At 63.1% G+C, this 461,373-nt stretch carries 387 protein-coding genes, 3 tRNA genes and 3 pseudogenes (2 of these 393 cut by a window edge); 230 read left to right on the top strand and 163 right to left on the bottom strand.

Annotated features, from left to right (window positions below):
• On the top strand, positions 1–12 hold the final stretch of the coding sequence (locus J2X56_RS14355) for a methyl-accepting chemotaxis protein (RefSeq protein ID WP_310160650.1). It extends 1,749 nt beyond the left edge of the window; 12 of the gene's 1,761 nt are visible here — the last part of the coding sequence; its start codon lies off the left edge, out of view; its stop codon occupies positions 10–12.
• Positions 13–370: 358 nt separating this feature from the next.
• Entirely contained in the window at positions 371–2,125 is a 1,755-nt protein-coding gene (locus J2X56_RS14350; RefSeq protein WP_310160649.1) for a methyl-accepting chemotaxis protein, read from the top strand.
• 164 nt (positions 2,126–2,289) lie between these two features.
• On the opposite strand, the gene sixA is transcribed toward J2X56_RS14350, so the two are convergent.
• The gene (gene sixA / locus J2X56_RS14345) at positions 2,290–2,769 is read right to left on the bottom strand and encodes a phosphohistidine phosphatase SixA (RefSeq protein ID WP_039788936.1); all 480 of its coding nucleotides are present in this window, start codon (positions 2,767–2,769) and stop codon (positions 2,290–2,292) included.
• Positions 2,770–2,810: 41 nt separating this feature from the next.
• Positions 2,811–4,931: a polyphosphate kinase 1 gene (ppk1, locus tag J2X56_RS14340; RefSeq protein WP_286867458.1), complete on the bottom strand. Its 2,121-nt coding sequence runs from the start codon at positions 4,929–4,931 to the stop codon at positions 2,811–2,813.
• Between the two features lie 417 nt (positions 4,932–5,348).
• Here ppk1 and pstS point away from each other — a divergent pair, with 417 nt between their 5' ends.
• The 8 genes from pstS to J2X56_RS14300 all read left to right on the top strand — a co-directional run bounded on the left by pstS (position 5,349) and on the right by J2X56_RS14300 (position 14,473).
• A complete protein-coding gene (pstS, locus tag J2X56_RS14335; RefSeq protein ID WP_134134616.1) occupies positions 5,349–6,398 on the top strand; it encodes a phosphate ABC transporter substrate-binding protein PstS in 1,050 nt (349 codons plus the stop codon).
• 171 nt (positions 6,399–6,569) lie between these two features.
• Positions 6,570–7,580, top strand: coding sequence for a phosphate ABC transporter permease subunit PstC (gene pstC / locus J2X56_RS14330; protein ID WP_121037939.1), 1,011 nt, complete (start codon positions 6,570–6,572; stop codon positions 7,578–7,580).
• Positions 7,580–8,476 (top strand): phosphate ABC transporter permease PstA, encoded by an 897-nt coding sequence (gene pstA, locus J2X56_RS14325; protein ID WP_039788929.1) that lies wholly within the window; start codon positions 7,580–7,582, stop codon positions 8,474–8,476. The genes pstC and pstA overlap by 1 nt, the downstream gene beginning before the upstream one ends.
• Positions 8,477–8,511: 35 nt before the next feature.
• Positions 8,512–9,312 carry a phosphate ABC transporter ATP-binding protein PstB gene (gene pstB / locus J2X56_RS14320; RefSeq protein ID WP_310160648.1) on the top strand — a complete coding sequence of 267 codons (801 nt, stop codon included), beginning with the start codon at positions 8,512–8,514 and terminating at the stop codon, positions 9,310–9,312.
• Between the two features lie 179 nt (positions 9,313–9,491).
• Positions 9,492–10,199, top strand: a complete 708-nt coding sequence (phoU, locus tag J2X56_RS14315) for a phosphate signaling complex protein PhoU (RefSeq protein ID WP_121037942.1) — start codon at positions 9,492–9,494, stop codon at positions 10,197–10,199.
• A 93-nt stretch (positions 10,200–10,292) separates the two neighbouring features.
• The gene (locus tag J2X56_RS14310) at positions 10,293–10,970 is read left to right on the top strand and encodes a response regulator (RefSeq protein WP_034332673.1); all 678 of its coding nucleotides are present in this window, start codon (positions 10,293–10,295) and stop codon (positions 10,968–10,970) included.
• A 121-nt stretch (positions 10,971–11,091) separates the two neighbouring features.
• Positions 11,092–12,402 (top strand): phosphate regulon sensor histidine kinase PhoR, encoded by a 1,311-nt coding sequence (phoR, locus tag J2X56_RS14305; RefSeq protein WP_121037945.1) that lies wholly within the window; start codon positions 11,092–11,094, stop codon positions 12,400–12,402.
• 430 nt (positions 12,403–12,832) lie between these two features.
• Positions 12,833–14,473: a methyl-accepting chemotaxis protein gene (locus tag J2X56_RS14300; protein WP_209568697.1), complete on the top strand. Its 1,641-nt coding sequence runs from the start codon at positions 12,833–12,835 to the stop codon at positions 14,471–14,473.
• A gap of 163 nt (positions 14,474–14,636) precedes the next feature.
• On the opposite strand, the gene J2X56_RS14295 is transcribed toward J2X56_RS14300, so the two are convergent.
• From J2X56_RS14295 to J2X56_RS14280, 4 genes are all read right to left on the bottom strand, one after another.
• Positions 14,637–15,389 (bottom strand): SDR family NAD(P)-dependent oxidoreductase, encoded by a 753-nt coding sequence (locus J2X56_RS14295; RefSeq protein ID WP_209568695.1) that lies wholly within the window; start codon positions 15,387–15,389, stop codon positions 14,637–14,639.
• A 146-nt stretch (positions 15,390–15,535) separates the two neighbouring features.
• Positions 15,536–16,381 (bottom strand): ureidoglycolate lyase, encoded by an 846-nt coding sequence (locus tag J2X56_RS14290; protein ID WP_039788920.1) that lies wholly within the window; start codon positions 16,379–16,381, stop codon positions 15,536–15,538.
• A gap of 229 nt (positions 16,382–16,610) precedes the next feature.
• The gene (locus tag J2X56_RS14285) at positions 16,611–17,093 is read right to left on the bottom strand and encodes an Lrp/AsnC family transcriptional regulator (RefSeq protein WP_134134619.1); all 483 of its coding nucleotides are present in this window, start codon (positions 17,091–17,093) and stop codon (positions 16,611–16,613) included.
• Positions 17,094–17,120: 27 nt separating this feature from the next.
• Positions 17,121–17,447 (bottom strand): hypothetical protein, encoded by a 327-nt coding sequence (locus J2X56_RS14280; RefSeq protein ID WP_209568691.1) that lies wholly within the window; start codon positions 17,445–17,447, stop codon positions 17,121–17,123.
• A 37-nt stretch (positions 17,448–17,484) separates the two neighbouring features.
• On the opposite strand from J2X56_RS14280, the gene J2X56_RS14275 reads away from it, so the two are divergent.
• From J2X56_RS14275 to J2X56_RS14250, 6 genes are all read left to right on the top strand, one after another.
• Positions 17,485–18,090 (top strand): cupin domain-containing protein, encoded by a 606-nt coding sequence (locus J2X56_RS14275; RefSeq protein ID WP_310160647.1) that lies wholly within the window; start codon positions 17,485–17,487, stop codon positions 18,088–18,090.
• 938 nt (positions 18,091–19,028) lie between these two features.
• Positions 19,029–19,838, top strand: coding sequence for an ABC transporter substrate-binding protein (locus tag J2X56_RS14270; RefSeq protein WP_084320241.1), 810 nt, complete (start codon positions 19,029–19,031; stop codon positions 19,836–19,838).
• 81 nt (positions 19,839–19,919) lie between these two features.
• Positions 19,920–20,576 (top strand): amino acid ABC transporter permease, encoded by a 657-nt coding sequence (locus J2X56_RS14265; RefSeq protein ID WP_039788912.1) that lies wholly within the window; start codon positions 19,920–19,922, stop codon positions 20,574–20,576.
• A gap of 7 nt (positions 20,577–20,583) precedes the next feature.
• A complete protein-coding gene (locus J2X56_RS14260; RefSeq protein WP_039788908.1) occupies positions 20,584–21,372 on the top strand; it encodes an amino acid ABC transporter ATP-binding protein in 789 nt (262 codons plus the stop codon).
• Positions 21,373–21,555: 183 nt separating this feature from the next.
• Entirely contained in the window at positions 21,556–22,884 is a 1,329-nt protein-coding gene (locus tag J2X56_RS14255) for an FAD-binding oxidoreductase (protein ID WP_310160646.1), read from the top strand.
• 135 nt (positions 22,885–23,019) lie between these two features.
• Entirely contained in the window at positions 23,020–24,813 is a 1,794-nt protein-coding gene (locus J2X56_RS14250) for a methyl-accepting chemotaxis protein (protein WP_134134628.1), read from the top strand.
• Positions 24,814–24,943: 130 nt separating this feature from the next.
• Here the strand turns inward: J2X56_RS14250 and J2X56_RS14245 are convergent, their stop codons facing one another.
• Positions 24,944–25,855, bottom strand: a complete 912-nt coding sequence (locus tag J2X56_RS14245; protein ID WP_134134630.1) for a LysR family transcriptional regulator — start codon at positions 25,853–25,855, stop codon at positions 24,944–24,946.
• A 105-nt stretch (positions 25,856–25,960) separates the two neighbouring features.
• Here J2X56_RS14245 and thrC point away from each other — a divergent pair, with 105 nt between their 5' ends.
• A complete protein-coding gene (gene thrC, locus J2X56_RS14240; protein ID WP_310160645.1) occupies positions 25,961–27,382 on the top strand; it encodes a threonine synthase in 1,422 nt (473 codons plus the stop codon).
• A gap of 64 nt (positions 27,383–27,446) precedes the next feature.
• On the opposite strand, the gene ltaE is transcribed toward thrC, so the two are convergent.
• Positions 27,447–28,511, bottom strand: a complete 1,065-nt coding sequence (gene ltaE, locus J2X56_RS14235; RefSeq protein WP_134134632.1) for a low-specificity L-threonine aldolase — start codon at positions 28,509–28,511, stop codon at positions 27,447–27,449.
• A gap of 102 nt (positions 28,512–28,613) precedes the next feature.
• Here ltaE and J2X56_RS14230 point away from each other — a divergent pair, with 102 nt between their 5' ends.
• Entirely contained in the window at positions 28,614–29,507 is an 894-nt protein-coding gene (locus J2X56_RS14230; protein ID WP_134134633.1) for a LysR family transcriptional regulator, read from the top strand.
• Positions 29,508–29,710: 203 nt separating this feature from the next.
• Here the strand turns inward: J2X56_RS14230 and J2X56_RS14225 are convergent, their stop codons facing one another.
• Together J2X56_RS14225 and J2X56_RS14220 are read right to left on the bottom strand one after the other, a co-directional pair.
• On the bottom strand, positions 29,711–30,616 hold the full coding sequence (locus tag J2X56_RS14225) for an SDR family oxidoreductase (RefSeq protein ID WP_134134634.1): 906 nt from the start codon (positions 30,614–30,616) through the stop codon (positions 29,711–29,713).
• Positions 30,617–30,914: 298 nt separating this feature from the next.
• Positions 30,915–31,856 (bottom strand): aromatic alcohol reductase, encoded by a 942-nt coding sequence (locus J2X56_RS14220; protein WP_134134636.1) that lies wholly within the window; start codon positions 31,854–31,856, stop codon positions 30,915–30,917.
• A gap of 78 nt (positions 31,857–31,934) precedes the next feature.
• Here J2X56_RS14220 and J2X56_RS14215 point away from each other — a divergent pair, with 78 nt between their 5' ends.
• The 5 genes from J2X56_RS14215 to J2X56_RS14195 all read left to right on the top strand — a co-directional run bounded on the left by J2X56_RS14215 (position 31,935) and on the right by J2X56_RS14195 (position 36,771).
• Positions 31,935–32,378, top strand: coding sequence for a helix-turn-helix domain-containing protein (locus tag J2X56_RS14215; RefSeq protein WP_166675532.1), 444 nt, complete (start codon positions 31,935–31,937; stop codon positions 32,376–32,378).
• 172 nt (positions 32,379–32,550) lie between these two features.
• Complete coding sequence (locus J2X56_RS14210) at positions 32,551–33,405, top strand: helix-turn-helix transcriptional regulator (protein WP_310160644.1); 855 nt, start codon at positions 32,551–32,553, stop codon at positions 33,403–33,405.
• Between the two features lie 366 nt (positions 33,406–33,771).
• Complete coding sequence (locus tag J2X56_RS14205) at positions 33,772–35,850, top strand: TonB-dependent siderophore receptor (protein ID WP_227022580.1); 2,079 nt, start codon at positions 33,772–33,774, stop codon at positions 35,848–35,850.
• A 71-nt stretch (positions 35,851–35,921) separates the two neighbouring features.
• Positions 35,922–36,377, top strand: a complete 456-nt coding sequence (locus J2X56_RS14200) for a hypothetical protein (protein ID WP_209568677.1) — start codon at positions 35,922–35,924, stop codon at positions 36,375–36,377.
• Positions 36,364–36,771, top strand: a complete 408-nt coding sequence (locus tag J2X56_RS14195; protein ID WP_121037966.1) for a hypothetical protein — start codon at positions 36,364–36,366, stop codon at positions 36,769–36,771. The genes J2X56_RS14200 and J2X56_RS14195 overlap by 14 nt, the downstream gene beginning before the upstream one ends.
• Positions 36,772–36,798: 27 nt before the next feature.
• On the opposite strand, the gene J2X56_RS14190 is transcribed toward J2X56_RS14195, so the two are convergent.
• Positions 36,799–37,248, bottom strand: coding sequence for a thioesterase family protein (locus J2X56_RS14190; RefSeq protein ID WP_199724998.1), 450 nt, complete (start codon positions 37,246–37,248; stop codon positions 36,799–36,801).
• A gap of 179 nt (positions 37,249–37,427) precedes the next feature.
• Here J2X56_RS14190 and J2X56_RS14185 point away from each other — a divergent pair, with 179 nt between their 5' ends.
• Together J2X56_RS14185 and J2X56_RS14180 are read left to right on the top strand one after the other, a co-directional pair.
• A complete protein-coding gene (locus J2X56_RS14185) occupies positions 37,428–38,504 on the top strand; it encodes an alpha/beta fold hydrolase (RefSeq protein ID WP_121037972.1) in 1,077 nt (358 codons plus the stop codon).
• Between the two features lie 62 nt (positions 38,505–38,566).
• Positions 38,567–38,989, top strand: coding sequence for an EamA family transporter (locus tag J2X56_RS14180; RefSeq protein ID WP_034332684.1), 423 nt, complete (start codon positions 38,567–38,569; stop codon positions 38,987–38,989).
• Between the two features lie 29 nt (positions 38,990–39,018).
• On the opposite strand, the gene J2X56_RS14175 is transcribed toward J2X56_RS14180, so the two are convergent.
• Complete coding sequence (locus J2X56_RS14175) at positions 39,019–40,536, bottom strand: lyase family protein (RefSeq protein WP_121037975.1); 1,518 nt, start codon at positions 40,534–40,536, stop codon at positions 39,019–39,021.
• Between the two features lie 184 nt (positions 40,537–40,720).
• Here J2X56_RS14175 and J2X56_RS14170 point away from each other — a divergent pair, with 184 nt between their 5' ends.
• The 14 genes from J2X56_RS14170 (at position 40,721) to J2X56_RS14105 (ending at position 65,512) form a co-directional block, all read left to right on the top strand.
• Positions 40,721–42,373 carry a VRR-NUC domain-containing protein gene (locus J2X56_RS14170; RefSeq protein ID WP_121037978.1) on the top strand — a complete coding sequence of 551 codons (1,653 nt, stop codon included), beginning with the start codon at positions 40,721–40,723 and terminating at the stop codon, positions 42,371–42,373.
• On the top strand, positions 42,370–44,676 hold the full coding sequence (locus J2X56_RS14165; RefSeq protein WP_121037981.1) for an ATP-dependent DNA helicase: 2,307 nt from the start codon (positions 42,370–42,372) through the stop codon (positions 44,674–44,676). Before J2X56_RS14170 ends, J2X56_RS14165 begins: the two co-directional genes overlap by 4 nt.
• A gap of 577 nt (positions 44,677–45,253) precedes the next feature.
• Positions 45,254–46,552: a cellulose biosynthesis protein BcsQ gene (bcsQ, locus tag J2X56_RS14160; protein ID WP_121037984.1), complete on the top strand. Its 1,299-nt coding sequence runs from the start codon at positions 45,254–45,256 to the stop codon at positions 46,550–46,552.
• Positions 46,549–48,897, top strand: a complete 2,349-nt coding sequence (gene bcsA / locus J2X56_RS14155; protein ID WP_121037987.1) for a UDP-forming cellulose synthase catalytic subunit — start codon at positions 46,549–46,551, stop codon at positions 48,895–48,897. Before bcsQ ends, bcsA begins: the two co-directional genes overlap by 4 nt.
• A gap of 29 nt (positions 48,898–48,926) precedes the next feature.
• Positions 48,927–51,203, top strand: coding sequence for a cellulose biosynthesis cyclic di-GMP-binding regulatory protein BcsB (gene bcsB, locus J2X56_RS14150; RefSeq protein WP_310160668.1), 2,277 nt, complete (start codon positions 48,927–48,929; stop codon positions 51,201–51,203).
• Positions 51,196–52,413 (top strand): cellulose synthase complex periplasmic endoglucanase BcsZ, encoded by a 1,218-nt coding sequence (gene bcsZ / locus J2X56_RS14145; protein WP_134134648.1) that lies wholly within the window; start codon positions 51,196–51,198, stop codon positions 52,411–52,413. Before bcsB ends, bcsZ begins: the two co-directional genes overlap by 8 nt.
• The gene (locus J2X56_RS14140) at positions 52,389–56,426 is read left to right on the top strand and encodes a cellulose synthase subunit BcsC-related outer membrane protein (RefSeq protein ID WP_310160643.1); all 4,038 of its coding nucleotides are present in this window, start codon (positions 52,389–52,391) and stop codon (positions 56,424–56,426) included. Before bcsZ ends, J2X56_RS14140 begins: the two co-directional genes overlap by 25 nt.
• 33 nt (positions 56,427–56,459) lie before the next feature.
• Positions 56,460–57,131: an SGNH/GDSL hydrolase family protein gene (locus J2X56_RS14135; protein WP_039788872.1), complete on the top strand. Its 672-nt coding sequence runs from the start codon at positions 56,460–56,462 to the stop codon at positions 57,129–57,131.
• A complete protein-coding gene (locus J2X56_RS14130) occupies positions 57,128–57,796 on the top strand; it encodes an alginate O-acetyltransferase AlgF (RefSeq protein WP_204725073.1) in 669 nt (222 codons plus the stop codon). The genes J2X56_RS14135 and J2X56_RS14130 overlap by 4 nt, the downstream gene beginning before the upstream one ends.
• A gap of 45 nt (positions 57,797–57,841) precedes the next feature.
• Complete coding sequence (locus J2X56_RS14125; protein ID WP_204725074.1) at positions 57,842–59,272, top strand: MBOAT family protein; 1,431 nt, start codon at positions 57,842–57,844, stop codon at positions 59,270–59,272.
• Positions 59,273–59,279: 7 nt separating this feature from the next.
• Positions 59,280–60,443, top strand: a complete 1,164-nt coding sequence (locus J2X56_RS14120; RefSeq protein ID WP_227022582.1) for an alginate O-acetyltransferase AlgX-related protein — start codon at positions 59,280–59,282, stop codon at positions 60,441–60,443.
• 200 nt (positions 60,444–60,643) lie between these two features.
• The gene (locus J2X56_RS14115) at positions 60,644–61,981 is read left to right on the top strand and encodes a hypothetical protein (RefSeq protein ID WP_134134651.1); all 1,338 of its coding nucleotides are present in this window, start codon (positions 60,644–60,646) and stop codon (positions 61,979–61,981) included.
• Positions 61,974–62,699, top strand: coding sequence for a hypothetical protein (locus tag J2X56_RS14110; protein ID WP_134134653.1), 726 nt, complete (start codon positions 61,974–61,976; stop codon positions 62,697–62,699). The genes J2X56_RS14115 and J2X56_RS14110 overlap by 8 nt, the downstream gene beginning before the upstream one ends.
• Positions 62,699–65,512, top strand: coding sequence for an ATP-binding protein (locus tag J2X56_RS14105; protein WP_134134655.1), 2,814 nt, complete (start codon positions 62,699–62,701; stop codon positions 65,510–65,512). Before J2X56_RS14110 ends, J2X56_RS14105 begins: the two co-directional genes overlap by 1 nt.
• 59 nt (positions 65,513–65,571) lie before the next feature.
• Here J2X56_RS14105 and J2X56_RS14100 read toward each other — a convergent pair whose 3' ends face one another.
• The 4 genes from J2X56_RS14100 to J2X56_RS14085 form a co-directional block, all read right to left on the bottom strand.
• A complete protein-coding gene (locus tag J2X56_RS14100; RefSeq protein WP_134134656.1) occupies positions 65,572–65,865 on the bottom strand; it encodes a hypothetical protein in 294 nt (97 codons plus the stop codon).
• 111 nt (positions 65,866–65,976) lie between these two features.
• Complete coding sequence (pcaD, locus tag J2X56_RS14095; protein ID WP_310160642.1) at positions 65,977–66,762, bottom strand: 3-oxoadipate enol-lactonase; 786 nt, start codon at positions 66,760–66,762, stop codon at positions 65,977–65,979.
• 77 nt (positions 66,763–66,839) lie between these two features.
• Positions 66,840–67,127 carry a muconolactone Delta-isomerase gene (gene catC, locus J2X56_RS14090; protein WP_013233325.1) on the bottom strand — a complete coding sequence of 96 codons (288 nt, stop codon included), beginning with the start codon at positions 67,125–67,127 and terminating at the stop codon, positions 66,840–66,842.
• 226 nt (positions 67,128–67,353) lie between these two features.
• The gene (locus tag J2X56_RS14085) at positions 67,354–68,307 is read right to left on the bottom strand and encodes a LysR family transcriptional regulator (RefSeq protein WP_039788858.1); all 954 of its coding nucleotides are present in this window, start codon (positions 68,305–68,307) and stop codon (positions 67,354–67,356) included.
• A gap of 144 nt (positions 68,308–68,451) precedes the next feature.
• Here J2X56_RS14085 and J2X56_RS14080 point away from each other — a divergent pair, with 144 nt between their 5' ends.
• From J2X56_RS14080 to J2X56_RS14010, 15 genes are all read left to right on the top strand, one after another.
• On the top strand, positions 68,452–69,645 hold the full coding sequence (locus J2X56_RS14080; RefSeq protein ID WP_310160641.1) for a muconate/chloromuconate family cycloisomerase: 1,194 nt from the start codon (positions 68,452–68,454) through the stop codon (positions 69,643–69,645).
• Positions 69,646–69,695: 50 nt separating this feature from the next.
• Positions 69,696–70,631: a catechol 1,2-dioxygenase gene (gene catA, locus J2X56_RS14075; RefSeq protein ID WP_121038026.1), complete on the top strand. Its 936-nt coding sequence runs from the start codon at positions 69,696–69,698 to the stop codon at positions 70,629–70,631.
• A gap of 112 nt (positions 70,632–70,743) precedes the next feature.
• Positions 70,744–72,117, top strand: coding sequence for a Rieske 2Fe-2S domain-containing protein (locus tag J2X56_RS14070; RefSeq protein ID WP_134134661.1), 1,374 nt, complete (start codon positions 70,744–70,746; stop codon positions 72,115–72,117).
• Complete coding sequence (gene benB, locus J2X56_RS14065; RefSeq protein ID WP_039788851.1) at positions 72,114–72,608, top strand: benzoate 1,2-dioxygenase small subunit; 495 nt, start codon at positions 72,114–72,116, stop codon at positions 72,606–72,608. Before J2X56_RS14070 ends, benB begins: the two co-directional genes overlap by 4 nt.
• 21 nt (positions 72,609–72,629) lie before the next feature.
• Positions 72,630–73,655, top strand: coding sequence for a benzoate 1,2-dioxygenase electron transfer component BenC (gene benC / locus J2X56_RS14060; RefSeq protein WP_310160640.1), 1,026 nt, complete (start codon positions 72,630–72,632; stop codon positions 73,653–73,655).
• Complete coding sequence (gene benD, locus J2X56_RS14055; protein ID WP_134134667.1) at positions 73,652–74,440, top strand: benzoate diol dehydrogenase BenD; 789 nt, start codon at positions 73,652–73,654, stop codon at positions 74,438–74,440. Before benC ends, benD begins: the two co-directional genes overlap by 4 nt.
• A 34-nt stretch (positions 74,441–74,474) precedes the next feature.
• Positions 74,475–74,885 (top strand): RidA family protein, encoded by a 411-nt coding sequence (locus J2X56_RS14050; RefSeq protein ID WP_039788846.1) that lies wholly within the window; start codon positions 74,475–74,477, stop codon positions 74,883–74,885.
• A gap of 98 nt (positions 74,886–74,983) precedes the next feature.
• Positions 74,984–76,351, top strand: coding sequence for an MFS transporter (locus J2X56_RS14045; RefSeq protein WP_134134669.1), 1,368 nt, complete (start codon positions 74,984–74,986; stop codon positions 76,349–76,351).
• A gap of 48 nt (positions 76,352–76,399) precedes the next feature.
• Positions 76,400–77,620, top strand: a complete 1,221-nt coding sequence (locus tag J2X56_RS14040) for a benzoate/H(+) symporter BenE family transporter (RefSeq protein WP_310160639.1) — start codon at positions 76,400–76,402, stop codon at positions 77,618–77,620.
• A gap of 19 nt (positions 77,621–77,639) precedes the next feature.
• On the top strand, positions 77,640–78,911 hold the full coding sequence (locus tag J2X56_RS14035; RefSeq protein WP_310160638.1) for a GTPase: 1,272 nt from the start codon (positions 77,640–77,642) through the stop codon (positions 78,909–78,911).
• Positions 78,908–80,458, top strand: coding sequence for a dynamin family protein (locus J2X56_RS14030; protein WP_310160637.1), 1,551 nt, complete (start codon positions 78,908–78,910; stop codon positions 80,456–80,458). The genes J2X56_RS14035 and J2X56_RS14030 overlap by 4 nt, the downstream gene beginning before the upstream one ends.
• 207 nt (positions 80,459–80,665) lie before the next feature.
• Entirely contained in the window at positions 80,666–81,079 is a 414-nt protein-coding gene (locus J2X56_RS14025; RefSeq protein WP_310160636.1) for a hypothetical protein, read from the top strand.
• A 240-nt stretch (positions 81,080–81,319) separates the two neighbouring features.
• Positions 81,320–81,949 (top strand): DUF5666 domain-containing protein, encoded by a 630-nt coding sequence (locus J2X56_RS14020; RefSeq protein ID WP_134134674.1) that lies wholly within the window; start codon positions 81,320–81,322, stop codon positions 81,947–81,949.
• 12 nt (positions 81,950–81,961) lie between these two features.
• On the top strand, positions 81,962–82,576 hold the full coding sequence (locus J2X56_RS14015; RefSeq protein WP_134134676.1) for a cytochrome b/b6 domain-containing protein: 615 nt from the start codon (positions 81,962–81,964) through the stop codon (positions 82,574–82,576).
• Entirely contained in the window at positions 82,573–83,358 is a 786-nt protein-coding gene (locus tag J2X56_RS14010) for a molybdopterin-dependent oxidoreductase (RefSeq protein WP_259434421.1), read from the top strand. Before J2X56_RS14015 ends, J2X56_RS14010 begins: the two co-directional genes overlap by 4 nt.
• Before the next feature lie 50 nt (positions 83,359–83,408).
• On the opposite strand, the gene J2X56_RS14005 is transcribed toward J2X56_RS14010, so the two are convergent.
• On the bottom strand, positions 83,409–84,014 hold the full coding sequence (locus tag J2X56_RS14005) for a nucleotidyltransferase family protein (protein WP_310160635.1): 606 nt from the start codon (positions 84,012–84,014) through the stop codon (positions 83,409–83,411).
• Between the two features lie 439 nt (positions 84,015–84,453).
• Here J2X56_RS14005 and J2X56_RS14000 point away from each other — a divergent pair, with 439 nt between their 5' ends.
• A complete protein-coding gene (locus tag J2X56_RS14000) occupies positions 84,454–86,001 on the top strand; it encodes a methyl-accepting chemotaxis protein (RefSeq protein ID WP_134134680.1) in 1,548 nt (515 codons plus the stop codon).
• Between the two features lie 94 nt (positions 86,002–86,095).
• On the opposite strand, the gene J2X56_RS13995 is transcribed toward J2X56_RS14000, so the two are convergent.
• On the bottom strand, positions 86,096–86,728 hold the full coding sequence (locus J2X56_RS13995; RefSeq protein ID WP_034337633.1) for a response regulator transcription factor: 633 nt from the start codon (positions 86,726–86,728) through the stop codon (positions 86,096–86,098).
• A 316-nt stretch (positions 86,729–87,044) separates the two neighbouring features.
• Here J2X56_RS13995 and hpaC point away from each other — a divergent pair, with 316 nt between their 5' ends.
• Positions 87,045–87,602, top strand: coding sequence for a 4-hydroxyphenylacetate 3-monooxygenase, reductase component (hpaC, locus tag J2X56_RS13990; RefSeq protein WP_121038068.1), 558 nt, complete (start codon positions 87,045–87,047; stop codon positions 87,600–87,602).
• A gap of 122 nt (positions 87,603–87,724) precedes the next feature.
• Here the strand turns inward: hpaC and J2X56_RS13985 are convergent, their stop codons facing one another.
• The 4 genes from J2X56_RS13985 to J2X56_RS13970 form a co-directional block, all read right to left on the bottom strand.
• Positions 87,725–88,693 carry a PDR/VanB family oxidoreductase gene (locus J2X56_RS13985; RefSeq protein ID WP_134134681.1) on the bottom strand — a complete coding sequence of 323 codons (969 nt, stop codon included), beginning with the start codon at positions 88,691–88,693 and terminating at the stop codon, positions 87,725–87,727.
• A gap of 46 nt (positions 88,694–88,739) precedes the next feature.
• The gene (locus J2X56_RS13980) at positions 88,740–89,240 is read right to left on the bottom strand and encodes an aromatic-ring-hydroxylating dioxygenase subunit beta (RefSeq protein ID WP_039789766.1); all 501 of its coding nucleotides are present in this window, start codon (positions 89,238–89,240) and stop codon (positions 88,740–88,742) included.
• A 5-nt stretch (positions 89,241–89,245) separates the two neighbouring features.
• The gene (locus tag J2X56_RS13975; RefSeq protein ID WP_034337649.1) at positions 89,246–90,532 is read right to left on the bottom strand and encodes a Rieske 2Fe-2S domain-containing protein; all 1,287 of its coding nucleotides are present in this window, start codon (positions 90,530–90,532) and stop codon (positions 89,246–89,248) included.
• A gap of 66 nt (positions 90,533–90,598) precedes the next feature.
• Complete coding sequence (locus J2X56_RS13970; RefSeq protein ID WP_134134683.1) at positions 90,599–91,765, bottom strand: amidase; 1,167 nt, start codon at positions 91,763–91,765, stop codon at positions 90,599–90,601.
• A gap of 337 nt (positions 91,766–92,102) precedes the next feature.
• Here J2X56_RS13970 and J2X56_RS13965 point away from each other — a divergent pair, with 337 nt between their 5' ends.
• Complete coding sequence (locus tag J2X56_RS13965; RefSeq protein ID WP_310160634.1) at positions 92,103–93,032, top strand: LysR family transcriptional regulator; 930 nt, start codon at positions 92,103–92,105, stop codon at positions 93,030–93,032.
• 110 nt (positions 93,033–93,142) lie between these two features.
• On the opposite strand, the gene J2X56_RS13960 is transcribed toward J2X56_RS13965, so the two are convergent.
• Positions 93,143–94,201 (bottom strand): porin, encoded by a 1,059-nt coding sequence (locus tag J2X56_RS13960; RefSeq protein WP_310160633.1) that lies wholly within the window; start codon positions 94,199–94,201, stop codon positions 93,143–93,145.
• 339 nt (positions 94,202–94,540) lie between these two features.
• Positions 94,541–96,082: an ATP-binding protein gene (locus J2X56_RS13955; RefSeq protein WP_204725093.1), complete on the bottom strand. Its 1,542-nt coding sequence runs from the start codon at positions 96,080–96,082 to the stop codon at positions 94,541–94,543.
• Positions 96,083–96,307: 225 nt separating this feature from the next.
• Between J2X56_RS13955 and J2X56_RS13950 the strand changes: the two genes are divergently transcribed.
• The 9 genes from J2X56_RS13950 (at position 96,308) to J2X56_RS13910 (ending at position 105,657) form a co-directional block, all read left to right on the top strand.
• Positions 96,308–97,468: an acyl-CoA dehydrogenase family protein gene (locus tag J2X56_RS13950; protein ID WP_121038082.1), complete on the top strand. Its 1,161-nt coding sequence runs from the start codon at positions 96,308–96,310 to the stop codon at positions 97,466–97,468.
• Between the two features lie 51 nt (positions 97,469–97,519).
• A complete protein-coding gene (locus tag J2X56_RS13945) occupies positions 97,520–97,891 on the top strand; it encodes a hypothetical protein (RefSeq protein WP_039788791.1) in 372 nt (123 codons plus the stop codon).
• Positions 97,892–97,893: 2 nt separating this feature from the next.
• On the top strand, positions 97,894–98,637 hold the full coding sequence (locus J2X56_RS13940) for an SDR family NAD(P)-dependent oxidoreductase (RefSeq protein WP_034334416.1): 744 nt from the start codon (positions 97,894–97,896) through the stop codon (positions 98,635–98,637).
• Between the two features lie 95 nt (positions 98,638–98,732).
• Positions 98,733–99,908 (top strand): ABC transporter substrate-binding protein, encoded by a 1,176-nt coding sequence (locus J2X56_RS13935; RefSeq protein ID WP_209583148.1) that lies wholly within the window; start codon positions 98,733–98,735, stop codon positions 99,906–99,908.
• 132 nt (positions 99,909–100,040) lie between these two features.
• Positions 100,041–101,075, top strand: a complete 1,035-nt coding sequence (locus tag J2X56_RS13930) for a branched-chain amino acid ABC transporter permease (RefSeq protein WP_204725096.1) — start codon at positions 100,041–100,043, stop codon at positions 101,073–101,075.
• Positions 101,072–102,979 (top strand): branched-chain amino acid ABC transporter ATP-binding protein/permease, encoded by a 1,908-nt coding sequence (locus J2X56_RS13925; RefSeq protein ID WP_310160632.1) that lies wholly within the window; start codon positions 101,072–101,074, stop codon positions 102,977–102,979. Before J2X56_RS13930 ends, J2X56_RS13925 begins: the two co-directional genes overlap by 4 nt.
• Positions 102,969–103,718 carry an ABC transporter ATP-binding protein gene (locus tag J2X56_RS13920; RefSeq protein ID WP_034334426.1) on the top strand — a complete coding sequence of 250 codons (750 nt, stop codon included), beginning with the start codon at positions 102,969–102,971 and terminating at the stop codon, positions 103,716–103,718. The genes J2X56_RS13925 and J2X56_RS13920 overlap by 11 nt, the downstream gene beginning before the upstream one ends.
• A gap of 41 nt (positions 103,719–103,759) precedes the next feature.
• The gene (locus J2X56_RS13915; protein WP_310160631.1) at positions 103,760–104,842 is read left to right on the top strand and encodes a 2-dehydropantoate 2-reductase; all 1,083 of its coding nucleotides are present in this window, start codon (positions 103,760–103,762) and stop codon (positions 104,840–104,842) included.
• A gap of 38 nt (positions 104,843–104,880) precedes the next feature.
• Positions 104,881–105,657, top strand: coding sequence for a class II aldolase/adducin family protein (locus tag J2X56_RS13910; protein WP_034334430.1), 777 nt, complete (start codon positions 104,881–104,883; stop codon positions 105,655–105,657).
• A 112-nt stretch (positions 105,658–105,769) separates the two neighbouring features.
• Here J2X56_RS13910 and J2X56_RS13905 read toward each other — a convergent pair whose 3' ends face one another.
• From J2X56_RS13905 to J2X56_RS13875, 7 genes are all read right to left on the bottom strand, one after another.
• Entirely contained in the window at positions 105,770–106,189 is a 420-nt protein-coding gene (locus tag J2X56_RS13905) for a hypothetical protein (protein WP_310160630.1), read from the bottom strand.
• 276 nt (positions 106,190–106,465) lie between these two features.
• Complete coding sequence (locus J2X56_RS13900; protein WP_310160629.1) at positions 106,466–107,053, bottom strand: hypothetical protein; 588 nt, start codon at positions 107,051–107,053, stop codon at positions 106,466–106,468.
• A 17-nt stretch (positions 107,054–107,070) separates the two neighbouring features.
• A complete protein-coding gene (locus tag J2X56_RS13895; protein ID WP_310160628.1) occupies positions 107,071–109,323 on the bottom strand; it encodes a hydroxyethylthiazole kinase in 2,253 nt (750 codons plus the stop codon).
• Positions 109,324–109,345: 22 nt separating this feature from the next.
• Positions 109,346–111,844, bottom strand: a complete 2,499-nt coding sequence (locus J2X56_RS13890; RefSeq protein WP_310160627.1) for a type VI secretion system Vgr family protein — start codon at positions 111,842–111,844, stop codon at positions 109,346–109,348.
• A gap of 378 nt (positions 111,845–112,222) precedes the next feature.
• Positions 112,223–113,530 carry a gallate dioxygenase gene (locus J2X56_RS13885; protein WP_310160626.1) on the bottom strand — a complete coding sequence of 436 codons (1,308 nt, stop codon included), beginning with the start codon at positions 113,528–113,530 and terminating at the stop codon, positions 112,223–112,225.
• 53 nt (positions 113,531–113,583) lie between these two features.
• Positions 113,584–114,915, bottom strand: coding sequence for an MFS transporter (locus tag J2X56_RS13880; RefSeq protein WP_134134694.1), 1,332 nt, complete (start codon positions 114,913–114,915; stop codon positions 113,584–113,586).
• Between the two features lie 244 nt (positions 114,916–115,159).
• Positions 115,160–116,365 (bottom strand): LysR family transcriptional regulator, encoded by a 1,206-nt coding sequence (locus J2X56_RS13875; RefSeq protein WP_134134696.1) that lies wholly within the window; start codon positions 116,363–116,365, stop codon positions 115,160–115,162.
• A gap of 130 nt (positions 116,366–116,495) precedes the next feature.
• Between J2X56_RS13875 and J2X56_RS13870 the strand changes: the two genes are divergently transcribed.
• From J2X56_RS13870 to J2X56_RS13855, 4 genes are all read left to right on the top strand, one after another.
• The gene (locus J2X56_RS13870; protein ID WP_227022585.1) at positions 116,496–117,656 is read left to right on the top strand and encodes a 4-oxalomesaconate tautomerase; all 1,161 of its coding nucleotides are present in this window, start codon (positions 116,496–116,498) and stop codon (positions 117,654–117,656) included.
• Positions 117,657–117,661: 5 nt separating this feature from the next.
• Positions 117,662–118,705: an amidohydrolase family protein gene (locus tag J2X56_RS13865; RefSeq protein WP_310160625.1), complete on the top strand. Its 1,044-nt coding sequence runs from the start codon at positions 117,662–117,664 to the stop codon at positions 118,703–118,705.
• An 11-nt stretch (positions 118,706–118,716) separates the two neighbouring features.
• Positions 118,717–119,400: a 4-carboxy-4-hydroxy-2-oxoadipate aldolase/oxaloacetate decarboxylase gene (ligK, locus tag J2X56_RS13860; protein WP_310160667.1), complete on the top strand. Its 684-nt coding sequence runs from the start codon at positions 118,717–118,719 to the stop codon at positions 119,398–119,400.
• Between the two features lie 191 nt (positions 119,401–119,591).
• On the top strand, positions 119,592–120,713 hold the full coding sequence (locus J2X56_RS13855) for a porin (RefSeq protein ID WP_310160624.1): 1,122 nt from the start codon (positions 119,592–119,594) through the stop codon (positions 120,711–120,713).
• A 12-nt stretch (positions 120,714–120,725) separates the two neighbouring features.
• Here the strand turns inward: J2X56_RS13855 and J2X56_RS13850 are convergent, their stop codons facing one another.
• Positions 120,726–121,337, bottom strand: a complete 612-nt coding sequence (locus tag J2X56_RS13850; protein WP_121038111.1) for a TetR/AcrR family transcriptional regulator — start codon at positions 121,335–121,337, stop codon at positions 120,726–120,728.
• 143 nt (positions 121,338–121,480) lie between these two features.
• On the opposite strand from J2X56_RS13850, the gene J2X56_RS13845 reads away from it, so the two are divergent.
• From J2X56_RS13845 to J2X56_RS13830, 4 genes are read left to right on the top strand one after another with little or no spacing between them, the layout of a single operon-like run.
• Positions 121,481–122,665: an efflux RND transporter periplasmic adaptor subunit gene (locus J2X56_RS13845; RefSeq protein WP_310160623.1), complete on the top strand. Its 1,185-nt coding sequence runs from the start codon at positions 121,481–121,483 to the stop codon at positions 122,663–122,665.
• A gap of 16 nt (positions 122,666–122,681) precedes the next feature.
• Entirely contained in the window at positions 122,682–125,831 is a 3,150-nt protein-coding gene (locus tag J2X56_RS13840; RefSeq protein ID WP_209568625.1) for an efflux RND transporter permease subunit, read from the top strand.
• 1 nt (position 125,832) lies between these two features.
• The gene (gene adeC / locus J2X56_RS13835; protein WP_310160622.1) at positions 125,833–127,335 is read left to right on the top strand and encodes an AdeC/AdeK/OprM family multidrug efflux complex outer membrane factor; all 1,503 of its coding nucleotides are present in this window, start codon (positions 125,833–125,835) and stop codon (positions 127,333–127,335) included.
• On the top strand, positions 127,332–127,934 hold the full coding sequence (locus tag J2X56_RS13830) for a TetR/AcrR family transcriptional regulator (RefSeq protein WP_204725107.1): 603 nt from the start codon (positions 127,332–127,334) through the stop codon (positions 127,932–127,934). Before adeC ends, J2X56_RS13830 begins: the two co-directional genes overlap by 4 nt.
• Positions 127,935–127,938: 4 nt before the next feature.
• Here J2X56_RS13830 and J2X56_RS13825 read toward each other — a convergent pair whose 3' ends face one another.
• Positions 127,939–128,859 (bottom strand): LysR family transcriptional regulator, encoded by a 921-nt coding sequence (locus J2X56_RS13825; RefSeq protein WP_121038122.1) that lies wholly within the window; start codon positions 128,857–128,859, stop codon positions 127,939–127,941.
• Positions 128,860–128,998: 139 nt separating this feature from the next.
• Between J2X56_RS13825 and J2X56_RS13820 the strand changes: the two genes are divergently transcribed.
• The 4 genes from J2X56_RS13820 to J2X56_RS13805 are packed head-to-tail and all read left to right on the top strand — an operon-like array spanning position 128,999 to position 133,324.
• Positions 128,999–130,234, top strand: coding sequence for an MFS transporter (locus J2X56_RS13820; protein ID WP_199725000.1), 1,236 nt, complete (start codon positions 128,999–129,001; stop codon positions 130,232–130,234).
• A 19-nt stretch (positions 130,235–130,253) separates the two neighbouring features.
• Positions 130,254–131,774 carry an amidase family protein gene (locus J2X56_RS13815; RefSeq protein ID WP_310160621.1) on the top strand — a complete coding sequence of 507 codons (1,521 nt, stop codon included), beginning with the start codon at positions 130,254–130,256 and terminating at the stop codon, positions 131,772–131,774.
• A gap of 33 nt (positions 131,775–131,807) precedes the next feature.
• The gene (locus tag J2X56_RS13810; RefSeq protein ID WP_310160620.1) at positions 131,808–132,158 is read left to right on the top strand and encodes a RidA family protein; all 351 of its coding nucleotides are present in this window, start codon (positions 131,808–131,810) and stop codon (positions 132,156–132,158) included.
• Between the two features lie 20 nt (positions 132,159–132,178).
• Positions 132,179–133,324, top strand: a complete 1,146-nt coding sequence (locus J2X56_RS13805) for an FAD-dependent oxidoreductase (RefSeq protein ID WP_310160619.1) — start codon at positions 132,179–132,181, stop codon at positions 133,322–133,324.
• A 30-nt stretch (positions 133,325–133,354) separates the two neighbouring features.
• On the opposite strand, the gene J2X56_RS13800 is transcribed toward J2X56_RS13805, so the two are convergent.
• From J2X56_RS13800 to J2X56_RS13765, 8 genes are all read right to left on the bottom strand, one after another.
• Positions 133,355–134,080, bottom strand: a complete 726-nt coding sequence (locus tag J2X56_RS13800) for a hypothetical protein (protein ID WP_310160618.1) — start codon at positions 134,078–134,080, stop codon at positions 133,355–133,357.
• A gap of 10 nt (positions 134,081–134,090) precedes the next feature.
• Positions 134,091–135,353, bottom strand: a complete 1,263-nt coding sequence (gene flgE, locus J2X56_RS13795; protein WP_034333790.1) for a flagellar hook protein FlgE — start codon at positions 135,351–135,353, stop codon at positions 134,091–134,093.
• A gap of 35 nt (positions 135,354–135,388) precedes the next feature.
• Positions 135,389–137,443, bottom strand: a complete 2,055-nt coding sequence (gene fliD / locus J2X56_RS13790) for a flagellar filament capping protein FliD (RefSeq protein ID WP_310160617.1) — start codon at positions 137,441–137,443, stop codon at positions 135,389–135,391.
• Between the two features lie 25 nt (positions 137,444–137,468).
• Positions 137,469–138,587: a VirK/YbjX family protein gene (locus tag J2X56_RS13785; protein ID WP_121038134.1), complete on the bottom strand. Its 1,119-nt coding sequence runs from the start codon at positions 138,585–138,587 to the stop codon at positions 137,469–137,471.
• 141 nt (positions 138,588–138,728) lie between these two features.
• A complete protein-coding gene (locus J2X56_RS13780) occupies positions 138,729–141,215 on the bottom strand; it encodes a TonB-dependent receptor (RefSeq protein ID WP_134134711.1) in 2,487 nt (828 codons plus the stop codon).
• A 13-nt stretch (positions 141,216–141,228) separates the two neighbouring features.
• Positions 141,229–142,182 carry a FecR domain-containing protein gene (locus J2X56_RS13775; protein WP_134134712.1) on the bottom strand — a complete coding sequence of 318 codons (954 nt, stop codon included), beginning with the start codon at positions 142,180–142,182 and terminating at the stop codon, positions 141,229–141,231.
• An 8-nt stretch (positions 142,183–142,190) separates the two neighbouring features.
• Complete coding sequence (locus tag J2X56_RS13770) at positions 142,191–142,709, bottom strand: sigma-70 family RNA polymerase sigma factor (RefSeq protein WP_245202144.1); 519 nt, start codon at positions 142,707–142,709, stop codon at positions 142,191–142,193.
• Positions 142,710–143,097: 388 nt separating this feature from the next.
• The gene (locus J2X56_RS13765; RefSeq protein ID WP_134134714.1) at positions 143,098–144,687 is read right to left on the bottom strand and encodes a diguanylate cyclase domain-containing protein; all 1,590 of its coding nucleotides are present in this window, start codon (positions 144,685–144,687) and stop codon (positions 143,098–143,100) included.
• Between the two features lie 429 nt (positions 144,688–145,116).
• On the opposite strand from J2X56_RS13765, the gene J2X56_RS13760 reads away from it, so the two are divergent.
• Positions 145,117–146,844, top strand: coding sequence for a methyl-accepting chemotaxis protein (locus J2X56_RS13760; protein WP_204725115.1), 1,728 nt, complete (start codon positions 145,117–145,119; stop codon positions 146,842–146,844).
• Between the two features lie 215 nt (positions 146,845–147,059).
• Here the strand turns inward: J2X56_RS13760 and J2X56_RS13755 are convergent, their stop codons facing one another.
• Positions 147,060–148,058, bottom strand: a complete 999-nt coding sequence (locus J2X56_RS13755; RefSeq protein ID WP_209568612.1) for a MerR family transcriptional regulator — start codon at positions 148,056–148,058, stop codon at positions 147,060–147,062.
• Positions 148,059–148,310: 252 nt separating this feature from the next.
• Between J2X56_RS13755 and J2X56_RS13750 the strand changes: the two genes are divergently transcribed.
• The 3 genes from J2X56_RS13750 to J2X56_RS13740 all read left to right on the top strand — a co-directional run bounded on the left by J2X56_RS13750 (position 148,311) and on the right by J2X56_RS13740 (position 152,207).
• A complete protein-coding gene (locus J2X56_RS13750; protein WP_134134717.1) occupies positions 148,311–150,044 on the top strand; it encodes a methyl-accepting chemotaxis protein in 1,734 nt (577 codons plus the stop codon).
• 46 nt (positions 150,045–150,090) lie between these two features.
• Positions 150,091–151,869: a bifunctional diguanylate cyclase/phosphodiesterase gene (locus J2X56_RS13745; protein WP_227022587.1), complete on the top strand. Its 1,779-nt coding sequence runs from the start codon at positions 150,091–150,093 to the stop codon at positions 151,867–151,869.
• A 110-nt stretch (positions 151,870–151,979) separates the two neighbouring features.
• Entirely contained in the window at positions 151,980–152,207 is a 228-nt protein-coding gene (locus J2X56_RS13740) for a hypothetical protein (protein WP_121038161.1), read from the top strand.
• Here the strand turns inward: J2X56_RS13740 and J2X56_RS13735 are convergent.
• Together J2X56_RS13735 and J2X56_RS13730 are read right to left on the bottom strand one after the other, a co-directional pair.
• Positions 152,204–154,930, bottom strand: coding sequence for a hybrid sensor histidine kinase/response regulator (locus J2X56_RS13735; RefSeq protein WP_134134721.1), 2,727 nt, complete (start codon positions 154,928–154,930; stop codon positions 152,204–152,206). The two genes, J2X56_RS13740 and J2X56_RS13735, sit on opposite strands and share 4 nt — an antisense overlap.
• A 10-nt stretch (positions 154,931–154,940) precedes the next feature.
• A complete protein-coding gene (locus J2X56_RS13730) occupies positions 154,941–155,735 on the bottom strand; it encodes a DNA-binding response regulator (protein WP_039788738.1) in 795 nt (264 codons plus the stop codon).
• A gap of 195 nt (positions 155,736–155,930) precedes the next feature.
• Here J2X56_RS13730 and J2X56_RS13725 point away from each other — a divergent pair, with 195 nt between their 5' ends.
• Together J2X56_RS13725 and J2X56_RS13720 are read left to right on the top strand one after the other, a co-directional pair.
• The gene (locus J2X56_RS13725; RefSeq protein WP_134134722.1) at positions 155,931–156,110 is read left to right on the top strand and encodes a hypothetical protein; all 180 of its coding nucleotides are present in this window, start codon (positions 155,931–155,933) and stop codon (positions 156,108–156,110) included.
• A gap of 132 nt (positions 156,111–156,242) precedes the next feature.
• Entirely contained in the window at positions 156,243–156,917 is a 675-nt protein-coding gene (locus J2X56_RS13720) for a response regulator transcription factor (RefSeq protein ID WP_121038170.1), read from the top strand.
• Between the two features lie 18 nt (positions 156,918–156,935).
• Here J2X56_RS13720 and J2X56_RS13715 read toward each other — a convergent pair whose 3' ends face one another.
• Entirely contained in the window at positions 156,936–157,520 is a 585-nt protein-coding gene (locus J2X56_RS13715) for a flavin reductase family protein (RefSeq protein ID WP_134134723.1), read from the bottom strand.
• A gap of 147 nt (positions 157,521–157,667) precedes the next feature.
• Complete coding sequence (locus J2X56_RS13710; protein WP_039789746.1) at positions 157,668–158,588, bottom strand: dihydrodipicolinate synthase family protein; 921 nt, start codon at positions 158,586–158,588, stop codon at positions 157,668–157,670.
• 129 nt (positions 158,589–158,717) lie between these two features.
• On the opposite strand from J2X56_RS13710, the gene J2X56_RS13705 reads away from it, so the two are divergent.
• From J2X56_RS13705 to J2X56_RS13680, 6 genes are all read left to right on the top strand, one after another.
• A complete protein-coding gene (locus J2X56_RS13705; RefSeq protein WP_121038176.1) occupies positions 158,718–159,668 on the top strand; it encodes a LysR family transcriptional regulator in 951 nt (316 codons plus the stop codon).
• Between the two features lie 470 nt (positions 159,669–160,138).
• A complete protein-coding gene (locus J2X56_RS13700) occupies positions 160,139–161,476 on the top strand; it encodes an MFS transporter (protein WP_121038178.1) in 1,338 nt (445 codons plus the stop codon).
• A gap of 70 nt (positions 161,477–161,546) precedes the next feature.
• Entirely contained in the window at positions 161,547–162,377 is an 831-nt protein-coding gene (locus tag J2X56_RS13695) for a phosphogluconate dehydrogenase C-terminal domain-containing protein (RefSeq protein ID WP_034340448.1), read from the top strand.
• A gap of 12 nt (positions 162,378–162,389) precedes the next feature.
• Complete coding sequence (locus J2X56_RS13690; protein WP_121038184.1) at positions 162,390–163,634, top strand: ribulose-bisphosphate carboxylase large subunit family protein; 1,245 nt, start codon at positions 162,390–162,392, stop codon at positions 163,632–163,634.
• Positions 163,631–165,019, top strand: coding sequence for a 3-oxo-isoapionate kinase OiaK (gene oiaK / locus J2X56_RS13685; protein WP_209568609.1), 1,389 nt, complete (start codon positions 163,631–163,633; stop codon positions 165,017–165,019). Before J2X56_RS13690 ends, oiaK begins: the two co-directional genes overlap by 4 nt.
• 96 nt (positions 165,020–165,115) lie before the next feature.
• Complete coding sequence (locus tag J2X56_RS13680) at positions 165,116–165,823, top strand: transcriptional regulator NanR (protein ID WP_121038190.1); 708 nt, start codon at positions 165,116–165,118, stop codon at positions 165,821–165,823.
• 13 nt (positions 165,824–165,836) lie between these two features.
• On the opposite strand, the gene J2X56_RS13675 is transcribed toward J2X56_RS13680, so the two are convergent.
• Both J2X56_RS13675 and J2X56_RS13670 read right to left on the bottom strand, forming a co-directional pair.
• On the bottom strand, positions 165,837–166,604 hold the full coding sequence (locus J2X56_RS13675; protein WP_252696927.1) for a hypothetical protein: 768 nt from the start codon (positions 166,602–166,604) through the stop codon (positions 165,837–165,839).
• Positions 166,605–166,816: 212 nt separating this feature from the next.
• Complete coding sequence (locus J2X56_RS13670) at positions 166,817–167,482, bottom strand: metalloregulator ArsR/SmtB family transcription factor (protein ID WP_134134731.1); 666 nt, start codon at positions 167,480–167,482, stop codon at positions 166,817–166,819.
• Positions 167,483–167,641: 159 nt separating this feature from the next.
• Here J2X56_RS13670 and J2X56_RS13665 point away from each other — a divergent pair, with 159 nt between their 5' ends.
• Positions 167,642–169,081 carry an MFS transporter gene (locus J2X56_RS13665; protein ID WP_310160616.1) on the top strand — a complete coding sequence of 480 codons (1,440 nt, stop codon included), beginning with the start codon at positions 167,642–167,644 and terminating at the stop codon, positions 169,079–169,081.
• A gap of 114 nt (positions 169,082–169,195) precedes the next feature.
• On the opposite strand, the gene J2X56_RS13660 is transcribed toward J2X56_RS13665, so the two are convergent.
• Positions 169,196–169,786, bottom strand: coding sequence for a YigZ family protein (locus J2X56_RS13660; RefSeq protein ID WP_034338619.1), 591 nt, complete (start codon positions 169,784–169,786; stop codon positions 169,196–169,198).
• A gap of 13 nt (positions 169,787–169,799) precedes the next feature.
• On the bottom strand, positions 169,800–170,693 hold the full coding sequence (locus J2X56_RS13655; protein ID WP_121038205.1) for a hypothetical protein: 894 nt from the start codon (positions 170,691–170,693) through the stop codon (positions 169,800–169,802).
• Positions 170,694–170,840: 147 nt separating this feature from the next.
• Between J2X56_RS13655 and J2X56_RS13650 the strand changes: the two genes are divergently transcribed.
• Positions 170,841–171,815: a patatin-like phospholipase family protein gene (locus J2X56_RS13650; protein ID WP_121040296.1), complete on the top strand. Its 975-nt coding sequence runs from the start codon at positions 170,841–170,843 to the stop codon at positions 171,813–171,815.
• Positions 171,816–171,906: 91 nt separating this feature from the next.
• On the opposite strand, the gene J2X56_RS13645 is transcribed toward J2X56_RS13650, so the two are convergent.
• Positions 171,907–172,509, bottom strand: coding sequence for a C40 family peptidase (locus tag J2X56_RS13645; RefSeq protein ID WP_039788715.1), 603 nt, complete (start codon positions 172,507–172,509; stop codon positions 171,907–171,909).
• A 351-nt stretch (positions 172,510–172,860) separates the two neighbouring features.
• Between J2X56_RS13645 and J2X56_RS13640 the strand changes: the two genes are divergently transcribed.
• The 4 genes from J2X56_RS13640 to greA all read left to right on the top strand — a co-directional run bounded on the left by J2X56_RS13640 (position 172,861) and on the right by greA (position 178,853).
• On the top strand, positions 172,861–173,268 hold the full coding sequence (locus J2X56_RS13640; protein ID WP_034338629.1) for a heme-binding protein: 408 nt from the start codon (positions 172,861–172,863) through the stop codon (positions 173,266–173,268).
• A gap of 311 nt (positions 173,269–173,579) precedes the next feature.
• Positions 173,580–174,743, top strand: a complete 1,164-nt coding sequence (carA, locus tag J2X56_RS13635; protein WP_013233399.1) for a glutamine-hydrolyzing carbamoyl-phosphate synthase small subunit — start codon at positions 173,580–173,582, stop codon at positions 174,741–174,743.
• Positions 174,736–177,969, top strand: coding sequence for a carbamoyl-phosphate synthase large subunit (gene carB, locus J2X56_RS13630; RefSeq protein ID WP_310160615.1), 3,234 nt, complete (start codon positions 174,736–174,738; stop codon positions 177,967–177,969). Before carA ends, carB begins: the two co-directional genes overlap by 8 nt.
• Before the next feature lie 407 nt (positions 177,970–178,376).
• Positions 178,377–178,853: a transcription elongation factor GreA gene (gene greA / locus J2X56_RS13625; RefSeq protein ID WP_013233401.1), complete on the top strand. Its 477-nt coding sequence runs from the start codon at positions 178,377–178,379 to the stop codon at positions 178,851–178,853.
• A gap of 154 nt (positions 178,854–179,007) precedes the next feature.
• Here greA and yhbY read toward each other — a convergent pair whose 3' ends face one another.
• Positions 179,008–179,466 (bottom strand): ribosome assembly RNA-binding protein YhbY, encoded by a 459-nt coding sequence (gene yhbY / locus J2X56_RS13620; protein ID WP_034340366.1) that lies wholly within the window; start codon positions 179,464–179,466, stop codon positions 179,008–179,010.
• 76 nt (positions 179,467–179,542) lie between these two features.
• Here yhbY and J2X56_RS13615 point away from each other — a divergent pair, with 76 nt between their 5' ends.
• Entirely contained in the window at positions 179,543–180,190 is a 648-nt protein-coding gene (locus J2X56_RS13615; RefSeq protein WP_034340369.1) for an RlmE family RNA methyltransferase, read from the top strand.
• 5 nt (positions 180,191–180,195) lie between these two features.
• On the opposite strand, the gene J2X56_RS13610 is transcribed toward J2X56_RS13615, so the two are convergent.
• Positions 180,196–180,600 carry a hypothetical protein gene (locus tag J2X56_RS13610; RefSeq protein ID WP_310160671.1) on the bottom strand — a complete coding sequence of 135 codons (405 nt, stop codon included), beginning with the start codon at positions 180,598–180,600 and terminating at the stop codon, positions 180,196–180,198.
• Here J2X56_RS13610 and ftsH point away from each other — a divergent pair.
• The 4 genes from ftsH to J2X56_RS13590 all read left to right on the top strand — a co-directional run bounded on the left by ftsH (position 180,560) and on the right by J2X56_RS13590 (position 185,743).
• On the top strand, positions 180,560–182,449 hold the full coding sequence (ftsH, locus tag J2X56_RS13605) for an ATP-dependent zinc metalloprotease FtsH (protein WP_121038211.1): 1,890 nt from the start codon (positions 180,560–180,562) through the stop codon (positions 182,447–182,449). The genes J2X56_RS13610 and ftsH overlap by 41 nt on opposite strands.
• Positions 182,450–182,707: 258 nt before the next feature.
• On the top strand, positions 182,708–183,556 hold the full coding sequence (gene folP / locus J2X56_RS13600) for a dihydropteroate synthase (protein WP_121038214.1): 849 nt from the start codon (positions 182,708–182,710) through the stop codon (positions 183,554–183,556).
• Positions 183,557–183,690: 134 nt separating this feature from the next.
• Entirely contained in the window at positions 183,691–185,025 is a 1,335-nt protein-coding gene (gene glmM, locus J2X56_RS13595; protein ID WP_034340380.1) for a phosphoglucosamine mutase, read from the top strand.
• A 25-nt stretch (positions 185,026–185,050) separates the two neighbouring features.
• Positions 185,051–185,743, top strand: coding sequence for a response regulator (locus J2X56_RS13590; protein WP_034340383.1), 693 nt, complete (start codon positions 185,051–185,053; stop codon positions 185,741–185,743).
• A 68-nt stretch (positions 185,744–185,811) separates the two neighbouring features.
• Here the strand turns inward: J2X56_RS13590 and J2X56_RS13585 are convergent, their stop codons facing one another.
• The 3 genes from J2X56_RS13585 to J2X56_RS13575 all read right to left on the bottom strand — a co-directional run bounded on the left by J2X56_RS13585 (position 185,812) and on the right by J2X56_RS13575 (position 190,866).
• Positions 185,812–187,113: a cytochrome c gene (locus J2X56_RS13585; protein ID WP_121038217.1), complete on the bottom strand. Its 1,302-nt coding sequence runs from the start codon at positions 187,111–187,113 to the stop codon at positions 185,812–185,814.
• Entirely contained in the window at positions 187,110–187,844 is a 735-nt protein-coding gene (locus J2X56_RS13580) for a c-type cytochrome (RefSeq protein WP_375166018.1), read from the bottom strand. The genes J2X56_RS13585 and J2X56_RS13580 overlap by 4 nt, the downstream gene beginning before the upstream one ends.
• Positions 187,845–188,391: 547 nt before the next feature.
• Positions 188,392–190,866: a penicillin-binding protein 1A gene (locus tag J2X56_RS13575; RefSeq protein WP_121038223.1), complete on the bottom strand. Its 2,475-nt coding sequence runs from the start codon at positions 190,864–190,866 to the stop codon at positions 188,392–188,394.
• A gap of 326 nt (positions 190,867–191,192) precedes the next feature.
• Between J2X56_RS13575 and J2X56_RS13570 the strand changes: the two genes are divergently transcribed.
• Positions 191,193–193,115: an ATP-binding cassette domain-containing protein gene (locus J2X56_RS13570; protein WP_209531691.1), complete on the top strand. Its 1,923-nt coding sequence runs from the start codon at positions 191,193–191,195 to the stop codon at positions 193,113–193,115.
• Positions 193,116–193,139: 24 nt separating this feature from the next.
• Here the strand turns inward: J2X56_RS13570 and J2X56_RS13565 are convergent, their stop codons facing one another.
• Together J2X56_RS13565 and murJ are read right to left on the bottom strand one after the other, a co-directional pair.
• The gene (locus J2X56_RS13565; protein ID WP_034340401.1) at positions 193,140–193,988 is read right to left on the bottom strand and encodes a SirB1 family protein; all 849 of its coding nucleotides are present in this window, start codon (positions 193,986–193,988) and stop codon (positions 193,140–193,142) included.
• A 111-nt stretch (positions 193,989–194,099) separates the two neighbouring features.
• Positions 194,100–195,653 (bottom strand): murein biosynthesis integral membrane protein MurJ, encoded by a 1,554-nt coding sequence (gene murJ / locus J2X56_RS13560; RefSeq protein WP_121038231.1) that lies wholly within the window; start codon positions 195,651–195,653, stop codon positions 194,100–194,102.
• Between the two features lie 374 nt (positions 195,654–196,027).
• On the opposite strand from murJ, the gene rpsT reads away from it, so the two are divergent.
• Entirely contained in the window at positions 196,028–196,294 is a 267-nt protein-coding gene (rpsT, locus tag J2X56_RS13555; protein ID WP_006463174.1) for a 30S ribosomal protein S20, read from the top strand.
• A gap of 168 nt (positions 196,295–196,462) precedes the next feature.
• Here rpsT and J2X56_RS13550 read toward each other — a convergent pair whose 3' ends face one another.
• The 3 genes from J2X56_RS13550 to J2X56_RS13540 form a co-directional block, all read right to left on the bottom strand.
• Positions 196,463–196,936, bottom strand: a complete 474-nt coding sequence (locus J2X56_RS13550) for a DUF192 domain-containing protein (RefSeq protein ID WP_209568602.1) — start codon at positions 196,934–196,936, stop codon at positions 196,463–196,465.
• Positions 196,937–197,106: 170 nt separating this feature from the next.
• Positions 197,107–197,277, bottom strand: a complete 171-nt coding sequence (locus tag J2X56_RS13545) for a hypothetical protein (RefSeq protein ID WP_006463172.1) — start codon at positions 197,275–197,277, stop codon at positions 197,107–197,109.
• Positions 197,278–197,457: 180 nt separating this feature from the next.
• Positions 197,458–198,018, bottom strand: a complete 561-nt coding sequence (locus J2X56_RS13540) for a pseudouridine synthase (protein ID WP_209568601.1) — start codon at positions 198,016–198,018, stop codon at positions 197,458–197,460.
• 236 nt (positions 198,019–198,254) lie between these two features.
• On the opposite strand from J2X56_RS13540, the gene icd reads away from it, so the two are divergent.
• Positions 198,255–199,511 carry an NADP-dependent isocitrate dehydrogenase gene (gene icd, locus J2X56_RS13535; RefSeq protein WP_121038241.1) on the top strand — a complete coding sequence of 419 codons (1,257 nt, stop codon included), beginning with the start codon at positions 198,255–198,257 and terminating at the stop codon, positions 199,509–199,511.
• A gap of 178 nt (positions 199,512–199,689) precedes the next feature.
• Here the strand turns inward: icd and J2X56_RS13530 are convergent, their stop codons facing one another.
• A complete protein-coding gene (locus J2X56_RS13530) occupies positions 199,690–199,896 on the bottom strand; it encodes a cold-shock protein (protein ID WP_006463169.1) in 207 nt (68 codons plus the stop codon).
• Positions 199,897–200,233: 337 nt separating this feature from the next.
• Between J2X56_RS13530 and clpS the strand changes: the two genes are divergently transcribed.
• Both clpS and clpA read left to right on the top strand, forming a co-directional pair.
• Complete coding sequence (gene clpS, locus J2X56_RS13525; RefSeq protein ID WP_034330154.1) at positions 200,234–200,548, top strand: ATP-dependent Clp protease adapter ClpS; 315 nt, start codon at positions 200,234–200,236, stop codon at positions 200,546–200,548.
• Positions 200,545–202,848, top strand: a complete 2,304-nt coding sequence (gene clpA, locus J2X56_RS13520) for an ATP-dependent Clp protease ATP-binding subunit ClpA (protein WP_039788676.1) — start codon at positions 200,545–200,547, stop codon at positions 202,846–202,848. Before clpS ends, clpA begins: the two co-directional genes overlap by 4 nt.
• A gap of 143 nt (positions 202,849–202,991) precedes the next feature.
• On the opposite strand, the gene J2X56_RS13515 is transcribed toward clpA, so the two are convergent.
• From J2X56_RS13515 to J2X56_RS13420, 20 genes are all read right to left on the bottom strand, one after another.
• A complete protein-coding gene (locus tag J2X56_RS13515) occupies positions 202,992–204,083 on the bottom strand; it encodes a M48 family metallopeptidase (RefSeq protein WP_199725002.1) in 1,092 nt (363 codons plus the stop codon).
• An 11-nt stretch (positions 204,084–204,094) separates the two neighbouring features.
• A complete protein-coding gene (gene dut / locus J2X56_RS13510; protein ID WP_034330145.1) occupies positions 204,095–204,544 on the bottom strand; it encodes a dUTP diphosphatase in 450 nt (149 codons plus the stop codon).
• A 78-nt stretch (positions 204,545–204,622) separates the two neighbouring features.
• Complete coding sequence (coaBC, locus tag J2X56_RS13505; protein WP_121038247.1) at positions 204,623–205,819, bottom strand: bifunctional phosphopantothenoylcysteine decarboxylase/phosphopantothenate--cysteine ligase CoaBC; 1,197 nt, start codon at positions 205,817–205,819, stop codon at positions 204,623–204,625.
• Positions 205,820–205,874: 55 nt separating this feature from the next.
• Entirely contained in the window at positions 205,875–206,390 is a 516-nt protein-coding gene (gene lspA, locus J2X56_RS13500) for a signal peptidase II (RefSeq protein WP_039788672.1), read from the bottom strand.
• 74 nt (positions 206,391–206,464) lie between these two features.
• Complete coding sequence (ileS, locus tag J2X56_RS13495; RefSeq protein WP_310160614.1) at positions 206,465–209,359, bottom strand: isoleucine--tRNA ligase; 2,895 nt, start codon at positions 209,357–209,359, stop codon at positions 206,465–206,467.
• 137 nt (positions 209,360–209,496) lie between these two features.
• Entirely contained in the window at positions 209,497–210,474 is a 978-nt protein-coding gene (locus J2X56_RS13490) for a bifunctional riboflavin kinase/FAD synthetase (protein ID WP_310160613.1), read from the bottom strand.
• A gap of 184 nt (positions 210,475–210,658) precedes the next feature.
• On the bottom strand, positions 210,659–211,360 hold the full coding sequence (locus J2X56_RS13485) for a GntR family transcriptional regulator (RefSeq protein WP_134134747.1): 702 nt from the start codon (positions 211,358–211,360) through the stop codon (positions 210,659–210,661).
• A gap of 34 nt (positions 211,361–211,394) precedes the next feature.
• Positions 211,395–211,772 carry an oxalurate catabolism protein HpxZ gene (gene hpxZ, locus J2X56_RS13480; RefSeq protein ID WP_088755978.1) on the bottom strand — a complete coding sequence of 126 codons (378 nt, stop codon included), beginning with the start codon at positions 211,770–211,772 and terminating at the stop codon, positions 211,395–211,397.
• A complete protein-coding gene (locus J2X56_RS13475; RefSeq protein WP_134134748.1) occupies positions 211,769–212,452 on the bottom strand; it encodes a cysteine hydrolase family protein in 684 nt (227 codons plus the stop codon). The genes hpxZ and J2X56_RS13475 overlap by 4 nt, the downstream gene beginning before the upstream one ends.
• Positions 212,449–214,017: an ABC transporter ATP-binding protein gene (locus J2X56_RS13470; protein WP_204725135.1), complete on the bottom strand. Its 1,569-nt coding sequence runs from the start codon at positions 214,015–214,017 to the stop codon at positions 212,449–212,451. Before J2X56_RS13470 ends, J2X56_RS13475 begins: the two co-directional genes overlap by 4 nt.
• 1 nt (position 214,018) lies before the next feature.
• Complete coding sequence (locus tag J2X56_RS13465; protein WP_121038262.1) at positions 214,019–214,714, bottom strand: cysteine hydrolase family protein; 696 nt, start codon at positions 214,712–214,714, stop codon at positions 214,019–214,021.
• A 24-nt stretch (positions 214,715–214,738) separates the two neighbouring features.
• The gene (locus J2X56_RS13460; protein WP_034330120.1) at positions 214,739–215,659 is read right to left on the bottom strand and encodes an ABC transporter permease; all 921 of its coding nucleotides are present in this window, start codon (positions 215,657–215,659) and stop codon (positions 214,739–214,741) included.
• The gene (locus J2X56_RS13455; RefSeq protein WP_227022590.1) at positions 215,652–216,800 is read right to left on the bottom strand and encodes an ABC transporter permease; all 1,149 of its coding nucleotides are present in this window, start codon (positions 216,798–216,800) and stop codon (positions 215,652–215,654) included. The genes J2X56_RS13460 and J2X56_RS13455 overlap by 8 nt, the downstream gene beginning before the upstream one ends.
• 28 nt (positions 216,801–216,828) lie before the next feature.
• Complete coding sequence (locus tag J2X56_RS13450; RefSeq protein ID WP_310160612.1) at positions 216,829–217,926, bottom strand: BMP family ABC transporter substrate-binding protein; 1,098 nt, start codon at positions 217,924–217,926, stop codon at positions 216,829–216,831.
• Between the two features lie 109 nt (positions 217,927–218,035).
• On the bottom strand, positions 218,036–218,893 hold the full coding sequence (locus tag J2X56_RS13445) for an ABC transporter ATP-binding protein (RefSeq protein ID WP_121038271.1): 858 nt from the start codon (positions 218,891–218,893) through the stop codon (positions 218,036–218,038).
• Positions 218,890–219,738 (bottom strand): ABC transporter permease, encoded by an 849-nt coding sequence (locus J2X56_RS13440; RefSeq protein WP_204725137.1) that lies wholly within the window; start codon positions 219,736–219,738, stop codon positions 218,890–218,892. Before J2X56_RS13440 ends, J2X56_RS13445 begins: the two co-directional genes overlap by 4 nt.
• A 7-nt stretch (positions 219,739–219,745) precedes the next feature.
• Positions 219,746–220,759: an ABC transporter substrate-binding protein gene (locus J2X56_RS13435; RefSeq protein ID WP_121038277.1), complete on the bottom strand. Its 1,014-nt coding sequence runs from the start codon at positions 220,757–220,759 to the stop codon at positions 219,746–219,748.
• Between the two features lie 22 nt (positions 220,760–220,781).
• Positions 220,782–222,611: an allophanate hydrolase gene (gene atzF / locus J2X56_RS13430; protein WP_121038280.1), complete on the bottom strand. Its 1,830-nt coding sequence runs from the start codon at positions 222,609–222,611 to the stop codon at positions 220,782–220,784.
• A 327-nt stretch (positions 222,612–222,938) separates the two neighbouring features.
• Positions 222,939–223,220 (bottom strand): helix-turn-helix domain-containing protein, encoded by a 282-nt coding sequence (locus J2X56_RS13425; protein WP_121038283.1) that lies wholly within the window; start codon positions 223,218–223,220, stop codon positions 222,939–222,941.
• A 76-nt stretch (positions 223,221–223,296) separates the two neighbouring features.
• Entirely contained in the window at positions 223,297–224,022 is a 726-nt protein-coding gene (locus J2X56_RS13420) for a 16S rRNA (uracil(1498)-N(3))-methyltransferase (RefSeq protein WP_034329720.1), read from the bottom strand.
• 161 nt (positions 224,023–224,183) lie between these two features.
• Between J2X56_RS13420 and tkt the strand changes: the two genes are divergently transcribed.
• From tkt to J2X56_RS13395, 5 genes are all read left to right on the top strand, one after another.
• Positions 224,184–226,226 (top strand): transketolase, encoded by a 2,043-nt coding sequence (gene tkt, locus J2X56_RS13415; RefSeq protein WP_310160666.1) that lies wholly within the window; start codon positions 224,184–224,186, stop codon positions 226,224–226,226.
• A 14-nt stretch (positions 226,227–226,240) separates the two neighbouring features.
• Positions 226,241–226,768: a GNAT family N-acetyltransferase gene (locus J2X56_RS13410; RefSeq protein ID WP_310160611.1), complete on the top strand. Its 528-nt coding sequence runs from the start codon at positions 226,241–226,243 to the stop codon at positions 226,766–226,768.
• Positions 226,769–226,960: 192 nt separating this feature from the next.
• Positions 226,961–227,974 carry a type I glyceraldehyde-3-phosphate dehydrogenase gene (gap, locus tag J2X56_RS13405; RefSeq protein ID WP_034329725.1) on the top strand — a complete coding sequence of 338 codons (1,014 nt, stop codon included), beginning with the start codon at positions 226,961–226,963 and terminating at the stop codon, positions 227,972–227,974.
• Positions 227,975–228,200: 226 nt separating this feature from the next.
• Positions 228,201–228,716 carry a hypothetical protein gene (locus J2X56_RS13400; protein ID WP_034329726.1) on the top strand — a complete coding sequence of 172 codons (516 nt, stop codon included), beginning with the start codon at positions 228,201–228,203 and terminating at the stop codon, positions 228,714–228,716.
• 179 nt (positions 228,717–228,895) lie between these two features.
• Positions 228,896–229,624: a class I SAM-dependent methyltransferase gene (locus tag J2X56_RS13395; protein ID WP_310160610.1), complete on the top strand. Its 729-nt coding sequence runs from the start codon at positions 228,896–228,898 to the stop codon at positions 229,622–229,624.
• A gap of 90 nt (positions 229,625–229,714) precedes the next feature.
• Here J2X56_RS13395 and glnE read toward each other — a convergent pair whose 3' ends face one another.
• Positions 229,715–232,429, bottom strand: coding sequence for a bifunctional [glutamate--ammonia ligase]-adenylyl-L-tyrosine phosphorylase/[glutamate--ammonia-ligase] adenylyltransferase (gene glnE, locus J2X56_RS13390; RefSeq protein WP_121038295.1), 2,715 nt, complete (start codon positions 232,427–232,429; stop codon positions 229,715–229,717).
• A gap of 311 nt (positions 232,430–232,740) precedes the next feature.
• On the opposite strand from glnE, the gene J2X56_RS13385 reads away from it, so the two are divergent.
• The 4 genes from J2X56_RS13385 (at position 232,741) to aroG (ending at position 241,059) form a co-directional block, all read left to right on the top strand.
• Positions 232,741–237,045 carry a YhdP family protein gene (locus J2X56_RS13385; RefSeq protein ID WP_310160609.1) on the top strand — a complete coding sequence of 1,435 codons (4,305 nt, stop codon included), beginning with the start codon at positions 232,741–232,743 and terminating at the stop codon, positions 237,043–237,045.
• Between the two features lie 96 nt (positions 237,046–237,141).
• On the top strand, positions 237,142–237,948 hold the full coding sequence (locus tag J2X56_RS13380) for a carbon-nitrogen hydrolase family protein (RefSeq protein ID WP_121038301.1): 807 nt from the start codon (positions 237,142–237,144) through the stop codon (positions 237,946–237,948).
• A 25-nt stretch (positions 237,949–237,973) separates the two neighbouring features.
• Positions 237,974–239,434: a metalloprotease TldD gene (gene tldD, locus J2X56_RS13375; protein ID WP_134134763.1), complete on the top strand. Its 1,461-nt coding sequence runs from the start codon at positions 237,974–237,976 to the stop codon at positions 239,432–239,434.
• A 551-nt stretch (positions 239,435–239,985) separates the two neighbouring features.
• Positions 239,986–241,059, top strand: coding sequence for a 3-deoxy-7-phosphoheptulonate synthase AroG (gene aroG, locus J2X56_RS13370; RefSeq protein WP_310160608.1), 1,074 nt, complete (start codon positions 239,986–239,988; stop codon positions 241,057–241,059).
• Positions 241,060–242,074: 1,015 nt separating this feature from the next.
• On the opposite strand, the gene J2X56_RS13365 is transcribed toward aroG, so the two are convergent.
• The 4 genes from J2X56_RS13365 to J2X56_RS13350 form a co-directional block, all read right to left on the bottom strand.
• Positions 242,075–242,722 carry a type VI secretion system amidase effector protein Tae4 gene (locus J2X56_RS13365; protein ID WP_121038309.1) on the bottom strand — a complete coding sequence of 216 codons (648 nt, stop codon included), beginning with the start codon at positions 242,720–242,722 and terminating at the stop codon, positions 242,075–242,077.
• A complete protein-coding gene (locus J2X56_RS13360; RefSeq protein WP_310160607.1) occupies positions 242,719–243,270 on the bottom strand; it encodes a PAAR domain-containing protein in 552 nt (183 codons plus the stop codon). Before J2X56_RS13360 ends, J2X56_RS13365 begins: the two co-directional genes overlap by 4 nt.
• The gene (locus tag J2X56_RS13355) at positions 243,267–243,680 is read right to left on the bottom strand and encodes a PAAR domain-containing protein (RefSeq protein WP_121038315.1); all 414 of its coding nucleotides are present in this window, start codon (positions 243,678–243,680) and stop codon (positions 243,267–243,269) included. Before J2X56_RS13355 ends, J2X56_RS13360 begins: the two co-directional genes overlap by 4 nt.
• 222 nt (positions 243,681–243,902) lie before the next feature.
• The gene (locus J2X56_RS13350) at positions 243,903–244,388 is read right to left on the bottom strand and encodes a YajQ family cyclic di-GMP-binding protein (RefSeq protein WP_034333613.1); all 486 of its coding nucleotides are present in this window, start codon (positions 244,386–244,388) and stop codon (positions 243,903–243,905) included.
• Between the two features lie 136 nt (positions 244,389–244,524).
• On the opposite strand from J2X56_RS13350, the gene murB reads away from it, so the two are divergent.
• A complete protein-coding gene (murB, locus tag J2X56_RS13345; protein ID WP_310160606.1) occupies positions 244,525–245,556 on the top strand; it encodes a UDP-N-acetylmuramate dehydrogenase in 1,032 nt (343 codons plus the stop codon).
• Between the two features lie 75 nt (positions 245,557–245,631).
• Here the strand turns inward: murB and J2X56_RS13340 are convergent, their stop codons facing one another.
• The 3 genes from J2X56_RS13340 to argF form a co-directional block, all read right to left on the bottom strand.
• Complete coding sequence (locus tag J2X56_RS13340; protein ID WP_034333616.1) at positions 245,632–245,946, bottom strand: pyrimidine/purine nucleoside phosphorylase; 315 nt, start codon at positions 245,944–245,946, stop codon at positions 245,632–245,634.
• A 42-nt stretch (positions 245,947–245,988) separates the two neighbouring features.
• On the bottom strand, positions 245,989–247,323 hold the full coding sequence (gene argG / locus J2X56_RS13335) for an argininosuccinate synthase (RefSeq protein ID WP_121038321.1): 1,335 nt from the start codon (positions 247,321–247,323) through the stop codon (positions 245,989–245,991).
• A 70-nt stretch (positions 247,324–247,393) separates the two neighbouring features.
• Positions 247,394–248,308: an ornithine carbamoyltransferase gene (gene argF, locus J2X56_RS13330; protein WP_310160605.1), complete on the bottom strand. Its 915-nt coding sequence runs from the start codon at positions 248,306–248,308 to the stop codon at positions 247,394–247,396.
• Positions 248,309–248,753: 445 nt separating this feature from the next.
• On the opposite strand from argF, the gene J2X56_RS13325 reads away from it, so the two are divergent.
• Complete coding sequence (locus J2X56_RS13325) at positions 248,754–250,859, top strand: TonB-dependent siderophore receptor (RefSeq protein ID WP_310160665.1); 2,106 nt, start codon at positions 248,754–248,756, stop codon at positions 250,857–250,859.
• An 11-nt stretch (positions 250,860–250,870) separates the two neighbouring features.
• Here the strand turns inward: J2X56_RS13325 and rsgA are convergent, their stop codons facing one another.
• The 3 genes from rsgA to J2X56_RS13310 all read right to left on the bottom strand — a co-directional run bounded on the left by rsgA (position 250,871) and on the right by J2X56_RS13310 (position 253,546).
• Positions 250,871–251,818 carry a ribosome small subunit-dependent GTPase A gene (gene rsgA, locus J2X56_RS13320; protein WP_310160604.1) on the bottom strand — a complete coding sequence of 316 codons (948 nt, stop codon included), beginning with the start codon at positions 251,816–251,818 and terminating at the stop codon, positions 250,871–250,873.
• Positions 251,818–252,174 (bottom strand): 4a-hydroxytetrahydrobiopterin dehydratase, encoded by a 357-nt coding sequence (locus J2X56_RS13315; protein ID WP_310160603.1) that lies wholly within the window; start codon positions 252,172–252,174, stop codon positions 251,818–251,820. Before J2X56_RS13315 ends, rsgA begins: the two co-directional genes overlap by 1 nt.
• Positions 252,175–252,235: 61 nt before the next feature.
• The gene (locus tag J2X56_RS13310; RefSeq protein WP_310160602.1) at positions 252,236–253,546 is read right to left on the bottom strand and encodes a M48 family metallopeptidase; all 1,311 of its coding nucleotides are present in this window, start codon (positions 253,544–253,546) and stop codon (positions 252,236–252,238) included.
• A 174-nt stretch (positions 253,547–253,720) separates the two neighbouring features.
• On the opposite strand from J2X56_RS13310, the gene orn reads away from it, so the two are divergent.
• Entirely contained in the window at positions 253,721–254,290 is a 570-nt protein-coding gene (gene orn / locus J2X56_RS13305) for an oligoribonuclease (RefSeq protein ID WP_008326970.1), read from the top strand.
• A gap of 107 nt (positions 254,291–254,397) precedes the next feature.
• Here the strand turns inward: orn and J2X56_RS13300 are convergent, their stop codons facing one another.
• Complete coding sequence (locus J2X56_RS13300; RefSeq protein ID WP_121038339.1) at positions 254,398–255,093, bottom strand: UPF0149 family protein; 696 nt, start codon at positions 255,091–255,093, stop codon at positions 254,398–254,400.
• Between the two features lie 136 nt (positions 255,094–255,229).
• Here J2X56_RS13300 and J2X56_RS13295 point away from each other — a divergent pair, with 136 nt between their 5' ends.
• From J2X56_RS13295 to J2X56_RS13285, 3 genes are all read left to right on the top strand, one after another.
• The gene (locus tag J2X56_RS13295; protein ID WP_121038342.1) at positions 255,230–256,243 is read left to right on the top strand and encodes a serine/threonine protein kinase; all 1,014 of its coding nucleotides are present in this window, start codon (positions 255,230–255,232) and stop codon (positions 256,241–256,243) included.
• Between the two features lie 31 nt (positions 256,244–256,274).
• Positions 256,275–256,844, top strand: coding sequence for a DNA-3-methyladenine glycosylase I (locus tag J2X56_RS13290; RefSeq protein WP_034330504.1), 570 nt, complete (start codon positions 256,275–256,277; stop codon positions 256,842–256,844).
• A 156-nt stretch (positions 256,845–257,000) separates the two neighbouring features.
• Positions 257,001–259,976, top strand: a complete 2,976-nt coding sequence (locus J2X56_RS13285) for a DNA translocase FtsK (RefSeq protein WP_310160601.1) — start codon at positions 257,001–257,003, stop codon at positions 259,974–259,976.
• Between the two features lie 103 nt (positions 259,977–260,079).
• Here J2X56_RS13285 and J2X56_RS13280 read toward each other — a convergent pair whose 3' ends face one another.
• A complete protein-coding gene (locus tag J2X56_RS13280) occupies positions 260,080–261,513 on the bottom strand; it encodes an NAD-dependent succinate-semialdehyde dehydrogenase (protein WP_134134773.1) in 1,434 nt (477 codons plus the stop codon).
• 315 nt (positions 261,514–261,828) lie between these two features.
• Between J2X56_RS13280 and J2X56_RS13275 the strand changes: the two genes are divergently transcribed.
• On the top strand, positions 261,829–263,268 hold the full coding sequence (locus tag J2X56_RS13275; RefSeq protein ID WP_227022591.1) for a YihY/virulence factor BrkB family protein: 1,440 nt from the start codon (positions 261,829–261,831) through the stop codon (positions 263,266–263,268).
• Here the strand turns inward: J2X56_RS13275 and J2X56_RS13270 are convergent.
• From J2X56_RS13270 to J2X56_RS13255, 4 genes are read right to left on the bottom strand one after another with little or no spacing between them, the layout of a single operon-like run.
• The gene (locus J2X56_RS13270; RefSeq protein WP_121038351.1) at positions 263,265–263,942 is read right to left on the bottom strand and encodes a glycosyltransferase family 2 protein; all 678 of its coding nucleotides are present in this window, start codon (positions 263,940–263,942) and stop codon (positions 263,265–263,267) included. The two genes, J2X56_RS13275 and J2X56_RS13270, sit on opposite strands and share 4 nt — an antisense overlap.
• Positions 263,943–263,978: 36 nt before the next feature.
• Positions 263,979–264,572, bottom strand: coding sequence for an SAM-dependent methyltransferase (locus J2X56_RS13265; protein WP_121038354.1), 594 nt, complete (start codon positions 264,570–264,572; stop codon positions 263,979–263,981).
• Positions 264,569–265,354, bottom strand: a complete 786-nt coding sequence (locus tag J2X56_RS13260) for a PIG-L deacetylase family protein (RefSeq protein ID WP_121038357.1) — start codon at positions 265,352–265,354, stop codon at positions 264,569–264,571. The genes J2X56_RS13265 and J2X56_RS13260 overlap by 4 nt, the downstream gene beginning before the upstream one ends.
• On the bottom strand, positions 265,342–266,397 hold the full coding sequence (locus J2X56_RS13255; RefSeq protein WP_310160600.1) for an acyl-CoA dehydrogenase family protein: 1,056 nt from the start codon (positions 266,395–266,397) through the stop codon (positions 265,342–265,344). Before J2X56_RS13255 ends, J2X56_RS13260 begins: the two co-directional genes overlap by 13 nt.
• A 324-nt stretch (positions 266,398–266,721) precedes the next feature.
• Between J2X56_RS13255 and J2X56_RS13250 the strand changes: the two genes are divergently transcribed.
• Complete coding sequence (locus J2X56_RS13250; protein WP_199725003.1) at positions 266,722–269,043, top strand: FdhF/YdeP family oxidoreductase; 2,322 nt, start codon at positions 266,722–266,724, stop codon at positions 269,041–269,043.
• A 114-nt stretch (positions 269,044–269,157) separates the two neighbouring features.
• Positions 269,158–269,406, top strand: a complete 249-nt coding sequence (locus J2X56_RS13245) for a helix-turn-helix domain-containing protein (protein ID WP_199725004.1) — start codon at positions 269,158–269,160, stop codon at positions 269,404–269,406.
• Between the two features lie 172 nt (positions 269,407–269,578).
• Here J2X56_RS13245 and J2X56_RS13240 read toward each other — a convergent pair whose 3' ends face one another.
• From J2X56_RS13240 to folD, 17 genes and pseudogenes are all read right to left on the bottom strand, one after another.
• Entirely contained in the window at positions 269,579–270,649 is a 1,071-nt protein-coding gene (locus J2X56_RS13240) for an asparaginase (RefSeq protein ID WP_134134778.1), read from the bottom strand.
• 283 nt (positions 270,650–270,932) lie between these two features.
• Positions 270,933–272,000: a GGDEF domain-containing protein gene (locus J2X56_RS13235; RefSeq protein WP_199725005.1), complete on the bottom strand. Its 1,068-nt coding sequence runs from the start codon at positions 271,998–272,000 to the stop codon at positions 270,933–270,935.
• Between the two features lie 558 nt (positions 272,001–272,558).
• Positions 272,559–273,458 carry a lipid A hydroxylase LpxO gene (gene lpxO, locus J2X56_RS13230; RefSeq protein WP_034337405.1) on the bottom strand — a complete coding sequence of 300 codons (900 nt, stop codon included), beginning with the start codon at positions 273,456–273,458 and terminating at the stop codon, positions 272,559–272,561.
• A gap of 398 nt (positions 273,459–273,856) precedes the next feature.
• Positions 273,857–275,167: a D-amino acid dehydrogenase gene (locus tag J2X56_RS13225; RefSeq protein ID WP_121038368.1), complete on the bottom strand. Its 1,311-nt coding sequence runs from the start codon at positions 275,165–275,167 to the stop codon at positions 273,857–273,859.
• Positions 275,168–275,359: 192 nt separating this feature from the next.
• A complete protein-coding gene (locus tag J2X56_RS13220) occupies positions 275,360–275,788 on the bottom strand; it encodes a hypothetical protein (RefSeq protein WP_121038371.1) in 429 nt (142 codons plus the stop codon).
• A gap of 22 nt (positions 275,789–275,810) precedes the next feature.
• On the bottom strand, positions 275,811–276,230 hold the full coding sequence (locus J2X56_RS13215) for a DNA polymerase III subunit chi (RefSeq protein WP_121038374.1): 420 nt from the start codon (positions 276,228–276,230) through the stop codon (positions 275,811–275,813).
• 72 nt (positions 276,231–276,302) lie between these two features.
• Positions 276,303–276,658 (bottom strand): annotated as a pseudogene (locus J2X56_RS13210) (transposase); the annotation flags it as partial.
• 109 nt (positions 276,659–276,767) lie between these two features.
• Positions 276,768–277,445: a DUF1028 domain-containing protein gene (locus J2X56_RS13205; RefSeq protein WP_121038378.1), complete on the bottom strand. Its 678-nt coding sequence runs from the start codon at positions 277,443–277,445 to the stop codon at positions 276,768–276,770.
• 13 nt (positions 277,446–277,458) lie between these two features.
• Positions 277,459–277,875: a RidA family protein gene (locus tag J2X56_RS13200; protein WP_121038381.1), complete on the bottom strand. Its 417-nt coding sequence runs from the start codon at positions 277,873–277,875 to the stop codon at positions 277,459–277,461.
• Between the two features lie 44 nt (positions 277,876–277,919).
• Positions 277,920–279,239 (bottom strand): NAD(P)/FAD-dependent oxidoreductase, encoded by a 1,320-nt coding sequence (locus tag J2X56_RS13195; RefSeq protein WP_121038383.1) that lies wholly within the window; start codon positions 279,237–279,239, stop codon positions 277,920–277,922.
• A 119-nt stretch (positions 279,240–279,358) separates the two neighbouring features.
• Complete coding sequence (locus J2X56_RS13190; RefSeq protein ID WP_121038386.1) at positions 279,359–280,090, bottom strand: class II aldolase and adducin N-terminal domain-containing protein; 732 nt, start codon at positions 280,088–280,090, stop codon at positions 279,359–279,361.
• 24 nt (positions 280,091–280,114) lie between these two features.
• Positions 280,115–280,945 (bottom strand): ABC transporter substrate-binding protein, encoded by an 831-nt coding sequence (locus tag J2X56_RS13185; RefSeq protein ID WP_134134779.1) that lies wholly within the window; start codon positions 280,943–280,945, stop codon positions 280,115–280,117.
• 42 nt (positions 280,946–280,987) lie between these two features.
• Positions 280,988–281,860, bottom strand: coding sequence for a phytanoyl-CoA dioxygenase family protein (locus tag J2X56_RS13180; RefSeq protein WP_121038392.1), 873 nt, complete (start codon positions 281,858–281,860; stop codon positions 280,988–280,990).
• A gap of 27 nt (positions 281,861–281,887) precedes the next feature.
• Entirely contained in the window at positions 281,888–283,408 is a 1,521-nt protein-coding gene (locus tag J2X56_RS13175; protein ID WP_121038395.1) for an amino acid ABC transporter permease/ATP-binding protein, read from the bottom strand.
• A gap of 430 nt (positions 283,409–283,838) precedes the next feature.
• Positions 283,839–284,831, bottom strand: a complete 993-nt coding sequence (locus J2X56_RS13170; protein ID WP_121038398.1) for a LysR family transcriptional regulator — start codon at positions 284,829–284,831, stop codon at positions 283,839–283,841.
• A gap of 421 nt (positions 284,832–285,252) precedes the next feature.
• Positions 285,253–287,328 carry a M3 family metallopeptidase gene (locus tag J2X56_RS13165; protein WP_121038401.1) on the bottom strand — a complete coding sequence of 692 codons (2,076 nt, stop codon included), beginning with the start codon at positions 287,326–287,328 and terminating at the stop codon, positions 285,253–285,255.
• Positions 287,329–287,397: 69 nt separating this feature from the next.
• Positions 287,398–288,243 carry a bifunctional methylenetetrahydrofolate dehydrogenase/methenyltetrahydrofolate cyclohydrolase FolD gene (gene folD, locus J2X56_RS13160; RefSeq protein ID WP_034336775.1) on the bottom strand — a complete coding sequence of 282 codons (846 nt, stop codon included), beginning with the start codon at positions 288,241–288,243 and terminating at the stop codon, positions 287,398–287,400.
• Between the two features lie 569 nt (positions 288,244–288,812).
• On the opposite strand from folD, the gene gshA reads away from it, so the two are divergent.
• From gshA to lpdA, 4 genes are all read left to right on the top strand, one after another.
• Entirely contained in the window at positions 288,813–290,408 is a 1,596-nt protein-coding gene (gene gshA, locus J2X56_RS13155) for a glutamate--cysteine ligase (RefSeq protein ID WP_134134782.1), read from the top strand.
• Positions 290,409–290,954: 546 nt separating this feature from the next.
• Complete coding sequence (gene aceE / locus J2X56_RS13150; RefSeq protein ID WP_121038407.1) at positions 290,955–293,651, top strand: pyruvate dehydrogenase (acetyl-transferring), homodimeric type; 2,697 nt, start codon at positions 290,955–290,957, stop codon at positions 293,649–293,651.
• A gap of 202 nt (positions 293,652–293,853) precedes the next feature.
• Positions 293,854–295,521, top strand: a complete 1,668-nt coding sequence (aceF, locus tag J2X56_RS13145) for a dihydrolipoyllysine-residue acetyltransferase (RefSeq protein ID WP_121040303.1) — start codon at positions 293,854–293,856, stop codon at positions 295,519–295,521.
• A 30-nt stretch (positions 295,522–295,551) separates the two neighbouring features.
• Positions 295,552–297,327 (top strand): dihydrolipoyl dehydrogenase, encoded by a 1,776-nt coding sequence (gene lpdA, locus J2X56_RS13140; protein WP_134134784.1) that lies wholly within the window; start codon positions 295,552–295,554, stop codon positions 297,325–297,327.
• Positions 297,328–297,416: 89 nt separating this feature from the next.
• On the opposite strand, the gene J2X56_RS13135 is transcribed toward lpdA, so the two are convergent.
• Together J2X56_RS13135 and J2X56_RS13130 are read right to left on the bottom strand one after the other, a co-directional pair.
• Positions 297,417–298,832 carry an FAD-binding oxidoreductase gene (locus tag J2X56_RS13135; protein WP_134134785.1) on the bottom strand — a complete coding sequence of 472 codons (1,416 nt, stop codon included), beginning with the start codon at positions 298,830–298,832 and terminating at the stop codon, positions 297,417–297,419.
• Positions 298,833–298,840: 8 nt separating this feature from the next.
• Entirely contained in the window at positions 298,841–299,527 is a 687-nt protein-coding gene (locus tag J2X56_RS13130; RefSeq protein WP_121038416.1) for an aspartate/glutamate racemase family protein, read from the bottom strand.
• Positions 299,528–299,645: 118 nt separating this feature from the next.
• On the opposite strand from J2X56_RS13130, the gene J2X56_RS13125 reads away from it, so the two are divergent.
• From J2X56_RS13125 to J2X56_RS13085, 9 genes are all read left to right on the top strand, one after another.
• Entirely contained in the window at positions 299,646–300,590 is a 945-nt protein-coding gene (locus tag J2X56_RS13125) for a LysR substrate-binding domain-containing protein (RefSeq protein WP_121038419.1), read from the top strand.
• A 131-nt stretch (positions 300,591–300,721) separates the two neighbouring features.
• Positions 300,722–301,663 carry a dihydrodipicolinate synthase family protein gene (locus J2X56_RS13120; RefSeq protein ID WP_121038422.1) on the top strand — a complete coding sequence of 314 codons (942 nt, stop codon included), beginning with the start codon at positions 300,722–300,724 and terminating at the stop codon, positions 301,661–301,663.
• Positions 301,664–301,673: 10 nt separating this feature from the next.
• Positions 301,674–302,453 carry an SDR family oxidoreductase gene (locus J2X56_RS13115; protein ID WP_121038425.1) on the top strand — a complete coding sequence of 260 codons (780 nt, stop codon included), beginning with the start codon at positions 301,674–301,676 and terminating at the stop codon, positions 302,451–302,453.
• Positions 302,454–302,468: 15 nt separating this feature from the next.
• On the top strand, positions 302,469–303,941 hold the full coding sequence (gene hydA / locus J2X56_RS13110; protein ID WP_121038428.1) for a dihydropyrimidinase: 1,473 nt from the start codon (positions 302,469–302,471) through the stop codon (positions 303,939–303,941).
• Positions 303,938–304,897: an N-carbamoyl-D-amino-acid hydrolase gene (locus tag J2X56_RS13105; protein WP_310160599.1), complete on the top strand. Its 960-nt coding sequence runs from the start codon at positions 303,938–303,940 to the stop codon at positions 304,895–304,897. The genes hydA and J2X56_RS13105 overlap by 4 nt, the downstream gene beginning before the upstream one ends.
• 38 nt (positions 304,898–304,935) lie before the next feature.
• A complete protein-coding gene (locus J2X56_RS13100; RefSeq protein WP_121038434.1) occupies positions 304,936–305,808 on the top strand; it encodes a transporter substrate-binding domain-containing protein in 873 nt (290 codons plus the stop codon).
• Positions 305,809–305,870: 62 nt separating this feature from the next.
• Entirely contained in the window at positions 305,871–306,620 is a 750-nt protein-coding gene (locus tag J2X56_RS13095) for an amino acid ABC transporter ATP-binding protein (protein ID WP_121038437.1), read from the top strand.
• A gap of 3 nt (positions 306,621–306,623) precedes the next feature.
• The gene (locus tag J2X56_RS13090; RefSeq protein WP_134134793.1) at positions 306,624–307,295 is read left to right on the top strand and encodes an amino acid ABC transporter permease; all 672 of its coding nucleotides are present in this window, start codon (positions 306,624–306,626) and stop codon (positions 307,293–307,295) included.
• A gap of 12 nt (positions 307,296–307,307) precedes the next feature.
• Positions 307,308–307,982 (top strand): amino acid ABC transporter permease, encoded by a 675-nt coding sequence (locus tag J2X56_RS13085; protein WP_310160598.1) that lies wholly within the window; start codon positions 307,308–307,310, stop codon positions 307,980–307,982.
• A gap of 20 nt (positions 307,983–308,002) precedes the next feature.
• Here the strand turns inward: J2X56_RS13085 and J2X56_RS13080 are convergent, their stop codons facing one another.
• Positions 308,003–309,631 (bottom strand): methyl-accepting chemotaxis protein, encoded by a 1,629-nt coding sequence (locus tag J2X56_RS13080; protein ID WP_121038446.1) that lies wholly within the window; start codon positions 309,629–309,631, stop codon positions 308,003–308,005.
• Between the two features lie 704 nt (positions 309,632–310,335).
• Between J2X56_RS13080 and J2X56_RS13075 the strand changes: the two genes are divergently transcribed.
• From J2X56_RS13075 to J2X56_RS12980, 20 genes and pseudogenes are all read left to right on the top strand, one after another.
• Entirely contained in the window at positions 310,336–311,121 is a 786-nt protein-coding gene (locus tag J2X56_RS13075) for an ABC transporter ATP-binding protein (protein ID WP_121038449.1), read from the top strand.
• 65 nt (positions 311,122–311,186) lie between these two features.
• A complete protein-coding gene (locus tag J2X56_RS13070) occupies positions 311,187–312,182 on the top strand; it encodes an ABC transporter substrate-binding protein (protein WP_121038452.1) in 996 nt (331 codons plus the stop codon).
• A gap of 2 nt (positions 312,183–312,184) precedes the next feature.
• Entirely contained in the window at positions 312,185–313,045 is an 861-nt protein-coding gene (locus J2X56_RS13065) for an ABC transporter permease (protein WP_199725006.1), read from the top strand.
• A 40-nt stretch (positions 313,046–313,085) separates the two neighbouring features.
• Positions 313,086–313,856, top strand: a complete 771-nt coding sequence (locus J2X56_RS13060; protein ID WP_166675534.1) for an SDR family oxidoreductase — start codon at positions 313,086–313,088, stop codon at positions 313,854–313,856.
• 67 nt (positions 313,857–313,923) lie between these two features.
• Complete coding sequence (locus J2X56_RS13055) at positions 313,924–314,460, top strand: cupin domain-containing protein (protein ID WP_034340408.1); 537 nt, start codon at positions 313,924–313,926, stop codon at positions 314,458–314,460.
• A gap of 17 nt (positions 314,461–314,477) precedes the next feature.
• Positions 314,478–315,374 carry an alpha/beta fold hydrolase gene (locus tag J2X56_RS13050; RefSeq protein WP_121038455.1) on the top strand — a complete coding sequence of 299 codons (897 nt, stop codon included), beginning with the start codon at positions 314,478–314,480 and terminating at the stop codon, positions 315,372–315,374.
• 5 nt (positions 315,375–315,379) lie between these two features.
• Positions 315,380–316,213, top strand: a complete 834-nt coding sequence (locus J2X56_RS13045) for an IclR family transcriptional regulator (RefSeq protein WP_310160597.1) — start codon at positions 315,380–315,382, stop codon at positions 316,211–316,213.
• A gap of 1 nt (position 316,214) precedes the next feature.
• Positions 316,215–317,039, top strand: coding sequence for an SDR family oxidoreductase (locus J2X56_RS13040; protein WP_039787815.1), 825 nt, complete (start codon positions 316,215–316,217; stop codon positions 317,037–317,039).
• Positions 317,032–318,753, top strand: a complete 1,722-nt coding sequence (locus J2X56_RS13035; RefSeq protein WP_209582984.1) for a thiamine pyrophosphate-binding protein — start codon at positions 317,032–317,034, stop codon at positions 318,751–318,753. The genes J2X56_RS13040 and J2X56_RS13035 overlap by 8 nt, the downstream gene beginning before the upstream one ends.
• Before the next feature lie 10 nt (positions 318,754–318,763).
• The gene (locus J2X56_RS13030) at positions 318,764–319,564 is read left to right on the top strand and encodes an aspartate dehydrogenase (protein WP_209582983.1); all 801 of its coding nucleotides are present in this window, start codon (positions 318,764–318,766) and stop codon (positions 319,562–319,564) included.
• Positions 319,565–319,586: 22 nt separating this feature from the next.
• On the top strand, positions 319,587–321,065 hold the full coding sequence (locus J2X56_RS13025; protein ID WP_310160596.1) for an aldehyde dehydrogenase: 1,479 nt from the start codon (positions 319,587–319,589) through the stop codon (positions 321,063–321,065).
• A gap of 19 nt (positions 321,066–321,084) precedes the next feature.
• On the top strand, positions 321,085–322,056 hold the full coding sequence (locus J2X56_RS13020) for a VOC family protein (protein WP_121038470.1): 972 nt from the start codon (positions 321,085–321,087) through the stop codon (positions 322,054–322,056).
• A gap of 23 nt (positions 322,057–322,079) precedes the next feature.
• Positions 322,080–323,234 (top strand): FAD-dependent monooxygenase, encoded by a 1,155-nt coding sequence (locus J2X56_RS13015; RefSeq protein ID WP_121038473.1) that lies wholly within the window; start codon positions 322,080–322,082, stop codon positions 323,232–323,234.
• Positions 323,235–323,275: 41 nt separating this feature from the next.
• Positions 323,276–323,581: a hypothetical protein gene (locus J2X56_RS13010; protein WP_375163968.1), complete on the top strand. Its 306-nt coding sequence runs from the start codon at positions 323,276–323,278 to the stop codon at positions 323,579–323,581.
• Positions 323,581–323,814 (top strand): recombinase-like helix-turn-helix domain-containing protein, encoded by a 234-nt coding sequence (locus J2X56_RS13005; protein ID WP_034338512.1) that lies wholly within the window; start codon positions 323,581–323,583, stop codon positions 323,812–323,814. Before J2X56_RS13010 ends, J2X56_RS13005 begins: the two co-directional genes overlap by 1 nt.
• 34 nt (positions 323,815–323,848) lie before the next feature.
• Positions 323,849–324,898, top strand: coding sequence for an aromatic ring-hydroxylating dioxygenase subunit alpha (locus J2X56_RS13000; protein WP_034338505.1), 1,050 nt, complete (start codon positions 323,849–323,851; stop codon positions 324,896–324,898).
• The gene (locus J2X56_RS12995; RefSeq protein WP_209568550.1) at positions 324,895–325,338 is read left to right on the top strand and encodes a RidA family protein; all 444 of its coding nucleotides are present in this window, start codon (positions 324,895–324,897) and stop codon (positions 325,336–325,338) included. The genes J2X56_RS13000 and J2X56_RS12995 overlap by 4 nt, the downstream gene beginning before the upstream one ends.
• Before the next feature lie 38 nt (positions 325,339–325,376).
• Complete coding sequence (locus J2X56_RS12990) at positions 325,377–326,324, top strand: PDR/VanB family oxidoreductase (RefSeq protein WP_310160595.1); 948 nt, start codon at positions 325,377–325,379, stop codon at positions 326,322–326,324.
• A gap of 268 nt (positions 326,325–326,592) precedes the next feature.
• Positions 326,593–327,648: a porin gene (locus J2X56_RS12985; RefSeq protein ID WP_310160664.1), complete on the top strand. Its 1,056-nt coding sequence runs from the start codon at positions 326,593–326,595 to the stop codon at positions 327,646–327,648.
• Between the two features lie 208 nt (positions 327,649–327,856).
• Positions 327,857–329,516 (top strand): annotated as a pseudogene (locus J2X56_RS12980) (methyl-accepting chemotaxis protein).
• On the opposite strand, the gene J2X56_RS12975 reads toward J2X56_RS12980, so the two are convergent.
• Together J2X56_RS12975 and J2X56_RS12970 are read right to left on the bottom strand one after the other, a co-directional pair.
• Positions 329,420–330,727, bottom strand: coding sequence for an MFS transporter (locus J2X56_RS12975; protein WP_209568545.1), 1,308 nt, complete (start codon positions 330,725–330,727; stop codon positions 329,420–329,422). The pseudogene J2X56_RS12980 and the gene J2X56_RS12975 sit on opposite strands and share 97 nt — an antisense overlap.
• 57 nt (positions 330,728–330,784) lie before the next feature.
• On the bottom strand, positions 330,785–331,591 hold the full coding sequence (locus tag J2X56_RS12970; protein ID WP_310160594.1) for a substrate-binding domain-containing protein: 807 nt from the start codon (positions 331,589–331,591) through the stop codon (positions 330,785–330,787).
• 109 nt (positions 331,592–331,700) lie between these two features.
• Here J2X56_RS12970 and J2X56_RS12965 point away from each other — a divergent pair, with 109 nt between their 5' ends.
• On the top strand, positions 331,701–332,609 hold the full coding sequence (locus tag J2X56_RS12965) for a LysR family transcriptional regulator (RefSeq protein ID WP_310160593.1): 909 nt from the start codon (positions 331,701–331,703) through the stop codon (positions 332,607–332,609).
• A gap of 738 nt (positions 332,610–333,347) precedes the next feature.
• Here J2X56_RS12965 and J2X56_RS12960 read toward each other — a convergent pair.
• The 4 genes from J2X56_RS12960 to J2X56_RS12945 all read right to left on the bottom strand — a co-directional run bounded on the left by J2X56_RS12960 (position 333,348) and on the right by J2X56_RS12945 (position 336,467).
• Positions 333,348–333,432: transfer RNA gene (locus J2X56_RS12960), tRNA-Leu, on the bottom strand.
• 78 nt (positions 333,433–333,510) lie between these two features.
• Positions 333,511–333,951: a surface-adhesin E family protein gene (locus J2X56_RS12955; RefSeq protein WP_121038499.1), complete on the bottom strand. Its 441-nt coding sequence runs from the start codon at positions 333,949–333,951 to the stop codon at positions 333,511–333,513.
• A gap of 287 nt (positions 333,952–334,238) precedes the next feature.
• A complete protein-coding gene (locus J2X56_RS12950; protein ID WP_310160592.1) occupies positions 334,239–335,318 on the bottom strand; it encodes a tartrate dehydrogenase in 1,080 nt (359 codons plus the stop codon).
• Positions 335,319–335,528: 210 nt separating this feature from the next.
• Entirely contained in the window at positions 335,529–336,467 is a 939-nt protein-coding gene (locus J2X56_RS12945; protein WP_134134807.1) for a D-hexose-6-phosphate mutarotase, read from the bottom strand.
• A gap of 168 nt (positions 336,468–336,635) precedes the next feature.
• Between J2X56_RS12945 and J2X56_RS12940 the strand changes: the two genes are divergently transcribed.
• Positions 336,636–337,550, top strand: coding sequence for a LysR family transcriptional regulator (locus tag J2X56_RS12940; protein ID WP_034332993.1), 915 nt, complete (start codon positions 336,636–336,638; stop codon positions 337,548–337,550).
• A 10-nt stretch (positions 337,551–337,560) separates the two neighbouring features.
• Here J2X56_RS12940 and J2X56_RS12935 read toward each other — a convergent pair whose 3' ends face one another.
• The gene (locus J2X56_RS12935) at positions 337,561–338,535 is read right to left on the bottom strand and encodes a LysR family transcriptional regulator (RefSeq protein WP_310160591.1); all 975 of its coding nucleotides are present in this window, start codon (positions 338,533–338,535) and stop codon (positions 337,561–337,563) included.
• 135 nt (positions 338,536–338,670) lie between these two features.
• Positions 338,671–339,738 carry a substrate-binding domain-containing protein gene (locus J2X56_RS12930; RefSeq protein WP_034332988.1) on the bottom strand — a complete coding sequence of 356 codons (1,068 nt, stop codon included), beginning with the start codon at positions 339,736–339,738 and terminating at the stop codon, positions 338,671–338,673.
• A gap of 229 nt (positions 339,739–339,967) precedes the next feature.
• Between J2X56_RS12930 and J2X56_RS12925 the strand changes: the two genes are divergently transcribed.
• The 11 genes from J2X56_RS12925 (at position 339,968) to J2X56_RS12875 (ending at position 353,724) form a co-directional block, all read left to right on the top strand.
• On the top strand, positions 339,968–341,614 hold the full coding sequence (locus tag J2X56_RS12925) for an OFA family MFS transporter (protein WP_121038509.1): 1,647 nt from the start codon (positions 339,968–339,970) through the stop codon (positions 341,612–341,614).
• Between the two features lie 487 nt (positions 341,615–342,101).
• Positions 342,102–342,578 (top strand): formate dehydrogenase subunit gamma, encoded by a 477-nt coding sequence (locus J2X56_RS12920; RefSeq protein ID WP_008327136.1) that lies wholly within the window; start codon positions 342,102–342,104, stop codon positions 342,576–342,578.
• Positions 342,578–344,140 carry an NADH-quinone oxidoreductase subunit NuoF gene (locus J2X56_RS12915; RefSeq protein ID WP_310160590.1) on the top strand — a complete coding sequence of 521 codons (1,563 nt, stop codon included), beginning with the start codon at positions 342,578–342,580 and terminating at the stop codon, positions 344,138–344,140. The genes J2X56_RS12920 and J2X56_RS12915 overlap by 1 nt, the downstream gene beginning before the upstream one ends.
• 53 nt (positions 344,141–344,193) lie before the next feature.
• The gene (fdhF, locus tag J2X56_RS12910; protein WP_310160589.1) at positions 344,194–347,067 is read left to right on the top strand and encodes a formate dehydrogenase subunit alpha; all 2,874 of its coding nucleotides are present in this window, start codon (positions 344,194–344,196) and stop codon (positions 347,065–347,067) included.
• Positions 347,068–347,146: 79 nt separating this feature from the next.
• A complete protein-coding gene (gene fdhD, locus J2X56_RS12905; protein WP_310160588.1) occupies positions 347,147–347,989 on the top strand; it encodes a formate dehydrogenase accessory sulfurtransferase FdhD in 843 nt (280 codons plus the stop codon).
• A gap of 61 nt (positions 347,990–348,050) precedes the next feature.
• Complete coding sequence (locus J2X56_RS12900; RefSeq protein WP_034331331.1) at positions 348,051–348,278, top strand: formate dehydrogenase subunit delta; 228 nt, start codon at positions 348,051–348,053, stop codon at positions 348,276–348,278.
• 271 nt (positions 348,279–348,549) lie between these two features.
• The gene (locus tag J2X56_RS12895) at positions 348,550–349,395 is read left to right on the top strand and encodes a lysozyme inhibitor LprI family protein (RefSeq protein WP_310160587.1); all 846 of its coding nucleotides are present in this window, start codon (positions 348,550–348,552) and stop codon (positions 349,393–349,395) included.
• Positions 349,396–350,280: 885 nt separating this feature from the next.
• Positions 350,281–350,865, top strand: coding sequence for a hypothetical protein (locus J2X56_RS12890; RefSeq protein WP_310160586.1), 585 nt, complete (start codon positions 350,281–350,283; stop codon positions 350,863–350,865).
• A 95-nt stretch (positions 350,866–350,960) separates the two neighbouring features.
• Positions 350,961–351,272, top strand: a complete 312-nt coding sequence (locus tag J2X56_RS12885; RefSeq protein ID WP_204725174.1) for a hypothetical protein — start codon at positions 350,961–350,963, stop codon at positions 351,270–351,272.
• A gap of 146 nt (positions 351,273–351,418) precedes the next feature.
• Positions 351,419–351,964, top strand: coding sequence for a hypothetical protein (locus J2X56_RS12880; protein ID WP_310160585.1), 546 nt, complete (start codon positions 351,419–351,421; stop codon positions 351,962–351,964).
• 200 nt (positions 351,965–352,164) lie between these two features.
• Positions 352,165–353,724 carry a methyl-accepting chemotaxis protein gene (locus J2X56_RS12875; RefSeq protein ID WP_310160584.1) on the top strand — a complete coding sequence of 520 codons (1,560 nt, stop codon included), beginning with the start codon at positions 352,165–352,167 and terminating at the stop codon, positions 353,722–353,724.
• Between the two features lie 596 nt (positions 353,725–354,320).
• Here the strand turns inward: J2X56_RS12875 and J2X56_RS12870 are convergent.
• The gene (locus J2X56_RS12870) at positions 354,321–354,821 is read right to left on the bottom strand and encodes a flavin reductase (protein WP_121038533.1); all 501 of its coding nucleotides are present in this window, start codon (positions 354,819–354,821) and stop codon (positions 354,321–354,323) included.
• A 204-nt stretch (positions 354,822–355,025) separates the two neighbouring features.
• On the opposite strand from J2X56_RS12870, the gene J2X56_RS12865 reads away from it, so the two are divergent.
• Both J2X56_RS12865 and J2X56_RS12860 read left to right on the top strand, forming a co-directional pair.
• Positions 355,026–355,952 (top strand): LysR family transcriptional regulator, encoded by a 927-nt coding sequence (locus tag J2X56_RS12865; protein ID WP_310160583.1) that lies wholly within the window; start codon positions 355,026–355,028, stop codon positions 355,950–355,952.
• Positions 355,953–355,977: 25 nt separating this feature from the next.
• Entirely contained in the window at positions 355,978–356,301 is a 324-nt protein-coding gene (locus tag J2X56_RS12860; protein ID WP_310160582.1) for an antibiotic biosynthesis monooxygenase, read from the top strand.
• A 3-nt stretch (positions 356,302–356,304) separates the two neighbouring features.
• On the opposite strand, the gene J2X56_RS12855 is transcribed toward J2X56_RS12860, so the two are convergent.
• The 7 genes from J2X56_RS12855 to J2X56_RS12825 form a co-directional block, all read right to left on the bottom strand.
• Positions 356,305–357,117, bottom strand: coding sequence for an alpha/beta fold hydrolase (locus J2X56_RS12855; RefSeq protein ID WP_209568536.1), 813 nt, complete (start codon positions 357,115–357,117; stop codon positions 356,305–356,307).
• Between the two features lie 127 nt (positions 357,118–357,244).
• Entirely contained in the window at positions 357,245–357,805 is a 561-nt protein-coding gene (locus J2X56_RS12850) for a nuclear transport factor 2 family protein (protein ID WP_134134823.1), read from the bottom strand.
• A gap of 114 nt (positions 357,806–357,919) precedes the next feature.
• On the bottom strand, positions 357,920–358,738 hold the full coding sequence (locus tag J2X56_RS12845) for an ABC transporter permease (RefSeq protein WP_034331325.1): 819 nt from the start codon (positions 358,736–358,738) through the stop codon (positions 357,920–357,922).
• On the bottom strand, positions 358,735–359,532 hold the full coding sequence (locus J2X56_RS12840) for an ABC transporter ATP-binding protein (RefSeq protein WP_088756766.1): 798 nt from the start codon (positions 359,530–359,532) through the stop codon (positions 358,735–358,737). The genes J2X56_RS12845 and J2X56_RS12840 overlap by 4 nt, the downstream gene beginning before the upstream one ends.
• Before the next feature lie 3 nt (positions 359,533–359,535).
• Positions 359,536–360,495: an ABC transporter substrate-binding protein gene (locus J2X56_RS12835; RefSeq protein WP_121038542.1), complete on the bottom strand. Its 960-nt coding sequence runs from the start codon at positions 360,493–360,495 to the stop codon at positions 359,536–359,538.
• Between the two features lie 138 nt (positions 360,496–360,633).
• Positions 360,634–361,821, bottom strand: coding sequence for an acyl-CoA dehydrogenase family protein (locus J2X56_RS12830; protein ID WP_034332634.1), 1,188 nt, complete (start codon positions 361,819–361,821; stop codon positions 360,634–360,636).
• A gap of 714 nt (positions 361,822–362,535) precedes the next feature.
• Positions 362,536–364,647: a TonB-dependent siderophore receptor gene (locus J2X56_RS12825; RefSeq protein ID WP_204725177.1), complete on the bottom strand. Its 2,112-nt coding sequence runs from the start codon at positions 364,645–364,647 to the stop codon at positions 362,536–362,538.
• Between the two features lie 394 nt (positions 364,648–365,041).
• Here J2X56_RS12825 and J2X56_RS12820 point away from each other — a divergent pair, with 394 nt between their 5' ends.
• The 11 genes from J2X56_RS12820 (at position 365,042) to J2X56_RS12770 (ending at position 375,935) form a co-directional block, all read left to right on the top strand.
• Complete coding sequence (locus J2X56_RS12820) at positions 365,042–366,169, top strand: LacI family DNA-binding transcriptional regulator (RefSeq protein ID WP_310160581.1); 1,128 nt, start codon at positions 365,042–365,044, stop codon at positions 366,167–366,169.
• A 303-nt stretch (positions 366,170–366,472) separates the two neighbouring features.
• A complete protein-coding gene (locus J2X56_RS12815) occupies positions 366,473–367,276 on the top strand; it encodes a transporter substrate-binding domain-containing protein (protein ID WP_121038551.1) in 804 nt (267 codons plus the stop codon).
• 126 nt (positions 367,277–367,402) lie between these two features.
• On the top strand, positions 367,403–368,098 hold the full coding sequence (locus tag J2X56_RS12810; RefSeq protein ID WP_034332369.1) for an amino acid ABC transporter permease: 696 nt from the start codon (positions 367,403–367,405) through the stop codon (positions 368,096–368,098).
• Positions 368,098–368,748 (top strand): amino acid ABC transporter permease, encoded by a 651-nt coding sequence (locus tag J2X56_RS12805; protein WP_121038556.1) that lies wholly within the window; start codon positions 368,098–368,100, stop codon positions 368,746–368,748. Before J2X56_RS12810 ends, J2X56_RS12805 begins: the two co-directional genes overlap by 1 nt.
• The gene (locus tag J2X56_RS12800; protein WP_088756750.1) at positions 368,735–369,469 is read left to right on the top strand and encodes an amino acid ABC transporter ATP-binding protein; all 735 of its coding nucleotides are present in this window, start codon (positions 368,735–368,737) and stop codon (positions 369,467–369,469) included. The genes J2X56_RS12805 and J2X56_RS12800 overlap by 14 nt, the downstream gene beginning before the upstream one ends.
• Positions 369,466–370,209: a sugar phosphate isomerase/epimerase gene (locus tag J2X56_RS12795; protein ID WP_034332365.1), complete on the top strand. Its 744-nt coding sequence runs from the start codon at positions 369,466–369,468 to the stop codon at positions 370,207–370,209. The genes J2X56_RS12800 and J2X56_RS12795 overlap by 4 nt, the downstream gene beginning before the upstream one ends.
• An 11-nt stretch (positions 370,210–370,220) precedes the next feature.
• Entirely contained in the window at positions 370,221–371,165 is a 945-nt protein-coding gene (locus J2X56_RS12790; protein ID WP_310160580.1) for a sugar kinase, read from the top strand.
• Positions 371,166–371,187: 22 nt separating this feature from the next.
• Entirely contained in the window at positions 371,188–372,147 is a 960-nt protein-coding gene (locus J2X56_RS12785; RefSeq protein WP_310160579.1) for a D-glycerate dehydrogenase, read from the top strand.
• 220 nt (positions 372,148–372,367) lie between these two features.
• Positions 372,368–373,123: an electron transfer flavoprotein subunit beta/FixA family protein gene (locus J2X56_RS12780; RefSeq protein WP_034332360.1), complete on the top strand. Its 756-nt coding sequence runs from the start codon at positions 372,368–372,370 to the stop codon at positions 373,121–373,123.
• 2 nt (positions 373,124–373,125) lie between these two features.
• Positions 373,126–374,055 carry an electron transfer flavoprotein subunit alpha/FixB family protein gene (locus J2X56_RS12775; RefSeq protein WP_121038569.1) on the top strand — a complete coding sequence of 310 codons (930 nt, stop codon included), beginning with the start codon at positions 373,126–373,128 and terminating at the stop codon, positions 374,053–374,055.
• Positions 374,056–374,150: 95 nt separating this feature from the next.
• Positions 374,151–375,935 carry an acyl-CoA dehydrogenase gene (locus tag J2X56_RS12770; protein WP_134134837.1) on the top strand — a complete coding sequence of 595 codons (1,785 nt, stop codon included), beginning with the start codon at positions 374,151–374,153 and terminating at the stop codon, positions 375,933–375,935.
• An 82-nt stretch (positions 375,936–376,017) separates the two neighbouring features.
• Here J2X56_RS12770 and J2X56_RS12765 read toward each other — a convergent pair whose 3' ends face one another.
• A complete protein-coding gene (locus J2X56_RS12765; RefSeq protein WP_310160578.1) occupies positions 376,018–376,446 on the bottom strand; it encodes an NINE protein in 429 nt (142 codons plus the stop codon).
• Between the two features lie 314 nt (positions 376,447–376,760).
• Here J2X56_RS12765 and rpsP point away from each other — a divergent pair, with 314 nt between their 5' ends.
• The 8 genes from rpsP to fumC all read left to right on the top strand — a co-directional run bounded on the left by rpsP (position 376,761) and on the right by fumC (position 383,246).
• Positions 376,761–377,015: a 30S ribosomal protein S16 gene (gene rpsP, locus J2X56_RS12760; protein WP_204725181.1), complete on the top strand. Its 255-nt coding sequence runs from the start codon at positions 376,761–376,763 to the stop codon at positions 377,013–377,015.
• A gap of 70 nt (positions 377,016–377,085) precedes the next feature.
• Entirely contained in the window at positions 377,086–377,706 is a 621-nt protein-coding gene (gene rimM / locus J2X56_RS12755; RefSeq protein WP_134134842.1) for a ribosome maturation factor RimM, read from the top strand.
• Between the two features lie 84 nt (positions 377,707–377,790).
• Positions 377,791–378,546, top strand: coding sequence for a tRNA (guanosine(37)-N1)-methyltransferase TrmD (gene trmD / locus J2X56_RS12750; RefSeq protein WP_121038584.1), 756 nt, complete (start codon positions 377,791–377,793; stop codon positions 378,544–378,546).
• Positions 378,547–378,727: 181 nt separating this feature from the next.
• On the top strand, positions 378,728–379,111 hold the full coding sequence (rplS, locus tag J2X56_RS12745; RefSeq protein ID WP_008327243.1) for a 50S ribosomal protein L19: 384 nt from the start codon (positions 378,728–378,730) through the stop codon (positions 379,109–379,111).
• 107 nt (positions 379,112–379,218) lie between these two features.
• Positions 379,219–379,890: a CoA pyrophosphatase gene (locus J2X56_RS12740; RefSeq protein ID WP_121038587.1), complete on the top strand. Its 672-nt coding sequence runs from the start codon at positions 379,219–379,221 to the stop codon at positions 379,888–379,890.
• A gap of 163 nt (positions 379,891–380,053) precedes the next feature.
• Complete coding sequence (locus tag J2X56_RS12735; RefSeq protein WP_121038589.1) at positions 380,054–381,013, top strand: CobD/CbiB family protein; 960 nt, start codon at positions 380,054–380,056, stop codon at positions 381,011–381,013.
• Between the two features lie 308 nt (positions 381,014–381,321).
• A complete protein-coding gene (locus tag J2X56_RS12730) occupies positions 381,322–381,672 on the top strand; it encodes a DUF3579 domain-containing protein (RefSeq protein ID WP_008327247.1) in 351 nt (116 codons plus the stop codon).
• A 185-nt stretch (positions 381,673–381,857) separates the two neighbouring features.
• Positions 381,858–383,246, top strand: coding sequence for a class II fumarate hydratase (gene fumC, locus J2X56_RS12725; RefSeq protein ID WP_310160577.1), 1,389 nt, complete (start codon positions 381,858–381,860; stop codon positions 383,244–383,246).
• Positions 383,247–383,373: 127 nt separating this feature from the next.
• Here fumC and J2X56_RS12720 read toward each other — a convergent pair whose 3' ends face one another.
• Both J2X56_RS12720 and J2X56_RS12715 read right to left on the bottom strand, forming a co-directional pair.
• On the bottom strand, positions 383,374–383,958 hold the full coding sequence (locus J2X56_RS12720) for a hypothetical protein (protein WP_209568528.1): 585 nt from the start codon (positions 383,956–383,958) through the stop codon (positions 383,374–383,376).
• Between the two features lie 16 nt (positions 383,959–383,974).
• Positions 383,975–386,068: a hypothetical protein gene (locus J2X56_RS12715; protein WP_310160576.1), complete on the bottom strand. Its 2,094-nt coding sequence runs from the start codon at positions 386,066–386,068 to the stop codon at positions 383,975–383,977.
• A gap of 520 nt (positions 386,069–386,588) precedes the next feature.
• Here J2X56_RS12715 and J2X56_RS12710 point away from each other — a divergent pair.
• The 3 genes from J2X56_RS12710 (at position 386,589) to trpS (ending at position 388,855) form a co-directional block, all read left to right on the top strand.
• A complete protein-coding gene (locus tag J2X56_RS12710; protein WP_034332345.1) occupies positions 386,589–386,933 on the top strand; it encodes a hypothetical protein in 345 nt (114 codons plus the stop codon).
• A gap of 48 nt (positions 386,934–386,981) precedes the next feature.
• Positions 386,982–387,539, top strand: coding sequence for a glycine zipper family protein (locus J2X56_RS12705; protein WP_034332343.1), 558 nt, complete (start codon positions 386,982–386,984; stop codon positions 387,537–387,539).
• Positions 387,540–387,814: 275 nt separating this feature from the next.
• Positions 387,815–388,855 carry a tryptophan--tRNA ligase gene (trpS, locus tag J2X56_RS12700; protein WP_121038601.1) on the top strand — a complete coding sequence of 347 codons (1,041 nt, stop codon included), beginning with the start codon at positions 387,815–387,817 and terminating at the stop codon, positions 388,853–388,855.
• Positions 388,856–388,944: 89 nt separating this feature from the next.
• Here trpS and J2X56_RS12695 read toward each other — a convergent pair whose 3' ends face one another.
• Together J2X56_RS12695 and J2X56_RS12690 are read right to left on the bottom strand one after the other, a co-directional pair.
• On the bottom strand, positions 388,945–390,327 hold the full coding sequence (locus tag J2X56_RS12695; protein ID WP_034338891.1) for an ATP-binding protein: 1,383 nt from the start codon (positions 390,325–390,327) through the stop codon (positions 388,945–388,947).
• Entirely contained in the window at positions 390,324–391,061 is a 738-nt protein-coding gene (locus tag J2X56_RS12690) for a response regulator (RefSeq protein ID WP_199725008.1), read from the bottom strand. The genes J2X56_RS12695 and J2X56_RS12690 overlap by 4 nt, the downstream gene beginning before the upstream one ends.
• Positions 391,062–391,296: 235 nt before the next feature.
• On the opposite strand from J2X56_RS12690, the gene J2X56_RS12685 reads away from it, so the two are divergent.
• The 5 genes from J2X56_RS12685 (at position 391,297) to J2X56_RS12665 (ending at position 401,897) form a co-directional block, all read left to right on the top strand.
• Positions 391,297–391,845: a Spy/CpxP family protein refolding chaperone gene (locus J2X56_RS12685; protein WP_134134850.1), complete on the top strand. Its 549-nt coding sequence runs from the start codon at positions 391,297–391,299 to the stop codon at positions 391,843–391,845.
• Between the two features lie 490 nt (positions 391,846–392,335).
• Entirely contained in the window at positions 392,336–393,919 is a 1,584-nt protein-coding gene (locus J2X56_RS12680) for an MdtA/MuxA family multidrug efflux RND transporter periplasmic adaptor subunit (protein WP_134134852.1), read from the top strand.
• A gap of 15 nt (positions 393,920–393,934) precedes the next feature.
• Positions 393,935–397,084, top strand: coding sequence for an MdtB/MuxB family multidrug efflux RND transporter permease subunit (locus J2X56_RS12675; protein WP_121038613.1), 3,150 nt, complete (start codon positions 393,935–393,937; stop codon positions 397,082–397,084).
• A gap of 12 nt (positions 397,085–397,096) precedes the next feature.
• Positions 397,097–400,333: an efflux RND transporter permease subunit gene (locus tag J2X56_RS12670; protein ID WP_310160575.1), complete on the top strand. Its 3,237-nt coding sequence runs from the start codon at positions 397,097–397,099 to the stop codon at positions 400,331–400,333.
• A gap of 22 nt (positions 400,334–400,355) precedes the next feature.
• Positions 400,356–401,897 carry an efflux transporter outer membrane subunit gene (locus tag J2X56_RS12665; RefSeq protein ID WP_310160574.1) on the top strand — a complete coding sequence of 514 codons (1,542 nt, stop codon included), beginning with the start codon at positions 400,356–400,358 and terminating at the stop codon, positions 401,895–401,897.
• A 23-nt stretch (positions 401,898–401,920) separates the two neighbouring features.
• Here J2X56_RS12665 and pabB read toward each other — a convergent pair whose 3' ends face one another.
• Positions 401,921–403,750 (bottom strand): aminodeoxychorismate synthase component I, encoded by a 1,830-nt coding sequence (pabB, locus tag J2X56_RS12660; protein WP_310160573.1) that lies wholly within the window; start codon positions 403,748–403,750, stop codon positions 401,921–401,923.
• A gap of 209 nt (positions 403,751–403,959) precedes the next feature.
• On the opposite strand from pabB, the gene J2X56_RS12655 reads away from it, so the two are divergent.
• The 8 genes from J2X56_RS12655 (at position 403,960) to J2X56_RS12620 (ending at position 414,563) form a co-directional block, all read left to right on the top strand.
• Positions 403,960–405,363: a DHA2 family efflux MFS transporter permease subunit gene (locus J2X56_RS12655; RefSeq protein ID WP_310160572.1), complete on the top strand. Its 1,404-nt coding sequence runs from the start codon at positions 403,960–403,962 to the stop codon at positions 405,361–405,363.
• Positions 405,364–405,409: 46 nt separating this feature from the next.
• Entirely contained in the window at positions 405,410–406,300 is an 891-nt protein-coding gene (locus tag J2X56_RS12650; protein ID WP_310160571.1) for a DMT family transporter, read from the top strand.
• A gap of 30 nt (positions 406,301–406,330) precedes the next feature.
• Positions 406,331–407,317 (top strand): magnesium and cobalt transport protein CorA, encoded by a 987-nt coding sequence (locus tag J2X56_RS12645; protein WP_121038628.1) that lies wholly within the window; start codon positions 406,331–406,333, stop codon positions 407,315–407,317.
• Between the two features lie 275 nt (positions 407,318–407,592).
• Positions 407,593–409,710, top strand: a complete 2,118-nt coding sequence (locus J2X56_RS12640; RefSeq protein WP_310160570.1) for a TonB-dependent siderophore receptor — start codon at positions 407,593–407,595, stop codon at positions 409,708–409,710.
• An 11-nt stretch (positions 409,711–409,721) separates the two neighbouring features.
• A complete protein-coding gene (locus J2X56_RS12635) occupies positions 409,722–411,299 on the top strand; it encodes an ABC transporter substrate-binding protein (RefSeq protein WP_310160569.1) in 1,578 nt (525 codons plus the stop codon).
• Positions 411,290–412,270 carry an ABC transporter permease gene (locus J2X56_RS12630; protein WP_121038636.1) on the top strand — a complete coding sequence of 327 codons (981 nt, stop codon included), beginning with the start codon at positions 411,290–411,292 and terminating at the stop codon, positions 412,268–412,270. The genes J2X56_RS12635 and J2X56_RS12630 overlap by 10 nt, the downstream gene beginning before the upstream one ends.
• A complete protein-coding gene (locus tag J2X56_RS12625) occupies positions 412,267–413,094 on the top strand; it encodes an ABC transporter permease (RefSeq protein ID WP_310160568.1) in 828 nt (275 codons plus the stop codon). Before J2X56_RS12630 ends, J2X56_RS12625 begins: the two co-directional genes overlap by 4 nt.
• Entirely contained in the window at positions 413,091–414,563 is a 1,473-nt protein-coding gene (locus tag J2X56_RS12620) for an ATP-binding cassette domain-containing protein (RefSeq protein ID WP_310160567.1), read from the top strand. Before J2X56_RS12625 ends, J2X56_RS12620 begins: the two co-directional genes overlap by 4 nt.
• Before the next feature lie 57 nt (positions 414,564–414,620).
• Here J2X56_RS12620 and J2X56_RS12615 read toward each other — a convergent pair whose 3' ends face one another.
• The 4 genes from J2X56_RS12615 to J2X56_RS12600 form a co-directional block, all read right to left on the bottom strand.
• Complete coding sequence (locus tag J2X56_RS12615) at positions 414,621–414,983, bottom strand: hypothetical protein (RefSeq protein ID WP_134221868.1); 363 nt, start codon at positions 414,981–414,983, stop codon at positions 414,621–414,623.
• 3 nt (positions 414,984–414,986) lie between these two features.
• Positions 414,987–416,546, bottom strand: coding sequence for a sensor domain-containing diguanylate cyclase (locus J2X56_RS12610; protein WP_134134872.1), 1,560 nt, complete (start codon positions 416,544–416,546; stop codon positions 414,987–414,989).
• A gap of 208 nt (positions 416,547–416,754) precedes the next feature.
• Complete coding sequence (locus tag J2X56_RS12605; RefSeq protein ID WP_310160566.1) at positions 416,755–420,780, bottom strand: translocation/assembly module TamB domain-containing protein; 4,026 nt, start codon at positions 420,778–420,780, stop codon at positions 416,755–416,757.
• A gap of 57 nt (positions 420,781–420,837) precedes the next feature.
• The gene (locus tag J2X56_RS12600) at positions 420,838–422,613 is read right to left on the bottom strand and encodes an autotransporter assembly complex family protein (protein ID WP_204725193.1); all 1,776 of its coding nucleotides are present in this window, start codon (positions 422,611–422,613) and stop codon (positions 420,838–420,840) included.
• Between the two features lie 324 nt (positions 422,614–422,937).
• Between J2X56_RS12600 and J2X56_RS12595 the strand changes: the two genes are divergently transcribed.
• From J2X56_RS12595 to J2X56_RS12580, 4 genes are all read left to right on the top strand, one after another.
• Entirely contained in the window at positions 422,938–423,747 is an 810-nt protein-coding gene (locus J2X56_RS12595; RefSeq protein ID WP_121038653.1) for a ferredoxin--NADP reductase, read from the top strand.
• A gap of 410 nt (positions 423,748–424,157) precedes the next feature.
• Positions 424,158–424,823 carry a response regulator transcription factor gene (locus J2X56_RS12590; RefSeq protein WP_039786075.1) on the top strand — a complete coding sequence of 222 codons (666 nt, stop codon included), beginning with the start codon at positions 424,158–424,160 and terminating at the stop codon, positions 424,821–424,823.
• Between the two features lie 109 nt (positions 424,824–424,932).
• A complete protein-coding gene (locus J2X56_RS12585) occupies positions 424,933–425,253 on the top strand; it encodes a type II toxin-antitoxin system RelE/ParE family toxin (protein ID WP_121038656.1) in 321 nt (106 codons plus the stop codon).
• Positions 425,250–425,531: a helix-turn-helix transcriptional regulator gene (locus J2X56_RS12580; protein ID WP_039786071.1), complete on the top strand. Its 282-nt coding sequence runs from the start codon at positions 425,250–425,252 to the stop codon at positions 425,529–425,531. The genes J2X56_RS12585 and J2X56_RS12580 overlap by 4 nt, the downstream gene beginning before the upstream one ends.
• A gap of 62 nt (positions 425,532–425,593) precedes the next feature.
• On the opposite strand, the gene J2X56_RS12575 is transcribed toward J2X56_RS12580, so the two are convergent.
• The 4 genes from J2X56_RS12575 to J2X56_RS12560 form a co-directional block, all read right to left on the bottom strand.
• Positions 425,594–425,669, bottom strand: a tRNA-His gene (locus tag J2X56_RS12575).
• Positions 425,670–425,806: 137 nt separating this feature from the next.
• On the bottom strand, positions 425,807–426,700 hold the full coding sequence (murI, locus tag J2X56_RS12570; RefSeq protein WP_121038662.1) for a glutamate racemase: 894 nt from the start codon (positions 426,698–426,700) through the stop codon (positions 425,807–425,809).
• Between the two features lie 43 nt (positions 426,701–426,743).
• Positions 426,744–428,285 carry a fumarate hydratase gene (locus tag J2X56_RS12565; RefSeq protein WP_075257626.1) on the bottom strand — a complete coding sequence of 514 codons (1,542 nt, stop codon included), beginning with the start codon at positions 428,283–428,285 and terminating at the stop codon, positions 426,744–426,746.
• A 31-nt stretch (positions 428,286–428,316) separates the two neighbouring features.
• Positions 428,317–428,928: a YqhA family protein gene (locus J2X56_RS12560; RefSeq protein ID WP_039786063.1), complete on the bottom strand. Its 612-nt coding sequence runs from the start codon at positions 428,926–428,928 to the stop codon at positions 428,317–428,319.
• A 419-nt stretch (positions 428,929–429,347) separates the two neighbouring features.
• On the opposite strand from J2X56_RS12560, the gene acs reads away from it, so the two are divergent.
• Both acs and J2X56_RS12550 read left to right on the top strand, forming a co-directional pair.
• Complete coding sequence (acs, locus tag J2X56_RS12555) at positions 429,348–431,330, top strand: acetate--CoA ligase (RefSeq protein WP_121038665.1); 1,983 nt, start codon at positions 429,348–429,350, stop codon at positions 431,328–431,330.
• Between the two features lie 178 nt (positions 431,331–431,508).
• Positions 431,509–431,599 (top strand) — tRNA-Ser (locus J2X56_RS12550).
• 79 nt (positions 431,600–431,678) lie between these two features.
• Here J2X56_RS12550 and J2X56_RS12545 read toward each other — a convergent pair.
• Positions 431,679–432,026 (bottom strand): hypothetical protein, encoded by a 348-nt coding sequence (locus J2X56_RS12545; RefSeq protein WP_310160565.1) that lies wholly within the window; start codon positions 432,024–432,026, stop codon positions 431,679–431,681.
• Between the two features lie 179 nt (positions 432,027–432,205).
• On the opposite strand from J2X56_RS12545, the gene J2X56_RS12540 reads away from it, so the two are divergent.
• Positions 432,206–433,765 carry a sensor domain-containing diguanylate cyclase gene (locus J2X56_RS12540; RefSeq protein ID WP_310160564.1) on the top strand — a complete coding sequence of 520 codons (1,560 nt, stop codon included), beginning with the start codon at positions 432,206–432,208 and terminating at the stop codon, positions 433,763–433,765.
• Positions 433,766–433,781: 16 nt separating this feature from the next.
• Here J2X56_RS12540 and J2X56_RS12535 read toward each other — a convergent pair whose 3' ends face one another.
• On the bottom strand, positions 433,782–434,027 hold the full coding sequence (locus tag J2X56_RS12535; protein ID WP_121038674.1) for a hypothetical protein: 246 nt from the start codon (positions 434,025–434,027) through the stop codon (positions 433,782–433,784).
• A gap of 93 nt (positions 434,028–434,120) precedes the next feature.
• A complete protein-coding gene (locus J2X56_RS12530; protein WP_034339526.1) occupies positions 434,121–434,564 on the bottom strand; it encodes a MarR family winged helix-turn-helix transcriptional regulator in 444 nt (147 codons plus the stop codon).
• A gap of 181 nt (positions 434,565–434,745) precedes the next feature.
• On the opposite strand from J2X56_RS12530, the gene J2X56_RS12525 reads away from it, so the two are divergent.
• The gene (locus J2X56_RS12525; RefSeq protein ID WP_204725202.1) at positions 434,746–435,291 is read left to right on the top strand and encodes a VOC family protein; all 546 of its coding nucleotides are present in this window, start codon (positions 434,746–434,748) and stop codon (positions 435,289–435,291) included.
• Between the two features lie 52 nt (positions 435,292–435,343).
• Positions 435,344–436,994 (top strand): annotated as a pseudogene (locus J2X56_RS12520) (FAD-dependent oxidoreductase).
• Here J2X56_RS12520 and J2X56_RS12515 read toward each other — a convergent pair.
• From J2X56_RS12515 to J2X56_RS12495, 5 genes are all read right to left on the bottom strand, one after another.
• Positions 436,964–437,659, bottom strand: coding sequence for a GGDEF domain-containing protein (locus J2X56_RS12515; protein ID WP_310160563.1), 696 nt, complete (start codon positions 437,657–437,659; stop codon positions 436,964–436,966). The pseudogene J2X56_RS12520 and the gene J2X56_RS12515 overlap by 31 nt on opposite strands.
• Entirely contained in the window at positions 437,643–438,143 is a 501-nt protein-coding gene (locus J2X56_RS12510; protein WP_310160562.1) for a winged helix-turn-helix domain-containing protein, read from the bottom strand. The genes J2X56_RS12515 and J2X56_RS12510 overlap by 17 nt, the downstream gene beginning before the upstream one ends.
• Positions 438,144–438,655: 512 nt before the next feature.
• A complete protein-coding gene (locus J2X56_RS12505) occupies positions 438,656–438,886 on the bottom strand; it encodes a hypothetical protein (RefSeq protein WP_134134888.1) in 231 nt (76 codons plus the stop codon).
• Between the two features lie 10 nt (positions 438,887–438,896).
• Positions 438,897–439,298: a response regulator gene (locus tag J2X56_RS12500; RefSeq protein WP_034339540.1), complete on the bottom strand. Its 402-nt coding sequence runs from the start codon at positions 439,296–439,298 to the stop codon at positions 438,897–438,899.
• A 171-nt stretch (positions 439,299–439,469) separates the two neighbouring features.
• Positions 439,470–439,859: a hypothetical protein gene (locus J2X56_RS12495; protein ID WP_121038692.1), complete on the bottom strand. Its 390-nt coding sequence runs from the start codon at positions 439,857–439,859 to the stop codon at positions 439,470–439,472.
• Between the two features lie 283 nt (positions 439,860–440,142).
• Between J2X56_RS12495 and J2X56_RS12490 the strand changes: the two genes are divergently transcribed.
• Together J2X56_RS12490 and J2X56_RS12485 are read left to right on the top strand one after the other, a co-directional pair.
• Positions 440,143–441,387 carry an alpha/beta hydrolase gene (locus tag J2X56_RS12490; protein WP_310160561.1) on the top strand — a complete coding sequence of 415 codons (1,245 nt, stop codon included), beginning with the start codon at positions 440,143–440,145 and terminating at the stop codon, positions 441,385–441,387.
• A 164-nt stretch (positions 441,388–441,551) separates the two neighbouring features.
• On the top strand, positions 441,552–443,117 hold the full coding sequence (locus J2X56_RS12485) for a methyl-accepting chemotaxis protein (protein ID WP_121038698.1): 1,566 nt from the start codon (positions 441,552–441,554) through the stop codon (positions 443,115–443,117).
• A 171-nt stretch (positions 443,118–443,288) separates the two neighbouring features.
• Here the strand turns inward: J2X56_RS12485 and J2X56_RS12480 are convergent, their stop codons facing one another.
• Positions 443,289–443,516 carry a hypothetical protein gene (locus J2X56_RS12480; RefSeq protein WP_034339550.1) on the bottom strand — a complete coding sequence of 76 codons (228 nt, stop codon included), beginning with the start codon at positions 443,514–443,516 and terminating at the stop codon, positions 443,289–443,291.
• Between the two features lie 627 nt (positions 443,517–444,143).
• Between J2X56_RS12480 and J2X56_RS12475 the strand changes: the two genes are divergently transcribed.
• Entirely contained in the window at positions 444,144–444,935 is a 792-nt protein-coding gene (locus tag J2X56_RS12475; RefSeq protein ID WP_134134890.1) for a transporter substrate-binding domain-containing protein, read from the top strand.
• A gap of 49 nt (positions 444,936–444,984) precedes the next feature.
• Here the strand turns inward: J2X56_RS12475 and J2X56_RS12470 are convergent, their stop codons facing one another.
• The 5 genes from J2X56_RS12470 to J2X56_RS12450 all read right to left on the bottom strand — a co-directional run bounded on the left by J2X56_RS12470 (position 444,985) and on the right by J2X56_RS12450 (position 450,161).
• Positions 444,985–445,782, bottom strand: a complete 798-nt coding sequence (locus tag J2X56_RS12470) for a transporter substrate-binding domain-containing protein (protein ID WP_034339564.1) — start codon at positions 445,780–445,782, stop codon at positions 444,985–444,987.
• A gap of 391 nt (positions 445,783–446,173) precedes the next feature.
• Positions 446,174–446,965 carry a MetQ/NlpA family ABC transporter substrate-binding protein gene (locus tag J2X56_RS12465; RefSeq protein ID WP_310160560.1) on the bottom strand — a complete coding sequence of 264 codons (792 nt, stop codon included), beginning with the start codon at positions 446,963–446,965 and terminating at the stop codon, positions 446,174–446,176.
• A 114-nt stretch (positions 446,966–447,079) separates the two neighbouring features.
• Positions 447,080–447,778 (bottom strand): methionine ABC transporter permease, encoded by a 699-nt coding sequence (locus tag J2X56_RS12460; RefSeq protein WP_310160559.1) that lies wholly within the window; start codon positions 447,776–447,778, stop codon positions 447,080–447,082.
• Positions 447,775–448,785 (bottom strand): methionine ABC transporter ATP-binding protein, encoded by a 1,011-nt coding sequence (locus J2X56_RS12455; RefSeq protein ID WP_121038707.1) that lies wholly within the window; start codon positions 448,783–448,785, stop codon positions 447,775–447,777. Before J2X56_RS12455 ends, J2X56_RS12460 begins: the two co-directional genes overlap by 4 nt.
• Positions 448,786–448,955: 170 nt before the next feature.
• The gene (locus J2X56_RS12450; protein ID WP_121038710.1) at positions 448,956–450,161 is read right to left on the bottom strand and encodes an aminotransferase class V-fold PLP-dependent enzyme; all 1,206 of its coding nucleotides are present in this window, start codon (positions 450,159–450,161) and stop codon (positions 448,956–448,958) included.
• Between the two features lie 302 nt (positions 450,162–450,463).
• Here J2X56_RS12450 and J2X56_RS12445 point away from each other — a divergent pair, with 302 nt between their 5' ends.
• The 11 genes from J2X56_RS12445 to gcvH form a co-directional block, all read left to right on the top strand.
• Positions 450,464–451,402, top strand: coding sequence for a LysR family transcriptional regulator (locus J2X56_RS12445; RefSeq protein ID WP_310160558.1), 939 nt, complete (start codon positions 450,464–450,466; stop codon positions 451,400–451,402).
• A gap of 139 nt (positions 451,403–451,541) precedes the next feature.
• Positions 451,542–453,014: an NAD(P)/FAD-dependent oxidoreductase gene (locus J2X56_RS12440; protein ID WP_310160557.1), complete on the top strand. Its 1,473-nt coding sequence runs from the start codon at positions 451,542–451,544 to the stop codon at positions 453,012–453,014.
• Positions 453,011–453,985 carry an ABC transporter permease gene (locus J2X56_RS12435; protein ID WP_039786022.1) on the top strand — a complete coding sequence of 325 codons (975 nt, stop codon included), beginning with the start codon at positions 453,011–453,013 and terminating at the stop codon, positions 453,983–453,985. Before J2X56_RS12440 ends, J2X56_RS12435 begins: the two co-directional genes overlap by 4 nt.
• A 23-nt stretch (positions 453,986–454,008) precedes the next feature.
• On the top strand, positions 454,009–454,944 hold the full coding sequence (locus tag J2X56_RS12430) for an ABC transporter permease (RefSeq protein ID WP_406540740.1): 936 nt from the start codon (positions 454,009–454,011) through the stop codon (positions 454,942–454,944).
• Positions 454,941–455,933, top strand: coding sequence for an ABC transporter ATP-binding protein (locus J2X56_RS12425; RefSeq protein ID WP_121038722.1), 993 nt, complete (start codon positions 454,941–454,943; stop codon positions 455,931–455,933). The genes J2X56_RS12430 and J2X56_RS12425 overlap by 4 nt, the downstream gene beginning before the upstream one ends.
• Positions 455,926–456,933 (top strand): ABC transporter ATP-binding protein, encoded by a 1,008-nt coding sequence (locus tag J2X56_RS12420; RefSeq protein ID WP_134134902.1) that lies wholly within the window; start codon positions 455,926–455,928, stop codon positions 456,931–456,933. The genes J2X56_RS12425 and J2X56_RS12420 overlap by 8 nt, the downstream gene beginning before the upstream one ends.
• A 100-nt stretch (positions 456,934–457,033) precedes the next feature.
• Positions 457,034–458,620, top strand: coding sequence for an ABC transporter substrate-binding protein (locus J2X56_RS12415; protein WP_121038728.1), 1,587 nt, complete (start codon positions 457,034–457,036; stop codon positions 458,618–458,620).
• Positions 458,621–458,624: 4 nt separating this feature from the next.
• Complete coding sequence (locus J2X56_RS12410) at positions 458,625–459,956, top strand: acyl-CoA thioesterase/bile acid-CoA:amino acid N-acyltransferase family protein (protein WP_310160556.1); 1,332 nt, start codon at positions 458,625–458,627, stop codon at positions 459,954–459,956.
• Positions 459,953–460,489, top strand: a complete 537-nt coding sequence (locus J2X56_RS12405; protein WP_121038734.1) for a CMD domain protein — start codon at positions 459,953–459,955, stop codon at positions 460,487–460,489. The genes J2X56_RS12410 and J2X56_RS12405 overlap by 4 nt, the downstream gene beginning before the upstream one ends.
• Positions 460,486–461,091: a peroxidase-related enzyme gene (locus J2X56_RS12400; protein ID WP_121038737.1), complete on the top strand. Its 606-nt coding sequence runs from the start codon at positions 460,486–460,488 to the stop codon at positions 461,089–461,091. Before J2X56_RS12405 ends, J2X56_RS12400 begins: the two co-directional genes overlap by 4 nt.
• A gap of 23 nt (positions 461,092–461,114) precedes the next feature.
• A protein-coding gene (gcvH, locus tag J2X56_RS12395; protein WP_121038740.1) for a glycine cleavage system protein GcvH crosses the window boundary here: on the top strand, positions 461,115–461,373 show its 5' portion. Its footprint extends 119 nt past the window's final position; 259 of the gene's 378 nt are visible here — the first part of the coding sequence; the start codon lies at positions 461,115–461,117; its stop codon lies beyond the right edge, outside the window.

Genomic DNA, 461,373 nt, shown 5'->3' with positions numbered 1-461,373 from the left:
GAGGAATTCTGATCGGATGCGCTGTTGCAAGAACTTGTAATTCTGGTTAAGCATTAGTCAATAAAAAATCAAGTTCGCGTGCAAGCGCCGCCACCGTCAAGGTGGCGGCGTTTTTATTTTTCAGGGGCGGGCAAGCACGCTGCGTGAGAATTCAAGATAATTGCGAAGTTGCCGTAAAGCTATATCAAATGTTGCAGGCGGATTGCCCCGGCAAGGGGAGGGCGGTCACCTGCGCACCCGGGGGAGAGCGCGGCGTCGCAGCAGCGGCCACACAGGCCGGACGACGACCACGCCGATTGCGCAGAGTGTGCAGCACGCGGCCCCGGGGATTGCAGTGCGGCCCTTTCCCTTCATCCACCGGAATCAGTCCATGTCCATCAAGAACCTCTCGATCAAGGCGCAACTCGCCATTGCCGTCCTTGTCCTGTCCCTCCTGCTGCTTGCGCTCGGCCTGTCGGGCCTGCTGGGCATGTCGGCCGCCGTGAGCATCAACCGCCAGCTTTCCGAAGAACGCATTCCCAAGACGGTGGCCGCCGACAACACCCTGATCTGGATCGGCCGCCAGCGGACCTCGCTGGACCAGGCCGCCATGAGCCTGGATGCGGCCTGGACCGAGCGCATGTTCGTCATGGAAGCCAATGCCCGCAAGGAAGCCCTGCAATGGTGGGACAAATATACGGCTCTGCCGCAGACGGACGAGGGCAGGGCGCTGGTGAAGAAGGTCTCCGAAGGCATTGCCAATACCCAGTTCGCGCTGGACAAGTTCACGGCCGCCATCAAGTCCCAGGATCGCCAGGCCATCGCCGATCAGGCACGCAAGGTGGGCCAGGCCTACAGCGCCATGCAGCTCGATGGCCAGGCACTCAACAAGTACGAGACCGAGCAGGCCGCAGAAAGCCTGGCTGCCACCAACGCGCGCTACCAAGCCTCGCGCATGTTCTCGATTGCCGCCGTCATCGGTGGCCTGCTGCTGGCCTTCTTCAGCTGGTGGTCGCTGCGCCGCGCGATCGGTGAGCCGATGCAGCGTGCGCTGCGCCACTTCGATGCCATCGCCAATGGCGACCTGACGCAGCCGGTCCACGTGCATTCGAAGAATGAAATGGGCCAGCTGCTGCAAGGTCTTTCCCGCATGCAGGAGAGCCTCTCGCGTACCGTGCGTGCCGTGCGCGGCGGCAGCGATGCGATTGCCACGGCCACGCGCGAGATCGCGTCCGGCAACCTGGACCTGTCCGCACGCACCGAGCAGCAGGCCGCCTCGCTGGAAGAAACCGCCTCCAGCATGGAAGAACTGACCGGTACCGTGAAGCACAACGCCGACAATGCCCGCCAGGCGACGACCCTGGCGGTCAACGCCTCTACCATCGCTGCCGACGGCAATGCCGTGGTGGGCCGCGTGGTGCAGACCATGGAAGAGATCCGCGAGAGTTCGGCGCGCATCACCGACATCGTCAGCATCATCGACGGCATCGCCTTCCAGACCAACATCCTGGCCTTGAACGCCGCCGTGGAAGCGGCCCGTGCCGGTGAGCAGGGCCGCGGCTTTGCGGTGGTGGCCACCGAAGTGCGGGCGCTGGCGCAGCGTTCTTCCAGTGCCGCCAAGGAAATCAAGGAACTGATCATGCACTCGGTGGAACGCGTGCAGGCCGGTTCCGAACTGGTCGGCCAGGCCGGCGAGACCATGAGCGACGTGATCCAGGCAGTGCAGCGCGTCACCGACATCATGAGCGAGATCTCGGCCGCCTCCAATGAACAGAGCGCCGGTATCGACCAGGTCTCGCGCGCGGTCACGCAGATGGATGAAGCGACCCAGCAGAATGCCGCCCTGGTGGAACAGGCCAGTGCTGCGGCCAAGTCGCTGGAGCAGCAGGCGCAGGCATTGATGCAGGAAGTGGCGATCTTCCGCGTAGGCCAGGGCGATGTGGTGAGCTTACGGCCGCAGGTCAACGTGCAGCAGCCTGCCCCCAAGGCTGCCGCCACGCCGGCCAAGCCTGTTGCAGCGACCAAGCCGGCCGTACCCAAGGCGGTCCCGGCACTGAAGCGCCCGGCCTTGCCGGCAGCCGCCGCCAGTGCCAAGCCCGCCTCGCGTCTGCCGGCGGGGGATGATGGCGACTGGGAGACCTTCTGATTTCCTGATCTTCTGATCTCCTCCGCTCCGGACGATCTGGCGTTTTTGCCAGAAACTTCACCCCGCTCCATGAAGAATCGCCGCTGCCCGCTTGCGCAGGGTGCGGCGATTTTTTCATTCACTTTTCACGCAAAAGGGGGCGATCCACCCCTCCCGTACGGGGATCAGCGCGGCGGATGCTTGCCCGGGCTGTTCAGCAATTCCGGGGCGACCACGGCCTTGAGGTAATTGGTGGTCACGTCGCCCCGGTCGCGCTGGGCGATCCACCACACGTTGCCTTTGCGCAGCGACCATTCCTGCGGCTGCCCCGAGATCAGGCGTGCCGCCACCTGGCCCAGCGTCGGCTGGTGGCCCACGATCAGCACCGGCTCGCGGCTGTCGGGCCAGTTGGCCGCGCGCAGCAGGTCGTCGGCGCTCATGTTGGGGGCCAGGTCGGCCACCACCTTGTACTTGCGCTTCAAGGCTTCCACTGTTTGCAGCGTGCGTGTGGCCGGGCTGACCAGGATGCGGCAGCTCTCGGGCAGGTTGCGGTCCAGCCATTCGGCCATCTTGGCCGCCTGCTTGTGCCCCTTCGGGGTCAGGGCGCGGCCCTCGTCGGGTTCGCCCAGTTCAGCCTCGGCATGACGCCACAGAATCAGGTCCATCTCAGCTCCTTGAGGAAATCAGCAGGCCGCCATGCGCGGCATTACACAGGCTCTTCCGGCGGCGTGGCCGGGATGCCCAGCGTGGTCATCAGATGCTGCTGGGCGTTGAAGGACTGCTGCTTGCTGCGCGCTTTCTTGAGGGTATAGACACCATTGACGTCGAGGTGCCAGGCGTTGGTGTTGTCCTTCAGGTAGGGATTCAGGCCCTCGTTCATCACGCGCTTCTTGAGTGCCTTGTCCAGCACCGGGAAGCCGACCTCGATGCGGCGGAACAGGTTGCGGTTCATCCAGTCGGCGCTGGCCAGGTAGACGTCGTGCTTGAGGTCGTTGCGGAAATAATAGATGCGGGAGTGTTCCAGATAGCGGCCGATGATGGAGCGCACCTTGATGTTCTCCGACAGCCCCGGCACGCCGGGCCGCAGCGCGCACGCACCGCGCACGATCAGGTCGATCTTGACGCCGTCGGCCGAGGCCGCATAAAGCGCGCGGATCACCGATTCATCCAGCAGCGCATTCATCTTGGCGATGATGCGCGCCGGCCGGCCTTCGCGGGCGATCTGCCCTTCGTTGCGGATGGCACGGATGATTTCCTTCTGCAGCGAGAACGGGGCCAGCCACAGGTGCGTGAGATTGCGTGGTTTGGTCAGGCTGGTGAGGTGGATGAAGACTTCGTTGACTTCGGCGGTCAGCTCCTGGTTGGAGGTCAGCAGGCCAAAGTCGGTGTAGAACTTGGTGGTATTGGGGTGATAGTTGCCGGTGCCCAGGTGCGCATAGAAGCGCAGGTTCTGGTCGTCGTCACGACGGATCACCAAGGCCAGCTTGGCGTGCGTCTTCAGGCCGACCACGCCGTAGACCACCTGCGCGCCGGCCTGCTCCAGCTTGACGGCCCAGTTGATGTTGGCTTCTTCATCGAAGCGCGCCATCAGCTCCACGATCACCGTCACTTCCTTGCCATGCTGGGCGGCGTAGATCAGGGCCTCCATCAGGTCCGAGTTCATGCCGGTGCGGTAGATGGTCTGCTTGATGGCCAGCACGCGCGGATCGTGGGCGGCGGTGCGGATGAAATCGACCACCGGCTGGAAGGACTGGAAGGGGTGGTGCAGCAGCACGTCCTTCTTGTCCAGCGCGGCGAAGATATTTTCGTTGGCCAGCTGCGGCGGCAGCGTGGGCGAGAAGGGCGGGAAGCGCAACTCCGGCTGGTTCACCAGGTTGACGATCTCGCCCAGGCGCACCATGTTCACCGGGCCCTGCACGGCGTACAGACGATTGCGCTCGATGTTGAACTGGTTCAGCAGGAACTGCGCCAGGTGTTCCGGGCAGTTGGCCGCCACTTCCAGTCGCACCGCCACGCCGAACTGGCGGCTCTGCAATTCGGTCTCCAGCGCCTGGCGCAGGTTCTTGACCTCTTCTTCATCGACCCACAGGTCGCTGTTGCGGGTGACGCGGAATTGCGAATAGGCGGTGATGTCGCGCCCCGGGAACAGGTCCGCGATATGCGCATGGATCACCGAAGAGAGCAGGCAGAACGAGGACTGCCCCTTGGCCGACAGGTGGTCCGGCAGCTTGATCACGCGCGGCAGCACGCGCGGTGCCTTGACGATGACGATGGCCGTGCCGCGTCCGAAGGCATCCTTGCCGGAGAGCTCGATGATGAAATTGAGGCTCTTGTTGTGCACCTGCGGGAAGGGGTGGGCCGGATCCAGCCCGATGGGCGTCAGCAGCGGCCGCACGTGCTGCTCGAAATAGTGCTTCACCCAGGCGCGCTGCGCTTCGTTGCGGTCGTCATGGCGCAGCAGGTGGATGCCGTTGGCGGCCAGCTGCGGCAGGATCTCTTCGTTCAGGAGTTCATATTGGCGCGTAACGATGCGGTGGCATTCGGCGCTGGTGCGTTCGAGCGCGGCGCGCAGTTCGGGCGGGTCGATGTTCTCGCCCTCGATGCGGTTGGCCAGCAGGCTGGCGATGCGCACTTCGAAAAATTCATCGAGGTTGCTGCTGCAAATGCACAAATAGCGCAGGCGCTCCAGCAGCGGCACGCTGTCATCTTCGGCCTGGGCCAGCACGCGGCGGTTGAAGGCCAGTTGCGACAGTTCACGGTTGAGGTAAATCGTACTGGCGGGAAGTTCAGGTTGGGTACTGCTCTCCGGCTTTGCTTTTCTGGTCATCAATGGTCCCTGTCCATCCACTTAGAGCGGGCAGTGTATTTAGGAGGTATGACGAGTTTATGACAACACCTTGGCTGCTTTGTCATATTTGCTTCAGTATAAATCCATCTCTATATGATGACAAAATCATATTTGTCTGCAGGCAACCCGTGGCATCACCCGCCACGGGCCATGACATCAAACTGTCAGGAAAGCCGCACCGCGCGCGGCATGCGGGTTTTCGGGCGGTTGCCGGGTGCCGGGCAGGGAGTGTTGCAGCGCGGCGCGGAGGCCCGTGCGATCTGGACTGAATGACAAGTTCGGGTCATAAACTCGTCACATTAGCTGGTTAAAGTTCGCCCTGTCTCGAAAGTCATCCCTCCCGACGTGATGTTTCTCGGTGACCGTCCTCTCTTCAAAATCATAGGAGTAGCAGAAATGGGTTTTAACCATCTGATCAAGTCTGTTGCAATCGCAGTGGCTGGCGCTTTCGCTTTCAGCGGTGCCGCGCATGCAGCAGAAATCACCGGCGCTGGCGCCTCCTTCCCGTACCCGGTCTACGCCAAGTGGGCTGAGCTGTACAAGGCCGCCACCGGCAACAGCCTGAACTACCAGTCCATCGGTTCGGGCGGTGGTATCAAGCAGATCAAGGCCAAGACCGTCGATTTCGGCGCTTCGGATGCTCCGCTGCCGCAAAGCGAACTGGCTGAAGCCGGCCTGACCCAGTTCCCCGCCGTCGTCGGTGGCGTGGTTCCCGTGGTCAACCTGGACGGCGTGACCCCCGGCCAGATCAAGCTGTCGGGCCAGGTGCTGGGCGACATCTACGCCGGCAAGATCACCAAGTGGAACGCACCGGAGATCACCGCCCTGAACCCGGGCGTGAAGCTGCCGAATGAAGACATCACCGTCGTCTACCGTTCGGATGCATCGGGCACTTCCTACGTCTTCACCTCCTACCTGTCCAAGGCCAACGCCGACTTCAAGAGCAAGATCGGTGCCGGTACTGCCGTCAAGTGGCCCACCGGCGTGGGTGGCAAGGGTAACGAAGGCGTTGCCGCCAACGTGCAGAAGGTCAAGGGCGCAATCGGCTACGTCGAGTACGCCTACGTCAAGAAGAACAAGCTGAACTACACCCAGCTGAAGAACAAGGATGGCAACTTCGTCTCCCCGGACGATTCCACCTTCAAGGCTGCCACCGCCGCTGGCGACTGGGCCAAGACCCCTGGCTTCGCAGTGGACTTCACCGACGCAGCCGGCAAGGAATCGTGGCCGATCTCCAGCGCCACCTTCATCCTGCTGCACAAGGAACAGGCTGGCGATGGCGCCAAGGGCAAGGAAGTCCTGAAGTTCTTCGACTGGGCCTACAAGAACGGCGGCAAGGTTGCTGCTGAACTGGACTACGTGCCCCTGCCGGATTCGGTCACCAAGCTGGTGGAAGATTCCTGGAAGAGCAACGTCAAGGACAGCAGCGGCAAGGCTCTCTGGTAAGCCAAGTCCGGTCCGGCCGGATGCCATGAACATCCGGTCATAGCAGCCTCTCCCCTACGGAGCATTCGGGTCATCGCAGCGAGAACGAGCAACTCTGGAGCACAGAGCATTCGCGGCGATGGCCCGTTTTAATGGTGAATTCAAATGAGCGCTAATTATTCCACCACGGCAATGTCGAATACCGAAGTCAAAAAATCCCCGACAGAGACTGAAAGTGCGCAAGCTGCGCGCGAGAAGTTGATGGCCGTCATGCGCCGCCAGCGTCTGCAGGATTTCTTTTTCCACAAGATCACCCTGATCTTCGCCCTGTCCGTGCTGCTGATGCTGGGCGGGATCATCGTTTCCCTCATCATCGGTGCCGCACCGGCGTTCCAGGCCTTCGGCCCGGGCTTCATCACGCGCGTCGAATGGGATCCGACCAATAACGAATTCGGCGCCATGATCGCCATCGTCGGCACGCTGTCGACCTCGATCATCGCCTTGCTGATCGCCTTCCCGGTCAGCTTCGGCATCGCGCTGTTCCTGACTGAAATCTGCCCGGCCAAGCTGCGCCGTCCGCTGGGCACCTGTGTGGAACTGCTGGCGGGCGTGCCCTCCATCATCTACGGCATGTGGGGCCTGTTCGTGTTCGCACCGCTGTTCTCGGAATACGGCCAGCCCTTCCTGAAGGCCACCCTGGGCCAGATCCCCGGCATCGGCGTGCTGTTCTCCGGCCCGACCATGGGCATCGGCATCCTGACCGCCGGCCTGATCCTGTCGGTGATGATCATCCCCTTCATCTCCTCGGTGATGCGCGACGTGTTTGAAGTTGTGCCCGCAGTGCTGAAGGAGTCGGCCTACGGTCTGGGCTGCACCCGCTGGGAAGTGGTGCGCAAGGTGGTGCTGCCCTACACCAAGACCGGTGTGGTCGGTGGCGTGATGCTGGGCCTGGGCCGTGCGCTGGGCGAGACCATGGCGGTCACCTTCGTGATCGGCAACTCGCATCGCCTGTCCTGGTCGCTGTTCTCGGCCGGCAACTCGATTGCCTCGACCCTGGCCAATGAAATCGCCGAAGCCTCCAGCAAGCTGCACGTGTCCTCGCTGTTTGCCCTGGGCCTGATCCTGTTCGTCATCACCTTCATCGTTCTGTCCGCCGCCAAGATCATGCTGATGGGCATGACCCGCAAGGAAGGAGCCAAATAATGAGCCAGACCGTACAAGCCGGTGTGAAAAGCACCGACCAGGCGCAAGCCATGAACCCCGTCTACCGCCGTCGCCTGATGCAGCATCGCATGGGCATGCTGTTCTCCTTCCTGGCCATGGGCCTGGGCCTGTTCGTGCTGGCCTGGATCCTGCTGACCCTGGTCTTCAAGGGCGTGGCCGCACTGAACCTGGGCCTGCTGACCGAAAACACCCCCGGTCCGGGCGATGCCGGCGGCGGCCTGCTGAACCCCATCGTCGGCTCGCTGCTGATGGTCGGTATCAGCACCATCATCAGCACCCCGATCGGCATCCTGGCCGGCGTCTATCTCGCCGAATACGGCGAGGAAAGCAAGCTGGCCCAGGTCACCCGCTTCGTCACAGACATCATGCTGTCGGCACCGTCGATCGTGATTGGCCTGTTCATCTATGCGATCTACGTGGCCAACGTGAACCACTTCTCGGGCTGGGCCGGTACCTTCGCCATTTCGCTGATCGCCATTCCGGTGGTGGTGCGGACCACCGACAACATGTTGAAGCTGGTGCCGAGCGGCCTGCGTGAAGCGGCCTTCGCGCTGGGTGCCCCGCGCTGGAAGGTAGCCATCATCGTGCGCCTGCGTGCCGTCAAGGCGGGCGTGGTGACCGGTGTGCTGCTGGCGGTGGCGCGTATTTCGGGTGAGACCGCTCCGCTGCTGTTCACCGCGCTGAACAACCAGTTCTTCAGCACCAACATGAACCGTCCGATCGCCAACCTGCCGGTGGTGATCAACCAGTTCGCCATGAGCCCGTATGACAACTGGGTCTCGCTGGCATGGGGCGGCGCCTTGCTGATCACCTTCAGCGTGCTGCTGCTCAACGTGCTCTCGCGCACCCTGTTCAAACAACAAATCCCCGGCTAATTCTCCAAGTGACCGACATGACTACTGCTCATCAAATGGCAAGCCACGCTTCGACCGCACCTCTCAACGCCGCTGCGGCCCAGAAGACCACGCTGGAAGTTTCGCAACTGAACTTCTACTACGGCGGATTCCAGGGTTTGAAGAACATCAACCTGAACATCTATGAAGGCAAGGTCACCGCCTTCATCGGACCCTCGGGCTGCGGCAAGTCGACGCTGCTGCGTACCTTCAACCGCATGTATGACCTGTATCCCGGCCAGCGCGCCGAGGGCAAGATCATGTATGCCGGCAACAACATCCTCGAACCGGGCCAGGATCTGAACATGCTGCGCGCCAAGGTCGGCATGGTGTTCCAGAAGCCGACGCCGTTCCCGATGTCGGTGTATGACAACATCGCCTTCGGTATCCGCCTGTATGAAAACCTGCCCAAGGGCGAGATGGATGAGCGCGTCGAATGGGCGCTCAACAAGGCGGCGCTGTGGGGTGAAGTGAAGGACAAGCTGCACAAGAGCGGCCTGTCGCTCTCCGGTGGTCAGCAACAGCGTCTGTGTATCGCACGCGGCGTAGCCGTGAAGCCGGAAGTGCTGCTGCTGGATGAACCGACGTCGGCGCTGGATCCGATTTCGACGGCCAAGGTGGAAGAACTGATCGGTGAACTCAAGAACGACTACACCATCGCCATCGTGACCCACAACATGCAGCAGGCGGCGCGCTGCTCGGATTACACCGCTTACATGTACCTGGGCGAGCTGGTGGAGTTTGGCGAGACCGATCAGATCTTCATGAATCCGGTGCGCAAGGAAACCCAAGACTACATCACCGGCCGCTTTGGCTGATCGAACCGTCGTCTCGGCTACTGCGCGCTCCGATTTCGCGTCTGCGATGCTCGCCGTACCCAGTACGGCTGCGCTTCTCGACGCGAACTCGAAGCGCTCGCTACGCCGATACGACGATTCCACAGAGTAGTCATTGCACTGTATAAATTATTTATAGAAATTCTTTTTAGGGACGTCACATGACCGGCGATCATTCCTCCAAACAGTATGACCAGGATCTGGAGCAGATCCGCTCCAAGGTGCTCGCCATGGGCGGCATGGTGGAACACCAGTTCCAGGACGCGATTGCGGCCTTCCGCAACGGCAACCTCGACGTCGCCCATCGCGTGATGAAGGACGACGAAGCCGTCAATCGCCTCGAAGTCGAACTCGACGACGCCTGCAGCCACCTGATCGTGCGCCGCCAGCCAACCGCCAATGACCTGCGTACCGTCATGGCCACCATCAAGATCATCACCGATCTGGAACGCGTGGGCGACGAGGCGACCAAGATCGCCCGCACCGCCATCCACCTGCACAAGCGCGGCATCGGCCTGGTCTCGCACTATGAAACCGTGAGCCTGATCGCCGAACAGGCCATGGACCAGCTGCGCAGCGCCCTCGACGCCTTCGCCCGCCTGGATGACCAGCAGGCGCTGGAACTGATCAAGCAGGACGAACGCATCGACCACGGCTTCCGTTCCATCACCCGCAGCCTCATCACCTTCATGATGGAAGACCCGCGCACCATCTCCGGTTCCATCGATACCCTGTGGGTGGCCAAGGCCATCGAACGCATCGGCGACCATGCCAAGAACATCGCCGAATACGTGGTCTACGTGGTCGGTGGCAAGGATATCCGCCACACCGACTTCGGTTCGGCCAAGACGCTCCAGGAAGAAGACTAAGCACGACGGCACCGGTGCTGGCAGCGGGGGAAGCGCTGCCACTGCCGGATTGCGGAGGGGAGACCCGCGATACTGCTAACAAGCCTGACTATCATGACTACTATCCTCATCGTCGAAGACGAGCCCTCCATTGCCGAACTGATTGCCTTCACCCTCAAGGAGGCAGGCTGGTCCAGCTTCGTCGTCTCCAACGCGGCCGCGGCCTGGGACTTCGTCCAGCACCGCGCCCCGCAACTGGTGCTGCTGGACTGGATGCTGCCCGACCGCAGCGGCCTGCACCTGCTGTCGCGCATCCGTGCCGACCGCCAGCTGCAGCAACTGTCGGTCATCATGCTCACCGCCAAGAGCATGGAAGAAGACAAGATCGCCGGCCTCGACAACGGTGCCGACGACTACATCACCAAGCCCTTCTCGCCGCGCGAACTGACCGCGCGCATCAAGGCCCTCCTGCGCCGCAAGAGCCCGGAGCACGCCCAGGAAGTGATGTCGGCCGGTCCGGTCACGCTCGATCCTGCCAGCTGCTCGGTGAGCCTGTCGGGCGCACGCATCGATATCGGCCACGCCGAATACAAGCTGCTGAAGTTTTTCCTGGCGCATCCTGATCGCGTGTTCTCGCGCAGCCAGCTGCTCGACCGCGTCTGGGGCGACCACGTGGTGATCGAGGAACGCACCGTGGATGTCCACGTGCTGCGCCTGCGCAAGGCTTTGCGCGATGCCGAGTACCTCATCAAGACGGTGCGCAGCGTCGGCTACATGCTCTCGACCAAATAAAGATCGAGCAAACAAAGATCGAGTAAATAAAGATCAAAGACCAAACAGCCCGCGTCGTTCATAATCAGCAAAATTAAAAAGTTTGGCGCGCGGGCGCTTCCCAGATTTATCTGTCAAATCAATGAGTCCACAACTTCTGTTCTGGATTCCTGCTGTATTGCGCCTGGTGTTGTGCCTGGCCGGAGCAGGAGTCGTCGGTTTCTTCTTCGGCCCCATCATCGGGCTGGTCACGGCGGTGCTGGGCGTGGGCGCGATGATGATCACGCACCTGCACTACCTGCTGCGCCTGTCGACCTGGCTGGATGATTCCGGCCAGTCGCGCCTGCCCGATGGCTGGGGGGCCTGGACCGATGTCTATGCACGGCTGTACCGCATGCGCCGCGACGATGAACGCAACCAGGCCGAACTGGCCGAGTGGCTGGCGCGCTTCCGCCAGGCCATGAGCCTGCTGCCGGATGGCGTGGTGATCATGGACGACGTGCTCTTCCTCGAATGGTGCAACCCGGCCGCGCAGTCGCACCTGGGCCTCAAGCTGGACCGCGACAAGGGCATGCGGGTCACCAACCTGATCCGCAATCCGGCCTTCATCGACTACATCATCCTGGGCCGCTACGAGCAGCCGCTCACACTGGCCCTGCATGAGCGCAAGCTGATCATCCAGATCATCCCCTTCGAGAACCGCCGCCAGATCCTGGTCACCCACGACGTCACCGAATCGCAGCGCATCGACATGATGCGCCGTGACTTCGTGGCCAATGCCTCGCACGAACTGCGCACGCCGCTGACCGTCATCAACGGTTTTCTGGAAATCGCGCTGGCGCAGCCGAACCTGGAAGAGTCCACCCGCATGGCCCACCTGAAGCTCATGACCGAGCAGGGCCAGCGCATGCAGAACCTGATCGACGACATGCTCACGCTGACGCGCCTGGAATCGATCGACTACCCCCTGCGCTCCGAAGTGCTGCGCGTCCGTCCGCTGCTGGAGCGCATCGCCGAGGAAGGCCGTGCGCTGTCGGCGGGCAAGCATGACATCCGCCTGGTGGTCGACGGCCCCGACCTCAAGGGCAATGCCGATGAACTGCGCAGCGCCTTTACCAACCTGGTCACCAATGCCGTGCGCTATACCCCGGAAGGCGGTACCATCACCCTGCGCTGGCAGAGTGACGAGCAGGGCGCACATTTCGCGGTGCAGGATACCGGCATCGGCATCAGCCCCGAACATATCTCGCGCCTGACCGAACGCTTCTATCGCGTCGACAAGAGTCGCTCGCGCGAGACCCAGGGCACCGGCCTGGGCCTGGCCATCGTGCGTCACGTGCTGCTGCGCCACCATGCCACGCTGGATATTGCCTCGGTGCCGGATCACGGCAGTACCTTCACGGTGCACTTCCCGGCGACCCAGACCATCGCGGATTACGCGGCGCAGCAATAAACTGCCCACCTCCGGTCAAACCAAATGGAAAGGATGCTTCGGCATCCTTTTTTCATGTTTGAATCGGCCGCAGGCGCGTACTATTGCGCTATAGCTCAACGCTGACATGTCGTCAGTAAGTGAAATTACGAATGCCTGCCTTCTGTCTTCACGGCAACAATGGCGCCTCGCAAGCCCCGGCCATTGCCGGCGGCGCTGTCGCATGCATGTGCGCGCCACGGGCAGGCTTCGCATTCCTGGCCGGCACCGGGCGCATCCCGCCGTGTGCTAGCCAGCAAGCCGTCATCCCGTTGCCGCGATGACAGCTTGTTGTCAGGAAATCCCTGATCGCGCCGCGGCGGTATTCGTCGCACCATGAAGCCGAAGCGCCTGAGACCGGTCCGTAGATGTACCGGTCTACCCCTCCACCTACTGCGCATAAGAGAAAACGATGAGCTATTTCGCCAACATGAAGATCGGCCGCCGCCTGGGCCTGGGTTTTGCCGTCATCCTGGCCGCAGCCAGCGTGGTCGTCGCGCTGTCGATCTGGCGTTTGCAAGGCATCGCCGCCGCCACCGACGAAATGATGCACGAGCCGCTGACCAAGGAGCGCCTGGTCTCCGACTGGTATCGCACCATCCACACCAGCGTGCGCCGCACCACGGCCATTGCCAAGAGTGCCGATCCCAGCCTGGCCAGCTTCTTCGCGGCCGACGCCGCCGAGGCCAGCCGCATGTCCACCGAACAGCAGAAGGCCATCGAAGCCCTGATCGAATCGCCGGAAGAGAAAGCTGTCTTCGCCAAGCTGGGCGAGGTGCGCAAGGATTACATCAAGCACCGTGACGCCATCTCCAAGGCCAAGGCCGATGGCAACGCCGAGGAAGCCGCCAAGATCCTGGCCGGCCCCTTCGATGCGGCGGCCAAGGGCTATCTGGAGAATCTGCAGCAGTTGCTCAACCTGCAACGCGCCAACATCGACCAGGTGGCCAAGGACATCCAGCAGGTCTATCACGAAAGCCGCAACCTCATGATCGGCCTGGCCATCCTGCAAGTGGTGCTGGGCTGGCTGTTCGCGCGCAGCCTGGCGCTGGGCATCACGCGGCCGCTGGAAAAGGCGGTCAATGTGGCCGAAGCCGTGGCCGCTGGCGATCTCACCACCCGTGTCGATGACCATCTGGCCGCCCGCAAGGATGAAACCGGCAAGCTGATGCATGCCCTGCAGGCCATGACCGGCAACCTGGCGCGCATCGTCGGCCAGGTGCGCAGCGGCACCGATGCCATCGGCACCGCCTCGCGCGAGATCGCCACCGGCAACCTCGACCTCTCGGCGCGGACCGAACGCCAGGCCGGTGCCCTGGAAGAAACTGCCTCGGCCATGGAAGAACTGACCTCCACCGTGGCCCAGAATGCCGACAACGCCCGCCAGGCCAACCAGCTGGCGGCCTCCGCTTCCTCGGTGGCACAGCAGGGCGGGGAAGTGGTGTCGCAGGTGATCTCGACCATGGGTTCCATCAATGAATCCTCGCGCAAGATCGTCGACATCATCAGCGTCATCGACGGCATCGCGTTCCAGACCAACATCCTGGCCCTGAATGCCGCCGTGGAAGCGGCCCGTGCAGGCGAGCAGGGCAGGGGCTTCGCCGTGGTGGCCTCGGAAGTGCGTTCGCTGGCCCAGCGCTCGGCTTCGGCCGCCAAGGAAATCAAGACCCTGATCGATGACTCGGTGGCCAAGGTCGGCTCCGGCAGCGAGCTGGTGGAGCGTGCCGGCACGACCATGGACGAAGTGGTGGCCAGCGTGCGCCAGGTCGCCGACATCGTCTCCGAGATCACGGCGGCCAGCAGCGAGCAGAGCGACGGCATCAGCCAGGTCAATCTGGCCATCACCGACATGGACCAGACCACCCAGCAGAACGCCGCCCTGGTCGAAGAAGCTGCCGCCGCTGCCGAAGCGATGCAGGAACAGGCCGCGCGCCTGTCCGAAGTGGTGAGCCAGTTCAAGGTACTGGCGCAGGACCAGGTGGGCTACGGCAGTGAGGAAGTGGTGAGCCGCCCACCGGTAGACATCACGCCGCCGCGACCGGCCTTGCGCTGACCAGGCGACGAAGCTGACACTGATGCCACAAACAAGAAACCCGCCATTCACATCCTGGCGGGTTTCTTGTTTTGGGCAGGCCGCAACGACGGTGGGTAGCGGCGCAAATGAAGCATTCTGCGTCACTTCCACCGAGGAAGACCGGGGGCCACGCCCCGCGCCCTCAGTAGGTGGCTCGTCCGCCCGAGAGATCGAAGACGGATGCCGTAGTGAAGGAATTCTCCTCGGACACCAGCCACGCCACCATCGCCGCCAGCTCTTCCACCTTCACGAAGCGCGCACGCGGGATCTTGGAGAGCATGTAATCGATGTGGGCCTGGGTGCATTGCTCCAGGATGCGGGTCTGCGCGGCGGCCGGAGTGATGGCGTTGACGGCGATGTTGCGGGTCGCGGTCTCCTTGCCCAGGCTCTTGGTGAGGGCGATCATGCCGGCCTTGGCGGCGCTGTAGGCGGAGGCGGTGGGATTGCCTTCCTTGCCGGCGATGGAGGCGATGTTGACGATGCGGCCGTAGTTCTGCGCGATCATGCGCTGGACCACCACCTGGTTGACATAGAAGGCGCCGTTGAGATCGATGTCGATCACGCGGCGCCATTCTTCAGGCGAGTAGTCCGCCACCGGATTGTTCTGCCCGGCGATGCCGGCGCTGTGCACCAGAATGTCGATGGACTGGGTGAGTTTTTCGGTGGCTTCGATGGCTTGCTGGACGTCGGACTGGCTCGAGATATCCACGCGGACGGTCTCGACATTGCCCAGCGGTTCCAGCCTGGCGCGGGCCTCGGCCAGCGCTTTTTCGTCCATGTCCCACAGCACCACCTTGGCCTTGCCTTGCAGCAGGCGTTCGGCCACGGCATAGCCGAAGCCCTGGGCACCACCGGTGATGATGGCGCTGCGGCCCTGGAAATCGTAGTGATTCATTGTGTCTTCTCCTTCCCTGTTGCGGTCATTGGATCGCGCAGGCGGACATGCGCCCGCGCATGGTCGTTCTTGTTCTTGTGGACTTCGATGGGGATGCAACCGCGCCGCCGACTGGCGGCGCGGGGTGACGCGGTGATCCGGATGGATCAGGCGTCGATGGTCTTCTGCTGCTGTTCGCCGAGGCCGTCGATGCCCAGGCGCATGGTCTGGCCGGCGCGCAGGTAGACGGCTTCCGGCTTGACGCCCATGCCCACGCCCGGCGGCGTGCCGGTGGAGATGACGTCGCCCGGCTGCAGGCTCATGAAGCGCGACAGGTAGGAGACGATGTGCGCCACGCCGAAGATCATGGTGCTGGTATTGCCGTTCTGGTAGCGCTTGCCATCCACTTCCAGCCACATGCCCAGCTTTTGCGGATCGGCGACTTCATCGCGGGTGACCAGCCAGGGGCCGATGGGGCCGAAGGTATCGCAGCCCTTGCCCTTGTCCCAGGTGCCGCCGCGTTCGATCTGGTATTCGCGCTCGGAGACGTCGTTGACCACGCAATAGCCGGCCACGTGGGACATCGCGTCCTTCTCGTCGATGTAGCTGCCGCCCTTGCCGATGACCACGCCCAGTTCGACTTCCCAGTCGGTCTTCTTGGAGCCGCGGGGGATCTTGACGTCGTCATTGGGGCCGACCACGGCGGAGGTCCACTTGTTGAACACGACGGGTTCGGCCGGGATGGGCAGGTTGGATTCGGCGGCGTGATCGGCGTAGTTCAGGCCGATGCAGATGAATTTGCCGATGTTGCCGACGCAGGCGCCGATGCGCGGCGAGCCTTCCACGGCGGGCAGGCTTTCCAGGTCCAGCTTGCGGATCTTGTCCAGGGAAGCGTCATCCAGTACGGCACCGTTGACGTCCTTGATGTAGGCGGACAGATCGCGGATCTTGCCGGATTGGTCGAGGACGCCGGGCTTTTCCTGCCCCACCGGGCCGTAACGCAGTAATTTCATCGTGTTTCCTTTGAGAAATGATTGTCTCTGAATGACGCCTTTTTGCCGTGGCTCGGCCTCAGCGTGCCGAGGGCGGGCGACAGGCGATGGGCTGTCGATTTGGGAAACTGGATATTACCAGTTTATTGGTAAGACCAATACCCTTGAAGCTGTCGAAGGGAGCCTGGCCGCTTGCAGCGACTTCGATCAGGAAGACCCGCAGTCCTTCAGCGCACAGTCGGCCAGCAGCTCAAGCCAGCTTGTCCAGCGGGTATTGTCCCTTGAGTGAGGGTGAGGCGATGACGATGTAACTGAAGTATTTCTCGACGTTTCCTTTTTCTCTCAGCACGTCTTCTGCCACACGCTGGTAATGCCCCAAATCGCGCGTCACGAATTTCAGAAGATAGGTAAACGCACCGCTGATGAGATGACACTCCACGATTTCATCCACATCGCGCACCAGGGTTTCAAATTTCTCAAAATCGCCGCGCGTGTGACCGGAGAGCGTGACCTGGGTGAACACGAACTGAACATGCCCCAGCTTTTCCAGATGGATGTGGGCACCATATCCGGCGATATAGCCCGCCTTCTCCAGGCGTCTCACCCGATGCAGGCATGGGCTCGGCGACAGGCCGATCTCGTTGGAGAGATCCACATTCGTCATGCGGCCGTTGCGTTGCAAGAGGCTGAGGATCCGGATATCGAACCGGTCAAGCTTCACTAATTCCGACATGTTTCCATCGTCCCCAATGATTCAGCGTCAATTGGATTTATCTGGTCGTCGTGGAGGGTGACTGCCGATCCGGCTCACGTTACGGCCTGCCAGAATCAGCCGATGGCCCAGCGCGGGTGGCAGTTCATGCGGCGTCAAAGGCTGGCCGTCGCCTGACTGTCTGCAGGAAGCGGTGGACACAGGTGCTTCCTGCAGTGAAAAATGCAATGAAGCGAGGCCGGAAGCTTCCTTTCGAACGTTCAATACAATATGACATTGTTCAATATAATGATCAATAGATTTTCCGGCATCCGCCATGTGCTCCTGCAATAAAATGTGCGAAGGCACCAGCTTCCGGTGTCCTGAAATCACCATGAGGTTTCCAGAGAAAGCGAATGACGCAATGACGCAAATGAAAATCAAGAAAAAGGATCCGGCAGCTGCTCCGCATGCGGACGTGGGGGCGCGGCTGAAGGCGCTTCGTCTGGAGCGGGGGATGTCGGTCAACGAGCTGGCGGCTGCCGCCGGCGTTTCCGTGGGGACGGTCAGCCAGGTCGAGCGTAACAAGGCCAATCCGTCGATGCGTATCCTTGAACGTCTGAGGGTGGCGCTGTCCGTTCCGCTGAGTGCCTTGCTGGAGGATGCCGAGGCCACCCCGGATTATGTTGCCAGCGACGTGGTGCGGCGCGCCAAAGACCGCCCCGTCTTCGATGTAGGCAGTCGGGGCATGCAGAAGGAGTTGCTGTCGCCGCAGGGAAATCATGATCTCAAGATGATGATCATCCTGATCCCGCCAGGGGCCGGTTCCGATGAAGTGCTGATCGGGGTTGGCGAGAAGGCCGGGGTGGTCATCGAGGGATCGGTCGTCCTCAATCTTGGCGGCAGCCGGGTCGAACTCAAGTCCGGTGACAGCTTCCAGTTCTCCAGCACCATTCCGCACAGCGTGCATAACGAAAGCGCAAAGCCCGCACGTCTGCTGTGGGTGATGAATACGCAACCCCCCATTGTTCATCTCTGAAATCCAGCCCCGATATGGGGCCTTCGTGCGTCCAATCAGGGGCGCGGCGCACCGAAAAAGTGAACAGGAAGCAGGCCGGATAAAAACATGAGTTATTTTAACCACAGGCCTAGAATTTCATTCTGAATTCACTATAATGAAATTTATAAATAATATTTCACGCGCTTGATTCAGTAGGGAAAACGATCCCTGGTCGGAGTTCACGGGCATCCTGGCAGCGATTGCTTGAAGGTGCCGTTGAGCTGCGATAGTTCATTCCGCCCGTAGTGCGGTTTGTATTGGTGAGTATGTAGCGGTCATCGCATTTTCAGGAGGCGGCGGGTAGACATTCTGTCTTGGCGCAGGCCCGAGGCAACAATGCCGGGCGAGGCATTTTTTGTACGGGCGACGGGGTTGCCCGGGAAGGTAGGGCAGCGGCACGGGTCTTCCGCCATTTGGCAAATCATCGTGATGAGCCATGCGGCATCGCGGACGCTTGCGATGGGAAGGTCGCGAGCGCCATTGAGCTTGCACGCTGCCTGGCACGTTATCTCATGCCGCGGCTGGTAACTTTGCGCGCTTCCTCCTGATTGGAGTGGGTTTCAGGTGCGTTCGCCGCCTGAAGAAATCTTGTATGCGTTTTGGAATGTGCGGTTTTCTTTTGAAGAAAACGCGGTAGCCGGTTCGCCCCGAGCTCAGGGCGGCCAGTGCCCGTAGTCACGTTTGCCAGCAGATTGCCGGAAAGTTTCGCTTTGCGGCAGGTAGTGCAGATGGGTAGTCACGAAATTGCAGTGTGTCTTGCGCGGCGCTTCAATTATGTAGTCGTTCAATTATGTAGTCGTTCAATTGTGCAGTCGTTCAATTGTTCAATTGTTCGAATGTTCGATTGAAAAGAAGAGTCCTCCTCTTCATTGCCTGTTTTCCAGAACTTGTCAGAACCACTTTGTTAAGGATCGGCTATGCACCCCTGTATCTCTCCCCGTGCTTCCAAGAAGCACATCGCTCGCGCCTTGCGCAACCTGGCCTCCGGCCTGGCGACCTGCCTGATGCTGGTCACGATGACTCAGGCTCAGGCGGCAGGTCCCGCCAAAGTCTCTGCCGGAACGACACCTTCCAGCGTGCCCAATGCATTCCTGAACATCAAGACGCAGCAGATTGAAGGCGTGATGCCGGATGTGATCCGCGAAATCGGCAAGCGGGAGGGGTTTGAAATCTCCTTCGACATCGTTCCTTTTTCCGCGCTGGTGCAGTCCGTGGTCTCGGACAAGATCGATCTCATCGTGGCCGGGATGTCGCCCACCCCGAAGCGCAAGGAAGTCGTCGATTTCTCTGAGCCGGTAGCCGAATTCGGAAAAGGCATCATCGTCAGTGCCTCGGACAAGAAGCAATATCGCACCATTCAGGATCTGGCCGGAACCGTCATCGGTGCCGGTGCAGGCGAAGAGACGTCGGAAGAGTTGATGAAGCTTGGCATCTTCAAGGAAGTGAAGCTGTACAACACCGCTGCCGATATGGCGCGTGACGTTGCCTTGGGCCGCATTACCGCAGGCTTCAATGATTACCCGATCTGGAAAGCCCAGGAAGCCAACGGTGCCCTGCAAGGATGCCGTGTAGTCGATGGCTTCAAGCCGCTGCGCAAGGTGCCGATTGCCTTTGGCGTCAAGAAGGGCAATACCGCGCTGCTGACCAAGATCAATGATGGACTGGTCAAGATCAAGGCCGATGGCACGTTGGACCAGATCTTGAAGAAATGGAACTTCGTCGACTGACGTGTCTTTCAGCCCGGGTTCGGGACCGGCGTGACGGAGACTGCTCCGTCACCTCCAGCAATCATCATCAGAGGGAAGACAATGCGTTGGAATGATATGGCGGACTTTGTGCCGATCCTGTTGCAAGGGGCGGGGATGACGATTTTCATCACCCTCAGCTGCCTGGTGTTGAGCACGCTGCTGGGTCTGGTCTGGGCCTTGCTGAAGATGTCCCGCCATGCCCCGGTGCGGCAGGTCACGGCGACCCTGATCAACATCGTCCGCGGCCTGCCGATGATCGTCTTGCTGTTCTATATCTACTTCGTCTTTCCCTCGATTCATATTCAGCTCAGCGCCTTGCAGGCCAGTATCATCGGTCTCGCGTTCGGCTATTCGACTTATGTGGCCGAGATCATCCGGTCCGGCATCGAATCGGTGGATATGGGGCAGTATGAGGCCGCGCAGTCGATCGGCATGGGCCGGGTCAAGACCATGACGCGGGTCATCCTGCCGCAGGCCATCAAGGTCGCCCTGCCACCGTACAGCAATACGCTGGTCTCGATGCTCAAGGATTCCTCGCTGGCCTCCACCATCACCGTCACGGAAATGACGCGGCAGGGAACCTTGCTCGCAGCCGCCACCTTTCAGAACCTTGAGGTCTATACGCTCATTGCCGTGGGCTACCTGGCGATGAGCCTGCCATTGATGAGTCTCACCAAGATGCTGGAGAGACGTTTTGGAAAACACAAGGTGAAGTGAGCCGGCGATGATTGAAATCAAGAACGTGACCAAGAATTTCGGGGACTTCTCCGTCCTCAAAGGGATTTCCCTGGAGGTGAAGGAAGGCGAGGTCGTTTGCCTGATCGGCGCATCCGGCTCCGGTAAATCGACGCTGCTTCGCTGTATCAATGCGCTTGAATCCTACGATTCGGGGGAAATCCGGTTGTTGAATCAGGTGGTCGAGCAGCGTTCGCGCCACATCAATCAATTGCGTACCCAGGTCGGCATGGTCTTTCAGCGATTCAACCTGTTCCCGCATCGGACCGCGCTGGAGAACGTGATGGAAGGCCCGGTGCACGTCAAGCGGCTGCCGGTTGAACAAGCGCGCCGGGAAGCCATCGAGATGCTCAACAAGGTCGGATTGGGACAGAAGATCCATGCCTATCCGCATCAGCTCTCGGGCGGCCAGCAACAGCGGGTGGCCATTGCAAGATCACTGGCGATGAAGCCCAAGGCCATCTTGTTCGACGAGCCGACTTCTGCACTCGATCCCGAGCTCGTCGGCGAGGTCCTCAGTGTCATGCGGACCTTGGCGCGGGAAGGCATGACCATGCTGGTTGTCACGCACGAAATGGGCTTTGCGCGCGAAGTGGCTGACCGCGTTTGCTTTCTCCACGCCGGCCTCATCATCGAAGAGGGGGAGGCCAGACAAGTCCTTGGTGCGCCCCGCGAAGCGCGCACCCGGGAGTTTTTGCGCCACGTGCTGACCAATCGGGCCGACGATGAGCGGCCCGCCGCGCCTGCAGAGCAGGCAATGCCTGAGGCAAAAGAGTAAATGCGGGTATCGCTGTCCTCAGCGATCCGCAGATGCCGTTGATCCTGCTTCCAGGGATCGCATCCCGGCGAAGTTGCAACAGGATTTCGCAAGACATGTGACCGCCTGGTGCAGGCGTTCATGGCCACCGCTGTAAGGCGGATTTTTCTTGTAGACCAGAGACTGAGAGATCGGACCAGTGCCATGCTGAGAGTGGAAGAAGTTTATGATTCGCCCGAGTTTGTCAGTGAAGTCGATGTCGTGGTCATCGGTGCCGGCATCGTCGGCACCTCGATCGGCTATGAGCTGGCCAGGCGCGGGATCTCCGTGGCCATCCTTGAAAAGGGCATCGTCGGCGGCGAACAGTCTGGCCGCAACTGGGGATGGGTGCGCCAGCAGAACCGGGATCTGTTCGAATTGCCGCTGGCCATGCGCAGTCTGCAGCGTTGGAACGAACTGCGCGACGAGATCCAGATCGATCTGGGCTTCCGCCGTGAAGGAATTCTGTACGCCACCAACGAAGAGAAGGATCTCGCCAAGTGGAGCGCGTGGGGCCAGCGCGCGAAGGAGGTCGGCTTTGTCAGTCATATCCTCAGTGCGTCCGAAGTGAAGGCGCGTACGCCTTCGGGCGGGCCGGGCTACAAAGGCGGGGTCTGGTCTCCCACTGATGGCCGAGCCGAGCCCTCGCGAGCCGCGCCTGCGTTGGCGGAGGGCGCCAAGCGCCTGGGGGCGCACCTCTACCAGCAGTGCGCCGTCCGAGGCCTGGAGACCAGCGGGGGACGTCTCAGCGGTGTGTGGACCGAGCGCGGTCTGATCAAGGCCTCCACCGTGGTCTGCGCCGGCGGTGCCTGGAGCGGGCGCTTGTGCCGGCGTCACGGGATTGCATTCCCGGTGGTCAACGTGGTCGGAACCACCATGCGGACTTCGGTTGCGCCGGAGGTCGTGAGCGGCTGCTTCAGCGGCCCGGGCTTCGCGCTGCGTCGTCGTCTTGACGGTGCCTATTCGGTCGCCGTGCCGGGTTTCGGACGCATTGACCTGGCCCCCGTCGGGCTGAAGAACGGGCTTCAGTACTATCGCAATTACAAGAACGACATCGGCAAGAAACTGACCTATCGTCTTTCCCGGGCGTGGATGGAAGGGCCCGAAGCCACCAGCACCTGGGCGTTTGATCAAGTGTCGCCATTTGAGCGGTGCCGGGTACTTGATCCGCGTCCCGATGCCGATTTTGCCAGGCGTGCGCTGGATAACGTCAAGCGTGCCATTCCGCAATTGTCGGAGTTGCGCGTGGCTTATGCGTGGGCCGGCGCGATTGATACCACGCCCGATCTCATCCCCGTCATTTCTGACGTCGCCGCCTTGCCGGGCCTCTATCTCGCCACCGGGTTCAGCGGTCATGGTTTCGCGCTGGGGCCGGCGGCAGGGGAATTGGTGGCGGATATGGTCACGGGTGCAAGCCCGATGATCGATGTCTCTCCCTATCGCCTGAGCCGTTTCAACGATGGTACCTCGCTCAAGGTACCGGAAATGATGTAGCTGTCATCACTATCCTCCGGATGTCGCAACCGCCGCCGGCGCAGTCAATGCCAGCGGAATTGTTCCCTGCCGACATCCGGATGGAGCTGTACTGCTTGCAGTTTTATCCCCCCAATCACTTTTACCTGTCTCCCCATGCTCACCTCCATTCGCGCCCGCGTGATCTGCGCCTTCGTTGCGCTGGTTGTCTTCTCCGTGGTGGTCAGCACCGCGGCCAATTACCTGATTGCCCGCAACAGCATGTGGGACGCCACGGACAACAGCCTCTCCACCTCGTTGAACGACCATGCCCGCGTGATTGGCGACTGGGTCGCCGAAAAGACGCGCCTGGTCGACTCCTTGCAGGATGTCGTCCTGACCGATTCTCCCGATGCGATGCTCAAGCAGATCCAGGTCGCCGGCGGATTTTTCGATGTCGGCGTGGGGTATCCCGACAAGAAGACCAAGTTCACCGACTGGCCCAATATTCCCGCTACCTATGACCCGACCACCCGTCCCTGGTACAAGGGGGCCGTTGAGGCCGGCAAGCCGGCGGCCATTCCGTATATCAGTACCAGCAAGGCCTTGCTGGTGGCGCTGGCCATTCCCGTGATGCGTGAGGGCAAGCTCAAGGCGGTGCTGGTGGGTGACGTGGCCCTTGACAGCGTGGTGGAGACCATCAAAGCCATTCATCCCACACCCGAGAGTTTCGGGATGCTGATCGACAAGAACGGCCGCATCATCGCGCACCCCAATGCGGAACTGCGTTTCAAGCAGGCCACCGATATCGCTCCCGAGTTCGCGCAGTTGAGTTCCGCTGCTGACGACAAAGCGAGCGCGCCGATGAAGATCGTGGTCGATGGCCGGGCCAAGCTGGTGCGTGCGCAGAAAATTCGCGGGACCGACTGGAGCATCGTGATCGCCATCGATGAATCCGAAGCCATGGCCGGCGCACGCTCCCTGCTCAATACGTCGCTGCTGTCCCTGATCCTGATCGTCGGCATCGCTTCGGTCATCGGTGTGGCCGTGACTGCCACGGCGTTCCGTCGGCTCGGACAGGTCAGCCAGGCCATGGCCGCCATCGGCTCGGGCACCGGTGACCTCACTCAACGCCTGCCCGATCAGGGCAAGGACGAAGTGGCGGTCATTTCGCGCTCCTTCAACCAGTTCGTCGGCCAGTTGCAAAACGTGATGCTCGATATCCGTGATGCCAGCGAGGCGGTCCGTACGGCCTCCAATGAAATCGCCACGGCCAACCAGGACTTGTCGACCAGAACCGAATCCGCCGCCGCCAGTCTGGAACAGACAGCGGCCTCCATGGCCGAGATCTCGGAGACGGTCGGCCGCTCGACGGCTGCCGCCAAGCAGGCGGACCAGCGCTCCAGCAGCGCCACCGAGATTGCCTCGCAAGGTGGCAAGGTGGTGTCCGACGCCGTGACCACCATCGGCGAGATCGAAAAGGTATCGAGCCAGATCGGTGCGATCATCACCGTCATCGACGGCATCGCTTTCCAGACCAATATCCTGGCCTTGAACGCCGCCGTGGAAGCGGCCCGCGCCGGCGAGCAGGGGCGCGGCTTCGCAGTCGTGGCCCACGAGGTACGCAGCCTGGCCAAACGCAGCGCGGAAGCGGCACGCGAGGTCAAGGAACTGGTGGAGACCACCGTCTCGCGGGTTTCCGCGGGATCGGTACAGGTGCGCCAGGCTGGCACCACCATGGGCGAGATCGTGACCCAGTCGGCCGATGTGCAATCGCTCATTTCAGGTATCGCAAGGGCGACCGACGAGCAGATGCGCGGTATTCAGGAAGTCAATCGTGCCGTGATCCAGCTCGATTCCATGGTGCAGCAGAACGCCGCCCTGGTGGAGCAGTCGGCCGCAGCGTCGGCGACCTTGCAGGCGCAGGCCAATACGCTGGCATCGACCATCGGCCGTTTCAGGATCTCCTGAGCCTGCCGCCCGGCCGCTCCTTGTTGAGTACCGCCGTGCAGACTGAACTCACCGGCGTGCATTGCCCATGCGTGACGGCGCTGCCGCTGGTGGTGGAGATCTGCGCGAAAGAACCTGGCTGAAACGCATTTCACGCCGATTGATGAACTGGGTTCTGGACGATAAAGGCCTTGCTCTTCAACACCTCCATGACGGCCTTCACGGAGGGCGGCACGGTCCGGGCTTTCTTGCAGGCCAGAAAAGTGGGCCGCTCCATCGCCGGCGTGATCGGTCTGACCTGAATCTGGGGTGAGCTCACCGACTGTCCCGCTTCAGCCGGCAGGACTGCCGCACCATAGCCGGCAGCGACCAGACCCTTGATGGCCTCGCCGTTGTTGAGGGCGATGCGAGGACGCGGGAAAAATCCGGCGCGTGAAAACCATTGCAAGGTCTGATGATGCAAAGCGCTGCCGGGTTCATTCATCAACAAGGGCTGCCGTGCCAGCCAGGCCGGGCTGACTCGCTTGGGCACGGTCCAGGCCGCCGGCAGGAACGCCATCAGCGGGTCGCTGCGCCAGCGTGTCAGCACCAGGCCCTGGTGCCGCGTGGTGGCCCCCACCAAGGCCAGATCCAGTTCATCCGCCTGCAGCTTTTCCATCGCCATCGCGGTAGTCGTGACGGCCAGTTCTATCTTCAGTTCCGGGCGATGTTGCGCCATGTACTGCAACAAGCGGGGCATCTCATGCGTGATCAGGCCGGTCGATGCGCCGAGCCGCACGACCCCTTGCACGCTTTCCCGATAATGGCCGACCGCTTCGCTGGCCTGGTCAGCCAATGCCAGCAGCTTGCGCGCATAGTCGATCAGGATCTTGCCGCCCGCTGTCACCGTGACGCCATGGCGGTTGCGCTTGAGCAGAGGAATGTCCAGCCGCGACTCAAGCTCCCGCAAGTGCAGCGAAATGGTCGGCTGTGCCAGGTGCAAGGCTGCCGCTGCATTCGACAGGGAGCCGGAATCGACCACTGCCAACAGCGTACGAAGATGATCCAGGTTGAATTCTCGCATCAGGATTTCTAATAATTGAACGGGTCAAATTTAATTTTACTTCGCCAAGGCGGGATGCGAGAATTTTTCCACGGACCCCATTTTCCACCGGACTGGCAGATCACCATGAACTACATTTCTACACGCGGCGACCGAACTCAACGTGGTTTCTCGGAGGTCTTGCTGGAAGGGCTGGCGCCCGATGGCGGCCTCTATGTTCCGCTGGCCTATCCCAGGATCGACGATGCCACCTTGCAGGCGTGGCGCACCTTGTCGTATCCGGATCTGGCTTTTGAAATCATGGCGCTCTACGTCGGCGACATACCGGCCGGGCAGTTGCGCAGCGCCATCGCCCGTACTTACACCGCGGAGATATTCGGCACTGCCGATATCGTCCCGCTCAGGCCGCTTGAGGATGGCTTGTTCGTCCTGGGTTTGTCCAACGGCCCCACCTTTGCTTTCAAGGATGTGGCGATGCAGTTGCTGGGCAACCTGCTGGACGATGAGCTGGGACGACGTGGTGAGCAACTCAATATTGTCGGAGCCACCTCTGGCGATACGGGAAGCGCGGCCGAGTACGCCATGCGCGGCAAGAAAAACATCCAGGTCTTCATGCTCAGTCCGCATGGCCGCATGAGCCCGTTTCAACAAGCGCAGATGTTCAGCCTGCAGGACAGGAACATTCACAACATGGCTGTAGAAGGAAGCTTCGACACCTGCCAGGACATCGTCAAGGCGATCTCCTCCGATCTCGGCTTCAAGCGCCGCTTCCATATCGGGACCGTCAATTCCATCAACTGGGCGCGCTTGCTGGCGCAGGTCGTCTATTATTTCGCGGGCTATTTCCAGGCCACGCGCAGCAATGGGGAAAGAGTCAGTTTTGCAGTTCCATCCGGCAATTTCGGCAACATCTGCGCCGGCCATGTGGCCCGCATGATGGGGCTGCCCATCGACAAGCTGGTCCTCGCCACCAATGAAAACGACGTGCTGGACGAGTTCTTCAGAACCGGGTGCTACCGCCCCCGATCCAGCGCTGAAACCCCGGCGACCTCCAGTCCCTCCATGGATATCGCCAAGGCTTCCAATCTCGAGCGCTTCATCTTCGATGTGCTGGGACGCGATGCGCAAAGCGTGCAACAGCTTTTTGGCGAGGAGCTGGCACACCATGGGAAATTCGTCCTGAGCAAACAAGAGCATGAACGCATGGCCGACTACGGTTTCGTCTCGGGCAAGAGTACGCACGCTGATCGTTTGGCCACGATTTCGCAGGTCTGGAGCGGGCGTTCGATGATGATCGATCCGCATACCGCTGATGGCGTCAAGGTTGCACGCGATCATCGCGTGCAAGGGGTTCCCACCATTGTGCTGGAGACGGCCCTGCCATTGAAGTTCGAAGAGACCATGCGTGCCGCCACCGGCCGCGGTGTACCGCGGCCGGCTGCGTTGGCAGACCTGGAAGCGCGGCCGCGGCGGTTTGCCGTGATGCAGGCATCGACAGAGGACATCAAGGAACGGATAGCGACGTCTTGCGGGCTGCGCTCAAGCTGAACATGCAACGCCGGGCCTCGCCCTGTCACCCGATTTCAATGAAACCGGGTGGCAGGGCGTATGTTCAGAACGACTCGGCGGCTTTGATGGCGCGGACCACGTCATCCTGGCTCACATCGAGGTGCGTCACCCATCGGATACGGTTCATCATGCCTTCCTTGCTGCGATAGGCACCTCCCTGCAGCGTGATATCGTGGGCGGCGAAGTGGGCGATGAGATTGCCGGCAATATCGGCTTGAACATCCGTAAAGACCATGTTGGTCTGCGCTGGCTGGACGTGGAATGCGCCACGCAGTCTGGGGTTGTTGCTGGCCGCTTTGGCCAGGCCACGCGACAGCAGATCTGCATTGGCATGATCGTCGGCCAGGCGGTGAACGTTATGCTGGAGCGCATGCAGGCCGGCCGCAGCCAGCATGCCGGCCTGGCGCATGGCACCGCCCAGCATCTTGCGAATGCGCCGCGCCTCGTGAATGAAATCCTTGGAGCCCAGCAGTACCGACCCCACGGGCGCGCCCAGGCCTTTGGACAGGCACAGTGAAACGGAGTCGAAGCCCTTGCACAATTCGCGCGCGCGCATCAGAGGTTCGCCGCCCCCGGCCAGCGCAACAGCCGCATTGCACAGACGGGCTCCATCGATATGGGCGCGCAGGCCACGGCGCTTGGCCAAAGCGGCGACTTCCTGCATGTAGGCCAGAGGCAGCGGCTTTCCGCCCACCGTGTTTTCGATCACGATGAGCCGGGTACGGGCGAAATGCGGATCGTCCGGTTTGATCACCGCCTCGATGTCGTCCAGAGCAAGCGTGCCGTCAGGCTGTTGCTCCAGCGGCTGGGGCTGGACCGATCCCAGAACGGCCATACCGCCTGCCTCCCAGCGATAGGTGTGCCACTGCTGACCGACAATGGCCTCGTCACCGCGGCGGCAATGCGTCATCATGGCGATCAGGTTGCTCTGGGTGCCGCTGGGCGCAAACAGGCCAGCTTCGAAGCCGAACATCGTGGCGGCGGTGTGCTGCAGAAGATTTACCGTAGGATCTTCTCCCATGACGTCGTCACCGAGCGGCGCTTCGATCATGGCCTGCTTCATGGCAGGGGAGGGCTGGGTGACGGTGTCGCTGCGAAAGTCGCTCATGGATTGTTCCTTGCAATCGGTCAGAAGTGAATCATGATTGTGAGTTCTTTTTGATGTTGATGGGTGCTGGTTGAGCACTCGATCTGTTCCCTGGATGCACAGATGAAACTACCTCCCCTGGAAAATCTCCGCATCTTTGAAGCCGTTGCGCGCCTGCAAGGATTTACGGCTGCCGGCGAGAGTCTGGGGCTGTCGCATAGTGCGGTCAGCCGCCGGGTGTCGGAACTGGAGTCTCGGCTCAATGTGCAGTTGATGCACCGAACCAGTCGCCGCCTGGCCCTGACGCCGGAAGGAAAGGTCTTGCTGGAAGCGGTCCAGGAAGCGCTGCAGCGAATCGAAGAGGCAACGGAGGAGATCTTGCGTCCTGCCCGGCAGCGGCCGCTTCTGGTGTCTTGCGAACGGTCGCTGGCGATGCGATGGCTGATCCCGCGCCTGTCCCAGTTTCAGGATGCGCATCCGGATCTGCCGATCTATCTGTCGACGGGCAATGGCGCGGTTGACGTTGCGCGGGAGCATATCGATGTGGCGATCCGTCGGGCCGATTTCGCACTGGATCCACGGGCGGTCTGCATCCCGCTGTTCACGGAACAGACCGGGCCGGTCGCGCTGCCCGGCCTGAGCGGAAAGGCGCTGCTGACGCGTCTCCACTCGACCAGCCGTCCCGATGCCTGGAAGACCTGGGCGAGACGCGCCAGGGTGGCTGCCCGCGCCGCGCGGGGCGCGGCCTCTGATCTGCATTTCGACCATTTCTTTCTCAGCTTGCGCGCTGCGGAAGCCGGACTGGGCATGGCCATTGCGCCCTTGTTCATGGTGGTGGACAGCCTGGAGGCAAGGACCCTCACAGCACCTCAAGGCTTTGTGGCAGATGACTCACGGTACATCGCATTGATGCGCAGGCTCCCCGAGCCGGGTTCGCCGGAGGCACGCTTCATGGACTGGCTGCATGCCGCCGTTGAGGAGACGCTGAGTGCAGCTCGTCCCTATTGCCGCGTATAGCGTATAGCATGTTGCTAGCATGTCGCGTCAGGAACAAAGCGTGGTCGCCAGGCAGAGCGTTGGCGCGGGACGATGATCGCAGGCATGGCTTCAGTCTTCGGCCAGAAGCCGATCTTTGAATCCGTCTGGCGTCCATCTGCTGGCTGTCTTCGTCAACAACGGCTATCCCTTCCAGATGCGCCGCGATCTCGCCCCGGGAATCGTCAGCCTTTTGGGGGTGGTGCTGTACCTGTCAGCGTTTCGGCTGTCTGCCACAGGCGCGCGGAATCAGCCTGACGGGCAGACTGCGGTTGCCGCGCGACATGCGGACTACCGATAAGCAAAAATCTTGGGCCGTAGAATGCGCCTTGCGCTGCATTCGGATCGAGCGCTGCCTGCAGCAGTGACTCGGTGGCCCACTTGACGTCCATTGAGGGAACCAGCCGGAACATCAGCCGCTTGTGGGTGGAATCCGTTCCCATGTTCGGCCCGCTGGTCTGCAGATTGGTCCGCGTATGGCCCGGATGGGCGCTGGTGCTCAGCAATGGCCAGTCGCGCTCGCGCGCGATGGCTGCCAGCTGATTTGCCAGCAATAGGCAAGCGAGCTTGGATTGTGCGTACGCGGTGACGGGCGAGTAGGAACGTTCGCTTTGAAGATCGTCAAAATTGATCTTGGCACCAATGGCGGCGCTGCTCGTGATGGTTGTGACGCGCGGCGCTTTGGCTTCGAGCAGCAGCGGCAACAAGAGGTTGGTGAGCGCGAAGTGGCCCAGGAAGTTGGTGGCAAACTGCAGCTCGAATCCGTCCGGGCTCAAGGCGCGCTTGGGCGGCATCATGATCCCGGCATTGTTGAGCAGCAGATCGATGGGACGTCCTTCGCTGAGCATCTGGCCGGCAAACGTGCGCACGCTGGCCAGGCTGGAGAGATCAAGGATGCGTACCGCCAGCGATGCCTTTGGAAACTCTTTCAGTATCTCCTGCCGTGCAGCTTCGCCCTTCGCTTCACTGCGTACTGCCATGACGACATCGGCACCCGCCGCCGCCAATCGTCTGGTTGCTTCCTTGCCGGTGCCACTGTTGGCACCGGTCACGATGATTTGGCGCTGGCGTTGATCCGGTAACTGGTACATCCGCATATCTCCCATGAGGGCAATCAATGGAACCCATTTCACACACAGGCAATCACGCTCATGTAGGGCATGGGTTCTGACTCAACTGCTTTTCCAAAGATGGGAAAATAACGCTCTGCCTGCGTTTTGACAAGCCAGCATTTTCGTAGCAGCGAGGCAGTGGCTGACAGAGCGCTGACAATGCTGGCGTGACCGGGACATCAGGCTCGCTCATGTGGCCACCCTGATCGTGCTATCTGCCGCGCGTGCGCCTGGAAATTGACGCGCAAGTTCCACGAGGAGCTCGCGCGGAGGCGGATCACTTGTCCTTGATATGTTTCTCCGCCCACTGTTCTGCAGTGGTGACCGCAATCGATTGCCGTGCATTGAATGTCCCTGCCTTCGGCCACGCTACACCCTTGCCTTGCGCAAAGACGGCACGGTATTTCTTGATGTGATGAGATGGATCTTTCTTCAGTTCATCGAGCAGGTAAGGAACGCTCCAGACATTGCGCCGGAAAGGACGTCCGAGGACACGTTCGAGAATATTGGCTACCTCGCCGTAGGTCACCGTATCACCCGACAGATAGACGATTTCATTCTTGAAGCGGGGCTCGAAGAAAACGATCTCCGCAGTCAGCAGTCCGATGTCATCCGGTGTGGTCAGGGTCACACTGGTCTCCAGGCTGCCCAGGGCGTTGAGGGTGTCGTTGGCGAAGTCCACCACTTCAAACACCGGTTCGAACATGAAACTGGTGAACATGCCGGTCGAGATGATGACCCATTCCGTCTTGCTCTGCGCGCGCAGCAGTTCGCGTACATCGAGCTGTGCATCGAACAGGTCCTGGGGACTGCCGCGCCCGATGGCCTCGAAATCGACACCGAACTGCCACGGGAAGTAGCGCTTCACCCCCGAGCGCAAGGCGGCCGTGGCGAGCTTCATCGGAGTCTCGCGGCCGGCGACCATGCCGGCACAGCCGATGACGGTATCAAAGCGCGCGAAGATTTCTGCCAGCTGATCGATCGTATCGTTCACAAGATCTGCTGCCACCATCCGGATGCCCAGGGCGCGGAGTTCGTCGATCTCCGCTTTTTTTGCGGGGACTTGTGTATTGATCGTCGATTCCCTGAGCAGGACGCTGATGCTCGATCCGGGGGCACGTTCTGCCACGCGCGCGAGATTGCGCAATACCGGAAGGCCGAGTTCGCCCGCGCCTAACACGAGGATGGATTGAGGAGGGAGTTGGGATGTACCATGCATGATCTGTCCTGAGGGTCGTTGCTGATAAGATGGCCGCATGGTTGCACGATCACGCAACGCTCTCAAGAAGGCACACGGATGATACCAAGAGAAGCCATCATCGCTGATGAAGCACTGAAGGAAGCAGAAGCCATCTGCCAGACCCTGCGTGAAGATGACGATGGGGTCCGGCGGGATGTCCTCGCGCATGCAGGCAGCCGCTGGGCGCTCGGGATCCTGCACGCGCTCGGCGTATATGGCACGCTGCGCCACGCCGAGCTCAAGCGTCAGCTGAGCGGCGTGACCCAGCGCATGCTGACCAAGACGCTGCGCGCACTGGAACGCGATGGCCTGCTGCTGCGTCACGAAACCGATGAAAAGCCGCTGCGCGTGGAGTACGAGCTGACTGCGTTGGGCAAGGATTTGCTGCTGCGCATGTCTCCGATCTGGACCTGGGTGGTGGAGCACGCGGAGGACTTCCGCCAGGCGCGCCACACCTTTGACAGTCAGGACAAGCAACAGAACATCCATCGACTCAGGTAGCGCCGACGTCAGGCATCGCCGATCCCTGTGGCGAGCCTGCCGACGTCCTGCAAAGCGCTTTCTGCCATTAAACCGTGCCGATTCCAGGGTCCAGGCTTGTGCTGCAAGCTGGTCATCCTGTTTCGCACCTTGGCCCACTCACATCGTCCCGTACGAGCCTGTCCAGAACATCATGTCGCGCATCGCAATCACCGGTCAGATCCTGGCTCCGAGGGACGTCGACAGCGTGTCCCGTCCCGTAGTGGCCCTCGGCACCACATCAGTCGCCAAGGACTGGGAGAACGCCCGGCATCAGCATCGCAAGGCGCAACTGATTTATTCGGTACGCGGCGTCCTCAACTGCGAAGTGGAAGACGGCGTCTGGATCGTGCCACCGCAGTGCGCCGTATGGATCCCGGGCGACCTGCCGCATGCCGCACGCGGGGCAGGAGAGACGGAATGCTATTGCATGTTCGTCGAGCCGGATGCCGCTCCGGATCTGCCGACCACCTGTTGCACGATTTCCGTATCGCCCTTGCTGCGCGAACTGCTGCTCAAGGTGGCGGGTTTTCCCGAGCTGTATCCCCTGGGCGGACGCGAAGAACGCCTGATCGCCACCTTGCTTGACGAGCTGGCGAGCGCGCCGGTAGAAGACCTGCATCTGCCAATGCCGCGCGACCAGCGCTTGCGGAGACTCGCCGACCTGCTGCTGGCCGATCCCACCGACAAGACGTCCAAGGCTGCCTGGGCCCATCACATCGGCATGAGCGAACGCAGCATGAGCCGCCTCCTGCAGCAGCAAGTCGGCATGAGCTTCGGGCGCTGGCGTCGTCAATTGCACGTGATCCTGGCACTGCAGCGTCTGACCAAGGGCGACAGCGTGCAGACCGTGGCACTGGAGCTGGGCTACGAAAACGCCAGCGGCTTCATCACCATGTTCCGCAAGGCCGCAGGCAAGTCTCCGGCACGCTATCTCTCCGATCGCACCGACAGCGCGGTACGTGCGGCGGTGCCGGCCATCGTGCTGCCGGATGAACGCCCCGCCTGAACACCACAGATCCACCCCGTCGTGAGTGTGGCCGAAATGCGAAATAGTCTGGCCTGGTTTCGCTATTGCGACCACGCGTCTTCATTGTTAAATGGCTGCTCCAAATAACAATGATTATCGTTTATGTGCTCACGCCATGCCGTTTCAACTTCGCGTCGCTTCCTCACTGCATACGTTCCGTCGCCTGCCTGCCCGCTCTCCGACCGGGCCATGCGGGACTTGCTCCGACGCACGCCGCACAAGGTCTTGAGTTCTGCGGTCGCCGCCGCTGTTCTGCTGGGCGCGCAAGCCAGCTTCGCCGCTGATTCATCACAAATCCGGCAAAGCCCTGCCGATTCCGGGACGGCGGCGCAAGCGCAAACCTCCTTGCCGGCTGTCACTGTCACCGGGCATGCGGAGCCGGCGACCACGGAGGGTACAGGAGCCTATACGACGGGCGAGACGGCCGCGGCAACGCATCTGCCGCTGTCATTGCGGGAGACGCCGCAGGCGGTGACGGTGATCACGCGCCAGCGCATGGATGACCAGCAATTGAACTCGGTGCAGGGCGTGCTGGACAACACCACCGGCATCACGTCCTACCAATCCGATAGCGAGCGCACGAGTTTTTATTCGCGCGGTTTCCTGATCAACAACGTGCAGTATGACGGCATCCCTACGGTGGTCGGCAATACCGTCAACGGCAGCGGGATCAGTGCTGTCGATACCGCCTTCTATGATCGCGTGGAAGTGGTGCGGGGTGCTTCCGGCCTGCTTACCGGAACGGGCAATCCCTCGGCCGCCATCAATCTGGTGCGCAAGCGTCCGACCCAGGATTTTTCGGCGTCGGCCTCGCTGAGCGCAGGCAGCTGGGATACCCATCGCGCCATGGCCGATCTCTCGACCCCACTGACAGCTGATGGCCGCATCCGCGCGCGACTGGTGGGCAGCTATCAGGACGGCCACTCCTATATCGATGGCTACAAGCCCGAGAAGAAGTCGTTCTACGGCATCGTCGAGGCTGACCTGACTTCACACACCACCGTCAGCCTGGGCTATGACGATCAGCACATCACCTCGACGGGAGCCACCTGGGGCGGGTTGCCGCTCTGGTTCAGCGACGGCACGCAGGCTGACTACGCCTCGTCGAAGAGCTACGCACAGGATTGGAGTCAATGGAACACGACGCTCAAGACTGCCTTTGCCGAGCTCGATCATCGCTTTGACAATGGCTGGAAACTGCATGCCACGGCCAGCCAGTACCGCACTGAATTCAATGCCGAACTGCTCGGCCTGGTCGGCCGTCCGGACCGCGCCACCGGGCTGGGCACCTATCCTTTCGGGGCGTATCCGGTGGCCCTCGCGTCACAGGGCAGCAGTCGCACCAACACCTTCGATGTGATGATGGCTGGCCCCTTTGACCTGCTGGGCCGTCATCATGAAGCAGTTGTGGGGGCCATGACCTCACGCCGCACCTCCGGCGAGAATGACATCGCGCCGTTCTATGCCGGATTCATGCCGGTCAATATCAATGAGCTCAGCACACCCTTTGCCCGTCCGGACTTCGCAGCGATGCCATGGGTGCCGACCAGCACCGGGATCAAACAGAGTGGCGTGTATGGCGCGGCCCGTCTGTCATTGGCCGATCCCCTGAAACTCATCGTCGGTGCGCGTGTGAGCAACTACGAAATTGACAACAGCGTCGGTGGCGCGGCGATGCGTTACGAGAAGAACGGTGTCTTCACGCCCTATGCCGGCCTGGTCTACGACATCAACCGGATCTATTCGGCCTATCTCAGCCATACGCGCATCTTCAATCCACAGACCGACTATCAGGACAGCAAGGGCAACGTCCTCACGCCGGCCACAGGTAAGACGACGGAGATCGGCCTCAAGGGGGCGTACCTTGAAGGGCGCCTGCACGCCTCCGTGGCCCTGTTCGAAACCCGGCTGGACAACGCGGCCCAGATCGTTGCCGGTGCGTTCACGCCAGCGGGCGCGCAAGCCTACAGCGGTGCAGATGGCACCAAGTCACGCGGAGTCGAAGTGGATCTGCAGGGCGAGCTGGCACGTGGCTGGAACATCTACGCAGGCCTCTCCCACTTCATCGCCGAAGATGGCAACGGTGTGCGTCTGAATTCGCAGCTGCCGCGTACCACGGCTCAGTTTTTCACGACCTATCGCCTGCCTGGTGCGTGGCACAAGCTGACGGTGGGGGGCGGCGTGAGATGGCAGAGTGGCATCTATGAGGCGGCCAATACCGGCACCAGTACCTTGGGCGGCCAGCAGGGCGGCTATGCCCTGGCATCGCTGATGGCGCGTTATGCCGTGTCGCAGAAAACCACGGTGGCGCTCAACGTGAACAACCTCTTCGACAAGAAGTACGCGCTGCAGAAGGGAGACTTCGATACCGTGACCTACGGTGCTCCACGCAACATGATGGTGACACTGGATTACCGCTATTGAGTCCGCACAGACGCCTTTTGCATCATCAGAAAATATTATGAATCGCTCCTTTAATCATCTGGAAAAATGATATGTCAATTCAGTCGCCGCTTTCCTCCCCGCATCCTCTGCCGACCCGGCCTCCGGACCAGACCGCCTTGTTCTGGCTGGCCACTGCCATCGGGGCCGTGCTCTTCGTGAGCTTCCAGCTGTTCTTCTACGTCAACGACTTCGTGAGAGCACAGGGCAGCGCGCCCGCCATCACCTTCGAGACCAAGATGCTGTGGATGTTTTCGGCCTACTACGGCTGCTGGATCGTCACCGTCCTGCTCGCACTGTCCGCCAACCGCGCGGCCCGGTGGGGCGCGCTGATCCTGGGCAGCCTGCTGGTTGTCCTCAACACCTTGGGCGGCATTGCCGACGGATTGCGCGATGGCTGGCACATTGCCTTCTCGGCGATGTTCTTCATTTCACTGCCGGGCGTATTCGCCATCGCGACCACCTGGCGCCACCTCAATCGCAAAGGAGACGGCCATGTCGATGAATAGTGCGGATTTCCCGCTTGTATGGATGAATCTCACCCAGCAACCCGGACATGATCACGAGCAGGATTTCACGGAGTTTGAAGCGAACCTGCAGCGCGAAGAACCCTTCGTGCTGCTGACCGATACCGTACCTGCCGAAGATCACGAGCATTCCGCGGAAGAAAAGAAACGTACCGCACTCTGGATGAAGCAGCACAAGCATGCCTTGCGCAAGCTGGTACTGGCGATGATCGTGGTGGAACCCAATGCGGCCAGGCGGGTTGGCTTCAAGGCCTTCGCGGTGGTGTTTGCGAAGTTCTGGGGCTACCCGCTGCTGCTTGCGGGCTCGCGTGAGCAGGCGCTGCAGATGGCGAGGGAACTGCTGGCGCAGAATGGCAAAGCAGTCGGGCTGACCTGAGGCTGTTTTCTGACCGAATTGCGGCGGCTATTGCCCGGCTTGCTCCGGGTTTGCTACAGGCGCAGCTGCCAGCGCCGCCGCAATCGCCTCCGGCACGAATGGCCGGTTATTCATGAAGCAAGCCCCGACAAAGACCGCCTCGGCATACACCACGTCCGCCACCTTGATCTGCTGCACGAAATTCACCCGGCTGCGCTTTTCGTGTTTCTGCACTTCGCAGGTAACCTCCATCGTGTCGCCCTTTTGCAGGCTCTTGCGAAAGCGCAGCGAGTATTCCAGCACCATGAACACCTGCCCTTGCCGGAAGGCCTCTTCGATATCGATTCCCAGCGCTTCCTTCAAAAAGGCATGCCGCGTCCATTCCATATAAAACGGGTAGTACAGCCCATCGACCACGCCCTGGAAATCGATGTGCTTGGGATCCACTTCAAACTGTTTTGAAAACATGATGTCGTTCCTTCCGTTCAGATTGGTCAAACCGGTGACACGATAATCGCAGGGCAGGGCAACCGTCTACCCTCCACGCGCGCAGCCATCGCAAAAGGTCGGGCCGGTAAAACGAGGTGAAGCCCGACCTTGTTGTGCGAATCCGGCTACCATCGGCGATATCGATTGTGCGCGCCATCCCGATCTCACCTACCTGCCCGATTCCTCCCATGCATTCACACCCCTTCCTGTTCCGTGCGAAAACTGTGCTGGCTGCCAGCCTGTTCAGCGTATTGGCCTCCATGCCTCCGCCGGTCCCTGCTGCCACTACGACATCTGTCCCCGACATGGAAAACGCGCCGGTCTACGGCCCCCAGCTGGAGGGCTTCGACTACCGCTGGCCGGTCTCGCGTTATCGTTTCCACTCGCAGCGCCAGGACATCGAGATGGCCTATCTCGACGTGGCACCTGCCGCCGGCAGTGTCCCGCACGGCACCGTCGTCCTGTTGCACGGAAAGAATTTCTGCGCCGGCACCTGGGAGCAGACCATCGATGTCCTGCGTCGCGCCGGCTACCGTGTGATTGCACCGGACCAGATCGGCTTCTGCAAATCCAGCAAGCCCGAGCAATACCAGTTCAGCTTCCAGCAACTGGCCGCGAATACGCACGCCTTGCTGGCCTCGCTCGGCATCGATCAGGCCATCCTGGTAGGCCACTCCACTGGTGGCATGCTGGCCATCCGCTATGCGTTGTCCTATCCACAGCAGACCCGCCAGCTGGTGCTGGTTGACCCCATCGGCCTGGAAGACTGGCGCGCCAAGGGCGTGCCGCCGGTGTCGGTGGACCAGTGGTATGCGCGCGAACTCGGTACCACGGCCGAGCGCATCCGCAACTACGAGCGCGCTACGTATTTCTCCGGGCAGTGGAGTGCGGAGTATGAACCCTGGGTGCAGATGCTGGCCGGCATGTACCGCGGGCCGGGCAAGGAGCGGGTGGCGTGGAATTCGGCACTGCTGTACGACATGATCCTCACGCAACCGGTGTTTTACGAACTGAAGAACCTGAAGACGCCCACGGTCCTCATGATCGGCGACCAGGACAGCACCGCCATCGGCAAGGAATTCGCACCGCCGGCATTGCGCGCCGGGCTGGGCAACTATGCGGTGCTCGGGCGCGAGGCGGCTGCCGTCATTCCGCACGCGACCTTGGTGGTATTCCCCGGCGCTGGTCACGCACCGCAGATGCAGATGCCGGAGTTGTTTCATGCGCAGTTGCTCAAGCGGCTTGCGCCCGAAGGCGGGCGCTGAACCGCAGATGGACAGATGGTTGCGGTTGTTGCCTTACACGATCTTCATTCAAGGATAAGACGATGGAACGCTGGATCGCCTACGCATTCATTTCCATGGCCTTTGCAGGCTTCACCTCGGTCATCGCCAAACTCGGCTTGACCGGCATCTCCAGCGATCTGGGATTGGCCATCCGGACCTGCTTCGTGTTTGTCTTCGTGCTCATGTTCGCCGCTGCTGTCGTGCCGGCCGCGCAGTTGAGCGCGGTCACCTGGCAGAACGTCCTCTGGCTCGGCCTGTCGGGTGTGACCACCGCCGTCTCCTGGGTGTTCTACTACAAGGCCATCAAGGCGGGGGACGTCTCCACCGTGGCGCTGATCGACAAGGGCAGTGTCATCGTGGCCTTGCTGATGGCGGTCTGGATTCTCAATGAAGTCATCACGCCCGCCAAGCTGATCGGGGCCGCGCTCATTGCTGCGGGATTGCTGGTGATTTCCCGCGGCTAGGCCAAGCTGCACGGCCCGCCCGGCACGCCTTACTTCACCCCCGCCGAGACGGCCATCCGGTCAAAATCCGCATCCAGCTTCTGCAGCGATCCTGCAATGCGCTGCTGCCGGGCCTTGATCCATGCGTCCTGCTGCGCCACGCGCGCAGTGGCCTCGCGCAGCATGCGGTCCATCTCGGCCGGTTGCGGACCGCCGACGGTGGCACGATTGCGCACGATCGCCACCGGATCGAGGGTGCTGCGAAACTCCTGTTCCGACATCGGCAGGGCCTGGGGGAATTCCGAATTCAGCACCGCTTCGTGATAGATGCGCTGCGCCTGGTCATAAGGAAACTCCAGCGGCCGGATGTTGTTGGCCTTGGCATACTCCACCACTTCCGAAGCGAAGTGATGGCCCACGCGGAAGGGCAGCTTGTACTTGCGCATGAGCACGTCGGCCAGTTCCTGGGACGCGGTCCAGTCGCTGTTGAGTTCTTCCAGCGCGCGTTTCGGATCGATCACCAGCGCGCCCAGGATGCTTTCCCAGTTCTTCAGGACCTTGACCGTATTGAGCACCATCTCCTTGTTGGGCTTCACGTCCTTGGCATCGCTCATGCCGGGCGGGATGTTGTGCGCCACGATGGCCACGCCCATGCCCTCGGCAATCACCATCGAGGCATCGCGCCGGGTGCTGTTGAGCAGGCCCGGATTGCGCTTCTGCGGCATGGCCGACGACACGTAAGTATTGGCCCCTCCCTCCTGCAACAGGATCCACGGACGCGGCTGCGCATATTGCGTCATCACGTCCTGGATGAAGGCGCCGGCATGCAGGGCAATGGAAGAGACCACCGCGCCCGCTTCCACCGGACCATCCACCGCCGACAGTTGCGCCGCGTCATAGGCGTTGTCGACGATGGCGGCAAAGCCCAGGTAGTCGGCCATGCGCTGGCGGTTCAACGGCCAGCTGGTGCCGTTGAGCACTGTGGTGCCCATGGCCGAGCGGTCCAGCCGCCCATAGGCTTCGCGCAGGCGCTGGGCATCGCGGTCCAGTGCGGCGGCAAAGCCCAGCAGGTAGTGGCCGTAGCTGTTGGGTTGCGCCGCCACCCCATTGGTGTAGTTGGGCACGATGGTGTCACGCTGGCTGGCGGCCAGTCGGACCAGCGCCGCCGTGGTGGCGTTGAGCTGGTTGGCCAGCGTCAGCAGGTCTTCGCGCAGGATGGCCGCGCGCAGCGTGGCCAGCATGTCCTGGCTGGAACGGCCGGCGTGCAGCAGCGTGATCTGCGGACCGGCCGCCTGGATCAGCAGCGGCTCGAAGGTGATCACCAGCGTCGGACGCTTGGCACCCGGCAGCTCGCCATCGGCCAGCACCTTGCGGATGCCCTTGACGACCAGCGGGGTCATCGACTTGTCCAGCAAGCCTTCGTCGGTGTTGATCACGGCCGTGGCCTTGTTGATTTCGCCGAGCCAGAAGAATTCATCATGGCGCGGCGTCTGCTGCGCGTGCAAGGGCGCGGCGCAAGCCAGCAGGGCAGCGGACAGCGCGACGGCGAGGGTGGAAAGCTTGGGCAAGGCGGTCTCCTGGAAGTGTTGATTGGTCTGTGCAGGGCGACTATCTTAGCGGGCATTGGCGATTCAGGTTGAAGGTGAACAGAGCCTGATATTTCAGGTACCTCGTCTCCAAAGTGTAGTTATTGGCATCTACGCGATATACTGTGCATCCATACAGTTCCTTTCCTGCACGCTTTTCGCCGCAATGCCCGCCGTCCCCGATCACCGTTTCTACTACCTGAGCAATTTCCAGCAGGCGCTGGATTGGCTGGGGCAGCGCTATGCCGACCTGCTGCAGGACGAGGAGCGCGATTTCCTGCTGCGTTTCCCGGCCTTGCCGCTGGCTGCGCGGGCGCTGTTCGTGCGCATGATGATGCGCAAGGGCGAGCACTTCCGCGCCAGCCGTCTGGCTTATCCGGAGATCGGCTGCCCGCTGCAGGCGTCCCGCGATCTGCCGCCCGAATGGGTGGAGCAGGATGCGCCGCTGTCGCTGGCCCAGGTCTTCGCGCTGGCGACCAAGCCGGAGCTGCTGCGCTGGTTCGGCGTGCGCGGTGGACTCAGGACGGCGCGCAAGGACAGCTTGCTGGCGGCACTGGAAAGCGATCCCCTTCATGCTGCGCCGCGCTGCCTGTCGCAATGGATAGCGTCGGGGCAGGGCGGGGAAGCGGTCCTGCGCATGCGGGTTGGCGGCCTGTGTGAACGTTTGCGTTTGATGTTCTTCGGCAACCTGCGCCAGGACTGGAGCGAATTCGTGCTGGCCGATCTGGGTACGCTGCGCTATGAACAGATCGCCCTTTCTGCCGAGGCGCGCGGTTTTCGCAGCCGCACCGACATTGATCTTTACCTGCAACTGCAGGCCTGCAAGCAACGCTTCGAGGCCGGTGACGAGGTCGCTGCGGTGCTCGAAGCGCTACCCGCGGAGCGCTTCGACAATCCCTGGCTGGAGAGCCGCCGTGAACGCCTGCTGTTCCAGCTCGGCCAGCATTGCGAGAAGGCCGGGGACTGGCCACAGGCACAGCAGATCTACGCTGCCTGCCGTTATCCCGGCGCACGGGCACGCGCCATCCGCGTGCTGGAAAAACTGGGCCGCTTCGGTCCCGCGCAGGCCCTGCTGACGATCGCCCGGCAATCGCCCGAGAGCGAGGCGGAACGCCAGCAACTGCTGCGCATCGCGCCGCGCCTGGCGCGCCAGCTGGGTTTGCCGCCGGCGCTGCGGCCGCGCCCCGCCGTGGTCGATCAGATCGAGCTCGTGTTGCCGGCCGAGGGCGGCCGCGTCGAGCGGGCGGTGCAGTTGCATTTGCAGCGGGCTGATGCGCCGGTGTTCTATGTCGAAAACGCGCTGGCCAATGCCCTGTTCGGCTTGCTGTGCTGGGAAGCGCTGTTCGCGCCCATTCCCGGCGCCTTCTTCCATCCCTTCCAGCGCGAGCCGGCCGATCTCTTGAGCGCCGATTTCGCGGCGCGTCGGCGCGATGTGCTGGCGCGCTGCTTGCGCCGCTTCGATGACGGCAGCTACCGTGCGCATCTCCTTGCCACCCATGAGGCCAAGCACGGCCTGCAAACGCCCTTCGTGGCCTGGGGCTGGGTCACGCGCGAGCTGCTGGTGATGGCGCTGGACTGTATCCCCGCTGCACATCTGAAGCTGTGGTGCCTGCGCATCCTTGACGACATTCGAGAGAACCGCAACGGCTTCCCCGACCTGATCCAGTTCTGGCCGCAGCAAGGGCGCTATCGCATGGTCGAAGTCAAAGGCCCGGGCGACCGCCTGCAGGACAACCAGCGCCGCTGGCTGGACTACTGTGCGCAACACGCCATGCCGGTGGCGGTGTGCTACCTGCAATGGGAACAGGCGGCAGCATGAACGAGGCGCTCTCGGCCGGCGCTGCGCAAGAGCAGTCCGCACCGCGCTACACCGTCTCGGTTCGTGCACTGTGCGAATTCACCGCCAAGCAGGGCGATCTCGATCTGCGCTTCACGCCCACACCCACCGCCCAGGAAGGCATCGCCGGTCACGCCATCGTGGCGCAGCGGCGCGGGGAAGGCTACCTGAGCGAAGTGACGCTCTCGGCCGATCATGGCGCGCTGCATGTGCGCGGACGCGCCGATGGCTATGACCCCGCGCGCCAGCTGCTGGAAGAAGTGAAGACTTATCGCGGCCAGCTCTCCAGCCTGCCCGACAATCATCGCCACCTGCACTGGGCGCAGCTGCGGGTCTATGGCCACCTGATGTGCGAGCGGGAAGGGCTGGCGCGCATCCATCTGGCGCTGGTGTATTTCGACATCGGCAGCCAGCAGGAAACGGTACTGGAAGAAACCCGCAGCCGCGAGGAACTGGCTACGCTCTTTGCGGCGCAATGCGAGCGTTTCATGTGCTGGGCCGAACAGGAGCTGGCGCACCGCGCGGCGCGTGATATGGCCTTGCAGACGCTGCGCTTTCCGCACGGCGATTTCCGTCCCGGTCAGCGGCAACTGGCGGAGGCGGTATTTCGCGCGCAGACGGGCCGGCGCAGCCTGCTGGCGCAGGCACCGACCGGCATCGGCAAGACGCTGGGCACCTTGTTCCCGGCGCTCAAGGCCGCCCCGGCGCAGCGGCTGGACAAGATCCTCTTCCTCGCGGCCAAGACCCCGGGCCGGCAACTGGCGCTGGATGCCGCCGCCACCTTGAAGGATCACGGCGAACTGCCGCTGCGCGTGCTGGAACTGTGCGCACGCGACAAGGCCTGCGAATATCCGGACCGGCTGTGCCGGGGCGATTCCTGTCCGCTGGCGCAGGGCTTCTACGACCGCCTGCCTGCCGCCCGCGCGGCCTGCCTCTCGCAGCCGCTGCTGGATCGCGAACATCTGCGCAGCGTGGCCCTGCAGCATCAGGTCTGTCCCTACTACCTGGGCAGCGAGATGACGCGCTGGAGCGATGTCATCGTCGGCGATTACAACTACTGGTTCGATGGCGGTGCCATGCTCTACGGCATGGCGCAGGCGCATGACTGGCGCGTGAGCGTGCTGGCCGACGAGGCCCACAACCTGGTCTCGCGGGCGCGCAGCATGTACAGCGCGCAACTGAGCCGGGCAGCGCTGCGGGCCGCGCGCGCCGTGGCCCCGCCGGCCGTGGCCAAGCCGCTGGAACGGCTGGGCCGCGCCTGGACCGCCGCCGGCAAGAAAGCCGACTTGCCCTATCAGGTGCTGGAAGCGCCGCCGGCCAAGTTCGTCGAGGCACTCAGCAGCAGCGTGGGCGCCATCAGCGATTTCCTGGCGCAGGTGGCGGTGCCGCTGGATCCGCCGCTGCGCGATTTCTACTTCGATGCCATGGCCTTCGTGCGGCTGGCCGAATCCTTCGGCCCGCACTCGCTGTTTGATCTCACCCGGGAAGATGAACGCAATACCGTGCTGTGCATCCGCAACGTGGTGCCTGCGCCTTTCCTGGGGCCGCGCTTTGCCTTTGCGCATGCGACCACGCTGTTCTCGGCCACGCTGGCCCCGTGGAATTATTTTGCCGATCTGCTGGGCATGCCGGCCAATACCGCCTGGATCGATGTCGAGTCTCCCTTCCAGGCCAGCCAGTTGCAGGTGAAGGTGGCGCATCAGATCTCCACCACCTGGCAGCGCCGCGCAGCCTCCATCGCACCAATCTGCGAACTCATGTCGCGCCAGTATGAAGAGCGGCCGGGCAACTACCTGGCGTTCTTCTCCAGCTTCGACTACCTGCAGCAGGCGCGCGATGCCTTCGCACGGGCGCATCCGCATATCGCCACCTGGCAGCAGTCGCGCCGCATGTCCGAGACCGACCGCGATGCCTTCCTCGCACGTTTCGAAAGCGCCGGGCAGGGCATCGGCTTTGCCGTATTGGGCGGCTCCTTCGGGGAAGGCGTGGATCTGCCCGGCGATCGACTCATCGGCGCTTTCGTCGCCACGCTGGGGTTGCCGCAATTCAACCCGGTCAACGAGCAGTTGCGTGAACGCATGGAGCAACTGTTCGGCTGCGGTTACGACTACACCTACCTCTATCCCGGCATGCAGAAAGTGGTGCAGGCGGCCGGCCGCGTCATCCGCACCGAAACTGACCAGGGCACGGTCTGGCTGATCGACCAGCGCTTCGGCCGGCCCGAGGTGCAGGCACTGCTGCCGGCCTGGTGGCAGATCGCCGATTCCCGCGCGCTGCCAGCGTGAGCGCCGTGGCTTCTCAGGTTTTTCCCGAGTGACATCTTTTTACGAACCCCTAGCATAGGCGGGTAAGTGGACATGCCGGGTCCGGGTTGCCCGATCTCCCGCAGGATGAGAGTCGAAAAGCCGCGCCAGCCGTGGCACGCGACTGTCCTTGCGGGATCTTTCGGGAACTGTGTCAATTCCGCGTCGAAGGAGGAACAAATTGTCGCTATTGAGCGACAAAGCGTTCGTCTCACATGTAAGATTCTGCCTCTTTCTTCATATGTTCCTGGCAAGAAATGAGTGTTGTGTCTTGTCGGCTTTTTACATTTTTGACAACGAAGAAGGTTGCGGTATCAGGATTTGTTTGTTTTAATGACAACGTGGAATGTGGTCGAAAAAACAACATTCCTGCGCCTGGTCCGCGCGGAGCATGACTCCGCATCCAGAGGGGAAAAGTCCCGCCGTCAGAGCGGATGAATAAATATAGCTGGGGGATGGCAGCATATGGGAACACTTACCGCTTTTTAACAAGGTTGCAGGCAGGTCTTGCGCGCCCGGTCAAAAGCCGCCGCCGTCAGGACAGGGCAGGGAGTCAAGCATGGGAAACGATATCTCCAACTTGCTGAGCAAGTTCGGGGCGACGGTGGATGGGTATCTCGAAATCGAGGCCGCCATCAACTACAAGGAGCCGGTCCGCAAGCCCAAGGCGCCGCTGGTGGTTGCGCAGCCGGCCGCGGCGGACGTGAAGGCCGAACCGGCACCGGTCGTGGCGGCCAGCGCGGTGGTGCCGCTGCTGGACCCGCCTTCGCTTTCCTCCTCCCAGCGCATTGAGCCTGTGATCGAGCCGCTGACCGAGCCGGTCAGCGAGCCGGTCGTTGAAGCGCCTGTCGTTGCTGCGCCTGCCGCCGTCCCCGTCGCCCCTGTCGCTCCTGTCGCCAGACTTGCACCGTCCCTGTCCGTGCAGGCGCCTGTTACCTCCCCGAACCCGGCGCCGGTCAGCCAGATCAGCCCGTCGGCGCCCCATGGCCCTGGCGTACCCACCCTGTTGCGTTCGATGCTGGGCGAGGCCGCGCGCCAGCGCGAAGCCCTGCAGCGCGCCAACAATGACGACGCCGGCCAGTCCGGCGTGGCCCTGCCCCCCACGACGCCCGCACAAGTGATTGCCGTAGTCTCGCCCAAGGGCGGGGTCGGAAAGACCACCCTGTGCTCGGCCCTTGCCTGCAGCCTGGCGCGCCATGGCCGCGTGATCGCCATCGACCTGGATCCGCAGAATGCCTTGCAATACCACCTGGGCGTGAGTGCCGACGCCGTTGCTGCAGCGGCCGCTGCCGCAGATTGGCGCAGTGGCCTGGCCGCCGGCATGGCCGGCACGCAGGTGGTCAGCCACACCCTGGTGGCCGGCGCTGGCGAAGCTGCGCTGGCCCAGCAGATGGCCGAGGATGGCCAATGGCTGCTGCGCCAGTTGCACGCCCTGCAGCTGCAGGCGGGCGACGTGGTGCTGCTGGACCTGCCGGCCGGACAGACCGCCTATCTCGACCAGGCCCTGCGGGCCGCCGACCAGGTGCTGGCGGTGGTGACGCCCGACGCCGGTTCTTTCCTGGCGCTGGAACACATGCGCCAGGTCCTGCATGGCCGCAACAACTGCCGCTATGTGGTCAACAAATACGATGCCAGCCGCAGTTTCAGCCAGGACATGCTGGAAGTGCTCAAGCGCTGGATGGGTCCGCGCCTGGCTGGGGTGATCGCGCTCGATCACGCCATCAGCGAAGGCCTGGCCTATGGCTTCAATCCGCTGGTCAAGGACGGCCACTCGCCGGCCTATGAGCAGTTGCAGGGCGTGAGCGAGGTGCTGCGCGCCGCTGTCGCCAAAGCCGTCGCTACGGGTGCACGCGCATGACGACCGGATCCCAGGCTCCCTCGCCATCGCAGTCGCCAGCCCCGTCCGACCTGCCTGCCGCCGCCACGCTGTCACCGCATCCGCCAGGACAGGAGCCCTCGGCACGGCCATCGGCCAACCGCCTGCAGCAATGGATGCAGACCGTCGGCGCGCGCCTCGAAGGCTTGCCGCGCGGGCCCCGCCGTCTGGTGCAATGGGCCGTGCTGCTGTTTGCCACGATGCTGGCGTTGCTGATCATTTCGGTACCGCTGGACTTCGCCGCCCAATGCGTCTTCGCCATCGGCTGCTTCGTCGCCGCGCTGGTGCTGCGCAAGCAGTCGGGACGGTTCCCGGTGCTGGTGCTGATCACGCTCTCGCTGACGGTGTCGATGCGCTACATGTACTGGCGCATCAGTTCCACGCTGGCCTTTGAAAGCTGGCTGGACATCTGCTTCGGCTACGGACTGCTGGCGGCCGAACTGTATTCGCTGCTGGTGCTGACGCTGGGCTACCTGCAGACCGCCTGGCCGCTGCGCCGCAAGCCGCAGATGCTGACCATGCCGCCGGCGCAATGGCCGACGGTGGATGTCTTCATTCCCTCGTACAACGAATCGCTGGACATCGTCTCGCTCACCATCTTCGCCGCGCAGGCCATCGACTGGCCGCAGGACAAGCTGCGCGTGCACGTGCTCGATGATGGCCGCCGCGAAGAATTCCGCGAGTTCTGCGACAACATCGGCGTGAACTACCTGGTGCGCTCCGACAACAAGCACGCCAAGGCCGGCAACCTCAACGAGGCGCTCAAGGTCACCGACGGCGAATTCGTGGCCATCTTCGATGCCGACCACGTGCCGACCCGTTCCTTCCTGCAGATCTGCATGGGCTGGTTCTACAAGGACCCCAAGCTGGCCATGCTGCAGACCCCGCACTTCTTCTTCTCGCCCGATCCCTTCGAGAAGAACCTCAATACCTTCCGCTCGGTACCCAACGAGGGCGAGCTGTTCTATGGCCTGGTGCAGGATGGCAATGACCTGTGGAATGCCGCCTTCTTCTGCGGCTCCTGCGCCGTCATGCGCCGTACCGCGTTGATGGAAATCGGCGGCATCGCCACCGAGACCCTGACCGAAGATGCGCACACCGCGCTGAAGATGAACCGTGCCGGCTACAACACCGCCTATCTCGCCATCCCCCAGGCCGCCGGCCTGGCCACCGAGAACCTGGCGCGCCACATCCGCCAGCGCGTGCGCTGGGCGCGCGGCATGGCGCAAATCTTCCGCGTCGACAATCCGCTCAAGGGCAGGGGGCTGCGTCTGGGCCAGCGACTGTGCTACCTCAACGCCATGCTGCACTTCTTCTATGGCCTGCCGCGCCTGATCTTCCTGACTGCGCCATTGACGTACCTGTTCTTCGGCGCCCACATCTTCCAGGCCTCGGCGCTGATGATCACGGCCTACGTGCTGCCCCACGTGCTGCACGCCAGCCTGACCAACTCGCGCATCCAGGGACGCTTCCGCCATTCTTTCTGGAACGAGGTCTACGAGACCGTGCTGGCCTGGTACATCCTGGGGCCGGTGCTGCTGGCGCTGGTGAACCCCAAGCTGGGCGGCTTCAACGTCACCGACAAGGGCGGCATCATCACCGATGACCACTTCGACTGGAAGCTGGCGCGGCCCTACATGGTGCTGCTGGGGCTGAACGTGGCCGGACTGGGCTTCGGCATCTGGCAACTGATCCATGGTGATCCGAATGCGGTCACCACCATCCTCATCAACATGGCCTGGACGCTCTACAACGTCATCATCAGCAGCGCCGCCATGGCGGTCGCTTCCGAAACCCGCCAGGTGCGCAGCGAGCCGCGCGTGACCGCCGAACTGCCGGTACGCATCAAGCTCGACGACGGCAGCATCATCGACGGCAAGACCCTGGACTTCTCGCAGAAGGGCATTGGCCTGCGCCTGCCTGCCGGCGTCAGCATCGCACGCAATGCACGCATCGAAGTCTCGATGATGCGCAATGCGCAGGAGAAGGTGTTCCCGGCAATGGTGGTGTTCAGCCGCAACGACATGGTCGGTGCGCAGTTCCACGAACTGTCGCTGCGCCAGCAAAGCGAACTGGTGCGCCTGACCTTCTCGCGCGCCGACATCTGGGACAACAACTGGGGCAAGAGCCGTCCCGATACACCGCTCAAAGCCTTGCGTGAAGTCGCCGGCATCGGCATGAATGGCGTACGGCAATTGTTCAAGGCGACCCTGATCCTGATGCGCAGCCGGCGTGCGCAACGCCGCGCGCCGGCACCCGCTGCAGCCCCCTCGGCAGTGGCGGCAGCCACTGTGCCCGTTACCGATAACACTCTGGAAAAACAATAATGAAAACGAAGCAGTCTCAAGCGCAACGGATGCCCTTGCGCCAGCGCTCCCTGTGCCTGATGCTGGCGGCCGTGATGACGGCAGGCAGCCTGCCGCTGCCGGCACTGGCGGCCACCCCCGCGACTCCGGCAGCCACGGCCACGCCCGGTCTGCCGGCACCGATCCCGATGGCCGGCGATCCTTACGTGTTCACCTTCAAGCAGCTGGGCCGCAACGGTTCGATGAACCTGCATGGCGTGGATGCCACCGACAGTCTCAACTTCGACGTGCCGGTCTCGCTGGTGGCCACCGGTGCGCACGTGACCCTGTATTACACATATTCGCCCGCGCTGTTGCCGGACCTGTCGCAGATCAACGTGATGGTCAACGACGTCGTGGCCGGCAGCATCCCGCTGCCCAAGGAAAACTCCGGCAGCATGCAGACCGCCAAGGTCGACATCCCGGCCAAGCTGATTACCGAATTCAACCGCCTGAGCCTGCAGTTCATCGGCCACTACACGATGGGTTGCGAGGATCCCTTGCATTCCAGCCTGTGGACGCGCGTGGCCAACGGCTCCACGCTGGACCTGCAGACCACGGCGCTGCCGCAGAAGGATGACCTGGCGCTGATGCCCGTACCCTTCTTCGACCGGCGCGACATCCGCATGCTGAACCTGCCCTTCATCTTTGCCGGCACGCCCGACAACGGCACGCTGGAAGCGGCAGGGTCGCTGTCGTCCTGGTTCGGCGCGCTGGCCGCCTATCGCGGTGCGCGCTTCCCGGTACAGACCAACACCTTGCCCCAGCGCGGCAATGCCGTGCTGATGGTGGCCGGCGAGGCCGCCACCACGGTGGCCGGTGTGGCCGTGGCCGCGCCCAAGGGGCCGACCCTGACCGTGCAGGCCAATCCGAATGATGCCAATGGCAAATTGCTGATCGTCTCCGGCCGCAACATCGCCGAACTCAAGCAGGCCGCCGCTGCCCTGACGCTGGGCGGCAAGGGCCTGGCGGGCAGTTCGGTGGTGGTCGACAAGCTGCAGCCGCTGACTCCGCGCCAGCCGTATGACGCGCCCAACTGGCTGCCTACCGATCGTCCGGTGAAACTCTCCGAGCTGATCGATCCCAAGCGCCTCAATGTCTCCGGCTACAACCCGGGCGAGATCACCATTCCGCTCAACTTCCCGCCCGCGCTCTCCAGCTGGCGACAGGATGGCGCAAAGCTGAAACTGGTGTATCGCTATACGCCGCAGCCCAAGTCGTCCAATTCGTCCTTCATGGTCAGCCTGAATGATGGCCTGATCAAGGCCGACGTCCTGCTGCCGCACGACCAGCTGGACAAGAGCCTGCTGGCCGCCATCAAGGATGACGCGCTGACCCGCGAGATGAACGTGCGCCTGCCGCTGAACCTGGCCGGTCCGCAATCGCGTCTGCAGCTGCGCTACATGTACGATTTCGTCAAGCAGGGCGAATGCCAGGACGTCATCATCGACAACGTGCGCGGCAGCATCGATCCCGAATCCACCATCGACCTGCGCGGCTACGATCACTTCATGGCCATGCCCAATCTGGGCGTGTTCAAGGATGCCGGGTTCCCCTTCACGCGCATGGCCGATCTGTCGGAGTCGGCGGTGGTACTGCCCGACAATGCCACGCCCGATGATCTCTCGGCCTACCTGACGCTGCTGGGCCGCTTCGGCAGCGCCACCGGCTATCCGGCGACCGGCGTGGCCGTGACCCAGGCCGCCCAGCTCGACAAGGTGGCCTCGCGCGACCTGCTGGTGCTGGCCTCGGGGCAGAATCAGCCGCTGCTCAAGCAATGGGCCGATCGCCTGCCGGCGGTGGTGACCGGAGACAAGCAGCGCTTCCAGGTGGCCGATCTGGCCCTGCGCGTGCGCAGCTGGCTGCAGATCGATGACGAGGACCAGGCCAAGCGCCGTGCGCGGCTGGCACTGGCCTTCTCGGGGGGCGAGCCGACCTCTTACCTGACCGGTTTCGAGTCGCCCCTCGACAGTGGCCGCAGCGTGGTGGTGCTGGCCGGTGGCGATGCCTCCGGCCTGCAGCAGATCCTCGATGCCATGGCCAGCAAGGACCCGGAAGCCGAAACCATCCAGGGCAGCCTGGTGGCAGTGCGCGGCACCACCATCGATCCGCTGCTGGCCGAAGAAAATTATTTCGTCGGCAGCATGTCGCCGCTGCGCATGCTGCGCTGGTGGCTGTCGCGCCACGTGCTGGCCATGTTCGTGCTGATTGCCGGCGGCATCCTGATGCTCGGCGGCCTGGCTTACCTGACCCTGCGCGCCAAGGCGAGAAAGCGTCTCAATGCCTGACCTGCCGTTCCAGCCTCTGCGACGCAGCCTGTTGAAGGTGGTGGCCGCACTCGCGCTCAGTGGTGCCGGTGCGGCCGCCAGCGCCGCGCCGGCCGCCTGCGCGACAGTTGACTGGCCGGCCTGGCAATCCTGGGCCGGCAGTCACGTGCAGCCCGATGGCCGGGTCCTGCACTCCAGCCTGCTGCCCAATCACACCACGTCCGAAGGCCAGTCCTACAACCTGCTGCTGTCGCTGATCGCCAATGATCCGCAACGCTTTGACCAGATCTGGAGCTGGACGCGCGACAACATGATGGCGCCCGATGCCGCCAACCGCCTGCCGGGCTGGCTGTGGGGGCAGGGTGCCGATGGCAAGTGGCAATTGCAGGACGCCAATTCCGCATCGGATGCCGATCTGTGGATTGCCTACGCGCTGCTGGAAGCGGCGCGCCTGTGGCAGCGCCCGACTTATCGCAGCGATGCAGTGCGTCTGCTCGACAGCATCGAAGCGCGCCTCGTGGTGGACCTGCCGGGCCTGGGCAAGATGGTCTTGCCGGGACCGCAGGGTTTCAGCCAGGGCAGCCAGGCCTGGACGCTCAATCCGAGTTACCTGCCGCTGCCGCTGCTGCGCCGTTTGCACAAGGAGCGCCCCAAGGGCCCCTGGCAGCAGATCGCCACCAACACCGTGCGCATGATCCAGGCCACCAGCCCCAAGGGTTTCGTGGCGGATTGGGTCGGCTACAAGATGACGGCGGCGCAGGCCGGCCAGTTCATGGTTGATCCGGCCAAGGGCGAACTGGGCAGCTATGACGCCATCCGCGTCTACCTGTGGGCCGGCATGACCTCGCCGCGTGACCCGCAGGCCGCACCGCTGCTGGCCGCCCTGGATGGCATGCGCCAGCGCATCGTCGCCACCGGCATCGCGCCGGAGAAGGTGGCCGTGACCAGTGGTGCCGTCGAAGGGCAGGGGCCGTTCGGGTTTGGCGCGGCGTTGGTGCCGTATCTGCAGGCCAAGGGCGAAAATACCCTGGCCGCGCAATGGCAGGCGCGCGCCGCACAACAGCTGGAGAGCGGACTGGCCCAGCCCAGTGCGCAACCGGAAATTCTGTATTACAACGTCATGCTCGGCCTGTTCGGCCTCGGATGGGCCGAGCAGCGATATCAGTTCCGCGACGACGGAACGCTCAATTTGTCTTGGGAGAAGTCATGCGCACGCGCCGTACCACGCTAGCCATCGGAGTGCTGGCCGCGCTCCTGGGCGCACCCCTGGCCCCGGCCCTGGCTGCGCCGACGGACCTGCAGGCCCAGCTGGTGGAGCAGGGCCAGTACTGGCAGGCGCGCAACAACAACCAGCGCGCCGCCGAGGTCTGGCAGAAGGTGCTGCAGCTGGACAAATCGCAGGTCAACGCGCTGTACGGCATGGGCCTGATCGGCGTGAAGCAGAACCGGCCGCAGCAGGCCAATGCGTATCTGGAACGGCTGCAGGCGCTCTCGCCGCAACCCTGGCAAGCCGCCCAGCTGATGCAGGACATCGCCCTGGCCCGCCCTGAAAACCAGGCCCTGCTGGCCGAAGCCCGCCGCCTGGTGGATGCCGGCGAGCGTGACCGCGCCACCGACACCTTCCGCAAGATGTTCAATGGCCTGACGCCCTCGGGCACGGTCGGCCGCGAGTACTACAACAATCTGGCCTTCAACGATGCCAGCTGGCCGGAAGCGCGCAAGGGCATGGAGCGCCTGCTGCGCGAAACCCCCGAGGACAGCATCCTGGCGCTGTTCTATGGCAAGCAGCTGGCGCGCCATGAAGACAGCCGGGTGGAAGGCATCCGTGTGCTCTCGCGCCTGAGCAAGCAGACCGACATCGGCGGCGACGCCGATGAAAGCTGGCGGCTGGCGCTGACCTGGCTGGGCCCGCCGAGTCCGGCGCAGGCCCCGCTGTTTGAAGAATTCCTCAAGGTCCATCCGGACGACAAGGACATCCGCGACCTGCTGGCCAAGGGCCGCTCGCAGGTCGCCGGCACGCAGACCCCGACGGTGCTCTCGCGCGGCCTGCAGGCCTTGGAGAAGGGCGATCTGCAGGAAGCCGAAAAGGCTTTCCAGGAACGCCTCTCCAGCCATCCCGATGAAACCGATGCACTCGGTGGCCTGGGTGTGGTGCGCCAGCAGCAGAACCGTCTGGCCGATGCCGAACCGCTGCTGGCGCGCGCCGTAGCGAAGGGTGGCATCGGCTGGAAGAAGGCGCTCGACAGCGTGCGCTACTGGCTGCTGATCCAGCGTGGCCGCGAACTGCAGGCGCGCGGCCAGACCCGCCAGGCGCAGGATGCGCTGACCCAGGCGCTGCGCCTGGATCCGAAGAACACCGATGGCCTGGTCGCCATCGCCGATATCGAAGCCACGGCCGGCCAGTTCGAGGCCGCCACGGCGCACTATCGCCAGGTACTGGCGGTGCAGCCGGCACAGGTCGGTGCGATTCGCGGTCTGGTGAATGTGCTCTCGCAGACCGGGCAAGCCGATGAAGCGCTGCGCCTGCTCGACAAGCTCACCCCGCAACAACAGGCCGAGTTCGGCGACCAGGGCCGCCTGCGCGCCCTGCGTGCGACCCAGCAAGCCAACCTGGCCGAACAGCGTGGCGATCTCAATGCCGCACTGGACGCCCGGCGCGAAGCGGTGCGCAACGATCCCGACAACGTCTGGACCACCTTCGACCTGGCGCGCCTCTACATCAAGGCCGGCCAGTCGCGCCAGGCGCGCGTGACCATCGATGACTTCACCCGCGAGCATCGCGACAACGTCGACGCGCTCTACGCCAGCGCCTTGCTGTCGGCGGAGATGGAGCAATGGCAGGATGCGCTCGACACCCTGCGCCGCATCCCGGAGGCCCGTCGTACCGCACCGATGACCGATCTGTATCGCCAGGTCACGCTGACCATCCAGGTCGGCCATGCGAGCGAGCTGGTCAAGACCGGCCAGCGCCAGGAAGCCCTGGCGCTGCTGGATCGCGTGCAGCCCGAAGCGGCCGGCAATGCCGAGCGCACCGGCACGCTGGCCTCGGCCTATGTCGATGCGGGCGATACCCCGCGTGCGCTGGCGCTGATGCAGCCGCTGATTGCGCCGCCGGCCACGCCGAGCGCCGCTACGCGCCTGCAATACGCGTCGGTGCTGCTCAGGGCCGGTGAGGATGCGCAGGTCTACAGCGTACTCACGGCCTTGCAGAACCAGAACATGGACGTGGCCACGCGCAAGCAATACGACGATGTGCGTTTCCTCTACCGCGTGCGCCAGGCCGAACGCCTGCGCGAAGGTGGCGACCTGGCGGCGGCCTACGACACGCTGGCCCCCGCGCTGTCACAGCGGCCCACCGATATCGGTGCGCTCTCGGCACTGGCCCGCATGTTCAATGCGGCCGGCGACAATGCCCGCGCACTGGCGCTCTACAAACCACTGGCCGAACGCAATCCGCGCGACGTCACGGTGTTGCTGGGCGCGGCCGATACCGCCATGCAGGCGCACGACAATGCCTATGCCCTGCGCCTGCTGGATCAGTTCAACAAACTGGAAAGCAGCGATCCCACCACCCTGACCGAAGCCGCACGCATCTATCGTGCGCTGGGCAAGACCGGCGAAGCCACGGCACTGTTGCGCAAGGCGGTGGCCATTGAAAACTCGGCGCGCCAGCGCAGCCTGATGGCCCAGGGTAATGGTTTCGATCCGGCCATCAACCCCTTCCGTACCCAGCGTCGCCTGCCGGGCAACGAGAATGTGGCTGCCATCCCGCCGCCTGCCGAGACCATGCTGCGTCCGGCGATGATGACGGCTTCCGCACCGGCGGCGGCCGATGTGTTGCCGACCCCGGCCAACGCGCGTGTGGCGGCGTCGCAGGCCGCGCCTGCGGTGGCCTATGGCCCGGCGCTCGGTCCGGTGTTCAGCAATGCATCGCCGGCTCCGGCGCAGATGGTCCAGACCACCCAGCCGGGCAGGGCGGGCGCTTATGCGCAGCAAGGTGCGGCACCTGCCACCGCTTTGCCGGGTGCGGCCACCGCCGCCCAGCGCGCCTTGCTGGCGCTGCAGGGCCAGCAAGGCCTGCCGGCGGACAACCTCACGCCGGCGCAGCGCGCCCTCAACGACATCCTGCAGGCGCGCAGCCCCTACGTCACGCAAGGCGTGGTGGTGCGCGGCAATGCCAGCGAATCGGGCCTGAGCCGCATCAACGATATCGAAGCCCCGCTGGAAGTGAACATGCCGGTCGGCAATGACCGCGTGGCCGTGCGTATCACGCCGGTCTCGCTGGATGGCGGCACCATGACCGACGAGGCCGCCAGCCGCTTCGGCGGTGGCGGTTCCAGTGCCACCGGCGTGGGCAAGCAGAGCGCCAGCGGCGTGGGCGTGGCGGTAGCCTACGAGCGTCCTGACGACGGCATCAAGGCCGACATCGGCACGACACCCAGCGGTTTCAAGTATCCCAACGTGGTCGGTGGCGTGAGCGTGGAGCAGCCGCTCGGCGGCAGCAGCACCAACCGCTTCGGCGTGACGGTGTCGCGCCGTGCCGTCAACGACAGCATCACCTCGTTTGCCGGCAGCACCGACCCGCGCATCGGCCGTTCCTGGGGCGGCGTGACCGCCAACGGCGGCCGTGCCGAGATGAGTTCGGATGATGCCCAGACCGGCGTCTATGCCTACGGTGCCCTGCACAGCCTGATGGGCCGCAACGTCGAATCCAACACGCGTGTGGAACTGGGCGGCGGTGCCTACCAGTACCTGGCCAACGGCAACGACGAGAAGATGACGGCCGGTGTCTCCGCCACCCTCATCAGCTACGCCAACAACCAGAACTTCTATACCTATGGCCACGGCGGTTACTTCAGCCCGCAGGCCTATCTGGGACTGGGCGTGCCGGTGACCTGGGCCAAGCGCAGCGACCGTTTCAGCTTCCAGCTCAAGGGCTCGGCCGGTGTGCAGTACTTCCGCCAGGACGGCGCGGATTACTTCCCCACGGATGCCGCCCTGCAAGCGGCCAGCGGCAAGACCTACGGGCAGCAGACCAAGACCGGCATCGGCTACAGCCTGGAAGGCAGCGGCGAATACCGCTTTGCGCCGCGTCTGTTTGTGGGCGGTACGCTGCGCCTGAACAATTCGAGCGACTTCCGCGAACTCAATGTCGCCATGTACCTGCGCTATACCCTGGAGGACATGCAGGGCAGTTTCCTGACCTTGCCGGTCAGCCCGTATCGTTCGCCGTACTCCAACTGATTTGACTGAACATTTTTTGATAGAGAGATTGCCATGGCAGCTGCATCCATTCTCGCTGGTCTGAGTATCCTGGTCCTGGGCGAAAGCCATATGAGCCTGGCCGACCACCTCACCGAACCCCTCAATGCCAAGCTGGTCCAGATGGGCGCCAAGGTCCACTCCATCGGCGCCTGCGGTGCCAGCGCCGGCGACTGGCTGACCACCAAGAAGGTCGACTGCGGTGCCGAGCAGATCGACAACGGCAAGATCCAGATCAAGGGCCGCGATGCCAGCACCACGCCCATCGCCGAACTGATCGCCAAGGACAAGCCGGACCTGGTGGTGCTGGTCATCGGCGACACCATGGCCTCCTACGACAAGCCGGCCTTCCCCAAGGCCTGGGCCTGGCAAAGCGTGACCAGCCTGACCAAGGCGATTGCCGCCACCGGCACCAAGTGCGCCTGGGTCGGACCGGCCTGGGGCAAGGCTGGCGGCATGTATCAGAAGAACGATGCGCGCACCCAGCTGATGTCGCAGTTCCTGGCTGCCAACGTGGCACCTTGCACCTACATTGATTCGCTGGCCATGTCCAAGCCGGGCCAATGGATCACCACCGATGGCCAGCACTTCACAGTGGCCGGCTACAAGTCCTGGGGTTCGGCCATCGGCGATGCGCTGGGCAAGCTGCCGGCCGCTGCCGTGAGCGCCAAGGGAGCCAAGAAATGAGCGTGCTGCGCGCACTGACCGCGAGCGCGGCCCTGCTGGGCTGTGCGGGGGTGATGGCCGCTGACATTCCGCTGTATCCGACCGGCCCGGCCGAGGATGCCGCCTTCATCCGTTTCATCAACGCCACGCCGGACGCGCTGCAAGTGGTGGCCCAGAAGGGCCAGCCGCCGCTGAAACTGGACGCGGCCAAGCCGGTCTCGTCCTTCTTCCCGGTGCAGGCCAAGTCCACCATCAAGGGCACGCTGACGGTGGCGGGCAAGAGCCTGGAGCTGGGCGTGCAGGCCAAGCCGGGCGAGTTCGCCACGGTGGTGGTGCTGCCTGATCCCAAGGGCATCCGCCAGGTCACCGTGCAGGACAATCCGGATGACTTCAATGGCCTGAAGGCCTCGCTGGCCTTCTTCAATCTCGATGCTTCCTGTGCCGCTGCAGCCCTGCGTCCGGCCGGCCGCACTGCCGACCTGTTCAAGGGCGTGGCGCAAGGCAGCCTGCAGCGCCGTTCCATCAATCCGGTCAAGCTGTCGGTGCAGCTGGTCTGCGGCGGGGCCAATACCGGCCCGGTGCTGGACCTGGGTGAGTTGAAGGCAGGCGAGCGCTACAGCGTCCTGCTGCTGCCCTCGGCCAGCGGTCCGCGCCTGCTGGCCGCGACTGACAAGCTGGCCAACTGATTCTTGACGCTGACTTACGCTGACTGACGCCGACTGCACCACGCCATGGTCTTTGCCTCGCTTGAATTCCTGACGCTGTTCCTGCCGCTGTTCCTGCTGGTCTATGCCCTGGTGCCGCAGCGCGCACGCAATGGCGTGCTGCTGGCGGGCAGCTGGCTGTTCTATGGCTGGCTCAGTCCGCTGTTCCTGTCCCTGCACGTGGTGCTGACCATCGTGGCCTGGGTTGGCGGCCTGCTGGTGGATCGCGCCCGTGCGCGTGAAGAAGGGCAGGGCAGTCTGCGCCGTCCCGTGCTGCTGATCGCGCTGGTGGTCTTCAATACGGCGGTACTGGTCTGGTACAAGTACGCCAACATCGTCGCTGCCACCGTGAGCGATCTGATGCAGCACTACGGCGCCATGCCGCTGGTGTGGCAGAAGGTGGCGCTGCCGGCGGGCCTGTCCTTCATCGTGCTGCAGGCGATTTCCTATCTGGTGGATGTGCACCGGCGCACGGTGGCGGTGGAGCGCAGCTTCATCAATTACGCCACCTACATCTCCATGTTCGGCCACTCGATTGCCGGCCCCATCATCCGTTACGACTGGGTACAGCGCGAGTTGCGCGAGCGCTGGTTCAATCGGGAAAATTTCTCGCTGGGTGCGCGCCGCTTCATGGTCGGCATGGCCATGAAGGTGCTGGTGGCCGATACGCTGTCGCCCCTGGTGGATGCGGCCTTCCACCTGGAGCATCCGACCCTGGTCGATGCCTGGATCGGATGCCTGGCGTATTCGATGCAACTGTTCTTCGATTTCTCCGGCTACAGCGCCATGGCCATCGGCCTCGGTTTGATGCTGGGCTTCCACTTCCCGGAGAACTTCAATCATCCCTATCTGGCCGGCAGCATCCAGGATTTCTGGCGGCGCTGGCACATCTCGCTCTCCAGCTGGCTGCGCGATTATCTCTACATCGGCCTGGGCGGCAATCGCCACGGCGTCTGGAAGACTTATCGCAACCTGTTCCTGACCATGGCCATCGCCGGTCTCTGGCATGGCGGCGACAGCTGGAATTATTTGCTGTGGGGCTCGGCGCATGGCGTGGCGCTGTGCATCGACCGCGCGTGGTCGCGCTCTTCGTTGCCTTCCATTCCTTCGTGGCTGGCCCATGGCTTGACGCTGCTGTTCGTGTGCCTGGCCTGGACCTTGTTCCGCGCGCCTGATTTCGCCACCGCTGCCACGATGTATGCGGGCCAGTTCGGCTTGCATGGCACCGGCCTGAGCGATGCGCTGGCCGTGATGCTGCGGCCGGTGCAGGCGCTGGCCGTGCTGCTGGGTTTGTTCTGGATCGTCGCCCCGCTGTGGCAGGCGGCACTGGAGGCGCGCTGGGGCGAACGCGCACACTATCTCTGGTTCGTGCGGGCGTGGCCGATCGCCGCCTTCCTGCTCTCCTTTGCACTGATCGCCAGCCGCGAAACCGTGCCTTTCCTTTACTTCCAGTTCTGAGCCGACGATGAGCACGCCCCCCGTTCATGCTGCACATACGCCTCCTGAGCCCAGCGCCATGGCGCGCCGGGCCAGCCGTTGGGCCGGTGCCGCGCTGGCCGCCGTGCTGTGTGCAGGATTGATCTCCTGCGGCTGGCTGGTGTACGCCGGCAAGATCGACTGGCTGCCCGCCAGCTGGACGCGCGACGACGCCTTGCATGGCGAGCTGACGCATCAACTGGCCAAGCAGCTTTCCAACGCCTGGCTGCCGGACCAGGCCGCCAAACTGGAGCGTGCCGGCAGCTGGCTGCTGCTGGGCGATACCGGCCCGCGCGTGCGCACCGGCTGCCCCGGCTGGCTGTTCCTGGCCGAAGAATTGCAGGTCAATCGCCACGCACAAGCCAACGCGCAGACCAAGCGCGCCGCAGTGCTGGCCATCCGGCAGGCGCTGGCCCAACGTGGCATCGGCCTGCTGGTGGCGGTGGTGCCGGACAAGAGCCGCATCGCCGCCAGCGCCTTGTGCGGCCTCACGCGTCCGGCCGAATTGAATGCGCGCGCCGCGCAATGGGTGAGCGAACTGAACCAGGATGGCGTGGCCGCCATCGACCTCGCCCCTGCGCTGGCACCACTCGGTGCTTCGGCCTACCTGCACACCGATACCCACTGGAACGAGACCGGCGCGAACGCCGCCGCGCAGGCCATCGCCGCGCGCATCACGGCCGCTGGCGTGCAGGCCACGCCGCAGCAGGCCTATACCGTCCAGCCGGGCAAGCTGGCGCAGCGTCCCGGCGACCTGGTGCACCTGGCCGGACTGGACTGGCTGCCGCTGCGCTGGCAACCCACGCCGGAAAGCGTGGCCGCCACCGTCTTCACCGAAGCGGCCGCCACAGGGCAGGGCGCCACCGCCAAGGGCGGCGATGATCTCGACGATCTGCTGGGCGACAGCCAGTTGCCCAACGTGGCCCTGATCGGGACCTCCTTTTCGCGTAATTCCAGCTTCGTCGGCTTCCTGCAGATGGCGCTGGGCGCGAAGATCGGCAGCTTCGCCAAGGATGGCGGCAAGTTCTCCGGCAGCGCCCGCGATTACTTCGCCAATCCCGCTTTCATCCAGACGCCGCCCAAGCTGGTGGTCTGGGAAATCCCCGAGCGCGACCTGCAGACGCCCTACGAAGCGATCTCGCTGGCCCGCTGATCGATCATTAAGCTGGCGTTAATGCTGTCTCAACGGGCATTAACGTTGCATTAATGCAATAAATCATTTCCTTTCCGGCGCATTTTCATGTGTGCCGCCCTCCGCTTTGCTGGAGGCAGGTCCCCGGGCCTGCTAAACTTGCCGGTCCGCCCACCGACCGGGCAGGATCCAGGCACTGCCTGGTCAACCTCCACGACAAATTGACAGAAGAATTCGACCCCGCTCCCCTTGCGGACGAGCATGACTCCGGCTCCTTCGAGAGCTACTTCCGCGATCCTTCGCAAGCCGCCGAAGCGCCCCTGGCCTGGGGCCTGGGCCAGCGGCTGGACGTGCTGGACGCGCTGCGCGGCCTGGTCTCCGGTGGCCAGGCTGCTGCGCGCCTGCGCATCTGGATGTTTCTCGAACTGGCGGCGCAGCCGCAGGGCCGCCTGCAGCGCGAGGACCTGAACCAGCTGTTCTACGCCCTGAAGCCCGAGGCCATGGAAGCCGCCCTGAAGCGCCTGCGCGATCTGGGCCTGCTGGTCTGGGACGCCACCGGCCAGGATTACCAGCTCTCGCCCATTGCCCAGCAGGTGCAAGCCCTGCTGGCCCCGCTCACGCGCGCCGTCGGCGAGGATGACGAGATGGCCGCGCTGCTGGCGCAAGTGGCCGGTGCCCAGGCACTGGGCCTGTCCGACGCCAGCCAGATCCGCCACCTGCATGCGCAATTGGCGCGCCTGCACGACCAGTTCGCCGATGCCATTGCCAGCGGTTCGGAAGCCTTGCTGCGCCAGGCCCAGCCGCGATTCGAACGCGCCCTGAAGCTGGTCAATCGCGCCGGTGAAGCGCTGACCGCCCTGATCCGCAGCGAACATGCCGACGCCCGCCTGGAACGCGAAGCGCGTGCGCTCGGCAACGGCCAGGCGCGCCTGCTGACCATGGCCAGCCAGTTCACCCGCGCCCTGCAGCAGGCCGACCGCCAGCGCGTCACCCTCGGCAGCACCGGCGTGACCAGCTCGGACGTGCGGCGCTGGCTGCAATCGCATGCTGACTTGTCTTCGCTGATGGGGGAGGCGCTGTCCATCGGTGTGAAGCCGGTCTTCGTCAGCGGCCACGAATTGCTGGATGTGGCCGAAGGCGAATTCGAGCGCGACCGTCCCGATACCCAGCGCCAGCAAGGCTTGCCGCCTCCGGCCCAGGCCGTGGAAGGCAAGATCGAAGCGCTGCGCATGCCGGTCGAGCTGGGCGAACTGATTGAACAACTGACACGCCTGGGGGCCCTGCCGGAAGGCGAGGACGCCACCGAATTGCAACCGCAGCCACTGACCTCGGTGGTACTGGGCGGCAGCTTCGGCAAGGCCGCGTATCGCCTGCAATTGCTGCCGCTGCTGGGGGACGCCCAGGCGCGCACCCTGCAAGGGCAGACCGGCGACCTGGCGCGCCTGCCTTGGCAAGCCGGCTTCCTGCCGCGTGTCGACAAAGTCGATGACCCCGATGTCGCCGCCATGAGCGCCGGGGCCGTCCATCCAGATCCATCCCGGGAAAGACCGAATGAGTGAGACCCTAGACGAGGCCGGCCTGTTGGCCGCCGAACTGCTGGCGCGCCGCTGGCTGCCCCGCAAGCACCCGCGCGTGCGCCGCGCCCTGATTGATGCCGACCTGTGGCAAGCCCTGCAGGACCGCCTGGCCCAGGTTGGCCTGCGTCTGGTGGACAACATCCACGCCGATCACATCAGCGTGGCGCTGGTGCGCCCGGCCGAATCGGCCGTTTTCGGTGAGGCCGGCATGAATGCCAACAACAACCTTGACCTGCCGCGCGATGCCATCTCGCTGCTGGTGGTGCTGTGGGCGCTGATCGTGCTGCCCAAGCGCGAACGCCAGTCGGCGCGCGCCGCCGGTGACGATGCCCAGCAGCAGGACGAGATGTTCCACACCGACAAGCCCATGCCGACCGCCGCCGAGGTCAGCCCGGTGGTGTCCTACACGGCGCTGCTGGCCGACTTCGGCAACCAGCTCGGCAAGAAGACGCGCATGGATACCAACCTGCGCCGCCTGGAAGCCCACGGCTTCATCGTGCGCCGGGGCGTCGACATCGCCGAAGGCCCCTTGCTGGATCTGCTGCTGGACTACGATGCCCTGGCGCCGCGCATCCTCGATGGCGCCTTGGGCGACGTGCTGGCACGCGCCACGGCACGCGACGAAGCGGGCACTGCGCCAGAGGCGCAGGCTGATGCCGACGCTGCTGCCGATGAATCATCCGAAGAGGGAGACGCCTGATGTTCCACCTGCAATCGCTGGAACTGCTGCAGTGGGATTATTGCCAGCGCCTGACGCTGCCCCTGGACGGTTCCATCATCACCATCGCCGGCCCCAACGGGTCCGGCAAGACCACGCTGCTGGACGCCATGCGTACCCTGCTGGGCCTGGATTGCTCGGGCGGGCGCAGCTACAAGACCTACGCCCGCCACGCCAACGCCGACACCACCTGGCTGCGCGCCACGGTGGACAACCGTCCGCATGGCCGCCAGACCTCCACCCGTCCGTTCGCGCGCAACCTGCTCTATGCCGATCAGGTCACGCTGGCCTGCCGCATCGAGCGCAACGGCGGTGACTGGCAGCGCCGCTACTGCATGAGCGATGGCGACGTCGCCATCGAAACCCTGGCGCAATTGCCCGAAAAGGATTGGCTGGGCCTGGACCACTGGCGCAAGCGCCTGGAAGGCGCCGGCCTGTCGCGCGCGATTGCGCGCGTGCTGGCGCTGGAGCAGGGCCAGACCGACCGCCTGTGCGAATTCTCGCCCAAGGAATTGCTGCGCCTGGTGTTCGAAGTGTTCGGCGACCAGGAAGTGCTGGACCGTTACGAAGAAGCCCGTCGCCATCAACGTGACCTGGCCGCCGAGGTGACCCTGGCCGAACAGGAACTGGCCTACAGCGAAGCGCAACTGGCGCAGCTGGACAGCCGCGTCACGCTGTATCGCACCTATCAGGGCAAGCTGCGCGAGCGCGAGACGCTGGCCACCGAAGTCATTCCGGTCTTGCGCTGGCACGAAGAGCGCCAAGGCACGGCCACGCGCCTGCGCGAACTGCATCGCCAGCGCCTGCATCACAATCACCTGCGCCGCCAGCGCAGCAGCGATACCTTGCAGCTGTCGTCCCTGCTGACGCAGCAACAGGCGGCACGCGAGAAGGTGACTGCGCTGGAACGCGACAAGGCGGAAGCCCAGCAAGCCCAGCAAAAGGCGCGCGATGCCGAGAAGCCGGTGGAAGAACTGGTCAAGCAGGCCGATGAACTGCTGGCCCTGTCCGCGGTGGAAGGCGATGCCACGCAATTGCTGGCCCGCGTGGAAGAACTGGAACAGCAGAAGAGCACGCTGCACGATCGCTGGCGTGACCTGGAGCAGCAACGCAAGGACGCCAGCGGCGCGCTGGACCGCCTGACCGGACAACGCCAGGCCCCGCGCCCGAATGACGTGCAGCAATTCACGCGGGCCTTGCGCCAGGCCGGCATCGCCCATCACCTGCTGGCCGATGTGATCGAGATTGCGGACGACCAGTGGCGTGCCGCCGCCGAAGGCGTCTTGCGCGCCTCGTGCTGGGTGGTGGTGCTGGATGATCCCAAGGATGAAGCCGCCGCCATGGCGCTGGCCGAGCGTGAGCGCTATCGCCATTACGTGGTCTCCGATGCCGCCACGGCGACCTCGCAGCCGCCCGCAGAAAGCCTGTTGGCGGTGTTGCGCTTCTCGGCCAAAGCTCCGTCCTGGCTGCTGCGCCAACTGGCGCAGATCCGCCGCGTGGCCGATACGGTCGAAGGCGCAAGCAGTGGTGGCGAATGGATCACGCCGCAAGCCTACTGGCGCGATGGCCGGGGCGGGCGCAGCGTGTGGCGCGATCCGGGCGATTACCAGTTCGGTGCGGCCGCCATGGCCGCGCGCCAGGCCTCGATCCAGAAGCGCCTGGCCACGCTGGACGAACAGTTGACCGACATCGTCCTGAAGCAAAGCGAAGTCAAGCGCCAGCTCGACGCCGCCAAAAAAGCCACCGAGGGCCACCTCGCAGCAGAGGCGCTGGCGAAGCGAAGTGAAGAGTTCGAACAGGCGCGCCGTCAGTTGCCCGCACTGAAGGCCGCGCGCGTGGCGGCGAGTGAACGTTGGAGTCAGTTTGATGCCCAGTACGCGGACGCCATCGAACAGCGCACCATCCTCGATGGCAAGCTCGATGCTCTGCAGCGCCGCCTGCGCGATAGCGAAGGCGATCTTGCGGGGCAGGAGCGTGACTGGCGCGTGCGTCACGATGAGCAGCGCGCCCGTGCGCTGGCCTCGCGTGCGCAGAAGGGCCGCTTCCCTGCGCACTGGATTGCGACTGCGACGGTGCAGGCGCTCTACGAGAAATACAGCAACGCCAAGCAGGCCGAGCTGCGCATGGCCTCCGTCGAAAACGAACTGGAAACCGGCCACTGGGAAAAGGATGGCACGGTCGAAGACAAGCACCTCATCATGCAGGGCACGGTCGGCAACCAGCGCAACGAACTGGATTCGCGCAAGATCAGCAATCACCAGGCCGAGGAAGCCGTCGGCAATGCGCGTGAACGCTACATCGACGTGTTGCGCGCGACGGTACGCCGCTATCGCAAGAACATCGTCGACCTTGGTGCCCTGGCCGGGGTGGTGGTCAGCGCCGATCTGCCGCATCTGGACAATGACGACACCATCCTGCGCCAGGCTGAACTGAAGGTCAGCTTCAACTTCGACGGCAAGGGCGAGATCGGCCTGAACGATGGCGAAGCGTCCGGTGGCCAGCAGGTCATCAAGTCGCTGATCCTGCTGGTGGGGCTGTTGAAGGATGACGACATGCCGGGCGGTTTCGTCTTCATCGACGAACCCTTTGCCCACCTCGATGTGCGCAACATCCAGCTGGTCGGCAACTTCCTGAAATCGACCCGCGCGCAATACGTGCTGACCACGCCGATCACGCACAACGTCGAAGTCTTCGAGCCGGCCGACATTACGCTGGTCACCTCGAAGAAACCGCGCGAGGCCCGCTGGGCGCCGCCCATCGGCGTGCTGCAGCGGCGCTTGCGGCTGGATGCCTGAACGCGGTCAGGCACTGGCAGGGAAAACGAAAGAAGGCCGGCGTCATGCCGGCTTTCTTGTCAGCGCATCTCGCGAATGATCCGCGTCTGCGGTGGCAGGAATTCCTCCGGCACCTCCGGCACATCGGCTTCCAGCAACTGATAGGCCACCGATTCGCACCAGTGAATGCCGCGCGCCAGGGCCAGCGGCCGCGAAGAGTAGCGGCCCGGCAGGGAACGTTTGGGGAAGAGTTTGCCGATGGTGCTATGACGGATTTCCACGCCACTGACGAACCATTGTGCGTCATTGGCCGCACACCAGACCAGAAAGGTGAACGGGGAAGATTCGGCGGTAATTTCGTAACAGGAGACCATGTGAGTGCGTTGATCAGACACTATCAAAAATTCACATGGCCGCCATTATAGTGGCCTCCTGCAAAGCTCACACAAGCGCTCCCCGTTCACCCCTTGCCGGGGCTCCCGCTCTCAGGCCGCTTCGGTCAGGAACTGCACCACCGCCTGCGAGAAGGCGCGTGGCTGTTGCTGGTTGGAGATGTGGGCCGCATCAAATTCCACATACAGCGCACCCGGAATGGTGGCACGCATGAACTGCGCATCGGCCGGTGGCGTCGGCACGTCGCCGCTGCCGGCAATCACCAGCGTGGGCGCGCGGATGCCCGCAATCGCTTCCCGCAGATCATTGTCGCGCACCGCTGCGCAAGCGCCTGCATAGCCCTCCGCCGGCGTGGCCAGCAGCATGGCCGTCAATGCCTGCACCTGCTCCGGATGCTGTTCGGCATACTCGGGCGTGAGCCAGCGTGAAACGACCGCAGCGGCAATGGCCGACAGGCCATCACGCTGCACGGTCTCGATGCGGCTGTTCCAGGCCTCGGGCGTGCCGATCTTGGCACCGGTATTGCAGAGGATGAGCTTGGCCACGCGGTCCGGATGATGCACCGCCAGCCACATGAAGGTGCTGCCGCCCATGGAGAGACCGCAGAAATGCGCTTGCTTGATGTCGAGCTGGTCGAGCAGGGCGATGACGTCGCTGCCGAGTTGGGCAATCGTGTAAGGACCGGGCGTGACCTCGGACTGGCCGTGGCCGCGCGTGTCATAACGCAGCACGCGGAAATGCTTGCTCAGTTCGGGAATCTGCGGATCCCACATCGCCAGCGAAGTCCCCAGCGAATTGGACAGCACCAGCACCGGCAGGGCCGCGTCGCCGTCGAGCTGGTAATGCAGTTTGATTCCGTTCAGGGTTGCAAAGGGCATGAGTAAATCCTTGGCCCGCGCCACCGGACGGTGGTGACGGGCGTGTGTGAATCAAAAAGCGTCAGATACGCCGGGAATCAGCCAATCTGCGCGATGGCCGAGGGATGCTGGGTCAGCGGAGTGACCGAAATGGTCATGAAGGGATAGAGCGGCAGGGCCGACAGGATGTTGTGCAGCTCATCATTGCCGGAGACGTTGAAGATGCTCACGTTGGCATACTGCCCGACCACGCGCCACAGGTCGCGCCACTTGCCTTCGCGCTGCAGCTTCTGCGACATCTCCTTCTCGTCTTTCTTCAGCTGATCGGCCACGGCCTTGTCGAGCGTGGCGGGAATGTTGACCTGCATTTGAACCATGAACAGCATGATGTGTGCTCCGTTGTCGTTATGGGTGGAATGTCGTGCAGCGCGCGCCCTGGTCGCGATGGTGAACGCGGGGCGGGAAATCGTGATGTTCGATAAACGAACATAAATCCTTTGTTCGCACAAACGAGTGTAGGCGTCCGTGCGGGCAACTGTCAACTTGGGCAGACGGTTTGCTGCGCGTCAACTACGCGCAGGATGAGCGCTGAGGGCGCATCGTGATGGCCTCTCACTCGCGCCGTTCGGGATTCGGAAAACCGGTCGCCGGAAAGGAGCTGGTCTCGATATCCAGCCAGGCCGGGCGTTCGGCATACATGTCGGCCACCAGTTGCTTGATGGCCTCGATGTACCAGGCATTGTCGTTGATGCGATGCGTGAGGATGATGGGGGAGGTCGCGCGCGGATCGTCGATGAGCCGGTAATGCAGGTCATTGCGCAGCCGCGCCGAGGCCGGGATCAGGCACAGTCCGGATTCGGCCGCCACCAGGCCCAGCGCGGTCTGGATCTCGCGCACCTCGTGCACTTCAGCCGGGTGGATGTCCTGGTCATTGAGCAGGCTCAGGATGTGGTCGGCGAAACTGGGACGCGGCTCCTTGGGATAGACGATCAGCTTCTGCCCATGCACTTCCTTGAGGCTCACGCGCTGATGGCTGGCGGCCAGCGGGAAAGAGGGCGGGATGGCCAGCACCAGTTTTTCTTCGCGCAGGACGATGCGCGCCACCGTCGCATCATTGCTGCGGATGCGCCCGAAACCGACATCGATGCGCCCCGACTTGAGGGCGGCGAACTGCTGCATCGAGGTCAGCTCCAGCAACTGGATGTCCACCTCCGGATAGTGCTGGCGCAGCTTGCGCACCAGCACCGGCAGGCCGCCATAGAGCGTGGAGGCGACGAAGCCGATGGACAGCGTCTGGCGCTGGTTCAGGCCGATCTGCTGGGTGGCGTTCTTCAACTGCTCCAGCCGGTTGAGAATCTGCAGCGCCTGCTCGTAAAACACCCGGCCGGCTTCAGTCAGGCGCAGCGGGCGGCTGTTGCGCAGGATCAGCTGCACGCCCAGTTCTTCTTCCAGCAGCTGGATCTGGCGCGACAGTGGCGGCTGCGCAATGTGCAGCTGTTCCGAGGCGCGCGTGAAGTTGCGCGTATTGGCCACGGCCACGAAGTATTTCAGTTGTCTGATGTCCATGGCCGAAAATCATATCTCACAGAAACTAATGATGTCTAATCCTTTGATTTTTATAGGAGCCTTTATAAACTATATAAAAAAGGTATGAAACTAGACGAATTTGGTGTTGGCAATGGCAGGGCTTCCGGGTGTTCAATGCAGTCCATGGATACCCCACAACACCTTCACGCTGCGGCCCCGGCCCTGATCGACCGGGTCGAGACCTTCCTGGTCGATCTGCCGACCATCCGTCCCCATCAATTGTCGATGGCGACGATGAACGGGCAGACCCTGATGCTGGTGCGCCTGTACTGCTCCGACGGTACCGTCGGCGTGGGCGAGGGCACCACCATCGGTGGCCTGGCCTATGGTGCCGAATCACCCGAGGGCATGAAGCTGGCCATCGATACCTACTTCGCGCCGCTGCTGCTGGGCGCCGATGCCAGCCTGATCCCGGCCATCATGGCGCGCCTGAACAAGGCCATCCAGGACAATCGTTTCGCCAAGTGCGCCATCGAGACGGCGCTCTTCGATGCCCTGGGCCAGCGCACCGGCCTGCCGGTCTCGCAACTGCTCGGCGGCCGCGCCCGCGAAAGCCTGCCGATCGCCTGGACCCTGGCCTCGGGCGACACCGCCAAGGACATCGACGAAGCCGAACGCATGCTGGCCGCGCGCCGCCACAAGATTTTCAAGCTCAAGATCGGCCGCCGCGAAGTCGAGGCCGATGTGGCCCACGTGGCCGCCATCAAGAAGGCCCTCGGTGATCGTGGCTCGGTGCGGGTGGATGTGAACATGGCCTGGAGCGAACTGGAAGCCCAGCGCGGCCTGGCCGGCCTGGTCGATGCCGGCTGCGAACTGGTGGAGCAGCCGGTGGCCTCGGCCCCGGCGCTGGCCCGCTTGAAGGGCAAGCACGCCATCGCCATCATGGCCGATGAATCGTTGACCGGTCCGGCCTCGGCCTTTGTGCTGGCGCGCATCGGCGGTGCGGATGTGTTTGCGATCAAGATCGAACAATCGGGTGGCCTGCGCGCCGCCCAGCAGGTGGCCGCCATCGGCGACGCGGCGGGTATCGAGCTCTACGGCGGCACCATGCTCGAAGGCGCCATCGGCACCATCGCCTCGGCCCATGCCTTTGCCACCTTCCGTGAATTGCAGTGGGGGACTGAGTTGTTCGGTCCGTTGCTGCTGACCGAAGAAATTCTGGCCGAGCCTTTGCAATACCAGGATTTCCAGTTGGCCATACCGAACCGCCCCGGACTGGGCATCGTGCTGGATGAAGAGCGTGTGCAATACTTCCGGCGCGACCGCAAGCAAGGGGCGACAGTGACAGCAGCGAGGCCGGCCACACTGGCCGGATAAAACAAAAAAGACGCACTTCCCCAATCTACAAATCCAAAAGGAGACTCAACATGGCAGCCAAGATTTTCAGCACCCCCGAAGTCCAGGACTTCCTGCGCCTGGCCAGCGGCCTCGACACCGAAGGCGGCAGCCCGCGCACCAAGCAGATCGTGCATCGCATCCTGTCCGACCTGTTCAAGACCATCGAAGACCTGGAGATCACCTCCGACGAATACTGGGCCGGCGTGGCCTATGTCAATCGCCTGGGCGCTGCCAGCGAAGCCGGCCTGCTCTCGCCGGGCCTGGGCCTGGACCGCTTCCTGGACATGCGCATGGATGCCGAAGACGCCGCACTGGGCATCACCGGCGGCACCCCGCGCACCATCGAAGGTCCGCTGTACGTGGCCGGTGCGCCGGTGGAGCAGGGCTTCGCGCGCCTGGACGATGGCAGCGACAAGAACGGCCAGACCATCATCATGCACGGCACTGTCTATGGCTCGGATGGCAAGCCCATGGCGGGCGCGCAGGTCGAAGTCTGGCATGCAAACACCAAAGGTTTCTATTCGCACTTCGACCCGACCGGTGAACAGAAGCCCTTCAACATGCGCCGCACCATCATCACCGATGCCCAGGGCCGCTACAAATTCCGCAGCATCATGCCGGCCGCCTACGGCTGTCCGCCGGCCGGCCCGACCCAGGGCCTGCTGAACCAGCTGGGCCGCCACGGCAACCGTCCGGCACACATCCACTTCTTCGTCACCGCCGATGGCCATCGCAAGCTGACCACGCAGATCAACATCGAAGGCGATCCGCTGATCTATGACGACTTCGCCTACGCCACCCGCGAAGGCCTGGTGCCGCCGCTGGTCGAGCGTACCGATGCGGCCAGCATCAAGGCCGAGGGACTGGAAGGCCCGTTCGCCGAGATCGTCTTCGACATCAACCTGACCTCGCTGGTCAACGGTGCCGACAACCAGGTCGTGGACCGTCCGCGCCTGGCCGCCTGATCGCCTGATCGTCCTGCGCCAGCCGCTGGCGCAGGCCAGCCTCATCCCCGCCGACTGCCTTGCCGCGATGGTTTTCCATCGCGACAGGCGGGCTGCACCCTGGAGAAAAGACATGACCACCCTTGCCGCCGACAAGTATGAAGAGGTCGAGCGCCTGCTCGACACCGCCCTGGACGAAGATCCCACCAACGGCATCTTCCGCTGCCGCCGCGACATCTTCACCAATGCCGACCTGTTCGAGCTGGAGATGAAGCACCTGTTCGAATCGAACTGGGTCTACCTCGCTCACGAGAGCCAGGTCCCCGAGATCAACGATTACTACAGCACCTGGATCGGCCGCCAGCCGGTGGTGGTCACCCGCGACAAGAACGGCGAGCTGCACGCGGTCATCAATGCCTGCGCCCACAAGGGGGCCATGCTGTGCCGTCGCAAGCACGGCAACAAGAGCAGTTTTACTTGCCCGTTCCACGGCTGGACTTTCTCCAACAGCGGCAAGCTGTTGAAGGTCAAGGACGAGAAGACCACCGAATATCCGGTCTCCTTCAACAAGAACGGCTCGCATGACCTGACCCGCGTGGCGCGTTTCCAGAACTATCGCGGCTTCCTCTTCGGCAGCCTCTCGGAAGACGTGCTGCCGCTGGAAGAGTATCTGGGCGAGACCCGCGTCATCATCGACCAGATCGTCGACCAGGCGCCCAATGGCCTGGAAGTCCTGCGCGGCAACTCCAGCTACCTGTATGACGGCAACTGGAAGATGCAGATGGAAAATGGTTGCGACGGTTACCATGTCAGCTCGGTGCACTGGAACTATGCCGCCACCATGAGCCGCCGCAAGGAAGGCGGCACCAAGGCCACCGATGCCAACAACTGGAGCAAGGCCGTGGCCGGCGTCTACGGTTTCGAGAACGGCCACATCCTCCTGTGGACCAATACGCTCAATCCGGAAGTGCGCCCGATCTGGAACCAGCGCGAGGAACTGGCCGCCCGCGTCGGCCAGGCACGCGCCGATACCATCGTGGCCCAGACCCGCAACCTGTGCCTCTATCCCAACGTGTTCCTGATGGACCAGTTCGGCACGCAGATCCGCGTGGCCCGTCCGATCAGCGTGAACCAGACCGAGATCAGCATCTTCTGCTTCGGCCCCAAGGGCGAGAGCGCCGAAGACCGCCGCGTGCGGATTCGCCAGTATGAGGATTTCTTCAATGTCTCCGGCATGGGCACCGCCGACGACCTGGAAGAATTCCGCGCCTGCCAGGCCGGCTATGCCGGATCTGCCGTGCGCTGGAACGATATGAGCCGGGGCGCGCCGCTGTGGAAGCAGGGCCCGGACGAGAATGCGAAGAAGATGGGCATGAACCCCAAACTGAGCGGTGAACGCAGCGAGGACGAAGGTCTCTTCGTCTGCCAGCACCACTACTGGACCGAGCAGATGCGCAAGGCCGTCAGCAAGGAACGTGCGGCCGCAGAGCAAGGAGCACAAGCATGAGCCAACCTGCCCAACTCGATGCAGTCTGCGCCTTTCTCTATCGCGAGGCGCGTTATCTCGACGAACGCCAGTGGGAATCCTGGCTGGAACTGTACGCCCCGGACGTCGAATACTGGATGCCGGCCTGGGACGATGACGACCAGCTCACCGAAGACCCGCAGCGCGAGATCTCGCTGATCTACTACGCCAACCGCGATGGACTGGAAGACCGCGTGTTCCGCATCAAGACCGAGCGCTCCAGCGCCTCCATGCCGGAGCCGCGCACCAGCCACATGATCGCCAACGTGGAGATCCTGGACGAGCACGACGATGTGGTGGAAGTGCGCTACAACTTCCATACGCTGTCGCACCGCTACAAGATCACCGACCAGTTCTTCGGTACCACCCTGGTCAGCTTGCGCAAGACCGAAGGCGGCTTCCAGATCGCCAGCAAGAAGATCGCCCTGAAGAACGACTACATCCGCCAGGTCATCGACGTCTATCACGTCTGACCAGCCCGCAGGAGACATGACATGAGCAGCTATCGCATCGCCCTCAATTTCGAAGACGGGGTGACCCGCATCATCCAGTGCGGTCCCAAGGAGAAAGTCCTGGACGCGGCGTTCCGCCAACGCATCAACCTGCCCATGGATTGCTCCGACGGCGTGTGCGGCACCTGCAAGTGCCGCGCCGAAAGCGGACAGTACGACCTGGGCGACGACTATATCGACGATGCGCTCAGCAGCGATGAAGCGGAACAAGGCCTGGTGCTGACCTGCCAGATGATCCCGCAATCCGATTGCGTGGTTGCCGTACCGGTGGCCTCTACCGCCTGCAAGACCGGCAGCGCGAAGTTCGGCGGCAAGGTAGCCGAGGTCACCGCCTTCGGTGAGGCAGCCTTCGAACTGGTGCTGGAGGTGGCGGCCGATGCACCGGCTTTCCTGCCGGGGCAATACGTCAACATCGCCGTGCCGGGTAGCGGCCAGCATCGTTCGTATTCGTTCAGTTCGCCCTCGGGAGCTACGCGCATGAGCTTCCTCATCAAGAACGTGCCGGGTGGCCTGATGAGCGGCTGGCTGGGCAAGGCCGCCACCGGTGATGCGCTGGAGATGACCGGTCCGCTGGGCAGCTTCTACCTGCGCCCGGTCAACAAGCCTGTGCTGATGCTGGCCGGTGGTACCGGGCTGGCGCCGTTCCTCGCGATGTTGGAGGAGATGGTGCAGCAGGGTGTGCAGCACGCGGTCCACCTGATCTACGGTGTGACCCGCGATCAGGATCTGGTGCTGGTGGAGCGTCTTGAAGATCTGGCGAAGCGTTTGCCCGGGTTCAGTTTCACCACCTGTGTGGCCGATGCCGCAACGAGCCATCCTTGTCAGGGGTACGTGACCCAGCACATGCCGGCCGAGGTGCTGCACGATGGCGCAGTCGATGTCTACCTGTGCGGTCCGCCGCCGATGGTGGAGGCGGTGCAGAAGCACTTCCAGGCACAGGGCATCGCCCCGGCCAGTTTCCATTACGAGAAGTTCGTCACCAGCCAGCCGGTGGCGGTGGCGGCATGAGCGCAGCGCTCCCCCGCGCACGCTTCGCCGGCAAGGTGGCCGTGGTCACCGGCGCCGCCCAGGGCATCCTGCGCGGCGTGGCGCTGGGCATCGCGGCTGAAGGTGGCCAGGTGCTGATGGTGGACCGCGCCGGCTTCATCCATGAAGTGGCGATGGAAGCGCCCGAAGGACGGGCCACAGGCTTCGTCGCCGACCTCGAAACCCATGACGGCGCGCAGGCCGCCATGGCCCGCGCCGTCGAACTGCATGGCCGTATCGACCTGCTGGTCAACGGCGTGGGCGGTGCCATTCGCATGCGTCCCTTCGCCGAATTCGAAGCCGATCAGATCGATGCCGAAATCCGCCGCTCGCTCATGCCCACGCTCTACGGCTGTCACGCTGTGCTGCCGCACATGTTGCGCGCGGGCCGGGGCACCATCGTCAACGTTTCCTCCAACGCTACGCGCGGCATTCGCCGGGTGCCGTATTCGGCGGCCAAGGGCGGCGTCAATGCCATGACCATGGCACTGGCCATGGAATACGGCGAGCAGGGCATCCGCGTGGTGGCCACCGCGCCCGGCGGTACGCAGGCGCCGCCGCGCCGCGTGCCGCGCAATGCGCAAGGCGACAGCGCGCATGAGCAGGCGTGGATGCAGGAGGCCGTGCAGCAGGTGACCGGCTCCACTTTCTTCAAACGCTATGCCACGCTGGAAGAGCAGATCGCACCCATCCTCTTCATGGCTTCCGACGAGGCCAGCTACATCACCGGGGCCGTATTGCCGGTCGCCGGTGGCGACAATGGCTGAGGCCTCTCAATCAACTTCCTTGAACGGAGACACCATGTCTGAACGCCAGGCCATCATTCCCGAGGGAATGGAAGACGTCTACGAAAAAATCGGTTATGCCCCCGGCGTATTGGTCGGCGATGTTCTCTACGTCTCCGGCCAGATCGGGCGCGGTCCCGACATGCAACTGGTGGAGCCGCGCGAAGCCCAGATCGTGCAGGCCTTCGAGAACCTCAAGCGGGTGCTGGAGAAGGCTGGCGGTACCCTGGACGACATCGTCGATCTCTCCACCTTCCATACCGACATGCGCGATTTGCCCTTGTTCATCAAGGTGCGCAACCGCTACCTGAACGCCTATCCGCTGCCGGCCTGGACGGCGATTGGCGCGCACATGCTCGGCGGTGCGCCGGGCTACATCATCGAGATCAAGGCGGTGGCGCATCTGCGCAAGAAGGGGCAGGCCTGACCCGCACAGGATTACTGCAAGAAAAACGCCGGGCATGACAAACACAAGAACACAAAACAACGCCAATCCCGCAAGACAAACGACAACGGAGGAGACCCATGAAGACCCAGGAAGTGAGCCAGATCATCGATGGCGCGCGTTTTACGCAATTCCACTGGATGGTGATGTGCCTGTGCGCATTGCTGCTGGTGTTCGACGGTTATGACCTGTTCATCTACGGCGCCGTGCTGCCGGTACTGATGAAGGAGTGGTCCCTGTCGCCGGTGCAGGCCGGCGCGCTGGGCAGCTATGCGCTGTTCGGCATGATGTTCGGTGCCTTCGTCTTCGGCCCGCTGGCCGACCGCATCGGCCGCAAGAAGGGCGTGGCGATCAGCTTCGTGCTCTTCAGCGTCTCCACTTTCCTGAGCGGCTTTTCCACTTCGCCCACGGAATTCGGCATCTATCGCTTCATGGCCGGCCTCGGTTGCGGCGGCCTCATGCCCAATGCCGTGGCGCTGATGAATGAATACGCGCCCAAGCGCCTGCGCAGTACCTTGGTGGCCATCATGTTCAGCGGCTACTCGCTGGGCGGCGTGCTGTGCGCGGGCCTGGGTATCTGGATGCTGCCCAACTTCGGCTGGCAATCGATGTTCTTTGCCGCGGCCGTACCGCTGGTGCTGCTGCCGGTGATCCTGTGGAAGCTGCCGGAATCGGTCGGCTTCCTGCTGCGTGCGGGCAAGCAGGAGCAGGCCCGTGCCATGCTGGCGCAGGTCGCGCCGCAAGCGGTGCTGGGTGCCGATGTGCAGCTGGTGCAGAGTGATGCCAAGGGCTCTGGCGCGCCGATGCTGGACTTGTTCAAGCAGGAGCGCACCCTCGGCACGCTGATGATCTGGATCGCCTTCTTCTGCTGCCTGCTGATGGTCTATGCGCTGGGTTCGTGGCTGCCCAAGCTGATGGCCAGCGCCGGTTACAGCCTGGGGTCGTCGCTGTCCTTCCTGCTGGCGCTCAACTTCGGCGGCGTGGTCGGCGCCATCGGCGGCGGCTGGCTGGGAGACCGCTTTACCTTGCCCAAGGTGGTGGTGAGTTTCTTCGCGGTCGGCACGGTGGCCATTGCGTTGCTCGGCTTCAACAGCCCGACCCCGGTGCTGTACCTGCTCATCATCGTGGCCGGTGCCACGACCATCGGCACGCAGATCCTGCTGTATGCCAATACGGCCCAGTTCTATCCGCTGGCGATCCGCTCCACGGGTCTCGGCTGGGCTTCCGGTGTGGGCCGCTCGGGCGCCATCGTCGGTCCCTTGCTGGGCGGTGCATTGATGGCGGCCGCGCTGCCGCTGAAGATGAATTTCCTGGTCTTCGCCGTGCCGGGACTGGTCGCTGCATTGGCCATCGGCATCTTCCTGCTGCGCTATCGTCATGGCCAGCGTGCCGTGGCAGCGGAGACTGCGCCGACCGTGACCGCCACGCCGATCTCGCGCAGCGTTTAAGATCGTAGCCGGTCAAGCCGGTCCGGCACCTGGCGGAGCGATCCACGGGTGCCGGACCTTTCGTGCGTTCGTGTAGTTGCATTTCGCAAGGAAGCTTCGATGGTTCAACGACAAGGCTCGCTCACTGCATGGGTGGCGGGTTTTCTGGCAGTCCTGATTTCTTATGCCGGTCCGCTGGTGATTTTCGTGCAGGCGGCCCATGCGGGCCAGGTGCCGCAATCACAACTGGTGTCCTGGGTGTGGGGCATCTCCATGGGTGCGGGCGTGAGCGGCCTGCTGCTGAGCTGGTGGTTCAGGATGCCCATCATCACGGCCTGGTCAGCACCGGGGACGGCGCTGCTGCTGAGCCTTTTTCCCGGAGTGGGCATGCCGGAAGTGGTGGGGGCCTACCTCATGGCGGCCGTGATCCTGATCGTCATCGGCGTGACCGGCTGCTTTGAAAAAATTCTCGCCTTCATCCCCAAGGGCATTGCGGCCGGCATGATGGCCGGCATCCTGTTTCAGTTCGGGGTGCAGGCCTTTCGCTCCAGCGTGGGTGCGCCGCTGATGGTGTTTGCCATGCTCGCCGCCTATCTCGCAGGCCGCCGCTGGTGGCCGCGCTATGGCATCGTGGTGGTGGCACTGACCGGGTTTGCGGTGGCCTTTGCCAGCGGCCGTACCGAGTTGAGTGCCCTGCATCTGGAACTGGCGCAGCCGGTCTTCATTGCCCCGCACTTCAGCATTGGCATGTTCTTCAGCCTGACGGTGCCGCTGGTATTGGTGAGCCTGACCGGCCAGTTCCTGCCGGGCATGGCGGTGCTGCAGCTGGCGGGCTACCATCCGCCCACGCGCGCCGTGGTCACCGGCACTGCGCTGGCCTCGCTGCTGACGGCCTGCTTCGGCGGCATCACCATCGTGCTGGCGGCCATCACGGCCGCGCTCTGTACCGGCAAGGATGCGCATCCGGAACCGGGCCGGCGCTATATCGCCGGTATTGCCAATGGCGTGTTCTATCTCATCGGCGGCACCTTTGCGGCGTCCATCGTGACGCTGTTTGCCGCCTTTCCCAAGGAACTGATCGCGGCCCTGGCCGGGCTGGCACTGATCGGTGCCATCGTGTCCAACATCCGCCTCATGAGCGAGGACGGCAGCCATGCCGAGCCTGCCGTCATCACCTTCCTCGCTACTGTGTCCGGCATGACCCTGTTCGGACTGGGCGCGGCCTTCTGGGGCGTGGTCATCGGCATGGCCGCGCACTGGCTGATCGGCCGTCCCGCCCAGAAAAAATGAAAAACATGGAGACCCCCCAATGACCCCTCAGCATGATTCCTTCGACCCGCTCGCCAGCGAAGTCCTGGCCGTGGTGCCGGGCCGCGCGCATGACCTGGCACGCCTGCGCGTGCTGGCACAAGTGCAGGCCGCGCCGACCGTGACGGTGGTCGGCAAGTACAACCACGGCAAGAGCCGCCTGCTCAACGAACTGATGGGGCGCGACGTGTTTGCGGTGGCCGACCGGCGCGAGACGGTCACGCTGTCGGAACACCATCACGCCGAACTGCGCTGGCTGGATGCGCCCGGGCTGGACGCCGACGTCGCCCTGCAGGATGACAGCCACGCACAGGAAGCCACGTGGCTGCAGGCCGATGTGCGCCTGTTCGTGCATGCGGCCAAGGAAGGCGAACTGGATGCGGCCGAACGCCATCTGCTGCAGGCCCTGCGCGAAGACCAGCAGCGCACGCGGCGGCAGACGCTGTTCGTGCTCACGCAGGTGGACCAGATGAGCGATGACGAGCAACTGGCCAAGGTCAGCGCCGCCATCTCTGCGCAGGCACCGGGGCTCACGCTGTATCCGGTGTCGTCGACGCGACACCGCAGTGGCGTGGAAGGCGGCAAGTCGCTGCTGCTGCAGCGTAGCGGCATTCCGGCGCTGCAGGCCTTGCTGCGTGACGTGGTGGAGCAGGTGCCGGGTGCGCGCCGACATGAACGCCATCTGCTCTTCACCGAGATCGGCCAGCAGGTACGGCAGCAACAAGCTGCGCTGGAGAGCGGGCTGCAAACGCTGCGCCAGCGCCAGCAGCAGCAACGCCAGGATTTCGAGCAAGGGTTGCAGGCCGTGCTGGAAAAAGTCCATCAGGATCTGCTGCCGGTGGTCGAGTTTCAGGGGGTCGATCCCGCGCTGGTACCCGATACCGCCGCCGACGAATTCAAGCTCACCGCCGGCAAGCGCGAGCGGGCGCGCATTCACGTCGCTTATTCCCGGGCCTGCATCGCCATTCGCGCGCACCTGATCCAGCATGGCGTGGAGGGGCTGCCGGCCAGCCAGCAGACCTCGGTGGCCAGCCTCGATAACGTGATGGTGGCGGTGCTGGGCATCTCCATCAAATACCGCGCCGACCTGCGCCGCCGTTTCTGTGAACCGGCGGGGCAGGCGCAATTGAAAGAGGCCTTCCTGCACTACTACGAACTGTCGGAAGACCGCCAGGCGCTGCAACAGCAGATCGCCATCGGCCAGGCCGAGCTGCACGCGCATGAACGCGCGCAGCAGGCGCTGGCGCGGCTGCGCGAAGGAGGGGACGCATGAGCCGCGAAGAACAGCATTTCATCGATTCCATCGGCCGCACCGGCCAGGGCGAGGCCGACCTGCAGCCGGTGCTGTCTGCATTGCGTGATTGGCTCGTGGCGCTAGCGCAGGCCTTTGAAGCTGCACCGCTACCTGCCAGCGGCCTGCAGTCGGCCAGCCCCATGGCGCGCCGTATGGCCGCCTTGCACGAAGAGCGGATCCACCAGGCGCGCTGCCGCGAGGAGCAATGGATTGCCCTCGCTCCCGCCCGTGCGCTGGCCCAGCGTTTCGAGGGCAAGCTCATGCTGCTGGTGTTCGGCAAGTTCAATGCCGGTAAAAGCTCGCTATGCAACTTTCTCGCGCAACGCTTCCGCGAGCGCCAGCAGGCGGTGCAGTATTTCCATCTGCAGGACGGGGCGCTGGTGGAGAGTGAAGATCCTTTCCATGAAGGCGCTACCGAAACCACGGCGCGCCTGCAGGGCGTCTGCTTGGGCGACGGGCTGGTGCTGCTGGACACCCCCGGCCTGCATTCGGCCACCGGCGAGAATGCGGCGCTCACGCAGCGCTTCCTCGACAGCGCCGATGCGGTGCTGTGGCTGACCAGTTCGACTTCGCCCGGACAGGTGCAGGAACTCGATGAACTGGCGCGCGAACTGCGCCGTGGCAAGCCGCTGCTGCCGGTGCTGACGCGCAGCGACGTCATCGATGAGGATGAGGTGGATGGCCAGATCGTCAAATGCCTGCGCAACAAATCCGATGCCAACCGCGCCGACCAGGAAGCTGACGTCCGTGCCCGCGCCGCCGACAAGTTGCAATCGCTGGGTGTGGCGCTGCATCAGCTGAAGGCTCCCGTGTCGGTGTCCGCCTATGTGGCCCGCACGGCCGGTGCGGATGCCGAAGCGATGCGCGGTGCCGGTTTCGAGCGCCTGTATGCCGCACTGTCGGACCTGCTGGCACCGGCCCTGGCCTATCGCGACCGCAAGCCGGCCGAAGTGCTGCTGCACCATCTGCAGGAAGCGGTACTGGCCCCTCTGCAAGGGCAGACCCTGCCCGCGCTGCGGGGCTTGCAGCAGTTGGTGCAGAGCGAACTGCAAGCACTGCCCGCCAGTCGCGCACGCATCGTGCAACTGGCCTGGCGCGAGGTGATGCCGGGCCTGCCGGCCTTGCTGGAGCAGCACGCTGGCACGGGCGATGTGGCCGCTGTACTGGCCAGCCTGCAAGCATCATTGATGCACGCCTTCGAGCGCCACGCGCGCGCCGTACTGGACAGCCATGTGCTGTCCGCACCGGCCCCGGTGGCGCTGGTCCTGCCTGCGGGCAGCGGCTATGAACGCATTGCCGGCGATTTGCCGCCGTCCTACGAGAAACTGTACGACGCGCTGGGCCAAAGCGTACTGGCCACCCTGGAAGAACTGGCCGATGAAGTGGCAGGGTACTGTACTGCCCGGTTGGCGGCACTGTCTGATGCGGTGTCCGTGCAGCGGGCTCTCATCGATGAGCACGGGCGGCGGCTGGCGCAGCTGGAAGGCACGTTGCGCTGTGTGCCGGAAGGCATGGCCGCACGCTGAGGCGGCCGACCGGGCAGGGGAGAGCTGGCTTGCGCGTGGGCAAGATCTGCTGCGACGTCAGTGCTCAGGAATCTTTTGTGGTGTTAAGGATCCCTTAATTTTGCGGACCTACAGTAAAGCATCGGCGGTCAGCTCAGCATTGGCGACCGCCGACGCTCCGCCATGGAGCGGCAGCGCTTTCATCCTGAACCACGACAAGGAGCCATCATGGACATCAACAAGATCACCGCCATCAGCGCCATCGTCTTCGGCCTCGCCGGCATGGCGGCACCCCTGACCCACGCCCAGGACATGCAGGGCACGGTCGCCTACATGAACGGCGGCATCGGTGCCGGCGAGCAGGCCAAGCTGCGTGAATCGGCCAAGGACTACAACCTGCGCCTGCTGTTCTCGGAAGCCAAGGACGGCGCCTATGTCAGCAACGTCAAGCTGGACGTGGCCGACCTTCACGGCAAGAGCCTCTTCAGCCTGGCCACCGCTGGCCCCATGACCAACCTCAAGCTGCCCAAGGGCGAATACGAAATCACCGCCGTCTACAACGGCGTCAAGAAAACCAGCAAGGTCAGCGTGGGTGAGAAGCCCGTCTCGCTGAGCTTCAACTGGGCGCATCAGGACAACTGAGTCCCGGCGCATTCATCGGCCAGTCATTGGCCATTCGCCGGTCATTTATCGGCCGTCGCCCCAGCCCCCTTCGAACGTCAGCCATAGCCCGCTCCGCAGAGCGGGCTATGGGCGCTTGCGCGCGGTCTGCCAAGGCAGGAGAAGAATGACATTTTTGTCATTGAAATGTCATTCGAATGACGTTCCGGCTTGCCTAGAATCAGGCTCCCCTTCAAAAATCGTCTTTCAGGACCATATCTCATGACTAACACAACTCTGCCCCGTCTTCTCCGTGGCGCGCTGATCCCGGCGCTGCTGGCCAGCCAGTTGATCGCTTCATCGGCCATGGCGCAGACGCCGCCGCAGGTCGGCATTCGCGGCAGCATCGTCTCGGTCGGCAAGGATCGGCTGGTGGTCAAGACCAACAAGGGCGCCGAGCAGAACGTGGCCCTCGACAAGGACACCCGCGTGGCCGCCATCTCGATTGCCGACATCAACGACATCAAGCCCGGCAGCTACATCGGCGCGGCCGGCATCCCGCAGCCGGATGGCTCCCAGAAGGCGCTGGAAGTGCACGTCTTCCCGCCCGCCATGGCCGGTACCGGCGACGGCCATCGTCCCTTCGACCTGGCTCCCAACAGCACCATGACCAATGGCACCGTAGGTGACGTGGTGGCCAGCCAGGGCCGCACCCTCACCCTGAAATACAAGGGCGGCGAGAAGAAGATCGTGGTGCCCGATGATGTGCCCGTGGTCAGCATCGAAGCCGGTGATCGCTCGCTCTTGGCCGCAGGCGTGAAGGTGGTAGTGCGCGCCCGCAAGAACGCCGATGGCAGCCTGACCGCCAACAGCGTGAGCGCCGGCAAGAACGGCATCACCCCGCCGATGTAAGCAGGTGCGACGATGCCCCGTTCACCCGTTCTCCATCCGCTGGCCGTGCGCATTGCCCACTGGCTCAATGCCGTGGCCATCGCCTGCATGATCAGCAGTGGCTGGGGCATCTACAACGCCTCGCCCATCTTCGGCTTCAAGTTCGCTCCCTGGATGACTCTGGGCGGTTGGCTGGGCGGCGCCATCGCCTGGCACTTCGCGGCGATGTGGCTGCTGGTGGCCAATGGCCTGTTCTACCTGCTGTATGGCAGCTTCAGCGGCCATTTCCGCCTCCACCTGCTGCCGCTGCGCGCGGCCGATGTGGTCAGCGACGCGGTGCAGGCCATGCGCTTTCGCCTGCCGCATCAGCCCGGCGTCTACAACGCGGTGCAGAAGCTGCTGTACTGGGCGGTGATTCTGCTGGGCATCCTGGTGGTGCTGTCGGGTCTGGCGCTGTGGAAGCCGGTGCAGCTGGACTGGCTGGCCGATCTCTTCGGCGGCTTCGACTTTGCGCGCAAGGTGCATTTCGCCGCGATGGCCGGTATTGCTGGCTTCGTGGTGGTACACCTGGCCCTGGTGGCCATCGTTCCCAAGACCCTCATCCCGATGTTCACCGGAGGCCGTGATCACGAGGCCAATGCATCATGAAAGACAAGGAAGACATCAAACCGCCACGTCCGGAGAAGGCCGGCAAGATCCTGCTGGCCGACCATCGCCCGGCCCTGCTGAACGTGCAGCGCCGCCTCATGCTGCGCTCGGCGCTCTCGGTGGGGGCGCTGTCCATGCTGTCGGGCTGCGACCTGCAGGACAACGACAGCGTGGACAAGGTCCTGTGGGCCATGTCGCGCTGGAATGACCGGGTGCAGGCGCTGTTGTTCCGGGGCCAGAAACTCGCACCGACCTATGCGGCCAGCCAGATCACCAATCCGTTTCCCTTCAACGCTTTCTATGACGAGTTCAATGCGCCCGACATCGATGGCAGCGACTGGAAGCTGGAAGTCTCGGGCCTGGTCAGCGACAAGCGCAGCTGGAATCTGGAGCGCCTGCGTGCACTGCCGCAGGCGGCGCAGATCACGCGCCACATCTGCATCGAAGGATGGAGCGCCATCGGCCAATGGTCGGGCGTGCCGCTGAGCTTGTTCCTGCAGGCGGTCGGCGCGGATCTCACGGCGAAATACGTGGGCTTCAAATGTGCGGACCGCTATTACTCCAGCCTGGACATGCCCACGGCGCTGCATCCGCAGACCATCCTGGCACTGGACTTCGGCAAGGAGGCGCTGCCCACGCAATACGGCTATCCATTGAAGGTACGTGTGCCGACCAAGCTGGGCTTCAAGAATCCCAAGCATGTGGTGGCCATCTTCGTGAGCAACCAGAACCCGGGCGGCTATTGGGAAGACCAGGGCTACAACTGGTTCAGCGGGATCTGAAGCGCGGATTCCCCAAGACGGAATCCGGACTGCGGAAACCGGGCGGCAGATCAGCCCAGGTTCTGCCGGAGTCGTTGCAGATCTTCCGGCGTATCGACATCCGCAAAAATCCCCGCATCCTCCACCGCAATCTCTACCAGCGCCGGGCTCTCCAGCAAAGCCCGCGCACCGCGATCTCCCTGCAGTGACAGCAAGGCCGGCAGGTGCGACTGCGCAAAACCGGCCGGATTGCCGCGCCGCCCCTGCATCACCGGCACCACCATCGACGCCCCCGCCGCCAGCGCATCGCGCAAGCGCCGCACGGTGTCCGGCTGCACGCGCGGCATGTCGGCCAGCGCCACCAGCCATGCCGACGCATCAGCGCTCTGCTGCAGACCGCATCGCAAGGAGGCGCTCATCTCGCGCGGCCCATCCTGGCCGGTCAGGCAGACCGTGCAGCCCAGCGCACGCAGCGCATCGGCCAGCGGTCCTTCTCCATGCACCACGGCCAGCACCGGCATCACTTCCAGCAAGGCTGCCGCCGTAGCTGTGGCCACGATGCCGGGGCGGCCATCGTGATGGACGAAGGGCTGCAGGAGTTTTTCTTCGTGCGCGCCGAAGCGGCTACCCCGGCCGGCGGCCAGCAGCAGGGCGATGGGTGGGGAGAGTGTGGACATGGTGCAGCAGGTATCCCGAAACGCGAAGGCAAGCGGCCATTGTGCCCAAGTTTGGTCCGCTGCGTGGCCAAGGATGAGCCGGACTATGGTTGACGTACCAACAACGTCCGGTCCACGCCGCGCGCCATCGCATGAGGACCACAGATCCTAATGTTTTAAATTGCATAATGTTTCCACCCGGCCAGTTTGAGGCTATCCTTGTCCGGCAAGGGTTTGCGGGCTTGCGTTGCCGAATTGGCATACCACGTTTCTGCATTTTGATATGGTCGCGATGGCAGCGGGCTCCTAGAATCGAGCGCATGCAAGGCGGCCTTGCCATTTGGCAATCGCTGGCATCGGTCTTGCTGGGGTAGCTGGGGCATCAGGGGGCAAGCCGGACGGTCGGGGAAAGTCCGTCTACGGGGCGCCATACACAACATGGTTGGGATGGAAAGAAGCAATGATCAAGAACATACGTATCGGCTCGCGCCTGGGGGCGGGTTTTGCCGTGGTGCTGGTGTTTTCCATGGTGGTCGCCGCCGTCGGCATCTGGCGGCTCAAGACGGTCGCGCAGCAGACCCGGCAGATGATGGACGTGCCGCTGAAGACCGAACGGCTGGTGTCGCAATGGAACACGCTGCTGCTGATCGCGATCCAGCGCACCACCACCGTGGTCAAGAGCCGCGATCCAGAACTGGAAGCCTTCCTCGCCAAGGAGGCTGCGGCTTCCAGCAAGGAATCCGCACAGACCCTGAAGGACGTGGAGCAGCTGCTCACCAGTGAGGAAGAGAAGAAGCTGTTCGCGGCCATCAACGCGGCGCGCAAGCAGTTCCTCGCCATCCGCGACCAGATCTACGCGGCCAAGAAGGAGGGCGATGCGGCCAAGGTGGACCAGCTCTACCAGCAGCAATACGTGGGCATCGCCAACAACACCCAGGGCGCGATGCGGTCCCTGCTGGATTTCGAACGCGCCCGCATCGATGAAATCTCTGCCGACATCCAGCAGGATGCGGCCAGCAGCCAGTGGCAGATCTTTGCACTGGAAGCCGTGATCCTCGCCTGCGGCATCGCCTTTGCGCTGCTGCTCACGCGCAGCATCACGCGGCCGGTACACGCGGCGCTGGCCATCTCGCAGCGTGTGGCCGCCGGTGACCTGACCTCGCGCGCCCAGCCCATGGGCCAGGATGAACTGGGCCAGCTGGTGGCCTCGCTGCAAGGCATGAGCGAGCGCCTGCATGGCGTGGTCTCCACCGTGCGCCTGGGGGCCGACAACATTGCCGTGGCTTCGGGTGAAATCGCCAATGGCAACCTCGACCTCTCGGCTCGTACCGAAGAGCAGGCCGGTGCGCTGGAAGAAACCGCGGCCTCCATCGAGCAGCTCACGTCCAGCGTGCGCACCAATTCCGAAAACGCGCATCAGGCCAATGACCTGGTCAAGTCGGCGGCTTCCATTGCGGGGCAGGGCGGGCAAGTGATGCAGGAACTGATCGACACCATGGGCAACATCAACAGCTCCTCGCGCAAGATCGTCGACATCATCGGCGTGATCGATGGCATCGCGTTCCAGACCAACATCCTCGCGCTCAATGCAGCTGTGGAGGCGGCGCGTGCGGGCGAGCAGGGGCGCGGTTTCGCGGTGGTGGCTTCGGAAGTGCGCGCCCTGGCGCAGCGCTCGGCCTCGGCCGCCAAGGAGATCAAGCAGCTCATCGATGATTCGGTCTCCAAGGTCGATGCCGGCAGTGAACTGGTGGAGCGCGCCGGCAAGACCATGCAGGAAGTGGTCGGCAGCGTGCAGGGCGCGCATGCGCTGGTGGGCGACATCAGCACCGCCAGCCGCGAGCAGGCCGAAGGCATTCATCAGGTGAATCAGGCGGTGAGCCAGATGGATGGCGTGACCCAGCAGAATGCGGCGCTGGTGGAACAGGCGGCCGCAGCGGCGAAATCGCTGGAAGACCAGGCGGCGCAACTGAAGCGGGCAGTGGCTTTCTTCGCCTTGCAGGCGGCATAAGCCAATCGCACAACGGCGGATATCGAAAAGGGCCGCAGCATGCTGCGGCCCTTTTCATGCAGGCTCGGGAACGATCAGCAAGGATCAGAAAGAATCAGGCCGCCTTGAGAAATTCCGGCCCGAAATCCATCAGCACGTCGCGCACCAGCGTGGCCGTGCTCTGGCAGCCCAGCTTGTCCTTGACGCTGGCGCGATGCACGTCCACCGTCTTGACGCTGATGTTGAGGTCGCGCGCGATGAGCTTGCTGGACTGGCCCATGATGACCTTCTCCAGGATCTCGCGTTCGCGTGCGGTGAGAGTCTTCAGGCGGGCCTTGAGCTGCTGGCGGCGCTCGCGGGCCTGCATGTTGCCGGCCACGTTCTTGAGCGTCATCTGGATGCGTTCCAGCATCTGCTGCGAGTTGTAGGGTTTTTCCAGGAAGTCGACCGCGCCATTGTGCAGGGCGCGCACCGACATGGGAATGTCGCCATGGCCCGAGACGAAGATCACGGGGATGTCGGCCCCGATTTCCTTCAGGCGATCCTGCAGCTGGAAGCCGCTGATTTCAGGCATGCGCACGTCCAGGATCAGGCAGGACAGGCTGTTGGCGTCATAGGCCTTCAGGAAGGCCTCGGGGCCATCGAAGCATTCGGTCCGGATATTGACCGAGCTCAGCAGCCAGGCCAGCGAAGTCCGAACGGCTTCGTCATCATCGACGATGTAGACCACCGGCGGGTTGGTTTCCATCTGCACTCCTCGTCTCGTCAAAATGGAGCCGGCTTGCACCGGCGCTATTTCCGACCCTCTCGATTTCTTGATGGACTGGTCGGCACAAATCAAATCGTCATGCTTTGACTTATGCAAAAAGCAGGCCTGAAATTCTTGGGATCAGCGACACTGTAACACCCCCGTCCTGACGATGGTCTAGGTATTTTTACCTAGATCGTCTGCCGCAATCCCCTGTGGGGCGGGCATGTGGCACGGATTGCCTGCACCATGGGCATGCCTTAACCTGCTCTCATCGAACGCCGTGCTTCATCGGCGTGCATAACAGGGAGATCCCATGAGCACCACCGCCATTCAAAAAGAAACGCCATCCGCACCCGTGGTGCGCGCCCCCCTTGCTGCCGAGCAACTGGAATTCCGCAATGCCATGGCGCACCTGCCGGCGGCGGTATCCATCATCACCACCGATGGTGAAGGCGGCCGCTGCGGCATCACCGCCTCGGCCGTCTGCTCGGTGACCGATACGCCGCCCACGATCCTGGTCTGCATCAATCGCGGCAGTGCCATGCATGACGTGTTCAAGAAAAATGGACGGCTGTGCGTGAACGTGCTCTCGGATGAACTGGAACAGCTGGCCATGCACTTCTCCGGTGCCACCAAGGTTCCTATGGAAGAGCGTTTCGGCTGGGATATCTGGGAGGAGCCGGGCGAACTGGGACAGCCGGTACTGGCCGATGCGCTGGTCAAGCTGCAGGGGCGCATCCGCGAATTCAAGGAAGTGGGTACGCACTCGGTGATGTTCGTGGAGCTGGCCGAGGTCGAGGTCAATGAGAAGAAGGACAGCCTCATTTATTTCAATCGGCTGTTTCACAAGGTCAAGCGTACGGCGCTCTGAGATTCTTTCCTTGGAGTTAAAGATGAATGCCGTTCAGCGCAATGCTGAACGGCATTCATGCTTTCAGGCCCTCATGTCCGGACCAAAAAAAACCAACGGCGTGAGAGAGTCTTCAGAAAGCCTCAGAGATCCAGCACCAGCATCCCCGACCTGGCCCTTGAGACACAGGTACAAATCTGGTCATTGGCCGCCTTCTCTTTCTTGGAGAGGCAATTGTCGCGATGATCCGGCTCGCCCTCCAGCAGCGGTACCACGCAGGTCCCGCAGATGCCCTCGCGGCAGGAGGTATCGATGACGATGCCCTCGCGCGCCAGGATGTCGACGATGGGAATGCCCACCGGAATCTGCACCACCTTGCCCGAGCTGGCCAGCTTCACTTCGAAGGCGCCATCGCCGCCGCCGGCACCTTCCGCAGAGGCAGCAGGGGCCACCGGTGCAGCAAAGTGCTCCAGATGAATCGCCTCCTCGCTGCGGCTGGCTGCTGCACACTTGACCACCGCATCCATGAAGGGAGCGGGGCCGCAGGTATAGACGTGGGCGTCCTTGCTGCCGGCTTCGAGGCACACCGTGAGGTAATGCTCCATCTGCGCCGGCATGACCGCATAGTGGAAACGCACCTGCGCGGCGAAGGGCGCGTTCTCCAGCAGATCGGCAAAGGCCGCATGCTCGCGTGCGCGCACGAAGTAATGCAGCGTGAAGGGCTTCTGTTCGGCCCACAGGCGATAGGCCATCGCCAGCAGCGGCGTCACGCCGATGCCCGCGCCGAAGAGCAGGTGCTCCGGTGCGCTGGCATCGAGGGCGAAGAGGTTGCGCGGCGTGCCCACTTCCAGTTCCATGCCCGGCTTGACCGCATCATGCAAGGCCGCCGAGCCGCCACGCGACGCCGGTTCGCGCTTGACCGCGATGGTGTAGCCGCAACGGTCTTCCAGCGGACCGCACAGCGAGTATTGGCGCATGATCCCGGTCGGCCCGGTGACGTCGATGTGGGCCCCCGGCTCGTAAGCCGGCAGCGGGGCGCCATCGGCGCGCACCAGGCGGAAGGAACGGATGTCGCCGGTTTCATCGGTGAGGGTGTCTACGATCAGTTTCATGAGGCCAATACTCGTCGGTTCAATGTCGAAAGTGCGGTACGCCAGCTCAGAGCAGGAAGCCCAGGGCGTTGAGGCTGTCCATGGAGTTGATCAGGCGGATCACCTTCTGCTCGATCTTCGGACCCTGGGGCGTGAAGCGCAGGCGATGCGTGACGTTGGCCACGAACATCGTGTGCTGCTGGCGCTTGTAGCCCACCAGGACCTGGGCCGAGGTGATCTCCACCAGCTCCTCCGACAGGTGCACCGGCACGAAGCGCGACACGGTGCGTACGGTCGCTGCCGCATCCACGGCCGACATCGCGTGGCCCGACGTCAGGCGCTCGATGCGGATCTTGCGCATGTGGGCATTGTCGTAGGCGTAGTTCAGTGAGGCCGCGTAGTCGGTGGTGTCGGGATCGATGGGCACCACGTAGTAACCATCTTCGGTCCACAGGGCTTGCCAGGCGGCATAGTCCTTTTTGTCCAGAAGTTCAGCTTCTTTCCAGATGAAGGCGATGGCACGCGCCATGGGCGCGGGGATGCCTTGCAGGGTGTCGTGTTGGTTCATATCGGTCATTTCTCCATCATCTTTTTCCACATGGCATAGGCTTCGCGCATGCCGGTTTCATCGGTCGAGTGCGACACCTTGTCGCCGTTGTCATCCACCCACTCACGGTTCAGGCCGCGATTGACCAGGATCGGCGCATTGCGGCCGGCGTGCGAACCGGCCTGCACGCGTTCCCAGGCCTCGGCGTCATCGGGGCTGCCGAAACCGAACGGGCCCTGGAAGTGCTCGTGGATGCGCAGGCGTTCGCGGTTGGCGATCTCCGGTCCGCCGTCCATGCCCAGGGCCACGTGGCGGATCTGGGTCTCGCCCACCGACACCGGATGCAGCACCCGGAAGAAGGACATCGACATGGCCACGTTGGGGAACAGGTTCAGGTTGAAACCGGCGCCGTGCAGCGAACGCACGATGCGGCGCACCTGTTCCGGCGGCATGGTCTTGGAGAGTTCTTCGGTGACGTGGGCGAAACGCTCCTGCAGTTGTTCGCTGCCATCGTCCACATCCAGGTCCACGTGTTCCGGCACCATGATCATGACGCTGTGGCCATTGCCCAGCGAGCGGGTGATGGACTGGTCATCGGTCATGAAGGACAGCATCTCGGAAGTCTCTTCATCGACCGACGACAGGAAGGTCTTGTGCACCACGGGGAAGTGATAGCCGTCGGTGGTGTTTTCCAGCTGGATCTTCCAGTTGCCCTTGAAGCTGAACTTGTGCTCGCCCTGCACCTTCACGGGGAAGCCTGCGCCTTGCTTCATGAACAGGTCGATCCACTTCTTGGCATGGCCGAGGAAGTCCGACAGCGGTTCGATCTCCTGGTTGAAGGAGGCGAAGATCATGCCGTTGTAGCTCTCCGCACGCAGGCTCTGCAGCGGCAGGTCGGCTTTCTCGATGACGTCTTCGTAGCCTTCCGGATAGGGCAGGCCGCGCAGCTTGCCGTCCAGGCCATAGGACCAGCTGTGGTAGGGACAGGTAAAACCGGTGGCATTGCCCTTGTGCTTTTCGCAGACGGTGGCGCCACGATGGCGGCAGCGGTTTTCCAGCACGTTGATCTTGCCGGTCTTGTCGCGCACCACGATCACCGGCTGGCGGCCGATCTGGGCAGTCTTGAAATCACCGGGATTCTTGATTTCGCTTTCATGCGCAACCCAGATCCAGGTCTTGTAGAAGATCTTGTCCATCTCCGCTTCGAAGATGGCCGGATCGGTGTAGAGCGAAGGATCCACCACCGCATCCTGTACCAGGTCGGCATAGGATGAATCGGTCTTGCGCGGGTGGAAGCGTAGCGGTGCGTTCATGGCTTTCTCCAGTGGCTTGCAGTCGTTGTCAGTGTTGATTGGGCGAGCTTGTCGGGGCAGTGCGTGTCAGGGGCGTTGCTTGAGTGCCTGTTCCAGATGCAGGCCCAGTGCGCAAATGCGTTCGTCATCGCCCTTGCGGCCGACCAGTTGCAGTCCGGCCTTGAGCGAGCTGCCGGCCATCGGCACCGGAATGCTCAGGGCCGGATGGCCGGACAGGTTGAAGGGCCGCACCAGCGAGGACAGCATCAGCACCGAGGCACCCTGGCGGATCGCTTCCAGCGTCGGCGGCAGCGACGGCAGCGTCGGCAGCAGCAGCGCATCGGCGTCGGCCAGCGCGGCGTCGACTTCGGCGCTGAAGGCGGCACGCACGGCTTCGGCCTGGGCCACCGCGTCATCGGTGGTGGCGGCGGCGGCCGAGAGGCGCTTCTCGATGTCGGCACCCAGTTTGCCCAGGCCCAGCAGGTGGCCGAAGGCGTCATGCGTTTCGCGATTGATGAGGGTCATGCCGGCCTCGAAGGCGGCGTGCATGTGCTGCGGGGTCCAGGCATCGCCCGTCCACCCGCTGGCGGCGAAGGCCGCGGCGACGGCCTCTGCGATCTGGGGATCAGCCTGTACCGTTACCAGTTTGACGCGGGCCTGTGCTGCCGTAGCGGTGGCGGCAGCGCGGTCGAAACCGGGCGCGATGCTGGCCATGGCGCTGATGATGAGATCCATGCTGCGCGCAAAGGGGCCCACGCAATCCAGGCTGCTCACCGCCGGATAGGCCCCGGCGCGGCTGACGCGGCCAAAGGTCGGTTTCAAGCCGATCACGCCGCAGCAGGCCGCGGGCAGGCGGATCGAGCCGCCGGTGTCGCTGCCGATGGACATATCCACCAAGCCCGCGCCCACGGCCGAGGCCGAGCCGCTGGAGGAGCCACCGGTCATGCGGCTGGCGTCCTGCGGATTGACGGCGGTGCCGTTCCAGTCATTGATGCCGGTCATGCCGTAGGCCAGCTCGTGCATGTTGGCGCGGGCGGTGAGCTGCCAGCCGGCGTCGAGCAACTTGCGAACCACGTCGGCGTGCGCCGCAGCCGGCGGCGCATCGGCCAGGGCGGCGCTGCCGCCGCAAGTGGGCTGGCCGGCGATGTCGATGCAATCCTTGATGGCCACTGTCGGGCCGCTGCCACCGAGGTGAAAACGCGAGAGCAGGGCGTGGCCGGTGCCGGGGACGGTGCGTGCTGAAGTGTTGCTCATCCTGCCGCTCCCAGGCAGGCGATGCGCGCCTGCTGCTGCAGGGCGGCGAGGGCGGCCTGGCCATTGCGCTTGCGCGGTGTCGGCAGGGGAGATGAAGAAGTTGGCTGGGGGCTCATGGCGCATCCGTTCAAATGGGGCCGACCAGGCTGGCAATCCACGTCGGGCGCGGCATGCAGGCGGTTTCCTTGGCTGATGTGAAGCATTCTAAAAGTCGCCTTAAAATAGATCAAATTGATGTAAAATATTTTTCACATAAGCGGCATGGATAGTGATTGCCGCTTTCCTTGATGTGACTCATCGGGCCCAGGCCCCCGCGCGACCCCATCCGGAGACTGCTATGGCGACCTTCAACAACATGGACCTGAACCTGCTGCGGGTCTTCCAGGCCATTGCCGACGAACGCAGCTTGACCCTGGCCGGCAACCGCCTGCACCTGTCGCAGCCCGCCGTGAGCTATGCGCTCGGACGGCTGCGGCAGATCTTCGATGACCCGCTCTTCATCCGCACCAAGGAGGGCATGCAGCCCACGCCCGCCGCGCTGGAACTGTCCAAGCCCATCAACCGCGCGCTGCAGGCGGTGCAGGATGCGCTGCGCTATACCGAGCGCTTCGACCCGGCCGCCAGTACGCGCGTCTTCCGCGCCTCGATGACGGACGTGGCCGAGATGATGTTCCTGCCGCAACTCTGCGAACTGCTGACCGCGCAGGCCCCGCAGACGCGCCTGCAGGTGGAGCAGGTGCCTCCCGCACATCTGGAAGAAGCGCTGCGCACCGGTCAGCTCGACTTCGCCTTCGGCAACCTGCCCGCGCTCAAGGCGGTGACCTGTCATGAACTGCTGTTCCGCGAAACCTATGTCTGCATGATGCGCAAGCGTTCGGCTCTGCCTGCGCGTGAACAACTGCAGCTCGACGAATTCCTGGCGCTCTCGCACGTCCTGGTCGAGTCGGCCGAGAGCAGCCATCACCAGGTCGAGAATTCCTTCCGCAATCTCGGCGTGCAGCGCAAGATCAGCCTGTCGATCCCGCACTTCACCGTGCTGCCGCGCATCCTCGGCAAATCCGATCTGGTGGCCACCGTCCCGGCGCGCATCGCCAAGCTTTTCCACAGCGAGCACCCGGACGTATTCCTCTCCTACGAACTGCCGGTCAAGCTGCCGGCGGTGGACATCACCTTGCACTGGCATCCGGCCTTCGATGCCGACGCCGGCAATACCTGGCTGCGCCAGATCGTCATCGACATGCTGCAGAGCTACGGCCGCAGCAGCTGATCCATTGCGCCGGAAAGCAGAAGGCCCGCCAACGCGGCGGGCCGTTCTCCCTGCCTGCGGGAAGACCACCGGATGTCGGCGGCGGCCTTCCCTCCTCAAGTAGCCCGTACTCAGAAGCGGTGACGCATGCCCAGGCGCAGCGCGCTCTGGTTGCCGGTCGACGACTGGATGCCGCCACCGAAGACCGGATACGCGTTGTAGCCCTTGTCGCGGTCATAGACGGCGCCCACGTACAGGTCGGTACGTTTGGAGATCTTGTAGTCCACCGTCGCCACCAGTGCCTGGGCATTGCCCACACCCTGGTTGCGCTTCTGGAACTGGTAGGCGGCAGCCAGATCCCACAGCGGTGTCAATGCATAGACCGTGCCCAGTTCATAGGTGGTGGCCTTGGCATTGGTGTCGGTGTTCTTGACCTGGATGATCACGCCAAACGGTGTGAAGGCGCCGATCTGGTAGCGCGCACCGCCGCCATAGATGCGGGTGGCGGAAGCGCCGCTGCTGCTCTTGATGTCGGTGTAGGCGAGCGCGCCGCTGAAGGCACCGCTGTCGTACTGGCCGGTGGCGCTGACGGTGCGGCCGGCATTGTTGTTGCCGGCCACTTCACCGAGCCCGAGCATTGCGCCAAAGCTGAAACCGCCGAACTTGGCGCTGTTGTACTTGATGGAATTGTTGGTGCGGTCGCCGGCATAGATGTGGTTGTTCAGGGCCGTGCCGTGCGCGGCATCGGCATGCAGGCCCCAGCCGAAGGAGCCGGCCGGCGACAGTGCGCCCATCGCATACTGGCCACCGATGTTGGCCATGAAGTCGTACTGGCGACCCACGCTCAGCGCGCCCCAGTCCTTGCTGCCCAGGCCGACGAAGGACTGGCGGCCGAACAACAGACCGCCTTGTCCCAGGCTGCCGTCATCGGCACCGAAGCCGGTTTCCAGGGTGAAGAAGGCATTCAGGCCACCGCCCAGATCTTCCGTTCCCTTGAAGCCGATGCGGCTGCCCTGAGCGATGCCGCTGTCCATGCGCAGCAGCGACGCGCCGCCGCCGCCGGTCTTGGCGGCGTTGGAGTAATAGGTCAGGCCGAGATCGATCAGGCCATAGATGGAAACGCTGCTCTGTGCATGTGCCATCCCCGTGCCGGCCGCGAGCAAGGCGGCGGCCAGTAGTTTCTTCTTCATGTGACAAGGCTCCCTGTGGTGTTGCAGTGTGATGGTCGCGCTCGGTACCGGGTGAGGCCGATGCCGGGCGGCGAACGCAGCCGGTAGATGTGGAAGGTCTGCGTGGCGTGCATGACATGTCGTCATGTGGGGCCATCATAGGAAGCGCATTTGCGCCAGATCAAATTGATGCAGCGGATAGATGGAATAAGCCCGATTCATGCACCGGACAGATAAGTCGCCGACTCTCGAATCCGGTGCATGAATCGGCGCGATGACGGGATAATCGTGCAGAACTTCACCACGCGAGTGCGTGCGATCACCAAGGCGGCGCGTCGCCCGCGCGGACTAAAGGAATCCCTAGTTGTGGCGTTCCACCAACGGCAGCGTGAAGCAGAAACGCGTGCCGCAGCTTTCTCCGGGTTGTGCCCAGATATCGCCGCGATGGCGCGCAATGATGTTCTTGCACAGCGCCAATCCGATGCCGTTGCCGCTGACCTTGGAGGAGAAGAAGCCATCGAAAAGCCGTTCGCGGTGGCCGGCATCGATGCCGCGTCCCTCGTCGGCAACGGTCAGCAGAGCATTGCCGGCACTGCGCGCGGTGCTGATGCGCACATGCCTTGCGCCCTCGGGAAAGGCCATCATTTCCTCGATGGCGTTGAAGGCGAGATTCAAGATCACCTGGCCGATCAGCACCTTCTCGCAGCTCACCACCAGCGGCTGCGTACCCGGTTCGATGTGCAGGTGGACCTTGCCTTCGGCGGCCTTCATCTCGATGAACCAGCGCACTTCCTCCAGCACGGCGTTGAGGTCGATCAGGCCTTCGCTCTGCTCCAGCCGTACCACGTATTCGCGCACGCTCTTGATGATGGTGGCGGCATGGTCGACCTGGCGTCCGGCACTCTCCAGCCCCCACACGATCTGTCCGGCCTGTTCGCGCAGGGCCTCGCTCTGTTTGATGCGCAACACCGAGCCTTCGAGGAAATTGCGGATCGCCGCCAGCGGCTGCGACAGCTCGTGCGCGATGGCGGTGGCCATCTCGCCCATGGCATTGTGGCGCGCCAGGTATTCCAGCGAGGCCTGGTCGCGGCGGCGCGCTTCCTCGGCTTCGACCTGGTCGGTGATGTCGTGGAAGTGCAGCAGGTGGCCCTTGAGGTCGTTCTCGATCTCGATGTAGCGGCACACCGCGTGATGCCAGCGCACCAGCCCATCCTTGCGCAGGATCTGGTAGCGCAGCGGGAAGCTGATCGCATCCGGCAGCGCCAGCGTGAGCAGTTCCAGCAATTCATCGCGCGACTCCGGCAGGCATTGCTCGACGAAATTCTTGGGCGGGTTCTGGCCCGGCCGCACGCCCAGCAGCTTGCGGCCGGCGTCGCTCAGGTACTCGATGCCGCCATCCGAACGCAGCACCGTCACGCCTTCGTCGGAGTCCTGCATGAATTCCTTGAGACGGCTCTCCAGCTTTTTCATTTCGCGCCGGATCTGTTCCTCGCGCGCAATATCGCGGAACTGCACCATGATCACGTCGCGCTCGGTCAGCGGCACCAGCGTGGCAATCGCCTCCGAGAGAATCTCGTCGCCGTTCTTGGCGCGGTAGCACCACTCGACCATGTTGCTGCCGTGGAGCACTGCATCGTGCAGCCACTTGCGGCCGATTTCGCGGCGGTATTCGTGCGACTGCCGGCTCATGTCCGGGGCTTTGAGCGGCAGCAGTTCTTCCAGCGTGAACCCCAGTACCTGGCAGGCCGAGGGATTGGCCCAGAGGATGGACTTGGTCTGGGCGTCATGCAGGATGATGCACATGGGCAGCGCTTCCATCATGCGGCGGAAATCGTCCAGCCCGAAGCGGATGCTGTCATCCGGCAGGGCAGGGGAAACTGGGGCAGCGGTTTGTTCTGGCATCGCTCGTCTCTGTCATCGCTTCATGATCTGCAGGACGGTGTTTCCTCCATGGATGAGTTCACGCATCGGAGGAAGCACTGGCGCTGCTTTGTGGAATGGCACTAGGGGATTTCTTTAGAAGGCTTCACCTATTCCCCTAAAAAAGCTGCAGCGCTCCCGATTGAACCGGGATACGCCGCTCCCTACACTCGACTTCATTCTGATGCAAGCCACCTGGAGAATGCAATGTCCGTGATGGAGAACCCGGCCGCGCTGGCCGCCCGTGAAGAAGATGCCCTGGTCCCGCTGCTGGCCGAGATCCGTGCGCGCCGCGAGGAATTCGCCGCGCAGCGTTTCGTGCCCAAGGATTTCATCGCGCAGTTGAAGAAGGCCGGTGTCTATCGCGCCGCCACCCCGCAATGCTTCGGCGGCAGCGGTCTCTCGCCGATGGGTTTCCTGCAGATGATCGAACGCATTTCCGTCGCCGATGCCTCGGTCGGCTGGGTCGCCAGTTTCGGTTCGGCCTCGGTCTATCTGGCCGCTCTGCCCAGGGAAACGCAAGCCAGGCTGTATGCCAAGGGGCCGGACCTGACCTTCGCCGGCGGCCTGTTCCCGCTGCAGCCGGCCGAGCAGGTCGAGGGCGGCTGGATGGTCAATGGCACCTGGAAGTTCGCCAGCGGCTGCAAGGGCGCCGATGTGCTGGGTGTGGGCATCGGTGCGGCCGTGCCCGGCCAGGCCGGTTCCAAGCCGCGCACCGCCGTGCTGCCGCCGGAGCAGGTCGAGATCATCGACAACTGGGACGTGATGGGACTGGTGGGTACCGGCAGCCATGACCTCAAGGTGAGCCAGCAATTCGTTCCCGAGGAATGGACCTTCATCCGCGGCGGCGTGCCCACCATCGATGAACCGCTGTACCGCTATCCGACCATCGCCTATGCCGCGCAGGTGCTGGCCGTGGTGAACCTGGGCGTGGGACGCGCCGCCATCGACGAGATCAACCAGATGTCCGGTGGCCGTGTGGCCATTACCGGCGCGCCCAAGCTGGCCGACCGTTCCTATGTGCGCATCGAGGTCGCCAAGGCCGAAGCCAAGTTGCGTTCGGCGCGCGCCTTCCTCTACGACGCCACCGGCGAAGTCTGGCATTCCATCCTCGCCGGCAACCCCGTCACGCCCGAGCAGGTCAGCCTGCTGCGCCTGACCGCCGTGGAAATCGCCAAGGTCGGCAATGAAGTCACGCAGGCCATGTTCGGCCTGGCCGGTACCACCGCCATCTACAGCAACCACCCGCTGCAGCGCTACCTGCGCGATGCCGCCGTGGTCAAGCAGCACGCCTTCCTGGGCGAGGGCATCTATGACGGTGCCGGTGCAGTCACGCTGGGCGTGCCGCCGATGCCGGGCTTCCTGTAAGCCGCCGCGTCCTTTCTTTTTTCGATTTCAAGTTTTCAGTCCGGAGCCCTCATGAGCCAAGTCCCAAGCAATGATAAAGAACCGCTGCGCGTCCTCTTCTGTGTCGGCGTGACGCAAAACTTCTTCGACCTGCCCGCCACCGAGACCGGTCCGGTGTGGCAGGCCTATGGCCAGATGATGACGGCACTGGCCACCATGGACGGCATCAAGGTACTGGGCACCATGGACGATGATCGTCTCATGGTGGGCAAGTCCGACGATGCGCCGTGGACCTTCTACATCATGGCCGACGTGGCCGATCTCGATACGGTGGTGGCGGCCTGCAACCTGTTCCGCACCACCATGGTCGGTGAACACCGCCTGTGGAAATACGGCAAGATCGAAGCCCGCGTGGGCCGCGCCCTGATCATCCAGGGCGCCTGATCATGGACAAGAAGATTGCCCTGGTCACCGGTGCCGCACGCGGCCTCGGCGAAAGCATCGCGCGCAAGATGCACGCCGCCGGCTACAAGGTGGCGCTGGCCGACATCGACCTGGAACAGGTCTCGGCAGTGGCCGCCAGTCTCGATGCCAGCGGTGCCACCGCCATGCCGCTGGCGCTGGACGTGCGCCGCAAGCCGGACTTCATCGCCGCCTGCGACGCCATCGAATTGCGCTGGGGCGGGGCGGCGGTGCTGGTCAACAATGCGGGCCGCTCGCGTGTGGCAGCGTTGATGGAGATCACTCCCGAGGAGTGGGACGAGGTCACCGCCATCAACATGAAAGGCACGTTTCTTGCGTGCCAGGTGTTCGGCAAACGCTTCGCCGATCGCGGCTACGGACGCATCATCAACATCGCCTCGCTGGCCGGGCAAAACGGCGGTACCGCCACCGGTGCGCACTATGCGGCGGCCAAGGGGGCGGTACTGACCCTGACCAAGGTCTTTGCCCGTGAACTCGCAGGCGCCGGGGTGACCGTCAATGCCATCTCGCCGGGCCCGCTGGACCTGCCCATCGTGCGCGAGATCGTGCCGGCCGACAAGCTGGCCGCGACCATCGCCACCATTCCGGTGAAGACGCTGGGCGAACCCGATTTCATCGCCGATGCGGTGCTGCTGCTGGCCTCGCCCGATGCGGGTTCGGCCACCGGGGCCTGCCTCGACATCAACGGCGGGCTCTACATGCGTTGATGAAGATCGGCCTGGTGCCGATGCCAGATTGCTGTCCCAGATCGGTGGCGGAGTGGGGAAGCCCGCCATCATCTCAACCAACAAGGGAGAAACACATGCTGCACAAACGCCTGATTGCCACCGCCGCCACTGCCGTTCTGGCCGCTGCCGGAACCCTCGCCAGCGTCGCCGGCAATCCTGCCTTTGCCCAGGTCAAGATCGGGGTCGTGACCTCCTCCACCGGGCCGGTCTCGCTGGTGGGCATTCCGCAGAAGAACACCGTGCCGCTGCTGCCGGCCAAGGCCGGTGATCTGAAGATCGAATACATCTCGCTGGACGACGCCAGCGATCCGACCAAGTCGGTCACCGAAGTCAAGAAACTGATTGCCGAATACAACGTCGATGCCATCATCGGCCCCAGCGGTTCGCCCAATGCCATGGGCGTGATTTCCTTTGCGGCCGAAGCCGGCGTGCCGATGCTGGCCCCGGTGGGCACGGCGGCCGTGGTGCTGCCGATGACGGAGCAGAAGAAGTGGGTTTTCAAGACCACGCAGAACGATGACCTGATCGCCAGCGCGCTGGTGGCGCAGATGGTCAAGAGCAAGGTCAAGACGGCCGGCTTCATCGCCGTCAACGATCCCTTCGGTGAGAACTGGGCCAAGGTCTTCACGGAGCTGGCAGCCAAGAACAACATCAAGATCGTGGCCAATGAGCGCTACCAGCGCACCGATACTTCGGTCACCGCGCAGACGCTCAAGATCGTCGCTGCCAATCCGGATGCCGTGCTGGTGGCGGCCCCGGGCGCGGCTACCGTGCTGCCGCAGACCACGCTGTTCGACCAGGGCTACAAGGGCAAGATCTACCAGACCCACGGCGCGGCCTTGCCGGCCTTCCTGCAGCTGGGCAAGAACAAGGTCGAGGGCACCATCCTGGCCGCGAGCCTGATGCTGGTACTGCCCGAGATCGCGGACAGCAATCCCTCCAAGAAGGTCGCCACCGAGTACATCGAGGCCTACAAGAAGATGTACAACACCGTGCCCGCCACCTTCGGTGCCAACGTGTATGACGCCGGCCTGCTGCTGGAGAAAGCCATTCCTGTGGCCGCGAAGAAGGCCAAGCCGGGCAGCAAGGAATTCCGCGCCGCCTTGCGCGATGCACTGGAAAGCACCAAGGAAGTGGTCGGCACCCAGGGCGTCTACAACATGAGCCCGGCGGACCACAGCGGTTTCGATGAACGTGGTCGTGAGCTCATCACCGTCAAGGGCGGCAACTGGACCCTGCTCAAGCCGTAAGGACCACGCCTGCTGCGCCGGTCCGGCCTCCACGCCGGGCGGGCGCAGTGTTCCACCTCCACCCGCATCCCGAACCTGGCGCGTCGTTCCCGGCTGGATGGCAGCGCGCGCCGGCTCCACAAGGAAGTCGCAATGAATCTCCAAATCGTGGCGCTGCTGGGACAGGACGGCATCACCAACGGTGCCATCTATGCGCTCTTGGCGCTGTCCATCGTCCTGGTCTTTACCGTCACCCGTATCCTCCTGATCCCGCAGGGCGAGTTCGTCTCCTTCGGCGCACTCACCATGGGCATGATGCAGAACGGCCAGCCGCTCACCGTCGCCTGGCTGCTGGTGGCCATGTGCCTGGGTGCCTGTGCCTTCGATCTCTACGACATGTGGCGCACCAGCCGCCGCCGCCCCAGCCTGTGGCTGCCGGCCAAGCTGGTGTATGCGGTGGTCGTGGCGGGCCTGGCCCTGAATCTCAACTTCACCACCTTGCCCATGCTGGCGCAGATCGCCATGACCCTGCTGCTGCTGGTGCCGATGGGGCCGCTGATGTACCGCATGGCCTTCCAGCCCATCGCCTCGGCCTCGCCGCTGGTGCTGCTGATCGTCTCCATCGCCGTGCACGTGGCGCTGGTCGGCGTGGCGCTGCTGGTGTTCGGCCCCGAAGGCGCACGCACCGCGCCCTTCACCGAGGCCAGCCTGGAACTGGGCAGCCTGCGCTTTTCCAGTCAGGCGCTGTGGGTGATCTGCGTGTCGCTGCTGCTCATCGTGGGGCTGTTCCTGATGTTCGAGCGCACGCTCTATGGCAAGGCCTTGCGCGCTGCTGCGTTGAACCGCATGGGCGCGCGCCTGATGGGCATCTCGCCGGTGTTCGCGGGCAAGGCCATGTTCCTGCTGGCTTCACTCATTGGCGTGATGTCGGGCGTGCTGATCGCGCCCATCACCACGATCTACTATGACTCCGGCTTCCTGATCAGCCTGAAGGGCTTCGTTGGTTCCATCATCGGCGGGCTGGTCAGCTATCCGGTGGCGGCCATCGGTGCACTGGCCATTGGCCTCATCGAATCCTTCTCGACCTTCTGGGCCAGTGCCTACAAGGAAATCATCGTCTTCGTGCTGATCATTCCCATCCTGCTATGGCGTTCTCTCTCGACCCGTCACGTGGAGGAAGAAGAATGAAACCCGCTTCCTCCACCTCTTCTTCCAAACGTCCGATGGCGCGCTTGTCCTCGCGCGCGGCGCTGGGCCTGTTCGTGGTCCTGCTGGCGGTTGCGCCCTTCGTGCTGCCACCGTTCACCATGACCTTGTTGAACAACATCGGCCTGGCCTCGCTGGTGGTGCTGGGACTGGTGCTGCTGACCGGCGTGGCCGGCCTGACCAGTTTCGGGCAGGCGGCGTTCGTCGGTCTGGGTGCCTACTTCTCGGCGGCACTGTCGGCCAAGATCCTGCCGCTGCCCGATGCGCTGCTGTGGATGCAATCGCCCTGGGTGGCACTGGTGGTGGCCCTGGTGCTGACGGCCGTGCTGGCCTTTGCGGTGGGCAGCGTCACGCTCAAGCTCTCCGGCCACTACCTGCCGCTGGGCACCATCGCCTGGGGAATCAGCCTGTATTTCATCTTCGGTACGCTGGAGAGCATGGGCGGGCAGACCGGCATGTCGGGCATACCCTCGATCACGTTCTTTGGCATCGCGCTCAGTTCCGACCGGGCCATGTTTGGCCTGATCTGGGTGGCCGTGCTGCTGGGCGTGGCGGCTCTGAGCAATCTGCTGGATTCGCGCGAGGGCCGCGCCATCCGCGCACTCAAGGGCGGCATCGTGATGGCCGAGGCCATGGGCATCAATACGGCACGCATGCGCATCGTGGTCTTCGTGATCGCCGCCGTGCTCGCGGCCCTGTCGGGCTGGCTGTACGTGCACATGCAGCGCTTCGTCAATCCCTCGCCCTTCGGGCTGGGCTTCGGTATCGACTACCTGTTCATGGCGGTATTGGGCGGAGCGAGCCATGTGTGGGGCGCGGTGCTGGGTTCCACCTTGATCGTGGTGCTCAAGGAATGGCTGCAGGGCATCCTGCCGGTGGTACTGGGGCGCTCGGGCAACTTCGAGACCATCGTCTTCGGGCTCCTGATCGTGGTGCTGCTGCAGCGTTCGCGTGATGGGCTCTGGCCTTACCTGGCCCGCCTGGTGCCGGTGCGCAGCCGACGGCTGGAGATCGATCCGCAAGCCGAAGCCCTGCCGCGCCGCCCCATGCCTGCGCCGCAGGAAGTGGTGCTGGATGTGCGGAACGTGACCCGCAAGTTCGGCGGCCTGGTGGCCAACAACAACATGAGCCTGAAGGTGATGGCCGGTGAAGTGCTGGCCCTGATCGGTCCCAATGGGGCGGGCAAGTCCACGCTTTTCAACCAGATTTCCGGTGTCGATACACCGACCTCGGGCAGCGTGCAGTTCCGCGGCCATGAGGTCACCGGTCGCGGTTCGCGTCACATCGCCGGGCTGGGCATGAGCCGCAGCTTCCAGCATGTACGCCTGATGCCGCGCATGACGGTGCTGGAGAACGTCGCCATCGGTGCCTATCTGCGCGGCCAGCGCGGTGTGCTGTCGTCCATGCTGCGTCTGGATCGCCAGGAAGAGGCGCGCATCCTGGCGGAAGCGGCGCGCCAGATCGAACGTGTCGGATTGAAAGCACAGATGTTCGAGCAGGCCGGTGCCTTGTCGCTGGGCCAGCAACGCATCCTGGAAATCGCCCGTGCGCTGGCCGCCGATCCCTGCCTGCTGTTGCTGGATGAACCCGCAGCGGGTCTGCGCCTTGGGGAGAAGCAGGCGCTGGGCGACCTGCTGCGCAAGCTGCGCAGCGAAGGCATGGCCATCCTGCTGGTGGAACACGACATGGATTTCGTGATGGAACTGGTGGACCGCATCGTGGTGATGGACTTCGGCCAGAAGATCGCCGAGGGCTTGCCCGAAGAGATCCAGAACAATCGCGCCGTGCTGGAAGCCTATCTGGGCGTGGCCGACGAGGAAGAGGGCGCCGCAGTCGAAGAGGGCGCGGGCAATGCCATCGCAGCAGGAGCACATCATGGGCAATAAGGTATTGGAAGTACGCGACCTGTCGGCGGCCTATGGCCGGGTGCAGGTACTGTCGGGCATCGACCTCTCGGTGGAGCAGGGCAAGATCGTCACCGTGATCGGCCCCAATGGCGCGGGCAAGACCACGCTGCTGTCGGCCATCATGGGGGTGTTGCCCTCGCGTGGGGCGATGGCGTTTGACGGCACCATCCGCCATTCGCCCGAGGTCGAAGAGATGGTGGCGGCCGGCATGACCCTGGTGCCGGAGAAGCGTGAGCTGTTCTCGGAGATGAACATCGAGGACAACCTGATGCTGGGGGCTTTCCAGCGCTACCGCACCGGCCAGCGCGACTACGCGGCGACGCTGGAAGAGGTCTATACGCTCTTCCCGCGCTTGCGTGAACGCCGCACGCAACAGGCCGGCACGCTTTCTGGCGGCGAGCGCCAGATGCTGGCCGTGGGCCGTGCGCTCATGGCCAAGCCGCGCCTGCTGATGCTGGACGAGCCCAGCCTGGGGCTGGCGCCGCTGATCGTGCGCGAGATCTTCCGCATCATCGCCGAGCTGCGCCGGCGGGGCGTCTCCATCCTGCTGGTGGAGCAGAACGCGCGCGCCGCGCTGCAGGTGGCCGATTACGGCTACGTGCTGGAGAACGGCGAGATCCGCATGCACGGCCCGGCCAGCCAGCTGGCCCATGACCGCCGCGTGATCGAGGCTTACCTGGGCTTGTCCGGCAAGCACCAGGACAAGCTGGCTGGCTGAACATTTTCCTGATCGATTGATTGAGTGATTGAGTGATTGCCATGAGCAACGCAACTTCCCCCTCTGCTGCATCACCTGCTGGACCCTTGCGCATCTGCATCGCCGGCGCCGGCGCCATCGGCGGCACCCTGGCCGTGCGCCTGTCGGCCGCCGGCCATCAGGTCAGCGTGTTGGCGCGCGGCCAGACGCTGCAGGCCATCCGCGAGCGCGGACTGACTTTGCATGACCTGCACGGCACCACCCACGCCCGTCCGGCGGCCAGCCAGTTGCCGGAGTTCGGCATGCAGGACGTCATTTTCCTGTGCGCCAAGAGTCAGGACATGTCAGCCCTGCTGCCCCAGATCGCGCCCATGGTGGGCGAAGAGACGGTGGTGATCCCGACCAACAATGGCGTGCCGTGGTGGTATTTCCACCGCGAGGGCGGGCGCTTCGATGGCCAGGCCGTCAAGGCCGTGGACCCGGATGGTGCGCTGTCAAACGCGGTTGCGCTGGACCGGCTGATCGGCAGCGTGCTCTTCATCACGGCCGAGGTCGAGAGCCCGGGCGTGATCCGTTCGGTCAATCCGCACCTGATGGTGCTGGGTGAACCTTCCGGCGAGATGAGCGGGCGGCTCATGCGCGTGCGGGCGGCGGTGGAAGCGGCCGGCATCGAAGCTCGCGCCACCGATCGCATCCGCGACAAGCTGTGGACCAAGATCATCGCCAACATCAGCACCAACCCGCTGTCTGTCATCACGCAGGGCACGCTGCAGCAGCTATATGGTTTGCCGGAGCTGCGCGAGGTGGTCAGCCAGATCATGCGCGAGACCTTGCTGGTGGCCTCCAGCCATGGGGCGCGGGTGGACATCGACCCGCTGACCTTCCTGCAGTTGGGCGAGGCCATGGGGGCCTTCCGCACCTCGATGCTGCAGGATCTGGAGCGCGGGCGGCCACTGGAGCTGGCGGCCATCGGCGATGCGGTGCTGGAGATGGCCGAGCGTTATGCCATCCCGATGCCGATCACGCGGGCCATCGTATCGCTGGCGCGTTTTCGCGGGGAGGCGGCGCAGCAGCAGACAGGGCAGACAGGACAACAGAGAGCGCAGCAGACACAACAACCGCAGCCGGCGGCACGGGCCGCCTGAGCGCGATCACCTCATTTATGGATTCAGGAGTCAAATCGATGAATATCATGCAATTCAGCTATGGCGCAGATAAGCCATCCCACTGCAGTGATGAAGAATGGGCGCTGCGCATCCAGCTGGCGCACTGTTACCGGCTGGTGGATTACCTGGGCTGGACGGAGATGATCTTCAACCACATCTCGGTGCGCGTGCCGGGGCCGGAGCATCATTACCTGGTCAATCCCTTTGCGCTGAACTACAACGAAGTGACGCCGGCCAACCTGCTCAAGGTGGGGCTGGATGGGCAGTTGGCCGAACCATCGGACTACAAGGCCAACCCGGCCGGGTTCGCGCTGCATAGCGCCATCCACGGTGCGCGCGATGATTTGCGCTGCGTGATCCATACGCATACCACGCCGATCTCGGCAGTGACGATGAAGAAGAGCGGCTTCGAGCACAACGATTTCTATGGGGCGCAACTGTTCGGGCGCATCGGGTATCACGAGTTCGAGGGCATTACGCTGTTTGCGGAGGAGAAGGAGCGCATGCTGCAGAGCCTCGGGGACAAACACATTCTGGTGTTGCGCAATCACGGGGTGGCGGTGTGCGAGAGCGATATCCAGCGTGCCTTCTTCCTGCTGTGGACGGTGCAGCGGGCCGCCGAGATCCAGGTGGCGGGACGGTCGATGGCGGGGGAGGATCAGCTGTTGCCGGATGCGGTAAGGCAGAAATGCGCGGACCTGACGCAGCAGCTCATTCGCAATGACGGGTTTGCGGTGATTTTCTTTGAGGCGATTGTGCGCAAGATGTTGAAGGGGGTTTATCAGGTGGGTTGAGCTTTGGGATGGATCAATGGGGCGGCTGGGGTGGGTGGATTTGGGCGGCCAAGCGTTGGTGCAGGCTACTGCGGCAGCCCTTTGTTCGAATTCGCTGTGAGTTTTTCCAAGGTCATTGACTGGATTTGTTTTTGATCCTGTTTCCTACCTGGAGCCATAAAGCTTTTATGTCCGAGATTCGCGCCTTCTGTTTGCGCCTCACATCATCGGAAAGATGAAATATGCTGTAAATGAATACGCCCTCACGCAGCTGGTAATAGGCACTGTGACAGGTGTTGGTTGGTCGATACCCAATTCCATCACCCAGATTGCAATCAATCTCGGCGGCATAATTCTTGATGGGGTGGGTGATAAACGGCGTCATTGGATAGATGAACATCGGGGTGACGCTCCAGTAGCCAATCTCTTCTTTACTGCGGTCACCCCAATGTTCTTCATCAGGTACTTCGTCCGATACGCCCATGTCGAAGCGCATTTCTTCGCTAGAAGAAATGCAGAAATTGCCAAGCCATTTTTTTCTCTCTTTGGACAAGAAGACCGTGCAATACGTATCGCGGGACTTGGTATTCCATGGAGATGGCTTTCTAGAGATGGCCCATGTGTTGGGGATGTTCGTGATTTTTTTTCACCAAGGTCAGATCGCCGGAAGACAATGTTGCAGTCTTGCCGGAATTTATTAGTAAGACCCCGAGAAGGAGCAGGTAGTAATTGGACGCTTTCATTTAGTTTTTAATTGCTGTTGTTGATGAGGACTGCCAGGAAAGGCTTGATCGACAGGAGAGAGTTGCAGAGCCTGCTGAATGCGGTATCAGCGGCTGGATTGTTTTCTTACCTTATTCCCTACCTGAAGCCATAGGGCACGGATGTCAGAAATTTTCACCTTTTGCTTGCGCTTCACGTTGTCAAATACGTGAAAGATGCTGTAAATGAAGACCCCTGGACGCATCTCATAAAGTGTGGTGTGGCACATGCTGGTGGCGCGATAGACTGGTCCGTCTTCCATATAACAGTCCGATTCTGCGGCGTAGTTCTTGATCGGATTCAAGATGAATGGCGTCATCGGGTAGATGGAGAGTGGTGTGACGCGCCAGTAGCCGACTTCGTATCGACTGCGATCTGCCCAGTCCTCCTCCTCGGGGACTTCGTTCCAAATGCCCATGGTCTGAATGAAATCCGTGTTTGATGTGAGACATAGTTCCCCGAGCCATTGCTTGCTCTTCCGTGATAAAAAAACCGTGCAATAAGTTTCGGGGAAATCTTTTCCTAGAGGTGCCATATTTTTTTTTATATGCCACGTGACTGGAATATGCAGATCTTGCTTTAGTAGGGCTAAATCCTTTGTTGAAATTTCTTTTGCCGAAACTGATGGAGCAAACGCGGTGAAGAGAGTGAACAAGAGAATCCTGATTCTGATCATTTGCTGTTATCCATTAATATGTTCTGTGCCCAAAGAGTCTCCTTCAAGCGCTCAGGTAAATGATTTGGCTTTTTTGTGGTGCCATTAACGCCATTGATTGCCTTTGCTACGGCTTGTACTGTCAGTTCGTCAATAACAGCCGATCTAATTTGCAGGTTGATACTCTTAAATCCGTTGTCTTTGGCACCTGCTGTCCAATACCATCCGCCCGAATCGACTGCGTTATAAACATTGATTGAAAGTCTCTGCGGGTCAGAAATCTTTGGGGCCTTGTCCGGACGTTTTGGATTCCACCAATCCGGCGCAAATGAACTGGGAGATAGCCATCCTCGATACACCCAATACTTCCCATAATTCTCCCGCCCACTGAGTTGCTTGATCCCCCGCCCCCTGAACTTCGGCCCGTCATGCTCCTCGATATTGCCGAGCATTCCAGAGAGGTAGTAGAGATAATCCGTCTTGGCCTTGGGCATATAAAACCCCGCACTTTCCGGCTGAAAACTCTCATGCGTCGGTTTTCTGGCGAAACTGACCGCCCCTTCCGCCATGATCACCAGGTACATGCATTCAACCGCCGCCTCACCCAGAAAATGCGTCATCCGCACCGGTGAATTGATCAGGTACTTGCGCATCACCTTGTTGATGTCATTCCGGTAGGTTTCCCGAATCGATGCCGGGGTGCGCTGCCGTCCCTCTGCCTCCAGCGCCTTCAACGGATATTTCTCGTCCGGATAGATACGCGCCAGGTCCTTCGCACTGAGCCAGGCGCATTTGCGGAAGTGGCGAATGAATTCCTTCGGATGCCAGTGCCAGTGATTTCTGGGCAGCTCAGTACCCCCGGGCCAGAAGGCAAGGGCGCTGATATGCGCACGCAATGCCTCAAAATCCGTGTTGCTCAACGGCGTAGGATTTTCTGCCGTGCTGGTCTTCAGCCATCCCCAGCGTACGTCGATGGTGCTGCTCTCCCACTCGGTAGGGAATCGGGCAATGACCCGGCGCAATCTGGCGGCAATTGTCGGATCGCTCAGTCGCGCCATGGCTTCCTCCGCCTGCACACGGCCATCGCAGTTGCTGTCAAGCCATCTGCGGATGGTCCCGGAGTCGCAGCGGCTGTCCTGATCCGTATCGTCATCAATGAGTCGCCACCCCTTCCAGGGCGGGAAATCCGCATCGCTGAAAATGCGGATGTTGGACGCGTGGAGATTGACCCAGCCGAATCCCTCGGAATACGGAACTTTCCTCCAATGGGGCAGCGAGGCCGAGGGCAGCTTGTCAGGACCGATCACGCGTCCGAAACGCAGCAATTCATAGACGGCAGCGGGTGCCGGCCGCTGCGCATCGGGAAAGGCCTTGGCAATCCGTACCGCATTTCTGTAGAGACCGGCCTCGCCGTCCTTGTCCGGCAAGGGCGCGCCTATCCGGCTCCCATCCATGGCGTAAGCGGAGACCACGGCTTCGCCGGTACGCGCAACATCGCCCTCCGCACCGGGGTAACGCACTCCCACAAGATAGTCACTCGCCGTCGCATGAATGGCTGTCAGGGCCACCGGAGGATCCGGTTCTTCATCGCCGGCGCGCCGCTTGCGTTTCGGGGCCGGTGTCACCGCCTGCGCGGAATGTGGCAGGGGCTCCTGATCGAAGACCGGCGTGCCGGCGGGGATGAGGAAAAAGGTCTCGCCGAAGATCACATCATTGCGTCCATCCGAGGCAAGAGACAACGGGTCTGCAGCGCGGCCCGCGAGACGGACGAGATTGGCATCGTCGCAGATGATCTCGACATGCAGGCGGCCCTTTTCGCCATTGATGTAGCCCGCCTGCCCGATAATTTCCTTGCGATGCGCGAAGCGCTTGAGCATCGTGGCCGGCCCGATGTCATGCAAGTGCATGTAGACACTGAAGAAGACGACGCGCGCCTGTTCACCTTCGCCGATCTCGGCTTCATGCCTGATGACGACCACGCCATCGCTGGTGGCCCCGTTGTACATGAGGGGATGTTCAGGCGGCAGGTTGGGCAAGCCTTTCGTGGGCGGGCGCACAAAGACGATGGTGCCATCCGCAATGGCCCGGACGGGTTCATGGGCGTTGCCTGCCTTCGGAGCGGTCAGGTGAATCCCGCCATGCCATCCGAGATTGAAACTGACCGGAAATGCGCCCCGGCCTGGCGCATCGCCGTTCATGGCCAGGTCGAGCCATTCGTCTTCGCTCTGTTGCTCCGTGCGCGGTGGCAGGAAAGGGGGACTGATCAGCATGATGTCCTCATTGAAGAAAAACTCACTGTGAGTAGGGATAGCGCTTGGGCAGATTCAAGTCGCTCGCGGGCAGCAATGGCATCGCATACGACACGCGTGCCGGACCCGTCATCGCATGCTGCGACGCCTTGCATTCCCATTTGCCGGCGGTTCCTTGCGTGATCCCGGAGGCGTTGATCTGGATGAAGGAACCGCCTGCCGAAATCACCACCTCTTCTTTCGCATGGATCTCTACGCGCCCGCTGGTCGATAGCAGCCGCGCCACCTTCTCGGCGATGAGATCCAGGTCGTCGCTCTGCGCCTGCACCTCCACCTTGCCCTTGGCGGAGAACAGCTTGATCCCGGCCTTGAAGGCAAACAGGCTGATTTTTTCGGCGACGCTGGCCAGCAGACTCTTGCCGGTCGCGATGCTGGTATCCGAACCCCAGGGCAAGGTGATCTCCTCTCCGGCATGCGCATGCAGCCCCTTGCGCGTGGTCAGGCCGATGCCGTCGGGAGACGCGGCCAGCAGGATGGCTTGCTTGAAACGATGGGCCTCCGATTGCGCGGCTTCCGGGTAAGTGCCTTGCGTCGCTTCGATCATCTTGCCCAGGGCATCCAGTCCACCGAGCGCTTCCGCATCTGCCTTCGCCGCTGTCTCGGACAGTTGCTGGCTCATTGCCGATGCGGTTTTCAGTTGGCCGGTGGCTTCGCTGGCATCCAGTTGCGTTCCCTGTGCACCCGGCCTGCCGTAGGTGCTGATGTACAAGCCCTTGTGCGTGACGATGGCGCCGTAGGCATCGGTACTGAGCGCGAAGCCGGTGCCGAAGAAATGGCGGCGCTCATTGCCCGTCTGGCTGACCAGATGGCCGAGGTTCAATTGCGCATGGGCATGGGTGCTGTAGAGGTGAATCCGGTTTTGTTCGGAGGTGTCATCCATCACCAGCTGGTTGAACCCGACACCGCCGAATTCCTTGGATTTGAATCCCGATAGCCGTCCGTTGCTGTGCCATGGCGGACGCTGTTCCTCATTGAACAGGCGCCCAGTCACGACCGGTCGATCCGGGTCGCCATTGAGGAAGGACACGATGACTTCCTGCCCGATGCGCGGCACATGGACGGCACCCCAGTATTCGCCTGCATTGGCATAACTCACCCGGACCCAGCAGGACGCCGCCTCATTGCCCGGATTGATCCGGTCCCAGCGGAACTGGACCTTGATGCGATCGAGAGAATCGGTGTAAACCTCCTCTCCCGCAGGCCCCACGACGATCGCCGTCTGCTGCAGCATGACCGGCCTGGCATGCGAGCGCGCAGGGCGGAACGGCAGCTTGCGCCGCTGTACCTCGAAGCGGTTGAAGCAATGGCCGGTGTGTTCATTCTCCGTCTGGTCGACTTGCCGCTCACGCCGGATCGACTCCTTGAAGGCCAGCAGCGCCGCGCTCAGGCTGCCCGGAAAATCCAGCGCCTGATGCGACAGGGGCAGGTTGTTCTCGATGAACCAGTCAATGGCCAGGATGACGAACTGGCGTTCGCTCTCCGGCTCCTTGCGATGCAGGGGATGGTCCTCCAGCCTGAACCAGCGCCCGCAAGCCAGATTGCGCACGCCCGAGACGCCGCTGTAGCGCTGCATCGCAGATTCCCATTGCTCCACTTGCAGGTCGGCCTGACGATTGCCTTGCTCCTGCTGGGAAAAACTGTATGCGCCGGTGTACTCATACACCTCCAGCTGTGCGGGCAGCAGTCCATACTCTGCCATCACCTGCTCTTCGGCCTCCTTCTGCAGGCGAGGCGATTTGTAGTCGTCGCTGCGGCCGCGCCAGACGTTCGAGGCGAGCGTGCGGCTGGCGCTCCACTGCAGGATCTTGTCGAGCTCGTCACGGGGGCCGGCACCGTGGAAGGCAATGCCTTGCCGGGGCAGGCCGGGCAGGCTCCATGTAGTGTCGGTAATGACCAGAACGTGGCCGCCGCCATCCTCCTGTTGCTCGTGATGGGCGAACCAGCCTTCTTCTTCCATCAGGCGCTGGACGAAATGCCAGTCGGTTTCGTACTGGGTGCAATAGGACCGAGCCAGAGACGGGCGCTCGAGTTCGAAGCGATAGTGGCCGCGCGCTTGCGGATGGCCGTCGAACACGTCCGCAAGAATGTCCTCGGTGGTCTTGTCCTGCCAGATCCGGGCGTCCTTGCGAAAGCGCAGGAAATGCAGCCAGGGAGAAAATGAGAGCTGGCAGAAATCGATCTCGCCGTCACTGCCCAGGCGCTTGGCGGTATGCACGTAGCCATGCCAGGGGAGGGTGTCGCCTTCATGCTGCCTGATCCACAGGGTGACGGGCTGTGCAATCAATTGCTCCAGCGCGATGCCGGTGCGCGTGGCCAGCAGATCGAGGGTGACTTCGTAGCCGTGATTCAGTCGCTCAGTGGCGATGAGCCGTTGTGGCAGGAGGATGTCCGGCCCGAGCGGCGAGTCCAGCTGGAGCAGCCGGCGATGTTGCGTGATGCGCGCTTGGGAGCGGGATGAATCTTTCTGCGAGGGGGCGGGCATGCGATGCGCTTTCCAGGGAGAATTCGCGCAATCCGGAACAGGCCAGTGAACAAACAGGCAAAAAACGCAGACCCACTTGAGAAGTGCGCTTGCCCGGCTTGAAGGAGGAAGTCCCGGATGCGGCCAATGCCCTTGATCTCATCGGTGCTGCAGAGGCCACGGGCGACGAAGGCGACAGTCTCCGTTGCGAGAGGCGTTTTCTCAATGGAAGAAATTCTAATTTTCGGGCGATTTGTATTGCTGCGTTCCCTCCGCCATCGTCAAGATAGATCGCAGCTTTTGATGGAATGACGAATTGTTTTGAATGGCGACATCCATAAAAAATCGCGCCGCTCCGAAGGAGGGCGCGATACCAGGTACATCAGCAAGCAAAGACGTTCACTTCGTCCCGGTCTTGTTCCAATCCGCGGCCTTGTCCGACGCTGCGCCCGCCACCGAGTACAGCGCTCCCGGCGCATTGCGCGTCTTCTGGAATTCTTCCAGCGACTGCCCGCGCATGGCCGCATAAATATGCAGGTTCGACACGCCGACCACCGCGCCCAGCTTTTCCAGCAGGAAGAAGATCACGCCATAGCGGATCATGGCCTGCCAGTCGCGGCGGCTGATCATGTCGCATTCCTCCTGCGACAGCCCGGCTTCCTCATAGGTGGCCTGCGGATCAGCCCGGAAGCGCTCGCGGAACGCCGGCTGGATCAGCTGGTACAGATAGCGGTTGATGCGGTAGCGCGCATTGGCCGTCTCCAGCGTGAAGGGATAGGTGCCTTGCAGTTGCTCGATGCCCTTGAGCTGCTGCGCCACGTGCTCGCGATGACGCGCCACCTCGGCCGCCTGCAAGGCCGCATCGGCCGGCACTGCCGGTTCATACACGGCCACCGCGATGCCGGTCATGGAGGGCAGGTAATACTCGCGATGCCGGCAATGCACGCCCGCCGGCATGGCCCCGCGCATGATCAGCCACATGATGACCTCGGCACTCTCCAGTCCGCCCAGCGTCGCCAGTTCGGCGTGAGTCAGGCGCGTGAGCGCTTCCGGATCATGCTGCAGGAGATCGAGGAACTGATGGTCCCAGGGCGTGTTGTTGAAACCGGCACGCTCGCCATGTACCTGGTGCGACAGCCCGCCGGTCGCGACGATGACCACATCCAGGTCCTCCGGATAGCTTTCGATGGCGCGACGCAGACCCTGGCCAAGCTTGTAGCAGCGGCGTGCGGTCGGGATCGGGAACTGCAGCACGCCCACCTGCAGCGGGATGATCTGGCCGGGCCAGTCTTTCTCGTGCGGCCACAGCATCGACAGCGGCGAGAAGCACCCGTGGTCCAGCGGCTTGTTCTGGAAGAAGGCCATGTCGAATTCATCGGCCATCAGGGAGCTGCCGATATGCCGCGCCAATGCCGCATGGCCACCGACGGCCGGCAGCTTGCGCGCGCCCCCGCCTTCGTCGGCGACCTGGTACTCGCTGCCCACCCCCAGGGCAAAGGCGGAGTAATGATCGAAGAAGAAGGAGGTCACGTGGTCGTTGTAGACCACCAGCAGGACGTCCGGCTGCTTCTCTTGCAGCCATTGCTGCACCGGCTCGTAAGCCTTGAAGATGGGCGCCCACACCGCATCGTGCTGCTTGTTGGCATCCAGCGCGAAGCCGATGGTCGGTGTATGGGAGGTGGCGATGGCGCCGACGATATTGGCCATGACGATTTATTCCTGTAACAGATGAATCCGATGTGATTGATGCAGCAGCTTGATCAAACCGCAGCCGCCGGACGCTGCCCCATCTGGATGAAGACGATGATCAGCGCCGCCAGCGTAGCCGGCACCGCGAGAATGGCGATGACGGCACCAAAGCCCCAGCCCATCGACAGCAGCACGCCGCCGGCGAAGGAACCCAGGATGCTGCCGAAGCGGCCCACGCCCAGCATCCACGACACGCCGGTGGCGCGCACCACGGTCGGATAGCAGGAGGGTGCGAAGGCGTTCAGTCCGGTCTGTGCGCCGCTCATGCAGAAGCCGGCCAGCAGCACGTAGGCCGCAAACATGCCTGACTGCACGCTGCCGGACGCCAGCAGCAGGATGAAGACGGCACCCGCGATGTAGGCGCAGGCGATGGCACGGCTGGGCGACCAGCGATCCATCAGGAAGCCTACCACCAGCGCGCCGACGGTGCCGCCCAGCTGGAACAGGGCCGTGATGCTGGCCGCCTTCTCGATGGGCAGGCCGGCATCCTTGATCAGCGTGGGCAGCCAGCCCGAGAGCAGGTAGATCACCAGCAGGCCCATGAAGTAGGTGCCCCACAGCGACAGCGTGGTCTTGCGATAGGTCTCCGAGAGCAGCACCTTGGCCGGCTGGCCGCCCTTGACCGGCGGTTCGCTGACGCTGAAGGTCTGGCCGGCGGCGAAGTGGCCGCCGCACACGCGCGCCAGGGTGCGGGCAATGCGGTCGGCGGGATAGTGGCGCACCACCATGAAGCGCGCCGACTCCGGCACCAGCCACAGGTAGAAGGGCAGGCACAGCAGCGGGATGGCACCGCCGACCATCAGGACGGTGCGCCAGCCATACTCCGGCAAGAGCGCGGCGGCGAGGAAGCCGACCAGGCCCGAGCCGAGGTTGAAGCCGGTGAACATGATGGCCAGCAGCGTGCTGCGCGAACGCTCCGGGACATACTCGGAGAGCAGGGTAGTGGCATTGGGCATGGCCGCGCCCAGGCCGAGGCCGGTCAGGAAGCGCAGCGCCGAGAGCGTGACCACGTCATGCGCGAAGGCACAGGCCAGGCTGCACGCACCGAACCAGGCCACCGCCGTCATCAGCAGTTTCTTGCGGCCGTAGCGGTCCGACAGCGGACCGACCAGCAGCGCACCCATGGCCAGGCCGATGGGCGCGGCACTCATGACCACGCCGAAGGCCGCGCGCGAGATGCCCCATTCCTTGGTGATGGCCGGTGCCAGGAAGCCCATGATGGCCACGTCCATGCCGTCGGTGGCCACGATGAGGAAGCACAGGATCAGCAGTAGCCATTGATAGCCGGACATCTTGCGCCCGTTGATGTGCGAACGCACGTCCAGCGATTGTGCTGTATTCATTAAGTCTCCGTGATGGGTTCGAGTTGTGGGAATCTGCCGGCTTGTCTGCACGCGGCTTGGGGATTACCTGTCCAGGCAGCACCAGCGTGCCTCGACTTGGCACAAAGTGTAAGACGGGGAGGGCTGGCGAGTATTGCTTTCGGCTACCGGAGTGTTGCCATTTGCTAATCGCGATGGATTTTTTTTGGAACCCGGAAAGTGCGGTCCGCAGTGCCGCAAGCCGCCGCCTGCGGGCTTGCGCCGTTCAGCCCAGTGCTGCGGCGACCGCTTCGATGGCTTCCTGCAGCGCGCGGGCACCGGGCGATAGATGGGCCCCCTTGCGCTGCATGAGCCCGATGCGGCGCTCCATGCCGCGCATGGCGAAGGGCAGGGTGGTGAGCTGCCCGGTGGCGATCTCATGCTGCAGCTGATGGGCCGAGATCACGGTGAGCATGTCGCTGCCCACCAGCAGTCCGCGCAGCAGCGCCAGGTCGCCGGTTTCCACCGCAGGGCGGGGCGCCGGCCAGTGGCTGTCGCGGAAGAATTGCTCGATGGAATCGCGCAAGGGCGTCCCGGCCCGTGAGAGCACCCAGGGATAGCCGTCGAGATCACGCAAGGACAGCTTCTTGCGGCGCGCCAGCGGGTGGCCGGCCCGTGCGATCAGGGCAGCACTGTCGGCCACCAGCGGCCGCATGTCGAAGGTGTCACTGGAGAAGGCGCGCAATGCGCCGACGATGAAATCGATGCGTCCGCTCATGAGGCCGGCGGCCAGCTCTTCATAGGGACTTTCCAGCGAACGGATCTGCAGGCGCGGATGGCGTGCCAGCACCCGCGTCATGGCCGCCGGCAGCAGTTGCGAGCGCGCCAGCGGCAAGGCCCCCACCGTCACCGTACCTTGCACCACACCGTCAAGGGCGGCGATGTCTTCCGGAATATGGCGCAGTTCGGCCAGCGCCCGGCCGAAGCGTTCGGTCCAGCGGCGGCCCGCATCGGTGGGCAACATCCCGTGCGCGGTGCGGAAGAACAGCGCCTGCCCGAGGATACCCTCCAGCATCGACAAGGCCTGGCTCACCGCCGAGGGCGACACTTCCATCAGGCGCGCCACGCTGGGCATGTGATGCGTTTCGGCCAGCAGCGCGGCGGCCTGCAGGCGGCGTTCATTGAACAGCGCGTCCAGGCTGCCTACCGGCTGGCCGTTGCGGTCGCGCAGGCGCAGGGCATCGTCGCGCACTTCGCGCAGTTCGGCTTCGATGCGCTCGACGCGCAGCCGGACGGCTTCGCCGGCCGCCGTCAGCAGCATGCCGCGCCCCTTGCGCTCGAACAGTTGCGCCGACAGGCTCTGCTCCAGCGCCGCCACCGAGCGCGCCACCGCCGAGGAGGCACGCAGCAGCGTGTCGGAGGAGCGGCGCACCCCGCCGGTGGTGGCGACGACATTGAAGACATGCAGGTGACGCAGGTTGAGCAGGGCCATGGCGTGACGATCCGGGACATTGATTTCTGAGCGCGATTAGAAAATTAGAACAGAGGAAGGCCCACAACGCAACCAAGCCGACAGGGCGCTCACGCATACTCGACGCCATTGTTTTCAAAGGTAAAGCGCCGTGCCTGACCTCGATTTCCCTCTTCCCGGAGACGCTGACGCGTCCGACCTGCTGGCCATTCCCTGCACCCTGATGCGCGGTGGCACCTCGCGTGGTCCCTTCTTCGTGGCCGATGATCTGCCAGCGGACATCGCTGCGCGCGATCGCGTGTTGCTGGCCGCGCTGGGATCGCCCGATCGTCGTCAGATCGACGGCCTCGGCGGTGCCCACCCACTGACCAGCAAGGCCGGCATCGTCAGCCGCAGCCGCGTGACCGGGGTGGATCTGGATTTCCTGTTCGCACAGTTGCAGCCCGAATCGGACCGTGTCGATACCACGCCCAATTGCGGCAACATGCTGGCCGCCGTGCTGCCCTTTGCCATCGAGCGCGGCCTCATCGTCGCCGGTCCCGAGACCACCACCGCGCGCATCCTCACACTCAACACCGGCATGCAGTGCGACGTGACGGTACAGACACCGGGCGGCCGCCTGCGCTATCGGGGCGATACCCGTATCGATGGCGTGCCGGGATCGGCGGCACCGGTCAGCATCAACTTCCTCGACACGGCGGGCTCGGTCTGCCCTGCCATGCTGCCCACGGGGCGTGTGCAAGACCGGGTGCGCTACGCCACCCCCGGCGGTGAGCAGCGCGAGACCGCTGCCACCCTGATCGACAATGGCATGCCCATGGTACTGGTGCGTGCGTCTGATTTCGGCCTGACTGGTGATGAAAGCGTGGCTGTCCTCAATGCCGATGCGTTCCTGAAGGAGAGACTGGAGGCGCTGCGACTGGCCTGCGGTCCGCTCATGGGGCTGGGGGAGGTCAGTGCCAGGAATTATCCCAAGATGTGCCTGCTGTCTGCCCCCGTGGCGGGCGGCACGATCAGCACCCGCTGCTTCATCCCGCATGTCTGCCACGAGGCCATTGGTGTGCTGGCCGCCGTCACCGTCGCCACCGCCTGCGTGCTGGAAGGCTCGGTAGCCCAGGGGCTGGCGCTGCCCGGCAGCGGCTTGCAGCGCACCGTCTCGGTGGAGCATCCCAGCGGCGAATTCAGCGTTGCGCTGGAGCTGGATCCGCACGACCAGCAACAAGTCCTGCGTGCCGCGCTGCTGCGCACGGCGCGTCCCATCCTGCGCGGGGAAGTGCTGATCCCCGCCGAACTCCTGACCGACCATTCCTGAATCCCATGCGAGACTCCCTCATCATCGACTGCCATGGCCACTACACCACCGCCCCCAAGGCGCTGGAAGACTGGCGCAACCGGCAGATCGTCCACCTGAACACGCCCGGACTCGGTCCCAAGGTGGCCGAGCTCAAGATCAGCGACGACGAACTGCGCGAGTCCATCGAAAGCAACCAGTTGCGCCTGATGCGCGAGCGCGGTGCGGATCTCACCATCTTCTCGCCGCGCGCTTCCTTCATGGCGCATCACATCGGCGATCTCAACACCAGCCAGACCTGGGCGGCCATCTGCAACGAGCTGTGCCATCGCGTGGCGCAACTGTTCCCCGATCACTTCATCGGTGCGGCCATGCTGCCGCAGTCGCCGGGGGCCGATATCCGCACCTCGATTGCCGAGATGGAGAAGTGCGTGCGCGAATATGGTTTCGTAGGCATCAATCTCAATCCCGATCCTTCGGGCGGACACTGGACTGCACCGCCGCTGTCGGACCGCGCCTGGTATCCGCTCTACGAGAAGATGGTGGAGCTGGAGGTGCCCGCCATGATCCACGTGAGCACCAGCTGCAATGCCTGCTTCCACACTACCGGTGCGCATTACCTCAATGCCGACACCACCGCCTTCATGCAGTGCCTGACCTCGGACCTGTTCAAGGATTTCCCGACGCTGAAGTTCCTGATCCCGCACGGCGGCGGTGCCGTGCCGTATCACTGGGGCCGTTTCCGTGGCCTGGCGCAGGAGATGAAGAAGCCGCTGCTGGAAGAGCATCTGCTCAACAACATCTTCTTCGACACCTGCGTGTATCACCAGCCGGGCATCGACCTGCTCACGCGCGTGATCCCGGTCGGGAACGTGCTGTTCGCCTCCGAGATGATCGGTGCCGTGCGCGGCATTGATCCGCAGACCGGCTACTACTACGACGACACCAAGCGCTACATCGAGGCCGCCGCCCTGAGCCCCGAAGAACGCCACCAGATCTACGAAGGCAATGCCCGCCGCGTCTACCCGCGCCTGGATGCCGCCCTCAACGCGAAAGGACTGACAGCATGAGCACTCCCCTGATCAACCAGCTTGGCGTGGTCAAGCGCCAGATCGAACGCGCCGATACCGCCGCCGTACAACAGCTCGGCCAGTTCGGCGTGGCGACCGTGCATGAGGCGCAGGGCCGCACCGGCCTGTTGAAGCCCTATCTGCGTCCCATCTATCCCGGTACCACGATCTCGGGCACCGCCGTGACCGTACTGCTGCACCCCGGCGACAACTGGATGATGCACGTGGTGGCCGAGCAGATCCGGCCTGGCGACATCGTGGTGGCAGCCATCACCGCCGAGTGTACCGACGGCTATTTCGGCGACCTGCTGGCCACCAGTTTCATGGCCCGCGGTGCGCGGGCCCTCATCATCGATGCGGGTGTACGCGATGTGAAGGTGTTGAAGGAAATGGGCTTCCCGGTGTGGAGCCGTGCCATCAGTGCCAAGGGCACCATCAAGGCCACGCCGGGGTCGGTCAACGTGCCGGTGATCTGCGCCGGTGCCCTGGTCAATCCGGGCGATGTGATCGTGGCCGATGATGATGGCGTGGTGGCCGTGCCTGCCGCTGACGCCGTGCGTGTGGCCGAGGTGGCCCGCAAGCGCGAAGCCCTGGAAGGGGAGAAGCGCGCCCAGCTGGCCGCCGGCGTGCTGGGGCTGGACATGTACCAGATGCGCGCGCCGCTGGAGGCCGCCGGTTTGAAATATATCGACTGAGTTTGTGTCGCCCACAGGCTGAACCTGACGAGGAGCCGTGAGGGGAAGAAGAGAGCGTCCACGCAGAAGAGGCGCACGCCGACCTGAACAGACATCCGTACTGCGCAGCAGAGCGCCCTTGGTGTGCGCCATCCCAATTGACAAGAACACTGGATCAACCAGACCGATTTACCCACAGGAGGAGATTCCTTATGCAGTTGCAACACCCCATCCGTCTCATCCCGGCAGCCCTGCTGCTGGCCGTTGCCCCCGCTGCCTTCGCGCAGAGTTCAGTGACCATCTATGGCGTAGTGGACGTCTATACGGCCTACCAGAAGAGCACCGTCGGCGGCAAGGACACCTCGCTCTGGGCCATGGGCAACAATGGCCAGATGACCAGCCGTCTCGGTTTCAAGGGCGTCGAGGATCTGGGCGGTGGCTATCGCGCCAGCTTCAATCTGGAAACCGGTTTCGATCCCAGCACCGGCGGCCTGCAGAACAGCTACCGCTACTTCGACCGCCAGTCCTGGGTCGGTCTCGGCGGCGGCTTCGGCGAAGTGCGCTTGGGGCGGCAGAACAGCGTCATGTTCCTCTACTCGGGCAACATGGATGCATTCGGTGCGGCCACCTATGGATCGGCCTACAACAACTTCGCCAACTGGCTGGCGCGGGTGGACAACGATATCAGCTACATCTCGCCCAAGTTTGCCAATACCACGCTGGAGCTTCATTACTCGGTGGGCGAGCGCGCCGGCAGCACCGCCGGCAATGCGGTCTACCAGATCGGCATGCAGACCCAGCAGGGACCGGTCTACGTGGGCAGCGCCTACCTCAACGCCAACAACGCCACCAACACCAACAGCGTTAAGCAGTTCATGCTGGGCGGCAATGTTGACTATGGCAGCGGCAAGGTCTACCTGGCCTTCTTCCGCACCAATGAAGTGATCTCGGCCACCACCGGCAATGTCTTCACCAACCCGGCGGGCAAGTACGATCCGGCCGGTGCCGTGGTCGGCAATACGGCAGGCGACTATCACAACACCTACAGCCTCTCGGCGGACTACCGCATCAACGCGCAGACTACCGTCGGTGCAGGTGGCGGCTTTGTCAAAGACGCTTCACGCTACAACAACAACGCGCGCCAGTTTAGCCTCATCGTGAACTACGACCTGTCCAGGCGCACGCGGCTGTATGCGGTGGCCTCACGCCTGATCAACCAGAATACCGCTGCCTATCGCATGACCGGTGCCAGCTTCACGGCCAGCCAGGCCCTGAGCCCGGACGCCGGTGCCAGCGAGACCGGCGTGCAACTGGGGATCCGGCATACCTTCTGAGGACGGTCGTTCTCAGTCGGCAGGTACGGCATAGGCCGCGAGGAAGGTTTCCACCGCGCGGCCGACCATGCGCTTCATGCGCGGCCGCGAGATGCTGGTCTCCAGCCCCAGCATCATCGGCTTGACGGTCTCGCAATCGAGCAGGGCGCACAGCTGCAGGGTCGCCAGCATCGGATCAGCGGTGCGCAGGCGGCCGGCCGCCATCTGCTTCTTCAGGAAGGCGGCGATGCGCTCCATCCCCATCTTCGGTCCCTCTTCATGGAAGCGCCGGCCGATGTCGCTGCGGCCGGCTTCGGCCACGATCATGCGGTGCGTTTGCAAGGTGCTCTCCTGGCACAGGAAGCTGACCGCCTTTTCTCCAAAGACCTGCAGGGTCTTCGCCAGATCGTCCACCTCCTGGTCCAGTGCGGCCAGGGCCGGCTCCATCTGCTTCTTCGCCTCGCCGTGGGTCACCGCCACGAACAGCTCCTCCTTTGACTTGAAGTAGCCATACAGCGTGGCCTTGGAGCCACCAATGCGGGCCGAGATCTCGGCCATGGACGCACCCTCGAAACCCATCTCCTTGAACACGTCTGCCGCCACGGCCAGGATGGCCTCGCGCCGGGCAGGGGTCTTGACTCTCATCGAACTGTCTCCGTTTTCTTTACAAGTGTCATTTTCGTACAGATGTGTTCAGTATTGCTTGACCGGGGAAGAACTGTCAATTAATAATACTGTACAGTTCGGTATCGTTATAAAAACCTTCTTCCCTTTCCGGAGAGTCCTTCATGCGCACCACACCCCTCCTACGGCCCGTCGCTGCACTGGCCATCCTCAGTGTCCTCAGTGCCTGCGGCAAGCCGCCGGGCGGGGCGCCACCGGCAGCGGGCACGCCCGTGCTGGGCGTGATGACGGTACGCGCGCAGCCGGTGGAGCTGCATGCCGAGTTGCCGGGCCGGACCTCGCCTTACCAGATTGCTGACGTGCGGCCGCAGGTCAACGGCATCATCAAGGCACGCAATTTCCGCGAGGGCAGCGACGTCAAGGCCGGGCAGGTGCTGTACCAGATCAATCCGGCCAGCTATCAGGCGGCCTATGACAGCAGCGTGGCGGCCCTGGCCAAGGCCGAAGCGAGCGTGAAGACGGCGCGCCTGAAGGCCAGCCGCTACAAGGAGCTGGTGGCCATCAAGGCGGTCAGCCAGCAGGATTACGATGACGCCGTGGCGTCCCTGGGCGAAGCCGAGGCCGATGTCGGTTCGGCCCGGGCCAACGTGCAGACCAGCCGCATCAATCTCGATTACGCCAAGGTCGATGCGCCCATCTCCGGCCGCATCGGCAAGTCCAGCGTGACGCCGGGCGCACTGGTCACCGCCAGCCAGACCACGGCGCTGACGACCATCCAGCAGCTCGATCCCATCTACGTCGATGTGACCCAGTCCAGCACCAACTGGCTCAACCTGAAGGAAGCGCTGGCCAATGGCGAACTGCAGAAGTCCGGCAACGGCGCCAAGGTCAGGCTGATCCTGGAGAACGGCCGCACCTACGCACAGGAAGGTACGCTGCAGTTCTCCGACGTGACGGTCAACCAGGACACCGGTGCCATCACGCTGCGCGCAGTCTTCCCCAACCCCAAGACCGACCTGCTGCCGGGCATGTATGTGCGCGCCGTGCTGCAGGAGGGTGTGCGCCAGCAGGGCCTGCTGGTACCGCAACAGGCGGTCAGCCGTGACGGTGCCGGCAAGCCGGTAGCCTTCGTGGTCAATGCGGAGGGCGTGGTGGAGCAGCGCGCACTGGTGACCGACCGTGCCATCGGCAGTCAATGGCTGGTCAGCAGCGGCCTGAAGGAAGGCGACCAACTGGTGGTCGATGGCCAGCAGCGCGCCACTGCCGGAGCCAAGGTGAAGGTGGTGCCATGGTCGCCCAAGACCACGGTGTCCAGCGCCAACGGCAGCGCCGGCAACGGCAACAACTGAAAGGCGGGAAAACATCATGGCTCGCTTCTTCATTGACCGCCCCATCTTCGCCTGGGTACTCGCCATCATCGTCATGCTGGCCGGTGCCATTTCGGTGCTGACCCTGCCGATTGCGCAGTATCCGGCCATCGCACCACCGGCCATCGCCATCACCGCCAACTATCCGGGGGCGTCGGCCAAGACCCTGGAAGACACCGTGACCCAGATCATCGAGCAAAAGATGAAGGGGCTGGATCGGCTCAGCTACATGGCCTCCACCAGTGAATCGTCGGGCTCGGTGACCATCACCCTGACCTTCGAGAACGGTACCAATCCGGATACCGCCCAGGTGCAGGTGCAAAACAAGCTGTCGCTGGCCACGCCCTTGCTGCCCTCCGAAGTGCAGCAGCAGGGCATCACCGTGACCAAGTCGGCCACCAACTTCCTGAACGTGCTGGCCTTTACCTCGGAAGATGGCAGCATGAGTGGCTCCGATCTGTCGGACTACGTGGCCGCCAACATTCAAGATGCGATCAGCCGCGTGGAAGGCGTGGGCGACACCACGCTCTTCGGTTCGCAATATGCGATGCGCATCTGGCTCGATCCCAACAAGCTCAACAGCTACAGCCTCACGCCGCTGGACGTGAAGAACGCCATCCAGGCGCAGAACGTGCAGGTCTCGTCCGGCCAGCTGGGCGGCCTGCCTGCTGCCGAGAACCAGCAGATCAACGCCACCATCACGGCCCAGACCCGCCTGCGCACCGCCGAGCAGTTCCAGAACATCGTGCTGCGCACACTCTCCGATGGCGCCCGCGTCAAGCTGCGCGACGTCGCCCGCATCGAACTGGGCAGCGAAAGCTATACCTCGGTCGGCCGCTACAACGGCAAGCCTGCAGCCGGCCTGGCCATCAAGTTGGCCACCGGGGCCAATGCACTCGATACCGTCAAGGCCATCGATGCCCGCGTGGCCCAGCTGGAGAAATTCTTCCCCGCCGGGATGAAGGTGCAGAAGCCCTATGACACCACGCCCTTCGTGCGCATCTCCATCGAGGAAGTGGTACGCACCCTGATCGAAGCGGTGGTGCTGGTGTTCCTGGTGATGTACCTGTTCCTGCAGAATTTCCGCGCCACGCTGATCCCGACCATCGCCGTGCCGGTGGTGCTGTTGGGAACCTTCGGCGTGCTGGCGGCATTCGGCTTCACCATCAACACACTGACCATGTTCGCCATGGTGCTGGCCATCGGCTTGCTGGTGGACGATGCCATCGTGGTGGTGGAAAACGTCGAGCGCGTGATGTCCGAGGAAGGCTTGCCGCCCAAGGAAGCCACCCGCAAGTCCATGGGCCAGATCAGTGGCGCGCTGGTCGGCGTGGCGCTGGTGCTGGCAGCGGTGTTCGTGCCGATGGCCTTCTTCAGCGGCTCGACCGGCGTGATCTATCGCCAGTTCTCCATCACCATCGTCTCGGCCATGACGCTGTCGGTGCTGGTGGCACTGGTGCTGACACCGGCCCTCTGCGCAACACTGCTCAAGCCCGCGGCCAAGGGCCATGCGCTGGCCACGACCGGTTTCTTCGGCTGGTTCAATCGCCAGTTTGATCGCGGCAACCTGCGCTACCAGGGTATCGTGCGCCACATGCTGGGGCGCGGCTGGCGCTACATGGCCGCTTACGCGGTGTTGCTGGCGCTGGTGGTGACAGGATTCATGAAGCTGCCCGTGGGCTTCCTGCCGGATGAAGACCAGGGCACGCTGTTTGCGATCCTGCAGTTGCCCTCCGGTGCCACCAAGGCGCGCACCGATGCAGTCATTGAACAGGTCGAGCATCATTTCCTGGTGGACCAGAAGGATGCGGTATCGGGCGTGTTCGCCGTCTCCGGTTTCAGCTTCGCCGGTAGCGGCCAGAACATGGGTTTTGCCTTCATCAAGCTCAAGCCCTGGGATGAGCGCAAGGGCCCCGGACTCTCGGTGACCGACGTCGCGGCCAAGGCCGGTGCGGCCTTCGCGCAGATCCGTGATGCCCGCGTATTCGCCTTCGCCCCGCCGGCCGTGTCCGAACTGGGCAATGCCACCGGCTTCGACCTGATGCTGAAGGATGAAGCCAACCTCGGCCACGCCGCCCTGATGCAGGCGCGCAACCAGTTGCTGGGCACGCTGATGCAGGACAAGCGCCTGGTGGCGGTGCGCCCCAACGGCCTGGAAGATACACCGGAGTTCCGCCTCAATGTCGATACCGACAAGGCCGGAGCATTGGGCGTGGCCATGTCCGACATCAATGACACCATCGCCACCGCCTGGGGCAGCAGCTACGTCAATGACTTCATCGACAAGGGCCGCGTCAAGAAGGTGATGCTGCAGGCCGATGCGCAATACCGCATGCTGCCCTCCGACCTCGATCGCTGGTACGTGCGCAACAGCGCCGGCACCATGGTGCCCTTCAGCGCCTTCTCGACCGCCAGCTGGACTTCCGGTTCGCCCCGCCTGGAGCGCTACAACGGCGTGCCCTCGATGGAAATCCTCGGCATGGCCCTGCCGGGGGCGGCCTCCAGCGGTGAAGCCATGGCCATCGTGGAAGCGGCCCTGGCCAAGATGCCACCTGGCATCGGCTATGAGTGGACCGGCCTGTCGCTGCAGGAAAAGGCCTCCAGCGGCAAGACCGGCCTGCTGTATTCGATCTCGATTCTGATCGTGTTCCTGGCGCTGGCGGCGCTCTATGAAAGCTGGGCCGTGCCGTTCTCGGTGATCCTGGTGGTGCCGCTGGGCGTGTTCGGCGCGCTGCTGGGTGCGATCCTGACCTGGAAGATGAATGACGTCTACTTCCAGGTGGGCTTGCTCACTACCATCGGCCTGGCCTGCAAGAACGCCATCCTGATCGTGGAATTTGCCAAGGATCTGCACGAGCATGGCAAGAGCCTGGTGGAAGCCACCATGGATGCGGTGCGCATGCGCTTGCGTCCTATCCTGATGACCTCGCTGGCCTTCATCCTCGGCGTGCTGCCGCTGGTGCTGGGCAGCGGTGCGGGTGCCGGCGCACAGCATGCGCTGGGCACGGCGGTGATCGGCGGCATGCTCTCGGGTACGGTGCTGGCGGTGTTCTTCGTGCCGCTGTTCTTCGTGATCATCATGAAGCTGTTCGCCCGCAATCCATCCTCCGCGCCGCAAGGCCAACCCGCGATTTCCCCGGAGCACTGACATGAATCCTTCCCTGACCCATCGCGCCGCGCATCGTCCCCGGGTGCTGATGACTCCGCTGCTGCTGGCCATGCTGCTGGGCGGCTGCACCCTGATGCCCGAGTACCAGCGGCCCGCCGCCCCCGTGGCGAGCCAGTTTGCGGGCGACCACAGCGCAGGGGCCGCCAGCAGCACGCCGGCCATGGCGGTGTCTGATATCGGCTGGCGTGATGTCTTCACCGATCCGACATTGCAGGAGGTGATAAGCCTCAGTCTGGCCAACAATCGCGATCTGCGCGTGGCCGTACTCAACATCGAGAAGGCGCGCGCCCAATATGGCGTGGAGCGCGCCGCACTGTTCCCGACCATCAACGCCGCCACCAGTGAATCGGCCAGCCGCACGCCGGCCGACCTGTCGGCCACCGGCCGTGCGCTGACCGCGCGCAGCTATACCGCCACGCTGGGTTTCAGTGCCTACGAACTGGACCTGTTCGGTAGAGTCCGCAGCCTCAAGGAACAGGCGCTGCAATCCTTCCTCTCCACCGCCGAGGCTCGCCGCAGCACCCAGATCAGCCTGATCGCCGAAGTCGCCACCGCCTGGCTGACGCTGGCCTCCGACCAGGACCGCCTGCGGCTGGCCAAGGACACGCTGGCCAGCCAGAGCAGCAGTTACGAACTCACGCAGCGCAGCTTCGAGCTGGGCTCGTCCTCGGCGCTGACCTTGCGCCAGGCGCAGACCAGCGTGGAGAGTGCGCGCGTGGACGTGGAGAGCTACACCGCCCAGGTCGACCAGGACCGCAATGCCCTGGTGCTGCTGGTGGGCAAGGACCTGCCGGAGCGGCTGCTGCCGCAGGGTTTGCCCGATACCGCACTGGCCGCCGCCAGTCCGCTGGCGACCATTCCGCCGGGGCTGCCCTCGGACCTGCTGCAGAGGCGCGCCGACATCGTCGAGGCCGAACGCACGCTGCGTGCCGCCAATGCCAACATCGGAGCGGCGCGCGCGGCCTTCTATCCCAGCATCAGCCTGACCGCCGATGCAGGTACGGCCAGTGCGCGGCTGGCCGGCCTGTTCAAGGGCGGTTCGGGCTCGTGGAGTTTCGTGCCGCAGATCTCCTTGCCGATCTTCGATGGCGGTGCCAACCAGGCCAACCTGGATATCGCCACCATCAGCCGCGACATCAGCGTGGCCCAGTATGAGAAGGCCATCCAGACCGCCTTCCAGGAAGTCTCGGATGCACTGGCCCAGCGCAATACCCTGGGCCGCCAGTTGAAGGCGCAGGAGGATCTGGTGGAGGCCAGCGATGCCTCGTACCGGCTCTCGCAGGCGCGCTTCAACAATGGCGTGGACAGCTATCTCACCGTGCTCGATTCGCAACGCACGCTGTACTCGGCGCAGAAGACCCTGATCGGTACGCGCCTGTCGCGCTGGACCAATCTGGTGACCTTCTACAAGGCGCTCGGCGGCGGCTGGGTGGAACGCTCCGGCAGCCCTGTCGCCAGTGACCTGGCCACGGCCGCGCCATGAGCCCGCGCGCCGGCAAGACCCGCGCCATCCTGCTTGATGCCGCGCTGGCCGCGTTTGCCCGGCGCGGCGTGCGGGCCACCACGCTGGAACACGTGGCGGCCAGCGCGGCTTTTACGCGCGGGGCGGTGTACTGGCACTTTCCGGACAAGCTGTCCCTGGTCAATGCCGTGTTCGATGACCTGGTCTGGCCCTTCGACATCGGTCCGGAACTGGCGGTCTATCGCCAGAGCGAGCAGCCGCTGTTGTTGCTGCGCGAGGTGCTGTGGCTGAAGCTGCTGGATTTCCTGCGCAACGTACAGCAGCGGCGTCGCATGGAAGTGGTACTGCGTTATCGCGGCACGCCCGAGCTGCCGGAGGAATTGGGTGAACGTATCGAGTCGCTGAGCCTGCGCGCCCTGCAGCACCTCACCGCCGCCCTTAATATCGCCTATGAACGCGGCCAGCTGCGGCGCGGGCTCACGCCCATCGATGTGGCGCGCTGCCTGGTGGCGGCCTGCATGGGTGTCATTGCCGAGCACATGGAAGACCCGCAGGCGCGCCTGGAACATTCCTTCCATCTGGCGCCGCTATTGGTCCTGCAAGGCGCTGAAATGGCGTAAAAGTTCAGTGCCGCCCGCTGGCGCGCGCAATCAGGGCGTTGAGGAAAGCGCGCGCCGCATCGGGCAGGGTGCGTCCGGCCAGGGACTGGATTTCCAGCTGCAGGGTGTTCATGTCCTTGTCGCGGATCGGCAGGGCGGCCAGCTGTCCTTCGCGCACCAGCTTGCGGATGGGCAGCGCGGCCGAGAAGCCGATGCCGTCGCCGGACATCACGAAGCACAGCAGGGCACTGATGGAGTCCGCCGCCAGGGTCGGCTCCAGCAGCACGTTGCGGCGGCTGCAGCAGGCATCGATCAGGCGCCGCATGGTGATGTTCTTCTGCGGCATGGCCAGCGGATACGGGGCCAGCTCCGACAGGCTGACCTGCTTGCGATGGGCCAGTGCATGGTCCGGCCGCATCACCGCCATGATGGGCGCGCGCTGGGCGAACTCGACCTTGATGTCCGGATCCGGTGCCATGGTGAAGGTCAGTCCCAGGTCGACTGCGCCTTCGCGGATCTGCTGCGCCACGTGGACTGCATTGCCCACCGAGAGCTGGAAACGGATGCCCTTGTGCTGGCGGCAGAATTGCTCAATGGCCGCTGGTACGAATTCCAGCGCGAAACCCTCAGTGGTCGCCAGCTTCACCTCCCCGCGCCGCAAGCCCTTCAAGGCCGCCAGTTCATTGCCGATGCGTTCGGCTTCCAGTTGCTGGCGCAGCGCGTGCGCGGCCAGCAGTTCTCCGGCGGCATTGGGCCGCATGCCGCGCGAGACGCGCTCGAACAGCGGCGTGTCGAGTTCGGCTTCGAGCCGCGCGATCTGGCGGCTGATGGCCGAGGAGGCGACGTTGAGCGTATTGGCCGCTTCGGTAATGGAGCCGCGCCGCACCACTTCGAGGAAGTAGCGCACGGCGGTCTCCTGCAACACACGGGTATGGATGATGGACATCCATGAATTGTAGGAATGGTTTGCCGATTCGGCAATCACTGGTTCGAAAACTTGTACTTGTGGCAAACCATGTGCAGGCTTAGGATGCGTTCACGGATCGGCGGCAGGGTGCCCGCCGTCGCGTCGCGAGGGAGGCTTCATGGATGCTGCACAGGCTGCAATGACGAAGGCGCAGGGCGAGGGACGCTACAAGTATCTGGTATTGGTGCTGCTGTACCTGGGCTGGTGCGTGTCCTACATCGACCGCGCCGCCATCACCTTCGCCGCGACCCAGATCGCCAGCGAATTCGCGCTCAAGCCTTCCGACCTTGGCATCCTGCTGTCGAGTTTCTTCCTCGGCTATTCCCTCCTGCAACTGCCGGGCGGCTGGCTGGCGGACCGTTACGGTTCGCGTCCCGTCATCGTCATTTCCATCCTGCTGTGGTCGGTCTTCACCGGCGTGACCGGCATGGCCTGGTCGGTGACCAGCCTGGTGGTGATCCGCTTCATCTTCGGTCTGGGCGAGGGCGCGTTTCCGGCCGCCAGCGTCAAGGGCGTGGCAGAAAACTTCAGCCGCGAGGAGCGGCCCAAGATGTCCTCGCTGCTGATGTCCTCCAACTACATCGGCAGCATGCTGGCCCCGCTGCTGATCGCACCGCTGATCATGCATTTCGGCTGGCGCGCGGTGTTCCATACCATCGGCATTGCCGGGCTGGTGTTCGCCCTCGTGTACTGGTTCTGCGTGCGTCCGGTACGGCCCGGCAAGGACGGTCCCAAGGCCATCAACAAGGAAGCCTTCGCGGCCCTGCTCAGGATGCCGCTGATGTGGAAGATCGTGGCGGTATGGTTTGGCCTGTCCATCATCAACAAGGGGCTCGACAGCTGGATGCCGACCTATCTGATGACCGTGCGCGGCCTCAATCTCAAGGCGGTCGGCCTGTTGCTGCCGCTGCCCTACATCATGGCCGGTCTGTCGACCGCCATCGGCGGCTGGGTCATGGTGCGCTTCTTCGATGGCCGCGAGAAACTGCTGCTGATTGCCTCTTCGCTGCTGACCGCCGTTTTCGTCTACTGCATGTACACTGCCGCGACCGTCGAGGGCGTCATCGCCTGGCAATGCCTGGCGTATTTCTTCAAGTCCTTCGTGCTGGCCACCTGCATCGCGCTGCCGACCAAGCTGCTGCAGGCGCAGCTGGTGGGCAGCGGCGTGGGCATGGTCAACCTGGGCGGGCAACTGGCGGGCTTCATTTCGCCGCTGGTGATCGGCTTCCTGGTCAGCGCCTTTGCCAACTACGATTACGCCTTCAGCTTCCTGATCGGCGCGGCCCTGTTCTCGGTGCTGGTGAGCTTGTTCATCCGCACCAGCAAGACCGGCGGCCAGATGCAGCCGGCCTGATCCACTCACAAGGAAATTCATGTCTGATTCCCTCGTCGAAAAAACTGCCGTCGAACTGCGCCAGCTGATCGGCAGCAAGCAAGTCTCTCCGGTCGAGTTGCTGGACGCCTGCATCGCCCGCATCGAAGACCTCAATCCCCACATCAACGCCGTGACCGCCACCTGCTTCGAGCGGGCTCGCAAGGAAGCGCGTGCGGCCGAGCAGGCGGTCATGGACGGGGCTGAACTGGGGCTGCTGCACGGCCTGCCCATCGGCATCAAGGATCTCGAAGAAACCGAAGGCCTGCTGACCACCTACGGCTCGCCTATCTATCGCGGCAACGTACCCGCACACGACAACGCGCTGGTGGCGCGCCTGCGCGCAGCCGGTGCCATCGTGGCCGGCAAGACCAACGTGCCCGAAATGGGGGCCGGGGCCAATAGCCGCAATACGGTGTGGGGGGCCACCGGCAATCCCTTCAATCCGCTGCTCAATGCGGGCGGCTCCTCCGGGGGCTCGGCGGCGGCGCTGGCGGTGGATCTGCTGCCGCTGTGCTCGGGCTCGGATACCGGCGGCTCGCTGCGCATTCCGGCGGCCAAGTGCGGCGTCGTGGGATTCCGCCCCTCGCCGGGACTGGTGCCGAGCGAGCGCAAGCTGCTGGGCTGGACGCCGATCTCGGTGGTCGGTCCGATGGGCCGCAATGTGGCCGATACCGTGCTGCAATTGCGCGCCACCATTGGCCTGCATGCCAGCGATCCCTTGAGCTACGCGGTCGATGACGCGGCGTTCGCGGCCTTGCCGCCGGTGGACTTGTCGCGCCTGCGTATCGGCTATACGGAAGACTTCGGTGTCTGTGCGGTGGATGAGGGCATCCGTGAGGTGTTTCGCCAGAAGATGGCGGCCATCGGCCGTTTCGTGCAGGTTTGCGAACCGGTGGAGGTCGACATGGGCGAGGCCCATCGCGCCTTCGACGTGATCCGTGCCGAAGCCTTCGTGGCCGGGTTCGAGGCCGCCTATCGCCGCGATCCCGCCTCGCTCGGCCCCAATACCCGTGCCAACTACGAGATGGGCGCGGCCATGAGCCTGTCCGATTGCGCCTGGGCGCAGGGCGAGCAGACGCGTCTGTTCCGTCGCTTCCAGCAGCTGTATGCGCGCTATGACCTGATCCTCTCGCCGACAACGCCGGTGTCGCCTTTCCCGTGGAGCGAGCTGTACCTGAAGGAGGTCAACGGCGCGCCGCTGGAAAATTATTATCGCTGGCTGGCCCTGACCTATGTGGTCACACTTGTTACCAATCCCTCGATCTCGCTGCCCTGCGGCCGCGATCATCGCGGCATGCCCTTCGGCTTGCAGGTCATCGGTGCCTTTCGCGACGATGCCCGTTTGCTGGCCTGGGCCGGCGCGCTGGAGGCGGCGTTTGCGGGCGATGAGACATTGCAGCGGCCACGGCCTGACCTGGCGAAGCTGAAGTCCGTCAACGCAGCGCTGACCTCCCTGGTTACCCATCCGCCCATCTTCGATGGCGCGGCGACGGCAGCGGCGGCACAGGCTGCGGTATAAACCATTTATATTATTTCATTCTTGAGCGATTCCATGAGCACGATCCAACGCTTCAATACCAATGCCCGCATGAGCCAGCTGGTGCTGGCCAACAATTTTGCCTTCGTCGCCGGCCAGGTGGCGGACCATCCGGGTGCGCCCATCCCGCAGCAGGCCAGCGGAGTGCTGGCCAAGGTCGATGCCCAGTTGCAGGCCCAGGGGATCGCGCGCGAGCGCATCGTCAGCGCCAATGTCTGGCTCTCCAGCCCGGAGCATTTCGCTGCCTTCAATGCGGTGTGGGATGCGTGGGTCCCTGCAGGCCATGCGCCCACGCGTGCCTGCGTGCAGGCACTGCTGATGGCCCCTGGGCTGGACGTGGAAGTGGCCGTCATCGCCGCCCTCTGAAAAGATCACGGAGTTTGCCCATGAGCCAGCAAGGCCGCGTCGACTATCTCATCATCGGGGCCGGCATCGCCGGTGCCTCCATCGCTTACTGGCTGGCGCGTCACGGCAGCGTGCTGCTGCTGGAGCGCGAATCGCAGCCGGGCTATCACAGCACCGGCCGCTCGGCCGCGCTCTACATGGAAAGCTACGGTCCGCCGCAAGTGCGGGCGCTGACCTGCGCCAGCCGCGCCTTCTTCGATCATCCGCCGGAAGGTTTTACGGAACATGCCCTGCTCACGCCACGGGGCGCATTGTTCTATGCCACCGCTGCCTTGCGTGACGAACTCGACGCCCATGAGGCCCTGGTGCGTTCGGTCTCCGACAAGGTGCAGCGCCTCGATGCGGCGCAGACCCGCGCCATGGTGCCGGTGCTGCGTGAGCAAGACCTGATCGGTTCGGTCTACGAGGAAGATGCCAGCGACATCGACGTGCATGCCTTGCACCAGGGTTTCCTGCGCGGCGCGCGGGCAGCGGGTGCGCGCGTGCTGTGCAATGCCGAGGTGCAGTCGCTGCAGCATGAGCATGACCATGAGCAGGGAGAGAGCACGTGGCATGTGCAGACGAGTCAGGGCGAGTTGCGCGCGGGCGTCATCGTCAATGCCGCCGGTGCCTGGGCCGACGAGATCGGGCAACTGGCCGGAGCCGCACCCATCGGACTGGTGCCGAAGCGGCGTTCAGCCTTCACCTTCGCGGCACCGGCCGATAGCGCCCACTGGCCGATGTTCATGCCGGTCGATGAATCTTTCTACATCAAGCCGGATGCCGGCCTGCTGCTGGGTTCGCCGGCCAATGTCGATCCGGTCGGACCGCACGACGTGCAGGCCGAGGAACTGGATATCGCCATCGCCATCGACCATATCCAGAACGGCACGACGCTGGAGATCCGGCGTCCGGCGCACGTCTGGGCCGGCCTGCGTTCCTTCGTGAGCGATGGCAGTTTCGTCGGCGGCTACGACGCCAAGGTGCCGGGTTTCTTCTGGGCTGCCGGGCAGGGCGGGTATGGCATTCAGTCTTCACCGGCGGCGGGCGAGGCCTATGCGGCCCTGATCCGGGGCGAACCGGTGCCGGCGCATATCGCGCGCTTCGGGGTCGATGCCGCGGCCTTGAGTCCGGCGCGGCTCGGCTGAACGGCCGCGAGCACCGGCCCCTTGCGCGGCTCAGGCCAGCTTGAGGCTGGCCGTGCTGCGCATCTGCGCTGCCTCTTCCTGTGCCTGCATCGCCTCCACCAGCTTGTGCAGTACCTGCCCGGTGAGGCGAGCGAGCAGGGCTTCGTGATCCTGCTCATACTTCTTCAACAGCCGCAGGCAATCCTGATCCACCCACATCCAGTCGCCGCTGCGGCTCTGCGGCGGCAATTGCGCGCGTGCCGCCAGCGGCAGCGGCGCTATCTCTTCCTGCCAGGCCCACAGGTAGTCGTGACGATGCGAGCGCGTGAAGGGCAGCCCGCAGACCTCGGCTACCAGCGGATCGTGGCGCATGGTGAAATCGATGATCTCGCGCCGCAGGCTGCCGTCCGGCATCGGATGCAAGGCTTCGATCCAGCAATGGTAATCCTTCAGTTCAGACAGCTTGCGCGCACTGCGCCGTGCCTTGCGGCCCGGATGCATGGCAACGTAGAGACCGCTGCCGCAGTCAATGACCTCGCCGCCCGACAGCGCCGTGTAAGGACGATTGAGCAGGAGGCGCAGCACGCGCGCACCGACCAGGGCGTAATCGGCGCAGCGCCCCAGCGTGCCCATGGTCAGCCGTGCTTCGGCGGCCGCTTCTTCCATGACCGCATTGAGGGCGGCATCGATCATGCCGCGCAGCGCCGGAGCGACCGGCAGCGTGAGGGCGGCACCATTGGCGGCGGGGGCAGAGGCGAAGGACGCACCGGGACTCATGCGTGCATCCTCATCGCAGGCTGATGAGCGTCTGCAATACCGTGTCCTGCACCTTGATGGATTGCGAATTGGCCTGGTAGACGCGCTGCGCCACGATCATGTTGACCAGCTCGGCGGTCAGGTCGACGTTGGATTGTTCGACGGCACGGCCCTGCAAGCTGCCGAAGGTGGCCGTGGTGGGGGTGCCGACCAGCGGACTGCCGGCCGCCGCCGTGGCCTGGTAGAGATTGTTGCCCAGCGGCTGCAGTCCGTTCGGGTTGGCGAAGTTGACCAGCACGATCTGGCCCAGCACCTTGGTTTGCTGATTGCTGTAGCTGCCCACCAGGCTGCCATCCTTGCCGATGCTGAAGCTGGAGAGCGTGCCCGGCGGCGAGCCATCCTGTGATTGCGCCAGGTTGGCAAAGGCCGAACCGGTCTGGGTGGAGCCGGCGTAGTTCAGTGCGATGGGCGTGGGGAAGCTGGCCCCGCCCTTGACCATGCTGCTCAGGTCGACCGTCATGCCGGTGCTGGCGGTGAGGGCACCGGTGGCATCGAAGCGCAGCGTGCCCAGCAGTTGCGGGCCGGTGGCCGGTGGTGCGGCGTTGATCAGCTTGCCGTCCAGCGTGCCATACACCGACCAGGTGGTCGCGGGCGGGCTGCCGGTCGGCGGGCTCTTCACGTAGTAGGTCTGCAGCGAATACGGATTGCCCAGGCTGTCGTACACGGTCGCGCCGGTGGAATTGTTGTAGCTGTTGGGATTGGCCGGATCGAAGGGACTGATGGTCGGCACGCTCTTGCGCGAGTCGAGGTTGATCTTGGTGGTGATGCGCGAGGTGGCGGTGGCCGGGAGGGTGGCTGTATCGATCTTCAGCGGCACCGGATCGCCGCCTGCGGCACCGGCCGGATAGCCGGTGAGATAGGCACCGTTCATGCTGGGGTTGATGAGGTAGCCATCCTTGTTCAGCTGGAACTGGCCATTGCGCCCGTAACGCGGGGACTGGTCATTCAGGTTGGCCGCCATGCGGAAAAAGCCGTCGCCGTTGATCGCCACATCCAGCGCATTGTTGGTGGTGGCGATGTTGCCCTGGGTGAAGGCCTGGCTGACATTGGCCAGTGTCACGCCGATGCCGACCGGCGAATTGCCAGAGCGGTTCATGGAGTTGGCATAGGCATCGGCAAATTGCACCTGTCCCTGCTTGAAGCCGACGGTGCTGGCGTTGGCCACGTTGTTGCCGACGACTTCCAGATGTTTGCTCGCGCCCTGCAGGCCGCTGAGTCCCTGTTGAAAGCTCATGGTGGTGGTTCCGTTGAGTGAGTTGAAAAAGGGCGTCAGGTCTTGCGCAGGCGCGCCAGTTGCTGGGTCAGGTAGGACTGCGAGGCCTGCATCCGGGCCAGCGTCAGGTTGAGGCGATTGAACTGGTTGGTGTAGCTGTCGCGCAGGTTGGACAGGCGTTCGCGGGCGGCGGCCTGCTGGTCGGAGACCGTCTTGAGGCTGCTCTGCAGGCCGCGCGTCTTGCCGGCCAGCAGCCCGGTCTCGCCCGGCACCTTGTCCAGCAGGGCCTGGCTGCGCGTGACCACGCCGCCCTTGTCGGTGAACAGGCGCGCCAGCGCATCGAAGCTGGTGCTGCCGGCCTTGCTCAGGCGGGCGTCGTCCAGGGCCAGCGTGCCGTCCTTCTTGAAACTCACGCCAATGGCCGCCAGCGAGCCATGCTCATTGCCGCTCACGGCCCCCAGCACCGCGTTGCGCAACTGCCCCATCAGGGCCTGCACCATCGTTTCTCTGGCCAGCGGTCCCTGTTCGCCGGCCTGGCCGCGCACCTTGGAGGGGACTTGCCGGGTCAGTGTGGCGACCGACTTGGTCAAGGCATTGAAGGCATTGACGAAGCTGTTGACCGCCTCCTTGGCACCGCTGTTGTCGTTGCTGACGGTGAGCGTGAAGCGGTCGCCGCTGCGGGTGGTCTTGTTCAGGTTGAGCGTCACGCCCGAGATGGCATCGCGGATCTGGTTGCCGGGGGCGGTGATGGCCACGCCATCGATGCTGAGCCGGGCGTCCTGCGGGCGTTGCAGCTGTCCCATGGCGCTGGCCGTGAGCACCGCATAGTCGCCGCTGCCGCGCAGGCGAATGGCATCGCTGCCGCCGTTGCTCAGCACCAGCCGTTCCACGGCCTGGTCACCCTGGCCTTCGCGCCGCACCGTCGCGGTGACGCCGGCCTTGGCCTCATTGATGGCGCTTGCCACGTCGGCCAGGCCCGGTGCGGTACCGGCCGTGCTGGAGGCCGGTGACAGGCTGAAATTGCGGGTGCCAACCGTGAGGCTCACGGTCCCTGTACCGAAACGTTTTTCCAGCGCGACCGACGCGGTGCTGACATTGCCGGAAGGATCGGAAGCGAACACCGCAAAGTCCCCCGTGCCCGACACCCGGATGGCGTTTTGCGCGCCGCTCTCCTTGGCGGTGAGCACCAGGTGTTCCTGCTTGCCGTCGCTGACGATGGAGGCATTCACGCCAGCCTCTGCCGCATTGATGGCATCGCGCACGCCGGCGAGGGTGTGGTTGGCGGGTTTGATGAGCGCGGTCGATCCCTGCCCGGTCTTGATCGCCAGCACACCCACGTCGAAAGTGGTGCCGGGGTTGATGCCGGCCGAGCTGAGCTTGTGCGCCTGCGCCAGTTGCTCCACGCTCAGCGCATAGCTGCCGGCCACCGCACGGGTGGCGTCGCGCGCGGCCTGGGTTTGCGTCATGGCACCGGGTCGCTGCTGCTGTGGATCGAAGCTGATCGCGGAGAGACTGTTGTTGGATCGTACGCTCAGCGTGTTGGCGGTGCCGCCGGTATTGGATTCCAGGACCAGGTGTTCACCGGCTTCGTCGCGCGTGACGCTGGCGGTCACGCCTGCGTTGGCGGCGTTGATGGTATCGCGCAGCCCGGTGACGGTGGCGTCTGCCTTGAGCGTGATGAATGCCGGTGGCCGGGTGCCGACCTTGATGGCCAGTGAATCGCCAGCCCGGAACAGTTGGCCGCTGGCAAAGCCGCTGGAGCGGATCTTCTGGGCCAGCGCGCGGGTGGAGTCATCGGCGTTGATGTCGGCGCTGATGGCGTCGGCCCCGGTCTTGACCTCGCCGCCACTGCCCGTGGCGTTGCCGCTGTTGCTGACCGCCGCCTTCTGGGCGCTGAACCTGGCGGCCGTCAGCCCGGCCAGCGCGCTCTGGTAGGTGCCGAGCGCCTTGTCGAGGCTGCCATAGGCGGCCAGCAGGGCATTGAAGCCATCGGCCTTGCTGGCCAGCGGCGTCAGGCGCGATTTGCTTTCCACGGCGACCAGCTGGTTGACCAGGTTGGCCACGTCCAGTGGACCCGCCGAGGTGGAGATGGAGCCGGTAGATGTTGCCATGTTGCCTCCGTAGCGCAGTCGGTGTTCAGGTGCCGGTGCGCACCAGCGCGCCGCGCACCTGCTGCGTGACAGCCTGCGTGAGCGCCAGGCGCTGGCGGGCTTCGGCGCGCTTGCGCGAGGGCAGGGATTGCAGATCCGGTGCCGTTTCTTCACATGGCAATTCGTAGTCGCCATCGCTGCGCCTTGCTGCGCCCAGTTCCTGCCAGAAAGCGTCATAGTCTGCGTGGACCCGCCCGCGCTTGCCGTGCCGGCTGGCTACGCGATTGCCATTGCTCACCAGCAGCACGCGGCTGCAGCCATGGCCGGCGCCGATGGCGCGCACCATGCGGATCATCAGCGCCTTGGGACGCAGGCCGAACAGGTCGCGCGTGGCGCGCCGGATCTGCTCGCGGCTGTCAGCGCCGCCGCCGCCCTGCAGGCAGCCGATGCGCACGATCCAGCCGTTCCCTTGGCGGCACAGGGTGAAGGCGGTCGAGAACAGGTGGTCCTGGCCGCGATACAGGTGCAGCGCCAGTTCGCCTTCGTGGTCCAGGCTGTTGATGGCGGCCAGGCGCACTTCGTAGTCCTGGCCCGACTTGCCCTGGAACTGGCCGATCGGGATCTGCTGCTGCGAGGCTTGCAGCACCAGCGGGGCCAGGCCACGGCGGATGACGAAGTCGTAGTGGCTGGTCAGGATCTCCAGCCGTTGCGGCCGGCGCAGGCGCAGTGACTGGTAGGGCCGGTAGATCTTGTGCAGCAGGCGCGGCGTGGCCACGGCCAGGGCCGCATGGGTGGCGGTCAGGTTCCAGAAATCCAGCCATTGCCGTGTCTGGCGCGGGGCCAGCAGGCCGCGTGCGCGCAGCTTGATCTGCCGGGCCAGGCGAGAGAGCGGCGCGCGCGGCTGGTCCGGAGCACTGAGCAGGCTGAGCGGCGCACTCGGGCGGGCCGCACGCAGGCGCGCGGGAACGGCCGCGTTCCAGGCCGGGGAGGGGCGGGCGGCACCGGTACTGGCACGTACCAGCTGCACGCAGCGGGCCACGCCCGGTACCAGCAGGTAACACGCCACGGCCAGCAGCAACAGGCTCAGGCAGGCCAGCAACGGTTCCTGGATGTCCAGCAGCAGCCCGTAAGGGCCGGGGGTATGCGGAACGGTAATGAACGACATGGGGACGACTCCTTGCACGATGAAGACAGAGAAAGGGAGCTCTCTGTCTTGCTTGTGCAACGAGCCGCGCAAAATGACGGTCTGTTACAAATTTTTTTTCAGGGGGGCGTTGGCAGCGGTCAGGCGCGCTGGCGGAGCAGTTCAGAACTCGACGATATGGGTCAGGGTGAGCGTGCGGGACGGCTCCACGCCGATGGTGGTAGTGGCGAAGTCGCTGTAGAGGCGGCGGTCGAACAGGTTGCGGATGCCCAGCGTGGTGCGGCTGCCGCTGCCGCGATGGTAGAGGCTGGCGTCGACCCGGGTCTGGCCGGCGATGCGTACCTGCGAATCGCTGTCGCTGAAGGCCATGTAGCTGCTGCGTGCGGTGAGGCCGGCCCCGAAGCCCCAGCCGCGCCAGGCCTCGGACTGCAGGTCATAGTTGCTCCACAAGCTGGCGCGATGGTGGGCGAACTGCGCGATCCGGCGGTCTTCTTCGGTGCTCGCGGCCGGACGGAACAGGCTGTAGCTGTAACTGGCGATGATGTTCCAGCCGCGGGCCAGCCGGCCCGACAGGTTCAGCTCCACGCCCTGGCTGACGGCCGAGGGCAGCAGCACGTAGCTGTTGAAGGGCGAGCTGGTATCGGGAAACACGAACTGCAGCACATTGGTATGGCTGGCACGGTAGAGGGCGGCGGTGAAGATGGCACGGCGCTCCAGCAGCTCCAGCTTGAGGCCGACTTCCGCCGATTTGCCGGTGGTGGCGGGCGCACTGTTGATGCCGGGTTTGCCACCATTGAGGCTGGAGTCCAGCAGCAGCTGGCCCGGGGTGAAACTGCGGAAGGCATTGGCGTAGACGGTGGCGGTGTCGCTGAGCCGATAAGCGATTCCGAGGTTGTAGACCGGGCCGTGCCGGGGCGGCGAGGTGTCGTGCTCGACCCCGTTCATGTCGACGTCCGAAGAGAAATTGTTGCGTTCCTGTTCGTAGCCGATGTTGGCCAGCAGCGTCCAGCGATGCCAGCGCACCTGGTCCTGCAGGTAGAGGTTGGAGGTGTAGATCGCGTCGCGGCCACTGACGATGCCGGGGGTATCGGTGATGGCCGGGAAGTCGCTGGCGACAGGCGGCCAGGTGACGCCGATGACGTTCGAATTGCTGGTGTCGCTGTAGCGGCGCAGGCGTGTGCGCGTGAAGCTGCCACCGGCCATCACCGTATGCTGCCACTCGCCGCTGACGATCTTGCGGGAGAGGCTGTTGTCCAGCCCGATGCTGTCCGAATGCAGCAGCGACTGGTCGCTCACGCAGATGCCGGTGCCTTCGTCCAGGTCCACCGGCGAGCAACTGGTGTAGCCGGCGGAGTGGTAGCGCAGCCGCGTCAGGCGGGCCTTGCTGTTGAGACGCCAGCCGTCACCCAGGTCTTGCTCCCAGCGATAAAACAGCTCGCTCTTGGTGGCCTGGCTGTGATCGTCGGGCAGGCCCCAGGGCGTGTTGCGCAGGTCAGGGCCGGGGCCGGTGTCGGTGAGCATGGCGCTCTGGTAGCCGCCGAAGGGAGACCGTGTGACGTGGTGGCTCAGGCCTGCTACCACGGCGGTATCACGGTCCTTGTAGCCGAGCGAGGCGGCGAGGTAGAACTCGCGCGCGCCGTCGTAGCCATCCAGGGTGCGCTTGTCGTGGGTGGCCGAGAGGATCGTGCGATAGGTCCAGGCGCGGTCCTCCGTGAGGCTGCCGCCGAGGTCGAGGGCGCTGCGGCGATGGCCGCGATTGTCCACCTCCAGAGTCCATTCACGCAGGGTATCGGCCACCGGTTGCTTGGTCACGATGTTGACTGATCCGCCCGGTTCCATCGGTCCGCCGACCACGATGGAGTCGGCACCGCCCAGGACTTCGACGCGTTCGATGGCGGCCATGGGCACATCCAGCGAGGTGATGCTGCGTGAGCCGGCGACCCGGCCATTGGTCACGTTGGACAGCGAGACCAGATCGCCCCAGCCATCGCGCATGACCGGGGCGATGAAGCTGCGCACGTAGAGCGTACCGGCCTGGTCGACGCCGTCGCCGCGGCCATGGACCACGGCGCTGATGTTCTGCAGGCTGTCCACCACCGAGCGCGATTGCTGGCTTTCGAGAACGGAACTGGTGATCTCCTGCAGCGACACTGGCAGGGCCGACAGTTTTTCTTCCTGCCGTGTGGCCAGGCGGCTGCCGCGGGCCAGGAAGCCGCTGTCGAGATAACCGTGGCTGCTGTTGCGCTCCTCCCCGGTGCCGGTCTGCATGACCGGTGGCAGCGGCGGATTGTAGCGGGGCAGCACTTCCGGAATGCGGCGTACCCCGTATGAGCCATCGGCCTGCGCGACCAGTTCCAGCGGGCTGTCGGCCAGTGCGCGCTGCAGTGCCTGGGGTAGCGTGTAGCGGCCTTGCACGCCGTTGCTGGCGAGCCCGGCCGTCACCGCCGGATCGAACAGCACGATGCCACCGGCGGTACGCGCGATGGCGGCCAGCGTCGCTTCCATGCTGGCGGCGGGCAACTGGAAGTCGAACTGCGCCAGCGGGACGGAGGCGGAAACGATTTGCGCGGCAGCGGGCGCGGCCAGCAGCGCCAGCGGGCTGGCCGCGAGGCAGTGCGCCAGCAGGAGGGCGAGGCGGGTGGGGCGCATGAAGCAGGCGGGTTCAGGTGCGTGCGCTGATGGTGACCCAGTAGGGGCTCACCCGTGTCACCGAGATGGGCAAGGCGCTGGCCAGTGCCGACAGGGCGCGCTCGCTGTCATCCAGCGGGAAGGCACCGCTGATGCGCAGCCCCGCCACGGCCGGATCGAGCCTGAGGATGCCCGTGCGGTAAGGACGCAGCGCTGCCACCACCTCGGCCAGCGTGTTGTTGGCGGCGGTGTAGTAACCATCGACCCACGAGGTTTCGCCGCCGGCATTGGCGCGGGCGCTGCCGATGCGGTCGCTGTCGAACCAGAGATGCTGGCCGCCAGTCACTTCGCCACGGGTATTGTTGCGGGTCACCACCCCGACCTGGGTGGCCTGCAGCGCCACCAGTTCGGTGCGGGCAGGCTGCAGGGCCATCGCCAGCGTTCCGCCCAGCAGCTCGGCGCTGCCATGCACGGTCTGGATAATGAAGGGCAGGTCCGCACGCGCCGCTACCTGCAGCTGGATTTCGCCCGCCAGCAAGCGGATTTGCCGCGTGCCCGATGCGATCTGCTGGTCGATGGCGCTGCGCGCGTTGAGGATCAGGGTGCTGCCGTCGGCCAGCAGGGTGCGGCGACGCTCGCCGGTACCGGTGTGCAGGTCGGCGCGCAGTCCTGCCAGCGGGGTGACGCGGTCGGCCAGCAGGCCGGCACCCACGGTGAGGCCGGCCAGCATGGCGATCTGCTTGAGGGCCTTGCGACGCCGGCGCTTCTGTTGCAGCGTGTTGCGCAGCACCTGGGGGGCGGCACCGACCTGGCGCGGAACCTCGAACTGCTGCACCGACTGCGCCAGATTGGCATAGGCCACGGCATGGCGCGGATCAGCCGCTTTCCAGTGTTCGAAGGCGGCTTGTTCGCCTTTGCTCAGTTCGCCTTGTTCGATCTGCAGCATCCACTCGATGGCCTGCTCCACGATCTTGTCTTCGTTCTTCATGCGCGCGCTTACCCCAGCGGCGCGAAGCCGGCGGCCTTGTAGCATTGCAGCAGGCCCTTGGCGACGTAGCGGCGGGCCACGCTGGGCGTGATGCGCAACTGTTCACCGATGGCCTGGTAGGTCAGGCCGTCGAGCTTGTAAAGCAGGAAGGCCGCGCATTCCTTGGCGGTCAGCCCGGCCAGCGCCTGGTCCATGGCGCGCAGGGCCTGCAGCAGTTGCAGCTGGTCTTCGGGCGAGATGGCCTGGGCCTCGCCGTTGGTGTGCGCCAGTGCTTGCAGGCAGGCCTCTTCCAGATCGCGGCGTCGCCACAGCTCGTAGACGATGCGGCGCGAGATCGTGGTCAGCAGCGCGCGCGGTTCGCGCACTTCCTGCGGCGGCGAGGTGAGCAACTGGGTGAAGGTTTCCGCGGCCACGTCCTCGGCGGCAAAGGCATCCCCCACGCTGCGCCGCAGGCGCGTGCGCAACCAGCCATGGTGTTCGATGAACATGGCTTCGATCTGGTGCATGGCGCCGAGCGGATCGGACATCAGAGGTGAACTCATGCGCGGTCAAAAATGCGAGTAATTTTCGAGGGGGAGGCCGTAGTGGCCATGCTGGTCTCATCACCAGTCCGCTCTTGTCGAGGGGCGGGATGCGCTGCAAATTATAAGAGAAATTCACAGTTGTGAAAAAACTGCCTGCGACCATGGATGCGCCGCGCATCTGAGCACGCTTTTGATCAGTATGGACAGGCATTTCCGGGCGATTGACTTAGTCCGTTGTGTGACCAAAGTGTAAAGTTTCGATGGAGATTCCGTGACGGGATCGCTCCCGCAGTCAGTGTTTTGTCAGCTTCGGAGACATGTTGGTGATCTCATTCGCACCGGATGTCATTCATTTTTATTGCGAGTTCCTCTTTGATTTCTGCGCACTTCACTACGAATTTCCTGCGGCCGCATCCGGTTTGATCGAAGGCGTTACCGGACGCGGCAGCTGGCAGTCTTCCACCCGGTCGCGGCCGCGTTCCTTGGCGCGATAGAGTGCGCGGTCAGCTCCCGCGAACAGATCTTCGATGCGCATTTCGGGCCGTGGCACGCAGCTCATCACGCCGGCGCTGATGGTGACCACGCCACCGGCATTGCCTTGATGCGGGATCGCCAGTGCGCGCACACCATCAAGCACCTTCTGGGCGATGCGATGAGCATTGTCGAGATCGGTGTCGGGCAGCAGCAACGCAAATTCCTCGCCGCCGTAGCGCGCTGCCAGGTCGCCGTGCCGACGCTGCATCCCGCGCAGAGTGCGGGCCACGTCCTGGAGGCAGTAGTCGCCCTGGATGTGGCCGTACAGGTCGTTGTACTTCTTGAAGAAATCGACATCGAACATCACCAGCGACAGGGCGCTCTTGCTGCGGCTGGCATTGCGCATGGCCAGTTGCAGCTGTTCGTCCAGATAGCGCCGGTTGGGAATGCCGGTCATGCCGTCCAGCATGGCCTGGGCGCGCAGGTTTTCGGTGAGCAATTTGAGGGACAGGTTCTTCTTTTCGATCTCTTCTTCGGCGCGATCGCGCATGCGCACCACGCGCAGCAGATAGGCCGTCAGCAGGCCAACCAGCAGCGCCGCCGAGACGATCACCAGCAATTGCGCACGCTGCGCTTCGCGCCAGTCGGCCAGCATTTCCTCATGCGCCAGTGCGGCCGTGACGAACAGCGGATAGTCCGGCACCCGGGTGAAATAGTTCAGGCGCAGCACGCCATCCTGGGCCGACTGGATCACCGCCCAGCCCGACTGGCGCTGTTGCGCATGATCGCGATAGAGCGGCAGATCGGCCATGCTCTTGCCGAGGAACTCGCTGCCGTAGGGTCGGCGCAGCAGCATGCTGCCGTCGGTGCTGGCCAGTACCAGTGAGCCCTGCTTGCCGATGTTGAGTTCGTTGAACAGGCGCATGAAGTGGTCCAGGCTCACGCCCACGCGGATGACGCCGGCCGGCTTGCCCTGGCGCAGGCGCGTGCGCGTCACCGGAATGATCCAGCGGCCCGTGACGCTGCTGATGACCGGGGTGCCGATCTGCAGTCCACCGGTCTTGTCCTCCACACGGCGCTCTCCGCGCGCCATGGCCATTGCCGGTTCCATGCCGGACAGGCCGGCGGGCTCCGCATGGGCGGGCCAGCGCTGCCGGGTGTGGCCCTGCTCGTCGATGACCAGCAGGCTGTCCAGTTCGGGAAAGAGCTGGCTTTGCCGGGTGAGCAGATCTTGCACCAGGCCTTGCAGTTCAGCCGGGGAGAGGCTGCGGCTGCCTTCCAGTCCGGCGATTTCCTGTATCAGCAGGTCGGCCGCACGAAAGCTCAGGTTGACCTGGGTAGCCAGGCCGGTGGCGAGGTTGAGGGTGGCGGTCTCGCCGCTCTTGATCGCTGCTTCACGGCTGCTGAGGCTGCCGTTGAGCAAGGCATAACCGAACAGCGCGCTGCCCAGGATGGCCAGGACCAGCGAGGTGATCCTGACCTTGTTGTTGAGACGAGTGAGGGGCATGGCTTACTCCGGGGGATGTTGGGTGAACGTGTCAATCTGAAATCAAATTAATCAAATTCACCATTTGTATTTTAATGCAAATGCATTTTGATTTCCTTTATTGCAATAGAAAGCCCCTTTTTAAAGGGCGGAATTTTGATGTGGATTAAGTCGCTTGTTGCTTTTCGGCAGGCATCGATCGATTCGCGAATTTCTCTCATTTCCTTATGGAATGGCTATTTCCGCATGGTAATGCTCACCATTTGTCACGCCTGGATGATTGATCCGGCAACTGTGGCGTGAAAATGCGACGAAATTTCGTCGTTAAAAACATTTTCATCGAATACGTTAAATAAATCGTTTATATTGCTTTCAGTCGGCTGGCAAGTGTCGGCCCGGCACAGGGGTTTCTTGGGATTGGCTCAGGTGTAAAAACGGAGAGGGGATGAAATGAAAATCACGGATATGAAGATCAGCGTCCGGTTGGGCGTGTGTTTCGCGGCACTCATTGCGGTGATGTGCCTGATCGCGGGCGTGGGCGTCAAGAATTTGTGGTCGGTCAGCGATGCCACCTCGGAAATCGTCAATGACCGCTACGTCAAGGTCGCGCTCGGTGCGCAGATGAGCGACAAGATCAACACGGCCGCCCGCAGTCTGCGCAATGCCATCCTGGCGCGCAATCCGGAGGAGGTGAAAAAATACCTCGACCGGGTCGACACCAATACCAAGGATGTCAGCGAGTTGCTCGGGCGGATGGAAAAACTCATCAACACGCCGCGCGGCAAGGAAATCTTTGCATCGCTGACGCAAGCCCGTGACGAGTACAGCAAGCACCGCGTCAAGGTGGTGGAGCTGGTCCTGCAGCAGAAACGGGATGAGGCCACGGCCTATCTGTTCGATGTGACGATTCCTGCTCAGGACAAATATTTCGCTGCGCTCAAGGACATGACCACGTTCCAGGCCGGCCTGATGGACAAGGCGGTGGAGCGCGCCAATGACGCCTCCAGCAATGCGGTCAACATCATGGTGCTGCTGTCGGCCGCTGCAATCGTGCTCTCTGCGCTGTGTGCCTGGCTGATCACGCGTTCCATCACTCGTCCGCTCAACCAGGCTGTGCAAGTGGCGACGGCTGTGGCGGCTGGTGACCTGACGGTGCAGATCGACAATGCGTCGAAGGATGAAACCGGCGCGCTGCTGGCCTCGCTCAAGGCCATGAACGACAACCTGCACCGCATCGTGACGGAAGTGCGCCAGGGCAGCGACACCATCAATACCGCTTCCGGCGAGATCGCCACCGGCAACCTGGATCTGTCCTCGCGCACCGAGCAGCAAGCCGGCGCGCTGGAAGAAACCGCTTCGGCGATGGAAGAACTGACCTCCACCGTCAAGCAGAACGCCGACAACGCCCGCCAGGCCAACACCTTGGCCGAAACCGCCTCGCAGGTGGCAATCCAGGGCGGCAGCGTGGTCGGTGAAGTGGTGCAGACCATGAGCCAGATCAACGATGCGTCGCGCAAGATCGTCGACATCATCAGCGTCATCGATGGCATCGCCTTCCAGACCAACATCCTGGCCTTGAATGCCGCCGTGGAAGCGGCCCGGGCCGGCGAGCAGGGGCGCGGTTTCGCGGTGGTGGCTTCTGAAGTGCGGACCCTGGCGCAGCGCAGTGCCGCCGCCGCCAAGGAAATCAAGACATTGATCGACGCCTCGGTGGAGCGCGTGGAAAACGGCAGTCGCCTGGTCGAACAGGCCGGTACCACCATGGATGAAGTGGTGGCCAGCGTCAAGCGCGTCACCGATGTGGTGGCCGAGATCACCGCCGCCAGCGGCGAACAGAGCGATGGCATCGAGCAGATCAACCAGGCCATCGTGCAGATGGATGAAGTGACCCAGCAGAATGCCGCGCTGGTGGAAGAAGCGGCCGCCGCTGCGCAATCGCTGCAGGAGCAGTCGGGCCGTCTGGTGGAAACGGTCAGCATCTTCAAGCTGAGCCACCAAGAAACGCGTCGCCCGGCACCGGTGGCTGCTACCGCGGCACGCACCGTGGACGTCACGCCCCGTGCCGCAGCACTGCCGCGCAAGCCGGCAGCCAAGGCCAGCGCACCGGCCAAGGCCCTGCCGGTTGCGCAGCCGGCCCTCAAGCCGGCCGCTGCAGAAGGGGATTGGGAACAGTTCTGAAGGGCCAGCTCAATCCCGCAAGGGGAGGGTTTGGCAAGCAGCGTGTCCATTGGGCGCGCTGTTTTTTTTTTATTGATTCAAGCCTGCATTGAGGCCTGAATTCAAGCGTGAATTAAAGCGTGAATTAACGCGTCAATTCACGTGCGAATTCTGAGCGAGATCCTGTACAGAATACTGCCCCGAATTCGGACCGGCCTCACCCCGGTCAACTGTGCTTACGTCAGCGAAATTCCCTTGAAGCGCGCCAGCTTTTGCAGTGCGTCTTCCAGCGGCAGGCGTGCGCGTCCGGCGGCAATGCGCAGTTCCCGATGCAGTTCGGCTTCCTCGGTCGTGTCGTCTTCGCACTGGCGGCTGTAGCGTTCGAATCCGGCCAGTGCCGTCAGCAGTTCGGCCAGATGGCGCGGACATTCACATTGCATGCGATCGGACTGGTCCGACACCGACGCCAGGGCGCTCTCGCTGAAGCGCGGCTCCGGAACCCATTCGTCCTCGCCCGGCGTCTGCGCGGCTGCCGGCTCCATGCGCCGGATCATCTCGCACAGCCACTCCACATCGATCCCTTCCACCGCCTTGCGCACCACCCGATGCCCGGCTTCGCGCAGGCGCACCACCATCTCCGGCGAGCCGAAGCGATACAGGATCAGTACTGGTACCTGCACGCCGTCGCGGCGCAGCCCCTCCAGCCGCTGATCGAGATCGCTGTCGAGGACCGTGCTTTCCAGCAGCAACAGGTCGCCCTCGAACTGCCTGAGGTCGAGTTCATCCAGGCTCTCGACAGACATGATGACGCTCAGTTGCCGATGCGCCAGCGCCTGGCCGACCGCCTTGGTGGCAATCCAGGGGCCGACCAGGGCCAGCCGCGTGGCCGGACCGGCATGCCGCTCGTGGCTGCCGCTGCCCTCGGCAGGCAGGCTCTGCGCCAGCGCCTGCAGGTCCTGCGGGGGCAGCGTGGCCAGCTTGCCGATGCGATGGCCGGCATCCACCAGTGTCTTGATCCAGACCAGGCGTTGCATGTCTTCCTGCGAATACAGGCGCTGGCCGCCGCCGCTGTGCTGCGAGGAGGTGATGCCGTAACGATGTTCCCAGGCACGCAGCGTCTCGACTGCCATGCCCAACTGGCGCGCCACCGCGCCGGGGCGCAGCAGCGGCAGGTCGGACAGCTCGGCTGTTTCTGCCGCGGGAGCCGGTGAAGAGGGGGCTTGTTGGTTCGTCATTGTCGTATTTCCAACGAAAAATATTTTTGTAATGTACGGATATTTTTTAAATATATCTGTTCAGAGTCGTTGCAAAGCAAATTTGTTGCACGCTGAAAAAGATTTTTTACCGTTTGTTTTGGTGATCTTTTGAGTATGTCACGCTTTTGCCTGAATGTGAAACATCGTGATCAACAACAAGAATCGGCCCGCTCCTTGTGGACACGTGTCGATCCATTCGAGAAACCTTGCATCCCCCCGGAAAGAACCATCATGAAAATATCGGACCTGAAAATCGGCACTCGCCTCTATATCGGCTTCGGATTGGTTTCCGCCATCCTGGTCATCCTGGTCAGCGTGGCCTATGCCAATTTTGCGCGGCTGGGTGCAGCCAATGACATGAACATCCATAGCTACCAGGCACGGGCAGAAATGCAGGCGATGCTCGAAAGCCTGATCAATATGGAAACCGGCGCGCGCGGTTTCGCCCTGACCGGCAATGAGGCTTCGCTTGAACCGATGCAGCAGGGCCTGGCCAGTTTCAAAACGCATCTGGACAAGGCCCGTCAGCTCACCGTGGACAACCCGACCCAGCAACAGCGCTTGCAGCAAGTGGCCGAAGCCGAACAGCGCTGGGTGAGCACGGCCATCGAGCCCACCATCGCCCTGCGCCGCGCCGTGCGTGACGGGCGCGAGGACATGAGCAAGCTGGTGGCCCTCGTGCAGGCCGGCCGCGGCAAAGCCGAGATGGACAACATGCGCGCCATCTTCGCCGAGATGGACCGGATGGAAAGCGGTCTGCAACAAGAGCGCAGCGACCAGGCCGATGCACTGGAAGCGCTCACCGGCAAGACCCTCATCATCGGCGGCGTGGTCGCGGTGGTGCTGGCGCTGCTGCTGGCCTGGTGGCTGGCCAACAACATCACCCGTCCGCTGGCCGTGGCCGTGCGCCTGGCACGCCAGGTGGCCGGCGGCGACCTGACCGCCCGCATCGACGTGCGTTCCCGTGACGAAACCGGCGAGCTCCTCAGCGCACTGAAGGACATGAATGCCAGCCTGGTCACCATCGTCTCGGGCGTGCGCCGTGGTACCGACATGATCGCCACCGCCTCCTCGCAGATCGCCAGCGGCAACCTGGACCTGTCCTCGCGCACCGAACAACAGGCCAGCTCGCTGGAAGAGACCGCATCCTCGATGGAAGAACTGACCTCCACCGTGCAGCAGAACAGCGCCAATGCACGCGAAGCCAACCGCATGGCGCAGGCCGCCTCCGACATCGCCAGCAGCGGTGGCGGCGTGGTCAGCCGCGTGGTGGAAACCATGGAAGAAATCAATGCCTCCTCGCGCAAGATCGTCGACATCATCAGCGTGATTGACGGTATCGCTTTCCAGACCAACATCCTGGCCTTGAATGCCGCCGTGGAAGCGGCACGTGCCGGTGAGCAGGGGCGCGGCTTCGCCGTGGTCGCGACCGAAGTGCGCAGCCTGGCCCAGCGCTCTGCCGCCGCTGCCAAGGAAATCAAGGCGCTCATCAGCGACTCGGTGGCCAAGGTCGAATCGGGCAGCGTGCTGGTCAATGAAGCCGGTGACACCATGCGCGAGATCGTCGAGAGCGTGCAGCGCGTGACCGGCATGATCAACGAGATCAGCGCGGCCGGTGAAGAACAGCGTTCCGGCATCGAGCAGGTGAGCCAGGCGGTCGGCCAGATGGATCAGGTCACGCAGCAGAATGCCGCCCTGGTCGAAGAAGCGGCCGCTGCCTCGCAATCGCTGCAGGAACAGGCGCAGGAACTGGCGCAGGCCGTCAGCGTGTTCCGCCTCGATGCACAGGCCGCCCAGGAGATGCCCATCGACGTAGCTGCCGCCGCAGTGACACCGGCACCGGCGGCCATGAAGAAGGCCCCGGCCACCATCAAGCCGCGCATTGCACCGCGCGAGCCTCGCCTGTCGGCACCGGTGCCCAGCCGCAGTCTGGCGGGCGCTTCCGACGAATGGGTTACTTTCTGATCGCCACGCCACCATGCACGCCGACATCCTCCGATTGACCGCCCCCTTGACGGGGCAAGCCGCGCAAGCCGAACGGGAGCGTGAGCGCCTGGCCGTGCTCGATACCTACTGCGTGCTGGATACCCATCCCGATGTGCTGTGTGATCTGGTGACCGAACTGGCCGCCACGCTGTTCGACACCGAGATCGCGCTGGTCTCGCTGGTGGCGGAAAACCGCCAGTGGTTCAAGTCGCGGCGCGGTCTGGAGGCACCCGGCACACCGCGCTCGCAGTCCTTCTGCAGCCACGTGATCGAGCAGGATCAGGTCATGGTGGTGCTGGATGCGACCCAGGACCTGCGCTTCGCCGACAACCCGCTGGTGACCGGTGAGCCCGGCATCCGCTTCTATGCCGGGGCCCCGCTGCAGGCCAGCGATGGCGTGCGGCTGGGGACGCTGTGCGTGATCGGCAAGTCGCCACGCGCCGCCTTCGGTGATGCTGATCGGACCAAGCTGACGCTGCTGGCGGCCATCGTCATGGCGCGGCTGGAGATCCTGCGGGTGTCCAGCTATATCGACAGCCTGACTTCCTTGCCCAATCGCAGCCGCCTGACCGCCGACCTGCATAGTCTCGCTGCGCTGGGGCAGGACGGCGAGGGTCTGTCCGGCAAGTTGACGGCGGTGGCGGTCGACATCTGTGATCGCGTGTATCTGCGCGACATGATCAAGGCGCTGGGCTGGGATTACGTGGAAGGTTTCCTGATCCAGGCCAAGGAACAGCTGCGCCAGTCGCTGGGTGAGGTGGCGCTCTATCGCATCGGCACCACCACCTTTGCCTACCTGGAGCGGCGCGACATCTGGCAGCAACAGGTGGAACAGATCGAACGTGCCTTCGCCGGTACCGTCGAGTACCAGGGTATTCCGCATCGGCTGGAAATTTCCGTGGGCATCGTGCCGCTGGGACAGTGTGAAGACATCGACGAACTGGTGCCCTCGCTGTTGACGGCAGCTGACATGGCACGTGATTGCGGCAGCCTGCAATGCCGCTATGAACAGCCGCTTGGCAAGCAGCAGAAGCATTCCTTCGAACTGCTGTCGGCCATTCCCGGCGCGCTGCTCACGGGCGACCAGCTGTGGCTGGAATACCAGCCCAAGATCGCGCTGGCCTCGGGCCATTGCGTCGGGGTGGAGGCGCTGCTGCGCTGGCGCCATCCGGTGCATGGGCTGATCTCGCCGGCCCTCTTCATTCCGCTGGCCGAGAAGACCGCGCTGATTCGCCAGGTGACACTGTGGGTGCTGCAACATGGCATCGAGCAGGCGGCGACGTGGGCGCGCCGGGGGCGGGCGATTCCGGTGGCCATCAACGTATCGGCCCGCGACTTCGACAATGATGATCTGGTACTGGCACTGGCTATGCAGTTGCAGCGGCATCGCATTCCGGCCGGGCTGATCGAGATCGAGTTCACCGAAAGCGCGATGAGCAAGAACCCCGAGGCGCTCTACGGGCGGATCCAGGAAATCAAGCGCCTGGGCGTGAAAGTGGCCATCGATGATTTCGGGGCCGGCTTCAGCAACCTGAGCTATCTCAAGAACATTCCGGCGGACTACCTCAAAATCGACCAGTCCTTCATCCGCACCATGGAAAGCAATTACTCCGACCAGCAGATCGTGCCTTCGATGATTCACCTCGGGCAGAAGCTGGGCTTTGCCGTCGTAGCCGAAGGCGTGGAAACCGAGAAGTGCCGCCGCATCCTGCATCACCTCGGGTGCGAATACGGCCAGGGCTACGGCATCGCCCGCCCGATGGCGGCCGCCGATACCTGGGACTGGATCGCGGCGCGCGATTGAGCCGCGCCCATCAACGCTGCCGGCGGCGCATGCCCAAAAAGGAGGGGGCTTGCGGTGAGGATTGGTGAGGCGTATATTTCCGGATAGAAATATAAATCTGGAGACTTTACGTGACAATCCGACCGGTTCCCCTCCCGTTCGCATGGTTCGCCGTTCTCGTCTTGGCCGTGGTGCTGCCCCTGATGCTGGGCGCGTGCAGCCGTTCGCCAAAGGAGCAACTGGCGTTCCAGCACGCGGAAGAGCAATACCAGATCAACCAGCGCAATGCCGAGCTCGCGCGCAGCCGGCCCGAGGGGGACGCCTCGCGGGACGATGAACGGAGCCGGGAGCGCGATTAACGCTCGCCTGCCGTCGCTTGCCGCATGGCTTGATCATCGCGGCACAGCGCCTCCAGCCGGTCCAGGTCCGCAGTGATCACCCATTGCCGCGCCAGCACAGCAAAACTTTCATACGCGGGATTCTGCTGCTGCAGCGTATCGCACCAATCCAGCAAGTCCGACACCGCGCCCATCGCGATGAGCGCCAGCGCCTGCTGCAGCTCTTCCGGCGGCGGATGCTGCAAGGGCAGGGGAGCGGCATCGTCACCGGCTGAGGCCGCCTCCGGATGCAAGCCCAGCAGGCGACCGATGGTCTCCTGCAGTTCCAGGAAATTGACCGGCTTGAGCAGGCAGGCATCGAAACGTTCACCCGGCTCATCGCCCGGCGCCGGCTGCAGCGTGGCTGACAGCAGCAGCACCGGCACTTGCGGCAGATGCCGGCGTACTGCTTGCAGCACGGCATCGCCATGCAGGCCCGGCAACTGGTAATCGGTCAGCACCAGCGCCAATGCGGGCGCATCCGGTGCGGCGATCCGGGCGATGGCGCTTTCCGCATCGGCCAGCAATTCCACCGCGAAGCCGACGCTGGCCAGCTGGTCGCCCAGCAATTGCGCGATGTCGGCATGATCTTCCACCACCAGCGCCAGGCGGCCCTGGCCATCGATGAGAAGGCGGCCATTGGCGTCTTCCGGCGCATCATGGCGGGCGATGTCGCGCTCGCTGGCGATGGCGGCCGGCAGGCGCAGCGTCATCGTGGTGCCTTCGCCGGGCCGGCTGGACAGCATCACCTGGCCGCCCATCTGCTGCATCCACTGGCGCACGATGGACAGCCCCATGCCGATACCCGGCTGCGAGCGGTCGGCGTTGGCCCGTTCGAAGGGTTCAAACACCCGGGTCTGGAAATGTGCAGGGATACCGCTGCCGGTATCGCGTACCTGCATCTCCATGACGCCCATCTCGAATTGCGCCGAGGCCGGGTGCCACAGGATCTGCAGCACGATGCGGCCGTCCCGGGTGTACTTGGCGGCGTTGTCCAGCAGGTTGCCGAGGATGCGCCGCAGTCGCCGGGCGTCGATGGCGAGCACGGGTGGCAGCGTCGGGTCCACCTGCAGATGAAAGGAATTGTGCTGGCGCTCGGCCAGCAGGGCCGCTTCCTGGCCGATCTCCTGCAGCAGGGCGTGGGCATAGACCGGGGCAGCGTGCGGCAGATCGGGGCGATCGCCGCGGGCATAGTCGATCAGGTCGTTGACCATGGCCAGCATGTGGCGGGCGCTGCGTACGATGATGCGGCCATGGCGCGCGCGCTCGCCGCCGCCGGTCTGCAGCATGTCGGCAAAGCCGAGGATGGAAGTCAGCGGTGTGCGCAGGTCGTGGCTGATGCGGGTGAGGAATCCGGTCTTGGCACGGTTGGCCTGGTCGGCCGCCGCCAGCGCTTCGCGCAGCTCGCGGGTGCGGGTCGCCACCGCCTGTTCCAGCTTGAGTTGCTCGCGCACGCGCAGATACAGCATGGCCCATTGCATCTGTTCATGCTGCCGATGCAGTTCCAGCGCGCGGCTGATGATCGCCACCGTGGCCAGGCACAGCAGTCCCATCTGGAACAGCGCCGCGAAATGCCAGTCCGCCAGCAGGCTGCGATCGACCAGGCCATTGAGTTCGAGCAGCTTGACCGACAGGCCCAGCCAGGCTACCGCAAAGGACAGCGTCAGCAAGCGGGCATGCGCCAGTCCGTGCCACCACGCGTGCAGCATCGACGCCAGCCAGATCACATAGGCGAGGGCACCGCTGGCATTGGCCAGCGGCGCGGTGACGCGATAATCGCCCAGCGCGGTCCAGGCGATGATCACCGACAGCAGCACGTACAGCGTGCGATAGACGATCTGCCAGCCGCGCAATCGCTCCATTCCGACCAGCACATCGCTCATGCGCACGTAGAGCAGGGTGGCCGCGCATCCCAGGGTGGCCGGGGCACGCACCTGCCATGCACCGCCCGCGGGAAACAGGTAGCGATAGAGATAACCCTGAAACGTCCAGATATAAGCCAGCGCGATGAGAATCCACGCAGCCATCAGCAGAAAGCCACGGTCGCGCCAGGCGATGCCCTGGATCAGCGCATAGCTCACCAGCAGCAGCGCACCCCCCAGCACGAAGGCCTGGATGGCCAGTTCGCGTCCTTCCTCTTGGCGATAGGCGGCCGGTTCCCACAGGGCGAGGTTGAGATCGATGGAGGATTCACCGGCGACCCGCAGCACCCACTGGCGCTGCTCTCCGGGGGCCAGTGTCAGTGCGAACAGCGGTGTGCGGCTGATGATCTCGCGTTGCGCGAGGGCGTGCAGCGTACCGGCGCTGCGTGGCGTGATCTCTGCCGTCGCGACCTCCGCAGGCGTGGCGGGCAGCCAGTACAGGCGCACATCCTGCAGCCGCGCCGAGGCCAGAGTCAGCCAGCGTGTGACAGGCTGGCTGCTGTCGTTGCGCACCGTGCCGCGCAGCCAGAAGGCAGCGCTGCTGTAGCCCTCCTGCAGCATGGGGACGGCGATGGCCTCCCAGTGCGTACTGCCGAGGGCCGCGGCCAGCATGGCGCGGCCTTCAGTGTCGCGCAGTATCTGCACTTGCGGCGTGATGACCACGCGCGAGTCGATCCTCGCCAGCTCGATGGACGGCAGCGCCGGCGTGGCCCGCACAGCTTGGGGCAGCAGGCTCCAGAGCAACAACGATGGCCACAGCAGCGCTTTACGCAGACGTGACATCGTCCTCTCGTCAGCGCCGGAACTGGCTGGGCGGCATGCCGAAGCGTTCGCGGAAGGCCGTGGAGAAATTGGCCGTGTTGCTGTAGCCCAGGGCCAGTGCGATGGCACCGATGTCGAGGGTACTTTCGGAGAGCAGGCGGCGCGCTTCCTTCATGCGCTCCTCGCGCAGGAAGTCGAAGACGGTGACGCCGGCGCAATGCTTGAAGGCGCTGGAGAGGCGGCGTGCATTGGTGCCGACCGCAGCGGCCAGGGCATTGAGTCCCAGCGGCTGGTCCAGCTTGTCCATCATGAGCCGGCGCGCGGCCTGGAACAAGACCATGTCGAACGTGCTGGAGCCGCCCTGCGTTGCGGAACCGGTGGGCGTCTGCGTGATCGGCGGCAGGTCCGCATGCAGGGTTGAACGCAGATGCACGCACAGGCGCAGCCGCACCTCCTCGAAATCGAAGGGCTTGGTGATGTAGTCCACCGCACCCACGCTCAGGCCATTGACCTTTTCCTCGGTGGACGCGGCGGCCGAGAGGAAGATCAGCGGAATGTTGCGCGTGCAGGAATTGGCCTTGAGCAGACGGGCGCTGGTGAGTCCGTCGTAGACCGGCATGCGGATGTCCATCAGGATCAGGTCCGGCCGCACGGTCTGCGCCTTGCGGTAGCCATCCTGTCCGTCGCGTGCCACGTAGAGCCGCGCGCCATGGCGCAGCAGGAAGTCCGACAGCAGCATGCGATCTTCCTCGGCGTCGTCGACGACCAGAATGCGCTGTCCTGACAAAGGCCCGGCATAGACCGGGTGGATTGATTTGTAGACCATGTTCGCCTCATCTTGAATGAGCGGGACGTTACCGCGAAAATTCGAAGACACGAAGCGAAAATGGCCGCCCTGAAAATATTTTTCCCGCGATCAAAACTCTGCGGTGGATGAGCAAAACATCGACGAGAAATTCATCGAAAAAGTTCTATATCGACGACAGGGAGGACACTGCGCCAGCCGTCCGGGAGCGAAGAAATGAGCGCCGCTGACGAGGCCCGCCTGGAAAAAATGAGAGCGCATGGCGACCTGCTGAGAAGCGCTTCCCGGATCGTTGAAGCGATGGATGTCGGCGCACCGAAATATTTTTCCTTGCGCCAGAAAGATGAGACCGGTTCGCAATACCTGCAGGTAAAAACGGAGGGTGTCTTGCGCTAAATTCTTTTCCCGTCATCGGGCTCGCCGACGTTGCAGCAGCACGCCCGGCGGCGAGGCGATGACACCACGAACCCGTGCCCGCAGCAGGTGCGCGGCGTGACGGGAAACGCAATGACATCAGGGGAAATCGCAATGGCCACTATTCTGTTGGTTGAAGACATTTTGAGACACGACCGCAACGCTTGCCTGGCCCGCTTCCTGGAAGACCAGGGGCACAAGGTCAGCCGGATGATGGCGGATGGTGAGGAATTGCTCGCGCCGCTGCAGGATGGCGACATCGCCATCATCCACGTAGGGCGGGCCAGCGCCGCCGGTTATGCGCTCACGCAGCGACTGCGCAGAAGCAACGCGCGCATGGGCATCCTGCTGCTGGCCTCCGAGCACGAGAGCGTGACGGTGCGCATCGCCGGCCTGGAACGCGGTGCCGACTTCTGTGAACCACTGCCGCAGCGGCTGGAACTGCTCAACGCCTATATCGAGACCATGTTGCGCCGGGTGGTGCCGCAGGCGTGGCAGCTGGATGTCGCTGCACGCACGCTGCGCGCGCCGCATCACGATGCGGTGGAAATCAATTCGCGCGAAGTGGCGCTGTTGAAGGCACTGGCCAGCAGCACGCGCCATGCCGCTGACCGCTGCGCCATTGCCCATGCCTTCGGGGTAGAGTGGGTCAGCTTCGACGAGCGGGTGCTGGAGAAGACCGTCAGCCGCCTGCGCCGCAAGTGGCGCGACAGCACCATGTACGATTTGCCGCTGCGCACCTTGCACGGCGTGGGCTACTGTTTTACGGAAGCGATCCAGGCCTGCTAGGGCTGCCGGTGCCGGATATCAGACCTGGCGCGCCTGCTGCTGGTTGCCGGCCACCACGAACTTGCCCGCGCCCAGGTGATGCAGGGTGTGGAGGTCGGCATTGTCCGCCGTGAAGTTCCAGTGGCCGTTCTCGAAGATGCGGGCATCGGCGGCGGCACTGACGACTTCCGCGAACAGGGTGTCGTAGGCATCCTCGGTCTGGCCCTGCGGCAGCCAGCGGCATTCCAGCCAGGCGGCGCAGCCTTGTTCGAGGACCGGCACGCCCAGCACCGGGCCGCTGGTGGCCGCGATCCGGTGACGTGCGAACTTGTCTTCGTCGCGGCCACTGGTGCTGCCGACCGCGTAGCTCAGATCCATCTGTGCCGCACCGGGGATGATCAGGCCGAAGCTGCCCGATTGCCTGATCAATTCACGCGTGAAGGTGCTCTTGTCGATCACCACGGCGATGCGCGGCGGCGTGAATTCCACCGGCATCGACCAGGCCGCTGCCATGATGTTGCGGCGACCCTCATGGGCGCTGGTGATGAGCACGGTCGGGCCGTGGTTGATGAGGCGACTGGCGTGTTCCAGTGCGACGGGGCGGAAGTGGCTGGCTTGTGACATGGACTCCTCGTGCGACAGGAAAATTGGCAAACGCCAAGGATGACACAGAACGCACAGCCTCGCCGGATGCGCGGCAGCAAGCGAGCGCCCAAGAAAAACGGGAGCCTGAGCTCCCGTTTCGTGCGGCATGCCTTGCAGCGGACTGCCTTACTTGCCCCAGCTCAGAACCATCGGATCCAGGCGGCGCGCCACGCGCAGCAGGCCTTCGCGCACCTTGGGGTGCATCGGGGCTTGCGGATGGCGCAGCATGTCGGACTTGATCACGCCGCCTTCGAGCATCAGCGCCTTGCAAGCGGCCAGGCCGCACTGACGGTTCTCGTAGTTGATCAGCGGCAGCCACTGCATGTACAGCTCGGCGGCCTTCTCGGTATCGCCCGCGAAATACGCATCGACGATCTTGCGGATACCGTCCGGATAGCCGCCACCGGTCATGGCACCGGTCGCACCGCCATCCAGGTCGGGGATCAGGGTGATGGCTTCTTCGCCATCCCACGGGCCGACCACGGCGTCGCCGCCCAGCTCGATCAGTTCGCGCAGCTTGGACGCGGCACCGGCGGTCTCGATCTTGAAGTAGGAGACATTGGCGATCTCCTTGGCCATGCGCGCCAGGAAGGGGGCCGACAGCGGCGTGCCGGCGACCGGCGCATCCTGGATCATGATGGGGATGTCGATGGCGTCGGAGACGCGGCCATAGAACTCGTAAATCTGTTTTTCCGAGACACGGAAGGTGGCACCGTGATACGGCGGCATCACCATCACCATGGCGGCACCGGCATCCTGCGCGGCACGGCTGCGCTCGGCGCAGATCTGGCTGCCGAAGTGGGTGGTGGTGACGATCACGGGGATGCGGCCGGCCACGTGCTTCAGGACCGTGTCCTGCACCAGCACGCGCTCTTCGTCGGAGAGTACGAATTGCTCGGAGAAGTTGGCCAGGATGCAGATGCCGTTGGAGCCGGCATCGATCATGAAGTCGATGGCGCGCTTCTGGCCTTCCAGATCGAGCTTGCCGTTTTCGTCAAAGATGGTCGGGGCGACCGGGAATACGCCGCGGTAAATGGGGGTGCTCATGGAGTCTCCGTCGTGGTTGTCATGGGCCATCACAGCGATGGCGGTGTGCAATGGCGCTGAATATACGTGGGGCCCGATGGACTGTATAGTGAAGACTTTCCATCATGTGATCGCTTTTTGGAATCACCCATGAAACCCGCGCCCAGCCAGCAAAGCCTCAACAGTCTCCTGTCCCGCCTGCGCATGAAGCAGCTGCAGTTGCTCATCGCCCTGGACGACCATCAATCCCTGCACAAGGCTTCCAATGCGCTGGCCATGACGCAGTCGGCCGCCAGCAAGTCGCTGGCCGAGCTGGAAGCGATACTGGATGCGCAGTTGTTCGAGCGCACGAGATCCGGCCTGATCCCCAACCAGTTCGGCCACTGCGTGATCCGCTACGCGCGCCTGATGGCCACCGATCTCGGATCGCTCTGCGAGGAAATGGCGCAGATCCGCTCCGGACGCGGCGGACGGCTGGCCATCGGGGCGGTCATGGGGGCCTTGCCGGAACTGGTGGTGCCGGCGGTGGATGCCTTGCAGCGGGGTCATCCGGAGCTGTCCATCGATATCGTCGAAGAGACCAGCGTGCAGTTGCTGAGCCGGCTGGACGAAGGCCATCTGGATTTGCTGGTGGCGCGCGCGAGCGTCTCGGACAACCCGGGCAAGTATCACTATCAGCCCTTGTCGGAAGAGCCGCTGTCGGTGGTGGTCTCGGGCGAGCACCCGCGCCCGCGCGGCAGGCAGATGAGCCTGGCGGCGCTGGCCGGCTATCGCTGGGTCACCTATCCCAGCCACATGCCGCTGCATGCGGTACTGGAGCGCGAAATGGACCTGGCCGGGGTGAGCATGCCGGGCAATGCGATCTCCACCGCCTCCACCTTCGTGACGGTGGCCTTGCTGCAGCAGGGGACCGACATGGTCTCGATCCTGCCGACGGCAGTGGCCGAGATGTTCGTCAAGCGCGGCATGCTGCGCATCCTGCCGGTGAAGCTGCGGTCGATGTCGCAGACCATCGGCATCGTCACGCGCAAGGGCGGGCAGTTGTCCTCGGCAGGGGAAGCCTTCGTGGGTTTGCTGCGCCAAGAGGCCGGGGCCGCCTGAGCCCGTCCGCCGGCCCGGCCATGGTGCCTGGCGCCGGGCTGGTCTTCGCTTCCCCCCTCTTTTTCCTCCCCCCCACTTCAATGCGCAAAGCTTCACTTGCGTTGCCCAGGCAGCAGCAGGGAGGACGCGTTCGCCCTTGCCTGATGCCCCTGGCCGAATCCTGCCCGGCCGGAAACCGCCGAGTGACGGTGGTTACAGGGCGAAATGAAAGGATATTCACCTCATCCATGCAAAAAATTTGGGCAGGCCAATCTGGTGTAATGGTATAGTGATTATACCAGTTGGCGCTGTCCGGATTTTCGCTTGGGTTGCCTGCTGGCAAAGACGAAGCAGCACAAAGAAATAATAAAGAAACAACCAAGGCAGCCAGGCGACCGCGAGGCGCACAGCCCCCGCGTTTCCTGGCCAACCCCGCAGAGGTTGTCGTTGAACAGGCACAGCCTCTCAACCCGACAGGAGACAAGACAATAATGGAGACGCCCCAAAGCGCCGTCGAAAGATCGGCCATCCGCAAGGTCGCAATGCGGCTCGTGCCCTTCGTGGGCCTGATGTTTTTCATCAACTTCCTGGATCGCACGGCGATCTCGTTCGCCGGCCCCAATGGCATGAGCCGTGACCTGGCCCTGACCGCCGCCCAGTTCGGGTTTGCAGCCGGGGTCTTCTTCATCGGCTACGTGCTGCTGGAAATCCCCAGCAACCTGGCCCTGCACAAGTACGGCGCGCGCCGCTGGCTGGCCCGCATCATGGTCACCTGGGGCATCGTGGCGCTGCTCTTCACCTGGGTCAGCAGCGTGGAGGGGCTGTATGTGCTGCGCTTCCTGCTGGGCGTGGCCGAGGCCGGATTCTTCCCCGGTGCCATCCTCTACCTGAGCCTGTGGGTCCCTGCGCGGCACCGCAGCCATATCCTGGCGCTCTTTTACCTGGCCCAGCCGCTGACCATCGTCATCGGTGCGCCGGTGGCAGCCCTGCTGATCGAGGCGCACGGCCTGTTCGGGCTGGAAGGCTGGCGCGTGATGTTTGCCGGGGTGGCGCTGCCGGCCATCGTGGTGGGCGTGATCGCCTGGTTCTACCTGGCCGACCGGCCGGCCGACGCCAAATGGCTGGACCCGGCCGAGCGCAAATGGCTGACCGCCGCGCTGCAGGCCGAACAGAGCAGCAAGCGTGTCGAGCATGTGGCCCATGCCGGTGCCGCGCTGAAGAACCCGCGCGTGTGGCTGCTGGCGCTGGTGTATTTCGGGCTGATCTATGGCCTCTATGCGCTGGCCTTCTTCCTGCCGACCATCATCGGCGGCTTCGAAGCGCAGTTCGGCAGCAAATTCAATGTCTTCCAGAAAGGCCTGATTACGGCCATTCCCTACCTGCCGGCCGCCTTCGCGCTGTTCCTGTGGAGCCGTGACGCCACCCGGCGCGGCGTGCGCAGCTGGCACGTCGGACTGCCCGCCCTGCTGGGGGCCATCAGTATCCCGGCGGCGCTCTACATGCAAAGCCCGGCCACCACGGTGTTGGCCATCACCGTGACAGCCTGCGCCATCTTCTCGGCCTTGCCGGCCTTCTGGTCGATTCCGGCGCGCTTCCTCTCGGGGGCGGCCGCAGCAGCGGGCATTGCGCTGATCAATACGGTGGGCAACGCAGCCGGTTTCATGGCGCCCTTCATCACCGGCGCCATCAAGGATGCCACCGGCAACTACCAGGCACCGATGTTCGTGGTGGGCGCGCTCATGGCGGTGTCGGCCCTGGTGATCTTCGCCATCGGCGCCGGCGCCCGGCAAGAGGCCAGCGAGTTGCAAGGACGCGTGATCGCCGAGTGAGGTCGGCGCACGCAAAGAATCGGCCCGTTCAATGCACGAACGGGCCGCCAACGATCACAGGAGAACTGAAATGAAGGAAAAAATTGCACTCTTCGGCGCAGGCGGCAAGATGGGTGTGCGCCTGGCGAAGAACCTGAAGAAATCCGACTACCGCGTGGCTCACGTGGAAGTGAGTGCAGCCGGCCAGCAGCGCCTTCGCGACGAAGTCGGTGTCGAGTGCGTCAGCATCGATGCCGCGCTCGACAATGTGGACGTGGTCATCCTGGCCGTGCCCGATACCTTGATCGGCAGGATCGCCGCCGAGATCTCGCCCAAGCTGCGCGCCGGCGTGATGGTGATGACCCTGGACGCCGCCGCGCCCTTCGCCGGCCACCTGCCGGACCGGCCGGACCTGGTCTACTTCGTGGCGCACCCCTGCCATCCGCCCATCTTCAACGATGAAACCACGGCCGAAGGACGGCGCGATTTCTTCGGTGGCGGCGCGGCCCGGCAATCGATCACCAGCGCCCTGATGCAGGGACCGGAGTCGGCCTTCGATCTCGGGGAAGACGTGGCCAAGGTGATCTACCAGCCCATCCTGCGCAGCTATCGCCTGACCGTGGAACAGATGGCCATCCTCGAGCCGGGGCTGTCGGAAACGGTCTGTGCCACGTTGCTCTACGCGATGAAGCAGGCCATGGACGAGACCGTGCGCCGGGGCGTACCGGAAGAGGCCGCGCGCGACTTCCTGCTGGGCCACATGAATATCCTGGGCGCGGTGATCTTCAAGGAAATCCCGGGCGCGTTTTCGGATGCCTGCAACAAGGCCATCCAGAACGGCTTGCCGCGCCTCTTGCGCGATGACTGGCTCAAGGTTTTCGAGCACGACGAGATCGCCGAGAGCATCCGCCGCATCACCTGACCAGGAGCGCGCATGGAACGCATCTACGCCAGCTACTGGCTGGAAACCGGCGACGATCCGGCCCGCGCGGCCGAGGTCATCGCGGGCGAACAATCCAGCGGCACCTTCGTGGCCCTGGCCACCGAAACGCCCGCCCTGAAGGAGCGCTCCGGCGCGCGGGTGGAACAGCTGGAGATCCTTGGCCACAGCACCACGCCCAGCCTGCCCGGCGGCATGCCCGCCGCGCGCTATACGCAGTGCCGGCTGGAACTGTCCTGGCCGCTGGAAAACACTGGCGCCTCGCTGCCCAACCTGATGTCCACGGTGGCCGGCAACCTGTTCGAACTGCGCCAGGTCTCGGGCTTGCGCCTGACCGGGCTGCGCTTGCCGCGCGCTTTCGTGGAGGCCTATCCCGGCCCCGCCTTCGGCATCGCCGGGACGCGCAAGCTGACCGGCGTGACCCACGGTCCGCTGATCGGCACCATCATCAAGCCCAGCATCGGCTTGTCGGTCGAGGAGACAGTCGAGCAGGTGCGCGCACTGGTGGCCGGTGGCATCGACTTCATCAAGGATGATGAATTGCAGGCCGATGGGGGCCGCTGTCCCTTCGATGAGCGGGTGCGCGCGGTGATGCGGGTGGTCAATGAGCACGCCGAGCGCACCGGCAAGAAGGTGATGGTGGCCTTCAACCTGACCGGCGACCTCGATCAGATGCGCCGCCGCCACGACCTGGTGCTGGCCGAAGGCGGTACCTGCGTGATGGCGGTGCTGAACTCCATCGGCCTGGTCGGCTTGCAGGAATTGCGCCGCCATGCGCAGTTGCCGATCCATGCGCACCGCGCCGGCTGGGGCTATCTCACGCGCAGCCCGCAACTGGGCTGGGACTACGCACCGTGGCAGCAGCTGTGGCGACTTGCCGGGGCCGACCACATGCACGTCAATGGCTTGCGCAACAAGTTCAGCGAACCGGACGACAGCGTCGTTGCCGCTGCGCGCTCGGTACTGCAGCCGGTGGTGCCGGGGGTGGAGATGGTCAGTACCATGCCGGTGTTCAGCTCGGGCCAGACCGGCCTGCAGGCGGCCGATACCTATGCGGCCATCGGCTGCGCCGACCTGATCCATACCGCCGGTGGCGGCATCTTCGGCCATCCGCAAGGCGTGGCCGCTGGTGTGCAGGCGCTGCGCGAGGCCTGGGTGGCGGCCGTCGAAGGCGTGCCGCTGCGGCAGCATGCGGGCAAGCATCCGGCCTTGCAGGCGGCGCTGGAGTTCTGGAAATGAGCCTGCTGCCCGATCACGACGGCCTGCCGCCGGGTTTGCTGCTGGCGTATTACGGCGATGACTTCACCGGGTCCACCGATGCCATGGAGGTGATGAGCGCGGCCGGCCTGTCCACGGTACTGTTTTTGCGGACGCCCGATGCGTCGCTGCTGGCGCGCTTTCCCGAGGCGCGCTGCATCGGCATCGCGGGGGCCTCGCGCGGACGTTCGCCGCAATGGATGGACGAACACCTGCCCGCTCCCTTTGCCGCGCTGGCCTCGCTGCGTGCGCCGCTGATGCAGTACAAGGTGTGCTCGACCTTTGATTCCTCGCCGGCCATCGGCTCCATCGGCCGCGCCATCGATCTGGGCGTGCGCCACATGGCGGGCGATTTCTCCCCCATGATCGTGGGGGCGCCACGGCTGAAGCGCTATCAAGTCTTCGGCAACCTGTTTGCGGCCGTTGACGGTGAGGGCCATCGGCTCGATCGCCACCCCACCATGGCCCGTCATCCCGTCACGCCCATGGACGAGTCCGATTTGCGCCGCCATCTGCGGCACCAGACGGCTCGCCGCATCGAACTGGTGGACATGCTGCAGTTGCGCGAGGGTGGCCAGGCCGCGCATGCGCGCCTGCCTTCCTTGCGTGGCAAGGATGTGCCGGTGGTGATGATCGATGTCCTCGATGAGGAGACCCTGCGCGAAGCCGGGCGGCTGGTCTGGGAAGAGCGCGGGGCGGGCGTCTTCACGGCCTCATCGTCCGGATTGCAATACGCGCTCACCGCCTACTGGCGTGCGCGTGGCTGGATCTCCCCTCAGGCCGGACTGCCGCAGGCGGGCCCGGTGCCGGTGATCGCAGCGGTCAGCGGCAGCTGCTCGCCGGTCACTGCAGGGCAGATCGGCTGGGCGCGCGAACACGGGTTCGCGTGCCTGCGCATGGACCTGCCGGCGGTCTTGTCCGAGGCCACGCGTGAGGCGGAACTGGCACGGCTGGTCGCGGCCGCCGTGGCGGCGCTGCGGGAACGGCGCAGTCCCCTGGTGTTTTCGGCGGAAGGGCCGGACGATCCCTGCGTGAGCGGCTTTGACGGGATTGCGGCGGCTGCCGGGCTGACGCGACCGGAGGCAGCGCAAAAGGTAGGCATGGCACTGGCGGCCACCATGCGCCGCCTGCTCGAAGCGAGCCCCCTGCAACGCATCGCCATTGCCGGCGGCGACAGCTCGGGCGAGGTAGCCAGTGCGCTCGATATTGCCGCGCTGTCGGTCTGTGCCGGACTGGCACCGGGGGCACCCTTGTGCCGGGCATGGTCGGATCATCCGGGACGCGACGGACTGGAGCTGGTACTCAAGGGGGGGCAGGTCGGCGCACGCAGCTTCTTCGGCGACGTGCTGGAGGGCCGGCGCAGCTGAAAGAAGAGGTTGGTTGGACGGCCGCAATCACAGTGCTGGCGCGGGATTGTGGTAGAGTGCGCGTCCAACGAAACCTACAATTGAGACAGTGCAGCCATGCCGGAACCGATACAGCGACGCAAGTTATACCAGGAAGTCCTGGAGCGCCTGATGGCGCGCATTCATCAAGGGGAATTCCCGGCGGGTTCCCAGCTGCCTTCCGAACGCGACCTGATGGACCAGTACGGCGTGGGCCGTCCGGCCGTGCGCGAAGCGCTGCAGGCCATGGAGCGTTCCGGCTTCGTGGAAATTGCCCATGGTGAACGGGCGCGCGTGGTTGATCCCACGGCCGACCGCCTGATCGCCCAGATCGCGGCCGGTGCCCAGCATCTCTTGCGCACCAAGCCGGACATGCTCAGGCATATGAAGGAAGCGCGCGTTTTCCTGGAAACCAGCACCGCCCGCATGGCCGCCGAACGCGCCACCGAGGAGCAGGTCGCGCGCCTGCGCGAGGCCATCGCCGCACACCGCGCCTCGATGGTCAACCTGGAGGAATTCATCGAACGCGACATGGCTTTCCATCGCGAGATCGCCGACATCAGCGGCAACCCCATCTTCCCCTCGGTGGTGGAGTCGATGTTCCGTTGGGCCAGCGAGTTCTACACCACCCTGGTGCGCGCCCCCGGCGCGGAGGAACTGACCCTGGCCGAGCACCAGCGCATCGTCGACGCCATTGCCGCGCATGACGGCGATGCCGCCGCCGACGCCATGCGCGCGCACCTGATGCGGGCCAATGATCTGTACCGGGAGCTGGGCCAGCAGTAATGGGGAAGCGGCCCTAACGCAGCATGCCGTGCCAGGTCGGCTGTTTTTCTTCGTGATAATAAGGGCGGGTCAGCGGTGCCGACATCACCGCCGCATCGGCCAGCACCGTGACCGTGAACAGGGCGGGCGGGCCGTCATAGCGGCGGCAGGCCTGGGCTGAATTGCGGTTGTTGTGCATGTCCACCACCAGCAGGCGCTTCTCCTCTTCGCTCATGCCCGGCGTGGGCGGCGGGGCCATGCGCTTGGGCGGGATCACCAGGGCATCGCCCGGTTCCACCCACAGGTCGGCCAGGCTGATTTCATTGACGTAAGGACGCCAGCGCGCCACCGTGATCACCAGCGGTTCGGGTCCGCGCGAAAAGAAGATGTGCGCGAAATCGTGATACTCCAGGTCGGTGGCATTCCAGGTCAGCAGCTCGCGGCTGCGGCCATCGCCCAGGTAGGGCGATTCATAGCCGGCCCACTTGCCATAGGTGTAGTCGGCCATCACCAAGTTGTCGAAGGGAAAGTGCAGGCACTGGCCGTCGCGCAACAGGGTCGCGCCGAAAGCCTGGGCGTTCTCCGGGGTGGCTGGCAGGGGCTCATAGCGCACCTCGGGAACACGGAAATCGAATTCGGTAATCTCGTAAGAGGGCCAGTCCTTGGGTGTGACGGTGCGCTGCCAATGGGCGATGTCGCGGTAGGTCGCACCGCGTTCAAGGGCCGGCGCTTCCGGTGCCAGCGTGATGAGCTCGCCCACGGCGGTCTCGCTCTGGCTGCCCACGCCCCTTTGGTTGAGCATGTACGGATATCGTACGGGGTCGAGCAAGGGCGTTGATGGCCCATCCTTGATGAAGAGTACGGGATCGAAATCACTCTGGTCTGGCGGCATGGCTTCCCCTGGTGTTGGTACGTTGGCGCGTTGGCTTGTGGCGATGGCCGTGCGGCCTCCCCCGAGGCGGCGCGGCGAGCGCGATCTTCGCACATTTCCGGCCGTGCCGGCAGTCCCGCGCTTCAGCGTACGGGCAAGCGCCGGATACGATAGACGCAGCGCCGGCCGCCTGCGGGCAGGTGTTCTTCCCGGGTGATGGCGAACTCCTCGCCCAGCACCTCGCCAAAGAGCTGCAGCTCCGAGCGGCAAAATCCCTGGCAAGTGCTGGCGGCGGCGCAGATGGGACAGTGGTCCTCGATCAGCAACCAATCCCTTCCTTGCTTTTCCACCCGTGCCATGTAGCCCTCGGCGGTGCGCAGCTCGGCCAGCCGCTGCAGGCGCTTGCCGGGTGCCGTGATCCCGTCGCACTGCAGCAGGTAGTCCGCACGCATGTCCTGCTCGCGCTGGTCGATCAGCTTGTGCAGGCCTGGTTCGCCAAAGAGCTGGCGGATCGAACCGATCAGTTGCACCGTCAGCTGGGCATGCGTGTCCGGGAAGCGGCGATGGCCGGCACCGGTCAACTCCCAGTCCTGGCGCGGCCTTCCGGCCCGCACGGTAGTCTGTGCCTGGCGCGGGCAGATCAGGCCTTCTGCCGCCAGTTTCTGCAATTGCTGGCGCGCTGCCTCGGGCGTGATCTGCAGTTCGCCTGCCAGTTCGGCGGTGGCCGCCGGTCCGCGTGTCTTCAGGCGCAGCAGGAGTCGTTCGGCCGTGCTGGGGCCGGTGTCGGCAGCAGAGCTTTCATCGCGCATGATATTTTCCAAGTGTTTACTTGTTTAATTAAAAAATTGCTCTTACCATTTGCGGTAATTAAGCAAGAATTGACTTGCATAATATCCCGGTGTCCCATCCTTGTCGATGCGGTCCCGGGCCACGCATCGTGTCCGCTGCATTGAGAAAGGCCTGTTGCCATGACCCGTTCTTCCACCTCATCCCTTTCCCCAGGCGCCGCAACGGCTGCGGCCGGCTGGGGTGAACTGCTGGGCCCGCACCGCTGGCGCGCCGTCGCGCTGACCGGCGGGGTCGCCCTGTATGCGATCAACGTGCACATCGTCACCACCATCCTGCCCTCCGTGGTGCGGGATATCGGCGGCCTGGCGTATTACGCCTGGAACGTGACGCTCTTCGTGGCCGCCTCCATCGCCGGTTCCGCCTTGACCGGCAAGCTCATGGGGGCGCTGGGCGCGCGCGCCACCTACCTGATGGCACTGGCGCTGTTCGGCAGCGGCGCCTTGCTGTGCGGCAGCGCAGGCAGCATGGGATGGATGCTGGCGGGGCGGGCGGTGCAGGGCGTCGGCGGCGGTCTGCTGGCGGCGCTGGCGTATGCCCTGATCCCGCTGGTGTTCGAGCCGCGCATGTGGCCGCGTGCCATCGCGCTGGTGTCCGGCATGTGGGGTGTCTCGACCTTGCTGGGGCCCGCCGTCGGTGGCCTGTTTGCCGCCAGCGGCCATTGGCGCGTGGCGTTCTTTGCCTTGTTGCCCTTGCTTGCCGCACAGGCCTGGCTGGTGTGGCGACAATTGGGGCCGGCGACGGTGCGCAGCGCGAGCGGCCCGGCGCAGGCCGTGCCGCTGGGACGCATCGCCTTGCTGGCGTCATCGGTAGTGCTGGTAGCGCTGGCCGCACAGGCCGATGATGACTGGCTGGCCGCGGCCTGCGTGCTGGCGGGAGTGTTGCTGGCTGTGTGGATGGCGCGTATCGACCTGCGCCATCGCGCGAACCTGTTGCCGCACGCGGCTTATCGGCCGCGCACGGTGATGGGCGGGGTGATGGCCTGCATCGCCTTGCTGGTCATGGGCAGTTGCGTGGAAATCTTCCTGCCGTATTTCCTGCAGGGCTTGCACGGCTACGACCCGCTGGGCGCCGGCTATGCGACGGCGGCCATGGCAGCGGGCTGGAGCCTGGGTTCGCTGGGCGGTTCGGGTCTGAGCGGACGGGCGGCCTTGCGCATGATCCGGCTCGGTCCCTGCATGATGACGCTGGGCATGGCGCTGCTGGCGTTCTTGATGCCGGCGCAATGGCTGCCCGCTGGCGCGCTGGCCGATGGCCTGATCGTGCTGGCGCTGGGGGCGACGGGCCTGGGCATCGGCATGGGCTGGCCGCATCTGGTGGCCCGTGCGCTGCATGCGGCGCAGCCCGGCGAAGAGAACCTGACCTCGTCGGCCATCACGACGGTGCAATTGTTTGCCATGGCGCTGGGGGCGGCACTGGCGGGACTGGTGGCCAATCAGGCCGGGCTGGGAGCGGGCGGGGCAGAGGCCACTGCGCGCGCAGCCTGGGTATTGCTGGCGCTGTTCACGCTGGCACCGGCACTGGCGATCCTGGTCGCGCGCAGTGTGGTGCGGGACCGGTGAGGGTGGCATGAAGGCTTCAACACCGTTGACGGAAATCGACTACCACCTGCTGGTGGCCGAGTTCGACATGCTGTGGTCGCGGCCGCCCGAGGCGGCCCGGCGGGCGCGGATGGATCAGATGATGCGCTTGATCTCGGCGTTCGAAGAAAGCCGGCGAATGGCCTCCTCGGCCTGCGACAGCGCCGCTTCGGGCAAGCGCAGGTGAAGATGGGCCAGGGTGTCGTGGCGGCTGTCCAGCAATTCGTATTTCTGCTGGGCCAGCCAGTGGCGCAGCTGCGGTTCGGCGGAATAGACCACGCCGATCTCGATCTCGGCCTGTGCTACGCGTTCGGTGCGCTCGGTACTCTTGAGCGCAGTCGCAATCGCCTCGGTATAGGCGCGCACCAGGCCGCCTGCACCGAGTTTGACGCCACCGTAGTAACGCACCACCATGGCCAGCACGCCATCGAGTTCATGATGGCGCAGCACTTCCAGCATCGGGCGTCCCGCAGTCCCTGAAGGTTCGCCGTCGTCGGACATGCCGGACTGGCCACCGGCCATCAGTGCCCAGCAGACGTGGGTGGCGCTGCGATGGGCATCGCGCATTCGGGCGATTTCCTGCATGGCGGCTTCGCGGCCGGGCACCGGCGTGACGATGCCGATGAAGCGGCTCTTGCGGATCTCCAGTTCGATCTCGGCGCGCCGGGCGATGGTGAAGGTGGCCATGAGAGACGGCGTTTCAGTCCTGCTGGGGAGCGGCACCCTTGAGCAGGGCCAGCTCGGCGCGCAGGCCCTGGTTCTCTTCCGACAGGCGGCTCACGCGCGACTGCAGGGTAGCGATTTCGCGGCGCAGGGTGGCGGTGAGTTCATTTTCCTGGCCGTCCACCAGCGGGATGGCGTTTTCCGTGATCGCCTCATCGGGCTTGGGTGCGCGCGGGGTGCGGGTGGCGGCTTTCTGTTCGCGCACCTTCTTGGCGGCTTCGCGCAATTCCTTCTTGCCCCCGGCCACGGCGCTGACCTGCGCCTCGCTGGGCAGGGTTGCCACGGCGGCGGCGGCATTGATGGAGATGGCACCATTGCGCACTGCTTCCACCAGCTCGGGCGCGGCCGTCTTGCGGATGCGGTCGATCTGGCCGATGGTGGCGCTGCTGATGCCGGCGGCGCGGGCGATGTCTTCGCGGGTCTTGATGCGGCCGGTGTTGTCGTCGGCGTGCCAGGGATCGTCACTGGCCGCAGGCGCATCGCTGGCGGCAGCGCCTTCGTTCTCTTCAGTGCTGGTGTTTTTCGCTGGCGTGGCCTCGGCCTTGGTGCGGGCGGCGATGATGTCGCGCTTGCGCAGGGCCAGCATGCCGCGCTGGAAGTCCGAGACGCTGCGGCGGCCGAGCTGGTTGTCGATCATCCAGAGCAGCACATCTTCCAGCGAGCCGAAGCTGTCGTTCTGGATCGTCTTGAAAGGCAGATCGTACTTGCTGCAGATTTCGTAACGGTTGTGACCATCGATGAGCACGTCGCCCCACAGCACCAGCGCATCGCGGCAGCCTTCGGCCAGCAGGCTGCGTTCCAGCGCCGCGTACTCGTTGGGGGTGAGGGGATCGATGTACTGCTTCAGTTCTTCGTTGATGACGATATTCATGTGCCTATGCTGCCTGTGATGCCTGGATGGGCCGGACCGGATCGAAAAGCCAGGGGCCGCATTCTACACCACCGCCTCCCGTGCTCTCCGGACGGGCAGGGCGCTTGCAGTACAATGTCGGGCTTCGTCACTGCTTTCCCTCGCGTCATGCGCCTCTCCTCTCGCTTGATGGCTGCGGCCATCGCTTCGGTATTTCTTCTCTCTGCCTGCGGTACCTCGTCGCTCTTGCCGGGCGGCGCTGGCAACAAGCCCGTGGAGGCCAGCGGATCCACGCCGGCCGGCACCGCGGTTGCGCCCAGCGCCACGGCGGCACCGACGCCACGCCGCATCAAGATCGGCCTGGCATTGGGCGGCGGCGCAGCGCGCGGCTTTGCCCACATCGGCGTGATCAAGGCACTGGAAGCCCAGGGCATCACCGTCGATGTGGTGGCCGGCACCAGCGCCGGCAGCCTGGTCGGGGCGCTCTATGCGGCGGGCAATGATGGCTTCGCCCTGCAGAAGCTGGCGCTGGCCATGGATGAGGCGGCCATCTCGGACTGGTCGGTGCCGCTGTTCTCCAAGGTCAGCGGCGTGCTCAAGGGCGAGGGCGTGCAGAACTACGTCAACAAGGCCGTGCACAACGTCCCCATCGAGAAATTCAAGATCCCCTTCGGCGCGGTCGCCACCGACCTGCGCACCGGCCAGCCCATCCTGTTCCAGCGCGGCAATGCCGGCACCGCGGTGCGGGCTTCGTCAGCGGTGCCGGGGGTGTTCCAGTCGGTCAGGATCGGCGACCACACCTATGTGGATGGCGGGCTGGTGTCGCCGGTGCCGGTGCGCTTTGCGCGGCAGATGGGGGCGGACTTCGTGATCGCGGTCAACATCTCGGCCAATCCGGAGGCGCAGGCGGCCTCCAGCAGCTCCATCGACGTGCTGCTGCAGACCTTCGCCATCATGGGCCAGACCATCAACCAGTATGAGTTGAAGAACGCCGACATCGTCCTGCAGCCGGGCCTGGGTGCGATGAAGGGCAGCGACTTCGCCAGCCGCAACGTGGCCATTCTGGCTGGCGAGCAGGCTGCCACCGCTGCCATGCCGGAAATCAAGCGCAAGCTCAAGCTCATGGCGACTGGCGGGAATTGACGGCTTGGCCGTTTTTGGCCGTACTATGAACGAAAAAAAAGGCCGCTGTTTCCAGCGGCCTTTTGCCATGCGGTCTGCACCGCGATGGTGATCATTTCTGCTCTTCTTCACCTGCGATGATGCGGCGTGCACCATTGAAGCGCTTCTTCCAGTAGGACTCGTCCATGCTCTCGATACGCACCTGGCCGCCGGCCGAAGGGGAGTGGATGAACTTGCCGTCGCCCAGGTAGATGCCGACGTGCGAGAACCCGCGGCGCAAGGTGTTGTAGAACACCAGGTCGCCGGGCTGCAGGTTGTCGCTGCCGATCTTCTCGCCCACGCGGCTGATTTCCAGCGAGGTGCGCGGCAGGTCGGTGCCCCATGCTTCCTTGAAGACGTAACGCACCAGTCCGCTGCAATCCAGGCCGGTATCGGGCGAATTGCCGCCGTAGCGGTAATTGATGCCCAGCATGGCCAGGGCCTGGGTCGCCAGTTCGGAGGCGCGGTTGGTGATGTCTTGCAGGCGGGCGATCGCGAGATTGGTCTTGCTGATCAGCAGCTGGGCTTGCGGGGAGGTGGCTTGGGGAGGGGGAAGATCCTGCGCTGCCAGGGAAAGGTCAGCGGAATAGGCCGATGCACTGATCCAAAGGCCGGCTGCGAGCGCGCACGCACGAGCGGTTTGTCGTCGGATTCGGTCAGATCGGCGTAGGGTCATCGGGATCCTCTCAAAATAGGATTGCGGGACTGTAAGGTAAATCTTACGGCTTGTCAAAAGCTGGATTCGTGCCAGCTTGTCAAACTGAAATCATTTATGGGGCAAAAGCGGGGTATTTGGCGGCTTCTCCCAGTAAGTGTTTTTCCTACATGGGGTAGGAAAATATTTCGGCTAAATGATTTACGTTTTTGCAGAAAGTTTCCTTGATGCATGAGAAAAGCGATCGAGAGGGCCGCGTTGATGCAAAAATCTTCATCTATTGGTGAAAGATGAGTTGGCCGGGCGGGATGTCAAAAAAGACTTTCTGGCCGTACAATCAGCGTTCAATTTTTTCTGCCTATCGGAGCCACCATGCAAACCAAACCGTTCCTGTCGCTGGACGACGTCAAGAAGATCGCTGCCGGCGCTGAAGCCGAAGCCCGTGCCAACAACTGGAACGTGGCCATCTCGGTGGTCGATGACGGTGGCCACCTGCTGTGGCTGCAGCGCATGGACGGCGCTGCCCCGATCTCCTCGCAGATCGCCCCGGCCAAGGCCCGCACCGCCGCTCTGGGCCGCCGCGAAAGCAAGATCTATGAAGACATGATCAACAACGGTCGCGTCTCCTTCCTGAGCGCCCCCGGCCTGGACGGCCTGCTCGAAGGCGGTGTGCCGGTGGTGGTGGAAGGCCATTACGTCGGCGCCGTCGGCGTTTCCGGCGTGAAGTCCTCGGAAGACGTGCAGATCGCCAAGGCCGGTATCGCTGCCCTGGGCCTGTAATTTCCCTTCGACGCCGGCGGCCTTGCCGGCCGGCGTTCCCGCCTTGCTTGCACGCTGTTTCGGTGCAATTTCGGTGCAATTTACGCCAACTTTCGGCAATCTACGATTTGCCGGAGGGAGGCTTTTGCGCTATAATCGAGCGGTTTAGCCAATTTTATCCGCCGTAGCGCATACCCATTCCTCTTCCTCGTTCCCAACAGGCCCAGCCACGCTTCCGTACCGAATGAGTCGGGGTGTTCGCGCCGGTCAGTTTGGCGCGCAAAGGTCTACCGGTCATCCAGCCGCGGCGGTAACAATCTCAGGAGTTACCCTTGCTGCCTCTTCTTTCCGGTCCCGCGATTCCGGCCGTCCTCGCGCTCGCAGACGGGTCTGTCTTCCAAGGTTTTTCCATCGGCGCCGCAGGCAACACCACCGGTGAGGTCGTGTTCAATACCGCGATGACCGGCTACCAGGAAATCCTGACCGACCCCAGCTACAGCCGCCAGATCGTCACCCTCACTTATCCGCACATCGGCAACACGGGCGTGAACCGTGAAGACGTCGAAGCTTCGCAGATCCACGCCGCCGGCCTCATCATCAAGGACCTGCCGCGCCTGCTGTCGAACTTCCGCAGCCAGCAATCGCTGTCGGATTACCTCAAGGAAGGCAACATCGTCTCCATCGCCGGCATCGATACCCGCAAGCTGACCCGCATCCTGCGCGAGAAGGGTGCCCAGAACGGCGCCATCGTCGCCGGTGAAGCTGACATCGCTGCGGCGACCGCCAAGGCACTGGAACTGGCGCGCGCCTTCCCGGGCCTGGCCGGCATGGACCTGGCCAAGGTGGTTTCCACCCAGAAGGCCTACAACTGGACCGAGACCGAATGGCGCCTGGGCCGCGGCTATGGCCAGCAGATCACCCCGAAATTCCACGTGGTCGCCTTCGACTACGGCGTCAAGTACAACATCCTGCGCATGCTGGCCGAGCGCGGCTGCAAGGTCACCGTGCTGCCGGCACAAGCCACTGCTGCAGAAGCGCTGGCCCTGAACCCGGACGGCATCTTCCTCTCCAACGGTCCTGGCGATCCGGAACCCTGTGATTACGCCATCGCCGCATCCAAGGAACTGATCGAGCGCGGCATCCCGACCTTCGGCATCTGCCTGGGTCACCAGATCATGGCCCTGGCCTCCGGTGCCAAGACCCTCAAGATGAAGTTCGGCCACCACGGCGCCAACCACCCGGTGCAGGACCTGGACAGCAAGCAGGTGATGATCACCTCGCAGAACCACGGTTTCGCCGTGGACCAGGCGACCCTGCCGGCCAACTGCCGCGTGACCCACGTGTCGCTCTTCGATGGCTCGCTGCAAGGCTTCGAGCGCACCGACAAACCTGCTTTCTGCTTCCAGGGCCACCCCGAAGCATCCCCTGGACCGCATGACATCGCTCCCCTGTTCGACAAGTTCGTGGCGATGATGGAGAAGAAACAAAATGCCTAAGCGTACTGACATCAAAAGCATCCTGATCATTGGCGCTGGCCCGATCATCATCGGCCAGGCCTGCGAATTCGACTATTCCGGCGCCCAGGCCTGCAAGGCCCTGCGTGAAGAAGGTTTCAAGGTCATCCTGGTCAACAGCAATCCGGCCACCATCATGACCGACCCGGAAATGGCCGATGCCACCTACATCGAGCCGATCACCTGGCAAGCGGTGGAACGCATCATCGCCAAGGAAAAGCCGGACGCCATCCTGCCGACCATGGGCGGCCAGACCGCGCTGAACTGCGCACTGGACCTGCACCGCAACGGCGTGCTGGACAAGTACAAGGTCGAGCTGATCGGTGCGACTCCGGAAGCCATCGACAAGGCCGAAGACCGCTCCAAGTTCAAGCAGGCTATGACCAAGATCGGCCTGGGTTCGGCTCGTTCGGGCGTGTCGCACACGATGGAAGAATCGTGGGCGGTGCAGAAGACCATCGGCTTCCCGGTCATCATCCGTCCGTCCTTCACCATGGGCGGCACCGGCGGCGGCATCGCCTACAACGCCGAAGAATTCGAAACCATCTGCAAGCGCGGCCTGGAAGCTTCGCCGACCTCCGAACTGCTGATCGAAGAATCGCTGATCGGCTGGAAGGAATACGAAATGGAAGTGGTCCGCGACAAGGCGGACAACTGCATCATCGTCTGCTCCATCGAAAACCTGGACCCGATGGGCGTGCACACCGGTGACTCCATCACCGTGGCGCCGGCCCAGACGCTGACCGACAAGGAATACCAGATCATGCGTAACGCCTCGCTGGCGGTGCTGCGTGAAATCGGTGTGGATACCGGCGGCTCCAACGTGCAGTTCTCGGTCAACCCGGCCGATGGCCGCATGATCGTCATCGAAATGAACCCGCGCGTCTCGCGTTCCTCGGCACTGGCCTCCAAGGCCACCGGCTTCCCGATCGCCAAGATCGCCGCCAAGCTGGCCGTGGGCTTCACGCTTGATGAGCTGCGCAACGAGATCACCGGCGGCGCGACCCCGGCGTCCTTCGAGCCGTCCATCGACTACGTCGTGACCAAGATCCCGCGCTTCACCTTCGAGAAATTCCCGCAGGCAGACAAGCACCTGACCACCCAGATGAAGTCCGTGGGTGAAGTCATGGCCATCGGCCGTACCTTCCAGGAATCCTTCCAGAAGGCCCTGCGCGGCCTGGAAGTGGGCGTGGACGGCATGAACGAAAAGACCACCGACCGCGAACTGATCGAGAAGGAACTGGGCGAACCCGGTCCGGATCGCATCTGGTACGTGGGCGACGCCTTCGCCCAAGGCTTCTCGCTGGAAGAAGTGCATGGTTTGACCCACATCGACCCGTGGTTCCTGTCGCAGATCAAGGAGATCGTCGACATCGAACTGTGGCTGGAAAAGGATGTGGCGCTGGAGTCGCTGGACAAGGCGACCCTGTTCCAGCTGAAGCAGAAGGGCTTCTCGGATCGCCGCCTGGCCAAGCTGCTGAAGACCACCGACACCGCCGTGCGCGAACAGCGCAAGAAGCTGGGTGTGCGTCCGGTCTTCAAGCGCGTCGATACCTGTGCGGGCGAGTTCTCGACCGATACCGCCTACATGTATTCGACCTATGACGAAGAGTGCGAATCCAACCCGACCGACAAGAAGAAGATCATGGTGCTGGGCGGTGGCCCGAACCGTATCGGCCAGGGTATCGAATTCGACTATTGCTGCGTGCATGCCGCGCTGGCCATGCGTGACGATGGTTACGAAACCATCATGGTCAACTGCAACCCGGAAACCGTCTCGACCGACTACGACACCTCCGATCGCCTGTACTTCGAGCCGGTGACGCTGGAAGACGTGCTGGAAATCGTCGACAAGGAAAAGCCGGTCGGCGTGATCGTCCAATACGGCGGCCAGACCCCGCTGAAGCTGGCGCTGGAGCTGGAAGCCAATGGCGTGCCCATCGTCGGCACCTCGCCCGACATGATCGACGCTGCCGAAGACCGCGAGCGTTTCCAGAAGCTGCTGCAGGACCTGGGCCTGCGCCAGCCGCCCAACCGTACCGCCCGTACCGAAGCCGACGCGCTGCAACTGGCGCAGGAAATTGGCTATCCGCTGGTGGTGCGCCCGTCCTACGTGCTGGGTGGCCGCGCCATGGAAATCGTCCACGAGCAGCGTGACCTGGAGCGCTACATGCGTGAAGCCGTCAAGGTTTCGCATGACTCTCCGGTGCTGCTGGATCGCTTCCTGAACGATGCGATCGAGGTGGATGTGGACTGCCTCTCCGACGGTGAACGTACCTTCATCGGTGGCGTGATGGAACACATCGAACAGGCTGGCGTGCACTCGGGTGACTCGGCTTGCTCGCTGCCGCCGTATTCGCTGTCCAAGGACACCATCGAAGAACTGAAGCGCCAGACCGCGCTGATGGCCAAGGGCCTGAACGTGGTCGGCCTGATGAACGTGCAGTTCGCCATCCAGCAAAGTGAAGTCGATGGCAAGACTGTCGATACCGTCTTCGTGCTGGAAGTGAATCCGCGTGCATCGCGCACCGTGCCCTTCGTCTCCAAGGCCACCGGCCTGCAGCTGGCCAAGATCGCCGCGCGTTGCATGGTCGGCCAGTCGCTGGACAGCCAGGGCATCAAGAACGAAGTCGTGCCGCCTTACTACAGCGTCAAGGAAGCCGTGTTCCCGTTCGTCAAGTTCCCGGGCGTGGATACCATCCTCGGCCCTGAGATGAAGTCCACCGGTGAAGTCATGGGCGTGGGCAAGACCTTCGGCGAAGCCTTCGTGAAGTCGCAGATGGGTGCCGGCGTGAAGCTGCCGAAGTCGGGCAAGGTGTTCCTGTCGGTGAAGAACAGCGACAAGCCGCGTGCCGTGCAAGTGGCGCGCGACCTGGTTGGGCTGGGCTTCTCGATTGTCGCCACCAAGGGCACGGCGGCTGCCATCAGCGCAGCCGGCATCCCCGTGGCCACCGTCAACAAGGTGGTGGAAGGCCGTCCGCACATCGTGGACATGGTCAAGAACAACGAGATCGCCCTCGTGGTGAACACCGTTGAAGAAAAGCGCAACGCCATTGCCGACTCCGGAGCGATCCGCACTTCGGCCCTGGCCGCCCGCGTGACCACCTTCACCACCATCGCCGGTGCCGAAGCGGCAGTGGAAGGCATGCGCCATCTGGACGCGCTGGACGTCTACGATTTACAAGGCCTGCATAAAGCTATACACTAAACCCACAACACGTTACTTTTGCCGGCGTTAGTTTGATGGGCGCCGGCAGGCAAAGAGGGCATCTGAGCAATCGATGCCCTCTCTGACTTTTGGACGACACCCTGCGGCCACAACATGTTCAATGTTGCAGGGCAGATCCGTCCGGGGACGCTAAGGACATGACGCCATCGGGCCACATTCATTTGGGCTTGCGCGTGGCGTCATGTCCTTAGCGGCTCTGAGTCAGAGCGCGTGTTGTTGAAGAGCTGACGGAATCCTGCAGCAACGGTCCGTTCACCAGCCAGACTGTTCCCGTAAAGACAAGGCTTGTCCGCCAGGTTGGCGGCGCGGCTCTCTTTTTGCGTGTTCAGCGGCCGGCGGACCTTGGATGCGTCTTCCGTGTAACCCTAACCTTGAGCAAGAGACTTATGAGCACAGTTCCCCTTACCAAGCGTGGCGCCGAACTTCTGAAGGAAGAATTGCACCGTTTGAAAACCAAAGACCGTCCGGAAGTCATCAATGCGATCGCCGAAGCGCGCGCGCAGGGCGACTTGTCCGAAAACGCCGAATACGAGTCCGCCAAGGAGCGCCAGGCCTTCATCGAAGGCCGTATCGCCGACCTGGAAGGCAAGCTGGGCGCGGCCCAGATCGTCGACCCGGCCGAACTGAACGCCGAAGGCCGCGTGGTCTTCGCCTCCACCGTGGACCTGGAAAACCTGGACAGCGGCGAGAAGGTGACCTACCAGATCGTGGGCCTGGACGAAGCCGACATCAAGGAATCGAAGGTCTCGGTGACCTCGCCCATCGCCCGTGCCCTGATCGGCAAGAGCGCCGGTGACGTGGTGGCCGTGGAAGCCCCCTCGGGCCTGAAGGAATACGAAATCCTGGAAGTGCGCTACGTCTGATGTAGCCCGCCGCATCCGTCTCGCTCAAGCCTGGCGGATGCGCCAATGATCCTGCCGCAATACCGACGCCGGAAATGAAAATGCCCGCATCAGCGGGCATTCTGTTTTGTGGGCCGCAGCAAGCTGCAGCCCGGCGCGACGGGCGATCGAGGGATCAGCCGAGCGACTTCTTGGTGCTGCGCTGGCGCGGCTTGGCCTTCTTGACCAGGCCACCGGCGGTAATGCGTTCATTGCCCTTGAGCATGACCTTGCTCACCGAAGGGCGCTTGGTGGCGTGCGACTTGACGATGGTCACTTCGCGCAGGCCGCCCTTGGCACCGGCAGCGGCTTTCTTGCCTTCGTCCTTTTGCGGGCGATACAGCACCAGCAGCTTGCCGATGTGTTGGACCGGCGCTGCCTTGAGTTCAGCGCAGATGGTTTCGTAGATCGCGATGCGAGCTTCGCGGTCGTCGCCGAAGACGCGGACCTTGATGAGGCCGTGGGCGTTCAGGCTCTTGTCGATTTCCTTCATGACGGATTCGGTCAGGCCACTTTCGCCTACCATCACGACGGGGTTCAAGCCATGGGCCTGGGCGCGCAGTTCGCTGCGCTCGGCGGGAGTCAGATTCAACATGGGAGTGCGGGTTCGGGACGAGGTCTCGGCGAAGCCAAGTTGTCCCTCAATGAGATAAAACCAGTATTCTACGCGAATGGCAAAGAACAAACTGAACAAAAACTGGTTACACGACCATATCAACGACCCTTATGTGAAGTTGGCGCAGAAGGAAGGCTATCGTGCGCGTGCGGCCTACAAGCTCAAGGAAATCGATGAGGAAGAGCGTCTCATCAAGCCCGGGCAGGTGATCGTCGACCTCGGCTGCACTCCCGGCAGCTGGTGCCAGTACGTGCGCAACAAGCTGGCCGGGGCTGAAGGCGGGGGCATCCACGGCACCATCATCGGACTGGACATCCTGCCGATGGATCCGATTGCGGATGTGCACTACATTCAGGGTGACTTCCGCGAAGATGAGCCAGTACGCCAGCTGGAAGCCTTGCTGCAGGGCCGCAAGGCCGACCTGGTGCTGTCGGACATGGCGCCCAATCTGTCGGGCGTGGCCATTGCCGATGCCGCGCGGGTGGAGTACCTGATCGACCTGGCCATCGATTTTGCCCAGCTGCACATGAAACCTGGCGGCGCTTTGCTGGTCAAGTGTTTCAACGGGACCGGCTACAACGAACTGGTGCACAAATTCCGGGCCGAATTCAAGACGGTGATGTCGAAGAAGCCCAAGGCCAGCCGCGACAAGTCGTCCGAAATCTTTCTGCTAGGGAAAATCCTGAAAAATCCTCGCAGCTAATTCAGTTAAAGTTGATGCAAAACCGGTTCGTCGTCCGCAAACCAGCGCAAAATCTGCTGTGAACACGGCGATTTAGTGAATTTTCCTGCCTTGTTTTGCCCGATTTCAGCCTTATATCGATTTCTGTAAATCGTTAGTTTGTCTGAATCGCAGGCAAGAATGTCTTCCCCGCCAGTCTTCAAGCTGATGTCGGAATGGCAAAGAAATGCGCCAGCAGCCGGGTGTGACGCCTTTTTGTGCGTTGCGCGATGGCACAGTGGGGCAGGGCGAGGCTGGGCGGACGGTGGTTTTCCGTGTAAGGGTGGTTGAATCCGGGTAAAATCGGACGATACAAAGGCAACGTGGCGCGCAGGCGTCGGAGGAGTTCCAGTGAACAATATGTTTTCAAAGGCTGCCATCTGGGTAGTCATCGCGCTCGTGCTGTTTATGGTGTTCAAACAGTTCGACAGCCGCAGCATGGCGACCAATGCCAAGCCGATCGCGTATTCGGACTTCATCTCCGAGGTCAAGGCCGGACACATCAAGGATGCGACCATCGAGGATCGCAACATCATCGCCACCACCCAGGATGGCACCAAGGTCAAGACCGCGACCACCATCCTGGACCGCGGCCTGGTCGGTGACCTGCTCAACAATGGCGTGAAGTTCGACGTGCGCCAGCCGGAAGAGCAGTCCTTCCTGTCGCAAATCTTCATTTCCTGGTTCCCGATGCTGTTGTTGATTGGCGTCTGGATCTTCTTCATGCGCCAGATGCAAGGCGGCGGCAAGGGCGGCGCGTTCTCCTTCGGCAAGTCGAAGGCGCGCATGCTGGATGAGAACAGCAACTCGGTCACCTTCGCCGATGTCGCCGGTTGCGACGAAGCCAAGGAAGAAGTCCAGGAGCTGGTCGAATTCCTGCGTGACCCGACCAAGTTCCAGAAGCTGGGCGGCCGCATCCCCCACGGCGTGCTGATGGTCGGCCCCCCGGGTACCGGCAAGACCCTGCTGGCCCGCGCCATCGCCGGCGAAGCCAAGGTGCCGTTCTTCACCATCTCGGGTTCGGACTTCGTGGAAATGTTCGTCGGTGTCGGTGCCTCCCGTGTGCGCGACATGTTCGAGAACGCCAAGAAGCACGCTCCCTGCATCATCTTCATCGACGAAATCGACGCCGTCGGCCGCCATCGTGGTGCCGGCATGGGTGGCGGCAACGACGAACGCGAACAGACCCTGAACCAGATGCTGGTGGAGATGGACGGCTTCGAAGCCAACTCCGGCGTCATCGTGATCGCTGCCACCAACCGCGCCGACGTGCTGGACAAGGCGTTGCTGCGTCCGGGCCGCTTCGACCGCCAGGTGATGGTCGGCCTGCCCGACATCCGTGGCCGCGAACAGATCCTCTACGTCCACATGCGCAAGGTGCCCATCGCTCCTGACGTCAAGGCCGACATCCTGGCCCGTGGCACCCCCGGTTTCTCCGGTGCCGACCTGGCCAACCTGGTCAACGAAGCCGCGCTCTTCGCTGCGCGCCGCAACAAGCGCCTGGTGGAAATGCAGGACTTCGAAGATGCCAAGGACAAGATCGTCATGGGTCCGGAACGCAAGTCGGCCGTGATGCGCGAGGAAGAACGCCGCAACACCGCTTATCACGAGTCCGGCCACGCGGTTGTCGCCAAGCTGCTGCCCAAGGCCGATCCGGTCCACAAGGTCACCATCATGCCGCGTGGCTATGCCCTCGGCCTGACCTGGCAGCTGCCGGAACATGACCGCGTGAACATGTACAAGGACAAGATGCTGGAAGAGATCTCGATCCTCTTCGGTGGCCGTATCGCTGAAGAAATCTTCATGCACCAGATGTCCACCGGCGCGTCCAACGACTTCGAGCGCGCCACCAAGCTGGCCCGCGCCATGGTTACCCGCTATGGCATGTCCGTGACCCTGGGCACCATGGTGTATGAAGATTCGGAGCAGGATGCCTACTTCGGCCGCATGTCGTCCAAGACCGTCTCCGAAGCCACCCAGCAAAAGGTGGACGCTGAAATCCGCAGCATCCTGGACGAGCAATACGCCCTGGCCCGCCGCCTGCTGGAAGAGAACCGCGAGAAGGTCGACGTCATGGCCAAGGCCCTGCTGGAATGGGAAACCCTGGACGCTGATCAGGTCAACGACATCATGAATGGCGACGAACCGCGTCCGCCGCGCAATGGTGTGCCGGTCAAGAAGTCGCCCTCGGACAACAACCGTTCCGGCGACGTCTCGCCCAACGCCACTGCCCCGGCCTGAGGCGTGCAGCGCAAGGCGCAGGGTGTGAATGCCTGAAGCCGCAGACCCGATGAAGGTGAGGAGAAATCCTCACCTTTTTTATTTGGCGAATGAATTTGGCAGATGAAAAACCGTGCAGCCGATGGCGCCCCTGCCGGACAAAAGTGTAAAGGCGGTCCATCGGCGGTGTATCATGCTGCCGCACAGCGATGGTGCGCGGCGCAGCATGCTTAGGGCCGCCACCTCGGGCAATTCATCCGCATCACCTACCACAGCAAGATGACGCAAGCTTTCCTCAAATGCGGCAGGTTCCGCCTGCCGGTCCAGCCTGGCCGCCGGCCACTGGTCATGGGCATCCTCAACGTGACGCCCGATTCCTTCTCCGATGGCGGTCGCCATCATTCGCTGGAACTGGCCCTGACCCATGCCGAACAGATGATTGCCGACGGCGTCGACATCATCGACATCGGTGGCGAGTCCACCCGCCCCGGCATTGCGCCGCTGTCGCTGCAGGAAGAGCTGGAGCGCGTCATGCCGGTGATCTACGCCCTGCGCGACTGCGGCAAGCCCCTGTCCCTGGATACCTACAAGCCGGCCGTCATGCGCGAAGCGCTGGTCGCCGAGGTGGACATGATCAACGACATCAACGGTTTCCGTGCCGAGGGGGCCATCGACGCGGTCAAGGACAGCGAAGCCGGCCTGTGCGTGATGCACATGCAAGGCCAGCCCCAGACCATGCAGCAAGAACCCCGATATGAAGATGTGGTCACCGAGGTCGAGCAATTCCTGCAGACCCAGGTCGGCCTGATGAAGGCGGCCGGTATCGGACGTGAACGAATTTGCATCGACCCCGGTTTTGGTTTCGGCAAGACTGTGGAGCATAATCTGGCTTTGCTCAGGAACACGCGCCGATTGATCGACACGCTGGACCTGCCGCTGCTGGCCGGCATGTCGCGCAAGTCCATGATCGGTGCGGTCACCGGCAAGCCGCTGGAACGCCGCATGGCCGGCAGTATCGGTGCTGCGCTGGCGGCGGCGCAGCAGGGGGCGATGATCATCCGCGTGCACGATGTGGCCGAGACGGTCGATGCGCTGGCCATGTGGCAGGCAGGACGCGGCGACCTTTGATGCGGGCGGCGCTACGTATGCGAACGTGATCGAAACTCAAGCACGACAACAGATTTCATGGGAAACAGGCCAGTGCGCTCGCCGGGCCTGCAAGACATCAATAAGCAATAAGCGTTAAGCGATAAGGGACCAACATGGCAGGTAAATACTTCGGCACCGATGGCGTGCGCGGTCGCGTGGGCGTGGCCCCGATCACACCGGATTTCGTCATGCGCCTGGGCTATGCGGCCGGCAAGGTCCTGGCCAAGTCCAAGGATGGCGTGGCCCGACCGACGGTGCTGATCGGCAAGGACACCCGCATCTCCGGCTACATGCTGGAAGCCGCGCTGGAAGCCGGCTTCGCCGCTGCCGGCGTGGACGTCTGGCTGGCTGGCCCGCTGCCGACCCCGGCCGTGGCCTACCTGACCCGCGCCCAGCGTCTCTCGGCCGGGGTGGTGATCTCGGCCTCGCACAATCCCTATCACGACAACGGCATCAAGTTCTTCTCGGCCAAGGGCAACAAGCTGCCCGACCAGGTCGAGGCGGATATCGAAGCGGCGCTGGAGCAGCCCATGGAGTGCGTCCCCTCCGAGAAGCTGGGCAAGGCGCGCCGCCTGTCGGATGCGGCCGGCCGCTACATCGAATTCTGCAAGAGCACCTTCCCCAGTGCCATGGACCTGCGCGGCATGCGCCTGGTGGTGGACTGTGCCAACGGCGCGGCCTACAACATCGCCCCGCACGTATTCCATGAGCTGGGCGCGGAAGTCATCACCATCGGCAACCAGCCCGATGGCCTGAACATCAACGAGGATTGCGGTGCCACCGCGCCTAAATCGCTGGTGGCCTCGGTGCGTGAATATCGGGCCGACCTCGGCATTGCGCTCGATGGCGATGCCGACCGTCTCATCATGGTCGATGGCAGCGGCCGCATCTACAACGGTGATGAACTGCTTTACCTGATGGTCAAGGACCGCCTGAGCAGCGGCGCGGTCGATGGCGCAGTCGGTACCCTCATGACCAACATGGCCCTGGAAGTGGCCTTCAAGAAGATGGGCGTGCCCTTCGCACGTGCCAAGGTGGGCGACCGCTACGTGCTGGAAGTGCTGCAGGAGAAGGGCTGGCTGCTCGGCGGCGAAGGCTCCGGCCACCTGCTGGCACTGGACAAGCACACCACCGGCGACGGCATCGTCTCGGCGCTGCAGGTGCTGTGTGCCTTGAAGCGCGCCGGCCAGACCCTGGCGCAGATGACCGGCGACATCACCCTGTATCCGCAATCGCTGATCAATGTGAAGATTCCTGCCGGCTACGACTGGAAGTCCAACACCGCGCTGCAAGCCGAACAGGCCGCCGTGGAAGAGGAATTGGGCGAGCGCGGCCGGGTATTGTTGCGTCCGTCCGGTACCGAGCCGCTGATCCGCGTGATGGTGGAGGCGCAGGAAGCCGAGCTGGCGCGCAGCATGGCCCAGCGTATCGCGGCCAAGGTGCTCTGAGTCAGTTGTTGCGGATCCAAGGACGATGTCAAAAGAGCTCCCTCATATCCTGATGGTCGAAGACGAACCCAGCATCGCGGAGCTGTTGCGCTTCACGATGCAGGGCGCGGGCTTTGCCACCACCATCGCCACCGACGTGGCCCAGGCCCGCAAGCTGATTGCCGAGTCGCTGCCTCATGTCGTGCTGCTGGACTGGATGCTGCCCGACAGCTCCGGCCTGGTGCTGCTCTCGGAGCTGCGGCGCGACCAGCGCACGGCGGCGCTGCCGGTCATCATGCTCACCGCCAAGGGCATGGAAGAAGACAAGGTCAAGGGCTTGAACGAAGGTGCGGATGATTACGTGACCAAGCCGTTCTCTCCCAAGGAACTGGTGGCGCGCGTGCAGGCCCTGTTGCGCCGAAAGGCGCCGGAGATCGGCAGCCAGGCTCTCAAATACCGCGACATCAGCATTGACGTCGAACGCCGCCAGGTGGCGGTGGCGGGCCGGGCGGTGGCGCTGGACCAGGCCGAATTCAAGCTGCTGCGCTATCTGGTGGCGCATCCGGAACGCATCTTCTCGCGTGCCCAGTTGCTGGACAAGGTCTGGGGTGACCACACCTTCATCGAGGAACGCACGGTGGATGTGCACATCATGCGGCTGCGCAAGTCGCTGGGCGATCTGGCGCATTACGTGCAGACGGTGCGCGGGATGGGGTACAAGCTGAGCGCCGAGCAGTGAGGTGAGCTACCCGCTGGCAGCGCGATGAATGAAAAGGCGATCCCCGGATCGCCTTTTTTTGCGTCTGATCAGTCCAGCGGCACGCTGCGATAGCGGTTCACGTCTGACGCCGAGACGAATCCCCCTTGGTTGCCCCAGCTGTTGCGGACATAGGAGACCAATGCCGCCACTTCCTGGTCGCTCAGTTGCGGACCGAAGGGCGGCATGCCGAAGGGATAGGGATTGCCCGCCGTCGACGGCGGGAAGCCGCCGTTGAGCACCGCGCGAATGGCATTGACCGGTTGCGGTCCGCCAATGGCGTGATTGCCGGCCAGCGGCGGATAGTCCGGTGCACTGCCTTGACCCTTGCCGCCGTGGCAGTCCACGCATAACTCCCCATAGAGCTTCTTGCCCTGTTTGAGGATGCGTTCCGCCTCGGCGGGCTCCGGCTGCGCGGCGGCGCTGGCAGCGGGCAGGGGCTGGGCCGGCAGCGACTTCAGGTAGACCGCCATCGCATTGATGTCCTCATCGTTCAGATACTGCAGGCTGCGCCCGACGATTTCCGACATCGGCCCCAGCGAGGTGCCGCGCGGCGAGACGCCAGTCCTGAGCAGGGCGGCGATGTCGGCTTCACTCCAGCCGCCCAGGCCGTGTTCGCCACCATGCAGGGGCGGTGCATACCAGTCCAGCGCGGGGATCATGCCGCCGGCCAGATCCAGCGGTGCGATGCTGGCCGCCACCACGTTGCGGGCGCTGTGGCAGGCGCTGCAATGGCCAGCGCCGCGTACCAGATAGGCACCGCGATTCCACTGGGCGGAGCGCGCCGGATCAGGCTGGTAAACAGCCGGTGTGAAGAAAAACGCACGCCATAGCCCCAGCAGCGGGCGCTGGTCGTAAGGGAAGCGCAAGTCATGTGAACGATTGGGCTGATTTACGGGGGGCAGCGTGCGCAGCCAGGCGAACAGGGCGTCGCTGTCTTCGCGGCTGAGCTGGGTGTAGCTGGTGTAGGGGAAGGCCGGAAAGAGGAAGCGGCCATCGCGTCCGCGCCCGTGGTGCAGGGCACGCCAGAAATCGCCGGCGCTCCAGTCGCCGATGCCGTTGGCGCGATCGGGTGTGATGTTGGTGGTGTAGATCGTGCCGAAGGGTGTCGGCAGGGCGCGTCCCCCGGCATAGGCCGCGCCGCCGCGCACGGTGTGGCAGGCCATGCAATTGCCGGCGCGCGCCAGGTACTGGCCCCTGGTCAGCTGCGCCTGATGGTCGGTCACCGGGACGACCACGCCAGGATCTTCACTGCGCAGGCTTTGCCAGGCGATCACGCCGCCGGTCAGCGCCACCACGGCCAGCACGCTGCCCAGCAGGATTCCCAGGCCCAGGCGCAAGGTCTTGTTCATCGTGCCGCTCCTGCACTGGCGGAGGAACCCGGCATGCTGCCGCAGGCCACCGGCAAAGGTTTGGGCAGCACGCGCTCAGGCGCATAGTCCGCCGGGACCGGCTGGGAGGACAGCCAGCTGCTGGCGGCATTGATTTCTTCCGGGCTCAATGCCCTGGCGATCTCGCCCATGCAATCGGGGGCCTTGGCGGTGCGTTCGCCATTGCGCCAGGCGCCCAGTTGCGCATTGATGTAGTCGCGCGGCAGGCCCAGCAATCCCGGAATGCCGGGCTGCACGCCGGTCAACCCGGCACCGTGGCAACTGGCGCAGGCCGCAATGCCCTGGGCTGGCTTGCCCTGGCTGACCAGCAGGCGTCCGCGTTCCAGCACCGTGGCGCTCACATCGGCCGGCACCGGGGGCGGATAAGGCGGATGCTGGTCGGCGAAGAACAGGGCGATCTGCTGAAGATAATCGTCAGAGAGATGGCCCAGCAGGTAATTCATCATCGGATAGCGGCGTCGGCCATCGCGGAAACTCTGCAGCTGGTTCAGCAGATAGCCCTCCGGCTTGCCGGCGATGCGCGGATAGTAGCCATCGGCCGTGGCGCGCCCTTCCTTGCCATGGCAGGCGATGCAGGCGGCCATGCGTTCGGCCATGCCCGGTATGGCGCGCGGCTTGTCCGCGGGCGTCTGGGCCATGGCTGCGCCGCCCGCGATCAGTGTCCCCAGGGCGGCGGCTGCAAGCTTCTTCATATTTGTTGTGGGCAAGCGCATCGGCCTATTGTAGTCCATGCGCACGCCGCGCTTGCGGCTTTGCAAGGCCGGGCGCAGCGGATACAATAGCGGCCTTGTTGGCCCCCGTAGCTCAGTGGATAGAGCGATCCCCTCCTAAGTCAAATTGGGCAGCGGATGCCGAAAGGCGCCGCCTGAATGGAGTCAAAGTCGGTGAACCCTGACAGCGCATGCATGCACGTTTGCAGCGGCTGCTGGCAATACCGAGCCAAGCCGGTTTCCTGCGAAGCCGGAAGGTGTAGAGACTAGACGGCTCCGGCCTTCCGACCTTGCCGTCAGGGCAGGGTCCATGGCCAAGGTATAGTCCAGACTACAAACATCCGGTTACACGACGTTCATGTATCTGATGGTGGCGAAAGCCATAGTGGTATGAAGGGATAGGTCACACGTTCGATCCGTGTCGGGGGCACCAGACAAAAGGAAACGGGCACTTCTTCGGAAGTGCCCGTTTTTTTTCGTGCTGCCGATTGGCTGAATGAAGATGCCAGGCCGGTGGCCCGGCATTGCCTCAATGACCCTGGTTGGTATTGTCCAGGAAGCGTCTTGCGCTCTCGCTCTGAGGCCGGTTTGCTGAGCCGCCAGGCGCTGCCCCCGGCGCTCCCTGCGACGTGCCCGGCACGTTCGGTGCCGGTTGCGCATTGCCCGGTGCAGCCGGAGTCTGGCTGGGTGTCCAGCCGAAGAAGTTCGAGATCGCATCCACCACCGTCACGCCCACATTGGTCACCAGGCCGTTGTTGGGCGTGAAGTTGTCGTAATAGGGCTCGCCATCGATGAAGCGGATGCCTTCCGGCACCGGCAGGTCGAACTGCGGCACCCCCTTCAAGGCCTTGGCCATGTAATCGACCCAGATCGGCAGCGCCAGCTGTGCGCCGAATTCCTTGCTGCCCAGGCTCTTGGGCTGGTCATAGCCCATCCAGGCCACGGTGGCCAAAGTGCGCTGGTAACCGGCGAACCAGCCGTCGACGGCATCATTGGTGGTACCGGTCTTGCCGGCCAGGTCGGTGCGGCCGATGCTGTTGCTGCGCGCGCCGGTGCCGCCCTGGGCCACCGCCTTGAGCATGCTGGTCATCATGTAGCTGTTGCGTTCCGAGACCACGCGCGGTGCGCCATTGCCCACGATCAGCGGCTCCGCCTTGGACAGCACCTTGCCGCGCGCATCGGTGATCTGCGAGATCAGGTAGGGCTGGATCTTGTAGCCGCCGTTGGCAAACACCGAGTAGGCGGCAGACAGCTGCAGCGGATTGGTCTGGCCTGCACCCAGCGCCATGGGCAGGTAGGGCGGGACCTTGTCGGCATCAAAACCATAGGTGCCGGTGATGAAGTCCTTGGCATAGGGCACGCCGATGTAGTCCAGCGTGCGGATCGCCACCAGGTTCACCGACTTCTGCAGGGCAGTGCGCACGGTGATGGGGCCGGCCGGGGTTTCGTCATCCTTGGGTTCCCAGTTCGGCTGGCCGGGGCCGGCCGGATAGGAAACCGGGGCATCGTTGACGATGGAAGCCGGTGCAAAACCCTTCTCCAATGCAGCCGAATAGATGAAGGGTTTGAAGGTCGAACCCGGCTGGCGCCAGGCTTGGGTCACGTGGTTGAAATTGTTCTGGGTGAAGTCGAAACCACCCACCAGGGCGCGGATGGCACCATCCTGCGGCACCACCGAGACCAGCGCCGCTTCCACCTGCGGCAACTGCACCACCTGCCAGTTCTGCTTGGCATCCTGCATCACGCGGATCAGGGCACCCGGCGCGATGCGGATATCCTTCTTGGCCTTCTCCGACAGGGCCGCGGCCACGAAGCGCAGGGCTTCGCCCTTGATGCTGATCTTGTCGCCGCTGCGCAGCACCGCATCGATCTGCTTGGGGCTGGCGGCCACCACCACGGCGGCCAGGATGTCGTCGTTGTCGGGATGGTCGTCCATGACGTCGTCAATGGCCGAGGCGCGGTCGTCCGCATTGGCGGGCAGCTCGATGGTTTCTTCCGGACCGCGATAGCCGTGGCGGCGGTCGTAATCCATTACGCCCTTGCGCACGGCCAGGTAGGCCGCCTGCTGGTCGGCTGCATTGACGGTGGTGTAGACGTTGAAGCCCTGGGTGTAGGTGTCTTCCTTGTACTGCGCATACACCATCTGGCGCACCATTTCGTTCACGTATTCGGCGTGGATACTGTACTGGCTGCCCGGTGCACGGACCTTCAGTTCTTCCTTGGCGGCCTTTTCATATTGCGCCTTGGTGATGAAGCCCACTTCCATCATGCGCTGCAGGATGTATTGCTGGCGGATGTGCGCGCGCTTGGGGTTGACGATGGGGTTGTAGGCCGAGGGGGCCTTGGGCAGGCCGGCCAGCATGGCGGCTTCGGCCAGGGAAATATCCTTCAGGTCCTTGCCGAAGTAGGTGCGGGCGGCAGCAGCGAAGCCGAAGGCGCGCTGGCCCAGGTAGATCTGGTTCATGTAGACCTCCAGGATCTGGTCCTTGGTCAGGGCATGTTCGATCTTGTTGGCCAGCAGCACTTCGTAGAGCTTGCGGGAGAAGGTCTTTTCCTTGGTCAGGAAGACGTTGCGCGCCACCTGCATGGTGATGGTGCTGGCCCCCTGCGAGGCACTGCCGCGCAGCACGTCGGTGGCCAGGGCGCGGGCGATGCCGATCCAGTCGATGCCGCCGTGCTCATAGAAACGATAGTCCTCGATGGCCAGCACGGCATTCTTCATGTCGGCCGGGATATCTTCCAGTTTGACCAGGCTGCGCTTTTCTTCACCAAACTCGCCGAGCAGGACCTTGTCCTCGGACCAGATGCGCAGCGGCACCTTGGGACGGTAGTCGGTGATCAGGTCCAGCGAAGGCAGGCGCGGGTTGATGAAGATCAGTGCATACACCACCAGCAGGGCAGCGGCGACGCCGAGACCGAGGATGGACAGACCGATGAACTTGGCGATGTTGGGATTGAGGAAGCCGCGCTGGCGGCGCAGGTCCGGCAAAGAGGAAAAAGGCATGGGATGAGCGGGAATCGGAATGCGCTATCTTACCGCATCGCACCGCCGGCCCGGCGTGCCCGCCACGGGCAATGCTTAACCAGTTGTAACATGGCGCCCGGACGACGGGGAAATTCGAGCTTTTGTCGTTATTTTTCATCAATCCCGTTGCCAAAGTGCAAGCCGCAGCCGTTCCAGCCCATCGGAAGGGGCAAGGGCGCGCTTAAATCAGCATTTGTGCGGCGCAGTCGGTACAATGCCGCTCTCGCGCTTTTTCCTGCATCAAGCGCCTTTCGCATTCATCCTGCGCGGCTTGGGCCGACGCATTCACGCAGATCACGCACGCTATGGCAGTCATTTCCCTCTCCGACGCACAACTGGCCTTCGGCCACGTCGCCCTCCTGGATCACGCCGAATTCTCGCTGGAGACTGGCGAACGCATCGGCCTGATCGGCCGCAACGGCACCGGCAAGTCCTCGCTGCTGAAGATCATTGCCGGCCGTTCCAAGCTCGATGATGGCCTCTTGGTGATGCAGCAGAACCTGAAGATCGCCTACGTCGACCAGGAACCGCATTTCCCGGAAGAGATGACGGTCTTCGACGCCGTGGCCTCCGGCCTGGGCGAGCTGCCGGCGCTCTTGGCCGAATACGAAGCCATCACCGGCCAGTTCGGCGGCGACAATGACGACGCCCTGCTGGAGCGCATGCACCAGATCCAGACCGTGCTGGATGCGGCCGACGCCTGGTCCATCGGCAACAAGGTCGAGACCACCCTGGACAAGCTGAACCTGAACCGCGACGCCCGCATCGGCGAGCTCTCCGGCGGCATGAAGAAGCGTGTAGCGCTGGCTTGCGGCCTGGTCGGCAACCCCGACGTGCTGCTGTTGGACGAACCGACCAACCACCTCGACTTCGGCTCCATCCTGTGGCTGGAAGGCCTGCTGCGCGACTTCAAGGGCAGCATCCTCTTCATCACCCACGACCGCAGCTTCCTGGACAACGTCTCTACCCGCATCATCGAACTGGATCGCGGCAAGATTCTTTCCTTCCCCGGCAACTTCACGACCTACCAGGCCCGCAAGGCCGAGCTGCTGGCCAATGAAGAAGTGGAAAATGCCAAGTTCGACAAATTCCTGGCGCAGGAAGAAGTCTGGATCCGCAAGGGCGTGCAGGCCCGCCGCACCCGCGACGAAGGCCGTGTGCGCCGCCTGGAAGCCCTGCGCGTGCAGCGCAGCGAGCGCCGCGAGCGGCAGGGGCAGGTGAAGCTGGAAGTGGGTACCGGTGAACGTTCCGGCAAGATCGTGGCGGAACTGGAAAACGTCAACAAGGCCTACGGCCCCAAGACCATCGTGCGCGACTTCAGCAGCATCCTCATGCGCGGCGACAAGGTCGGCCTGATCGGCCAGAACGGTGCCGGCAAGACCACCCTGCTCAAGCTGATCCTGGGCGAGGAAGCGCCGGACAGCGGTACCGTCAAGCAGGGTACCAAGATGCAGGTCGCGTATTTCGATCAGATGCGCGCGCAGCTGAATGAAGAAACGACCCTGGCCGATACCATCGCGCCGGGCAGCGACTGGGTGGAAGTCAACGGCCAGCGCAAGCATGTGATGACCTATCTGTCGGACTTCCTGTTCGCGCCGGAACGCGCCCGTTCGCCGGTGCGCACGCTCTCCGGTGGCGAGCGCAACCGCCTGTTGCTGGCGCGCCTGTTCGCCAAGCCGGCCAACGTGCTGGTGCTGGACGAGCCGACCAACGACCTCGATATCGATACCCTGGAACTGCTGGAAGAATTGCTGGAAGAATATGAAGGCACCGTCTTCCTGGTCAGCCACGACCGCATGTTCCTGGACAACGTGGTCACGCAGGTGATCGCCTCCGAAGGCAATGGCGTCTGGCGTGAATACGTGGGCGGCTATTCCGATTGGGAGCGCCAGCGCCCGGCGCAGACATCGGCAGGGGCCAAGGCCGCTGCCAAGGCGGCCGACAAGAACGAGGTCAAGGCCGAATCCACCATGGCCGCTCCGGCCGCCGCACCTGCACCGGCCAAGAAGAAGCTGAGCTACAAGGAACAGCGCGAGCTGGAAGAACTGCCCAAGCGCATCGCCGCGCTGGAAGCGGAACAGAAGGAGCTGTCGGCGAAACTGGCCGATCCGGATCTGTACAAGAAGGGGGCCGATGAAGCCGTCAAGCTGAACCAGCGCTTCGCCGAGATCGACGAAGAACTGCTGGTGAGCCTGGAACGCTGGGAAGAGATCGAAGGGAAGCAGTAAGCCCGGAAGACCGGGACGACCCGGTCAGCTCGGCTTGCGCAATGCTTCGCGCAGGTCGGGCAGCATCTCCCGCAGGTTGGGCGCGTCCTCGGCATGGGGACGCAGGGCCAGATAGGCTTCCAGATCCTCCAGCGCCGCCTGGGCTTGCCCGAGGTTGGCATAGGCCAGCCCACGGTCGCGTTTCTCGGTGATTTCCTCGGGCAGCAGGATCACCAGTCTCTCCTGTACATCCAGCACCTGTTGCCAGCGCTGGCTTTCCATGAAGATGGCCTTGAGGTTGCGGAGCATGCGCGCCAGGATCTCGCGTGGATGGGCCGCGCGCAGGTAGGCCGCCAGCGGCAGTTCATCGCCGAAATCTTCTTCCGGCTGATGCGCCAGATAGGGCTCCAGCCGCTCTTCCAGTTCCTGCCGCGACAGGCTTGCGCCATTCATGGGATCGAGCACGATTTCACCCGATTGCACCGACAGCTTCATCAGGAAGTGGCCGGGGAAGGAAACTCCCTTCATCTCCAGGCCGATCTGCTGCGCCAGTTCGATATAGACCACCGCCAGCGAGATCGGAATGCCGCGCCGCGTCGAAATCACGCGGTGGATATAGCTGTTGTCGGGATCGTAGTAATTGTTGACGTTGCCGGCGAAGGCCATTTCCTGGAAGAAGAAATGGTTCAGCATGCGCAGCTTCTGGATCTGCGAGGCATCCTGGGGCAGGCGCTGCCTGAGCTTGAGCGCCAGCGTGTCGAGCGCCATCTCTTCCTCGGCAAAATCCATTTCCGGATAAAAATCCTGTCCCAGCGTCAAGGCGGATTCGAACAACGGAATCGAATCGTCCTGGCGCACCAGCGAAGCAAAATAGTCGAGGGAGGTGAGCGTCATGTCACCCATGCTATCAAAATATTGCGCGCTGCGTCAGGTCTGCCGGGTGGGGAATGAAATTTCTTGTTTCAGACCGCTCCAGGCTTGTGCTGAAGCGATCTGCAAGGCTGATCAGCGGCGCGCGATGCGCTTGAATTCACGCAGGCGGAAGCCCATCGCGAACAGCGGGCCGAAATAGGCCACCGCACACACTGCCAGCACCAGCATCAGCGCCCCGATGCGCAGCAGCGGATGGGCGCGCAGGGCGACCCAGTCGAAGTGGCCGGAAATCCACAGCGCCACCCCGGCCATCACCAGCAGCGCGCCGGTCAGGCGTACCAGGAACAGGCCCCAGCCCGGACGCGGCACGTAGATCTGGCGGCGGCGCAGGCCGATGTAAAGACACAGGGCATTGAGGCAGGCCCCCAGACCGATCGACAAGGCCAGGCCGGCGTGCGAGAACAGGGGCACGAAGACGCTGTTCATGAGCTGGGTGGCGATCAGCACGCCCACGGCGATGATGACGGGGGTGCGGATATCCTGCTTGGCATAGAAGCCGGGGGCCAGAATCTTCACCACGATCAAGCCGATCAGGCCCACGCCATAGGCCACCAGGGCGTGGCCGACCATGGTCACCGACAGTGCATCGAAGCGGCCATAGTGGAACAGGGTGGCGGTGAGCGGCTCGGAGAGCGTGGCCAGGCCCACGGCCGAGGGCATGGCCAGCATGAAGGTCAGGCGCAGTCCCCAGTCCAGCAGGGCGGAATACTCATCCATGTCGTCGGCAGCATGGGCGTTGGCCAGGCTGGGCAGCAGAATAGTGCCGAGCGCCACGCCCAGCAGGGCGGTGGGAAATTCCATCAGGCGGTCGGCATAGCTGAGCCACGAGACGCTGCCGTGTTCCAGGCGCGAGGCGATGTTGGTGTTGATCATCAGGCTGATCTGCGCCGCCGAGACGGCGAAGACGGCCGGGCCCATCTTCTTGAGCACGCGCTTGACGCCTTCGTCGCGCAGGCCCAGCAGGGGATTCCAGTACAGGCGCGGCAGCATGCCGATCTTGATCAGCGCCGGCACCTGGATCGCCACCTGCAGGATGCCGCCCACCAGCACCGCGAAGGCCATCGCATAGATGGGCTGTTCCATGAAGGGGGCCACGAAGAGCGAGGCCACGATGAAGGCGACATTGAGCAGCACCGAGGTGACTGCCGGGATCTTGAATTCCTTCCAGGTATTGAGGATGCCGCCGGCCAGCGCCACGAAGGCCATGAAGCCGATGTACGGGAACATGATGCGGGTCATCAGCACCGAGGCCTGGAAGGCCTCCGGGTTGTATTGGAGTCCGGTGGCGATGAAATAGACCACGAAGGGGGTGGCGACGATGCCGGCCACGCAGGTGATCAGCATGACCCACATCAGGGCCGTGGCCACGTGGTCCACCAGGTGTTTGGTCTCCTCGGGACCGCGGCGGTTCTTGTATTCGGCCAGGATGGGCACGAAGGCCTGCGAGAAGGCGCCTTCGGCGAAGAGCCGGCGCAGCAGGTTGGGAATGCGGAAGGCGATGTTGAAGGCGTCGGTGTAGGCCGAAGCGCCGAAGGCGCGGGCGAACAGGATTTCCCGGGCCAGCCCGGTGATGCGCGAGAGCATCGTCATGCCGGAGATGGCGGCGAGGGTTTTATGCAGATTCATGGAGCGGCATTATAGCGGTGGGCAGCGGTGCTTTTGCTGGAGTGGCAAGGATTGGTGCGGGAGCACGACAGGGGGCGGGCAGGCCCGGACACGGGTGGTTCGGAGGCGATATGAAGGAAAAGACAATCCCCCTGCTGCACGGCGCAATAGACTCGCTGCCTTGGCCACAGGTTCGGCGGCAGGGATGAATTTCTTTGCGGAAATCGGAATGAGTGCGGTGGCATCGCAACGGATGGCACCGTGTTTACAGCAGAAGCAGACAAGTTGATTGCCTTGTCACGGGAATCTCGTTATAATCCGATGCTTTACAGAATTTGGCATCGCGAGTCCTCGGGGTTTGCGGCGCAAACGACTCTCGATTTAGGATAATTTTCATGGCAAATACCGCACAGGCACGTAAGCGTGCTCGTCAAGCAGTCAAGCAAAACGCTCACAACTCGAGCCAGCGCTCGACCCTGCGCACCGCAATCAAGGCAGTTCGCAAGGCGATCGCCGCCGGCGACAAGGCTGCAGCAACCTCCGTGTTCCAATCTTCCGTGTCGACCATCGACAGCATCGCCGACAAGAAGATCATTCACAAGAACAAGGCCGCTCGCCACAAGAGCCGTCTGGCTGCTGCCCTGAAGGCCCTGGCTGCTTAATTGCATCTTGGCTTGAACTGAAGCGCGGCGTCGCCCGCTTCAGGCTGCAGTACAAGAAAACCGCTTGATTTCAAGCGGTTTTTTGCGTTTGGGCGGCGTGTTTCAAGCGCGTTTCCAGCCTGGCTGCCGAGATAACGGGCCGCAGCCACGCGCTGCAGCCCGGATGCCTTATTGGGGCAATCCCTCGATCCTGGTACCGGGCTTGATGTTCTTCTGCTTGAACCAGCCCTTGTTCATCTCCAGCGCATAGACCGCCGCGCGCTTGGCACAGTGCGAATCCAGGGTCTGTTCCTTCATTTCCTCGATGTTGATGATGACGCCTTTTTCGTCCATGAAGGCCACCGACAGCGGGATCAGCGTATTTTTCATCCACATGCATACCCCGGCCGGCTGGCCGAACAGGAACAGCATGCCCTCGTTTTCGCCCATCTTCTCGCGGAACATCAGGCCTTGCTCGCGCTCGGCTTCGGTCTGGGCCACTTCGGCCTTGATCAGGTGGATGCCGATATTGAGCTGGGTGGTCGGGAATTTGCGCACCTGCGGCGTCTGCGCGCCGGCGGTGGACAGGCAGCCGACAGCCAGCAGGGCGACGGCGCTGTGCATGAAGCAACGGGAAAGTCGGGAAAGTGAAGATTGGCGCATGTTCTTTATCAATCGGGATTCGGATCGGGCAGGATAGCAGCAGCGGGGCGGGGCGTGTGCACCGGGAGCGGGGCGCTGGCCGGCGTGGATGGCTACGGGGTGCGTCGCCTGAACCGCGCGGACATGAAAAAAGGCAGGACCAGCCTGCCTTTTTTGAGTGCGGACGCTAATTACTTAGCTTCAGCTGCCTTCTTTGCCTTCTTTGCCTTCTTTGCCTTCTTGGCCTTCTTTGCCTTCGGAGCAGCGGCTTCAGCCTTCGGCGCTTCCGGAGCGGCCGGAGCTTGTGCGAAAGCAGCAGTGGCGAACAGACCAGCGATCAGAGCGGCGATCAATTTTTTCATTTTGCGTCCTTCAATTCAACATGTTAGGGATGTGAGGCAAACGATGATTCGTGCGAATCACTGCCAATAACGGCGCGCGCGTATGAAGGTTGACACCATTTCGGATCTTTTTTATGAGGTTTCGGGAAGAAGTGTGCAGCCCTGAGTGCTTCGAACCTTGTCAGATTGTTCACGCAGCGGTCAGGCATCCAGTTCCTGTGGATCGACTTCGCGCCATTCGCCGGGCATCACAGGATGGGTCGCCAGCGAGAACGGGCCGATGGCGATGCGTACCAGTCGCAGCGTCGGCAGGCCCACGGCCGCCGTCATGCGGCGCACCTGGCGGTTCTTGCCTTCGCTGATGGTCAGGGCGATCCAGCTGGTGGGCTGGTTGGCACGCTGGCGGATGGGCGGGGTGCGCGGCCACATCCAGGCCGGCTCCTGGATCAAGCGGGCCTCTCCGGGTTGGGTGACGAAGTCGCCCAGGTCCAGCGGATCGCGCAGGCGCTGCAGCGCCTCCGGCGTGGCCAGGCCTTCCACCTGTGCCAGGTAGGTCTTGGGCTGCTTGCGGCGCGGATGGGCGATGGCGTGCTGCAGCTTGCCGTCATCGGTGAGCAGAAGCAGGCCTTCACTGTCGGCATCGAGACGGCCTGCAGGGTAGATGTCGGGAAGGTCGAGGTAATCGGCCAGCGTCTGGCGCTCGGGATGGGCGGAGAACTGGCTCATCACGCCGAAGGGTTTGTTGAAGAGGATCAAAGGCATGCGCTAGTGTCGCAAAAAGATGGCCTTGCGTAAAATCCTGATGCATAATCAATCAGGCAAGTCATGTGTCTTATATAAGACCTGCTGATTGCAATCCGGAATTTTTCCGGCTGAAAATCCGGAAATCTCTTAAAATTCCCCGCTTGTATGGCAATTCATGCAAGGTCCTTGCCGATGTGCATGGGCTTTGCCGCTGATGCTTCCCAACGCTACCGCCTCAACCGTCGGAGACCACGATGTCGTACCAACATATCCAAGTGCCTGCAGAAGGGTGCAAGATCACCGCCAATGCCGATGACACTCTCAATGTCCCCAACAACCCCATCATTCCTTTCATCATGGGCGATGGCGTGGGCGTGGACGTCACGCCGGTGATGCTCAAGGTGGTCGATGCCGCGGTGGAGAAGGCCTACGGCGGTGCGCGCAAGATCCACTGGATGGAAATCTATGCGGGCGAGAAGTCGACCAAGCTCTACGGTGCCGATACCTGGCTGCCCGAGGAGACACTGGACGTGCTCAAGGAGTATCTGGTCTCGATCAAGGGGCCGCTGTCCACGCCGGTCGGGGGCGGCATCCGTTCCTTGAACGTGACCATGCGCCAGCAGCTGGACCTCTATGTCTGCCTGCGTCCGGTGCGCTACTTCAAAGGCGTGCCCTCGCCGCTGAAGGAGCCCGAGAAGACCGACATGGTGATCTTCCGCGAGAACTCCGAAGACATCTACGCCGGTATTGAATGGCAGGCCGGTACCCCGGAAGTGAAGAAACTGATCGAGCTGCTCACGCGCGAGATGGGGGTCAAGAAGCTGCGCTTCCCTGAGACCTCGGCGCTGGGCATCAAGCCGGTCTCGCGCGAAGGTACGGAGCGACTGGTGCGCAAGGCCATCCAGTACGCCATCGACCACGACAAGCCTTCGGTGACGCTGGTCCACAAGGGCAACATCATGAAGTACACCGAGGGTGCTTTCCGTGACTGGGGTTATGCGCTGGCCGGCCGCGAATTCGGGGCCGAACTGATCGACGACGGCCCGTGGATGCGCCTGAAGAACCCCAAGACCGGCCGCCAGATCGTCATCAAGGATGCCATCACCGATGCCTTCTTCCAGCAGGTGCTGATGCGCCCGGCGGAATACAGTGTCATCGCCACCATGAACCTGAACGGCGACTACATTTCGGACGCCGTGGCGGCTCAGGTCGGCGGTATCGGCATTGCTCCGGGCGCCAACATGTCCGATTCGGTGGCCGTGTTCGAAGCCACCCACGGCACCGCACCGAAGTATGCCGGCAAGGATTATGTGAACCCCGGTTCCAGTATTCTTTCGGCAGAAATGATGCTGCGCCACATGGGCTGGATCGAGGCCGCGGATCTCATCATCACGGCCATGCAGAAGTCAGTCTCGGCCAAGCGCGTGACCTATGATTTCGCGCGTTTGCTGGAAGGGGCGACGCAGGTTTCCTGCTCCGGTTTCGGTGAAGCGCTGATCGAAAACATGTAAGCCGGACGGACTGCTTCTGCAGCGTGATTTGCCGCAAATCAATGATGAAAAAACAACACTCAGCCAGGCATCTGCCTGGCTGTTTGCATTTCGGTTACGTAGTCATTGCGGGCGCAGCAATGGCGGCGCCCCAATGAAAAAAGCCCCGCAAGAGCGGGGCTTTTAGAGAAACCGGGGTTTAAGCGGCGTTCTGGATGTTCGAAGCTTGCTTGCCTTTGGGGCCTTGCGTAACGTCAAACTGGACTTTTTGACCTTCTTTCAGGGTCTTGAAGCCGTTCATCTGGATTGCGGAGAAGTGAGCGAACAGATCTTCGCCGCCGTCATCCGGAGTGATAAAGCCAAAGCCTTTGGAATCATTGAACCACTTGACAGTACCTGTTGCCATAAAAGCATCTTTCAAAATTAACTATTCACACGAGCCGTCAAAGCAAGAAGCATCGCGCGTCACGCAGCCCCCCTTAAACCTGCCCCCTATCGTATCGATGAGTTGTTACATTTAGTAACTACTAATCAATGAATTCCATTGTTCTCGGTCGAAATCCAAAAGTCAAGCAGTTTTCACGTTCCGCTTTGTGGCCCTGTTTGAGCGATGGGGAAAGAAACCCTTGATTTAGGATAAATCATCGTCATCTGCGCAAGGTCCGGAAAACAAGTAATATCTATCTCATCTAGAGGTTACGTGATCATTGTGCGTTGCACAGCTTTGATGGTCGAATAAACGCATGGCAACCAAGCACGAAAATGATGGCGGTACAGTCCTGGAACGGCAGGAGGCAAAACTCAAGCCGCCCCCGATGTACCAGGTTTTATTGTTGAACGATGACTATACGCCGATGGAATTCGTCGTCGCAGTCATCCAGCAGTACTTCAACAAGGACCGTGAAACCGCGACGCAGATCATGCTCAAGGTTCACCGCGATGGGAAGGGAATGTGTGGTGTGTATCCCAAAGATATCGCATCCACAAAAGTGGAACTCGTTTTAACCCACGCTCGAAAAGCAGGGCACCCCCTGCAATGCGTGATGGAGGAAGCATGATTGCGCAGGAACTCGAAGTCAGTTTGCACATGGCCTTTGTCGAAGCCAGACAATCGCGTCATGAATTCATTACCGTGGAACACTTGCTGCTCGCGCTGCTGGACAATCCTTCGGCGGCCGAAGTGCTGCGCGCCTGCTCGGTGAACATTGATGATCTGCGCAAGACGCTGACCAATTTCATCACCGACAACACGCCCACGGTCCCCGGCACCAATGAGGTGGATACCCAGCCCACGCTGGGCTTCCAGCGCGTCATCCAGCGCGCCATCATGCACGTGCAGTCGGCCTCCAACGGCAAGAAGGAAGTCACCGGCGCCAACGTGCTGGTGGCCATCTTCGGCGAGAAGGATTCGCACGCGGTCTACTACCTGCACCAGCAGGGCGTGACCCGTCTGGACGTGGTCAACTTCATCTCGCACGGCGTGCGCAAGGATCAGCAGGCTGATCCGCAGAAGGCCCCGGAAGGCGCGGAAGACGTGCAAGCCGAAGGCCAGCAGAAGGAAAGCCCGCTGGACCAGTTCACCCAGAACCTGAACAAGGCGGCCGCCGAGGGCAAGATCGATCCGCTGATCGGCCGCGATTCCGAGGTCGAGCGCGTCATCCAGACCCTGTGCCGCCGCCGCAAGAACAATCCGCTGCTGGTGGGTGAAGCCGGTGTCGGCAAGACCGCCATCGCCGAAGGCCTGGCCTGGCGCGTGACGCAAGGCGATGTGCCCGAGATACTGAAGAATGCCGTCGTCTATTCGCTGGACATGGGCGCGCTGCTGGCCGGTACCAAGTACCGTGGCGATTTCGAGCAGCGCCTGAAGGCCGTGTTGAAGCAATTGAAGGACAGCCCCAACGGCATTCTCTTCATCGACGAAATCCACACCATCATCGGTGCGGGTTCGGCGTCGGGCGGTACGCTGGATGCGTCCAACCTGTTGAAGCCTGCGCTGTCGAGCGGCCAGTTGAAGTGCATCGGCGCGACCACCTACACCGAATTCCGTGGCGTCTTCGAGAAGGACCACGCGCTGTCGCGTCGCTTCCAGAAGATCGATGTGAACGAACCGACCGTGGAGCAGACCGTGCAGATCCTGCGCGGCCTGAAGTCAAAGTTCGAGGAACACCACGGCGTGAAGTATTCTGCTTCGGCCCTGACTTCGGCTGCGGAACTGGCGGCGCGCTTCATCAATGACCGTCACCTGCCCGACAAGGCCATCGACGTGATCGACGAAGCCGGTGCTGCCCAGCGCATCCTGCCCAAGTCCAAGCAGAAGAAGACCATCGGCAAGCCGGAAATCGAGGAAATCATTTCGAAGATCGCCCGTATCCCGCCGCAGTCCGTGAACCAGGATGATCGCGCCAAGCTGCAGACCATCGATCGCGACCTGAAGAACGTTGTGTTCGGGCAGGATCCGGCCATCGAAGCACTGGCCTCGGCCATCAAGATGGCACGTGCCGGCTTGGGCAAGACCGACAAGCCGATCGGCTCCTTCCTGTTCTCCGGTCCGACCGGCGTGGGCAAGACCGAAGTGGCCAAGCAACTGGCCTTCATCCTCGGCATCGAGCTGGTACGGTTCGACATGTCCGAATACATGGAGCGCCATGCCGTGAGCCGCCTGATCGGCGCGCCCCCGGGCTATGTCGGTTTCGACCAGGGCGGCCTGCTGACCGAGGCCGTCAACAAGAAGCCGCACGCCGTGCTGCTGCTGGATGAAATCGAAAAAGCGCACCCCGACATCTTCAACATTCTGTTGCAGGTGATGGACCATGGCACGCTGACCGACAACAACGGCCGCAAGACCGACTTCCGCAACGTGATCATCATCATGACCACCAACGCGGGGGCCGAGAGCCTGCAGAAGCGCACCATCGGCTTCACCGAGAAGAAGGAAGCCGGCGACGAAATGGCGGACATCAAGCGCATGTTCACCCCGGAGTTCCGCAACCGTCTGGATGCCATCATCAGCTTCCGCCCACTGGACGAGGAAATCATCCTGCGCGTGGTCGACAAGTTCCTGATGCAACTGGAAGAGCAGCTGCACGAAAAGAAGGTGGAAGCCGTCTTCTCGGACAATCTGCGCAAGTTCCTGGGCAAGAAGGGCTTCGATCCGTTGATGGGGGCACGCCCGATGTCGCGCCTGATCCAGGACCTGATCCGCAAGGCGCTGGCCGACGAACTGCTGTTCGGCAAGCTGGTCAGCGGTGGCCGCGTGACGGTGGAGATGGACGACAAGGAGCAGATCAAGCTGGACTTCCCCGAGGGCGACGATTCGTCCCCGCCGGAAGAGCCGCAAGAGAAGCTCGAAGTCGAATAAGCGCATCAAGCAAGCCATCAAGGCCACGTCGGGAAACCGGCGTGGCCTTTTGTTTTGCAGCTTGCTTCACTTTCATTATGCAAACAAAAACGGCGCGGTTTTCACCGCGCCGTCTTCACTTCAACTACTTCATATCACCGCATTTACGGCACCAGCGGCTTGCCCGCCTCCTGCTTTGCCTTCACGATTTGCGTGACCTTGTCGATCATCGAGAGGCGATAAGCGGTAGCCGGATGCAGCGCCGTGTAGCCGTTGGGCACGCTGGCCGGATACTGGTCGGCCAGGCGCTTCCAGAACGCCGGCACGTTGTCGATGCTGTAGCCGGCGCGCGCCAGCAGGTACAGCGAGAGCGTATCGGCAGCTGCATCCAGGTCTTGCGGATAGACGCGGATGCCGGCAGTGCCGGCCGTGGTGGTCGGGTCCGGATGTGGCAGCAGCAGGTTGTCGATCACTTCGGCAATCGTCGAGACCATGCGCTGGCGGATGGCGTGGCCGAGGATATTGTGCGCCATCTCCTTGGCGATCAGGTAGGCCAGTTCATCATCGGACTGGGTGAACTTGAGCATGCCGCGGGTAATGAGCACGCGGCGGCCATCGGCATAGGTGTTGACGTTGTCGGCATTGCCCAGCTCGATGCTGAAGGCGCAGGCGAAGGTCAGCGGCACATTGACGGTGGTGTTCTGGCCGTTGCGCTGCACGCCCAGCGCAATCGGGGCCTTCTTGACCACCAGCGGACTCAGCAGCACGGCGGCCTGGCGTTCGGCATCGGTGCCTTGCGGCATCGGCTTGCCTGCCACCGAGATCAGGAAGTCGCCCCGCTGGATGCCAGCCTGGGCAGCACCGCTGCCGGGCAGCACGCCGGTGACCTGCAGGCGGTCGTCGTAGCCCAGGCTACGCGCGGTTTCTGCATATTCGATGGGGAAGGAATAACGGTTCTTGGCGGTGAAGCCCAGCAGGTTGCGGGCATTGCCACGGCAGAGCTGGGCGTTGCTGGTCAACAGCGGTGCAGCGACGCGGTAGAGCCGGTCCTGCTGCGCGATCAGTTCGCGCAATTGTGCTTGCTGGGGATTGTCGGCCACCGGGCGCGGGGCCTGGGTCGTCGTGGTCACCGGTTTGGACGGCGTGGTGGTGACCGGACCGGGTTCCTGGGTGGCGCAGGCGGCCAGGAAGGCCAGCGGGGCCAGGACGGCGAGGGTTTTCAGTTTCTGCCACTGGGGCAGGGGGGATACGAGCATGCGGTTCTCCATCAGTGTTTGCCTGTGCTGCCGAAACCACCGGCGCCGCGTTCGCTGCTGTCGAATTCATCTACCACATTGAAGCCGACCTGCAGTACCGGCACGATCACCAGCTGCGCCAGGCGTTCCATGGGGTTTAGGACAAACTCGGTACTGCCGCGGTTCCACGTCGAGATCATCAACTGGCCCTGGTAATCCGAATCGATCAGCCCGACCAGGTTGCCCAGCACGATCCCATGCTTGTGCCCCATGCCGCTGCGCGGCAGGATCACGGCCGCGTAATTCGGATCGGCCAGGTGGATCGCCAGTCCGGTCGGGATCAGGTGCGTGGAACCCGGCGCCAGGGTCAGCGGCGCATCGATGCAGGCCCGCAGGTCCAGGCCGGCGCTGCCAGGGGTGGCGTAGGCAGGCAGTTGGTCTTTCATGCGGGGGTCGAGGATCTTGATGTCGATGGTCTTCATGATGCGTAATCGGATTCAAATACAAAACGTACGGAAACGTACAAAAGACACGGCCCGCAAGAGGCGGGCCGTGCACCGTCAGGCCGCCATGCGGCGCGCGATCTCGCGTACCAGCTGGCGGGCCAGGGTCTGCTTGTCCGCACGGGGCAGGGCGCTGTGGCCCTGGGCGTCGAACAGCATGAGCGCGTTGTCATCGCGGCCAAAGGTCTGGTGGCCGATATTGCCGACCAGCAGCGGAATGTTCTTGCGGATGCGCTTGGCCGCGCCGTATTGCTCCAGGTTCTCCGATTCGGCCGCAAAGCCCACGCAGTAGGGACGCTGGGGCAGGGCGGCAACGGTGGCCAGGATGTCGGGATTCTGGACGAATTCCAGTTGCGGGGTATCGTTTTCGTCCTGTTTCTTCAGTTTCTGCTCGCTGGCATTGGCCACGCGCCAGTCAGCGACGGCCGCAACGGCGACGAACAGGTCTTTTTCCTTCACATGGGCTAATACCGCCTCATGCATCTGCAGGGCCGTCTGCACATCCACGCGCTGCACGCCATAAGGCGTCTCCAGCGCCGTCGGGCCGGAGACCAGGGTGACTTCCGCACCCGCTTCGCGGGCAGCACGCGCAATCGCGTAGCCCATCTTGCCGGAAGACAGATTGGTGATGCCGCGCACCGGATCGATGGGCTCGAAGGTCGGCCCGGCCGTCAGCAGCACGCGGCGGCCCGCCAGCAGCTTGGGCTGGAAGGCCGCGACGATCTCCTCCAGCAATTGCGCCGGCTCCAGCATGCGGCCTTCGCCGACTTCGCCACAGGCTTGCGCGCCCGCATCCGGGCCCAGCAGCAGGATGCCGTCGTCGCGGATCTGGCGCACGTTGCGCTGGGTGGCCGGGTTCTGCCACATCTCCACGTTCATGGCCGGGGCCACCATCAGTGGTACCCGCGCCGGACGCGCCACGCACAGGGTCGAGAGCAGGTCGTCGCAATGCCCGTGGGCCAGCTTGGCGATAAAGTCTGTGGAGCAGGGCACGATGACCACCGCATCGGCATCGCGGGTGAGATTGATGTGCGGCATGTTGTTGTCCATGCGCGCATCCCATTGGTCGGTATAGACCGGGTTGCCGGTCAGGGCCTGCATGGTGACGGCGGTCATGAAGTGCGTGGCCGCCTCGGTCATCACCACGTGCACCGTGGCACCGGTGCGGCCCAGTTCGCGCGCCAGCATGGCGGCCTTGTAGCAGGCCACGCCGCCGGTCAGGCCCAATACGATTTTCTTGCCAGCCAGATCCATTGTTTGCTCCTGGAATGCGGCGTACCGCAGGCGTGTTCAGACTTGCGGACTTGCCTTACTTCTTGGAGACGCGGCGCAGTTCGTCCACGACGAACAATACCGCACCCACGCAGATCGCACTATCGGCCAGGTTGAAGGCCGGCCAGTGCCAGTTGCCGACGTAGACGTCGAGGAAGTCGATCACGTGGCCATACACCACGCGGTCGATCACGTTGCCGATCGCGCCACCCAGGATCAGGGCCAGGGCCCAGCAGAACATGCGTTGGCCGGGATGCTTGCGCAGCAGGTGGATGATGAACACCGCCGCACCGATGCCGATGGCGGTGAACAGATAACGCTGCCAGCCACCGCTGGCGGCCAGGAAACTGAAGGCCGCGCCCTTGTTGTAGACCAGCACCAGGTTGAAGAAACCGGTCACCGGCACCGACTCGCCATAGTGGAACAGTTTCAGGATAGTGATCTTGGTGAGCTGGTCCAGCAGCAGCACGATGGTGGCGATGCCCAGCCAGGGCAAGAGCCCTTGGGTGGTGGACGAAGAACCGGAAGAGGAGGAGCGCTTTTTGGTTGCCATGGATGTTCTTGTTGGAGTGGACGGCCCGCTGCATTCAAGTGCAGCGGGCCGCTAGCAAGGCCGTCCCGCCCGGATCAGGCGAACAGGCGCTTTTCGCCCTGGCCGAACAGGTTGCTGTAGCAGCGACCGCACAGGCCCGGATGATCGGCATGAGACCCGACATCGGCGCGATAGTGCCAGCAACGTTCACATTTCTGATGCGCCGACGGCGTGACCACCACCGCTTCCTCTTCCACCGTGGCCACCGGGGTGACGCGGGCAGCCGAGGTGATGAGGACGAACTTCAGGTCATCGCCCAGGCTTTCCAGCAGGGCCGCCTTGTCGCCGGCGACCTTCAGTTCCACTTCCGCCTGCAGGGAGGAACCGATGCTGCCGGCGATACGCACTTCTTCCAGCTGCTTGGTGACCGCTGCGCGCACTTCGTGCAGCACCGCGAACTTGTCCAGCAGGGCCTGTGCATCGGCCACTTCCGGCAGGGCGTAATAGACCTGCGAGAAGATGGTTTCGCCGCTGGCCTCGAAGGCGTCCTTGCCGGCAAAGAAGCGCCAGGCTTCTTCGGCCGTGAAGGACAGGATCGGTGCCATCAGGCGCAACAGCGACTGCGTGATGTGCCACACGGCGGTCTGGGCCGAGCGGCGTGCGGCCGACTCCACGCCGCTGGTGTAGAGGCGGTCCTTCAGGATATCCAGGTAGAAGCCGCCCAGGTCTTCCGAGCAGTACATCTGCAGCTTGGCCACCACCGGGTGGAATTCATAGGTCTCGAAGTGCGCCAGCACCTCCGCCTGCAGGCGCGCCATGTTGGCGATCGCATAGCGGTCGATTTCCAGCATCTCGGCCACCGGCACGGCGTGTTGTGCAGGATCGAAGTCGGAGGTGTTGGCCAGCAGGAAGCGCAGGGTGTTGCGGATGCGGCGGTAGGCTTCCACCACGCGCTTGAGGATCTCGTCCGAGATCGACAGCTCGCCCGAATAGTCGGTCGAGGCCACCCACAGGCGCAGGATTTCCGCGCCCAGCGAATCCGAGACCTTCTGCGGCGCGACCACGTTGCCCTTGGACTTGGACATCTTCTTGCCCTCGCCATCGACCACGAAGCCGTGCGTGAGCAGGGCCTTGTAGGGCGCGCGGCCATTGAGCATCGACGAGGTCAGCAGCGACGAGTGGAACCAGCCGCGATGCTGGTCCGAGCCTTCCAGGTAGAGGTCGGCCGGGAACTGCGACTGCTGTGCGTGCGAGCCGCGCAGCACGGTCTGGTGGGTGGTACCGGAATCGAACCAGACGTCCAGCGTGTCGCGGTTCTTGAGGTAGTGCTCGGCTTCGTTACCCAGCAATTCCTTGGGATCCAGGGCCTGCCAGGCTTCGATGCCGCTCTTCTCGATGCGTTGGGCGACCTGCTCGATCAGCTCCGGCGTACGCGGATGCAGTTCGCCCGTTTCCTTGTGCACGAAGAAGGCCATGGGCACGCCCCACTGGCGCTGGCGCGACAGGGTCCAGTCCGGACGGTTGGCGATCATGCCGTGCAGGCGCGCCTTGCCCCAGCCGGGGAAGAAGGCGGTGTCCTCGATGCCTTGCAGCGCGGTCTGGCGCAGGCTGGGGCCGCCGTCCTTGGGCGTGTTGTCCATGCTGGCGAACCACTGCGAGGTGGCGCGATAGACGATGGGGGTCTTGTGGCGCCAGCAGTGCATGTAGCTGTGGTCGAACATGACCAGCTTGAACAGCGAACCCACTTCTTCCAGCTTGCCGCAGATGGGCTTGGAGGCTTCCCAGATGGTCAGGCCGGCAAACAGCGGCAGCCAGGAGGCATAGCGGCCATCGCCCATGACCGGGTTGAGGATGTCGTCGTCCTTCATCCCATGCGCCTTGCAGGAGATGAAGTCTTCGATACCGTAGGCCGGTGCCGAGTGCACGATGCCGGTACCGCTGTCGGCGGTCACGTATTCACCCAGGTAGATCGGCGACAGGCGGTCATAGCCGGCATCGGCCTTGGCCAGCGGATGATGGAAGCGGATCAGGGACAGCTTCTCGCCGGTGGTGGTGGCGATGATCTTGCCTTCCAGGCCGAAGCGCTGCAGGCAGGATTCCACCAGGTCCTTGGCCAGGATCAGCAAGGTGGCTTCGCCGTTGCGGCTGGTCTCGACCAGCGCGTACTCGAATTCCGGATGGACGTTCAACGCCTGGTTGGACGGGATGGTCCAGGGCGTGGTGGTCCAGATGACGATGTAGCCGTTGCGGGTCGGCAGGTCGGCCAGGCCGAAGGCGGTGGCGATCTTGTCGTGTTCGGCAAAGGGGAAGCCGACATCGATGGCCGGGTCGCGCTTGTCCTGGTATTCCACTTCAGCTTCGGCCAGCGCCGAGCCGCAGTCGAAGCACCAGTTCACGGGCTTCAGGCCGCGATAGACGTAACCCTTCTCCAGGATCGTGCCGAGCGCGCGCAGCTCGTCGGCTTCGTTGGAGAAGTTCATGGTCTTGTAGGGGTTGTCCCACTCGCCGAGCACGCCCAGGCGGATGAAGTCGGCCTTCTGGCGTTCGATCTGCTCACCCGCGTAGGCGCGCGCCTTGGCTTGCACTTCGGCCACCGGCAGGTTCTTGCCGAACTGCTTTTCGATCTGGATCTCGATGGGCATGCCGTGGCAATCCCAGCCCGGCACGTATTGGGCGTCGAAGCCGGCCATGTTGCGGGCCTTGACGATCATGTCCTTCAGGATCTTGTTGACGGCGTGGCCGATGTGGATGTCACCGTTGGCATACGGCGGGCCGTCATGCAGGATGAATTTCGGGCGGCCGGCCGAGGCCTTGCGGATGCGCTCGTAGACCTTCTTTTCCTGCCATTCCTTGACCCACTGCGGCTCGCGTTTGGCGAGGTCGCCGCGCATCGGGAAGCCGGTTTCGGTCATGTTGACCGGATACTTGGAGGGGGCCTTGCCGGCTTTTTCCGGTTTGCCGGGCTTGGCGGAGGATTCGTTGTTGGACATGACAAAGCTTTCGTTGAATGCAGGTTGATTCCGGGGGCCCGGCAAGGCGTCACAAGCAGGGCGCGTTGCGGCAGGCAGGATGCAGGATGGGGCGGCTGGACAGCTGCGGGAGCGGGGCTCCGGCAACCGCCCAGCGTTCAAATTCGGTCGGTGGCCGAGACGGCGAAGCCGGCGTTTTCACGGAACCAGGCGCGGGCATTGTCCACGTCACGGGCAATGGCCGTGGTCAGCGTGGGCAGGTCGACATACTTTTCTTCGTCGCGCAGCTTCTTGAGGAATTCCACCCGCACCAGCTTGCCGTAGCAATCGCCCTTGAAATCGAGCAGGTGCGTTTCCAGCAGCACCCGGCCGCTGTCGTCCACCGTCGGGCGCACGCCCAGGCTGGCCACGGCCGGCAAGGGGTGCTCGGCCAGTCCGTGCACCTGCACTACGAAGATGCCCGAAAGCGCCGGACGCTTGTGGCCCACGCGCATGTTCAGCGTCGGGAAACCGATGGTGCGCCCCAGTTTCTTGCCGTGCACGACCCGGCCGCTGATGGCATAGGGATGGCCCAGCAACTGCTGCGACAGGGTGAAATCGCCCTCGGCCAGCGCCGCGCGCACGGCCGAAGAGGAGATGCGCACACCGGCATTGGTCACCGTGGGCAGGGCATGGACCTCGAAGCCATACTGCTTGCCGGCCGCGATCAGGGTATCGAGCGTGCCGGCGCGGCGCGCGCCGAAGCAGAAGTCGTCACCGACCATCAGCCAGCGCACGTGCAGGCCCTGCACCAGGATCTTCTCGATGAAGTCCTGCGGGGAGAGGGCGGCGAAATGGCTGCCGAAATGCTCCACCACCACGCGGTCGATGCCGGAGTTGGAGAGCGCTTCAAGCTTGTCGCGCAGGTTGGCGATGCGCGCCGGGGCGCGTTCGGGGGTGCCGGCCAGCTGGGCGAAGAATTCACGCGGATGCGGCTCGAAAGTCATCACCGCCGCGTCCAGCCCCAGGTTGGCGGCGGCCTCGCGCACGCGCGCCAAGAGAGCCTGGTGGCCCAGATGCACGCCGTCGAAATTGCCGATGGTCAGCGCGCACGGGGCGCGCGATTCGGCTGTGGGAAGTCCGCGAAATACCTTCATTGAGCCGCTGGAAAGATGCGCTGTTGCAAAAGCCTTCCATTATAAATGGTTTCGGAGGCTTTCCTTGATTTGGTGGCGGCTTGGCACGGATCAAGCCGCCTGAAGCGGACAGGCAGCGCAGTTTTTCATATTTCATCAGGGAAATGTTGACAAACTTTCATATGAAAGTTTCTTCCCGGCAGCGTCAGCGGGCCAGCGCCGCTTCGGGCTCCTGGAGCTGGCGTGCCTCGGCCAGCATCCAGATGGTGATCTTTCTGACTTCCAGCTTGCTCTGGGTGATATGGGCGCGCAGCAGGATCTGCGCTTCGGTGGCCTTGCGCTTGGCGATCAGTTGCAGGATCTTGCCGTGTTCCTCGTAGGTGGCTTCGATGCGCTTCTTCTTGAGGAAGTCCAGGCGACGCACGATGCGGATCTTTTCCGTCACCTCGGTATGGACCCGGGTCATCTCCACATTGCCGGCGGCGGCCACCAGGTTGGTGTGGAAGGCTTCGTCCAGCTCCGCCACCTTGACGGCATCGGTATGGCGCGCTTCGGGTTCGGCCAGCCAGATGGCGTTCAACTGCTCCAGTTCTGCCGTCGGCTCCTGCTGGCTGCAGAGTTTCTCCAGCGCGGCCATCTCCAGCACGATGCGCAGGTCATAGAGATTGTCGAGGCGGTCGAAGTCGATCGGGCAGACCTTCCAGCCACGCCGGAATCCCACTTCCAGATAGCCCTCGCGCTGCAGCCTGAACAGCGCATCCCGCAAGGGCGTGCGCGAGACGCCCTGGCGCTGGGCCATCTCGGTCTCGGTGAAATTGTCCCCGGGCAGCAGGCGGAAATTGAAGATGTCGTCCTTGATCCGGTGATAGACCTGTTCGGCGAGCGGGTTGGCGACGGTGACGGTCATGGTGCGGGCATTCTGGTTCGAGGGGGCTGCGGACTCATGCCATCAGGCTGACATGGGCGGCGACGATGCGCCAGCCTTCGTCCATGCGCACCCAGGTCTGCATCTGGCGGCCGATACGATCGGACGTATGGTCGGTGAATTCGGTGGAGACCGTAGCATAGTCGCTGCCGAAGGTGGTGACAACGGTGCGATGCAGCTTGCGCGAGGCCGGCACCGGGGTGCAGGTCTTGCGGTACTGGCGGATCGCCTCGCCGCCCAGCAGCACTTCGCCCACGCCGTAGCGCACCGTTTCGGGGGCATACCAGAACCAGCGGTCGAGGGCCGGGATGTCGTTGATGAGCAGGGCGTATTCGTAATCCGTAAACGCTTGTTCGACCTCGGCCACCACGTGGGGCAGGTTCACTTGCATCATGGCGTTTCTCCGGTATAGGCGGCCACGGCGCTGTGCAGCTGCGCCAGCGGCGTGCGCCAGCCGACGATGCCGCCCTGGGCGGTCAGCATCTCCAGCGTGGCGCGATGAAATTCAGGGAAGTAACTGGCGCAGGCATCTTCCACCACCAGGCATTCATAGCCGCGGTCATTGGCCTCGCGCATCGAGGTCTGCACGCACACTTCCGTAGTGACGCCGGCCACCAGAAGGTGAGTGATGCCGCGCTCCTGCAATTGTGCGTGCAGGTCGGTGGCGTAGAAGGCCCCCTTGCCCGGTTTGTCGATGACGATCTCGCCATCCAGGGGAGCCAACTGCGGCAGGATCTGGTTGCCGGGTTCGCCCCGCACCAGGATCCGGCCCATCGGCCCGACATCGCCGATGCCCAGCGCCGGGTTGCCGCGCAGGCGCTTGGCGCGCGGGCAGTCCGAGAGATCCGGCAGGTGCGATTCACGCGTGTGGACCACCAGCATCTGCGCCTGGCGTGCCAGCGCCAGCAGGGCCGCCACGGTCGGCACGATCGCGCCCAGGGGCCGCACATCGTTGCCCAGCGCACTGCCGAAGCCGCCTTCTTCCACGAAGTCGCGCTGCATGTCGATGACCACCAGCGCGGTGCTGCGCGGATGGAACTGATAGGGATAGGGGAAGGCGTCGATACGGATCATGCGGCCTCGGCGTGGGGTGATTGTTCGGAGTGACCCGCCATCCAGCGGCCCAGGGCGGCGCGGTCCGCTCCTTGCGTGGCCACGTCCTGCGCCACGTGCACGATGCGGCCCTCGGTCATCACCAGGATGCGGTCGGACAGTTCCAGCAGTTCGTCCAGGTCTTCGCTCACCAGCAGCACGGCCGCGCCGCGTGCGCGCGCTTGCAGCAGACGTGCGTGGATATCGGCCACCGAGGCGAAGTCCAGTCCGAAGACCGGATTGGCGACGATGAGCACATTGGCCGCGCCTGCATCGCCCTCTTCGCCGAGCTCACGCGCCAGCACGGCGCGCTGCACGTTGCCGCCGGAGAGCGTGCCGATGGGGCGTTCCGGTGCGGGCGGCTTGACGTTGAAGGCCGCGATCAGGGATTGCGCCTGGCGCTTCATGGCGCTGCGGTCGACGCGCCAGCCGCTGCGCTTGAAGGGGGCGACATCGAAATTGCGCAGCGCCATGTTCTCGGCCACGCTCATGCCTGCGATGCAGGCGTTGCGCAAGGGTTCTTCCGGTAGCGCGAAGACACGCAGCCGTCGCATCTCCTCACGCGTGGCGGCATAGGGCGCATCCTCGATCCGGATCTCGCCCAGCAGGTGGCGACGCTGGCCCAGCAGGGCTTCCACCAGTTCCTTCTGGCCATTGCCGGAGATGCCGGCCAGGCCCACGATTTCACCACGCTTCACTTGCAGCGAGAGGCCCCGCACGGCAGCCACGCCGCGGTCGTTGTTGACGGTCAGTTCCTTCACTTCGAGCCCGAAGCTGGCGTCTGCTGGCACTGCGGGACGCTCCACCTGCGTTTTCTCGGCGCGGGCGTGGCCCATCATCCAGTGCGCCAGGGCATCCGGCGTCGTCTCGGAAACCCGGGCACTGCCGACCAGGCGACCCTTGCGCAGCACCGTCACATCGTCCGCATAGGCAGTCACTTCGTGGAACTTGTGGGTGATCATCAGCACCGTCAGTTCCTGCTGGCGGGTGAGGGCATGCATGAGTCCCAGCACTTCGTCGGCTTCCTGCGGTGTCAGTACCGAGGTCGGTTCATCGAGGATCAGGAAACGGCGGCGCAGATAGAGCTGCTTGAGGATTTCCAGTTTCTGCTTTTCGCCCGCGGAGAGGCTGCTCACCGCGCGCTCCAGCCCGAGTTTGAAGGGCATGCGCGCCATGAACTCCTCCAGCACAGCGCGCTCGCTGCGCCAGCGGATACGCCAGGGAAGATCGCCGCGTGCCAGCAGCAGGTTCTCGGCCACGGTCAGGCTGGGGGCCAGCGTGAAGTGCTGGTAGACCATGCCGATGCCGAGCTGGTTGGGCACGCGCGCACTGCGGATCTCCACCTCGCGGCGGTCGGCCACGATGCTGCCCTGGTCCAGCGGGCTGTAGCCGACCAGGCCCTTGACCAGCGTGCTCTTGCCCGCCCCGTTTTCACCCAGCAGCGCGTGGATGGTGCCGGCGCGGATCTTCAGCGAGACCTCATCGAGCGCGCGAAAGCTGCCGAAGGATTTGCCGGCATTGATGATCTCCAGCTCCAGGGCATGCATGTCAGGCCCCGATCACATCGATCAGTGCGGCCGCATCGGAGACCGCGCCGAACACGCCACCCTGCATCTTGATCATGGACAGCGCCGCCAGGTGGTTGTTGTGGTCAGTCGCGCCACAGCAATCCGAGAGCATCACGCATTCGAAGCCGCGGTCATTGGCTTCGCGCATGGTGGTATGCACGCAGACATCGGTGGTGATACCGGTGAGCACGATGTTGCGGATGCCGCGCGTGTGCAGGATCATTTCCAGGTCGGTGGCGCAGAAGGAGCCCTTGCCCGGTTTGTCGATGATGATCTCACCGGCGATGGGGGCCAGTTCGGGAATGATTTCCCAGCCCGGTTCGCCGCGCACCAGGATGCGGCCACAGGGGCCGGCATCGCCGATGCCCACGCCATTGGTGCCGATCTGGCGCGAGCGCCAGCGCTTGTTGGCCGGCAGGTCGGACAGATCGGGACGATGGCCTTCGCGGGTATGGATGATGGTGTAGCCGCCGGCACGCATGGCGGCCAGCACTTTCTTGATCGGTTCGATGGGCGCGCGCGTGAGCGAGAGGTCATAGCCCATCTTGTCGACGTAGCCACCGATGCCGCAGAAGTCGGTCTGCATGTCGATGACGATGAGCGCGGTATTGGCCGGGGTCAGGGCACCGTCATAGGGCCAGGGATAGGGTTCGGCCTGGATGTAGCGTTCGGACATGGTTTCTCCTTGGGGCAAGTGGATTTATCGGGTCAGGCTCAGTTCGCCCGGCGCACTCGAGAGCGTGCGGTCAGGCCGGCAGGTGAGGATCATGATCAAGAGCGTGAGCGCATACGGTGCCGCGTTGAAGAGGTAATAGCCGGAGGTCACGCCCACCGCCTGCAAGGCCGGCCCCAGCGCACCGGCGGCACCGAACAGCAGCGCGGCCAGCAGGCAGCGCCACGGCTGCCAGCGCGCAAAGATCACCAGCGCCACGGCCATGAGTCCCTGGCCGCTGGAAAGTCCCTCATTCCAGCTGCCGGGGTAGTAGAGCGACAGGTAGGCGCCGCCGATGGCAGCCAGGAAGCCGCCTGCGGCCGTGGCCGCAATGCGCGTACCGGTGAGGCGGTAACCGAGCGCGCGTGCGGTCTCGGCATGGTCGCCCACCAGCCGCAAGGCCAGCCCCCAGCGCGTGGCCGACAGGCCCCACTGCAGCACCAGCGCAAGCGCCACGCCGATGAAGAACAGCGCATTGATCTGCAGTGCATGGTGCAGGCGGTCATTGCTGCTCCACGCACCCAGATCGATTGAGGGCAGCATCGGTGCCTGCGGCTGGATGAAGGGTTTGCCTAGGAAGAAGGCCAGGCCCGTCCCCAGCAGCATGAGCGCGATGCCGAAAGCGATGTCGTTGACGCGCGGCAGCGAGCACACCACGCCGTGCAGCACTCCCAGCAAGAGTCCGGCGCAGCCCGCCGCCAGCACGCCCAGCCAGGCCGAGCCGCTGTAGAAGGAGGCCGCGTAGCCGGTCATGGCACCGCAGACCAGGATGCCTTCCAGGCCCAGGTTCACGCGTCCGCCTTTTTCGGTCAGGCATTCGCCCAGGCTGACGAAGAGAAAGGGCGTCCCCACCCGGATTGCGCCCGCGAAGAGCGCCAGCAGCAGGGTGGTGAGATCGATGTCATGCATGGCCGGCCTCCTTGGCGGGGATGACTTGCGCCTGTTGCTGCCAGCGCAGCTTGAGCGCGGACAGGCGCCCGGTAATGGCTTCCCAGGCCAGCAGGTTGCAGAACAGCAGGCCCTGCAGGACCAGCGTGGTGGCGTCCGGCAGGTCCAGACGCCGCTGCAGCAGGCTGCCGCTGGCTTCCACGCCACCGATGACGAGCGCGCAGACGATGATGGCCAGCGGATTCTGGCGCGCCGCAAAGGCCACCAGGATGCCGGAGAAACCGTAACCGGCCAGCAGCGCACTGGTGGCGCTGCCTTGCACGGCACTGACTTCGAACATGCCTGCCAGTCCCGCTGCCGCACCACCGAGGGCGCAGGCCGTCAGGATCAGCCGATTGACCGGCAAGCCCACCAGCCGCGCCGTACGGACGTTGCCGCCGACCACGCCCATGGCGAATCCGGAGACGCTATGGCGCAGGAACACCCAGGCCGCCACGCAGGCCAGTGCACCCCAGGCCAGGCCCCAATGCACTTCCAGTCCCGGCAGCGAACCCACCAGATACGGATCGGGCAGGGGCAGGGTAGAGGGTTTGTTCAGACTGGCCGGATCGCGCAGCGGTCCTTCGACCAGATGCTTGAAGACGGCCACGGCGAGATAGGACAACAGCAGGCTGGAGATGGTCTCATTGACCCCGCGCCACTGGCGCAGACCGCCGCACAGCGCGATCCACAGCCCGCCGGCCAGCATCGCCGCCAGCGCCATGACGGCCAGCATCACCAGCGAAGGCAGGGCCGGCAGCAGTTGCGGCATCACCGCCGCCGCCAGTCCGCCCAGCGCCAGTGCACCTTCCCCGCCGATGACGATCAGGCCCACCCGCGCCGGCAAGGCCACGCACAGCGCCGTCAACAGCAGGGGCGCGGCGCGTTGCAGCGTGTTCTGCCAGGCGAACAGGGTGCCGAAGGCGCCCTGGAAGATCAGCAGGCAAGCCTCGCCCGCCGGCTTGCCCTGCACCAGCAGGAACAGCACGAACAGCAGCAGCGTCCCGGCCAGCGCGCACAGCGTGGGCAGGGCCGGCGCGCTGCCGTTGAGCAGCGCCGAGCGCAAGCGGTGCCAGGGCGAGGTGGCGGCAGCCGCCACCCCGGGAGCGGGGAGGGATGTCATGAGACCGTCCTGCATCAAGGGTCAGCAATCAGACCTGGCCGACCACGCCGGCCACCAGGTAATTCATCTTCTCCAGCGCCACATCGGTCTGGATCTGGGTGGTGCCGGCCGGGATCACGGTATTGCCCTTGTTGTCCTTGATCGGTCCCTTGAAGATCTGGAACTTGCCGGCCAGCATCTGCGCCTTGATCTCGTCGGCCTTCTTCTTGGCCGGTGCGCTGACGGCTGCGCCATAGGGCGACATCTTGACGAAGTCGTCCTTCAGGCCACCGCGCAGGAAGTTGATCATCGGCTTGCCTTCCAGCGTGGCCTTGACGATCTCGGTGTAGGGCGTGGCCCAGTTCCACTCGGCACCGGTGAGGTAGCCCTTGGGCGCCAGCGAGGCCTGGCTGGCGTGGTAGCCGGTGGTCATGATGCCGCGCTTCTCGGCCGTCTCCACGATCACCTTGGGACCATCGACGTGACAGGTGATGACATCGCAACCCTGGTCGATGAGGCTGTTGGCGGCTTCGGCTTCCTTGACCGGCAGCGACCAGTCACCGGTAAAGATGACGTGGCAGGTGATGGACGGATCGACCGACTGCGCGCCCAGGGTGAAGGCGTTGATGTTGCGCAGGACCTGCGGAATCGGCTTGGCGGCGATGAAGGCCAGCTTCTTGCTCTTGCTCATGTGGCCGGCCACCACGCCCGAGAGGTATTCGCACTCTTCGATGTAGCCGAAGAAGCTGCCCACGTTCATGGGATGCTTGCCGGCGGTCCACAGGCCGCCACAGTGGGCGATGCGCACCTTGGGATATTTTTCTGCAATCTTGAGGACGTGCGGATCGAAGTAGCCGAAGGAAGTCGGGAAGAGCAGGGTCGCGCCATCCTGCTGGATCATGGCTTCCATGGTCTTTTGCACGGCCACGGTCTCGGGCACTTTTTCTTCCTCGATCACTTTCACGCCGGGGAGCTTCTTGATGATGGCGGCGGCCTGCGCATGCGACTGGTTGTAGCCGAAGTCGTCGCGCGCGCCGACGTAGATGAAGCCGACGGTCAGCGGGCCTGCGGCCAGCAGTTCCAGCGGGAAGGCAGCGCCCAGTGCGGCAGCTCCGGACAGTTTCAGAAAATCGCGGCGGTTTTGCATGTTGTTGCTCCAGTGTGATCGTGGATGGTTGGGGTGGGGCAAGACAAATTCGGTACTTCTTTCCGGGCAGGATTCTGTACCTCAGGCTGTACAGAATCCGGTACGGCAATCAGGACAGCGCCAGCGAACCGGGCGCCTGCATGCGCGCCGGCTTGCGCACTTCGCGCTGGAAGATTTCCATGGACAGTTTCTTGGCCGCGATGAAGCCGGGCTGCGACAGCGTCTCTACCGTGCGGGGCCGTGGATCCTGGTAATGCAAGATGTCTGCCACCGCCGTCGGGCGCTTGGTCAGCAGCAGGATCTGGTCGGCCAGGTAGACCGCTTCTTCCAGGTCATGCGACACCAGCACCATGGTGGTGCCGGTCTGCAAAAAGACTTGCTGCAGTTTCTCGCGGATGAACAGTGTCATCTCAAAATCCAGCGCCGAGAAAGGTTCGTCGAGGAACAGTACTTCCGGCCCCGGCGCAAGGGCACGCATGATGGAGGCGGTCTGCTGCTGGCCGCCCGAGAGTTCATAGGGATAGCGCATCAGGTCGAACTTGACGTCGAAGGACGCCACCAGTTCATCGACCCGGCGCTTGATCTCGGCCTTGGACTTGCCTTCCAGCTTGAGGGGATAGGCAATGTTGTCGATGGTGCGCAGCCACGGGAACATGGCATCGCGGTAGTTCTGGAACACGTAGCCGATCTTGGTCTGCGCCAGCGATTTGCCGTCGAACAGGATCTCTCCGGCATCGATAGGGATGAGCCCGGCGATCATGTTGATGAGCGTGGACTTGCCGCAGCCATTGGGCCCGAAGACGGAGACGATCTGCTGCTTGGGAATATCCAGGTCGAAGTTTTCATACAGCGGCCAGCCGGCGAAATACTTGGTCAGGCCGCGAATGGTGATGTGGGTGCCTGGCGGCCCGGGAACGAAGGGCGTTTCCGGGGGCAGGTCTACTTTGGGGCTGATCACGACGCTCATCTTCCGCTCCAGTGCACGATGCGTTTTTCAATGACGATGAAGACCACGTTGAGGGCATAGCCCAGCGCGCCTGCCGAGAGGATGGCGGCATACATCTCGCGCACGTTCAGGACCTGCTGGGTATCGATGATGCGGTGGCCCAGGCCGTTTTCGGAGCCGATGAACATCTCCGCCACGATCACGATCACCAGTGCCATCGAGACCGCGCTGCGCAGGCCGACGAAGCTGGCTTGCAGGCTTTCCCAGATCAGCACGTCGCAGAAGATGCGCCAGCGCGAAGCGCCCATCACCTTGGCCGCCATCACCCGCTGCTTGCGCGCATTGAGCACGCCATAGGCGCTGTTGAAGAGCACGATCAGGAAGGCACCGAAAGCTGCGATGGCCACCTTGTTGATGTCGGAGACACCGAAGATCAGCAGGAACAGCGGGATCAACGCGGAGGAGGGCGTGGAACGGAAAAAGTCGATCAGGAATTCCACGCTGCGATAGGCGCGCTCGTTGCTGCCCAGCAGAACGCCGATGGGCAGGCCCAGCACGGCGGCGATGGCAAAGGCTTCCAGCGTGCGGATCACGGTCACCGTGAAATCCAGCAGCAGCGCCCCGCCGGCCAGGCCCTTGAACATGGCCATGAGCGTGGCTTCCGGTGGCGGCAGCAGGATGGCCTTGATCCAGCCGGCGCGCACCACCAGGTCCCAGATCACGAACAGCGCGATGGGGCCGACGATGGGCAGCAGGCGGCCCAGGGCCGGGGCTTTGCGCGGCGCTTTGGGCGCTGGCGCAGCCGTGGACGCCGGGGCGGCGGGCTTGGGTGCCACGGTCACGGCAGGAGCGATGGTCTCGTTCATGATGGCCTCAGCCCTTGTAGATCAGGTTGTCGACCACGATGCGTTGCGAGAACACGCCCTTCTCGACGAACAGGTCGTAGAACTTCTGGAAGTAGGCCAGGTCGCTGGGCTTGAACTCGTTGTAGAGCATGTAGGCCGCCAGCGGCACTTCATTGGTGAGCGACCCTTCGATGGCGGTATAGCCCTTCAGGTAGGTGCGAGCCTGGTCCGGGTTGTTGCGCACGAGCTCAATGCCGCGTGCATAGGCGGCGATGTACTTGCGCGCCAGTTCCGGATTCTTCTTGATGAATTCGGTGGTCAGCGCGGCAGCGCCACCGTGCCAGGGAGCCATCGGATCACCCAGGATGTACTTGGCGATCACGCCTGCTTCCAGCACGCGGGTGGTGTTGTTCATGCGGCCCACGGTGCCGGTCGGTTCCAGCGTGTAGGCGGCATCGACCTGGCCGGCCGCCAGCGAAGCGACGTGCTGGCCGATGGGCAGTTCAACTACGGTTGCGCCAGTAGCACCGGCGCGTTCGAGTACCGTCTTGGCCAAGGTGACGTTCTGGATGCCGGGGCCGGAGGCGACCTTCTTGCCCTTGAGGTCGGCGATCGATTTGACTGGGCTGTCCTTGGGCACCAGGAATTCATCGAGTACGTATTTGGCGTTGCTGGGATTGGTGGCAAAGATCTTGAACAGGCCCGGCTGGGCGATCTCGCCGATGGCCAGGTTGCCGGCCCCGGTGCCGTTGGCCGAACCATCGGCGCGGCCTGCCAGCATGGCTTCCATCACCTGCTGGGCTCCGGCGAATTTGAGGGCTTGCACTTCCAGTCCGGCTTGCTTGAAGTAACCCGCTTCCACGGCGGCGTAGAAGGGCAGGCCGGCGGCCACCGGCCAATAGCCGATGCGGATAGGCACCGTCTGCGCGCGCAGGATGGCCGGGGCACCCGCGATGGCGGCGGTGGCGGCGACGGCGCCCGCCTTGGCGATGAAGCTGCGGCGGTTGGCATCGTGGACAGCGGTGGGGTTGTTCTTTTTCATGAGCAGCTCCGTGGTGAGGGTGTCAGTTCAGCGAATGGAGGTAATTGACCCAGCCGCCGTGGTGGGTGATGTCGGTCGCGCCCGCAATGCCGGCCGGCTCGCAGATGAAGCCCTTGACGCTGCTGCCGTCGGCCAGCTCCACCGTGCCGATGCCCAGCGGGGCCGGGATGGCGGCGACGAAGCCGCCGAACTGGCGCAGCGGCATTTCCCACACTTCCACTGCGATGGCGGCGCCGTCGCCTTCGGTGCGGGCCAGGCCAGGCTTGGGTGGGGTGGTACCCGCCAGGGCGTAGAGACGATAGTGGGCGGCGGTGCGGGTGACGGCCACGCGGCGCGCACCGGCTTCCAGCAATTGCCAGTTCAGGGGCTGGCCGGCCAGGTGCGCGCCGACCACGCAGACCTTGATGGTGCTTTCGTTGAAGGGCAGCGGGGTGGCCGCAATCGCATCGGCTTGCGCCGCGCCGCCCAGTTGCTGCTGCAGGCGTGCACCGGCTTCGGCCAGCAGGTGATCGGCACCGGCCGGGCCGATCAGGGTCACGCCGGCGGGCAGGCCATCGCGCCGCCACACGGCGGGGATGGCCAGGGCCGACATGTCCATCAAATTGACGAAGTTGGTGTAGTGGCCCAGTTGCGCATTGCGCACCACCGGATCGGCCTCGACTTCGGCGATGGTGGGGAAGGTGGTGGTGGTCGGCACCAGCATCAGGTCGCTGCCTTCGAGCAGGTTTTCGGCCTGGCGGCGCAGGTCGGCCAGGCGGTACTGGGCGTTGAAGCTGTCAACGGCATCGTAGTCGTCGGCCTGGGCGGTGATCTGGCGCACCACCGGGTGGATGGCTTCCGGGTTCTCCAGGAAGAAGTCGCCCAGCGCGGCGCGACGCTCGGCCACCCACGGGCCCTGATAGAGCAGCTGCGCGGCCGCGCTGAAGGGGGCGAAGGGGATCTTCGCCAGGCTCACGCCGGGGAGGGCGGCGATTTGCGCCAGGCTGCGTTCCCAGGCTTCCTGGGCGATGCTGTCGCCAAAGAATTCACATTGCTCGGGAATGGCGATGCGATAACCCCGCCGCTTCACGCCCAGCATGGTGGGGCGGCGCGAATAGCCATCCTCGGCATCGAAACCGGAAGCGCTGTGCAGCACGCGCCAGGCATCGGCCACGTCGTGGGCGAAGATGGAGATGCAATCCAGGGTGCGGCAGGCCGGGACCAGGCCGCGCGCGCTGATGAGGCCCTTGGTTGGTTTCAGGCCGACCAGGTGATTGAAGGCGGCCGGCACGCGACCAGAACCTGCCGTATCGGTCCCCAGCGAAAACATGACCTGCCCCAGCGCCACTGCCACCGCCGAACCCGAGCTGGAGCCGCCGGAGACATAGTCCGGCTTGATGGCATTGCGTACCGCACCGTAGGGGGAGCGCACGCCGACCAGGCCGGTGGCGAACTGGTCCAGGTTGGTCTTGCCCACCAGCAGTGCGCCAGCGGCCTGCAGGCGCTGCACCACGGTGGCGCTCTCGCTGGCCAGGCGGCCGAATTCGGGACAAGCCCCGGTGGTGGACATCTCGGCCACGTCGATGTTGTCCTTCACGGCGAAGGGGATGCCGAACAGCGGCATGCTCTCCAGCACGGCTTCGCCCTTGATCTGCAGCATCAGGTCCAGCGCTGCGGCTTGTTGTTTCAGTTGTTTGGACGGCACCCGGCTGATCCAGACTTCATCGCGTCCGGCGCTCTCGATGCGGGACAGCAGTTCGGCCACCACCTTGCCGGGTGTGCTGCGGCCTTCGCGATAAGCCGCCAGGGTGGCGGCGATGGTGGTCGGGGCGGCCTCGGGGGCAGCTTGCTGCAGGGCATGGGAGGTGGTCATATTGGATATTCAAACTTGAATACAAGATTGAATATCTTTAAGCAGGAGGCGTGCCAGCTCCTCCGTCACGCGGCTGAAAAACGGGAAATGGCTTCACCACGCGGGTTTGCGAGGTGAAGTGCCGTAAGGCAAGTTGTGCGAGGGGAAATGAAGAGTTTTGTCAGCGAGACAAAATGGGGAGGCGTGCGCCGAACTTGGACGTCCGTGGTGACGGCCTGCACGGGAATCAGGCAAGTTGATCGTCGATGCCAAGTATGTTCACCGTGGCAACAAGGTTGAGACCCGGGCGGCTGCGCGCGTTTCGTCAAGCGAGGAGCCCCGGGATACTCAGGCAGATTCGATCACACGCATTTCAATGTGCAGGCCGGCGGCCGTGGCCATGTTCACCAGCGCATCGAGTCCGAACAGGCTGATCTTGCCTCGCATCAGGTCGGAGACACGCGGCTGAGTCACCCCGAAGAGCTTGGCGGCTTGGGCCTGGCTCATTTCCGTGCGGGTGAGGTGGTTCTTGAGTGCCGTCATGAGGACGGAACGCAGCTTCATGTTTTCAGCTTCTTCCGGAGTGTCCTCGATGGCATCCCAGATGCTGGAAAATCGTTGCTTGCTCATTGCCCTAACTCCTTCAACAAATCGCGGTAACGCTTTGCGGCCAAGCTGCCTGGAAATCAGCGGTATGAAGCTTTCTTCAAAGCTCTCCCCACACCGCATTCAAGGCGGCCAGCGCCGCCAACCCGGCAGTCTCGGTGCGCAGCACCCGGCTGCCCATGGACAGCATCAGCGCGCCCTGGGCGCAAGCCAGGTTTTCTTCCTCCTCGCTGAAGCCGCCTTCAGGCCCGACCATGACGGTCACTGCCTGAGGCGGATGGTGGCGCGCCCAGCCTGACAGCGGCTCGGTCCCGCGCGGGGAAAGCAGGATGCGGCGATGCAGGTCGCTCTGGGCGATCCAGCGCTTGAAGTCGGTGACTTCACCCAGATGCGGCAAGCGATTGCGGCCGCATTGCTCGGCGGCAGCATGGATGATGCCTTGCCAGTGCGCCTGCTTCTTCTCGGCCCGGTCACCCGAGAGCCGCACCACGCAGCGCTGCGCGGCCAGCGGCTGGAGGGCGGTGGCGCCCAGTTCCACGGCTTTCTCGACGATCCAGTCCATCTTCGATCCTTCAGGCAGGGCCTGGGCCAGGGTCAGCGCATAGGGCAGTTCGGCCTCGCGGGGTGAAAAAGTCTTCACTTCGGCGTGGACGCGCTTCTTTTCGAGGGTGCTCAGGCTGGCGGTGTATTCGCCGCCTTCGCCATTGAACAGGGTCACGGTATCGCCCGGTTGCAGGCGCAGCACCTGGATGTGATGGGCAATCTGCTCGGGCAGGACCAGGGCGGAGCCGATGCCGAGGGGGTGCGGGAAGTAAAAGCGGGGCATGGGGCAGGGTCCTGGAGGAAGAAGATCAAAAAGACATGAAAAAAGTTGTCAGTCCGGTCAGGGGCTGGTCCCGAATTTTAATCCCCCCGGCGCACTCTGGTAAAATACGGGCCCGCGCCGTTACCCGGGCTTCCGGGCCGGCGCATTGGCTTGAACATCCGATTTGTGCGCCTGCGGCGCCCCCCAGCACAGCAAACTCTGACCTCGACATGATTTCCACTCTCCCCACCGACAAGATGGCCAACGCGATCCGCGCGCTGGCGATGGACGCAGTTCAAAAAGCCAATTCCGGACACCCGGGCATGCCGATGGGGATGGCCGAAATCGCAGTGGCCCTGTGGGCCAAGCACTATCGCCACAATCCGTCCAACCCGCACTGGGCCAACCGCGACCGCTTCGTGCTCTCCAACGGCCACGGCTCGATGCTGCAGTACGCACTGCTGCACCTGACCGGCTACGACCTGTCGATGGACGACATCAAGTCCTTCCGCCAACTGCATTCCAAGACCGCCGGCCACCCGGAAGTGCACATCACCCCGGGCGTGGAAACCACCACCGGTCCGCTGGGCCAGGGCATCACCAATGCGGTGGGCATGGCGCTGGCTGAAAAGCTGCTGGCCGCCGAATTCAACAAGCCCGGCCTGGCCGTGGTCGATCATTACACCTACGCCTTCGTCGGCGACGGCTGTCTGATGGAAGGGATCTCGCATGAAGCCTGCTCGCTGGCAGGCGTCTTGAACCTGTCCAAGCTGATCGTGCTGTATGACGACAATGGCATCTCCATCGACGGCCACGTCGAAGGCTGGTTCAAGGACGACACCCCGAAGCGCTTCGAAGCCTACGGCTGGAACGTCATCCCGGCCGTGGACGGCCACAACGTCGAGGCCGTCAGCGCCGCGATCCACCAGGCCAAGCTGGCCGACAAGCCGACCCTGATCTGCTGCCGTACCGTCATCGGCAAGGGCTCGCCCAACCTGGCCGGTACCGACAAGGTCCACGGCGCCGCCTTGGGTGACAAGGAAATCGCCGCCGTGCGCGAAGCGCTGGGCTGGACTTCCGCTCCGTTCGAAATCCCGGCGGATGTTTATTCCGCCTGGGATGCCAAGGCCACCGGTGCCGACTTCGAAGCGAACTGGAAGCAGACCTTCGACAGCTACGCCGCCCAATACCCGGCTGAAGCCGCTGAACTGCTGCGCCGCCTGAAGGGCGAGCTGCCGGCCGCGTTCGAATCGACCGTGACCGCCTACATCAATTCCACGCTGGAAAAGAAGGAAACCATCGCCACCCGCAAGGCCAGCCAGAACGCCATCCAGGCTTACGCGCAGGCGCTGCCGGAATTCCTGGGCGGCTCGGCCGACCTGACCGGCTCGAACCTGACCAACTGGAAGGAATCGGTGGCCGTGCGCGCCGACCAGCGCGGCAACCACATCAACTACGGTGTGCGTGAATTCGGCATGAGCGCCATCATGAACGGCATCGCCCTGCATGGCGGCTACCTGCCCTTCGGCGCGACCTTCCTGACCTTCTCCGACTACAGCCGCAATGCCCTGCGCATGGCGGCCCTGATGAAGACCCGCGCGCTGTTCGTGTTCACCCACGACTCCATCGGCCTGGGTGAAGACGGCCCGACTCACCAGTCGGTGGAACACGTCTCCAGCCTGCGCCTGATCGCCAACCTGGACAACTGGCGTCCGTGCGACACCACCGAAACCGCCGTGGCCTGGGCTGAAGCGATCAAGCGCCACGATGGTCCGAGCACCCTGATCTTCTCGCGCCAGAACCTGCCCTTCCAGGAGCGCACCGACGCCCAGGTCAAGGACATCGCCCGTGGCGGCTACGTGCTGCGCGATGCGGCCGATGCCAAGGTGATCCTGATGGCCACCGGTTCCGAAATCGAACTGGCCACCAAGGCCGCTGACGCCCTGGCCGCCGAAGGCATCGCCGTGCGCGTGGTGTCGATGCCGTCGACCGACGTGTTCGACCGCCAGGATGCGGCCTACAAGGCCTCCGTGCTGACCCGCGGCGTGCCGCGCGTGGCCATCGAGGCCGGCGTCACCGCCTTCTGGCACAAGTACGTGGGCCTGGAAGGCGCCGTGGTCGGGATCGACACCTTCGGCGAATCGGCCCCGGCCGGCGTGCTGTTCAAGCACTTCGGCTTCACCGTCGAGAACGTGGTGGCCAAGGCCAAGGCAGTGCTGGCTTGAGCAGTCTGGTGTCCATGACTGAAGAAGTCCTGTTCCGCCGCGCCAGGAAGGGCGATGCGGCGTCGATCGCCGGCGTGCGCATCGACGCCTGGCGCGCCGCCTATCGCGGCCTGGTGCCCGACAGCTACCTCGATCACCTCAAGCCCGAGGAAAGCGTCAAGCTGTGGGAGCAGGTGCTGGAAGCGTCCTCGGACGCGGCCTGCACCTTCGTCGCCGAAAGCGGGGGCGAGATCATCGGCTTCGCTTCGGGCATGACCCTGGCCGAATCGCGTTTCGGCTGCGATGCCGAGCTGACCGCCATCTGCGTGCCGCCCGATGAGCAGCGCAAGGGGCTGGGCAAGCGGCTGCTGGCCAATGTGGCGGCCACCCTCATCGGTGCCGGTGCGACAGGTCTCATGGCCTGGGTGCTGAGCAAGAACGAAGGCGCCGGGGAATTTTTCGAGTCGCTCGGGGCCGAAAGGCTTTATGAACAAACGTTCACCTGGGATGATGGCAGTGAACTCGACGAGATCGGTTTCGTCTGGCGCAAGCTTCACTCCTGAGCGGGTGAGGGCGGCACGAGATTGAACGGCTGGATCAGCAGGGCAAAGAGGGACGGCAAGAACAACTGAACAAAAAGGCCGGAAAAGAAGGATCCATGTCCGATCGGCGGCCCCGAAGTGGGGCAAGCTGACGGCCTGGTCGCTTTCCCGACTACCGGTTTGCATTGATTTTTACTACTTGAGGAGAAGAGCATGGCAATTCGCGTAGCAATCAACGGTTATGGCCGCATCGGCCGCAATATCCTGCGCGCTCACTACGAAGGCGGCAAGAAGCACGACATCGAGATCGTCGCCATCAACGACCTGGGCGACCCGAAGACCAATGCCCACCTGACCCAGTACGACACCGCCCACGGCAAGTTCCCGGGCACCGTGACCGTGGATGGCGATTCCATCGTCGTCAACGGCGACCGCATCAAGGTGCTGGCCCAGCGCAACCCGGCCGAGCTGCCCTGGGGCGAGCTGGGTGTGGACGTGGTGCTGGAATGCACCGGCTTCTTCACCACCAAGGAAAAGGCCAGCGCCCACATCAAGGGCGGTGCCAAGAAGGTGATCATCTCCGCTCCGGGCGGCAAGGATGTCGATGCGACCGTCGTCTTCGGCGTGAACCACGGCGTGCTCAAGGCTTCCGACACCGTCATCTCCAACGCATCGTGCACCACCAACTGCCTGGCTCCGCTGGTGCAGCCGCTGCACGACAAGATCGGCCTGGAAAACGGCCTGATGACCACCGTCCACGCCTACACCAACGACCAGGTGCTGACCGACGTCTACCACGAAGACCTGCGCCGCGCCCGTTCGGCCACCCAGTCCATGATCCCGACCAAGACCGGCGCTGCCGCCGCCGTCGGCCTGGTGCTGCCGGAACTGAACGGCAAGCTGGACGGCTACGCCATCCGTGTGCCGACGATCAACGTGTCCATCGTCGACCTGTCCTTCGTGGCTTCGCGCGACACCACCGTGGATGAAGTCAATGCCATCCTGAAGGCCGCTTCCGAAAACGGTCCCCTGAAGGGCATCCTGACCTACAACACCGACCCCCTGGTCTCGGTGGACTTCAACCACAACCCGGCATCGTCCAACTTCGACGCTACCCTGACCAAGGTCTCCGGCCGCCTGGTGAAGGTGTCTTCCTGGTACGACAACGAGTGGGGCTTCTCCAACCGCATGCTGGACACCACCGTCGCCCTGGCCAACGCCAAGTAAGACGCGTGTTCTGACGCACCGGCCGGGGTTCCCCGGCCGGGAGCGTCAATTTCAGGGCTGTTTCGGCTTCTTTTCCTCGTATGCAAGCTTGCTTGCCAAGGTGAAAATAGTCGAATCAGCCTGCAAAAGGAGTGAAAGGCTGTTGCAGGCACCGCTTGCAATGGCCTTTTTTCCGTTTGCGCATTGCCTGTCCACAACAAGAGCAACCGACCCAATGAGGGAACGCATGTCAGCAAGCTCATCCCAGGCCCGCCGCCTGTTGGCCAACCTGGCCCTGATTTCCGCCGTCAGCTTCTCGCTGTCCGCGTGCGACTACATCAGCAGCTTTTCCAAGCCCAAGCAGACCCCGGAAGAAGCCAAGGCCGAAGGCATCGCCCTGGGCGCCGGCTGCCGCCAGGCCGGCCAGAGCCTGGAAGACTGCTACCAGCGCAACCCCGACGCCCTGAAGGCCGGTATCTTCACCGGCTGGAAGGACATGCACGAATACATGGCCGCCAAGGGCATCCAGACCGTGACCCCGCCCGCGCCTGCGGCGGATGCCGCCAAGGATGATGCCAAGTCCAAGGATGGCAAGGACGGCAAGGACAAGGACGCCAAGGACAGTGACCGCAGCCGCGCCCGTGAGCGCGACGCCAATCGCGACAACGCGCGTTCGCGTGACCGCGAAAGCTCCTCGTCCTCGCGCGACAGTGGCAGCGACCGCCGTGCCAGCCGCGAAGAGAAAACGCCGCCCAAATATTGATCTCGCATGAACACTGGCCCGGGACAGTTGCAGTCCTGCTTGCCAGCCGGTAACATCTGATGCCCCGCAGGCGCTTGCCGGCGGGGCATTTTTCCATCAGCCGGCAGGGGGAACCGCCGGCGACCCGGATGCCAGCCGCCTCTGCCCGCGCATCCGGCCAGAACAACAAGCACAACGACATGAACTCACATTCACAGCCCTTGCCTCCGGCCATGCCGGAGCACGTTCCGGAGACCGCCTTCGGCCTCTGGTTCCTGCGTACACCGACCTGGACCCTGCACGTGCTGGAACGCGCCCTGCAAGATCTGGAGCGCCTCATTCCCAAGCGGCGCAGCAGCTATGCGGTGGTCGCCGACGTCGGCTGTGGCTGGGGGCGCTCGCTCAAGAAGCTGCACCAGCGCTTTGCCCCGCAGCGCCTGATCGGCATGGACATCGATCCCAACATGATCGCCGCCGCACGTGCCGAGACCGAGGCCGAGGGCCTGCGCGCCGAGTTCATCCAGTGCTCCAGCTCGCGCATGCGGCTGGAAGACAATAGCGTGGACCTGCTGTTCTGCCACCAGACCTTCCATCACCTGATCGATCAGGAAGAGGCCATCCGCGAGTTCTACCGCGTCCTCAAACCGGGCGGCATCCTGCTCTTTGCCGAGTCGACCAGGCGCTACATTCATTCGTGGATCATCCGCTTGTTGTTCCGCCATCCGATGGAGGTCCAGAAGACCGCCGGCGAGTACCTGGCCCTGGTGCGCAGCGCCGGCTTCGAGGTCGCGCCGGAGTCGATTTCCTATCCGTACCTGTGGTGGAGCCGGGAAGACCTGGGGATACTGGAACGCGTCTTCGGCATCAAGCCCAAGGCGGAGCGGGAAGAAACGCTGATCAATCTGGTGGCCGTCAAACCCATGAATTAAAGGGTTTCACGCACGATCCGGTGCAGATGAAGGGAAATGAAAAAACGAGAGGCAACTCTCGTTTTTTTCTTCATCCCGCCGGACATTGAATCAGCCGAAGACCTGCTGCCACAGCCGGATCACGCAAGCCCGTTCATGTTCCACCCGGATCGCATCGATGTGGGCGCGTTCGGAACCCTGCAGGCGGATCTGGTGCTGCAGCTTGCGGAACAGGCGGTAGGCATTGGCCGCTTCCGCCGCCAGCAGCGCATCAATCAGCCCGAGCTGGCCGGCCAGCTTGAGCAGGGCGATGTTGCCGATGTCGCCGGTCAGCTGCGGGTGGTCGCAGGCATGGCGCAGCACCAGGTATTGCACCATGAACTCGATGTCGATCATGCCGCCTTCATCGTGCTTCAGATCGAACATCATGCTGCGATTGGGATGGGCATCGCGCATGCGGCGGCGCATCGACAGCACTTCCTCTTCCAGTTTGTTCACATCGCGCGGCTGGCGCAGTACACGCTCACGCAGTGCCTCGAAACGCTCGCCGATGGCGGGATCGCCCGCACAGAAGCGCGCCCGGGTCAGGGCCTGATGTTCCCAGATCCATGCCGCATTGAGCTGGTACTTCTCGAAGGAGGAGACCGGTGATACCAGCAATCCGCTGGCGCCATCCGGACGCAGGGCGATGTCGATATCGAACAGGGTGCCGGCCGGGGTGTGGCTGGTCATCCAGGTGATGAAGCGCTGCGCCAGCTTGGCGTACAGGCCCGGGGCCTCCTGGTCCTCGTCGTCGTAGAGGAAGACCACGTCCAGGTCCGAGGCATAGCCCAGCTCCTTGCCGCCCAGCTTGCCGTAGGCGATCACGGCAAAGCGCGGTACCTCGACATGGCGCTGGGTGATGGTCTGCCAGATCGCTTCGAGAGTGACCTGCACCAATACGTCGGCCAGGGCCGAAAGTTCATCGGCCAGCTTTTCCACTGACAGATCCCCTTCCAGATCCTGCGCCAGCAGGCGGAACAGTTCGGCGTGATGCAGCTCGCGCAGGATGTCGAGCTGGCGTTCGGTATCGCCCTCGGCCGTGGCCAGCTGGCGACGGCAGGTGTCGGCGAAGGCATTCCAGTCGGAGGCGGCCTTGAGGTTGCGGTCGTCCAGCAATTCGTCCAGCAGCAGCGGGTGGCGCGTCAGGTAGGTGGCGGCCCAGCCGCTGGCACCGATCATGCGCACCAGGCGCTGCAGGGCGTAGGGATATTCGGTGAGCAGGGCCAGATAGGCGGCACGGCGGGCGATCGCTTCGAGGAAGTCGAGCAGGCGGCCCAGCGCCGGCAACTGGTCGTAATGCAGCGCGGCCAGCAGCGGCAGTCCATTGTTGATGACGGTATTGAGCCGGTTGCGGCTGGCCTCGGGCAGGCTTTGCATGCGCGGCGACTGCCAGGTCAGGTGCAGGCGGCGCGCACCGTTCTCGATGTCCTCCTCGGGGAAGCCGACCAGGCGCAGGGCGTCGGTGAGGCCTTCGAGATTGTCGTTCTCGCTCACCGCCACCGTGGGCCCATCGCTTTCGCCTTCGGATTGCTTGTCGGCGAAGATGGCATCGAACTGCGCGGCCACGATGGCACGCTGGTGTTCCAGCGCCTGCAGCAGTGCGGCGCTGTCGGCGTAGCCCATCATGTTGGCCACCAGCAGCAGGTCGTCGGGATTGACGGGGAGGGTGTGGGTCTGCGCATCTTCCAGGTATTGCAGACGATGCTCCAGGTCGCGCAGGAAGGTGTAGGCGTCCAGCAACTGCTCCACCACGTCAGGAGCCAGCAGTTCCTTGGCCGCCAGCGTGCGCAGGGTGGCGCGGGTGGAGCGGTCGCGCAGCTCGGCATCGCGTCCGCCACGGATCAGCTGGAACACCTGGCTGGTAAATTCGATTTCGCGGATGCCGCCCCGGCCCAGCTTGACGTTGTTGCTGCGGTCGGGGTGGAGGGCTTCCTGGCGCTTGACCTCGGCGCGGATCTGGCCGTGCATGGAGCGCAGCGCATCGATGGAGCCGAAGTCCAGGTAGCGGCGGAAAATGAAAGGCCGGCTGATTGCTTCCAGAGTGGCGATGTCTTCCTCGGTGCCGGTCAGCGCCCGGGCTTTGGTCCAGGCGTAGCGCTCCCATTCGCGGCCCTGGCGTACCAGGTATTCCTCGACCATGTTGAAGCTGGCCACCAGCGGCCCGGAGTTGCCGTTGGGACGCAGCGCCATGTCGACGCGGAAGGTGAAGCCATCTTCAGTGATTTCGGCCAGCGCACCGATCAGCTTCTTGCCCAGGCGGACGAAGAATTCATGGTTGGAGAGCGATTTCTGGCCGGGCCCGGCTTGCGTATCGCCATCTTCCGGGTAGACGAAGATGAGGTCGATATCGGAAGAAACGTTCAGTTCACCCCCGCCCAGCTTGCCCATGCCCAGCACGATCATTTCCTGCGGGCGTCCTGATTCTTCACCCAACGGGGTGCCATGGAGGGCGGTCTGTTCCTGCATCAGGGCCGCCAGGTGGGTCTGCACGGCGAAATCGGCAAAACCGGTCATGGTGGCCACCACTTCGGCCAGGTCGGCGCGGCCATCCAGGTCACGCGTGATGAGGCTGCAGATGATCAGGTTGCGCAGACGCCGCATGGCGGCCGGCAGACTCAGGCCGGCTTCCAGGTCGCGCGCCAGGCGCTGCTGCATGGCCTCGCGGTCCATGGGCTGGCGGGCGGCCTCGGCCACCAGGGCCGGGCGGGCCGGATCAGCCTGGGTCCAGCGGGTGTAGTAGCGGGAAGTGGAGGCGTCGACCAGGGAAGGATGATGAACAGGCATAAGAGACCGCAAAGCTCCGCGACAAGGTGTAAAAGGAAGAAAACCGCTGCTCCCCCGGCTTCAGGCCCGTCCCGCCGATGCCGACAATGCAGGCAAGGCGGAGGCCGGGGCAGGTTCCCCGGCATGCCAGCTGACTGCGGACTGACGATGGACGTAAAAAGGAGCGAATCCGGCGATTCTAGCCTCCCTTTTTAAACTTATCGCCGTTTTTGCCCCTCATAGCCCCTTTGCCAAGATGGCATGGGCTGGTTTTCCATGCGATCATGCTGCCTGCCCGATTCCATTTTTCTGCCGAGCCGCCTTGCAACCTGATGTCCCAAGAACAACATAACGCCGCACCGAAGCCTGGCCGTTGGGCGCTGTGCTGGCGATTTGCACGGGGCAGCTATCGGCGCCTGAACCGGGCTACCCACCATGTCCTGGGTTTCACCCTCAAGCTGCTGCTGGCCGCCTACTTCGTCTTTTGCGCGCTGTTTCTGGTGCTGCGCTATGCGGTGCTGCCCGAGGTGGGCCACTACAAGCCCCGCATTGAAGCCCTGATCTCGCACCAGCTCGGCCGTGCGGTCAGCATCGAGACCATTGATGCTTCCTGGAGCGGATTGCGGCCCCAGCTCTCGCTGACCAATCTCACCGTCCACGACCAGCAGGGCGAAGCCGCCCTGAGCCTGCCGCGCGTATCGACCACGCTGTCCTGGAGCAGCGTCCTGGTGGCGTCGCTGCGTCTGGAAAACCTCAGTATCGAAGGGGCCGACCTGGCCATCCGCCGCGATGCAGCCGGCAAGCTGTATGTGGCGGGGATCCCGGTGCCGGCCGGGGGCGATGGCAGCAACCTGGACTGGCTGCTGTCGCAGCGCGAAATCGTGATCCGTCACAGCAAGCTGCGCTGGGATGACGAATTGCGCCAGGCACCCGAGCTGGTGCTGGAAGACGTCAACCTGGTGCTGCACAACCGCTGGCTGCGCCATCGGCTCTCGCTGCGCGCCATTCCGCCGCAGGACATGGCGGCTCCCCTGGATGTACGGGCCGATTTCAGCCATCCGGCCTTTGCGCGCAGTTCCGACATCGCGCGCTGGAAGGGCTTGCTCTATGCCGATCTGCGCAATACCGAGCTGTCGGTCTGGCGCGCCTGGTTCGATTATCCGATCGCCATCAACAGCGGCCGCGGCTCGGTGCGCGCCTGGCTGACGCTGGATCACGCCAAGGTCGCGAACTTCACCGCCGACCTCGGTCTCACCGATTTCAATGCTCGCCTGTCGCGCCAGCTGGAGCCGCTGTCCTTGAAACGCGTCAATGGACGCATCTCCGCCAGTGAAACCCTGGGCCCCAATGCTGAGGACGGCGTACCGACCTTCGGTGCCAACGGCCATCAGGTGACCCTGACCGATTTTTCCATCGAGACCCCGGACGGCTTCGTGCTGCCGCCGACCTCGATTGCCGAGAGCTATGAACCGGCCACGCCCCTGAAGGCCGAGCGCACCAGCGTCAAGGCCACCTATCTGAACCTGCAGACGCTGTCGCAGCTGGCCACCCGCCTGCCGCTGGCGCCGTCCCAGCGCAAGCTGCTGGACGACCTGGCCCCGCGCGGAGAGCTGCATGATTTCACCGTGCAGTGGCAGGGCACTTATCCCGAGCTGAGTTCCTACCGCGTCAATGGCCGCTTCAAGGGCCTGGGGCTGAAGGGCTTGCCGGCCCATGTCGAGCCGCGCAAGAATGCTGCCCAGCAAGCCCGCGCACAGTGGGCGGCCTTCCCCGGTTTCAGCAACCTCTCCGGCGAGATCGATGCCAGCGAGAAGGGTGGTTCGGTCAAGGTCGATGCGCAGCAACTGGCATTCGAGCTGCCGACTGATCTGTTCCGCGAATCCAGCCTGCCCTTTGACAGCCTCAAGCTGCAGGCGCGCTGGCAATACCTGAAGGACCAGACCCTGCAGGTGGATCTGGACCAGATGCAGTTCGCCCAGCCCGGCGTGGCCGGCAGCCTCAGCGGGCAGCACCTGCTGCCGCTGCAGGGCCGCTCGGCCGGCAGCGTCGACCTGCATGGCGAGCTGACCAGCTTCGATGTGAAGGCGATTCGCCGTTACCTGCCGCAACACATGAGCGAACCGCTGCATCGCTGGCTCACCGAGGGCTTGTTGGCCGGCAATCTGAAGGAGGTGCAGTTCAAGCTCAAGGGGGCGCTGGCCGATTTCCCTTTCCACACCAGCAAGCCGGGCGAGCAGCCCAAGGGCGTATTCCAGCTGGCAGGCGAGTTCGAGGGGCTGAAGCTGAACTACACCCCCGGCCACGTTGGGCGGGATGGCAAGGAGCCCGAGTGGCCGCTGCTGGAGGAGGGCCGGGGGCGCATCAGCGTCGATCGCACGCGGCTGGAGATCAAGGCTGACAGCGCCCGTACCCTGGGCGCGCGGCTGGGACCGGCGACGGCGCGGGTGGCGGATGTCGATTCGCATGATGCCGTGCTGGAAATCGATGGCGTTGCCAATGGCCCCATGCCGGTCTTCCTGCAATACGTCAACCAGAGCCCGGTAGCGCGCTGGACCGGCAACGTCATGGAACACAGCACCGCCACCGGCGAGGCGCGTCTGGACCTGAAGTTCCAGATGCCGCTGCACCATGCCATCGATACCCGCGCACAGGGGGCCTTCAACTTCGCCAACAATGACGTCGACCTGCTGCCGGAACTGCCGCCCATCTATCGCACCAGCGGCAAGGTCGAGTTCAACGAGCGCGGCTTCACGCTCAATGGCGTGCGCGGCCAGTTCCTGGGCGATACCCTGGCCATCAGCGGCGGCACCCAGAAGGATGGCAGCAGCCAGGTGCGTCTGGATGGTGCCATCAACATCGAGAACCTGCGCAAGCAATACCCCGAGCCTTCGCTGCAGCGCCTGCTGGCGCGCTTCTCGGGCGGCACCCGCTACAGCGCCACGGTGCTGGTGCGGCAGCATCAGCCGGAAGTCACGGTCGAGTCCAGCCTGGCCGGTCTCGGCGTGGACCTGCCGGTGCCCCTGCGCAAGGGCGTGCAGGACTCCCTGCCGATGCGCTTCGACCTGCTGCCGCTGGCCTCGTCCGATCCGCTGATCGAACGCGAGGAAATGCGTGTGTCGCTGGGCTCGAACGTGGCGTCGCGCTATGTGCGCGAGCGCGTCGCCGCCAAGGGCAATGAGTGGCGCGTCACCAGCGGCGGCATCGGCTGGAACCAGCCGGCACCGACTCCGGCCTCCGGTCTGAAGCTGGCTTTGGCCACCGACAGCCTGGATGCCGACGCCTGGCTGGCTCTGAAGAAGGACCTGGCGGGCAAGGACGCGGCGGCCGCTGGCAACGGCGCAGCCGCAGGCAATCGCCTGGGCAACAGCGATGTCACGCAATACCTGGAGCCGGACAGCGTCTCGGCCCGCGTCGGCGAACTGAACCTGATGGGCAAGAAGCTCAACAAGCTGATCCTGGAAGCGGCGCATCGCCGCAATGCCTGGCAGATCAATCTGGAGTCCCAGCAAGCCGCCGGTACCGTGACCTGGGACGAACCCGGCAGTGCAAGCGGGGCCGGCAAGGTCACGGCACGGCTGTCCTCGCTGGTCATTCCCAAGTCCAGCCCGACGGCCGACGCGGCCCAGCCCGCCAGTGCCGACAAGACCGACGACAACCTGCAGATGCCCGCGCTGGACATCCGCGCCGAGCAGTTCGAACTGGGCGGCAAGAAGCTGGGCCGGCTGGAACTCGATGCCAGCAACATCCTGACCTCGGTCGGCCGCGAATGGCGCATCAGCCGCCTGCTGCTGGCCAATCCCGACGCGCAGTTCCGGGCAGCCGGCAACTGGCTCACCTTCGGCAGCAATCACACCTCCAACTTCACCTATGCGCTGGATATCGAGGATGCAGGCAAGCTGCTGGAACGCTTCGGTTATCCCGGCACCATCCGCGGCGGGCGCGGCAAGCTTGACGGCGATCTCAGCTGGAAGGCCCCGCCCTATGCGATGGACATGGCAACGCTGGCCGGGCAGGTGCACATGGACGTGCATTCGGGACAGTTCCTGAAGGTGGATCCGGGGGCTGCCAAGCTGCTGGGCGTGCTCAACCTGCAGGCCTTGCCGCGCCGGCTGACCCTGGACTTCCGCGACGTGTTCTCGGAAGGTTTTGCCTTCGACACCGTGGCGGGAACCGCCAGCATCGCCAAGGGCATCGCCAGCACGGACAATCTCAAGATGGCCGGCGTGACGGCCTCGGTGCTGATGAGCGGCTCGGCCGACATCGCCCGCGAGACCCAGGACCTGCATGTGGTGGTGATCCCCGAGATCAACCTGGGTACTGCCTCGGTGGTGGCGATGGCGGTCAATCCGGTGGTGGGGGTGAGTACCTTGCTGGCGCAGCTGTTCCTGCGCAATCCGGTGATGAAGTCGCTCAGCTTCGAATACAAGGTGACAGGTCCCTGGAGCGACCCCATCGTGGTCAAGCAGGGGCAGGTCTCGCCGGTGGATGCAGAACGTGCCCGCGAGGTGCTGCAGAAGGGCAAGGGCGGCAAGGAGGATGGCAAGCCTGACAATGACCTGATGCCGCCCCCTTTGCCGGCACCGGCGCAGCGGCGCGGCGCACCCGCGCCGGGACCGGCCATCAATTCCGGTGCCTGATCCTGGTTCCGTCCCCGGCCTGGCCTGCGCGGCTGGCGCGGATGGGCGATACTGGCGGCATTCTTTCTTCACTCACCACGCTGGCAAGAGGCAGACATGAGCGATTCCTTCAAGGTGGCGGCGATCCAGATGGTCTCCACTCCCGAGCCATTGCAGAACTTCGATGCGGCCAGCCGCCTGGTGGCGCAGGCAGCGCAGCAGGGCGCGCAACTGGCGCTGCTGCCGGAATACTGGCCCATCATGGGCCTGCACGAGCGCGACAAGCTGGCCCATGCCGAAGCCGATGGCAGCGGTCCCATGCAGGAATGCATGAGCGCCCTGGCGCGCGAGCACCGGCTGTGGCTGGTGGGCGGCACACTGCCGCTGCAGTCGGCGGTTTACGGCAAGGTGCTCAATACTTCACTGGTCTATGGACCCGATGGCCAGCGGGTGGCGCGTTACGACAAGATCCACTTGTTCAATTTCGTGCGGGGTGAAGAAAACTACGACGAAGCCCGCACCATCGAATACGGCAGCGAAGTGCGCAGCTTCGAGGCACCCTTCGGGCGGGTCGGCTTGTCGGTGTGCTATGACCTGCGCTTCCCGGAGCTGTATCGCGCCATGGGCGAGTGCGCCCTGATCGTGATGCCTGCCGCCTTCACCTATACCACCGGCCGCGCGCACTGGGAGCTGCTGCTGCGCGCGCGTGCCGTCGAGAACCAGTGCTACGTACTGGCCTCGGCGCAGGGCGGGCAGCACGTCAATGGCCGCCGTACCTGGGGCCACAGCATGCTGGTTGATCCCTGGGGCGAGATCGTCTCGGTGCTTCCTGAGGGAGAGGGGCTTGTGATCGGCGACATTGATCCCCATCGTCTACAATACGTTCGAGAAAGCTTGCCGGCGCTACGCCATCGCAAGCTTTGACCTTTTTGCCTTCCGACAAGACGCTATGAAATTATTTGAACCCAACATGGGCGCCCTGCAAGTGGCACGCGACGTGCTGCTGACTCCCTTCGGCCTGGACGAATCCAAGCTGCTCAAGGCCTTGGGCAGCATGTTCACGCACAAGGTGGACTACGCCGACCTTTACTTCCAGTTCACCAAGAGCGAGGGCTGGAGCCTGGAAGAGGGCATCGTCAAGACCGGCAGCTTTTCCATCGACCAGGGGGTGGGCGTGCGCGCCGTGTCGGGCGACAAGACCGCGTTCTCCTATTCGGACGAGATTTCCGAATCGGCGCTGCTGGATGCCGCCGCCGCCACCCGCACCATCGCCCGCCAGGGCAGCGGCAAGATCAAGGTGGCCGGTGCCATGACGCCGGCCGGCGGCCGCGCGCTGTACCTGCCGCATGATCCGCTGACCTCGCTGGACGCCACGGCCAAGGTGCAGCTGCTGGAACGCATCGAACGCATCGCCCGCGCCAAGGATCCGCGCGTCAAGCAGGTCATGGCCAGCCTCTCCGGCGAATACGACGTGGTGCTGGTGGCGCGCGCCGATGGCGTGCTGGCTGCAGATATCCGTCCGCTGGTGCGGGTGTCGGTGACGGTGATCGCCGAACAGAATGGCCGTCGCGAGATGGGCAGCAGCGGTGGCGGCGGACGATATGACTACGGCTATTTCTCCGACACCCTGCTGGAGAAGTATGCTTCCGAAGCGGTGGCCACCGCGCTGGTGAACCTGGATGCGCGCCCGGCCCCGGCCGGTCCCATGACCGTGGTGCTTGGCCCCGGCTGGCCCGGCATCCTGCTGCACGAAGCCATTGGTCATGGGCTGGAAGGCGACTTCAACCGCAAGGGCTCGTCCACTTTCTCCGGCCGCATCGGGGAACGCGTCGCCGCCAAGGGCGTGACCGTGGTCGATGACGGCACCATCGCCGATCGCCGTGGATCGCTCAACATCGACGACGAAGGCAATCCGACCCAGTGCACCACGCTGATCGAAGACGGCATCCTGAAGGGCTACATCCAGGACACCATGAATGCCCGCCTGATGAAGATGGACGTCACCGGCAATGCCCGCCGCGAATCCTTCGCCCACTTGCCCATGCCGCGCATGACCAATACCTACATGCTGGGCGGTGACAAGGATCCGGGCGAGATCCTGGCCTCGGTCAAGAATGGCCTGTATGCCGTCAACTTCGGCGGTGGCCAGGTGGATATCACCAATGGCAAGTTCGTCTTCTCGGCCAGCGAGGCCTACATGATCGAGGATGGCAAGATCACCTATCCGGTCAAGGGCGCGACCTTGATCGGCAATGGCCCGGATGTGCTCAACCGCGTTTCCATGATCGGCAATGACATGCGCCTGGATTCGGGTGTCGGCGTGTGCGGCAAGGAAGGCCAGAGCGTGCCGGTCGGGGTGGGGCAGCCTACCTTGCGTCTGGATGGCGTGACCGTGGGCGGAACTGCCTGATCCTTCATCCCTGCATCGTTTCTTGTGAAAACCGCCGGTGTCATTCACCGGCGGTTTTTTCATTTATGCGCCGGGAATATGACTTCCGGTGGCAGGGGAAAACGACGTGGCCAGATCAAATATTCACTTTTTTTGCAGGAAAGCCACAGTTGGCAAGACGATGGGGGGCGGGCAAGGCTTGCGCGAGGCCAGATTTTTTATTGTGTTTTGGCGACGCTTATTGGCTATTTAAGCAATAAATACTCAATAAATATATATATATTGAATTAAATATGCATTTGCAGCGCAGCATATCGATTTCGTCTTGTTGCTTGCCAAAGCCCCTGATTTGTAGCACTATGAACGCCTGCTTCACTTAACCCATGACGCCAGACATGTCTTTCGCCCGCGCTTACTTTTATTTTTACTTTAGCTATTCCAGCCCCACGGCGGTGAAAAGCGGTAAGCGTTCGTAAAAAGACAAAACCGATTTCCTAAAAAACCGCCAGTGATGGCGGTTTTTTTTTGGTCAATATTCCAGCTGAATCATTGCAGTACACCAGGAGAAAAAAATGCCGCGCACTGACGATCTTCGCATCCGAGAAATGAAAGAACTGGTCCCCCCCTCGCATCTCATCCGCGAATTCGCCTGCACCGAAAAGGTCGAGCGCACTACCGCTGAAGCCCGCACTGCGCTGCATCGCATCCTGCACGGCAAGGACGACCGCCTGATGGTCGTCATCGGCCCCTGCTCCATCCACGACACCAAGGCCGCCATGGAATATGCGCGCCGCCTGGTGGTGGAGCGCGAGCGTCACAAGAACGAGCTGGAAATCGTCATGCGCGTCTACTTCGAGAAGCCGCGCACCACGGTGGGCTGGAAGGGTTTGATCAATGACCCGTACATGGACAACAGCTTCCGCATCAACGACGGCTTGCGCGCGGCCCGTGAACTGCTGCTGAACATCAACGACCTGGGCCTGCCGGCTGGTACCGAATTCCTGGACGTGATCAGCCCGCAATACATCGCTGACCTGATCAGCTGGGGTGCCATCGGTGCCCGTACCACCGAGTCGCAGGTGCACCGCGAGCTGGCCTCGGGCCTCTCCTGCCCGGTGGGCTTCAAGAACGGTACCGACGGCAACGTCAAGATCGCCGTGGATGCCATCAAGGCCGCGTCGCAGCCGCACCATTTCCTGTCGGTGACCAAGGGCGGCCACTCGGCCATCGTCTCCACTGCCGGCAACGAGGACTGCCACATCATCCTGCGCGGCGGCAAGCAGCCCAACTATGATGCGCCCAGCGTGGAAGCGGCTTGCCAGGACATCGCCAAGAGCGGCCTGGCAGCGCGCCTGATGATCGACGCGTCGCACGCCAACAGCTCCAAGAAGCCGGAAAACCAGATTCCGGTCTGCGCCGACATCGGCCGTCAGGTGGCCGCGGGCGACACCCGCATCGTCGGCGTGATGGTGGAATCCCACCTGGTCGCCGGCCGCCAGGATCTGGTGCCGGGCAAGGAACTGACCTATGGCCAGTCCGTCACCGATGGCTGCATCAACTGGGAAGAAAGCCTGCAAGTGCTGCAGGGCCTGGCGGATTCGGTCAAGCAGCGCCGTTTGGTGGGGGATGAGCGGGACGCGGCTTGAGGGGTGTTGTTGAAGAGAGATTGATGCGCCGGTGATTGCTGGCGTGAGGTAGTGAACAAAGCCTTGGTGGGAGCCAGGGCTTTGTTGTTTTCGGCCCGGCATCCTTTGTTCATGACCCTATCCGATCAATTGCCGACAACATAGCGGGCGAGATACAGCAACGCGGTCATCAATATGAGCGTCGGAAGCCTGCCAATTATCTTTTGTGTCGAAATTATTGCGGGTGCTGATGAGTGTAGAGAAACCACGTTAATGTCAGCATGAGGAAAGCCGATGCAAGCGACAAGCAAATCAAGATACTGGATGCATGAGGTTTTCCAACGGTGACCGGCAGACTGACTCCCCAAAGAAGTGGCATCGCGGCATAGATTGCAAGTGAAATCCCACGTAGTACGCCAGGGCATGATTCGATACAGACATTGGTGTAGGCTAGGATTTCAAATAGCGAAGGGATCAAGTCGAAAAAGTATCCGATCAGAAGTCCGACGCAGAACAGAAGAGTCTTTTTCACAATCACTTCACCTCAAAGAAGAGTATGAGCCTTGACTCTCTGAGGTCAGAGTAAAGGTGAGGCCAAGGCCGATGGATGCCCAGTGTGAATCGTGCGAATGTTTCACATTCTCTGTAATGTCAGCCGAACCAGTCGGCCGTTCTTGAAGATAGCCTGCTCTCCATGACGTCAGTCAGCGACCGATGACGTAGCTTGCGATATAGAACAAGCCAGTCATCGACATTAGAGCCAGAAGCCTGACCAACCTTCTAGATATCGAAATACAAGCACGCGCGCTGAACCATCCAGTCACCGCGAAAATAAGTGATGGTGCAAGCAAATAAGTGATCAACAGCGCTGATATCCACCATGGAACCGAGCATAGGTCTATTTCGTGGCAGCTACCCGAGGCAGGTGGCGACAGATTGAACTTCATATATTCAGGCAAGTGGCTACCCGCGAATAGCGCCGCCCACGTTGTCAGAAGTCCAGCGATGAAGAAAGTTAATGACAAGCCAAGACGTTTCATTGGACTTCCCAGAACAGGATTAGTCTTGCCTTGCTCAGATCCGAATAGCCATAGGAGGTGCCGGGGATATGAGCGCTTGAAATGCCAATTCCGCGACCAAGCATGGCGAGGAAGCTCTCCGTCCCAGCAATTGTCATCCGCTTCCCGTTCCACAGATCAATATGTCCGCCGCTTGCATTGCTGGTACTTTGCCCTTCATGCGTCCAATACGCGTGAAACATGATGATCCCCGTACGCCCTTTCACCTTCGATTCCCAATCTTTTCCTGTGACGTCTTCGGGTTGCTTGGGCAAACCGCAGAACGGTTGCAACTTGAGCCATTCGGCAAGTTCATAAGCCCGCACTGCTGCCGGCTTGCCATCCATCATGACACGCCCCAACGCTTTGGCACCTGGCATCGGCTTGACTGTCTTCTGCGAGAAGGAACGCATTTGAATGCCCACTTTGTGAAATGTGGCGCTGACGCGCAAGGCGCACTGGTTGTCGTAGTCCCCTTTATCGTCAGGCCCCGGCTTGAAGGGAGCGCCACTCACGTAGTTGTCCCACAGGTCGGAGAATTTAACGGCAGGAACATCAATTTTGCACACTGAGTCCTTGATGGTGTTCGTCCGCACCTTGGCTTGTTGCACTAGTATCTTGCTCATGTTTGCGCCTCTTCCATCTTGATGAGAGCCTCGTCTCCCCAATAAACGATGTATTCATCTTCCCCATAGGTATCAATGCGCGGTAGCTGGCCGTCGGGCTCGGCCCGGCCAGAGAATGTACGCCCGTCCATCGTCTGGACGGTCCAGGGTACGCCTTCAATGGCCTGCGCAATAAGCTGGGGTTGTTCATCGTAGGGGGCTTCGTATTGCTCCGGCTCTTTGATAGGCATCCAAACGCCCTCAGCGTTGAGAAAGTGCTTTTCGGCGATAGCTTCACCGCTTGCATTGCCTACCCCGTCGATATCGTTGAGCGTAGAGTGCAACGGGCATCCAGCACTGGTCTTCATCCCATGAATCACCTGAGCCCGTCCATTGGTGAGCGTAGAGCGCGGAAAACCATCAGCAATGATGCAGTACTTTCGGCAAGCCACCCGAGCCCCCTGAAAGGCATAAGCCCGCCCATGGCTGCGGCAAGTCTGGTCACCCTCAATCACCGTCCCGCCGCAGGCAGCTTTATCGCCATAGCGAATCCAGCCGATGATCTTCATGCGGCGTCCCCCATCGGCGCCTGGTAGCCAGCTTGCAGCAGCCCCGGTATGCCGGCATCGTCGGCGTATTCCCGAATTTGTGCCGCGCTTTGCAGACTGCTGGTGATCGTGTCCCCATTGTCGGTCGTGCTGCCGACCATGGCCATCGGATGGCCTTTGCAGGTTAAAGCTGCACCGGCACCTGAGATGATCCTGCTCTCCGTCCCGTCCTGATATCGCACGATGTCACCGACGCAGGCGATGCGGTGTCCCTTGATGTGCATGCTACTGCTTGCCGTAGCGACTTCCCCGCCAAGCCGCGTGGCCGAACCCAGCGTCGCCAGCGCGTGGCTGCCCTTGATGGGTCGTTTGTCGATGCCGGCAAGAAAATCGTTCGCCAGGCGTTGTCCGTCAAATTCCTTGTGTTCCATCTTTGCTCCTTCCGTCAGTTGGCCGCTTGCCCAAACAGCCCATCAGCGCTCACTTCAAGAGACGCCGATATTTTTGGGTGGAAGGAGTGTAGATTTGGTAGCGCGGAAACCCGCTTGCCCTCAAGCAACCAGCTGCGTTTACTCGAATACCATCGAGCTGGCGCCAAAAACAAACGCCGGCAAAAGCCGGCGTTGTCGGTACTGCAAAGGCAATTGCCCAGATCAGTCGCGGAAGTTGTTGAACTCCAGCGGAATCTCCTTGATCTCCTTGCGCAGCAGCGCCATGGCCGCCTGCAGGTCGTCGCGCTTGGCGCCGGTGATGCGTACGGCGTCGCCCTGGATGCTGGCTTGCACCTTCATCTTGCTGTCCTTGATGACGCGCACGATCTTCTTGGCATCGTCGCTTTCGATGCCGTTCTTCACCTTGATGACCTGCTTGACCTTGTCGCCGCCGATCTTCTCGATCTTGCCTTCGTCCAGGAACCGCACATCGACGTTGCGTTTGGTCATCTTGTTGGTCAGCACGTCGCGCACCTGGCTGAGCTGGAAGTCCGAGTCGGCAAAGGCGGTCAGTTCACGTTCCTTCTGTTCGACGCGGGCATCAGTGCCCTTGAAGTCGAAACGGGTGGAGATTTCCTTGTTGGCCTGGTCCACGGCGTTCTTGACTTCCACCAGGTTGGCTTCGCAGACGGTATCGAATGAGGGCATGGCTTGTTCCTTATGTTCTTGCAGCCGGCGAAGGCCGGCGTCTGAGCCGTGATTTTAACGGAGTGAGGCGCCCGCCGCCATCGCCCGGCCACTGACAGCGGATTTGCTCCCGCGCGGGCGATATAATCCCACCCCTATGAGCACTTCTTCATTTCCCGTCCGCCACGACGTTTCCCTGCGCGCCCTCAATACCTTCGGCATCGAGGCCAGTGCCCATGCCTACCTGCCTGTGGAGGGCATCGAGCAGCTGCGCACCTTGCGCCAGGACGCCGGCCTCATGGCCTTGCCCCGGTTGGTCCTGGGCGGCGGCAGCAACCTCCTCCTGACGCAAGACTTCAGCGGATTGGTGCTGCATATGCAGAACCTGGGCATAGACATCGCCGGCGAGGACGACAACTTCATCTACGTGCGCGCCGCCGCCGGGGAGAACTGGCACGCTTTCGTCCAGTGGACGCTGCAACAGGACCTGGGCGGGCTGGAGAATCTTTCACTCATCCCCGGCAGCGTCGGTGCCGCGCCCATCCAGAACATCGGTGCCTACGGCATCGAGATCAAGGACCGCTTCCACAGCCTGCTAGCCTTCGACCTGATCAGCGGCGAGCTGCTGACGCTGGACCGCCAGGCCTGCCGCTTCGGCTACCGCGACAGCGTCTTCAAGCATGCGCTGCGCGATCGCGCCGTGGTGCTGGAGGTGACATTCGCCCTCCCTAAGCGCTGGAAAGCCAACGCCAACTACGCCGACGTGGCCCAGGCCCTGCAGGAGCGCGGCATCACCGAACCCGGTCCGCGTGACATCGCCGAGGCCGTCATCGCCATCCGCACCCGCAAGCTGCCAGACCCCGCCCGGATCGGCAACGCCGGCAGCTTCTTCAAGAACCCCATCGTGCCGGCCCGCCTGCGCGATACCCTGCTGGCGCAATACAGCAACCTGGTCAGCTATCGCGTCGATGACGATCACTACAAGCTGGCCGCCGGCTGGCTGATCGACCGCTGCGGCTGGAAGGGCAAGACCATGGGGCGTGCAGGCGTGTATGAACAGCAGGCCCTGGTGCTGGTCAACCGGGGCGGTGCCACCGGGGCGGAAGTCGCCAGGCTGGCCAAGGCGATCCAGGATGATGTGAAGGAAAAGTTCGGCGTCCAGCTGGAGCCGGAACCGGTCTTCATCTGAGCTCACCTGTGTGAAGACGTAAAAAAGCCGTCCGGTATCGCTACCGGACGGCTTTTTATTCAGACGCCGAGAAGATCAGCCGAAGTGGCAGACGTAATCCAGGGTCTCGGTCACTTCGATGTCGAAGCTGGAGTTGCCCGGCACGCTGAAGGTGGTGCCTGCAGCGTAGGTGTTCCAGGCTTCTTCACCCTTCAGGCGCACGCGGCAGCTGCCGCCGTTGATTTCCATGATTTCCGGTGCGCCGGTGCTGAAGTTCAGCGTCGAGGGCAGGATCACGCCCAGGGTCTTCTTGGTCCCATCGGCCAGCAGCACGGTGTGCGAGACACACTTGCCGTCGAAGTAGACATTGCCCTTTTTCAGGACGGTGACGTTGTCGAATTGAGTGCTCATCGAATCGCTTCCATTAAACGGTAAAGGTGAATCCAGCAGGAATTACTTTTCGTCCTTGCCCAGCAGCGGCAGCGACACGGCAGTGCTGGAATCCAGCAGGCCGGTGTTCTGGTAGATCGACAGCTTCTGGCGGGTGTCGGCGATGTCCAGGTTGCGCATGGTCAGTTGGCCGATGCGGTCGATGGCGGAGAAGCTGCCTTCGCCCTTTTCCATGGTCAGGCGTTCCGGGTGGTAGGTCAGGTTGGGCGACTCGGTGTTGAGGATCGAGTAGTCATTGCCACGACGCAGTTCCACCGTCACTTCGCCGGTGATGGCGCGTGCCACCCAGCGCTGGGCGGTTTCGCGCAGCATGATGGCCTGCGAATCGAACCAGCGGCCCTGATACAGCAGGCGGCCCAGCTTGCGGCCGTTGTCGCGGTACTGTTCGATGGTGTCTTCGTTGTGGATGCCGGTGACCAGGCGCTCGTAGGCGATGAACAGCAGGGCCAGGCCCGGGGCTTCGTAGATGCCGCGGCTCTTGGCTTCGATGATGCGGTTCTCGATCTGGTCGCTCATGCCCAGGCCATGGCGGCCACCGATGCGGTTGGCTTCCAGGATCAACTCGGTCATGCTGGCAAAAGTCTTGCCGTTGAGCGCCACCGGACGGCCTTCTTCAAAGCGCACGGTGACGGTCTCGGCCTTGACTTCCACGTCATCGCGCCAGAACGCCACGCCCATGATGGGCTGCACGATCTTGATGCCGCTGTTGAGGAATTCCAGGTCCTTGGCTTCGTGGGTCGCGCCCAGCATGTTGGAGTCGGTCGAGTAGGCCTTTTCCACCGACATCTTGTAGTCGAAGCCGGACTTGATCATGAACTCGGACATTTCCTTGCGGCCGCCCAGTTCGTCGATGAAGGTGCTGTCCAGCCAGGGCTTGTAGATCTTCAGGTTGGGGTTCACCAGCAGGCCGTAGCGATAGAAACGCTCGATGTCGTTGCCCTTGTAGGTGCTGCCGTCGCCCCAGATGTCGACGTTGTCTTCACGCATGGCCGACACCAGCATGGTGCCGGTCACGGCACGGCCCAGCGGGGTGGTGTTGAAATAGGTGATGCCGGCGGTGGAGATGTGGAACGCGCCGCTTTGCAGGGCAGCGATGCCTTCGTTGGCCAGCTGTTCGCGGCAGTCGATCAGGCGCGCCAGTTCGGCACCGTATTGCATGGCCTTCTTGGGGATGGCGTCATAGTCCGGCTCATCCGGCTGGCCCAGGTTGGCGGTGTAGGCGTAGGGGACGGCGCCCTTCTGGCGCATCCAGGTCAGCGCGGCGCTGGTATCGAGGCCGCCGGAGAAGGCGATGCCGACTTTTTGATTGACCGGGACGGATTGCAGGATGTTGGACATGATCTTGACGTTGCGATGAAGTGAAGTGTTGAGCGTGATTCTTGTGCTGGGGGAATGGGCAGCAGGCGGCTTAATCGAAGCGGCCGTGCACCAGGTATTCGAGCAGGGCCTTCTGCACGTGCAGGCGGTTTTCCGCCTCGTCCCAGACCACCGATTGCGGGCCGTCGATCACTTCGGCGGCCACTTCCTCGCCACGGTGCGCGGGCAGGCAGTGCATGAAGAGCGCATCCTTCTTGGCGCGCGACATCTTGGCCTGGTCCACGATCCAGCCATCGAAGGCCTTCAGGCGGGCATTGTTCTCGGCCTCGAAGCCCATGCTGGTCCACACGTCGGTGGTGACCAGATCGGCATCCTGGCAGGCATCGGCCGGATCGGCGAAGAAGGTGTAATTCTTGTTGCCCGGCGAAACCTGGGCCGGATCGATGTCGTAGCCCTTGGGGGTGGAGACGTTGACGTGGAAGCCAAACACCTCGGCCGCCTGCAGCCACGAATAGAGCATGTTGTTGGCGTCGCCGACCCAGGCCACGATCTTGCCCTGGATGCTGCCGCGATGCTCGATGTAGGTGAACACATCGGCCAGCACCTGGCAGGGATGCTGCTCGTTGGTGAGGCCGTTGATCACCGGCACGCGCGAATGCCTGGCAAAGCGCTCAATGATTTCCTGGCCGTAGGTGCGGATCATGATGACGTCGCACATGCGCGACATCACCTGGGCCGCATCTTCCACCGGTTCGCCACGGCCAAGCTGGCTGTCGCGGGTGTTGAGGTAGATCGCCGCGCCGCCCATCTGGTGCATGCCTGCTTCGAAGGAGAGGCGGGTGCGGGTCGAGTTCTTTTCGAACACCATCACCAGGGTACGATCGGCCAGCGTGTGATGGGGCTCGTAATTCTTGAACTTACGTTTGATCACACCGGAACGTTCGATCACGTACTCGTATTCATCAAGCGTAAAGTCGGAAAACTGAAGGTAGTGTTTGATTGCCATAAATAAAAACGGCGGCCAGTGTGGCGCCTGCCGCCGATAGTCGTTAACTCCTTAGATTATAAGGGATTCGGCTTAAAAAGATACCCGCAGTACTTGCTGCAAAGAAACCCCCGGGGTTTCGCGAATTCGGGTCAAAGATGAAGTCCCGCGCACGGCATCGGGGATGCGCTTCGAATTCCTTCGATGCACGTGAAGAAATTTTTCGAAATCCGTATCCAGCTTTTTCGAGGAATGCTCACTAAGTGCGACAAAGAGCCTGATCTCACGCCGCAAATGAGAATTATTGCTATTCAGATGGCTAGAATCCGCAGCTTTCCCTTGCCTGAAAGGAACAGCTGCCATGTCGCACGATTCTTCTTGTCCGCACCCCTTACGGGGTTTGCACCGGTCTTTTTCTTCATTACGTTCCTCAGCGCCCAAGCTACGTCCCTTGCCCGCGGCGCTGGTGGCAGCCTTGTTCGCGTTTCCTGTTTCCGCTACCGCCGCCGAAGCGACAGCCGAGCGCGAGGAGGGCGATGCCGCACGCCTGCCCGCCGTCGAGGTTCGCAGCCAGCGCAACGCGTACGATCCCCGTCCCGGCCCGCTGGGCAGCGCCACCCGCACCGCCACCGATGTACGCGAGGTACCGCAGACGGTGCAGGCGGTCGATGCCGCGCAGGTTCGGGCTTATGGCGGGCGCGGGCTGGCGGCGGCACTGGCCGGGGTGCCGGGTGTTTCCAATGTTTCCGATACGCGTTTCGATGCCTTCCGGCTGCGCGGCTTTTCCAATGCCGGCGATACCCTGCTCGACGGCATGCGCGACGATGCGCAATACGTCCGCAGCCTGGGCAACATTGATCGCATCGAGATCCTCAAGGGACCGGCCGCCGTGCTTTATGGACGCGGCAGCGGCGGCGGCGTGATCAACCGCATCAGCAAGCAGCCGGAACATGAAGCCTTCGGTCAGGCCACCGCCATCTGGGGCAGCCGTGGCCAGCAGGGCGGGGCGGTGGATTGGAATCGTCCGTTGGGCGAGCATTGGGCGCTACGCATCAACGCCGGGCGTGAACACGAAACCCACTTCCGTCACGACGTGCGCGGTACGCGCCAGTACTTCGCCCCGGCCCTGAAATGGGAGTCAGGCCGCGACAGCTGGCTGCTGCAGGCGGACTACGATGAATTCGAACGCATCCCCGATCGCGGCGTGCCGGGCCGGGTCACCGCGTTGACGCGCAACGATACGATTGCGGCCATGGCCTTGCCGGTGGCATCGGACCGCGCCTTCTTCGGCGCGGCCGGGCGCGACTTCATCCGAGATACCAGTGTCAGCCTGCGCTCCACCCTCACGCGCTCCCTCGCGCCGGACTGGAGCGTGCGGCAGATGCTGAGCGTGTTCGATCTCAACAGCGACTTCGACAATACCTTCGTCACCCAGGGCTACGTCAGCGCCGGCCGCAACCTGGGCAGCGTGCAGCGCAGCCGCTATCAGCAGAACCTGCAGCAGCGCAATGTGCAAGCGAACTTCGAATTGCTTGGCACGCTCAAGAGCGGCCTCCTGCAGCACGAGCTGCTGGCCGGTGCCGAATACGGCTGGCAGAAGCGCGAGCCGCGCTTGTGGATGGCCACTGCGCTGCCCGTCTCGCTGACCGATCCCGAGGTGCGCAACGCCACGCCCCAGCCGCAGCCCTGGCAGATGAACTACCACCGGGTCGATTCCGTGGGCTTGTATGCGCAAGACCAGATCGCCATCGGATCGCAATGGAAAATCCTGGCCGGATTGCGCTGGGATCACTTCGAAGTCGATTCCCGCAGCCGCCTGCGCGACATTCGCATCGAGCGTTCCAGCAATGCCGTGAGCCCGCGCGTGGGCGCGGTGTGGGAAGCCCTGCCGCACCACCACTTCTACGGATCGTGGAGCAAGAGCTATGCGCCGGTGGGCGGCGACGTGATCGGCTTGTCACCGGGGGCGAAGGGCAATGGCAATGACCTGGGACCCCAATTCAGCCGCCAGCTGGAAGCCGGGGTCAAGAGCGACTGGTTCGGGCGCAGGATCAGCACGACGCTGGCCTGGTTCGAACTGGAACTCTACAACCGCACCGTGGCCGACCCGGTGCAGCCGGGCGTGTTCACCCAGAGCGGACTGGAGCGCAATCGCGGCATCGAATTGAGCGTGGCGGGGGAAGTGGCGCGCCACTGGTTCGTGCGCGGTGGCTGGACGCAGCAGAATTCAAGGGTGGTGCGGGCCGAGGCGCAGTATGCGGGCAAGCGAGCGTCCGGGGTCTCGGCGCGCAATGGCAGCTTGTTCGTGTCCTATGCGCCGCCCCTGGGATGGTTTGGCGAGGCGGGCGCGTTGGTGGAGGGCGCGCGCTTTGCCGATCGCGAGAACCTGCTGGAGTTGCCCGGCTATGTGCGCTGGGATGCGCTGCTGGGCTACCGGATGGCGCGCACCGAATACACGCTGGCGGCCACCAACCTGGCCAACCGGCGCTATTACGTCAGCGCCACCGGGGCCACCCAGATCGTGCCGGGGGCACCGCGCGCGGTGGTGCTTACGGCTGCCTACAAGTTCTGAAGAGGGACAAGTCAGTACAAGGTCTGTGAAGATTCATGCACCAGCTGCGCATACAGCTGGTGGCGCATCCCCGCAATCTCGCCGGCCTGTACCGCCTCCAGCACCGCACAGCCCGGCTCGTTGAGATGGTGGCAGTTGTAGAAGCGGCACTTGCCCAGGTAGGGGGTGAAGTCGCGGAAGGCGCGTTCCAGCATGCCTTCGGAGAGCTGATACAGGCCGAACTCCTGGAAGCCCGGCGAATCGATGATGCTGGCCTCCTGCTCCATCTGGTACAACCGGGTGAAGGTCGTAGTGTGCTTGCCGGTATCGAGGGCGGCCGAGATTTCGCGGGTGGCGATATCGGCGTCCGGGACGATCAGATTGATGATGGAGGACTTGCCCATGCCCGACTGGCCGATCAGGATGGTGCTCTTGCCGGCCAACAGCGGCATGAAGGCCGCGCGCGTCTCTTCCGGCTGGGCCTTGGCCGAGACCTCGTGCACCGGATAACCCAGGCGCGCATACACCTGCAGGCGTTCACGCGTCTTGGGCAGGGCTTCGGTGATGTCGGTCTTGTTCAGGATCAGGTGCGCGGAGACACCGGCCGACTCGGCCGCCACCAGCGAGCGCGAGACCAGGTCATCCGAAAAGCTCGGTTCGGTCGCCACCACGATGAAGAGTTGATCCACATTGGCCGCCAGCAGCTTGGACTTGTACTGGTCCGAGCGATAGAGCAGGGTGCGGCGTTCGTCGATGCTTTCCACCACGCCCTGGTCGGCCGAGGTGCGGGCCAGGCGGATGTGGTCGCCGACCGCCACATCGCTCTTCTTGCCACGGGTGACGCAATGCAGTTTCTGTTCAGCGGCCTGCACCAGATAGTGACGGCCGTGGGCGGCAATGACCAGCCCCTGTTCCAGCTCAGCCTTGTTCGTCGCTGATCCTGCCCTGGCGCTGCGTGCGCCTTGCTTGCGGACTCCCATCAGGCCGGGGCGCGCTGGGCGAAAATGGCGTCGACCTTGGCCGCGCAGATGAAGTCATTGGCCGACAAACCACCGCGGCCTTCATTGACGCTGTGGGTATCGAACTTCACGTTGCAGCGGTTGTAGGTGACGGTCAGTTCCGGGTGATGGTCTTCGGCGTGGATGATCCACGCGATCGCGTTGACGAAGGCCAGGGTCTCGTAATAGTTGCCGAAGGCGAAAGTTCGCGCCAGCTTGCCGCCGTCGATCTTCCAGTCGGGCAGGGCGGCCAGGTGGGCGACGATGGCGGCGTCGTCCAGCGCGGCGATGGGCTGGACGCTGCGGGCGGCGGCGAGGGTGCTTGCGGTGATGCTCATGGGGTTCTCCTGCGGCGGGCTGTTTCATTCATCCAGCACGCCTTTTAGATGATCAAAAAATTCAGTGGCTGCCCGCTGCGGCGGCTGTTCCCGACGTTGCGCGATGGGCGGCGATGGCAGCGTGCAGGTGCTGGATGCGCAGCGACGCCGGCGGATGCGAATCGTAGAAGGCCGAGTGCAGCGGATCGGGGGTGAGGGTGGAGGCATTGTCCTCGTACAGCTTGACCAGTGCCGATACAAGATCCTGGGCATCGGTGTGCTGTGCGGCGAAGGCATCGGCCTCGAACTCGTGCTTGCGCGAGGAGAGCGAAGACAGCGGCGAGAACAGGAAAGTGAAGATCGGCAGCACCAGCATGAACAGGATCAGGGCCATGGCATCGTTGCTGCCCAGCAGCAGAGGCTCCACGCCCAGGCCGGTGTAGAACCATGCTTGGCCCTTCAGATAGCCCAGCAGCGCCAGGAAGGCCAGCGACAGGCCGAACATGACGACCACACGCTTGACGATGTGCTTGAGCTTGAAGTGGCCCAGTTCGTGGGCCAGCACGGCTTCGATCTCATGCGGGGCCAGGCGCGCCAGCAGGGTGTCGAAGAAGACGATGCGCTTGCCCGAGCCGAAGCCCGAGAAGTAGGCATTGCCATGCGCGCTGCGCTTGGAACCGTCCATCACGAACAGGCCCTTGGAGGCGAATCCGACGCGCTGCATCAAGCCTTCGATGCGGCTGCGCAGGCTGTCATCTTCCAGCGCGGTGAACTTGTTGAAGAGCGGCGCGATGAAGCTGGGATAGATCACCAGCATGAGCAGCTGGAAGGCGCACAGCACGATCCAGGTATAGAACCACCACAGCGCGCCGGCCTTTTCCATCAGCACCAGCACCACCCACAGCAGCGGCAAGCCGATCACGGCACCCAGCAGGGTTTGCTTGATCATGTCGCTGAAGAACAATCCACGCGTCATCTTGTTGAAGCCGAAACCTGCTTCCAGTTTGAACTGGCGGTAGTAATCGAAGGGCAGGTCCACCGCACCGGAAATGAGGCCAAATCCCGCCACCAGCGCGATCTGGTACACCATGCCCGGCTCGCCGGTCCAGCCCAGCAGCAGGCTGGAGAGCCATTGCAGCCCGCCCAGCAGGGTGAAGCCGATCAGCACTGCAGCATTGATGATCAGCGTCACCAGGCCGAACTTGGTACGCGCCACCGTGTAGTCGGCCGCCTTCTGGTGGGCCGACAGCGGGATCTTCTCCGCGAACTCGGGCGGCACCGCCGCGCGGTGGGCGATCACATGGCGAATATGGCGCGAAGCCAGCCAGAAACGCACGCCCAGGCTGATGGCCAGGAATACGACGAACAAAACTGAAAACGAAAGTGAAGACATGCTTTCCCTGTGCGAAAATGGCGGAAGTTCGAGGCTCAGGCCCGCGTCCTGCCCCAGCCGGCAGCGGTGGCAGGCCTGTCGGCCATGCCGTCCGGTGCGATCCGGGCGAGCGAACCCAGCAATGAACCCTGCAGTAGATGGGGCCAGGCCCCATCCCGTCAATAAGGAAGAATTATGTCACAAGCCCCCGCCGCGCCTGTCCGGCCCAATGAAATGAACCTGGTCTGGGTCGATATGGAAATGACCGGCCTGGATCCGGACAAGGATCGCATCATCGAAGTGGCCGTGGTGGTTACCGATGCAGAACTGAACGTGCTGGGCGAAGGCCCGGTGCTGGCCATCCACCAGTCCGACGAGCTGCTGGACGGCATGGACGCCTGGAACAAGGGCACCCACGGCCGTTCCGGCCTGATCGACCGCGTCAAGGCGTCCACCGTCACCGAAGCCGACGCCGAACAGCAGATCATCGCCTTCCTGAAGCAATACGTCCCGGCCGGCAAGTCGCCCATGTGCGGCAATTCGATCTGCCAGGACCGCCGCTTCATGGTGCGCGGCATGCCCAAGCTGGAAGAATTCTTCCACTATCGCAACCTCGATGTGTCGACCCTGAAGGAACTCTGCAAGCGCTGGAAGCCTGAAATCGCAACCGGTTTCAAGAAGCGCCAGATGCACACGGCCCTGGCCGACATCCTGGAGTCGATCGAAGAACTGAAGTACTACCGCGAACACTTCATCAAGGAGTGAGGCCGTAGCATCCGGCCCAGGCAGGGTGGTTGGCAGCAACGCCATCCTGTATGAAGCAAAAAGGCGCGCCCGGCATCCGGCGCGCCTTTTTCATGGTGCCGGGTGAATCATTCTTCCGAATCTGCGCCGCAGCACTTCTTGTATTTCTTGCCACTGCCGCAGGGGCAGGCATCGTTGCGGCCGGTCTTGGGCGCATCGCGCTGCACCTGCTCGACCGCCGACTTGCGCTTGGGCGCCCAGTAGCGGTGGATGTGCGGAATAGCCGATTCGATCTCGATGGCCAGCTTGTGGGTCTTGAGCGGGTCGTCAATGAGCTTGGTTTCTTCCTCTTCCAGCTCTTCCGAGCCCAGCAGGTAGATGGGGCGCATCAGCGGGGCCAGGTTGGAGTGGAAGATTTCGTCCCACTGCGCCGCGCGCAACTGGATGCCTTCCCAGAACCCCCAGGCCCAGGCTTCCGCATCCAGCAGCGGCTTGCCTTCGTGCTCGCGCTCGCAGAACAGAGGTTCATATTCCTTGGGGGCGACTTCGAAGGTGATGGCGATTTCGTTCATGGTGCGCGCGATCAGGCTGGTGATGCGCTCGGCTTCCTTGCCGTTCTTGAACTTGGGCGTGTCTTCCGGACGGCTGCCCCAGACGCGCGGCAGCCATTCGGCCATCAGCACTTCCTGCGGACCGATGGCCAGGGCCGTCAGGTAGCCGTGCAGGGTGTCCATGGTCATCACATCGTCGGCGCAGCGATCGGAGAGGAGAAAATCGTCGAGTTCGTCGAATTCGGCGTCGGAAAGGGGCTGGTCGAGATGCATGATGGTTCCAATGACTGATGCTAAAGGCAGGAGTGTAAAGGCATTGGCCCGGGGGCGCGAGTGTTGCCGGTCGGTTGCTGCCCGGAATGCTGCAATCGGTTGGGGCGGGCAGGCTGGTGGACAGTACAATAGACGGATGAATTCCCCCGCCCAATCTGCTGACCTCCCCGACGCCACTTCCTTCGCCACGCTCTCGCCCGATACGGTACTCGATGCCCTCGACGGGCTCGGTCTGTATGGAGACGGCCGCCTGCTGGCCCTGAACAGCTATGAAAACCGCGTCTACCAGGTCGGCATGGAAGACGGCCCGCCGCTGGTGGCCAAGTTTTATCGTCCCTTGCGCTGGAGTGATGAGCAGATCCTCGAAGAACACGCTTTTTCGCAGGAATTGGCCGACGAAGAAGTGCCGGTGGTGCCGGCCATGCGTCTCGACAATGGTGCCACCCTGCATCGCCACGCCGGGTTCCGTTTTGCCGTATTCCGCCGCCACGGTGGCCGTGCACCCGAGCTGGACGATGCCGATACCCTGGAGCGTCTGGGCCGCTTCATCGGCCGCATCCATGCGGTCGGCCTGCGCAGCCCCTTCCAGTCCCGCCCGGCGCTGGACATCGCCAGCTTCGGTGAAGAACCGCGTGACTGGCTGCTGGCGCATGATTTCATCCCCATGGATGTGGCCACGGCCTGGCGCACCACGGTCGAGCAGGCGCTCGATGGCGTGCGCCGCTGCTACGAGCGGGCAGGAGAGATCCGCACCCTGCGCCTGCATGGTGATTGCCATGTCGGCAACGTCTTGTGGACCGATGCCGGCCCGCATTTCGTCGATTTCGACGACAGCCGCAGCGGCCCGGCCGTGCAGGATCTGTGGATGCTGCTCTCGGGCGAACGGCGCGAGATGGTCGGCCAGCTGGCCGACCTGTTGGCAGGATATGAAAGTTTCTGCGAATTCGAGCCACGCGAGCTGTATCTCATTGAAGCCCTGCGCACCCTGCGCCTGATCCATTATTCCGCCTGGCTGGCGCGGCGCTGGGATGATCCGGCTTTCCCGGTGGCCTTCCCCTGGTTCAATACCCAACGTTACTGGCAGGACCGCATCCTGGAATTGCGCGAACAGATCGCGCTGATGGATGAACCGCCCCTGTGGCCGGTGTGAATCCGGCGAAATGAACGAAAACAACATCATCATGACGCAAACACTTGTCCGCTGCGGTTGGGTCAACCTGGCCAATCCCCGCTATGTGCAGTATCACGACCATGAATGGGGCGTGCCCTGCCACGATGAAACACGTCTGTTCGAGATGCTCAACCTCGAAGGTGCCCAGGCCGGACTGTCCTGGGAAACCGTGCTCAACAAGCGCGACAGCTACCGCGAGGCCTTCGACGACTGGGATGCCGAGAAGATCGCCCGTTATGACGAGCGCAAGGTGGCGCAATTGCTGAAGAATCCGGGCATCGTGCGCAACCGTCTGAAAGTGGCCGCCACCATCGGCAACGCGCGTGCTTACCTGCAACTGCGCGAGGAAGTAGGCGGGCTCGATGCTTATCTGTGGGGCAAGGTCGATGGCCAGCCCATCGTCAACCGTTGGGCTTCGCTGGCCGATTGCCCGGCCAAGACGCCGCTGTCGGACGCCATTTCCAAGGAGCTGGCCAAGCGCGGCTTCAAGTTTGTCGGTTCCACCATCATCTACGCCTATCTGCAAGGCGTGGGCGTGATCAACGATCACGTGGTGGATTGCCATTGTCACGGCCGTTGAGGCCGGGCGTGCTCTGCACCAAAAGGCCAGCCGATGGGCGGCGGCAGGGCACCGGTTTGGTTTACACTCGCAGCCTGCGATGCAGCATCAGCTTGCACTGCATGGATTCACGAGGCCGGCTGGCGCACTGCCAGGCCGGTGAAGTTTGGGAGTAGCATGATTTTCGTCAAATGGTTTGGCTGGTCGGTCCTCTGGCTGCTGCCGCTGCTGCTGCGCACGGTAGCGCGCGCGCTCGGCCGCAAGTCCGTCTTCGGCGGGCGCGGTGCCATTCGCCTGTGGTGCGGCAGCCTGCTGCTGCTGGCCGCCAGCAGCGCGGTCGAGTCGCTGGTGCGTTCACAACTGGTTGCGGGCGATGATGGCCCGGGCGGAGCGCTGTTCGGCGCGGCCCTGATGGATGCGCTGGGCGGCAAGATCAGCCGTGGCATTGCCGCAGTCCTGATGCTGGGTTTGCTGGCGCTGGGCCTGAAATGGCTGCTGGGTGCCATGTTTGGCCGAGGCGCACCGGCTGGCCGCGACGAGCACCCCGAGCTGGACCTGGGGCCGCCGCGCCGTGGCAGCGCCGAAAGTGAACGATTGCGCATGAGCAGCCTGCACGGCAGCGCCGGACCCGCCCGCAGCAGTTTCCCCGCCAGTACCGAACGCCGTGCCCCGATGCCGCGCACGCCTGCTCCCGGTTCCGCATCGGCCAAGCGCATGCCGCCGGCCTCGCCCTTCGCCCCGCGCCCCCGTCCGGCCCGCCTGACGCCGGCCCCGGCACCGGAGCGTCCGGCCGGGAACGCACCGCGTGACGACTGGAAAGTGCCACTGTCGGCCCTCACCGGCGGCAGCCGCAACAGCCAGGCAACGCCTGCCGGCAGCGCGCAGGGCGGCAAGTGGCCTTCCATCAATCCGCGCCAGACGGACCCGGCGGCCAAACCGCGTCCGGAATCCGAATGGGCCGCCTTCGAAAGCCTGCGTCCGACCGAAGCCATGCTGGCCCGTGCCGCTGCCAGCCGTGTCATCTCGGCGGCCAGCGCGGCGGCCGATGCCAGCCTGTCTCGCGCGGCCACGCCGTCGCCGCCGATCCGTCCGATTCCGCCGTCGATTGCACGCGGCAATCCGGCACCGGCCCAGCCTACCCGCAGCATCCGCATCAGCAGCGTGGGCCGTGCTCCTGAGCCGGGCAGTGTGCCCGGTAAACCGGTCGAGCGTGCCGATGTCGTGCCCACGCGCCTGATGCGTTCCCTGCAGCAGGCCAGCGGCGAGCAGGAAACGCCGCCCGCTGCGCCGTTGCCACCACAGGTGCAGCCCATCGTGCCGCTGAGTCCGCAGGGACAGCCCTTGCCGGAATCCTTGGGACCGCTGCCCGCGCCCGTGCCCGTGCCGCCCGCGGCGGTTACCCCCGCCGTGCCACCCTTCATGGCACCGATGGCGGCCCCCGAGCCTGTGCCGCCGCTGCCCGAGCCGCAGACGGAACCGATCGACCTCGGTACCTTCAATGCCCCCTGGTTCGACATGCTGCCCGACCCCGCGCCCGAAGCGCCGCCGGCCCAGCCCGCTGCGGCCTTCAGCGTGCGCATGCCCGAAGCGGCGCCAGCCTACGTGCAGCCGGTGGCCATGGCGCCCGAGGGCTACGTCGATGAGCCGCGCGTGGACATCCCCTTGCCGTCATTGGACCTGCTCGATGAAGTCCCCGAATCGCGCATCGAGGTCGACCCCGAGCAACTCCAGGAAACCGGTCGCCTGATCGAACAGCGCCTGCGCGAATTCAAGGTGCCGGTCACGGTGTTGGGGGCCGAGGCCGGTCCGGTGATTACCCGTTTCGAAGTGGAGCCGGCACAAGGCGTACGTGGCGCTCAGGTGGTGAACCTGGTGAAGGATCTTTCACGTGCCCTGGGTCTGACCTCCATTCGCGTGGTCGAGACCATTCCCGGCAAGACCTGCATGGGCCTGGAGCTGCCCAATGCGCGCCGGCAGATGATCAAGCTCTCCGAGATCGTGCATTCGCAGGCTTATCGCAAATCCGCTTCGCACCTGACCATTGCCATGGGCAAGGACATCACCGGCACGCCCGTGGTGACCGACCTGGCGCGCGCGCCGCACATGCTGGTGGCCGGTACCACCGGGTCGGGCAAGTCGGTGGCCATCAATGCGATGATCCTCTCGCTGCTCTACAAGGCTACGCCCGAGGAAGTGCGCCTCATCATGATCGACCCCAAGATGCTGGAGCTGTCGATCTATGAAGGCATTCCGCACCTGCTGGCCCCGGTGGTGACCGACATGCGCGAGGCCGCGCATGCCCTGAACTGGGCGGTGGAAGAGATGGAGCGCCGCTACAAGAAGATGTCCAAGCTGGGCGTACGCAATCTGGCCGGCTACAACCAGAAGCTCGATGATGCCGCCGCCCGTGGCGAGAAGATTCCCAATCCCTTCAGCCTCACGCCCGACGCGCCCGAGCCGCTGGAAAAGCTGCCCACCATCGTGATCGTCATCGACGAACTGGCCGACCTCATGATGGTGGTCGGCAAGAAGGTGGAAGAGTTGATTGCGCGCCTGGCACAGAAGGCGCGCGCGGCCGGCATCCACCTGATCCTGGCCACGCAGCGGCCGTCGGTGGACGTCATCACCGGCCTCATCAAGGCCAACATCCCGACCCGCGTGGCCTTCCAGGTCTCTTCCAAGATCGACTCGCGCACCGTGCTGGACCAGATGGGGGCCGAATCGCTGCTGGGCCATGGCGACATGCTGTTCCTGCCGCCGGGCTCGGGCTATCCGCAGCGGGTGCATGGCGCCTTCGTCTCGGATGAAGAAGTGCACCGCGTGGTGGAATACCTGAAGTCCTTCGGTGAACCGCGCTACATCGAGGAAATCCTGGCTCCGCCGATTTCGGAAGACACGGCCCAGGCCGACATGTTCGCCGGCGGCGAGGGCGGCGATGCCGAAGCCGACCCGCTCTACGACGAAGCGGTGGCCTTCGTGCTCAAGACGCGCCGCGCTTCCATCTCCTCGGTGCAGCGGCAATTGCGCATCGGCTACAACCGCGCCGCGCGGCTGGTGGAGCAGATGGAAACGGCGGGCGTGCTCTCGGCCATGTCGCGCAACGGCAGCCGCGATATCCTGGTGCCCCCCTCGGGGGGCGGTGGCGAAGAATAAGAAGCACAGCCCAAAAGAAAAAATCGGCGGACCCTTGCAGGTCCGCCGATTTTTTTCATCACGCAGGGCGATCATTGCGGCAGGTCAGGCGACCTGCCCGGCATCAGACATCCAGCTGCGTCACCAGCTTGGTGTTGATGTAGGCCTCGATGGCCTCGGTACCGCCTTCGGAACCGTAGCCGCTGTCCTTGATGCCGCCGAAGGGCAGTTCCGGCAGGGCCAGGCCCAGGTGGTTGATGGTCAGCATGCCGCTTTCCACGCGCGCGGCCAGGGCGTGCTTGGTCTTGGCCGACTTGGCGAAGGCGTAGGCGGCCAGACCGAAGGGCAGGCGGTTGGCTTCGGTGATCACTTCATCCAGGGTCTCGAAGGAATTGATGATGGCCAGCGGACCGAAGGGCTCCTCGTTCATCACGCGGGCGTCCAGCGGGACATTGGTCAGCACGGTCGGCTGGAAGAAATAACCCTTGTCGCCGATGCGCTTGCCACCGGTGCGCAATTGCGCGCCTTGCGAGACGGCATCATCGATCAGCGCTTCCAGCGCCGGGATGCGGCGCTTGTTGGCGACCGGGCCCATGCCCACGCCAGCTTCCAGGCCATTGCCTACCTTCAGCTGTTCGGCATAGGTGACGAACTTGTCGACGAAGGCGTTGAAGACACCCTTCTGCACCAGGAAGCGGGTCGGCGAGACGCACACCTGGCCGGCATTGCGGAACTTGGAGGTGGCCAGGGTCTTGGCGGCCAGTTCCACGTCCACGTCATCGAACACCATGGCCGGTGCGTGGCCGCCCAGTTCCATGGTGGCGCGCTTCATGTGCTGGCCGGCCAGAGCTGCCAGCTGCTTGCCCACCGGGGTGGAGCCGGTGAAGGAAATCTTCTTGATCACCGGATGCGGGATCAGGTATTCCGAGATCTCGGCCGGCACGCCATAGACCAGGTTGATGACACCGGCCGGCACGCCTGCATCGGCGTAGGCGCGGATCAGTTCGGCCGGGGAGGCCGGGGTTTCTTCCGGGGCCTTGACGATGATGGAGCAGCCTGCAGCCAGGGCCGCCGAGAGCTTGCGCACCACCTGGTTGATCGGGAAGTTCCACGGGGTGAAGGCGGCTACCGGACCGACCGGCTCCTTGATCACCATCTGGTAGGCACCCGGCACGCGGGCCGGCACCAGGCGGCCGTAGGTGCGGCGGGCTTCCTCGGCGAACCAGTCGATGGTGTCGGCCGCGCCCAGGGTTTCCATCTTGGATTCACCCAGCGGCTTGCCTTGTTCCAGGGTCATCAGGCGCGCGATATCGTCGGCGCGCTCGCGCAGCAGGTCAGCGGCACGGCGCATGATCTTGGAACGCTCGAAGGCGGACATGTTGCGCCAGGTCTCGAAGCCCTTTTTGGCGGCTTCCAGGGCGCGATCCAGGTCGCTGCGGTCGGCGTGGGCGATCTTGCCGATCACTTCCTCGGTAGCCGGATTGACGACATCGATGGTGCGGCCGGAGGCGCTGGCGGTCCATTCGCCGTTGATGAAAAGCTGTACGTCCTTATACATGGGCAATCCTCGTTCGTCAGGTTGGGGAAGGGCCGGCGCTGCCCGGTTCGGCCCAATGGGCTACACGCAGGGCAGGCGCGATGGCCTGGGAAGAATGCAGACAGACCGGCTTGCGCCGCTCTGGTTCACACGCAATGCGAAGCCAGTGAAGCTTGTTGCGAAGACCACCTTTATACCACGCGCTTCATTTTCACGTCGGCCACCAGAGCGCCGACAGCGGCTTCCTACAAGGCTGGACGGGCAGCTCGGAAGCAGGAACAATCGTTCATACGCACCGGTCACACTGCCACAACAATATGCCCAGCCGAGGACTTCATGAGCAGCTCTTCCGACCCGTTTCGTCCCGCCCGCACACCGCCAGCCGCTGCCCGTCCTCAATCCGGGGAGGAGCCGGGCAGTCCTTCCCCGGGCGGCCTGGTCGCCGCTGCCCTGTTGAGCGCCGGCGCAGGTCTGTGGCTGGGAAGAAAGCGCCGCCAGAAGCGCGTGACTGCGTCGCCGACAGCGCCCCGGATGGTGGCCTCCCGTGCAGAGGAGGAGAACAGCAAGGCGCCTACCGGCCATTCCGCGACGGCTCATCACGATGCACTGCCGCAAGGACTGGAACGGGCCTTGCGGCTGGTGACGCTGGCCATGCCGCTGATTGCCGCCTGGCGCAAGGGATCGGCCCGTGCCAAGGCGGCCGCCGCCAAGGCCAAGACCGATACACCGCTGCCGCCGGATGCCCCCGCGCGGATCGACATCGTCAAGGCCAAGCTGGAACCGGCGCCCTCGGATTATCTGGACCCGGCGGCCGAGGTCAAGATGATCAAGGGCGGCACGCGTACCCAGCAGGCCTGGCAGATGACGGTGGCCGCGGTCAATGCGTGGATCGATGACTTCGCTCCCAGCATGGGGGCGGCCATCGCCTACTACACCATCTTCTCGATTGCTCCCATGCTGGTGATCGCCATTGCGGTGGCCGGCATGCTGTTCGGCCACGATGCCGCGCAGGGCGAGATCGTCAACCAGATCCGCGACATCGTCGGTACCGAAGGCGCGTTTGCCATCCAGGGTTTGCTGAAGTCGGTGAGCCAGCCGCGCGAGGGCATGATCGCCGCCGGCATTTCGGTAGTCACGCTGGTCATTGGTGCCACTGCGGTGTTTTCGGAATTGCAGAGTGCGCTCGACCGCATCTGGCGCATCCCCGTCGCCAAGCGCAAGAGTGGCCTGTGGCAACTGGCGCGCACGCGGCTGTTGTCCTTCGGCCTGATCATCGGTCTGGGCTTCCTGCTGATCATCTCGCTGGTGGTCAGTGCGGCGCTGGCGGCGCTGGGACGCTGGTGGGGCGGCTGGTTCGAAGGATGGCAACTGCTGCTGCAGATGCTCAACTTCGTGCTGTCCTTCGTGGTGTTCTCCACGCTCTTCTCGATGATCTACAAGTTCATGCCGCGCGTGACGCTCTCCTGGCATGACGTGTGGATCGGTGCCGTGGCCACCACCGTGCTCTTCATCATCGGCAAGTATCTGATTGGTCTGTATCTGGGCAGCACCGGCATGACCTCCGGCTTCGGGGCGGCCGGCTCGTTTGCGTTGCTGCTGCTGTGGATCTATTACTCCGCGCAGATCTTCCTGCTCGGTGCCGAGTTCACATGGATCTACGCCAACAACTTCGGCTCACGCGCGAAACGCCAGCGGCTGGTCAATACGGTGGAAGACCATCACGTGAGCATCGAGCAGGCGCAACAGGTGGTGCGTGCGGGAGACAATCCCCGCTAAGCCGGCAGGATGGCTGCGCACTCTTCGGCGGCCCACAGCCGCAGCGTATCGCCAAAGCCGCCGCGCGCCTTGCTCTGCTTGCGGGTGCTGGTGACCACCCGCACCCGCGCACTCCAGGCGATCTGCGCATCGGTGGCCTGCAAGGCCTGCACCAGGCCCACATCCTCATGACAGGCCAGCGGCGGAAAGCCGCCCGCACGCAGATAGGCCTGGGCGCAGACACCCAGATTGGCACCGTGGATATGGCGATGGCCATCCTCATCGTGATAGTCGCGCGCGAAGCGTTGCTGCACCTCCGGCGGGTGATCGCGCCAGTGGTCGGGCGTGACCGTGCCGCAGACCGCATCCGCCTTCAGCGCCAGTTGTGCCGCCAGCCAATCGGGGGCAACCCGCGTATCGGCATCGGTAAAGGCTAGCCAGCGTGCGCCCGCAGCGATCAGTGCGCGTGCACCGTGATGCCGCGCCAGGCCGACATTGCGCACCTGCAGCGGCAGCACCGTCACCGGATGGCGGCGTGCGATTTGCTCGGAGCCGTCGCTGCAACTGTCGAGTACCACCACGATACTCACCGCCTCACCCTGCAGCTGAGGATGTGCAGCCGCCTTGCGCACCGCCTGCAGGCAGGCGTGCAGGCTGGCTTCTTCGTCGTGCGCGGGGATGACGATGCCGATCATGCTCGGTTCTCCGGAAAGTGGTGGGTGCAGTGCGGGTCAGATCCTGCGCCAGAGGTCGATGAGGATGTCTTCATCCTCGTAGCAGGCCTGGCGTTTCAGTCGCGCGTGCGCATCGATGAGCTGGTGCATGGGCCGCGTGGCCAGCAGGCGGTCATCGAAATCCTTCTTCCAGTGGCAGGCCAGCAAGTGTCCGCCCGGCGACAGGCTGGCTGCGGCCAGTGCCGCCATCTCGGCCATGTTGGGCGCATCGAAGTAGTAGCAAAGTTCGGAAAACACGATCAGGTCTACCGCCGGCATGTCATGTTCGGCCGCTGGCCACTGTTCGGGCAGCGACTGCCGGCGCACCTGTACATGCGACAGGTGCGCCGTCTTCTCGCGCGTGATGCGTACCGCTTCCGCGCTGAAATCGGAGGCCATCAGCCACTGGCAACGTGCGGCCAGTTGCAGCGTCAGCTCGCCGCTGCCACAGCCGGGCTCGAAGATGGCGCTGCATTGCTGGCGCGGCAGGATGGCCTCGACCAGGGCACGTTTGCGTTGTTCGTACCAGCTGTCCCGCGTCTTCCACGGATCGTCGCTGGCAGCATAGAGCTGATCGAAATGGCGCGTGGCCGGAAGCTGTGCTGCCCTCATAGGAAGAACACCTCGTAAGGCCGCACGAAATGCGCCAGCACACCGGCCGGCAGCACCGGATCGCGTTCGCCGTCACTGCCGATCTGGCTGTGATAGCAGCGCAGGGCGCGTCGCTTCATCATGCCGGTGCCGGTATCGAAGGCCAGCTTGCGGGCGCGGCCCCAGGGGAATTCTCCGCCCAGCGGCTGTGCCCAGTGCCAGCCCCAGATCGGCACTTCCACCAGCTTGCAGCCCAGTTCGTGTTCCAGCTCGGCGGCCACTTCGCCCACGGTCTCGTGGTCGGGATGGCCGTCCAGCCGCCACGGCGCGAAGACGATGTCGGTATGGCGCAATTGCGCGATCAGCCAGGCCTTCAGTTCCAGCCTGTGCTGGCGGATCTGGCCGTCGGGAATGCGCGCGCGCAGGATCTGCGCCTGACCCGCTCCCAGGCATTCCAGCGCGGCCATGCTCTCGGCGGGACGCAGCAGTGGCAGGCGTGCTGCCAGCGGCGACGAGGGCGGGTGACTGCGTTCGCCATCGCTCACGGCGACCACGGCGATCTCGCGCATCATCCCGGCCAGTTGGGCGATCAGCCCGCCGCATCCGAGCGTTTCGTCGTCGGGATGCGGTGCCAGGATCACCGCACGTGATCGCGCGGGCACCAGCTGGCTCAGTTCCAGTTCCGGCAGGGCATGCAGGCGCTGGCAGGATTGCCACACATCTTCGGCGGTGCCGTGGGCGATGTCGATATGGCGCGCAGGAGCGGCCGTCCTGGCCGATGGGGGCGGCTTTACAGTAAGCATGGGGAGGACTCCTCTTCAAGACTGGCCTTGGCCAGCGCGGTCATGTCGCGTTCGGCGTGGCTCTGGCGCAGCCACACCGGCAGATCGGCCAGCAGGCGCGCACTGTGCCGGCTGCCGCAATAGGGATGGGGACCGAGGGCAGCCCCGAGGTCCTCGATGATCTGCAGGCAGGCACGCTCCACGGTCAGGCGCGTGCGCAGGGCGTCCTGCATGGCATTGGCACGCGGATGGGCATCGATGCGCGCGGCGCTCTCGCGCAGGCAGGCCGCTGCTGCATGCCCGGCACACAGTGCGCTGCCCAGCCGGGCCAGCGCATGGCTGTCCGCACGCTGCGCCAGGCTCTGGCGCAGCACGGAGACCAGCGCGGTAGCAGCGCCGTGCCAGCAGGCGGCAATGCCGATGCCACCCTGCCAAAAACCGGGACGGTCCAGATAGAAGCCCGGATCGCCGATCACCTGCGCGGTGACCGTACGCAATTGCAGGCGCGCAGTGCGGGTGGCAGCCATGCCGATGGCAGCCCAGTCGTCCTCGATGATGCTGACGCCCGGCTGGCTCAGTTCAATGGCCAGCAGCCAATAGCGGTCTTGCTCGTCGCGATGGCCGAGCAGCGCATGCGTGACGGCGGGTGCGCCCGAGCACCAGGATTTTTCGCCGTCCAGAATGACCTGATCACCTTGCTCGCGCAGGTGCAGGCTGCCGGGCCGGCCTTGCGCGCACCACACGCCCCAGATCGAATGCGGTGGTACCGGGACGTGGGCTTCGGCCAGGATGGCGAGGGCATCGGTATGGGCTTCGAACAGCTTGGCCAGCGACAGATCCTGCGCGGCCACGGCCGCCAGCGCCTGCCAGCGCGCAAGCGTCTCGCCGTGGCCCGGCAGGGGCAGACGGTCCAATCCCGCTGCCACCAGCTGGCGCAGCAGCCGCGCGGCGACGGTGGGTAGCTGGGCGTGCGGGCTTTGGTGCAAGGCAGGCGCAATGAATTCCTCCAGCGCTGCAGGCAGCGAGGGAAAGGGTGGGGCGTAGCGGCGGGTGGAGCTGCTCATCATGATGAGGGGCACAGAGGCGCACGGGCTGTGCAATGGTGAAGAGTATGAGTGCCTTCGCATCTGCAAGCTGTCGGTGCGCTACCGTGTTTGACGTAGGAATTCGGTAAGCGCTCGCACCCCGCCGAGCCCGTGCGCGCAAGCGCTGACGCCATCTGTAGGAATCCAATGCGCTGTAAAACCGTCACGCGCCTACAGCCAAATTGCGCGCTCACTTTCATCATGGCGATCCGGACGCAGAAGTCTTCCATGCGCCGCGCCAAAGGGCGACCACGTGACCATGCAGTGCGCCCCCCACGAATGCATCACGCTCGGAGAAGCGACATGAAAACCAAGGATATCCCCGAAGAAGCGACGTTCGACGAATACAACAATGCCGCCGGCGGCTGGGGCTCGGTCAAGGCGCTGGGTGCCATCCTGCAGCAGGAGCACGTCATCGCCACCGGCACGCGCATCCTCATGAAGCAGAACAAGCCGGACGGCTTTGCTTGCGTCAGCTGTTCCTGGGCCAAGCCGGCTGATCCGCATCTGTTTGAATTCTGCGAGAACGGTGCCAAGGCCACCGCCTGGGAGATTACCGGCAAGCGCGCCACCCCCGAATTCTTCGCCCAGCATACTGTCACCGAGATGGAGAGCTGGAACGATCTCGAACTGGAATCCACCGGCCGCATCACCGAGCCCATGAAATACGATGCCGCCAGCGACCGCTACCTGCCGGTCTCGTGGAACGAAGCCTTCGATGACATCGCGGCGCAACTGCGTGCCATGGATCCGAAGAAGGTGGTGTTCTACGCGTCGGGCCGGGCCTCGCTCGAGACCTCGTACATGTATCAGCTGATCGCACGCATGTACGGCACCAACAACTTGCCCGACAGTTCCAACATGTGCCACGAGTCCACCTCCGTGGCACTGCCGCAGACCATCGGCGTGCCCGTGGGCACGGTCAGGCTGGACGATTTCGAGCAGACAGGGTGCATCCTCTTCTTCGGCCACAACACCGGCACCAATGCGCCGCGCATGCTGCATCAGCTGGAAGAGGCGCGCAAGCGCGGCGTACCGGTGATCACCTTCAACCCCTTGCGCGAGCGCGGACTGGAACGCTTCGTCAACCCGCAATCACCCAAGGAGATGATCACCCCGGCGCACACCGACATCAGTTCGCAATATCTGCAGATCAGGATCGGCGGCGACACGGCGGCCGCCATCGGCATGGCCAAGCGCATCCTGGAACGTGACGAACGCGCCCGCACGCAAGGCTTGCCACGCCTGCTGGACCAGGCCTTCATCGATGAGCACACCAGCGGCTTCGACGAGTTCGCCGCCGCTGCACGTGCCGCCGAGTGGGCCGAGATCGAACGCCACGCCGGCGTCTCGCGCGCAGAGCTGGAGCTGGCAGCCGATACCTATGCCGCTGCGGACAGTGCCATGCTCATGTATGGCATGGGCATTACCCAGCATCGTGAGGCGGTGCGTGCCATCCACATGCTGACCAATCTGCTGCTCATGCGCGGCAATATCGGCAAGCCGGGCGCGGGCATCTGCCCCATCCGCGGCCATTCCAACGTGCAGGGCCAGCGCACCGTCGGCATCACCGAAAAACCGGAGATGGTGCCCAATGACAAGCTGCGCGCGCTCTATCATTTCGAGCCACCGATGGAAAAGGGCCTCAACACGGTGGAAGCCTGCGAAAAGATTCGTGATGGCGAACTGTCCGCCTTCTTCATGCTGGGCGGGAATTTCGTGCGGGCCATTCCCGATCATGGGGTGATGGAACCCGCCTGGCGCAAGCTGCCGCTGACGGTGCAGGTGGTGACGCACTTCAACCGTTCCTGCGTCATCCATGGCAAGACGTCCTACATGCTGCCCTGCCTCGGCCGCATCGAGATCGACCAGCAACGCGGCGGCGAGCAGGCCGTGTCCGTGGAAGACAGCACCGGTTGCATGCATGGCTCGCGCGGGCGGGTCAAACCGGCCTCGCCGCATCTGCTGTCGGAACCGGCCATCCTGGCCGAACTGGCCAAGCGACTGCTGCCGGTCAATCCACAGGTGGACTGGGATGCGTGGGTCGGCGACTACGCCCTGATTCGCGATGCCATCGAGGCCACCTATCCTGACATCTTCCGCGACTTCAATGCACGCATGTGGACGCCAGGCGGTTTCGCGCGCCCGCTGGCGGCGCGCGAACGGCAATGGAAGACTCCCAACGGCAAGGCCAACTTCAAGACTCCAGACGGCTTTGATCCTGATCCCGACATGCCTGGCGATGCCCCCGGCGTGTTGCGGCTCATGACCACGCGCGGTGACAGTCAATTCAATACGACCGTCTATTCGCTGGATGACCGCTTCCGTGGCGTGTGGGGCACGCGTCGCGTGCTGCTGATGAATCTGCGCGATTTGCAGCAGCAGGGATTGGGCGCAGGGGATTTCGTCACGGCCGAGACGGTGTCGGATGACGGCGTGCAGCGCCGCGTCGAGCATTTGCGCGTGGAGCCTTTCGATATTCCGGTGGGCTGCGTGATGGGTTATTTCCCTGAACTCAACCGGCTCATCCCGCTGTTCCACCATGCACGCGGCAGCAAGGTACCGGCGGCGAAGTCGATTCCGATTCGCTTGATTCCGGAGATTGGGGAGCCGGTGTTGTCGTGATTTGTTGTGCGTGCGCGTTCGTCGAACTATCGCGGAAATTGATAGAAACAGAATGAGTCGACTTGCGCTGTTGTCATGAGATTGGCAAGCTCCTGCATTCTTCAGGAGACTGTCATGCATCAGCCATCACGCGATCTCACTTACGTACCCAATGAGGTCGTCGCTTTGATGATCCATCATCAATGGACCGCCATCCGCAGCTGGCGCGAACATCTGAATCTGACCCAGCAAGAAGTCGCTGCCCGCATCGGTATCTCGCAGTCTGCCTATGCGCAGCAGGAAAGCAGCAAACGCTTGCGTCCAATGTCCCTCGAAAGAATTGCCGCGGCGCTTGGCCTGAGTGTCGAACAGCTCGATTTCTGACGCAACCCACCACAAGAAAAAAGGCCCCGCCAAAGCGGGGCCAAGAGGGAACTGAGGAAACCTCAGGGTTACAACACAAAAACACTTTGCGTACTGCTGTTCAGCTATTGGCTGATAAAAAATTTATATTGTTTATAAATTATCGTGAATCAGCCGTCGAAAATTTCTCCGATCAATACTTCCACATGATCTTCTGCAATTCCTTGGGATCATTGGTGCGGGTCAGGGCCAGCTCGGCCAGGATGCGCGCCTTCTGGGCATTCTGGTCATCGGTCACCACCCAGTCGTACTTGTCATCAGGCTGCTCGCCGTTGCGGATCACCACGCCGCTGCCGGTGCGCGAGGCGCGGATCACCTGCACACCCTTGCTGCGCACTTCCTGCAGCACCGGCACGATCTGTTCGGCCACGCTGCCGTTGCCGGTGCCGTCATGGATGATGGCCTTGGCACCTGCCGCCACGAAGGCGTCATACGCCGTGCGGCTGACGTTGCCGTAGTTGTAGACGATGTCCACGCGCGGCAGGCTGCTGATCTTGTCGATGTCGAACTCGGTCTGCGTGGTGTGCGGACGCGCAGGCAGGCGATAGAAGCTCAGCTTGTTTTCCACCACATAGCCCAGCGGGCCATAGGGCGAGCGGAAGGTCTCGACCTTGAAGGTATTGCTCTTGGTGACGTCGCGGCCGGAATGGATCTCGTCGTTCATCACCACCAGCGTGCCCTTGCCAGCGGCTTCCTTGCTGCCGGCCACCAGCACCGCGTCATACAGGTTCAGCGCACCATCCGCGCCCAGCGCGGTACCGGGCCGCATGGAGCCGACCACCACCACCGGCTTCTCGCTCTTCAATACCAGGTTCAGGAAATAGGCCGTCTCTTCGATGGTGTCGGTGCCGTGGGTGATGACGATGCCGTCCACATCACTCTGCTTCAGCAGTTCCGAAACGCGCTTGCCCAGCTTGATCAGACGCTCGTCATTGAAACTCTCGCTGCCGATCTGGAAGATCTGTTCGCCGCGCACGTTGGCGATCTTGGAAATTTCGGGGACGGCGGCGATGATCTTGTCGACCGGGACCACGGCCGATTGATAGGCGGCGGTATTGACGCTGGAGGCGCCCGCGCCGGCGATGGTGCCGCCGGTGCCGATGACGACCACGTTGGGCTTCTTGTCCTGGGCGTGCGCCGCAAAGGCGCAGGCCAGCGAGAGGATCATGACCGAACCGATTTTGTTGAAGTGTGCCTGCTGCATTGTTATAAGTCTCCTGGTTGACACGATGAGGCCGCGGGCGATCGCCCAATTTTTCTGAGTGTGTGCGGCGGATCGCGCGGATGAATTCGCGCACGGGGCGTCGAACGTTGGCGATCATACGAAAGCGCCGCGCCGCTGTCTCATGCTTTTAAAACATGAACGAATGCACGGCATGCATGAGCCCGCCCAATACCCATGCGACTTGCAGGACAGTACATGGAAAATGCGAACGAAAAAAAAGACCGCTCGCGCGGCCCCTGATACAGGAACGCCCGTCGGTCCGTCAGAAGAATTCCACCGTATCGTTGGTCGTGATGCCCGAGCGCAGCACGCCCGAATTCACCAGTTCCTGGTAGTAGCAGATGCGGTTGCGGCCACTCTTCTTGGCGTGATACAGCGCCTGGTCGGCATGGCCCAGGATCACCACCGGCGTTTCGCGCGCGATGTTGACGAAGCCCAGGCTCACCGTGACCTTGCCGACCTGCGGGAAATCATATTCCTGCACGTTCTGGCGGAAGCGGTCGAAGATCTTGCGCGCATCGGTGAGCGTGGTCGAGCGCAGCAGGATCACGAATTCCTCGCCGCCAAAACGGAAGATGCGGTCATGCGCCCGGAACGAAGCGCGCAGGATGTTGGCCACCAGGATCAGCACTTCATCGCCATACAGGTGGCCGTAGCGGTCATTGACCTGCTTGAAGTGATCGATGTCGACCACCCCCAGCCAGTGGCCCTTGGGTTCGTCATTGCTGTCGTGCCGGCGTTCGTCGCGGTCCACGGAATGGGCTTCGTGCGGCGCGATGGCGAAGGCGTAGCGGGTGAATTGCTCGTCGAAGGTCTTGCGGTTGAACAGGCCGGTGAGCGCGTCGCGTTCGCTGTAATCCAGCAGGCTCTGGTAATTGCAATAGACGTGGAAGATGCCGCGGATCACATCCAGCATGGTCGCTGCAAAGGGCTGCTGGCTGCGGATCTCCAGGCAGGAATTCATCTTCCCATGCAGCCAGACCGGCAGCCACAGTACGTGTTCGCCCTCGGGCGTGGTTTCGTCGAACTCGTTGAGATGATTGCGGATACAGGCCAGCATGGCCGGATAGGCCGACAGCGGTTCCTTGGGATCGTCGCTGGTCAGTTCGGCGATGGTGTGGACCGTGCCATCGCGGATGACCATCTTTTCCTGTACGAAGTATTCATCGCGCAGCGTGAAGATGTCGAGCATGCGGATGGTCTCGACCTCAGTGAGCTGATACAGCGCGGAGATGACGGAGATGGCCAGGCGGGAGTGCTCCCGGTGGGCCGTGATTTCTACCAGATGCTTGAGCAGCGGTTTTTTCATCTCGTCGTCGATGTCCTGCATGAGCCCATTGTTCTATGTATGGTCGGTACTCGGCTGTGCTTGCCCGGCGTCTTCGACAGCGGGCTGGCTGACATGCCATGAAGCCAGTCCGGCCATCGGCAGGAGCGTAGTCAGGAGCAAGGCATGTCGCAGCGGAATGAAGACGATCCCGGTGCAAGATTCACGCCATCAAGCTAGCACGGAAGCACAAGGATTTTACAGGCGGCAAGCATGGGAATGAAGCAGTTTCTGCATGTCACTGCAGAAAATTTGTGCTTTGATTGCCGCGTGGAAACTTTAGATCTCGCGTGACTTTCACTTACGTGGGGCTTGGTGAGTATTGCGTGCGTTCTTGCCAGCCAATCCCGCAGTATCAGGCTGAAGCCCACGCGCATGGCGGAATTGCGGCGATGCGTCATTTTCAGGCAGGCACGTCGTCAGCTTCTCAGCTGCCGAAAATCGATGAGCGGTTTTTGGGGTTTACTTACAAAAAATCGCCGGTCAAGAGCCGGCGATATTTGTTTATATCATTCGTAATAGTGTTCCGGATTTCCGATTGCAGGAGCCCGGTTTGCTGCTTCAGGCATAAATGATCAGCAGCGCCACGGCGATGATCAGAGCGAATTTGGTGATCTTGTAGACGGTCTTGTTCCAGTTCTTGAAGCGGCGGCGATACTGCCCGGCCAGCCAGACGAAGCGGAACAGCTTGTTGACGCGCCCGGTCTGGTCGCCGGTCTCATTGGGCGAGGCAGCGGCGGTCATCATGGTGCGGCCGAGGAAGCCATTGATGGCTTCTGCCCAACGATAGCGCAGCGGACGCTCGACATCGCAGAAGAGGATGATACGGTTCGTCTCGGAGCCGTTCTGTGCCCAGTGGATGAAGGTCTCATCGAACACCACGCTCTGGCCATCGCGCCAGCTGTAACGCTGGCCGTCGACTTCGATGAAGCAGCGGTCGTCGTTGGGCGTGACCAGGCCCAGGTGGTAGCGCAGCGAACCGGCGAAGGGATCGCGGTGCGGATTGAGCGTGCCGCCCGGAGCCAGTTCGGCAAACATGGCGGCCTTCACCGACGGGATGCGCTTGAGGATTTCCACGGTCTTGGGGCAGAACTTCTCGGCCGAGGGATGGCTGGCGTTGTACCACTTCAAATAGAAACGCTTCCAGCCAGCCTTGAAGAAGGAGTTGAAGCCGGCATCGTCATTCTTTTCCGCCGCCTTGATCTTGGCCATCTCGCGCAGGGCCACGGCTTCGTCGCGGATCACTTCCCAGTTCTGGTCGATGAGGGCGAGGTCATCGAACTGCTTCACGGCCGGGTAGGGCACCGCCGGTACGCGCGAAAAGGCGTACATGAACAGGTTGATCGGCGACATGATCGAGGAGTGATCGAAGAACTGCCGCAGGAAGGGCAGGCGCACGCGTCCACGGAAATGGATGAACAGGATGGAAAACAGATAGATGAAGACAATTGCCCACTTCATTGCAGGGTCCTTTGATGTTGCCGGCCTTTTCATATCAAATGAAGGAAAAGGCTGAGACGGATATCCGTCCATATGGGGTCAGGGCCGGGAAGATCAACGACAGCGCTCCGCCAATGGCGGAACGGCTGACAGCAAACCAGGCTGGAAGACGCCGTGATGCTGCAAGATGCGCGATGATGAGCTGAAATCCCGGTGGCTGCGCACGCCCGGCAGGATGCCGGCAACGCAGAGCAAGCGAGGATTCTACACCAAGGGCTCGTCAGAGTTTGTAAGGGCGCTGATTGCCCTATGTGAAGTTTCCTGCAACAAACGCATGCGCTGACCCAGATCAAGCGGGCAAAAAAAAGGACCGGGCAATCCGGTCCTTGCGGGGGCGTGAACTAGAGGCCCTAAAACGCTCAAGCGGCCTGGGTCACCACCTGGCGTGCGCGGTTCCAGCGCGGCAGGCCGGTGAAGGCGAAATCGATTTCCGGCACGTGGCCGGAGACGATCTCGGCGATCGCCCGGCCGGAGCCGCAGCCCATGGTCCAGCCCAGGGTGCCGTGGCCGGTATTGAGGTACAGGTTGGCGAACTTGGTCTTGCCCACGTAGGGGACGTTGGATGGGGTCAGCGGGCGCAGGCCGGTCCAGTAGGTCGGGTTCTCGTAGTCGCAGCCATCCGGGAACAGTTCACGGGTGCGGCGGGTGATGGCTTCGCAGCGGGTGGTGTTGAGTTCGCGGGTGTAGCCGTTCAGTTCGCAGGTGCCGGCCACGCGCAGGCGGTCGCCGAGGCGCGAAACCACCAGCTTGTAGCCGTCGTCGGTGAGCGAGACGGTGGGGGCGGCGTCCGGGTTGGTGATCTGGTAGGTGGCCGAATAGCCCTTGCCTGGGTAGAGCAGCAGGTCGATGCCCAGTGGCTTGACCAGTTGCTGCGAGAAGCTGCCCATGGCGACCACGAAGGTATCGGCCTTCAGGACTTCATGGCGGCCGTCCGGGTTGATGACTTCCACGCCGGTCACGCGGGCGGCAGCGCCTGCGCCTTCGGTGATCAGGCGGGTGATGCTGGTGGAATAGCGGAATTCGACGCCGGCTTCTTCACTCTTCTTGGCCAGGCCGGTGGTGAGCTTGAAGACGTCGCCCGATTCATCGGTGGCGGTGAAGTCGCCGCCGACGATCTTGTTGCGGATCGAAGCCAGGGCCGGTTCGATGCGCACGACTTCATCAGCACCGATGGATTCGCGCGGGCAGCCCAGGTCGCGCATGAGCTTGGCGGCGGGCAGCGAGTCCTGGAATTCCTTTTCTTCGGTGTAGAAGTGCAGGATGCCGCGGGTCAGGTGGTCGTACTGGATGCCGGTTTCGGCGCGCACGGCTTGCAGGGTCTGGCGGCTGTATTCGCACAGGGCGACGATGTTGCGGATGTTCTCGTCGGTGCGGGCGGCGGTGCATTCACGCAGGAAGGCCACGGCCCACTTCCACTGCAGCCATTCGGGACGGAAGCGATAGAGCAGCGGGGCGTCTTCCTTGCCCAGCCATTTGAGCACCTTCATCGGGGCGGCCGGATTGGCCCAAGGTTCAGCATGCGAGACCGAGATCTGGCAGCCGTTGGCGAAGCTGGTTTCCTGCGCCGCGCCGGGCTGGCGGTCGATGACGGTGACGTCGTAGCCCTGCTTCTTCAGGAACCAGGCGGAAGCGGTTCCGATAATGCCTGCGCCCAATACGATCACTTTCATCTCACTCTCCCGGTTTTGCATGAACTTGCTGTGGTTGTTCGGACGTTCGCATTTGCGAATTCAAATGCGAACAATGCAAGCATTGTAAGAAAAGCGTGATTGCCGATGTGATCAATACTGGCTGGAATTTTTATGAATAAAAAGGCTGTTGCGATATTTTTATTCAAAAGTAAAAGAAAAATTCAGCGAGATTTACATTTTTGAAGAAGTAAAGCGCGCCATCTCTTCCGCCACGGCACGCTCGACCGTTTCGGTGAGGGCATCGCGCAGGCCTTCCCTGACGCGCTGCATCACGATATCGGAAAGATGGTCCAGCGCCAGCGCCATCTGGTCCTGCAGGTGTTGGTGCAGCACAGTATCGACGCGTTCCAGCAGGCTTTGCAGGACGTTTTCGCGGATTTCCTGTTCCCACTGGCGGTATTGTTCGGCGGCCGGGGTCACCGGGGGCAGGGGTGCCATCACCGGGGCCGCCGCTGCGGGCGCTTGGTAATGGGTATTCGCGGGCTGGGTGTGGAAGGCGCCCGGCTGCATGGGGGCGGCGTAATCCGGAGCGGGGGACGCGGCCGGTGCGAGCGGGATGATCTCGGTGAGCAGGGGGATGCTGTTGTCGTCGTGGTTCATGGCGTGAGCGGGCGGGGCGGGCTCAGGCGGCCACGTGGTGCGAGAGGGGATAGCCGCGTTCCTTGTAGAAACGGTAGCGGTCGCGGCCGGCGGCCTTGTCGGCGTCGTCGGCGGAAATGATTTCCAGGAGGCGTTCGAAGCGCGCGAAATGCGCGGGGGTGTCGCTGCCCAGGTTGATGAGGATCTGGTGGTGCGGCAGGTCGGCGCTGTCGTCGGCGGTCAGGATGATGGGCGTCTGCGCGGCCAGCGGGTCGCCGGCCATCACGTGCGGCAGGAAATCCTGCTCGGAAAAGCTCCAGAGCGCCTGGTCCAGCTGCTGCAATTCGGCGCGGTTGGGGGTACGCAGTACCAGGGTGGCACCGGAAGCGCGCGCCTTGCGCACCAGACGGCACACGTAGGCGATCTTTTGCGGGACGTTGCTGTGAAAGTCGATTCGGGTCATCCCGCCAGTATAGTGGGTCGCGGTGCAGCAGGCTATCGGAGTGCCGAAGAAGGCCCCTGTCTGCCGGATTTAGGTACGTCCGAGCGCTTGCGGCCCCCTTTTTTTGACGCGCCGGCCGGATGTTGGTGTGCTCGGGCAATGGTTGAATCGATCAGGACGTGTTCGATTTCCGTTTCATCAGCCATTGCAAGTGCGATTCGCTGCCAGACACCGTTGCGCCTCCAGCGCGAGAAACGCATGTACACGGTATGCCACCGACCGGACTCGACTGGCAGAGCGCGCCAAGGGCCACCTGTGCGAGCGATCCACAGCACCGCTTCGAGAAACCATCGGTTGTCGAGCGCTGTTCGTCCTCGGTCGCCTTCCTCGACCGGCGGGATTGCATCGACCTTCTTCCCTACATTGTCATTTAGCAGTCTTCTAACCATCCCGTTTCGCTCGCACAAAAACACGATGTAAACACATTTCAGCAAATGCAAGCAGACCCTGGTCGCCGCATTTGTTTTGACCGTACGGTAGCCAACGCGGCCAGTGCGTTTATCGATTGTCTCCAGGCACTCCATAGCCAGGCGCATTGGCCGGATCCAGGGCACGGTCGATGTAGTCATTCATCTGCGGGTGATAGGCCTGCCAAAGTGTTGTCAGCTTTCCGATTGGATCGTCGTCTGCCCAGTCCACGCGCAAGTTGACGATGGGCCAGACCAGATCGTCTGCCACGATCAAGGCCGATGAGTGCAGCGGACCTGCCTCTCCGCCGGCATCAAGGCCCGCCTGCATTGCTGCAATCAGGCGATCCGCAAGGTGACCGGGAGCTGACTCGAAAGCCGCTATCATTGCCTCGATCACCGACGGACTCGCCAGCATGTTGCCTGCCGCTACACACTGCTCGCCGGCGACGGCCGCATGCACACCGAGCGTGCGGTTACCGCTGAAGTGGGCCGTGCGGCCCTGATGATCGATGGCGATCAGTTGCCGGAACGGGCTGTAGGCATCGGTAGCGAGCACGTGCTTCAACGCCTCATCCGGGAGGCAGCCCTGCTCCAGCTGATCGAGCGTCAGCGGTCCCAACGCGGGCAACGTGATGTTTTGTGACGAGACCGCGCCGACACCGCTGCGTATCCATGGACAGCGCGCACCCACAGCAATACTGGATGAACTGATGGCGATACCCAGCTGTCCGGTATCGGCGCAGCGGCCGGCAATAGAAAGCGTCATGAAGATGCTCCGTCTAGTTGGGAATGACCGCGATGACATCGATCTCCATCAGCCATTGCGGCTGGCCGAGGGCGACCACCACCAGGCCCGTCGAGATCGGGAATACACCCTTGAGCCACTTGCCAACTTCTTGATAGACGGGTTCACGGTAGCGGGGATCGGTCAGGTAGGTCGTCGTCTTTACGATATGCGACAGATCGCTCCCAGCCTCTTCAAGCAGTTGCTTGACGTTTTTCATGGCTTGCTCTGCTTGCGCACGGGGGTCGCCAAGTCCCACCAGATTGCCCTCAAAGTCGGTCCCGACCTGGCCTCTGACATAAACGGTGTTGCCGGCACGAACTGCCTGGCAAAGATCGTTATCCAGGTTCTGGTTGGGATAGGTTTCGCGCGTATTGAACATGCGAATGCGGGTATGCGTAGGAGTGGTCATGTTGGCTAGGTACTGTCTATCAATGGGCTGATGAAAATCTCGGATCAGGCGACTGCTTGATGGCTTGCAGCGCTGAATTCTTGCGCAGTGCCGTCTTCTTGCGGCGAAGATTTGAGGGCGTGATGCTGCTCATACTGACGCTGTATGGCAATGTGGTCTGCCACATGCTTGGCGTCATGCCACACGCCCCAGATAAAGGCCGAGCCACGGCGGGACAGCCACGGCAGACCGATAAAATAAATGCCGGGCTCTGCACCCACACCTCGCTGGTGCCGGGGCTTGCCATTGGGATGCAGGGTGTCGACCTCCAGCCAACGGTAATCCGTCGCATAGCCGGTAGCCCAGATGATTGACGTCACCCCGGTCTTCTGCAAATCGAGTTCAAGCAAGGGTTCGGTGATGCATGCCGCATCGGCCACACGCTGCCGAGCCTGAGGATCGGGGGGCAAGTCCAGGCCATTGCGGTTGACATAGGCATCGGCCGCATCCAACAGGGAGAAATAGCTGTCGTCACCGCGGTTCAGGTTATCCACCAAATCAGGATTGAAGTTCACTTTGCCGTGTTCAAAGGATGCCGTGTGTCCCACCAGGGTGATGCCACTCTGCGCGAGTTGCCTGAAATCGATAGTGTGACCTCCACGTGCACCACTCACGGTGATGGTGACATGCTCCCGACCGGCTTGCATGGCTTCGGAATCCCACATGCCGAGCACCCCTAGCCACCAGCAGAAATCGCGGTTGCGATAGGAGCGAGGAGGGCGCTCATGCGGTCCGACTGAGAGATACACGTCGCGGCCGGCAGCGTGCAGCTCTTCGGCAATCTGCACTCCGGAGGAACCGGCACCCACCACCAGCACATTGCCTTCGGGTAATTGAGCCGGATTGAAATAGTGCGCGGAATGAATCTGGTACAGCGCCGGATCTGCAGGGGCGATTGACGGCACCACCGGCTTTTGGAAAGGGCCGGTCGCAATGACCACGCGCTTGGCCAGGTAAGTACCTTCCGACGTCTCGACCGTGAAACCGGGACCGCCGGCATTGCGGATGACGCGCTGTACTTCGACGCCGGTATGAATGGGCGCCGATATCTTGTCGGCATACTTTTCAAAGTAATTTACGACCTGATCCTTACTGGCGAAAGCGTCCGGCGGAAGATCAAATTCAAGGCCCGGGAAACGGTCATGCCATGCGGGGCCATTGGCCACCAGAGAGTCCCATCTGCCGGTGCGCCACGCTTCGGCGATACGGTTCTTTTCAAGCACCACATGGGCCACGCCAAGCCGGCCCAGATGCTCACTCATGGCCACACCGGCCTGGCCAGCCCCGACAACGAGCGTGTCAATTTCATGCATTATCTTGGTCATTGCTAATCTTTCGGACAGAATTTTTCACTCCATCGCGGCATCATTGAGCCCAACTTCAATCCAGTTGCCATGTGCAGCGCCGGTCAGAAAACAAGCTTTCACATCGCCGGACGACCAGCTCAATCAGCTAGCGAGGGATCGTCTTTCATCATCAAATATTTCATTTCTTCAAAATGCTGCTGAGAAAAATCCGGTATTTTTTCCCAGCTCCGTGCTGTTTTTTCTGCGACCGCCTCGGACAGAATCTTCAGCGGCTGCCCCGTTGACCATGCCGTTACCAGGATCTGGCAGGCGCGTTCGAGCGTCCATATATCGTCGAACGCTTCACCAATGGTCTTGCCAATCACCATCACGCCATGGTTACCCATCAACAGACGGGTCTTGTCCTGGAGCAGCCCGGCCAATCGGGCTCCTTCTTCGACCGTATCGGCCATCCCTCCGTACATATCATCAACGGCGACGCGGTTGAAATAGCGAGCCGTATTCTGATCAACAGGAGGGATGTGCGGATTTTTCAGCGTGGCCACACTGGTCGTATAGACCGGATGAAGATGCAGCACTGCCCGCGCCTGAGGCAGCTTCTGGTGAATTTGCCCATGAATTGCCCAGGCAGTTGCATCGACATCCGTGCGCTCTCCGCAAGATGGGTCGTCTGTATCCAGCAACAGCAGATCGCTCGCACGGATACGTGAAAAATGCATCCATTTGGGATTCAGCAGGAATTGCTTTCCATCCGCCGACAGTGCCGCACTGAAGTGGTTGGCGACCGCCTCATGCATCCCGAGATGCGCGATGATGCGAAAGGTGGCAGCCAGATCGATGCGCACCTGCTCTTCATGGTTTAACGACATGGTGGTTCGCCTCGCTCAATTCACTCAAGGTTTGGGCATCAGTTCTTGCAGGTCTTTTTCAGCAGGTGCTTCGAACTTGTATTTCTTCAGCAAGGCGGCGTATTCAGGCGATGTCTTGAACTTGTTCAAGGCGTCAACCAGGGCCTTCTTCACTTCGTCGTTGCCTTTTTTCACGCCGAAGCCGTTGAGCACCGGATAAATCAATGTGTCCGAGGAAATGACGATGCGGTCACCCAACTTCTCCACTGCGCCACGTGCCACGGCAGCGTCGGTAATCTGCGCTTCGACGGCGTGCGATAGCAGCGCCTGGGTGGTTTGGGGATCGGTTTGGAATTCGCTGATCTCAATGGGCTTCTTCCCGTTCTTGACGCAATAGTCAGCGGACAGCTTGCGCAATTGCTGCAGCCATGAAGTTGCCCCCATGGAGCCTACCTTGTGGCCACAGAAATCCTCTGGCTTCTTGGGCTGATAATCGCTGCCCTTGAGCGCCAGGATCGATTCGCCGCTTTTCAGGTAGGGGATCATGTCGATCACCTTGACACGTTCAGCGGTGATGTACATGGAGGAATTGATGATGTCAAAGCGGTTGCCTTGCAAGCCTGTGATCAGATTCGGGAAGCGGGTATCAATCGTTTCAACTTTGCGTCCCATCACTTTTGCAAGCCCATCGACGAGTTCGATGTCGAATCCGACGGGCTTGTTGTTTTCCATGTATTCATAAGGAAAAAAGGTGACGTCGGATCCCACCGTGATTTTTCCGGGTTGTTGAAAAGCGGCGGCATTCAACGAAGTCAGTGCAATCGCTGCTACGCCCACTGTACGGAAGATAGCCTTGAAAACGGAACGCTGAGTCATGATGGTTATATCCTTGTTGAGATGAGTTGATGCGCTTGATGGTCAGGCCATGGCGTGCTTGGCGGCTTGTTGTTGCACAAAGAACGATGCACCACGAGGTTTCTCGGGCAGACGCAACTGGTTTTCGGTGCAGCGCACGATTCCACTTTCGTTGCCCGATACCAGCAGGCCTGCATGTTCGCTAGGGAGCGGGTTTTCACAAAATGGCAGTGCATCTTCAGCAGCGTAGACGCTGATGAACAGGGTGCGTGGCTGTTCGGTGTTGTTCGGCTTGGAGGCATGCAGCAGGCGGGTATGCATGAAGCACACCGATCCCGATGGGGCATAACAGGCAACAGGCGTCTGGCAATGCGCTTGCACGACGGTATCGTCGACAAAGCCGGTGAACTGGTTGTTTTTCCAGTGGGACCAGAGCGGTCCCTTGTGACTGCCGGGCACCACCAGCAGGGGGCCGTTATCCGGCGTGACGTCACTCACCATCAACAACGCCGTGACCAGGTCATCGTTGCTGTGCGGCGTGAATGGGAAATCCTGATGCCAGTCCACCACCGTCTTGGTATGCGGTAGTTTGGAATTGACTTTGCTGTGGTGGAAGCGGGTACCCGAGCCACCGATCAACTGTGCTGCGATGGCCGCCATGCGCGACTCGAAAGCGATCTTTCGATAGGCAGAAGAAATCTCCGTGGGTGAACTGACACGCCGCAGAGAAGGATGATCAGCCCGGTGATCGTCTTCGATATCGAAGCGGGAACGCCCATCCTGCGTCTTTCCCCATGGCTGTTTTTTCGTCCGGCTTTCCTCCACCCATCGCTCGAAATCGTTGCTCAGCGATGCAACTTCGGTGTCGGACAACACGCCCTCGATCACCAGAAAACCTTGCTGATGATATTGATCGATCTGGTACTGCTCAAGCATTTCAGACTCCCTGATAAATGACAGACGCTAAGCTAAAGAAACATCTTTGAGGAAAGCCTCCACCCGCGCATTGCTTCCTTTTCTGAAGACCTCCGGCGTGTCATCGCACACCACACGGCCTTTTTCCATGAAGACGATGCGATCAGAGACCTTGAACGCAAAATTCATTTCATGCGTCACGATCACCATCGTGATGCCTTCTTTGGAAAGGGCCTCGATGACTTGCAGGACCTCGTTCACTTTTTCCGGGTCCAGTGCCGAGGTCGGTTCATCGAACAACATGATCTGCGGGCGCATCATCAATGCCCGGGCAATGGCCACACGTTGTTGCTGGCCTCCCGATAACTGATGCGGATACTTGAATGCGTGTTCCAACATGCCGACCTTCAGGAGCAGCGCGTAGGCCTGTTCCTTTAGTTCCTCGGTCGGCGCAATTGCGTGATAGCGGGGTGCCAGCAAGAGATTGTTCAGTACCGTCAGATGGGGGAACAGATTGAAGCTCTGAAAGACCATGCCAATATGCCGGCGATGCGCAGTGTTCTCCACCAGCCTTGGCTTGTGAATCCCTTGCCGGAGGAGATGGATGAATGGCTGGCCGTTGATCTTGATATCGCCGTTATCCAGTTTTTCCAATCCGATCAACAGGCGGATGAGCGTTGTCTTCCCCGAGCCAGAAGGCCCGATCACGGAGACCACCTGTCCTGGCGCAATCGACAGGTCAACCGCGCCCAGCACCTCAACATTGTTGTAAGCCTTATGCAATCGGGAAGCTTCCAGGGCGGGGCCTTGCAAATCGCTTTGCTGTCTGAGCCCTTGCACGACCTTGTTCCTGGCCAGCTCAAAGAATGCCGCATCGGGTGTGCGAGCGATCTTGCGTTTGGTGACGTCAAGCAGATGCTCGACTTGTTTCAGGAGGAAATCGAATACCGTGACGATCATCACGTAGTAAATGGCCACCGCAGTCATGGTTTCCATGACCAGGAAATTCTGCGAATACAGTCGTTGACCCACCATCAGAATTTCAGTCAAAGAAATCACTGAAACGAGCGAACTCAGCTTGACGATGGCAATGAATTCATTGGTCAGGGAGGGCAGGGCAACACGGATTGCCTGCGGCACGACAATGCGGCACTGGATGCCAAAGAACCGCAGGCCGAGTGCGACTGCCGCCTCATATTGCCCCTTCGGAATCGATAGCAGACCACCACGGTGAATTTCGGCGATATAGGCAGTCTCGCTCAACACCAGGCCAATCAGGCCGGCCCAAAAGGGATCGTTGAGAACGGCACCACTCGATGGTATCGCCTGGGGCAGATTATAGATGAAGATCAGCAGCACGAGCAGCGGCAGGCTGCGAAATAACCAGATATAAAAGCGCGCCGGTACGCTGAGAAAACGATTTGAAGATTGCTTGGCCAATGCCAGCACAAAGCCGATGACGACGCTGATGAGCCAGGCACCCATACTCAGCTTGATCACTGTCACTGTCGCGAACCAGAAGTCCTGCTGGCGCAACAGGCTGAACATGTAATTCCAGTCAAATTTCATATTGTTTTTTCAGGACCAGTGGCCACGACAATCAAAGAAAAAAATGACCGAGACGCTAGTGGATCTCGATTGGTGGCCAGTATCTTTCCATGCTTTGAGGTGCGTCAATTAACAAATAGTTATGCGCTGCTTAGGCTCACCCTATACAGATGAACGTGCACAGCGATGTGGAATTTTCGCGCATGAAGGTGCGTCATTTTGGTTGGCAGGGACGCCAATTTAGTGCGCCATTCCCGCTATTGGTGCCACGGATGAACGGCGAAAAGACGCGTTGGAGAGGACGTTGATGAGGACGGAATCCGGCGCTGAAACTATCGCCGTGAGTTGCTGGAGATCCGCCGCCAGTGGGTGCTCACTGGTCGATGGTCGTCATTCAATCAGGGAAAATCTGTGGAAGACGGGAGGAGGGAAGTGAAGGCAGGATGGGTGATCAGGCTACGAAGAAATTCGCCTCTCGTCGATCTTGCTGAGCCGGAGGGGCATTTGCCTCCTCAGGTGGGGCGGCAGGGGGCGTCAGATCCACGCTGTGACAATAGTCCATGAAGAGCCGGGTCGTTGGTGAGGGCTGGCTATTCTTGAGATAGGCCATCACCAGCGTCGATGTGGGCATGTCATCTTCGATGTCGAGCTGCACCAGGCGCTGGCCATCGTAGGTGTTTTCCGTATAGGGCCGTGTCACCAGCAGGGAAAAGCCGAGGCCCTGGCCCACCATACAGCGCACCATCTCGATGGATGGCGAGCTATATGCCACGGTCGGATAGAAACCACGATTCTTGAAAATATCAACGAAGTAGTTGCGACTCGGCACCACATCCAAAAGAATCATTGGCTCATGACTCAATTCTTCCAGGGTAACTGTCGCCTGCTTTGCCAGGCGATGCCCGGCAGGAAGTAATGCGTAAGGCTTGTGTGGCGCATTCAGCGCTTCCTTGTTGATCGAATTGCCCAATTCCAGATCGTAGAGGAACACCAGATCAAATCTTCCGCGGTGCAGCCCTTGCATCAGTTCATGTTGCTCGCCATCCTGAAGCTGTATGGTGATTTGCGGATAGATTTTCTTGAATCCCGAAATCAGTTTCGGCAAGTAGAGGGGCGCGGCCGATTCAAAGCAACCCAGCGCGATAGTTCCCGAGACCAGATTCCATTCAGTCGTTGAATTCTGTTCCAGATCATTGGAAAGCTGCAGCAGTTGCTTCGCCTTTTCATAAACCCTGCGGCCGTTTGGAGTAAGGGACACGCCCTGCGCATGGTGTCGTATGAACAGGGGCTGGTCCAGTATCTCTTCCAGAGACTTGATGGCGACTGAAATGGAGGGCTGAGAAATATGCAGCTTCCTGGCCGCTTCTACGATACTGTCCTCCTCCACCACGGCGACAAAATATTTAATTTGTTTCAGCGTGAAGCGCGAGTTTAGTTGACTCATAGGAGCAGCCCTTTCAGAAAACGGCATTGCATAGTTTTTTCCAAAGCAAGGACTGTACCCGGTGGGTGGCCGGGCTCTGCGTCCAGTTGTGGTGCTCACCAGGGTGGTGCGGCAGGGGAGCGATGCTCAATGCCAAATCGGACTGTGGGTACACCACGCTGGTGCGATTGGGTATCCCGGGTAGCGTATTGAGCTTGTTCGGAGATTGCGCTATGTAATGGGGGGGGCGGGAAGCCTTGGCGCGACGCTTTCTTTCGTCGCTGGAAAAAATGTAAACAGACCCTGGAAAGCTGCCTCGCGCATTTTCGATAATCGTCGTCACTCATCTCTGGGCCGATACAGGTGAGAGAGTCCCACAAACAACAAAGCCCCGGTTTCCACCGAGGCTTTATTTACTTTTACTATATGAAGAACTGGTAACTCAGGCGGCCATGCCGCTATGCCGCAGCAAGGCATCAATGCTCGGCTCCCGCCCCCGGAACGCCTTGAAGGACTCAATGGCCGGACGTGAACCACCCACAGCCAGGATTTCCTGCTGGAAGCGGCGACCGGTTTCCAGCGAGATCACGTTGCCGCTGCCGGCAGCGGCTTCCTCAAACGCACTGTACGCATCCGCCGACAGCACTTCAGCCCACTTGTAGCTGTAGTATCCCGCCGCATATCCGCCTGCGAAGATGTGCGAGAAGGAATGCTGGAAGCGGTTGAACTCCGGCGGGCGGATGACGGCGATACGGTCGCGCACGCTGTCGAGCAACTGCTGCACGGTCTGCTGGCCACCGACCTCATATTCATGGTGGATCAGCATGTCGAACAGCGAGAACTCCACTTGGCGCAGCATCTGCAGGCCGGACTGGAAGTTCTTGGCGGCGATCATCTTGTCATACAGCGCGCGCGGCAGCGGCTCGCCGGTCTCGGCATGCGCAGTCAGCTGCTGCAGCACATCCCATTCCCAGCAGAAGTTTTCCATGAACTGCGAGGGCAGTTCCACCGCATCCCATTCCACGCCGGAAATGCCGGACACGCCCACTTCATCGACCTGCGTCAGCATGTGATGCAGGCCATGGCCGAATTCGTGGAAGAGGGTGATCACTTCATCGTGCGTGAACAGGGCCGGCTTGGTCACGCCATCGACTACCGCGGGTTCGGTGAAATTGCAGACCAGGTAGGCGATCGGGGTTTGCACACCCTGCGCAGTCAGGCGGCGGGCGCGGGCGTCATCCATCCAGGCGCCGCCGCGCTTGCCGGAGCGGGCATACAGGTCCAGGTAGAACTGGCCCACCAGCTGGCCATCACGCTCGATGCGGTAAAACTTCACATCCTTGTGCCACACCGGCGCGGTATCGGGCTTGATCTGCACGCCGAAGAGCTGCTGCGCCACCTGGAAAAGGCCGCCGACCACCTTGGGCTCGGGGAAATATTGCTTCACTTCCTGTTCCGAGAAGGCGTAGCGCTGCTCGCGCAGTTTTTCGGAGGCATAGGTGCTGTCCCAGGCCTTCAGTTCGTCCAGGCCCAGCTTTTCACGGGCGAAGGTCTTCAGTTCTTCGTAGTCCTTCTGGCCGAAGGGGCGGGCGCGCTGGCCCAGGTCTTCCAGAAAGGCGATCACTTCGCCGGGCGACTTGGCCATCTTGGCCACCAGCGACACTTCGGCAAAGTTGGCGTAGCCCAGCAATTGCGCTTCTTCCTTGCGCAGTTGCAGGATCTGGTCGATGTTGCCGCTGTTGTCCCATTCCGGCTTGACGCCCAGTTCGGATGCCTTGGTGGCGTTGGCACGGTAGATCTTCTCGCGCAGCGCGCGATTATCTGCATATTGCAGCACCGGGAAATACGAGGGGAAGTGCAGCGTGAACTTGTAGCCGGGCTTGCCGTCCTTCTCGGCGGCGGCCCGTGCAGCTTGCTTCACATCGGCCGGAAGCCCCGACAATTCGGCCTCGTCCTCGACGAAGAGGGCGAAGTCATTGGTGGCATCCAGCACGTTTTCGGAGAAACGGGTGGTCAGCATGGCCTGCTTTTCCTGGATCTCGGCGAAGCGTTCCTTCTTGTCGTCGGCCAGTTCGGCACCCGACAGGCGGAAGTCGCGCACGGCATTGTCCACCACCTTGCGGCGCGCTGCCGACAGCGAGGCGAAGGCCGGGCTGGCCTGCAGGGCCTTGTACTTCTCGAACAGCGCCAGGTTCTGGCCCAGCGCAGTCCAGAATTCCACCAGGCGCGGCTGGTTCTCGTTGTAGGTGGCGCGCAGGGCCGGGGTGTCCATCACCGAATTGAGGTGGCCGACCACGCTCCAGGCGCGGCCCAGCTTTTCGGTGGCGGACTCCAGCGGCTCGACGAAATTGTCCCAGGTGACTTCGGCCATCGGTGCTTCCAGTTCGGTGACCAGGCGGCTGGCGTCGGCCAGCAGCTTGTCCAGCGCCGGGGTGACGTGCTCCGGCTGGATGGCATCGAACTGGGCATAGCCCGAGAAATCGAGCAGGGGATTGGCGGCGATGTCAGTGGTGGTCATGGGCTCTCGTTTCTCTGAAAACATCCGGCAGCCAGGCTGCCGGAGGGTAATGCGCTAAGGGCGTGCCGATCAGCTGCGTTCGGCGGCTTCAATGGTGTTGACCAGCAACATGGTGATGGTCATCGGACCCACGCCACCCGGCACCGGGGTGATCCAGCCGGCGACTTCCTTCGTATTGGCGAAATCGACGTCGCCGCACAGCTTGCCGTTGTCATCGCGGTTCATGCCGACGTCGATGACGACTGCGCCAGGCTTGACCATGTCGGCGGTGACGATGTTGCGCTTGCCGGTGGCGACCACCAGGATGTCGGCCTGGCGGGTGTGGTGGCCGAGGTCACGGGTCTTGGAGTTACAGATAGTGACGGTGGCACCGGCTTGCAAGAGCAACATCGCCTGCGGCTTGCCGACGATGTTCGATGCACCGACCACCACCGCATTGGCGCCACGCACCGGATAGTCGATCGATTCCAGCATCTTCATGACGCCGTAGGGAGTGCAGGGGCGGAACAGCGGCTGGCCGGTCATGAGCAGGCCGGCGTTGCTGACGTGGAAACCGTCCACGTCCTTTTCCGGGGCGATGGCTTCGATCACCTTGTGGGCGTCGATATGGGCCGGCAGCGGCAGCTGCACCAGGATGCCGTTGATCTTGGGATCGGCGTTGAGGGCGTCGATGCGGGCCAGGAGCTCGGCTTCCGTCATCGAGGCTTCATATTTTTCCAGCACGGAGTGCAGGCCGTTGTCCTGGCAGGCCTTGACCTTGTTGCGCACGTAGACCTGGGAAGCGGGGCTGTCGCCCACCAGGATCACGGCCAGGCCGGGTTGCTTGCCTTGGGCGGTGAGGGCGGCGGCGCGCTGGGCCACTTCGGCGCGCAGTTGTTGGGAGAGCAGGTTTCCGTCGATCAGTTGGGCAGACATGGCAGATAAGGCTTTAGAAAGTGAAGGGCAGGGCTGGGAAGAAGGCGCCCGGTCAGGCCGGGACCACTCGAACTCAAGGCGCAAAGCACCGGAACCCGTGATTATAAAGCCAGGCGGCAGGCCGGACGAAATGCCGGCGCGAGATGGCATATTGCTTGATTGCAAATATTTTTTGCATCAATTTCCTTCATATTGGCATTTGGGGTGGCGCACGACGGGGATTTGCAATTTCGGTTATGCTCCCGCATCCTGAAGCCCCAACTGCTACTAGAACCCATTTCATAAATAGGCGTGAGATGCGTTCTGTCCAGAAAGGGCGCTGGCAAGGCGCGCGACGCGTCGTGTGGCGGTTGCCACACGCAAGGAGCGCAACGCGGCCAGCGCCCTTTCTGGACAGAACCCGCAGGGAGCGGCCCGTTTGGGCGAATTGCTGCGTTACGAATTTGGGTCAAGACGTCCAGTCTTGACCCAAATTCGCGCCTTGCACTTCATCCCAAACGGGACTCGCTCGCACTCACGCCTATTTATGAAATGGGTTCTACATAGCGACAAGAACCAAGGACTACCGCATGACCGATCTCCTCGCCCGCCGCCTGCAACAGCTTTCCCAGCCGCACCATCTTGCGCTGCTGGGCCAGGGCCTGCGCGGCGTGGAACGGGAGACGCTGCGCGTGGACGGCCAGGGTCATCTGGCCCGCACGCCCCATCCGCCGGCGCTGGGTTCGGCCCTGACCAATGACCTGATCACCACCGATTATTCCGAAGCGCTGCTGGAATTCATCACCCCGGCCATGCCCGACATCGCCGATGCCCTGCAGCGCCTGGACGAGATCCACCGCTTTGCCTACACCAAGCTGGACGGCGAATTCCTGTGGAATGCCTCGATGCCCTGCGTGCTGCCGCCGGAAGACGAGATTCCGCTGGCCTGGTACGGCAGCTCGCACATCGGCATGTTGAAGCACGTCTACCGCCGTGGCCTGGCGCTGCGCTATGGCCGCACCATGCAGTGCATCGCCGGTATTCACTACAACTTCTCTTTAAGTGAAGACTTGTGGGAAGTCCTGCGGGACGGCGATGACACCGTCGATCCTTCCCTGTCACGCCGCGATTATCAGTCGGAGCGCTACATTGCCCTGATCCGCAACTTCCGCCGCTACAGCTGGCTGCTGATGTACCTGTTCGGTGCTTCACCGGCGGTGGCGACCAATTTCCTGCGCGGCCGGCCGCATCAGCTGGAGACGTTGTCCGAAGACACGCTCTTCCTGCCCTACGGCACCAGCCTGCGCATGAGCGACCTGGGCTACCAGAACCACGCCCAGGCCAACATCACCCCGCACTACAACAACCTGCCGGCCTACATCCGCAGCCTGGCGCATGCGGTCAGCGAGCCGTATCCGCCGTATGAAGCCATCGGCACCAAGCGCGATGGTGAATGGGTGCAGATCAATACCAACATCCTGCAGATCGAAAACGAGTTCTACTCGTCGATCCGCCCCAAGCGCGTCATCAACAGCGGCGAGCGCCCGGTGCAGGCGCTGTCGGCGCGCGGCGTGCAGTATGTGGAAGTGCGCTGCATGGACATCGATCCCTTCAACCCGCTGGGCATCGGCCTGGAAGCGGCGCGTTTCCTGGATGTGTTCCTGCACTTCCTGGCGCTGGAATCGAGCTGCCTGACCTCGGACGAGGAGGGCGTGGAAAACCGTGCCAACTTCCTGGCCACCGTCAAGGAAGGCCGCCGTCCCGGCTTGAAGCTGCAGTTCAAGGGTGAAAGCCTGCTGCTCACCGACTGGGGCCAGCAACTGCTGGACCGCATGGAGCCGGTCGCCGAGCTGCTGGACCGTCATCTCGGCGGCACCCAGCACCGCGACAGTCTGGCCGTGCAGCGCGCCAAGCTGGCCGATCCCGACAGCACCCCCTCGGCGCGTGTACTGCGCGAGATCCGCGAAGCCGGCAATTCCTTCCCGGCTTATACCTTGGCCCACAGCCAGCGCCAGGCCGCCGAACTGATCGCCCGTCCGCTCTCGTCCTCCAGGACGGCTGACTTCGTGGCCATCGCCCAGGCTTCGCTGGATGCCCAGCGCGACATCGAGCGCACCCAGGTCGGCGACTTCGATACCTTCGTGGCCGCCTACCGGGCCAGTACCCTGGGCAATATCGCCATCTGATACCGGACCTTCCGCTTCATTTATGGTGGGCAATCCCTGAACGATATGCAAAATGGCAACGCCTCGTCCCTCGACGAGGCGTTTTTGCTTGTCGGCCGGAAAGGCAGGTCATTGCTGCCTTGGCAATTCTTTCCGTTCACTTTTATGGTGCGAAAAATGCCGTTTGAGGCTCTCCTGGCAGCCTTTGCGGCATTGCAAACAGGGCAAGAAACCCTCGCTCACAGGGGCATATAGTAAAAATACGAGGCCCTGGAAGCCCCTATTCATGCCGCTTTGCAGCATATTTTCGCATTATGAAATTGATTATCGTAATTTGAAAATCAAAAATTCCCTGATAAAATTCGTCGTCCACACGGCTGGAAGACCGTACATTTAAGCCTGTTTCGCCTCCAACGCCTTGCCCCACGGGCCGGGAAGGATTGCAGCACAGGCAACACATGGCGCTTTTCCTGCAACACCTGCCGGCGGCATTGCGTACCGAATGAACCGACCGACCCGCCTGGTCCACCCGACCGGACGAATCTCTCAACAACCAGGAGACATGACATGTCAGCCCAAATCGATCAAGTTCTGGCGCAGGCCGCCAACGATCCCGATGTGATGGAAACCCAGGAGTGGCTTGACGCCCTCGAAGCCGTGATCGAAAAGGAAGGCCCGGACCGCGCCCACTACCTGATGGAACGCATGGTCGATCTGGCGCGCCGCCGTGGTGCCCACATCCCCTTCTCCAGCAACACGGCCTACGTCAACACCATTCCGGCCGACCAGGGCGAGCACTGCCCGGGCAACCTGGAATATGAAGAGCGCCTGCGCTCCTGGATGCGCTGGAACGCCATGGCCATGGTGGTCAAGGCCAACCGCGTGGATGGCGACCTGGGTGGCCACCTGTCTTCCTTCGCGTCGCTGGCCAACATGCTGGGCATCGGCTTCAACCACTTCTGGCACGCCCCGACCGAAGAGCACGGCGGCGACCTGCTGTACATCCAGGGCCACTCCTCGCCCGGCATCTACGCGCGCGCCTTCCTGGAAGGCCGCCTGACCGAAGACCAGCTGATCCACTTCCGCCGCGAAGCCGACGGCCATGGCCTGTCGTCTTACCCGCACCCCAAGCTGATGCCGGAATTCTGGCAGTTCCCGACCGTCTCGATGGGCCTGGGCCCCTTGATGGCGATTTACCAGGCACGCTTCCTGAAGTACCTGCACGCCCGTGGCATCGCCAAGACCGACAACCGCAAGGTCTGGGCCTTCTGTGGCGACGGCGAAATGGACGAACCAGAATCGATGGGTGCCATCGGCATGGCCGGCCGTGAAAAGCTGAACAACCTGGTCATCGTGGTCAACTGCAACCTGCAGCGCCTGGACGGTCCGGTGCGCGGCAATGGCAAGATCATCCAGGAACTGGAGTCCGACTTCCGCGGCGCCGGCTGGAACGTGGTCAAGGTCATCTGGGGCAGCGGCTGGGACGAGCTGCTGGCCAAGGACAAGGACGGCATCCTGCAGAAGGTCATGATGGAAACCGTCGACGGCGAGTACCAGAACTACAAGGCCAAGGACGGCGCCTTCGTGCGCAAGCACTTCTTCGGCAAGCATCCCAAGCTGCTGGAAATGGTCTCCAAGATGTCGGATGACGACATCTGGCGCCTGACCCGCGGCGGCCACGACCCGCACAAGATCTACGCGGCCTTCAAGGTCGCGCAGGAATCCAAGGACCAGCCGACCGTGATCCTGGCCAAGTCCATCAAGGGCTATGGTTTCGGCAAGGCCGGCGAAGCGCGCAACACTGCGCACAACACCAAGAAACTGGACGACGAAGCCATCCGCGCCATGCGCGACCGCTTCCAGCTGCCGATCTCGGACGCTGAGCTGCCCAACATCCCGTTCTTCAAGCCGGCTGACGATGCGCCGGAAATGCAGTACCTGCACGAGCGCCGCAAGGCCCTGGGCGGCTACCTGCCGCAGCGCCGCGTCCACGCCGACGAAAAGCTGCCGGTGCCGGAACTGTCGGCCTTCCAGGCCATGCTGGAACCCACGGCCGAAGGCCGTGAGATCTCCACCACCGCCGCTTATTCGCGCGTGCTGACCGCACTGCTGCGCGACCCCAACCTGGGCCCGCGCGTGGTGCCCATCATGGTCGACGAGTCCCGTACCTTCGGTATGGAAGGCCTGTTCCGCCAGATCGGCATCTTCAGCCAGGTCGGCCAGCTGTACGAACCGGTCGACAAGGACCAGGTGATGTACTACCGCGAAGACAAGGCCGGCCAGATCCTGCAGGAAGGCATCAACGAAGCCGGTGGCATGAGCTCGTGGATCGCTGCGGCGACCTCGTACTCGACCAACAACCGCGTGATGATTCCGTTCTACACCTACTACTCCATGTTCGGTCTGCAGCGTATCGGCGACCTGGCATGGGCAGCCGGTGACATGCGCGCTCGCGGCTTCCTGATCGGCGGCACCGCCGGCCGTACCACACTGAACGGTGAAGGCCTGCAGCACGAAGACGGCCACAGCCACGTGTTCGCCTCGGCGATCCCGAACTGCATTCCCTACGACCCGACCTTCGCCCACGAAGTCGCCGTGATCATCCATGACGGCCTGCGCCGCATGGTGGCCAACCAGGAAGACGTGTTCTACTACATCACCGTGATGAACGAGAACTACGGCCACCCTGGCATCAAGCCGGGCCAGGAAGAGGGCATCATCAAGGGCCTGTATCTGTTGAACGAAGGCGGCAAGGAAAACAAGCTGCGCGTGCAACTGCTGGGTTCGGGCACCATCCTGCGCGAAGTCATCGCTGCGGCCGACCTGCTGCGCGATGACTGGAAGGTCGACGCCGACGTCTGGTCCGCACCGTCCTTCACCCTGCTGGCCCGCGATGGCCAGGATGTGGAGCGCTGGAACATGCTGCACCCGGCCGAGGCCCCGAAGAAGAGCTACTTCGAGCAATCGCTGGAAGGCAGCGAAGGCCCGATCGTGGTCTCCACCGACTACATGCGCACCTACGCCGAGCAGGTCCGTGCCTTCGTGCCGAAGGGCCGTTCCTACAAGGTGCTGGGCACCGACGGCTACGGCCGTTCGGACACCCGCGCCAAGCTGCGTGAGTTCTTCGAAGTGAACCGCTACTTCGTGACCGTGGCCGCCCTGAAGTCGCTGGCCGATGAAGGCAAGATCAAGCCGGAAGTGGTGGCGCAAGCCATCGCCAAATACGGCATCGATCCGAACAAGCCGAACCCGGTGACCCTGTAAGGACTGCCTGACCGACCATCCCCGCCTCAGCCTGCTGATCGCGGGGATGTGTCGTGTCTGGAACTGCCACCCAAGGGGAAGGTCTGCCGCCCGATGATGTGATGGCGCAAGAAGCTGCGTCGTGCGGCACAGCAAGTACCTTCCCACCTGCGAATACTTCTCCTGGTTCAAGGCCAGGGAACAGAACAACGGAGCGCATCAGATGAGTCAAGTCGAAGTAAAAGTCCCGGACATCGGCGATTTCAAGGAAGTCGAAGTCATTGAGGTGATGGTCAAGGTCGGTGACACGATCAAGGTCGACCAGTCGCTGATCACGGTTGAATCCGACAAGGCCAGCATGGAAATCCCGTCCAGCCAGGCCGGCGTGGTCAAGGAAATCAAGGTCAAGGTCGGTGACAAGGTCGCCGAAGGTTCGCTGCTGGTGATCGTCGAAGGCGAGGGCGCTGCAGCGGCCCCTGCGGCCGCACCGCAAGCCGCCGCCGCTGCGCCGGCCGCCGCGCAGGCTTCCGCACCTGCACCGGCTCCGGCCGCGGCGCCTGCCGCCGCCGGCGGTGGCACTGTCGAGATCGAAGTCCCCGACATCGGCGACTTCAAGGAAGTGGAAGTCATCGAAGTCATGGTCAAGGTCGGCGACACCGTCAAGGCCGAGCAATCCCTGCTGACCGTGGAATCCGACAAGGCCAGCATGGAGATCCCCTCCAGCCACGCCGGCGTCATCAAGGAACTGAAGATCAAGCTGGGTGACAAGGTCGCCAAGGGCAGCATCATCGCCACCATCGAAGCTGCAGGTGGCGCACCGGCTGCTGCCGCTGCTCCTGCCGCCGCCGCTGCACCTGCAGCCGCTCCGGCCGCTGCACCGGCTCCTGCTGCAGCACCCGCGCCGGCCGCTGCCGCCGTGCCCGCCATCGCTACCGCTTCGGCCACCAGCACCGGCGGCAAGGCCCACGCTTCGCCTTCCGTGCGCAAGTTTGCCCGCGAACTGGGCGTGGATCTGTCGCGCGTGCCGGCTACCGGTCCCAAGGGCCGCATCCTGCAATTGGACGTGCAGAACTTCGTCAAGGGCGTCATGGCCGGTTCCACCTCGGTGGCCGCTGCCGCACCGGCGACCAATGGCAGCGGCTCGGGCATGAACCTGTTGCCGTGGCCGTCGCTGGACTTCAGCAAGTTCGGTGAAACCGAACTGCAACCGCTGTCGCGCATCAAGAAGATCAGCGGCCCCAACCTGCATCGCAACTGGGTCATGATTCCCCACGTGACGCAGTTCGACGAAGCCGACGTGACCGAGCTGGAAGAATTCCGCAAGACCTCCAACGATGCCTTCGCCAAGGCCAAGTCGCCGGTCAAGCTGACCATGCTGGCGTTCGTCATCAAGGCCAGCGTTTCGGCCCTGAAGAAATTCCCGGCCTTCAATGCGTCCCTGGACGAGAAGGGCGAGAACCTGATCCTGAAGAAGTACTACAACATCGGCTTCGCCGCCGATACCCCGAATGGCCTGGTGGTTCCGGTCATCAAGAACGCCGACCAGAAGAGCATCGGCCAGATCGCTACCGAAATGGGCGAACTGTCCGCACAAGCCCGCGACGGCAAGTTGAAGCCCGCCGACATGCAAGGCGCGACCTTCACCATCTCCTCGCTGGGTGGCATTGGCGGTACCGCCTTCACGCCCATCATCAATGCGCCGGAAGTGGCCATCCTGGGCTTGTCCAAGTCGATCACCAAGCCGGTGTGGGATGGCAAGCAGTTCGTGCCGCGCCTGATGCTGCCGACCTCGCTGTCCTATGACCACCGCGTCATCGACGGCGCCATGGGCGCGCGCTTCTCGGCTTATCTGGCCGACGTGCTGGGCGATCTGCGCAAGTCGCTCCTCTAAGCCACCACCGAACATTACGGAGTCAGGACAATGAGTCTCTCTGAAGTCAAGGTCCCCGATATCGGGGATTTCAAGGAAGTCGAAGTCATCGAGGTGATGGTCAAGGTCGGCGACACCATCAAGGTGGATCAGTCGCTGATCACCGTCGAATCCGACAAGGCCAGCATGGAAATCCCGTCCAGCCAGGCCGGCGTGGTCAAGGAAGTGAAGGTCAAGGTCGGTGACAAGGTCGCCGAAGGCTCGCTGCTGTTGCTGGTGGAAGCCGCTGGTGAAGCGGCTGCCGCACCGGCACCGGCCGCTGCACCCGCTCCGGCTGCCGCGCCTGCTGCTGCACCCGCCGCACCGGTGGCGGCACCGGCCGCTGCCAGCTTCGGCGGCAGCGCCGACGTGCAGTGCGACGTGATGGTGCTCGGTGGTGGTCCTGGCGGTTACTCGGCTGCCTTCCGCGCGGCCGACCTGGGTCTCAATACCGTCATCGTCGAGCGCGATGCCACCTTGGGTGGCGTCTGCCTCAATGTCGGCTGCATCCCCTCCAAGGCCCTGCTGCACGTGGCGGCCGTGATCGACGAGACCGCCGCCATGGCCTCGCACGGCGTGAGCTTCGGCAAGCCCGAGATCGACATCGACAAGCTGCGCGCCTACAAGGACAAGGTCATCGGCACCATGACCGGTGGCCTGGCCGGCATGGCCAAGGCGCGCAAGGTGCAGGTGGTCCGTGGTGACGGCCAGTTCGCCGGCCCCAACCACATCGAAGTCACCGCCGGGGACGGCAGCAAGAAGGTGGTGCAGTTCAAGCACGCCATCATCGCCGCCGGTTCGTCCGTGGTGAACCTGCCGTTCGTACCGCAGGATCCGCGCATCGTCGATTCGACCGGCGCGCTGGAACTGCGCCAGGTGCCCAAGCGCATGCTGGTCATCGGCGGCGGCATCATCGGCCTGGAAATGGCCACCGTCTATTCCACCCTGGGCGCACGCATCGACGTGGTCGAGATGATGGATGGCCTGATGCAAGGCGCGGACCGCGACATGGTCAAGGTCTGGCAGAAGTTCAACGAGAAGCGCTTCGACAACGTCATGGTCAAGACCAAGACCGTGGCCGTGGAAGCCCTGCCGGAAGGCATCAAGGTCACGTTCGAAGCCGCTGAAGCCGGTGCGACTGCACCCGAGCCGCAACTGTACGACCTGGTGCTGGTGGCCGTGGGCCGCAGCCCGAACGGCAAGAAGCTGTCGGCCGACAAGGCGGGCGTGATCGTCTCCGATCGCGGCTTCATCGCCGTGGACAAGCAGATGCGCACCAACGTGCCGCACATCTTCGCCATCGGCGACCTGGTGGGCCAGCCCATGCTGGCGCACAAGGCGGTGCACGAAGGCCACGTGGCTGCTGAAGCGATTGCCGGCGAGAAGAGCTTCTTCGATGCCAGCGTGATCCCCTCGGTGGCTTATACCGATCCGGAAGTGGCATGGGTCGGCGTGACCGAAGACGAAGCCAAGGCCAAGGGTATCAAGATAGAGAAGGGCCACTTCCCGTGGGCCGCTTCCGGCCGCGCCGTGGCCAATGGCCGTTCGGAAGGTTTCACCAAGCTGCTCTTTGATGCCGAGACCCATCGCATCATCGGTGGCGGCATCGTCGGTACGCACGCAGGCGACATGATCGGCGAAGTGGCGCTGGCCATCGAGATGGGCGCGGATGCCGTCGATATCGGCAAGACCATCCACCCGCACCCGACCCTGGGTGAATCGCTGGGCATGGCCGCTGAAGTCGCAGAAGGGCATTGCACGGACTTGCCGCCGCAGCGCAAGAAGTAAGCGCAGCGTCTTGCATGAACAAAATGGCGGACCCTCGGGTCCGCCATTTTTTTCGTGCATTCACGGTTCAAGCCTGCTTCATTCTCCGGCTAGAGCAACTTGCCCGGATTCATGATCAGGTTGGGATCAAACGCCTGCTTGATGCGCAGCATCAGTTCCATCTCCAGCGGCGACTTGTAGTGCCGCAGTTCGTCGCGCCGCAATTGGCCCACGCCATGTTCGGCGCTGATGCTGCCTTGTTTCTCCGTCACCAGGTCGTGCACCAGCCGGTTGAGCTGCAACGTGGCCTGCCTGACCTCTTCATAAGAAGAGGTCAGCGGGATCATCACATTGAAGTGCAGGTTGCCATCGCCCAGGTGGCCGAAGTTGATGATCTCGGCCTGCAGCCCGCAAGCGGCGATCGCGCGCTCGGCCTGGTCCACGAACCCGGCGATGGCCGAGATCGGCAGGGCGATGTCGTGCTTGATGACCTTGCCCGCCCGTACCTGCGCCTGCGAAATGCCCTCGCGGATTTTCCACAGGGCGGCGGCCTGGGTACCGTTGGAGCAGAGCATGGCGTCAGTGACCAGCGCATCTTCCATGGCTTGCCCGAGCAGCTCCTCCAGCATGGATTGCAAGCCCAGGTCTTCGGTATCGGCCAGTTCGATCAGGGCGTTGTAGCGAGCCGGCTGCGCCAGCGGCGCGCGGGTGTCGGTGACGTGCTGCAGCACCAGCGCCAGCGAGGCGGCCGACATCATCTCGAAAGCCACCAGCCGGTCGCCGCAGCGCGCCCGCGTGCGCGCCAGCAGCTCGGCCAGCTGCGCCAGGCTGTCGCAGCCGACCCAGGCGGTAGCGCGCGCGTGCGGTTGCGAAAACAGTTTCAGTACCGCGCCGGTGATCACGCCCAGCGTACCTTCGGAGCCAATGAACAGGTCGCGCAGGTCGTAGCCGGTGTTGTCCTTGCGCAGGCCGCGCAAGCCATTCCAGATGCGGCCATCGGGCAGGACCACCTCCAGTCCCAGCGCCAGCTCGCGCATGTTGCCAAAGCGCAGTACCGCAATTCCGCCGGCATTGGTGGCCAGGTTGCCGCCGACCGTGCAGCTGCCTTCGGCCCCCAGGCTGAGCGGGAAGTAGCGTCCTGCGGCGCGCGCCGCTTCCTGTGCATGGGCCAGGATCACCCCGGCGTCCACCGTCATGGTGTTGTTGATGGGGTCCACTGCGCGGATGCGGTTCATGCGCGTGGTCGAGAGAATCACCTGGGCGCCGCTGTCGTCGGGTGTAGCGCCGCCACTCATGCCGGTGTTGCCGCCCTGGGTGACGATGGGGGTATGGGTCTGGTGGCACAGGCGCACCACCTCGGCGGTTTGCGCGGTGTCGGCCGGGCGCACCACGACGGCGACGCGGCCTTGCCATTTGTTGAGCCAATCCTTCACGTACGGCGCCTGCTCGTCGGCTGCGGTGACCAGTCCGGCATCCCCCACGATGCTGCGCAGTTGCTCGATCAGTTGCTGGGTATTTTCATTCATATCGGTCCTCAGGCACCATGCCAGTTCATCTTGATGCGGCCGATGGCCATGGCCGCTGCTGCCTGGCTGGGTTCCACCACCGGTATGCCCAGCGCTTCCTGCAAGGCGTCCCGATAGACCGCCATGCCGGCGCAACCCATGACGATCACGTCGGCACCCTGCGTATCGCGCAGGCGCAGGCCCACTTCGCACATGCGGGCCAGCGTGCGGTCGTAGTCGGCCAGATCGGTCACGTTCAGGCCGATGGCCAGTTCGCCCGCCAGCCGTGATTGCACGCCCATCGCGCCATAGGCGCGCAGATGGCGCGGGATCGAGCCCGGCAGGATGGCGATGACGCCGAAGCGCTGGCCCAGTGTCAGGGCCGTCAGCACGCCACTTTCCATGATGCCCAGCACCGGCACGTCCACCGCCTCGCGTACCGCGTGCAGGCCGGGATCGGAATAGCAGGCAATCACGAAAGCCCCCGCATGGGCACGCAAGGAGCGCGCCAGCGCCACCAGCTGCGGGGCCACGTTGTCCACGTCCTGCTGGGTCTGGATGCCGGGCGGTCCCGACGGCAGCGACAGGCATTCGATGGCCGGTCCGCCGGCCATGCGCAGCGGCGTCATGGCCGCATCGATGCCGCGCGTGACGGCGGCCGTACTATTGGGATTGATGACGAACAGGGCAGGGCCGTCGGCCGGGACAAGGGACATGATGGTTTCTCGCAAAACAGGAGTCAGCACAGGCAACGACTCTACCCCAGGCCGACGGGCATGCTCCTTGCTCATTTGTGTGTTCCCCTTAACATGCTGTTATGCGCGATGAGGATCCATGGCACTGAACCTGCGCCAGATCGAGGTGTTCCGCGCGGTCATGACGACCGGCTCCATCAGCGGTGCCTCGCAATTGCTGTTTGTCTCGCAGCCGGCGGTGAGCCGCCTGCTCTCCCACACCGAGCAACGGGTCGGCTTCGCCCTGTTCGAACGCATCAAGGGCCGGCTCTACGCCACGCCCGAGGCCAAGAAGCTGTTCCATGAAGTGGAACATGTGTATCAGGCGGTGCAGCGCGTCAACGAGCTGGCCACCGACCTGTCGGAAAACCGCAGCGGCATTCTCAACATCGTCTCCAGCCCGAGCATCGGGCAGATGCTGATCCCGCAGGCCATCGCGCTGTTCCGCAACCGCCATCCGGAGGTCAAGCTGACCTTCCACTGTCTCAACTATGGCTACCTCAAGGACCGCCTGCTGTCGCGCCAGGCCGACCTGGGCATCATCATCCTGCCGATGGAACACCCCAGCCTGCAGGTCACGCCCCTGTGCAGCAACCGCCTGGTCTGCGTGCTGCCCTACAACCACGAACTGACCCGGCGCGGCACGCTGAGCCTGGCCGATCTGCGGCCATTCCCGCTGATCTCCTACAACCGCGATTCGCCCTTCGGCGGCATCGTCGGACGCTTCTACCAGACCGAGGAAGAGCCCCTGCGCCCCATCATGGAAGTGGGCTCGCCCCAGAACGCCTGTTCGCTGGTGCAGATGGGGGCGGGGGTGGCGCTGGTCGATGAGTTTTCGGTGCGCAGCTGGGCCGGCACCAGCCAGATGGTGGTGCGGCCGGTGGCGCGCGCCCCCATCTTGCGGGCCAACCTGGTGCATGTGCGAACCGAGCCGCTCTCGCAATTGACCCAAGCCTTCATTGCTGAACTGCAGCAGCTGGTGCGGGCGCAGGGATATGGCCTGCCTGATGAAGAAACGAACATATCGGCTGGAACCGGCGATTAACACGACGTTAAGGCAAGCACACAAAAAGGCAAGCGACAAGCGCAGATGACTCCACGACAATCATTTCCAACTTCTCCGGTCCGCCCTCAGGCGGGCCACCGTGTCCACACTCTCTTCATGGAACGTCGCGCATGTCTTCAACTCTTGCCCCTGCTTCCGCGCTGGCCACTGCGCGCGGTGTCTATACCATCTGCCCCACGCCTTTCACTGCCGATGGCGCACTGGACCTGGGCAGCATCGCTACCCTGGTCGAGTTCCAGATCGAAGCCGGCGTCTCGGGCCTGGCCATCCTCGGTTTCTTGGGGGAAGCGCACAAGCTCTCCAATGCAGAGCGCCGCGCGGTGACGTCAACGTTCGTCAAGTGTGCAGCAGGACGGGTGCCGGTCTGGGTCGGCGTGCGCGCCCTGGGCCTGGCCGGTGCCATCGAGCAAGCCACGGAAGCGGCCGAGGCGGGTGCGGCGGCCGTCTTCGCAGCACCCCTGGACATGGCTTCGGATGCGGTGCAGTTCGACTATTACAAGTCGCTGGCTGCAGCCCTGTCCATTCCTGTCGTGATCCATGACTTCCCCGATTCCTTCGGGACCGAGATCAAGGCCGAGGTGATTGCCCGCCTGGGACGTGAGGGCGGCGTCAACTTCATCAAGATGGAAGAACCGCCGGTGGGCCAGAAGATCAGCCGCATCCGCGACCTGGCCGGTGAATCGATGCGCATCTTCGGCGGCCTGGGCGGCGTGTATTTCCTGGAAGAGCTGCAGCGTGGCGCGGTCGGGACCATGACCGGCTTTGCCTTCCCCGAGATCCTGGTGCGCATCTACAACCAGTTCGCCGCCGGTGACCTGGCGGGTGCGGCAGCGACCTTCGACAAGTATTGCCCGCTGATCCGTTACGAGTTCCAGCCCAAGATCGGCCTGTCGCTGCGCAAGTATGTCTATCGCAAGCGCGGCGTCATCAGCAGCGATGCGATCCGTTCGCCGGGCATGCGCATCGATCCCGAGACCGAGCGCGAACTGGAAGCCGTGATCGCCCGCGTGGGCCTGGACCTGGATCAGCGCGGCGCGCTGGCCATCCGCTGAGGAGCCGCCGATGGATCTGGGAATCAGCGGGCGACGCGCCCTGGTATGTGCCTCCAGCAAAGGCCTGGGCCTGGCCTGTGCCATCTCGCTGGCACGCGAGGGCGTGGCCGTGACCATGACCGCACGCGGGGCCGAAGTCCTTGAAGCCGCAGCGCAGCAGGTACGCGCGGCCACCGGGGCCACCGTCACGACGGTGGCCGGCGACATCACCACGCCCGAGGGCCGCGCACTGGCGCTGGCCGCCTGTCCCGCGCCGGACATCCTGGTCACCAACGCCGGCGGTCCCAAGCCGGGCGATTTCCGCGAATGGTCGCGCGAGGACTGGATCGCGGCCATCGATGCCAACATGCTCACCCCCATCGAACTGATCAAGGCCACCGTGGATGGCATGATGCAGCGTGGCTTCGGCCGCATCGTCAACATCACCTCCGGTGCGGTGAAGGCGCCCATCGACATCCTCGGTTTGTCCAACGGCGCGCGCTCCGGCCTGACCGGATTCGTCGCCGGCCTGGCAAGAACGACCGTGGCCCACAACGTGACCATCAACAACCTGCTGCCCGGTCCTTTCGAGACCGAGCGACTGCTGACGACGGCCGCGGCCAGCGCACGCGGCAGCGGCAAGTCGGCCGAAGAGGTGCTGACGGCCCGCCGCGCCGCCAACCCGGCCCGCCGCTTCGGCCAGCCTGCCGAATTCGGCGACGCCTGCGCCTGGCTGTGCAGCGCCCAGGCAGGTTTTGTCACAGGACAAAACCTGCTCATGGATGGCGGTGCCTATCCCGGAACCTTCTGACCTCAAGACTCCCGCATGGACTTCGACCTCACCATCCGCAACGGCCGCATCTCTACCGACCGCGAGACCTTCTTTGCCGATATTGGCGTCAAGGACGGCGTGATCGCGCGCATTGCGCCGCACCTGCCGCCAGGACGCGAGGACATCGATGCCGCCGGACGCTGGGTCCTGCCTGGCGGCATCGACAGCCATTGCCACATCGAGCAGCTCTCCGGCATGGGCATGATGTGTGCCGATGATTTCTATTCGGGCTCGGTCTCGGCGGCTTTTGGCGGTACCACCACCATCATCCCGTTCGCGGCCCAGCATCGCGGCAACCGCATCCCCGACGTGATCGCCGACTATGCGCAGCGTGCCCGCGAAAAGGCGGTGATCGACTATGGCTTCCACCTGATCCTGGCCGACCCCGACGAGCAGGCCCTGCAACACGACCTGCCGCAAGCCATCCGCGATGGCATCACCTCGCTGAAGGTCTACATGACCTACAACGCCCTCAAGCTTGATGACTACCAGTTGCTGGACGTGATGGCGCTGGCCGGCCGCGAAGGGGCGCTGGTGATGATCCATGCCGAGAACCACGACATGATCCGCTGGCTCGCCTCGCGCCTGTTGGACCAGGGCCATACCGCGCCCAAGTTCCACGCAGTGGCCCACGATCCGCTCGCTGAGGCCGAAGCCAGCCAGCGTGCCATTGCGCTGTCGCGCCTGATCGGTGTTCCGGTGTTGATCGTGCACGTGGCCGGGGCCGAAACGGTGCAGACCATCCGCAATGCCAGACTGCTTGGCGCGCAGATCTATGCTGAGAGCTGCCCGCAATATCTGTTCCTCACGGCCGAGGATATCGATCTGCCCGGCGTGGAGGGAGCCAAGTATTGCTGTAGCCCGCCGCCGCGCGATGCCAATGCCCAGGAGGCGGTGTGGGCCGGGCTCAAGGATGGCACGCTGGGCATGTATAGCTCCGACCATGCGCCGTATCGCTTCGACGAGAGCGGCAAGCTGCCGCGCGGTGAAGACACCACCTTCAAGGAAATGGCCAACGGCGTGCCGGGCATCGAGCTGCGTCTGCCGCTGCTGTTCTCCGAGGGCGTGCTCAAAGGCCGCCTCGACATCCACGAATTCGTGCGCCTGACGGCCACCAATCACGCCCACATGTATGGGCTGTCGCACTGCAAGGGCAATATCGCCGAGGGGCTCGATGCCGATCTGGTGATCTGGAACCCGGAACGCGAGACCACCATCACCGCAGCGCTCCTGCACGACAACGTCGGCTATACGCCCTATGAAGGACGGCACATCCGGGGGTGGCCGGAAGTGGTCACCAGCCGCGGCCGCGTGGTGGTCAGCGAGGGGGAATTGAAAGTGGCGCGCGGCTCGGGCCGCTTCATCGCACGCCACTGTCCGGCACCGGCCAGTATTGCGCAGCGGCCGACGCGCAGCCATCTGCCGGGCTTGCTCGGCCTCAAGGGAAAGGCATGGGAATCGCAATGAGCAACAAGGACAATCGCTTCGGCCTGGCCGTGGCGCAGATGGGGCCCGTGCAACTGGCCGAGGACCGGGCCACGGTGGTGCGCCGCCTGCTGGAGATGATGCGCGAGGCCGCAGCCCGTGGCGCGAAGATGGTGGTGTTCCCGGAGCTGGCGCTGACCACGTTCTTCCCGCGTTACTGGATGGAAGACCAGGCCGAGGTCGATGCACGTTTCTTTGAGGCCGAGATGCCGGGCCCGCAGACACGGCCCTTGTTCGAACTGGCCGCGCAGCTCAGGATCGGTTTCTACCTCGGCTATGGCGAACTGACCCCCGATGGCCATCACTACAACACCGCTATCCTCGTGGATGAAACAGCCCGGATCGTGGCGCGCTATCGCAAGATCCACCTGCCGGGACACAGCGACCACAAGCCCGATGCACCCTTCCAGCATCTGGAAAAGAAGTACTTCGAAGTCGGCAACGATGGCTTTGGCGTCACCGACATGCTGGGCACCCGCATCGGCCAGTGCCTGTGCAATGACCGGCGCTGGCCCGAGACCTATCGCGTCATGAGCCTGCAGAGCGCACGCATCGTCACGCTGGGCTACAACACGCCGTCCTGGAACATCCACTGGAACGAACCACCCCATCTGCGCATGTTCCACCACCTGCTGTCGCTGCAGGCCAATGCCTACCAGAACGGGTTGTGGGTGGCGGCCGCTGCCAAGTGCGGCTTCGAGGATGGCTTCCACATGATCGGCGGCTCGGCCATCGTCGCGCCTTCCGGCGAGATCGTGGCGCAGGCGCAGGGTGAAGAAGATGAGGTGATCTTCGCCAGTTGCGATCTGCAACTGGGTGAAACTTTCCTGCAGCACGTCTTCAATTTCGCCAAGCACCGCCGTCCGGAACATTACCGCCTCATTGTCGAGCGCACCGGCGCCGGTGCGCCGCTGGCACCGTCCGAGCTGTCTACCTGAATCACTGTCCACCTTCCACCCAATCGAGGAGTGTTGCGATGTTTCCGTTCCTGGTCCTGCCTTCCAAGTCTTCCCTGAAATACTCCCTGCTGGCCGTTCTCTCGGCCAGTGCACTGCTGTCGGCCGGTGCCATGGCCCAGGGTGGCCCGCTGCGCACCGGAGTCGATGCCACCTTTGCGCCGCATGCGATGGTCAAGCTGGGCGGCGGCCTGCAAGGTTTCAACATCGACCTGGGCGAAGAACTGGCACGCCGCCTGGGCCGCAAGATCGAAATCGAAGGCACGGAATTTTCCGGGCTGGTGCCGGGCCTGAATGCCAAAAAATATGACTTCGTGCTGGCTCCCGTCACCGCCACCCCGGAGCGCGCCAAGGCCATGCTCTTCACCGAAGGCTATCTCGATACCGACTACACCTTCGTCATCAAGAAGGGGGCAGCCCCCATCAATGCGCTGGATGACCTCAAGGGCAAGACCATCTCGGTCAACAAGGGCTCTGCCTATGAACTCTGGGCGCGTGACAACGCCCCCAAGTACGGTTTCAAGTACGACGTCTATGGCAACAATGCCGATGCGGTGCAGGCGGTGCAATCCGGCCGCGCCGATGCCAACCTGGCCGGCAGTACGGTAGCCGCCTGGGCTGCCAAACAGAATCCTGCCGTGCAGACCACTTACACCGTCAAGACCGGTCTGGTGTGGGCGCTGGCCTTCCGCCTGGACGACAAGGCCGGCCGCGATGCTGCCGGCATGGCGCTCAAATGCATGAAGCAGGATGGCACGCTGGGCAAGATCGCGCAGAAGTGGTTCGGCTATACCCCGGCCGCCGATGCCACCGTGGTCAAGGTCGGCGTGGGGCAGGGCGTGCCTGGGCTGGATGGTTACGACCCGACCCCGGTGACGCTCAAGTGCAACTGATGCAACTGATGCCACTGAGCCGACACTTCACGCCGACCGCCTGAACCGAGACAGAAGCCTCCATGAACCTTGCCGCTCCCATCCTAGAAATTGTCGGCCTGCACAAGTCCTATGAAGGCAATACCGTCCTGCGCGGGATCGACCTGCGCGTACGGCCTGGCCAGTTGATCTGCGTGATCGGTCCGTCCGGTTCGGGCAAGAGCACCATGCTGCGTTGCTGCAACCGGCTCGAAGAACCCAGCGCCGGCCAGATCGTGGTGGATGGGCAGGACATCATGCATGCCCGCACCGATCTCAATGCGGTACGCCAGAAGATCGGCATGGTGTTCCAGCAGTTCAACCTGTATCCGCACATGAGCGTGCTGGGCAATGTGATGCTGGCGCTGAAGAAGGTCCAGAAGCATACGCATGCCGAGGCCGAGCGCCGCGCGCGGCGCGCCTTGGAACAGGTGGGCATGCTGGAGAAGGCATCTGCCTTCCCCGGCCAGCTCTCCGGCGGACAGCAGCAGCGCGTGGGCATTGCCCGGGGCATCGCGCTGGAACCCAAGGTGATGCTCTTCGATGAACCCACCAGCGCGCTCGACCCCGAACTGGTCGGCAGTGTGCTGCAGGTGATGCGGCAGTTGCGCGAGGCTGGCATGACCATGCTGGTGGTCACGCACGAAATGGCCTTTGCCCGGGCGGCGGCCGACCGTGTGGTTTTCATGGACGGTGGCGTGATCGTCGAGGAAGGGCCGCCCGAGCAGATCTTCGGCGATCCGCAGCAGGCTCGCACCAAGGCCTTCGTGGCGCGCTTCGCACAGCACGGCTGAGCCATGGAGCAATTTCTCTTTACCTTCTTCAATGCCGAGGTCGCTGCGCGCTACTGGCCGGACATCCTGCGCGGCATGGGCGTGACGGTGCTGCTGAGCCTGGCGGTGATTGCCTCCGGCCTGCTGCTGGGGCTGTCGCTGGCGGTGCTGCGTGCGACCGGCAAGCGCGGCCTGGTGTGGCTGGTGGTGGCCTTTGCCGATGTGATGCGGGCCTTGCCGCCGCTGATCCTGATCATCGTGCTCTTCTTTGCGTTTCCGTACATCGACCTGGCCATGTCGTCCTTCACCGCGACCTGGCTGGCGCTGACCCTGGTACTGGCGGCCTATGCCGAGGAAAGCATCTGGGCCGGCATCGCCTCCTTGCCGCGCGGCCAGAGCGAAGCGGCGCGCTCGACCGGCCTGTCATGGGGACAGACCATGGTCGCCGTGATCCTGCCGCAGGCACTGCGTATGGCGGTGCCGCCGCTGACCAACCGGGTCATCTCGATTACCAAGAACACGGCACTGGGATCGGTGGTGGCCTTGTCGGAGATTCTCAATACGGCCCAGGCCGCCAGCAGCAATGCCGGCAATCCCACACCCCTGATGCTGGGTGCGGCGGCTTATCTGGTGATCTTCATTCCGGTGGTCTTGTTCGCGCGCTGGCTCGAAACCCGCTGGCGCTGGAAACGATAGGAGAGGACCGTCATGGATGCCTTGCTGCAGAATTTCTTCAACCTGGAGGTCTATCGCCAGGTCCTGCCCTTCCTGCTGGGCGGCTTGTGGACCACGGTGTGGCTGTCGCTGCTGGTCATTCCCATCGGCGTGGCTTCGGGTTTGCTGCTGGCCTTGCTGGCCACGCAGAGCCGCTCGCGCACAGTGCGCCTTGCGGTGGCGGTGTATGTGGATTTCTTTCGATCCTTCCCGCCGCTGGTGCTGCTGATCCTGATCTATTTCGGCGCCCCCTTCCTCGGGCTGGAACTGCCCAAGCTGTTGGCCGTGGCGCTGGGCTTCATGTTCAACAATTCCAGCTATTTCGCCGAGGTGCTGCGCGCCGGCATAGAAAGCGTACCGAGCGGCCAGATGGAAGCGGCCCGTTCTACCGGCCTGTCGCGCACTCAGGCGCTGGCCTGTGTGATCGTGCCGCAGGCCGTGCGCAACGCCTTGCCTGACCTGGTCGGCAATGGCATTGAGGTCATCAAGCTGACCACCATTGCCAGCGTGGTGGCACTGCCTGAACTGCTGCGCGTGGCGCGCGATGCGCAATCGCTGGTCTACAACCCTTCGCCCATCGTGCTGGCAGCCTTGCTCTATCTGGCGCTGTTGCTGCCGCTGGTGCGCTGGCTGTCGCGGCTGGAGCACCGCGGCCGCACCTTGCACTGAGGGCGGCCGCAGGCGCTGCATCAGGCTGCGCTGAGCAGCCCCATGCGCGGATGAATCGCGGTCTCGCGTGTCGGAGCCACGGCAGGCTGAACCTGTTCCAGCCGGAACACTGATACGGCATCCCGCAGACTGTCAGCCTGTTGCGCCATGGATTGCGCCGCACTGGCCGACTCTTCCACCAGCGCCGCATTCTGCTGCGTCACTTCATCCATCTGCGAGATGGCGATGTTGATCTGGCTTATCCCCGAACTCTGTTCGCTGGAGGCGGCAGTGATCTCGCTCATGAGGTCGTTGACCTGCTGGATCGATTGCACCACTTGATCCATGGTCTGACCAGCTTCATCGACCAGTTTCTGGCCAGCTTCCACATGTTCCACCGACGACTCGATCAGGCCACGGATTTCCTTGGCCGCCGAGGCGCTGCGCTGGGCCAGCGAGCGCACTTCGCTGGCGACCACCGCGAAGCCGCGTCCCTGCTCACCGGCGCGCGCCGCTTCCACCGCGGCATTCAAGGCCAGGATGTTGGTCTGGAAGGCGATGCCCTCCACGGTGGAAATGATCTCCGTGATCTTGTAGGCACTCTGCGAAATATCCTTCATGGTATCGACCACGCGTTCCACCACTTCGCCTCCCTTTTGCGCGTGCAGCGAGGCCGCGCGCGCCAGCTGGTTGCCCTGGCCGGCGTTCTGGGTGTTCTGCTCGACGGTGGAGGTGATCTCTTCCATGCTGGAGGCGGTCTCTTCCAGCGAAGCCGCCTGCTCTTCGGTACGGCGTGACAGATCCAGATTGCCCACCGCGATCTGGCCGGCGGCAGTGGAAATCGATTCGGCGGATCGCTTGATGCCGTCGACGATGCTGGTGAGCTGCGCACGCATGTTGTCGAGAGAGGCCATCAGACTGTGCTGGTCGCCCTTGGCCAGCGGGATGCTCACCGCCAGGTTGCCCTGGGCGATCTGCGCCGCCAGGGCCTGGGCATCTGCAGGTTCGCCACCCAGCTGGCGCAGGACACTGCGTACGATCAGGAAGGCTGCGCCCAGGGCCAGCAGCACCGAGCCGGCCACCAGGGTCCAGATGGTCGTGGCGATGCGTTGATAGGTCGTTTCGGCATCGGCGGCGGCCTGATCATTGAGATCATCTTCCAGACGGCCCAGCGCATCGAGATTGTCCAGCCACTTGGCCTGCACCGGACGAATCTTCTGAATCAGCAGGCTGGTCAGCTCGCTGCTCTTGTTCTCCTGGGCCAGAGTGACGGCCTGTTTCAGCAGCGGTTCGGTGTCGGCGGCGTTTTGCGCGATCTGATCGAAGAACTCGTGCTCCTTGCGGGTGGTATCGGGCGCGTCAAAGAGCTTGCGCAGCTTGTCACGGGCTTCCTGATAGCTTTTTTCCTGCACCTTGATGCGTTCGATTTCTCCGGCGACCAGCGCCGGGTCCTGGAACAGGGCGATGTTGCGGATGGCCAGGGCACGAATACGTACGCTGTTGTTCATGACGTCCGCCAGACCACCTTGCTGGTTGTTGGCGACGATGTTGCTCAGATTGCTCTTGACCGTGGACAAGCCCCACATGCCGACCAGCGAGATGACGAGCAGCAGGACGATGACGCCGGCAAAACCTAACGCCAGGCGAGTGGATACCTTCAGTTTGTTCATGAAAAAGCCCCTGTGGATGAAATGTGCTGCCGATTGGGTTGCAAAACCCCCCCCTTCAGGCCTGCCATGGCTGTTGCCGCCTTGTGCAGGTTTTGTGACTTTTCCCGTATATAAGTGGTGCAAAATGGCTTTTCACCATGTTGGTGCGGTGGCTTTTAGCCAATTGCATGGCTTATTGCCATCACTTCCTTAGCTTTCGAAACGATTGCACGGGTGTTGTAACGCTATTGAGTAAGCTCAGCCAGAAAAGATCCATCAGGATGTGATTATTTTTCTCTGACACAAGTGCGCTCCGTTCTCCTGTGCGAGGCGATTGCCAGCGCAGAGGGCGTCGCATCGCTACCACAAGAGCCACGACGGTGCGAAGCCTGCACCGTGCGCAGGCGAAGGAGGGAGATTTCGGGGCGAATTTGCTGCTTGCCCCGAAATGACGGCGCTCAGATGCTGCCTCCACTGCTGGTACGCGAATTGCTTAATCGTTCAAAACGGTTTCTATATAAATCAGTAGTTCATATATGGAACAAAATAAGTTATTCGGTGCCGAGATATCTGCTATATTGGCGTTGAATATCTCTCATATATAAATTGATGTTTCATATATGGAACAAGTTGGTGCCCGGCAGGAGGCACCCGTCCACCAGTGACGGCAGCCGGGAAGACTAGCCGGGGCGCACTCGCGCGCTGGGGCAATCAGCAGAGGCAACATGATCGAAATCGAATTCCGCAAGGTCGGCAAGAGCTTTGTCGATCGCCAGACAGCGCAAGCGCGCGCTGCCGTCACCAACGTCAACCTCTCCATCAGGAGTGGCGAAGTGGTCTCCATCATCGGACCCTCGGGCTGTGGCAAGAGCACCCTGCTCAACATGGGGGCCGGGCTGTATCTGCCGAGTGAGGGCGAAGTCTTCGTTGGCGGCGAGAAGGTCATCAAGCCGGTGCGCAAGGTGGCCTTCATGCTGCAGAAAGACCTTCTCATGCCCTGGCGCAATATTCGCGCCAACGTCACCCTGGGTCTGGAGATTGACGGCATGCGCGAGGCCGAGCGTCGCCGCATTGCCGACGAGTTGCTGGCCAAGTGCCACCTCAGGGGTTTTGAGGAGCATTACCCCTATCAGCTTTCCGGCGGCATGCGTCAGCGTGCCGCTCTGGCACGAACGCTGGCGGTGGATCCGCAGGTATTGCTGCTGGACGAGCCTTTCTCGGCGCTGGATGCGCAGACCAAGATGGTGCTGCAGCAGGACCTGGCCAAGATGCTCTATGAAAAGAAGAAGACTGCGCTCTTCATCACCCATGACCTGGTGGAAGCCATCGCCCTGTCGGATCGCCTGCTGGTCATGAGCGAACGTCCCGGCACCATCGTCGAGGAAATCGAGGTCAACCTGCCGTTCCGCGACAACCCGCTGGAGCGCCGCAAGCTGCCCGAGATCGGCCCCTTGCAGGGACGCCTGATGGAACTGCTCAAGGTGGGCAAGGAAACCGCCGAACTCCACTGATTCACGCTGCATCTTCACCCGTCTTCACCCCGTCAACAGAGAGACCTCAAGGGAGAGCCTGAAACATGAAGAACCTGTTTGCATCCGCCACGAGTGCACTTGCCCTGGTCGCTGCCGTCGGCGCGTTCGTCGTCCCGGCGATGGCCCAAGCGGCACCGGAAGAAGTGACCTACCTGCTGCCCGCTCCACCGAATTCACCGGCCTTCGCGCCCTGGGTACTGGCACAGCACAAGGGCTATTACGCCGATGAGAACCTCAAGGTCAGTTTCATCGTCGCCAAGGGCGGCGTCGATGTGGCCAAGCAGATCGGTGCCGGCAATGCCGTCATTGGTGGCGCCATCGGTGATACCCCCATCGTGGTGCGGGCCAATGGCATTCCGGTGAAGGCCATCGCAGTACTGGGGGCGGGTTCGGTCACCATGGTGGCGGCCAATCCGGCTGAGGGCATCAAGACCCTGAAGGATCTGAAGGGCAAGACCGTCACCGTCATGTCCTATACCGATACCACCTATTACGCCTTTCTCGGCAGCCTCAAGACGGCCGGCCTGTCCAAGACCGACGTGCAGATCCAGGCGGCCGGCCCCTCCGGCGTGTGGCAGCTTTATACGTCCGGCAAGTCGCAGGGCTTTGCAGGCGTACCCGACTGGGTGGTCAATGCCACTGATGCCGGCGCAAAACTGGAGTTGCTGGACAACGGTGGCTTCAAGAGCATGGCACAAGCCATTCTGGCCTCCGATGACACCATCAAGAAAAACCCGGAACTGTTGAAGCGGCTGGTGCGTGCCACCCTGCGCGGCATGCAGGACATCATGAAAGATCCGAAGGCCGCAGCCGATGACTACGTCGCCGCGCTGCCCACCTACAAGGGCAAGGAGGCCAGCATCCAGACTACCTTCGAGATGTACAACAAGTATGTCTATGCCAGCCAGAAAACCTTGGGCCAGATTGATCCCTCACGCATGGACGCGGTACAGAAGTTCTATGTCAGCGAAGGCATCGTGAGCAAGGCGGCACCGGTCAATGAACTCTTCACCAACCAGTTCGTGGGAGTGGCCAAGTAATCATGAACACCACGACAGCCAAAGACCTGACCATGTCCAGTTCCGAGCCATCCGCAGCCGCTCCTTCCCGTCCGCGCCGCCGGTTCCTGAGCGATAAGGCGCAGACCGTGTGCGGTAGCCTGGTGCTGCTGGTGCTCTTCATCGCCGCCTGGCAATGGGGCCCCGGCATGCTCGGCATGCCGGAATACATCCTTCCCAACTTCATGCAAGTGGTGCGTGAAGGCGTGGTGATGTGGAACAACGCGCAGCTGCTGCAGCACTTCGGCATCACTGCCATGGAAGTCGTGTTCGGTTTCCTCTTCGGGGCCCTGCTGGGGCTGGCAGTAGGGGTGGCGCTGGGCTTGTCGCCGCGTGCCGAGGCGATGCTCTCGCCTTACATCCTGGCACTGCAGATTGCACCCAAGGTGGCGTTTGCGCCGCTGTTCGTGATGTGGCTGGGCTACACCATCTATCCCAAGATCATCGTGGCGGTATTGATCGTGTTCTTCCCCATCATGATCAATGTGCTCTCGGCAATCCGTACCGTCGACCCGGACATGGTCAACCTGGTGCGCACACTCAACGCCGGCCGCTGGCAGATCTTCCATCTGGTCGAGTTCCGTTCGGCGCTGCCGGCTCTGTTCTCCGGCTTGCGCATCGCCTCCACGCTATCGGTGATCGGCGTGACCGTCGGCGAGCTGGTTGGCGGCAATCAGGGGCTGGGCTATCTGCTGGTCGATGGCGAAGGGCAGGGCAATACAGCTGCCGTGTTCGTCTCCATCGTCGCATTGACGCTTATCGGTGTGGTCACCTACGGGGCCGTGGTGTGGGCCGAACGCAAGGTGCTGCACTACCTGCCCAAGGCCAATACCAGCACCGTCTGATATTGAGCGCGATTTCCCGATCGGTAACAGGAGCATGAACATGTCAGCAACAAGTACGGCGACTCTTCTGGCAGGACGACGCATTTTGGTCACGGGCGCGGCACGCGGCCTCGGCCTGGCGTTCGTCGAGGCCATCGCCGCTGCCGGTGCCAGAGTGGCCATGGCCGATATCCTGCAGGACACGCTGGCAGCATCGGTGTCGACGCTGCAGCAGCGCGGCCTGGCGGTCGAAGGTTTTTCACTGGATCTGGCCGATCCTGCCTCAGTGCAGTCCTGTGCACAGGCTGCCATCGCCTGGATGGGCGGGCTCGATGGCCTGGTCAACAACGCCGCCATTACCAATTCCGGTGGTAAGAGCAGCGAGCAACTGGCGCTGGAGATGTGGGATCGCGTCATGGATGTCAACGTGCGCGGCACCTGGCTCATGACCAATGCCTGCCTGCCGGCACTGCGGACCTCGGGGCGCGGCGCGATCGTCAACCTGTCCTCGGATACGCCGTTGTGGGGGGCGCCGAACCTGCTGGCCTATGTGGCCAGCAAGAGTGCAGTCATCGGCATGACCCGTTCGCTGGCGCGTGAAGTCGGTGCCGACAACATCACCGTCAATGCCGTGGCGCCCGGGCTGACGCTGGTGGAGGCCACTGAGTATGTGCCGCAGGCGCGCCACCAGCATTACCTGGAGGGCCGTGCCCTGCAGCGTGATCAGTTGCCCGAGGACGTATGCGGTGCCGTCGTCTTCGCGCTGTCGGATATGGCGCGTTTCTTTACCGGCCAGGTGATGGCCGTCAATGGTGGCTTCGTGATGCATTGAAGCGGCCTGTATGGCAAGTCAACTCCGTGCAACCGGATCAATTCAGGACCAATTCAAGGAGAAAAGCATGACCGATATGTCCGAGCAGGAAAACATGGGCCGCAGCTGGGATCGCCCGGCAGGGGCCAGCTTCGCCGACTGGATGGAATCGCGCGTGGCGCGTCTGTCGACCCGCAAGTACGACTGGAACGCGCTGAAGTTCCAGGCCGACTACGACCCCAAGTACCGCCGCGCACAGATGCGCTACATCGGCACCGGCGGCACCGGCGTGGCGCACGATGCCAACGTGATTCCGTCGGAGCACTTCACCTTCTCGACCATGATCATTCCGGCCGGCCACGAAGGTCCGTCGCACCTGCATGTGGATGTCGAAGAAGTGTTCTTCGTGTTGCGCGGCAAGCTCAAGCTGGTGCTTGAAAAGGACGGTGAACGCTTCGAAACCATCCTCACCGATCGCGACGTTGTTTCGGTACCGCCGGGCGTGTATCGCGAGGAAATCAACATCGGTGACGAAGATGCGCTGATGTGCGTGATGCTGGGGGCCAAGAAGCCTCTCACGCCGACCTATCCGCCCGAACATCCGCTGACCTCGGTCAAGCGCTGATCGTCCCGGGAGCGAGCATGTCCGCCATCTTGCCCGCCGGGTCCGCCACGTCATGCGAGGCGCTGTCCGCGTCGCTGGTGCTGCTAGATCGCCATTTCCCCGAGCAGCGCGTGGCGTTGCCCGATGGGCAGGTCAGTTATCGCAGCGCTGGCCGCAGCGACCGCGATCAGGTGGTGGTGCTGCTGCACGGCATCAGCTCCGGCGCGGCATCCTGGCTGCATATGGCATTGGCGCTGGCGAACGACGCCCGCGTGATCGCCTGGAATGCGCCCGGTTATGGCAGCTCCACAGCGCTGCCGATGGCCATGCCCAGGGCCAGCGATTACGCGGCACGCCTGCAGCAGATGCTGGCGGCGCTGGAGATCAGCCAATGCGTGCTGGTCGGTCACTCGCTCGGGGCCTTGATGGCCGCAGCCTATCTGGCTCAAGGTGATGGCCGCGCCACACGCACGCTGCTGGCCGACCCGGCCCTCGGCTATGGCGGGGCAGGGCAGCAAGAACGGTCAGTACAGGTTCGCCAGGAGCGCCTGGGCGCATTGCAGCGGCTCGGTGTGGCTGGCCTGGCCGCGCAGCGTACGCGTCTGCTGTCGACGCAGGCCAGTGATGAACAGCACGCCTGGGTGCGCTGGAACATGCAGCGGCTCGATGTGGCGGGTTATACCCAGGCGGTGCACTTGTTGTGCGGTGACGATATCGCGACTTATTTGCAGGCAGCGCCACGACGGGGGTTGTCGGTGGCCTGCGGCGCAGAAGACATTGTCACCACCCCACAGGCCAGTGAAGGGCTGGCCCGGCAATTTGAAATTCCCTTTCAATTGGTGGACGGCGCCGGCCATGCCTGTTATATCGAGCAGCCGTTGTCCTTTGCCGCGCTGGTGCGCGCGCAATTCACCTCAACCAACCAGAACAGATAATCATCATGAACAAACCAGTGATGCCAGAAGAAGAGTCGCAAGACAAGTACTCCGTCCCGGGCCTGGAACGCGGCCTGCGCCTGCTGTGCGAATTCAGCCGCCAGGACAAGACCCTTTCCGCTCCCGAGCTGGCGCGGCGCCTGGATATTCCACGCTCCACCGTGTTCCGCCTGCTGGCCACGCTGGAACGCATGGGCTTCGTCGAACGGGCCGATGGCGGCCGCGACTATCGCCTGGGCATGTCGGTGCTGCGCCTCGGCTTTGAATACCTGGCATCGCTGGAACTGACCGAGATCGGCCGTCCGCTGCTGGACCGCCTGCGCGACGAGATCGGCTATTCCTGCAACCTCGTGGTACGCGATGGCCGCTCCATCGTCTATGTCGCCAAGTCGGTCACCCAGACCGCCTTCACCAGTCACGTCAACGTCGGTACCCGTCTGCCGGCCCATGCTACCGTGCTGGGCCGCGTACTGCTGGAAGACCTGACCCTGCCGCAACTGCGCACCCTGTATCCGGAAGAACACCTGGAAGTCTTCTCCGGCAATACGCCCAGGACCGTAGTGGAACTGTTCGACATGGTGCAGGCCGACAAGGAGCGTGGCTTCGTGTTGCAGGAAGGTTTTTTCGAAACCAGCATTTCCACCGTGGCGGCTCCCGTACGCGATCACTCCGGCCATGTTGTGGCCGCCCTGGGTGCCACCATTCCGTCGCCGCATATCGACGCCAGCCAGCTCGATGTGATCGTGTCCCGCGTACGCGAGACCGCTGCCGAACTCTCGCGTCTGCTCGACCATGCACCGGAGCGTGGGGCCAAGGTCGTCAACATGTGGCGAGGCTGAGATGGCGATGACTTCTCTCCAGGGCAAGGTGGCGGTGGTCACCGGCGGTTCCTCCGGGATCGGCTTGGCCACCGTGGAACTCTTGCTGGAAGCGGGTGCAGCGGTGGCCTTCTGTGGCCGCGACGGTGAGCGTCTGCAGCATGCCGAAGCTGCGCTGCGCGAACGTTATCCCGCGGCGCGGTTGTACAGCGCGCCCTGCGACGTACTGGTGCAGGAGCAAGTGCGGGCCTTTGCCGCCTCGGTGGAAAACACGCTGGGCCCGGTTTCCATGCTGGTCAACAATGCTGGTCAGGGTCGCGTCTCGACTTTTGCCGACACCCCTGACGAGGCCTGGAGCGAAGAGCTGCATCTCAAATTCTTTTCGGTGATTTATCCGACGCGTGCCTTCCTGCCGCAACTGCAGGCCATGAGTGCGCAGCATGGCGATGCCGCCATCGTATGCGTCAACTCGCTGCTGGCGACCCAACCTGAGCCGCACATGGTGGCCACATCGGCCGCCCGCGCCGGCGTGCACAACCTGGTACGTTCGCTGGCCACCGAACTGGCCTGCGGGGAGGCCGCCCGTGTGCGCGTCAACGGCATCCTGATCGGGCTGGTGGAATCGGGCCAATGGCGCCGCCGCTACGCCGCTCGTGGTCCGGAGCTGCAGGACCAGAGCTGGGCCCGGTGGACCGCTGCGCTGGCCGCAAGAAAACAGATCCAACTTGGCCGTCTCGGCCTTCCCCGGGAAGCTGCGCAGGCGATCGTATTCCTCGCCACGCCGCTTTCCTCGTACACCACAGGCAGCCATATCGATGTTTCAGGAGGACTTTCCCGCCATGCCTAATACCCAACCCAAAGTCACCGTCGGCTGCGCGATCGCGGCTTTCCTCGAACAGTGCGGCGTCAAGGCTGCCTTCGGTGTGATCTCGATCCACAACATGCCCATCCTCGATGCCTTCGGCGAGCGCGGCAAGATCCGTTTCATCCCGGCGCGCGGTGAGGCCGGCGGTGCCAACATGGCCGATGCCTATGCACGTACCACGGGCGGACTGGGCGTCTGCCTGACCTCGACCGGTACTGCCGCCGGCAATGCCGCCGGTGCCATGGTCGAGGCGCTGACCGCCGGCACACCGCTGTTGCATCTGACCGGCCAGATCGAAACGCCTTATCTGGACCAGAGCCTGGCGTACATCCATGAAGCCCCGGACCAGTTGAGCATGCTCAAGGCGATCTCGAAGGCGGCCTTCCGCATCCGCAGCGTCGAGACGGCCATCAGCACCATCAAGCTGGCCGTGCAGACCGCATTGACGCCGCCCATGGGGCCGGTCTCGGTCGAGATTCCCATCGACATCCAGGCGGCCATGATCCCCCTGCCGATCAATCTGCAACCGCTGGCCATTCCGCAAAGCGTACCGTCGGCGCGTGCGCTGGACGAACTGGCCGAGCGGCTGATGAAAGCCAAGCGCCCGCTGCTGTGGCTGGGCGGCGGTGCCCGTCACGCTGGAGCGCAGGTACAGCGTCTGCTGGCATTGGGTTTCGGTGTCGTGACCAGTACCCAGGGGCGAGGCATCGTGCCCGAGGATGATCCGCGCTCGCTGGGTGCCTTCAACCTGCACAAGCCGGTCGAGCAGTTCTACCAGAGCTGCGACGCCATGCTGGTGGTCGGTTCGCGTCTGCGCGGCAACGAAACGCTGAAATACGAACTCAAGCTGCCACGTCCCCTGTACCGGGTCGATGCCGATCCGGCGGCCGAGGGCCGCTGCTATACCAGCGACTATTTCGTCTGCGGAGATTCCGCGTTGGTGCTGGCGGGACTGGCGGATCGCCTGGCGGCACTCAAGGTCGATCCCGATTTCATGGGCGATCTCAAGAAGGCTCGTGACACGGCGGTGCATGGACTGGTCGATGGCCTCGGTCCCTACAGCGCGCTGGTGGAGCAACTGCAGCAGGCCGCCGGTCGCGAATTCAATTGGGTGCGCGACGTGACGGTCTCCAACAGCACCTGGGGCAACCGCCATCTGCGCATCTTCGATCCCCGCGCCGGCGTGCATGCGCTGGGTGGCGGCATCGGCCAGGGATTGGCCATGGGCATCGGTGCGGCCATCGGTGCGGCAGTCACCCAGTCCGGCAAGAAAACCTTCACGCTGGCCGGCGACGGCGGATTCATCCTCAACCTGGGCGAGCTGGCCACGGCCGTGCAGGAACAGGCCGACATGGTGATCGTACTGATGAACGACAAGGGCTATGGCGTCATCAAGAACATTCAGGATGCGCAATACGGCGGCCGTCGCCATTACGTGGACCTGCATACGCCTGATTATGCCGAGCTGTCCTCGGCGCTCAAGTTGCGACACAAACGCGTGGGCGATCTTGCCGAAGTCGCAGCCGGACTGGACGAGGCCTTGTCCTCCCCGGGGCCGTTCCTGCTGGAAATCGACATGCTGGCGATCGGCAGCTTCAAGACCGCTTTTGCCGGCCCGCCGGTCAACGAAAAGGAAAAGGCCGCTGCCGCGGCGGCGGCTGTCGTTGCGGCTGCCGCGACAGCGGCCACGGCCTGAGGAGAAAGGCATGCTGCACGTATCGATGATCGGATGCGGTGCCATTGGCGCAGGCGTCATGGAAATCCTCAAAAGCGATCCCGAGGTGGCGTTCGACATGGTGGTGGTGCCCGAGGCCCACATGGAGCGTGCCCGCAGCACCGTCTCCACGCTGGCACCCGCGGCGCAGGTAGTGTCGCGTCTGGGCGAGGAGCGTCCCGACCTGCTGATCGAATGCGCCGGCCACCAGGCCATCAGCGAACACATCATTCCGGCTCTCGAGCGCGGCATTGCCTGCATGGTGGTGTCCATCGGTGCCTTGTCTGAACCCGGTCTGGTCGACAAGCTGGAAGCCGCCGCCCGTGCCGGGCGCACGCAGGTGCAACTGCTGTCCGGCGCGATCGGTGCCATCGATGCGCTGGCCGCCGCCAAGATCGGCGGTCTGGATGCGGTGATCTACACCGGACGCAAGCCCCCTCAAGCCTGGAAAGACACGCCAGCAGAGTCGGCCTTCAATCTGGACACGTTGCAGGAAGCCACGATGATCTTTGAAGGCAGCGCCCGCGAAGCCGCTCGCCTCTATCCCAAGAATGCCAATGTCGCGGCCACGCTGTCGCTGGCCGGGCTGGGGCTGGACCAGACACAGGTGCGGCTGTATGCCGATCCCGGCGTGAGCGAGAACATTCACCACGTGGATGCCAGCGGTGCCTTCGGCGGTTTCGAGCTGACCATGCGCGGCAAGCCGTTGGCCGCCAATCCCAAGACATCGGCGTTGACCGTCTACAGCGTGGTGCGTGCCCTGGGCAATCGCGCCCATGCGCTGTCGATCTGAACCGGGCCAGGAGAAGTTGACCATGTTGAATCTGAATGACATCCAGCCCATCTGCATTGCCGGCCAGTGGCGTCCGGGAGCCGGTGATCGCTATGCCACGCTCTATCCCGCCACCGGCGAAGCGGTGGCCAGCCTGCACGCGGCCAGCGTGGCCGATGTGGAGGAAGCCATCCTTGGTGCCGACCGTGCGTTTCGCACCAGTGGCTGGGCGCAGAAGAAACCGCACGAACGCGCTGCCGTGCTGTTTCGCGTGGCGCAGCTGATCCGCGAGAACGGCGAAGCGCTGGCGCAATTGCAGCGCCTGGATAATGGCAAGCCCATCAGCGAGACACGCAACCTGGTCGCCAGCGCTGCTGCCACCTTCCAGTTCTTTGCTGCTGCCTGCGAGACCCTGGAAGAATCGCTGACCCCCATGCGTGGCGACAACCTGACCATGAGCGTGCATGAGCCCATGGGCGTGGTGGCCGCCATTACGCCATGGAATTCGCCCATCGCCAGCGAAGCGCAGAAGATGGCGCCGGCGCTGGCGGCTGGCAATGCGGTAGTGGTCAAGCCGGCGGAAGTCACGCCGCTGGCCGCGCTGGCGCTGGCACGTTTGTGCATCGAGGCCGGCGTACCCGCAGGCCTCATCAGCGTACTGCCGGGCAAGGGCTCGGTCATCGGGGATGCCATCACGCTGCATCCGCTGGTCAAGCGGGTTTCCTTCACTGGCGGCACCAGCACCGGCAAGCATATCGCCCACATCGCCGCCGACAAGATGATGCCGGTGTCGCTGGAGCTCGGTGGCAAGTCGCCGACCATGGTGTTCGAGGATGCCGACATTGATCATGCTGTCGCCGGCGTGCTCTACGGGATCTTCAGCAGTTCCGGCGAATCCTGCATTGCCGGTTCGCGCCTGTTCGTGGCGCGGTCCTTGCATGAACCGTTCATGGAGCGACTGGCGGCGGGTGCCGCTGCGCTGCGCGTGGGCGATCCGGCGGACGAACGCACCCAGATGGGGCCGCTGATCACCGCCCGTCATCGTGAGGGCATCGAGCGTTACGTCGACATGGGCGTCACCGATGGCGGCCGCATCCGCACCGGTGGCGTGCGTCCCAAGGGCCCCGCCTTCGATCGCGGCTACTTCTATACGCCGACCATCATCGAGGGACTGCGCAATGATCAGAGGATCTGTCAGGAAGAGATTTTCGGGCCGGTGCTGGTGGCCATGCCTTTCGACGATGAGGAGCATCTGATCCGGCAGGCCAACGATAGCGTCTACGCCCTGGCCGCCGGCATCTGGACCCGCGACTACAAGCGTGCCTGGCGCGTGGGCCGTGCGGTGCAGGCCGGCAATGTCTGGATCAACACCTACAAGCAGTTCTCGATCTCGACCCCTTTCGGGGGCTGGCGCGACAGCGGCCTGGGCCGCGAGAAGGGACGGCTGGGCATCCTCCAATACATGGAGCAGAAAGCCATGTACTGGGGCCTGAACGAACAGCCGCTGCCCTGGGCCGGCTGAACACGCAATGGAGAATCACATGGACGTTTTGGGTATCGACGAAATCATCTACGGCGCAGACGACCTGCCGACCTGCCGCCGTTTCTTCCTCGACTGGGGCATGGTGCTGGAACAGGAGAGCGCAGCCGAGCTGGTCTTCGTATCGCAGAACGGCTGTCGCGTCATCGTGCGTGACAGCGCCGATCCCGGCCTGCCGCCGGCCATCGAGGCCGGTCCGACCCTGCGCGAAGTGGTCTGGGGCGTGTCCTCGGCGGCGGTGCTGGACAAGTTCGCCAGTCGCATCGGCGGTCTGCCCGGTTTCCTCAACGACGGCCGGCGCGTGGGCTGTACCGATCCCAACGGGCTGGCGGTGCGTTTCCAGGTCTCGGTCAAGCGCGAGGTGGAGCTGCAATGCGCCCGTATGAACACCTGGAACGAGAAGAACCGCATCAACCAGCGCAGCCCCATCTACGAGCGCGCTGCGCCCATCGAAGTAGGACACGTGGTGTTCTTCGTCAAGGATGTGAAGGCCTGTGAAAAATTCTATTGCGAGCATTTCGGCTTCGTTCCCTCCGACCGTTATCCGGAACGCGGTGCCTTCCTGCGCTGCGCCGACGTCGGCGGCCATCACGACATCTTCCTGCTGCAACCGCCGGAGGCGCGCGCGGGCCTGAACCACGTGGCCTTCACGGTGCGCGACATCCATGAGGTCTTCGGTGGCGGGATGCACATGTCACGCCAGGGCTGGGACACGCAACTGGGGCCGGGCCGCCATCCGATCTCCTCGGCTTATTTCTGGTACTTCAAGAATCCGGCCGGTGGCCTCATCGAGTATTACGCCGACGAAGACCAGCTCGATGCGCACTGGGAACCACGCGACTTCGAACCCGGACCGACGGTGTTTGCCGAATGGGCCATCGATGGCGGTATCGACGGCAATACGCGGCGCCAGAAGAATGCCCAGGGACCGAGCGGCAAATTCCTCACCGACCGTGCGGCAGCGGACAAGTAAATCATTGACCAAAGGAGATCAACATGTCCTTCAAGATCGGAGTCCTCGGTGCCGGCATCGGCGGCCTCACGGCAGCCATTGCCCTGCAGCGCGCCGGACATGAGGTGGTGGTGTATGAGCAGTCACGCCAGTTCCTGCGCGTGGGTGCAGACATCAACCTGACGCCCAATGCGGTCCGCGCACTGGACGGGTTGGGCATTGGCGAGGCCGTGCGCCGGACCGCGGCACGTCCCACGCATCGCATCAGCCGCACCTGGAATAGCGGCGAGGAAACGTCGCGCTTGACCATGGGCGACACCGCCGAACAGAAATATGGCGCGCCGCAGCTGACCATCCATCGCGCCGATCTGCTGGCAGCGCTGGCCGGGGTGTTCCCGCTGGAGCAGGTGCGCTTTGCCAAGCGTGCTGAAGCAATCCGCGCGGAGGGCGATGGCATTGACCTGCACTTCACCGATGGCAGCACCGATCGCGTCGATGTGCTCATCGGCGGCGACGGTATCCATTCCGCCGTGCGCACAGCCATGTTCGGCGCGGAGAGCCCGCGCTTCACGGGTGTGGTGGCTTTCCGTGCCGTCGTGCCTGCAGCGAAAGTGGCCGGTGTCCCCAACCTGCAGGCCTTCACCAAATGGTGGGGACCGAACCCGGAAAGCCAGATCGTGACCTTCCCGTTGAATCGCGGCGAGGACATCTTCATCTTTGCCACGACCGCCCAGGAGAGCTGGCATCTGGAATCGTGGACCACACCGGGCAACGTGCAGGAACTGCGCGACAGCTATGCGGGCTTCCATCCCGACGCCATGGCGCTGCTGGACGCCTGCGACGAAGTGCTCAAGACCGCGCTTTATGAACGCGATCCGCTGCCGGCCTGGGCCAGGGGCAACATGGCCTTGCTGGGAGATGCCTGTCATCCCATGATGCCCTTCATGGCGCAGGGGGCCGGCATGGCCATCGAAGATGCCGTGGTGCTGGCACGCTGCCTGGCCACCGTGTCCGCCCTCGAAGACGTGGCCGCTGCTCTGCACCGATACGAGCAGTTGCGCATGGAGCGTGCCTCGACCATCCAGATCGGATCGCGCGGCAACAACTGGCTGCGCGCAGGCGGCAATGCCGACTGGGTCTATGGCTACGATGCCTGGCAGGTACCGCTGCAGCCGCAAGTTGCAGCCGTTGCTGCATGAGACAGGGCGTGCCAGTGAAACCGGAAGACCCCGCCGACACCATGCTGCTGACCATCGTCCTGAAGCATGACCAGTCCATGAATCTCGACCGGATTCAGGCCCACATGAAGACGATGGACTGGTGGGAGCGATTTCCTGTTGCCGGAACGCGCGTGGTGTCCTGGACCGTGGCCATGGGCCTGGGCCAGATCGTCACGCTGGCGCTGCCGCCAGCGCTGCTGCCGCAAGTCAATGTCGAGCTTGAACGCTCGGCCTGGGGCGTGTTCCGTACCGAGTGCTACCCCACTTACGATTTTGTTCCCGTGCGCGAGCGCATTCGCGAGCGCGTCAGAAATGGAGGCCAATGATGGTTGCAACTGTTACCGATGTCTATCTCAATCCGCACCAGGCGCGCCGCCGCCCGCCGACCCAGTTCGAAGATCTGCTGGGCGATTCCATCGAGCGCGCCTACGCCGCCGGAATCCACGAATTGAGCGCGCTGGTGGCGCATCTCAATCGTACCGGTCCGAGCTGTCCGTACAACGCCGGTGTCTGGACCGAAGCCAATTATCAGGAAGAGATCGCCCGCCTGGCCGCCTGATGGCGACCGCCAGCCCTTACAGGAGAGTACCCAAATGAGAACTGCTGCCCATGATCCCGTCGATGCCGTCCTGGCTGTCGGCCTGAAAGACCTGTGGTATCCCGTCTGCCCATCCGAGTTCGTGGCTGAGAAGCCGGTTTCGCTGCGCCGCCTGGGCAAGAAATTCGTGTTCTGGCGTGAGCCCTCGGGCAAGCTGCATGCGCTGGAAGATCACTGTCCGCATCGCGGTGCACCGTTGTCCATGGGCATCCCCATGGGAGACCGCATCGCCTGTGGCTATCACGGCGTGCAGGTGCGTTTCGACGGCGTGGTCACCAGCGTGCCCGGCAGCCCCGGTTGCAAGCTGGAGGGTGCCAAGGCTACCCGCCGCTTCCACGTGACTGAAGCGGCCGGTGCCATCTTCCTCTACAACAGCCTGGAGGATGTCGACACGCCACCGCCGCTGCGCCTGCCCGAGGAACTGACCAGCCCCGAGTATTCCAATTTCCTGTGCTACACCGAGTGGAAGGGCGACTATCGCTACGTGCTGGACAACGTGATGGACCCGATGCACGGCACTTTCCTGCACAAGCAGTCGCACTCCATGGCCGAGGGCGACAATACCGCCAGCTTCGGCATCCGCGAGACCGACATCGGCTTCGTCTTCGAAAAGGAAGGCCAGCGTGACGTCAATTTCGACTGGACTGAATGGGGCGATACCGGCCTGCACTGGATGCGCCTGGCCATTCCCTATCCCAAGACCGGCGGTCCCGGTGGCAGCTTCGTCATCATCGGCAGCTACACGCCCGTCGTCGACAACATCGCTGCCGTCTTCCACTGGCGCTGCCGCAAGCTCTCGGGCTGGCAGCGTGATACCTGGCGCTTCCTCTATCGCAACCGCCTGGAAGCGCGCCACTGGAACGTGCTGGAGCAGGACCGGGTGGTGCTGGAACTGATGGAGCCGGATGCCAACCAGCGCGAGATGCTGTACCAGCACGATATGGGCATCGTGCGTCTGCGCCGTCATCTGCGCGGACTGGCCAAGGCCCAGCTGGCGCGCGAGGAGGAACTGGCGGCGGCCAGGGCACCGGTACGCGCGGCATGAGCGACGCCGCCCGTGGGCCCGCCATGCGTCATGTGAAGTGCGCCAGCGTGCCGGAGCCGGACGCTGCGACCTGGTCAAATTGCCTGGTGATCGGCGAGGACATCGTCTTGTCTGGCATGACGGCGCATCCGGCCACGCGGCAGCAGACGCTGGATACCTATCGGCAGACGCTGGTGGTGCTCCGCAAGATCGCCGACCTGGTGAGCGCTGCCGGAGGAACACCGGACAGCATCACCAAGCTGGTGATCTACCTGACCGATATCGCGCACAAGGATGAGGTGGGACGGGCGCGCCGTGACTTCTTCGGCGAACAGGGACCGTATCCCTGCTCCACGCTGGTGGAAGTCAGCGCTCTGGTGTTTCCGGAGCTGACGGTGGAAATCGATGCGTATGCCCGGCTGGGTGTGGATCTGCGGCAGGCTGTGCGCGTGACCGTATGAGCGTGTTTGAACGAATCTGAATTGATGGTGGTGCATTCATGAGCAGTCCTCTTCTTTCCGTCCGTGTGCAGGCCATGCGCTTCGAGGCGCAAGGCGTTGTCAGCGTCGAACTGTGCCTGCCCGACGGCGGCGAGTTGCCGGCTTTCGAGGCCGGTGCGCACATCGACCTGCATCTGGCCAACGGTCTGGTGCGCAGCTATTCGCTGTCGAATTCACCGGCCGAGCGTCATCGCTATGTGGTTGGCGTGCTGCACGACCGTGCCAGTCGCGGCGGATCGCGCTATGTCCACGAACAATTGCGGGTCGGGTCGACGCTTTCCATCTCGGCTCCGCGCAACAATTTTCCGCTGGAGGAAGCGGCACCCCTGTCGGTGCTGATCGCCGGCGGTATCGGCATCACGCCGATCTCCTGCATGTATCACCACCTGCGGGCCCAGGGCAAGGAAGCGGTACTGCACTACTGCGCCCGTTCCCGCAAGGAAGCCGCGTTTACCGCCCAGCTGCTGGGTCAGCCGGGCGTGAGCAGCCATTTTGATGACGAGGCCGGTACCGCGCCTGATCTGCGTGCCGTATTGGGGGCCTATCCGAAGGAGTCGCATTTCTATTGCTGCGGACCGACTCCCATGCTCAACGCCTTTGAAAGTCTGTGCGAAGAACTGGGTCTGCCCAACGTGCACATCGAGCGCTTCGCCGCCGAGAAAGTGGCACCTGTCCAACACGGCAGCTATGTCGCCGAACTGGTGCGCAGCAAATCCAGCCTCACGGTGCCGGCCGGCAAATCGTTGCTGGATACCCTGCTCGATGCTGGCATCGCGGTCGACCACAGCTGCCGCGAAGGGGTCTGCGGTGTCTGCGAGACGCGTGTGCTGGAAGGCGAACCGGAGCATCGCGACGGCGTCCTCAGCAAGGCCGAGCGCGCCGCCGGCAAGACCATGATGGTGTGCGTTTCCGGCTGCAAGGGGCAGCGCCTGGTGCTGGATCTTTAGCCACTGCGGCACAGAACCATGCCCGTGCTCCGGCACCGGGCATTTTTTTGAGCCTGGAAAATTTTTGGAACGGTGATCCATAGGTGAAACAAATATCACCGGACCCGGGCCACCCGGCAAGCCTGTGCTGACCGCTGACCATGCAGCGGCGGCCTTGCCGGCAGAAGTCACCTTTCCTGCGCACGGGGCACAGGGGAGCAGTGAGTGAATGCGGCCTGGCCGCGTGTTTGGACTTTATTCGTTGAAGGGGAGTTTGATGAAGAAGTTAATGATGGCCGCAGCGGCCTCCTGTCTGTCGGCAGGAGCCTTTGCGCAGAGCAGCGTGACCATCTACGGCAGTCTCGATGCTGGCGTAGCCTATATCAACAACCTCAATGGCGGCTCGGTATCGCGCCTGGATCAGGGCACGATGCAGCCGGACCGCATCGGCTTTCGCGGGACCGAGGACCTGGGAGGCAACCTGAAGGCCATCTTCCAGCTCGAAGCCGGCTTCTACACCGATAGTGGTGCTACCCCCAATTCGTCCAAGCTGTTCAACCGTTACAGCACCATCGGCCTGTCAGGTGACTTCGGTGCAGTCACCCTGGGCCACATGCCCGACGTCGTGTTCGACTACGTGGGCAAGTTGTCCAACGGCTTCCAGTTGACCAACTGGTATCTGTTCCATCCGGGTAACCTGGACAGCCTGGCCAACACCTACCAGTTCGACAATGCCGTGCGCTATACCTCTCCAACCCTGGGTGGTTTTCAGGGCAGCCTGATGTACGGCTTCGGTGAAGTGGCAGGGGACAGCAGCAATGGCCGCAACGTCAGTGCGGGCGGTACCTACACCAATGGTCCGTTCCGTGCGGCGCTGGCCTATTCGAAGCTGAACAATCGTGCTGCAGGATTTGCCGGTACCTTCCTCACCAGCGTGGGTCTGGGCAATGCGGGGACGGTCTTCAACAGTCTGACTACGACGGCCGGCGGCCTGGGCTACACCATTGGCAACGTGCGTCTGAATACGGCCTACACGCAAGTCAAGCTGGCCCTGCCCAGCGGTGCCACGCCCAAGCAGAAGAACCTGGATCTGGGTGCGGCGTGGCGCTACGCAACGCTCGATACCATCAACTTCGGCTACGGTCTCTCCAAGCTGGAGGGCGCACGCTGGAACACCTTCAGTCTGTCTCATGTGCATGAATTCTCCAAGCGCACCCAATGGTACGTGCAAGCGGCTTACCAGCGTGCCGGTGGCGATGCACGCTTTGCCGTCATGAACGGTACCGGCGTCTCCGGTGGGCAGGGCCAACTGGTCACCACCATCGGTATGCACCACTCGTTCTGATGTTCGGAACAGGCTCTCATGCCGAGGGCCGCTTTACCTTCTGTGAATAGTCTGGTCTTGCGTGCGCCCCTCCTGGAGCGGATGGGCGCTTCGTAGTGCCTTGGGCGGAGAAGCAGTTTTCTCCGCCATTTTTTTATCCATACCGGATTGATTGCCGGACGGCACCGCTGCCGCGTCCGCCGGCATTCTTGCGTCGCGGAGAGTCTTCATGCTTGCACACCTCAAACTGGGTACACGTCTTTCGCTGGGCTTCGGCCTGGTGCTGGCGCTGCTGACCGGCATTACGGTCCTGGCCATCGCCAGTCTGTTCACATTGCACCAGGATACGCGCCGCATCGTCGAGGACCGATACCCGCAGGTCCTGCTGGCCAATGACGTGCTCTTGCGCATCAGTGAAAACGCCAGCGCCATGCGCAACCTGCTACTGCTGGACGACCATCAGAAGCTGACCGAGGAGATTGCCCGCATCGCCAAGGGCGAAGCGGCCATCACGGCCACTCTGGACCAGTTGCAGGCGCGCCTGTCCAGCGAGCAAGGCCGCAAATCATTTGCCGACATCCTCGCCTTGCGTAGCAAGTATTACGAGGGACAGCAGCGCTTCCTGCAACTGGCTTCCACCGGTGCCACCATGGATGCCACCGAATTTCTGCTGACCACCCTGCGCCAAGGATCAGGAGAACACCATCGCGCGGCTGAAGGGCTACATCGCCGTTGGTACGCGAATGATGGAGCGCAGCGGTGAAGAAGCCGCCGCGCAGTATCACCAGAAGACACGCATCATGCTGGCCATCGCCCTGCTGGCAGTGGCATCCGGCGGTGCGTGCGCGTGGTGGATCACGCGTTCCATCACCCGCCCGGTGCGGCATGCGGTCGGGGTGGCGCAGCAGGTGGCCCATGGCAACCTCGACAGTCGTATCGAACCGGGGGGGCGGGACGAGCTCGGCCAGTTGCTGGAGGCGTTGCGCCAGATGAATGGCAGTCTCACCGGCATCGTGGGCGAGGTACGAAGGGGGGCCGAGACCATTGCCACTGCATCCTCCGAGATCGCCGGCGGCAATCTCGATCTCTCTTCGCGTACCGAGCAGCAGGCAGGGTCGCTGGAGCAGACCGCCGCCGCGATGGAAGAACTCACCTCCACCGTGCGCCAGACCGCGGACAACGCCAAGGCGGCCAACCAGCTCGCAGCCGAAGCCGCGACAGTGGCTGCGCGCAGCGGTGCGGTGGTGCAGGAGGTGGTGGCAACCATGGCGGGTATCAGCCAAGCCTCGAGCCGCATTGTCGACATCATCGGCGTGATCGATGGCATCGCCTTCCAGACCAACATCCTTGCCTTGAACGCAGCGGTGGAAGCGGCACGCGCCGGTGAACAAGGCCGGGGGTTTGCGGTGGTCGCCTCGGAGGTGCGTTCGTTGGCCCAGCGTTCCGCCGGCGCCGCCAGGGAAATCAAGGCGCTCATCGATGATTCGGTGGCGCAGGTGGATGCCGGTGGACGTCTGGTGGAGCAGGCCGGTTCGACGATGGAAAACGTGGTGATCAGCGTGCAGCGCGTTTCGCACATCGTCGGGGAGATCAGTGACGCTACCCAAGAACAGCGTACCGGCATCGAACAGGTCAATCAGGCCATCGTGCACATGGATGAGACGACGCAGCAGAATGCCGCACTCGTGGAACAGGCGGCTGCGGCTGCGCAGTCCTTGCAGCAGCAGTCGCAGCGGCTGCGCGAACTGGTGGGCGTGTTCCGGCTGCCGCTGCTGCCACCGGAAGAGGCCGCTCAGGCAGTGGAGCTTGCGGATGCCGTTGCCGGTTTGCCCCGATACAGCACCAGCGTCGCGATCAGCCCGCAGACCGCCGCAAAGCTCATCCAGTAACCAGGGGCGGCCTTGTCGCCGGTCGAATCGATCAGCCAGGTCGAGACCAGCGGCGTGAAGCCGCCGAAGATCGCGGTAGCCAGGCTGTAGGCCAGCGAGAAGCCGACCGTGCGCACGTGCGCCGGCATCACTTCAGTCAGCGCCACCACTGCCGCGCCGTTGTAGCTGGCATAGAGGAAGGACAGCCACAGCTCGGTGATCAGCAGGTTCTTGAAACTGATGTCGGCGACCAGCCAGGACATCATCGGATACGCCGTCAGCAAGGTCAGCAGCGTGAAGGCCACCAGCACCGGACGACGGCCCACGCGATCCGACAGTGCGCCCATGACGGGCAGCCAGCAGAAGTTGGACAAGCCCACGCAGAAGGTCACGATGAGACTGTCGGAGGCCGACAGCTTGAGCACGGTCTTGCCGAAGGTCGGCGTGTAGACCGTGATCAGATAGAACGACACGGTCGTCATCACCACCATCATCATGCCGGCCACCACGATCTTCCAGTTCTGGGCGATCGAGGCCATGATTTCCGCAAAACCCGGATGGTGCTTGCGGGCCATGAATTCTTCCGTTTCCTGCAGCGAGCGGCGGATGATGAAGATGGCCGGCACGATCATGCAGCCGATGAAGAAGGGGATGCGCCAGCCCCATTCGCTGATCTGCACCGGCGACAGCCACTGGCTGACCAGATAGCCGATCAAGGCGGACGCCATGATGGCCGCCTGCTGGCTGGCCGACTGCCAGCTCACGTAAAAGCCCTTGTTGCCGGGCGTGGCCATCTCGGCCAGATAGACCGACACGCCGCCCAGCTCCACCCCCGCCGAGAAGCCCTGCAGCAATCGTCCCGTCAGCACCAGGATCGGTGCCGCGATGCCGATGGTGGCATAGCCGGGCACGAAGGCGATCAGCAAGGTGCCGATGGCCATGATGGCCAGCGTGACGATCAAGCCCTGGCGACGGCCGACACGATCGATGTAGCTGCCCAGGATGATGGCGCCCAGCGGGCGCATCAGGAAGCCCGCACCGAAGGTGCCGAAGGTCAGGATCAGCGAGACGAATTCGTTGTCCGACGGGAAGAAGGTCCTGGAGATGTAGCTGGCATAGAAGCCATACAGGAAGAAGTCGAACATCTCCAGGAAGTTGCCGCTGGTCACCCGCAGGACGGTGGACAGCTTGGAGTGCTTGGCGGTGCTGCTTGTTTTGGTTGTTGTGTTCATGTCGGTCTCTCTCTTTCTCTCTTTGAGGCAGTACTTGGACGCCTTCCTTCACATTCTTCAGCGAGGCGCGGGGTCCAGACCGGATGCCTTGATGGCGTCGATGGCTTCGGGCGAGGCCAGGAAGTCCAGCAGTTCCCTGGCGGCCTTGGGCTGGTGGGTGCCGACCACGACGCCACCGGAGAAGGGGGTGATCTGCTGGGCGCTCTCGGGGATCGGTCCGATGATGTCGATACCCTTGACCGGCTTCAGCTCGGAGATTTGCTGCAGGCCCACTTCGGCATCGCCGCGGGCGATCACTTCACCGACCGGTTCGGCCGGAATCATGCGGCCCTTGTAGGCCATCTGCTGGTCGATGCCCAGGCGCTTGAAGAGCTTGGTGGAGAGGAACACGCCGCTGGCGCTGTCGGAGTAGACCACCGAATGGGCGGTCAGCAGGGTGCGCTTGAAGGCGTCGATGCTGGAGATGTCAGGCTTGGGGGCACCGGCCTTGACGGCCAGGCCGATGCGCGAGAGGGCCAGCAGCTTGTGCTCGGACTTGGAAACCTTGCCTTCGGCCACCAGCTTGTCCAGCGAGTCGCCGACCATGATGACCACGTCGATCTGTTCGCCGCGTTGCAGGCGATTGGGAATGGCTTGCGGGGTTTCTCCCATGGATGGGCCCCAGCCGGAGATGAGTTTGTGGCCGGTCTTCTTTTCGAAGGCGGGGGCCAGTGCCTTGTAGGCGGCGGCAAAGCCACCCGAGCTGACCACGTGCAGGTCGGCGGCAGAGGCCAGCGAAGTGACGGCACCCAGTGCCAGGGCCAGGACACTGCGCTGGAAGATGGAGGTGCGCACACAGCGTGCGGTGGAGTTGGAACGGATCATGCGGATCTCCTGATGACGATGTATTTCGTCGTGGTGAGGGATGAAACCCGGCAGTTTGCGTAGAATCCGTTGAAAAGTTAATTGCAATTATTCTGGGGATTGATAAAAAATGCGCATCAATATCGAGACCGCCGAATTGCAGGCCTTTCTCGCCGTCGCGCGCCAGTCAAGCTTTCGGGCGGCGGCTGAGGGACTGTTCATCACGGCACCGGCACTGAGTCGCCGCATCGAGAACCTGGAGCAGGCCTTGCAGGAAAGACTGTTCGATCGCACCACGCGGCGCGTCTCGCTCACCCCTGCCGGTGAATTGTTTCTGGTGCATGCCCAGGCCGTGATGGATGAACTGGAGCTGGCCGTCAGGAGCGTGGAGCAGGGCATGGCGCATCGGCGCGAACACGTGACGGTGGCCTGCGTGCCCTCGGTGGCCAACAATTTGCTGCCGCTGGTATTGAAACCGTACGCGCGCACGCATCCCAATGTGCGGGTGCGCATCATCGACGAAAATGCGGCGGAGGTGCTGGAGAGCGTGCGCAAGGGCGAGGCCGATTTCGGCGTGAACTTCATCGGCGCGCAGGAAGCCGAGATCGATTTCCAGGAATTGACGCGCGAACGTTATCTGGCGGTGATGCCGACCCATCATCCGCTGGCTGCGCAGAGCAGCTTGCACTGGAAGTCGCTGGCGGGGGAGAAGCTGGTGTCGGTCTCCTCCAGCAGCGGCAATCGCAGCCTGATCGACAATGCCTTCTCGCGGGTACCGCAGCGGCCGGTGATCCAGTATGAGACCAATCACGTGGCCGGGGCCATCAGCCTTGTCGCCGCCGGGCTCGGGGTGGCCTTGCTGCCGGAGCTGGCCATTCGCAATGCGCCCTACAAGGGCATTGTGGCGCGGCCGGTGACCAGTCCGGTCTTGAGCCGGGCGATGGGCTTGATTACCTTGAAGGGACGAGTCCTGAAACCGGCGGCCGCGACGCTGGCGCAAGCCTTGCGCGAGGCGATGGCGAGCAAGCCGCGTAAATGATTTTCTGGTACACAGGGCTGCCTAAATTTTGTGCGGTTTATTGGGAGGGCAGGCGGGGACGGCACTTGCGTGGGGTGAAAATGGCTTATCCACAAGTTTATGCACATAAAACGGGGATAAGTTTCCAGCGTTGGCGCGGTTTCTGGCGGGGTTGCGCAAATTGTTTGCAAAACCGTTGGCCATAAAAAAGGCCCTCGCAAGCGAGGGCCTTTTTGTTTGTATTCTTTGCAATCCGGACCTGCGGTTGATGCTGTTGTCCGTGACTCGCTGCCTGTCGAAAAACGGGGTGGCGGCATGCGCTGGAGGGCGCGGTTGCGGCGGTCTTTTTTCGAAGAGGGGGCGATTATATAGCTGTGGGCGGAAAAATGATACAGCTTTCTGCAGAAAATTATTTTCGCTCCCGAGAGGGCGGGCCTTCCCGGCCAAATGGATAGCCGGACTGGTACAGGATCCATCCTTGGCCCTGCTGGCAGGCGATCTCGCGATACATGAAGAATGAAGTCCTTGACGAACGGCGCAGGTCAACGGAAATCATCCATGGACAGACAGCGGTAGCGACGGCGAGCCAGTCTTCGGAGAAATCATTCTCGAGTTGCGCACCAAAAAACTTTTACGTTTTCTGGGGCCACGAAGAAAGCTGATGCCAGGTCCCTGGACGGACTTGAACAACAAAAAGCCCGCAGTGTCATCGGACACTGCGGGCTTTCAAACATCTCGGTACTGCATCAAACAATTCTGTGGTGCCGGGAGCCGGAATCGAACCGGCACGCCTTGCGGCGCGGGATTTTGAGTCCCGTGCGTCTACCTATTCCGCCATCCCGGCGACGCGAGCCAGCGATTATTACCGATTTCGCTCCGCCGGGCAAGCCCTGAAGGTCACGCCGCATCGCCGATGTGAAAATTATTTACCGCACACCGCCTCAATGGCCCGTTCCCCCGTCGAACCAGGTATCGGATCCTGCAGCTTCACGTCCGAATATGCCAGCTGCGGTGCCAGCAGCAACTGGCCCTTGCCATCGGCCTGCGCATACATCTTGCGGCTGCCAAAGCCGAGCTGGCGCGCCGTGCAGTCAAAGTAGGCGGTCGAGATCTCCGACAGGTAATACGTCTTGCTGCCCTGGCCCATCAGCAGCTGCGGACGGTTCCAGTTCAGCAGGATCTGCGCCTGCCGCACGCTGCGCGTGTTGACGATGCTGCCCTTGTCGATGAAGAAGCTGCCGATGTTGTTCTCCCCCAGCGGCATCCACTCGGCATGCGCCGGCAGGCAGGCCGCAGCCAGTGCCGTCGCCAGCAGAAGGGACAGGCGTGGAGCGGAGAGGAAAGAAGAAAAGCGTGGATCCATGTGGGGCAGGGCGTCGCGTCAGGTCAGCATCATGGCCAGCATGGCGACATCGTCCTCCAGCAACAGCACCAGCGTGATGCTCCAGAAGAGCAGCTCCGCCAGCAAGCGGTGTCCTGTCATGCGCAGGCTTGCAGCCATGTCCAACTCATCGATCGCGAAAAATGAAAGTGCGGCCATCCTAACATGCCCTTTACGATTGAACATGGCCCCACCGCATGAAATGCCCCACGAAAAAATGGCCCGCACCAGGCGAGCCACTTGTTGCTGCAATGAAGACTGGTCAGCGATCAGATCGCTGCAGCAATCGCCTTGCCCACTTCGGTCGTATTGCTCTTGCCGCCCAGGTCCGGCGTGGTCGGTCCATTGACCAGCACCTCCTCGATGGCCGCCAGCATGGCGTCGTGCGCCTGGCGATACTTGCCTTCGCCATTGCCCAGGAAGTCCAGCATCATCGCACCGGACCAGATCGTGGCCACCGGGTTGGCGATGTTCTTGCCGAAGATGTCCGGGGCCGAACCGTGCACCGGCTCGAACAGCGACGGCAGCTCGCGCGTCGGATTGATGTTGGCCGAGGGCGCAATGCCGATGGTGCCTGCGCAGGCCGGGCCGAGGTCGGAGAGGATGTCGCCGAACAGGTTGGACGCCACCACCACATCGAAGCGGTCCGGGTTCAGCACGAAGTGCGCGGTCAGGATGTCGATGTGGTACTTGTCGCGGCGCACGTCCGGATACTTGGCGCCCATGGCTTCCACGCGCTCATCCCAGTAAGGCATGGTGATGGCGATGCCGTTGGACTTGGTGGCCGAGGTCAGGTGCTTCTTGGGGCGGCTCTGCGCCAGGTCGAAGGCGAACTTCAGGATGCGGTCGGTACCCTTGCGGCTGAACACAGATTCCTGGATCACGGTCTCGCGCTCGGTACCTTCAAACATGCGGCCGCCGATGGCAGAGTACTCGCCTTCGGTGTTCTCGCGCACCACGTAGAAATCGATGTCGCCCGGCTTGCGGTTGGCCAGCGGGCAGGGCACGCCAGGCATCAGGCGCACCGGACGCAGGTTGACGTAGAGGTCGAAATCGCGGCGGAATTTCAGCAGCGAACCCCACAGCGAGACGTGATCGGGCACCGTGGCCGGCCAGCCGACCGCGCCGAAGAAGATGGCTTCAAAACCCTTCAACTGATCGAACCAGTCATCCGGCATCATCTTGCCGTGCTGCGCGTAATAACCGCAGTGCGCCCAGTCAAAATGGCTGAACTCGATGTCGATGCCGAACTTCTTGCTGGCGGCCTCGACCGCGCGCAGGCCTTCGGGCATCACTTCCTGGCCGATGCCGTCACCGGCGATGACGGCGATCTTGTGGGTCTTGCTCATCGTTGCTGCTCCTCTGGAGAAAGGGGAAACCGGCATGCCGGGTCTGTAAAGTGCAGCCATCATAAATCGCTTCCCGCGCCAGATCATCCACGAACTGGTGATTTTATAAAACACGATTCGTGAACAGTGCAGAAAACGTCAGCCATGAAAAAAGGCAGTGCCGTCATGACAGCACTGCCTTTTTCGGGTGAGTCTGCTGCGAGGGCCGCGTCAGCCGCCCAGCGTCTCGCCCCAGAGGGTCACGCCCATGGTGTGCTCGGCGCCCGGTTCCAGTTCCACCAGATCGTCCATCACGTTGGCGGTCTCGATGCACAGCATGCGCTGCCAGGCATCATCGGCAAACTGCGACAGGCGGCGCGCCTTGCTCACCCACGGGTTCCAGACCACGGCCGAGGTCGAGCCGCTGGCCTCGATGTGGATGCGGCGGTTCCAGCCCTCGTCGCGGATGGCCAGGTGCGGCGGCAGGTCCAGGTAGATGCGGTCGGTCTCGCTGCTGACCACCAGCGGACGCTTCTGCTCGCGCTCGGCCCAGCCTTCCAGCGTTTCGATATAGCGCTGGCCTTCGAGGCCATCGACCGTCACGTTGTGGATGCTGCTGACCGCAAAGTAGCTGTGCAGCGCTTGCGTGAGGGCGATGTGCTGTTCGCTGCCATTGCGGGTGGTGAGTTTCAGGTGCAGGCGGTCATCCAGCAGGATTTCCAGGCGCAGTTCGATGCCCGGCGGCAGGTGGCGCAGGGCCGGCGATTCGGTCGTCGGCGGGATGGCCAGGACCAGGCGCACGGTATCGCCTTCGATGGCGTTTTCCATCAGCAGCCAGGGAATGCCGCGCACCAGGCCGTGCGCCGGCAGGCGGCCACCAGCGTGCAGCGCTTGTACTTGCGGCGGGTTGCGCATGAGGTCGCCGAACCACGGCCAGCACACCGGGATGCCGCCACGTACCGAATTGCCGGCTTCGAAGGCGGCTTCTTCGCTCATCCAGATCACCGGTTCCTGGCCGTGCACCTGGTAGCGCAGCACCTGCGCGCCTTGCTCGGCGATCAGCAGTTCGGCGCGCTCGGTCTGCACGCGCAGGCATTGCAGCTGATTGACTTCGATGCGCTGGATATGAGGGAGATCGGGCGGGACTTCCTGTTCGTCGATGAGGCTCATGCTGCTACTCCAAGAGAATTCGTTGCGATTGCGCAAGACTGCCACATTTCGGGCGCTTGCGGGAAATTGGCCGCTGGGGCAGGCGATGCGCTGCGTCTCGCCAGGTTGGGGGAGGTGGGCGGTCCGGGACTATAATCCACAGATCGTGGACTCCAATGCCTACATATCGTGAACAATTCTCCCCTGCTCGAAGACCTGCGCCTGTTCTGCGTGGTAGCCCGCCACAGCAACTTTGCGGAATCGGCACGTGAAGTGGGTGCCTCGCCGGCCTACATCAGCAAGCGCATCGCCCTGCTGGAACAGGCGCTGGGCGTGCGCCTGTTCCATCGCACCACGCGCAGCGTGGTCATGACCGAGGACGGCGGCAATGTCCACGAATGGGCGCGCAAGATCCTCGACGATGTCGAGCAGATGATGGAAACGGTCAGCAGCGCCAAGCGCGTGCCGCGCGGGTTGTTGAAGATCAGTACCAGTTTCGGCCTGGGGCGCAAGGTGGTGTCGCCGCTGCTGTCGCGCTTTGCCAGCGAACATCCGGAACTGAAGATACAGCTGGAGCTGGTGGACCGGCAGATCGATCTGGTCAACGAGGGCATCGACCTCGATATCCGGGTGGGCGCGGGGCATGAGCCGCACCTGTTCTCCAAGCGCATCCTGCCCAGCCAGCGCGTGCTGTGCGCCAGCCCGGCGTATCTGAAGAAGCATGGCGCGCCCGCCGACCTGGCTGCGCTGCGCCAGCACCAGTGCCTGGTGATCCGCGAGCGCAACCAGTCCTTCGGGATCTGGCGCATGATGGGCCCCAAGGGACAGGAGACGGTGAAGGTGTCCGGTGGACTGGCCTCCAACCACGGCGAGATCATCCACCAGTGGGCGGTGGATGGGCACGGCATCATCCTGCGTTCGATCTGGGATGTGGCCGACAGCCTCAAGCGCGGGCGCTTGGTGCGGGTGCTGCCGCAGTATTTCCAGGAGGCCGACCTGTGTGCGGTCTATCCGGTGCAGTTGAAGAATTCGGCCAAGGTGCGGGAATGCGTGCGCTTCCTGCAGAAGCATCTGGATGTCACGGCATCGTCGGCGACGGTGTAGCCGGGCGGATTCAACGTCCGTCGAATCGCTGCCGCACGATGCGCTCCAGCACCTGCGCCACCAGCGCCACCGAGGCATCTTCCGCGTGACGGCGATGCTGCAGCAAGCGCAGCGGCGGGGCCTCCAGCGGCAGCGGCGGGCGCAGACAGGTCAGTGCCACCGGATGCGCAGCGGTAGCGGCCGGCACGCAATGCATGGGCATGACCGCGATCAGGTCCGAGCCCTGCAACAGTGCCGGAGCCATCAGGAAATTCGGGATCACCATGCCCACGCGACGACGCAGGCCCTGCATGGCGACCTGCTCGTCGATCATGCGGTTGAGCGTGTCGTGGCAGGCGATCTGCAGGTGCGGATACGAGAGCCAGCGCGACAAGGTCAGCGCATGCGCTGCCGGATGATCGCGCCGCATCACGGCCACGCAGCGCTCCTGCAGCACTTCACGTCCGCGCAGCTGGCCGGTCGGCCTGGTTGCACCCAGGACCAGATCGGTCTGCCCGCGTTCCAGACGGGCGGCGGCATCGGCATCGCCCAGCCAGGTCTGGAATTCCAGATCCAGTGACGGCAGCTCGGCAGCCAGTTCCAGATACAGCGCATGCGCTACCACCTGCGCCGGATAGTCCGGCATGAGAATGCGCACGCGTTGCGCAGCTGCGGCTTGCAATGGGGCGTGCTGCGCCGGGCTGGCCGTCTGCGCCTGCGCATCGCCGGCCAGCAGCTGGCGCACCGACTCACGCAGCGCCTGTGCCGTGGCCGTCAGCCGCATCTGCGTGCCGCCATCTTCCAGCAGCGGATCACGCAGCAACTGACGGCATCGTTCCAGCGCACTGGCCGCAGCCGGCAGGGGCAGGCCCACACGCGCCGCGGCACGCGCCAGATGGACTTCATCGAGAACGGCATCGAGCAGGCGCAGCAGGCGCGCATCCATGCCCGCCAGTGCAGGCAAGGCAGGAGACAGGGCGGGGGAATGGCTTGCAGCGGAATTCATGGCGCAGGGAGGCGTGGCAGCGAAAAGAGAAGCGCCTGCTGCCAGGACGGCAGCAGGCCAGGGGCGCGAGTGTAGCCGCTTCGCCCCACGCCCACAAGCGGCGCTTGGTGCAGTGTGGCCTCGGGCCGGTACCGGTCAGCCGAAGGCTTCCTTGATGGTCTGGATCTTGCCCATGTCGTTTGCGTCATAGCCGGCCAGGTTGTTGACCACCTTGCGGAAGCTGTCCGATTGCAGGATATCGATCACCGAGCGGATCAGCGGATCCTGCAAGGACGCCGCCGGCAGCGCGAAGAAGTAGCGCTCGCGCACCAGCGGGATGAAGCCCAGGCCGAAACGATGCGCCGCCGTCTGCACGCCGAAGCCGACATCGGCCATGCCGCTGGCGATGAAGGCGGCCACCGCCGAGTGCGTGAACTCGGTGTTCTCGAAACCGTTGATCTTCTTGTGGGGGATGCCGGCACCATTGAGCATCAGTTCCAGCAGCATGCGCGTGCCCGATCCTGCTTCGCGGTTGACGAAACGCAGGTCGGTGCGGGTGAGGTCGGCCAGGCCGCGCAAGCCCTTGGGATTGTCCGGCTCGACGAACAGGCCCTGGTTGCGGATGGCCAGGTGGATCAGGCAATCGCTGCGCTTGTTGAGCCACTTGGCATAGGTGGCGATGGCCGGTTTCTCGAATTCTCCCAGCGGCACATGGAAGCCCGCCAGGTCGCATTCCTGGCGCGACAGCGCCGCCACCGCATCGGTGCTGTGGCGGTAGCGCACCTCCACCGGCAGGCGGCCTTCATTGATCTTGTTGAGCAGCGCCGCCACCGCAAAGCCGTGGCTGGCGTTCAGGCGCACCTTCTCGGATTTGCCTTCCACCGTCTTGCCCAGCTCCACTTCCAGTTCCGAGGCCAGGCTGTCGAGGGTAGGGGAGAGACGCGCCGTCACCAGGCGATCGGCCCACAACAGCTTGCTGGCGAAATCGGTCAATGTGGTGCCGCGGCCACGCCCGCTTTCAATGAGGGCGTTGCCGAACAGGCGCTCGGCCTCGCGCAGCAGGCCCCAGGCATGGCGATAGGAATAGCGCGTCAATTGCGCGGCACGCGCAATCGAGCCGCTCTGCTGGATCGCGGTGAGCAGGGTCAACAAGTTGGCCGTGTCCAGCGCCGCCTCGTTGTCGTAGGCGATTTCCCAGTGAGGTTTGATGTGGACTTTGAACATTTATGTGAAAGAAAGCATATTGAAACGGCCGTTTATCGGTGATAATTTCGCGTCACTCTGCATAAATGATAGAAAATATATGCGGTGTTGTACATAAATAAATAAACGAAAAGAGAAGGATATCGCCGCAAAGATGGGTCGGTGTCACGATCCGCCCCTACCGGCTTTGCGATGCAGTCCTTCCTTCGATTTGCCCACATCACACACTCATAAAATATTCGGAGGAATAATGGCTTTCGATTTCCTGAACAAGGAACACACGGTCGCCAAGCCTGGCTTCAATCGCTGGCTGGTACCGCCAGCAGCGCTCGCAATCCACCTGTGCATCGGCATGGCCTACGGTTTCTCCGTGTTCTGGCTGCCGCTGTCCAAGGCCCTGGGCGTGACCGCGCCCATCGCTTGCGGTGCCGATATCGGCTTCTTCGCGCAAGTCTTCTCGTCCACCTGTGACTGGAAGATTTCCATGCTGGGCTGGATGTACACGATGTTCTTCGTCCTGCTGGGCATCTCCGCTGCGCTGTGGGGCGGCTGGCTGGAACACGCCGGTCCCCGCAAGGCCGGTGTGGTGGCTGCCATCTGCTGGTGCGGCGGCCTGCTGATCTCGGCCCTGGGCGTGAAGACGCACCAGATCTGGCTGATGTGGCTGGGCTCGGGCGTCATCGGTGGCGTCGGTCTCGGCCTGGGCTACATCTCGCCGGTGTCGACCCTGATCAAGTGGTTCCCTGACCGTCGCGGCATGGCCACCGGTATGGCCATCATGGGCTTCGGCGGTGGTGCCCTGGTCGGCACCCCGCTGGCCGATGCGCTGATGAAGAAGTTTGCCTCCCCCACCTCCGTGGGCGTGTGGGAAACCTTCGTGGTCATGGCCGTGATCTATTTCGTCTTCATGATGGCCGGTGCATTCGGCTACCGCGTGCCGCCCACCGGCTGGAAGCCGGCTGGCTGGACTCCGCCGGTGGCCAAGTCCTCGGCGACCATGATCACCCAGAACCACGTGCACGTCTCCAAGGTCTGGGGCATTCCCCAGTTCTGGCTGGTGTGGCTGGTGCTCTGCCTGAACGTGTCGGCTGGTATCGGCGTCATCGGCATCGCTTCGCCGATGCTGCAGGAAGTCTTCGGCGGCAAGCTGCTGGGCGTGGACATCGGTTTCAATGACCTGTCGGTCGAGCAGAAGGCCGGTATCGCGGCACTGGCTGCCGGCTTCACCGGTCTGATCTCGCTGTTCAACATCGGTGGCCGTTTCGCATGGGCTTCGTGCTCGGACTTCTTCGGCCGCAAGATGACCTATGCCATCTTCTTCGTGCTGGGCTTCGTGCTGTACGTGAGCCTGCCGTGGTCGGCCAAGGCCGGCAACATCCCGCTGTTCGTCGGCGCAGTCTGCATCATCCTGTCGATGTATGGCGGCGGCTTCGCCACCGTCCCTGCTTACCTGGCCGACCTGTTCGGCACCCAGATGGTGGGCGCCATCCACGGCCGCCTGCTGACCGCGTGGGCGACCGCCGGCATCCTGGGCCCGGTGGTGGTGAACTACATGCGTGAGTACCAGCTGTCCCTGGGCATGCCCAAGAACGAGGTCTACAACACCACCATGTACATCCTGGCCGGCATGCTGGTGCTGGGCCTGATCTGCAACCTGCTGATCCGCCCGGTCGCTGCCAAGCACTTCATGACGCCGGAAGAACTGGCCCGTGAAAAGCAGCTGGCCCACGAAAAGTCGGCCGCCGACGCGGCCGTCACCGCCGGTTCGGGCGACATGTCGCAGATCGGCAGCGGCGGCAACCCGGTCGTCATCGGCCTGGCCTGGGCGGCCGTCGGCATTCCGCTGATCTGGGGTATCACCCTGGTGCTGCAGAAGTCGGCCGTGCTGTTCCGCTGATTGTGCAACACCTCAACGACGATGTAATTTTTGATTACGTAGTCGCGTGAATTTGTAGTCAAGTCATTGTTACACCCGCAGGCCGGCTCCACCCGGCCTGCACGCAGGACCGCAGCGGCGAAAGCCGCTGACACAAGCTGCCATGGCCCCGTGAACCAGGGCAGCTTGTGTCAGCGACTATCAAAAAACAGGAGCATGGCCCGTCCCCGGCAAGGGCAGGCCAGCATCCGCAGTGTTCACACCAACCCATCAAGGCAGGGCGAACATGCAACAACGGAGACCAGCTGGTTCATCTCGCACGGCCGTGCGCACCCTTCACCAGGGCAGCGTCATGCCGCCGCATTGTTCTCCCCATCCCTTGATCTGCTTTCCACAGGCTGCTCCTCCCTAGGCGCGGCTCTTTCCTTTCATTCGTCATTTGCGCGGTCCGCAGAAGATCCTCCGGGAGAAGGACAAGGACCGCATTGAAGCAACACAGGAGGCAACAATGAAGAGGCAACAGGTTTTCGACGTGGCGGCGGTGCGCGGCATCATCGCCGAGCGCAAGGACATGGCCGGCGCCATGCTCCCCATCCTGCACGGCATCCAGGACAAGGTCGGCTACATCCCGGCCGATGCGGTCCCGATGATTGCGGGCGAGCTGAACGTCTCGCGCGCCGAGGTGCATGGCGTGATTTCGTTCTATCACTTCTTCCGCCAGGAACCGGCCGGCCGCCACGTGGTGCAGGTGTGCCGCGCCGAGGCCTGCCAGGCGCGCGGCAGCGAAGCGTTGGCTGAACATGCGCAGAACGTGCTGGGCTGCGGTTTCCATGAAACCAGCGCCGATGGCCAGTTCACGCTGGAACCGGTGTATTGCCTGGGCCAGTGCGCCATCGGTCCCAACCTCACCCTCGACGACGAGCTGCATGCCCGCGTCGATGCCGACAAATTCAAGCGCCTGATCCAGGCCAAGCGGGAGGCATGATGAGTACCCATGAACCCGTGACCATCTATGTTCCGAGCGACTCGACCGCGCTGGCCCTCGGGGCCAACGAAGTCGCCGCCGCCATCGCTGCCGAAGCGCAAAAGCGCGGCCAGTCCATCAAGCTGGTGCGCAACGGTTCGCGCGGCATGTTCTGGCTGGAGCCGCTGGTGGAAGTGGCCACCGCAGCCGGCCGCGTAGCCTACGGGCCAGTGGCTGCGGAGGATGTCAGCGGCCTCTTCGATGCAGGGCTGCTCGCCGGAGGCCAGCACACGCTGCATCTGGGCCTGACTGAAGAAATCGGCTTCCTCAAGAATCAGGAGCGCCTGACCTTCGCACGGGTCGGCATCATCGATCCGCTCTCGCTGGAAGATTATCTGGCCCATGAAGGTTATGCCGGATTGAAGAATGCGCTGGCCAAGACACCGGAGGCCATCGTCCAGCAGATGATCGATTCGGGTTTGCGTGGCCGGGGTGGTGCGGCCTTCCCGACCGGCATCAAATGGCAGACCGTGCTGCGCGCACCGGCCGCGCAAAAGTACGTGGTCTGCAATGCCGACGAGGGCGACTCCGGCACCTTCTCGGATCGCATGATCATGGAGGACGATCCCTTCACGCTGATCGAAGGCATGACCATTGCCGCTGTCGCAGTTGGCGCGACCGAGGGCTACGTCTACGTGCGCTCCGAATATCCACATGCCATTGCGACGATGAACGAAGCCATCGCCATCGCCACCGAGCATGGCTACCTGGGCGGCGACATTCTCGGCTCCGGTAAATCCTTCCGGCTGGAAGTGCGCAAGGGCGCCGGAGCCTACATCTGCGGCGAAGAAACCGCCATGCTGGAAAGCCTGGAAGGCAAGCGCGGCGTGGTGCGCGCCAAGCCGCCACTGCCCGCCATCGAGGGCCTGTTCGGCAAGCCGACCGTCATCAACAATCTGATCTCGCTGGCCTCGGTGCCGGTGATCCTGGCGCGTGGTGCGGACTTCTACAAGAACTATGGCGTAGGCCGCTCGCACGGCACGCTGCCCTTCCAGCTGGCCGGCAACATCAAACAGGGTGGCCTGGTGGAGAAAGCGTTCGGTCTCACGCTGCGCCAGCTGCTGGAGGACTTCGGCGGCGGCAGTGCCTCGGGACGGCCGATTCGCGCGGTGCAGATGGGCGGGCCGCTGGGCGCGTACCTGCCGCCCTCGCAATTCGATACGCCGCTCGACTATGAAGCTTTCGCCGCGATCGGCGCGATGATCGGGCATGGCGGGCTGGTGGCGTTTGACGATGGTGTCGATATGGCCAGACAGGCTCGCTACGCCATGCAATTCTGTGCCGTCGAATCCTGCGGCAAGTGCACGCCTTGCCGCATCGGCTCCACACGCGGCGTGGAAGTGATCGACAAGATCATCGCCAACGAGGAGCGGCCGCAGCAGATCCATCTGTTGAAGAGCCTGTGCGACACCATGGTCAATGGTTCGCTCTGCGCCATGGGCGGCATGACGCCGTTCCCGGTGCTGTCGGCCCTGAACCATTTCCCCGAAGACTTCGGCGCGCCCGGCGAACAGGCAGCCTGATCCCATCAGCGATTTAGCGCATCAGCGCATCAGCGAATGCAAGGAGTTGCACCATGAATCAGCTCAACGAAACGGATTACGGCACCCCCGCACGTGCCTCGGAAAACCTGGTCACGCTGGAGATCGACGGCGTGGCCGTGACGGTCCCGGCCGGCACCTCGGTCATGCGCGCCTCGGTCGAGGCCGGCATCAACGTGCCCAAGCTGTGCGCCACCGACAGCCTGGAACCGTTCGGTTCCTGCCGCCTGTGCCTGGTGGAAATCGAAAAGGATGGCCGCAAGATGAAAGGCTATCCGGCCTCCTGCACCACGCCCTGCGAACCGGGCATGAAGGTGCAGACGCAGACCCCCAAGCTGGCCGAGATCCGGCGTGGCGTGATGGAACTCTACATCTCGGATCACCCGCTGGATTGCCTGACCTGTCCCACCAACGGCAACTGCGAACTGCAGGACATGGCCGGCGTGGTCGGCCTGCGCGAAGTGCGCTATGGCTACGAGGGCGAGAACCATACCACCATGAAGAAGGATGAATCCAATCCCTACTTCACCTATGACCCTTCCAAGTGCATCGTCTGCAACCGCTGCGTGCGCGCCTGCGAAGAAACGCAGGGGACCTTTGCGTTGACCATCAACGGCCGTGGTTTCGAGTCGCGCGTATCGGCGGGGCAGATGGAAGCCTTCATGGAATCCGAATGCGTCTCCTGCGGTGCCTGCGTGGAGGCCTGCCCGACCGCGACGCTGACGGAAAAGACCGTCATCATGCTGGGCCAGGCCGAGCACAGCAAGGTCACCACCTGCGCCTATTGCGGCGTGGGTTGTTCCTTCAAGGCCGAGATGAAGGGCAATGAAGTGGTGCGCATGGTGCCGTACAAGGATGGCAAGGCGAATCAAGGCCACTCCTGCGTCAAGGGCCGCTTCGCCTGGGGCTATGCGACCCACAAGGACCGCATCCTGAATCCAATGATCCGCAAGAGCATCAACGATCCCTGGCGCGAAGTGTCGTGGGAGGAAGCGCTGTCGTATGCGGCCAGCGAGTTCCGCCGCATCCAGGCCAAGCACGGCAAGGATTCCATTGGCGGCATTACTTCCTCACGCTGCACCAACGAAGAAACCTATCTGGTCCAGAAACTGGTGCGCGCCGCCTTCGGCAACAACAACGTCGATACCTGCGCCCGTGTCTGCCACTCGCCGACCGGGTATGGCCTGAAGCAGACCCTCGGTGAATCGGCCGGGACGCAGACCTTTGAATCGGTGATGAAGTCGGACGTCATCCTCATCATGGGGGCCAACCCGGCCGCCGGCCATCCTGTGTTCGCTTCGCAGATCAAGCGTCGCGTGCGCCAGGGGGCCAAGCTGATCGTGATCGATCCGCGCACCACCGAGATGGTCAAGTCGCCGCATCTGAAGGCCGACTATCACCTGAAGCTGCGCCCCGGCACCAACACCGCCATCATCACGGCGCTGGCTCATGTGATTCTTTCGGAAGGCCTGCAGAACGAGTCCTACATCCAGGAACGCTGCGACCTGCAGTCATACAAGGATTGGAAAGAATTCGTCCTGCGCGAAGACAATTCCCCTGAAGCCATGGCCGCCATCACCGGCGTGCCCGCCGAGATCATCCGTGGCGCGGCGCGCCTCTATGCCACCGGCGGCAACGCCGCGATCTACTACGGTCTGGGCGTGACCGAGCATGCGCAGGGATCGACCACCGTGATGGGCATCGCCAACCTGGCCATGTGCACCGGCAACGTCGGCCGCGAAGGCGTGGGCGTGAACCCGCTGCGCGGGCAGAACAATGTGCAGGGCTCCTGCGACATGGGTTCCTTCCCGCACGAATTGCCGGGCTATCGCCACATTTCGGATTCCACCGTGCGCGGCCAGTTCGAACAGGCCTGGGGCGTGACGCTCAATCCGGAGCCGGGCCTGCGCATTCCCAACATGTTCGATGCCGCCCTCGATGGCAGCTTCAAGGGCCTGTATTGCGAAGGGGAAGACATCGTCCAGTCGGACCCGAATACGCAGCACGTCGCGGCGGCCTTGCAGGCCATGGAATGCATCGTGGTGCAGGACCTGTTCCTGAACGAAACGGCCAAGTATGCGCATGTCTTCCTGCCCGGTTCGTCCTTCCTGGAAAAGGATGGCACCTTCACCAACGCCGAGCGCCGCATCTCGCGCGTGCGCAAGGTGATGCCGCCCAAGGCCGGCAAGTCCGACTGGGAAGTCACGGTGGCGCTGGCCGAAGCGCTGGGTCACCCGATGCCGTACAATCACCCCTCGGAAATCATGGACGAGATCGCCGCCCTGACCCCCAGCTTCCACGGCGTGAGCTACGACAAGCTGGAAAAACTCGGCAGCATCCAGTGGCCCTGCAACGAGGCAGCGCCGGAAGGCACGCCCATCATGCACGTGGGCAGCTTCATCCGTGGCAAGGGCAAGTTCATCAACACGCAGTATTTCGCCACCGACGAGAAGGTGACGCAGCGTTACCCGCTGATCCTGACCACCGGCCGCATCCTGTCGCAGTACAACGTGGGCGCGCAGACGCGCCGCACCGAGAACTCGCAATGGCATAGCGAAGACCGGCTGGAAATCCACCCGCACGATGCCGAGGACCGTGGCATCCGCGAGGGTGACTGGGTCGGCGTGGAGTCGCGTGCAGGCCAGACCGTGCTGCGGGCGACGGTGACCGAGAAGGTGCAGCCGGGAGTGGTCTATACCACTTTCCACTTCCCCGAATCGGGTGCCAACGTCATTACCACTGACAACTCCGACTGGGCCACCAACTGCCCCGAGTACAAGGTGACGGCGGTGCAGGTGATGCCGGTGACGCAGCCCTCGCAATGGCAGCAGCATTACGAGCGCTTCAACCGTGCGCAGCTCGATCTGCTCAAGGGCGAGGTGCCGGCGGAACCCCTGGTGACGAAGTAAGCGGCGCGGGCCTGACGGGCCCGTGCCGGCGTGATTTCCGCAGACACGAGCCCAACCCATCCGCATCCAGCAGGACAGCATGAACACACGCAACAGCAGCAGCCCCGTCATCGACGACACCACCGGCGACTACGCCACCTTCGCCCGCGTGCAGGTAGATCGCTGGCGCGATGGCCAGCGCGAGACGGTAGAGGATGTCGTCGCCGAGGAAGTGCCCATTGCCCTCGAATACAACGGCATCTCGCATGCCGTGATGATGGCCACGCCCGCCGACCTGGAAGATTTCGCACTGGGCTTCTCGCTCACCGAAGGCATTCTGGCCGCCCCGGGCGAGCTGTATGAATGCGAGATCGTCCCCGGCTGCGAAGGTGTGCAGGTACAGATGCGCATCGCCACCGAGCGCTTCGTGGCGCTCAAGGAGAAGCGCCGCAACCTCACCGGGCGCACCGGCTGCGGCCTGTGTGGTGCGGAGACGCTGGAGCAGGCGGTGCGGCATCCGCAGGCAGTGCGCGGTGGCGCGGTGTTTTCGGTGGAGCAGGTGCATGCAGCTTTTGAGCAGATGCAGGCCGGGCAGCACTTGCAGCAGGCCACCGGTGCCACGCATGCGGCCGCGTGGATGGATGCGTCGGGCCGCATCGTGCTGGTCCGCGAAGATGTGGGCCGCCACAATGCGCTGGACAAGCTCATCGGCGCGCTGGCCGAAGAGGGGGCCGATTTTGCGCAGGGCGCGGCCATCATCACCAGCCGGGCCAGTTACGAGATGGTGCAGAAGGCGGCCACGGTCGGCATCGGTTTCATCGCCGCCGTATCAGCCCCGACCGCACTGGCGATCCGGCTGGCCGAAGAGACGGATGTGACGCTGCTGGGCTTCGTGCGCAAGCAGGGCCACGTGGTGTATGCGCGGCCGCATCGTTTGCGTTGAGCCGGCGGTGCGGATGAAGAATTGACGGACAATCGATGAACAGAGCAGGAGGAGACGCACCATGAATATCGAACACCTGGTCAAGATGGCCAACCAGATCGGCAGTTTCTTTTCCACCATGCCGGACCGCGACCAGGCCATTGCCGACCTGGCTTCGCACCTCAAACGTTTCTGGGAGCCGCGCATGCGCAAGGCCTTCCTGGAGCATATCGAGAAGACGCAAGGGGAGGGACTCGATCCCATCGTGCTGGAGGCAGTGAACCGGCATATGCAGCAGTTGGCGGTGTAGGACAGCTGTCTTCTTGTGATTCAGGTGAAAACCGCTCAGTTTGCTGAGCGGTTTTTTTATTTGGCGAGAGCAGGGGGACACTCATGGCCGGACGCCGGGAATCGCTTCTGTTGGGTGAATTCCACAAGTGTAAATTCATCAGCCGTTTGTCAGGCAAGGCAGGCAGCATCCGCCTGATCCTGCATGGGATGCATCGTTGTTGGCAAGATTCTCCCATGCTGTCAGGAATACTGATGTATTCGCCCACTTGTTTCCAGGAGAGATCCGAGTAATGAAATTATTTCTTGCCTTGCCGATACTCGTCGTCACGTCACTGTTTTCCACAGCCTATGCGATCAACTGTCAGCGTGCTTCGAGTGACGTTGAGCATCTTATTTGCAGCAATCCGGCCATCGTTCGCGCAGATGCGGACATGAACCGCGCCTATGCCGCCATCTTGAAGGCAGCTCCTGATGCTGAGATCCACGACATGCTGGTCGCCAGCCAGAAACGTTGGATCGCGGCGCGGGAGGCAGCGTTTGGAGATCTCGATCGCGCTACCAATGGCCAGACCGGTGAGACCTATCCGAAGGATATGCAGCGCAAGATGGTATTGAAGGCGATCAGGGGGCGCACAGATCAACTCAAGCGGCGCTCAGATCATGAGCCGGGGCAGTTTCACTTTATTCAGGTGGCACTGGATCAGCGGCGTTATGCAAGCCAATTTCCCCGAGGGGATTTCACTGGCTTTGCCACCGAGTGCTTCTTCTATCCGCGTAATCAGAATGGCTCTGGCGATAACTATGGCTATGCCTGCCTGGGCACAATCCAATTCCAGAACAAGGAACGGATTTGTAGCGAGACAAGTGAGTGGGCAACCTACCGCGTGTACACCACCAGGACGGTGGCGACACTTGTCGCCGGTGTCCCCAAGATCGTAGCCAGCTGCAAGGATGAGACGTGTTCGGGGCAGGGTGGGGATACAGCCTCAGGAGCACAAGCCGAGGCGGCGGGCGGCGGTATCGTGTTGGATCCGCCGCTGCCCAAGCTGGATGCTGAGGTAAGTGGATCGCCTGCCGACGATCATGATTCGTGGATTAATCCTTGCCTCACCGACAAGAAGTTTTCGTTGATGTAATTCGACCGTCAGCGAACACACACCACAACGGAGATCAGCATGGGAGGCAGTGCGGCCATTGCGCTGTCACTGCCTGGAATGCGCACGGCCCTCGCCAGGGCGGTGCGCGGCGGTATCACGCGCAACGTGTGCCCATCACTTCAATGGGTTTTTGTGATCCTCAGTGAGGATGAATAATTTTCGACTTGTTTTTTTAGTAGTTAATACTCGCTTTTGTAAATCGAGTCTTTCTGTGCTGGCCGCCGGCATCTGCCTGCATTGTCTTTCTCGCACTGATTTGATCAACAAGCGCTGACGATCTCCCTCCTTTTCCTTCCCGCCGCCTCCTCGGCGCAGGCACTACGCCTGGCACATTACGTGTTGATACCAGTCCTGATGGGGCTTCATGCGGTTGTATTCACCTTTGCGGCCGATTGGTTCAAATTAAATTAATTAACCCGAAATAGCCTATTTGTTTCATCGATTCAGTGGCATGGCGTCAGTTATTCGTCAGCCTTTCGTCATTGATGGTCTATATGATCTGATCCGTCCTTACAAAACTTAACGCCATCAAAGATAAAAAGCTCGCTTTTTTGAAGCGGTAAATTCGCAAAAATATGAATCAGAAAAAATTAAGAAAAAATTGGCGTCGCTTTGTCTCGCTCATTCCTGGCGAAATCCATCCGGTGAGTCCGGTGAAGCTTGCTTTCGATTGCATCGCTGATCCCAAGGCATCGAGAGCGAATGCACTTTGCGGGCTGGTCCGTATGTATCGAATGATCTGAGCCATTTGGCCAGAGCTGCCCTGAGACACGTTGATTGGGAGTGCCAGTCACCGTGACGACGTGTTGATGAAGTGGACTCGTCCCTTGCTTGGATACGCTCCGGCGACTTCCCGCTCATGTCATGCAGTCTCAACTCGTGCCGATTGCTTATCCAGGTGCCAATGAGGTGAGCAGCCTGCCGCTGCAAAGATCGCAGACGCCCGGATGCTGCAGGAGGCCTTCTAAAAAACAATTTCAGAATGGTGAATGGATGAAACGTAGCTACATGCAAGCATTGCTTGCCGGCTTGGTGTTGATGATGTCGGGCTGTGCCACCATTGCCCCCGAACGTAATTCGGCGGAGGAGCTGATGGGAAAAGATGTCGCGGAGGCTTACCAGGTGTTTGGTACGCCTTGGTCGATAGATATCGATACCAACAAGTGGAAGATCAGCAAGTTGTATGGGCAGAAGCATGTCACGTTCCGTCTGATCAAAAGCAATCCGTACACCAGAGAAGAGCTGGCTGGCTCTTACATGGATGCAACCAGAAACCCTCCTACGATCGTGTACCAGTATGAAACCAAGACCTATCAGGACGTTTGCGTTGTTCAGTTCTGGGCCGACAAGGAAACCGACATCATTTTCTATTATGACGTTCAAGGAACTTGCGGATGGCGGGGATGGGGCTTTGGGCAAACAGGCATATTGCACCGCATGGGTATGTGACGGGCACCTGCAAGGCAGTTGTATTTTTACGGCGCTTGTCAGGTCTGCCCGGACAAGCGCATCGCCACGACGTCTTTCAATGAACGGAGAATGAAATGAAATTTTTGAAATGCTTGATGATCCTGTCGATGTTCAGCGTGGCCGGATGCGACACGATTGCCGAAAAAACGAACATCTTGAGCGATGAAAAAATCAAGTCGCAGGCCGCCGGCAATCTCGGTTATTCCCCTTCTGATCTCACCATCATTTCGCGGCGCACGGACGGTACCAATACCTTTGTGAACGTCGTGACCAACGACAGAAAGGAATTCAATTGCATCATCAATGGCGGCAATCTGCTTACCATGGGCATGTCCAACCCGGCGGCCTGCACGCCGAAAGGCCAAGCTTCAAAGGCTTCGCGTTGAACATGGGTTTCGCTGCTGTGGCAGGAAACTTCATGGAGAAAAATGGGGGCGACCCATGTTCAACAACCTCCCTCGCAGCGACGTCATTCTTGCACGTCGGATGACTCATTACACACAACAGAATCAATACCAACTGGAGCTTGGCGATGAATGATATGAAATCCCTTTTTTACAGCGCATTGAGCTTCACGCTGCTCACCTTGTTCAGTTTGTCTGCACAGGCTGAGACGAAGGACTTTGGCGATTGGTCAGTAAGTATTTCGCCCTCCGGTTTTCCTTATGCGGCGACGACAAATTCAGCAGGAGATCTCCTGATCAAGACGTGCAATATCAGCTCAGGCACATGCAGTTGGTTGCAGGCCTCGAAAATAGCTTGCGAAGAGGGAAGCACTGCCGTTGCTCTGATCAACTCTCCGACCGGAGCGGCTGTCAACAAGATGGTCTGTGAGGGCGCGTATGCGAGCGACAGGCAGACCCTCTATAACTACAGTCTGGAAAAACCCGATGAGTTTGATGGCATCGTTGCCAAATCGAGCGGCCTTGTCGGGATTGCGCATCCTTTGGCATCTGGCCAGTTTGAGGTCAGCCGGTTTTCCCTGAACGGCGCACGGCAGGCTGTCGAATTTCTGATGAGTCTGGCCGTAGAGATGACAAAGAGAAGAAAATCGTCCTTGTCGCGCGAACGGCTTTAAGAAGACGTGTCGGGCGGGCTGCCATCAGCAGGCACGAGCCCGATTGACAGCATTTCCTGGTGCAATCCATATCACCAGTCTCACCACGCCGTCTCGGCATATGGCCAGCCTTGGTCGCAGCGGCACTTCGGCCATTGCGGGCAAGTGCAAGCGGACGAGGGGCTGGGATTGCAGTGAGCTGCGGGCCCATTTTCAAGAAAATGAATAACTTTCCATCCTCAAAGAAAATCTCCATCAACAGGTATATCTACTTTGTTGCAACCATCCTCGCTTTGACGTTGGGAGGCGCTGCTGCTTTCAGTACCTACAAGATCTTTGATGCGACCGAGAAACTCAAGTTTGTCATCGACCATGATGTACGACTCGCCCGCGCCGCAGAACGATGGAGCTTGCTGGTGCAGCAGAATGTGGCAAGAGCGTTTGTTCGCGCCAATGTTGAGTTGGGCGGATACAAAGCAAGCTTTGAGAGCGATTTTCAAAAGACCTCGAAGATCATCGGCGACACGCAACAGGAAGTCGCCGCATTGATCACTGACAGGAATATTCGAGAGGCCTTCGATACTGCTGTGGAGGTCAGGAAGAAAGTGGTGGCGATCACCGACAACATCGCCAAAGTCAAAAGCAATGGCACCGCAGAAGAGATACACAACTATATCCAGCAGCAATACGAACCTCAGGTGCGCTCCTATCTCGGCACGCTGGCCACCCTGGCCAGAGTGGCCAGCGATCATGCCGATCTGAAGATTGCGGAGCTGGAGCGTTCGAATCGCAAGATCGTTGCCGGTATCTCGGTTGTCATCCTGATTGCAATGCTTACCGCAGCGTTGGCCACCGTCATGTTGAAGAACCTGATTGCCAAACCACTGAAAAATGCCATAGACAACTCACGGGCCATCAGCCGCGGGGATCTGACGGTGATCATCGGCGAGGAGACCACTTCCGAGTTTTCGGCCTTGTCCGATGCGTTGATCGCGATGCAGTCATCGATCAAAGATATCGTGTCCGAGATCCAGAAGACGACCAATCAGGTCAACCATACATCAGGTGAAATCGTCGACGGCAACGTCAATCTTTCCAGTCGGACGGAAAAGCAGGCGATCTCGATCGAAGAGACAGTATCGACGATGGCGCATCTGACCGACACGGTCAAGAGAAATGCAGACAGCGTGCAAGAGGTCAATCAATTGGCGTTCCAGGCCTCCGGGATCGCCAGTGCCGGAGGCAAAGCGGTCAGCGAGGTGGTCTCTACCATGAATGCGATCAACGAATCCTCTCTCAGGATTGTTGACATCATCAGTGTCATTGATGGCATCGCATTCCAGACCAATATCCTGGCATTGAATGCTGCAGTGGAGGCCGCACGGGCCGGTGAGCAAGGCCGGGGATTCGCCGTGGTCGCTTCCGAAGTCCGCTCGCTGGCACAACGCTCGGCCTCTGCGGCGAAAGAGATCAAATCCTTGATTGACGACTCGGTCGCCACGGTGAGCTGCGGCAGCAAGTTGGTGGAGCATGCAGGCGTGACCATGAGCGAGGTCGTCTCAAGTGTGCAGCGGGTAGCCGATATCCTCGGCGAGGTGGGCAGTGCGATCCGCGAGCAAAGCGCCGGCATTGTCGAAATCGGTCAGGCCATCAACGTGATTGATGATGGCATACAGAAAAATGCAGCGTTGGTTGAACGCTCAGCGGCCTCTGCAAGCTCTTTGCGTGACCAGGCGTCAACGCTCTCGGGCTTGGTTCACCGTTTTGTCTGCGTGACATAAGACTAAGACGCTGGTCTGACCCGAGCTCACTCCGGGCCGCGGCTTTGTGCAAATTGAGCAGGTTCGGTATTTGCTGCGGAACCCCGTACTGCGCGGGGCATCCCGGAAGATGTCACTCGCTATTGCGCGTTGTTGAGTGTATGCATCATCGTGCGGTGTCCGATACGGGCATGCTTTCCATTGCGTTGGTTTATCAGGATTTGAGACCATTGAAGGAGATCGCTTGTGAATGGCAGTGAGAAGACGAATCCCGGCGGCCGAAAGATGAGCGCTGTGCCACGCATCCTGGCCGGTGCGGCAGGAGTCGTGTTGTTGGGCGCGTATGCTTTATCCGCGTACGTAATGTACGGAATGAATCGTGTATATTTTCACGATCCCCATTGGCCTCGTATCGGCTGGGCTGACGTGCTCTGGCTCGTTATCGCTTTATATTTTTTGCTTGTTGGTCTTGTCGGACGGTGGCGCTTGCTGCGCCGGTAAAGCCGACGTGTGCAGCAGTTGGCGTTGTCGGGCTGTTGCCTTCCCGTGATTTCGATGAAACCGCTCAGTCTGCTGAGCGGTTTTTTTCGTGGTAGACCGGGCTGCCATCATTCCCCTCACGCCGCCAACGCCACCTCCGCCGCAATCCGGTGAAACCGCCGTCCAAAATAAGCCAGCCCATCAGCTTGTGACGCCGCCAGGCGAATATGCCGGATCTCCACGAACAGCACGCTGTGCGTGCCTGCCTGCTGCTGCAATACGATGTCTCCCTCCAGCACCGCCAGCGCATCGGGCAGCACCGGCTGGCCGTAGTCGCCGGTCTCCCAGCCGACCTGCGCCATGCGCTCCTCGGCCGCCAGCCCGGTCATGCCGGCGATCATGCGCGCCACCTCTTCATGATGTCCCGCCAGGATGTTGATGCACAAGCGTCCGTTGCCCACCAGGATAGGATGGGCAGCGCTCTTGACGTTGATGCACACCAGCACCGTGGCCGGTTCGTCGGAGACCGAACTGACGGCGCTCACCGTCATGGCGGCGCGTCCTGCAGGACCATCGGTGGTGATGATGTTGACCGCAGCCGAGAGACGCGCCATGGCGTCGCGAAAATCTTGCTTCATGGTAGGTCCGTCCAAAAAAGAGATGACATCCGGCACAAGGCTTCGTATCCTTTGCGCCATCAGCAAGGTCGTCTGCGGCGCCGTCAGGCGGATGTCGATCAGCAGGTGAGAGGGAGAACGCATCGCCGATGAAGGCCTGCGTCCTGGGATGAACAATAGACCCTGCACAAATGACGGGTCAAATGATTGTCTGGAATGTTCCGCATGAAGCAAATGAATATCGGCGCAGTCGACTTGAACCTGCTCAAGACCTTCATCGTCATCTGGGAGCTGCGCAGCCTGACCGCCGCCGCCGACCGCCTGCACCTGACCCAGCCCGCCGTGAGCCACGCCTTGCGCCGCTTGCGCGAAATGTTCGATGATCCGCTCTTCGTGCGCAGTACCAGTGCCATGGTGCCCACCGAAACCGCGATCCGCCTGCATGAACCCATCTCGCGCGCCCTGGGCATCATCCACGAAGCCTTGCATACCCACGCCAGCTTCGATCCGGCCACGGCCACGCGGACCTTCCGCCTGGTCATGTCGGACATGTCCTGCAGCCACGTGCTGCCGTTGCTGATGGAAGAGCTGGCCCATGCTGCCCCGCAGGTTTCCATCGAAGTCCAGCAGATGGCCATGGAAAATCTGGGTGCCGCCATGCGCAACGGCGACATCGACCTGGCCTTCGGCTACCTGCCGGGCCTGCCCGAGGATTGCCAGAGCCAGCTGGTGCTCAATGACGACTACGTCTGCATGCTGCGCAAGACCCATCCCCAGGCCAGCGAGCCGCTGACCATGGAAAGCCTGCTGCAGCTGCGCTACGTCTACGCCAACACCAATACCACCGGCCACCAGCTGGCCGAGGACGTGCTGCGCAACGCCGGCGTGAAGCGCGATTTCGCGCTGCGCATGCCGCATTTCACGGTGGCCCCGCAGATCGTGCGCGATACCGACCTGGCGCTGTTCCTGCCGCGCAGCATCGCCGAGCGCCACAACGTCGATGAGGCCTGCGTGCTGCTGGACCTGCCACTGGAAATGCCGCGCATCCCGGTGAGCATCTACACCCATACGCGTTTCTCGGCGGACTCGGGCATCCAGTGGCTGCGCAGCCTGCTCATCGAGATGTTCGGACGCGAAGCCGAGAACGCCTGATCCTTCCCCGTACTGGAGTCACATCATGAGCATTGCCGTCACCGGAGAGGTTCCCTACTACGCCGTCATCTTCACATCCCTGCGTACCGAGGGCGATCGCGGCTATGGCGAGATGGCCGAGGCCATGGTGGAGGCGGCCTCGCGCCAGCCCGGTTTCCTGGGGCTGGAGTCGGCGCGCGAAGAGGTGGGCATCACCGTGTCTTACTGGGCGAGCCTGGAGGCCATCGCCGCGTGGAAGCGCGACCTCGACCACCAGCTGGCCCAGCGACTGGGACGGCAGCAATGGTACGAGGCCTACAAGACACGGATCTGCAAGGTTGAGCGCGATTACGCCTTCACCCGCGATTGAAACTCAGCAACTGCGCTGCAGGAAATCCATCACCGCTTCAGCAAAGGGGCCTGGCATCTGGTCCGGCATGGGGACCATGCCGTCTTCCAGCGTCCGCCACTGGCTGCCGGCAATGGCCTGGGCGATGCGTTCGCTGTAGGGCGCCGCATGCGGATCGCGTCCCGCCCGCAACACCAGCGTGGGTGCGCGTACCAGGCCGATGCGATCTTCCATGGGATAGTTGCGGACCACGATATGGCCATGCGAGGCCATCGGTCCGGCCTTGAGGGCATCCACCATGAAGCGCGTGAGCAGGTCGGTATCGCCTTGCGGATAGAAGGGCTGGCGGCGCTGCCACAGTTCCTGCAGGTGCGCGCCATCGGTGCGGACCTCCACATCGTCCACCGTACGCTTGCCCGCGTGCGCGCTACGCCGTGCTGCGTCGTTGTAGGGACAGGAAGACAGCACCAGCGCCGCCACCCGCTCAGGAGCCGACGCAGCGATTTCCATGGCCGTGACTGCGCCGGTATGGTGGCCGACCACGGCGGCCTTGCGGATGCCCAACTGGTCCATCACTTCCAGCGCCAGGCTGGCCCAGCGCTCGATGCTGTGCTCCGCCGGTGGCGGCTTGCAGGAATCGCCAAAGCCGAGCGTATCGATGGCGATGGGGCGGTAGCGCTGCGCCAGCAGGGGCAGCACATCGCGGAATTCGTCCCAGGAACGCGGGGTCTGGTGCAGCAGCAGTACGGGCAAACCTTCGCCCATGCTGGCCACGTGCAGGGGGCCGGCGCTGGTGGGGATGAACTGGCGCACGAGGGCGGGAAGGGCAGGGGACATGGGAATGGCTCTCCGGCACGGTGAAGAGGCCGCAGCCTCTTCCCGGTCATCTCATCAACAACGAACAGCAGCGTGAAACGCCAAACGATATAAATGATTTGTATCGTTTGAAGAATGCAGCGCTTCGTTACTTCATCAGCACCGAATAGGTCGGCACATTGTTGGCCCAGCCTGAAGCCAGCGGCGCCACAAACACGTTTTCGGTACGGGTGCGTGCGATCTTCCACACGCCATCGACCTTCTTGAACAGGTTGTTGAGTCGGCTGGAGCGCAGCAGCGATGAGCCATCGCCGAAGATCCACGGCTGGCAGTGCACCCACTGGCCATCGGCGTGCGTGCAGTCGGCATTGACGTGGATCTGTTCCGAGGTCAGGTAGTGCACGTTCAGGAGCAGTTCCGGATCCTTCTTCTGGCCCCAGAAAGCCTGGAAGTGCTTGCGGATCGCTTCCTTGCCGACGGCCTGGCCGAACTGGCCCTCGTAGTAGGAGCCGACACCTTCCCAGATGGCGTCTTCGGCATAGAGCTCGAGGATCTTCTCGATGCGTTCGGCGTCATCGGCCACCGGCTCGGGGCAGGGCGTGTCGCACAGGAACATGTAGCGTGCCTGGATGCGGCGGATGTCGGCCTCGGCTTCGAGGATGTCGAGGCGGCGTTTGAGTTGCTGGATTTCCTGGGTGAAGTCGGTCATGGTGCGTGGTCTCTCGTGATCTTGATCTTGTATGGATGGGAAAAGCCAACCCTGCATACAAGCGCAGGGTTGGCAGCGGCGATCAGTGCATCGCCGCCAGGAGGGGCTTGGGGCTTACAGGTAGCGCGCCAGCAGCTTGCGGGTGGCGATGCGCAGTACGCGGTCGAACAGGTAGCCCAGCAGGCCCAGCGCGATGATGCCCACGAACACCCACTCGGTCCGGCTGAAGTTGCGCGCCGTCCAGATCAGGGCGCCGAGGCCTTCGCGGGCCGAGACGATTTCCGCCGAGACCACCGTCAGGAAGGAATTGCCCATCGCGATGCGGGCACCGGTGACCATGAAGGGCACGGTCGAGGGCAGGATCACGGTGGTCAGGATCTTCCATTGCCCGGCACCCAGCGAGGCCGCCGCACGCAGGCGCAGCGGGTTCACCGCCTGCACGCCGGCGATGGTGTTGAGCGTGACGATGAACACCGTGGTGTAGAAGATCAGCGCGATCTTCGACAGCTCGCCGGGGCCAAGCCAGATCACGGCGAGGGTGACGAAGGCGATTGGTGGAATGAAGCGGAAGAACTCGATGTAGGGATCGAGCAATTGCCGCACCAGGTCAAAGCGGCCCATGAAGATGCCCAGCGGTACGCCGATGGCTACGCCCGCACCCCAGCCGGCCAGGATGCGTCCGGAGGAGGCCAGCACCGACTGCTGCAGGGTGCCGTCACTGATCAGTTCCAGTGCGGCGGCCCAGGTCATCGATACCGAGGGCAGGAACAGCGGCGAGGTGGTCATCGAGACCAGTTGCCACAACACCAGGCCGCCGACGATGGCGACCACCGAGATCAGGAACGGACGGGCTGCTTTCATGCGACGACCCAGGCTGGATGGCATGGCCGACTCTTGTGCCGTCGGGGAGGCTGTCTGTGTGAGCTGGGTCATTGTACGGATTCCTCTTCAATCAAACCTTGTGCGCGCAGCACGCGCGTGACTTCTGCACCGATGTCGTCGCGGATGCGGGCATACAGTGCCATGCAGGCCGGGTCGGCCGGATCGCGCGGATGCGGCAGGTCGACTTCTTCGATGGTCTTGATGTGGGCACGCGGACCTGCCGTCATGGTGACCACGCGGTCGGCCAGGAGGATGGCTTCCCAGATGTCGTGGGTGACGAAGACGATGGTACAGCCGGTGCTTTTCCAGATGCGGTCCAGCTCGCTTTGCAGCACCTCGCGGGTCTGCGCATCGAGGGCGCCGAAGGGCTCGTCCATCAGCACCACTGACGGTTCATTGACCAGCACCCGGGCAATCTGCGCACGCTGGCGCATGCCGCCGGAGAGCTCGGCCGGGAACTTGTCGATGGCGTGCTTCAGGCCGACCAGCGAGACATAGCGTTCGGCGGCGGAGCGGCGTTCAGCGGCCGGGATGCCGCGCAGCTTGAGACCGTACTCGACGTTCTCGCGCACCGACAGCCACGGGAACAGCGCCTCGGACGACTGGAACACGACGCCGCGATCCAGCCCCGGTCCCTTGACGCGCTTGCCGGCCACGCTGATCTCGCCGGCCACATCCTGGAAGCCCGCAATCGCATTGAGCAGGGTGGACTTGCCGCACCCCGAGGGGCCCAGCAGGCAAATGAATTCTCCTGCGCGGATATCGAGGTCGATGCCTGCCATGATCTCGTTCTTGCCGATGGTCAGGCCGACGCGCTTGATGGAAACTGAAGATCCATGTCCCATGGCTTACCCCTTGTAGAAACCGCGTTGCAGGATCTTGCTCATGTCCACCGGTGCCTTGATGGCCTGCTTGGAGAGCAGGAATTCGCCGATGGCATTGGCGGTCTTGAGATCGGTGTCGGTGAAGTCGCGCACGATCGGTTCCATGTCCTTGAGCGAATTGAGCGTCTGCGGCACCGGGATGCGGGTGATGGCCTGCACCGATTGCGCCGCGCGCGGCGGATCCTTGCGGGTGATCTCGGAGGCTTCGGCCAGGGCCTTGAGGATGTTGCCGGCCACTTCCTTGTTGGCGGCCAGCCAGTTGGCATTGGCCGAGAGCCACAGGGTGCTGGTGTAGCCGACGTCGCCGGCGGTCATGAGGATGTGGCCGCCTTGCTGCACGCCCAGCGTGGGCCACGGTTCCCAGACGAAGTAGGCATCGATGTCGCCGCGCGCCAGCAGGGCCGGCAGTTCCGGCGGACCGGAGCGCACCATCTCGACCTTGGCGGCGTCGATGTTGAGGGTCTTGAGGGTCAGGCCGGTGACGTATTCCGAGACCGAGCCGGCGACGATGCCGAATTTCTTGATCTTGTCGGCCGAAGTGATGGCCTTGCGTGCCACCAGCTTGACGTAGGTTTTGGATTGATAGGTCACGGCCAGCGGACGCAGCTCGGCGCGCGAGAGGCGCACGATGTGCGTGGGTTCGCCGGCACAGCCCAGTTGCACCTGGTTGGCCACCAGCGCGTTGAGCGCCTCGCCGCCGTCGGTGTAGGACTGCACGGTGACGTTGGGGGCGCCGTATTTGGCGAACAGTTTTTCGTTGGCGGCGACGTAGAAGGCCGTGAAGACGGGATCAGCGCCGACGCCGATGATGACGGGCGCGCCCTGGGCCAGGGCTGGCAGGGCAGGCGCAGCGCCTGCAGCGAGCATGGAGGCGGCGCCGAGCAGCAGCTTGCGGCGTTGTGGCGAAACGGTGGAGTGGGTCACGGGCTGGGTCCTCTTTGTAAAGTTGGTGAAACGCCAGTGGAGATGGCAGGCACGGCAGTAACAAAGGCAAAACACGGGGAGCGCTTGCGCCTGCAGCGCAGGCATGAGCGCAGGCAATTTTTCAGGAGGGGAGGCGCATCAGCGCTTGATTCCCAGCTTTGCAAAAAGCGCGCCAGCGCTTTCGTAATTCAACTCCGACAGCGCCGCGTGCTGCGTGACCACCATCGCATCGCGCACGATGCGCTGCAGGCGATGGGTGCGCTGGATGGCGGCCATGCCCGCGGCCTGGTAGGCGTCGTTGACGACTTCCATCGAGACCCGTGCGGCATAGGTGGCCGAGAGCTTGAGCATCATGTCGATCTCTTCGGTGACGGGATTGCCCGCCACGATTTGCTCCCAGGCTTGTTCGCAGGCGTCGTAGAAGAACATGCGGGCACTGCGCCACTTGGCTTCGGAGACGCCGAGCTTGATCTTGTAGTACGCGCGGTCGGCCAGGCGCAGCGCACCCGGCATGATCTTGGCGCCACCGGCCATGTCGGTGACGATATCGAGCGCGGCCCGGGCCAGGCCGATGTTGACGGCAGCGTGCACTTCGGCCTGGTAGGCCAGGGCCGGATAGCGATACAGCGGCTCATCGATGAGGCCGGCCGCGCCCCGGGCACAGGTCCATTCATGGGCCACGAACTTGTCCTTGAGACGGGTATCGTGGCTGCCGGTCCCTTGCATGCCGACCACGTTCCAGTTGTCGATGATCTCGATTTCAGAAGCCGGCATCACGGCCATGAGCGCGGGCTTTGGTGTGCCGTCGTCGGGGCCGCTGCTGTCCTTGATGCCCACGCCGATCCAGTCTGCGCCCTTGCAGCCGCTGGCGAAGTGCCAGCGTCCGGTGATTTCCCATCCACCGGGGACGGCCTTGGCTTCCTGCAGCGGATAGAGGCCGCCGGCATAGACCTGGTCGGGGCCGCTTGCGTAGATCTTGCGCTGGGTTTCGATGGGCAGGGCGGCGAGATAGGTGTTGGCCGAACCGAAGGCGGCCACCCAGCCGGCCGAGCCATCGGCCTTGGAGATGCGTTCGACCATGGCCAGGAAGGGCGCCGGGGCCAGGGCTTCGCCACCGAACTTGCGCGGTGTGCCGCTGCGGAAGATGCCGGCCTTCTTCATGGTGGCCACGAGGTCGCGCGGCACGTGGCCGAGCTGATCGAACTCGTCGCGGCGTGCGGTCACTTCCGCAATGAGCGTATCCATTTCGGGAGAGTCCGCATGCGGTGGGGCAGCGGTGACGATTTTTTTCTGGACGGGATAAACATCGAGCGTGATCGAATTCATGGCACACCACTTTGATTGAAAGGAGGTAGCTGAGTGTCGTCCTGGGTCAAATCAGGGTCAAATTCTATTTAGGAATTGGCCGAATGAATATTAGTAATAATGATTAGGCTGCTCCGGGATGGCACGCAGGCTTGTGCATGGTGCACCCGCATGATGCGCGAAACCCGCACGGGGAGGGCGTTTGGCGCGATCCTGCACCAAACGCGAGAGCGTGGATGCCCTGCTTGGAGAAGTATTTGCAGTATTGATGCGGCTAATCGGCGGTGCGGATTTGCCTGCGGTGGAAGGGACTGACTACCATGGGGGCCGAGATTGAAAGGAAACACTGTTCAGTTTCGTCATAGGCTCCTTCTGGCCTTCATTTCGGGCGGACTTCTTCGGGAGTCCGCCACTTTTCTTTTGCTTTTTCTTTTCCTCTTTCCCTGCAGTCCTTGCGGTGAGGGGATGTCTTCTTTTTTTCTATTGCGTGTTGATTCAATGTGCCGGTGAGGCGTAACGCCTAACGCCAATGCGCATCGGCACAGCCGTGCTGCGCGATGGTCTGCAATTGATCTTGTATGGATTCGCATGGAAGAATGTCAGTGGGCATTCCCCATACATGAATGATTGCATCGCAGCTCGCCGCGAATGAGCCATTCATGTCGAATCATTGGATAAAAAAATCGGCCGCATGAAAGCGGCCGATCTTGAATCACGAGAAGGCGGGACAGGAGATCAGTAACGATACCCCAGCGTCAGCAAGATGGTCCGGTCATCCCCCAAGGCCACCGCCCGCGCCAGACCGCCCGCGTAGTAGTGCGTATTGAAGATGTTCTTGACGTTGAGCGCAGCGCGCCAGCGTTCGGCGTTGTAGGCCACGCCGGTATCGGCCAGCACGTAGCCCGGCAGGGTATAGCCGTTGGTACGCATCATGCTCTGGCCGTGCACGCCGCCGTTCCACTCCCATCCGGCCAGTTGGCCCTTGAAGCGATAGCGGGCGCTGGTGGTGAAGTTGTGGCGCGGGACGTTGTCCAGCCACTGGCCCACGGTGGTGCTGCGCTGGCCGCCGTCGTCGGTCACGATGGCCGCCGTATAGGAGTAGCCCGCGTTGAGGCTCAGGCCATTGCGCAAGTCGGAGGTCACGCTGATCTCGCCGCCCTGCGAACGCTGTTCACCCACGGCAATGTTGAAGCCGGTGTTGTTGGGATCGCTCACCAGCACGTTGCGGCGGCGCAGGTCGAACACGGCTACGTTGAGACTGGTGCGGCCTTCGTCGAGGTCGAACTTCACGCCGGCTTCCCATTGCTTGCCGGTCTCGGGCTTGAAGGTGCCGCCGCTCACATCGGTGCCGCTGTTCGGATAGAACGAGGTCGCGTAACTGATGTAGGGACGTACACCACGCAGCAACTCATACATCAATGCAGCCGAGCCGGTCGTGGCGCTGGCCGGAGTGTCGGTATGCGCGCCGGTGCGCAGATTGGTCGAGTAGGTCGAGACGTTGTCGTAGCGCAGGCCGGTCAGCAATTGCCAGCGTTCGCCGAAACGGATGTTGTCGCGTGCATACAAGCCGGTATCGCGGATGCTGGTCGAGGTATAGGTATTGGGTGTGGCCGGGCAATTCAGTCGCGCACCATACACCGGGTTGTAGACGTTGAGCGCCGCCACCGTGCAGGTGTAGGAGAGCGTGTCTTCGCGCGAATTGAGATAGTCCGTACCCAGCGTGATCTCGTGCTTGCCGAAGCCGGTGTTGAAGCTGCGCTGGACATTGGTGTCGATGCTGAAGGTCTGGCCTTCATAGGTCTGGTCGGTACCGGTGCGCGTGAGGCTGCGGCCGGTGCTCGACAGGACGTTGTTGGCCACCAGTTGCCCGCTCATCTCGAACTGCTGGTAACGCACGTTGTTGTTGAGGGTCCAGCCGTCATCGAAGCGGTGCGTCAGCGCATAGCCGACGCGGGTTTCATTGGCCGCATACGGACGCGCGCCCGGCTCGCCGATGAACAGGCTGCGCGGCAGCGCGCCGTTGACGTTGCTGTTGATCGAGCCCGACAGCGGCAGACCTTGCTGGCGCACGTAGCTGCGTTCCTGGTAGCTGGTCAGGATGGTGAAGTCGGTACGCGCACCCAGGTCCAGCGACAGCGAGGGCGCGATGTAGCGGTTCTTGAACCACACGTTGTCGGTGGCGTCGTTCGAATTGGAAATGAGACCGTTGATGCGGAAAGCCTGCTTGCCGTTTTCCGACAGCGATTTGTTCATGTCCACGGTGGTCTGGTAGAAGTCGTGGCTGCCCACGGTGACGTCGACGTTGGCGAAGTCATTGCCTTGCGGACGCTTGCTGACCATGTTGACCAGCCCGCCCGGCAGCACCAGGCCATACAGCAGCGAGCCCGGTCCCTTGAGCACTTCCACCTGCTGCAGTCCGAACAGCTGCTCGGCCACGCGCGAGCTGGCGGTGGTGCGCAGGCCATCCAGATACAGCGAATCGGAGGCGACCTGGCCACGGATGATCAGGTCATCCCAGCCGCGCCGGCCATATTGCTGCGCCACCACGCCGGGCACGTTCTCCAGCGCATCGGCCAGAGAGACGGCCTGCTGGCTGTCCAGCATGGCGCGCGTGACCACCGACACCGATTGCGGGGTTTGCGACAGCGGTGTAGTCGATTTGTTGACTTGGCTTTGGGTGGCCTTGAACTTGGTGTCGTTGACGCCATCAGCGACCACATCGACGGTGGGCAATTGGGTTGATGCCGCACTGTTGTCCGTGCTGGCAGTCTGTGCCAGGACGGAAGAAGCGGGCAATACGGAAAAAGCGAGCAGGACGGCGAGAGCGCCGGGGGAGAGCGAGGGCATGAATCAGATAATAATGAGAATAATTACTATTCATGATATCGCATTCTTGTGCTTGGCAACAAATATTTACTGATCGTTTGCATCTTGTCGCCTGGCGCGCGTACAGGGTGTTTGGCGCGTCGCATCAATCAGGAGCCGGGCTTCAGACCTTGAACGGCGGGAATGAAGCAATCGCCGGAAAGCCAGCGTCTCATGCGCTGATCCATTCATATTGCCGTGCGAGAACGTGAGTGCGCCGTTCATGGCATCTGCTCAAATTTTTCATCTGAAATAAGTTTGACCCGCCCGGATCCCGCTGCTATCTTGGAACCGGTTCCAAAAGATTCATATAAATGAGCAGCCCGGAGCCTTCAGACAAATCAACCGACGCAGTTCAACGATTTGGCGGGCAATAGTGAGACAACACACCAAGACCGGCACCGACCGGGTCACCATCGCGCAGGTTGCGCGGGAGGCCGGGGTGTCCAAGACCAGCGTATCGCGTTACCTGGGCGGCGAATTCGACGCGCTCTCGGCACCGCTGCGCGACCAGATCAGCAAGACCATCGAGCGCCTGGGCTATCAGCCCAGCCAGATGGCGCGCGGGCTCAAGGGTGGCCGTACGCGGCTCATCGGCATGCTGGTGGCGGACATTCTCAATCCCTATTCGGTGGCCGTGCTGCATGGTGCGGAAGCGGCCTGCCAGAAGCATGGCTACACGCTCATGCTGTGCAACACCGGCAATGACGAGGCGCGCGAGAAGCAGTCGCTGGCCGCCCTGCATTCCTACAGCGTGGAAGGCCTGCTGTTCAACACCCAGGGCCGCAACGTGACGCCGCTGCGCGAGCTGGGGCAGGCGGCCTTTCCGGTGGTGCTGCTGGACCGGCACGTGGAAGGCTGCGACTTCGACCTGGTCGGCCTCGATAACGTCAAGGCCGCGCAACTGGCCACGCATCACCTGTTGGCGCAGGGTTATACGGATATTGCACTGGTGGTGCAGCCGCTGTTCGGCGTGAGTTCGCGGCAGGGGCGGCAGGCGGGATTTTTGCAGGCGATGGTGCAACGTCCAGATTGCCATGGCGAGACGCTGGAAGTGGATGTGGACCAGCCCGGCCATGTGGCCACGGTCGTGCGCGAATATTTCCTGCGCCGGGCGGCCGCCGGCAGCTCGGGGCGAGTGGCCCTGCTGGCCGGCAACGGCATGGTCTCGCTGCAGATCGCGCTGGCCTTGCAGAGCATGTCGCTGCGCTTTCCGGATGACGTGGGCCTGCTGTGTTTCGATGAACTGGCATGGTCACCGCTGGTGGGCAGCGGCATCAGCACCATCGAACAACCGACCTATGACATCGGCTTTACGGCCATCGAACGCTTGCTGGTCCGCATCCACGGCGAGCGCTCGGTGCGCATGGAAATGCTGCTCGATCCCCGCCTCATCTGCCGCGGTTCGACCGCCAGTGTGGACGGCCATCCGCAGCGCGCGCTGGCGAGCAGCATCGTGAGCAAGATCCGGCCCGCGCCGATGGCGCCAGCGAGCGGCAGTTAGGCCCATCGCTGGAACCGATACCAAAGTGCAGACCTTTGATCGTGGCACTGCGCACTACTGGTAAGACCTTGAAACAGGACTGCAGAGCTGTTCAGTAAAGATGGCGCCCGTATTTCAGCAGCACGCAACCGTATTACGGCCTTCCGGCCGCATCACAGACCTGCAAGCGGGAAGCACAAGCAGGCAGCAACAAAGAGGGGCAAGCGAGTCCCTGCGGCCGCGCACCAGCGGGCAGCGGGATTCGGTGCCTGTCGCACTCAACGGACTGCCGTCCACACGACATTGATTGATCAGGAGACCAGGATGAGCATCAAGAACATTTTCAACGCAAAATTCGTCGCACTGACGCTGGCCGCTGCCTGCGCAGTGGCAACCGCCGCCAGCGCCAGCGCGCAGAGCATCGCCGAGCTGACCAAGAAAGGCAAGATCACCATCGGTGTGGTCAGCGGCACACCGCCCTTCGGTTCGGTCGATGCCAAGGGCGTGCCCATCGGTTATGACGTCGATGTGGCCAACCTGATCGGCAAGTATCTCGGCCTGCCGGTGGAGATCGTGCCGCTGGTGCCGCCGGCCCGTATCCCGGCGCTGGAATCGGGCAAGGTCGACATGCTGGCCGCCACCCTGGCTCCCACGCCTGAACGTGCGAAGTCGGTGCTGTTCACGATTCCCTACAGCGGTTTCGAACTCTCCATCGTCGGTCCGGTGGGCAGCAACTTCAAGAAGCTCGATGACCTGGTCAAGAAGAAAGTGGGCGTCTCGCGCGGCTCCACCAACGACACCGCACTGACCCGCCTGGCGCCTCCGGGCACGGTGCTGGTGCGTTTCGAGGATGACTCCACGGTGACCCAGGCGCTGCTGTCGAACCAGGTCGATGCCATCTCCATTCCCAATACCATGGCCAATGAAATCGTCAAGAGCCGTGGCCAGGGCAAGATCGAAGTCAAGTTCCCGTACTCGGTGCAACCCAATTCGATGACCGTGCGCAAGGGCTCGTATGAGCTGCAGCAGTGGCTCAACAACTTCATCTACTACGTCAAGCTCAACGGCGAACTCGATGCCATCTCGCGCAAGTGGGCCGGCCCGCTGCCCAACCTGCCGGTGTTCTGATTCCGGCAACCGGAATCTGTCTTGCAGAAGCGGCTGCGCAGGCATGAACTGCGCAGCCTGAGAAGAACAGATCACGCGCCGTTCAGGGGATGCGCGGACGGCGCGGGTTTGTCGGAGGAGCACACGATGCATTACGATTTTCAGTTCGCGTTCATCTTCCAGCACCTGGATCAGTTGCTGGTCGGCGCACTGCTCACCATACGGCTGAGCGCGCTGTCGATGATCTGCGGTTTGGCCGTCGGCATTTTCGGCGCCATCATTTCCATTCATGGCAGCGCACCGGCGCGGCTGGCGGTTACCTCCTACGTTGAGCTGATCCGCAGTACGCCGTTCCTGGTGCAGCTGTTCATCATCTTCTTCGGCCTGCCTTCCATCGGCGTACAGGTCGATGCCAACATCGCCGCGCTGGTGGCCATGACGGTCAATCTCGGGGCCTACTCCACCGAGATCGTGCGGGCCGGCATGATGGCCATCCACCCTTCGCAGATCGAGGCGGCGCAGGCGCTGGCCATGACGCGCGGGCAGGTGATCCGGCATGTGGTGCTGACACCCGCGCTGGAAAAAGTCTATCCGGCACTGGCCAGCCAGTTCACGCTGATGATGCTGGCCTCCAGCATCGTCTCGGCCATCTCGGCTGAGGAGCTGACGGCCACGGCCAACCTGCTCGATGCCGAGACCTTCCGCAGCTTCGAGATCTACCTGGTGGTGATGGTGCTCTACATCCTGCTGGCATTGCTGTTCCGCCTGGCCTTCTGGCTGATCGGACTGGTGGTCTTCAAACGCCGTCGCCGCCTGGGCGTGGCTCGTCCGAGGAGGATGTGATGCTCGCTGAATTTTCCTTCGATAATTTCATGTTCCTGCTGGAGGCGGCGCGCTGGACGCTGCTGCTCTCGGCACTGGCATTCATCGGCGGCGGCATCGCCGGCTTCATCGTGGCCCTGATGCGTACCTCGCACCTGGCCCCGCTGCGGCTGCTCTCGGCGGTGTATATACAGATCATCCAGGGCACGCCGGTGCTGATCATCCTGTTCCTGTCGTTCTACGGACTGGCGATCTTCGGCTACAAGCTCCCGCCCATGGTGGCCGCCACCATCGCCATGACGATCTATTCCAGCGCCTATCTGGGCGAGATCTGGCGCGGCTGCATCGAGGCCGTACCGGTGCCGCAGTGGGAAGCGTCAACTGCCCTGGCCATGACGCGCTGGCAGCAGCTGCGCTACGTGATCCTGCCGCAGGCGGTGCGTATTTCGCTGCCGCCGACCGTGGGCTTCCTGGTGCAGATCGTCAAGAACACCTCGATCGCCTCCATCATCGGCCTGGTGGAACTGGCGCAGGCCGGCAAGCTGGTCAGCAATGCGACCTTCCAGCCCTTCCTGGTCTTCCCCATCGTGGCCGGTATCTACTTCGTTTTCTGTTATCCGCTGTCCCGTTTCGCTTTTGCCCTGGAGAGGAAATACCATGCCCATCGTTGAGATTGACAACATCACCAAACGCTTCGGCAGCAACCAGGTGTTAAACGGCATTTCGCTGTCGGTCGAGCGCGGCCAGGTGGTGGCCATCATCGGCCGTTCGGGCTCCGGCAAGAGCACCATGCTCCGCTGCATCAACGGGCTCGAGACCATCGACGGCGGCAGCATCACCGTGGCCGGTCACAAGCTCACCAACAAGCACGAACACCTCATCGAATTGCGCAAGGATGTGGGCATGGTGTTCCAGCATTACAATCTCTTTCCGCACCTGACCGTGGAGGAGAACATCATGCTGTCACCCCGCATCGTCAAGAAGACCGCCACCGACACCGCCCGCGAGACCGCCATCAAAGTCTTGAAGCAGGTCGGCCTGGATCACAAGCGCGACGCCTATCCGGAGCAGCTCTCCGGCGGCCAGCAGCAACGCGTGGCCATCGCCCGCTCGCTGGCCATGGAGCCGCAGGTGATGCTGTTCGATGAAGTGACCTCGGCACTGGACCCGGAACTGACCGCCGAAGTGCTGAAGGTCATGGAAGAGCTGGCACGCGGTGGCATGACCATGCTGCTGGTGACGCACGAGATGGAGTTCGCGCGCCGGGTGGCGGACCTCACCGTCTTCATGCACCAGGGCAAGGTGTGGGAAGCGCGGCCTTCGGAGGAATTCTTCGCCGATCCGCAGACCCCGGAAGCCAGGCAGTTCATCGGTGCAGGGGCGCTCAAGTGAGTCCGGTCCTGGTCGCCGCTTCGGCCTATGGGGCGGACCTGGTACGGCGGGTCGGCCATGCCGACCTGGTCCCGATGGTGGCGGCGGCCGGGGCGGCTGGCCTTGAAATACGGCGTGAGCTCTTCGATGGCCCGCAGGACCTGCCGGCCTTGCGCGCCTTGCTGGAGCAGCACAAGCTGTTTTCGGTGTATTCCGCGCCGTTGGAATTGTTCCGTGCCGACGGGCGATTTGATCGCGAGCAGATCGGGCAGGCGATGAACGAGGCCGAGGAGCTCGGTGCACGTTTCCTGAAGGTGTCGCTCGGCCATTTCTCTGTCGCCAGTGATCTGCAATCATTGCTGCGCTTCCTCTCGCATTCCCCCATCGAAGTCCTGCTGGAGAACGACCAGACCCCGCAGGGCGGACGGCTGGAGCCCATCGTCAGCTTCCTGGCGCTGTGCACCGGCAATGGCTATGCCTTCGGCATGACCTTCGACATGGGCAACTGGCACTGGCAGGGCGTCGATCCCGAGACCGCCGCGCGCTCGCTGGCACCGCATGTGCGCTACGTGCACTGCAAGGGCGTGCAGGAAGACAAGGGCAAGCTCAAGGCCGTGCCGCTGCAGGCGCAGGATACGCACTGGCCGGCCATGCTGGCGCATTTCCCCACGGGCATCCTGCGGGCCATCGAATTCCCGCTGGTGGGCACGGATCTGGAAGAAACGACGCGCCGCCACGTGGCGATGCTGGCGGCCGTCTGAGGACAAGCACAATGACGATGCAACTGGATGTGGTGACCTGGGGCGAAGCGCTGGCCTTGCTGGTGGCCGATGAAGTCGGCCCGTTTGAAGAAGTGGAAAAATACACGCGCCGCCTGGCCGGTGCCGAGACCAATGTGGCCATCGGCCTGGCGCGCCTGGGTTTGAAGGTGGGCTGGGCCAGCCGGGTGGGCAATGATGCCTTCGGCCGCTTCATTCGCAAGCGCGTGGCGCAGGAAGGCGTGGAGGTCAGCCGCGTGCTGACCGACATGGAATTCCGCACGGCCATCCAGCTGAAGGCCAAGGCGGTGGATGGAGCAGACCCCGCCATCGAGTATTACCGCAAGGGCTCGGCGGCCAGCCATCTGTCGCTGGAGGATTTCGATCCGGCGTATTTCGGCGCGGCGCGGCACCTGCACGCCACCGGCATCGCGCCGGCCTTGTCGCCCACGACGATGGCCTTTGCCCATCACGCCATGGAGTTCATGCGGGCGCAGGGCAAGACGATTTCCTTCGATCCCAACCTGCGGCCGATGCTGTGGCCCTCGCGCGAAGTCATGGCGCAGCAGTTGAATGCGCTGGCCTTCAAGGCGGATTGGGTGCTGCCGGGTTTGTCGGAAGGGACGCTTCTGACCGGATATGAAGATCCGCACGCCATCGCCGGCTTCTACCTGGAGCGCGGTGTGAAGATGGTGGTCATCAAGCTGGGCGCGGAGGGCGCTTACTGGCGCAACAGTGAAGGCGAGGGCAGGGTGGCTGGCGTGCCGGTGAAGGAAGTGGTCGATACCGTGGGCGCCGGGGATGGCTTCGCAGTAGGTGTCATCAGCGGCATGCTGGAAGGTTTGCCGGTACCCCAGGCCGTCATGCGCGGCAACCGCATCGGGGCGTTCGCCATCCAGGTGGTGGGCGACATGGAAGGCTTGCCCACCCGGGCCGAGCTGGAGGCGGCCTCGGCCTGATTTGACTCTCACAGGAATCGCCATGAAGCCGCACGTAGTCGTCTACAAAAAATTGCCCGAACATCTGCTGCAGCGCCTGCAGGCGGAATGCAACGTGACGCTCTTTGACCGCATTACGCAAGACAACCGTGCGGATTTCCTCGCGGCACTGAAGACTGCCCATGGCATGATCGGTGCCAGCTTGCCCATCACCAACGACATGCTGGAGGGCGCGCCGCAACTCAGGATCGCCTCCACCATCTCGGTGGGCGTGGACAATTTCGACCTGGATTATTTTCGCCGGCGCGGGCTGATGCTGGCGCATACGCCCGGCGTGCTCACCGAAGCCACTGCCGATACCATCTTTGCCCTGATCCTCTCCACTGCGCGCCGCGTGGTGGAGCTGGCCGAATACGTCAAGGCCGGTCGCTGGAAGGGCAGCATCGGCGAGGCCCAGTTCGGCGTGAACGTGCACGGCAAGACGCTGGGCCTGATCGGCATGGGCCGCATCGGCTCTGCGGTGGCGCGGCGGGCGCATCATGGTTTCGGCATGCCCATCCTGTATCACAACCGCCGCCCCGATCCCGAGGCCGAGCGCGAACTCGATGCGCGCTACGTCAGCCAGGATGAGTTGCTGGCCCAGGCGGACTTCGTCTGCGTCATGCTGCCCCTGAATGCCGATACCGAACGCCTGATCGGCGCACGCGAATTCGCGCTCATGAAGCGTAGCGCCATCTTCATCAATGCCTCGCGCGGGCGCATCGTCGATGAGGCGGCGCTGATTGAGGCCCTGCAGGACAAGACCATTTATGGTGCCGGCCTGGATGTGTTCGAAGTCGAGCCGCTGCCCGCCGAATCGCCCCTGCTGCAACTCCCCAACGTGGTGGCCTTGCCCCACATCGGTTCGGCCACCCATGAAACCCGGCTGGCCATGGCCGAGCTGGCCGTCTCCAACCTGCTGGCCGGCCTGCGCGGCGAACCGGTCCCCCACCTGGCGGTCTGAACAGCGCGGTGTTGCCTGCGGGCAGGCCGCGCTTCAATTCCGCTGCATGAAGTTTTTTTCAGCTTCTCTTCATTTCCTCTTCCGCTCACGTGAATCTTTGGTGTATGCTGCGAACATTAAAAAGAACGATCGTGCTAAAAACCGGTAGGCACCCCGTTTTGCTTTTATAATCCTGCGGAAGTTTACGTTTACGTCAATTCCTTTTTGCAAGGGCCATGCGATGAAAGTATTAGTACCAGTCAAGCGCGTCGTGGATTACAACGTCAAGGTGCGCGTCAAGAGCGACGGCAGCGGCGTCGATATCGCCAACGTCAAGATGTCGATGAACCCGTTTGACGAAATCGCGGTGGAAGAAGCCGTGCGCCTGAAAGAAGGCGGCAAGGTCACCGAAGTGATCGCCGTCTCCGCCGGCGTGACCCAGTGCCAGGAAACCCTGCGCACCGCCATGGCCATTGGTGCCGATCGCGGCATCCTGGCCGAAGTGGCGGCCGATGTCGAACTGCAACCGCTGGCCGTGGCCAAGATCCTCAAGGCCCTGGCCGAGAAGGAACAGCCGCAGCTGATCATCCTGGGCAAGCAGGCCATCGACGATGACTGCAACCAGACCGGCCAGATGCTGGCAGCGCTCTTGGGCTGGCCGCAAGCCACCTTCGCTTCCAAGGTCGTGCTGGAAGAGGGCAAGGTCACCGTGACCCGTGAAGTGGACGGCGGCCTGGAAACCCTGGCCCTGACCCTGCCGGCCATCATCACCACCGACCTGCGCCTGAACGAGCCGCGTTACGTCACGCTGCCCAACATCATGAAGGCCAAGAAGAAGCAGCTCGATACCGTCAAGCCCGACGAGCTGGGCGTGGACGTGGCCCCGCGCGTGAAGACCCTGAAGGTCACCGAGCCTGCCAAGCGCAGCGCCGGCGTGAAGGTGCCGGATGTCGCGACCCTGGTCGCCAAACTGAAAAATGAAGCCAAGGTGATCTGATCATGACCGCACTCGTTATTGCTGAACACGACAACGCCAGCCTCAAGGGCAGCACTCTCAACACCATCACCGCGGCAGCGCAAGCCGGTGGCGATGTCCACGTCCTGGTCGCAGGTGCCAATGCCAAGGCCGCCGCTGACGCTGCCGCCCAAGTGGCAGGCGTCGTCAAGGTGCTGCTGGCCGATGCCCCGCAATTCGCCGACGGCCTGGCCGAGAACGTGGCCGAGCAAGTCCTGGCCATCGCCAAGGATTACAGCCACATCCTGGCGCCCGCCACCGCCTACGGCAAGAACATCCTGCCGCGCGTGGCCGCCAAGCTGGACGTGGGCCAGATTTCCGACATCACCAAGGTGGAGTCGGCTGATACCTTCGAACGTCCGATCTACGCCGGCAACGCCATTGCCACCGTGCAGTCGATCGACCCGATCAAGGTCATCACCGTGCGCACCACCGGTTTCGATCCGGCCGCGCAGGGTGGTTCGGCGGCCGTGGAAAGCATCCCGGCCGTGGCCGATTCGGGCAAGTCCAGCTTCGTGGGCCGTGAAGTGGCCAAGTCGGATCGTCCGGAACTGACCGCTGCCAAGATCATCGTCTCCGGTGGCCGTGGCATGGGTTCGGCGGAAAGCTTCAAGATCCTGGAACCGCTGGCCGACAAGCTCAACGCCGCCATGGGCGCCTCCCGCGCTGCGGTCGACGCAGGCTATGTGCCCAACGACTGGCAGGTCGGCCAGACCGGCAAGATCGTCGCGCCCCAGCTTTATATCGCTGTCGGTATCTCCGGCGCGATCCAGCACCTGGCTGGCATGAAGGACTCCAAGGTCATCGTCGCCATCAACAAGGACGAGGAAGCGCCGATCTTCTCGGTGGCCGATTACGGCCTGGTGGGTGACCTCTTCGAGGTCGTCCCCGAGCTGGTCAAGCAGCTTGGCTGATCTGTCCTGAACCGTAGTATTCGCCCCGGCTCCGGCCGGGGTGTTTTCGTGCAAGCAAGGAACGCCGGCAGAGCGTTCCGCATTGGAGGTTGGAGATGAGTTACACCGCGCCCGTGAAGGATATGTTGTTCGTCATGAACGAACTGGCCGGTCTGGCAGCCGTGAATGCGCTGCCGGGCTGCGAGGATGCCACGCCGGAAACGGCCGAGGCCATTCTCGAAGAAAACGCCCGTTTCTGCAGTGAAGTGATCGCCCCGCTGAACCATTCTGCCGACAAGGCCCCCAGCAGCTGGGCCGACGGCAAGGTCACCACCAGCCCCGGATTCAAGGAAGCCTTCCGCCAGTTTGGTGAAGCCGGCTGGCAAGGCGTTCAGCATCCCGTGGAGTTCGGCGGACAAGGCCTGCCCAAGCTGCTGGCCACGCCCTGCATCGAGATGCTGAACTCGGCCAATCTCTCCTTCGCGCTGTGCCCGCTGTTGACCGATGGCACCATCGAAGCGCTGATGACGGCCGGCACCCAGCAGCAGAAGGAAACCTTCATCGCCAACTTCATCTCCGGCAAGTGGACCGGCACCATGAACCTGACCGAGCCGCAGGCCGGCTCCGACCTGGCACTGGTGCGTACCCGCGCCGTGCCGGAGGGGGACGGGACCTACAAGCTCTTCGGGACCAAGATCTTCATCACCTATGGCGAGCACGACATGGCCGAGAACATCGTCCATCTGGTGCTGGCCCGCACGCCCAATGCGCCCGAAGGCGTGAAGGGCATTTCGCTGTTCATCGTGCCCAAGTTCCTGGTCAATGCCGACGGTTCGCTGGGCGCGCGCAATGACGTGCACTGCGTTTCCATCGAACACAAGCTGGGCATCAAGGCCAGCCCGACCGCCGTGCTGCAGTTCGGTGACCATGGCGGCGCCATCGGTACCCTGGTCGGCGAAGAGAATCGCGGCCTGGAATACATGTTCATCATGATGAATGCGGCGCGCTTTGCCGTGGGCATCCAGGGGCTGTCGGTGTCGGAGCGTGCCTATCAGAAAGCCGTGTCCTATGCCCGCGACCGCATCCAGTCGCGCGACCTGGCCGGCTCGCCCGGTCCGGTGGCAATCATCCACCAGCCCGATGTGCGCCGCATGCTGATGTCCATGCGCGCCCAGATCGAGGCGGCGCGGGCCTTGTCCTATGTGGCCGCGGCCACGTCGGATGCGGCGCACTTCAGCGATGACGAAGCCACCCGCAAATCCAACCAGGCCTTCTACGAATACCTGGTGCCCATCGTCAAGGGCTGGATCACCGAGATGTCCATCGATGTGACCTCCACCGGCGTGCAGGTACATGGCGGCATGGGCTTCATCGAGGAAACCGGCGCGGCCCAGCATTACCGCGATGCGCGCATCCTGCCGATCTACGAAGGCACGACCGCCATCCAGGCCAATGACCTGGTGGGCCGCAAGACCGTGCGTGACGGCGGCGCTGTTGCCAAGGGCATCATCGCCCAGGTGCGCCAGACCGCGGCCGAACTGCAGGGCGATGCGCAACTGCAGCCCATCGCGGCGCGCCTGGCCGAAGCCGCCGATGCGCTGGAACAGGTGGTCGGGTATGTGGTGGCCAACGTCAAGAGCGATATCAAGGCGGTCTTCGCGGGCAGCGTCCCGTATCTGAAGATGGCCGGCGTGGTGCTGGGTGGCTGGCAGATGGCGCGTGCAGCGGCCATCGCGGCGGGCAAGCTGAAATCCGGCGAGGGCGACGGCAAGTTCTACGAAGCCAAGCTGGCGACCGCGCGTTTCTATGCCGAGCAGATCCTGCCGCAGGCGCTGGCCTATCGCACGGCCATCGTCGATGGCGGTGCAGCGGTGATGGCGCTGGCCGAAGAGCAGTTCTGATCCCGGCTTCAAACAAAAGCCCGGAACATCGTAGACGATGTTCCGGGCTTGTTCATTGGGATCGTGAGGGCAGGGCAGCAGCTCAGCCGAAGGCCCCGCCAGTGAAGAGCAGGTCGAAGCTGCGCGCCAGCAGGGCGATCACCCCCATGGCACCCAATCCCACGGTCAGGACCAGGATCAGTGCCAGGATCCAGTGCGATTCAGAACGCTTGCCGCTGCCGGCGTTGTAGCGCGCATCCCACTTGTCGTCCGGCGTGAGGCCGAGCACCAGCGCTTCCAGGCAGCCAATCAGCGCCGACAGCACGAAGGGCAGTCCGGTGAAGAGCTTGGGCGCGTCCGGCCGTGCTGCCATCAAGGCCAGCGACAGCGGAATGGCCAGGATATGCAGCCAGCCGAAGCGGTCACGGCCGCCGTGGAGATAGAAACGGTGCAGGCCGATGCTGCCGAAAGCGGTGGCCAGGAAAGTCGTCAGGGTCTTGTTCTTGTGGCGGGGTGCGGAAGGCAAGGGCATGCTGCGCGTCTCTTTATTCTGTTGTAAGCCGCCAGAGATGACGCTGGCGGCCGTGTTGTGGTCAGGTCTGGCAGCAGTATAGCCGAGCCCCTGGCGCAGGGTGATTTCCGTCAGGACAAGCTGCGATGCGGCAGTCCTGGCTGGAGGTGGGGCAAAAGTCATGCCAAAAGACATCACTTTTGCCGTGTTTTGGGGAGTTTGCCGGGCGTTGTGCGTTGGTCTATGGCACAAAAGCGCCAAGCAACTTGCCCGGGTGCGCGGAAGTCCGTTATAATCTGCGGCTTTTCCGTGTCCGTATTCTTACTGGAACCATTATGGTCGTTATTCGTTTAGCTCGTGGCGGCGCCAAGAAGCGCCCCTTCTACAACATCGTTGCAACCGACTCGCGCAATCGTCGCGATGGCCGTTTCATCGAGCGCATCGGCTTCTACAATCCGGTCGCTTCCGGCAAGGAAGAAGCCGTGCGTATCGCTGCTGACCGTCTGGCTCACTGGCAAGGCGTTGGCGCACAACTGTCGCCGACCGTTGCTCGCCTGGTCGCTGAAGCCGGTTCCAAGGCTGCTGCTTAATACAGGTTTTCCTGTCTGATTCCGCGCCGGTTCTGCTGGCGCATGGATGAAGAACAGGTCTGGTGTACTCATGACTCATCCAGCCCAAGCGGGGTTCTCCGCACCCGACGATCTCGTGACCGTCGGCCATGTGACCGGAGCCTACGGAATCCAGGGCTGGATTCGCGTGCGTCCTTATTCTTCCGAGGCAGATGCCTTGTTGAATGCCAAGACCTGGTGGCTGGAGAAATCCGGCCAGCCCAAGCAGGATGTCGATGTCATGCAGTCCAAGGGGCACAGCGGCGATGTCGTTGCGCGCCTGACCGGGGTAGCGGACCGCAATGCGGCCGAAGCGATGAAGGGAACGGTGGTCTCCATCTCCCGCAAGCACTTCCCGGCGCTGGATGACAATGAATTCTACTGGGTCGATCTGATCGGCTCGGCAGTGGAAAATCTCCAGGGTGAAGCCTTGGGCGTGGTGTCCGACATGATGGACAACGGCGCCCATCCCATTCTGGTGGTGAAGGCCCCGGTGCAGGAAACTGCGCCCGAGCCGCAACCGCAACCCGCTGCCGACGCAAAGCCGAAGAAGGGTGCCAAGGAGAAATCCGCGGCGGCGCCCGAACTGCTGATTCCGTTTGTCGACCAGTTCGTCAAGACGGTGCAGCAGAGCGAAAAAAAGATCATCGTCGACTGGGACAAGGATTACTGACCTTCAAGGTCAGTTTTTTCTTTTCCGGCTCGCTGATGTGAGCAGATTCAAACGATTCAAAAGAACCCAGGAAATGGAGGCGTGATGCAGTTTGATGTCGTCACTCTGTTTCCCGAGATGTTCGCCGCGCTGACACAGTCCGGCATTACCCGCCGGGCGCTGGAGCAGCAGCGTTGGGGCTTGCAGTTGTGGAATCCGCGTGAATTCACCACTGACAATCACCGCACCGTGGATGACCGTCCCTATGGCGGTGGCCCCGGCATGGTGATGCTGGCCAAGCCGCTGCAGGCTGCCATCGAGGCGGCGCAGCAGCGGCAGCAAGCGCTGGGTCTGGCTCGGCCGCGTGTGATCTATTTGTCACCGCAGGGCGCACCGCTGACGCATGAGCGCGTGGTGCGGCTGTCGCAGGACAGCGGGGCGGTGCTGCTGTGCGGACGCTATGAAGCAATTGACCAGCGTCTGCTCGACAAGTGCGTGGACGAGGAAATCAGCATCGGGGACTTCGTCCTCTCCGGAGGTGAATTGCCGGCGATGGCGCTGATGGATGCAGTGATCCGGCTCTTGCCGGGTGCGCTCAACGACAGTGCCTCGGCAGTGGAAGACAGTTTCGTCAACGGATTGCTGGACTCGCCCCATTACACGCGTCCAGAAGTCTATGAAGGTGAACCGGTGCCGTCCATCCTCTTGGGTGGGCACCATGCCGAGATCCAGAAATGGCGCCGGCAGCGGGCACTGGAAGCCACGCAGAGCAAGCGTCCCGACCTCATTGTCAGGGCCCGCGAGCAGGGCTTGCTGAGCAAGGCCGATGAAAAATTTCTGGGCAGTTTGCCGCAGCAGTAAGCCGGCACGCGAGCAGATCGCCCGAGTGAAGTTTTAGCAGCAAATGCAGTACCGCAGGCCCGGCAACGGACCTGCACCGTGCGGTGGCCGATGTCACCGTGTTTGAAACCCCATCCTCTACCGGGCTTTACAATCCGCCCTCGTGGCAATGGCGCCGGCAAGATGGTTACAGGAGCAAAAAATGGATCTGATCCAGCAACTCGAGCAAGAAGAGATCGCGCGTCTCGCCAAGAACATTCCCGACTTCGCCCCCGGCGACACCGTGATTGTCAACGTGAACGTGGTTGAAGGTACCCGCAAGCGCGCTCAGGCTTACGAAGGCGTCGTTATCGCCCGCCGTAACCGTGGTCTGAACTCCAACTTCATCGTCCGCAAGATTTCTTCGGGCGAAGGCGTTGAGCGTACCTTCCAGCTGTACTCGCCGCTGATCGCCTCGATTGAAGTCAAGCGTCGTGGTGACGTGCGTCGTGCCAAGCTGTACTACCTGCGCGAACGTTCGGGCAAGTCGGCACGTATCAAGGAAAAGCTGCCCAGCCGTGCGGCAAAGGCTGCTGCTGCCGAGTAATCGGTCGCCTGTTGATGCGTCAGGAAAAGGGGTGTCTCGCGACGCCCCTTTTTCGTTTCTGACACCCGATTGAAGTCCTGACAACCTCACGATCAAGCGAGCACAACGTGGCCAGTTTCGATCCCGTCAATCTGCCTGTAGATGCCGTCGCCGGCGAAACTGCGCTGGAGGCCGCGCGCCTGAATGCCGACTGGCTGCGCCAGCGCTTCGCCGACCCGCCGCGCTGGGAGCCCGAGCACAGCGGCGACCAGATGGCGCGCCTGGCCGAGTCCAAAGGACGCTTCCGGCTCGCTTCGGTGCTGATCCCGATCGTGCTGAGGGAGGAGGGGATGACGGTACTCTTCACTCAACGTACGGCTGACCTGAAGGATCACGCGGGACAGATCAGTTTCCCCGGCGGCCGCCGCGAGGACTATGACGGCTCGGCCATCGAGACCGCCCTGCGTGAGACCGAAGAGGAAATCGGCCTGGCGCGCCAGCACATCGAAGTCATCGGCTCGCTGCCCGATTACTTCACCGGCACCGGTTATCGAGTCACGCCCGTGGCCGGACTGATACAGCCGCCTTTCGAGGCCGTGGGCGACCCGCGCGAAGTGGCCGAGATCTTCGAAGTGCCACTGGCTTTCCTCATGGATGGATTGAACCATCAGCGCCGCTCGGTCGAGCTGCCGGCACCGGTAGGCCGGCGCAGTTTCTACACCATGCCCTATGACCGTTACTTCATCTGGGGCGCGACTGCGGGCATGCTGCGCAACCTGTACCACTTCCTGCGCAGCTAGTGGCAGCATTTGTCGCCTCGCAGATACGCAATGTCGCTTTTAATGTTCAAATAAGTAAAAATCCGTGACATCACGCTCTTGATTGTGATCAACGAATCAATTGTTTGATTCCCCTCTTGCACTGCGCTATCGTACGGGCTACAGAGACACCTAAGGCAGCTTGATGACATTTCTTTCCATTCTCTTTGCGCTGTTAATCGAACAACTCAAACCACTGCGCGCAGACAATCCGGTATACGCGTCGATCAAGTCTTTCGCGGCCACCATTGAAGGCTGGTTCAACGCCGGGCACGCTCATCATGGCCGCCTGGGCTGGGTGGTGATGGTGGGGGCGCTGACGGTGCCGGTGGCGCTGATCTATTGGCTGCTGCTGCATGTGAGCCTGGTGGCGGCCTTTGCCTGGAACGTGCTGGTGGTCTACATGACCCTGGGCTTCCGCCATTACAGCCATTACTTCACCTCCATCCAGCTGGCCCTGAACACGGGCGACGAAATGACCGCCCGCACCCTGCTGGCCGAATGGACCAAGCAGGACACCACGGCGATGGATGTGAGCGAAATTTCACGCATCGCCTCCGAGCGCGCACTCATCACCACGCATCGTCACGTTTTTGGCGTGTTCTTCTGGTTCCTGATGCCGGTCGGCCCGGCGCTGGCGGTGATGTACCGTGTGGCTGAATACCTCTCGCGCGCCTGGAACGAGCCGGATCACATGAAATATGAAGCTTTCGGCCGCTTTGCCGCCCAGGCCTTCTACTGGATCGACTGGATTCCGGCGCGCCTGACGGCCGCTGCCTTCGCCGTGGTCGGGAACTTCGAGGATGCCATCTATGCCTGGCGCAACTTCGCCAGCCGCTGGGACGACGAAGCCGCCGGCATCATCCTGGCCGCCGGTGGCGGCGCCATGGGCGTGCGTTTCGGTACCGAGAAGGAAGCGGCCGCCGGCATCATCCTGCCGGCCGATGCTGCCACGGTCGATTCCATGCCGGAAGAAACCGACGGCCTGCCCGGCGATACCCCCTCGCCGCGCACCCTGCAGAGCACCGTGGGCCTGGTCTGGCGCGCCTTGCTGCTGTGGATGTTCCTGCTGCTGCTGCTGTCAGTGGCAGTGTGGATGGGCTAGGCGACACTGGTCATTCAAGAAGCGGGCTCAGGCCCGCTTTGTTTTTGGGAACGCGATTGCCGCCAACCCGGTATACTTCCGACTTCACTTCAGAAGGCCGCCACGTGCAGGAATGCATGGTTTGCCCGCAGGGCATGAGCGGCACGCAGTAGCCGGGGGAGACCGGTAGAAGCCAAGTCTTCTATAAGATATAATACTCAGTACCGCAGGCACCCAGGCAGTGGATCGCCGAGGCACCGCGGACTCCAGGGCTCCGGTCCCACCAGGACAAGGGCATTCGGTTGCAAGCGCTTTAGAAGAATGCATGTATGGCTGATCCCATCAAACCCGCAAACGCACCGGCCAAAGAATTCATCATCCTGGGCAAGACCTCGGATGGCCGGCAGTTCCGCCCCAGCGACTGGGCGGAGCGCCTGTGCGGCGTGATGTCGTGCTTCCGTCCCGAAGGCAGTGGCGGTCGCAATGCACACCTGAAATATTCTCCCTACGTGCTGCCCACCCACATCGATGGCGTGCGCTCGGTGGTGGTCAACGAAGCCCTGCGCGAGCTGGAGCCGCTGGCCTATCACTTCGTGGTCAACTTCGCCAAGGACAACGACCTGCAAGTGGTCGAGGCCTGTGTGCTGCCGGATCCGCCCAAGGACAACAAGGCCGGCTGATTGCCTGCCGCGCATTGCCGTACCCTCGCCAGCTTCACGCCGCCGCTTCCTGCGGGCGGTCCCGCCAGCCGTTACACTAGACGTCATCTTGTCGGTCTCGTCGGTGACTCAGCCTTCAGCTTGCGCCAGAGTCTCACGGGATCATCGGGCCGCCTGCGGCCCTCTCATCACGGAGAACCAGCATCATGAACCACCGCATGGAGCGCGATACCTTTGGCCTGATCGAAGTCCCTGCCGATCGCCTGTGGGGCGCGCAGACCGAACGTTCGCTGCACCACTTCCACATTTCCACCGAGCGCATGCCGGCCGAGCTGATCGTGGCGCTGGCCGCCGTCAAGCGTGCCTGTGCCGCCGTCAACCGCGACCTGGGCAAGCTGGACGGCAAGAAGGCCGACGCCATCATCGCGGCGGCCGATGAGGTCATCGCCGGCAAGCATCCGCTGGAGTTTCCGCTGTCGGTCTGGCAGACCGGTTCCGGCACCCAGAGCAACATGAACATGAACGAGGTGCTGGCCAACCGCGCTTCCGAACTGCTGGGCGGCGTGCGCGGCGAGGATCGCCTGATCCACCCGAATGACGACGTCAACCGCGGCCAGTCCTCCAACGACATCTTCCCGACGGCCATGCACGTGGCGGCCTGCATGGCGGTGGCCACGCACCTGATTCCCTCGCTGCACACCCTGCGCGCCACGCTGGCGGACAATTCCGCGCAGTTTGCCGACATCGTCAAGATCGGCCGCACCCACCTGCAGGACGCCACGCCGCTGACGCTGGGCCAGGAGTTCTCGGGCTACGTGGCCCAGCTGGATCATGCCGAGTCGGCCATCATCGCCACCCTCAATGCCATCTCCGAGCTGGCCGCTGGCGGCACGGCGGTCGGCACTGGTTTGAACGCACATCCCGAATTCGGCGAGCGCGTGGCGGCCGAGCTGGCCAAGTACTTCGGTTTCCCCTTCAAGACCGCGCCCAACAAGTTTGCAGCGCTGGCCGGGCACGATGCCCTGGTGGCCGCGCACGGCGGACTCAAGACCCTGGCGGCAGCCATGATGAAGATCGCCAACGACGTTCGCTGGCTGGCTTCCGGTCCGCGTTCGGGGCTGGGCGAGATCACCATTCCCGAGAATGAGCCGGGCAGTTCCATCATGCCAGGCAAGGTCAATCCGACCCAATGCGAAGCCATGACCATGCTGTGCGCACAGGTGTTCGGCAATGATGTGGCGCTCAACATTGGCGGTGCCAGCGGCAATTTCGAGCTCAATGTGTTCAAGCCGGTGATCATTCACAACTTCCTGCAGAGCGTTCGTTTGCTGGGCGACGGCATGGCCAGCTTCGAGGAGCACTGCGCGCGCGGCATCGAAGCCAACCACAGCCGCATCGGCGATCTGATGGAAAAGTCGCTCATGCTGGTGACGGCCCTGGCCCCGCACATTGGTTACGACAAGGCTGCCAAGATCGCCAAGCAGGCGCATCACGACGGCACTACCCTGAAGCAGGCGGCGCTGGCGCTCGGTTATGTGACGGAAGAACAGTTTGCCGAGTGGATCAAGCCTGAGCAGATGACGCGGCCGGGTTGAGCGTGAGATGGTTAGTTGGTTGCAGGAGCGTTGGAGGCTTTAAGTTACCCAGGGCTACGACCATAAACGGCCTTGAAAAAGGCCGTTTTCTTTCAGGTCTTGCTTCCATGCGACGGTGCTTGCTTATTCAAAAGCCAAAGCACGCATCTTCACCGACCGGCTTGCCTTGCCGGATTTCGTATTCGCACGTGGGTTGTTGTGCTGCATCGGTAGTCACCCGCGTTACGGACCGTCTGATGTTATCAGCGGATTGCGTGTCAATCGCCTGATCGATGAGTTGATCATGCAGACGTATCTGGCATTCTTGGTAGGTGTAGCGATTGATGATCTGTTTGCTGGCGCTGTCGTAGAGGACTTCGACCAGAAGCCGGGTTTGCGTATCCAGCATGAGGGGTGCATGATTTCCGAGGAAGCAGATGCTTGTCTTGGTAATGCCGTAGTAAGCGATGGAAGGGATTCTTCCCCGCGCATCCAGCGTCAATGCAAGGATCTGAACATCTCCCCAGTTGGTTTGCGCCACGGAGAATGAAGGTCGATGGGCTCCTGGAGGGGGAAGAGTGATTTCCCGAAGTATTGCTCCGATCTTGATGTTCGCCTTTTTGATGCGTCCGCTTGCGGGGACCGTCTTGACGAGCGCTATCTTCTTCTTTTCGATGTCTGTGGCGACAGTAGCGCAGGGCACGAAAAAAGCGAGAAAAATGGAGAATGTCATCCTTTTCATTTTTTTCTCACTTCAGTAGCAATTTGCTGATCAAGCGGAATTTGTCCAGCCGATCCTCTCTGCTAAGGGGCGGATACTCAGGCAGATCTCTCCGTCCGGGGCCGCGATTGATCACTCTTCCCACCTCGTCAACCACTGCCTCCGACTCGCCTTTTCTGGCAGATCGCCTTACGTCGTTGGTGCGCCAGTACCAGCACGAGGCCGTAAACGAAAGGTAAGAGTCGGAACTCAGAATTTCGGGGGCACTGGCCACATCGACTGTCCTGATGTATCGATTCAGATAAAGGTTGAACGCCTTGTAATTGATTTCAGATGTGATTTGAACAAAGCCTCTGCCCTTGTAGCGGGAGGCACTGCTGGCATACTTTGACGGGAGTTCCGTCATCAGTCGCATCCCCGCTGATTCGTGAACGCCTTGCGCCAGGTAATGAGCCTGCTCCAGACGATCCGTTACGCCCCATTGCAGCATCGTTTTGTTGAGGTTGATGCGATGTGTCTTGAAGGTCTCCTGATCGGTATTGGGCATGATCCGCATAAGTTCAGCTTCACTCAGCCACATGCATTTTGCGAGTTGTTCGATGAATCGCAGGGGATGTGCATGCCAGACACGTTTGGAATCAGGAAGACCCGCTACATCTTCCCAGAAGGCAATACGTTCGATGTGCTTCGTCAGCGCGGCAAATTGATCCATGGTGAGTTTTTGAGCTCCGAACTCATCTGTGGTTACCCGCTGGAATCGAACCGGAATGTCCGTCTTGCTCCATTCTGTCGGATGACTGGCGATCAGGCCGCTGATTTTTTCTTCGTTTTTGCCAGCGATCCTATTGATGCCAACCGACGAATCAGTTTCTGATGTCGATGGTTTTGTCAGAGCTAGTAGACCTTCATCATCAATTACGCCGTCCAAACTGTTTTGAGCGGCTGTCTCTGCAAAGGCCTGGAAGCCCGCCCAGTCTGCGTCACTGGTGAACTTGATGTCATCCGCTTTAGTCCAGTACAGCCTGTCCTTGTCTGGCACATAAAGCGGGATCCAGAATGTTCCTCGATACTCCCGCTTGATAAACTCTTCATCCTTCAGCCATGGAGCCATCCATGGCACCACCACCGTTCCGGCCGGCAAGATGTGCTCGTTTTTAAGGGGGTTGTTGGCGAACGCGATCAGGCTGTCGGTTTTGGGGAGGAACTGCTTTACGATACGTTTTTTGCCTTTTTGGTGCAAAGACGATGATTCGACCATTTCCTCCGCGATCTGATCTTCGCTGACCCAATAGTGTTCACTTTTCATCCGTATTTTGTAATAACCCCCCTCCGGCTGATGCGGCGCGACTTCAAGAGGCATGGAGGTATCTACAGCAAACATCTGTTCGGTCAGCAAGTCATTCAGAACGGATTGCGCCTGCGTGAGCAGACATTTTCCCCATATGGTCTTGTTCACGTTCTTGAGGAATGCGTTGTCGCCAAAGAAAATTTCAAAGTGGAAGCCTTTGGATGGCGTGGTCAGGTTGTCGGGAATGCTCCCGCAATAACCAAGGATGTCGCCTCTGCGGACGCGTGCCGAGCCGATGCCGGAAATGACTGCGCCATTCGCGGTTGGCTCGATGACCTCTTCGCGGGCTGGTTCGATGACCGGGCGTTTCTTCTTGTCAAACACGGGCTGCCCGTCTTTTACCAGCGGCCGGGCCGGGATGATTTTCCGGATGAAATTCAGACCAGGAAGTTGGCCCGTTTTGAGTTCTTGGAATGCACGTAAATGCATATAGAGGGAATAAAAGACCAAGCTGCTCGTTCCCAAGACTGTTTGGCCGAGTTCCGCTTCATGCTTTAACAGCACAAAACTCCGCGAATAGGTCGATTGATTAAAAAACGCATCTGAGGTGTCGTTCGCATCGTAACGATAGGCGACCAGTTCACCGTCTGCGATTGCCCGTATCGGCGCATTTCTGTCGGTGGGGTGGATATGGAGGCCGCCGTGCCAGAATCGGTTCTTGCCAATCAGGTAGGGACCGCTGAGAATTCCGCTGTTGTTAAAAAGAGTGTCAGGTACGACTCGTTGCTCGTTGCCAGCGACATACGGCAGTTCAATGGGGTAGGTGATGATCATGGTGTTGAATTGGGCGAAGCTGAGGAGTAGGTAGGCGGCAGGGGGCAGGCGCGTGCCACATGCTGCAGCTGGCGGCTCACATCATCATGGGACACCACGAAGCGGACGAGCCGAATTTGCGATACTAGAAGGCAAAACGTCAGTTCAGGCTGGTCGGAGGCGAAGAAAGCCGTGTGAACGGAATTTTTTCGATCTGGTGGAAGCCATAGTGATGGCAGCGAGGCGGAGGAAGCGGAAAAACGACGACAAGCTCTCCTGCATGTTTTGCCTTGGCTATTTCGAACTTGCAAAGCCTTTTCAACCCCGTGTATATCTCTGTTGATTAGGGTTACGAATTGAAACATCTCAAGATTTCACCGCAGCCCCGGCGTATATTGCTTTCCTGCGCCAGATGCGTCTGCAAGCCGCACCAGGCAAGGATTACAGGCTGATACGGCTGCGTGGGGAACGCGGCCTTGATGCCATCCGGCAAGCATTCCAGACCTTCCAACTATTCTGAGACACCCCCGAGGGCAACAACATGAAAAAACTAGCGGCAATTGGCGTCTGTGGCGTGCTGGCGGTAGCCGGCCTGGTCGCCAGCGCTTCGGCCTATGCGCACGGGCGCTTCTATGGTGGCGTGGTGATCGGTGGACCAGTGTGGGTGCCGCCCCCGGTCTACTATCCGCCACCGGTGTATTACCCGCCGCCGGTCTACGTGGAGCGGGCCCCCGCACCGGTCTACGTGGAGCCGCAGCGCCAGGACTACTGGTACTACTGCGCCGAGTCCAAGTCCTACTATCCCTACGTCCAGAACTGCCCCAGCCCCTGGATGAAGGTCGTGCCCAATACGCCGGGCGTGCCGGGCAGTACGCCGCCGCAATAAGCCTTGCCTAAGCTACGTAATTCGTCGATCCCCGATAAAGGAAACATCGTGAAACCCCTCTACAAGACCGCCGCGACCGTGACCGCCGTCGGCGCCATGCTGGCGCTGGGTGGCTGCGTGAGCGTGCCGACCGGCCCGTCGGTGATGGCCATGCCCGGCAAGGACAAGACCTACGAACAGTTCCGCGCCGACCAGCAGCAATGCCAGCAATACGCCCAGGACGCCATCGGCGGCCAGGCCGCGCAGACCCAGAACAATGCCGCCAACAGCGCCGCAGTCGGCACCGCCGTGGGTGCCGTGGCCGGTGCCCTCATCGGCGCGGCCTCGGGCAATGCCGGTGCGGGCGCGGCCATCGGCGCCGGCGGCGGCTTGCTCGTAGGTAGTGCCGCTGGCAGCAACGCGGCCGCCGGAGGCAATTACTCGATGCAGCAGCGCTACGACATGACCTATACCCAGTGCATGTACAGCAAGGGCAACCAGGTGCAGCAGCCAGTGCAGACCACCACCGTCTATACCTATCGCCCGCGCTACTACGCACCGCCGCCGCCCCCGGGGTATTACGGCCCGCCGCCGGTGTATTACGGTCCGCCACCGGGTGCGTATTGAACCCGCGCACAAGCCGAGCCCAGCGCCTGAACCGCCTCCTTGCAGGCGGTTTTTTCTTATGCAACGCAACATGGCGCGCTGCCGGTGCTATACTCGCCGCCATGCTTTTCCGAAAAGATCAACTTGCGAAAACCCAGCATTGGTGGCGCGCCTGAACGAGGCGGCCCGTTTTCACACAGCTTGACCATGTGACCATGATGCCGCCGGTTCCGGCGGCATTGTTTCTTCAGCTTCGGGACCGGCGGCATTCCAGAGATTAACGATCAGGAATGACCATGTCTTCGAACGCCACGAGCTCCACCCCCACCACCAGCAGCCTGCCCGTCGTCCTCACCGGCGATCGTCCTACCGGTCCACTGCACCTGGGCCACTACATCGGCTCGCTCAAGTCGCGCGTGGCGCTGCAGGAAAGCTCGCGCCAGTTCCTGCTGCTGGCCGATACCCAGGCCATGACCGACAACGTCGGCCGCCACCAGAAAGTCACCGACAACGTGCTCGAAGTGGCGCTGGACTATCTGGCCGTGGGCATCGATCCCGAGAAGTCGACCATCTTCATCCAGTCCCAGGTGCGTGAGCTCTACGAGCTGTCGATGGTGCTGCTGAACCTGGTGACGGTTTCGCGCCTGGAACGCAACCCCACCATCAAGGAAGAGATCCGCCTGCGCGGCTTCGAGCGCGACATCCCGGCCGGCTTCCTGACTTATCCGGTCAGCCAGGCCGCCGACATCACCGCCTTCAAGGGCCAACTGGTGCCGGTGGGCAGCGATCAGTTGCCCATGATCGAGCAGACCAATGAACTGGTGCGCAAATTCAACGCCACCGTGGACCGCGAAGTGCTGGTCGAGTGCAAGGAAGTGCTCTCCGAAACCGGCCGCCTGCCCGGCATCGACGGCAAGGCCAAGATGAGCAAGTCGCTGGGCAACTCGATTGCCCTGGGCGCGACCCCGGCCGAGATCAAGCAGGCCGTGCACCGCATGTACACCGACCCCAACCACCTGCGCGTGGATGATCCGGGCCAGGTCGAGGGCAATGTGGTCTTCACCTTCCTGGACGCCTTCGACCCGGACCGCGATGCCGTGGCTGAACTGAAGGCCCACTACACCCGCGGCGGCCTGGGCGACAGCGTGGTCAAGCGCCGCCTGGAAGGGATCCTGCAGGAGATGCTCGAACCCATCCGCACCCGTCGCGAAGAATTCGCCAAGGATCGCGGCGAGGTGCTGGCCATCCTGAAGCGCGGCACCGAACGCGCCAGCGCCGTGGCTGCGCAGACCATGTCGGAAGTCAATGCCGCCCTGGGCCTGAACTACTTCGGGTGACCCGGCTCGGCGCTTTTTGGCCGATAAATGAAAACCGCCGCATCCCAACAGGGTTTGCGGCGGTTTTTTACATGCCTGGGTGAAGTTTTTTACCGATTTTTGGTCGGCGTCATCGGCGGCAATTCCAGCAGCACTTCCAGTCCGCCTTCGGCCAGGTTGCGCAGGCGCAGCTGGCCGTGATGGTTCTCGGCGATATTGAGCGCGATGGTCAGCCCCAGCCCGGTACCGCCGGTATCGCGCGAGCGCGAGGCCTCCAGGCGATAGAAGGGTTCGAACACCGCCTCCAGTTCGGACTCCGGAATGCCCGGTCCCTGGTCGCGGATGCGGATGGCGATCTTCTGCTGTTCCAGCGCGATGGACACCCGAGCCGACTTGCCGTACTTGCAGGCATTGTCGATCAGGTTGGTCAGGCAGCGCCGCAGTGCGCCCGGCTGGGCCAGCACGAAGGCGCGGGTGCTGCCTTGCAGGGCCACATCCTGGCCGGCATCGGCGGCGTCGGCACAGACGCTGTCGAGCAGGGAATCGATATCCAGCGCCTGGATCTTCTCGGAGGAATCCATGCTGCGTGCCAGGTCCAGTCCTTCCCGCACCATGCCGTGCATCACGCCCAGGTCGTCGATGAGCTTCTGCTGCAGCGGGGCATCGGTGACCTTCTCCAGCCGCAGCCGCATGCGCGTCAACGGGGTCTGCAGGTCATGCGTGATGGCCGCCAGCATGTGGGTACGATGCTGGATCTGGCGGCGGATGCGCGCCTGCATGGCATTGAAGGCGTGGGCCGCCTGGCGGATCTCGGTCGGTCCCGTCTCGGGCAGCGGTGCATGGTCGATGTCGCTGCCCAGGCGCGAAGCGGCTTGCGCCAGCTGGCGGATCGGGCGCGTGGCCATGCGCGCCACCAGCCAGGCCAGCATGGCGATCAGGACCAGGAACAGCAGAATGTATTGCAGCCCGAACAGCCCGGCCGGCCCGCCCGGCCCACGCCCGCGCAGGGCAGGGGGCTCGCCCGGCTGGTGCAGGCGCAGGCGCATGAGCGCCTGGTCATGCAGGCTGATGTAGATGACGCGGCAGGTATCGCGGCGCGGTCCTCGTCCGTCGTCGGCACGCAGGGGCGGGCACTCGCTCTCGCGCTGCACGGCAATCTTGCGGTCCTCGCCCAGGCGTGCCTGCAGCATCTCTATCAGCGGGCTGGTGCTGGCATTGGGCCCGATGGCGTCATTCATGTCCTCCACCATGCGTGCCTCGAAACCGAAGTTGGTGGCGGCCTGCAGGACGATGGGGCGCTGCGCCGGCGGGATGTCGTCCACTGCCTGCACGATCTGTTCGACACGGTCGGCCAGGTGCTGGAAGCGCAGCTCGCGCAAGGTATTGCGGCGCTCGTTGCCAGCCAGCCAGTTGGTGGCGAATACCGCCACCACGATTCCGCCCAGCAGCAGGAAGAAGATGCGGTTGCCGATGGAGCCAATGAAATTCTTCATGCCGTCCGGCCTGCGCCTTCGGCTGTCACGGTCGTGGCCAGCACGTAACCCTCGTTGCGCACGGTCTTGATGATGGTCGGCGTGCGCGCGTCATCGCCCAGCTTCTGGCGCAGGCGGCTGATCTGGATATCCACCGAACGGTCGAAGGGATCGGATTCGCGGCCTTGCGTGAGCTCCAGCAACTGGTCGCGATTGAGCACGCGGTTGGGATGGTCGAGGAATACCTTCAGCAACCGGAACTCGGCCCCCGACAAGGCCACCACCACGCCATCCTTGTTGACCAGGTGGCGTGCGGTGAGGTCCAGCGTCCAGCCGGCAAAGCGCATGGTGGCCACATCCGGCTGCGCCATGTTGGGCGGCAGTGCCTGCGTGCGGCGCAGGACGCTGCGGATGCGGGCAAACAGTTCGCGCGGCTCGAAAGGCTTGGCCAGGTAATCATCGGCCCCCATTTCCAGTCCAAGGATGCGGTCCAGCGGCTCGCCGCGTGCAGTCAGCATGATGACCGGCACCGAGGAGGTGGCGCGCAGGTTGCGGCAGAGGGTGAGGCCGTCCTCTCCCGGCAGGGTCAGGTCCAGCACGATCAGGTCTACCCGCGATTCTTCCAGCACGCGGCGCATTTCGCTGCCATTGGTGGCGGTGAGGGTGCGCAGGCCGTTGCTGTCCAGGTATTCGGCCAGCAGGGTGCGGATGTCGCGGTCGTCGTCGACGACGAGGATGTGAGTATTTGTATCCATGGATCGCATTATGCCGAACTTGTCCGTGCGTGCAGGGCGGATTTGTATCGGGTCTTTACAAGGGGCGGGGCAGAAATAAAACGATACCTGGGCAGCTCCCGTATATACAAAGCGATACAAATGACGCCGCAGCGGAAAAACCGTTGATACACGCCGCCGGTTTAATGGGAACCATGCCAAGGCAGCACGTCGCTGCCGAACGCATCAGAGCACCATCCCCTGAAAGGAGCAAGCCATGTTGACAATGAAAAACCGTATCCTGGCCGGCATCGCCGCCGTGAGCATCAGCGCCGTGACCCTGTCGGCCTTCGCCCAGATGCCCCCGGGCGGCCCGGACGGCCCCCGCGGCCATGCCCCGAGCCCGGAACAGATCGCCAAGTTCGAGCAGATGCGCACCAAGCACCAGGCCGAGCTGCACGACAAGCTCAAGATCACGGCCTCGCAGGAAGCCGCCTGGAAGCTCTTCCTTGACAAGACCAAGCCGGCCCCCTTCGACCAGGCCGGCCGTCCCAACAAGGACGAATGGGCCAAGCTGTCCACCCCGGAACGCCTGGACAAGCAGCTGGATATGATGCGCAAGCGTGAGGCCTTCGCCGAGCAACGCATCGCCGCCACCAAGGACTTCTACGCCACCCTGTCGCCGGAACAGCAGAAGATCTTTGATGCCGAACACGCCAAGATGGAACGCCATCGCTGGGAAAAGATGGAGCACATGCGCCATGGCGACCGCAAGGGCCCCCCGCGTGACGGCAAGCCGGCACCGGACGCCCCGCCGGCCAAGTAATCCCGGCCAGGCAGGACTTGCCGCTGCGCCGCAGGTGGGCGGATGCCTGGTGGCGGCGCAGCGGGCAGTCCCACCCTTGCAGCCTTGCGTCTCCCCGCAAGGCTGTTCTTGTTGGTAGCCCGTGCAAGCCGGGCAATAGCTGGGTACACTGCGTGCCAGCCCGGACGCGGGGGGCTGTCCGACAATGTTGCACGGCTGTCAGGCTGGTCGGAGAGAATGACGGCGGGCGGCCTTGCTCCGGCAGGAGGGGCCGCCTTCCCTTGTGCTTTCAGCTGGCGTTTTGCCTGTCCTGAAAGACAGAAAAATGTACAGAATCCTGCACAGATTCCTGTGCAGAACGTTGTACAGAAAAAAGAGCAGAAGGCAGTACAGAAATCTGTACTGAAAGAAATACATAAAAAAGCGCAGATAAATGCCGGCGGGCTGCCATGGTGGCGGCCCCGCTGACGTGATTACTTGATGACGTGATCGGTTCACTGGTTTTCCTGACATGACAAATACTCCCAATTCCAAGCAGCCGTCTCCCTCCAACGCATCGTCTCGCGGCAGCATCCTGCGCCGCTGGTGGTTCTGGGTCCTGGTGGCGGCGCTGGCGGCCGGTGGCGGCTACAAGTGGTGGTCCAAGAAGAAGGCCGATCAGGAGCAGATGGCTGCCATGGGCGGCCCGGGCGGACGCCCCGGCGCAGGCGGCCCCGGTGGACCGGGCGCGCGCCGTCCCGGCGGTCCCGGCGCCTTCGCCGGCCAGACCATGCCGGTCGGCGTGGCCAAGGCCCAAGTGCAGAACGTCGATGTCTTCCTCAATGGCCTGGGGGCCGTGACCCCGACCGCCACGGCCACCGTGCGGGCCCGCGTGGATGGCCAGCTGATGAAGCTGCATTACAAGGAAGGCCAGGTGGTCAAGGCCGGCGACCTGCTGGCCGAGATCGATCCGCGCTCGCTGCAGGCCGCGCTGACCCAGGCTGAAGGGCAACTGGCGCGCGACCGCGCCTTGCTGGCCTCGGCCCGCCTGGATCTGAAGCGTTACCAGACCCTGCTGTCGCAGGACTCGATTGCCAGCCAGCAGGTCGATACCCAGGCCGCGCTGGTCAAGCAATACGAAGGAACAGTCAAGGCCGATGAGGGCAGCGTCGCCAGCGCCCGCCTGCAACTGTCGTTCACCCGCGTGACCGCGCCGATCAGCGGCCGCCTCGGTCTGCGCCAGGCCGATGTGGGCAACAACGTCACCACCAGCGATACCAACGGGCTGGTCATCATCACGCAACTGCAGCCGATCACGGCCATCTTCAGCATCCCCGAAGACAATATCCCCAAGGTCTTGCAGCAACTGCAGAGCGGCCGCAAGCTGCCGGCCCAGGCCTGGGACCGCGAGCAAAAGAAGAAACTGGCCGACGGCGTGCTGCTGACCATCGACAACGTGGTGGATTCGACTACCGGCACCGTCAAGCTCAAGGCCCAGTTCCCCAATACCGATTACGCGCTCTTCCCCAGCCAGTTCGTCAACATCCGCCTGCAGCTCAAGACCGAGGAGGGGGCCATCGTGATCCCGACGGCGGCCATCCAGCGCGGGTCGAAGGGACTGTTCGTGTATGTGGTCAAGGAAGACAACACCGTCACCGTGCGTCCGGTCAAGACCGGTCCGGTGCAGGATGACCAGACCGTCATCACCGATGGCATCGCTGCCGGTGAAACCGTGGTCATCGATGGGATCGACCGCCTGCGCGAAGGCGCCAAGGTGGAAGCGGTGGCCCGTGGTGGCGCGGATGATCCGGCCAACAAGCTGACTACCGAGAATCCCGAACGCCGCCATGGCAAGCGCGGCCAGGCCGGTGAGGCAGGACAGGGCGGGCAGGGCGGTCAAGCCAACCTGAGTCCGGAAGAACGCCAGAAACGCTGGGCCGAAATCAACAAGCGCATCGACGCCGGTGAATTCGGCGAAGAGATCAAGAAGCTGCCCGAAGACCAGCGCCGCCAGAAGATGATGGAGCTGCGCCGCCAGCGTGAAGCGGCTGCCGGTGGTGGCAACGGCAGCAATACCCCCGCCAACAATGCAGGCAACGCCAACGGCGCCAAGTAAGCACAAGGCTCACGCATGAATCCCTCGCGCCAGTTCATCCTGCGGCCGGTCGCCACATCCTTGCTGATGCTGGCGATCCTGCTGGTGGGCATCGTGGCCTACCGGCTCCTGCCGCTGTCGGCCCTGCCCGAAGTCGATTACCCGACCATCCAGGTGGTCACGCTCTATCCCGGTGCCAGTCCGGACGTGATGACCTCCTCGGTCACCGCGCCGCTGGAACGCCAGTTCGGCCAGATGCCGGGCTTGAAGCAGATGTCTTCCACCAGCTCCGGCGGGGCCTCGGTGATCACGCTGCAATTCAATCTGGATCTCAGCCTGGACGTGGCCGAGCAGGAAGTGCAGGCCGCCATCAACGCCGGCAGCAATCTGCTGCCCTCGGACCTGCCGATGCCGCCGGTCTACAGCAAGGTCAATCCGGCCGATACGCCCATCATCACGCTGGCGGTCACCTCCAAGACCATTCCCTTGCCCAAGGTGCAGGACCTGATCGATACCCGCCTGGCGCAAAAGATTTCGCAATTGTCCGGCGTCGGTCTGGTGAGCCTGTCGGGCGGCCAGCGTCCGGCCGTGCGCATGCAGTTGAATCCGCGTGCGGTTGCCGCCCTCGGTCTCAACCTGGATGACGTGCGCACCGCCATTGGCAACGCCAACGTCAACCAGGCCAAGGGCAGTTTCGACGGCCCCACGCGCGCCTCCACCATCGATGCCAACGATCAGCTCCGTTCGGCCGATGAATACCGCAACCTCATCATCGCCTACAAGAACGGTGCGCCCATCCGCGTCTCGGATGTGGCCGATGTGATCGATGGTGCAGAAAACGTCCGCCTCGGCGCCTGGGCCAACCAGCAGCCGGCGGTGATCGTGAACATCCAGCGCCAGCCCGGTGCCAACGTGATCGCCGTGGTCGACAGCATCAAGAAGATCCTGCCGCAGCTGCAGGCCAGCCTGCCGGGTGCCATCGATGTCCACATCCTGACCGACCGCACCACCACCATCCGCGCTTCGGTGGAAGATGTGAAGTTCGAACTGCTGCTCTCGGTGGCGCTGGTGGTGATGGTGATCTTCGTCTTCCTGCGCAATGTGCCGGCCACCATCATTCCCAGCGTGGCAGTGCCGCTGTCGCTGGTGGGCACCTTTGCGGTGATGTACCTGGCGGGCTTTTCGATCAACAACCTCACGCTCATGGCGCTGACCATTGCCACCGGCTTCGTGGTCGATGATGCCATCGTGATGATCGAGAACATCTCGCGCTACATCGAAGAGGGCATGAAGCCCATGCAGGCCGCCTTGAAGGGCGCGGAGCAGATCGGCTTCACCATCATCTCGCTGACCTTCTCGCTGATCGCGGTGCTGATCCCGCTGCTCTTCATGGGCGATGTGGTCGGCCGCCTGTTCCACGAATTCGCGGTCACGCTGGCGGTCTCCATCCTGATCTCGGCCGTGGTCTCGCTGACCCTCACGCCGATGATGTGCGCGCGCCTGCTGCGCCACCAGCCGGAAGAACAACAGGGCTGGTTCTATCACAAGAGCCAGGCCTTCTTCGACCGCATCATCGCACGCTATGGCGTGATGCTGGAATGGGTGCTGGAACGCCAGAAACTGACGCTCCTGGTCGCCGTCGCCACCCTGGGCCTGACCGTGCTGCTGTACGTGTTCGTGCCCAAGGGCTTCTTCCCGCTGCAGGATACGGGCGTGATCCAGGGCATCTCGGAGGCCACGCAATCGATCTCCTTCGGTGCCATGGGCGAGAAGCAGCAGCAACTGGCCAAGGTAGTGCTGGAAGATCCAGCCGTGGAAAGCCTCTCCTCCTTCATCGGTGTGGATGGCACCAACGCCACGCTCAACAGCGGCCGCATGCTCATCAACCTGAAGCCGCATGAGGAGCGCGATGTCTCGGCCTCGGACGTGATCCGCCGCCTGCAACCCAAGCTCACGCAGGCGGTGCCAGGCGTGACGCTCTACATGCAGCCGGTACAGGACCTGACCATCGAGGACAGCGTCTCGCGCACGCAGTACCAGTTCACGCTGGAAGATGCTGATCCGGGCACGCTGAGTACCTGGGTGCCCAAGCTGATCGCACGTCTGCAGCAGGTACCGCAACTGGCCGACGTCGCCACCAACCTGCAGGACCAGGGCCTGCAGGCCTACATCGAGATCGACCGCAATGCCGCTTCACGCCTGGGCATCACCACGGCCGCCATCGACAATGCGCTCTACAACGCCTTCGGCCAGCGCCTGATTTCCACCATCTACACGCAATCGAACCTGTATCGCGTGGTGATGGAGGTCAAGCCGGAATTCCAGCGCGGCCCCGAGGCACTGGACAGCATCTTCCTGGTCACCTCGGCCGGCGGCAAGGTCCCGCTGTCCTCGATTGCCACCGTCACCGAACGCACGGCCCCGCTGGTGGTGAACCACATCGGCCAGTTCCCGGCGGCCACCGTCTCCTTCAACCTCGCCAAGGGCGCATCGCTGGGCGAGGCGGTCAAGGCCATCAAGGCGGCCGAAGACGAGATCGGCATGCCCGACTCCACCATCACCAACTTCCAGGGCGCGGCACTCGCCTTCCAGGCCTCGCTGTCCAATACGCTGTGGCTGATCCTGGCGGCCATCATCACCATGTACATCGTGCTGGGCGTGCTCTATGAGAGCTACATCCATCCCATCACCATCCTCTCCACCTTGCCCTCGGCGGGCGTGGGCGCGCTGCTGTCGCTGATGATCTCGGGGACCGATCTCGGCATCATCGGTATCATCGGCATCATCCTGCTGATCGGCATCGTCAAGAAGAACGCCATCATGATGATCGACTTCGCGCTGGAAGCGGAACGGCACCAGGGCAAGAGTCCGCGCGAGGCGATCTACCAGGCTTGCCTGCTGCGCTTCCGTCCCATCCTGATGACGACCATGGCCGCGCTCCTCGGTGCGCTGCCGCTGATGCTGGGCACCGGTGTCGGTTCCGAGCTGCGCCAGCCGCTGGGCATCACCATGGTCGGCGGCCTGCTGGTATCGCAGGTGCTGACCTTGTTCACCACACCGGTGATCTATCTCGGCTTCGACAGCCTGGGTCGCCGTCTGCGTGCGCGCTTCGGCCAGCGCGCGCCGGGCCATGGCGGCGAGGATGATGATGACGGCAAGCCGGCCACGCTGCCGCCGGCGGTGTAAGCGGATGCGCGCATGAATATCTCGCTTCCCTTCATCAAGCGTCCCATCGCGACCACGCTCCTGACCATCGGCATTGCGCTGGCGGGCATGGTGGCCTTCCGCCTGCTGCCGGTCTCGCCGCTGCCGCAGGTGGATTACCCGACCATCTCGATCTCGGCCTCGCTGCCGGGGGCCAGTCCGGAGACCATGGCGGCGACCGTGGCCACGCCGCTGGAGCGCGCCATGGGCGCGATTGCGGGCGTGACCGAGATGACCTCGACCAGCTCGCAGAACTCGACCCGCATCACCCTGCAGTTCGACCTGAACCGCGACATCGACGGTGCCGCCCGTGACGTGCAGGCCGCGCTCAATGCCGCGCGCAACCTGCTGCCTACCGGCATGCCGAGCAATCCGACCTATCGCAAGGTCAACCCGGCCGATGCGCCCATCCTGATCCTGGCCATGACCTCCGACACCATGACCCAGGGCCAGATGTATGACGCTGCCGACAGCATCGTGGCGCAGAAACTGTCGCAGGTGCGCGGGGTGGGGCAGGTGAGCGTGGGCGGCAGTTCGCAGCCAGCGGTGCGCATCGAGCTCAATCCGACGGCGCTCAACAAATACGGCATCGGCAGCGCCGACGTGCGCACGGCCGTGGCCGCCAGCAATGCCAATCGCCCCAAGGGTTTGCTGGAGGATGACGGCCGCAACTGGCAGATCTACGCCAACGACCAGGCCAAGACCGCCGCCGAATATGCGCCGCTGATCGTCTCCTACCGCAACGGCACGCCGGTGCGGGTGCAGGATGTGGCCGAGGTGCGCGACTCGGTGGCCGATGTGCGCAATGCCGGTTCTTCCAATGGCAAGCCCTCGGTGCTCATCATCATCAACCGCCAGCCGGGCGCCAACATCATCGAGACGGTGGACAACGTGCGCGCCTTGCTGCCGCAGTTGCAGGCCTCGATCCCGTCGGCGATCGACATGAAGGTGGTGCTGGACCGCACCCCGACCATCCGCGCCTCTCTGAAGGAAACCGAGTTCACCCTGATGCTGTCGGTGGCGCTGGTGATCATGGTGGTGTTCCTGTTCCTGCGCAATGCGCGGGCTACGCTGATCCCGGCGGTGGCCGTGCCCGTCTCGCTGATCGGGACCTTCGGCATCATGTACCTGGCCGGATTCAGCCTCGACAATCTTTCGCTCATGGCGCTGACCATTGCCACCGGCTTCGTGGTCGATGATGCCATCGTGGTGCTGGAAAACATTTCGCGCCACATCGAAGCCGGCATGAAGCCTTACAAGGCGGCCTTGCTGGGCGCGCGCGAGGTGGGCTTCACGGTGCTGTCGATGAGCATTTCGCTGATCGCCGTCTTCATTCCCATCCTGATGATGGAGGGCATCGTCGGGCGGCTCTTCCGCGAATTCGCCATCACCTTGTCGGTGGCCATCCTGGTCTCGCTGGTGGTGTCGCTGACGACCACGCCCATGATGTGTGCGCAGCTGCTGCGCCATGATCCTGAGGGCGATGCAGCGCGCCGCGAGCGCCGCCACCCGTGGCTGCAGAAGATTGCCGACCAGAGTGCGGCCATCTTCGAGGACATGCTGCTGGCCTACGAACGCACGCTGGCCTGGGCGCTGCGCGCTGCACCGCTGATGATGCTGATCCTGCTGGGCACGATTGCATTGAACGTTTACTTGTACAAGGCGATTCCCAAGGGCTTCTTCCCGCAGCAGGATACCGGCCGCCTGGTCGGCGGCATCCGGGGCGACCAGGCCATTTCCTTCCAGGCCATGCGCACCAAGCTCAACGAGTTCATCGACATCGTCAAGGCCGATCCGGCCGTCTCCGATGTGGTGGCCTTTACCGGCGGACAACGGCGCAACGGCGGCTTCATGTACGTGACGCTCAAACCGCTCTCTGAACGAAAAGACAGTGCCGACAAGATCGTGGCACGGCTGCGCATCAAGACCGCCAAGGTGGCCGGTGCGCGGGTGTTCCTGGTGCCGGTGCAGGACATCCGCATCGGCGCGCGGCAGAGCGATTCGCAGTATGAGTATTCACTCAAGTCGGACGATGTGGGCCTCTTGCGCATCTGGGAGCCCAAGATCCGCCTGGCGCTGTCCAACCTGAAGGAGCTGGAAGACATCAGCACCGACCAGCAGGACAACGGCCTGCAGACCACGCTGACCATCGACCGCGAGACCGCCATGCGGGCCGGCGTCACGCCGCAGCTGATCGACTCCACCCTGTCGGACCTGTTCGGCCAGCGCCAGATCTCCACGATCTACAGCGGCATGAACCAGTACCACGTGGTGATGGAAGCGGCCCCGCAATACTGGCAGAGTCCGGAAACCCTGCGCGATACCTATGTCAGCCTGGCCGGCTCGTCCAATCTCTCGCCGACCACTTCCAGCCTCTCGACACCGCCGGCGCTGTCGGCGGCAGGCAAGTTGAATGCCAACACGGGACTGGCGCAAACCATCTCGACGGCGGCATCGACACAGATCCCGCTGGCGGCCTTCGCGCGCTTCGAGCCCACCACCACGGCGCTGTCGGTCAGCCATGAGGGCCAGTTCGTGGCCTCCACGCTGTCCTTCAACCTGGCCGAGGGCGTGTCGCTGTCGCAGGCCACCGCCGCCATCGACCGCGCCATGGCGCAACTGGGCGTACCGACCAGCGTGCTGGGCACCTTCGCGGGCACGGCCAATGCCTTCCAGGCCTCCACCTCCAGCCAGCCCATCCTGATCCTCACGGCCTTGCTGGCGGTGTACATCGTGCTGGGCATCCTGTACGAGAGCCTGATCCATCCCATCACCATCATCTCCACGCTGCCCTCGGCGGGGGTGGGCGCGCTGCTGGCGCTGATGGTGACCGGCACCGACTTCAGCCTCATTGCCCTGATCGGCGTGATCCTGCTGATCGGCATCGTCAAGAAGAACGCCATCATGATGGTGGACTTCGCCATCGATGCCGAACGCAATCGCGGGATGTCGCCGCGCGATGCCATCTTCGAGGCCTGCAAGCTGCGCTTCCGTCCCATCATGATGACCACCATGGCAGCGTTGCTGGGTGCGATTCCGCTGGCCATCGGCCACGGCGATGGTGCGGAGTTGCGCCAGCCGCTGGGCATCTCGATCGTGGGCGGGCTGGTGGTGAGCCAGCTGCTCACGCTCTACACGACCCCGGTGGTGTACCTGTACATGGAACGCCTGAGCGCCTGGAGCCGCCGCCGCTTCGGCCGCAAGAACAAGACAGAAACCTCGGCGGCCTGAGGCTGCCGCCATGGAGAAACGCATGACGCATCAAGACCTGTTCAAACTCAAGCCCCTGCTGACCGTGCTGGCGGCCAGCTTCGCGCTGGCGGCCTGCTCGGTCGGGCCCGACTACGTGCGCCCGCAGATGGACATCGGCCCCGCCGTCTTCAAGGAAGGCCAGAACTGGAAGCCGGCCCAGCCACGCGACCTCGCTGCCGACGGCAAGTGGTGGGAAATGTTCGGCGATCCGCAATTGAATGCGCTGGCCGAGCAGGTCGACATCTCCAACCAGAACCTGGCGCTGGCCGAAGCCAATTTCCGCAACGCCGTGGCGCTGGTGCAAAGCTCGCGCTCGGCCTATTCGCCGACGCTGGCGGCCTCGGCCGGTGCGTCGCGCGGACGGTCGGGGTCGGCCGGTTCGTCTTCCAGCACGTCCACTTCGTCGAATTCATCGTCCGGCAGTTCCAGTTCGGGCAGCGTGCGCAATTCCTACACCTTCTCGCTGACGGCCTCGTGGGAGGCGGACATCTGGGGCAAGGTGCGGCGCGATGTGGAATCCAGCCAGGCCAGCGCCCAGGCCAGCGCGGCCGATCTGGCCGGTGCGCGCCTGTCAGCGCAGGCACAGCTGGCGCAGAACTATCTGCAACTGCGCGTGCTGGACGCCCAGCAGCAATTGCTGGAAGACACGGTGCAGGCCTACCAGCGTTCGCTGCAGGTCACGCAGAACCAGTATGCCGCCGGTCTGGTGGCCAAGTCCGATGTGATCCAGGCGCAGACGCAACTGAAATCGGCGCAGGCCTCCGCGCTGGACAACGGCGTCACGCGAGCACAAGTGGAGCATGCCATCGCGCTGCTGGTGGGCAAGACGCCCGCTGAATTCTCGCTGCCGCGCGCACCGCTCACGGCGGTGGCCCCGCCGGTCCCGCAGGGCGTGCCGTCGATGCTGCTGGAGCGCCGTCCCGATGTGGCCGCCGCCGAGCGCCGCGTGGCCTCGGCCAATGCCAAGATCGGCGTGGCCAAGGCGGCGTATTTTCCCAGCCTGACCTTGTCGGCCTCGGGTGGGTATCAAAGCTCGACCTTCGCCGACTGGTTCACGCTGCCGGGACGCGTCTGGTCGCTCGGTCCGCAACTGGCGCAAACGATTTTCGATGGCGGTGCGCGCGCAGCGGCCACCGACCAGGCCATTGCCACCTATGACGGCACGGTCGCCACCTACAAGCAGACGGTGCTGACCGCCTTCCAGGATGTGGAAGACAACCTGGCCGCGCTGCGCATCCTGGAGCAGGAAGCGGCGGTGCAAGGCGAAGCGCTGCAGGCGGCACGCCAGGCCGTCACGCTGGTGACCAATCAGTACAAGGCGGGGACGGTGAGCTACGTCAACGTCATCACGGCACAGGCCACGGCGCTGTCGGCCGAGCTGACTTCATTGAGCATCCTCAACCGCCGCATGGCCGCCAGCGTGCTGCTGGCCAAGGCGCTGGGCGGGGGCTGGGACGGGCATAGCCTGGATGACCTCGGCCCGCCGCAACAGCAGGTGGCCGACAAGGCCAAGGGATTGAAGGACAACGCAGCGCTGCGTTGAGTTGAATTGAGTGTGTAGTCGGGTCAGGCGGTGACCAGCACCGCCGGCACGGCACCGCGCAAGGCGTTGCAGACCACGATTTCCTCTGCCGCCAGCAGGTCGGCGCGGGTGATGACGGCTTCCACCGCATCCCATTGCGGGTCGTCCAGCAGCACGCGCCGCATCACGCCCGGCAGGACGCCGCAAGCCAGCGGCGGCGTGCACCAGCGGCCGCCGATCCTGACGAAGACATTGCTGCGGCCGCCTTCGGTCAGTTCATCCCGTTCATTGAAGAAGAGCTGGTCAAAGCCGCCCCGTCGTTCGGCCTCCTGCCAGGCGGCGTCGTAGCGGGCGCGCTGGCTGCTCTTGTGACGCAGGAAAAGGTCGCTGCTGTCGGTGGCGGTGTCGGCCAGGAAGACCTTGACCGGCGCGGTGAGCGGGTTCAGGGGCGCATGCTGGACCGTGATGCCGCCCTGGGCATCCAGCGCCAGCCGCAGCCGATAGGACGTTTGGTCAGAAAGTTCAGCACAGGCCGCATCGAGCCGCAGTGCAATCGCCGTCGTATCGCAGGGATAGCCCAGCTGTGAAGCAGAATTCTTCAGGCGCGCCAGATGCAGCTCCAGATGGCGGCAGCCAGCGCGCGTGGCGTGGATGGTTTCAAACAAGCTGACGCTTTGTGCCAATTCGGTAAGGAAGCCTGACTTCAACTGGCATTCTGCAAATTCGGACGCAGCCTCGCTGTCGTAGACGATGCCTGCACCAACCCCCATCACACCCTGGCGCACACCGTCCTGGGCTGCCTGCAATTCCAGCGTGCGGATCGGTACCGAGAGGCAGAAGTCACCGATGGCCGGACCCTCCGCACGCGGCGGCGCGAACCAGCCGATGGCACCGGTATAGAGTCCGCGCGGCGCGGTCTCCAGTTCATCGATGATCTGCATGGTGCGGCGTTTGGGCGCACCGGTGATCGAGCCGCAAGGGTAGAGCGCAGCCATCGTGTCGGCCAGCGTGGCGTCTTCGCGCAGGCGGGCGCGGATGGTCGAGGTCATCTGCAGCACCTGTCCGTAGCGGCGCACGTCGAACAGATGCGGCACCTGCACCGAGCCCGGCACCGCGACGCGGCCCAGGTCATTGCGCAGCAGGTCGACGATCATGAGGTTTTCGGCACGGTTCTTTTCATCGTTGGCCAGGGCCAGGGCGCGCTGGGCATTGAGCGTGTCCGCACCTTCCTGTTCGGCCGGTACGGCGCGCGCCGTGCCTTTCATGGGCTTGGCCTTGAGCGTACCTTGCTGATGGGCGACGAACAATTCCGGCGAACACGACAGCACCATCCCACCCGCCTCATCGCGCACCAGGGCGCCATACGGCACCGGCTGGCGCGCACGCAGGCGGCGGTACAGGGTGATGGGATCACCCAGCACATCGAAGTGCAGGCGATAGGTGTAGTTGACTTGGTAGGTATCACCGGCCGCGATGTACTCGCGGATACGGTCGATGGCTGCAGTGAAGGCGGCCTCATCGACGTTGCTACGCAGACGTGTAATGCCCGCGTTGTCGGATTGCACTTGCGCAGACAGCCATGCATCCACTTCGGCGGCCGACAAATGCGCGCAATGCGCAAACAAGAGCACGCGCGCCAAAGGGCCAGAGAGCGCACGATGCGGCAAGCCCTGCAGCGCCGCGCCCAGTTCATAGCTCCACAAGGCCACGGCGTGCTGCCCCTTGGACAAGGCCGCCTGCATCGCTCCCAGCATCGCCGGGAAACCCGCTGCGTCATTGCAGGCCAGCGTGCGCACATGCCCGGTGTAGAGGCGCGAGCGCGGTTCGGCCGGGCTGGCCTGGTGGTCGTCGAGGAGGGCGAAGCAATCGTTCATGAAGGGCAGTGCAAACAGAAGGGCAGGGTAGGCCGCAGGGGCAGGGATGCCTTGGGGCAAGCCGTCGCGGCGCGCCAGCGGGGCGCGGTCGGCAGCATGATAGCGTAAAAGGTATACTTGAAGGCTTGCCGGGCGGCACGCAACGTCGGTCAATTGCCGGTCATTCGCGCTGCACGCCGCCTTCGCACTCTTACTCCTCACCCTTGACGATGCCCATACCCCGCACCTTCATCATTCCCCTGATCGTCGCCTGTGCGCTGTTCATGGAACAGATGGATTCCACCGTCATCTCGACTTCCCTGCCGGCGCTGGCGCTGGACATGAAGGTCGATCCGATTTCGCTCAAGCTGGCGCTGACCTCCTACCTGGTCTCGCTGGCGGTCTTCATTCCGATCTCTGGCTGGATGGCCGACCGCTTCGGCTCGCTCACCATCTTCCGCACGGCCATCTGCGTGTTCATGCTGGGCTCCATTCTCTGCGGGGCGTCTTCGACCTTGCCGCAATTCGTCGCCGCGCGTTTCCTGCAGGGCATAGGCGGGGCCATGATGGTGCCGGTCGGAAGGCTGGTGATCCTGCGCAGCGTGGAGAAGGTCAACCTGGTCAAGGCGCTGTCCTATCTCACCATTCCGGCCCTGTTCGGCCCGGTGCTGGGGCCGCCGCTGGGCGGCTTCATCACCACCTATTTCCATTGGCGCTGGATCTTCTTCATCAACATTCCCATCAGCATCCTGGGTCTGTACCTGGCCACGCGCTTCATTCCGGATCTGAAGGCGGAACAGGTTTCACGGCTGGACATCGTCGGCTTCATCCTCTCGGCGCTGGGCTGCTCGCTACTGATGATGGCGCTGGCGACGTCCGGCCGTCACCTGGTCTCGGGGGATATCTCGCTGGCCTGCGTGGTAGCGGGTGTGCTGTTCCTGTGCGCCTACGTATGGCACGCGCGCCGCGCCACGGCACCGCTGATCGACCTGGCGCTGCTGAAGATCCCCACGCTGCGGGCCGGCGTCTTCGGCGGCTCGCTGTATCGCGTGGGCATCGGTGCCATTCCCTTCCTGCTGCCGCTGATGCTGCAGCTGGGCTTTGGCTATACGCCTTTCCATTCCGGCCTGCTGACCTGCGCTTCGGCTGCGGGCGCGATGTTCATGAAGACCATCGCCGCGCGCTTCCTGCGCCGCTACGGATTCCGCAGGGTGCTGCTGGTCAATGGCGCGCTGGGCGTGCTGGGCTTGTGGGCGCTGGCCACCTTCACGCCGCAGACGCCTTATCTGGTGATGCTCATCATCCTGCTGGTCGGCGGCTGCTTCCGCTCGCTGCAGTTCACCAGCCTCAATGCGATTTCCTATGCCGATGTCGACAAGGTCCGCCTGAGCCAGGCCACCAGCATGGCCAGCGTGGCGCAGCAGTTGTCGATCGGCATGGGCGTGGTGCTGGCCGGTTTTGCGCTGCAGATGTCCAACGAGATCCAGGGCCATGCCACGCTGGTGGCGCAGGATTTCTGGCCGGCCTTTCTGGTGGTGGGGGCGGTGTCTGCGCTGGCCTTGCTGATGCTGCGCCAGCTGCCACCCAACGCCGGGGCCGAGATGGCCGGGCAGCAAGAAAACAAGCCGGCCTGATGCAGCGTCATCAGGCCCACGCATAACGAGGAGAACCATGCAGCCCATGACGTACAAGTCCCTGTGGTTTCCGCTGGGTGCGGTCCTGATCTGGGCCGGCAATACCGTCATCAGCAAGATGTCTGCGGGCGTGATTGCGCCGGAGGATATTTCCTTTTATCGCTGGGTGCTGGCGGCGCTGTTGATGTCGCCTTTCCTGGCGCGGCCGACCTGGGTGGCGCGCGCGCAGATTCGTCCTCATCTGGGCAAGATCCTTGTGCTGGCCTTGCTGGGGATGGTGCTGTTCCAGAGCCTGGCGTATTTCGCGGCGGCCACGGCGTCGGCCACCAGCATGGGCATCATCGCCTCGTTGATGCCGCTGCTCACGCTGGTGCTGAGCATCAAGCTGCTCTCTGAACCACCGACGGTCGGCACCCTGGCTGGCGGCATCCTCTCGCTCTTCGGACTGGCCGTGCTGATCGGGCGCGGCCATCCGCTGGCGCTGTTCGACCAGGGCGTGGTCACGGGCGACCTGCTGATGCTGCTGGCCACCATCGCCTATGGCCTCTATGGCGTCATGCTGCGCCGCTGGGCACTGCCGCTGCGTACCTGGCAACTGCTGTACATGCAGGTGTTGATGGCGGTGGTGCTGCTGTTTCCCGGCTATGTGCTGGGCCATCATTCGCCGCTCACGCGCGAGAACCTGCCGATCCTGCTCTATGCGGGCATTGCCGCCTCCATCCTGTCGCAGTTCCTGTGGATGCGCGGGGTGCAGTATCTGGGGGCGAGCCGCTGTGCCATTTTCGTGAACCTGATGCCGGTCTTCACTGTCATCATTGCGGTGGTGGCGCTGGGCGAGCAATTGCACGGCTATCACGCCATCGGTGGGCTCATCACGCTGGCCGGCGTGATCATGGCCCAGGTCTTCAAGCAGCGCCTGCGCTGGCGCACCGGCTGATCTCATAAAAAACAGGAACAGGAAAGAGACATGATCGATCCCGCCATGATCGTCAACTGCACGGTCTACAAGAAGGGCAAGAAGCTGCGCGACATCAGCCTCGATGAAATCAGCGACGTGCTGGAAGAAGAGGGCACCTTCGTTTGGCTGGGCTTGCTGGAGCCCAACGTCGAGCTGATGAACAAGATCAAGGAAGAATTCTGCCTGCACGAACTGGCCGTGGAAGATGCCTACGCCGCGCACCAGCGGCCCAAGATCGAGGAATACGGCGACACCCTTTTCGTGGTGCTGCACACGGCCCAGCTGGCCGGTGGCGAAGTGCTGTTCGGCGAGACCCACATCCTGACCGGTCCGCGTTTCGTGGTCACGGTGCGACATGGTGCCTCGCGCAGCTATGCCAAGGTGCGCGAGCACTGCGAGATGCTGCCCGAGCGCCTGGTGCGCGGACCCAGTTTCGTGCTGTATTCCATCATGGACTTCGTGGTCGACAACTATCGTCCCATCATGGACGACCTCGAAACCAAGTTCAGCCAGTACGAGGAACAGCTCTTCAATCCCGGTGCGCTCAGCGGCAAGGCCTACTTGCAGGAGCTGTACCAGCTGAAGCGCCAGCTGATCCGCCTGCGCTCGGCGGCCACGCCGCTGCTGGACGTGTGTACCCAGCTGCTGCGCTTCCATGAAGGGCTCATCACCAAGGAAGGCAAGGCCTACTTCCGCGACATCTACGATCACGTGGTGCGCTTCATCGATACCGGCGACCGCCTGCGTGAAATGGTGGAGTCGGCCGTGCAGATCAACCTGGCCCAGGTCACCATCCACCAGAACGAGATCGTGCAGACCCTGGCCGGCTGGGGTGCCATCCTGGCCATCCCGACCATGATCTTCAGCCTCTACGGCATGAACTTCGCGCACATGCCGGGGCTGTCCTGGCAATGGAGCTTCCCGCTGGTGCTGGGCGGCATCATCACCGCCTGCACGCTGCTGTGGCGGCGTTTGCGCAAGGCGGGCTGGCTGTAGCGCGCTTTTTTTGAAACCTGTGTAAAGACCTTCGGTGGGTGCGACAATATGTCGCACCCACCGGCTCGTTTGCGTCGCTAGACTGTGCAAGGCGTCTTCTGCAGGCCACATTTCGTCCCCCGATACCGGACTCGCATCCTGAATGCGATTCATTCTTCTTGATAATTGCAACAAAGTTGCATTAGAATCCCGCCCTGACCGCGCACGACGGTCACTCCATCGCGGTCAGGCAGCCACGCACCCAGCCGCAGCATAACGACATCACAAGGGAAAAGATGAAAATGACCGCACTGCGGGCGGCCGTGCTGGGCGCGCTCGCCATGGGCCAGAGCCAGCAACTGGCCTGGAGCGCCGATAACGACGCCAGCGCCGACAAGGGCCTGGGGCAGGTAGTGGTCACCGGTACCGGTGAACGCCAGCAATACCGCCAGAGCACCACCTCCAGTGCCACCCGGACCGAGACCCCGTTGCAGGAGTTGCCGCAGTCGGTGCAGGTGGTCTCGCGCCAGTTGATGGATGACCTGGCCGCTACTCGCCTGGATGATGTGTTGCTTTACGTGAGCGGCGTGGCCAAGCAGAACAACTTCGGCGGGCTGTGGGACAACTATTCGATCCGCGGATTTTCCGGCAGCGAGAATGGCGGCATGAACATCCTCTGGAATGGCTTCGCCTCCAATCGCGGCTACGCGCCCCCGCGCGATACCGCCAACGTCGAGAGCATCGATTTCCTCAAGGGGCCGGCCGCAGCGCTGTACGGCAACAGCGAGCCGGGCGGCACCATCAACGTGGTCACCAAGAAGCCGCAGTTCAAGAGTGCGAATTCGCTGGATCTGTCGGTGGACAGCCGGGGCGGATACCGCAGCGCAGTCGATTCCACCGGCGCGCTCAACAGCGAAGTGGCATACCGGCTCAACGCGGCCTTCGAGCACAAGAACAGCTTCCGCGACAACGTCAGCAGCGACCGCGAATTCCTGGCACCGGCCTTTACCTGGGTGCTCAGCGACCGGACCATCCTGAACTATGAAGGCGAATACCTGCGCCAGAAGGCCCCGCTGGATCGCGGCATCGTGGCCGTCAATGGCAATCTGGGCGTGCTGCCGGTCTCGCGCTTCCTGGGCGAGCCGCGCGATGGCGACATCAAGATGCAGAACACCAACCACCTGCTGACGCTGGAGCATCGCCTGGACGACAACTGGCATCTGCGCACCGGCGTGTTCCACAAGGATGGCACGCTGGATGGCTACTCCACCGAAGCCTCGGCCCTGCAGGCCGACAACGCCACCCTGCGCCGCCAGCGCCGCTACCGCGATTACAGCTGGCACGACACGTCGCTGCAGGCAGAACTGGGCGGCAAGCTGCAGACCGGGGGCATGCAGCATGAAGTGCTGGTGGGCACGGAAGTGGACTGGCTCACGCTGGACCAGCGCATGCTGCGCGTGAACCCGACCGCTGCCGCGCCCTACGCGCTCAACATCTACAATCCGGTCTACGGCCAGCCGCAGCCCACACCCGCGCCCAACACCGATACCAGCGAACGCCAGATCAGCACCGCCCTCTATCTGCAGGATCAGGTGAGTCTCGGCGATCGCTGGAAATTGCTGGCCGGCCTGCGTGCCGACGGCTTCCGCTCCACGCTCAACAACCTGCGCACCGGTACCACCACCCGCCAGGACAAGACCGCCTATTCCCCGCGCCTGGGCCTGACCTATCTGTTCACGCCTGCGTGGTCAGCTTACGTCAGCGCCAGCAAATCCTTCCGTCCCAACAGCGGCAGCGATGTCAGCGGCAACGCCTTCAGTCCCGAGACTTCGCGCGCCGCCGAAATCGGCCTGAAGTTCCAGAGCGAAGACCAGCGCAGCGGCGCGACGCTGGCCGTGTTTGACATCACCAAGCAGAACGTGCTGACCACCGACCCGGCCAATCCGTCCTTCTCGATTGCCGCCGGCGAAGTGCGCAGCAAGGGCGTGGAGCTGGATGCCAACGCACGCCTGGGCCACCACTGGCGCCTGACCGGCAACCTGGCCTATACCGACGCTTACGTCAGCAAGGACAACACCCTGACGGTGGGGTCGCGGCTGATCAATGTGCCGCGTGTATCGGGAAGTGTACTGGCGGTGTTTGAAGATGCGTCCGCAAGTGGCTCGCCCTACGGTATCGGTGGTGGCCTGAACTACGTGGGCAACCGTACCGGTGACCAGGCCGGCAGTTTCAAGCTGCCCGCCTACGTGACCGCGCGTGCCCTGGCTTACTGGCAGTTCACGCCCAAGATGAAGCTGTCGCTGGACGTGAACAATCTCTTCAACAAGCGGTATTACAGCAGCTCCTACAGCAACGTATGGATCATGCCGGGCGATGAGCGTACCGCTACGCTGGCGCTCAACGTCAAGTTCTGAAGGAGCGCCACTTGGCTTGTTCACCCCCCGCGCCGCGCCGGCGCGCCTTGCTGGCGCTGCTGGCAGCGAGTCCGTGGCCGCTGGCATGGGCGCATGGCGATGAGGCCGGGCCCCATTCCCACGCCATCACGCAAACCGGCAGCGATGTCCTGACCGTGGTCGGTCCGTGGGAACTGACCGGGCTCGACCCTTCGCGCTCCGGCTACATGTTCGCCCGCATGGAGGTGCTGCAGACCCTGCTGGAAGTCGATGATGCCGGCCAGTTGCGGCCGGGACTGGCCACGGGCTGGCAGGTCAGTGCCGATGGCCTGCAATGGCGCTTTGCCCTGCCACGTGCACGGCGCTACCACGATGGCAGCGACGTCACGCCCGCCAGTATCCTGGCCTGTCTGCAGCGCGCCGCTGTCCGGCCAGGTGTACTGCAACTGGCAGGGATCACCGGGATGGCTGTACAGCAAAGTGAACTGGTACTGTCCCTGCGCCAGCCCTTTGGTCCGCTGCCTTATCTGCTCACGCATTACTCCACGCAAATCCTGGCCCCGGCCAGTTTCGATGCGCAGGGCAATGTGGTGGCCATTCTCGGTACGGGGCCGTTCCGCATCAAGTCCATCAGTCTGCCGCAGCAGTTCGATGTCGAACGGGCGGAGGCCGCGCCGGGCAGGACGGTGCAGCGGGCCCGCTACATCAGCGTCTCGCGTGCGGAAACGCGCACGCTGCTGGTCCAGAGCGGGCAGGCCGACCTGGCCTTCTCGCTGGATCCGCCCAGCATCCGCGCCTTGCAGGACAGTCCGCGTGCCGTGCTGCTGTCGGCCATGCTGCCGCGTACCACCCTCCTGAAGCTCAATGCCGGTCATCCTTTCCTGGCCGATGTACGCGTGCGCCGCGCCATTGCCCTGTGCATCGAGCGCGAGGGCATCGCACGTGCCTTGCTGCGCGATGCCGACCTCGGGGCCACGCAACTGCTGCCGCCTTCGCTGGCACGCTGGCATGACACTCGCCTGCCGCCCCTGCATACCGATCTGAAGCAGGCCCGCCGCCTGCTGGAAGAGGCCGGCTGGCGTCTCGGTGCCGACGGTACGCGCTGGAGGGACGGCCAGAAGTTGCAATTGACGTTGACCACCTTTGTGGACCGTCCCGAGTTGCCGCTGATCGCCACCGCCTTGCAGGAAGAGATGCGCCAGATCGGCATCGCCGTGCGCGTGACCATCGGCAATTCCAGCGACATTCCCGCCGGCCATCGCAGCGGCCAGCTGCAGATGGCGCTGGCCGCACGCAATTACGGCAACCTGCCCGACCCGGTAGCCAGTCTCCTGCAGGACTTCGGCCCGCAGGGCGGTGACTGGGGTGCCATGGGCTGGCACAACCAGGAAGTGCCGGCCCTGCTGGCCAAACTGGCCGCCACCCCGGCCGGTGAGGCCGACAGCGGCCGCGCCGAACGCGCGCGCATCGTGGCGGTACTGCAGGAGCAGTTGCCGGTGATTCCGGTGGTCTGGTATCGCCAGACCTGCGCCGTCAGCCGCCGCCTGCGCGCTGCCAGCATCGATCCCTTTGAACGCAGTTACCGCATCGCTTCCCTGCAATGGACCTGACCCGCCTCCTGACCTTACCCCCGGCCACGCGCCGGCAACTGGCCAGCGCCCTCGGCCAGCGCTTGCTGCAAGCAGCGCTGGTGGCGCTGCTGGTCGGTACGCTGTGCTTCTTCATGACGCGCCTGCTGCCCGGCGACATGGCCTATCGCATCGCCGCCGGCCGCTACGGCTACGACATGGTGACCACCGAAGCGGCCCTGGCCGTGCGCGCCGAACTGGGCCTTGATCAGCCCTGGTTCATGGCCTTGAGCGAGTGGTGGAGCCGCCTGCTGCATCTGGACCTGGGCGTGTCGCAAGTGACGGCACTGCCGGTGCTGGTGGAAATCACGCATCAGCTGGGCCCGACGCTGCGTCTGTCTTTCCTGGCGATGGTGCTGTCGCTGCTGATCGGTCCGACCCTGGGTGTGCTGGCGGGACTGCATCCCGGTGGCTGGCTGGACCGCGCCACGCTGGCGGTGTCGGTGTTGTTGCGGGCCTTGCCGTCCTTCCTGCTGGGACTGGTGCTGGTGTTGCTGTTCTCGGTGCAATTGGGCGCCTTGCCGGCGGCCGGGCACACCGACCACGGCGGCATCCTGCTGCCGGCACTGACGCTGGCCCTGGGGCTGGCGGCGGTGTCCTGCCGGGTGGCGCGCGATGCCATGGTGCAGGTGCGGGGCTCCGAGTATTTCGCCTTCGCGCTGACCAAGGGCCTCACTCCCGCGCAGGCATTGTTGCGCCATGGCGTGCGCAATGTCGCTGCGCCGGTCACGGCCTATCTGGGCGTGCAGCTGGTGATGCTGGTCGAAGGCGTGGTGCTGGTGGAAACCATCTTCGCCTGGCCGGGCATCGGCCACGCGCTGGTGCATGCCATTTTCGGACGCGATGTGCCGATGATCCAGGGCACGGCGCTGGTGCTGGGCCTGCTCTTCGTTCTTTTCAACGCGCTGGTGGATGCCGCCTGCGCCTTCATCGATCCGCGTCGCCGACCATGAGCCTGTCTTCCGACTATTTGCTTGAACCCGAGGCGCGGCGCTGGAGCACCGCGCAGATCGCAGGCGTACTGCTGCTGGTGCTGATCGTGCTGTTCGCGTGGCTGGGACCCTTGCTGATCGATGCCGATCCGGCGCGCCAGCAACTGGCGCGCTTTCTGGAAGCACCCAGCCTGGCCCATCCGCTGGGCTATGACCAGCTCGGCCGCGACATGCTGGCGCGACTGGTGCACGGCACCCGGCTGTCGCTGTCGCTGGCGGTGGTGAGCGTGCTGTCGGCAGCCATTCCCGGTGTGCTCATCGGTTTGCTGGCGGCCTGGTGCGGCGGCTGGACCGAGCGCGTGCTGGCGGCCTTCGCGGACGCCGTGCTGGCCTTGCCGGGCCTGCTGCTGGTGCTGTTGCTGGCGGCGTTTGCTCCGGGCGGGTTCTGGCCGCTCTATGTCGGCATCTCGCTGGCCTTGTGGGTCGAATATTTCCGCGTAGTGCGTGCGGCCAGCCGCATCCTGCTGGCGAGTCCGCAGGTGGAAGCCTCGCGCTTGCTGGGATTTGGTCCCGGCTACATCGTGCGGCGCCACCTGCTGCCGGCGCTGCTGCCGCGCCTGTTCACGCTGATGCGCTTCGGGCTGGCGGGGGCGGTGCTGGCGATGTCGGCACTTGGTTTCGTTGGCGTCGGCTTGCAGCCGCCCACGCCGGAACTGGGCGTGATGATGATCGAACTGCTGCCGTATTACCGCGAGGCGCCGTGGCTGCTGGGTGCGCCGGTAGGGGTATTGTTCCTCACCTTGCTGGGTTTGCTGTTGTTGTCACCACAGAAGGGACAGGCATGAACACACTTTCCCCGGATGCGGCTTTGCGGGTGCAGGACCTGTCCGTCTGGCACGGCCAGAGCGCGCTGGTGCAGGGCATCGATTTTTCCATTGCGCGCGGCGGGGTGATGACCCTGCTGGGCGAGAGCGGTTCGGGCAAGTCGCTGCTGGCCCAGGCCATCATGGGCAATCTGCCGGGCAGCCTGCGCTGCAGCGGGCAGATCGAGATCGATGGCCAGCGTAGTGATGCGGCCGATAGCGCCGTGCGCCAGCGCGGCTGGGGTCGGCGCATTGCGCTCTTGCCGCAGGAACCCTGGCTGGCGCTGGACCCGACCATGACGGTCGCGCGCCAGGTGGCCGAAACCTATGAACTGGTCAGCCATCCCGCCGCCGATAGCCAGGACGACAGCCTGCGCGCCGCACGCAAAGAAGCGCGCACCCTGGCCGGGCAGGCACTGGCCAGCCTGGGGCTGCAGGACGCGGCCGACAAGTATCCCTTCATGATCTCGGGCGGCATGGCCCAGCGTGTAGCCTTCCTGGCCACGCACGCGGCGGGCGCACCGCTGCTGATCATCGATGAGCCGACCAAGGGGCTGGATGCGGACCGGCGCGGCGAGGTGCTGGCCTTGCTGCAGGCGGCGCAGCAGCAGGGCATGAGCCTGCTGTGCATCACCCATGATGTATGGCTGGCGCGAGCGCTGGGCGGTGAACTGGCGGTGATGCTCAACGGATGCCTGGTGGAACGCGGTCCGGCCGACGCGCTGCTGGCCCGGCCACAGCATGCTTATACGCGCCGCCTGCTGGCGGCGGATCCGGCCTGCTGGACGCCACCGGTAGCAACTGGGGCGAGCGCCGGCCCTTCATCACCGGTGATCGTCGAGGTCAGCAAGGTGGCCAAGCGCTTCGGCCAGCAGGCGCTGTTCAGCGATGTCAGTGCCCGTATCCATGCCGGCGAAATCGTCGCCATCAGCGGACCCAGCGGGGCCGGCAAAACCACCTTCGGCAACATCGTGCTGGGCCTGTTGCCGCCGGATGCGGGGCAGGTCACGCGCGCCCCCGGCCTGGCGCTTACCGCCTTCCAGAAGATCTATCAGGATCCGGCGGCAGCGTTCGCGCCCGCCGTCACGCTGCGTCAGTCACTGCGCGATCTGGTGCGCCTGCACGGCCTCGACTGGCAGCGCCTGGAAGCGCTGCTGGCGCGCATGCGTGTCTCGCCCGCACTGCTGGAGCGTCTGCCGCGCCAGGTGTCGGGCGGCGAGCTGCAGCGCATCGCGCTGGCGCGCGTGCTGTTGATGCAGCCGGCGCTTATCTTTGCGGATGAACCGACCTCGCGTCTGGATCCGCTGACCCAGCAGGAAGTCATTGCCTTGCTGGTGGAAGAAGCCAGGCAGGCGGGCAGTGCCGTGCTGCTGGTGACGCACGATGCCGATATCGTGCGTTGTGTGGCGGATCGCCGCTTGCACCTGGGGCCCGCGGCGCAGCCTGCCTGAGTGGCGCAATACAGCCTGAGCCCGGCGTAATACAGCAGGGCACTGACCGCCGGCCGCTCAGGCGCTGTCTGCGTCGCGGCCTTCCGGGTGCAGTGATCCGGAGGCCATCTGGCCGCTCAACAGCACGCTGTTCCACTTGCCCTGTGCCGAGGTCGCGCCCTCGGGCAGAAGCATGTAGGACAGGCTCTGCAAGCCGCAATACTGTTCCAGATAATCGCGCGCATGCGCCATGCGCGCACGCAGCTGGGTGATGCTGTCCTTGCCGCCGGGCTGCATGGGCAGAAATTCAAACACCACCTCCGGATGCAGGAATTCGGTCAGGTGCCGGATCACCTGTTCGGCATCGGATGCTTCGGTGATGAATTCGTGATGGGCCGGACTGGCTTCATCACGCAACTGGTAGCGGATCAGGCAGCGCATCGTTCACCTCAGGCCAGGATAGTCGGAGATCACGGACAGGCGGGGATAGTCATGCTGGATGGCGCGGTCGCGGCCTTGTTCCTTGGCGCGATAGAGGGCGGCGTCGGCGGTGTCGATCAGTTCGCGTGCATCGACCTGCGCACCCTTGCCGCTGGCCAGGCTGGCGGCGCCCACGCTGATGGTGACATGGCCGACCGAGCTGCCTTCGTGCGGGATGTTCAGGGCGCGCACGGCCTGCACCAGGCGGCTGGAAATGGCGCTGGCACTGGCGGCATTGCAATTGGGCAGGATCAGCGCGAATTCCTCGCCCCCGTAGCGCGCCACGATGTCGCCCTGGCGGCGCGCCACGCTGTTGAGGGCGGCGGCCACCTGCTTGAGACAGATGTCGCCCGCAGCGTGGCCGTAGGTATCGTTGTAGCGTTTGAAGTGGTCCACATCCACCATGATCAGCGAGAGCGATTCGCCGGAGCGGTTCAGGCGCGCCAGTTCGGCCGTCAGGGCGGCATCGAAGTAGCGGCGGTTGAAGACGTCGGTCAGGCCATCCTTCTGCGACTGCGCTTCCAGGGTGCGATACAGGCGTTCCAGTTCGGTCCGCGCGGAGATGGCTTCCAGTTCCGCATTCTCGCGTCCGGCCACTTGTGCCACCAGACGGTTGCCGCCATAGGCGATGATGATGAGCAACAGCATCACGGCGATGCCGCGGATCCACACACGCCGCGTCCAGTCTTCCAGCACGTCGTCCTTGGCCAGCGCCACCGCCACGAACAAGGGATACAGGCTGCAATGCTGGAAGCTGGTCAGGCGCACGATGTCGTCGCGCGGCGAGCGCAACTCGAAGCTGCCTTGTTCGGCCTTGCTCAGGTAATTGGTCACCAGCGTGGACTTGGAGATGTCCAGCCCGATCGAATAGCTCAGCAGCGGCTGGCGGTAGATCACGGTACCTTCCTTGAGTCCGAACAGGATGGCGCCATCGCGGCCGATGGCGAACTGTTCGTAATAGCGCTGGAAGTGGGAAAGATCGACATCGGCCACCACCACCCCGGCAAAGCTGCCGTCTGCATGGTTGATGCGGCGGCTCATGGTCACGATCCACTGGCCGTTGGTACGGCTGCGCATGGGCTTGCCAATGTAGGCCTGGTCGGTGCGCAGGCGCTGGTGATGCAGGAAATAATCATCCTGGATGTAGCGGTGTTCCAGGGTGGCTTGCGAGGTGCCGATGGCCAGACCCGCTTCGTCATACACCATCAGGCCGGCCAGTTGCGGCACGGCGGCCACCGAAGCCACCATGAACTCGTGGGTGCGCCGACGGCCGGCCACGCCGGGGCCGTCATATTCCATGTGCTCCTGGATGCCCAGCAGCACCACGTCGATTTCCTTGAAGGACTGGTCGGCATGCTGGGTCAGGGCCAGCGCCATGTTGGAGGCATTGCGGATGGCCTCGTCGGTGGCCACTTCATAGGCTCGCCAGGCCGACCAGGCCTCCAGTACCACGATGATGAGACAGACCACGACCACGAACAGCTTGGCCGTCTTGGATGCGCGCTGAATTCTTTGTTCTGGCATGTTGTCGCTTTCCCCCGGAAACGGCGTTTCCCCCCCCCGGCACCTTTCTTGCCCGATTGCATTGTTGTTGAAGCTGTTGGGCACGTCTATCAGGGATGTCCTGAACTTGTACGGAGATTAACAGATTCCCCCCTCGCAAGGGCAAGCGTCCCCGTGCTGCACGTGCGGCAGCGGGGCCCCTGTTGCCCGCTGCCGTGGTGTGCCCGCCTCAGTCGTAACGGCGGCTGAAGAGGATGTTCAGGCCATTGATGGTGCCGGCGCGCGCCACTACCGACCAGCGCCGCGAGATCTGCCAGGTGGCCTTGGCCACGCTGGCGGCCCCCTGCAGGCTCTGCTCGTAGCCCAGCGTGATCTTCTCGGTGATGGCCTTGCCCAGGTTGACCACTTGTTCGTCCGTCAGTCCCGATTCGCTGGAGCCGATGCTGAACTGGTCCAGCCCGATATCCTTGGCGATGCGCTTGCCGCCCATGTTGCCCACCAGCGCCAGCGCCTGGCTGCTGGCGGTACGCTGGCCGATGCTGGAGCTGTCGGTGCCGTGGCCGAACATCATCCAGGACAGTTTTTCGTCATCCGGCACATTGGGTTCGGACACCAGCTGCACGCGCGGCTGGTTGGCATTGCCGGTCACCGAGACCCCGGCTTCGACGTCCTGGTTGCGGCGCATGGCCAGGATGTTGATGTTGGGATTGGCGATCGGCCCCTGGAAGTTGATGATGCCACGCTCGATATTGAGTTTTGTGCCAAAAGCTTCATAACTTCCCTCGGCCACGTTGATGGTGCCCGTGGCGCGCAGCGGCGAGAGCGGTTCGCTGCGAACATTCATATCGCCCCGCAAGCGCAGGTCTGCGCCGCTGCCGCGGAAGCGGAAGTCGTTGCCCAGGTCGACCGCCAGGTTGATGACCGGGGCGAACTTGCTGGCCGGTTTTTCGGTGGCCGCTTCCAGTTTCTGTTGCGAGGAGGCTGCCGCACCGACGCGGTTCTTGCCGCTGCGGCTGACGATGACCACGTCATCGCCCAGCTTGGGGGCGCTGCTCTTGGGCAGGTCGAACAGGGCACGGTCCACGGTGAACTTGCCATCCACCCGCAACTGTTCGTTGACGTTGCTGATCTTGCCTTCGCCGGAGAGCATCAGCTGGCGGTCCGGGCTGGCGAACAGTTCCAGATGGTCGGCGGTGAGGGTGGCGTTGAGGTCGGGATTGTCGGCCCCCAGCTGGATCTTGCCGCCGGCGCGCAGGGTGCCGCGTCCACCGTGGAATTCGATCTGGCGCAGTTCGATCACGTTGCTGTCCATGACGATGCGCACGATGCCATCCTTGAGCTGGATGCCCTGGTCGAATTCGGTCACGGCCAGGTTGTCGCCATTGATGGCCCCGGACAGGCGCGGCTGCGCCAGCGTGCCGCCGGCATTGAGGCTGGCGGCCAGCTTGCCGTTGAGGCTCACTTGCGGACCGATCAGGTCGCCCACGCGCTTGAGTTCCGGTACATCGAGACTGGCCTTCAGGTTGAGCGGCGATTCGGGGGCCAGCGCCAGCAGCGTGTCTACCCGGCGCAGGCCGATATCTCCGCCGAGGTCCAGCGTGCCGATGCGGGCGGCGTTGACGCGGCCGGTGACGTTCATGCGCTCGCCCTGGAACTGGCTGCGCAGCTGCAGTTCGGACAGGCCCATGGCCGCTTCGCCGACGCTGGTGGTCACCCGCATATCGCCTGACTTGCGCGCGATCTGCAGATAGCCGCTGGCGGTCTCGGCCAGGTTGAAGTCCCAGTCGCTGTCCAGCACCAGGTCGGTCTTGACGGGTGGCGGCGTGCCGGTGAACTGCTGTACCAGTTCCAGCACCCGGCCCACATCCAGCGCGCGTACCTGTCCGGCGGAAGCCAGACGGCCCTGGCGGTAGGACAGGCGCTTGAGATCCAGGGCGGTACGGTCGATCTCGATGCGGGTGCTGCCGGCCTCGATGCCCTCGGCCGAGGCGTCCAGCGTGAGCGGGCTGGTCATGGCGATGCGCGGCAAGCCCTGGTTGCTGAACTGGTCGAGACTGCCGGCCCAGCCATAGTTGCCACGGGTCTTTTCAGTGACTTTCCCGTGCGCGGCCAGGTTCAGGTCCAGCACCTGATCAGCCAGCTTGCCCTTGGCTTGCAGGGCCAGCGTGTGGCTGGCGTAGGTACCATCGAGCTTGAGCGACAGGCGCGCCAGTTCGGCTTGCGGGCCGCTGTAGCCATCGCCTTCCAGGCTCAGGGCCAGGCGGTTGTCGGGCGAAGCCACGCCGGCAGCGAGGTTGCTGTGCAACTCGCTCTGACCGGACAGGTGATGCAGCTTGTGCGGGCCGAAGGCCAGTTGCTCGGCCTGGAAACTGGCCAGCAGGTTGGGGCGTTCGCGCGTACCGCTGAGGATGCCGTCCACCCGCAACAGCCCGCCCAGACCATAACCCAGGCGCGCCAGTTGCGGCGCATCGACCTTGAGCTTGAGCTTGTCGCGGGTGCTGCCGAAGCTGCCGTCCAGATCCAGCGTATTGCCAGCGATCTGCACATTGGCGCGGCTGGGCAAGAGGCGCATGCCGGCCAGGTTGATGTCGCCCTGGCCGCTCATGGGCAGGGCGTCGTAGGTGCTGTCATGGATGCGGAAGCCCAGCTTGAGCTTCAGCTCAGGCGAGAGTGCACCGGCGGCATTGAAATCCATGTTGATGCGCGCCGGCACCGGTTTGGAAGCCGCTGCTGCGGTACGTTTGCGACCCTTGCCCGTGCTGGCGGGCGGCGGCGTCACTGCCTGCAGCACGGCGGTCGGATCGAAGTCCACCAGGCGGCCCTTGAAGGCGTACTCCATGGCAGCGGCGGTCTGCAGCGTGCCGGAGGTTTCCAGGCGCGACTTGCCGGCCGTCAGCGAGGCTTCGCGCAGTTGCACGCGATCTTGGCTGATCACGCTGTCCACATGCAGCTTCAGCGTGCTGTCCTGCAGGGTCAGGAGGACTTGCTGGGCATCGGGAGCGAGCGTGAGGTCGACCGGACCGGACAGCCCGGTCGGGCGCACCTGGCGATGCAGCTGGTTCAGGTCCAGATCGCTCACGCGCAGTTTGAACTGTCCGGACAGCGGTTCCTGCTTGCCGGGCTCGCTGCTGCCGGGCCGGAACTGGCCGCTGCCTTCGATGCGCCCTTGCTGCGGCAGACGGATCTCCAGCCGTGACAGGGTTTGTTGCTGCAGGTCCAGTTTCAGGTCGGCGCTGGCCGAGAGCAGCGGCAGGCGTTGCTGGTCCAGGCTGCCGGGACGGGCGTTGTCGATCTCGACGCGGCCGGCGACTTGCAGCGGTGCGTCGGCGGCCAGCCCGGCGGGCGGCGCGAGGTCGGCGCGCAGGTTCAGGTCGGCGGCTGGTGCGGCGGCGTTGAAGGCTTGCGGATTGAGGTGTTGCAGGTCCACCTTGGCGCGTTTGAGCGGCACGCTGGCAAAGGGCGTGGCGACGATGTCGGCATGGCCCTTGAGCTTGTCGCCGCCGGCGGTGAGCGCGATGCCCAGTTCCTGCAGCGACCCAGACAGTTGCGCCGCCAGCTGGTATTGCTCCTTGCTTTCGCCATATTGGTAGGCACCGGCCAGTTCCAGCCCGCCGCCGATGGCGAAGGGCTGCTTGCCGTTCAGGTGCAGCAGGGCGGTGGCGTCACCGAAAGGCGTGGTGAGGCTGTCCAGCACCAGCGTGTGCTGCACGCCGTCGGAGTTGCCGTGCAATTTCAGTTTGGAGAGTTCGTTGGTGGAGGTGCCCTGGGTCAGGCTGAGGCTGGCCAGACTGATCTCGCGGATGTCCAGCGCCAGCGGGATCTCCAGCGAGCCCGGCATGCTGCTCGGTTCTGACGGGGAGGGTTGCTGGTTCAGGCGCACCTTGCCCACGCGCAAGTAATCGATACTGAATCTGCGTTGCAGCAGCGCCAGATGCCAGCGCGCATCCACGCTGTCGATGTCGAGGATGCGCTTCTCATCCTGGTAATGCAGATCGCGCAGACGCAGACCGTCGGCCACGGTACCGCCCAGCAATTGGCCGGAGAGTTTGCCGTCGAGCGTCTTGACGGCGGTATTCCAGAGCAGGCGAGCACCGCTCTCGGTATGGGTGGCATACAGGGCGGCACCGGCGGCGGCCAGCACCAGCAGGGCCACGGTGCCACCGCTCCAGGCGGCGATACGGCGGCCGCGGCTGGCGCGACGGCGCGGCGGCGGTGCGGAGGGGGCTTGCTGCGGATCGTGTTGCGGTTCGCTCATGCTGGTGGGTGATTCGAATTCAGTTCATCGGGAGGCGGCGCGGATGCTGCCCGGGCGCTAGAAGGCGATGCCCAGCGAAATGTGCGGCCGGATCTGTCGCTTCTGGATGCCATAGGCCAGGTCCAGGTTGAGCGTGCCGACCGGGCTGCGCCAGCGCGCACCGGTGCCGACCCCGTGATAGAAGGTCTTGTTGTTCCAGTTGTCGGCCGCGGCACCGACGTCGTAGAACACCGCCGCGCCCCAGTTCTCGCTGAACCAGCGCTGGTATTCCGAGCTGCCCACGGCCAGGTACTTGGTCGGGTAGACGGTGCCGTTCTGCTCGTTGCCGATGCTCTGGTAGCTGTAGCCGCGCACCGAGTCATTGCCGCCGGTACGGAACAGCAGCGAGGGCGGTACCGCGCCGGCACTGCCTGCGGTGAAGACCCCGCCCAGCTCGGCGCGCAGCACCACGATGTCGCGCTTGCCGACCGGGAGGAACTGCTTGAAACGCCCATACAGCCGCGAGAAGCTTTGGTCGGTCAGCAAGCCCTTGAGCGCGAAGCCGGCTTCCAGCGTCAGCAGATTGCCTTTACGCGGGAAGATCGGATCATCCACATTGCGGCGCGACCACGCGAAGCCCGGCACCAGCGCACGGTGCTTGCCGGGCGTGACGATGGTGTTGGCGGGCAGGGTGCTGCCATCTTCCTGGCTCAGCTCGTCGCGGTAGTAGGTGAGCGAGTAGGTGGTGTCGTAGTTCTCGCTGTTGCGGGCCCGCTTGAAACCGACCTGCTGGCTGCGCAGGTCGATGCCTTCGAGCTTGGTACGGTCGTAAGAAGTGTTGATGCTGTTGACGAAGGCCTTGTCATCCGGCGGCATGGCCAGCGACAGCACGCCGTACTGGCGCTTCTGCTCCAGACGCAGCTGGCTGTCGAAAACGTAGGCCTTGTTGAACACGTTGTAGTGCGAATAGCGGCCTTCGACCTGGGCACCGGTATCGGTGCTGTAGCCGACACCGGCACGCACGCGCTGGGTCGGGAATTCGGTGACCTGCACCTTCACCGGCGTTTGCTCGGGGTGCTCGGGATCGTCATCGATGGCCACGATGGCATTGGAAAAATACGGCGTGTTCTGGATCTGCCGCTGCAGGGCCAGCAGACGATTGACGTCATAGGGCTCGCCCACGGTGAGCGGATTGACGTTGCGGATGATGCTTTCCGGATAGCGCCGCGTGCCGGTGATCTGCAAGGGGCCCAGCGTGAACGCCGGGCCGCTGTCATAGCGCACGGCCAGGTCGGCCTGGTGTTCGTCCGGATCGACGCGCGCCTCGGAGCTGGCGATGCGGGCGGCGGCGTATTTCTTTTGCTGCAGCTTTTCCAGGCCGGCGTTCTTGGCACGGTTCCAGTCTTCCTGGCGGAAGGGCTGGCCCACGGGCAGCGACCAATCCTCGCGCAGGCGGGCCACGGTCGCCTGATCGTCGCGGGCGGCTGCGCCGGTGACGCTGACCTCGGCCGAACTGATCTCGGTGCGTGGACCGGGGTCGACGCTGATGGTGATGCGGCGTACGGCCTGCTTGCCTTCGGCACCGGCCTCGGTCTGCGCGCTGACCTTGGTGACCGGGGTGAAATAACCTTCGGTGGAGGTCAGTTCGCGCACCTGGTCGCCGGCGGTATCCATCATGAACTTGAGCTGTTCATCACTGATGTCGTCGCGGTCCTGGTAGCGTGAAATATCCAGGAAATCCTTCAGCAGCGACTGCACCGGCTTGGGCGCGTCGATCTGTACCTTGTAGGCGGCATGGGCGGTGTCGGCGGCGCAAAATAAAAAGGCGATGGCCAGGCTGCGGGTCCAAGTCATTGATTCACTGCATCATCGGTTGTCGGTTGAGGCGGCCAGCCTGACGCGCCGTGGGGCAAGTCGGGTAGGATGAGGGCTGGCGGCGCACGCCACTCAGGCCTGACCCGCGCGCGGCGCGGATAGTTCCTGGCCGGTGCAGGCGGCGAAAGCTTCATGTCCGGGTCGTCCCGGGTGTCTCTCGTGACACGGGTTCGTTGCCCCGCCGCTTGCGGTCGTGCCGGAGCAAGGGCTGGATGGCCCTCGCTCCTGTTCATCCCGCTATTGTAATGCCACCGGCAGTGGTTGCCGCGCGGGCAATCTGGCAGCACATCGAAGGAGAATGCAGTGAGCAGCAGTGTCAGTGTGAGTATTGATGCGTATTCGGAAAAGGCGACCTGTGAGCGCCTGATATGGGTACATCGCTGGACCGACAAGCTGTTGAGCTTCCGCACCACGCGCCCGGCCGGCTATCGTTTCACGGCAGGCCAGTTCGCGCGCCTGGGACTGGAGATCGACGGCGAGGTGGTCTCGCGTGCCTATTCCATCACCTCGGCGGAAGGGGACGACTATCTGGAGTACTACGCCATCATCGTCCCTGAAGGAAAATTCACATCGCGCCTGAACCAGCTCCAGCCGGGCGATGCCGTCTGGGTCGAGAAGCTCAGTTATGGCTTCATGACGGCCGACCGTTTCGTTGATGGCCGGCAGGTGTGGATGCTGGCCACCGGTACCGGGCTGGGGCCTTATGTCGCTATCCTGCAGCAGCCGGAGGTATGGCAGCGGTTCAGCGATCTGGTGGTGGTGCACGGGGTGCGCCAGCGCGAGGAACTGGCCTACGCCGAGACCTTCGCCCGCCTGCAGCAACAGGCCCGTGCGCAAGGGTGGCCGGCGCGCCTGCAGCTGCTGCGTTGCGTGACGCGTGATCCCGCTCTGCCGGACGAGCCGGGCTGGCTGGCAGGGCGCATCACTACCCTGCTCAAGGACGGCCGGCTTGAACAGGCCAGCGGACTGACCCTGGCAGCCGAACACAGCCGCGTGATGGCCTGCGGCAATCCGGACATGGTCACCGAGGTGCGTGAGCTGCTGCGCGAGCGCGGCATGACGCCCTTGCGGCGCACCGGGGGCGGACAGTTCGTGACCGAGGATTATTGGTGAGATTGTCCTGTGACAGGTGAAGCAACTGAAGCGAGTGAGACAGGTGAGACATCGAAGAAGAGGGTGCGTGAAAACGCAGGTGGACTTCAAACGATGTCGAGCCTTTCAATAAATATCTTTTAGATATCTCCGCTATAAGCCGTAGATAGAATAGTTTCTATTGACACGTCGAATTTATTCGATTTTTTGTGGGAATAACGCAGTTTCCTTTCTATTTTCTCCAGATTTTCTCTATCTCCTAGGAGTGGAATTTTTCGCGATGCCGTTGCGGCATCGCCCTGGGCGGGGGAGTCGACATCGATGCAGACAAATCGAGGGCCGCAAGTCGAGGCGAACCAGGGGAGGATGAGCGAGGGCAATGATGTCGCGGCGTCGCCACCTGTCAGTCAATTGAACCATTTGGGGGTAGCATGAATTTGAAGAAAGTCCTGCACGTTGCCATTGCCGATGATCATCCCATCGTGCTGGGAGCGCTTCGGGGTGAGCTGGCGCGTTTGCCGGAAATCCGCATCGACCTGGAGGTTGAGAATGGCGAGGCGCTGATCAGTGCGCTGAAGCGTTCGCCGTGCGAAATCGTCATTACCGACTTCGCCATGCCGGCCGATGACAGCGACGAGTCGGATGGTTTTGCGCTGGTCAAGCGCCTGAAGACCGAGCATCCGTCGACCAAGGTGATTGTCTACACCGCGATGAACAATGGTGCGGTGATCCGCCGCTTGTATCGCATGGGCGTATTTGCCGTCATCAACAAGCGCGAGAAAACCGACGAGCTGATCAATGCCTGCCTGGCCACGCAGAGCAGCAAGCAGCTGTATTTTCCGGTCTCGCTGCGTGGCGAGCTGGAGATGAGCTGGGCGCAGGGTGAAGGTTTCGGCCTGGTGCGCGAATTGACCCAGAGCGAACTGGAAGTAGTGCGCCTGTTCGTGGAAGGCCAGTCTCTGGGTGAAATCTGCGTGCGCCTGTCGCGTACGCCCAGCACCATCAGTACCCACAAGAACAATGCCATGCGCAAGCTGGGCCTGAGTACGGATGCTGAGCTGATCAAGTATGCGTATTCGACGGGGATGATCAACTAGGGCACTGCTTGGTCCGGCCGCAAGATGTCGGAGGTTTTGCAGAAACCACTCATCATTCATTGGTCGCGGATGATGCGTCAAAATATATCAAAAAAGAGATAAAATAAGAATGTGGCATCTCGATTTATTGCCGCAAGCTCATGCGGAGCTGCTTGGGCTGCCTGCCGACCTGCAGGCACGCTTTCTCCGCATCGCAGAAATGTTGGAGCGATTTGGCCCGCATGCGGTCGGTATGCCTCATGTGCGTCCCATCGAGGGCAAGCTATGGGAAATGCGCTTGACTGGGCGTGACGGGATTGCAAGGGCGCTTTATGTGAGCGTTTCGCAGCGCAGGCTTGTGGTGCTGCATGTCTTTGTGAAAAAGACTCAAAAGACTGATCGGCATGCCATCGAGACCGCATTGACCAGAATGAAGAGGATGGAAAAATGACTGACCTGGCTACCCTGAAGAAGCATTTGCTCTCCAATGCTGCGGTCCGCGAGGAATACGATCTGCTGGCAGGCGAATTTGCCTTGGCGCAGGAGTTGATCGCGGCGCGTGTGCGGGCCGGCCTTAGCCAGCAGGAACTGGCGGAAAAGATGCAGACGTCGCAGTCGGCGATCGCGCGTTTGGAAAGCGGCCGCAGCATGCCATCCATGCGAACCTTGGCGCGCTATGCAGCGGCTACCGGAAGCAGGGCTGTGGTCCGGCTCGAAGTTCCCACGTAAAGGCAGCGGACTCTGAAAACAAAAAGCCCGGTCACCAGGACCGGGCTTTTTGCATGAATCTTTGGGGTGGCTGATGGGACTCGAACCCACGACGACAGGAATCACAATCCTGGACTCTACCAACTGAGCTACAGCCACCGTCGACTGTCAGACAGACTTGCGTCCGTCATCAAGTAAGCAAAAGATTATACAAACACTTGCAGGGAATGGCAACATATTTCAATGCAAATTGGCAATTGCCCTGAAATTTCTTTCCGCAACCCTACCCATCCGCGTCAGCCGCCCGTTTGCGGCTGCAAGGCCTGCACCGGCGGATCAAGCTTGAGCAGTCCCCGGAAAGCCTGTTCCAGCGTCGAGCGGCTGGCCGTGGTGAAGCCGGCCAGCGAACCGGTCGCTGCTTGCGCTTCCAGGCCTTCGGTGGCCAGCAGGCGTTGCAACTGCCGGGTCACGGCCTGGCCGGTATCGATGATGTCGGGAACGCCGCCCGCCAGGCGCTGGCAGACGCTTTCGATGGCTGGTCGCACGAAGGGGTAGTGGGTGCAGCCCAGTACCAGCGTATCGGCCCCTTGTTCCAGCAGCGGACCCAGGTAGCGCTCCAGCAATTGCACCGTGGCCGGCGAATACAGTTCGCCTTTCTCGATCAGGTCCACCAGCCCCACGCAAGCCTGGGGCAGGTAGCGCACCTGATACCGGGCTTCCATCTGCTGCTGCAGCAAGGCAAAGCGCTGGCTGGCCAGGGTGCTGCGGGTGGCCAGGACGCCGACGGTGCCGCTGCGGGTTTGCTGCGCGGCCGGCTTGAGGCCGGGTTCGATGCCTACCACGACCAGTTGTGGCCAGCGCGCGCGTATCGCCTGGATGGCCGCCGCCGTAGCCGTGTTGCAGGCCACCACCAGGGCCTTGATTCCCTGCTCCAGCAAGAAGGACGCGATGGTCAGCGAGCGCTCCACGATCTGTGCCTCGGTCTTGTCACCATAGGGTGCATAGCCGGAGTCGGCGAAGTAGATCAGCTGTTCACGGGGCAGGGTGGAATGAATGTGCCGCAGCACCGACAAGCCGCCGATGCCGGAATCGAAAATGCCGACCGCAGCGTTGGCTGCGGCCGGCATCGGGCTACTGCTGTCGGACCCGGCGGCAGAAGGCGCACTGACCTGCTTGACGGCTTCATTCATGGTGCTGCGCGCGCTCCTGCAACGGGCTCGGCCTGGTATCGAATCAGGCCGTGGTGACGGGAATCTTGGACAGGGACACGCTCTGGGCGATCTTTTCCTTCCATTCGGCCGGCCCGGTGTTGTGCACCGAGATGCCGTTGGCGTCCACGGCCACCGTCACCGGCATGTCCTTGACGTCGAACTCGTAGATCGCTTCCATGCCCAGGTCGGCAAAGCCCAGCACCTTGGCCGACTTGATCGCCTTGGACACCAGGTAGGCCGAACCACCCACGGCCATCAGGTAGGCCGACTTGTGCTTCTTGATCGCCTCGATGGCGGCCGGGCCGCGCTCGGACTTGCCGATCATGGAGATCAGGCCGGTCTGCTCCAGCATCATGTCGGTGAACTTGTCCATGCGGGTGGCGGTGGTCGGGCCAGCCGGACCCACCACTTCGTCGCGCACCGGATCGACCGGGCCGACGTAGTAGATCACGCGATTGGTGAAGTCCACCGGCAGCTTCTCGCCCTTGGCCAGCATGTCCTGGATGCGCTTGTGGGCGGCATCGCGGCCGGTCAGCATCTTGCCGTTCAAGAGCAGCGTCTGGCCCGGCTTCCAGGAGGCGACTTCTTCCTTGGTCAGGGTGTCCAGGTTGACGCGCTTGGACTTCTCGGTGTCGGCCACCCAGTGCACTTCCGGCCAATCCGACAGCGACGGCGGTTCCATGTAGGCCGGGCCCGAACCATCCAGCACGAAGTGGCCGTGACGGGTCGCGGCACAGTTGGGGATCATCGCCACGGGCTTGGAAGCCGCGTGGGTCGGGTGCATCATGATCTTCACATCCAGCACGGTGGTCAGGCCGCCCAGGCCCTGTGCGCCGATGCCCAGTGCATTGACCTTCTCATAGAGCTCGATCCGCAGCTCTTCGGTCTTGTTCTGCGGGCCGCGCTTCAGGAGCTCGTACATGTCGATGTCTTCCATCAGCACTTCCTTGGCCATCAGCATGGCCTTCTCGGCCGTGCCGCCGATACCGATGCCCAGCATGCCCGGCGGGCACCAGCCGGCGCCCATGGTCGGGACCGTCTTGAGGACCCAGTCCACCAGGTTGTCGGAGGGGTTGAGCATGACGAACTTGGTCTTGTTCTCGGAGCCACCGCCCTTGGCGGCAATCTGCACGTCCACGGTGTTGCCGGGCACCAGTTCCATGTGGATCACGGCCGGGGTGTTGTCCTTGGTGTTCTTGCGCTCGAATTGCGGGTCGGCCACGATGGAGGCGCGCAGCACGTTGTCCGGGTGCGAGTAGCCGCGGCGCACGCCTTCGTTGACGGCGTCGGCAATCGAGCCCGAGAAGCCCTCGAAGCGCACGCCCATGCCGATCTTCAGGAACACGTTGACGATGCCGGTGTCCTGGCAGATCGGGCGCTTGCCCTCGGCGCACATGCGCGAGTTGGTCAGGATCTGGGCGATCGCATCCTTGGCGGCCGGGCTCTGCTCGGTCTCGTAGGCGCGGGCCAGATGCTGGATGTAATCGGCCGGATGGTAGTAGCTGATGTACTGCAGCGCGGCGGCGACGGATTCGATGAGATCGTCTTGCTTGATGATGGTCATGGCTGGTTCTCTCGGTTTGGATGAGGCAAAGTCAGTGCGGCTTGTCGGAGGGTTCGGAAGGATGCACCATCAGCCGGTCGCAATACGCGATGGCCATGGCCGACAAGAGGAAGGCGATATGGATGCCGGTCTGGGCGATGAGCGTCTTGGCGTCATACAGATTGGCATTGATGAAGGTTTTGAGCAGGTGGATCGACGAGATCCCGATGATGGCCGTGGCCAGTTTGACCTTCAGGACAGAAGCGTTCACATGCGAGAGCCACTCGGGCTGGTCCGGATGGCCTTCCAGGTTCATGCGCGAGACGAAGGTTTCATATCCGCCCACAATCACCATGATCAGCAGGTTGGAAATCATCACCACGTCGATCAAGGCCAATACCACCAGCATGATGGTTTGTTCATTCAGCTTCTCGGGGCGGGTGGCGCCGGGAATGGCGACCGCATCCAGAATGTGGTCCAGCGAACTGGCGCTGCCCATGGCCGCGCCGATCAGGTCCACCAGCTCGACCCAGAAGTGATACACGTAGACGCACTGCGCCAGGATCAGGCCCAGGTAGAGCGGCAGCTGCAGCCAGCGGCTCATGAAAATCAGGTTGGGCAGGATGCCGATCTTGCGGGGAGGCTGGGGCGACGAGTTTTTCATGGGTGTCCGTGCTACGCGTGATTCTGGCTGAGGATGACGATATCCGGTGCGCCGCTGCTGCTGCGTTTGCGTTCACTGTCCGGCTCCGGATTTGGGGCCGTATTCTACACGCCCTTGGCCCATTTCCGGGGCCTGCCCTGCATCCCGCGTGCGCAGTGCCTGCGGGAAACATCGACCTGTGCCAGAATGCCAATATGTTGTCTTGAACACCAGAGAACATCGCAGCGATATGAAGGTCTGCGTCCATGGAGCCAGCCGGGTGCGGTCCTGCCCGGGTTGGCGCAAGGGGGCAGCCATCGCTGTCCCAGCCCTGATGCAAGCGGCCTCCCGCCCGACAGGGGCGCTGCTTGTGTAAGGACTGAGTAAGTGAAACGGCCTATGTTTTGCGGAAAGCAAAAACAAACCTACTGGAGACTACCGTGGCAGACATCGAGACATTCAAGCAAGAGAACCGCGTATTCGCACCCCCGGCCGAGCTGGCCCGTCACGCCGCCATTTCGGGCATGGACGCCTACCAGGCCCTGAACGCCGAATTCGAGAAAGACTACGAAGGCACCTGGGCCAAGCTGGCCAAGGACAACCTCAACTGGCACAAGCCCTTCACCCAGACCCTGGATGAATCCAACGCCCCGTTCTACAAGTGGTTCGCCGATGGCCAGGTGAACGTCTCGTACAACTGCCTGGACGTCAACCTGGAAAACGGCAATGCCGACAAGACCGCCGTCATCTTCGAAGCCGACGACGGCAAGGTGACCCGCGTGTCCTATCGCGAACTGCACCAGAAGGTCTGCCAGTTCGCCAATGGCCTCAAATCGCTGGGCATCAAGAAGGGCGACCGCGTGGTCATCTACATGCCCATGTCGGTCGAAGGTGTGGCGGCCATGCAGGCCTGTGCCCGTATCGGCGCGACACACTCGGTGGTCTTCGGCGGCTTCTCCGCCAAATCCCTGCACGAGCGGGTGATCGATGCCGGTGCCGTGGCCGTGCTGACCGCCGACTACCAGGTGCGCGGCGGCAAGCAGCTGCCGTTGAAATCGATCGTCGACGAAGCCCTGGCCATGGGCGGTTGCGATACCCTGAAGCACGTGGTGGTCTACAAGCGCGCCGGTGCCGAGATCAACTGGGTCGAAGGCCGTGACCTGTGGCTCTCCGACGTGGTCGCGAACCAGCCCGACACCTGCGAGCCGGAATGGGTGGATGCCGAGCATCCGCTGTTCATCCTCTACACATCAGGTTCCACCGGCAAGCCCAAGGGCGTGCAGCATTCGTCGGCGGGCTACCTGCTGTGGGCCGTGCTGACCATGAAGTGGACCTTCGACATCAAGCCCGACGATGTCTACTGGTGCACCGCCGACATCGGCTGGATCACCGGCCACACCTACATCGCCTACGGCCCGCTGGCCGTGGGGGCGACCCAGATCGTCTTCGAAGGCGTGCCGACCTATCCGAACGCCGGCCGCTTCTGGGACATGGTGGCGCGCCACAAGGCCACCATCTTCTACACTGCGCCGACGGCGATCCGTTCGCTGATCAAGGCGGCCGATGCGGATGAGAAGGTTCATCCCAAGCAATACGACCTGTCTTCGCTGCGCATCCTCGGTTCGGTGGGCGAGCCCATCAATCCGGAAGCCTGGATGTGGTACTACAAGAACGTCGGCCGCGAGAACTGCCCCATCGTCGATACCTTCTGGCAGACCGAGACCGGCGGCCACATGATTTCGCCGCTGCCGGGTGCCACGCCCCAGGTGCCGGGTTCGTGCACGCTGCCGCTGCCGGGCATCACGGCGGCCATCGTCGACGAGACCGGCAACGACATCCCCAACGGCAATGGCGGCATCCTGGTCGTCAAGCGTCCGTGGCCGTCGATGATCCGCACCATCTGGAACGATCCGGAACGCTTCAAGAAGAGTTACTTCCCGGAAGAACTGGGTGGCAACATCTACCTCGCCGGCGACGGCGCGGTGCGCAACAAGGAGACCGGCTACTTCACCATCACCGGCCGTATCGATGATGTGCTCAACGTGTCGGGTCACCGCATGGGCACCATGGAAATCGAATCGGCGCTGGTGGCCAACAGCATCGTGGCTGAAGCGGCCGTGGTGGGCAAGCCGGATGAAACCACCGGCGAATCGATCTGCGCCTTCGTGGTGTTGAAACGTCCGCGCCCGACCGGTGAAGAAGCCAAGCAGATCGCCAAGGAATTGCGCGACTGGGTGGCCAAGGAAATCGGCCCCATCGCCAAGCCCAAGGAAATCCGCTTCGGCGACAACCTGCCCAAGACGCGCTCCGGCAAGATCATGCGTCGTTTGTTGCGCGTGCTGGCCAAGGGCGAGGCGATCACCCAGGACGTTTCCACGCTGGAAAATCCGGCCATCCTGGATCAGCTGAAAGAAGCGCAGTAAGCCTGAGGCCGCCGCTGCAGGGCGGTGACAGGCTAGCCGGCAGGGCGGGGCGTTGTCGTATGGACGCCGGGTCCTGCTGGTTTTTTCATGGTCTTTTTGAAAAAGATGCAGAAAAGACTTGGCTTCGGCGAGAAGCTTGCTATAATGCATGGCTTCGCTGAACGCGAACCCGAATCCAGGAGAGGTGGATGAGTGGTTTAAGTCGCACGCCTGGAAAGCGTGTATAGGTTCATAGCCTATCGGGGGTTCGAATCCCCCCCTCTCCGCCACAATGAAAAACCCGCTGATACGTCAGCGGGTTTTTTTATGTCCCGGCGTGATGCCTGTTTCATTCGCGCCCATCACGGATCAATGCATCAATCCTCCCGCACCCGCACCGACCTCATCGCGCAACGCCAGTTCTTCCCGTTCCTCGATGAAGAGCAGGAATTCCATATGATTGCGCGCATGCACCCACGCCGCCAGCGTGCGGTCGCTGTGTACTTGCAAGGCCTGGATGTGACTGGCGATCAACGCACCCAGATGTTGGCGGATCTCGAATGATTCCGCCCCCGCCGCGTGCATGCCCACCAGGCAATTGCGGGTGGCATTGCGGATGAGGTCACCGACGATCAGATTGGCCCCGGCCATCTCGGCCAGTTTCCTGACGATCAATACATATCTGCCAGCGATATCCTCTGCAAAACTGTTTAGCATCATTTCTCCTCTGCCCAGACCTTACCGCGCTTTGTTGACGCAACACCATCGGGATAATCCTGACCCGCCTTCTCATCAAGCGGGAGACGGCCCGTCTCTTCTCAGGCAATCTCTGATGGCGAGGCCTGCCGGTGCGAACAATAATGGCACCACGAGACGTCACCGTTCAGGGGAGAACCATGCAAGCGTGTCCGATCAAGGTGGCGTCCAGAGCGGCCAAGGGCTTCGTGGCCGCCGTCTGCATCATCATCCTCATTCTGGAAGCCTGGACCAGCTGGCATGAACACACGGCCGAGATGGAGGAATCCTTCCGCTCCACCGCCAACATGGCGCTGGCGCTGTCCCAGCACGCCGACCAGGCGCTGGACGAGGTCGACATCGTCCTCAAGGCCGTGATGGAGCAGGTACCGGGCAAGCCGCTCGCCGTGGCCGGCAATGAGCGGCTGCACAACTTTCTGGTGCGAACCGTCGGCGAGGTGCCGCAACTGGCAGGCCTGTTCATCTATGACGAAAAAGGGAAGTGGCTGGCCTCCTCGCAGCCGGTCCTGGAAACGCGCTTCAACAACAGCGACCGTGATTATTTCCGTCACCATCAGGCCAATCGCCTCGATTCTCCCTTCATCGGCAAGCCCATCCGCAGCAAGTCCACCGGCCACTGGGTGCTCACCATGAGCCGCCGCATCAACAAGCCCGATGGCTCGTTCGGCGGCGTCGTCCTGGCCACGCTGGACATCCAGTTCTTCGAGCGCTTCTATCAGAAGTTCGATATCGGCCAGCAAGGCGTCGTGCTGTTCGGTGCCAACGACGCCACCATTCTCTATCGGCGGCCGCTGCGCCCGGACTCCATGGGCAAGTCACTCGCGCAATCCCCGCTGATCCAGCAATACGTCAAGCTGCAGGACCAGGGAGTGGTCGAGCTGCGCTCCACGCAGGATGGTGTTCTGCGCATCCACGGCTTCAAGCATCTCAGCAATTACCCGCTCTTCGTCATCGTCGGCGTATCGAAGGAGGAGATCCTGCAGAGCTGGACACGGCACCTCATGGTGCGTGCACTGGGCATTGCCTTGCTGCTGTTCGCCATCTGGTACGGCGGCAACAAGATGGTCGCGCAGGTAGCGCTCAGGGAGCGCGCGCAAGCCGAAGCAGTGCGGGCACAAGCCGAGCTGGAAACCATGTTCGAATTGCTGCAGAAACAGTCGCGCCGTGACGGTCTGACCGGTGCCATCAATCGCCGTCATTTCGATGAATTGCTGGAGGCGGAAGCGGCGCGTTTCGCGCGCGTGGGCGGGGCGTTCTCACTGCTCATGATCGATGTCGATCACTTCAAGCAATACAACGATCACTATGGCCACGTGGTGGGCGATGTCTGCCTGCGCAACATCGCCGCGGCCATCTCCGGGGCGGCACAGCGCGAGATTGATACGGTGGCGCGTTACGGTGGCGAAGAATTTTCCGTACTGCTGCCGGAATGCGGCAGTGCCGGTGCCATCGTGGTGGCGGAACGAATTGTTGCGGCCGTCAGGGCCATGGGCATTTCGCACGCGACCAGCGACAAGGGCCGGGTCACGGTCAGCATCGGCATCACATCCATCACGTCTGCGGAGGGCTTCTCCTATCAACCGCGCGAACTGATCGAAAGCGCCGACAAGGCGCTCTACCAAGCCAAGGACACGGGACGTGACCGGGCAGCCTTCCGCGAATTCATCGGCAGGAAACCGATGCTGGCCTGGTCGGCCTAGTCAGGAAGGTAGAACCTTACTCCGGCTTCTGCTCTTGCCGCTCATCGTCGGCGGCATTCGGGCTTTTCTCCACCAGCACGCCGCCCCGTCCCATGCGCTGGATGCCGGCCGGGGCGTTCAGTGGCGGCTGTCCACCTAGCGTACCTTCATGGCCCTCGGGCTCTTTCTCGAAATGGGTCTGCGTGGCCCCTTCCTTGGGGCGTCGTGGCTGGTTCTCGTCACGTTCAATGTCATGCCGGTCAGTATGGTCAGGCTGGTTCATGATGGTCTCCTTGAAATCACAAGGTAGACCGTTCGCTTGCATCGCGTTATCGGAGTCCCCCGCACAATGGCGTCAGCCAGGCACCGACAAGCCTCAATCGGCGTCGTCCATCACGCGCAAGGCGCGTTTCCGGATCTTTTCCATGGCGCGCATCAAGGCCTCGCGTTCGCTGCAGCTCAGCGCTTGCAGGAGATGGGCTTCGCGCTCTTCCACCATCGGCACGATCTTGCGGTACAGCTTGCGTCCCTGCGCCGTGGGCTTGACGATGCGCGCGCGGGCGTCATCCGGGCTGGGCTGGCGCAGTACCAGGCCATCCTGTTCCATGCGCGCCAGCGCACGGCTGACCTGCATCTTGTCCAGTGAGGTATGGGGCACCAGATCACTGGCCTGCATCTGGCCCTCTTCGGCCAGGGCCGCCAGGATGCGCCATTCGTCGCGGCTCAGGCCGAAGCGATCGGCATAGACCTCCGCCACCGAACGGCTCACCGCCTCGGCCAGCTGGGCCAGTTGATAGGGGAAAAAATCTTGCAGTTTCATTCCGACATGGTAACAGACGTTACCAAGTCGACACGGCAGCGGCACGCTTGATCCACATCAATGACCCTGCACGCGAGGACCTTCCTGCCCCTGCCGCACGTTGACCCTGAGCGAGCCTCGTCAATATAGTAACAACCGTTACTAATTCAAACACAAAGACGAAGCCCTCAAGGAGACTGCCATGAAGATCGATCGCATCCATCACGTTGCCTACCGCTGCAAGGACGCCAGAGAAACCGTGCTCTGGTACCAGAAATATCTGAACATGGATTTCATCCTGGCCATCGCCGAAGACCAGGTACCCTCGACCAAGGCCCCCGATCCCTACATGCACATCTTCCTCGATGCCGGGCAGGGCAATGTGCTGGCCTTCTTCGAGATCCCGAATTCACCGCCCATGGGGCGCGACGCCAATACCCCGGCCTGGGTGCAGCACATTGCCTTCAAGGTGGACAGCGAGGCCACCCTCAGGGAGGTCATGCAGCGTCTGCAGGCCGATGGCATCGAGGTGGTGGGCATCACCGATCACACCATCTTCAAATCCATCTATTTCTTCGATCCCAGCGGCCACCGCGTCGAACTTGCTGCCGATTGCGCCAGTCCGCAGCAGCTGCAGCGGCTGGACGAAGTCAAATGGGACATGCTGGACGAATGGTCACGTACCCGCCGCGCACCGAAACATGCCGCCTGGATGCATGTGCAGGAATTCACGGCAGCCGGTCACTGATCCGATAAAAAATTGACAGCGCCATCCCCCCCGATGATCCCAAGGAGACACCATGCAAAGCACCTACACCTATCCCCGTTTCGCCTATCAACCCTCGGATGAGCAGCGCAGCGGCCAGCCGCAGCGCCACCCGGTGGTCATCATCGGTGCCGGTCCCATCGGCCTGACTGCCGCCCTGGAGTGCGCCGAGCGCGGCCTGCCCGCCGTCGTGCTGGATGACAATGACACCGTGAGCATCGGTTCGCGTGCGGTCTGCTATGCCAAGCGTCCGCTGGAGATCTGGGATCGTCTGGGCGTGGCGCAGCGCATGGTGGACAAGGGCGTGGGCTGGCAGCTGGGCAAGGTATTTTTTGAGGATCGCCAGGTCTACCAGTTCGACCTGCTGCCCGAGGCCGGCCACCGGATGCCGGCCATGATCAACCTGCAGCAATACTATCTGGAAGAGTATCTGGTAGAAGCCTGCGCGGCGCATCCGCTCATCGACCTGCGCTGGAAGCATGCGCTGGTGGGCCTGAAGCAGGATGATGACGGTGCCACCCTGACCGTGGAAACGCCCGACGGCAGCTTCACCATGCAGGCCGACTGGATCATCGCCTGCGACGGTGCCAACAGCGATACGCGCAAGATGGTCGGTGCGCAGTTCACCGGCCAGTTCTTCCAGGACCGCTTCCTCATCGCCGATGTCATCATGAAGGCGGACTTCCCGACCGAGCGCTGGTTCTGGTTCGATCCGCCTTTCCATCGCGGCCAGAGCGTGTTGCTGCACAAGCAGTGCGACAACGTCTGGCGCATCGATTTCCAGCTCGGCTGGGACGCCGATCCCGAGGAAGAAAAGAAGCCCGAAAACGTCATCCCGCGTATTCAGGCGATGCTGGGGCCAGAGGTGGAATTCGAGCTGGAATGGGTTTCCGTCTACCAGTTCGCCTGCCGCCGCATCGACAACATGCGCTACCAGCGCGTGCTCTTTGCCGGTGACGCTGCGCATCAGGTATCTCCCTTCGGGGCGCGCGGTGCCAATACCGGCGTGCAGGACATCGACAACCTGATCTGGAAACTCAAGCTGGTCATCGATGGCCAGGCCCCGGTCAGCTTCATCGACAGCTATCACGAAGAGCGCGCTTTCGCGGCCGACGACAACCTGCGCCAGTCCACCCGCTCCACCGATTTCATCACACCCAAGAGCCGTGCCAGCCGCGTGCTGCGCGATGCCGTCCTGACGCTGGCCGAGCACGAACCGTTCGCCCGCACGCTGGTCAACAGCGGCCGCCTGTCCACGCCGACGCCTTATGTGAGTTCGTCCCTGAACACCCCCCGACAGCGTGCCGTTCGGCGAGCGCATGGTCCCCGGCACGCCCTGCGCGGATGCGCCGGTGCGGCAGGGGAGCCGGCCCGGATGGCTGCTCAGTCAGCTGGGCGAAGGCTTCACGGTGCTGGTATTCGGTGCGGGAGATTTCCCCGTCAGTCTGCAGGCAGCGGGTCTGGAGATTCCGGTCAAGACCATCGGTCCCGCCGGTTCCGGGGCCCTGCTGGAGGATGTGCAGGGACTGGCCGCGCAGCGCTATGCTGCGCACGAAGGATGCGTTTACCTGATCCGGCCGGACCAGCACGTGGCGGCCCGCTGGTCGCGCTTCGACCCGCGGCAGATCGCTGCCGCCGTCAACCGCTGCGTCGGTCACAGCATGGTGCAGGCCGCCTGCGCCTGACGGGCGCGCTTGAGGTGATACATGCCCTGGTCGGCGCAAGCCAGTAGGGCATCCATCGACTTGCCGTCATCGGGATAGCGTGCATGGCCCAGGCTCGCGCTCACCGTCAGCATCGTCTGGCCGATCTGGAAGGGGGCAGCGAGCGCCTGGGTGAGCTTGTCGCGGATGATGCGGATGTCGCCGCTGGCGACGATGTCGGTGAGCACCACGAATTCATCACCACCAATGCGGGCGATGGTATCCGCATGCCGCAGGCTCGCCCCCAGTCGTTCGCCGATCTGCAGCAGCAGCAGATCACCGGCGGCGTGGCCGTGGCGATCGTTGACCAGCTTGAAACCATCCAGATCCAGGAACAGCAACGCGAAGCTGCCCTGTGCGCGCTCGGCGCGGGCGATCGCAGCAGCGATGCGTTGCTCCAGCAGGCTGCGGTTGGGCAGGCCGGTGAGGCCGTCGTAGAGCGCCTGCTGGCGCAGGCCGTCATTGGCGGCGCGGGCTTCGCGCAATTGCCGGTGCAGCTCGCGGCAACGGCCGCGCGCGGATGCCAGCAATGCGCCCAGCGTGCCCGCCAAGCCCAGTGAGGCGACGGCACCGAGGCCATCCAGTGAAGCGCCGGTCCAGACCCGCTGGACCAGCCTGAACCATTCGCCGTTATCCATCCCAAACATAAAAGACCACGCTTTCTTTCATTGCCACGCAGATGAACCCTCTGCCATAGATGTTCCGGATCTCGAAACGGGCATGCGCCAATTGCCCCAGCTTCTTCCGGAGGCGATAGATGATGGTGTCGATGCGATGCGGATCGATGATCTCGGCCGTGATGTTGAGCGCATGCATCAGGTGTTCCACGCTGACCGGGAAGTGCGGGCTGAGGAACAGCGTCGTCAGGACCGCGCATTCCCGCTCGCTCAGCGCCACCCGTTCGTTGTGCGGACTGACCAGCGTGCCGCGGCGGCGATACAGGGTCCAGGCCTCTGCACTGCCTGCGGTCGGCGCATGGAGGATGCGCAGGCGTCGCAGGAAGGAGCGGATGGTCGCCAGCAGCAGGCCTTGCCGGATCGGTTTGTGCAGGATGTAATCGGCACCGTCGTGCAGGGCTTTCTCCTGCGCATCCTCGCTGAGCTGTTCGCCGATGACGACGATGCCGAGCATCGGAAACTTCTGCCGCAGATCGGCCACCAGCGGAAGCAAGCTGATGGTGAACCGGTGCGTCTCGATGATCAGGACAGCAGGCTTTTTTTTTGAATCTCGCCTTCCAGTTCCGACAAGGCCGCCACTGCCCGTACCGGCAAGCCGCTGGCATGCAAGGCCTTGAGCACAACGCCGGCTCCCTCGCCTGGATGCTCTACGATTAACACTGCCACGTCGTTCACATCCCCAAAATGAAACAACCCTGATAGTCCGCTCTTAACGGATGAGTATCATTATTGGTTACGTTATACCTGCTTTTGTGTAGCGGGAGTTTCACAGAAAATCTCGATTTTGTTATCAATTTGAAAGGCGCGGCGCGATCATTCCGCGCCTTGTGGCCGACCGCAAAAATGCGCCCATTGGCGTTTGCAGGCGAAAAAAAACGGCAACCCGCAGGTTGCCGTTCTTATGTTGCAAGCTGCCGGGAAGGTGGCAGCCAGGCGACAGGCGTGCTGTCGAAACACACGCAAGACTCAGTAGATGTCCAATCCGAAATACTGTGCCACGTCGCCTTCGGTCCAGTCCTTGATGACATCGCGCTCCAGCAGCACGCGATATTCTGAACGCTGCAGGCCGTCGTTCTGCTGGACGATGCGGCTTTCCAGCGTATAGATGGTCTGGTGGATGCGGGTGGTCATCGAGGCATGTTTGATGATGCTGCCCGCTTGCGGTTCTTGTTGTTCGTCATTGGCAGGGATATCCATCAGCGTCCTCTCATTTCATCTGTGCGCGCCGCGCCAGGATCTTTTCGATCTTTTCCTTGAGCGTGGTGGCGTTGAAGGGTTTGACGATATAGCCATCCGCACCTTCCTGGGCTGCCGTGACGATGTTTTCCTTCTTGGCTTCGGCCGTGATCATCAGCACCGGCAGATGCGCCAGGGAAGGGGTGGAGCGGATCTTCTTGAGCAGGGTCAGGCCATCCATGACCGGCATGTTCCAGTCGGTCAGGACGAAGGTGATGTTGGAGGCGCCGGATTCCAGAATCTTCAGGGCCGTGGAGCCGTCATCGGCTTCCACGATCTTGGTGTATTCGAGTTCCTTGAGCAGGCCGCTGACGATGCGGCGCATCGTCGAAAAATCATCGACGACGAGAAAGTGTTGGTCTGTATCAGCCATGGTGAAAGCTACCTTGAGGGAAAGGTGGGGTGCGCAACAAACAGCAAATCGCGTGCCGGTGCTCCATTGAACGGCAGCGCCGACGGAACCGGCCGGCGCTACCGTACAACGGAGCACCGGGGCCGGCCGGAGCGATTGCCGCGCAGCGCGCGGTCGTGGAGGATCAGCGGATCAGTTGCTCAGTGCCCACTTGCCTGCGCTGTTCTTGCAGTAACGCAATTTCAGCGGTTCGGTGCCACGCTTGCTGGTGACCACCAGGTCCACATTGGCGCAGGGCGGGGTGCTTTGCTCGAAGGCCGGGGTGATCTTGGCCGTGGTGGAGGGCTTGGGGCCATCGGTCCACTGCGAGGTCTTGCCGCTCACGCCGGCGTCCAGGGACGCGGTGATGGCGGCATACAGGGAATTGATCTGTTCTTTCTTCAGATCGGCCACGGCCGTGTTGGAGAAGAAGTCCAGATTGGCCTGCGCGTGTGCCTGATGGCTCAGGACCGCGGCGCAGATCAGGCCAGCGTGGGCGGCCAGCTTCAGGAAGCGGAAGCGGGAGAGGGTACGCTTGTTCATGGCTTGCTCGTTTCTCAATATCGGGGGGTAAGTGGCGTCATCCGCCATCGGGGGGAATGGCGGCGACGTTCCAGCCACTGTTTATACCAGAAGTCACGGTGCGCCCAAACTTGTGCTTGCACGGTAAAGGTCCCGCTTTTCCTGCTTTGCGCTACGATGCGGCTCGTCATAATGCGCCAGACTGATGTCGTTACGTACACGATGCTTGCGCCGCAATTGCTCCGTGCACAGGCCATGCAAACGATTGCAGTGATTCATTTCCAATACAAGAAAAGGGGAAGCGATGAAGTCATGTGTGATGCGTGCCGGCCTGGTCCTGGGCGCACTGAGCGCCATGTTGTCCATCCTGCCAGTTGCGGCATCGGCCCAGGCCCCCGCCACCCCGGCGGTGCAGGCGGTGGCCTCCGGCGTTCGCTATCAGCTGATCGGCCGCTGGGATGTTGACAAGCTCAACACCATTTTGCAAAAGGATACGCCGGCATTCTCCGGTGTCCCCGTCAATTACTCCCCCGCACGCAATGCCGTGCGGCTCTATCGCATCACGTATCCTTCCGTGATCCCGGAGCGCGGCAACCAGCCTATCCTGGCCTCGGGCTTGCTGGCGTTGCCGGATACGCCTGCCCAATCCTATTCGCTGGTGTCCTATCAGCATGGCACCGTGTATGAAAGGCAGCAGGTGCCGTCCTTCCCCGAACAATCGCCCGAAACGCAGTTGATGATTGCCCAGTTCGCCGGGCAGGGCTATGCGCTCATCGGCGCCGATTATTTCGGCATGGGCATTTCCAGCGAGCCGGAAGGCTACATGGTCAAGGGCAGCCACCAGCAAGCCACCTATGACATGCTGCTGGCCGCGCGCAGCGTGCTGGCCAGCATGGGGGTGCGCGAGGACAAGCTGTTTCTCTCCGGGTGGTCGCAGGGTGGTTTCGTGACCATGGCCTTCCTTGAAAAACTGGAAGCGGCCGGCGTCAAGGTCGATGCGGCCACCACCGCCAGTGCGCCGCTGGACGTGTTCGCGCTGCTCGAAGGATTTCTCGCTTTTCCACGCCCCAATGATGCGGCCTGGCTCAACAGCATCGTCATTCTGTCAGCCTTTGCCTTCGAAAATTATTACGGTGTGCCGGGGTTGGCGCGCTCGGTGCTCACTGATGCGGCCTACCCGGTCGCCAAGAATGCCTACGATCGGCAGCCCTTCAATGTGGCCGACATTCCGACCGACCTGCACAAGCTGATGCGGCCGGAATATTTTGACCCGCAGTATTTCGCCCGGTCCGCCTATGGCCGCCTGATCGCGACCACCCAGGCCTATCGCTGGGTGATCCGTTCCGACGTGCGCAATTACTATGGCGAAACGGATGAGGCCATCACCCCCGGCGTGGGCCGTATGGCCATGACCTATGCACAGGCCATGGGTTCGGGGAACACGCGGGTACAGGCGGTCTCCACCGGACCGACTACGCATCGCGGCACCTTTGCCACCGCAGTGCCAGCGTGGAAGCGCTGGTTCGATGAGAAGGTGGCGGGCCGGTAGCGCACCGCCTGAGGAGGTGGTGGTGCAGGCCGGATGGAAGGACGCAAGGGCCGAGCAGACCTGTCTCTGCCCCTCTGTTCCGCCCTGAGGCGGGAGCTCGGCAGGATTATCATTCCGGCACCGGTACCCCCGCCGGCCTCGACTCCTCTTACTCCACAATCCACATGAATCCTCTCCGCCGTCTCCGCCTTGGCCCCCGCCTGGCTGCGGGCTTTGCCGCCCTCCTTTTGTTGCTGGTGATCATCACCTTCATCGGCATCACTCGCATGTCTTCGCTGGACACTACCTCGTCCCAACTGAGCGGTGACATTTATCCCAAGGTCAATGCGGCCCAGAAGATGCAGTACCTGATGATGAATATCGCCCGTTCGGCGCGCAACATCATCATCCTGGACGATGATGCGCAGATGGCCAGCAACAAGCAGTCCATCGACAAGGACCTGGCGGAATTCCAGAAGGCGCTCGAATTTGTCCGCACCCACGTGGTGACCGACGAGGGCCGCCGTCTTGCTGCCCAGGCCGATGAGCAAAGCAAGGCGTATTTCGCTTTCACGGGCGATGTGGTGGCCCTTGGTCTGAAAAACCAGAACATCGAAGGACAGCGCCTGCTGTTCGGTCCGCGCTACAAGACCCAGGGTGATCTGCTGGCCACGCTGCAGCAACTGGTGACCCTGTTCGAGGGACAGATGCGTTCGGCCACTGAGGCCGCCCATGCGACTTACGTTACTTCTGCAACTATCCTCGGCGTCTCGGCGGCGGTGGCGATTCTGCTGGGCTTGATCGCTGCACTGGCCATCAGCCGCTCCATCACCGTACCGATGGCCGATGCCGTCGATGCGGCTCGCAAGGTCGCCAATGGCGACCTGACCAAGACCATCACCGACAGCGCACCGGATGAAACCGGCGACCTGCTCGGTGCGTTGCGCGAGATGAATACGTCACTGGTCGACATCGTTTCCAACGTGCGCACCGGTGCCGATACCATCGCCACCGCGTCGCAGGAAATCGCTGCCGGTAACCAGGACCTGTCGGCACGCACCGAACACCAGGCCAGTTCGCTGGAAGAAACCGCCTCTTCGATGGAGGAGTTGACCTCCACCGTACAGCAAAACAGTGCGAATGCCCGCCAGGCCGCGGAAATGGCACAAGCCGCCTCGCACATCGCCGGGCAGGGCGGTGAGATCGTCGGCGACGTGGTCAGCACCATGGATGCCATCGATGCCTCCGCCCGCAAGATCGTGGACATCATCGGCGTGATCGACGGCATTGCCTTCCAGACCAACATCCTGGCGCTCAACGCCGCGGTGGAAGCGGCACGTGCAGGCGAGCAGGGACGCGGCTTTGCCGTGGTCGCTACCGAAGTGCGCAGCCTGGCCCAGCGTTCGGCGGCGGCCGCCAAGGAGATCAAGGTCCTCATCGGCGACTCTGTGGAGAAGGTCGACTCGGGTGCGCAACTGGTCAAGAAGGCCGGCCAGACCATGGATGAGATCGTGCAGAGCGTGGCCCAGGTCAATACCATCATCGGCCAGATCAGCGCCGCTGGTGAAGAGCAGCGCGCCGGCATCGAGCAGGTACACCAGGCCGTGGCGCAGATGGATGAGGTTACCCAGCAGAATGCGGCGCTGGTCGAGGAGGCGGCCGCCGCTTCACGCTCCATGCAGGGACAGGCCGCCGAACTGGCCGAGAAAGTGGCCGTCTTCCGCTTGCCACAGCAGGCAAGGGGTGCGTAGGGATAAGTCGCCGGGACGGCTCAGGCCGCCTAAGCCCCAGGGAAGCTGTCCAGATATCGGGCAGCTTTTTTTATGGGTGAAGGACGCCGATCACGCGCCATCGCCCGAAACGGAATGAGGAAAGGAATGGGGAAGAAAGCCGCAACCGGAACCGGTTGCGGCCAGGATGCATCAGTTGTCGGGCAGCTCGCCCTTGGCCGCCAGGTCGATGGCGCGCACGATGGCGACGGCTTTTTCGATCACTTCCGCCTGGCTGGAGACGCGCATGCTCTTCTTGAGGTGATGGATGTGATCGCGGGTCTTGCGGCTCACCGGGACGTTGAGGAAGCCATCCGGTTCGGTCAGGAACTGCGGCGGAACTACCACGACGGGCTCGATGGTCTTGGAACGCTTGGGCATGGGTATCTCCCTTGTGATTGGTCTGGAATGACGTTGGTAGAGTGCCTGCGGCAATATAACTTTGATCGTAAAGACAGAAGAACTTATTTCTTCGATTTTACGATTTTTATCTGGCCGCTCTTATCAGGCGGGAATACTGAGGCTGATCTTTGGCGGGATCGCAACAGCGACGATGCCCCCGCTTTTTATTCCTGCTTGGAGATCGTGTCAAGCGAATTTCTAAAGGTTTGCCCTTGTGGACAGGTTTCGCAATGCTTAGATTTTGTACCGCTATCATTCCTGCAGCGGATGGGCTTGTGTTCCGGCTTTCGCTCGGGGGACGCGCATTGGGGGGCATGCAGACCTCGCATGCTTGTTTTCGGAAACCTTATAACTTGATGCAGTACGCTGACTGATATCCGGAGCGATATCAAAGTTCCGGGGCAGAGTCCGGTCATGGAAATGATTTACACCAGCCCCCGGCGGCTGGCATGCTCCTTGCAGAGTCCGGATGGCATGCTGGCGGTCCTGCTCCTGAGCAACGGCCCCGGAATGCGCGCACAGTCAATCGCGTGATTTTCTAAGTGTTTGTACGCTGCCCCGTTTTTGCACGCCACGTCCGACATCCACGACAACAAGGGAACCCTCATGAAGTTCGTCAAGACCATCCTCGCCCTGGCCGCTCTGGCCACCCTCACCGGTACCGCCTGTGCCGACAACCTGGCTGACATCCAGAAAGCCGGTGTGGTCAAGATCGGTGTGCCGCAGGACTTTGCGCCCTATGGCTCGGTCACGTCCGACCTGCAGCTGCAGGGCCTGGACATCGATGTGGCCAAGCTGGTGGCCAAGGGTCTGGGCGTGAAGGCCGAGCTGGTGCCGGTACCGATCTCCAGCCGCATGGCTTTCCTGCAGACGCACAAGATCGATCTCATCATTTCCACGCTGGGCAAGAATGCCGAGCGCGAAAAGGTGATCGATTTCTCGCAGGGCTATGCGCCCTACAACAACAGCGTCTTCGGCGTGGCCGCGATCAAGGTTGCCGGCCCGGCCGACCTGGCCAACCAGACTGTCGGGGTCGCCCGCTCCACCTTCGAGGACCTGATGCTGACCGACAGCGTGCCCAAGAGCACGGTCATCAAGCGCTATGAAGACAACAACGGGCTGATCTCGGCCTATGTCTCGGGCCAGGTGCAGATCGTTGGTACGGGCGACTTCGTGGCCTATGCGCTGGCGGAGAAGACCCCCAACAACAAGCCGCTGCTGAAGTACATCATCAACGTCTCGACCTGCTATGTGGGCATGAACAAGGGAGAACCGGCGCTCATGGCCAAGGTCAACGAAGCGTTGACCGCCTCCAAGAAGAGCGGGGAGCTCAATGGCATCGTCAAGAAGTGGCTCAACGTGCCGCTGCCGGAGAAGATGGCGACCACTTACCAGTAAGCAGTCATCCCTCAGTGAACGGCCCGCATCGAAGTGCGGGCCGTTTTGCTTACTGGAAGGTAGTGGCCATTTTGGCGGGCAAGGGGACGTTCAGCCATTTCTGCACGATGGCATTGAGTTCGCCGCTTTTCTTGGCTGCCGTGAGGACCTCATTGACCTTGCCGAGCAGGGCGGCTTCGCCCTTGTTGAGTCCGACGCTGCAGCTCGATTCATTGATGATGTACTTGAGCACGGGCTTGTTGCCCGGTGCCTTCTCCGCCAGTGCATAGGCGACGAAATCGCCCGTGCCGACCAGTTGCACCTGGCCGGAGACATAGGCCGAGATCATGGCATTGTTGTCTTCGTAGCGCTTGATGGTGGCGCTCTTCGGGGCGGTATCGGTGAGCTGCAGATCCTGGAAGGTGCCACGTGCCACGCCCACGGTCTTGCCTGCCAGATCGGCCGGACCGCTTACCTGTACCGAGGCCACCCCGAAGACGCTGTTGTTGTAGGGCGCATAGGATTGCGAGAAATCGATCACCTTTTCGCGCTCGGCGTTCTTGCCGAGGGTGGAGATGACCAGATCCGCCTTGTGCGTCTGCAGGTAGGCGATGCGGTTGGCGCTGGCCACCGGCACCAGCTGCACCTTGACGCCCATCTTCTGCGCGATCAGCTTGGCCACGTCGATATCCAGCCCTTGCAGCTGCAGGTCGGAGGTCACCGAACCGAAGGGGGCGAAGTCCTGCGGCACGGCGATGCGCACCGTGCCCGCCTTCTGGATATCGGCCAGTGCATCCGCCTGCGCGACTTGGGTGGACAGGCCCAGCAGGGCCAGCGAGACGGCGAGCACCGGTTTGGCAAATTTCATGTGATCCCTTTCGTTGAATGGACTGTATCGTGCCGGGCGGGTTTGCAATGACCATGCCAGCAGGCGTGCGGCTACTGAGCAACTGAAGTTGGTTGAGCGTGCACGCTGGCCGCATCGATGCGGGCGATGCTGATCCGGCATGGCGTCATGCCGATTGGGACTGGCTGATGGCGGGGCGGGGAGGGGCGATCTTGGGGCGGGGGTTCACCAAGTTTGCGCTTGTCCCGCTGCTCGATAATTCGGGATGGTTGGACGAAAAAAAGCCACGGATCACTCCGTGGCTTGCAGTAAAACACACCGGCCTGCCGCTATGCACGCTTCTGCGGTGCTCCCGGCTCTGCGGGACACACCGGCGGTGTGACAGGGAGACGGTGCAGTCTGCCCGAGTGCATCAGAAGGCCGGAACGACTGCGCCCTTGTACTTCTCTTCGATGAACTTCTTCACGTCCGGGGTATTCAAGGCGGCGGCCAGCTTCTTGATGGCGGCGCTGTCCTTGTTGTCTTCACGCGCCACCAGCAGGTTGGCATAGGGCGAGTTCGCATCTTCGATGAACAGCGAATCCTTGACCGGGTTCAGCTTGGCTTCCAGCGCATAGTTGGTGTTGATCAGGGCGACGTCGACCTGGTTCAGCACGCGCGGCAGGGTAGCCGCTTCCAGGGCGCGGAACTTCAGCTTCTTGGGGTTTTCCACGATGTCCTTCTGGGTCGAGGAAATGTTGGAGCTGTCCTTGAGCTTGATCAGGCCATTGCGGGCCAGCAGCAGCAGGGCACGGCCCGAGTTGGACGGATCATTGGGGATGGCGATGGTGGCACCGTCAGGAATGTCGGCGACCTTCTTGAACTTCTGCGAGTAGGCGGCGAAGGGCTCGACGTGGACCTTGGCTACCGGCACTTCGATGTCGTTCTTGTGGCTCTTCTTGAACTGGTCCAGGTAGGGCTGGTGCAGGAAGAAGTTGCCATCGACCTGCTTCTCGTTGGTTTGTGCGGCTGGCTGGATGTAATCGGTGAAGACCTTGACCTGCAGTTCAATGCCTTCCTTGGCCAGGGTCGGCTTGATGTGTTCCAGGATCTCGGCATGCGGCACGGGTGTGGCGGCAATCACCAGCTTGTCGGCGGCGTGGGCGCCAACGCTGAAGGCCAGGGCGGCACCGGCCACCAGTTGAGGGATCAGTTTGCGGATCATGGTTCTCTCCATTCTTTTGTAATGACTATCGATTGAACGTCGGTTGACGTGGTGTGGGAGCGTCCCTCGTGGGGAGCGCACCCGGAAAAACATGGACTGCCGTTTCTTGCTGCCTTACTTGCGGGTGAAGCGCAGCACCAGGCGGTCGCCAAAGAACTGCAGCAACTGCACCAGCACTACCAGGATGGCCACCGTGACCACCATCACTTCGGTCTGGAAGCGCTGGTAGCCATAGCGAATGGCCAGGTCGCCCAGGCCGCCGCCACCGATCACGCCCGACATCGCGGCATACGACATCAGGGTGATCGCGGTGATGGTCACCGCCGCCAGCAGGCCCGGCAGGGCTTCGGGCAAGAGCGCGCCAAAAATGATCTGGCGACGCCCTGCCCCCATGGCGGTACAGGCTTCGAGAATGCCGCGGTCGATTTCGCGCAGCACGCTTTCTGTCAGGCGGGCAAAGAAGGGGGCCGTACCGATCACCAGCGGCGGAATGGCGCCGGTCACGCCCAGCGAGGTGCCGACCAGCCACAGCGTGAAGGGGATCAGCAGGATCAGCAAAATCAGGAAGGGTACCGAGCGCAGCACGTTGACCACCAGCGACAGCACCCAGTACAGCCCACGTTGTTCCAGCAACTGGCCGCGGTTGGTCAGGAACAGCAGGATGCCCAGCGGCAGTCCCAGCAAGACCGTGAAGAACAGCGAGCCGCCGGTCATGGCCAGGGTTTCCACGGTGGCGTCGCCGACCTCGCTCCAGTCGATGACCGACAGGTCGATCTGGCCCACCAGGGCAGACAGGGAAGACAGCGCGCTCATGCCAGCACCTCATGATCGATACCGGAATCGCGCAAGCGCGCCAGGACTTCTCCGACAGCCTCATCACCGCCCGAGAATTCGACCAGCAATTGTCCATAGGGCGTGTCCTTGATGCGCGAGACGGTGCCGCGCACGATGGTGGCCAGCGCGGTGGTTGCCGCCGTCAGTTGCGACAGGATGGGTTGTGCCGCCACTTCACCGGCATAGGTCAGACGCACCAGCGCGCCATCGGGGCGGCGCTGGTAGAGCGTGTCGCTGGCATCCCAGGCGTGGCTTTCGGCCAGCAGCGAACGCGTCACGGCGTGCTGCGGACGCAGGAAGATGTCGACCACGCGGCCCTGTTCGGCCAGCGCGCCCTGGTCCAGCACGGCGACACGGTCGCAGATGCTGCGGATGACTTCCATCTCGTGCGTGATCAGCACGATGGTCAGGCCGAGCTTGCGGTTGATGTCCAGCAGCAGGCGCAGGATGGACTGGGTAGTCTCGGGATCCAGCGCCGAGGTCGCTTCGTCGCACAGCAGCAGGCGCGGCGAATTGGCCAGCGCGCGGGCGATGCCCACGCGCTGTTTCTGGCCACCGGACAATTGCGCCGGATACTGGTCGCGGTGCGCGTCCAGCCCCACCAGCTCCAGCAGTTCAGTCACGCGCGCGGCGCGCTGCTCGCGCGTATAGCGGCCGGTAATCTTGAGGGGCCAGTCGATGTTCTGTGCCACCGTCTTGGCATTGAGCAAATTGAAATGCTGGAAGATCATCCCCACGCGCTGGCGCAGGCCCAGCAGGGCTTCATGGCCCAGGCCGGTGATGTCTTCGCCGTCGATGATGACGCGCCCGCTGTCGGGGCGTTCGAGGACGTTGAGGGTGCGGATCAGGGTACTCTTGCCGGCGCCGGAGCGGCCGATGATGCCGAAGATCTCTCCCTGAGCGATATCCAGGTTGATGTCCTGCAGCGCGATGATGTCGCGCTGGCCGGCACGGTAAGTCTTGTGGAGTTGCTCGATGCGAATCACGTTGGTCAGTTCTAAGGAAACGGCCCCGAGTCTAACCGGGCGTGACCCACGTGAGAACTTATAAAAAGTTCTTAGCTTATGAGAGAAAAAGCTAGTTGAAACCTAACAAGCGGGAATGATGGAGACGGCGCGCATCTTGTCTGAAAACTAAGCTCGCCGCTCCATCCGTCTTAATGCGCCGCCAGCAGTTCCGCCTCGACCTCATGCGCCAGCACCTGCCGCACGGTGGCCACGACGTAATCGATCTCGGCCTCGGTCGTGCCGCGCCCCAGCGAAAAACGCACGGCATTGCGTGCCACGTCGGGCGAACGGCCGATGGCCAGCAGCACGAAGGAGGGCGCCGCAGCCGCCGAATTACAGGCCGAACCGGCCGACACCGCGATGCCCAGCAACTGGCTGCCCAGCGTGCCGTAGCGTGTGGGCGGGAAGCTCACGTTGAGGTTGTGCGGCACGCGCGCCTCGGCGCTGCCATTCAACTGCACGCCCGGCAGGTCCGCCAGGCCGGCCCAGAGGCGGTCACGCAGGGCGCGGATGCGGCGTCCTTCTTCTTCCAGCAAGTCACCGGCCAGTGCAAAGGCTTCGCCCATGCCCACGATCTGGTGCGTGGCCAGGGTACCGGAGCGCATGCCGTTCTCATGGCCGCCGCCGTCGATCTGGGCTTCCAGCTTCAGGGCCGGATTGTGGCGGACATACAGCGCGCCTATGCCTTTGGGGCCATAGACCTTGTGCGCCGAGAAGGACATCAGGTCCACCTTCAGCTGCTGCAGGTCGATGGCGATCTTGCCGGCTGCCTGTACCGCATCGACGTGAAAGACCACACCGTGCTCGGCACACACTTCACCCAGCTCGGCAATGGGCTGTATCACGCCGATCTCGTTGTTGACATACATCACCGAGGCCAGCAGCGTGTCCGGCCGCAACGCCGCACGGAACTGGGCCGGCGTGATGAGGCCATCGGCACCGGGCTGCAGGTAGGTGACCTCGAAGCCGGACTTTTCCAGCGTATGCATGGTGTCCAGCACGGCCTTGTGCTCGGTGGCCACCGTGATGAGGTGCTTGCCGCGCCCCTGGGCGCGCAGCGCGTGGGCACAGCCTTTGAGGGCCAGGTTGTTGGATTCGGTCGCGCCCGAGGTCCAGATGATTTCATCGGGACGGGCACCGACCAGGCCGGCCACCTGGGCACGCGCCTTGTCCACCGCGCGCCGCGCTTCCCAGCCAAAGGGATGGGAGCTGCTGGCCGCATTGCCGAATTTTTCGGTGAGGAAGTCGCACATGACACGCGCCACGTGCGGATCGACCGGCGTGGTAGCGCCGTAGTCCAAGTAGATGGGGAAGCGAAGATCGGCCGGCGGGCGACAGGGAGCAGGGGCGTTCATGACGGTGTTCCGGAGAGTCCAGAGGGTTCCAGTTGAGCAGGGTGGCCAGGGGCCTGGTCATACAGTAACGCCGCAGCCGTTATTTGGAAAACGACTTTGCGCTTATTTGTATATACGAAATTCGAAAATTGCCCGCAGGCATTCCGTTTGGCCAGGCCGCAAGGCAGGAGGGCAGCGGGATTCCCGGTCACATGCCACCTCCTGCATTTGCTTATACAAAATTATTATACTGAAATAGAATACAAGCAAACCTATAATTCGAAAATCATATGCAAGGACCTTGATCAAGGAATGCGATTTCGATGGATCTGAATCAGCTGGAGGCATTTGCGGCCGTAATGACCCTGGGGAGCGTGACCGGTGCCGGCCGCAGCCTGGGCCGTTCGCAGCCCGCCGTCAGCAAGGCCATCGGCGAACTGGAGGCCGAGCTGGGCTACGCCCTGTTCGACCGCAACGGTCCGCGCGTCACGCCCACGGCCAAGGCCTTCCTGCTCTATGAGGAAGTGGAGCGCTCACTGGTGGGCCTGCGCAGCATCCGCGAACGGGCGCAGGAAATCGCCCGTGAAGAAGTCCATCCGGTCCATCTGGTCGCCACCCCCGCGCTGGCCTCCACCATCGCCCCGGCGGCCCTGCAATTGCTGGCCGCCGACAAGGAGCGCGCCTTTCCTGAGCACGTCCATTTGCGCAGCGCCTCGGCCGAGCAGGTCGTGCATGCGGTCCTGCATCGCACCGTCAGCCTGGGGCTGACCTCGCTGCCGGTGGCCCATCGCGGGCTGGACCTGCACTGGATCGGCGAAGCGCCGTGCGTGGCGGTGGTGCGCGCCGATCATCCGCTGGCGGGCAAGGACAAGCTCACCCGCGCCGCCTTGCGCGGCCAGCGCGTCATCACCATGTCCAACCGCTATCGCCTGCGCCAGCGCGTGGAGGTCGCATTGGGCGAGGACAGCCAGCTCGATGTTGCCATCGATACCAACACCTCCTTCAATGCCATCATGGCGGCCCGCGCCGGGCTGGGCGTGGCGCTGGTGGAACCGGCCACGGCCTATGGCATGCCCATCGAGGGCATGGTGGTCAAGCGGCTGGCGATGGAGATTCCGTTTTATTTTGGCGTGGTCACGCCCTATGGCAAGCCGGTCGAGGGCGTCACGCAACGCCTGATCGATGCCGTGGAAAAGGCCGCCCGCAGCACCTTGCAGGGCTTCGTCAAGCGCGATGCCAGCCTGCACGATGAATTGTTGTAAATGATTTTGCAGCACGCAGTACCGTAGTAAAACCCAAGCAAGCAGCGTCAACCGGGAAGGGCGTTGCATCACAAAACCCGAATCGAGACGATCGCAGGCCTGTGCCGGCGACGTCTCTTCATGCTTTTGACGAGGCACTATGCACGACACCGAACCGACCCTGATTCCCGTTGCCCCCCCGCAAGGACTGGCCGCCCTGGAGGCGCGCGTACGCCAGGACCTGCAATGGCTGGCGCTGCCCGGCAAGTCCTGGACCCCGGCCACCCTGCGCGACGGCGTGCCGGTGATCGACGTGGCCATCATCGGTGGCGGCCAGGCCGGCATGGCGGCCTCAGTGGCGCTGTCGCACCTGGGCATTCCCAATGTGATCTATGACCAGTCGCCCAAGGACTTCGAAGGCCCTTGGGCCACCACTGCGCGCATGGAAACCCTGCGTTCCCCCAAGACCCTGACCGGCCCGGCGCTGGGCTTCCCGGCGCTGACCTTCCGCGCCTGGTACGAGGCCCAGTTCGGGCTGGACGCCTGGGAAGCGCTGGACAAGATCCCGCGCCTGCAATGGATGGATTACCTGCGCTGGTTCCGCCGCGTCATGCAGCTCGATATCCGCAACGAACACCGCGTGCTGGCCGTGCAGCCGCGCGCCGACGGCATCGTGGCGCTACAGCTGCAATCGCCTGCCGGTACCTCGACCGTGCTGGCGCGCCGCGTGGTGGTGGCCACCGGCCGCGATGGCCTGGGGGGCGCCAGCGTACCGCCGCTGGCCGCGCAGCTGCCGCGCGAACGCTGGGCGCATTCCTCGGACGTCTACGACTATGCCAGCCTGAAGGGCAAGCGCGTGGGCGTGGTTGGCGGTGGTTCGTCGGCCATGGACAGCGCCGCCACGGCGCTGGAAGAGGGCGCGGCGCGGGTCGACCTGCTGATCCGCCGCAAGGAACTGCCGCGCATCAACAAGGGCAAGGGCGCGGGCAATCCGGGCCTGGTCAACGGCCATCTGCATCTGCCCGATGCCTGGAAATGGCGCATTCGCCATTACGTCAACGTGCAGCAGGTGCCGCCGCCTTCGGGCAGCACGCGCCGCGTCTCGCGCTTTGCCAATGCCCGCTTCCTGCTGGGCACGGCGATTGAATCCGTTGAGGTCAAGCCGGATGGGGCGCTGCTGCTGCAGACCAACCGTGGTCCGCTGGAACTGGATTTCCTGTTCTTCTCCACCGGTTTCAAGATCGACTGGAGCGTGCGCAGCGAGTTCAAGGACATCGCCCCGCATGTCCTCAACTGGAGCGACCGCTACACGCCGCCCGTCGGCGAAGAAGACGAGGAACTGGCCGACTCGCCCTACCTGGGCCCGGTGTTCGAGTTCCAGCAGAGGACGCCGGGCAGCCTGCCGGGCCTGGAGCGCGTGCATTGCTTCTGCTATCCGGCCGCCGCCAGCCATGGCACGGTCTCCGGCGACATCCCGGCCATCAGTGATGGAGCCTACCGCCTGGCGCAGGGCATTGCCGCGCTGATGTACAGCGAGGACATCGACTACCACTACCGCAACATCCAGGCCTATGAAGAACCGGAACTGGAAGGCGACGAGTGGACCGAATCCCCGTGGGAGCTGCCCGCATGAGTGGGGCCATCGCAAAGAGCGTGCTGCAGGCGCTGATGGTGGTGCTGTTGATGACGGTGATCGTCTTCTTCGGCCTGCACATGATCGGCAACCCGGTCGATATCCTGATCGGCCAGGACGTGGACCAGGTGGACCGCCTGCGCATCATCAAGGAACTGGGACTGGACCAGCCGGTGTGGCGCCAGTACCTGGCCTTCCTCAATGGCGCGCTGCACGGCAACCTGGGCAACAGTTTCGTCTACAACACCCCGGCCATCCTGCTGATCTTCCAGCGCCTGCCGGCCACGCTGGAACTGGCCGTGGCGGCATTGCTGCTGGCCCTGGCCGTGGGCGTGCCGCTGGGGCTGTTCGCAGGCATGAAGCCGGATCATCCGTTCTCGCGCCTGGTGATGACCACCAGCATCTTCGGTTTTTCGCTGCCGACCTTCTGGATCGGGCTGATGCTGATCATGGCCTTCTCGGTCACGCTGGGCTGGCTGCCTTCGGGCGGACGCGGCCAGACTGCCGAACTGTTCGGCGTGCAATGGTCGTGGCTGACCGCCGATGGCTGGCGGCACATGATCCTTCCGGCCATCAATCTCTCGCTGTTCAAGATCTCGCTGGTGATTCGCCTCACCCGTGCCAACGTGCGTGAGGTGCTGCCGATGGACTACGTGAAGTTTGCGCGTGCGAAGGGCTTGTCGCCGGCACGCGTGGTACTGATGTACGTGCTGCGCAATACGCTCATTCCGCTGGTGACCGTGGTCGGGCTGGAGTTTGGCTCCACCATTGCCTTTGCGGTCGTTACCGAAAGCATCTTTGCCTGGCCCGGTGCGGGCAAGCTGATCCTGGACAGCATCAATGCATTGGATCGTCCGGTCATCGTGGCTTACCTGATGGTGATCGTCTGCATGTTCGTCACCATCAACCTGGTGGTGGATGTGCTCTACAAATTGCTGGATCCGCGCGTGCGGGTGGAGGCCCGTGCATGAGCGCGCCGCAGACCGAAGTGACCATGACGCAAGAACAGGTGCGCGCCCGCGTGGCCGAGCTGTCGGCCTTCCAGGCCCCGCGCCGCGAGTCTCCCTGGCGGCGCGTGATGCGCCATTTCGTGGCCTCGCGTTCGGCCATGCTAGGGCTGGCGATCGTGCTGCTGCTCATCGTCGGTGCCATTGCCGCACCCTGGCTCACGCCGCAGAATCCGTATGACCTGGCGCAGTTGAACTTCCTCGACTCGCGCCAGCATCCAGGTACCCTCAATGGTGATGGAACGTTTACCTACTGGCTCGGGACTGATGGTCAGGGACGCGACCTGTTCTCGGCCATCATCTACGGCTTGCGCATCAGCGTGGGCATCGGTGTGGGCTCGGCCCTGATCGCAGGCGTGATCGGCACGCTCATCGGCTTGCTGGCCGCATATGCGGGCGGCAAGGTCGATACGGTGCTCATGCGCTTTGCCGACCTGGTGCTGTCCTTCCCCTCGATCCTGGTGGCGATGCTGATCCTGGCCTACGTCGGCAAGGGCATCCTCAACGTGATGGCCACGCTGGTGGTACTGGAGTGGGCGTATTACGCGCGCACTGCGCGCGGCCAGGCGCTGGTGGAACGGCGCAAGGAATACGTGGAAGCCGCAAGAGGCCTGAACCTGTCGTCCTGGCGCATCATGGTGCGCCACATCCTGCCCAACTGCCTGCCGCCGCTGATCGTCATCGGCACCCTGCAGGTGGCACGCGCCATCACGCTGGAAGCGACGCTGTCCTTCCTCGGCCTGGGTGTGCCGATTACCGAACCCTCGCTGGGCCTGCTCATCTCCAATGGTTACCAATACATGCTCTCGGGCGAATACTGGATCAGCTTCTATCCCGGCATCACGCTGCTGGTGGTGATCGTGGCCATCAACCTGGTCGGCGACCGCCTGCGCGACATCCTCAATCCACGGTGGCAGAAATGAGCGCGCTCACACTTGAAGTGCGCAACCTGCGCACGCATTTCTTCACGCCCGAAGGCGTGCTGCCGGCGGTCGATGACGTCTCGCTGTCGGTCGGCCGTGGCCGCATTCTGGGTCTCGTGGGCGAATCCGGATCGGGCAAAAGCGTGACCGGTTTTTCCATCCTCGGCATGGTCGATGCGCCGGGCCGCATCGTCGGCGGCGAGATCCTGTTCCAAGGCCGCGACCTGGTCAGCATGGACAAGACATCCTTGCGCGAACTGCAGGGCAACCGCATCGCCATGATTTTCCAGGACCCGATGATGACCCTGAACCCGGTCCTGAAGGTGGAAGCGCAGATGGTCGATGCCGTGCTGGCGCACAGCAAGGTCAGCCGCCAGCAAGCGCGCGAACTGGCGCGCGATACCCTGGGCATGATGGGCATTGCCAGTCCGGAAGAGCGGCTGCAGGCCTATCCGCATCAACTCTCGGGCGGCATGCGCCAGCGCGTGGCCATTGCCATCGCGATGCTGCACAAGCCCGACCTCATCATCGCCGATGAACCGACCACGGCACTGGATGTGACCATCCAGGCGCAGATCCTGTCGGAAGTGCAGAAGCTGGCGCGCCAGCATGGCACGGCGCTGATCTGGATCACGCACGATCTGTCGGTGGTGGCCGGACTGGCCGATGAAGTGGCGGTGATGTATGCCGGGCGCATCGTCGAGCAGGGCAGTGTGGATGCGGTGCTCGATGCGCCGCTGCACCCCTACACGCAAGGCCTGATCGGCAGCCTGCCCAGCAACAACCGGCGCGGTGCACGGCTGCGCCAGATTCCCGGGATGACGCCCAACTTGCTGCACCTGCCGCCGACCTGCGCCTTTGCTGCACGCTGCGAGCGCCTTTCCCAGCAGTGCCTGGTGGCCCCGGCGATCAGCGAACCGCTGCCGGCGCACCGGGTGCGCTGCTATCACCCGACCCCGAGCACACAGAGCAACGAGCACCATGGATAAGGCCGTCATTCCCCTGATCGAAACCCGTGCCGTCAGCCGTCGCTTCGGCGAGCGCCGCCAGGGCTGGCTGGAACGCCAGTTGCAGGCGCGCGGCTGGAGCCGCCCGCCGGCCGTCACCCATGCGCTGGACCAGGTGGACCTGAAGGTCTTGCCGGGTGAAGTGGTGGGGCTGGTCGGTGAATCCGGCTGCGGCAAGTCCACGCTGGGCCGGGTGGCCTGCGGCCTGCTCGATCCTTCCGATGGCCAGGTGCTGGTCAACGGCCGCGACCGCGCCAGCCTCAGCAGCAAGGAAGAAGCCGAGGCCCGGCTGCAGGTGCAAATGATTTTCCAGAATCCCTATGCCAGCCTGAATCCGCGTTTGCGCATTGATCAGATCGTGGGCGAAGCGGCGCAAGTGAACGGAAAGGTCGAGGGCGACCTCGATGCCTATGTCTGCCAGCAGTTGCTGCGCGCCGGTCTCGATCCGGCCCTGCGCGACCGTTATCCGCACCAGTTCTCCGGCGGCCAGCGCCAGCGCATCGGCATTGCGCGCGCGCTCGCGGTGCAGCCGCAGATGCTGGTGTGCGACGAGGCCGTGGCGGCGCTGGATGTGTCGATCCAGGCGCAGATCCTCAATCTCTTCATGGATCTGCGCGAGCAACTGGGCCTGACCTATCTTTTCATCAGCCATGACCTGGGCGTGGTGGAGCACGTGTCGGACCGCGTGGTCATCATGTACCTGGGCCGGGTGGTGGAGAGTGCGCCGGTGGGCGAATTGTTCGGCCAGCCCAATCACCCCTATACGCAGGCGCTGCTGGCCGAGGTGCCCCGCATGGGCGCGCGCAAGAAGGAATTCACCGCCATCAAGGGCGAGATCCCCAGTCCGCTGAACCCGCCGACCGGCTGCCACTTCAACCCGCGCTGCCCGCATGCCACGCAGCGCTGCCGTGAAGAGCAGCCGCTGTTGCGCGAGATCGCGCCGGGGCATATGAGTGCCTGCCATCTCAATGATGGCCGCTGAGATGATGTGAACCGATAGAAACGACAGAAACGAAGAACCGAGCAGTCAAGAACTTGGCACCCCCGCAGTGCTTCCACCCTGACCACAGAGGAACCCGACCATGAAGAAAACTCTCCTGACCCGCCTGCTGGCCGTCGCCCTGACCGGTGCCGCGCTGGCTGCCGCTGCCGATGCCGCGCATGCGCAGAACCTCAACATCGCCTTTGCCGATCCGCTTTCGTCGCTGGATCCGCAACTGAACAACCACGCCGGCGACCGTTCGGTGGACCTGCATTTCTGGGACCTGCTGGTCCAGAACGATTACAACAAGCTGGTCCCCGGCCTGGCCGTGAGCTGGAAGAACATCGACCCCAAGACCTGGGAATTCAAGCTGCGCCCCAACGTCAAGTGGCAGGACGGCAAGCCCTTCACCGCTGACGATGTGATCTTCTCCTACCAGCGCGCCCGTGCCGTACCGGGCAGCGTGGCCACCTTCGCCGGCTACTTGCGCACGGTGGAATCGGTCACCGCCAAGGATCCGCTGACCCTGGTCATCAAGACCAACATCCCCAACCCGGACCTGCCGCTGAACCTGGCCTCGGTGCACATCGTCAGCAAGCACGTGGGCGAAAAGTCCACCACCGAGAACTACAACAGCGGTGCGGCCGTGGTCGGTACCGGTCCCTACAAGTTCGTCTCCTACACCCCGGGCGACCGCGTGGTGATGCAGCGTAACGATGACTACTGGAACGGCAAGGCCGTGTGGGAAAAGGTCAACTACCGCTACATCAACAATGGCGCGGCCCGTACTGCCGCACTGCTGTCGGGCGACGTCGACGTGATCGACAAGGTGTCGGTGTCCGACCTGGCCAAGCTGAAGCAGTCGCCCAACGTCAAGGTCTACCCCTACAACGGCCTGCGCGTGCTGCTGATCCAGCCGAGTTTCCATGAAGGCCCCAGCCCCTTCATCACCGACAACAACGGCAAGCAGTTGGAGAAGAATCCGCTGCTGGACGTGCGCGTGCGCCGCGCCATGTCGCTGGCCATCAACCGCAAGGCCCTGATCGACCGCATCCTGCAGGGTGCGGCCACCGAAGCCAACCAGTGGATGCCGGCCGATACCTTCGGCTACAACCCCGAGATCAAGAACATTCCCTTCGACGCTGCTCAAGCCAAGAAGCTGCTGGCCGAAGCCGGTTTTCCGGAAGGTTTCAAGCTGACCATCCACGTGCCCAACGATCGCTATCCGCAAGCACCGGAAACCCTGCAAGCCGTGGCGCAGTTCTGGACCCGCATCGGCATCAAGACCCAGGTCGAAGTGCTGCCGTGGGCCTCCTATTCCTCGCGTGCCAACAAGAACGAGTTCGCCGTCTCGGTGCTGGCGTGGGGTAATGGCACGGGTGAAGCCAGCTATGCGCTGGTCAACGTGCTGGGCACGGTCGATCCCAAGAAGGGCATCGGCGCCTCCAACTGGAACCACTACAGCAGCCCGGCCGTGGACAAGGCCCTGGCCGATTCGACCGCTGAATTCGATGCGGCCAAGCGCGAAGCCATCCTGCGCGGCGCTGCCAAGACCGTCTCGGATGACGTGGGCGTGATCCCGCTGTACCACTACCAGAACATCTGGGCTGCCAAGAAGGGCCTGAAGGTCACTCCGATCAGCAGCGACCGCACGACGGCCATGATGGTGACCCAGGACAAGAAGTAAGGACATGCCCGACTTCTCCATCGAGGTCAGCCCGGCTGACGACCTGATCGACGTACCCCGCCGCATCATCGTGCGGGGTGCGCATCCGGGCGAGCCGGTGCGGATCTCTTCCTCCACCCTGCGCAACGGCGCGGAGTGGCGCAGTACGGCGTGCTACATCGCCGATGCCTATGGCCACGTCGACGTGAGCATGAATCCGGCCATCGATGGCGATTACTACGGCATCGATCCCATGGGTTTGCTGTGGTCGCAGAAGCCGGTGCAAGCCGGCCGCCGCGACAACTTCCACGCCGATGTCATGGCACCGCTGGTGACTACGCTGACCGTTTCCTCACTGGACCAGCCGGGCCTGGCCCCGTGCGCGCCGGCCAGTACCGAACTGGTACAGCGGCTGGCCGCTGCCGGGGTGACCCGGCGCGAGGTGCGGGAAGAGGGGCTGGTCGGTACGCTGTTCCTGCCGGCCACGCCAGGACCGCATCCGGCGGTGATGATCCTCAATGGTTCCGGTGGCGGCATCAACGAACCGCGTGCGGCGCTGTTTGCCTCGCGCGGGGTGGCCGCGTTTGCGCTGGCGTATTTCAAGGCGCCGGGCCTGTCGGATTACATTTCCAATACACCGCTGGAGTATTTCGAGCGCGGACTGGACTGGCTGCGTGCCGAGGTAAAGCCGCTGCACGATTTCGTCGCCATCAGTGGCCAGTCGCGCGGTGGCGAGCTGGTGCTGCTGCTGGGGGCGACCTTTCCGCAGAAGGTGTCGGCGGTGCTGGCCTATGTGCCCAGTGCGCTGGTACACAGCGGCCAGAATGCGGCCGATCCTGCCGTGGGCCGCGAAGGCCCGACCTGGCTGCTGCGCGGCCAGCCCTTGCCGCATCAATGGCAGGACAACCGCAGCGCCAGCTGGGTACCGTTTGACGAAGGCCCGGCACCGCATCGCCATGAACTGGCCATGCTGACTGCCTTGCAGGACGAGGAAGCGGTGGCGCGCGCCCGTATTCCGGTGGAGAAGATCGCCGGACCGGTGCTGTTGCTGTCGGCCACCGATGACGGCTCCTGGCCTTCCAGCCTGTATTGCGCGATGGTCAAGGACAAGCTGGCGGAAGTGTCGCACCCGTGGCCGGTGGTATGGCGCAACTATGCGCATGCCGGCCATTCGATCCTGTTCCCCTTCGTCCCGACCACGCAGACCACGTATGCGCATCCGGTGTCGGGGCGCATCAGTACCGGTGGCGGCGAACCCGCCGCCAATGCCCGCGCCGATCTCGACGCCTGGCAGCAGGCGCAGCACTTCCTGCGCGACGCGCTGGCCAGGCATTCATCCACAAAGGAAAACGCATGAGTACCCCCGTCTACGACATCAGCAAGGATGTCATCGACCAGCTGGCCGGCCTGGCCGCTGGCAGCCCCCTGCACGGCCTGCGCCATCAGCGCGACAAGGTGGCCGTGGCTTCGCAGGGCAGCTATGACACGCTGTTCGACCCGGCCCTGGAAGGCATCGGCCTGGATGAGCGCCTGCTGGTGGCGCTCTACGCTTGCCGCCTGGCTGGCGCATCCGATCTGGCCGCGCATTACCGCGCGCGTGCAGAAGCGGTACCGGCCGATGCTGCGCAACTGGCGGCGGCTGACAGCGGTGAGCCCGAGCAATTACCGGAGGGTCGTCTGCGCGCCATGCTGGTCTTCACGCGCGCGCTGACGCAGCGCCCGGTGGAAGGCGACAAGGCTGCGATCGAAAAGCTGCCGGCCGCGGGCATCAGCACGCCGGCGGTGGTGGCACTGTCGCAGCTGATCGCTTTCGTGTCCTATCAATTGCGCGTGGTCGCGGGTCTGAAGGCCATGCGTGCTGCGGCGGTCCAACAAGGAGAATCGGCATGAGCGAGATCATCAAGGCCAACGGTTTTACCAATGAGTCCCTGGAATGGGATGCCTGGCTGGACGTGATCCAGCTGGACGCGGCCAGCGAAGACCAGGTCAAGGTGCTGGAAGAAAGCCATCCCAAGGCCAAGACGTCGGACTACTACCTGTTCCTGGCGCACCAGCCCGATATCCTGCGCCAGCGTTCGGCGGCCTTCAACGCCATCATGTATGCGCCGGGTGGGCTCTCGCGTGCGGAGCGCGAATTGGGTTCGCTGGTGGTTTCGCGCATCAATGGCTGCGTGTATTGCGCTTCCGTTCATGCGCAGCGTTTCGAGCAGCTGGCCAAGCGTAACGATACGGTGCGCCAGGTGTTCGATACGCCTTACGGTGCCGGTGTGGATGCGCGCGAGCAGGCCATTGCCAAGTTCTCGGCCGAGCTGACCGAGACGCCGGGCGAGATCGGGGCGGCGCAGATCAAGGCCCTCTATGACGTGGGCTTGAGTGAACTGGAAGTGCTGGACCTGATTCACTCGGTGGCCATCTTTGCCTGGGCCAATCGCTTGATGCTCAATCTGGGCGAGCCGGTGTTTGCCGATGGCAGCCAGGCTGAGGCCAAGTAAATTATTTCCATGAGGAGACAGTGATGCACATTCCGGATCATCTGGTCTATGCCGAGACCCATGAGTGGGTCAAGCTTGAAGACGATGGCACGCTGACCATCGGTATTACCGATTTCGGCCAGGAGCAGTTGGGGCCGCTGGTGTATGTCGATATGCCGGCCGTGGGCAAGGTGTTGGCGAAGGGGGCCGAGTCGGGCATCGTCGAATCCAACAAGACGGCGTCGGATTTGCATGCGCCCGTTGATGGCGAGGTCATCGCCATCAACTCGCTGCTGGTAGAGT

Source organism: Herbaspirillum sp. 1173 (assembly GCF_031455335.1).
Lineage (GTDB): Bacteria > Pseudomonadota > Gammaproteobacteria > Burkholderiales > Burkholderiaceae_D > Herbaspirillum > Herbaspirillum huttiense.
The sequence above is the reverse complement of the archived record's forward strand: the minus strand, read 5'-3'. Positions and strand labels throughout refer to the sequence as shown.

Coding starts and splice junctions, on each gene's coding strand:
- J2X56_RS14015 (WP_134134676.1), top strand. CDS start 81,962: ATGCCCCGTTCACCCGTTCTCCATCCGCTGGCCGTGCGCATTGCCCAC.
- J2X56_RS12695 (WP_034338891.1), bottom strand. CDS start 390,327: ATGAAGAATTTCATTGGCTCCATCGGCAACCGCATCTTCTTCCTGCTG.
- J2X56_RS12775 (WP_121038569.1), top strand. CDS start 373,126: ATGACCGCACTCGTTATTGCTGAACACGACAACGCCAGCCTCAAGGGC.
- J2X56_RS13255 (WP_310160600.1), bottom strand. CDS start 266,397: ATGAGCAGCTCCACCCGCCGCTACGCCCCACCCTTTCCCTCGCTGCCT.
- trmD (WP_121038584.1), top strand. CDS start 377,791: ATGCAGTTTGATGTCGTCACTCTGTTTCCCGAGATGTTCGCCGCGCTG.
- fdhD (WP_310160588.1), top strand. CDS start 347,147: ATGAACACACGCAACAGCAGCAGCCCCGTCATCGACGACACCACCGGC.
- J2X56_RS12865 (WP_310160583.1), top strand. CDS start 355,026: ATGAAGCAAATGAATATCGGCGCAGTCGACTTGAACCTGCTCAAGACC.
- J2X56_RS13185 (WP_134134779.1), bottom strand. CDS start 280,945: ATGACTCAGCGTTCCGTTTTCAAGGCTATCTTCCGTACAGTGGGCGTA.
- pabB (WP_310160573.1), bottom strand. CDS start 403,750: ATGAACGATTGCTTCGCCCTCCTCGACGACCACCAGGCCAGCCCGGCC.
- J2X56_RS14050 (WP_039788846.1), top strand. CDS start 74,475: ATGTCTGAACGCCAGGCCATCATTCCCGAGGGAATGGAAGACGTCTAC.
- J2X56_RS12560 (WP_039786063.1), bottom strand. CDS start 428,928: ATGAAAAACTCGTCGCCCCAGCCTCCCCGCAAGATCGGCATCCTGCCC.
- J2X56_RS12810 (WP_034332369.1), top strand. CDS start 367,403: ATGCATTACGATTTTCAGTTCGCGTTCATCTTCCAGCACCTGGATCAG.
- J2X56_RS13240 (WP_134134778.1), bottom strand. CDS start 270,649: ATGCAGCAGGCACACTTCAACAAAATCGGTTCGGTCATGATCCTCTCG.
- J2X56_RS12510 (WP_310160562.1), bottom strand. CDS start 438,143: ATGCTCGGCATCGTCGTCATCGGCGAACAGCTCAGCGAGGATGCGCAG.
- J2X56_RS12600 (WP_204725193.1), bottom strand. CDS start 422,613: ATGACTTGGACCCGCAGCCTGGCCATCGCCTTTTTATTTTGCGCCGCC.
- J2X56_RS14030 (WP_310160637.1), top strand. CDS start 78,908: ATGAGCCGCGAAGAACAGCATTTCATCGATTCCATCGGCCGCACCGGC.
- J2X56_RS13930 (WP_204725096.1), top strand. CDS start 100,041: ATGAATCTCCAAATCGTGGCGCTGCTGGGACAGGACGGCATCACCAAC.
- J2X56_RS12800 (WP_088756750.1), top strand. CDS start 368,735: ATGCCCATCGTTGAGATTGACAACATCACCAAACGCTTCGGCAGCAAC.
- J2X56_RS12890 (WP_310160586.1), top strand. CDS start 350,281: ATGCAGTCTCAACTCGTGCCGATTGCTTATCCAGGTGCCAATGAGGTG.
- J2X56_RS13655 (WP_121038205.1), bottom strand. CDS start 170,693: ATGAATATCGTCATCAACGAAGAACTGAAGCAGTACATCGATCCCCTC.
- J2X56_RS12815 (WP_121038551.1), top strand. CDS start 366,473: ATGAGCATCAAGAACATTTTCAACGCAAAATTCGTCGCACTGACGCTG.
- J2X56_RS13365 (WP_121038309.1), bottom strand. CDS start 242,722: ATGAGCAAGATACTAGTGCAACAAGCCAAGGTGCGGACGAACACCATC.
- J2X56_RS13970 (WP_134134683.1), bottom strand. CDS start 91,765: ATGAGCAACACTTCAGCACGCACCGTCCCCGGCACCGGCCACGCCCTG.
- J2X56_RS13730 (WP_039788738.1), bottom strand. CDS start 155,735: ATGGTCTACAAATCAATCCACCCGGTCTATGCCGGGCCTTTGTCAGGA.
- gap (WP_034329725.1), top strand. CDS start 226,961: ATGGCAATTCGCGTAGCAATCAACGGTTATGGCCGCATCGGCCGCAAT.
- J2X56_RS13545 (WP_006463172.1), bottom strand. CDS start 197,277: ATGAAAAAATTGATCGCCGCTCTGATCGCTGGTCTGTTCGCCACTGCT.
- J2X56_RS14220 (WP_134134636.1), bottom strand. CDS start 31,856: ATGCATGGTACATCCCAACTCCCTCCTCAATCCATCCTCGTGTTAGGC.
- rsgA (WP_310160604.1), bottom strand. CDS start 251,818: ATGGGAGTCCGCAAGCAAGGCGCACGCAGCGCCAGGGCAGGATCAGCG.
- J2X56_RS13715 (WP_134134723.1), bottom strand. CDS start 157,520: ATGTCACAAGCCAGCCACTTCCGCCCCGTCGCACTGGAACACGCCAGT.
- J2X56_RS13840 (WP_209568625.1), top strand. CDS start 122,682: ATGGCTCGCTTCTTCATTGACCGCCCCATCTTCGCCTGGGTACTCGCC.
- J2X56_RS13165 (WP_121038401.1), bottom strand. CDS start 287,328: ATGACCACCACTGACATCGCCGCCAATCCCCTGCTCGATTTCTCGGGC.
- J2X56_RS12530 (WP_034339526.1), bottom strand. CDS start 434,564: ATGAAACTGCAAGATTTTTTCCCCTATCAACTGGCCCAGCTGGCCGAG.
- bcsA (WP_121037987.1), top strand. CDS start 46,549: ATGACGACCGGATCCCAGGCTCCCTCGCCATCGCAGTCGCCAGCCCCG.
- pstS (WP_134134616.1), top strand. CDS start 5,349: ATGGGTTTTAACCATCTGATCAAGTCTGTTGCAATCGCAGTGGCTGGC.
- J2X56_RS13075 (WP_121038449.1), top strand. CDS start 310,336: ATGATCGAAATCGAATTCCGCAAGGTCGGCAAGAGCTTTGTCGATCGC.
- J2X56_RS12690 (WP_199725008.1), bottom strand. CDS start 391,061: ATGGATACAAATACTCACATCCTCGTCGTCGACGACGACCGCGACATC.
- J2X56_RS13645 (WP_039788715.1), bottom strand. CDS start 172,509: ATGACCCTACGCCGATCTGACCGAATCCGACGACAAACCGCTCGTGCG.
- J2X56_RS13445 (WP_121038271.1), bottom strand. CDS start 218,893: ATGAGCGTCGTGATCAGCCCCAAAGTAGACCTGCCCCCGGAAACGCCC.
- J2X56_RS12580 (WP_039786071.1), top strand. CDS start 425,250: ATGACTGACCTGGCTACCCTGAAGAAGCATTTGCTCTCCAATGCTGCG.
- J2X56_RS13465 (WP_121038262.1), bottom strand. CDS start 214,714: ATGTCCGAACGCTACATCCAGGCCGAACCCTATCCCTGGCCCTATGAC.
- J2X56_RS12925 (WP_121038509.1), top strand. CDS start 339,968: ATGGCTTTCGATTTCCTGAACAAGGAACACACGGTCGCCAAGCCTGGC.
- J2X56_RS13675 (WP_252696927.1), bottom strand. CDS start 166,604: ATGCTCAACCAAAGGGGCGTGGGCAGCCAGAGCGAGACCGCCGTGGGC.
- folP (WP_121038214.1), top strand. CDS start 182,708: ATGACGCAAGCTTTCCTCAAATGCGGCAGGTTCCGCCTGCCGGTCCAG.
- J2X56_RS14120 (WP_227022582.1), top strand. CDS start 59,280: ATGAGCACGCCCCCCGTTCATGCTGCACATACGCCTCCTGAGCCCAGC.
- J2X56_RS13765 (WP_134134714.1), bottom strand. CDS start 144,687: ATGCCCCTCACTCGTCTCAACAACAAGGTCAGGATCACCTCGCTGGTC.
- J2X56_RS14275 (WP_310160647.1), top strand. CDS start 17,485: ATGAAAATCAAGAAAAAGGATCCGGCAGCTGCTCCGCATGCGGACGTG.
- J2X56_RS13265 (WP_121038354.1), bottom strand. CDS start 264,572: ATGAGGGCAGCACAGCTTCCGGCCACGCGCCATTTCGATCAGCTCTAT.
- J2X56_RS12730 (WP_008327247.1), top strand. CDS start 381,322: ATGGCTGATCCCATCAAACCCGCAAACGCACCGGCCAAAGAATTCATC.
- J2X56_RS13825 (WP_121038122.1), bottom strand. CDS start 128,859: ATGTCCATCATCCATACCCGTGTGTTGCAGGAGACCGCCGTGCGCTAC.
- J2X56_RS13100 (WP_121038434.1), top strand. CDS start 304,936: ATGTTTCCGTTCCTGGTCCTGCCTTCCAAGTCTTCCCTGAAATACTCC.
- J2X56_RS12540 (WP_310160564.1), top strand. CDS start 432,206: ATGCAAGCGTGTCCGATCAAGGTGGCGTCCAGAGCGGCCAAGGGCTTC.
- J2X56_RS13925 (WP_310160632.1), top strand. CDS start 101,072: ATGAAACCCGCTTCCTCCACCTCTTCTTCCAAACGTCCGATGGCGCGC.
- phoU (WP_121037942.1), top strand. CDS start 9,492: ATGACCGGCGATCATTCCTCCAAACAGTATGACCAGGATCTGGAGCAG.
- J2X56_RS12615 (WP_134221868.1), bottom strand. CDS start 414,983: ATGCGCTGCCTGATCCGCTACCAGTTGCGTGATGAAGCCAGTCCGGCC.
- J2X56_RS12840 (WP_088756766.1), bottom strand. CDS start 359,532: ATGGGACATGGATCTTCAGTTTCCATCAAGCGCGTCGGCCTGACCATC.
- J2X56_RS13175 (WP_121038395.1), bottom strand. CDS start 283,408: ATGAAATTTGACTGGAATTACATGTTCAGCCTGTTGCGCCAGCAGGAC.
- J2X56_RS13780 (WP_134134711.1), bottom strand. CDS start 141,215: ATGCGCCCCACCCGCCTCGCCCTCCTGCTGGCGCACTGCCTCGCGGCC.
- flgE (WP_034333790.1), bottom strand. CDS start 135,353: ATGAGCTTTCAACAGGGACTCAGCGGCCTGCAGGGCGCGAGCAAACAT.
- J2X56_RS13470 (WP_204725135.1), bottom strand. CDS start 214,017: ATGCATGCCCTGGAGCTGGAGATCATCAATGCCGGCAAATCCTTCGGC.
- J2X56_RS13475 (WP_134134748.1), bottom strand. CDS start 212,452: ATGATCCGTATCGACGCCTTCCCCTATCCCTATCAGTTCCATCCGCGC.
- J2X56_RS13830 (WP_204725107.1), top strand. CDS start 127,332: ATGAGCCCGCGCGCCGGCAAGACCCGCGCCATCCTGCTTGATGCCGCG.
- J2X56_RS12850 (WP_134134823.1), bottom strand. CDS start 357,805: ATGACCGACTTCACCCAGGAAATCCAGCAACTCAAACGCCGCCTCGAC.
- J2X56_RS12830 (WP_034332634.1), bottom strand. CDS start 361,821: ATGAATTCGATCACGCTCGATGTTTATCCCGTCCAGAAAAAAATCGTC.
- J2X56_RS12930 (WP_034332988.1), bottom strand. CDS start 339,738: ATGTTCAAAGTCCACATCAAACCTCACTGGGAAATCGCCTACGACAAC.
- J2X56_RS13590 (WP_034340383.1), top strand. CDS start 185,051: ATGTCAAAAGAGCTCCCTCATATCCTGATGGTCGAAGACGAACCCAGC.
- murB (WP_310160606.1), top strand. CDS start 244,525: ATGAGCACTTCTTCATTTCCCGTCCGCCACGACGTTTCCCTGCGCGCC.
- pstA (WP_039788929.1), top strand. CDS start 7,580: ATGAGCCAGACCGTACAAGCCGGTGTGAAAAGCACCGACCAGGCGCAA.
- J2X56_RS13205 (WP_121038378.1), bottom strand. CDS start 277,445: ATGACGCTTTCTATTGCCGGCCGCTGCGCCGATACCGGACAGCTGGGT.
- hpaC (WP_121038068.1), top strand. CDS start 87,045: ATGAGCACCACCGCCATTCAAAAAGAAACGCCATCCGCACCCGTGGTG.
- phoR (WP_121037945.1), top strand. CDS start 11,092: ATGAGTCCACAACTTCTGTTCTGGATTCCTGCTGTATTGCGCCTGGTG.
- J2X56_RS13235 (WP_199725005.1), bottom strand. CDS start 272,000: ATGCAGGACATCGACGACGAGATGAAAAAACCGCTGCTCAAGCATCTG.
- J2X56_RS14280 (WP_209568691.1), bottom strand. CDS start 17,447: ATGGTGATTTCAGGACACCGGAAGCTGGTGCCTTCGCACATTTTATTG.
- J2X56_RS13120 (WP_121038422.1), top strand. CDS start 300,722: ATGTCTTCAACTCTTGCCCCTGCTTCCGCGCTGGCCACTGCGCGCGGT.
- fdhF (WP_310160589.1), top strand. CDS start 344,194: ATGAATCAGCTCAACGAAACGGATTACGGCACCCCCGCACGTGCCTCG.
- J2X56_RS12500 (WP_034339540.1), bottom strand. CDS start 439,298: ATGGCTGATACAGACCAACACTTTCTCGTCGTCGATGATTTTTCGACG.
- J2X56_RS12450 (WP_121038710.1), bottom strand. CDS start 450,161: ATGAACGCCCCTGCTCCCTGTCGCCCGCCGGCCGATCTTCGCTTCCCC.
- J2X56_RS14185 (WP_121037972.1), top strand. CDS start 37,428: ATGCATTCACACCCCTTCCTGTTCCGTGCGAAAACTGTGCTGGCTGCC.
- J2X56_RS13515 (WP_199725002.1), bottom strand. CDS start 204,083: ATGCTCGTATCCCCCCTGCCCCAGTGGCAGAAACTGAAAACCCTCGCC.
- J2X56_RS14255 (WP_310160646.1), top strand. CDS start 21,556: ATGCTGAGAGTGGAAGAAGTTTATGATTCGCCCGAGTTTGTCAGTGAA.
- J2X56_RS14125 (WP_204725074.1), top strand. CDS start 57,842: ATGGTCTTTGCCTCGCTTGAATTCCTGACGCTGTTCCTGCCGCTGTTC.
- J2X56_RS13065 (WP_199725006.1), top strand. CDS start 312,185: ATGAACACCACGACAGCCAAAGACCTGACCATGTCCAGTTCCGAGCCA.
- J2X56_RS12680 (WP_134134852.1), top strand. CDS start 392,336: ATGACAAATACTCCCAATTCCAAGCAGCCGTCTCCCTCCAACGCATCG.
- J2X56_RS13570 (WP_209531691.1), top strand. CDS start 191,193: ATGGCAGTCATTTCCCTCTCCGACGCACAACTGGCCTTCGGCCACGTC.
- J2X56_RS13315 (WP_310160603.1), bottom strand. CDS start 252,174: ATGAGCATCACCGCAAGCACCCTCGCCGCCGCCCGCAGCGTCCAGCCC.
- benC (WP_310160640.1), top strand. CDS start 72,630: ATGAGCAGCTATCGCATCGCCCTCAATTTCGAAGACGGGGTGACCCGC.
- J2X56_RS13885 (WP_310160626.1), bottom strand. CDS start 113,530: ATGGCCAATATCGTCGGCGCCATCGCCACCTCCCATACACCGACCATC.
- J2X56_RS12460 (WP_310160559.1), bottom strand. CDS start 447,778: ATGAGCGCGCTGTCTTCCCTGTCTGCCCTGGTGGGCCAGATCGACCTG.
- J2X56_RS13850 (WP_121038111.1), bottom strand. CDS start 121,337: ATGAGAGTCAAGACCCCTGCCCGGCGCGAGGCCATCCTGGCCGTGGCG.
- J2X56_RS13490 (WP_310160613.1), bottom strand. CDS start 210,474: ATGAAGGTATTTCGCGGACTTCCCACAGCCGAATCGCGCGCCCCGTGC.
- J2X56_RS12780 (WP_034332360.1), top strand. CDS start 372,368: ATGAAAGTATTAGTACCAGTCAAGCGCGTCGTGGATTACAACGTCAAG.
- J2X56_RS12645 (WP_121038628.1), top strand. CDS start 406,331: ATGATCGATCCCGCCATGATCGTCAACTGCACGGTCTACAAGAAGGGC.
- J2X56_RS12400 (WP_121038737.1), top strand. CDS start 460,486: ATGAGCGAGATCATCAAGGCCAACGGTTTTACCAATGAGTCCCTGGAA.
- J2X56_RS13070 (WP_121038452.1), top strand. CDS start 311,187: ATGAAGAACCTGTTTGCATCCGCCACGAGTGCACTTGCCCTGGTCGCT.
- J2X56_RS12505 (WP_134134888.1), bottom strand. CDS start 438,886: ATGGATATCCCTGCCAATGACGAACAACAAGAACCGCAAGCGGGCAGC.
- J2X56_RS14265 (WP_039788912.1), top strand. CDS start 19,920: ATGCGTTGGAATGATATGGCGGACTTTGTGCCGATCCTGTTGCAAGGG.
- aroG (WP_310160608.1), top strand. CDS start 239,986: ATGCCGCGCACTGACGATCTTCGCATCCGAGAAATGAAAGAACTGGTC.
- J2X56_RS12765 (WP_310160578.1), bottom strand. CDS start 376,446: ATGCCCTTGCCTTCCGCACCCCGCCACAAGAACAAGACCCTGACGACT.
- J2X56_RS13300 (WP_121038339.1), bottom strand. CDS start 255,093: ATGCATCTCGACCAGCCCCTTTCCGACGCCGAATTCGACGAACTCGAC.
- rpsP (WP_204725181.1), top strand. CDS start 376,761: ATGGTCGTTATTCGTTTAGCTCGTGGCGGCGCCAAGAAGCGCCCCTTC.
- J2X56_RS13755 (WP_209568612.1), bottom strand. CDS start 148,058: ATGACGAACCAACAAGCCCCCTCTTCACCGGCTCCCGCGGCAGAAACA.
- J2X56_RS12415 (WP_121038728.1), top strand. CDS start 457,034: ATGAAGAAAACTCTCCTGACCCGCCTGCTGGCCGTCGCCCTGACCGGT.
- J2X56_RS13985 (WP_134134681.1), bottom strand. CDS start 88,693: ATGAAACTGATCGTAGACACCCTCACCGATGAAACCGGCGACATCCGT.
- ppk1 (WP_286867458.1), bottom strand. CDS start 4,931: ATGACCAGAAAAGCAAAGCCGGAGAGCAGTACCCAACCTGAACTTCCC.
- coaBC (WP_121038247.1), bottom strand. CDS start 205,819: ATGGATCTGGCTGGCAAGAAAATCGTATTGGGCCTGACCGGCGGCGTG.
- J2X56_RS13880 (WP_134134694.1), bottom strand. CDS start 114,915: ATGAATACAGCACAATCGCTGGACGTGCGTTCGCACATCAACGGGCGC.
- J2X56_RS12480 (WP_034339550.1), bottom strand. CDS start 443,516: ATGCCCAAGCGTTCCAAGACCATCGAGCCCGTCGTGGTAGTTCCGCCG.
- J2X56_RS12425 (WP_121038722.1), top strand. CDS start 454,941: ATGAGCGCGCTCACACTTGAAGTGCGCAACCTGCGCACGCATTTCTTC.
- aceF (WP_121040303.1), top strand. CDS start 293,854: ATGAGTCAAGTCGAAGTAAAAGTCCCGGACATCGGCGATTTCAAGGAA.
- J2X56_RS13980 (WP_039789766.1), bottom strand. CDS start 89,240: ATGAACCAACACGACACCCTGCAAGGCATCCCCGCGCCCATGGCGCGT.
- J2X56_RS13215 (WP_121038374.1), bottom strand. CDS start 276,230: ATGACCCGAATCGACTTTCACAGCAACGTCCCGCAAAAGATCGCCTAC.
- J2X56_RS13195 (WP_121038383.1), bottom strand. CDS start 279,239: ATGACCAAGATAATGCATGAAATTGACACGCTCGTTGTCGGGGCTGGC.
- dut (WP_034330145.1), bottom strand. CDS start 204,544: ATGAAGACCATCGACATCAAGATCCTCGACCCCCGCATGAAAGACCAA.
- lpxO (WP_034337405.1), bottom strand. CDS start 273,458: ATGAAGTGGGCAATTGTCTTCATCTATCTGTTTTCCATCCTGTTCATC.
- J2X56_RS12675 (WP_121038613.1), top strand. CDS start 393,935: ATGAATCCCTCGCGCCAGTTCATCCTGCGGCCGGTCGCCACATCCTTG.
- J2X56_RS12990 (WP_310160595.1), top strand. CDS start 325,377: ATGAGCAGTCCTCTTCTTTCCGTCCGTGTGCAGGCCATGCGCTTCGAG.
- J2X56_RS13260 (WP_121038357.1), bottom strand. CDS start 265,354: ATGCTTACTGTAAAGCCGCCCCCATCGGCCAGGACGGCCGCTCCTGCG.
- J2X56_RS13615 (WP_034340369.1), top strand. CDS start 179,543: ATGGCAAAGAACAAACTGAACAAAAACTGGTTACACGACCATATCAAC.
- J2X56_RS14245 (WP_134134630.1), bottom strand. CDS start 25,855: ATGCGAGAATTCAACCTGGATCATCTTCGTACGCTGTTGGCAGTGGTC.
- J2X56_RS12805 (WP_121038556.1), top strand. CDS start 368,098: ATGCTCGCTGAATTTTCCTTCGATAATTTCATGTTCCTGCTGGAGGCG.
- J2X56_RS13035 (WP_209582984.1), top strand. CDS start 317,032: ATGCCTAATACCCAACCCAAAGTCACCGTCGGCTGCGCGATCGCGGCT.
- J2X56_RS13270 (WP_121038351.1), bottom strand. CDS start 263,942: ATGATCGGCATCGTCATCCCCGCGCACGACGAAGAAGCCAGCCTGCAC.
- J2X56_RS12430 (WP_406540740.1), top strand. CDS start 454,009: ATGACGCAAGAACAGGTGCGCGCCCGCGTGGCCGAGCTGTCGGCCTTC.
- J2X56_RS12545 (WP_310160565.1), bottom strand. CDS start 432,026: ATGCTAAACAGTTTTGCAGAGGATATCGCTGGCAGATATGTATTGATC.
- pstC (WP_121037939.1), top strand. CDS start 6,570: ATGTCGAATACCGAAGTCAAAAAATCCCCGACAGAGACTGAAAGTGCG.
- J2X56_RS14200 (WP_209568677.1), top strand. CDS start 35,922: ATGTCAATTCAGTCGCCGCTTTCCTCCCCGCATCCTCTGCCGACCCGG.
- oiaK (WP_209568609.1), top strand. CDS start 163,631: ATGAGCCTGCTGCCCGATCACGACGGCCTGCCGCCGGGTTTGCTGCTG.
- J2X56_RS13660 (WP_034338619.1), bottom strand. CDS start 169,786: ATGGCCACCTTCACCATCGCCCGGCGCGCCGAGATCGAACTGGAGATC.
- adeC (WP_310160622.1), top strand. CDS start 125,833: ATGAATCCTTCCCTGACCCATCGCGCCGCGCATCGTCCCCGGGTGCTG.
- J2X56_RS12870 (WP_121038533.1), bottom strand. CDS start 354,821: ATGAAGCAAGATTTTCGCGACGCCATGGCGCGTCTCTCGGCTGCGGTC.
- J2X56_RS13580 (WP_375166018.1), bottom strand. CDS start 187,844: ATGAAGAAGCTTGCAGCCGCCGCCCTGGGGACACTGATCGCGGGCGGC.
- J2X56_RS14300 (WP_209568697.1), top strand. CDS start 12,833: ATGAGCTATTTCGCCAACATGAAGATCGGCCGCCGCCTGGGCCTGGGT.
- J2X56_RS13450 (WP_310160612.1), bottom strand. CDS start 217,926: ATGCAAAACCGCCGCGATTTTCTGAAACTGTCCGGAGCTGCCGCACTG.
- gshA (WP_134134782.1), top strand. CDS start 288,813: ATGACCGATCTCCTCGCCCGCCGCCTGCAACAGCTTTCCCAGCCGCAC.
- J2X56_RS13125 (WP_121038419.1), top strand. CDS start 299,646: ATGGCACTGAACCTGCGCCAGATCGAGGTGTTCCGCGCGGTCATGACG.
- J2X56_RS12825 (WP_204725177.1), bottom strand. CDS start 364,647: ATGCCCTCGCTCTCCCCCGGCGCTCTCGCCGTCCTGCTCGCTTTTTCC.
- J2X56_RS13435 (WP_121038277.1), bottom strand. CDS start 220,759: ATGAAAAAGAACAACCCCACCGCTGTCCACGATGCCAACCGCCGCAGC.
- J2X56_RS12880 (WP_310160585.1), top strand. CDS start 351,419: ATGAATGATATGAAATCCCTTTTTTACAGCGCATTGAGCTTCACGCTG.
- J2X56_RS13090 (WP_134134793.1), top strand. CDS start 306,624: ATGGAGCAATTTCTCTTTACCTTCTTCAATGCCGAGGTCGCTGCGCGC.
- J2X56_RS14070 (WP_134134661.1), top strand. CDS start 70,744: ATGACCACCCTTGCCGCCGACAAGTATGAAGAGGTCGAGCGCCTGCTC.
- J2X56_RS13085 (WP_310160598.1), top strand. CDS start 307,308: ATGGATGCCTTGCTGCAGAATTTCTTCAACCTGGAGGTCTATCGCCAG.
- J2X56_RS12715 (WP_310160576.1), bottom strand. CDS start 386,068: ATGATCATCACCTACCCCATTGAACTGCCGTATGTCGCTGGCAACGAG.
- J2X56_RS13865 (WP_310160625.1), top strand. CDS start 117,662: ATGCGAGACTCCCTCATCATCGACTGCCATGGCCACTACACCACCGCC.
- J2X56_RS13800 (WP_310160618.1), bottom strand. CDS start 134,080: ATGAGTCCCGGTGCGTCCTTCGCCTCTGCCCCCGCCGCCAATGGTGCC.
- J2X56_RS13130 (WP_121038416.1), bottom strand. CDS start 299,527: ATGTCCCTTGTCCCGGCCGACGGCCCTGCCCTGTTCGTCATCAATCCC.
- J2X56_RS12640 (WP_310160570.1), top strand. CDS start 407,593: ATGAAAATGACCGCACTGCGGGCGGCCGTGCTGGGCGCGCTCGCCATG.
- J2X56_RS13670 (WP_134134731.1), bottom strand. CDS start 167,482: ATGCGCGATGAAAGCTCTGCTGCCGACACCGGCCCCAGCACGGCCGAA.
- rplS (WP_008327243.1), top strand. CDS start 378,728: ATGGATCTGATCCAGCAACTCGAGCAAGAAGAGATCGCGCGTCTCGCC.
- trpS (WP_121038601.1), top strand. CDS start 387,815: ATGTCTTCGAACGCCACGAGCTCCACCCCCACCACCAGCAGCCTGCCC.
- J2X56_RS12655 (WP_310160572.1), top strand. CDS start 403,960: ATGCCCATACCCCGCACCTTCATCATTCCCCTGATCGTCGCCTGTGCG.
- J2X56_RS13180 (WP_121038392.1), bottom strand. CDS start 281,860: ATGCTTGAGCAGTACCAGATCGATCAATATCATCAGCAAGGTTTTCTG.
- J2X56_RS14285 (WP_134134619.1), bottom strand. CDS start 17,093: ATGTCGGAATTAGTGAAGCTTGACCGGTTCGATATCCGGATCCTCAGC.
- J2X56_RS13955 (WP_204725093.1), bottom strand. CDS start 96,082: ATGCCAGAACAAACCGCTGCCCCAGTTTCCCCTGCCCTGCCGGATGAC.
- J2X56_RS13820 (WP_199725000.1), top strand. CDS start 128,999: ATGGATGCTGCACAGGCTGCAATGACGAAGGCGCAGGGCGAGGGACGC.
- J2X56_RS14100 (WP_134134656.1), bottom strand. CDS start 65,865: ATGGTCTCCTGTTACGAAATTACCGCCGAATCTTCCCCGTTCACCTTT.
- J2X56_RS12885 (WP_204725174.1), top strand. CDS start 350,961: ATGAAATTTTTGAAATGCTTGATGATCCTGTCGATGTTCAGCGTGGCC.
- hydA (WP_121038428.1), top strand. CDS start 302,469: ATGGACTTCGACCTCACCATCCGCAACGGCCGCATCTCTACCGACCGC.
- J2X56_RS13815 (WP_310160621.1), top strand. CDS start 130,254: ATGTCTGATTCCCTCGTCGAAAAAACTGCCGTCGAACTGCGCCAGCTG.
- J2X56_RS12855 (WP_209568536.1), bottom strand. CDS start 357,117: ATGTCCCCTGCCCTTCCCGCCCTCGTGCGCCAGTTCATCCCCACCAGC.
- J2X56_RS13530 (WP_006463169.1), bottom strand. CDS start 199,896: ATGGCAACAGGTACTGTCAAGTGGTTCAATGATTCCAAAGGCTTTGGC.
- benD (WP_134134667.1), top strand. CDS start 73,652: ATGAGCGCAGCGCTCCCCCGCGCACGCTTCGCCGGCAAGGTGGCCGTG.
- J2X56_RS14025 (WP_310160636.1), top strand. CDS start 80,666: ATGGACATCAACAAGATCACCGCCATCAGCGCCATCGTCTTCGGCCTC.
- J2X56_RS13565 (WP_034340401.1), bottom strand. CDS start 193,988: ATGACGCTCACCTCCCTCGACTATTTTGCTTCGCTGGTGCGCCAGGAC.
- J2X56_RS14295 (WP_209568695.1), bottom strand. CDS start 15,389: ATGAATCACTACGATTTCCAGGGCCGCAGCGCCATCATCACCGGTGGT.
- J2X56_RS12590 (WP_039786075.1), top strand. CDS start 424,158: ATGAATTTGAAGAAAGTCCTGCACGTTGCCATTGCCGATGATCATCCC.
- J2X56_RS13640 (WP_034338629.1), top strand. CDS start 172,861: ATGCAAACCAAACCGTTCCTGTCGCTGGACGACGTCAAGAAGATCGCT.
- J2X56_RS12920 (WP_008327136.1), top strand. CDS start 342,102: ATGAAGAGGCAACAGGTTTTCGACGTGGCGGCGGTGCGCGGCATCATC.
- J2X56_RS13935 (WP_209583148.1), top strand. CDS start 98,733: ATGCTGCACAAACGCCTGATTGCCACCGCCGCCACTGCCGTTCTGGCC.
- J2X56_RS14035 (WP_310160638.1), top strand. CDS start 77,640: ATGACCCCTCAGCATGATTCCTTCGACCCGCTCGCCAGCGAAGTCCTG.
- J2X56_RS13095 (WP_121038437.1), top strand. CDS start 305,871: ATGAACCTTGCCGCTCCCATCCTAGAAATTGTCGGCCTGCACAAGTCC.
- J2X56_RS14310 (WP_034332673.1), top strand. CDS start 10,293: ATGACTACTATCCTCATCGTCGAAGACGAGCCCTCCATTGCCGAACTG.
- murJ (WP_121038231.1), bottom strand. CDS start 195,653: ATGAATCTGCATAAAACCCTCGCCGCCATCTCCGGCATGACGATGCTC.
- J2X56_RS12735 (WP_121038589.1), top strand. CDS start 380,054: ATGACATTTCTTTCCATTCTCTTTGCGCTGTTAATCGAACAACTCAAA.
- J2X56_RS13050 (WP_121038455.1), top strand. CDS start 314,478: ATGTCCGCCATCTTGCCCGCCGGGTCCGCCACGTCATGCGAGGCGCTG.
- J2X56_RS12915 (WP_310160590.1), top strand. CDS start 342,578: ATGAGTACCCATGAACCCGTGACCATCTATGTTCCGAGCGACTCGACC.
- J2X56_RS13785 (WP_121038134.1), bottom strand. CDS start 138,587: ATGTCGTTCATTACCGTTCCGCATACCCCCGGCCCTTACGGGCTGCTG.
- J2X56_RS13440 (WP_204725137.1), bottom strand. CDS start 219,738: ATGAACGAGACCATCGCTCCTGCCGTGACCGTGGCACCCAAGCCCGCC.
- J2X56_RS13170 (WP_121038398.1), bottom strand. CDS start 284,831: ATGAGTCAACTAAACTCGCGCTTCACGCTGAAACAAATTAAATATTTT.
- J2X56_RS13995 (WP_034337633.1), bottom strand. CDS start 86,728: ATGGAAACCAACCCGCCGGTGGTCTACATCGTCGATGATGACGAAGCC.
- J2X56_RS12490 (WP_310160561.1), top strand. CDS start 440,143: ATGAAGTCATGTGTGATGCGTGCCGGCCTGGTCCTGGGCGCACTGAGC.
- J2X56_RS12875 (WP_310160584.1), top strand. CDS start 352,165: ATGAATAACTTTCCATCCTCAAAGAAAATCTCCATCAACAGGTATATC.
- J2X56_RS13360 (WP_310160607.1), bottom strand. CDS start 243,270: ATGAAGATCATCGGCTGGATTCGCTATGGCGATAAAGCTGCCTGCGGC.
- lspA (WP_039788672.1), bottom strand. CDS start 206,390: ATGGCAACCAAAAAGCGCTCCTCCTCTTCCGGTTCTTCGTCCACCACC.
- J2X56_RS13080 (WP_121038446.1), bottom strand. CDS start 309,631: ATGAACAAACTGAAGGTATCCACTCGCCTGGCGTTAGGTTTTGCCGGC.
- J2X56_RS12790 (WP_310160580.1), top strand. CDS start 370,221: ATGACGATGCAACTGGATGTGGTGACCTGGGGCGAAGCGCTGGCCTTG.
- pcaD (WP_310160642.1), bottom strand. CDS start 66,762: ATGCCCTTTGCAACCCTGAACGGAATCAAACTGCATTACCAGCTCGAC.
- J2X56_RS13540 (WP_209568601.1), bottom strand. CDS start 198,018: ATGCCTTTGATCCTCTTCAACAAACCCTTCGGCGTGATGAGCCAGTTC.
- bcsB (WP_310160668.1), top strand. CDS start 48,927: ATGCCCTTGCGCCAGCGCTCCCTGTGCCTGATGCTGGCGGCCGTGATG.
- J2X56_RS12650 (WP_310160571.1), top strand. CDS start 405,410: ATGACGTACAAGTCCCTGTGGTTTCCGCTGGGTGCGGTCCTGATCTGG.
- J2X56_RS13040 (WP_039787815.1), top strand. CDS start 316,215: ATGGCGATGACTTCTCTCCAGGGCAAGGTGGCGGTGGTCACCGGCGGT.
- J2X56_RS13045 (WP_310160597.1), top strand. CDS start 315,380: ATGAACAAACCAGTGATGCCAGAAGAAGAGTCGCAAGACAAGTACTCC.
- J2X56_RS13245 (WP_199725004.1), top strand. CDS start 269,158: ATGCATCAGCCATCACGCGATCTCACTTACGTACCCAATGAGGTCGTC.
- J2X56_RS13720 (WP_121038170.1), top strand. CDS start 156,243: ATGGCCACTATTCTGTTGGTTGAAGACATTTTGAGACACGACCGCAAC.
- J2X56_RS14350 (WP_310160649.1), top strand. CDS start 371: ATGTCCATCAAGAACCTCTCGATCAAGGCGCAACTCGCCATTGCCGTC.
- J2X56_RS13310 (WP_310160602.1), bottom strand. CDS start 253,546: ATGTCTTCACTTTCGTTTTCAGTTTTGTTCGTCGTATTCCTGGCCATC.
- J2X56_RS12405 (WP_121038734.1), top strand. CDS start 459,953: ATGAGTACCCCCGTCTACGACATCAGCAAGGATGTCATCGACCAGCTG.
- J2X56_RS12970 (WP_310160594.1), bottom strand. CDS start 331,591: ATGATCCGTTCCAACTCCACCGCACGCTGTGTGCGCACCTCCATCTTC.
- J2X56_RS12485 (WP_121038698.1), top strand. CDS start 441,552: ATGAATCCTCTCCGCCGTCTCCGCCTTGGCCCCCGCCTGGCTGCGGGC.
- J2X56_RS13400 (WP_034329726.1), top strand. CDS start 228,201: ATGTCAGCAAGCTCATCCCAGGCCCGCCGCCTGTTGGCCAACCTGGCC.
- J2X56_RS13060 (WP_166675534.1), top strand. CDS start 313,086: ATGTCAGCAACAAGTACGGCGACTCTTCTGGCAGGACGACGCATTTTG.
- benB (WP_039788851.1), top strand. CDS start 72,114: ATGAGCCAACCTGCCCAACTCGATGCAGTCTGCGCCTTTCTCTATCGC.
- J2X56_RS13550 (WP_209568602.1), bottom strand. CDS start 196,936: ATGCGCCAATCTTCACTTTCCCGACTTTCCCGTTGCTTCATGCACAGC.
- J2X56_RS13275 (WP_227022591.1), top strand. CDS start 261,829: ATGAGCAGCTCTTCCGACCCGTTTCGTCCCGCCCGCACACCGCCAGCC.
- J2X56_RS12445 (WP_310160558.1), top strand. CDS start 450,464: ATGGATCTGAATCAGCTGGAGGCATTTGCGGCCGTAATGACCCTGGGG.
- J2X56_RS13290 (WP_034330504.1), top strand. CDS start 256,275: ATGACGCAAACACTTGTCCGCTGCGGTTGGGTCAACCTGGCCAATCCC.
- J2X56_RS14045 (WP_134134669.1), top strand. CDS start 74,984: ATGAAGACCCAGGAAGTGAGCCAGATCATCGATGGCGCGCGTTTTACG.
- J2X56_RS13690 (WP_121038184.1), top strand. CDS start 162,390: ATGGAACGCATCTACGCCAGCTACTGGCTGGAAACCGGCGACGATCCG.
- J2X56_RS12525 (WP_204725202.1), top strand. CDS start 434,746: ATGAAGATCGATCGCATCCATCACGTTGCCTACCGCTGCAAGGACGCC.
- J2X56_RS12535 (WP_121038674.1), bottom strand. CDS start 434,027: ATGAACCAGCCTGACCATACTGACCGGCATGACATTGAACGTGACGAG.
- J2X56_RS13680 (WP_121038190.1), top strand. CDS start 165,116: ATGCCGGAACCGATACAGCGACGCAAGTTATACCAGGAAGTCCTGGAG.
- J2X56_RS12630 (WP_121038636.1), top strand. CDS start 411,290: ATGGACCTGACCCGCCTCCTGACCTTACCCCCGGCCACGCGCCGGCAA.
- J2X56_RS13845 (WP_310160623.1), top strand. CDS start 121,481: ATGCGCACCACACCCCTCCTACGGCCCGTCGCTGCACTGGCCATCCTC.
- lpdA (WP_134134784.1), top strand. CDS start 295,552: ATGAGTCTCTCTGAAGTCAAGGTCCCCGATATCGGGGATTTCAAGGAA.
- J2X56_RS13750 (WP_134134717.1), top strand. CDS start 148,311: ATGAAAATATCGGACCTGAAAATCGGCACTCGCCTCTATATCGGCTTC.
- J2X56_RS13190 (WP_121038386.1), bottom strand. CDS start 280,090: ATGTCGTTAAACCATGAAGAGCAGGTGCGCATCGATCTGGCTGCCACC.
- J2X56_RS12625 (WP_310160568.1), top strand. CDS start 412,267: ATGAGCCTGTCTTCCGACTATTTGCTTGAACCCGAGGCGCGGCGCTGG.
- catC (WP_013233325.1), bottom strand. CDS start 67,127: ATGCTGTTCATGGTTCAAATGCAGGTCAACATTCCCGCCACGCTCGAC.
- J2X56_RS13950 (WP_121038082.1), top strand. CDS start 96,308: ATGTCCGTGATGGAGAACCCGGCCGCGCTGGCCGCCCGTGAAGAAGAT.
- glnE (WP_121038295.1), bottom strand. CDS start 232,429: ATGCCTGTTCATCATCCTTCCCTGGTCGACGCCTCCACTTCCCGCTAC.
- J2X56_RS12465 (WP_310160560.1), bottom strand. CDS start 446,965: ATGATCCGCAAACTGATCCCTCAACTGGTGGCCGGTGCCGCCCTGGCC.
- J2X56_RS14085 (WP_039788858.1), bottom strand. CDS start 68,307: ATGGACATCAGACAACTGAAATACTTCGTGGCCGTGGCCAATACGCGC.
- J2X56_RS14140 (WP_310160643.1), top strand. CDS start 52,389: ATGCGCACGCGCCGTACCACGCTAGCCATCGGAGTGCTGGCCGCGCTC.
- yhbY (WP_034340366.1), bottom strand. CDS start 179,466: ATGTTGAATCTGACTCCCGCCGAGCGCAGCGAACTGCGCGCCCAGGCC.
- J2X56_RS14215 (WP_166675532.1), top strand. CDS start 31,935: ATGATACCAAGAGAAGCCATCATCGCTGATGAAGCACTGAAGGAAGCA.
- J2X56_RS12565 (WP_075257626.1), bottom strand. CDS start 428,285: ATGACCATCATCAAGCAAGACGATCTCATCGAATCCGTCGCCGCCGCG.
- J2X56_RS13115 (WP_121038425.1), top strand. CDS start 301,674: ATGGATCTGGGAATCAGCGGGCGACGCGCCCTGGTATGTGCCTCCAGC.
- J2X56_RS13940 (WP_034334416.1), top strand. CDS start 97,894: ATGGACAAGAAGATTGCCCTGGTCACCGGTGCCGCACGCGGCCTCGGC.
- J2X56_RS12720 (WP_209568528.1), bottom strand. CDS start 383,958: ATGACATTCTCCATTTTTCTCGCTTTTTTCGTGCCCTGCGCTACTGTC.
- J2X56_RS13650 (WP_121040296.1), top strand. CDS start 170,841: ATGCGCCTCTCCTCTCGCTTGATGGCTGCGGCCATCGCTTCGGTATTT.
- J2X56_RS13975 (WP_034337649.1), bottom strand. CDS start 90,532: ATGAACGCACCGCTACGCTTCCACCCGCGCAAGACCGATTCATCCTAT.
- greA (WP_013233401.1), top strand. CDS start 178,377: ATGAGCACAGTTCCCCTTACCAAGCGTGGCGCCGAACTTCTGAAGGAA.
- J2X56_RS13700 (WP_121038178.1), top strand. CDS start 160,139: ATGGAGACGCCCCAAAGCGCCGTCGAAAGATCGGCCATCCGCAAGGTC.
- J2X56_RS13695 (WP_034340448.1), top strand. CDS start 161,547: ATGAAGGAAAAAATTGCACTCTTCGGCGCAGGCGGCAAGATGGGTGTG.
- J2X56_RS13705 (WP_121038176.1), top strand. CDS start 158,718: ATGAAACCCGCGCCCAGCCAGCAAAGCCTCAACAGTCTCCTGTCCCGC.
- atzF (WP_121038280.1), bottom strand. CDS start 222,611: ATGACCACCTCCCATGCCCTGCAGCAAGCTGCCCCCGAGGCCGCCCCG.
- bcsZ (WP_134134648.1), top strand. CDS start 51,196: ATGCCTGACCTGCCGTTCCAGCCTCTGCGACGCAGCCTGTTGAAGGTG.
- J2X56_RS12585 (WP_121038656.1), top strand. CDS start 424,933: ATGTGGCATCTCGATTTATTGCCGCAAGCTCATGCGGAGCTGCTTGGG.
- J2X56_RS12895 (WP_310160587.1), top strand. CDS start 348,550: ATGAAATTATTTCTTGCCTTGCCGATACTCGTCGTCACGTCACTGTTT.
- J2X56_RS12420 (WP_134134902.1), top strand. CDS start 455,926: ATGGATAAGGCCGTCATTCCCCTGATCGAAACCCGTGCCGTCAGCCGT.
- J2X56_RS13020 (WP_121038470.1), top strand. CDS start 321,085: ATGGACGTTTTGGGTATCGACGAAATCATCTACGGCGCAGACGACCTG.
- icd (WP_121038241.1), top strand. CDS start 198,255: ATGTCGTACCAACATATCCAAGTGCCTGCAGAAGGGTGCAAGATCACC.
- J2X56_RS12610 (WP_134134872.1), bottom strand. CDS start 416,546: ATGCCAGAACAAAGAATTCAGCGCGCATCCAAGACGGCCAAGCTGTTC.
- J2X56_RS13135 (WP_134134785.1), bottom strand. CDS start 298,832: ATGAATGAAAATACCCAGCAACTGATCGAGCAACTGCGCAGCATCGTG.
- bcsQ (WP_121037984.1), top strand. CDS start 45,254: ATGGGAAACGATATCTCCAACTTGCTGAGCAAGTTCGGGGCGACGGTG.
- orn (WP_008326970.1), top strand. CDS start 253,721: ATGTCACAAGCCCCCGCCGCGCCTGTCCGGCCCAATGAAATGAACCTG.
- fumC (WP_310160577.1), top strand. CDS start 381,858: ATGAACCACCGCATGGAGCGCGATACCTTTGGCCTGATCGAAGTCCCT.
- J2X56_RS12770 (WP_134134837.1), top strand. CDS start 374,151: ATGAGTTACACCGCGCCCGTGAAGGATATGTTGTTCGTCATGAACGAA.
- J2X56_RS12495 (WP_121038692.1), bottom strand. CDS start 439,859: ATGAACAAGCGTACCCTCTCCCGCTTCCGCTTCCTGAAGCTGGCCGCC.
- rimM (WP_134134842.1), top strand. CDS start 377,086: ATGACTCATCCAGCCCAAGCGGGGTTCTCCGCACCCGACGATCTCGTG.
- J2X56_RS14270 (WP_084320241.1), top strand. CDS start 19,029: ATGCACCCCTGTATCTCTCCCCGTGCTTCCAAGAAGCACATCGCTCGC.
- J2X56_RS13225 (WP_121038368.1), bottom strand. CDS start 275,167: ATGAAAGTGATCGTATTGGGCGCAGGCATTATCGGAACCGCTTCCGCC.
- J2X56_RS13875 (WP_134134696.1), bottom strand. CDS start 116,365: ATGGCCCTGCTCAACCTGCGTCACCTGCATGTCTTCAATGTCGTCGCC.
- J2X56_RS12470 (WP_034339564.1), bottom strand. CDS start 445,782: ATGAAATTTGCCAAACCGGTGCTCGCCGTCTCGCTGGCCCTGCTGGGC.
- J2X56_RS13760 (WP_204725115.1), top strand. CDS start 145,117: ATGAAAATCACGGATATGAAGATCAGCGTCCGGTTGGGCGTGTGTTTC.
- glmM (WP_034340380.1), top strand. CDS start 183,691: ATGGCAGGTAAATACTTCGGCACCGATGGCGTGCGCGGTCGCGTGGGC.
- J2X56_RS13295 (WP_121038342.1), top strand. CDS start 255,230: ATGAATTCCCCCGCCCAATCTGCTGACCTCCCCGACGCCACTTCCTTC.
- J2X56_RS12965 (WP_310160593.1), top strand. CDS start 331,701: ATGCGCATCAATATCGAGACCGCCGAATTGCAGGCCTTTCTCGCCGTC.
- J2X56_RS13735 (WP_134134721.1), bottom strand. CDS start 154,930: ATGTCACGTCTGCGTAAAGCGCTGCTGTGGCCATCGTTGTTGCTCTGG.
- J2X56_RS13000 (WP_034338505.1), top strand. CDS start 323,849: ATGAGAACTGCTGCCCATGATCCCGTCGATGCCGTCCTGGCTGTCGGC.
- J2X56_RS13775 (WP_134134712.1), bottom strand. CDS start 142,182: ATGAAGAACGAAGACAAGATCGTGGAGCAGGCCATCGAGTGGATGCTG.
- J2X56_RS13355 (WP_121038315.1), bottom strand. CDS start 243,680: ATGGAACACAAGGAATTTGACGGACAACGCCTGGCGAACGATTTTCTT.
- clpA (WP_039788676.1), top strand. CDS start 200,545: ATGATTGCGCAGGAACTCGAAGTCAGTTTGCACATGGCCTTTGTCGAA.
- J2X56_RS13200 (WP_121038381.1), bottom strand. CDS start 277,875: ATGACCACTCCTACGCATACCCGCATTCGCATGTTCAATACGCGCGAA.
- J2X56_RS12955 (WP_121038499.1), bottom strand. CDS start 333,951: ATGGATCCACGCTTTTCTTCTTTCCTCTCCGCTCCACGCCTGTCCCTT.
- J2X56_RS12995 (WP_209568550.1), top strand. CDS start 324,895: ATGAGCGACGCCGCCCGTGGGCCCGCCATGCGTCATGTGAAGTGCGCC.
- ileS (WP_310160614.1), bottom strand. CDS start 209,359: ATGTCCAACAACGAATCCTCCGCCAAGCCCGGCAAACCGGAAAAAGCC.
- J2X56_RS13945 (WP_039788791.1), top strand. CDS start 97,520: ATGAGCCAAGTCCCAAGCAATGATAAAGAACCGCTGCGCGTCCTCTTC.
- J2X56_RS13005 (WP_034338512.1), top strand. CDS start 323,581: ATGGTTGCAACTGTTACCGATGTCTATCTCAATCCGCACCAGGCGCGC.
- J2X56_RS13855 (WP_310160624.1), top strand. CDS start 119,592: ATGCAGTTGCAACACCCCATCCGTCTCATCCCGGCAGCCCTGCTGCTG.
- J2X56_RS13395 (WP_310160610.1), top strand. CDS start 228,896: ATGAACTCACATTCACAGCCCTTGCCTCCGGCCATGCCGGAGCACGTT.
- J2X56_RS14290 (WP_039788920.1), bottom strand. CDS start 16,381: ATGAAATTACTGCGTTACGGCCCGGTGGGGCAGGAAAAGCCCGGCGTC.
- J2X56_RS13280 (WP_134134773.1), bottom strand. CDS start 261,513: ATGTATAAGGACGTACAGCTTTTCATCAACGGCGAATGGACCGCCAGC.
- argF (WP_310160605.1), bottom strand. CDS start 248,308: ATGGCAATCAAACACTACCTTCAGTTTTCCGACTTTACGCTTGATGAA.
- J2X56_RS13010 (WP_375163968.1), top strand. CDS start 323,276: ATGCTGCTGACCATCGTCCTGAAGCATGACCAGTCCATGAATCTCGAC.
- J2X56_RS13030 (WP_209582983.1), top strand. CDS start 318,764: ATGCTGCACGTATCGATGATCGGATGCGGTGCCATTGGCGCAGGCGTC.
- J2X56_RS12860 (WP_310160582.1), top strand. CDS start 355,978: ATGAGCATTGCCGTCACCGGAGAGGTTCCCTACTACGCCGTCATCTTC.
- J2X56_RS13915 (WP_310160631.1), top strand. CDS start 103,760: ATGAGCAACGCAACTTCCCCCTCTGCTGCATCACCTGCTGGACCCTTG.
- thrC (WP_310160645.1), top strand. CDS start 25,961: ATGAACTACATTTCTACACGCGGCGACCGAACTCAACGTGGTTTCTCG.
- J2X56_RS14230 (WP_134134633.1), top strand. CDS start 28,614: ATGAAACTACCTCCCCTGGAAAATCTCCGCATCTTTGAAGCCGTTGCG.
- J2X56_RS14110 (WP_134134653.1), top strand. CDS start 61,974: ATGAGTGAGACCCTAGACGAGGCCGGCCTGTTGGCCGCCGAACTGCTG.
- J2X56_RS13285 (WP_310160601.1), top strand. CDS start 257,001: ATGATTTTCGTCAAATGGTTTGGCTGGTCGGTCCTCTGGCTGCTGCCG.
- folD (WP_034336775.1), bottom strand. CDS start 288,243: ATGTCTGCCCAACTGATCGACGGAAACCTGCTCTCCCAACAACTGCGC.
- J2X56_RS12935 (WP_310160591.1), bottom strand. CDS start 338,535: ATGAATTCCGCTGCAAGCCATTCCCCCGCCCTGTCTCCTGCCTTGCCT.
- J2X56_RS13725 (WP_134134722.1), top strand. CDS start 155,931: ATGAGCGCCGCTGACGAGGCCCGCCTGGAAAAAATGAGAGCGCATGGC.
- J2X56_RS12665 (WP_310160574.1), top strand. CDS start 400,356: ATGACGCATCAAGACCTGTTCAAACTCAAGCCCCTGCTGACCGTGCTG.
- fliD (WP_310160617.1), bottom strand. CDS start 137,443: ATGGCAACATCTACCGGCTCCATCTCCACCTCGGCGGGTCCACTGGAC.
- J2X56_RS12975 (WP_209568545.1), bottom strand. CDS start 330,727: ATGAACACAACAACCAAAACAAGCAGCACCGCCAAGCACTCCAAGCTG.
- J2X56_RS12605 (WP_310160566.1), bottom strand. CDS start 420,780: ATGAGCGAACCGCAACACGATCCGCAGCAAGCCCCCTCCGCACCGCCG.
- J2X56_RS13015 (WP_121038473.1), top strand. CDS start 322,080: ATGTCCTTCAAGATCGGAGTCCTCGGTGCCGGCATCGGCGGCCTCACG.
- J2X56_RS14005 (WP_310160635.1), bottom strand. CDS start 84,014: ATGTCCACACTCTCCCCACCCATCGCCCTGCTGCTGGCCGCCGGCCGG.
- J2X56_RS13055 (WP_034340408.1), top strand. CDS start 313,924: ATGACCGATATGTCCGAGCAGGAAAACATGGGCCGCAGCTGGGATCGC.
- J2X56_RS14080 (WP_310160641.1), top strand. CDS start 68,452: ATGGATACCCCACAACACCTTCACGCTGCGGCCCCGGCCCTGATCGAC.
- J2X56_RS13105 (WP_310160599.1), top strand. CDS start 303,938: ATGAGCAACAAGGACAATCGCTTCGGCCTGGCCGTGGCGCAGATGGGG.
- J2X56_RS13385 (WP_310160609.1), top strand. CDS start 232,741: ATGTCCCAAGAACAACATAACGCCGCACCGAAGCCTGGCCGTTGGGCG.
- tldD (WP_134134763.1), top strand. CDS start 237,974: ATGAAATTATTTGAACCCAACATGGGCGCCCTGCAAGTGGCACGCGAC.
- J2X56_RS13920 (WP_034334426.1), top strand. CDS start 102,969: ATGGGCAATAAGGTATTGGAAGTACGCGACCTGTCGGCGGCCTATGGC.
- rpsT (WP_006463174.1), top strand. CDS start 196,028: ATGGCAAATACCGCACAGGCACGTAAGCGTGCTCGTCAAGCAGTCAAG.
- J2X56_RS13890 (WP_310160627.1), bottom strand. CDS start 111,844: ATGCCCGCCCCCTCGCAGAAAGATTCATCCCGCTCCCAAGCGCGCATC.
- J2X56_RS14165 (WP_121037981.1), top strand. CDS start 42,370: ATGAACGAGGCGCTCTCGGCCGGCGCTGCGCAAGAGCAGTCCGCACCG.
- ltaE (WP_134134632.1), bottom strand. CDS start 28,511: ATGAGCGACTTTCGCAGCGACACCGTCACCCAGCCCTCCCCTGCCATG.
- J2X56_RS12785 (WP_310160579.1), top strand. CDS start 371,188: ATGAAGCCGCACGTAGTCGTCTACAAAAAATTGCCCGAACATCTGCTG.
- J2X56_RS12475 (WP_134134890.1), top strand. CDS start 444,144: ATGAAGTTCGTCAAGACCATCCTCGCCCTGGCCGCTCTGGCCACCCTC.
- J2X56_RS14260 (WP_039788908.1), top strand. CDS start 20,584: ATGATTGAAATCAAGAACGTGACCAAGAATTTCGGGGACTTCTCCGTC.
- J2X56_RS13380 (WP_121038301.1), top strand. CDS start 237,142: ATGAGCGATTCCTTCAAGGTGGCGGCGATCCAGATGGTCTCCACTCCC.
- clpS (WP_034330154.1), top strand. CDS start 200,234: ATGGCAACCAAGCACGAAAATGATGGCGGTACAGTCCTGGAACGGCAG.
- J2X56_RS13710 (WP_039789746.1), bottom strand. CDS start 158,588: ATGAGCACCCCCATTTACCGCGGCGTATTCCCGGTCGCCCCGACCATC.
- J2X56_RS13220 (WP_121038371.1), bottom strand. CDS start 275,788: ATGAACCACGACGACAACAGCATCCCCCTGCTCACCGAGATCATCCCG.
- J2X56_RS14210 (WP_310160644.1), top strand. CDS start 32,551: ATGTCGCGCATCGCAATCACCGGTCAGATCCTGGCTCCGAGGGACGTC.
- catA (WP_121038026.1), top strand. CDS start 69,696: ATGGCAGCCAAGATTTTCAGCACCCCCGAAGTCCAGGACTTCCTGCGC.
- J2X56_RS12945 (WP_134134807.1), bottom strand. CDS start 336,467: ATGAGCCTCATCGACGAACAGGAAGTCCCGCCCGATCTCCCTCATATC.
- J2X56_RS12845 (WP_034331325.1), bottom strand. CDS start 358,738: ATGACCCAGCTCACACAGACAGCCTCCCCGACGGCACAAGAGTCGGCC.
- J2X56_RS12900 (WP_034331331.1), top strand. CDS start 348,051: ATGAATATCGAACACCTGGTCAAGATGGCCAACCAGATCGGCAGTTTC.
- J2X56_RS13485 (WP_134134747.1), bottom strand. CDS start 211,360: ATGACCGTCACCGTCGCCAACCCGCTCGCCGAACAGGTCTATCACCGG.
- J2X56_RS14010 (WP_259434421.1), top strand. CDS start 82,573: ATGAAAGACAAGGAAGACATCAAACCGCCACGTCCGGAGAAGGCCGGC.
- J2X56_RS13895 (WP_310160628.1), bottom strand. CDS start 109,323: ATGCTGATCAGTCCCCCTTTCCTGCCACCGCGCACGGAGCAACAGAGC.
- J2X56_RS12410 (WP_310160556.1), top strand. CDS start 458,625: ATGCCCGACTTCTCCATCGAGGTCAGCCCGGCTGACGACCTGATCGAC.
- J2X56_RS14130 (WP_204725073.1), top strand. CDS start 57,128: ATGAGCGTGCTGCGCGCACTGACCGCGAGCGCGGCCCTGCTGGGCTGT.
- J2X56_RS12515 (WP_310160563.1), bottom strand. CDS start 437,659: ATGTTTGGGATGGATAACGGCGAATGGTTCAGGCTGGTCCAGCGGGTC.
- J2X56_RS13805 (WP_310160619.1), top strand. CDS start 132,179: ATGAGCCAGCAAGGCCGCGTCGACTATCTCATCATCGGGGCCGGCATC.
- J2X56_RS12710 (WP_034332345.1), top strand. CDS start 386,589: ATGAAAAAACTAGCGGCAATTGGCGTCTGTGGCGTGCTGGCGGTAGCC.
- J2X56_RS14225 (WP_134134634.1), bottom strand. CDS start 30,616: ATGTACCAGTTACCGGATCAACGCCAGCGCCAAATCATCGTGACCGGT.
- J2X56_RS13575 (WP_121038223.1), bottom strand. CDS start 190,866: ATGCCTTTTTCCTCTTTGCCGGACCTGCGCCGCCAGCGCGGCTTCCTC.
- J2X56_RS13410 (WP_310160611.1), top strand. CDS start 226,241: ATGACTGAAGAAGTCCTGTTCCGCCGCGCCAGGAAGGGCGATGCGGCG.
- aceE (WP_121038407.1), top strand. CDS start 290,955: ATGTCAGCCCAAATCGATCAAGTTCTGGCGCAGGCCGCCAACGATCCC.
- J2X56_RS12620 (WP_310160567.1), top strand. CDS start 413,091: ATGAACACACTTTCCCCGGATGCGGCTTTGCGGGTGCAGGACCTGTCC.
- J2X56_RS13910 (WP_034334430.1), top strand. CDS start 104,881: ATGAATATCATGCAATTCAGCTATGGCGCAGATAAGCCATCCCACTGC.
- J2X56_RS13250 (WP_199725003.1), top strand. CDS start 266,722: ATGAAAACCAAGGATATCCCCGAAGAAGCGACGTTCGACGAATACAAC.
- J2X56_RS12685 (WP_134134850.1), top strand. CDS start 391,297: ATGTTGACAATGAAAAACCGTATCCTGGCCGGCATCGCCGCCGTGAGC.
- pstB (WP_310160648.1), top strand. CDS start 8,512: ATGGCAAGCCACGCTTCGACCGCACCTCTCAACGCCGCTGCGGCCCAG.
- J2X56_RS13810 (WP_310160620.1), top strand. CDS start 131,808: ATGAGCACGATCCAACGCTTCAATACCAATGCCCGCATGAGCCAGCTG.
- J2X56_RS14180 (WP_034332684.1), top strand. CDS start 38,567: ATGGAACGCTGGATCGCCTACGCATTCATTTCCATGGCCTTTGCAGGC.
- J2X56_RS12950 (WP_310160592.1), bottom strand. CDS start 335,318: ATGAGCAAGACCCACAAGATCGCCGTCATCGCCGGTGACGGCATCGGC.
- J2X56_RS13960 (WP_310160633.1), bottom strand. CDS start 94,201: ATGAAGAAGAAACTACTGGCCGCCGCCTTGCTCGCGGCCGGCACGGGG.
- J2X56_RS13455 (WP_227022590.1), bottom strand. CDS start 216,800: ATGACATCCCTCCCCGCTCCCGGGGTGGCGGCTGCCGCCACCTCGCCC.
- J2X56_RS13340 (WP_034333616.1), bottom strand. CDS start 245,946: ATGAGCACTCAATTCGACAACGTCACCGTCCTGAAAAAGGGCAATGTC.
- J2X56_RS12985 (WP_310160664.1), top strand. CDS start 326,593: ATGATGGCCGCAGCGGCCTCCTGTCTGTCGGCAGGAGCCTTTGCGCAG.
- J2X56_RS12435 (WP_039786022.1), top strand. CDS start 453,011: ATGAGTGGGGCCATCGCAAAGAGCGTGCTGCAGGCGCTGATGGTGGTG.
- J2X56_RS13460 (WP_034330120.1), bottom strand. CDS start 215,659: ATGCATGACATCGATCTCACCACCCTGCTGCTGGCGCTCTTCGCGGGC.
- J2X56_RS12440 (WP_310160557.1), top strand. CDS start 451,542: ATGCACGACACCGAACCGACCCTGATTCCCGTTGCCCCCCCGCAAGGA.
- murI (WP_121038662.1), bottom strand. CDS start 426,700: ATGAATGAAGCCGTCAAGCAGGTCAGTGCGCCTTCTGCCGCCGGGTCC.
- J2X56_RS13965 (WP_310160634.1), top strand. CDS start 92,103: ATGGCGACCTTCAACAACATGGACCTGAACCTGCTGCGGGTCTTCCAG.
- J2X56_RS13420 (WP_034329720.1), bottom strand. CDS start 224,022: ATGCCCCGCTTTTACTTCCCGCACCCCCTCGGCATCGGCTCCGCCCTG.
- J2X56_RS12670 (WP_310160575.1), top strand. CDS start 397,097: ATGAATATCTCGCTTCCCTTCATCAAGCGTCCCATCGCGACCACGCTC.
- sixA (WP_039788936.1), bottom strand. CDS start 2,769: ATGGACCTGATTCTGTGGCGTCATGCCGAGGCTGAACTGGGCGAACCC.
- J2X56_RS13425 (WP_121038283.1), bottom strand. CDS start 223,220: ATGAGCAAGCAACGATTTTCCAGCATCTGGGATGCCATCGAGGACACT.
- J2X56_RS14000 (WP_134134680.1), top strand. CDS start 84,454: ATGATCAAGAACATACGTATCGGCTCGCGCCTGGGGGCGGGTTTTGCC.
- J2X56_RS14135 (WP_039788872.1), top strand. CDS start 56,460: ATGGCAGCTGCATCCATTCTCGCTGGTCTGAGTATCCTGGTCCTGGGC.
- J2X56_RS13610 (WP_310160671.1), bottom strand. CDS start 180,600: ATGACTACCCAGATGGCAGCCTTTGAAAACATATTGTTCACTGGAACT.
- carB (WP_310160615.1), top strand. CDS start 174,736: ATGCCTAAGCGTACTGACATCAAAAGCATCCTGATCATTGGCGCTGGC.
- argG (WP_121038321.1), bottom strand. CDS start 247,323: ATGTCCAACATCCTGCAATCCGTCCCGGTCAATCAAAAAGTCGGCATC.
- J2X56_RS14020 (WP_134134674.1), top strand. CDS start 81,320: ATGACTAACACAACTCTGCCCCGTCTTCTCCGTGGCGCGCTGATCCCG.
- J2X56_RS14195 (WP_121037966.1), top strand. CDS start 36,364: ATGTCGATGAATAGTGCGGATTTCCCGCTTGTATGGATGAATCTCACC.
- J2X56_RS13350 (WP_034333613.1), bottom strand. CDS start 244,388: ATGCCCTCATTCGATACCGTCTGCGAAGCCAACCTGGTGGAAGTCAAG.
- J2X56_RS13770 (WP_245202144.1), bottom strand. CDS start 142,709: ATGTCCGATCCGCTCGGCGCCATGCACCAGATCGAAGCCATGTTCATC.
- J2X56_RS14105 (WP_134134655.1), top strand. CDS start 62,699: ATGTTCCACCTGCAATCGCTGGAACTGCTGCAGTGGGATTATTGCCAG.
- J2X56_RS14250 (WP_134134628.1), top strand. CDS start 23,020: ATGCTCACCTCCATTCGCGCCCGCGTGATCTGCGCCTTCGTTGCGCTG.
- hpxZ (WP_088755978.1), bottom strand. CDS start 211,772: ATGATGCAAGTGAACCTGCCCCACGTGGTGGCCGAGGTCGAACAAGCG.
- J2X56_RS13025 (WP_310160596.1), top strand. CDS start 319,587: ATGTTGAATCTGAATGACATCCAGCCCATCTGCATTGCCGGCCAGTGG.
- J2X56_RS13665 (WP_310160616.1), top strand. CDS start 167,642: ATGACCCGTTCTTCCACCTCATCCCTTTCCCCAGGCGCCGCAACGGCT.
- J2X56_RS14170 (WP_121037978.1), top strand. CDS start 40,721: ATGCCCGCCGTCCCCGATCACCGTTTCTACTACCTGAGCAATTTCCAG.
- J2X56_RS13585 (WP_121038217.1), bottom strand. CDS start 187,113: ATGAACAAGACCTTGCGCCTGGGCCTGGGAATCCTGCTGGGCAGCGTG.